421 protein-coding genes and 1 pseudogene (1 of these 422 cut by a window edge) are annotated in these 461,373 nt (G+C 65.2%); 154 read left to right on the top strand and 268 right to left on the bottom strand.

Annotated elements, in window-relative coordinates; all coding sequences use genetic code 11:
* The first annotated feature begins 176 nt into the window (after window positions 1–176).
* Genes HKW67_RS21070 through HKW67_RS21060 form a run of 3 tightly spaced genes read left to right on the top strand, consistent with a single transcriptional unit; the run spans window position 177 to window position 1,498 of the window.
* Window positions 177–452 carry a hypothetical protein gene (locus tag HKW67_RS21070; RefSeq protein WP_171227271.1) on the top strand — a complete coding sequence of 92 codons (276 nt, stop codon included), beginning with the start codon at window positions 177–179 and terminating at the stop codon, window positions 450–452.
* Window positions 449–844 carry a PIN domain-containing protein gene (locus HKW67_RS21065; RefSeq protein WP_171227270.1) on the top strand — a complete coding sequence of 132 codons (396 nt, stop codon included), beginning with the start codon at window positions 449–451 and terminating at the stop codon, window positions 842–844. Before HKW67_RS21070 ends, HKW67_RS21065 begins: the two co-directional genes overlap by 4 nt.
* 30 nt (window positions 845–874) lie before the next feature.
* Window positions 875–1,498 carry an AAA family ATPase gene (locus tag HKW67_RS21060; protein ID WP_171227269.1) on the top strand — a complete coding sequence of 208 codons (624 nt, stop codon included), beginning with the start codon at window positions 875–877 and terminating at the stop codon, window positions 1,496–1,498.
* A gap of 41 nt (window positions 1,499–1,539) precedes the next feature.
* Here the strand turns inward: HKW67_RS21060 and HKW67_RS21055 are convergent, their stop codons facing one another.
* The 3 genes from HKW67_RS21055 to HKW67_RS21045 all read right to left on the bottom strand — a co-directional run bounded on the left by HKW67_RS21055 (window position 1,540) and on the right by HKW67_RS21045 (window position 6,254).
* Window positions 1,540–2,484 (bottom strand): VOC family protein, encoded by a 945-nt coding sequence (locus HKW67_RS21055; protein WP_206044523.1) that lies wholly within the window; start codon window positions 2,482–2,484, stop codon window positions 1,540–1,542.
* A gap of 127 nt (window positions 2,485–2,611) precedes the next feature.
* A complete protein-coding gene (locus HKW67_RS21050; RefSeq protein WP_171227268.1) occupies window positions 2,612–4,540 on the bottom strand; it encodes a potassium transporter Kup in 1,929 nt (642 codons plus the stop codon).
* Between the two features lie 64 nt (window positions 4,541–4,604).
* The gene (locus HKW67_RS21045) at window positions 4,605–6,254 is read right to left on the bottom strand and encodes a sensor histidine kinase (protein WP_171227267.1); all 1,650 of its coding nucleotides are present in this window, start codon (window positions 6,252–6,254) and stop codon (window positions 4,605–4,607) included.
* A 57-nt stretch (window positions 6,255–6,311) separates the two neighbouring features.
* On the opposite strand from HKW67_RS21045, the gene HKW67_RS21040 reads away from it, so the two are divergent.
* From HKW67_RS21040 to HKW67_RS21015, 6 genes are all read left to right on the top strand, one after another.
* The gene (locus HKW67_RS21040; protein WP_171227266.1) at window positions 6,312–7,043 is read left to right on the top strand and encodes a response regulator; all 732 of its coding nucleotides are present in this window, start codon (window positions 6,312–6,314) and stop codon (window positions 7,041–7,043) included.
* A 59-nt stretch (window positions 7,044–7,102) separates the two neighbouring features.
* A complete protein-coding gene (locus HKW67_RS21035) occupies window positions 7,103–7,522 on the top strand; it encodes a hypothetical protein (protein WP_171227265.1) in 420 nt (139 codons plus the stop codon).
* 142 nt (window positions 7,523–7,664) lie between these two features.
* Window positions 7,665–8,510: a hypothetical protein gene (locus HKW67_RS21030; protein WP_171227264.1), complete on the top strand. Its 846-nt coding sequence runs from the start codon at window positions 7,665–7,667 to the stop codon at window positions 8,508–8,510.
* Between the two features lie 15 nt (window positions 8,511–8,525).
* Complete coding sequence (locus HKW67_RS21025; RefSeq protein WP_171227263.1) at window positions 8,526–10,142, top strand: YybH family protein; 1,617 nt, start codon at window positions 8,526–8,528, stop codon at window positions 10,140–10,142.
* A 26-nt stretch (window positions 10,143–10,168) separates the two neighbouring features.
* Window positions 10,169–10,711, top strand: coding sequence for a DUF305 domain-containing protein (locus tag HKW67_RS21020; protein ID WP_171227262.1), 543 nt, complete (start codon window positions 10,169–10,171; stop codon window positions 10,709–10,711).
* Between the two features lie 38 nt (window positions 10,712–10,749).
* Window positions 10,750–12,513 (top strand): LVIVD repeat-containing protein, encoded by a 1,764-nt coding sequence (locus HKW67_RS21015; RefSeq protein ID WP_171227261.1) that lies wholly within the window; start codon window positions 10,750–10,752, stop codon window positions 12,511–12,513.
* Between the two features lie 109 nt (window positions 12,514–12,622).
* On the opposite strand, the gene HKW67_RS22485 is transcribed toward HKW67_RS21015, so the two are convergent.
* Complete coding sequence (locus HKW67_RS22485) at window positions 12,623–12,868, bottom strand: hypothetical protein (RefSeq protein ID WP_230981203.1); 246 nt, start codon at window positions 12,866–12,868, stop codon at window positions 12,623–12,625.
* Between HKW67_RS22485 and HKW67_RS21010 the strand changes: the two genes are divergently transcribed.
* The 3 genes from HKW67_RS21010 (at window position 12,770) to HKW67_RS21000 (ending at window position 16,101) form a co-directional block, all read left to right on the top strand.
* On the top strand, window positions 12,770–14,122 hold the full coding sequence (locus HKW67_RS21010; protein WP_230981191.1) for a GAF domain-containing protein: 1,353 nt from the start codon (window positions 12,770–12,772) through the stop codon (window positions 14,120–14,122). The genes HKW67_RS22485 and HKW67_RS21010 overlap by 99 nt on opposite strands.
* Window positions 14,116–15,537: a HEAT repeat domain-containing protein gene (locus HKW67_RS21005; RefSeq protein WP_171227259.1), complete on the top strand. Its 1,422-nt coding sequence runs from the start codon at window positions 14,116–14,118 to the stop codon at window positions 15,535–15,537. The genes HKW67_RS21010 and HKW67_RS21005 overlap by 7 nt, the downstream gene beginning before the upstream one ends.
* A 168-nt stretch (window positions 15,538–15,705) precedes the next feature.
* Window positions 15,706–16,101, top strand: a complete 396-nt coding sequence (locus tag HKW67_RS21000) for a hypothetical protein (RefSeq protein ID WP_171227258.1) — start codon at window positions 15,706–15,708, stop codon at window positions 16,099–16,101.
* A 17-nt stretch (window positions 16,102–16,118) separates the two neighbouring features.
* Here HKW67_RS21000 and HKW67_RS20995 read toward each other — a convergent pair whose 3' ends face one another.
* A complete protein-coding gene (locus HKW67_RS20995) occupies window positions 16,119–17,174 on the bottom strand; it encodes an LLM class flavin-dependent oxidoreductase (RefSeq protein ID WP_171227257.1) in 1,056 nt (351 codons plus the stop codon).
* A 168-nt stretch (window positions 17,175–17,342) separates the two neighbouring features.
* Here HKW67_RS20995 and HKW67_RS20990 point away from each other — a divergent pair, with 168 nt between their 5' ends.
* The 8 genes from HKW67_RS20990 (at window position 17,343) to HKW67_RS20955 (ending at window position 25,720) form a co-directional block, all read left to right on the top strand.
* Complete coding sequence (locus HKW67_RS20990) at window positions 17,343–18,044, top strand: PEP-CTERM sorting domain-containing protein (RefSeq protein ID WP_171227256.1); 702 nt, start codon at window positions 17,343–17,345, stop codon at window positions 18,042–18,044.
* 126 nt (window positions 18,045–18,170) lie between these two features.
* A complete protein-coding gene (locus HKW67_RS20985) occupies window positions 18,171–19,208 on the top strand; it encodes a serine/threonine-protein kinase (RefSeq protein WP_171227255.1) in 1,038 nt (345 codons plus the stop codon).
* A gap of 23 nt (window positions 19,209–19,231) precedes the next feature.
* Window positions 19,232–19,720: a PCYCGC motif-containing (lipo)protein gene (locus HKW67_RS20980; RefSeq protein WP_171227254.1), complete on the top strand. Its 489-nt coding sequence runs from the start codon at window positions 19,232–19,234 to the stop codon at window positions 19,718–19,720.
* Window positions 19,721–19,745: 25 nt separating this feature from the next.
* Entirely contained in the window at window positions 19,746–20,660 is a 915-nt protein-coding gene (locus HKW67_RS20975) for a DUF2911 domain-containing protein (RefSeq protein ID WP_171227253.1), read from the top strand.
* An 87-nt stretch (window positions 20,661–20,747) separates the two neighbouring features.
* Entirely contained in the window at window positions 20,748–21,266 is a 519-nt protein-coding gene (locus tag HKW67_RS20970) for a (2Fe-2S)-binding protein (RefSeq protein WP_171227252.1), read from the top strand.
* Between the two features lie 10 nt (window positions 21,267–21,276).
* The gene (locus HKW67_RS20965) at window positions 21,277–23,514 is read left to right on the top strand and encodes a xanthine dehydrogenase family protein molybdopterin-binding subunit (protein ID WP_171227251.1); all 2,238 of its coding nucleotides are present in this window, start codon (window positions 21,277–21,279) and stop codon (window positions 23,512–23,514) included.
* Window positions 23,515–23,550: 36 nt separating this feature from the next.
* Entirely contained in the window at window positions 23,551–25,179 is a 1,629-nt protein-coding gene (locus tag HKW67_RS20960; protein WP_171227250.1) for an alpha-D-glucose phosphate-specific phosphoglucomutase, read from the top strand.
* Window positions 25,180–25,222: 43 nt separating this feature from the next.
* Window positions 25,223–25,720, top strand: coding sequence for a hypothetical protein (locus tag HKW67_RS20955; RefSeq protein ID WP_171227249.1), 498 nt, complete (start codon window positions 25,223–25,225; stop codon window positions 25,718–25,720).
* A 52-nt stretch (window positions 25,721–25,772) separates the two neighbouring features.
* Here the strand turns inward: HKW67_RS20955 and HKW67_RS20950 are convergent, their stop codons facing one another.
* The 4 genes from HKW67_RS20950 to HKW67_RS20935 form a co-directional block, all read right to left on the bottom strand.
* Window positions 25,773–26,642: a PP2C family protein-serine/threonine phosphatase gene (locus HKW67_RS20950; protein ID WP_171227248.1), complete on the bottom strand. Its 870-nt coding sequence runs from the start codon at window positions 26,640–26,642 to the stop codon at window positions 25,773–25,775.
* 74 nt (window positions 26,643–26,716) lie between these two features.
* Entirely contained in the window at window positions 26,717–27,118 is a 402-nt protein-coding gene (locus tag HKW67_RS20945) for a DUF779 domain-containing protein (protein ID WP_171227247.1), read from the bottom strand.
* A 28-nt stretch (window positions 27,119–27,146) separates the two neighbouring features.
* Complete coding sequence (gene adh, locus HKW67_RS20940) at window positions 27,147–28,700, bottom strand: aldehyde dehydrogenase (protein WP_171227246.1); 1,554 nt, start codon at window positions 28,698–28,700, stop codon at window positions 27,147–27,149.
* A gap of 451 nt (window positions 28,701–29,151) precedes the next feature.
* On the bottom strand, window positions 29,152–30,333 hold the full coding sequence (locus HKW67_RS20935) for a PepSY-associated TM helix domain-containing protein (RefSeq protein WP_171227245.1): 1,182 nt from the start codon (window positions 30,331–30,333) through the stop codon (window positions 29,152–29,154).
* A 114-nt stretch (window positions 30,334–30,447) separates the two neighbouring features.
* On the opposite strand from HKW67_RS20935, the gene HKW67_RS20930 reads away from it, so the two are divergent.
* Genes HKW67_RS20930 through HKW67_RS20920 form a run of 3 tightly spaced genes read left to right on the top strand, consistent with a single transcriptional unit; the run spans window position 30,448 to window position 33,269 of the window.
* On the top strand, window positions 30,448–31,509 hold the full coding sequence (locus tag HKW67_RS20930; RefSeq protein WP_171227244.1) for a patatin-like phospholipase family protein: 1,062 nt from the start codon (window positions 30,448–30,450) through the stop codon (window positions 31,507–31,509).
* 8 nt (window positions 31,510–31,517) lie between these two features.
* Window positions 31,518–32,435: an alpha/beta fold hydrolase gene (locus tag HKW67_RS20925; protein WP_171227243.1), complete on the top strand. Its 918-nt coding sequence runs from the start codon at window positions 31,518–31,520 to the stop codon at window positions 32,433–32,435.
* 9 nt (window positions 32,436–32,444) lie between these two features.
* Complete coding sequence (locus HKW67_RS20920; protein ID WP_171227242.1) at window positions 32,445–33,269, top strand: matrixin family metalloprotease; 825 nt, start codon at window positions 32,445–32,447, stop codon at window positions 33,267–33,269.
* Window positions 33,270–33,285: 16 nt separating this feature from the next.
* Here HKW67_RS20920 and HKW67_RS20915 read toward each other — a convergent pair whose 3' ends face one another.
* Genes HKW67_RS20915 through HKW67_RS20905 form a run of 3 tightly spaced genes read right to left on the bottom strand, consistent with a single transcriptional unit; the run spans window position 33,286 to window position 35,925 of the window.
* Window positions 33,286–34,548, bottom strand: coding sequence for a PDZ domain-containing protein (locus tag HKW67_RS20915; RefSeq protein WP_171227241.1), 1,263 nt, complete (start codon window positions 34,546–34,548; stop codon window positions 33,286–33,288).
* 2 nt (window positions 34,549–34,550) lie between these two features.
* Window positions 34,551–35,348 (bottom strand): VIT1/CCC1 transporter family protein, encoded by a 798-nt coding sequence (locus tag HKW67_RS20910; RefSeq protein WP_171227240.1) that lies wholly within the window; start codon window positions 35,346–35,348, stop codon window positions 34,551–34,553.
* Window positions 35,329–35,925 carry an RNA polymerase sigma factor gene (locus tag HKW67_RS20905; protein WP_171227239.1) on the bottom strand — a complete coding sequence of 199 codons (597 nt, stop codon included), beginning with the start codon at window positions 35,923–35,925 and terminating at the stop codon, window positions 35,329–35,331. Before HKW67_RS20905 ends, HKW67_RS20910 begins: the two co-directional genes overlap by 20 nt.
* Window positions 35,926–36,101: 176 nt before the next feature.
* Here HKW67_RS20905 and HKW67_RS20900 point away from each other — a divergent pair, with 176 nt between their 5' ends.
* Window positions 36,102–37,562: a serine hydrolase domain-containing protein gene (locus HKW67_RS20900; RefSeq protein WP_171227238.1), complete on the top strand. Its 1,461-nt coding sequence runs from the start codon at window positions 36,102–36,104 to the stop codon at window positions 37,560–37,562.
* A gap of 37 nt (window positions 37,563–37,599) precedes the next feature.
* Window positions 37,600–37,941: a metal-sulfur cluster assembly factor gene (locus tag HKW67_RS20895; RefSeq protein ID WP_171227237.1), complete on the top strand. Its 342-nt coding sequence runs from the start codon at window positions 37,600–37,602 to the stop codon at window positions 37,939–37,941.
* A 13-nt stretch (window positions 37,942–37,954) separates the two neighbouring features.
* Here HKW67_RS20895 and HKW67_RS20890 read toward each other — a convergent pair whose 3' ends face one another.
* Together HKW67_RS20890 and HKW67_RS20885 are read right to left on the bottom strand one after the other, a co-directional pair.
* Complete coding sequence (locus HKW67_RS20890; protein WP_171227236.1) at window positions 37,955–38,518, bottom strand: signal peptidase II; 564 nt, start codon at window positions 38,516–38,518, stop codon at window positions 37,955–37,957.
* A gap of 297 nt (window positions 38,519–38,815) precedes the next feature.
* Complete coding sequence (locus tag HKW67_RS20885) at window positions 38,816–39,985, bottom strand: ribonuclease D (RefSeq protein WP_171227235.1); 1,170 nt, start codon at window positions 39,983–39,985, stop codon at window positions 38,816–38,818.
* A 112-nt stretch (window positions 39,986–40,097) separates the two neighbouring features.
* Here HKW67_RS20885 and HKW67_RS20880 point away from each other — a divergent pair, with 112 nt between their 5' ends.
* Genes HKW67_RS20880 through HKW67_RS20870 form a run of 3 tightly spaced genes read left to right on the top strand, consistent with a single transcriptional unit; the run spans window position 40,098 to window position 42,871 of the window.
* Complete coding sequence (locus HKW67_RS20880) at window positions 40,098–41,417, top strand: AI-2E family transporter (protein WP_171227234.1); 1,320 nt, start codon at window positions 40,098–40,100, stop codon at window positions 41,415–41,417.
* On the top strand, window positions 41,414–42,214 hold the full coding sequence (locus HKW67_RS20875) for an alpha/beta fold hydrolase (protein ID WP_171227233.1): 801 nt from the start codon (window positions 41,414–41,416) through the stop codon (window positions 42,212–42,214). Before HKW67_RS20880 ends, HKW67_RS20875 begins: the two co-directional genes overlap by 4 nt.
* Before the next feature lie 51 nt (window positions 42,215–42,265).
* Window positions 42,266–42,871 carry a methyltransferase family protein gene (locus tag HKW67_RS20870; RefSeq protein WP_171227232.1) on the top strand — a complete coding sequence of 202 codons (606 nt, stop codon included), beginning with the start codon at window positions 42,266–42,268 and terminating at the stop codon, window positions 42,869–42,871.
* Between the two features lie 80 nt (window positions 42,872–42,951).
* On the opposite strand, the gene HKW67_RS20865 is transcribed toward HKW67_RS20870, so the two are convergent.
* From HKW67_RS20865 to HKW67_RS20850, 4 genes are all read right to left on the bottom strand, one after another.
* The gene (locus HKW67_RS20865; RefSeq protein WP_171227231.1) at window positions 42,952–43,215 is read right to left on the bottom strand and encodes a ferredoxin family protein; all 264 of its coding nucleotides are present in this window, start codon (window positions 43,213–43,215) and stop codon (window positions 42,952–42,954) included.
* A gap of 98 nt (window positions 43,216–43,313) precedes the next feature.
* A complete protein-coding gene (locus HKW67_RS20860; protein ID WP_171227230.1) occupies window positions 43,314–43,664 on the bottom strand; it encodes a YhbY family RNA-binding protein in 351 nt (116 codons plus the stop codon).
* Window positions 43,648–44,319, bottom strand: coding sequence for a M23 family metallopeptidase (locus tag HKW67_RS20855; RefSeq protein ID WP_171227229.1), 672 nt, complete (start codon window positions 44,317–44,319; stop codon window positions 43,648–43,650). Before HKW67_RS20855 ends, HKW67_RS20860 begins: the two co-directional genes overlap by 17 nt.
* On the bottom strand, window positions 44,316–44,729 hold the full coding sequence (locus HKW67_RS20850; protein WP_171227228.1) for a hypothetical protein: 414 nt from the start codon (window positions 44,727–44,729) through the stop codon (window positions 44,316–44,318). The genes HKW67_RS20855 and HKW67_RS20850 overlap by 4 nt, the downstream gene beginning before the upstream one ends.
* 256 nt (window positions 44,730–44,985) lie before the next feature.
* Here HKW67_RS20850 and HKW67_RS20845 point away from each other — a divergent pair, with 256 nt between their 5' ends.
* The 9 genes from HKW67_RS20845 to HKW67_RS20805 all read left to right on the top strand — a co-directional run bounded on the left by HKW67_RS20845 (window position 44,986) and on the right by HKW67_RS20805 (window position 52,248).
* Window positions 44,986–45,672, top strand: coding sequence for a helix-turn-helix transcriptional regulator (locus HKW67_RS20845; RefSeq protein ID WP_171227227.1), 687 nt, complete (start codon window positions 44,986–44,988; stop codon window positions 45,670–45,672).
* On the top strand, window positions 45,669–47,102 hold the full coding sequence (sufB, locus tag HKW67_RS20840) for a Fe-S cluster assembly protein SufB (protein WP_171227226.1): 1,434 nt from the start codon (window positions 45,669–45,671) through the stop codon (window positions 47,100–47,102). The genes HKW67_RS20845 and sufB overlap by 4 nt, the downstream gene beginning before the upstream one ends.
* 48 nt (window positions 47,103–47,150) lie before the next feature.
* On the top strand, window positions 47,151–47,897 hold the full coding sequence (gene sufC, locus HKW67_RS20835; protein ID WP_171227225.1) for a Fe-S cluster assembly ATPase SufC: 747 nt from the start codon (window positions 47,151–47,153) through the stop codon (window positions 47,895–47,897).
* On the top strand, window positions 47,894–49,237 hold the full coding sequence (gene sufD, locus HKW67_RS20830; protein WP_171227224.1) for a Fe-S cluster assembly protein SufD: 1,344 nt from the start codon (window positions 47,894–47,896) through the stop codon (window positions 49,235–49,237). The genes sufC and sufD overlap by 4 nt, the downstream gene beginning before the upstream one ends.
* A gap of 103 nt (window positions 49,238–49,340) precedes the next feature.
* Window positions 49,341–49,802 carry a Fe-S cluster assembly sulfur transfer protein SufU gene (gene sufU / locus HKW67_RS20825; protein WP_171227223.1) on the top strand — a complete coding sequence of 154 codons (462 nt, stop codon included), beginning with the start codon at window positions 49,341–49,343 and terminating at the stop codon, window positions 49,800–49,802.
* Entirely contained in the window at window positions 49,799–50,131 is a 333-nt protein-coding gene (locus HKW67_RS20820) for a non-heme iron oxygenase ferredoxin subunit (RefSeq protein WP_171227222.1), read from the top strand. The genes sufU (HKW67_RS20825) and HKW67_RS20820 overlap by 4 nt, the downstream gene beginning before the upstream one ends.
* 48 nt (window positions 50,132–50,179) lie before the next feature.
* Window positions 50,180–51,406, top strand: a complete 1,227-nt coding sequence (locus tag HKW67_RS20815) for an aminotransferase class V-fold PLP-dependent enzyme (protein ID WP_171227221.1) — start codon at window positions 50,180–50,182, stop codon at window positions 51,404–51,406.
* Between the two features lie 13 nt (window positions 51,407–51,419).
* On the top strand, window positions 51,420–51,890 hold the full coding sequence (sufU, locus tag HKW67_RS20810) for a Fe-S cluster assembly sulfur transfer protein SufU (RefSeq protein WP_171227220.1): 471 nt from the start codon (window positions 51,420–51,422) through the stop codon (window positions 51,888–51,890).
* Window positions 51,891–51,954: 64 nt separating this feature from the next.
* Window positions 51,955–52,248, top strand: a complete 294-nt coding sequence (locus HKW67_RS20805; RefSeq protein ID WP_171227219.1) for a YciI family protein — start codon at window positions 51,955–51,957, stop codon at window positions 52,246–52,248.
* 150 nt (window positions 52,249–52,398) lie between these two features.
* Here HKW67_RS20805 and HKW67_RS20800 read toward each other — a convergent pair whose 3' ends face one another.
* The 3 genes from HKW67_RS20800 to HKW67_RS20790 are packed head-to-tail and all read right to left on the bottom strand — an operon-like array spanning window position 52,399 to window position 55,282.
* Entirely contained in the window at window positions 52,399–53,589 is a 1,191-nt protein-coding gene (locus tag HKW67_RS20800) for a phosphodiester glycosidase family protein (protein ID WP_171227218.1), read from the bottom strand.
* Between the two features lie 23 nt (window positions 53,590–53,612).
* A complete protein-coding gene (locus HKW67_RS20795; protein WP_171227217.1) occupies window positions 53,613–54,410 on the bottom strand; it encodes an ABC transporter permease in 798 nt (265 codons plus the stop codon).
* Window positions 54,407–55,282, bottom strand: a complete 876-nt coding sequence (locus tag HKW67_RS20790) for an ABC transporter ATP-binding protein (protein WP_171227216.1) — start codon at window positions 55,280–55,282, stop codon at window positions 54,407–54,409. Before HKW67_RS20790 ends, HKW67_RS20795 begins: the two co-directional genes overlap by 4 nt.
* Before the next feature lie 90 nt (window positions 55,283–55,372).
* Here HKW67_RS20790 and HKW67_RS20785 point away from each other — a divergent pair, with 90 nt between their 5' ends.
* From HKW67_RS20785 to HKW67_RS20755, 7 genes are all read left to right on the top strand, one after another.
* Window positions 55,373–55,948 (top strand): YqaA family protein, encoded by a 576-nt coding sequence (locus tag HKW67_RS20785; protein ID WP_171227215.1) that lies wholly within the window; start codon window positions 55,373–55,375, stop codon window positions 55,946–55,948.
* On the top strand, window positions 55,945–56,556 hold the full coding sequence (locus tag HKW67_RS20780) for an HD domain-containing protein (protein WP_171227214.1): 612 nt from the start codon (window positions 55,945–55,947) through the stop codon (window positions 56,554–56,556). Before HKW67_RS20785 ends, HKW67_RS20780 begins: the two co-directional genes overlap by 4 nt.
* Complete coding sequence (locus tag HKW67_RS20775) at window positions 56,553–57,782, top strand: tRNA guanosine(34) transglycosylase Tgt (protein ID WP_230981078.1); 1,230 nt, start codon at window positions 56,553–56,555, stop codon at window positions 57,780–57,782. Before HKW67_RS20780 ends, HKW67_RS20775 begins: the two co-directional genes overlap by 4 nt.
* Window positions 57,783–57,824: 42 nt before the next feature.
* On the top strand, window positions 57,825–60,695 hold the full coding sequence (locus tag HKW67_RS20770; RefSeq protein WP_171227213.1) for a protein kinase domain-containing protein: 2,871 nt from the start codon (window positions 57,825–57,827) through the stop codon (window positions 60,693–60,695).
* A gap of 99 nt (window positions 60,696–60,794) precedes the next feature.
* On the top strand, window positions 60,795–61,328 hold the full coding sequence (locus HKW67_RS20765; protein WP_171227212.1) for an RNA polymerase sigma factor: 534 nt from the start codon (window positions 60,795–60,797) through the stop codon (window positions 61,326–61,328).
* Complete coding sequence (locus HKW67_RS22480; RefSeq protein WP_230981077.1) at window positions 61,318–64,011, top strand: YfbK domain-containing protein; 2,694 nt, start codon at window positions 61,318–61,320, stop codon at window positions 64,009–64,011. Before HKW67_RS20765 ends, HKW67_RS22480 begins: the two co-directional genes overlap by 11 nt.
* Window positions 64,012–64,317: 306 nt before the next feature.
* Entirely contained in the window at window positions 64,318–65,166 is an 849-nt protein-coding gene (locus HKW67_RS20755) for an MBL fold metallo-hydrolase (RefSeq protein WP_171227211.1), read from the top strand.
* Window positions 65,167–65,204: 38 nt separating this feature from the next.
* On the opposite strand, the gene HKW67_RS20750 is transcribed toward HKW67_RS20755, so the two are convergent.
* Genes HKW67_RS20750 through HKW67_RS20735 form a run of 4 tightly spaced genes read right to left on the bottom strand, consistent with a single transcriptional unit; the run spans window position 65,205 to window position 69,240 of the window.
* The gene (locus HKW67_RS20750; RefSeq protein ID WP_171227210.1) at window positions 65,205–65,546 is read right to left on the bottom strand and encodes a hypothetical protein; all 342 of its coding nucleotides are present in this window, start codon (window positions 65,544–65,546) and stop codon (window positions 65,205–65,207) included.
* Window positions 65,547–65,566: 20 nt separating this feature from the next.
* A complete protein-coding gene (locus HKW67_RS20745) occupies window positions 65,567–68,101 on the bottom strand; it encodes a penicillin acylase family protein (RefSeq protein ID WP_230981190.1) in 2,535 nt (844 codons plus the stop codon).
* 2 nt (window positions 68,102–68,103) lie between these two features.
* Window positions 68,104–68,850, bottom strand: a complete 747-nt coding sequence (locus HKW67_RS20740; RefSeq protein ID WP_171227208.1) for an MIP/aquaporin family protein — start codon at window positions 68,848–68,850, stop codon at window positions 68,104–68,106.
* A 6-nt stretch (window positions 68,851–68,856) separates the two neighbouring features.
* The gene (locus HKW67_RS20735) at window positions 68,857–69,240 is read right to left on the bottom strand and encodes a hypothetical protein (protein WP_171227207.1); all 384 of its coding nucleotides are present in this window, start codon (window positions 69,238–69,240) and stop codon (window positions 68,857–68,859) included.
* A 157-nt stretch (window positions 69,241–69,397) separates the two neighbouring features.
* Here HKW67_RS20735 and HKW67_RS20730 point away from each other — a divergent pair, with 157 nt between their 5' ends.
* On the top strand, window positions 69,398–69,964 hold the full coding sequence (locus HKW67_RS20730; RefSeq protein ID WP_171227206.1) for a PepSY domain-containing protein: 567 nt from the start codon (window positions 69,398–69,400) through the stop codon (window positions 69,962–69,964).
* Window positions 69,965–69,972: 8 nt separating this feature from the next.
* Here the strand turns inward: HKW67_RS20730 and HKW67_RS20725 are convergent, their stop codons facing one another.
* The 5 genes from HKW67_RS20725 to HKW67_RS20705 all read right to left on the bottom strand — a co-directional run bounded on the left by HKW67_RS20725 (window position 69,973) and on the right by HKW67_RS20705 (window position 78,415).
* Window positions 69,973–72,090: a hybrid sensor histidine kinase/response regulator gene (locus HKW67_RS20725; protein WP_269141207.1), complete on the bottom strand. Its 2,118-nt coding sequence runs from the start codon at window positions 72,088–72,090 to the stop codon at window positions 69,973–69,975.
* A gap of 9 nt (window positions 72,091–72,099) precedes the next feature.
* Window positions 72,100–73,254: a putative sulfate/molybdate transporter gene (locus tag HKW67_RS20720; RefSeq protein ID WP_171227204.1), complete on the bottom strand. Its 1,155-nt coding sequence runs from the start codon at window positions 73,252–73,254 to the stop codon at window positions 72,100–72,102.
* Between the two features lie 93 nt (window positions 73,255–73,347).
* Window positions 73,348–74,517: a glycosyltransferase family 4 protein gene (locus HKW67_RS20715; protein ID WP_230981076.1), complete on the bottom strand. Its 1,170-nt coding sequence runs from the start codon at window positions 74,515–74,517 to the stop codon at window positions 73,348–73,350.
* Window positions 74,518–74,670: 153 nt separating this feature from the next.
* Window positions 74,671–75,957 (bottom strand): hypothetical protein, encoded by a 1,287-nt coding sequence (locus tag HKW67_RS20710; RefSeq protein ID WP_171227202.1) that lies wholly within the window; start codon window positions 75,955–75,957, stop codon window positions 74,671–74,673.
* Window positions 75,958–76,321: 364 nt separating this feature from the next.
* Window positions 76,322–78,415, bottom strand: a complete 2,094-nt coding sequence (locus HKW67_RS20705) for a hypothetical protein (RefSeq protein WP_171227201.1) — start codon at window positions 78,413–78,415, stop codon at window positions 76,322–76,324.
* A gap of 65 nt (window positions 78,416–78,480) precedes the next feature.
* Here HKW67_RS20705 and HKW67_RS20700 point away from each other — a divergent pair, with 65 nt between their 5' ends.
* Complete coding sequence (locus tag HKW67_RS20700) at window positions 78,481–79,968, top strand: NAD(P)/FAD-dependent oxidoreductase (protein ID WP_171227200.1); 1,488 nt, start codon at window positions 78,481–78,483, stop codon at window positions 79,966–79,968.
* Window positions 79,969–79,975: 7 nt separating this feature from the next.
* Here HKW67_RS20700 and HKW67_RS20695 read toward each other — a convergent pair whose 3' ends face one another.
* Together HKW67_RS20695 and HKW67_RS20690 are read right to left on the bottom strand one after the other, a co-directional pair.
* Window positions 79,976–80,974 (bottom strand): glycosyltransferase, encoded by a 999-nt coding sequence (locus HKW67_RS20695; RefSeq protein ID WP_171227199.1) that lies wholly within the window; start codon window positions 80,972–80,974, stop codon window positions 79,976–79,978.
* On the bottom strand, window positions 80,961–82,526 hold the full coding sequence (locus HKW67_RS20690; protein ID WP_171227198.1) for a hypothetical protein: 1,566 nt from the start codon (window positions 82,524–82,526) through the stop codon (window positions 80,961–80,963). Before HKW67_RS20690 ends, HKW67_RS20695 begins: the two co-directional genes overlap by 14 nt.
* On the opposite strand from HKW67_RS20690, the gene HKW67_RS20685 reads away from it, so the two are divergent.
* Both HKW67_RS20685 and HKW67_RS20680 read left to right on the top strand, forming a co-directional pair.
* The gene (locus HKW67_RS20685) at window positions 82,514–83,488 is read left to right on the top strand and encodes an ABC transporter ATP-binding protein (RefSeq protein ID WP_171227197.1); all 975 of its coding nucleotides are present in this window, start codon (window positions 82,514–82,516) and stop codon (window positions 83,486–83,488) included. The genes HKW67_RS20690 and HKW67_RS20685 overlap by 13 nt on opposite strands.
* Window positions 83,481–84,767 (top strand): ABC transporter permease, encoded by a 1,287-nt coding sequence (locus HKW67_RS20680; protein ID WP_171227196.1) that lies wholly within the window; start codon window positions 83,481–83,483, stop codon window positions 84,765–84,767. The genes HKW67_RS20685 and HKW67_RS20680 overlap by 8 nt, the downstream gene beginning before the upstream one ends.
* Window positions 84,768–84,772: 5 nt before the next feature.
* Here the strand turns inward: HKW67_RS20680 and HKW67_RS20675 are convergent, their stop codons facing one another.
* From HKW67_RS20675 to HKW67_RS20515, 34 genes are all read right to left on the bottom strand, one after another.
* A complete protein-coding gene (locus tag HKW67_RS20675; protein WP_171227195.1) occupies window positions 84,773–86,308 on the bottom strand; it encodes a hypothetical protein in 1,536 nt (511 codons plus the stop codon).
* Window positions 86,309–86,316: 8 nt separating this feature from the next.
* Window positions 86,317–87,501, bottom strand: a complete 1,185-nt coding sequence (locus tag HKW67_RS22355; protein WP_206044522.1) for a pilus assembly protein TadG-related protein — start codon at window positions 87,499–87,501, stop codon at window positions 86,317–86,319.
* 108 nt (window positions 87,502–87,609) lie between these two features.
* Window positions 87,610–88,539, bottom strand: coding sequence for a type II secretion system F family protein (locus tag HKW67_RS20665; RefSeq protein ID WP_171227194.1), 930 nt, complete (start codon window positions 88,537–88,539; stop codon window positions 87,610–87,612).
* The gene (locus HKW67_RS20660) at window positions 88,539–89,501 is read right to left on the bottom strand and encodes a type II secretion system F family protein (RefSeq protein WP_171227193.1); all 963 of its coding nucleotides are present in this window, start codon (window positions 89,499–89,501) and stop codon (window positions 88,539–88,541) included. Before HKW67_RS20660 ends, HKW67_RS20665 begins: the two co-directional genes overlap by 1 nt.
* Window positions 89,498–90,862 (bottom strand): TadA family conjugal transfer-associated ATPase, encoded by a 1,365-nt coding sequence (locus tag HKW67_RS20655; RefSeq protein WP_425486263.1) that lies wholly within the window; start codon window positions 90,860–90,862, stop codon window positions 89,498–89,500. The genes HKW67_RS20660 and HKW67_RS20655 overlap by 4 nt, the downstream gene beginning before the upstream one ends.
* A 137-nt stretch (window positions 90,863–90,999) precedes the next feature.
* Window positions 91,000–92,196: a CpaE/TadZ family protein gene (locus HKW67_RS22350; RefSeq protein ID WP_206044520.1), complete on the bottom strand. Its 1,197-nt coding sequence runs from the start codon at window positions 92,194–92,196 to the stop codon at window positions 91,000–91,002.
* A gap of 43 nt (window positions 92,197–92,239) precedes the next feature.
* On the bottom strand, window positions 92,240–93,391 hold the full coding sequence (locus tag HKW67_RS20650; protein WP_171227191.1) for a type II and III secretion system protein family protein: 1,152 nt from the start codon (window positions 93,389–93,391) through the stop codon (window positions 92,240–92,242).
* 57 nt (window positions 93,392–93,448) lie between these two features.
* Window positions 93,449–94,417, bottom strand: coding sequence for a Flp pilus assembly protein CpaB (gene cpaB / locus HKW67_RS20645; protein WP_171227190.1), 969 nt, complete (start codon window positions 94,415–94,417; stop codon window positions 93,449–93,451).
* 50 nt (window positions 94,418–94,467) lie between these two features.
* Window positions 94,468–94,917: a TadE/TadG family type IV pilus assembly protein gene (locus HKW67_RS20640; protein WP_171227189.1), complete on the bottom strand. Its 450-nt coding sequence runs from the start codon at window positions 94,915–94,917 to the stop codon at window positions 94,468–94,470.
* A complete protein-coding gene (locus HKW67_RS20635) occupies window positions 94,914–95,459 on the bottom strand; it encodes an A24 family peptidase (protein ID WP_171227188.1) in 546 nt (181 codons plus the stop codon). The genes HKW67_RS20640 and HKW67_RS20635 overlap by 4 nt, the downstream gene beginning before the upstream one ends.
* An 84-nt stretch (window positions 95,460–95,543) precedes the next feature.
* Window positions 95,544–96,005, bottom strand: coding sequence for a hypothetical protein (locus HKW67_RS20630; protein ID WP_171223433.1), 462 nt, complete (start codon window positions 96,003–96,005; stop codon window positions 95,544–95,546).
* A 5-nt stretch (window positions 96,006–96,010) separates the two neighbouring features.
* Window positions 96,011–96,196: a Flp family type IVb pilin gene (locus tag HKW67_RS20625; RefSeq protein WP_171227187.1), complete on the bottom strand. Its 186-nt coding sequence runs from the start codon at window positions 96,194–96,196 to the stop codon at window positions 96,011–96,013.
* Window positions 96,197–96,285: 89 nt separating this feature from the next.
* On the bottom strand, window positions 96,286–96,474 hold the full coding sequence (locus HKW67_RS20620) for a Flp family type IVb pilin (RefSeq protein ID WP_171227186.1): 189 nt from the start codon (window positions 96,472–96,474) through the stop codon (window positions 96,286–96,288).
* A 408-nt stretch (window positions 96,475–96,882) separates the two neighbouring features.
* A complete protein-coding gene (locus HKW67_RS20615) occupies window positions 96,883–98,562 on the bottom strand; it encodes a serine/threonine-protein kinase (protein ID WP_171227185.1) in 1,680 nt (559 codons plus the stop codon).
* 39 nt (window positions 98,563–98,601) lie between these two features.
* On the bottom strand, window positions 98,602–99,021 hold the full coding sequence (locus HKW67_RS20610; protein WP_171227769.1) for a BrxA/BrxB family bacilliredoxin: 420 nt from the start codon (window positions 99,019–99,021) through the stop codon (window positions 98,602–98,604).
* Window positions 99,022–99,035: 14 nt separating this feature from the next.
* Window positions 99,036–99,425 carry a co-chaperone GroES gene (locus HKW67_RS20605; protein WP_171227184.1) on the bottom strand — a complete coding sequence of 130 codons (390 nt, stop codon included), beginning with the start codon at window positions 99,423–99,425 and terminating at the stop codon, window positions 99,036–99,038.
* 136 nt (window positions 99,426–99,561) lie between these two features.
* A complete protein-coding gene (locus tag HKW67_RS20600; RefSeq protein WP_171227183.1) occupies window positions 99,562–100,497 on the bottom strand; it encodes an IS110 family RNA-guided transposase in 936 nt (311 codons plus the stop codon).
* A 119-nt stretch (window positions 100,498–100,616) separates the two neighbouring features.
* Window positions 100,617–102,302 carry an NAD(P)/FAD-dependent oxidoreductase gene (locus tag HKW67_RS20595; protein WP_171227182.1) on the bottom strand — a complete coding sequence of 562 codons (1,686 nt, stop codon included), beginning with the start codon at window positions 102,300–102,302 and terminating at the stop codon, window positions 100,617–100,619.
* A 10-nt stretch (window positions 102,303–102,312) separates the two neighbouring features.
* Window positions 102,313–103,809 carry a polyamine aminopropyltransferase gene (locus HKW67_RS20590; protein ID WP_171227181.1) on the bottom strand — a complete coding sequence of 499 codons (1,497 nt, stop codon included), beginning with the start codon at window positions 103,807–103,809 and terminating at the stop codon, window positions 102,313–102,315.
* Complete coding sequence (locus HKW67_RS20585; protein WP_171227180.1) at window positions 103,810–104,019, bottom strand: DUF350 domain-containing protein; 210 nt, start codon at window positions 104,017–104,019, stop codon at window positions 103,810–103,812. It lies immediately after the preceding gene.
* Between the two features lie 10 nt (window positions 104,020–104,029).
* Window positions 104,030–104,215 carry a hypothetical protein gene (locus HKW67_RS20580; protein ID WP_171227179.1) on the bottom strand — a complete coding sequence of 62 codons (186 nt, stop codon included), beginning with the start codon at window positions 104,213–104,215 and terminating at the stop codon, window positions 104,030–104,032.
* A 12-nt stretch (window positions 104,216–104,227) separates the two neighbouring features.
* Window positions 104,228–105,550, bottom strand: a complete 1,323-nt coding sequence (locus HKW67_RS20575) for a DUF4178 domain-containing protein (protein ID WP_171227178.1) — start codon at window positions 105,548–105,550, stop codon at window positions 104,228–104,230.
* The gene (locus HKW67_RS20570) at window positions 105,544–106,188 is read right to left on the bottom strand and encodes a DUF4178 domain-containing protein (RefSeq protein ID WP_230981073.1); all 645 of its coding nucleotides are present in this window, start codon (window positions 106,186–106,188) and stop codon (window positions 105,544–105,546) included. Before HKW67_RS20570 ends, HKW67_RS20575 begins: the two co-directional genes overlap by 7 nt.
* Entirely contained in the window at window positions 106,185–106,565 is a 381-nt protein-coding gene (locus HKW67_RS20565) for an S-adenosylmethionine decarboxylase family protein (RefSeq protein ID WP_171227767.1), read from the bottom strand. Before HKW67_RS20565 ends, HKW67_RS20570 begins: the two co-directional genes overlap by 4 nt.
* Window positions 106,566–106,618: 53 nt before the next feature.
* Window positions 106,619–107,668, bottom strand: coding sequence for an SPFH domain-containing protein (locus HKW67_RS20560; RefSeq protein ID WP_171227177.1), 1,050 nt, complete (start codon window positions 107,666–107,668; stop codon window positions 106,619–106,621).
* 130 nt (window positions 107,669–107,798) lie between these two features.
* Window positions 107,799–109,247 carry a hypothetical protein gene (locus HKW67_RS20555; RefSeq protein WP_171227176.1) on the bottom strand — a complete coding sequence of 483 codons (1,449 nt, stop codon included), beginning with the start codon at window positions 109,245–109,247 and terminating at the stop codon, window positions 107,799–107,801.
* Window positions 109,237–110,670: a M24 family metallopeptidase gene (locus tag HKW67_RS20550; protein ID WP_206044519.1), complete on the bottom strand. Its 1,434-nt coding sequence runs from the start codon at window positions 110,668–110,670 to the stop codon at window positions 109,237–109,239. The genes HKW67_RS20555 and HKW67_RS20550 overlap by 11 nt, the downstream gene beginning before the upstream one ends.
* Window positions 110,671–110,690: 20 nt before the next feature.
* Window positions 110,691–111,185 (bottom strand): hypothetical protein, encoded by a 495-nt coding sequence (locus HKW67_RS20545; RefSeq protein ID WP_171227175.1) that lies wholly within the window; start codon window positions 111,183–111,185, stop codon window positions 110,691–110,693.
* 51 nt (window positions 111,186–111,236) lie between these two features.
* Complete coding sequence (locus tag HKW67_RS20540; protein ID WP_171227174.1) at window positions 111,237–112,250, bottom strand: alpha/beta hydrolase; 1,014 nt, start codon at window positions 112,248–112,250, stop codon at window positions 111,237–111,239.
* Window positions 112,250–113,050 (bottom strand): signal peptidase I, encoded by an 801-nt coding sequence (lepB, locus tag HKW67_RS20535; RefSeq protein ID WP_171227173.1) that lies wholly within the window; start codon window positions 113,048–113,050, stop codon window positions 112,250–112,252. Before lepB ends, HKW67_RS20540 begins: the two co-directional genes overlap by 1 nt.
* A gap of 95 nt (window positions 113,051–113,145) precedes the next feature.
* The gene (locus HKW67_RS20530) at window positions 113,146–113,571 is read right to left on the bottom strand and encodes an SWIB/MDM2 domain-containing protein (RefSeq protein ID WP_171227172.1); all 426 of its coding nucleotides are present in this window, start codon (window positions 113,569–113,571) and stop codon (window positions 113,146–113,148) included.
* A gap of 161 nt (window positions 113,572–113,732) precedes the next feature.
* Window positions 113,733–114,803, bottom strand: coding sequence for an alpha/beta hydrolase family protein (locus tag HKW67_RS20525; RefSeq protein WP_171227171.1), 1,071 nt, complete (start codon window positions 114,801–114,803; stop codon window positions 113,733–113,735).
* Window positions 114,803–115,711, bottom strand: a complete 909-nt coding sequence (locus HKW67_RS20520) for a deoxyribonuclease IV (RefSeq protein WP_171227170.1) — start codon at window positions 115,709–115,711, stop codon at window positions 114,803–114,805. Before HKW67_RS20520 ends, HKW67_RS20525 begins: the two co-directional genes overlap by 1 nt.
* Window positions 115,712–115,713: 2 nt before the next feature.
* Window positions 115,714–116,754 carry a hypothetical protein gene (locus tag HKW67_RS20515; RefSeq protein WP_171227169.1) on the bottom strand — a complete coding sequence of 347 codons (1,041 nt, stop codon included), beginning with the start codon at window positions 116,752–116,754 and terminating at the stop codon, window positions 115,714–115,716.
* 140 nt (window positions 116,755–116,894) lie between these two features.
* On the opposite strand from HKW67_RS20515, the gene pruA reads away from it, so the two are divergent.
* Window positions 116,895–118,526 carry an L-glutamate gamma-semialdehyde dehydrogenase gene (gene pruA, locus HKW67_RS20510; RefSeq protein ID WP_171227168.1) on the top strand — a complete coding sequence of 544 codons (1,632 nt, stop codon included), beginning with the start codon at window positions 116,895–116,897 and terminating at the stop codon, window positions 118,524–118,526.
* A gap of 144 nt (window positions 118,527–118,670) precedes the next feature.
* Entirely contained in the window at window positions 118,671–119,630 is a 960-nt protein-coding gene (locus tag HKW67_RS20505; RefSeq protein WP_171227167.1) for a PhzF family phenazine biosynthesis protein, read from the top strand.
* A gap of 380 nt (window positions 119,631–120,010) precedes the next feature.
* On the opposite strand, the gene HKW67_RS20500 is transcribed toward HKW67_RS20505, so the two are convergent.
* From HKW67_RS20500 to HKW67_RS20485, 4 genes are all read right to left on the bottom strand, one after another.
* Window positions 120,011–121,285 carry a GGDEF domain-containing protein gene (locus HKW67_RS20500; protein WP_171227166.1) on the bottom strand — a complete coding sequence of 425 codons (1,275 nt, stop codon included), beginning with the start codon at window positions 121,283–121,285 and terminating at the stop codon, window positions 120,011–120,013.
* Between the two features lie 91 nt (window positions 121,286–121,376).
* Window positions 121,377–122,060 (bottom strand): ABC transporter ATP-binding protein, encoded by a 684-nt coding sequence (locus tag HKW67_RS20495; RefSeq protein ID WP_171227165.1) that lies wholly within the window; start codon window positions 122,058–122,060, stop codon window positions 121,377–121,379.
* Between the two features lie 32 nt (window positions 122,061–122,092).
* Entirely contained in the window at window positions 122,093–123,337 is a 1,245-nt protein-coding gene (locus HKW67_RS20490) for an efflux RND transporter periplasmic adaptor subunit (RefSeq protein WP_171227164.1), read from the bottom strand.
* 11 nt (window positions 123,338–123,348) lie between these two features.
* Window positions 123,349–125,841: an ABC transporter permease gene (locus tag HKW67_RS20485; protein WP_171227163.1), complete on the bottom strand. Its 2,493-nt coding sequence runs from the start codon at window positions 125,839–125,841 to the stop codon at window positions 123,349–123,351.
* 150 nt (window positions 125,842–125,991) lie between these two features.
* Here HKW67_RS20485 and gltB point away from each other — a divergent pair, with 150 nt between their 5' ends.
* Both gltB and HKW67_RS20475 read left to right on the top strand, forming a co-directional pair.
* A complete protein-coding gene (gene gltB / locus HKW67_RS20480; RefSeq protein WP_171227162.1) occupies window positions 125,992–130,605 on the top strand; it encodes a glutamate synthase large subunit in 4,614 nt (1,537 codons plus the stop codon).
* 430 nt (window positions 130,606–131,035) lie between these two features.
* Complete coding sequence (locus HKW67_RS20475) at window positions 131,036–131,374, top strand: hypothetical protein (protein WP_206044518.1); 339 nt, start codon at window positions 131,036–131,038, stop codon at window positions 131,372–131,374.
* 9 nt (window positions 131,375–131,383) lie between these two features.
* On the opposite strand, the gene HKW67_RS20470 is transcribed toward HKW67_RS20475, so the two are convergent.
* Window positions 131,384–132,688, bottom strand: a complete 1,305-nt coding sequence (locus HKW67_RS20470; RefSeq protein ID WP_171227161.1) for a HEAT repeat domain-containing protein — start codon at window positions 132,686–132,688, stop codon at window positions 131,384–131,386.
* A 195-nt stretch (window positions 132,689–132,883) separates the two neighbouring features.
* Here HKW67_RS20470 and HKW67_RS20465 point away from each other — a divergent pair, with 195 nt between their 5' ends.
* The 3 genes from HKW67_RS20465 (at window position 132,884) to HKW67_RS20455 (ending at window position 137,739) form a co-directional block, all read left to right on the top strand.
* Entirely contained in the window at window positions 132,884–134,407 is a 1,524-nt protein-coding gene (locus HKW67_RS20465) for a fumarate hydratase (RefSeq protein ID WP_171227160.1), read from the top strand.
* A 66-nt stretch (window positions 134,408–134,473) separates the two neighbouring features.
* On the top strand, window positions 134,474–136,678 hold the full coding sequence (locus HKW67_RS20460) for a prolyl oligopeptidase family serine peptidase (protein ID WP_171227159.1): 2,205 nt from the start codon (window positions 134,474–134,476) through the stop codon (window positions 136,676–136,678).
* A complete protein-coding gene (locus tag HKW67_RS20455) occupies window positions 136,678–137,739 on the top strand; it encodes a DUF1028 domain-containing protein (RefSeq protein ID WP_171227158.1) in 1,062 nt (353 codons plus the stop codon). The genes HKW67_RS20460 and HKW67_RS20455 overlap by 1 nt, the downstream gene beginning before the upstream one ends.
* 23 nt (window positions 137,740–137,762) lie before the next feature.
* Here the strand turns inward: HKW67_RS20455 and HKW67_RS20450 are convergent, their stop codons facing one another.
* Window positions 137,763–138,356 (bottom strand): TetR/AcrR family transcriptional regulator, encoded by a 594-nt coding sequence (locus HKW67_RS20450; protein ID WP_171227157.1) that lies wholly within the window; start codon window positions 138,354–138,356, stop codon window positions 137,763–137,765.
* A gap of 129 nt (window positions 138,357–138,485) precedes the next feature.
* Between HKW67_RS20450 and HKW67_RS20445 the strand changes: the two genes are divergently transcribed.
* The gene (locus tag HKW67_RS20445) at window positions 138,486–139,562 is read left to right on the top strand and encodes an alkene reductase (protein ID WP_171227156.1); all 1,077 of its coding nucleotides are present in this window, start codon (window positions 138,486–138,488) and stop codon (window positions 139,560–139,562) included.
* Here the strand turns inward: HKW67_RS20445 and HKW67_RS20440 are convergent, their stop codons facing one another.
* Complete coding sequence (locus HKW67_RS20440; protein ID WP_171227155.1) at window positions 139,563–140,231, bottom strand: PEP-CTERM sorting domain-containing protein; 669 nt, start codon at window positions 140,229–140,231, stop codon at window positions 139,563–139,565. It abuts the gene before it with no gap.
* A gap of 194 nt (window positions 140,232–140,425) precedes the next feature.
* Between HKW67_RS20440 and HKW67_RS20435 the strand changes: the two genes are divergently transcribed.
* The 5 genes from HKW67_RS20435 to HKW67_RS20415 all read left to right on the top strand — a co-directional run bounded on the left by HKW67_RS20435 (window position 140,426) and on the right by HKW67_RS20415 (window position 146,589).
* Window positions 140,426–140,680: a hypothetical protein gene (locus HKW67_RS20435; RefSeq protein ID WP_171227154.1), complete on the top strand. Its 255-nt coding sequence runs from the start codon at window positions 140,426–140,428 to the stop codon at window positions 140,678–140,680.
* A gap of 177 nt (window positions 140,681–140,857) precedes the next feature.
* The gene (locus tag HKW67_RS20430; RefSeq protein WP_171227153.1) at window positions 140,858–141,727 is read left to right on the top strand and encodes a PP2C family protein-serine/threonine phosphatase; all 870 of its coding nucleotides are present in this window, start codon (window positions 140,858–140,860) and stop codon (window positions 141,725–141,727) included.
* A gap of 150 nt (window positions 141,728–141,877) precedes the next feature.
* Window positions 141,878–142,501, top strand: a complete 624-nt coding sequence (locus tag HKW67_RS20425; protein ID WP_171227152.1) for a PAS domain-containing protein — start codon at window positions 141,878–141,880, stop codon at window positions 142,499–142,501.
* Window positions 142,502–143,056: 555 nt separating this feature from the next.
* Entirely contained in the window at window positions 143,057–144,634 is a 1,578-nt protein-coding gene (locus HKW67_RS20420) for an ArnT family glycosyltransferase (RefSeq protein WP_171227151.1), read from the top strand.
* Between the two features lie 77 nt (window positions 144,635–144,711).
* Window positions 144,712–146,589, top strand: coding sequence for a CocE/NonD family hydrolase (locus HKW67_RS20415; protein WP_171227150.1), 1,878 nt, complete (start codon window positions 144,712–144,714; stop codon window positions 146,587–146,589).
* A 419-nt stretch (window positions 146,590–147,008) separates the two neighbouring features.
* Here HKW67_RS20415 and HKW67_RS20410 read toward each other — a convergent pair whose 3' ends face one another.
* The 3 genes from HKW67_RS20410 to HKW67_RS20400 form a co-directional block, all read right to left on the bottom strand.
* Window positions 147,009–150,050 carry a WD40/YVTN/BNR-like repeat-containing protein gene (locus HKW67_RS20410; protein WP_171227149.1) on the bottom strand — a complete coding sequence of 1,014 codons (3,042 nt, stop codon included), beginning with the start codon at window positions 150,048–150,050 and terminating at the stop codon, window positions 147,009–147,011.
* Between the two features lie 29 nt (window positions 150,051–150,079).
* Window positions 150,080–152,062: a Xaa-Pro dipeptidyl-peptidase gene (locus HKW67_RS20405; protein ID WP_171227148.1), complete on the bottom strand. Its 1,983-nt coding sequence runs from the start codon at window positions 152,060–152,062 to the stop codon at window positions 150,080–150,082.
* Window positions 152,063–152,740: 678 nt separating this feature from the next.
* The gene (locus tag HKW67_RS20400; RefSeq protein WP_171227147.1) at window positions 152,741–153,508 is read right to left on the bottom strand and encodes a YoaK family protein; all 768 of its coding nucleotides are present in this window, start codon (window positions 153,506–153,508) and stop codon (window positions 152,741–152,743) included.
* 40 nt (window positions 153,509–153,548) lie between these two features.
* Between HKW67_RS20400 and HKW67_RS20395 the strand changes: the two genes are divergently transcribed.
* The 5 genes from HKW67_RS20395 to HKW67_RS20375 all read left to right on the top strand — a co-directional run bounded on the left by HKW67_RS20395 (window position 153,549) and on the right by HKW67_RS20375 (window position 160,633).
* Entirely contained in the window at window positions 153,549–155,093 is a 1,545-nt protein-coding gene (locus tag HKW67_RS20395) for an HDOD domain-containing protein (protein ID WP_171227146.1), read from the top strand.
* Window positions 155,093–155,398, top strand: coding sequence for a hypothetical protein (locus HKW67_RS20390; protein WP_171227145.1), 306 nt, complete (start codon window positions 155,093–155,095; stop codon window positions 155,396–155,398). Before HKW67_RS20395 ends, HKW67_RS20390 begins: the two co-directional genes overlap by 1 nt.
* Entirely contained in the window at window positions 155,395–156,984 is a 1,590-nt protein-coding gene (locus tag HKW67_RS20385) for an HDOD domain-containing protein (protein WP_171227144.1), read from the top strand. Before HKW67_RS20390 ends, HKW67_RS20385 begins: the two co-directional genes overlap by 4 nt.
* Before the next feature lie 175 nt (window positions 156,985–157,159).
* On the top strand, window positions 157,160–158,710 hold the full coding sequence (locus tag HKW67_RS20380) for a carbohydrate porin (protein ID WP_171227143.1): 1,551 nt from the start codon (window positions 157,160–157,162) through the stop codon (window positions 158,708–158,710).
* Window positions 158,711–158,767: 57 nt separating this feature from the next.
* Entirely contained in the window at window positions 158,768–160,633 is a 1,866-nt protein-coding gene (locus HKW67_RS20375; RefSeq protein WP_171227142.1) for a stage II sporulation protein M, read from the top strand.
* On the opposite strand, the gene HKW67_RS20370 is transcribed toward HKW67_RS20375, so the two are convergent.
* The 9 genes from HKW67_RS20370 to HKW67_RS20330 form a co-directional block, all read right to left on the bottom strand.
* Window positions 160,611–161,960 carry a DUF58 domain-containing protein gene (locus tag HKW67_RS20370; protein WP_171227141.1) on the bottom strand — a complete coding sequence of 450 codons (1,350 nt, stop codon included), beginning with the start codon at window positions 161,958–161,960 and terminating at the stop codon, window positions 160,611–160,613. The two genes, HKW67_RS20375 and HKW67_RS20370, sit on opposite strands and share 23 nt — an antisense overlap.
* Window positions 161,961–161,962: 2 nt before the next feature.
* Window positions 161,963–162,940, bottom strand: coding sequence for an AAA family ATPase (locus HKW67_RS20365; RefSeq protein WP_206044517.1), 978 nt, complete (start codon window positions 162,938–162,940; stop codon window positions 161,963–161,965).
* Window positions 162,937–164,208 (bottom strand): DUF4350 domain-containing protein, encoded by a 1,272-nt coding sequence (locus HKW67_RS20360; protein ID WP_171227140.1) that lies wholly within the window; start codon window positions 164,206–164,208, stop codon window positions 162,937–162,939. The genes HKW67_RS20365 and HKW67_RS20360 overlap by 4 nt, the downstream gene beginning before the upstream one ends.
* Window positions 164,205–164,834: a DUF4129 domain-containing protein gene (locus HKW67_RS20355; protein WP_230981189.1), complete on the bottom strand. Its 630-nt coding sequence runs from the start codon at window positions 164,832–164,834 to the stop codon at window positions 164,205–164,207. Before HKW67_RS20355 ends, HKW67_RS20360 begins: the two co-directional genes overlap by 4 nt.
* Window positions 164,835–164,864: 30 nt before the next feature.
* Window positions 164,865–165,614 (bottom strand): YciC family protein, encoded by a 750-nt coding sequence (locus tag HKW67_RS20350; RefSeq protein WP_171227138.1) that lies wholly within the window; start codon window positions 165,612–165,614, stop codon window positions 164,865–164,867.
* A gap of 81 nt (window positions 165,615–165,695) precedes the next feature.
* Window positions 165,696–166,145 carry a hypothetical protein gene (locus HKW67_RS20345; protein WP_171227137.1) on the bottom strand — a complete coding sequence of 150 codons (450 nt, stop codon included), beginning with the start codon at window positions 166,143–166,145 and terminating at the stop codon, window positions 165,696–165,698.
* Window positions 166,146–166,181: 36 nt separating this feature from the next.
* Window positions 166,182–167,036 (bottom strand): SDR family oxidoreductase, encoded by an 855-nt coding sequence (locus tag HKW67_RS20340; protein WP_171227136.1) that lies wholly within the window; start codon window positions 167,034–167,036, stop codon window positions 166,182–166,184.
* Window positions 167,037–167,123: 87 nt separating this feature from the next.
* Window positions 167,124–167,534, bottom strand: a complete 411-nt coding sequence (locus HKW67_RS20335) for an Rrf2 family transcriptional regulator (protein WP_171227135.1) — start codon at window positions 167,532–167,534, stop codon at window positions 167,124–167,126.
* Window positions 167,535–167,628: 94 nt separating this feature from the next.
* Window positions 167,629–167,856, bottom strand: a complete 228-nt coding sequence (locus HKW67_RS20330) for a (4Fe-4S)-binding protein (RefSeq protein ID WP_171227134.1) — start codon at window positions 167,854–167,856, stop codon at window positions 167,629–167,631.
* Between the two features lie 115 nt (window positions 167,857–167,971).
* On the opposite strand from HKW67_RS20330, the gene HKW67_RS20325 reads away from it, so the two are divergent.
* A complete protein-coding gene (locus HKW67_RS20325) occupies window positions 167,972–168,781 on the top strand; it encodes a carbon-nitrogen hydrolase family protein (protein WP_171227133.1) in 810 nt (269 codons plus the stop codon).
* Window positions 168,782–168,814: 33 nt separating this feature from the next.
* On the opposite strand, the gene HKW67_RS20320 is transcribed toward HKW67_RS20325, so the two are convergent.
* The 4 genes from HKW67_RS20320 to HKW67_RS20305 form a co-directional block, all read right to left on the bottom strand.
* Window positions 168,815–169,609: an alpha/beta fold hydrolase gene (locus HKW67_RS20320; protein ID WP_171227132.1), complete on the bottom strand. Its 795-nt coding sequence runs from the start codon at window positions 169,607–169,609 to the stop codon at window positions 168,815–168,817.
* A 99-nt stretch (window positions 169,610–169,708) separates the two neighbouring features.
* On the bottom strand, window positions 169,709–170,005 hold the full coding sequence (locus tag HKW67_RS20315; protein ID WP_171227131.1) for a hypothetical protein: 297 nt from the start codon (window positions 170,003–170,005) through the stop codon (window positions 169,709–169,711).
* Between the two features lie 212 nt (window positions 170,006–170,217).
* Window positions 170,218–170,733 carry a KTSC domain-containing protein gene (locus HKW67_RS20310; protein WP_171227130.1) on the bottom strand — a complete coding sequence of 172 codons (516 nt, stop codon included), beginning with the start codon at window positions 170,731–170,733 and terminating at the stop codon, window positions 170,218–170,220.
* Window positions 170,734–170,757: 24 nt separating this feature from the next.
* On the bottom strand, window positions 170,758–173,085 hold the full coding sequence (locus tag HKW67_RS20305) for a hybrid sensor histidine kinase/response regulator (RefSeq protein ID WP_171227129.1): 2,328 nt from the start codon (window positions 173,083–173,085) through the stop codon (window positions 170,758–170,760).
* A 201-nt stretch (window positions 173,086–173,286) separates the two neighbouring features.
* On the opposite strand from HKW67_RS20305, the gene HKW67_RS20300 reads away from it, so the two are divergent.
* From HKW67_RS20300 to HKW67_RS20290, 3 genes are all read left to right on the top strand, one after another.
* Window positions 173,287–174,753, top strand: coding sequence for a hypothetical protein (locus HKW67_RS20300; protein WP_171227128.1), 1,467 nt, complete (start codon window positions 173,287–173,289; stop codon window positions 174,751–174,753).
* A 124-nt stretch (window positions 174,754–174,877) separates the two neighbouring features.
* Complete coding sequence (locus tag HKW67_RS20295; RefSeq protein ID WP_171227127.1) at window positions 174,878–175,276, top strand: DUF4260 domain-containing protein; 399 nt, start codon at window positions 174,878–174,880, stop codon at window positions 175,274–175,276.
* The gene (locus HKW67_RS20290) at window positions 175,277–175,849 is read left to right on the top strand and encodes a TetR/AcrR family transcriptional regulator (protein ID WP_171227126.1); all 573 of its coding nucleotides are present in this window, start codon (window positions 175,277–175,279) and stop codon (window positions 175,847–175,849) included.
* 28 nt (window positions 175,850–175,877) lie between these two features.
* On the opposite strand, the gene HKW67_RS20285 is transcribed toward HKW67_RS20290, so the two are convergent.
* The 11 genes from HKW67_RS20285 to HKW67_RS20235 all read right to left on the bottom strand — a co-directional run bounded on the left by HKW67_RS20285 (window position 175,878) and on the right by HKW67_RS20235 (window position 183,211).
* Window positions 175,878–176,384, bottom strand: a complete 507-nt coding sequence (locus tag HKW67_RS20285) for a DinB family protein (RefSeq protein ID WP_171227125.1) — start codon at window positions 176,382–176,384, stop codon at window positions 175,878–175,880.
* Window positions 176,385–176,475: 91 nt separating this feature from the next.
* Window positions 176,476–177,141: a DNA alkylation repair protein gene (locus HKW67_RS20280; protein WP_171227124.1), complete on the bottom strand. Its 666-nt coding sequence runs from the start codon at window positions 177,139–177,141 to the stop codon at window positions 176,476–176,478.
* Window positions 177,138–177,524: a VOC family protein gene (locus HKW67_RS20275; protein ID WP_171227123.1), complete on the bottom strand. Its 387-nt coding sequence runs from the start codon at window positions 177,522–177,524 to the stop codon at window positions 177,138–177,140. The genes HKW67_RS20280 and HKW67_RS20275 overlap by 4 nt, the downstream gene beginning before the upstream one ends.
* A gap of 76 nt (window positions 177,525–177,600) precedes the next feature.
* Complete coding sequence (locus HKW67_RS20270) at window positions 177,601–178,599, bottom strand: creatininase family protein (protein WP_171227122.1); 999 nt, start codon at window positions 178,597–178,599, stop codon at window positions 177,601–177,603.
* A gap of 62 nt (window positions 178,600–178,661) precedes the next feature.
* Entirely contained in the window at window positions 178,662–179,036 is a 375-nt protein-coding gene (locus tag HKW67_RS20265; RefSeq protein WP_171227121.1) for an aspartate/glutamate racemase family protein, read from the bottom strand.
* A gap of 74 nt (window positions 179,037–179,110) precedes the next feature.
* Window positions 179,111–180,361: a sensor histidine kinase gene (locus tag HKW67_RS20260; RefSeq protein ID WP_171227120.1), complete on the bottom strand. Its 1,251-nt coding sequence runs from the start codon at window positions 180,359–180,361 to the stop codon at window positions 179,111–179,113.
* A gap of 46 nt (window positions 180,362–180,407) precedes the next feature.
* Window positions 180,408–180,845, bottom strand: a complete 438-nt coding sequence (locus HKW67_RS20255; protein WP_171227119.1) for a hypothetical protein — start codon at window positions 180,843–180,845, stop codon at window positions 180,408–180,410.
* Complete coding sequence (locus HKW67_RS20250; protein WP_171227118.1) at window positions 180,787–181,131, bottom strand: hypothetical protein; 345 nt, start codon at window positions 181,129–181,131, stop codon at window positions 180,787–180,789. Before HKW67_RS20250 ends, HKW67_RS20255 begins: the two co-directional genes overlap by 59 nt.
* Before the next feature lie 30 nt (window positions 181,132–181,161).
* The gene (locus HKW67_RS20245; protein WP_230981072.1) at window positions 181,162–181,524 is read right to left on the bottom strand and encodes a YbjQ family protein; all 363 of its coding nucleotides are present in this window, start codon (window positions 181,522–181,524) and stop codon (window positions 181,162–181,164) included.
* Window positions 181,514–182,098 (bottom strand): GNAT family N-acetyltransferase, encoded by a 585-nt coding sequence (locus HKW67_RS20240; RefSeq protein ID WP_171227117.1) that lies wholly within the window; start codon window positions 182,096–182,098, stop codon window positions 181,514–181,516. The genes HKW67_RS20245 and HKW67_RS20240 overlap by 11 nt, the downstream gene beginning before the upstream one ends.
* Window positions 182,099–182,131: 33 nt before the next feature.
* A complete protein-coding gene (locus tag HKW67_RS20235) occupies window positions 182,132–183,211 on the bottom strand; it encodes a DNA glycosylase AlkZ-like family protein (protein ID WP_171227116.1) in 1,080 nt (359 codons plus the stop codon).
* Window positions 183,212–183,314: 103 nt separating this feature from the next.
* Here HKW67_RS20235 and HKW67_RS20230 point away from each other — a divergent pair, with 103 nt between their 5' ends.
* Window positions 183,315–183,665, top strand: coding sequence for an ArsR/SmtB family transcription factor (locus HKW67_RS20230; RefSeq protein ID WP_171227115.1), 351 nt, complete (start codon window positions 183,315–183,317; stop codon window positions 183,663–183,665).
* A 2-nt stretch (window positions 183,666–183,667) separates the two neighbouring features.
* A complete protein-coding gene (locus HKW67_RS20225; protein WP_171227114.1) occupies window positions 183,668–184,642 on the top strand; it encodes an SRPBCC family protein in 975 nt (324 codons plus the stop codon).
* A gap of 21 nt (window positions 184,643–184,663) precedes the next feature.
* Here the strand turns inward: HKW67_RS20225 and HKW67_RS20220 are convergent, their stop codons facing one another.
* From HKW67_RS20220 to HKW67_RS20210, 3 genes are all read right to left on the bottom strand, one after another.
* Window positions 184,664–184,867 (bottom strand): RNA-binding protein, encoded by a 204-nt coding sequence (locus HKW67_RS20220; protein ID WP_171227113.1) that lies wholly within the window; start codon window positions 184,865–184,867, stop codon window positions 184,664–184,666.
* An 80-nt stretch (window positions 184,868–184,947) separates the two neighbouring features.
* On the bottom strand, window positions 184,948–185,865 hold the full coding sequence (locus HKW67_RS20215; protein ID WP_171227112.1) for an SDR family NAD(P)-dependent oxidoreductase: 918 nt from the start codon (window positions 185,863–185,865) through the stop codon (window positions 184,948–184,950).
* An 86-nt stretch (window positions 185,866–185,951) separates the two neighbouring features.
* Window positions 185,952–186,404 (bottom strand): hypothetical protein, encoded by a 453-nt coding sequence (locus tag HKW67_RS20210; protein WP_171227111.1) that lies wholly within the window; start codon window positions 186,402–186,404, stop codon window positions 185,952–185,954.
* Between the two features lie 188 nt (window positions 186,405–186,592).
* Here HKW67_RS20210 and HKW67_RS20205 point away from each other — a divergent pair, with 188 nt between their 5' ends.
* Window positions 186,593–187,828 (top strand): ankyrin repeat domain-containing protein, encoded by a 1,236-nt coding sequence (locus HKW67_RS20205; protein ID WP_171227110.1) that lies wholly within the window; start codon window positions 186,593–186,595, stop codon window positions 187,826–187,828.
* A 19-nt stretch (window positions 187,829–187,847) separates the two neighbouring features.
* Here the strand turns inward: HKW67_RS20205 and HKW67_RS20200 are convergent, their stop codons facing one another.
* From HKW67_RS20200 to HKW67_RS20180, 5 genes are all read right to left on the bottom strand, one after another.
* Window positions 187,848–188,570, bottom strand: a complete 723-nt coding sequence (locus tag HKW67_RS20200) for a gluconate 2-dehydrogenase subunit 3 family protein (RefSeq protein ID WP_171227109.1) — start codon at window positions 188,568–188,570, stop codon at window positions 187,848–187,850.
* Window positions 188,570–190,360: a GMC family oxidoreductase gene (locus HKW67_RS20195; RefSeq protein WP_230981071.1), complete on the bottom strand. Its 1,791-nt coding sequence runs from the start codon at window positions 190,358–190,360 to the stop codon at window positions 188,570–188,572. Before HKW67_RS20195 ends, HKW67_RS20200 begins: the two co-directional genes overlap by 1 nt.
* Window positions 190,361–190,441: 81 nt before the next feature.
* Window positions 190,442–190,978 carry an ankyrin repeat domain-containing protein gene (locus tag HKW67_RS20190; protein WP_171227107.1) on the bottom strand — a complete coding sequence of 179 codons (537 nt, stop codon included), beginning with the start codon at window positions 190,976–190,978 and terminating at the stop codon, window positions 190,442–190,444.
* A 13-nt stretch (window positions 190,979–190,991) separates the two neighbouring features.
* Complete coding sequence (locus HKW67_RS20185; RefSeq protein ID WP_171227106.1) at window positions 190,992–192,956, bottom strand: S41 family peptidase; 1,965 nt, start codon at window positions 192,954–192,956, stop codon at window positions 190,992–190,994.
* An 80-nt stretch (window positions 192,957–193,036) separates the two neighbouring features.
* Complete coding sequence (locus HKW67_RS20180; RefSeq protein WP_171227105.1) at window positions 193,037–194,227, bottom strand: helix-turn-helix domain-containing protein; 1,191 nt, start codon at window positions 194,225–194,227, stop codon at window positions 193,037–193,039.
* Between the two features lie 171 nt (window positions 194,228–194,398).
* Here HKW67_RS20180 and HKW67_RS20175 point away from each other — a divergent pair, with 171 nt between their 5' ends.
* A complete protein-coding gene (locus tag HKW67_RS20175; protein WP_171227104.1) occupies window positions 194,399–196,882 on the top strand; it encodes a PAS domain-containing hybrid sensor histidine kinase/response regulator in 2,484 nt (827 codons plus the stop codon).
* An 87-nt stretch (window positions 196,883–196,969) separates the two neighbouring features.
* Window positions 196,970–198,937: a copper amine oxidase gene (locus HKW67_RS20170; protein WP_171227103.1), complete on the top strand. Its 1,968-nt coding sequence runs from the start codon at window positions 196,970–196,972 to the stop codon at window positions 198,935–198,937.
* 26 nt (window positions 198,938–198,963) lie between these two features.
* Here HKW67_RS20170 and HKW67_RS20165 read toward each other — a convergent pair whose 3' ends face one another.
* Both HKW67_RS20165 and HKW67_RS20160 read right to left on the bottom strand, forming a co-directional pair.
* The gene (locus HKW67_RS20165) at window positions 198,964–199,395 is read right to left on the bottom strand and encodes a response regulator (RefSeq protein ID WP_171227102.1); all 432 of its coding nucleotides are present in this window, start codon (window positions 199,393–199,395) and stop codon (window positions 198,964–198,966) included.
* On the bottom strand, window positions 199,392–200,465 hold the full coding sequence (locus tag HKW67_RS20160) for a GGDEF domain-containing protein (RefSeq protein ID WP_171227101.1): 1,074 nt from the start codon (window positions 200,463–200,465) through the stop codon (window positions 199,392–199,394). Before HKW67_RS20160 ends, HKW67_RS20165 begins: the two co-directional genes overlap by 4 nt.
* A 186-nt stretch (window positions 200,466–200,651) precedes the next feature.
* Here HKW67_RS20160 and HKW67_RS20155 point away from each other — a divergent pair, with 186 nt between their 5' ends.
* Both HKW67_RS20155 and HKW67_RS20150 read left to right on the top strand, forming a co-directional pair.
* On the top strand, window positions 200,652–201,911 hold the full coding sequence (locus HKW67_RS20155; protein WP_171227100.1) for a sensor domain-containing phosphodiesterase: 1,260 nt from the start codon (window positions 200,652–200,654) through the stop codon (window positions 201,909–201,911).
* Window positions 201,912–202,087: 176 nt separating this feature from the next.
* The gene (locus HKW67_RS20150) at window positions 202,088–204,148 is read left to right on the top strand and encodes a HAMP domain-containing methyl-accepting chemotaxis protein (RefSeq protein WP_171227099.1); all 2,061 of its coding nucleotides are present in this window, start codon (window positions 202,088–202,090) and stop codon (window positions 204,146–204,148) included.
* Window positions 204,149–204,172: 24 nt separating this feature from the next.
* Here the strand turns inward: HKW67_RS20150 and HKW67_RS20145 are convergent, their stop codons facing one another.
* Window positions 204,173–204,715, bottom strand: a complete 543-nt coding sequence (locus tag HKW67_RS20145) for a cupin domain-containing protein (RefSeq protein ID WP_171227098.1) — start codon at window positions 204,713–204,715, stop codon at window positions 204,173–204,175.
* A gap of 94 nt (window positions 204,716–204,809) precedes the next feature.
* Here HKW67_RS20145 and bla point away from each other — a divergent pair, with 94 nt between their 5' ends.
* On the top strand, window positions 204,810–205,709 hold the full coding sequence (bla, locus tag HKW67_RS20140) for a subclass B3 metallo-beta-lactamase (RefSeq protein ID WP_206044516.1): 900 nt from the start codon (window positions 204,810–204,812) through the stop codon (window positions 205,707–205,709).
* Window positions 205,710–205,738: 29 nt separating this feature from the next.
* Here the strand turns inward: bla and HKW67_RS20135 are convergent, their stop codons facing one another.
* The 4 genes from HKW67_RS20135 to HKW67_RS20120 all read right to left on the bottom strand — a co-directional run bounded on the left by HKW67_RS20135 (window position 205,739) and on the right by HKW67_RS20120 (window position 209,514).
* Entirely contained in the window at window positions 205,739–206,575 is an 837-nt protein-coding gene (locus HKW67_RS20135; RefSeq protein ID WP_171227097.1) for a DUF6544 family protein, read from the bottom strand.
* The gene (locus HKW67_RS20130) at window positions 206,572–207,690 is read right to left on the bottom strand and encodes an Acg family FMN-binding oxidoreductase (protein ID WP_171227096.1); all 1,119 of its coding nucleotides are present in this window, start codon (window positions 207,688–207,690) and stop codon (window positions 206,572–206,574) included. Before HKW67_RS20130 ends, HKW67_RS20135 begins: the two co-directional genes overlap by 4 nt.
* A gap of 110 nt (window positions 207,691–207,800) precedes the next feature.
* Window positions 207,801–208,247, bottom strand: coding sequence for a fasciclin domain-containing protein (locus HKW67_RS20125; RefSeq protein WP_343212895.1), 447 nt, complete (start codon window positions 208,245–208,247; stop codon window positions 207,801–207,803).
* Between the two features lie 271 nt (window positions 208,248–208,518).
* The gene (locus HKW67_RS20120; RefSeq protein WP_171227094.1) at window positions 208,519–209,514 is read right to left on the bottom strand and encodes a hypothetical protein; all 996 of its coding nucleotides are present in this window, start codon (window positions 209,512–209,514) and stop codon (window positions 208,519–208,521) included.
* A 154-nt stretch (window positions 209,515–209,668) separates the two neighbouring features.
* Here HKW67_RS20120 and HKW67_RS20115 point away from each other — a divergent pair, with 154 nt between their 5' ends.
* The gene (locus HKW67_RS20115) at window positions 209,669–210,157 is read left to right on the top strand and encodes a PA2169 family four-helix-bundle protein (RefSeq protein WP_171227093.1); all 489 of its coding nucleotides are present in this window, start codon (window positions 209,669–209,671) and stop codon (window positions 210,155–210,157) included.
* A gap of 77 nt (window positions 210,158–210,234) precedes the next feature.
* On the opposite strand, the gene HKW67_RS20110 is transcribed toward HKW67_RS20115, so the two are convergent.
* Both HKW67_RS20110 and HKW67_RS20105 read right to left on the bottom strand, forming a co-directional pair.
* On the bottom strand, window positions 210,235–211,620 hold the full coding sequence (locus HKW67_RS20110) for an amidohydrolase family protein (RefSeq protein WP_171227092.1): 1,386 nt from the start codon (window positions 211,618–211,620) through the stop codon (window positions 210,235–210,237).
* Window positions 211,621–211,649: 29 nt separating this feature from the next.
* Window positions 211,650–214,646 carry an amidohydrolase family protein gene (locus tag HKW67_RS20105; RefSeq protein ID WP_171227091.1) on the bottom strand — a complete coding sequence of 999 codons (2,997 nt, stop codon included), beginning with the start codon at window positions 214,644–214,646 and terminating at the stop codon, window positions 211,650–211,652.
* Window positions 214,647–214,785: 139 nt separating this feature from the next.
* Between HKW67_RS20105 and HKW67_RS20100 the strand changes: the two genes are divergently transcribed.
* Genes HKW67_RS20100 through HKW67_RS20090 form a run of 3 tightly spaced genes read left to right on the top strand, consistent with a single transcriptional unit; the run spans window position 214,786 to window position 218,211 of the window.
* On the top strand, window positions 214,786–216,333 hold the full coding sequence (locus tag HKW67_RS20100; protein WP_171227762.1) for an NAD(P)-binding protein: 1,548 nt from the start codon (window positions 214,786–214,788) through the stop codon (window positions 216,331–216,333).
* Window positions 216,326–217,147: an SDR family NAD(P)-dependent oxidoreductase gene (locus HKW67_RS20095; RefSeq protein WP_206044515.1), complete on the top strand. Its 822-nt coding sequence runs from the start codon at window positions 216,326–216,328 to the stop codon at window positions 217,145–217,147. Before HKW67_RS20100 ends, HKW67_RS20095 begins: the two co-directional genes overlap by 8 nt.
* Window positions 217,144–218,211 (top strand): saccharopine dehydrogenase family protein, encoded by a 1,068-nt coding sequence (locus HKW67_RS20090; protein ID WP_171227090.1) that lies wholly within the window; start codon window positions 217,144–217,146, stop codon window positions 218,209–218,211. Before HKW67_RS20095 ends, HKW67_RS20090 begins: the two co-directional genes overlap by 4 nt.
* 17 nt (window positions 218,212–218,228) lie before the next feature.
* On the opposite strand, the gene HKW67_RS20085 is transcribed toward HKW67_RS20090, so the two are convergent.
* The 5 genes from HKW67_RS20085 to HKW67_RS20065 all read right to left on the bottom strand — a co-directional run bounded on the left by HKW67_RS20085 (window position 218,229) and on the right by HKW67_RS20065 (window position 224,855).
* Window positions 218,229–219,761 (bottom strand): alkaline phosphatase family protein, encoded by a 1,533-nt coding sequence (locus HKW67_RS20085; protein WP_171227089.1) that lies wholly within the window; start codon window positions 219,759–219,761, stop codon window positions 218,229–218,231.
* Window positions 219,761–222,901 carry a TonB-dependent receptor gene (locus HKW67_RS20080; protein ID WP_171227088.1) on the bottom strand — a complete coding sequence of 1,047 codons (3,141 nt, stop codon included), beginning with the start codon at window positions 222,899–222,901 and terminating at the stop codon, window positions 219,761–219,763. Before HKW67_RS20080 ends, HKW67_RS20085 begins: the two co-directional genes overlap by 1 nt.
* A gap of 159 nt (window positions 222,902–223,060) precedes the next feature.
* Window positions 223,061–223,471, bottom strand: a complete 411-nt coding sequence (locus HKW67_RS20075) for a DM13 domain-containing protein (RefSeq protein WP_171227087.1) — start codon at window positions 223,469–223,471, stop codon at window positions 223,061–223,063.
* Between the two features lie 87 nt (window positions 223,472–223,558).
* A complete protein-coding gene (locus HKW67_RS20070) occupies window positions 223,559–224,152 on the bottom strand; it encodes a redoxin domain-containing protein (RefSeq protein ID WP_171227086.1) in 594 nt (197 codons plus the stop codon).
* A 28-nt stretch (window positions 224,153–224,180) separates the two neighbouring features.
* The gene (locus HKW67_RS20065; RefSeq protein ID WP_171227085.1) at window positions 224,181–224,855 is read right to left on the bottom strand and encodes a peroxiredoxin family protein; all 675 of its coding nucleotides are present in this window, start codon (window positions 224,853–224,855) and stop codon (window positions 224,181–224,183) included.
* Between HKW67_RS20065 and HKW67_RS20060 the strand changes: the two genes are divergently transcribed.
* Window positions 224,771–227,257: a protein-disulfide reductase DsbD family protein gene (locus HKW67_RS20060; RefSeq protein ID WP_269141205.1), complete on the top strand. Its 2,487-nt coding sequence runs from the start codon at window positions 224,771–224,773 to the stop codon at window positions 227,255–227,257. The genes HKW67_RS20065 and HKW67_RS20060 overlap by 85 nt on opposite strands.
* A 92-nt stretch (window positions 227,258–227,349) precedes the next feature.
* On the opposite strand, the gene HKW67_RS20055 is transcribed toward HKW67_RS20060, so the two are convergent.
* The 4 genes from HKW67_RS20055 to HKW67_RS20040 all read right to left on the bottom strand — a co-directional run bounded on the left by HKW67_RS20055 (window position 227,350) and on the right by HKW67_RS20040 (window position 229,642).
* Window positions 227,350–227,871, bottom strand: coding sequence for a YdeI/OmpD-associated family protein (locus HKW67_RS20055; protein WP_171227083.1), 522 nt, complete (start codon window positions 227,869–227,871; stop codon window positions 227,350–227,352).
* The gene (locus tag HKW67_RS20050; protein WP_171227082.1) at window positions 227,868–228,263 is read right to left on the bottom strand and encodes a hypothetical protein; all 396 of its coding nucleotides are present in this window, start codon (window positions 228,261–228,263) and stop codon (window positions 227,868–227,870) included. The genes HKW67_RS20055 and HKW67_RS20050 overlap by 4 nt, the downstream gene beginning before the upstream one ends.
* Window positions 228,264–228,276: 13 nt before the next feature.
* Entirely contained in the window at window positions 228,277–229,296 is a 1,020-nt protein-coding gene (locus HKW67_RS20045; protein WP_171227081.1) for a S1/P1 nuclease, read from the bottom strand.
* Window positions 229,297–229,393: 97 nt separating this feature from the next.
* Window positions 229,394–229,642 (bottom strand): globin family protein, encoded by a 249-nt coding sequence (locus HKW67_RS20040; protein WP_206044514.1) that lies wholly within the window; start codon window positions 229,640–229,642, stop codon window positions 229,394–229,396.
* Window positions 229,643–229,888: 246 nt separating this feature from the next.
* Between HKW67_RS20040 and HKW67_RS20035 the strand changes: the two genes are divergently transcribed.
* Both HKW67_RS20035 and HKW67_RS20030 read left to right on the top strand, forming a co-directional pair.
* On the top strand, window positions 229,889–230,071 hold the full coding sequence (locus HKW67_RS20035) for a hypothetical protein (RefSeq protein WP_171227080.1): 183 nt from the start codon (window positions 229,889–229,891) through the stop codon (window positions 230,069–230,071).
* An 18-nt stretch (window positions 230,072–230,089) separates the two neighbouring features.
* Window positions 230,090–231,451 carry a cation:proton antiporter gene (locus tag HKW67_RS20030; RefSeq protein WP_171227079.1) on the top strand — a complete coding sequence of 454 codons (1,362 nt, stop codon included), beginning with the start codon at window positions 230,090–230,092 and terminating at the stop codon, window positions 231,449–231,451.
* A gap of 1 nt (window position 231,452) precedes the next feature.
* On the opposite strand, the gene HKW67_RS20025 is transcribed toward HKW67_RS20030, so the two are convergent.
* The 4 genes from HKW67_RS20025 to HKW67_RS20010 form a co-directional block, all read right to left on the bottom strand.
* Window positions 231,453–231,803, bottom strand: coding sequence for a hypothetical protein (locus HKW67_RS20025; protein ID WP_171227078.1), 351 nt, complete (start codon window positions 231,801–231,803; stop codon window positions 231,453–231,455).
* 28 nt (window positions 231,804–231,831) lie between these two features.
* Window positions 231,832–232,221 (bottom strand): hypothetical protein, encoded by a 390-nt coding sequence (locus tag HKW67_RS20020; protein WP_171227077.1) that lies wholly within the window; start codon window positions 232,219–232,221, stop codon window positions 231,832–231,834.
* Window positions 232,222–232,416: 195 nt separating this feature from the next.
* A complete protein-coding gene (locus tag HKW67_RS20015) occupies window positions 232,417–232,755 on the bottom strand; it encodes a hypothetical protein (protein ID WP_171227076.1) in 339 nt (112 codons plus the stop codon).
* A gap of 345 nt (window positions 232,756–233,100) precedes the next feature.
* Complete coding sequence (locus HKW67_RS20010) at window positions 233,101–235,518, bottom strand: Ig-like domain-containing protein (RefSeq protein WP_171227075.1); 2,418 nt, start codon at window positions 235,516–235,518, stop codon at window positions 233,101–233,103.
* A 129-nt stretch (window positions 235,519–235,647) separates the two neighbouring features.
* On the opposite strand from HKW67_RS20010, the gene HKW67_RS20005 reads away from it, so the two are divergent.
* Window positions 235,648–239,034 (top strand): DEAD/DEAH box helicase, encoded by a 3,387-nt coding sequence (locus HKW67_RS20005; protein ID WP_171227074.1) that lies wholly within the window; start codon window positions 235,648–235,650, stop codon window positions 239,032–239,034.
* Between the two features lie 41 nt (window positions 239,035–239,075).
* Here HKW67_RS20005 and HKW67_RS20000 read toward each other — a convergent pair whose 3' ends face one another.
* From HKW67_RS20000 to HKW67_RS19920, 17 genes are all read right to left on the bottom strand, one after another.
* A complete protein-coding gene (locus tag HKW67_RS20000) occupies window positions 239,076–239,357 on the bottom strand; it encodes a BrnA antitoxin family protein (RefSeq protein ID WP_171227073.1) in 282 nt (93 codons plus the stop codon).
* 76 nt (window positions 239,358–239,433) lie between these two features.
* Window positions 239,434–239,862 carry a DUF1801 domain-containing protein gene (locus HKW67_RS19995; protein WP_171227072.1) on the bottom strand — a complete coding sequence of 143 codons (429 nt, stop codon included), beginning with the start codon at window positions 239,860–239,862 and terminating at the stop codon, window positions 239,434–239,436.
* A gap of 122 nt (window positions 239,863–239,984) precedes the next feature.
* Window positions 239,985–242,141, bottom strand: a complete 2,157-nt coding sequence (locus HKW67_RS19990; RefSeq protein ID WP_171227071.1) for a prolyl oligopeptidase family serine peptidase — start codon at window positions 242,139–242,141, stop codon at window positions 239,985–239,987.
* Window positions 242,142–242,175: 34 nt separating this feature from the next.
* Window positions 242,176–242,958: a hypothetical protein gene (locus HKW67_RS19985; protein WP_171227070.1), complete on the bottom strand. Its 783-nt coding sequence runs from the start codon at window positions 242,956–242,958 to the stop codon at window positions 242,176–242,178.
* A gap of 11 nt (window positions 242,959–242,969) precedes the next feature.
* Window positions 242,970–243,572 (bottom strand): outer membrane beta-barrel protein, encoded by a 603-nt coding sequence (locus HKW67_RS19980; protein WP_171227069.1) that lies wholly within the window; start codon window positions 243,570–243,572, stop codon window positions 242,970–242,972.
* 327 nt (window positions 243,573–243,899) lie between these two features.
* A complete protein-coding gene (locus tag HKW67_RS19975; protein ID WP_171227068.1) occupies window positions 243,900–244,337 on the bottom strand; it encodes a VOC family protein in 438 nt (145 codons plus the stop codon).
* 48 nt (window positions 244,338–244,385) lie between these two features.
* A complete protein-coding gene (locus HKW67_RS19970) occupies window positions 244,386–244,667 on the bottom strand; it encodes a hypothetical protein (protein ID WP_171227067.1) in 282 nt (93 codons plus the stop codon).
* Window positions 244,668–245,051: 384 nt separating this feature from the next.
* The gene (locus tag HKW67_RS19965; RefSeq protein ID WP_171227066.1) at window positions 245,052–245,450 is read right to left on the bottom strand and encodes a hypothetical protein; all 399 of its coding nucleotides are present in this window, start codon (window positions 245,448–245,450) and stop codon (window positions 245,052–245,054) included.
* A 43-nt stretch (window positions 245,451–245,493) separates the two neighbouring features.
* Window positions 245,494–246,306: a hypothetical protein gene (locus tag HKW67_RS19960; protein WP_171227065.1), complete on the bottom strand. Its 813-nt coding sequence runs from the start codon at window positions 246,304–246,306 to the stop codon at window positions 245,494–245,496.
* 12 nt (window positions 246,307–246,318) lie between these two features.
* The gene (locus HKW67_RS19955) at window positions 246,319–246,894 is read right to left on the bottom strand and encodes a hypothetical protein (protein WP_171227064.1); all 576 of its coding nucleotides are present in this window, start codon (window positions 246,892–246,894) and stop codon (window positions 246,319–246,321) included.
* Window positions 246,884–247,345, bottom strand: a complete 462-nt coding sequence (locus HKW67_RS19950; protein WP_171227063.1) for a VOC family protein — start codon at window positions 247,343–247,345, stop codon at window positions 246,884–246,886. Before HKW67_RS19950 ends, HKW67_RS19955 begins: the two co-directional genes overlap by 11 nt.
* 86 nt (window positions 247,346–247,431) lie before the next feature.
* Window positions 247,432–248,247: an ankyrin repeat domain-containing protein gene (locus HKW67_RS19945; protein ID WP_171227062.1), complete on the bottom strand. Its 816-nt coding sequence runs from the start codon at window positions 248,245–248,247 to the stop codon at window positions 247,432–247,434.
* Window positions 248,244–248,684, bottom strand: a complete 441-nt coding sequence (locus HKW67_RS19940) for a hypothetical protein (protein ID WP_171227061.1) — start codon at window positions 248,682–248,684, stop codon at window positions 248,244–248,246. The genes HKW67_RS19945 and HKW67_RS19940 overlap by 4 nt, the downstream gene beginning before the upstream one ends.
* Window positions 248,685–248,690: 6 nt before the next feature.
* Window positions 248,691–248,840 carry a DUF8066 domain-containing protein gene (locus HKW67_RS19935; protein WP_171227060.1) on the bottom strand — a complete coding sequence of 50 codons (150 nt, stop codon included), beginning with the start codon at window positions 248,838–248,840 and terminating at the stop codon, window positions 248,691–248,693.
* Between the two features lie 191 nt (window positions 248,841–249,031).
* The gene (locus HKW67_RS22345) at window positions 249,032–249,220 is read right to left on the bottom strand and encodes a hypothetical protein (protein ID WP_206044513.1); all 189 of its coding nucleotides are present in this window, start codon (window positions 249,218–249,220) and stop codon (window positions 249,032–249,034) included.
* Window positions 249,221–249,673: 453 nt separating this feature from the next.
* Window positions 249,674–249,883: a DUF4287 domain-containing protein gene (locus HKW67_RS19925; protein WP_171227058.1), complete on the bottom strand. Its 210-nt coding sequence runs from the start codon at window positions 249,881–249,883 to the stop codon at window positions 249,674–249,676.
* 151 nt (window positions 249,884–250,034) lie between these two features.
* Window positions 250,035–252,437, bottom strand: coding sequence for a hypothetical protein (locus tag HKW67_RS19920; protein WP_171227057.1), 2,403 nt, complete (start codon window positions 252,435–252,437; stop codon window positions 250,035–250,037).
* 208 nt (window positions 252,438–252,645) lie between these two features.
* On the opposite strand from HKW67_RS19920, the gene HKW67_RS19915 reads away from it, so the two are divergent.
* On the top strand, window positions 252,646–252,882 hold the full coding sequence (locus HKW67_RS19915) for a hypothetical protein (RefSeq protein WP_171227056.1): 237 nt from the start codon (window positions 252,646–252,648) through the stop codon (window positions 252,880–252,882).
* Between the two features lie 53 nt (window positions 252,883–252,935).
* Here HKW67_RS19915 and HKW67_RS19910 read toward each other — a convergent pair whose 3' ends face one another.
* The 9 genes from HKW67_RS19910 to HKW67_RS19870 form a co-directional block, all read right to left on the bottom strand.
* On the bottom strand, window positions 252,936–253,433 hold the full coding sequence (locus HKW67_RS19910) for a DinB family protein (protein ID WP_171227055.1): 498 nt from the start codon (window positions 253,431–253,433) through the stop codon (window positions 252,936–252,938).
* Between the two features lie 47 nt (window positions 253,434–253,480).
* Window positions 253,481–255,232, bottom strand: a complete 1,752-nt coding sequence (locus HKW67_RS19905) for a serine hydrolase domain-containing protein (protein ID WP_171227054.1) — start codon at window positions 255,230–255,232, stop codon at window positions 253,481–253,483.
* Between the two features lie 68 nt (window positions 255,233–255,300).
* Window positions 255,301–256,116 carry a hypothetical protein gene (locus tag HKW67_RS19900; RefSeq protein WP_171227053.1) on the bottom strand — a complete coding sequence of 272 codons (816 nt, stop codon included), beginning with the start codon at window positions 256,114–256,116 and terminating at the stop codon, window positions 255,301–255,303.
* Between the two features lie 193 nt (window positions 256,117–256,309).
* Complete coding sequence (locus tag HKW67_RS19895) at window positions 256,310–256,768, bottom strand: BLUF domain-containing protein (protein ID WP_171227052.1); 459 nt, start codon at window positions 256,766–256,768, stop codon at window positions 256,310–256,312.
* Entirely contained in the window at window positions 256,728–258,143 is a 1,416-nt protein-coding gene (locus tag HKW67_RS19890) for a putative bifunctional diguanylate cyclase/phosphodiesterase (RefSeq protein WP_171227051.1), read from the bottom strand. The genes HKW67_RS19895 and HKW67_RS19890 overlap by 41 nt, the downstream gene beginning before the upstream one ends.
* A gap of 207 nt (window positions 258,144–258,350) precedes the next feature.
* A complete protein-coding gene (locus HKW67_RS19885) occupies window positions 258,351–258,806 on the bottom strand; it encodes an Ohr family peroxiredoxin (protein ID WP_171227050.1) in 456 nt (151 codons plus the stop codon).
* 14 nt (window positions 258,807–258,820) lie between these two features.
* The gene (locus HKW67_RS19880) at window positions 258,821–259,582 is read right to left on the bottom strand and encodes an SDR family oxidoreductase (protein WP_171227049.1); all 762 of its coding nucleotides are present in this window, start codon (window positions 259,580–259,582) and stop codon (window positions 258,821–258,823) included.
* Window positions 259,583–259,780: 198 nt separating this feature from the next.
* Complete coding sequence (locus HKW67_RS19875) at window positions 259,781–259,972, bottom strand: hypothetical protein (RefSeq protein ID WP_171227048.1); 192 nt, start codon at window positions 259,970–259,972, stop codon at window positions 259,781–259,783.
* The gene (locus HKW67_RS19870) at window positions 259,969–260,478 is read right to left on the bottom strand and encodes a YdeI/OmpD-associated family protein (RefSeq protein WP_171227047.1); all 510 of its coding nucleotides are present in this window, start codon (window positions 260,476–260,478) and stop codon (window positions 259,969–259,971) included. Before HKW67_RS19870 ends, HKW67_RS19875 begins: the two co-directional genes overlap by 4 nt.
* A gap of 273 nt (window positions 260,479–260,751) precedes the next feature.
* On the opposite strand from HKW67_RS19870, the gene HKW67_RS19865 reads away from it, so the two are divergent.
* Window positions 260,752–261,474, top strand: a complete 723-nt coding sequence (locus HKW67_RS19865) for a class I SAM-dependent methyltransferase (RefSeq protein WP_171227046.1) — start codon at window positions 260,752–260,754, stop codon at window positions 261,472–261,474.
* A 186-nt stretch (window positions 261,475–261,660) separates the two neighbouring features.
* Window positions 261,661–262,014 carry a winged helix-turn-helix transcriptional regulator gene (locus tag HKW67_RS19860; protein WP_171227045.1) on the top strand — a complete coding sequence of 118 codons (354 nt, stop codon included), beginning with the start codon at window positions 261,661–261,663 and terminating at the stop codon, window positions 262,012–262,014.
* Window positions 262,015–262,074: 60 nt separating this feature from the next.
* On the opposite strand, the gene HKW67_RS19855 is transcribed toward HKW67_RS19860, so the two are convergent.
* The 10 genes from HKW67_RS19855 to HKW67_RS19810 all read right to left on the bottom strand — a co-directional run bounded on the left by HKW67_RS19855 (window position 262,075) and on the right by HKW67_RS19810 (window position 272,283).
* A complete protein-coding gene (locus HKW67_RS19855) occupies window positions 262,075–264,120 on the bottom strand; it encodes a response regulator (protein WP_171227044.1) in 2,046 nt (681 codons plus the stop codon).
* Window positions 264,117–264,560: a response regulator gene (locus tag HKW67_RS19850; RefSeq protein WP_171227043.1), complete on the bottom strand. Its 444-nt coding sequence runs from the start codon at window positions 264,558–264,560 to the stop codon at window positions 264,117–264,119. The genes HKW67_RS19855 and HKW67_RS19850 overlap by 4 nt, the downstream gene beginning before the upstream one ends.
* Entirely contained in the window at window positions 264,557–266,932 is a 2,376-nt protein-coding gene (locus HKW67_RS19845; RefSeq protein ID WP_171227042.1) for an ATP-binding protein, read from the bottom strand. Before HKW67_RS19845 ends, HKW67_RS19850 begins: the two co-directional genes overlap by 4 nt.
* Window positions 266,929–267,558 (bottom strand): biliverdin-producing heme oxygenase, encoded by a 630-nt coding sequence (locus HKW67_RS19840; protein WP_171227041.1) that lies wholly within the window; start codon window positions 267,556–267,558, stop codon window positions 266,929–266,931. The genes HKW67_RS19845 and HKW67_RS19840 overlap by 4 nt, the downstream gene beginning before the upstream one ends.
* A gap of 569 nt (window positions 267,559–268,127) precedes the next feature.
* Complete coding sequence (locus tag HKW67_RS19835; protein WP_171227040.1) at window positions 268,128–268,550, bottom strand: VOC family protein; 423 nt, start codon at window positions 268,548–268,550, stop codon at window positions 268,128–268,130.
* Entirely contained in the window at window positions 268,550–269,851 is a 1,302-nt protein-coding gene (locus HKW67_RS19830; protein ID WP_206044512.1) for a serine hydrolase domain-containing protein, read from the bottom strand. Before HKW67_RS19830 ends, HKW67_RS19835 begins: the two co-directional genes overlap by 1 nt.
* A gap of 47 nt (window positions 269,852–269,898) precedes the next feature.
* Complete coding sequence (locus HKW67_RS19825; protein WP_171227038.1) at window positions 269,899–270,339, bottom strand: DUF5990 family protein; 441 nt, start codon at window positions 270,337–270,339, stop codon at window positions 269,899–269,901.
* Window positions 270,340–270,485: 146 nt separating this feature from the next.
* Entirely contained in the window at window positions 270,486–271,166 is a 681-nt protein-coding gene (locus HKW67_RS19820) for a methyltransferase family protein (protein ID WP_171227037.1), read from the bottom strand.
* Window positions 271,167–271,169: 3 nt separating this feature from the next.
* Window positions 271,170–271,682, bottom strand: a complete 513-nt coding sequence (locus HKW67_RS19815; RefSeq protein WP_171227036.1) for an AAA family ATPase — start codon at window positions 271,680–271,682, stop codon at window positions 271,170–271,172.
* A gap of 115 nt (window positions 271,683–271,797) precedes the next feature.
* The gene (locus HKW67_RS19810; RefSeq protein WP_171227760.1) at window positions 271,798–272,283 is read right to left on the bottom strand and encodes a VOC family protein; all 486 of its coding nucleotides are present in this window, start codon (window positions 272,281–272,283) and stop codon (window positions 271,798–271,800) included.
* A gap of 320 nt (window positions 272,284–272,603) precedes the next feature.
* On the opposite strand from HKW67_RS19810, the gene HKW67_RS19805 reads away from it, so the two are divergent.
* Window positions 272,604–272,885, top strand: coding sequence for a hypothetical protein (locus HKW67_RS19805; protein ID WP_171227035.1), 282 nt, complete (start codon window positions 272,604–272,606; stop codon window positions 272,883–272,885).
* 69 nt (window positions 272,886–272,954) lie between these two features.
* On the opposite strand, the gene HKW67_RS19800 is transcribed toward HKW67_RS19805, so the two are convergent.
* The 10 genes from HKW67_RS19800 to HKW67_RS19760 form a co-directional block, all read right to left on the bottom strand.
* The gene (locus HKW67_RS19800; RefSeq protein WP_171227034.1) at window positions 272,955–273,437 is read right to left on the bottom strand and encodes a GNAT family N-acetyltransferase; all 483 of its coding nucleotides are present in this window, start codon (window positions 273,435–273,437) and stop codon (window positions 272,955–272,957) included.
* Between the two features lie 269 nt (window positions 273,438–273,706).
* Window positions 273,707–274,978, bottom strand: coding sequence for an ankyrin repeat domain-containing protein (locus HKW67_RS19795; RefSeq protein WP_171227033.1), 1,272 nt, complete (start codon window positions 274,976–274,978; stop codon window positions 273,707–273,709).
* A gap of 151 nt (window positions 274,979–275,129) precedes the next feature.
* Window positions 275,130–276,200 (bottom strand): NHL repeat-containing protein, encoded by a 1,071-nt coding sequence (locus HKW67_RS19790; RefSeq protein WP_171227032.1) that lies wholly within the window; start codon window positions 276,198–276,200, stop codon window positions 275,130–275,132.
* 152 nt (window positions 276,201–276,352) lie between these two features.
* Window positions 276,353–277,075 carry a hypothetical protein gene (locus HKW67_RS19785; protein WP_171227031.1) on the bottom strand — a complete coding sequence of 241 codons (723 nt, stop codon included), beginning with the start codon at window positions 277,073–277,075 and terminating at the stop codon, window positions 276,353–276,355.
* A gap of 152 nt (window positions 277,076–277,227) precedes the next feature.
* A complete protein-coding gene (locus tag HKW67_RS19780) occupies window positions 277,228–277,782 on the bottom strand; it encodes a hypothetical protein (protein ID WP_171227030.1) in 555 nt (184 codons plus the stop codon).
* Between the two features lie 105 nt (window positions 277,783–277,887).
* On the bottom strand, window positions 277,888–278,022 hold the full coding sequence (locus tag HKW67_RS22565) for a hypothetical protein (protein WP_269141204.1): 135 nt from the start codon (window positions 278,020–278,022) through the stop codon (window positions 277,888–277,890).
* A gap of 51 nt (window positions 278,023–278,073) precedes the next feature.
* A complete protein-coding gene (locus tag HKW67_RS19775) occupies window positions 278,074–278,565 on the bottom strand; it encodes a hypothetical protein (protein WP_171227029.1) in 492 nt (163 codons plus the stop codon).
* Between the two features lie 55 nt (window positions 278,566–278,620).
* Window positions 278,621–279,187, bottom strand: a complete 567-nt coding sequence (locus HKW67_RS19770) for a dihydrofolate reductase family protein (RefSeq protein ID WP_171227028.1) — start codon at window positions 279,185–279,187, stop codon at window positions 278,621–278,623.
* Between the two features lie 109 nt (window positions 279,188–279,296).
* Window positions 279,297–280,994: a hypothetical protein gene (locus HKW67_RS19765; protein ID WP_171227027.1), complete on the bottom strand. Its 1,698-nt coding sequence runs from the start codon at window positions 280,992–280,994 to the stop codon at window positions 279,297–279,299.
* 47 nt (window positions 280,995–281,041) lie between these two features.
* The gene (locus HKW67_RS19760) at window positions 281,042–281,992 is read right to left on the bottom strand and encodes an amidohydrolase family protein (protein ID WP_171227026.1); all 951 of its coding nucleotides are present in this window, start codon (window positions 281,990–281,992) and stop codon (window positions 281,042–281,044) included.
* A gap of 331 nt (window positions 281,993–282,323) precedes the next feature.
* Here HKW67_RS19760 and HKW67_RS19755 point away from each other — a divergent pair, with 331 nt between their 5' ends.
* Window positions 282,324–282,626 (top strand): putative quinol monooxygenase, encoded by a 303-nt coding sequence (locus HKW67_RS19755; protein WP_171227025.1) that lies wholly within the window; start codon window positions 282,324–282,326, stop codon window positions 282,624–282,626.
* 77 nt (window positions 282,627–282,703) lie between these two features.
* Here HKW67_RS19755 and HKW67_RS19750 read toward each other — a convergent pair whose 3' ends face one another.
* From HKW67_RS19750 to HKW67_RS19735, 4 genes are all read right to left on the bottom strand, one after another.
* A complete protein-coding gene (locus HKW67_RS19750; protein ID WP_206044511.1) occupies window positions 282,704–283,237 on the bottom strand; it encodes a hypothetical protein in 534 nt (177 codons plus the stop codon).
* 85 nt (window positions 283,238–283,322) lie between these two features.
* On the bottom strand, window positions 283,323–283,472 hold the full coding sequence (locus HKW67_RS19745; RefSeq protein WP_171227023.1) for a hypothetical protein: 150 nt from the start codon (window positions 283,470–283,472) through the stop codon (window positions 283,323–283,325).
* A 154-nt stretch (window positions 283,473–283,626) separates the two neighbouring features.
* Entirely contained in the window at window positions 283,627–284,688 is a 1,062-nt protein-coding gene (locus tag HKW67_RS19740; protein ID WP_171227022.1) for a serine hydrolase domain-containing protein, read from the bottom strand.
* Window positions 284,689–284,851: 163 nt separating this feature from the next.
* On the bottom strand, window positions 284,852–285,379 hold the full coding sequence (locus HKW67_RS19735; RefSeq protein WP_171227021.1) for a DUF1579 family protein: 528 nt from the start codon (window positions 285,377–285,379) through the stop codon (window positions 284,852–284,854).
* A gap of 232 nt (window positions 285,380–285,611) precedes the next feature.
* Here HKW67_RS19735 and HKW67_RS19730 point away from each other — a divergent pair, with 232 nt between their 5' ends.
* Together HKW67_RS19730 and HKW67_RS19725 are read left to right on the top strand one after the other, a co-directional pair.
* Window positions 285,612–285,944 (top strand): YciI family protein, encoded by a 333-nt coding sequence (locus HKW67_RS19730; RefSeq protein ID WP_171227020.1) that lies wholly within the window; start codon window positions 285,612–285,614, stop codon window positions 285,942–285,944.
* Window positions 285,945–286,116: 172 nt separating this feature from the next.
* The gene (locus HKW67_RS19725) at window positions 286,117–286,392 is read left to right on the top strand and encodes a hypothetical protein (RefSeq protein WP_171227019.1); all 276 of its coding nucleotides are present in this window, start codon (window positions 286,117–286,119) and stop codon (window positions 286,390–286,392) included.
* 64 nt (window positions 286,393–286,456) lie between these two features.
* Here HKW67_RS19725 and HKW67_RS19720 read toward each other — a convergent pair whose 3' ends face one another.
* From HKW67_RS19720 to HKW67_RS19710, 3 genes are all read right to left on the bottom strand, one after another.
* Window positions 286,457–286,822 (bottom strand): hypothetical protein, encoded by a 366-nt coding sequence (locus HKW67_RS19720; RefSeq protein WP_171227018.1) that lies wholly within the window; start codon window positions 286,820–286,822, stop codon window positions 286,457–286,459.
* 114 nt (window positions 286,823–286,936) lie between these two features.
* Window positions 286,937–288,697, bottom strand: a complete 1,761-nt coding sequence (locus tag HKW67_RS19715; protein ID WP_171227017.1) for a DUF885 domain-containing protein — start codon at window positions 288,695–288,697, stop codon at window positions 286,937–286,939.
* A gap of 132 nt (window positions 288,698–288,829) precedes the next feature.
* A complete protein-coding gene (locus HKW67_RS19710) occupies window positions 288,830–289,369 on the bottom strand; it encodes a hypothetical protein (RefSeq protein ID WP_171227016.1) in 540 nt (179 codons plus the stop codon).
* Between the two features lie 335 nt (window positions 289,370–289,704).
* Between HKW67_RS19710 and HKW67_RS19705 the strand changes: the two genes are divergently transcribed.
* From HKW67_RS19705 to HKW67_RS19685, 5 genes are all read left to right on the top strand, one after another.
* Window positions 289,705–292,554 (top strand): sensor histidine kinase, encoded by a 2,850-nt coding sequence (locus HKW67_RS19705; RefSeq protein WP_171227015.1) that lies wholly within the window; start codon window positions 289,705–289,707, stop codon window positions 292,552–292,554.
* Between the two features lie 52 nt (window positions 292,555–292,606).
* Complete coding sequence (locus tag HKW67_RS19700) at window positions 292,607–293,242, top strand: response regulator (RefSeq protein WP_171227014.1); 636 nt, start codon at window positions 292,607–292,609, stop codon at window positions 293,240–293,242.
* A gap of 375 nt (window positions 293,243–293,617) precedes the next feature.
* Window positions 293,618–294,844: an epoxide hydrolase family protein gene (locus HKW67_RS19695; RefSeq protein ID WP_171227759.1), complete on the top strand. Its 1,227-nt coding sequence runs from the start codon at window positions 293,618–293,620 to the stop codon at window positions 294,842–294,844.
* Window positions 294,845–294,952: 108 nt separating this feature from the next.
* On the top strand, window positions 294,953–295,345 hold the full coding sequence (locus HKW67_RS19690; RefSeq protein ID WP_171227758.1) for a cupin domain-containing protein: 393 nt from the start codon (window positions 294,953–294,955) through the stop codon (window positions 295,343–295,345).
* A gap of 50 nt (window positions 295,346–295,395) precedes the next feature.
* A complete protein-coding gene (locus tag HKW67_RS19685) occupies window positions 295,396–296,484 on the top strand; it encodes a redoxin domain-containing protein (protein WP_206044508.1) in 1,089 nt (362 codons plus the stop codon).
* Window positions 296,485–296,795: 311 nt separating this feature from the next.
* Here HKW67_RS19685 and HKW67_RS19680 read toward each other — a convergent pair whose 3' ends face one another.
* The 4 genes from HKW67_RS19680 to HKW67_RS19665 form a co-directional block, all read right to left on the bottom strand.
* Window positions 296,796–297,095 carry a type II toxin-antitoxin system RelE/ParE family toxin gene (locus HKW67_RS19680; protein ID WP_206044507.1) on the bottom strand — a complete coding sequence of 100 codons (300 nt, stop codon included), beginning with the start codon at window positions 297,093–297,095 and terminating at the stop codon, window positions 296,796–296,798.
* Complete coding sequence (locus HKW67_RS19675; protein ID WP_171227011.1) at window positions 297,092–297,373, bottom strand: type II toxin-antitoxin system Phd/YefM family antitoxin; 282 nt, start codon at window positions 297,371–297,373, stop codon at window positions 297,092–297,094. Before HKW67_RS19675 ends, HKW67_RS19680 begins: the two co-directional genes overlap by 4 nt.
* A gap of 425 nt (window positions 297,374–297,798) precedes the next feature.
* Entirely contained in the window at window positions 297,799–298,836 is a 1,038-nt protein-coding gene (locus HKW67_RS19670; RefSeq protein WP_171227010.1) for an NHL repeat-containing protein, read from the bottom strand.
* Between the two features lie 475 nt (window positions 298,837–299,311).
* Window positions 299,312–301,867 (bottom strand): BamA/TamA family outer membrane protein, encoded by a 2,556-nt coding sequence (locus HKW67_RS19665; protein ID WP_171227009.1) that lies wholly within the window; start codon window positions 301,865–301,867, stop codon window positions 299,312–299,314.
* Between the two features lie 233 nt (window positions 301,868–302,100).
* Between HKW67_RS19665 and HKW67_RS19660 the strand changes: the two genes are divergently transcribed.
* The gene (locus HKW67_RS19660; protein WP_206044506.1) at window positions 302,101–303,816 is read left to right on the top strand and encodes a zinc-binding metallopeptidase family protein; all 1,716 of its coding nucleotides are present in this window, start codon (window positions 302,101–302,103) and stop codon (window positions 303,814–303,816) included.
* Between the two features lie 12 nt (window positions 303,817–303,828).
* Here the strand turns inward: HKW67_RS19660 and HKW67_RS19655 are convergent, their stop codons facing one another.
* The 8 genes from HKW67_RS19655 to HKW67_RS19620 all read right to left on the bottom strand — a co-directional run bounded on the left by HKW67_RS19655 (window position 303,829) and on the right by HKW67_RS19620 (window position 315,342).
* Entirely contained in the window at window positions 303,829–304,287 is a 459-nt protein-coding gene (locus HKW67_RS19655) for a hypothetical protein (RefSeq protein WP_171227008.1), read from the bottom strand.
* Between the two features lie 10 nt (window positions 304,288–304,297).
* Window positions 304,298–305,932, bottom strand: coding sequence for a hypothetical protein (locus HKW67_RS19650; protein ID WP_171227007.1), 1,635 nt, complete (start codon window positions 305,930–305,932; stop codon window positions 304,298–304,300).
* 110 nt (window positions 305,933–306,042) lie between these two features.
* Window positions 306,043–306,447, bottom strand: coding sequence for a hypothetical protein (locus HKW67_RS19645; protein ID WP_171227006.1), 405 nt, complete (start codon window positions 306,445–306,447; stop codon window positions 306,043–306,045).
* Window positions 306,448–306,526: 79 nt separating this feature from the next.
* Window positions 306,527–307,861 (bottom strand): APC family permease, encoded by a 1,335-nt coding sequence (locus tag HKW67_RS19640; protein ID WP_171227005.1) that lies wholly within the window; start codon window positions 307,859–307,861, stop codon window positions 306,527–306,529.
* Window positions 307,858–310,611 (bottom strand): PAS domain S-box protein, encoded by a 2,754-nt coding sequence (locus tag HKW67_RS19635; RefSeq protein ID WP_171227004.1) that lies wholly within the window; start codon window positions 310,609–310,611, stop codon window positions 307,858–307,860. The genes HKW67_RS19640 and HKW67_RS19635 overlap by 4 nt, the downstream gene beginning before the upstream one ends.
* Window positions 310,612–310,625: 14 nt before the next feature.
* Window positions 310,626–311,963, bottom strand: a complete 1,338-nt coding sequence (locus HKW67_RS19630; protein ID WP_230981068.1) for a M20 family metallo-hydrolase — start codon at window positions 311,961–311,963, stop codon at window positions 310,626–310,628.
* 3 nt (window positions 311,964–311,966) lie between these two features.
* Window positions 311,967–313,301, bottom strand: coding sequence for an aminotransferase class V-fold PLP-dependent enzyme (locus HKW67_RS19625; protein WP_171227003.1), 1,335 nt, complete (start codon window positions 313,299–313,301; stop codon window positions 311,967–311,969).
* Window positions 313,302–313,524: 223 nt separating this feature from the next.
* Entirely contained in the window at window positions 313,525–315,342 is a 1,818-nt protein-coding gene (locus HKW67_RS19620; RefSeq protein WP_171227002.1) for a multicopper oxidase domain-containing protein, read from the bottom strand.
* Window positions 315,343–315,717: 375 nt separating this feature from the next.
* Here HKW67_RS19620 and HKW67_RS19615 point away from each other — a divergent pair, with 375 nt between their 5' ends.
* Entirely contained in the window at window positions 315,718–316,695 is a 978-nt protein-coding gene (locus tag HKW67_RS19615) for a hypothetical protein (RefSeq protein WP_171227001.1), read from the top strand.
* Between the two features lie 242 nt (window positions 316,696–316,937).
* Window positions 316,938–318,389, top strand: coding sequence for a pyridoxal phosphate-dependent decarboxylase family protein (locus tag HKW67_RS19610; protein WP_171227000.1), 1,452 nt, complete (start codon window positions 316,938–316,940; stop codon window positions 318,387–318,389).
* A gap of 10 nt (window positions 318,390–318,399) precedes the next feature.
* Here the strand turns inward: HKW67_RS19610 and HKW67_RS19605 are convergent, their stop codons facing one another.
* From HKW67_RS19605 to HKW67_RS19585, 5 genes are read right to left on the bottom strand one after another with little or no spacing between them, the layout of a single operon-like run.
* Window positions 318,400–319,101, bottom strand: a complete 702-nt coding sequence (locus HKW67_RS19605; protein WP_171226999.1) for a DedA family protein — start codon at window positions 319,099–319,101, stop codon at window positions 318,400–318,402.
* A 36-nt stretch (window positions 319,102–319,137) separates the two neighbouring features.
* Window positions 319,138–322,323, bottom strand: coding sequence for an efflux RND transporter permease subunit (locus tag HKW67_RS19600; RefSeq protein ID WP_171226998.1), 3,186 nt, complete (start codon window positions 322,321–322,323; stop codon window positions 319,138–319,140).
* A 10-nt stretch (window positions 322,324–322,333) separates the two neighbouring features.
* Window positions 322,334–323,467: an efflux RND transporter periplasmic adaptor subunit gene (locus tag HKW67_RS19595; protein ID WP_171226997.1), complete on the bottom strand. Its 1,134-nt coding sequence runs from the start codon at window positions 323,465–323,467 to the stop codon at window positions 322,334–322,336.
* Between the two features lie 5 nt (window positions 323,468–323,472).
* On the bottom strand, window positions 323,473–324,972 hold the full coding sequence (locus tag HKW67_RS19590; protein WP_171226996.1) for a TolC family protein: 1,500 nt from the start codon (window positions 324,970–324,972) through the stop codon (window positions 323,473–323,475).
* A 59-nt stretch (window positions 324,973–325,031) separates the two neighbouring features.
* A complete protein-coding gene (locus HKW67_RS19585) occupies window positions 325,032–325,688 on the bottom strand; it encodes a TetR/AcrR family transcriptional regulator (RefSeq protein ID WP_171226995.1) in 657 nt (218 codons plus the stop codon).
* 302 nt (window positions 325,689–325,990) lie between these two features.
* Between HKW67_RS19585 and HKW67_RS19580 the strand changes: the two genes are divergently transcribed.
* Complete coding sequence (locus tag HKW67_RS19580) at window positions 325,991–327,241, top strand: XdhC family protein (RefSeq protein WP_171226994.1); 1,251 nt, start codon at window positions 325,991–325,993, stop codon at window positions 327,239–327,241.
* A 4-nt stretch (window positions 327,242–327,245) separates the two neighbouring features.
* Entirely contained in the window at window positions 327,246–328,382 is a 1,137-nt protein-coding gene (locus tag HKW67_RS19575) for a DinB family protein (RefSeq protein WP_171226993.1), read from the top strand.
* A gap of 95 nt (window positions 328,383–328,477) precedes the next feature.
* On the opposite strand, the gene HKW67_RS19570 is transcribed toward HKW67_RS19575, so the two are convergent.
* Window positions 328,478–330,601, bottom strand: a complete 2,124-nt coding sequence (locus tag HKW67_RS19570) for a M20/M25/M40 family metallo-hydrolase (protein WP_171226992.1) — start codon at window positions 330,599–330,601, stop codon at window positions 328,478–328,480.
* A gap of 144 nt (window positions 330,602–330,745) precedes the next feature.
* The gene (locus HKW67_RS19565; protein WP_171226991.1) at window positions 330,746–331,546 is read right to left on the bottom strand and encodes a Spy/CpxP family protein refolding chaperone; all 801 of its coding nucleotides are present in this window, start codon (window positions 331,544–331,546) and stop codon (window positions 330,746–330,748) included.
* A 337-nt stretch (window positions 331,547–331,883) separates the two neighbouring features.
* Between HKW67_RS19565 and HKW67_RS19560 the strand changes: the two genes are divergently transcribed.
* Genes HKW67_RS19560 through HKW67_RS19525 form a run of 8 tightly spaced genes read left to right on the top strand, consistent with a single transcriptional unit; the run spans window position 331,884 to window position 345,988 of the window.
* Window positions 331,884–334,097, top strand: coding sequence for a glutamine amidotransferase (locus HKW67_RS19560; protein ID WP_171226990.1), 2,214 nt, complete (start codon window positions 331,884–331,886; stop codon window positions 334,095–334,097).
* Between the two features lie 8 nt (window positions 334,098–334,105).
* Window positions 334,106–335,068 (top strand): caspase family protein, encoded by a 963-nt coding sequence (locus HKW67_RS19555; RefSeq protein WP_171226989.1) that lies wholly within the window; start codon window positions 334,106–334,108, stop codon window positions 335,066–335,068.
* Window positions 335,065–337,407: a tetratricopeptide repeat protein gene (locus HKW67_RS19550; RefSeq protein WP_171226988.1), complete on the top strand. Its 2,343-nt coding sequence runs from the start codon at window positions 335,065–335,067 to the stop codon at window positions 337,405–337,407. The genes HKW67_RS19555 and HKW67_RS19550 overlap by 4 nt, the downstream gene beginning before the upstream one ends.
* On the top strand, window positions 337,404–338,183 hold the full coding sequence (locus HKW67_RS19545) for a DUF4159 domain-containing protein (RefSeq protein ID WP_171226987.1): 780 nt from the start codon (window positions 337,404–337,406) through the stop codon (window positions 338,181–338,183). The genes HKW67_RS19550 and HKW67_RS19545 overlap by 4 nt, the downstream gene beginning before the upstream one ends.
* Window positions 338,184–338,198: 15 nt before the next feature.
* Entirely contained in the window at window positions 338,199–339,233 is a 1,035-nt protein-coding gene (locus tag HKW67_RS19540) for an AAA family ATPase (RefSeq protein ID WP_171226986.1), read from the top strand.
* Window positions 339,234–339,240: 7 nt separating this feature from the next.
* Entirely contained in the window at window positions 339,241–340,140 is a 900-nt protein-coding gene (locus tag HKW67_RS19535; protein ID WP_171226985.1) for a DUF58 domain-containing protein, read from the top strand.
* Window positions 340,141–340,166: 26 nt separating this feature from the next.
* Window positions 340,167–342,248: a vWA domain-containing protein gene (locus HKW67_RS19530; protein ID WP_171226984.1), complete on the top strand. Its 2,082-nt coding sequence runs from the start codon at window positions 340,167–340,169 to the stop codon at window positions 342,246–342,248.
* Entirely contained in the window at window positions 342,245–345,988 is a 3,744-nt protein-coding gene (locus HKW67_RS19525) for a DUF4175 family protein (protein ID WP_171226983.1), read from the top strand. Before HKW67_RS19530 ends, HKW67_RS19525 begins: the two co-directional genes overlap by 4 nt.
* Window positions 345,989–346,631: 643 nt before the next feature.
* On the opposite strand, the gene HKW67_RS19520 is transcribed toward HKW67_RS19525, so the two are convergent.
* On the bottom strand, window positions 346,632–347,672 hold the full coding sequence (locus tag HKW67_RS19520; protein WP_206044505.1) for a hypothetical protein: 1,041 nt from the start codon (window positions 347,670–347,672) through the stop codon (window positions 346,632–346,634).
* A gap of 742 nt (window positions 347,673–348,414) precedes the next feature.
* On the opposite strand from HKW67_RS19520, the gene HKW67_RS19515 reads away from it, so the two are divergent.
* Window positions 348,415–348,855: an OsmC family protein gene (locus HKW67_RS19515; protein WP_171226981.1), complete on the top strand. Its 441-nt coding sequence runs from the start codon at window positions 348,415–348,417 to the stop codon at window positions 348,853–348,855.
* A 126-nt stretch (window positions 348,856–348,981) separates the two neighbouring features.
* The gene (locus HKW67_RS19510) at window positions 348,982–349,929 is read left to right on the top strand and encodes a hypothetical protein (RefSeq protein WP_171226980.1); all 948 of its coding nucleotides are present in this window, start codon (window positions 348,982–348,984) and stop codon (window positions 349,927–349,929) included.
* Here HKW67_RS19510 and HKW67_RS19505 read toward each other — a convergent pair.
* From HKW67_RS19505 to HKW67_RS19495, 3 genes are all read right to left on the bottom strand, one after another.
* Complete coding sequence (locus HKW67_RS19505) at window positions 349,916–352,522, bottom strand: serine/threonine-protein kinase (protein ID WP_171226979.1); 2,607 nt, start codon at window positions 352,520–352,522, stop codon at window positions 349,916–349,918. The genes HKW67_RS19510 and HKW67_RS19505 overlap by 14 nt on opposite strands.
* Window positions 352,519–353,076: an ECF-type sigma factor gene (locus HKW67_RS19500; protein WP_171226978.1), complete on the bottom strand. Its 558-nt coding sequence runs from the start codon at window positions 353,074–353,076 to the stop codon at window positions 352,519–352,521. Before HKW67_RS19500 ends, HKW67_RS19505 begins: the two co-directional genes overlap by 4 nt.
* Window positions 353,077–353,206: 130 nt before the next feature.
* Complete coding sequence (locus HKW67_RS19495; RefSeq protein WP_171226977.1) at window positions 353,207–355,804, bottom strand: prolyl oligopeptidase family serine peptidase; 2,598 nt, start codon at window positions 355,802–355,804, stop codon at window positions 353,207–353,209.
* 206 nt (window positions 355,805–356,010) lie between these two features.
* On the opposite strand from HKW67_RS19495, the gene HKW67_RS19490 reads away from it, so the two are divergent.
* The gene (locus HKW67_RS19490) at window positions 356,011–356,904 is read left to right on the top strand and encodes a M55 family metallopeptidase (RefSeq protein WP_171226976.1); all 894 of its coding nucleotides are present in this window, start codon (window positions 356,011–356,013) and stop codon (window positions 356,902–356,904) included.
* A 30-nt stretch (window positions 356,905–356,934) separates the two neighbouring features.
* Here HKW67_RS19490 and HKW67_RS19485 read toward each other — a convergent pair whose 3' ends face one another.
* From HKW67_RS19485 to HKW67_RS19445, 9 genes are all read right to left on the bottom strand, one after another.
* The gene (locus HKW67_RS19485) at window positions 356,935–357,189 is read right to left on the bottom strand and encodes a hypothetical protein (RefSeq protein ID WP_171226975.1); all 255 of its coding nucleotides are present in this window, start codon (window positions 357,187–357,189) and stop codon (window positions 356,935–356,937) included.
* A complete protein-coding gene (locus tag HKW67_RS19480; RefSeq protein ID WP_171226974.1) occupies window positions 357,186–358,769 on the bottom strand; it encodes a flavin monoamine oxidase family protein in 1,584 nt (527 codons plus the stop codon). Before HKW67_RS19480 ends, HKW67_RS19485 begins: the two co-directional genes overlap by 4 nt.
* A 135-nt stretch (window positions 358,770–358,904) precedes the next feature.
* Window positions 358,905–359,645, bottom strand: a complete 741-nt coding sequence (locus tag HKW67_RS19475) for a hypothetical protein (RefSeq protein ID WP_171226973.1) — start codon at window positions 359,643–359,645, stop codon at window positions 358,905–358,907.
* A gap of 148 nt (window positions 359,646–359,793) precedes the next feature.
* Complete coding sequence (locus HKW67_RS19470) at window positions 359,794–360,273, bottom strand: DUF3592 domain-containing protein (RefSeq protein ID WP_171226972.1); 480 nt, start codon at window positions 360,271–360,273, stop codon at window positions 359,794–359,796.
* Window positions 360,273–361,382, bottom strand: a complete 1,110-nt coding sequence (locus HKW67_RS19465; protein ID WP_171226971.1) for a hypothetical protein — start codon at window positions 361,380–361,382, stop codon at window positions 360,273–360,275. The genes HKW67_RS19470 and HKW67_RS19465 overlap by 1 nt, the downstream gene beginning before the upstream one ends.
* The gene (locus tag HKW67_RS19460; protein WP_171226970.1) at window positions 361,379–362,068 is read right to left on the bottom strand and encodes a hypothetical protein; all 690 of its coding nucleotides are present in this window, start codon (window positions 362,066–362,068) and stop codon (window positions 361,379–361,381) included. The genes HKW67_RS19465 and HKW67_RS19460 overlap by 4 nt, the downstream gene beginning before the upstream one ends.
* A gap of 156 nt (window positions 362,069–362,224) precedes the next feature.
* The gene (locus HKW67_RS19455; protein ID WP_171226969.1) at window positions 362,225–365,002 is read right to left on the bottom strand and encodes a BTAD domain-containing putative transcriptional regulator; all 2,778 of its coding nucleotides are present in this window, start codon (window positions 365,000–365,002) and stop codon (window positions 362,225–362,227) included.
* 9 nt (window positions 365,003–365,011) lie between these two features.
* A complete protein-coding gene (locus tag HKW67_RS19450) occupies window positions 365,012–365,410 on the bottom strand; it encodes a hypothetical protein (RefSeq protein WP_171226968.1) in 399 nt (132 codons plus the stop codon).
* A gap of 40 nt (window positions 365,411–365,450) precedes the next feature.
* Window positions 365,451–366,200 carry a PEP-CTERM sorting domain-containing protein gene (locus HKW67_RS19445; RefSeq protein ID WP_171226967.1) on the bottom strand — a complete coding sequence of 250 codons (750 nt, stop codon included), beginning with the start codon at window positions 366,198–366,200 and terminating at the stop codon, window positions 365,451–365,453.
* 312 nt (window positions 366,201–366,512) lie between these two features.
* Between HKW67_RS19445 and HKW67_RS19440 the strand changes: the two genes are divergently transcribed.
* The 4 genes from HKW67_RS19440 (at window position 366,513) to HKW67_RS19425 (ending at window position 369,474) form a co-directional block, all read left to right on the top strand.
* On the top strand, window positions 366,513–367,445 hold the full coding sequence (locus HKW67_RS19440) for a hypothetical protein (protein WP_171226966.1): 933 nt from the start codon (window positions 366,513–366,515) through the stop codon (window positions 367,443–367,445).
* 87 nt (window positions 367,446–367,532) lie between these two features.
* Window positions 367,533–367,943, top strand: coding sequence for a hypothetical protein (locus HKW67_RS19435; RefSeq protein ID WP_206044504.1), 411 nt, complete (start codon window positions 367,533–367,535; stop codon window positions 367,941–367,943).
* A 2-nt stretch (window positions 367,944–367,945) separates the two neighbouring features.
* Window positions 367,946–368,488 (top strand): hypothetical protein, encoded by a 543-nt coding sequence (locus HKW67_RS19430; protein WP_171226964.1) that lies wholly within the window; start codon window positions 367,946–367,948, stop codon window positions 368,486–368,488.
* On the top strand, window positions 368,485–369,474 hold the full coding sequence (locus HKW67_RS19425) for a hypothetical protein (protein WP_171226963.1): 990 nt from the start codon (window positions 368,485–368,487) through the stop codon (window positions 369,472–369,474). The genes HKW67_RS19430 and HKW67_RS19425 overlap by 4 nt, the downstream gene beginning before the upstream one ends.
* 21 nt (window positions 369,475–369,495) lie before the next feature.
* On the opposite strand, the gene HKW67_RS19420 is transcribed toward HKW67_RS19425, so the two are convergent.
* From HKW67_RS19420 to HKW67_RS19410, 3 genes are all read right to left on the bottom strand, one after another.
* On the bottom strand, window positions 369,496–370,254 hold the full coding sequence (locus tag HKW67_RS19420) for a hypothetical protein (protein ID WP_171226962.1): 759 nt from the start codon (window positions 370,252–370,254) through the stop codon (window positions 369,496–369,498).
* Window positions 370,255–370,455: 201 nt separating this feature from the next.
* On the bottom strand, window positions 370,456–370,539 hold the full coding sequence (locus tag HKW67_RS22860; RefSeq protein ID WP_425486261.1) for a PEP-CTERM sorting domain-containing protein: 84 nt from the start codon (window positions 370,537–370,539) through the stop codon (window positions 370,456–370,458).
* Between the two features lie 402 nt (window positions 370,540–370,941).
* A complete protein-coding gene (locus tag HKW67_RS19410; protein WP_171226960.1) occupies window positions 370,942–371,205 on the bottom strand; it encodes a GlsB/YeaQ/YmgE family stress response membrane protein in 264 nt (87 codons plus the stop codon).
* Window positions 371,206–371,583: 378 nt separating this feature from the next.
* On the opposite strand from HKW67_RS19410, the gene HKW67_RS19405 reads away from it, so the two are divergent.
* The 3 genes from HKW67_RS19405 to HKW67_RS19395 are packed head-to-tail and all read left to right on the top strand — an operon-like array spanning window position 371,584 to window position 376,382.
* Window positions 371,584–374,460 (top strand): hybrid sensor histidine kinase/response regulator, encoded by a 2,877-nt coding sequence (locus HKW67_RS19405; protein WP_171226959.1) that lies wholly within the window; start codon window positions 371,584–371,586, stop codon window positions 374,458–374,460.
* Window positions 374,457–375,704 carry a hybrid sensor histidine kinase/response regulator gene (locus HKW67_RS19400; RefSeq protein WP_171226958.1) on the top strand — a complete coding sequence of 416 codons (1,248 nt, stop codon included), beginning with the start codon at window positions 374,457–374,459 and terminating at the stop codon, window positions 375,702–375,704. The genes HKW67_RS19405 and HKW67_RS19400 overlap by 4 nt, the downstream gene beginning before the upstream one ends.
* A gap of 6 nt (window positions 375,705–375,710) precedes the next feature.
* Complete coding sequence (locus tag HKW67_RS19395; RefSeq protein WP_171226957.1) at window positions 375,711–376,382, top strand: response regulator; 672 nt, start codon at window positions 375,711–375,713, stop codon at window positions 376,380–376,382.
* Here HKW67_RS19395 and HKW67_RS19390 read toward each other — a convergent pair.
* On the bottom strand, window positions 376,345–377,223 hold the full coding sequence (locus HKW67_RS19390; RefSeq protein ID WP_171226956.1) for a c-type cytochrome: 879 nt from the start codon (window positions 377,221–377,223) through the stop codon (window positions 376,345–376,347). The two genes, HKW67_RS19395 and HKW67_RS19390, sit on opposite strands and share 38 nt — an antisense overlap.
* Window positions 377,224–377,458: 235 nt before the next feature.
* Between HKW67_RS19390 and HKW67_RS19385 the strand changes: the two genes are divergently transcribed.
* Together HKW67_RS19385 and HKW67_RS19380 are read left to right on the top strand one after the other, a co-directional pair.
* On the top strand, window positions 377,459–378,382 hold the full coding sequence (locus HKW67_RS19385) for a DUF5602 domain-containing protein (RefSeq protein ID WP_171226955.1): 924 nt from the start codon (window positions 377,459–377,461) through the stop codon (window positions 378,380–378,382).
* Window positions 378,383–378,410: 28 nt separating this feature from the next.
* A complete protein-coding gene (locus tag HKW67_RS19380) occupies window positions 378,411–380,432 on the top strand; it encodes an RCC1 domain-containing protein (protein ID WP_171226954.1) in 2,022 nt (673 codons plus the stop codon).
* A gap of 207 nt (window positions 380,433–380,639) precedes the next feature.
* On the opposite strand, the gene HKW67_RS19375 is transcribed toward HKW67_RS19380, so the two are convergent.
* Window positions 380,640–381,488, bottom strand: a complete 849-nt coding sequence (locus tag HKW67_RS19375; protein WP_171226953.1) for an NmrA family NAD(P)-binding protein — start codon at window positions 381,486–381,488, stop codon at window positions 380,640–380,642.
* A 113-nt stretch (window positions 381,489–381,601) separates the two neighbouring features.
* Here HKW67_RS19375 and HKW67_RS19370 point away from each other — a divergent pair, with 113 nt between their 5' ends.
* Complete coding sequence (locus HKW67_RS19370) at window positions 381,602–382,588, top strand: AraC family transcriptional regulator (protein WP_171226952.1); 987 nt, start codon at window positions 381,602–381,604, stop codon at window positions 382,586–382,588.
* Window positions 382,589–382,636: 48 nt separating this feature from the next.
* Here the strand turns inward: HKW67_RS19370 and HKW67_RS19365 are convergent, their stop codons facing one another.
* On the bottom strand, window positions 382,637–383,620 hold the full coding sequence (locus HKW67_RS19365; RefSeq protein ID WP_206044503.1) for a threonine ammonia-lyase: 984 nt from the start codon (window positions 383,618–383,620) through the stop codon (window positions 382,637–382,639).
* The gene (locus HKW67_RS19360) at window positions 383,617–384,609 is read right to left on the bottom strand and encodes an ornithine cyclodeaminase family protein (RefSeq protein ID WP_171226951.1); all 993 of its coding nucleotides are present in this window, start codon (window positions 384,607–384,609) and stop codon (window positions 383,617–383,619) included. The genes HKW67_RS19365 and HKW67_RS19360 overlap by 4 nt, the downstream gene beginning before the upstream one ends.
* Window positions 384,610–384,820: 211 nt before the next feature.
* Between HKW67_RS19360 and HKW67_RS19355 the strand changes: the two genes are divergently transcribed.
* Together HKW67_RS19355 and HKW67_RS19350 are read left to right on the top strand one after the other, a co-directional pair.
* The gene (locus tag HKW67_RS19355) at window positions 384,821–385,387 is read left to right on the top strand and encodes a DUF7010 family protein (protein ID WP_171226950.1); all 567 of its coding nucleotides are present in this window, start codon (window positions 384,821–384,823) and stop codon (window positions 385,385–385,387) included.
* Window positions 385,388–385,401: 14 nt separating this feature from the next.
* Window positions 385,402–385,554, top strand: coding sequence for a hypothetical protein (locus tag HKW67_RS19350; protein WP_171226949.1), 153 nt, complete (start codon window positions 385,402–385,404; stop codon window positions 385,552–385,554).
* A 26-nt stretch (window positions 385,555–385,580) separates the two neighbouring features.
* Here HKW67_RS19350 and HKW67_RS19345 read toward each other — a convergent pair whose 3' ends face one another.
* Window positions 385,581–386,174 carry a cupin domain-containing protein gene (locus HKW67_RS19345; RefSeq protein WP_171226948.1) on the bottom strand — a complete coding sequence of 198 codons (594 nt, stop codon included), beginning with the start codon at window positions 386,172–386,174 and terminating at the stop codon, window positions 385,581–385,583.
* Window positions 386,175–386,305: 131 nt separating this feature from the next.
* Between HKW67_RS19345 and HKW67_RS19340 the strand changes: the two genes are divergently transcribed.
* Complete coding sequence (locus tag HKW67_RS19340) at window positions 386,306–386,842, top strand: ECF-type sigma factor (RefSeq protein ID WP_171226947.1); 537 nt, start codon at window positions 386,306–386,308, stop codon at window positions 386,840–386,842.
* Window positions 386,839–388,053, top strand: a complete 1,215-nt coding sequence (locus HKW67_RS19335) for a serine/threonine-protein kinase (protein WP_171226946.1) — start codon at window positions 386,839–386,841, stop codon at window positions 388,051–388,053. Before HKW67_RS19340 ends, HKW67_RS19335 begins: the two co-directional genes overlap by 4 nt.
* On the opposite strand, the gene HKW67_RS19330 is transcribed toward HKW67_RS19335, so the two are convergent.
* From HKW67_RS19330 to HKW67_RS19310, 5 genes are all read right to left on the bottom strand, one after another.
* Window positions 387,995–390,667: a protein kinase domain-containing protein gene (locus HKW67_RS19330; protein ID WP_171226945.1), complete on the bottom strand. Its 2,673-nt coding sequence runs from the start codon at window positions 390,665–390,667 to the stop codon at window positions 387,995–387,997. The two genes, HKW67_RS19335 and HKW67_RS19330, sit on opposite strands and share 59 nt — an antisense overlap.
* Before the next feature lie 195 nt (window positions 390,668–390,862).
* On the bottom strand, window positions 390,863–391,393 hold the full coding sequence (locus HKW67_RS19325) for a hypothetical protein (RefSeq protein WP_171226944.1): 531 nt from the start codon (window positions 391,391–391,393) through the stop codon (window positions 390,863–390,865).
* A 111-nt stretch (window positions 391,394–391,504) separates the two neighbouring features.
* On the bottom strand, window positions 391,505–394,129 hold the full coding sequence (locus tag HKW67_RS19320) for a serine/threonine-protein kinase (protein WP_171226943.1): 2,625 nt from the start codon (window positions 394,127–394,129) through the stop codon (window positions 391,505–391,507).
* Between the two features lie 118 nt (window positions 394,130–394,247).
* Entirely contained in the window at window positions 394,248–394,880 is a 633-nt protein-coding gene (locus tag HKW67_RS19315; protein WP_171226942.1) for an amidohydrolase family protein, read from the bottom strand.
* Window positions 394,849–395,208 carry an amidohydrolase family protein gene (locus tag HKW67_RS19310; protein ID WP_171226941.1) on the bottom strand — a complete coding sequence of 120 codons (360 nt, stop codon included), beginning with the start codon at window positions 395,206–395,208 and terminating at the stop codon, window positions 394,849–394,851. Before HKW67_RS19310 ends, HKW67_RS19315 begins: the two co-directional genes overlap by 32 nt.
* Before the next feature lie 414 nt (window positions 395,209–395,622).
* Here HKW67_RS19310 and HKW67_RS19305 point away from each other — a divergent pair, with 414 nt between their 5' ends.
* From HKW67_RS19305 to HKW67_RS19285, 5 genes are all read left to right on the top strand, one after another.
* Window positions 395,623–396,522, top strand: a complete 900-nt coding sequence (locus tag HKW67_RS19305) for a hypothetical protein (RefSeq protein WP_171226940.1) — start codon at window positions 395,623–395,625, stop codon at window positions 396,520–396,522.
* 89 nt (window positions 396,523–396,611) lie between these two features.
* Complete coding sequence (locus HKW67_RS19300) at window positions 396,612–397,412, top strand: AraC family transcriptional regulator (RefSeq protein WP_171226939.1); 801 nt, start codon at window positions 396,612–396,614, stop codon at window positions 397,410–397,412.
* Window positions 397,413–397,469: 57 nt separating this feature from the next.
* Window positions 397,470–398,534, top strand: a complete 1,065-nt coding sequence (locus HKW67_RS19295; RefSeq protein ID WP_171226938.1) for a DUF4331 family protein — start codon at window positions 397,470–397,472, stop codon at window positions 398,532–398,534.
* Between the two features lie 21 nt (window positions 398,535–398,555).
* A complete protein-coding gene (locus tag HKW67_RS19290) occupies window positions 398,556–399,155 on the top strand; it encodes a hypothetical protein (protein WP_171226937.1) in 600 nt (199 codons plus the stop codon).
* A gap of 24 nt (window positions 399,156–399,179) precedes the next feature.
* The gene (locus HKW67_RS19285; protein WP_171226936.1) at window positions 399,180–399,479 is read left to right on the top strand and encodes a nuclear transport factor 2 family protein; all 300 of its coding nucleotides are present in this window, start codon (window positions 399,180–399,182) and stop codon (window positions 399,477–399,479) included.
* Here HKW67_RS19285 and HKW67_RS19280 read toward each other — a convergent pair.
* From HKW67_RS19280 to HKW67_RS19255, 6 genes are all read right to left on the bottom strand, one after another.
* Entirely contained in the window at window positions 399,453–399,755 is a 303-nt protein-coding gene (locus HKW67_RS19280) for a hypothetical protein (protein ID WP_171226935.1), read from the bottom strand. The genes HKW67_RS19285 and HKW67_RS19280 overlap by 27 nt on opposite strands.
* Before the next feature lie 303 nt (window positions 399,756–400,058).
* A complete protein-coding gene (locus HKW67_RS19275) occupies window positions 400,059–400,382 on the bottom strand; it encodes a hypothetical protein (protein WP_171226934.1) in 324 nt (107 codons plus the stop codon).
* A gap of 258 nt (window positions 400,383–400,640) precedes the next feature.
* Window positions 400,641–401,087: an HIT family protein gene (locus HKW67_RS19270; RefSeq protein WP_230981067.1), complete on the bottom strand. Its 447-nt coding sequence runs from the start codon at window positions 401,085–401,087 to the stop codon at window positions 400,641–400,643.
* 443 nt (window positions 401,088–401,530) lie between these two features.
* On the bottom strand, window positions 401,531–401,965 hold the full coding sequence (locus HKW67_RS19265; protein WP_171226932.1) for a hypothetical protein: 435 nt from the start codon (window positions 401,963–401,965) through the stop codon (window positions 401,531–401,533).
* A 74-nt stretch (window positions 401,966–402,039) separates the two neighbouring features.
* Window positions 402,040–402,390 carry a hypothetical protein gene (locus tag HKW67_RS19260; protein WP_171226931.1) on the bottom strand — a complete coding sequence of 117 codons (351 nt, stop codon included), beginning with the start codon at window positions 402,388–402,390 and terminating at the stop codon, window positions 402,040–402,042.
* Between the two features lie 343 nt (window positions 402,391–402,733).
* Window positions 402,734–403,012, bottom strand: coding sequence for a hypothetical protein (locus HKW67_RS19255; protein ID WP_171226930.1), 279 nt, complete (start codon window positions 403,010–403,012; stop codon window positions 402,734–402,736).
* A gap of 338 nt (window positions 403,013–403,350) precedes the next feature.
* On the opposite strand from HKW67_RS19255, the pseudogene HKW67_RS19250 reads away from it, so the two are divergent.
* Window positions 403,351–403,509, top strand: a pseudogene (locus tag HKW67_RS19250) (IS110-like element ISEc32 family transposase); the annotation flags it as partial.
* Between the two features lie 112 nt (window positions 403,510–403,621).
* Here the strand turns inward: HKW67_RS19250 and HKW67_RS22705 are convergent.
* The 4 genes from HKW67_RS22705 to HKW67_RS19230 all read right to left on the bottom strand — a co-directional run bounded on the left by HKW67_RS22705 (window position 403,622) and on the right by HKW67_RS19230 (window position 406,657).
* Window positions 403,622–403,807 carry a type II toxin-antitoxin system HicA family toxin gene (locus tag HKW67_RS22705; protein ID WP_171226929.1) on the bottom strand — a complete coding sequence of 62 codons (186 nt, stop codon included), beginning with the start codon at window positions 403,805–403,807 and terminating at the stop codon, window positions 403,622–403,624.
* On the bottom strand, window positions 403,804–404,025 hold the full coding sequence (locus HKW67_RS19240; protein ID WP_171226928.1) for a type II toxin-antitoxin system HicB family antitoxin: 222 nt from the start codon (window positions 404,023–404,025) through the stop codon (window positions 403,804–403,806). Before HKW67_RS19240 ends, HKW67_RS22705 begins: the two co-directional genes overlap by 4 nt.
* A gap of 650 nt (window positions 404,026–404,675) precedes the next feature.
* The gene (locus tag HKW67_RS19235; RefSeq protein WP_171226927.1) at window positions 404,676–406,286 is read right to left on the bottom strand and encodes a M56 family metallopeptidase; all 1,611 of its coding nucleotides are present in this window, start codon (window positions 406,284–406,286) and stop codon (window positions 404,676–404,678) included.
* Window positions 406,280–406,657 (bottom strand): BlaI/MecI/CopY family transcriptional regulator, encoded by a 378-nt coding sequence (locus HKW67_RS19230; RefSeq protein WP_206044502.1) that lies wholly within the window; start codon window positions 406,655–406,657, stop codon window positions 406,280–406,282. The genes HKW67_RS19235 and HKW67_RS19230 overlap by 7 nt, the downstream gene beginning before the upstream one ends.
* 134 nt (window positions 406,658–406,791) lie before the next feature.
* Here HKW67_RS19230 and HKW67_RS19225 point away from each other — a divergent pair, with 134 nt between their 5' ends.
* The gene (locus HKW67_RS19225; RefSeq protein WP_171226926.1) at window positions 406,792–406,983 is read left to right on the top strand and encodes a hypothetical protein; all 192 of its coding nucleotides are present in this window, start codon (window positions 406,792–406,794) and stop codon (window positions 406,981–406,983) included.
* 42 nt (window positions 406,984–407,025) lie between these two features.
* Here the strand turns inward: HKW67_RS19225 and HKW67_RS19220 are convergent, their stop codons facing one another.
* The 3 genes from HKW67_RS19220 to HKW67_RS19210 form a co-directional block, all read right to left on the bottom strand.
* Window positions 407,026–407,730, bottom strand: coding sequence for a hypothetical protein (locus HKW67_RS19220; protein WP_171226925.1), 705 nt, complete (start codon window positions 407,728–407,730; stop codon window positions 407,026–407,028).
* A 185-nt stretch (window positions 407,731–407,915) separates the two neighbouring features.
* Entirely contained in the window at window positions 407,916–408,779 is an 864-nt protein-coding gene (locus tag HKW67_RS19215) for an alpha/beta hydrolase (RefSeq protein WP_171226924.1), read from the bottom strand.
* Between the two features lie 119 nt (window positions 408,780–408,898).
* A complete protein-coding gene (locus tag HKW67_RS19210) occupies window positions 408,899–411,967 on the bottom strand; it encodes a sensor histidine kinase (RefSeq protein ID WP_171226923.1) in 3,069 nt (1,022 codons plus the stop codon).
* Window positions 411,968–412,008: 41 nt separating this feature from the next.
* Here HKW67_RS19210 and HKW67_RS19205 point away from each other — a divergent pair, with 41 nt between their 5' ends.
* The gene (locus tag HKW67_RS19205) at window positions 412,009–412,389 is read left to right on the top strand and encodes a response regulator (RefSeq protein ID WP_171226922.1); all 381 of its coding nucleotides are present in this window, start codon (window positions 412,009–412,011) and stop codon (window positions 412,387–412,389) included.
* 14 nt (window positions 412,390–412,403) lie between these two features.
* Here the strand turns inward: HKW67_RS19205 and HKW67_RS19200 are convergent, their stop codons facing one another.
* Window positions 412,404–413,036, bottom strand: coding sequence for a response regulator (locus tag HKW67_RS19200; protein WP_171226921.1), 633 nt, complete (start codon window positions 413,034–413,036; stop codon window positions 412,404–412,406).
* A gap of 164 nt (window positions 413,037–413,200) precedes the next feature.
* On the opposite strand from HKW67_RS19200, the gene HKW67_RS19195 reads away from it, so the two are divergent.
* A complete protein-coding gene (locus HKW67_RS19195; RefSeq protein WP_171226920.1) occupies window positions 413,201–414,058 on the top strand; it encodes an alpha/beta fold hydrolase in 858 nt (285 codons plus the stop codon).
* A 16-nt stretch (window positions 414,059–414,074) separates the two neighbouring features.
* Entirely contained in the window at window positions 414,075–414,875 is an 801-nt protein-coding gene (locus tag HKW67_RS19190; protein WP_230981066.1) for an MBL fold metallo-hydrolase, read from the top strand.
* A gap of 29 nt (window positions 414,876–414,904) precedes the next feature.
* On the opposite strand, the gene HKW67_RS19185 is transcribed toward HKW67_RS19190, so the two are convergent.
* The 3 genes from HKW67_RS19185 to HKW67_RS19175 form a co-directional block, all read right to left on the bottom strand.
* Window positions 414,905–416,248, bottom strand: coding sequence for a hypothetical protein (locus tag HKW67_RS19185; protein WP_171226918.1), 1,344 nt, complete (start codon window positions 416,246–416,248; stop codon window positions 414,905–414,907).
* Window positions 416,249–416,320: 72 nt separating this feature from the next.
* A complete protein-coding gene (locus HKW67_RS19180) occupies window positions 416,321–417,040 on the bottom strand; it encodes a hypothetical protein (protein ID WP_171226917.1) in 720 nt (239 codons plus the stop codon).
* Between the two features lie 239 nt (window positions 417,041–417,279).
* A complete protein-coding gene (locus HKW67_RS19175; RefSeq protein ID WP_171226916.1) occupies window positions 417,280–417,999 on the bottom strand; it encodes a TetR/AcrR family transcriptional regulator in 720 nt (239 codons plus the stop codon).
* A 145-nt stretch (window positions 418,000–418,144) separates the two neighbouring features.
* Between HKW67_RS19175 and HKW67_RS19170 the strand changes: the two genes are divergently transcribed.
* Window positions 418,145–420,580, top strand: coding sequence for a TonB-dependent receptor (locus HKW67_RS19170; RefSeq protein WP_171226915.1), 2,436 nt, complete (start codon window positions 418,145–418,147; stop codon window positions 420,578–420,580).
* On the opposite strand, the gene HKW67_RS22855 is transcribed toward HKW67_RS19170, so the two are convergent.
* Genes HKW67_RS22855 through HKW67_RS19155 form a run of 3 tightly spaced genes read right to left on the bottom strand, consistent with a single transcriptional unit; the run spans window position 420,496 to window position 422,092 of the window.
* The gene (locus HKW67_RS22855) at window positions 420,496–420,915 is read right to left on the bottom strand and encodes a DUF1877 family protein (RefSeq protein ID WP_171226914.1); all 420 of its coding nucleotides are present in this window, start codon (window positions 420,913–420,915) and stop codon (window positions 420,496–420,498) included. The genes HKW67_RS19170 and HKW67_RS22855 overlap by 85 nt on opposite strands.
* A gap of 51 nt (window positions 420,916–420,966) precedes the next feature.
* Window positions 420,967–421,650: a hypothetical protein gene (locus HKW67_RS19160; protein ID WP_171226913.1), complete on the bottom strand. Its 684-nt coding sequence runs from the start codon at window positions 421,648–421,650 to the stop codon at window positions 420,967–420,969.
* 34 nt (window positions 421,651–421,684) lie between these two features.
* The gene (locus HKW67_RS19155; protein WP_206044501.1) at window positions 421,685–422,092 is read right to left on the bottom strand and encodes a hypothetical protein; all 408 of its coding nucleotides are present in this window, start codon (window positions 422,090–422,092) and stop codon (window positions 421,685–421,687) included.
* A gap of 183 nt (window positions 422,093–422,275) precedes the next feature.
* On the opposite strand from HKW67_RS19155, the gene HKW67_RS19150 reads away from it, so the two are divergent.
* Complete coding sequence (locus HKW67_RS19150) at window positions 422,276–422,611, top strand: hypothetical protein (protein WP_171226911.1); 336 nt, start codon at window positions 422,276–422,278, stop codon at window positions 422,609–422,611.
* A 772-nt stretch (window positions 422,612–423,383) separates the two neighbouring features.
* Here the strand turns inward: HKW67_RS19150 and HKW67_RS19145 are convergent.
* From HKW67_RS19145 to HKW67_RS19120, 6 genes are all read right to left on the bottom strand, one after another.
* Window positions 423,384–423,833 (bottom strand): hypothetical protein, encoded by a 450-nt coding sequence (locus tag HKW67_RS19145; RefSeq protein WP_171226910.1) that lies wholly within the window; start codon window positions 423,831–423,833, stop codon window positions 423,384–423,386.
* A 71-nt stretch (window positions 423,834–423,904) separates the two neighbouring features.
* Window positions 423,905–424,411 (bottom strand): hypothetical protein, encoded by a 507-nt coding sequence (locus tag HKW67_RS19140; protein ID WP_171226909.1) that lies wholly within the window; start codon window positions 424,409–424,411, stop codon window positions 423,905–423,907.
* 276 nt (window positions 424,412–424,687) lie between these two features.
* A complete protein-coding gene (locus tag HKW67_RS19135; protein ID WP_171226908.1) occupies window positions 424,688–425,671 on the bottom strand; it encodes an NHL repeat-containing protein in 984 nt (327 codons plus the stop codon).
* Between the two features lie 529 nt (window positions 425,672–426,200).
* Window positions 426,201–426,527, bottom strand: coding sequence for a BrnA antitoxin family protein (locus tag HKW67_RS19130; RefSeq protein ID WP_171226907.1), 327 nt, complete (start codon window positions 426,525–426,527; stop codon window positions 426,201–426,203).
* Window positions 426,528–426,591: 64 nt separating this feature from the next.
* Window positions 426,592–426,795 carry a BrnT family toxin gene (locus HKW67_RS19125; protein ID WP_171226906.1) on the bottom strand — a complete coding sequence of 68 codons (204 nt, stop codon included), beginning with the start codon at window positions 426,793–426,795 and terminating at the stop codon, window positions 426,592–426,594.
* A gap of 177 nt (window positions 426,796–426,972) precedes the next feature.
* Window positions 426,973–427,416 (bottom strand): hypothetical protein, encoded by a 444-nt coding sequence (locus HKW67_RS19120; RefSeq protein WP_206044500.1) that lies wholly within the window; start codon window positions 427,414–427,416, stop codon window positions 426,973–426,975.
* Between the two features lie 704 nt (window positions 427,417–428,120).
* Here HKW67_RS19120 and HKW67_RS19115 point away from each other — a divergent pair.
* Window positions 428,121–429,080: an IS110 family RNA-guided transposase gene (locus tag HKW67_RS19115; RefSeq protein ID WP_171226587.1), complete on the top strand. Its 960-nt coding sequence runs from the start codon at window positions 428,121–428,123 to the stop codon at window positions 429,078–429,080.
* 283 nt (window positions 429,081–429,363) lie between these two features.
* On the opposite strand, the gene HKW67_RS19110 is transcribed toward HKW67_RS19115, so the two are convergent.
* A complete protein-coding gene (locus HKW67_RS19110) occupies window positions 429,364–431,283 on the bottom strand; it encodes a sodium:solute symporter family protein (protein WP_171226904.1) in 1,920 nt (639 codons plus the stop codon).
* A 216-nt stretch (window positions 431,284–431,499) separates the two neighbouring features.
* On the opposite strand from HKW67_RS19110, the gene HKW67_RS19105 reads away from it, so the two are divergent.
* Complete coding sequence (locus HKW67_RS19105; protein ID WP_206044499.1) at window positions 431,500–431,946, top strand: hypothetical protein; 447 nt, start codon at window positions 431,500–431,502, stop codon at window positions 431,944–431,946.
* A 94-nt stretch (window positions 431,947–432,040) separates the two neighbouring features.
* On the top strand, window positions 432,041–433,063 hold the full coding sequence (locus tag HKW67_RS19100; RefSeq protein WP_171226902.1) for an acetamidase/formamidase family protein: 1,023 nt from the start codon (window positions 432,041–432,043) through the stop codon (window positions 433,061–433,063).
* A gap of 10 nt (window positions 433,064–433,073) precedes the next feature.
* Here the strand turns inward: HKW67_RS19100 and HKW67_RS19095 are convergent, their stop codons facing one another.
* The 3 genes from HKW67_RS19095 to HKW67_RS19085 form a co-directional block, all read right to left on the bottom strand.
* A complete protein-coding gene (locus HKW67_RS19095; RefSeq protein ID WP_171226901.1) occupies window positions 433,074–435,266 on the bottom strand; it encodes a NosD domain-containing protein in 2,193 nt (730 codons plus the stop codon).
* On the bottom strand, window positions 435,257–435,751 hold the full coding sequence (locus HKW67_RS19090; protein WP_171226900.1) for a methyltransferase family protein: 495 nt from the start codon (window positions 435,749–435,751) through the stop codon (window positions 435,257–435,259). Before HKW67_RS19090 ends, HKW67_RS19095 begins: the two co-directional genes overlap by 10 nt.
* Window positions 435,752–436,015: 264 nt before the next feature.
* Window positions 436,016–437,194, bottom strand: a complete 1,179-nt coding sequence (locus HKW67_RS19085; RefSeq protein ID WP_171226899.1) for a hypothetical protein — start codon at window positions 437,192–437,194, stop codon at window positions 436,016–436,018.
* Window positions 437,195–437,304: 110 nt separating this feature from the next.
* Between HKW67_RS19085 and HKW67_RS19080 the strand changes: the two genes are divergently transcribed.
* Window positions 437,305–438,846, top strand: a complete 1,542-nt coding sequence (locus tag HKW67_RS19080; RefSeq protein WP_171226898.1) for an alkaline phosphatase D family protein — start codon at window positions 437,305–437,307, stop codon at window positions 438,844–438,846.
* Window positions 438,847–439,090: 244 nt separating this feature from the next.
* On the opposite strand, the gene HKW67_RS19075 is transcribed toward HKW67_RS19080, so the two are convergent.
* The 3 genes from HKW67_RS19075 to HKW67_RS19065 form a co-directional block, all read right to left on the bottom strand.
* Entirely contained in the window at window positions 439,091–440,884 is a 1,794-nt protein-coding gene (locus HKW67_RS19075; protein ID WP_171226897.1) for a cation:proton antiporter domain-containing protein, read from the bottom strand.
* Between the two features lie 41 nt (window positions 440,885–440,925).
* Window positions 440,926–441,672 carry a MerR family transcriptional regulator gene (locus tag HKW67_RS19070; RefSeq protein ID WP_171226896.1) on the bottom strand — a complete coding sequence of 249 codons (747 nt, stop codon included), beginning with the start codon at window positions 441,670–441,672 and terminating at the stop codon, window positions 440,926–440,928.
* 127 nt (window positions 441,673–441,799) lie between these two features.
* Window positions 441,800–443,269 carry a sensor histidine kinase gene (locus HKW67_RS19065; protein ID WP_171226895.1) on the bottom strand — a complete coding sequence of 490 codons (1,470 nt, stop codon included), beginning with the start codon at window positions 443,267–443,269 and terminating at the stop codon, window positions 441,800–441,802.
* Window positions 443,270–443,333: 64 nt separating this feature from the next.
* Between HKW67_RS19065 and HKW67_RS19060 the strand changes: the two genes are divergently transcribed.
* The gene (locus HKW67_RS19060; protein WP_171226894.1) at window positions 443,334–444,284 is read left to right on the top strand and encodes a ChaN family lipoprotein; all 951 of its coding nucleotides are present in this window, start codon (window positions 443,334–443,336) and stop codon (window positions 444,282–444,284) included.
* A gap of 18 nt (window positions 444,285–444,302) precedes the next feature.
* Here the strand turns inward: HKW67_RS19060 and HKW67_RS19055 are convergent, their stop codons facing one another.
* From HKW67_RS19055 to HKW67_RS19045, 3 genes are all read right to left on the bottom strand, one after another.
* Window positions 444,303–444,836: a hypothetical protein gene (locus tag HKW67_RS19055; RefSeq protein ID WP_171226893.1), complete on the bottom strand. Its 534-nt coding sequence runs from the start codon at window positions 444,834–444,836 to the stop codon at window positions 444,303–444,305.
* A gap of 35 nt (window positions 444,837–444,871) precedes the next feature.
* Window positions 444,872–445,438 (bottom strand): hypothetical protein, encoded by a 567-nt coding sequence (locus tag HKW67_RS19050; RefSeq protein WP_171226892.1) that lies wholly within the window; start codon window positions 445,436–445,438, stop codon window positions 444,872–444,874.
* Between the two features lie 159 nt (window positions 445,439–445,597).
* Window positions 445,598–448,813 (bottom strand): WD40/YVTN/BNR-like repeat-containing protein, encoded by a 3,216-nt coding sequence (locus HKW67_RS19045; RefSeq protein ID WP_171226891.1) that lies wholly within the window; start codon window positions 448,811–448,813, stop codon window positions 445,598–445,600.
* A 71-nt stretch (window positions 448,814–448,884) separates the two neighbouring features.
* Here HKW67_RS19045 and HKW67_RS19040 point away from each other — a divergent pair, with 71 nt between their 5' ends.
* From HKW67_RS19040 to HKW67_RS19030, 3 genes are read left to right on the top strand one after another with little or no spacing between them, the layout of a single operon-like run.
* Window positions 448,885–449,937 (top strand): NAD(P)-dependent alcohol dehydrogenase, encoded by a 1,053-nt coding sequence (locus HKW67_RS19040; RefSeq protein WP_171226890.1) that lies wholly within the window; start codon window positions 448,885–448,887, stop codon window positions 449,935–449,937.
* A gap of 50 nt (window positions 449,938–449,987) precedes the next feature.
* A complete protein-coding gene (locus HKW67_RS19035; RefSeq protein WP_171226889.1) occupies window positions 449,988–450,710 on the top strand; it encodes a response regulator in 723 nt (240 codons plus the stop codon).
* Window positions 450,711–450,720: 10 nt separating this feature from the next.
* On the top strand, window positions 450,721–451,827 hold the full coding sequence (locus tag HKW67_RS19030) for a sensor histidine kinase (RefSeq protein WP_171226888.1): 1,107 nt from the start codon (window positions 450,721–450,723) through the stop codon (window positions 451,825–451,827).
* On the opposite strand, the gene HKW67_RS19025 is transcribed toward HKW67_RS19030, so the two are convergent.
* Complete coding sequence (locus tag HKW67_RS19025) at window positions 451,820–452,959, bottom strand: hypothetical protein (RefSeq protein ID WP_171226887.1); 1,140 nt, start codon at window positions 452,957–452,959, stop codon at window positions 451,820–451,822. The genes HKW67_RS19030 and HKW67_RS19025 overlap by 8 nt on opposite strands.
* Before the next feature lie 26 nt (window positions 452,960–452,985).
* Window positions 452,986–453,999, bottom strand: a complete 1,014-nt coding sequence (locus tag HKW67_RS19020; protein WP_171226886.1) for a DUF4956 domain-containing protein — start codon at window positions 453,997–453,999, stop codon at window positions 452,986–452,988.
* A gap of 207 nt (window positions 454,000–454,206) precedes the next feature.
* On the opposite strand from HKW67_RS19020, the gene HKW67_RS19015 reads away from it, so the two are divergent.
* From HKW67_RS19015 to HKW67_RS19005, 3 genes are read left to right on the top strand one after another with little or no spacing between them, the layout of a single operon-like run.
* A complete protein-coding gene (locus HKW67_RS19015; RefSeq protein ID WP_171226885.1) occupies window positions 454,207–455,820 on the top strand; it encodes an alkaline phosphatase family protein in 1,614 nt (537 codons plus the stop codon).
* Complete coding sequence (locus HKW67_RS19010; protein WP_206044498.1) at window positions 455,808–456,314, top strand: DUF4334 domain-containing protein; 507 nt, start codon at window positions 455,808–455,810, stop codon at window positions 456,312–456,314. The genes HKW67_RS19015 and HKW67_RS19010 overlap by 13 nt, the downstream gene beginning before the upstream one ends.
* Complete coding sequence (locus HKW67_RS19005; protein WP_171226884.1) at window positions 456,311–457,273, top strand: alpha/beta fold hydrolase; 963 nt, start codon at window positions 456,311–456,313, stop codon at window positions 457,271–457,273. The genes HKW67_RS19010 and HKW67_RS19005 overlap by 4 nt, the downstream gene beginning before the upstream one ends.
* Before the next feature lie 168 nt (window positions 457,274–457,441).
* Here HKW67_RS19005 and HKW67_RS19000 read toward each other — a convergent pair whose 3' ends face one another.
* Window positions 457,442–457,615, bottom strand: coding sequence for a hypothetical protein (locus HKW67_RS19000; RefSeq protein ID WP_171226883.1), 174 nt, complete (start codon window positions 457,613–457,615; stop codon window positions 457,442–457,444).
* A 63-nt stretch (window positions 457,616–457,678) separates the two neighbouring features.
* Window positions 457,679–458,848 carry a pyridoxal phosphate-dependent aminotransferase gene (locus tag HKW67_RS18995; RefSeq protein ID WP_171226882.1) on the bottom strand — a complete coding sequence of 390 codons (1,170 nt, stop codon included), beginning with the start codon at window positions 458,846–458,848 and terminating at the stop codon, window positions 457,679–457,681.
* Window positions 458,849–458,895: 47 nt separating this feature from the next.
* Between HKW67_RS18995 and HKW67_RS18990 the strand changes: the two genes are divergently transcribed.
* The 3 genes in view from HKW67_RS18990 to HKW67_RS18980 are tightly spaced (each overlapping or abutting the next) and all read left to right on the top strand, a layout consistent with a single transcriptional unit that may run on beyond the window.
* The gene (locus HKW67_RS18990) at window positions 458,896–459,339 is read left to right on the top strand and encodes a DUF3429 domain-containing protein (protein WP_171226881.1); all 444 of its coding nucleotides are present in this window, start codon (window positions 458,896–458,898) and stop codon (window positions 459,337–459,339) included.
* A complete protein-coding gene (locus HKW67_RS18985; RefSeq protein ID WP_171226880.1) occupies window positions 459,336–460,169 on the top strand; it encodes an arylamine N-acetyltransferase in 834 nt (277 codons plus the stop codon). Before HKW67_RS18990 ends, HKW67_RS18985 begins: the two co-directional genes overlap by 4 nt.
* On the top strand, window positions 460,166–461,373 hold the 5' portion of the coding sequence (locus HKW67_RS18980) for an MFS transporter (protein ID WP_171226879.1). The gene runs 181 nt beyond the window's last position; 1,208 of the gene's 1,389 nt are visible here — the first part of the coding sequence; it begins with the start codon at window positions 460,166–460,168; the stop codon falls past the right edge of the window. Before HKW67_RS18985 ends, HKW67_RS18980 begins: the two co-directional genes overlap by 4 nt.

The raw sequence follows: 461,373 nt of genomic DNA, 5'->3' as shown, positions 1-461,373 counted from the left end.
TTCGTCCGCACTGGAGAAGGCGGCGATCCGCCGGATTTCGGCTCATGGTGGGAATCCCGCGTTCTGTTCATCCGAGCCGCGAGGATTTGATGACAGGGGAGGCACGGTTCGCCGCTACCATGGAAGGGACGTGGGCAGCGGCTGAGCTGGTTTACTGGGTAACAGGGTATATTGCCATGATGAAAGCCACGATCGAATTCGACGACGCCCTGTACCGACGCCTGAAGGTGGAAGCGGCACGACGTGGCCGCACGGTGCGCGATCTGGTCGCCGAAGGGGTCCGCCACGTGCTCGACACAGCGGCGACGCCAACAGCGACCAGCGACGCGGCCGCCTGGCGGCCGATGTGGTTCGCCTCGCTCGGCCGGTACGCCGCCGCCGTGGACGATCATTCGATGAGCGCGGTGAAGCGCAGCATCGCGCGCGGGCGCGTAGCCGACCCGGCACGATGAGCGTCGGCCTCGACACATCGGTCGTACTCCGACTCCTGACCGGCGCACCGGCTAAGCAGGCTGATGCGGCCCGCAGAATGCTCGCGGCCTCGCGTGACACCATCTGTGTGTCCGATCTCGTGGTCAGCGAGTCGTACTTCGCCTTGCGCCATCATTATGCCGTGCCGCACGCCGACGCCGCTCACGCCATGGCCGCGCTACTGGACGATCCACGCATCCAGTGCACGGGCGTTTCGCGACATGTACTTCGTGACTCGACCGCGCGAGCATCACGCTCGGCACCTGGTCTGATGGATCAGCTCATTCTCGCGGACTACCGCGCCAATCTGTGTACGATCGCAACGTTCGACCGTGAGCTATCGAAAGCTGACGGTGCGCAACTCGTCGTCTGAGCACGTCGATAGGCTGCTAGCTTTCGCTCCATGACCGCTGTTTCCGAACTTCTGCCACTCGACGCCTTCGGGCGTCATCGACTGAAGGTCGCGTTCGTGGGCACACACGGCGTCGGCAAGACGACCCTCTGCTTCGACCTCGCCGCGCAGCTCAAGCGCCTCGACCTGGGCGTCGACATCGTCAAGGAAGTCGCGCGGCGCTGTCCATTGCCGATCAATGAAGGCACCACGCTCGATGCGCAGCGATGGATTCTGCACACGCAGATCGCCGAGGAGATCGAAGCGGCAGCCGATTACGAAGTGGTGATCTGCGACCGGTCAGTACTCGATAACTACGCGTATCTCGTGGCCCGTGTGGGCCGTCGACCGGAACTCGATCCGCTCGTCCGCGAATGGGTGCGCGGCTATCACGCGCTCTTCAAGGTGCCGGTGCTTGGTGCGCCGACTTTCGATGGCAAGCGCGCGGTCAGTGTTGGCTTTCAGCACGAGATCGATGGCATCATCGATGATCTCATCGACGACTTCGCCGTCCCCGTGCATCGCCTCGACGCGTCGGCACGCGAGCGATGGACGCTCGACGCCGTGGGGCAGCTCGGCCTACCGACGCAGCTGCCGCAAATCGATCTCTTCGCAGCGGAGCGCCCGCCGGCGTAGCCCGCCGGACGTGCCGAGTGCGCGTGGTGTACCCGCGTGGGCTACGTGCGCACCCGCACCGGCGTGCCCCACGGATCGGCGAACAGGATACCCGCTGGTTCGTCGGTGACGGCGATACCGCGTGCGACCAGATTCGCGCGCAACGCCGCCACGTCGTTCGCCGACGGCAGGACAATCGTCCATGCCGTCAGCTTGGCGTCCTGCGTGCGCGGGGGAAGTGCACCGCCCGCCCAGGTGTTGGTGCCGAGATGGTGGTGGTAGCCGCCAGCGCCGAGAAACAGGGCACCCGGATAGCGCCAGACCATGCGATCGAAGCCGAGCCCTTCCGAATAGAACGCGTCGGCCGCATCGAGATCGCCGACGTGCAAGTGCACATGTCCCATGACCGTGTCGCTCGGCATGCCGGTCCATGGCGCTCCATTCGCCACGCGCACGAGGTCGGCCATATCAAGCGGATCGGTTGCCATCATGAGTTCCTGGTCGACGCGGCGCCACCGGTCGCGAGGACGGTCCACGTACACCTCGATGCCGAGACCGTCGGGGTCCTGCAGATACAACGCTTCGCTGACCAGGTGATCGCTGGAGCCCGCGCGCGCGCCGATCTCCGACAGGTGCGTAATGAAACGGCCCATCGCCGGCCGATCAGGGAGCAGGATCGCAAAATGATAGAGCCCGAGCCGAGATCCGGGTGCCACCGGACGCGTGCCGGGGACTTCGCGCAGGATCACGATCGGTTCGGTGGCGCCCACGCCAGCCAGCGACGCGGTGGCCTCGTCCTGCGCGACAACGGCCAGACCGAGCAGCAGCTGATAGTACTCGAGGGATCGCGCGAGGTTGCTGACCTGCAGTTCGACCGTGCCGAGGCGCGTGGCGGCCGGCAATCGATAGCCGGCCGGCGGACGGCCATAGCTGCCGAGCAGTGCCCGATCGGCGCCGGTGTTCGAATCGGCCGGTGCGCCGAACATGTCGCGGCTGCTGACACCCATGCGATGTGCCTCCCTGCGGACATTGACGGTGACGGAATCAAGGCAACGCCGCACGGCGCGCTGTCTTCAATCTACCGTTCAAACAATCGTTGTCAAGGCAACTATCTAGCGAGTTGGTGAGCTCGTCCTAGAACTCAATCTGCGCTCCCATCTCGACCACGCGGTTTGACGGAAGCTGGAAGAACTGCGCCGCCGACTGTGCGTTCCGTGACATCAGGACGAACAGGCGCTTCCGCCAGGCGGCCATGGGGGTCGATCCTGTCGGCAAGAGTCGCTCGTGCCCGAGATAGTAGCTCGTCTCCATGGGGCGGGCGACAATGCCCTGCTCCGCGCACTGCGCCAAAAACGCCGGCACGTCGGGACTCTCCATGAATCCGTAGCGGGCCGTCACGCGCCAGAATCCGTGGTCGAGTGGCGCCACGGTTACGCGCTCCTCGCGCGGCACGGTCGGCACGTTGCTCGAGCTTACCGACAGCAGCACGACCTGCTGGTGCAGCGCCTTGTTGTGCTTGAGATGATGCAGCAACACCACCGGCGCGCCTTTGCTGTCACTGGTGAGAAAGACGGCCGTACCAGGCACGCGCGGCGCTGGCCGGCGCCCGAGTTCATCGAGCATGAGGTCGAGCGGCAACCCGGCCCGCTGCAGCAGCTGCTGCAGCGCAAGGCGCCCGCGCTTCCATGTCGTCATGAGCAGCACCAACGCGGCGGCGAGCACGAGCGGCACCCAGCCTCCTGCCGCGATCTTGATCACGTTGGCGCCGAGAAAGGCGAAGTCCAGCACGAAGAAGAACGTGGCGAACGTGGCGACCTGCCAGAGCGGCCAGTTCCAGCGCGTCCGTGCCACCACGGCGAAGAGCAGCGTCGTGATCGACATGGTGCCGGTCACCGCGATGCCATACGCGGCCCCGAGCGCGGCCGACGACTTGAAGCCCAGCACGATGCACACGGTGCCGAGCATGAGCGCCGCGTTGATCTGCGGGATATAAATCTGTCCGTACTCTTCGTGCGACGTCTGCACGATCGTCATACGCGGCAGATAGCCGAGCTGAATCGACTGGCGCGCCAGCGAGAACGCGCCGGAGATCAGCGCCTGCGACGCCACGATCGCGGCTAGCGTGGCGATGATGAGCAGCGGAATGAGAAACCAGGAGGGCGCCAGGAGATAGAACGGATTGCTCACGGCCGCCGGATCCCGCAACAGCAGCGCCCCCTGGCCGAAATAGTTGAGCAAAAGCGCGGGCAACACCACCGCGAAGAACGCCCGGCGGATGGGCACTTTGCCGAAGTGGCCCATATCCGCATACAGCGCCTCCGCACCGGTGACGGAAAGGAAGACCGCGCCCAGCGCGACGAATCCGTGTGTCCCGTGGTGCAGCAGAAAGCGCAGTCCGTACAGCGGATTGAGCGCCGTCAGTACCTGCGGGGTGTCGATAATCGACGTGAGGCCCAGCGATCCGATCACGACGAACCACACTAACGTCAGTGGGCCGAAGGCACGGCCGACGGTCGCAGTACCGAAGCGTTGGGCGGCGAAGAGCACGACCAGAATGACCAGCGTGATCGCCACGACGTACCCGGACAGGGTGGGCGTGACGATGTCGAGCCCTTCAACGGCGCCCAGCACGGAGATGGCCGGCGTGATGATCCCATCGCCGTACAGCAGCGCCGTACCGAACACGCCCAACAAGACGAGCACCGTGCGTCGGCGCGGGCCGATGCGCTTCGACGTGTCCTGCAGCAGCAGGGCGAGCATGGCGAGCACGCCGCCTTCCCCGTTGTTGTCGGCGCGCAGAATGAACACGAGGTACTTCGCCACCACGACGAGCAGAATCGACCACGTCACCAGACTCAGGATGCCGTACACATTCACGGCATTGGGTAGCAGACCGTGCGACGGGCCGAACGCCTCTTTCATCGCGTACAGCGGACTCGTGCCGATGTCGCCGTACACGACGCCCAACGCAGCGAGCGTCAGCAGCGTCAGGCGACGCCCTCCGGCGCTGTCAGGCGCATGTGAGGACGGGGCGGGCGATGGCGAAACGGTCGAGTGTGTCATGACTTGAGGCTAGGGCCTTCCGCATCAAGAACGTACAAAGACCATCCGCTCTGCCATCAAGGTTTCACAAAGATGCGGGCGCGTCGGCCAGCGCCTCGATGTCGGCCGCGGGGAGCTCCAGGACGAATTGGCTGCCTCCGCCGTCGCGCGCCTCGTGCAGCAGCCGACCGCCCTGTATTTCGGCCAGTCGCCTGGCGATCGACAACCCCAATCCGGCGCTGGTGGCATCAGGAATCGCGCCCAGGCGATGAAACGGCTCGAAGATCCGCTCACGATCGATATCCTCCACGCCCGCACCGCGATCGCACACCGAGACGCGTACCACCTCGCCGATCCGCTGCGCGCTCACATGGATCGGCTGATCAACCGGCGAGTATTTGTCGGCGTTCTCGAGCAAGTTGACGACGATGCGCAGCGACTGCGTGAAGTCGAGACGCGCCAACAGGAGCGGCTCGGCCGACGACAGCTGCACATCGATCACACGATGCGCCATCGCCCCTGATACGCGTTGCAGCGCGGCGCCCAGCAGATCTTCCACCGCCGTGATCTGCGGCGCAATCGGCGTGGCGCCACCGTCGAGCCGTGAGAGATCGAGCAAGTCCGCCACGAAACGATTGAGCCGGTCTGCCTCCTCTTCGATGATCGCCGCCCGATCATCGCCTTCCAGTCGGATCGCATTGGCCAGGGCTTTGATCGTGGTGAGCGGCGTGCGCAGATCATGCGACACCGACGCGAGCACCGCGTCTTTCATCTTGTCGGCCTGCCGCAGTGCCTCGGTGTGCTCCGCCTGCGCCACCAGTCGCGCGCGTTCGATGCCAAGGGCGGCGTAGAAGCTGATCGCACGCAGGAAGCGTTGCCGCGACGGTGTGAGGTCGAGCGGCGCGCGGCGTTCGATGTGCACGACACCGACGACCTTCTCGTGCACGCGGAGCGGCAACAGCAAGCCGCACGCGTCGGCGATTCCGGCACCATCGGCAATGTCTACAGCACGCGCGGCGTTGCGACTCGCGCTCAGCGACGCGCCAACCCGCATGGTTCCGTCGCTGCGCTCCACCGCAGCGCGCCCATTGTCTGCGACCCACTGCAGCAGATGCGCGCGCGTGGGCATGCCGAGATCCCGTGAGGGCACGAGTGCGGCGGACAGCGCTGCCACCGCCGGCGCACCGGCTGGCTCCGGCGCGTCTGACTCGATTACGCCAGTGGAGAGCGTTCCACGCTCGGCCACCAACGATAACGCACCATCCGACTCGTCGACCGCGAAGATGCGACAGCGATCGACGCCCAATGACTCGTGGATCACGCCGGCGATCGCGGCCAACGCCTGCTCTGAAGGACCGGCGTTCAACGACTCGGCGCCGACTACGGCCAGCCGATCCACTTCGGCCGCGCGCTCCCACGCCGTACGCGCTTCGCTTTGTGCCACCGACAGCAGGTGCGCCGCGACGCCACTCGTGATCAACAGCGCCACCAGCACGAGCCAATCAAGCGGCTCGGCCACCACGAAGGAGTACAGCGGCTCGAGAAAGAAGAAGTTGAAGCAGCAGAACGCCGCGACCGACAGGACCAGTCCGACCCGCCGCCCAGCGCTCGCACTGGCCACCAGAATCAACAGGAGGTACGCCAGGGCCAGATGCGCCTTGTCCAGCCACGGGCGCAGCGGGAGTAGGCCCAGCGTCAGCAGCGAGAGGGCAATGGACCAGCGAAGCAATCGCATGGATGAAGGTTACCGTGCCCCTCGTGCGGTGCGCTACAAGCGCCTAGGTTGCCACGCATGCCCTCCAGCTCTGGTTCAGCGTCGGCGTCGCCGGCCCCCGTGGTGCTGGTGATCGAAGACGAGCCGTCGATCCGCTCCATCATCCGGGCCGCCGTCGAGTCGGAGGGCAGCGTGATCTATGAGGCCGCGACCGCGCGCACCGGCCTCGAGCTGGCGCGAAGCCACAAGCCGTCGCTCATCGTACTCGATCTCGGACTACCCGACGCCGACGGCGCGCTGGTCTGCGCGAAGATTCGCGAGTGGTCCGCCACGCCGATCGTGGTGCTGTCGGCCCGTCATGATGAGGCGGAAAAGGTGCGACTGCTGGACGCTGGGGCGGACGACTATCTCACCAAGCCATTCAGCACGATCGAGCTACAGGCGCGATTGCGGGCGCAGTTGCGGCGCGCGGCCATGGGGCCGGTGCGCGGTGGCGATGTGCCCTACGCGTTTGACGGACTGCGTATCGATCTGGTCAGCCGCACGGTGTCGCGCGACGGACAGCCGATTCACGTGACACCGACCGAGTGGGAGTTGCTGCGGACTTTGGTCACGTCGGCCGGTCGCACGCTCACGCATCAACAACTGTTCGATGCGGTGTGGAGTCGCTCACACGGCGATGCGCAACAGTACCTTCGCGTCTACGTCGCGAATCTGCGGCGGAAAGTCGAGCGCGACCCGATCCGACCCACGCTGATCGTGACCGAGCCGGGGGTCGGGTACCGCATGTCGCTTCCAACGGCTGAGTAGGGCGTCCGCCGCGATGGCACCTATACCCCTCCAGGGCATAAGTCATTAGGATTCACGCTATGGACGTCCGCCGACGCATCGCCGCCCTCGCGCTCTTTGGCGTGCAGCTGTTGCAGGGAGTGCTCCCTGCAACGGGCGCAGACTGTGAACGCGCTGTCGTCTCCAAAAAGACCGTTGGCGTCGCGGCGCCGGCCGATCTGCATCGGCATCATGTGTCAGCGGTGAGCGAGGCATCTTCCGCCGCACCGGTCGCCAACGAGCACGCGGCCGACCCGGCCCCACAGCCGGTGCCGGTGCAGCATTCGCACGCGCCAGCCGCCTGCCCGATGGCCATGGCCTGCACCGTGGTCGGTGTTATGAGTGCCGCCGTCGCCGTGAACACCGTCGATGTCGCGGTCGATGTACACCGCCCCGTGCACGTGACCGATTGGCCGGTCTCGCTCGACATCGCCCCCGAGCCCCCACCGCCGCGAGGCTGAGCACCCCGCTCTCCGGTCATGCCGGATCGAGCCGTCTCAACGCCATCGCTGCCGATGCACGTCCGCGCCCTCTGCGCGAGACGCCCCGCATCTGCTATCCGTTGCGCTGCGCAGAAGCGCACCGCTCGCACCTGTCCTGCTCATGAATCCCTTTTTGAACGCCCCACGCTTCGGCGTCGCAGGGTTGCTTGTAGTTGTCACGGCCCTGTCGGCCCCGCTGGCGACCCTCTCGGCGCAAACCGACTACTACAACACCGATGCCGGACGCCCTGTCCGCATTGAAGACGCCTATGCCATCGAACGGCGCGCGGTCGAGCTGCAACTGGCGCCGTTTCGTCTCGAGCGTGCCCGCGGCGGCAGCTACCGCTGGGGCATTGAACCCGAGTTCGCCGTCGGCCTCTTCCCGCGCACCCAAGTGGAGATCGGATTTCCGATCGCGCATGTGGAAGGCGTGGCCGGCACGCGTCGTACCGCACTCGGCGGCATCGACGCCTCGGTGCTGTACAACCTGAACACCGAGACGCGACTTCCGGCGCTCGCGGTCGTGGCCGACGTGCTGCTCCCGGTCGGCGCGATGGCGCCCGACAAGGCATATCCATCGTTCAAGGCCATCGCCACCAAGACCTTTCCGTGGGCGCGCTTTCACCTGAACGGTCAGGTGACGATCGGCGATGCGCCGAGCATCGCGCCTGCCGGAAGCGGAACGACGGCGTCGGCCGAACTCTCGCGATGGCTGGTCGGTGTCGCGGTGGATCGGACGCTGCCGTTGCGTTCGCTCCTACTCACCGCCGAAGTCGTGACGTCGCAACCTCTCGATGCGACCGAAACACAAGCGTGGGACGTGGCCGGTGGCGCGCGCTATCAAGTCAGTCCACGACTCGCCGTCGATGGCGGTGGTGGTTACCGACTGTCGAGGGCGGACGCCGGTTGGTTTCTCACCGCCGGTGCTGCCGTGTCGCTTGGACTGCCCTGGTCTCCCCGTCGCTAACCACGAGCCGATCTCATGAATTTACTCCGCTCTCATCGCGCCCTGGTTCACGGCATTGTCGTCACCGCGCTCGCGCTGACGTCGCTCGCCACGCCACGCACGGCGCTGGCCCAGTGGACCACCACGTACGAACAGTTCTACCTGCAGGCCTCGCACAACTGGTCGTTCCGCAATCAGTACGCATCGGCCGACCGGCTGTTCAATGCCTTCGATTACGGCCACGCAATTCTGTACGAAACGCTGTGGACGAAGCCCAACGCGCCCGTCGCTCGGCTCGAAGAAAAGGAGTTCGACTATCTCACCAAGACCGTGCTGGTGAAGCCACCGCGCGTGCCGCTCGAAGAGGCCGCGATCGAGCCCAAGTATGCGCAGCTCGCGCCCGAAGCGAAGGTGATGTTCGACTGGGCGCATCTGTTGCACCGGCAGCTGTACGACGTGCTCGCCGACGAGCGCCTGAGCGATGCCCAGCGTGATCGAGAAGCGCAGCGGCTCATCGCGTACTACAAGAGCCGCCCCGACCTGGCATTCAGCTCGAAGCCCAAGACGATGGCGTTGATGCAGGAGCAGTCGTACTCGCTCGCGTTCCGCAAACGCTATCCGAAGTTCAATGGGCTTATCTGGGGCTATCACTGGCTGCAGGTCGGACTCTACGAGCCGCTGATCGTCGGCAAGACCACCGCCGCGAAACAGGCCGGCGTGCGCGCCACGGTTGCCCGCTTCTGGCAGATGGTGGACGGTGCGCCGACCGCACTGCCGTACCAGATGCCGATGACGGCCGCTGTGGCACCCGCGTTCGCCACGCGATTCCCGGAAGCCGCCATCATCTTCGACAATCTGCATTCGATGCATGATGTCGTGTCGGACATCCTGAGCAACGAAGCCGTGCCGCGCAACGCGAAGCGCGCCGAGATCATGCGAGCGGCGCGGCTGTATCGCGACGACACGTCGTACGTGATGCCCGTCGCCGCGTGGCTTGCCATGTCGAAGCACATGGGCATCGAGAACATGGGCGGCTCATCGGTGGGCTTCCTGCCCGTGCTGCCGACGCCTTCGGTGACCTACGGCGCTGTCATGACGCATGACTGGGAGACCGGCGCCATGAAAGGCTTCTCGTACGGGTCAGCGGCCGCCGGTGCCGCTTCCGGTGGCGAGCACGCGGGGCACGACATGGCGTCGATGGCCATGCCTGCCGCCATGCCTGCCGCCATGCCTGCCGCCATGCCTGCCGCCATGCCTTCAACGACAGCTGCGGCCAACGACAGCGCCGACGTGGCCGCGCTGGTACACCGCTTCCACGATGCGCTCGAACGGGGCGACAGCGTTGCGGCGATCAGTCTCCTCACTAAGGACGCCGAGATTCTGGAAAGCGGCTCGGTGGAAACGGTGGCGGACTACCGCGCACATCATCTGCCTGCCGACATCGCGCTCGCGAAGGCGATCAAGAGCACAAGGGCACCGCTCCGCGTACTCGTGCAAGGCGACCTCGCCACCAGCACCTCCACCTCGGTGACGAAGGGCACCTTCCGTGACCGCGCGATCGACTCGGCCGGCGCTGAACTCATCGTGGCCCGACGTACGCCGCAAGGCTGGCGGATCTCGGCCATTCACTGGTCGGCACGGCGACGCAACTGAGTAGGATCGGGGTACTTTTCGTCACCATGACGCTCTCCCGAGTCGCACCATGCGCGATCCTCGCGTTTGCGCTGACATCCGTCGCTCCGGCGGTGTCGGCGCAAGCGGTATCAGCCGCCGACATGGCCTTCGTGCAAGGCATGATTATGCACCACGCGCAGGCGATCACGATGACCGCGATGGTGCGGACGCACACCTCGCGCGTGGAGTTGCTCCTGCTCGCTGAACGCATCGAGGTGTCGCAACGAGACGAACTGGCCGTCATGCATCGATGGCTCGCCGACCATGGTGCATCGCCCCAGATGCACGGCGCGCACGCGATGCCGGGGATGCTGTCGCCAGCGCAACTGGCCGAACTGGCCGCCGCCCGTGATGCCGCGTTCGACCGTCTGTTTCTGCGCCTCATGATTCAGCATCACGACGGCGCGCTGCAGATGGTGACCGATCTGCGCCGCGTGCCTGGTGCGGCGCAGTCGCCGATGCTGTTTCAGTTCGTGAACGACATCGACAACGACCAGCGCGCGGAGATCCGCCGCATGCAAACATTGTTGGCAGCATGGTCCAAATGACCTCGCCACGTCCTACCATTCACGTCAGGAAAGCTTTCGTGCCGCTCTTTCGTTCGACGACCCACCTCGTACCGGTCGCACTGTCGGTCGCGCTCTCTGTGGGCGTACTGTCCACCACAGTGGCAGCGCAGGACGCCCGCACGGCCGACCCGCGCACTTCGCTCAAAGGTGGTGCGAAGGAGGCGCAGCAGGCGATCAAACATCTCGAGCTCGTCTCGAGCACACCGAAGGTCGAGGGCTGGTTCAATCCGCGCGACCTGGGGGATTTCGGCTACGCGAACTCGGACTTGGCCTTCCAGAAAAACATCGTCTTTCAGGGCGGCTGGCACGGCTGGCAGGCGTGGGATATCAATGATCCCAAGGCACCGAAGCGTCGCGCCGCGGTCGTGTGTCAGGGCGGCCAAGGCGACCCGTCGGTGTACGGCAACTTGTTGTTCATGTCGGTGGAAGACGGCAGCGGCCGTCTCGACTGCGGCACGCAGGGCGTGTCCGACACCGTGAGCGCGGCGCGCTTCATGGGCGTGCGCATCTTCGACATCTCGAACCTCGATGCGCCGAGGCAGATTGCCGCGGTGCAGACCTGCCGCGGTTCGCACACGCACACACTCGTGACCGACCCGAAGGACAAGGCGAATGTGTACATCTACGTGCAGGGCACCGGTGGCGTGCGCTCGCCGAACGAACTCGCCGGTTGCGTGCGCAGTCCCGACGACACGAGCACTTCGCTGTTCCGTATCGAAGTGATCAAGGTGCCGCTGGCGTCACCGCAGGAGGCAAAGGTCGTGAACATGCCGCGCATCTTCGCCGATGCCTCGGGGAAAGTGGCGGGCTTGTGGAAGGGCGGGGATCACGGCCGCGGCACGCAGAACACCGGCCGCACCGATCAGTGTCATGACATCACGGCGTATCCGGAAATCGGACTCGCCGCCGGCGCCTGCTCGGGCAACGGTATCCTGCTCGACATTGCGAATCCGGCCAACCCGAAGCGCATCGACGAAGTCATCGACCCGAACTTCGCGTACTGGCACTCAGCCACGTTCAGCAACGATGGCCAGACCGTGGTGTTCACCGACGAATGGGGCGGTGGAACGCAGGCGCGCTGCCGCGCGACGGACAAGCCGGAGTGGGGCGCCGACGCCATCTTCACGGTGGGCGCGAATCGCAAGCTCAAGCCGGCCGGCTACTACAAGCTGCCCGCCGCACAGGGGAGTGCGGAGAACTGCGTGGCGCACAATGGCTCGCTGATCCCGGTGCCGGGACGTGACATCATGGCGCAGGCCTGGTACCAGGGTGGCATCTCAGTGTTCGACTTCACCAACCCGGCGAAAGCGCAGGAGATCGCGTACTTCGACCGTGGTCCGATCGACCCGGCGCGCTTGACGCTGGCGGGCTACTGGTCGGTTTATTGGTATAACGGGCAACTGATCGGCTCCGAGATCGCGCGCGGACTCGACATCTTCACGCTGCAGCCCAGCGAGTTCCTGTCGAAGAACGAGATCGACGCGGCCAAACTGGTCACGCGCGAGGAACTCAACGCGCAGTTGCAAACGAAGATCGTGTGGCCGGCGCATGTCAGTGTTGCCCGCGCCTACGTCGATCAGCTCGAGCGTGGCAAGGCGCTGGCGGAGGCGCGCATTACCGCGATCCGTAACGCGCTGGAGGCAGCCGCACAGTCCACCGGTGGCGCGCGCCGCACCGCGTTCTCCGCGCTTGCCGCGTCGCTGGCGCAGGACGCCCTGGCCTCCAGCGACACCGCGAAGGTGCGCCTGCTGAGCGGCGTGGTACGCGACCTGGCGAAGTAAGCCACAAGGGACGCGGTGGGCGCGCGGGACGGAGCGCATCTGTTGCGCTTCGTCCTGGCTCTCCGTCTTATAGGCGCCGCAGCCCTCGCCGGGCAGATGCTCACCGCAGTCAGGTACGACGTTGATGACGGATATTCCCGCCCCGCCGACTTGGCGGACCGTGCCCGATCCCGCTGCGCATCGCGTCTTGCGCGATCGGTCCAGACTCGAGGTGCTCAGAGCCACGGGGCTGCTCAACGGCGGCAAGGACGACGTCCTGGATCGCCTCACCCGGGTCGTCTCGCGGATCCTGAATGTTCCGGTCGCTGCCGTCTCCCTTGTCGATGATCGAGGGCAGTCCTTCGCCGGGCTTCACGGACTGGGCGGATGGGCTCGTACAGCGCGCGGAACCCCGTTGTCACACTCGTTTTGCCAGCATGTCGTCGTGGACGACGCCCCCCTCGTTATCGAGGACGCGCGGCTGGATCAGCGGCTGCAGGACAACCTCGCCATTGCGGGCCTGGGGGTGGTCGCCTACGCCGGCGTCCCGTTGACCACACGCGACGGGGAAACGCTTGGCGCGCTCTGCGCGATCGACACGCAGTCACGCCTCTGGTCGAGCGACGACCTCGAGACACTGCAGGACCTCGCGGCGGCGGCCGTCGCCCAGCTGCAACTGCGGGCCGCCCTGCGCGACGTCTCGGACGCACATGACGTGATGCGCCTCGAACAGGAGCGCCTTTGGAAGGAACACGAGCGCCTTACCACGATCGACCCCATGACCGGATTGCTGAGCCGCACCGGTGGTGAGCGGGCGCTCCGCGGGGTGCAGACCGCCGGCACGCTGCATACGATCGCCATTGACGGCGACGATCTCGCGCGGATGATCGTCGCCGCCGCGCTGGTGCAGGTCGGCGGCGCCAACGCGGTCTGCGCGCGGGTGGCGCCTTCAGTGCTGGCCATGTTTCGCCCCGACGCCGCGAGTGGACACGCCGACTCGTCGATGGCGGCGCCGATGCCTGCGTCATTCGAAGAGCGCCTGCTAGCCGCCCTGCGCGCGCCCATCGGCTCTCGGAGCGCGTTCTCGGTGCGCGTCGGATCGGTGCACGTCCCGGCGCACTCCACGGAGGCGCTTGGCGCGCTGCTGCGCACCGCCGACGCCGGGCGAGATGCGTCAGCGTGGCATTGCCTGACCCCGTCGCGCCTGTCACTCGTCGCCAGCAGTGCTGGCCCCCGCGTGCTGCTGCTCGACGACTACCCGAGCGTGCTCGATTGGGCGCGGACCGCACTGCAGGATGGCGGATGCACGGTGCACACGGCCGTCGCCGCCGACGAGGCTCTCGTACTTGCCGCGAGCTTGCGCGAAGCCGGGACGCCACTCGACATGATCATCTGTGACAGTGCGGTGCAGCATGTCGACGGTGAGATGATCGGCATGCTGCTCCGGTTCGACAACCCCGATCTGCCGGTCATCCGGCTCGGCGGCGAGCCGGCATCGACGGGCACCGCCACATCGTCGAGTGACGCCTACGTGAGCGTCGTATCGAAACCGGTGTCGCCACCGACCCTCCTCGACTGCGTCGTACGCGCGCGACGTGTGGATATTTCCAGCGGATCCGCGACGTGCTAACGACGTCCATCGACGCGGAGTCGCGCGCCGGTGCGATGATGCGCCGACCGGGATGGCGTCTCGAACCCAAGTTGAGCATGCCGTGCTGCGAAACGCTGTCGCAGTTGCTCGACCTTCTGGCGGGTGGGGCGCCGACGTCGGAGATCGCGCGAGCCGTAGCTCGGGCACAGCAGTTGGCGGCGGGCGGCGACATCCTGGTGGTCCGCGACGCTGCGACGTTGACGGTGAACGACACGCCGGCGGCCCCCGAGACCGTGGCATCCCTCCATCGGATGCTGTGCGAGCATAGCGTCTGCGAAGTGGCGATCGATCGTCATGTCGCGGAGCGCGACCTGCTGCAGCTCGCGGCCCTTCTCAACGGTTCTGCACGGGCGAATGGACCGTCGTTCGTCGAGCTCTGGCAGCGGCTCGGCGTGTGGCGGATCACGTTGCAGTTTGATCAATCCGCAGGCGTGGCCGCTGAGCGTGACGACCACACGCTCGCCACCCAGTGGTCTCGTCGCCTCGCGGACGCCGTCGACGGTGATCATCCCGAAGCCGCGCTGGCGATCATGCGGGCGGTACTTCAGGCTGAACAGGACGCGCCGGAACCCACGCGCGCGGAAGCGGCGGCCCGGTTCGACGAGTTGGCGACTCCGGCGGTGCTGCGTCTGCTGGGCCGATTGATCCCGATGGGCGAGCCGGTGCGTACGCCAGACAACCCGCTGCGTGCCGTCTTTGTGCGCTCTGGCGACCGCGCCGCGACCGCACTCTTCGCGCAACTCTCGGCGGCACCGACCGCCGGTGAACGGCGCATGGTGTTCGATGCCATCGTCGCGATCGGCCATTCGTCGCCGCTGTTCATCAGCAGCCTGCACCATTCGAGCTGGTACGTGGTGCGCAACGCCGCCGCGCTGCTGGGGGCATTGCCCGGGACCGATACCGATCACGCGCTGGTGCAGACGCTACGACATCCCGACACTCGCGTGCGAGTCGCCGTCGTCCAAGCGCTCGGCCAGCTCGGGACACCGCTCGCGGGACAGGCGTTACTGCTGGCCATGAACGACGGCAGCTCCGACGTGCGACATGCCGCGCTCCAGTCGCTCGATGCCATGAAAGCGTCACTTCCGTCGACGCTACTGACCGCAGCGCTCGAGCGGGAAGATCGTGAAGTCGTCCAGTTGGACTTGATCTCCGCACTCTCGGGGTGCACGGACCACGAGACCATGTACGCATTGTCGCGGTTCTGTGCCAGGGTGCTCGCACGCGGCGGCGCTGTCAGCGCCGCGCTCGCCGCCATTGAGGTGATGGTGGGTCACCGCGCGAGTTCCGTGACGAACTTCCTGAGGTTCCTCGATAGCCACGACGATGCGGGTGTGCGGGCACGGGTTGCTCGCCTTCGCGCGCGCGCGGAACCGTCACTCCCGGTCACCTGAGTCAACGGCCGACGCACGGGCGGTGTGCCGATTCCCCTCGGATGCCGTTGATGTCGAGGAGGGGCCGGGTCTGCTTCCGACCGATTTCCCCGCGGGTACCTCCGGCGCGGGGGATCGGTTACGTTTCGGAAGAAGCTTTTTTGACGCCCATCAGCGAAGGTTTTGCCCATGTCGGATGTACTGCAGGAATTTTCCTTCGTTGACCGAGGTCGGACGTTCCAGTGTCGTGTCGCCGCGTCGCGCGTAACGGGACCGGATCCGTGGTGGTGGTTCGAGGTCTCGACCGAGCAGCATCAGCGTCATGCGCCGTTCCGCGCGGACCCCGATGACACGCTCGAAGTCGTGCAGCAGCGGATGGTGGCCTACTACGACAATCTGCTCGAGCGTCGCGCCGCCCCGGTGGTGAAGAAGTGGAGCCGCCCGGCGCCGCAGGCTGCAGCGGCCACGAGCGACGAAGGGTCAGACGTGATCGAGATGGACGCCGAGACTGAAGAAGTCGTGGCCGAGATCGAGGAAGAGATTGCCGAGCTTCCGGGTGACGACGACGACGCACCCGCGGCCTGATTCGGCCTGAGTGCAGATCACCCCGGCGGCATCGCCGGGGTGGCCACTCCCAGCGCCTTGCGCACCGCAGGCGCCACCACTGTCCCGAATAGCTCGATACTCCGCATGATATCGGCGTGGGCCATCGGTCCTACGCTGAACTGAATCAGCATGCGGTTGTGTCCGAAGAGCTCGTGCTCGAACAGAATCTTGTCGATCACCTGCTCCGGTGCCCCCACCAGCAGCGCGCCGCGCGGCGAGCGCTCCACGTCGAACTGCCGCTGAGTCGGCATCGGCCACCCACGCTCGCGCCCAATGCGTCCCATCGCCTCGATATACGGCGGGAACGACACCGCGACCGCGCGGGCGTCGCTGTCCGCGATGAATCCGTGCGAGTTGATGCTGACCGGTAACGTGGAAGGGTCATGTCCAGCGCGCTCGGCTGATTCGCGGTACAGCGCAACCAGTGGCACGAAGCGCTCCGGCGCGCCCCCGATGATGGCGACCGCGAGTGGCAGTCCGAGCGTGCCGGCCCGCACCACCGATGCCGGCGTACCACCGACCGCGATCCATACCGGCAGCGGCGACTGCAGTGGCCTCGGATACACGCCACGATCATCGATCGACGCCCGCAGCGCACCCGACCATGTCACGCGCTCCTGCTCACGCAGCTTGAGTAGCAGCGCGAGCTTCTCCGTGAAGAGCTCGTCGTAGTCGTCGAGATTCTGACCGAAGAGCGGATACGACTCGATGAAACTGCCGCGTCCGGCGGTGATCTCCGCGCGACCATTCGAGATCAGGTCGAGAGTGGCGAAGTCCTGAAACACGCGCACCGGATCATCCGAGCTCAGCACCGTGACCGCGCTCGTTAATCGAATGCGTTGTGTACGCGACGCCGCTGCGGCCAACACAACCGCCGGGCTCGACACGACATAGTCAGGACGATGGTGTTCACCGACACCGAACACATCAAGGCCAACCTGATCAGCGAGCACGATCTCTTCGACGAGCTCCTGCATACGACGCGCGGCGACGGTCGCGTTGTGCGTCGAGCGCGGATCCGTTTCGCCAAAGGTGTAAATGCCAAGTTCCATATCGAACTCTCGCTCATCTGCAGGCGAACTGCTAGCGAGATTGTTGCAAAGAATATCACAGCGGGACGAATCGTGGGCCTCGTTTTGCGTTACACGCGCGTAGTGCGAACGCGATGAACCACATCGGGCGCACGAGCTGTTGTGTTTACTCGAACTCGAGGGTGCTTCATGAAGAAATTTCACAAGCTGGGCTGGATTGCGGCGGCGATGTTCGCCGCGGTACCGGCGCAAGCGCACGCGCAGCTCACGCTGCTCGGACAGTCAGCGACAGGCCTCAGCGGTGGTGGACTTGGTGCCGTCGCCACGGTGCTCACCCTGCAGAGCCCCGGCAGCACCACCGCCGAATCGGGCTGCATTGGGCCCACGGGCGTGAACTGCGGCTTTACCGATGCGAACGTGCAATCGGGACAGTCACAGCTGCGTCTGGTCTCGGCGTTTCCGGGTCTTACCGGCAGCAACTTCCGACTGTTCTTGAACGCGGCGGAACCCACCGGCGACAACTCGATCACCGTTAACAACGCGGTCGTGCGTTTGTACAGCGGTAACACGCAGGTATTCAGCAGCGTGGCGTTCACCTCGCCGCTGACGCTGAACAACACCTTGCCCGGTACGGGCAACTATGGATTCTTGTTCGGCTTGTCGACCACTGATCAGGCACTCTTCCAGGCCGCGTTGATGGCGAATCCGGGCGCCACCATCGGCGTCGGCGCTTCGCTGACCAATGTTACTGGTGGACAGGAATCGTTTTCGGTCGGAACCGACGCGGGCGGTGGTACGACATCGGTGGTACCGGAGCCGTCTACGTATCTGCTGATGGCAAGCGGGCTGGTTGCGCTTGGTATGCTGAAGCGCAAGCGTCGCACGTCGTAACGTTCGATCACGCGTCGTTTGAGTCGTACACGAAGGGCAGCAGACGAAAGTCTTGCTGCCCTTCGTGACATGGGTCACGGAAGCTCCTGATTGCGGCGTCCCTTGGCCCGCGTACCTTTCGCAAGGATGTCCACCGCCCCTATCGATGCCGGCGCTTTGCGCACCCGGCTTCAGCGACAGCTCGAGGGCACGTACGTCATCGAGCGCGAGCTTGGTGGCGCGGGTTCGTCACACGTGTTTCTCGCGACCGAGGTGTCGCTCGATCGCTCGGTGGTGTTGAAGGTGTTGCCACCCGAGTTCACGGCCGACGTCGACGCCGAACGCTTCCGTCGTGAAATTCAGTTCGCCGCCAAGCTGCAGCACCCGCACCTCGTGCCGCTGCTCAGTGCAGCCCTCAGCGCCGCCGATGGCGAATCGGACCAGGTGCGCTGGTACAGCATGCCGTACATCGAGGGGCAGACGCTCCGCGAGTTGCTCGTGCGACGGGGGGCGCCGCCGTACGCGGAAGCCATTCGCCTGCTGCGGGAGATGGCGCTCGCTCTCGCGTATGCCCATGCGCGAGGCGTCGTGCACCGCGACATCAAACCGGAGAATGTGCTCCTCAACGATGGCATCGCGATGATCTCCGACTTCGGCGTCGCCAAGGCGCTCGACGATGCCAGTGACGCGGCGCTTCGCACCGGGCGTCGCGTGACCACGGTGAGCACCGTCCTGGGCACACCCGACTACATGTCGCCCGAGCAGATCGGCGCGGCGCACGTGGTCGATCATCGGGCCGATCTGTACGCCTTCGGCTGCGTCGCGTATGAACTGCTCACCGGCGCACCGCCGTTCGCACGAAGCTCGTTGCGCGCCACGCTGGCCGCCCAGCTCGCCGAGGCGCCGGTGCCGATACGGCAGCAGCGCCCCGAGCTGCCGCAGCCGATCGCCGATATGGTCATGCGATGCCTGGCGAAAAACCCGGCCGAGCGTCCGGCGTCGGCCGCGTGGATCATCCGCGCCATCGAGGGCGCGAGTGGCACTGAGGTGACGGCCCCCGCGCCCGCGGGCGCTGAGCCGGTTGCGCCATCACGGGAGTCCGTGGCAGTCGCGTCGCGAACGGTGATCACTGGCATCGTGGTCGCGGTGGCGGCGGCCGCTGCCGTCTGGATGATGCTCCGATAGTCGCGTTGCCCCCACGCTGACTTGTGCCGATCGTGCCCGAGGGTACATTGGCTTGGTTCGCCCCTTCAGAGGCACTTGTGGAACACGCTGATCCATCCACTCACCCCACGCGTCGCGCGGCGCTGGCTGCGCTTCTGTCCGCCGGTCTGGGGATTGTCCTGCTTCCCAGCCGCGCGTCGGCGTTCGATGCGCGTCGGTTCTCGCATCCGACGCCGCGCGCTGGAATCACCGGCGCGAAGGTCCTGACGGCGGCGGATCTCACGAGATCGCCTCATCTGGTCGAACTCTTTGATGGAATTCGGGCGATTCCGCAAATCGCCGATGGTATCGGCTGTCACTGCGGGTGCGCCGAATTGAGTGGCCACTATTCGCTGCTGAGTTGCTACGAGGGCGAAGCGATGGCCAAGTCTTGCCCGATCTGCCAGGGAGAGGGCCGCGTTGCGGTGCGCCTCGCCAAAGCCGGGAAATCACTGAATGACATCCGCACGGCCATCGATGCGCAGTTTGGCTGATCGGATTCCCCTTATCCCCGCCACCATGTCGCAATTCCCGGCTCGTCTGGTCACGCGCGTACTCCTGTTGGCTGCGCTGTCGTCGGTCATCTCGCCCACCCGGGCGCAGGGGCAGATCAAGGCGAGCGAGTTGCAGAGCATCGCACAAACGGTGGACGGTACCACGGTGCGGGTGACCTATTCCCGGCCGCGCATGCGCGGTCGGTATCCGATCTTCGGCACCAAGAGGGTGCAGTGGGGCGAAGTGTGGACGCCTGGCGCCAACTGGGCCACCCTGCTCGAGGTGAACAAGGACCTCACGATCGCGGGCACGAAGGTCCCCAAGGGCAAGTACGGCATCTGGATGATCGTCGACCGGAGCGCCAACTGGACCATGCTGCTGGACCCCAAGTGGAAGCAGTACCACACCGATCATCCCAAGCCGAACGACACGCAGATCCGGGTGGCCGTGCGCGCCGACTCCAATGCCGCCCGCGAGGAGGCGCTGACCTGGTCGTTCCCGGCGATCACCGTGCGCGGCGGAACGCTGGCGATGCACTGGGCGAACATGCGCGTGACCACCGATTTCGCCGTCGAACCGTCGATCTCGGAGCTGCTGCCCGAGGCGGAGGCGCGTCCCTATCTCGGCACCTTCGAGCTGACGAACGGCAAGACGGGAAAGGTCGACGCGAAGATGATCGTGACCTACGCCCGAGGCGGTCTCAAGGCGCGCTTCGACCCCAAAGACGACTACCTGCAAACCTTCGCGCTCATGCGGACCGGGCCGCAGGTCTTCACCGTCGGCCTATACGAGAGCGCCGAGGTGTACGCCGGCGGCGAGATCTACGAGGTGCTCAAGCCCGACATGATGTTCACGTTCAAGGTCGTGGGGGGCGTGCTGACGTTCGAGTGCCGGGGTGAGGACGACGAGCTGTACTTCACGGGAAAGAAGCTGCCGTAGCTCTGGACGCCCCGACCGCGCGGCACGAGATTCAGGGGTTGGATTGTCGCCCGACAGTCCGCCCCCGCCCCTGTCCCGCCTGGTCTCATGCCGATTACGCTCAAGGTCAACGGCACGCCGCGCACGCTCGACGTGCCAGCCGACATGCCCCTGTTGTGGGCACTCCGTGACGAACTCGATCTCAAAGGCACCAAGTTCGGATGCGGCATCGCCCGCTGCGGCGCCTGCACCGTCCATGTGAACGGTGTCGCCACGCGCTCGTGCAACACGCCGGTGTCCCGCGTGGCCACCGCCGACATCACGACCATCGAAGGGCTCTCGCCCGATGGCCTGCATGCGGTACAACAGGCGTGGGAAGAGCTCGACGTGCCGCAGTGCGGCTACTGTCAGGCCGGCCAGATGATGGGTGCGGCAGCACTGCTGGCCAAGACGCCGAAGCCCACCGACGCCGAGATCGACACCGCGTTGAACACGAATCTCTGCCGATGCGCGACGTACATTCGCATTCGCAACGCCGTGCACCGCGCGGCGGAGATCAAGTCGGGCGCCGCGCCGGCCGTGGGTGGATCGACGCCGTCGAAGAACGGCTCCCCTGACAACCGCTGAGGCCACGACGATGACGACCCAATCCGACAAGCCGGGCGTGAACCGTCGCGACTTCCTGCGCGCCACCGCCCTCGCCGGCGGCGGCATTCTGCTCGCCAGCTACGCCGAACCGCTCGAGGCGATCGAACGACTCGGGATGAACGGCGCGCTCCCTCCCGCCGCCGACCCGATGCTCAGCGCGTTCGTGCGCATCACGCCCGACGGCATCGTCACCATAACCGCCAAGAATCCCGAAATCGGCCAGGGCATCAAGACGATGCTGCCCATGCTGATCGCCGAGGAGCTCGACGTGGACTGGGCGAACGTGCGCGTGGAGCAGGCCGACTTCGACCCGGCCAAGTATCAGGCGCAGGTCGCCGGCGGCAGCACCGCCACGCCCACCAACTGGCTGCCGCAGCGCCGGGTTGGTGCCGCCGCACGCGCCATGCTGGTGTCGGCCGCCGCGACGCAGTGGAACGTGCCCGCCGCTGAACTGGAAACCGAGAAGGGCGTCGTGCATCACCGCGCCTCGAAACGATCGGCCACCTACGGTTCACTGGCCAGCGCGGCGGTGTCGGTGAAGCCGCCCGACCTCGCCACCGTGCCGCTCAAGGACCCGAAGAAGTTCACGATCATCGGCACCCGCAAGAAAACCGTCGGCCTGCGCGACATTCTGATGGGCAAGCCGATGTTCGGCATCGATGTCACCGTGCCGAACATGCACTACGCCACATTCGTGAAAAGCCCCGTGTTCGCCGCCAAGGTGGCGAGCGCGAACATCGAGGCCATCAAAGCGATGCCGGGTGTGACGCACGCGTTCGTGGTCGAAGGCACGACGAACCTGCAGGGACTCATGCCCGGCGTCGCCATCATCGGCAAGAACTGGTGGATGGTGCAGCAGGCGCGCAAGAAGCTCGTCGTCGAGTGGGCGGCTCACCCCACGGCGCAGCAGTCCAGTGCCGCATTCGCGGCCAAGGCCGCCGAGTTCTTCGCCAGCCCGCCGCAGCGCACGATCCGCAACGACGGCGATTTCGACACGGCCATCAAGGGCGCCGCGAAAGTGGTGAAAGGCGAGTACAGCTATCCGTTCATCGCCCACGCGCCGCTCGAGCCGCAGAACTGCACGGCGCACGTCACGGCCGACAAGTGCGAACTCTGGACCACGTCGCAAACACCGCAAGGCGGACGCGCGCTCGTGGCCACCACGCTCGGCATCAAGGAAGACCAGGTCACCATGCACATGGTGCGCGCCGGCGGCGGCTTCGGTCGTCGCTTGTACAACGATCCGCTCGTGGAAGCGGCGTGGATCGCGCGCGAAGCCAAGGTGCCCGTGAAGCTGCTCTGGACGCGCGAAGACGACATGCAGCACGACATGTTCCGTCCGGGCGGATTCCACTCGTTCACCGGTGGACTCGACGCCAACGGCAAGCTGATCGCCTTCCGCAATCACTTCGCGACGTACGGCGAAGGCGAGCGCTTCGCGCCGAGCGCCGACATCGGCCCCACCGAGTATCCGGCGCGCTTCGTGCCGAATCTCAAGATGGACGTGTCGGTGATGCCGTTGGGCGTGCCCACGGGCGCGTTGCGTGCGCCGCGATCCAATGCGCTGTCGTTCGCGTTCCAAGGCTTCATCGACGAGTGCGCGGTGGCTGCCGGAAAGGATCCGCTGCAGTTCCGCATCGACACGCTCAAAGCGGAGATTGCGCCGACCACGCCGCTCACACCGCAGCAGCAGGCCGGACAGATGGATGCGCAGCGCGTGATCGGCATTCTCGAGAAGGCGCGCGAGGTGTCTGGCTGGGGCAAGACCACGCTGCCGAAGGGCACGGGCATGGGATGTGCCTTCTACTTCAGCCATCGCGGATACTTCGCCGAAGTCGTGCAAGTCACGGTGAGCAAGGCGGGTGATGTGAAGGTCGATAAGGTGTGGGCGGTCGGTGATGTCGGCAGCGATATCATCAATCCCAACCACGCCGAGCAGCAGGTGCAGGGCGCCGCGATGGACGGCATGAGCCAGGCCTACGGCCAGGAAATCACCTTCACGGCGGGCAAGGCGGATCAGTCGAACTTCAACAACTATCCGTTGCTGCGTATCCGGCAGGCGCCGCCGATCGAAGTGCATTTCGTGAAGACGGCGTTCTCGCCGACTGGTATCGGTGAGCCTGCATTGCCGCCCGTCGTGCCGGCGATGATCAACGCGATCTACGCTGCCACCGGCAAGCGCGTACGTCAGATCCCGCTCTCCAAGGTCGACCTCAAGTGGACCTGATGGTTTCTTGATGGTTTCTTGATCCCTACTGATTCGATGACTGTTCATTCGATCACCACGTCCCCGTTCGCCGACCAGCGACCGGGGACGTCCGGTTTACGGAAGCGGACCACGGTCTTCCAGCAGACGCACTATCTCGAGAACTTCGTGCAGGCGCTGCTCGATGTCGCCTCGCTTCCGCCCGACGCCACACTGGTGGTCGGTGGCGATGGACGCTTCCACAACCGCGAAGCCACCGAAACGATCATCCGCATGGCGGCCGGCAACGGCATCACGCATGTGATCGTGGGGCGCGCCGGGCTGCTCTCCACGCCGGCGGCTTCGCACCTCATTCGGTCGGGAGCGCACGGCGGCATCATTCTCTCCGCCAGTCACAATCCGGGCGGCCCCAATGGGGACTTCGGCATCAAGTACAACACCGGCAACGGTGGGCCGGCCCCGGAGTCATTTACCAACGAGGTAGCCGAGCGCGCGCGTGTGATACAACAGTACACCATTGCCGATCTGCCGCCCTTCAACCTCGACGATCTCGGCACGCAGCAGATCGGGCCGTTGCGACTCGAGGTCGTCGATCCGGTTTCGGCGTACGCAGCGTTGATGGAATCGCTGTTCGACTTCGACGCGATCAGCGGGCTGTTTGCGAGCGGCTTCCGCATGCGCTTCGATGCCATGCACGCGATCACGGGGCCGTACGCCGTGGAGATTCTCGAGCGGCGGCTCGGGGCGCTGTCTGGCACGGTGATCAATCGCGTGCCGCTTCCCGATTTCGGCGGCGGTCATCCCGATCCGAATCTCACGTACGCGCACGACCTGGTCGAAGAACTGTTCGGTAGCGACGCGCCAGATTTCGGGGCAGCGTCCGATGGCGACGGCGATCGCAACATGATTCTGGGGCAGCGATTCTTCGTGACGCCTTCGGACTCGCTGGCGGTGTTGGCGGCGAATGCCACGCTGGTACCGGGCTACGCGCGCGGTCTCGCTGGCGTGGCGCGGTCCATGCCGACTAGTGCCGCGGTGGACGCGGTGGCGGAGTCGCTGGGCATTCCCTGCTTCGAGACACCGACCGGCTGGAAGTTCTTCGGGAATCTGCTCGACGCGGGTCGCATTACGCTCTGCGGCGAAGAGAGCTTCGGCACCGGCTCCGATCACGTGCGCGAGAAAGACGGACTCTGGGCCGTGCTCTTCTGGCTCAACATCGTGGCGGAGCGCGGCCAGACGGTGGAAGCGATCGTGCGCGAGCACTGGGCGCGCTTCGGTCGCAACTATTACACGCGCTACGACTACGAAGGCGTGCCCACCGAGGCCGCCAATGATGTCATGGCGCATCTGCGCGCGCAGTTCGCCACGCTGCCGGGCACGGTGGTCGCCTCACGTCGCGTGCGCAGCGCGGATGATTTCAGCTACACGGATCCCGTCGACGGCAGCGTGAGTGAGAACCAAGGCATCCGCGTGCTTTTCGACGATGACGCCCGCATCGTGTTCCGGCTCTCGGGCACCGGTACGGAAGGCGCCACGATTCGCCTGTACATCGAATCGCGCGAAACGGACGCCACGCGGCTTGGCATGGACACCTCGGTGGCACTCGCCGAGCTGGTGACGACCGCCCTATCGATGAGCGATCTGGTAGGCCGAACGGGCCGTCGCGAACCGACGGTCATCACGTAAGTTTCCAGCGTCGATGCTTTTTCGATCCTACGCGGAGCGCCCAATGAATGCTGTCGTGAAAACCACCATGGTCCTGCTGGCCACGACATTGGCCGGATGCGCCGGCAACCGCGGCCCCCAGGTGGCGGCCGCGCCAACTGAGTCGCTGGCCGGCGACTATAGCCTCACAGGAAGCCTGGCCGGACGGCGCATTGACGGCGCGATCCGCTTCGACTCCACCGGCCGCACCTTCGTCGTACTCCGCAGCACACCGGCCGGTGCGTTCCGATGCGAGAGTCAGCGGTGGGTGAACGACCGCAATCTACAGCTCAGCTGTGGGACGGTGCAGTTACGACTCGCGGTCGCCAACCGTTCCATCGCGCCGCAAGCCACCATTTCGTTTGATGTGCCCACCACGGCGCGCCACGAGTACGACCCATTCGCCTGTCAGCCGACAGCGCCGCATTTCACGTGCGGCGGGCCGTTGGGTCGGGAAACGCAATCCGTGAGAACGTCTCGCTCCACGGGCAAAGTGACCGTGCAGCCCATCGCCGCAGAGTAGTCGCCGGCAGAATGGCGGGAGGCGGTGCCATTCGCGGACGCACCAGCGGGTGCTACGGCAGTGCGCGACCCACCACGATCGTGACGTTATCGCTCCCACCACGTTCGAGCGTGAGGTCGAGCAGCTCGTGACACAGCTGCTCGGCCGACGTCATCCGCCCGATGGCGGCACCGATTTCGTCGTCAGAGACGTGCTTCGTGAGACCGTCCGAGCACACCAGCGTGACCGTACCGCGCTTGCCCACGTCAACGCGCGAAATCACCGGCAGCGCTTCCTCGGCGCCGATCGCGCTCGAGAGCACGTGATTGAGCGGCGAGTTCTGGGCGCGCTCGGGTGACAGCGCGCCGCGGTCGACCATCTCCTGCGCGATGGTCTGATCGCGCGTGACCTGACGCAGCACGCCGTCGTGGTAGGTGTAGCAGCGGCTATCGCCCACCTGCACCACGTAGAGCCACGGCCACACCACGATCGCGACGGAAAGCGTGCTGGCCATACGGCGCCCTTCGAACTGCGCCTCAGCCTGCGTTCGGACGCGGTTGTGGGCCTCGATGGCGGCCTCGCGTAGCGCCTCTGTGAACTCGTGCTCACTGGCCGAGCCGACCGTGTGGTAGCAGCGCATCGCCGAGGCGAAGTACTCGGTCACGGCGATGGTGGCGAGGCGACTGGCTTCGCTACCGTCCACGCTGCCACCCACACCGTCGGCGACCAGCATGATCGTGGCGAGTCGCTCTCCGCGGAGCGTAATCTCGTCGATCGTGGGAAGACTGGTCGAACGCACGACCACCTGCGGGTGCACAGTGCAGAGCAGGAAATGATCCTGATTGCTGGTGCGGACACGCCCCTGATGCGTGATCCCGAAGAGATCGAGTTCATCGTCCTTCGGACGAGGGAGCCCGGCAATCTCTGATAGCGGTGACGTCATGGCCTGACTATCGCACAACGAGGCTGTCGGCGGCAACCGCCAGACTCGTCCATGTTTGGGTGTCTGGCCCGGACTCAGCCAGACTGTTCGCCTCGCAACGGTGGACCGGCGGCCTCGAGTGCCGCCCACTCGGCATCCTCGAAGAGGCGCGAGCGTGTGAGGAAACGCATCCCTTCCGGCGTTTCCACCGAGAAGCCGGCACCACGGCCGGGCACGACATCGATGGTCAGATGCGTGTGCTTCCAGTACTCGAACTGCTGGTCGCCGATGTAAAACGGAGTGTCCGCAATGGTCCCCAGGTAGACATCCCGTTGACCAATGCGGAACTCCTTGCGCGGAAAACACATGGGCGTGCTGCCGTCGCAGCAGCCGCCCGACTGATGGAACAGCAGCGGTCCGTGCTGGGCTTGCAGCTTGTGCAGCAGGGCTGCGGCAGCCGGGGTGACACCCACCCGTGGCACTGGTGATTCCATCATCGGGTTACCCACGTGTCTCGGCCCGGGGTCAGAAGAAACCGAGCGCGTTCGGGCTGTAGCTCACGAGCAGGTTCTTGGTTTGCTGGTAGTGGTTCAACATCATCTTGTGATTCTCACGTCCGATGCCGCTCTGCTTGTACCCCCCGAACGCCGCGCCGGCCGGATAGTGGTGATAGCAGTTCGACCAGACGCGTCCCGCCTTGATGCCGCGACCCATGCGGTACAGCGTGTTCACGTCGCGCGACCAGACGCCGGCACCGAGTCCGTACAGGGTGTCATTGGCGATGGCGAGCGCGTCGTCCATGTCCTTGAACGTCGTGACGGAGACGACCGGGCCAAAAATTTCTTCCTGGAACACGCGCATCTTGTTGTGTCCCTCGAAGATCGTGGGCTCGACGTAGTAGCCGCCGGCCAGTTCACCCTCATGGTGCGCCCGCTTGCCGCCGGTGAGCACCTTGGCGCCTTCCTTCACGCCGATGTCGAAGTAGCTCAGAATCTTCTCGAGCTGATCGTTCGAGGCCTGTGCGCCGATCATCGTGCTGGGATCGAGAGGGTGTCCCATCTTGATCTTCTTCACGCGATCGATCGCACGCTCCATGAACTTGTCATAGATCGACTCCTGCACCAGGGCGCGCGACGGGCAGGTGCACACTTCACCCTGATTGAGCGCAAACATCGCAAAGCCTTCGAGCGCCTTGTCGAAGAACGCGTCGTCCTGTTCCATCACGTCGGCGAAGAAAATGTTCGGCGACTTGCCACCCAGTTCGAGCGTGACCGGCACCAGATTTTCCGACGCGTACTGCATGATCAGGCGACCGGTGGTCGTTTCACCGGTGAAGGCGACCTTCGCCACGCGCGGGCTCGACGCGAGCGGCTTGCCGGCTTCGACGCCGAAGCCCTGCACCACGTTCAGCACGCCGGGCGGCAGCAGATCGGCGATGAGTTCGACGAACGCCATGATGGCCACGGGCGTCTGCTCGGCGGGCTTGAGCACCACCGCGTTTCCGGCGGCGAGCGCCGGGGCGAGCTTCCACACGGCCATCAGCAGCGGGAAGTTCCACGGGATGATCTGCGCGACGACACCGAGGGGCTCGTGGAAATGGTACGCCACCATGTCCTCGTCGAGTTCACCGGCGCTGCCTTCCTGCGCGCGCAGCACACCCGCGAAGTAGCGGAAGTGATCGACGGCCAGCGGCAGATCGGCGGCCTTGGTTTCGCGGATCGGCTTGCCGTTGTCGATGGTCTCGATCACGGCGATGGCTTCGAGATTCTCTTCGAGACGATCGGCGATCTTGTTGAGAATAATCGCGCGATGTGTGGCCGACGTGCGTCCCCACCCCGGCGCCGCGCGGTGCGCGGCGTCGAGCGCGAGTTCAACGTCTTCGGCGGTCGAGCGCGCGACGTCGCACAGGTGCTGACCGGTAATCGGCGTCGGATTGCTGAAGTACTGGCCACGGACGGGCGCGGAGAACTTGCCGTCGATCCAGTTCTCGTACCGACTCTTGATGGGGATCGTGATTGCGTACTGCGCCGCGCCCTGCGGAAGAGTGGCGGTACTGCTCGGTACAGCTGACGTGGCCATGCTCGCCTCGATGAATCCGGTGGATGCCGAATGGGACTGCTACCGCGGACGAGCTAGGCAAAGGGGATGCCGCGCGCGACCGGCAGATGCTGCCGCTCGGGAGGTGTTACGCAACCGCATACCGGTAAACGCATTGCGGTATGTCGTGGGCGGAGATGACCATTGAGCGGTCCGCGAAGATCAGCGGGACGTCCCAGCGCGCGACAGTTGTCGCATCGTGGATGTCGCGTGTCGCGCGACAGGTGGCGCGGAAAGCCGCGGCAACCGCAACAGCAACCGAAACGGCAACAGCCTGAACACGGAGATCACCGATTGCACCGACTACACAGATAATCAAACAGCGCTTTTTGCTTATCTGTGGCGGCTTCGGTGCAATCGGTGATCTCCGTGTTCAGGCTGTTTGTGGGCCTTGGGCTACGGACCGTAGGCTATGGGCCGTGGGCTTTGGGGCCTACTGCAGAGCGGGGGTGGAGCGCCGGCGAAGCCAGGCACTCAGGCGGCGGAGTGAAAGAGCAATGCCGGTGAAGACCAGCAGGGCGCTGCCGAGCGAGATGAGACCAGCGATGGTCTGGCCGAATGCACCGAGGACTTCACCGGTGTGGGCGAAGCGCAGGATCGAGCGCAGGCGTCGGCCGGGGGTCTGCGTGGCGAAGGACTGCAGTTCTGCGACATGGCCGTCGGTGGTGATCACAGCTGTGGCGCGCTTGTGGGGTTCACCACCCATGCCGCGGTCGAGCGCGAAGGACGCGTCAGCGTTGGGCTTGGTGGGCAGCGTGAGCGTGATCGTGCGCCAGTCGGGCATCTGAGACTTCGCGACGGCCAATCGCGGCTGCAGCGAGCCGGGGAGGGCGCCAGACGGGCCGCCGGACCGTCCTTCGCCGGCGGAGCGCTCGCTGGGCGACGGGCCGGCGGGCGACGGACCGGCGGCGGTACGCCCTGGAGGCGCCTCGCCCGCCACGCGAAACACCAGTGCGCTGGCCCACGGATAGGAGATCACGACGCCCGACGCCACCACGATCACCAGCGGGATCGCGCTCCAGAAGCCGATCACGTTGTGCCAGTTAAAATCGCGCGCTTTGCCCGACAGGCCGCGGCGGAACCAGGTCACGCTGCGCACCGACGCCCAGGTGAGGTTGCGCGGCCACCAGAGCCAGATGCCGCTCAGCACGATCGCCAAGAACGCCAGATTGGCGGCGCCGGTCGCGGCGCGCCCGAGATCGCGCCGCTCACCCTTGGCCGCGAGCCAGCGGTGCCAGTCGGTGACCTGCCGGAAGAAGCCACGCATGCCGACCGATCCCGTGCCCACCACCTCCGCCGTGTAGGCGTTGGCAAAGACGCGCTTCTCCCGTCCGAACTGCAGCTCCACCGGCGTGCTCGCACCCGATCGCCACACGATCGCCGTGGGGGTCGCGTGCTGGGAGGCGGCGACGCGGGACAGGAGTGTGTCGGCGGGCAAGGCCAACTGCCCCGCCGCTGGCGGTGCGCCGTCGAGCCCCCGCAGGTCGGCCCAGACCGTCATCTGCTTCTGGTACGTGAGCAGCACACCGGTCACGGCCATGATGAATACGAGGGCGCCGGCAGCGACGCCGATCACGAGGTGGGTCCAGAACAGGAGGCGGCGGAGAAGGCGCACGGGATTCTTAGTTGAGAATGATTCTCATGAAGGGAAGTTAAGGTTAAGCGATCTATCCCGATCAAGTCAATCGGGTATTGAACAGGCCTTGCCTCCGTCGGCAAATTGCGCGCAATGACCTCCCTGCTCACCCTGCGCGCCGGCCCCGCCGCGGTCGCCCACCTGCGCGAGCATGGCGGCCTCCGCGCCGATCACATCGACATCGTGCCGGGTGCCTCGGGAGGCGCCAAATGGATCGGCATCGGCGGACTCGACCGATATCTGTTCGGGCACCTGCTCCAAAGGCCGCGCAGCCACCCGCTGCACCTCATCGGCTCCTCGATCGGCAGCTGGCGCATGGCCTCGCTCGCTCAACGCGATCCAGTGGCCGCCCTCGCGCGCGGACACGAGGCGTACATCTACCGCCAGCGCTATTCGCCCAAGCCGGATGCACGCGAGGTCAGCGACGTCCTCAGCCGCGCCCTCGACTATCTGCTCGGCGCCGAGGGCGTGCATGAGATCCTGTCGCATCCGACGTTTCGCGTGCACGTGATCACGGCCGAATCGCGCGGCCTCGCGTCGAGTGCACGTCGGCCTCTGCTGGCCACCGCCATGGCCCTCGCCGCCGCCGCCAACATCGTGACGCGGCGCTCGCTCGCCTGGCAGATGAAACGCACGATCTTTCATTCCGCCGGCGACGACTCACCGTTCTTGCACCTGCGCGACTTGCCGACCGTGCATCGCGCACTCACGCCCGAGAATTTGCGCGCGGCGCTGCTTGCCTCAGGATCGATTCCGCTGCTCATGGAAGGCGTGCGCATTCCCGGTGCCCCTGGCCTGCACTGGGACGGCGGCGTGACCGACTACCACCTGGACCTCGACTACGGGCCCGGTCCCGGCCTCGTGCTGTATGCGCACTTCTACGATCATGTCGTGCCGGGTTGGTTTGACAAATCGCTGCCGTGGCGACGCGCCGGTGCAGCGAATTTCTCTCGCACATTGCTCATCGCACCGTCGCCGGCGTTCCTGGCGTCGTTACCGGGCAAACGCCTTCCCGACCGCCGTGACTTCTTCGACTTCAGCGAAGCCGAACGCATGACGCGATGGCAAACGATTCTCGACGCGAGCACCGCACTTGGCGATGAGTTGCATGAGCTCATCGAGACCGGCCGACTGGTCGACGCCATCGTGCCCTGAACGTAGGCGTGTCGTCCACCCTCGATCGCTACCTGGCCTTTCGCCGTTCACTCGGAGCGCGTCCGGCGCTCGAGCCGCTCACCGTCCGCGCCCGCGGACTCGACTTCGCGGTGTATCGCACGCCGGCCGTGGCGGGCACGCCGCCGCTCGTGTGCATCAACGGCGGTCTGTTGTTCGATCACACGTTGCTCTGGCCCGCGCTCGCCGCACTCGCCACCGACCGGCAATTGATCTTCTTCGATCGACGCGGCCGTGGCCGAAGCGGGTCGCCACCCGGTGTGCAGGCCGCGCGCATCGAGTTCGACGCCGGCGACGTGCCCGCGCTGCGCCGTGCGCTCGGCATCCCGGCGTGGGATGTGCTCGGTCACTCGTGGGGCGGCGGTATCGCGATGCTCGCAACGGCGCAGGACCTCGCGAGCACGCGGAAACTCGTGCTGGTCAACGCCGTCGGCGTCACCAGTGCATGGCTCCCGCCACTCCACAAGGCCGGCGTGGCGAGACTTGAAGGAAGCGCGCAGGAGCGGCTCGCCGCGTTCGACCCGGCGTCACTCACGACACCCGATCTCGACGCGCACGCGCGCTACACGCAGGCGTTCTTTCCCGCCTGGTTTGCCGACCAGCAGTTCGCCGCCAGTGTGACACCACCCAAAGGCACCAGCGTCACCGGCGCGGTGGTCGCGGCGCGACTGCGCCGAGAAGGCTACGACTGGGGCGACGCGCTGCGTGACCTGCCCACGCCAACGCTCGTCGTGCATGGAGCGGCGGACGTCCTGCCGCTTGCGGAAGCATCACGCACGGCGGCGCACCTGGGCCACGCGCGTCTGCTGCCGGTCGCGGAGGCGGGCCACAATCCCTTCTGGGAAGCCCCCGTCGCGTTCTTCGCTGCGGTGCAGACCTTCCTCGCGGAGGGATCACCAGACTCCTGACGCGACTCGATGAAGACCGCGGAAACGCTGCTCGCCTGCTGTGTGGTCGGATTGGCCTGCTTCATCGGCGGGCAGAGTGTCGGCGTGCGCACGTCCGCCACGCGGAACGAGGCCGCCGGCGCGATCGATGAACGCGCCCCCCGTACCGGTCGCGGGCTCCGCATCGCGGTCGACAGCGGCACGATCGTGCCACGCGCGCTACGGCACGGCGAGGAGCTGCTGGTGCCATCGTCATTGCTCGTGCGCCCTGATCGCCCGTCGATCTCCGCCGACGAAATGCGTCGTCGCCTCGCCCCCGGCATCGAGGGCACCTACATGAACGCGCTGTTGCGCTCCCGCGATTCCGCCCTCACGCGCTGGCCCGACCGCACGACGCGGCCGCTGCGCGTGTTCATCCGCGATGGCGAGACCATCGAGGGATGGAAGCCGGATTATCTCCCGGTCGTGCGCGATGCGTTCGACACCTGGGTGCAAGCCGGCATTCCCGTGCGCTTCACGTTCGTCATCGACTCGGCGAGCGCCGACGTGCACGTGCGCTTCACCAGCTCGTTCGCCAATGGGATCAGCGGCAAGACCATCTGGAGCCGCGATGCCGCGTATTGGCTCGTCTCGAGCGATATCCAGCTGGCCGTGTCACATCCGGGCGGCGGCTACGTCACGCCCCCGCAGATGCGCGCTATCGCGCTGCACGAAGTCGGTCACTTGCTTGGTCTCGATCACGCTGAATCCTCCGACGACATCATGTCGGCTCGCGTACGGGTGCGAGAACTCAGCGAGACCGACCGCGCTACCGTACGATTGCTGTATACGGTGCCCGCCGGCAGTGTGAAGTAGGGGAGTAAGCCGGCGCTTACCAGCGGAGCGTGACCGTCCGCGTGCCGTTCGCGCGGGAGAACACGGTAAGCCGCGCATCGCGGGACGCCGCCCCGGCAATGGCACGACGCATCGCTTGCACATCGCGCACCGCCGTGCCGTTGAACGCGCGAATGATCTCGCCGCTCCGCAGTCCGGCCTCGGCGAATGGCGATCCCGGCATGGCGCGCAACAGCAGAATGCCCGGTTCGAGTCCCAACACCTCGGCAAAGTCGTCGTCGACCGTGGACAGCTGCGCGCCAAGCAGGACCGCGACACCGTTCGCGGGGACGGGACCTGAAATCGGGCCCGATATCGTACTCATGATTGGAGACGAGGGTGAGGCCGACGGTGCCGCCGACGAAATCATAAGACGACCACTGAGCGCCCGGGGCGCGTCGGGCGGCAGCGACGACATCGGGGCATCGGGGCCACGCATCACCACGATCTGTCGCTCCACCTTGCGCGCCACGACGGTCACCGGAATCTCGCGGGCCTTGGTTCCGCGCTTCACGCGCAGACGCACCGTCTCTCCGGGCACCAGCATGCTCTGGTAGTTCACCGCGCGCAGCTTGAGGTCGCGTCCGTTGTAGGCGAGCACCGTATCACCGGCGAGTACGCCGGCCCGTGACGCGGGCGACCCGATATCCACCGTCTCCACGACGGGATAGTCACAATGGCTGACCAGCACGCCCTCGGGAGTGACCGTGCGCACCTGCGCGCCGAGCAACCCGACACCCATGTAGCCCGTCTCGCTCACGGCGCGGCCCGACTGCGCTTCGGCGGCGGCGATGAACGCGGTGATCTGCGGTTGCAACGAGCGGATGTTCGCCTCGATCGCGGGCGCGCTCAATCGCAATGTGCGGATACTGTCTCCGCGCTGCACGGTGATCACCTCACCATCCGGACCATCGCGATGCTGTACGCGCACGATGATGGTTTGCATGAGCGAATCGACGCCGCGCTGCGCCTGCGTGATTCGCTGCACATCGACACCCTGCAGTTGCTGTTGCTGTTCGAGGGTGAACGCGACGCTTTCGAGCTCGCGCCTGAGACGCAACAGGGCCATGCCTTCGGGCGCATTCACCAACGCCGACGGGGTCGCCGCCAACTCGGCGCAGGCGTTCGCGGCGGAACTGGCGATGATCGTTCCGCGCACGCGGGTAGGCGTGCGCACCGTGGTCTGGGCGAGGAGCGCGTCGGCACTCAGCGCGCTGGCGGTGACGAACAGGACAACGGCGGACAACAAAGGGAGACGCATAATCAGTATCGCTCGATGGTCTTACCCACGGGCAGCGACGTGCCGAGCTGCTGCAGCGTGGCCTCGCGCGCGGAGAAGGCGGCGAGATAGTACTGGTTGAGGACAGGATCCTGCGGTGCGTCGCTGAGGGCGGCGCGCGAGGCGGCCATCATCTGGTCGAGCGCCGCCAAGCGGGCGCGATACACATCGGAGTCGTGCGGCGTGCTGTCATTGGCGGCCAGCCACAACGACGCGCGTTCGTAGTCCCGCTGCGCGCGATTCAGCAGGCTGGTGGCCTGACTCACCGACGCGAATTCTCCGGCGGCGCCATACGTGGCGGGACGCAATGAGACATCACCAAGCCCCAGCGATTCAGCCATCACTCCGGCCACGCCGGCGGCACGATCAGCCGACGCCGGGGTCCCTCCGGCGGTGACGCGTCCCAACACGGCACCACTGGCCATCAAGGCGACGGCCGCGGCGGCACGCAGCGACGAGCGGGCCCACCACGGGGTGACCGGTGCCGACGCATCGTTGATCGGGATCGTGGCGGCTCTCGGTGCAGAAGCCGATACAGATGTGGATACGGTGGTCTGTTGTTCGACCGGCCGCAGCCCACTGGCAATGGACTCCCAAGATGAGAGTCGATGTGTCGTATCCCTCGCGTCGTGCGTGACCAGCGCGCCGGCCATCTGCACCAGCTGCGCATACGCCTCGACCTCACCACGACAGGTGGTACAGGCCGCGAGGTGGGCGTGCTCCTCGGCCGTGAAGGCTTCGTGATCGAACGCGGCGAGCCGCTCAGAATCCAGGTGCTGCATAGCTGCGATCCATGCCGGTTGATGAAGTGTCGACAAGCGGGGCGAGCAACCGGCGAAGCTTCGCACGCGCCTTGAAGAGCTGCGACTTCGAACCGCCGGGGGTGATCCCCAGCTCCGTCGCGATCTCTTCGTGGGTATAGCCTTCCACATCGTGCAACAGGAACACCGTGCGGGCGCCGGGCGACAGCTTGCGCGCCGCCTCATCGATCGTGTGCGCGAGCATGCTGCGATCGGCGTCCTGCTCCACATAGGCCGAGTCTTCTTCGATCGCCGTTTCGGTCGCGGCAAGTCGCTTGGTACGCCGAAGTGCATTCAGCGTGCGATTGATGGCGACGCGATGTACCCAGGTGCTGAACTTCGCGTCGCCCCGCCATGACGGGAGGGCGCGAAAGATCTGGATCCATACTTCCTGCGCGATGTCCTCGGCAAGGTCGGGATCCGCGGCGAGTCGACGGACGACGGCGTCGACATGCGCGGCGTGCTGATTCCACAGCAGGCGCATGGCTCGCTCGTCGCCCTCGATCGCCCGGCGGACGATAGCGGCGTCGGTTTCCATGGGTTCCATCGAATCTGTCACCAGATGTCGAGAATGGGTTGCCTCTGCCGCGACATCACAAAACCCCCGTTGCTTTCGGCGAACCGAATCGTGAAAACAGGGTAGATCCGCTTGACGGGCGCAGCAGTCCGTCTTAAATGCCCATGGTGGGGTTTTTGCCCACCGTTGGTTCTTTTCCCTACGGCCGGACACCACTGGTGTTACTGCTCGCCGCACTCGTCATCGCTGCTGCCGACATGACGGCCACCAACGGGCTCCCCGAACGGGAACCGGCCGCCGTTGGCATGTCCTCGGCGCGCCTGGCCACGATCGATCGCGTAGTCCAGCGCGGGGTCGAGGCGGGCGGGTATCCCGGCGCATCGGTCGTAGTGGGTCGAAAGGGCTACTCGGTCTTGTCGCGCGGCTTCGGCGCGCTCGATTGGTCGGGCCGGACCCGGGTCTCGTCGCGGGAAAGCATCTACGACCTCGCGTCGCTCACGAAGGTCGTGGCGACCACCACGGCCATCATGGTGTTGTACGATGCGGGCAAGGTCGATATCGACGCACCCGTGTCGCGGTACCTCCCTGACTTTTCCGGCGGACTGCGCGATCAGGTGACGGTTCGTCATCTGCTCACACATCGCGCCGGTCTGCCAGCCGGCCGTGAACTCTGGCGTATCGCGAAGACCCCGGCCGAAGCGCGTGCGGCCGTGATGACCTCGCCGATCCAGTGCGCGCCCGGTAACTGCTACGAGTATTCCGACCTCGGCGCCGACCTCCTGGGCTTCGTCGCCGAAGCGGCCAGCGGCCAAACGCTCGATGCCTTCCTGGAGCGTGCCGTCTTCGCGAAGCTGGGCATGTCGGACACGCATTTCCGCCCGGACGCGATGTCGTCGGTGCGCACGGCGCCCACCGAGATCGCACCGCCGCGCGGTTATCCGCTGCGGGGCGAGGTGCATGACGAGAACGCCTACGCGCTCGGTGGCGTGGCGGGGCATGCGGGGTTGTTCAGCACCGCCGAAGACTTGTCGGTGTTCGCCCAGATGCTGCTCGACGGCGGCGTCTACAACGGCGTGCGCGTGGTCTCCGATTCGGCGGTCGCGCTGTTCACGAAGCGGGCCGCCGGTCATCGCGCGTTGGGCTGGGATACCTGCGACGGCGGCGCCGGCTGCGGGCAGTACATGTCCGAGCGCGCCTTCGGCCACACCGGCTTCACGGGCACGTCGCTCTGGATCGATCCCGACCGGCAGATGTTCGTCATTCTCCTCACCAACCGGGTGCATGCGGCCCGGGCTCGACGTCCCAGCAAGGTCATCGCCGACGTACGGAACGACCTCGCCGATGCCGCGGTGCTCGCGGTGATGGACGATCCCACCGGCGTCATGGCGATGCCGGTCAGCTTCCGGGCCGACCGCGCGCAGGACTGGAACCGTCCCCTGCGGTCCAGTCGGGCCAGCAGCGCGGCTTCTCGTCGGCGGGCAGCGGCCGCCAAGCGGGCCTCAGCCAAGCGGGCCTCAGCCAAGCGGGCGGCGTCCAAGAAGTCGTCGGCCAAGTCGTCATCGAAGTCCACGGCGAAATCGGGCACCAAGGCGACGGTATCCAAGTCGTCGGTCAGCGCCAAAAAGAAGACCTCGGTGAAGAAGCCCGTGGTCAAAAAGAGCACCAAGAAGAAGCGCTAGCGGAACAGGGACTGGACTGGTCGGTTATTGTTCTTCCATGGATCAGATCCAAGACCCGACGCCTGAAGCGGAACCCGCTGGCGAGATTTCGGCCGACCAAGCGCGTTTGGTGCTTCGTCGCGTGAAAGACCCGGAGCTCAATCTCAACATCGTCGATCTCGGCTTGATCTACGAGGTGCACGTAACCGGTTCGAACGTGCAGATCGATATGAGTCTCACGTCGCCTGGCTGCCCGTCAGGACCGGAAATCATGGGCGAGGCAGAACAGCAGCTGCGCACGATTCCGGGCATCGGTGACGTCACGATGAACCTGGTGTGGTCGCCGCCCTGGACGCCCGAGCGCATCGAGCCCCGGGTCCGCGCCTACATGGGCTTCTAGGCTGCCCAGACGCTCAGGAAAGCTCGGCGCGCAGCACCGCGTCCCGCTCGGCCCGCTCGGCCCGCGCCAGGCGGAGTAGCAACAGCGCCACCGGCACCAGCATGACCGCGCCCGTCCAGAGGGCGAAGTCGGCCACGTTGGCCACAATCGTGGTTTCGCCGGACAGTCGGATCGCTAAAAAGTCGGCGACGCCTTCGGGGCCGAAGAGCATGCTGAGCAGGTTGCCTACGGCGCCGCCAGCGACGAACGCCAGCGCCCGCGTAGCGCGACGGTCTACCGCAGCCATCGCCTGCACCACCGACGCGATCAAGCCGACGGCCAACAGGGTGACCAGAACGTTGAGCTGCCACGTGTAGGGGCCGACCTGCACGCCGCCGGCACTGCCCGTGTTGAACACGACAAACAGTGAGAACCGATCGCTGAAGGGCACAACCCCGCTCGATCCCAGTGACCGAACCGCGACTTCTTTCGCCAGGAGATCGACGGTGGCAACGAGCGCCGTGATCCCGATGAAGCGGGCACGGACGGTGTCGAACAAGCCCTGGACGCGTGAAGCGCGAAGCGTATCGAGTCGCATGCTGTGGGGCGGCGGGAGGGAAGAGACAAACCTGAGCGGTTATTGGCTCCTCCTAGCGCACTCTGCGTGCCGCGACGACGTGAATGGATCGACATTTCTGTGGCGACCGGGGCGGGGTCACCATCTCTCGTTAAGTCATTTCATTGCGGCTCTTTATCGCGTTCGGAGCGACCGGGGCCGATGATGGCTGTGGACGATTTTGCTGAGCGCCATGTGTAGCGCGCGATGCACACCTAGTGCGCTCCCGATACGGTCGTAGCGACCGCGCCACAATTCGGCGCGGCGGGCCGATCACGATTACTCGGCCTTGTACGGCGAATCGGCAGTGGTCGCGAACGGCGCGAGCGCCTTCACGAAGCCAGGACCGAGCACCTCGGCCTGCCATTTCCGGAGCTCGGGGAGCTCTTGAAGGTCATCCACGTGGCGCGGACGACGACGCGCCACCGCTTCCATCCGGTCGCGCGAGCAGAGCACGCCCGGATCAAGATCGAGGTCGGTCGCCACGACATCACGCACGGCCTTGAGCCGCGCCACGCGATCGTCGAAGTCGGCCTCGCGATCCCAGCGCGCCGCTTTCGGAAAGCGCGGTAGATCGGCCTCAGCCACGTCGTTACCGCGAGCGATGGCCTGCAACGCTTCCTGGGCGCGCCCGTCGTTCATACCGCGCGGGAAGCCCTTCACCGCGAACAGCGTGTCGCGCGTCATTGGCGCGAGACGTGCCAGATCGAGCAGTGTTTCGTTGCCGGCGACGCGGAACGTCGCGCGATCGAGCTCGGCGGCGATCGAGTCACGCCACTTGACCAGCTCGCGAAGACGCGCGAGTTCACGACGCGTGAGATCGCGTGCGCCCTTCATGCGAAGAAAGCTGTTCTCGGCCTGATCGGGATCCCATCGCGTGGTTTCCGCACGAATGAATTCTTCCTGCGCCCAATGCCAGCGACCCTTCGTCACCAACTGCTGATGTAGCTTGTCGCGAAGGCCGAGCAAGTGGCGTGTGTCTTGCGCTGCGTAATCGAGCATGTCCGCCGTAAGGGGACGCATGCTCCAGTCGGCGCGCTGATGCTTCTTGTCGAGCTTCAGGCCGAAATACTGTTCCAGCAACGCAGCGAGACCGAATGCCCGAATACCCAAGAGCTGTGCGGCCACGCGCGTGTCGAACAGATTCTTCACCTGCCATCCATAGTCCTGATGCAGCAGTCGCAGATCGTAATCGGCGTCGTGCAACACGATTTCCACCTGCGGATCCTCGATCAATGCACCCAGACGCGACGGCTTGCCGATCGGGAGCGGATCGATCACGGCTTCATGTCGATCGGTGGACATCTGCAGCAGATAGATGCGGTCCACGAAGCGGTGAAAACTCGCGCCTTCCGTATCGAGCGCGATGGCTCGGACCGGTGAGAGGCTGGCGAGGAACTGATCGACAGAGTCGACCGTATCGAGATAGAGCGGTGCGGATGCTGACATGGCTATCCGAAAGGTACATCGGTCCGCTTCACAGAGGGGGAAATTTGCCGAATGAATGCGTCTGGTACCTATGGCACCGCGTCGGCGTGTCTTCCGCAGTAGTTTCGTCGCTATGACCACCGTCGATCAGGATTTACTCCCCGAGCCGCTGTCCCCTGAGCGGCGAGGCTGGCGCACCGCCGACCTCGCCCGGGCTTCTGTCGTTGCGCTGGCCGTCTGGTTCGGGCTGCAGCTGGCCTGGTCCGTGAGCTCGCTGCTCTTCCTCGTCTTCCTCGCCACGCTCTTCGGTCTGGCGGTGGGCAGGGGGGTGGACTACCTCGAACGGTTCCGCATCCGTCGTGGCATCGCGTCGGCGCTGATCGTGCTCGGTACGATTGGCGCCATCGGCGGCGTGCTGGCCTGGACGGCGCCGACGCTGATCGAGCAGGGCAAACAGCTGCAGAGCGACTTCCCGGAGGCCGTCCACAAGCTCCAGACATGGATCGACTCGAAGCGCACCGGGCTGGTCGGCACGATCATCAAGTCTGCGGCCACGCCGCCGCCCAATGCCGGCGCGCCGACGGTCGTCGTGCCGGTCACGGTGATGCCAAACGCGAGCACGCGAAAGCCGACGGCGGCGCAGGTGCTGCGGCAGGAAGCGGACTCCATCGCCGCGTCGCCCAGTGAGGCGATCAAAAAGCGCATCACCGACGGGCTGGGCGGGGCGTCCCGCTACCTCTTCTCCTTCGTGTCGAACACGCTGGCCGCGGTGGCCGCGTTCTTTCTGCTCGTGTTCCTGGCGATGTACATCGGCGCCGAGCCCGAGGTCTATCGCGGGTGGCTGCTCGCAGTGGTACCCGCCACCTCGAGGGCGCAGGTACGACTGGTCCTGGCCGAAATCGCGACCGTACTCCGGAAGTGGCTCGTCACCCAGATGATCGCCATGGTGGTGATCGGTGTGGTGAGCATGATCGTGCTGCTGCTGCTCGGCGTGAAGGCCCCGTTCGCGTTGGCGTTCATCGCCGGTCTGTTCGAGTTCATCCCCACGGTGGGTCCGGTGCTGAGCGCCGTGCCGGCCGTACTGATGGCGTTCGTCGACTCACCGGAGAAGGCGCTGGCGGTACTGATCGCGTATTGGGGGATCCAGTTCCTCGAGAACAATTTGCTTATCCCCTATCTCATGCGCGGCGAAATGGACCTGCCGCCGGCGATCACGCTGGTCGCGCAATCGCTGATGACGCTGGTGTTCGGCTTCGTCGGGCTCATGGTCGCGGTACCGCTCACGGCGGCGGTCTTGGTGCCGCTGCGCATGATGGCCGAGCGCGAAAATGCCAGGGAGAAGGCGATGGTGAGGCACGGCAAGATGCAGAAGGAGCTGGCGCACGCCGACGTGGATCCGGACACCGTCATGGACGTGGCCGACAGTGGGCCCGTGACGGGGGCAACCATATGATCGCTCAGCTCCCGGGTTATCAGGTGGGATTCGACGACAACGGCGAGGGGCTGCCTGTCGTGTTCCTGCACGGATTTCCGCACGACCGGACCTTGTGGACCGCGCAGCGTATGTCGCTGGCGCCGCACGTCCGCTGCATCGTGCCCGATCTCCGCGGCTTCGGTCATTCGAGCACACACGGCCCGTTTTCGATGGACCAGTACGCCGACGATGTCGTGGCGCTGCTCGACTGGCTCGGGATCGAAGCGGCGGTGATCTGCGGTCTCTCGATGGGCGGCTACGTCGCGATGGCCATGTGGCGTCGGCATCCCGATCGGATCCGGGCGCTCATTTTCTCGGATACCAAGGCCGGCGCCGACAACGAGGAGACCCGGGGCAAGCGGGACGAGCTGATCGCGATCGTGAAGCGGGACGGCTCGCGGGCCATCGCCGACGCGCAGCTGCAGGGGATGCTGGGCAAGGAGTCGCGGGCGCGGCGCCCCGACGTGGTGAACACGATCCGGGTGATGATGGCGCGGCAGTCCGTGGCCGGAATCACGGGAGCGCTGCAGGCGCTCCGGGACCGCCCGGACTCACGGGAAACGCTCGGGACGATTACCGTTCCCACACTCGTGGTAGTGGGAGAAGACGATGTGCTGACGCCGATCAAGGAGGCGCGCGCGATCGCCGAAGCCCTTCCCGCCGCGGCGCGCGTCCGCATGGAGATCATTGCGGGGGCGGGACACCTGCCCTGCGTCGAGCGCCCTGCGGCGACGACACACGCATTCTCTGATTTCCTCGCGACGCTCGCCGATTAGGTCGTTTCGACTCCTCGACGGCGCCTTTCATTTCGCTCTTTTCCGCCGTCGATGACTGCTCCTGTTTCCGAAGCCGAACGTTCAACCGCCGCCCGTGTCGGGCAGGTGCTGTTCAAGAACCGCGGCTGGCTTCCCGTGCCGTTTCTGGCCGTGCCGCTGCTGGTGCCCGGCGTACAGTCGCCGAAGACCTGGATCGCCGGCCTGCTGCTCGTGCTGCTGGGCGAATTGGTGCGCACGGCGGGTGTAGCGGCCGCGGGTACCGTGACGCGTCGTCGCTCGCGCGATGTGCAGCGCCTGGTCACGTACGGCGCGTTCGCCTGGTGTCGCAATCCACTGTACGTGGGCAACTTCCTCGCGTGGATCGGCTTCACGGTGGTGTCGGGCGTGAACTGGTTCATTCCCGTGGCGATCGTGATCTTCGCGATCGAGTACACGCTGATCGTGCGCTACGAAGAAGGCGTGCTGGAGTCGATCTTCGGTCAGGAGTATCTGGACTACAAGGCACGCACGCCGCGTTGGTTCGGTCGTCCGCCCAGTGGCAGCACAGAAGGCCAGCACGACTGGGCCGAGGCCATCTGGAGTGAGCGCTCGACGGTGCTGCAGTACGTGGTGTTGTGCGGACTGTTCTGGCTCAAGAACCGCGGCTGGGCGTTCTAAACGCCTTCATAACCGCCGCAAGACGAAAGCGGGCCGCGACATGACGTCGCGGCCCGCTTTGTGTACTTCATGCACATGCCTTAGCGCGTGGGGCGTCCCGGCGGAGTCGGTCCGGCGAAGACTTCCTTGTTCTTGCCGATGAAGCTCTTGAGCTGCACAGGCACGTCTTCCTCGGGGAAGATCGCGGTGACAGGGCACTCCGGCTCGCAGGCGCCGCAGTCGATGCACTCATCGGGGTGGATGTAGAGCTGGTCCTCTCCCTCGTAGATGCAATCCACGGGGCAGACGTCCACGCACGACTTGTCCTTGACGGAAATGCAGGCTTCAGTAATGACGTAGGGCATGAGCGAAGTCTCGGGTCCGACGCGACCGGAAATGGCGGCGTTTGAGAAGGGAAGATACTCGACAGTGCACGCGCGACAAGCGGAAAAATCGTGGGAACTTATCCGCGCCAGGGCGGCAATTCGCCGCGCTTGAGATCGGGATTCTCACGGTACAGCGTGAACGTGCGGCCGATGACCTGAATCACCTCGGCGCGCGTGCGCTCTGCCGCGTCACGGGCCGCGTCTTTGGCGGTGAGATCGCCGGCCTTGGCCACCTGGACTTTCACCAATTCATGCGTGCGCAGCACGTCATTGAGACTGGTGAGCAGCGCCGGCGTGAGTCCGGCGTGACCGATATGCACCTGCACGTTCAGGTGGTGTGCTTCCGCGCGCAACGCCGCACGGTCCTTGCCCTTCATGCTCATGAATCCCTCGGGCGCCAGCGAGCCGACGTCAGGGACGCAGGGCATCGAGCGCAAAGAACGAAAACGGGTTGATGGCAGGACCGTCCCACCATGCGCGACCCACAGCCCGCTTCATCACCTGAAAATGGAGATGCGGCGTGTCCGGCGGTGCATTGCCCGTGGTTCCAACGTAGCCGATCACCGACCCCTTGGCGACTCGGTCACCCACCGCGAGCCCTTTCCGGTAGCGCTGGAGGTGGGCGTAGTAGTACACGAATCGCAGTTCGGCATCGTAGGCGTAGATCACGATGCCCCCGACGGGCCCGGAAAAGAGACGTCCGATAATGAGGTCATCGGAGGCCACGACGGCCGAATAGCGCGGCGCCAGGATATCGAGCGCCCCGTGAATGCCTCCGGTACGCTTGGCCGTGAAGTTGTCCCGGAGCGCACTGCGCGGGATCCCTTCGACCGGCACCATCAATTGCCGATGCCAGAGGGCAGCGAGGTCGTCGTCGCTGACCCGCGCATCGAGGGGGCCCACGTGGGCCGGGGTGGGGCCGATCGTCCCGGGATCGGCCGACGACTCGCCCCCCGGGGCCGGCAAGGGCTCGACGGCAGGTCGGAGGGTACGTGATGACGAACACGCGCCCAACACCGAGAGCAGCACCACCGCAGCCGCCAACCGGGTCGGGGACCGGGCCGCGGCGCGCGCCACACTCACCCCTTGACCACTTCCGGGCGGAAGAACGGCTCAAGATAGCGAAGCAGATCGTCCACTGAGCGCACCTTGACCTTGAGCTCGTCGAGCTCGTTGGCGCGGGGCAAGCGCGCCCCGGCACGATCGGCGATCACCAGTACCGCATCCTCGAGATCAAGATCGATCAGGCCGTACTCCTGCTCGAGAATGTCGTTGGGATTCACGATATAGTGCGGCCCCACGGCGCCATGTCGCTCGGCCAGATACGCATACACCTGCGACAGCAGCAGTTCGGGATAGCGGCCCCGGAACGCATCACGGAAGCGCGACAGCCCGTCGCGCTCGATCGACGCCTGATTGATCCGCTGCGCGCGAATCAAGGCGAACAGTCCGATTACGAGCACCACGACGGCAACGATGACGGTCAGACGCACGACGTTCGATGCCTCCGGTGGGGATTTCGTTCAGAAGGGGCTGCGTGCAATCGCGCAACGCCGATATGCTACTCATTTTACGGCGTTCGCGCGATGCCGACGATGAACTTTCCTGTTTTTTCGACTCGCTGGTATACGCGCCCTGGACGACGTCCGCTGAAATGCTGCGGTTGCCTTCGCCCGCGGAATCCTCGCGGCGGTAATTCGTCAACAGATTCGTTGACGTAATGGTCAAAGCCGAGTTATACTGTCCCTCATGCAGGATGTGATCGGGGCACTGGGGGGCTTTCGGGGTGTGCGAGCCGAGTTACTGGTGGCGCTGAAGAAAGCGCAGCCGCTCACGGCGCACGAGCTCGGGGAACAGTTCGGTCTCACGACCAACGGACTCCGTCGCTATCTCAAGGCGCTCGAAGAGGATGGTCTGGTGCGCTATCAGCGTGCCGTGCATGGCGTGGGCGCGCCCGTGTTCGCGTATTCGCTCACGGCGGCCGGCGAAGCGCTCTTTCCGCGCAGCTACGTCTCGGTGCTGGCCACGGCGCTCGATGCGCTGCGGGCCGAGCGGGGCAGCGCGGCCGTGGCGGGGGTGCTGGAGTCGGAGTGGAATCGGCTGGCCGACGAGGCCGGACCGGTGCTGGACGCATTGCCGCTCGAGGAGCGCATGCCGTTGGTGGCCGAGTTGTTGACGGCCAAGGGCTACATGGCGGAGGCGGTGCAGGTCGATCGCGCCGACGGGGAACCCGCCGTGACCACGTTGCGGATTCATAACTGTGCGGTGCGTGAAATCGCCGAGCGGTTCCCGGAAGCGTGCGCGGCGGAAGCAAAGTTCGTGGAGCGGTTGCTGGGTGTCCCTCTGGTGCGCGGCGCGCATCGGAAGGACGGCTGCGGCCGATGTGAATACGGCGTGTTGAGCCACCTTTTGGCTGAGAAACAGGAGCAGGCATGAGTTCGACCATCGAGTCGCTGGTCAATCGCGAGTACCAGTACGGATTCACGACAGATTTCGAGGCGGAGACGCTCCCGCCCGGCTTGTCGGAAGACACGGTCCGCTTCATTTCGGCGAAGAAGGGCGAGCCCGAGTGGCTGCTCGACTGGCGCCTGAAGGCGTTCCGCCGCTGGCTCACCATGACGGAGCCGCATTGGGGCAACGTGACGTATCCGCCCATCGACTATCAGGCGGCGAGCTACTACTCCGCGCCGACGTCGGTGAAGCCGCTTGCGTCGCTCGACGAAGTCGATCCGCAGCTGCTCGACATGTACAACAAGCTCGGCATCTCGCTGAGCGAACAGAAGCGCATGAACGGCGTGGCCGTCGATGCCGTCATCGACTCGGTGTCGGTGGGCACGACGTACAAGGAAGAGTTAGCCAAGTTCGGCATCATCTTCATGTCGTTCGGCGAAGCCGTGCGTGAGCATCCGGAGCTGGTACAGAAGTACCTCGGCTCGGTGGTGCCGTACAGCGACAACTTCTTCGCCGCACTGAACAGCGCGGTGTTCTCGGACGGCTCCTTCTGCTACATCCCGAAGGGCGTGCGCTGTCCGATGGATCTGAGCACGTACTTCCGCATCAACGCGGCGGAGACGGGTCAGTTCGAGCGCACCCTGATCATCGCCGATGAAGGCTCGTACGTGAGCTACCTGGAAGGCTGCACCGCGCCCAAGCGCGACACCAACCAGTTGCACGCGGCCATCGTGGAGATCATCGCGCTCGACGGCGCGACGGTGAAGTACAGCACCGTGCAGAACTGGTACGCCGGTGACGAGAACGGCCTGGGGGGCATCTACAATTTCGTCACCAAGCGCGCCAAGGCCATGACGAATGCAAAGGTGTCGTGGACGCAGGTCGAAACCGGTTCGGCGATCACGTGGAAGTATCCGAGCGTGATCCTGCAGGGGGACAACAGCGTCGGCGAGTTCTACTCGGTGGCGGTGGCGAGCAAGATGCAGCAGGCCGACACGGGCACGAAGATGATCCATATCGGCCGCAACACGAAGTCCACCATCGTGTCGAAGGGCATTTCGGCGATGAAGGGGCAGAACAGCTATCGCGGCAAGGTGCAGATTCTGCCCAAGGCTGAGGGCGCGCGCAATTATACGCAGTGCGACTCGATGCTGGTGGGCAATGCCTGCGGCGCGCACACGTTCCCGTACGTCGAAGTGGGGAACAACAGCGCGATTCTCGAGCACGAGGCGAGCACGAGCAAGATCGGCGAAGATCAGATCTTCTACCTCAAGGCGCGCGGGCTCGACGCTGAACAGGCGGTCTCGATGATCGTGAGCGGGTTCTGCAAGGAAGTGTTCAAGGAGCTGCCGATGGAGTTCGCGCTCGAAGCGCAGCAGCTGCTCGGCATCACGCTTGAAGGTTCAGTCGGTTAAACGACGTCCTCCCTACTCCGTACTCCCTACTCCTTACTTCGCTTTTCTATGCTCGTTATCAACGATCTCCACGCCGCCATCGACGGCAAGCCGATTCTCAAGGGTATCTCGCTCACGGTGAACGCCGGTGAAGTGCATGCCGTCATGGGACCGAACGGCTCGGGCAAGAGCACGCTGGCGCAGGTGCTGGCGGGGCACCCGTCGTATGAAGTCACCGGTGGTTCCGTGACGTACAACGGCGTGGACCTGCTCGAGCTGGCGCCGGAAGTGCGCGCGCAGAACGGCGTGTTCCTGGCCTTCCAGTATCCCATCGAGATCCCGGGCGTGACCAACGCGTATTTCCTGCGTGCCGCCTACAACGAGATCCGCAGGTCGAAGGGACTCGAGGAAGTCGATCCGATGGAGTTCCTCGACGTGGTCGAGGAGAAGCTCAAGCTGGTGGACATGGATGTGAGCATGATGAGCCGCTCGGTGAACGTGGGCTTCTCGGGTGGTGAGAAGAAGCGCAACGAGATCCTGCAGATGGCCGTGCTGCAGCCGATGCTGTCGATTCTCGACGAAACCGATTCCGGTCTCGACATCGATGCCCTGCGTATCGTCGCGAACGGCGTGAACGCGCTCAAGCGTCCGGACAACGCGGCAATCGTGGTCACGCACTACCAGCGTCTGCTCAATTACATCGTTCCCGATTACGTGCACGTGCTGGCCGGTGGCCGCATCGTGAAGTCGGGTGACAAGTCGCTCGCGCTGGAGCTCGAAGCCCGCGGATACGACTGGGTGTTGGAGGCGGCGTGAGCGCTTCTGTGAGCACCCCGGTGAGCACCACGGTGACGTTTCAGGAGCAGGCCAGCGCGTTCGCTGCGTCGGCATCCGAAAGCGCTCCGGCCCCGCTCGCCACGTTGCGCGCCGCCGGCGCCGAGGCGTTCGCGCGCCTGGGCTTCCCGACCACGCGCAGTGAAGACTGGAAGTACACGAGTGTGTCGGCCATCGCCAACACGCCGTTCGTGGCCGCGCAGGAGCGTGCCGTGGGTACGCTCGACGCCGCGGCGCTCGAGCCGTACACGTTCGGTGGCGCGTGGCCCTTGGTGGTCTTCCTGAATGGCCGCTTCGCGCCGGCGCTGTCGTCGATCGGCGCGCTGCCCGATGGCGTGCGGGTGATGGATCTGGCCACGGCAGCCGTGCAGGAGCCCGAGCTGTTGGCGCGTCATCTCGGTGTGTCGGCTCCGGCCGACCGCGACGGATTCACTGCGCTCAATGCCGCGTTCGCCGGCGAGGGCGTGCTGATTCATGTGGCGAAGGAGATGGTGACCGACGTACCGGTGCATATCCTGCACGTGACCGACGCCAACGGCGCCGGCGTGATGAGCCATGCGCGTCATCTGCTGGTAGCGGACCGTCATGCCAAAGCCTCGGTGATCGAGAGCTACGTGTCGCTGGCCGACGTCTCGTACTTCACCAATTCGGTCGTCGAAGTGTCGGTCGACGACGGCGCTACGCTGCAGCTGCTGCGCATCCAGCGGGAGTCCCCCACGGCGTTTCATGTGGGCACGGTGGAAGCGCGTCAGGGGCGCGACAGTCACTTCATGGCGTTCACGTTCCAGACCGGAGCGGCGCTCTCGCGCAGCAACGTCTTCACCGTGCTGGCCGGCGAAGGCTGCGGCACCACGCTGAACGGTCTGTACATGTTGGGCGGCACGCAGCACGGCGACCATCAGACGCGCGTGGAGCATGTCGCCCCGAACTGCTTCAGCCGCGAGGCGTACAAGGGCCTGCTCGATGACGCGTCGCACGGCGTGTTCAACGGCAAGGTGTACGTGCACCCCGAAGCGCAGAAGACCGACGGCAAGCAGACCAACAACACGCTGCTGCTGTCGAAGGACGCGCAGATCGACACCAAGCCGCAGCTCGAGATCTTCGCGGACGACGTGAAGTGCACGCACGGCGCCACGGTGGGTCGCATCGACGAAACGTCGTTGTTCTACCTGAAGAGCCGCGGCGTAGGCCAGCTGCTCGCGCGTCAGCTGCTGATGTACGCGTTTGCCGCCGACGTACTGGAGACGATCGAGAACGAGGCGGTCAAAGAGGCGTTGGAGCAGTTGACGATGGTGCGGTTTACTGGTGAGACCCACCACTGAATTTTGTGAGCTTGGAGTTGTGAGTTGAAGTTTGGAGTTGTGAGTACTCACGACCCGGAACTTGAACTCACCACTCAAGACCCACGGACGTCCTCAAGGAATCATGTCCGATCTTCAAGAGCTTTACCAATCCGTCATTCTCGACCACAACCGCAAGCCGCGGAATTTCGGTGTGCTCGAGGGGTCGAACCGCGCGGCGGACGGCAAGAATCCGTTGTGCGGTGATGAAGTCCATGTGGCGTTGCACGTGGACGGCGACGTGATCACCGACGTCAAGTTCACCGGCCACGGCTGCGCGATTTCCAAGGCATCGGCCTCGCTTATGACGGCGGCGGTGAAGGGCAAGACGCGTGAAGAGGCGGAGACGCTGTTTCATCGTTTCCACGCGTTGGTGCTTGGGCAGGATGCCGGCGGCGGAAAGGATCTGGGGCAGCTCGTGGTCTTTTCGGGAGTGTCGCGCTTTCCGGTGCGGGTGAAGTGTGCGTCGCTGGCGTGGCACACCCTCAAGGCGGCGCTCGACGACGGGCCGACCGACGCGGTGACGTCGGTCAGTACCGAAGCGTGAGTGTGCCGGACGGGTTCGTTCGGGCGGCGGCATTGCGGGAGATCGACGCGGGACTGCCGCTGGGTGTGGTGATGACCGACGGCCGGCGGGTGTGTCTGGTGCGCGATGGGGATACGGTGCACGCGGTGGACGATCGCTGTCCGCATCGGGACTTCGCGATCTCCGGTGGTGATCTGGTGGAGCCGTGTGTGCTCGAGTGTCCGTGGCATGGCGCGCGCTTCGATGTGCGCACTGGCGCGGTGCTCTCCGGTCCATCCACCGACGATCTCGGTACGTATCCCGTACAGGTCGCCGATGGTGATGTCTTTGTCGGGCCGCGTCGCACGTAGTTCGTCGTGCGTGGCTGGTTGGTGGCCCGTTCGTATTCGAGAGGTTCTATGTCGATCGCATCTCTGGCGCCCCGCGCTGATTTTCCGTTGCTCGCCGCCAACCCGGCCCTGCACTACCTCGACTCGGCGGCCACGTCGCAGAAGCCGGCGGCGATGCTCGATGCATTGCGCCACTTCTACGAAACGTCGAACGCCAACCCGCATCGCGGCGCGTATGCGCTGTCGGCGCTGGCCACCGATGCCTACCACGATGCCCGCGCGACGATCGCGCGCTTCGTCGGCGTCGCCGATGCCGACTGCCTGATCTTCACGCGTGGGACCACCGAGTCGATGAACCTCGTGGCGTCGAGCTGGGGCGGTGCGCACGTAGGCCCCGGCGACGAGATCGTGGTCTCGGCGATTGAGCATCACGCCAACTTCGTGCCCTGGCAGCAGCTCGCCCTGCGCACGGGCGCCACGCTGCGCATCGTGGAGCTCACATCCACGCAGACGATCGACCTCGACATGCTGCGCGACGTGATCGGCGCGCGCACGAAGATCGTGGCGATTACCCACGTGTCGAACGCCGTGGGGTCGATCACGCCGCTGCAAGACGTGGTGCGCATCGTGCGCTCGCGGTCGGCGGCGGTGATCGTGGTGGACGGCGCGCAGGCCGTGCCGCATCTGGCCGTCAACTTCGATGCGCTCGACATCGACTTCTACGCGTTCAGCGGCCACAAGCTGCTGGGCCCGATGGGTATCGGCGTGTTGGTGGGGCGTCGCAAGCTGCTGGAGGCCATGCCGCCGTATCAGTTCGGTGGCGACATGATCGAGTGGGTCCGCGACGCCGACAGCACGTGGAATGTGCTTCCGCACAAGTTCGAGGCCGGCACTCCCAACGCGGCCGACGCGGTGGCCCTGGCGGCCGCTGTGCGGTATCTGGACGGTCTGGGCATGGCCAACGTGCGCGCCCACGAGATCGCGCTGCTGGAGGCCGCTGAGGCCCGTGTGCGGGCTCTGCCGGGCGTCACCGTGTACGGACCGCCGGCGGCGCAGCGCAGCGGGGTGCTCAGCTTCTCGCTGGCCGACGTGCATCCGCACGACCTGGCCACGATTCTGGATCAGCACGGCGTCTGCATCCGGGCTGGCCACCATTGTGCGCAGCCGCTCATGCGGCGGCTCGGCGTCAGTGCCACGGCGCGGGCCAGCTTCTACGTGTACAGCGACGGTAGCGACGTGGACGCGCTGGTCGGCGCGCTCACGGCCGCGCAGCAGCTCTTCGCGACGGTCGATTGAAGGAGCGCGGCCGATGAGCAGCGTTGCTCCGTTCACCGCCAGCATCGCGGCCATGTACCAGGATGCGCTGCTGGCGCATCATCGCGCGCCGCACAACCGGCGCGTGATCGAGTCGCCCAGCGCAGTCGGGGCGCGCAAGAATCCGGTGTGCGGTGACGACATCACGGTCATGGTCACGCTCGAGTCCGACGCAGTGCGCGACGTAGCGTTCACTGGACGCGGCTGCTCGATCGCCACAGCCTCGGCGTCGATGATGACCGACGCGGTGCTGGGGCTCACGGTGAGCGACGCGCTGGCCTTGGCCGACGCGGTCGACCGCATGCTGCATCCCGACGCGGGCCAGGCCGGTAGCGCGGATGCGGTGCCCGAGCCGTTGCCGGATGCGCTCACCCCGCTCCGCGGCGTGGCGCCGTTTCCGGGGCGTCACGGCTGCGCGATGCTGCCCTGGCAGGCGTTGCGCGAGGCGCTCACGGCGAAGCGGTAACACGACTGATCCCGCAGCGCTGAAACGGTTGACGCGACCAACGCAGGGCGTTCCATTCCCTGACATGTACGCACTCGCCATCATCCGCTACCGTCGCCCGTTCGAAGAGATTGCTCCGTATGTCGAGGAGCACCGGGCCTACTTGAAGGAACTCAAGGCGCAGGGGCTGTTGCTCGCGTCAGGACCGTTCGATCCCCGCGTCGGCGGCGGATTGCTGTTGCGGGTGCCCGACGCCGACGGTCCGGCCGCACTCGATCGCATTCGCAACGGCGATCCGTTTACCCGCTTGGCGCTGGCGCAGTACGAACTGCTGCCGTGGAATCCGGTGATCGGGAAGGAGGGGTTGGACACGCTGTAGTCTTTTGGGTGTGCTTTTGGATTGTTCGTCTTGAGCGGACAGTCCAGCGGTTCACGCGAAGGGCGCGAAGGGCCGCGAAGCTACGCGAAGAACAGCAGAAATCTTCGCGAGCCTTCGCGGCCCTTCGCGCCCTTCGCGTGAACCTACGGGCTATCGCCCCGCGCAAACGCCCAGGACAGCGAGACCATTACCAACTGGCCGCTCGCCAGTCGGATCAGACGGTTTGTTGCGCACACGCAGAGCACCGGTGGCGTTGTCGCGCACGATCATGGCCGACGATCCGCCGCCATCGAGATTGATGGCGCTCTGGGCACCGAGTGACTGCAACAGCTCGGCCGTCTGCCGCAGCGTCATCCCCACGCTGTAGCCGGGCTGGCGTCCGTCGATGACGGCCAGCAGCAGTCGCTGCGAGTTGCCCACTCGCGCGATGCCCGCGGCGGTGCGCGGATTCAGGCCTTGAAAGCCAGCGTTGCCTTCACGGTCCACGTCAGCGCCCACCACGCTGTCGACGAGCAGCACGCCGCGACCGCCGACGGTTTCGCGAGGCCAGTAGGGCGTGAGGCGTCGCTGCACGGTGACGGTATCACCGGCCACCGCCCGTGCGCGCAGGGCCGGTGGCACGATCAGCAAGAGCGTGTCGCCGTACACTAGCGTGTCGCCCGCGCGCGCGGCGCGCACGACGTACCGGCCGGCGCTCGTATCCTGCCGCACAGCCACGATGGGCTCGAGTCGCAGCGCGCGCGTGCGCACCAGCGTGTCGAGCGGCACGCCCCAGCGGGCGTCCACCAATCCGGCGCGATTGGCGGCCGGACGATTCCAGTTCTGCACGTCGACCGTACCGTGCGTCGACGTGACGGCGCCGCTCACGCGGACGGAGTCGATGAACAGGCCACGCTGCGCGTCGTACCCCAACAGCACATTGGGGCCCGGGCCGGCGATGACCGTACCGCGTTCGATGTGGGCATTGGTGAGCACGCCGGGCGGAGCGAACAAGAAGAAGTCGGCGTTAACGGCCGCGATCGGGTGCGACGCCGCCGGCAGCCGCGACAACAGCACGCTGGTTGTGTTGCGCCCCACCGCAGTGGCCTCGCCTTTCACCGCCTGCACGCTGACGCACGCCGACATGTTGACGTCGAGGACCCACGCCCGCCACGGCGCCTTCACGTTTACCAGGCGATGCAGTCGCACCGCGTTGGAGAGCACCTCGGTGTCGATGGTGTCGGCCACCGACGGTGACACCACGAACGGAAAGCGCGGCGCGCGGCCCGGCAGCACGGTGCGGCAGGCCGACAGCAGTGGAAGCGCGGCCAGCAGCGGCCACACGAAAGCGCGAATTCGCATGGTCCAAATATGCGCGTCGCCGCTTACACGCGCGTGGTGTCCCGCTTGAAGAGCAACATCGCGCCCGTCCCGAAGACGATGGCCCAGAGGAGCACGCTGCCCACCGCCCAGGCCGTGAGCTCGCCCGACAACGGTGCCCGGGCAATCTGGCCGACGCCGAACATCGGCGTATAGCGCGCGATCGTTTGCAGCGTTTGGGGCAGCTGCTTCAGCGGGATGAAAATGCCCCCGAACACGGCCATAACGGCCAGCATCGGCCCCACGAACTGCATCACATTCTCGCTGGGCAGCAGAAAGCCCATGAACAAGCCGAAGGCGGCGAACACCAGCGAGCCGACCCAGCACGACAGGATGGAGAGCATCCACTGTTGCGGCGTGAGATGCACGCCACCGGCCGTCGACGCGACGAGGAAGGTGACGCAGACCGACACCAACCCCAGTGTCATCGCCGACATGACTTTCATGGCCACGTACGCCAGCGGGTTGAGCGGTGTGAGTCGTAGTTGGCGGCTCCAGCCGAGACTCCGCTCCACGGCCACGGCGGCTCCACCAGACGTCGTGCCTACCATCGCGCCGTACGCCGCCATACTCAGCATGACATAGGCCAACGCCGCAGGTCCGCCGCGCTTTCCGCTGCCGGCGACGCCGAAGAGGAAGAAGAACATCGTCGGAAAGACGAGCAAGAACATCACCGTGCGCCGGTTCCGCATGACCCGACGCAGCTCGAGCGACAATGCCGTGAGGTTGAAGCCGCCGAACGCCGGCGGCCGCCGATCGCTGGACACGGGGGCCGTGACGGCCAGAGGTGACGTACTGGTCATTCGGATGTCAGCGCCACAAACGCCGCCTCGAGGTTTTGCGCGACGATCTCGAGATCGCGCGCCTGGGTGGTAGTGAGCAGCATGCGCGCCACGGCATCCGAATCGGTGCACTGCACAAGCACCGTATCGCCGCGGATCTCGGCGTTCAGCACACCGGGCAGATTGGCGAACATCGAGAGTTCCGCACCGGGCAGCGTGGCCCGCACCGAACGGCCAGTGGCCAGCGACTTGATTTCAGCCGTGGTGCCGTCGGCCACGATGCGCCCCTGTCGCACCAGCACGATCCGATCGGCGTACGCGTCGGCCTCGTCGAGATAGTGCGTCGCAAACAGAATCGTGCGCCCCCGCTCGGCATCCTTGCGAATCGCGCTCCAGAACTCGCGGCGCCCCTCCACATCCATGCCCGTGGTGGGTTCGTCGAGCACCAGCAAGCGTGGATCGGACAACAGCGCCATGGCGAAACGCAGGCGTTGCTGTTCACCGCCCGAGCACTTGGCCACGAGCCGATCGGCGATGTGCGCGATGCCGGCCCGTTCCATCACTTCGGCCGGTGGTCGCGCCACCGCGTACAGCGACGCCGTGTAGCGCACCGTCTCGCCCACCGTGAAGTCCTTGAGCAGGCCGCCCGTTTGCATGACGGCCGAAATGTCGCCGTGGGCGATGGCGTCGGCCGGAGCCTGGCCGTACACCTGCACCGTGCCGCTGTCCGGACGGGCAAGGCCCAACATCATGTCGATCGTGGTCGTCTTGCCGGCACCATTGGGACCGAGGAAGGCCACGATCTCGCCCGGCGCGATGGCCAGCGTGAGATCGTCGACCGCCGTGACGCGGCCGTAGCGTTTCGTGAGGTGTTGCAGGTCTACAGCAAGCACGGTTCTCGGATCTCGGGGCGACGGGACGGGTGAAGAGAACGTACGTGCAAAGCCACCGTCGTGTTACACGATCGTGCTATCTTTTGCGGTATGTCACGCGAGTCGACTTGGCTGGCGCGCACCCATGCGCGCTTGGAACAGTGGGCTGATGCGGGATGGTCGAACAGCGTGGTATTCGGGTGGGGGCTGCTGCAGGGCTGCGTCTTCCCCGGTTTCGTCGACCTGTTCTTCCTTCCGCTGGCACTCGCGCGTCCCGAACGCGCGTACCGCTACGCGCTGGTTGCCACCGTCGGCACCATCATCGGCAGTGTGTTGCTCTACATTGCGGGTGCCGAAGCGCTCTCGTGGCTCGAGGGGCCTGTTTCGCGGTTTTTCTCCATCACGCCGGCCACGGTCGACGCGTATCGTGCGACACTCGCCGAGTACGGCGGGTGGGCGATCTTCGCCAGCACGATGTCGCCGCTGTCGACCAAGCTGACCAGCATTGCTTCAGGAGCGGCGGGTGTACCGTTTCTGCAGTTCCTGCTGGCGCTCACGGCTGGCCGCCTCTCGCGCACGATGGCGTTGGCGTGGCTGGTGCGTCACGGTGGCGCCGACGCGGTGGCCAAGTTCACCCAGCACACGCGCGTCGCACCGTCCGACTCGTCGTCAACCAAGCCGTCATGAGTGAATCTCCCACGTCGCCGTTGGGCGCCGAATTGCAGGGCACGCTCGCATTTTTGCGGGCGGCCGAGTCGCTGAAGTACATGACGCGTACGTCGTGGACCTCGAACGGCCAACAGGAAACAGTGGCCGCGCACACCTGGCGGCTCTGCCTCATGGCGTTGGTGCTGGCACCGCACTTCCCGGGCATCGACGTGGGCAAACTGCTGCGCATCTGCCTCGTGCATGATCTGGGAGAAGCGATCAGCGGCGATATCTCGGCCGCGCTGCAGGCATCGCTGCCGAACAAGGCCGAGCAGGAGCGCGCTGATCTGGTGCAACTGGTGCAGCCGTTGCCGGACACCATGCGCGCGGATCTCGTGGCGCTCTGGGATGAGTACGACGCGGCCTCGAGCCCCGAAGCCAAACTGGCCAAGGGGCTCGACAAGCTCGAGACCATCCTGCAGCACAATCAGGGGGTGATGCCGGCCGGCTTCGACTTTCTGTTCAACATCGAATACGGCGCGGCGTACACTCGGGATCATCCGGTCCTCGCCGCGTTGCGCACGGTGCTCGATACGGAAACGCAGCAGCGCGCACGCGAACAGGCCGCGCCCCCCGAGGCGTCGTGACGATCACCAATTCACCGGGCTTCGCGTTCCGCGCGTCGCACGATCGCGAAGGGGCACGGCTGGGATGGTTCACCACGCCACATGGGGTGGTGCAGACACCGGAATTCATGCCCGTGGGCACGCGTGCGGCAGTGCGTGGCATCGACATGCGGGAGATGCGCGCGATGGGCACGCAGATGTTGCTCGCCAATGCGTATCACCTGTATCTCAATCCCGGCGACCACATGGTGCGGGCATTAGGTGGACTGCACGCGTTCTCACGCTTCAGCGGCCCGATGCTCACTGATTCCGGCGGCTATCAGGTGTTCTCGCTGGCCAAGTTCCGGCAGGTGCGTGAAGAGGGCGTGACGTTCAAGAGCATCGTCGATGGTTCGCGCCACAACTACACGCCTGAACGCGTGATGCAGATCGAGCGCAATCTCGGCGCCGATGTCATCATGCAGCTCGACGAACTGATCGAGGGCGGCGCCGAGCATGCGGCCTCGCGGGCGGCGATGGAGCGCAGTCTGCGCTGGCTCGAGCGGTGCCGCGTCGAGTTCGATCGGCTCGAGCGCGAAGGGCGTGAGTCAGCCACACCGTTCGCGGTGCCGGAGGGCGCGCCCGCGATGTACGGCGGCGACGTGGAGCAGGAACGCATGGCGCCGCCACAGGCGCTGTTCCCGATCATTCAGGGCGGCACCAGCGACGACCTGCGCACGGCGTCGATCAACGGCATCCTGCAGACGGGAGACTGGGCCGGTATTGCCATGGGCGGCCTCTCAGTCGGCGAGGCCAAGCCGCTCATGTATGCCACCTTCGACACGTGCGCGCCGCTGCTGCCGCGCGACAAGCCCCGCTATCTCATGGGCGTCGGCTTTCCCGACGACCTCATCGAGGCGGTACGCCGCGGCATGGACCTGTTCGACTGTGTGGCCCCCACGAAGATGGGCCGGCACGGCACCGTGTTCACCGAAGACGGCAAAGTGTCGATCCGGAAGAGCAGTCACCGAACCGACCGTCGACCGCTCACCGGCACCTGCCCCTGCCCTGCCTGCACCGACTACGATCGCGCCTATCTGCGGCACCTGCACGCCAACGAGGAGCCGCTCGGGCAACGACTGCTCGCGCTGCACAATCTGACGTTCCTGTTGCGGCTCATGGAGCAGATACGCGCCGCGATCAGGGACGAGCGGTTCGAGAGCTGGTCGACGGCCTGGCTGGAGCGCTACCGGGCCAAGGGCGCGTAGCATGAGCGCATGGAGCGCTCGTTCAGGCGTTATTTTATCGCCATGAGCGACCTGCTAGCCGACCTCCGCGCCCAACTGGGCGACCGTTATCGCATCGAGCGGGAGCTCGGTGGCGGTGGTATGAGTCGCGTATTCGTGGCCGAAGAGCTCGCGCTCGGCCGACGCGTGGTGTTGAAAGTGCTGCCGCCCGATATGGCAGCCACCGTGAACACCGACCGCTTCCGTCGTGAGGTGCAGTTCGTCGCGCGGTTGCAGCATCCGCACATCGTACCGGTGCTTGCCACCGGCGAAGATGCGGGCACGCTGTGGTATTCGATGCCCTACGTCGACGGCGATACGCTGCGCGGGCGGATGAGTGCGGGGGCCATGACGGTTCGCGAGGTGATCACCGTGTGGCGCGACATGCTCGATGCGCTGTCGTACGCGCACAAGGCGGGCGTGGTGCACCGCGACATCAAGCCGGACAACGTATTGCTGAGTGGCCGTCATGCCGTCGTGACCGACTTCGGTATCGCGAAGGCCGTGGCATCGGCCACGTCGACCGATGGTGGCTCGGCCGCACTCACCGGCATCGGCTTCGTGGTCGGCACGCCGGCGTACATGGCGCCCGAGCAGGCGGCGGGCATGACGGAGATCGACCCGCGGGCCGATGTGTACTCCACGGCGCTCGTGGCGTACGAGATGTTCACGGGCACGTCGCCGTTCGGTGGCATGACGCCTGCCCGTGCGCTGGCGTCGCAGGTGCAGACGATGCCGGCAGCGCCTCGTACGCTGCGCGTGGACTTGCCTCCCGCAATCGATGCGCTGCTCATGCGTTGCCTCGCGAAAGAATTGGACGATCGCCCGGCATCGGCGGATGCGGTGCTGGAAGCGTTGGACGCGATCGACACGGCCGGTGGTGCCACGACGCCGGCGGCGCAGACAAAGGGCGCGGGCGGGGCCGCACGTACGGCGCCGGCGTCGCGTGGTCGCGGCATCGCGTTTCTCGGCGTTGCCCTGGCGGCGGCGGGTGTGGCCACGTGGCTGTTGATGAAGGGTGGTTCCACGCGTACGGCCAGTGCGCCTACTGAGCGCGACTTGCTCATCGTGGCCTCGTTCGCGCACGAAGCGAAGGATTCGTCCTATTCGCGCGCGGTGAGCGAAGCGCTGCGGATCGACTTGCAGCAGTCGCCCAAGGTGCGTGTGGCCGAGCCGCAGCTGGTGGCGAGGACGCTGCAGGCCATGCGCGTGGCACCGGACGCGGAACTGAACGACAGTCTGGCGCGCGACTTGGGACGACGAACTGGCGCGAAAGCGTTCGTGACCGGTGCCCTGCGGCCGCTGGGTACGGGCTACGCGATCACGGCGCGCTTGGTGAGTGTGGCGGACGGCAGCGAAGTGGCCGCGCTGCGAGAACCCGCGAAGTCGTCGTCCGAACTCCTCGACGCGATCGACCGGTTGTCGAAGGCGTTACGCGAACAAGCGGGTGAGTCGGTGTCGTCGCTGCGGGCGAGCCCGGCGCTGCCGTCGGTGACCACGGCATCAATTGATGCCTTGGTCGCGTATGCCGTCGCCACGGAGTACATGCGCAACGGCGAGCAATTCCTCGCTTCGCAGCAGTACGAGAAGGCGCTCGAAATCGACAGCACCTTTGCCAGCGCGTGGAGCGGACTGTCCACGGCGCTCAGCAACATGCAAGTGCGTCGCGCCGATCGTGATCGCGCCGTGCTCCGTGCCTTCAACTTGCGCAGTAAACTGCCGCCGGTCGAACGGCTGAAGATCGAATCGCGATATCATTCCGCCCGCGGCGAATTCACTGAAGAGATGGCGGCGCACAAAGCGCTGCTGGCGATCGAGCCCACCAATTACGCCGCGCTCAACAATCTTGGGCGCTTGATGATGGGTCAGGGCCGATACGCCGAAGCGGAGCCGCTGTTGCGCGCCGCGTTGGTCAGCCGTCCCGGCTCGATTGCGCCGTGGGAAATGCTGTACGATGCGGCGCTCGCGCGTGGCGATTCGGCGCTGGTGGATTCGCTTCGTCGCACGAGCACGAGCGTCTCATCCCCTCGTGCTCCGATAGCTGTAGCCAGCGATAGGGCGGCCTCGGCCGGCGACTATACGTCGATCGCCAAGCTGCTGGACAGCATCCTGGCGTCGAAGCCGGCCGTTGATGTGCAAGGGCCGGCGGCGACACGGCGCTTCACCCTGCAACTCTTGCGCGGCCAACTGGGCACCGCTGAGCGCGACTTGAACGGCGCGCTCAGCGAATTGGCGGCCAAGGTGGACCCGTCCGCAATGTTCGAGGGGGCGGCGAACCTTGCCGAAGCGCGTATTGTTGCGCTCGACGACAGCAGCGGGGCGCGCGCACGCTTGGCGAAGCTCGAGACACTCGTCGCGCGATCGGGGGCTGCTGCCGAGGACCAGAAGACGCTCTACCGTGCCTTCGTGCATGCGCGCGCGGGAAACGTGGCACAGGCCCGCCGGATGCTGGCGGCGGCGGAGCCCCTCTTGCCGCGCGACACGACGTGGCGAAACTGGATCGGCGGAGAAATCGCACTCGCCGAAGGTCGGCCTGCCGACGCGGTCCGGTCGTTCCGGCGCGTGCTTGGCGCGGAACTGTTCTGTACGATCTGCGGATCGGGCGGCCTGGCCCGTTCGTACGATGCGCTGGGACAGCGGGACTCGGTGGTCGCGATCTACGAGAAGATGCTGGCGAATCGCGACCCTGAGGCGCGCTGGGGCGAAGACGTCTTCGAGCGCGCCCGCGCCCTGAAGCGGCTGGGCGAGCTGTACGAGGAGCGCGGCAACGTGGCGCAGGCGATCCGCCGCTATCGCGAGTTCGTAGAACTGTGGAAGGACGCGGACCCCGCGCTTCAACCGGTGGTACAGGACGTGAGGGAGCGTATCGTGCAGCTGGAGCAGAAGCGGGGCTAGCAGCGGAGCTGTCGGCCTGGCTGGCCCGACCTCTGACCGGGCGTGTGCAAGTTTCTGCCGCGCCGACGTCCAACTCGTGAACCCCCAGCTCCCGAGGCGATGGACGACATCGACCGACTGTTCCGCGACTATCACCAACCCATCGTGCGCTACCTCGCGCGACGACTGGGCGATCGTGATCTCGCCGACGAACTCGCGCAGGAGACCTTTCTCCGCGCCATGCGGCATTTGCCGCTCACGAATGAACGCTCGTGGCTCTTTTCCGTGGCCACGAATCTTGTCCGCGACGAAGGGCGGCGTGACGTACGTCGTCGTCGCCATCTCGAAGCGCTACGGGCCGACGAATCGCAGACGCTGACGATCGAACACGAATCGATCACGCGCGAGCAGCAGCAGGATCAGCTGCGTGAACAGGCGTTCGCGCGCTCCGCCATCGATGCGCTCGGCGAGAAAGACCGCGCGGCCTTGCTGCTGCGCGAAGAAGGACTCGACTATCACGAAATTGCCGCCACGCTTGGCCTGTCGGTGGGATCCGTGGGCACGACGCTCTCGCGCGCCCGACGCCGCCTGGTGGACATCTACGAGTCGCTCGTTCGCGAGCGCGACGCACAGGGAGGAGCCGATGTCGCATAACGACAGGACGCACAGCGGACTGACGCCGGACGACGCACTAGCCATCGTCTGGACCGCTGCGGGACATCCCGACGAAGGATCACTGCAGACTTGGGCGGACGACGCGTTCGACGTCGGGAGCAGCGCGCAGGTGCAGGCGCATGTGGATGGATGCGCGGCCTGCCAGGGAGAGGTCGCGACACTGCGCGGATACACGGCGGCGGCGTCACGCATTTTGGGTGCGCTGGATGGCGCGCCGACCGGTGTGGTGTCGCCGGCTGATACCGCGAAGGCAGCGGCCGCGATCGTGGCGCAGGCCGATGTACGCACGCGCGCCGAACAGAAGGCCGCGCAGGCCTGGTTCACGCGTCCCGCGTTTCGGGTGGCGGCGGCATTGGCGTTGATGGCGGGTGGTACGACATGGGTGATGTCGCGTGCACCGGTCACGGAACGTGCCACGGAGGCTGCTGGCGCGCCGCTGATGGCTGAGTCGATCGTGGTGGCCGCGGCTCCGGCGGCGGCGCCGGCGCCGGCCAGTGCACCGGCTACGGTGACGACCGAAGCCGCAGTAGCACCGCAACCGCTGGCTGACGCATCGCCATCCCGGGCCAAGGCCGAACGATCGGACGAGGCGATGGTGGCTGTTGCGCCGATGGTGGAGGTGCGGAAGTCGGCAGAACGGGTGGAGAGCACCGTGCGAGGCAATGCGTCGGACCCGATCGTAAGCGGCCGCGCACTGTCCGCTGTGGCTCGCGCGCCAATTCCAACCGCGGAGACTTTGAGTGCGCCAATTGTGCTTCGCGGAGTGGTGCGAGACGCGGCGACGACTCAACCCATCGCGAGTGCCATCGTCACGATCCAAAAGTTGAAGAACGGCTTTGTGGAGCACAACTGGCGCGGAGCAACAAACGCGGAGGGTCAGTATGCCGTATCGCTTCCGGGGCTCTCAAGGAACGATACCGCCCTCGTCCGAATTCTCCTTTTGGGTAAGACACCGGTCACAGCTCGGCTCGTCGCCAACTCCGACACCTTGGTGCTGGATGCTGCCATGAGCGCTCGCACTGTAGCGCTCGAGCAAACTCTGGTCACGGCGTCTCGCTCCAGGCCGGAGAATACGCTGAACAGTCCCGCGCAGATTGTCGGCCGTAAGGCCAGCGCGCCCGTGGCGCAGGACTTCAGCGGACGCGGCGTGGCCGGCGGCATCGCGCGCGGAGTAGCGGCGCCCGTGTCGCCGTCTACGATTCGCCCACGTGACTTCCCCCGTCGCGACAACGGCGGCAGTCGCGAGCAGTACGACAAGATCGACGACAATCCGTTCCTCGCGGTCTCGGTGAATCCACGCTCCACGTTCTCGGTGGACGTTGATCGTGCCTCGTACAGCAACGTGCGCCGCTTCATTTCACAGGGGCAGACGCCGCCGCCCGACGCCGTACGCATCGAAGAGTTGATCAACTACTTCCCGTACGACCTGCCGTCGCCGCGCGGTGATGCTCCGGTGTCGATCACCACCGAAACGATGGCCGCACCGTGGCAGCCCAAGCATCGTCTGGTGCGCGTCGCCCTCCAGGCGCGTCGCATCGAAACCGCCGCACTGCCGCCCAGCAACCTGGTGTTCCTGATCGACGTGTCGGGCTCGATGAATCAGTGGAACAAGCTGCCGTTGGTGAAGTCGTCACTGCGGTTGTTGGTGGACCAGCTGCGCCCGCAGGATCACGTGGCGCTGGTGGTATACGCCGGTGCGGCCGGGCTCGTGTTGCCCAGCACCAGTGGTGAAGAGAAGGCGACGATTGCCGCGGCGATCGACCGTCTCGAAGCCGGCGGCTCCACGGCCGGTGGCGCGGGCATCGAACTCGCCTACCGCACGGCCCGCGAACACTTCAAGCCCAACGGCAACAACCGCGTGATCCTCGCCACCGACGGCGACTTCAACGTCGGCGCCAGCAGCGACGGCGACATGGAACGCCTGATCGAGAGCAAGCGAACCGAAGGCACGTATCTCACGATCCTCGGCTTCGGGCAAAGCAACTATCAGGACGCCAAGATGGAGAAGCTCGCCAAGCGCGGCAACGGCAACTACGCGTACGTGGACGACATCGCCGAAGCACGCAAGGTACTGGTGAAGGAGATGGGCGCCACACTCGTCACCGTCGCCAACGATGTGAAGCTGCAAGTGGAATTCAACCCGGCAGCGGTGCGCGCGTATCGCCTGATCGGCTACGAAGACCGCTTGCTCGCCACAGAAGATTTCACCGACGACAAGAAGGATGCCGGCGACATGGGCGCCGGACATTCGGTCACCGCGCTGTACGAAGTGGTACCCATCGGCGTGACGGGCACGATCACGCTGCGTGAACAGGACTCGCTGCGGTACCAGGTGCCAGCCACCGACGCACCACGCACGAATGCGGCGAAGAACGAACTGATGTTTGTCCGCATGCGCTACAAAGCGCCCGGCGAGAACACGAGCAAGCAGATCACACAGCCCGTGATCGACGGCCGCAGCGGCACCGCTTCCAACGATTTCCGATTCGCCGCATCAGTCGCCGAGTTCGGCATGGTACTCCGTAAGTCCGAACACAAAGGCACCGCAACGCTGCGCTCAGCACTCGAGATGGCGACCGGGTCGCGAGGCGACGACGACGGAGGATACCGGAGCGACTTCGTGGAAATGCTCGGGCGACTCCTTAACAGCGAACGGCGCTAAGAGTGAACGGCGCGAAAAGTTAAAAGCGCTAAGGTAAACGGCGCTAAGAATGAGGGGCGCGGAGGGGCGCATCAACAGCGCGGGGGCGACCAGCGTAATCTGGGTGTCCCCGCGTGGTTGTTCCCGCCGTTTATTCTTGGCGCTCCTTACCTTAGCGCCGTTGATTCTTAGCGCGGTTGATTCTTAGCGCCTTTCGCCGTTCACCCAGCACTCAGAACTCAAATGCGCCCTGCCTCCTTTCTTCTTCTCATCGCCGCTGCGACTTCGCTGCAGGCCCAGTCTCCTGTCCGCACTGCCGACCCTGCTGTGCGCGGCGTCGCTCTCAGCGAGTTCCCGCGCTTGGTAAAGCTGAGCGACAAAGTGTACGGCTACGAGGAGATCCGTCAGCCGGGATTCACCACTGTCAGCCTCATCGTCATCGGGCGCAACGGCGTACTGGTGGCTGATGGGCAAGGCAATGTGCAGGCCACGCAGACCTTGCTCGACAAGATCAAGACCGTTTCGACATTGCCGGTGAAGTGGTACGTGGTCGGCTCTGATCACGGCGACCATACGGCTGGCAACAGCGCGCTGCCGAAGGACATTCAGTTCGTCGTGCACGCGAACTCGCTGGCGCAGCTCAAGAAGGACTCGGCCGCGGCCGCGGCCGCCAATCGCCCCGCGGTCGTGATGCCGACGACGGCCATGACCAGCGACAATGAGACTATCGACCTCGGTGGCATCAGCGTGCGCGTGCGCTTTCTCGGGCGCGCACACACCGGCGGTGACCTCATGGTCGAAGTGCCGTCGGAGAAGCTGCTGTTCATGAGCGAGGCCTATCTCAACCGCGTCTTCCCGGCCATGCGGTCGGCCTATGGCGCCGAGTGGGTGCGCACGATCGACAATGCCCTCGCGCTCAAGAACGTGGACCGGTTCATTCCCGGGCACGGCTTCATCGAAGACGCCAAGGTGTCGCGCGAAGAACTGGTGGCCTTTCGTGAATCACTGGTTGCGGTGATCGCCGAAGTGAAGCGACTCAAGGCGGCGGGGCTCACCGTCGATCAGGCCATCGCGCAGGCGAACTGGGGTCCGTATGCGAAGTGGTTCCTGGCCGAACAGCAAAGCCCCATCGCCATCCGTCGCCTGTGGACGGAGCTCGATGGGGCCTCGAAGTAATCGCGAGCCGCGCTAACGAATCGCACGAGCGAATCGCACTAGCGAATCGCGACGCGCTCCTTGCGCAGGATACGACTAAGCAAGCCGGCGAATCCTCCGGCCTGCAGCGCAGGTAACGCCAGCGTGGCCACCAGCACGGCCCATCCGGGCAGTGAGAAATTGCGCCCGATCGTCGCCGCAAAGTCGGTGAGTGCAGCGCCGCGTTCGGCCGCCGCGATCAGCAGCACGGCGGCGGCCAGGGCGGCCGAGAGGGCACCGGCACGAATGGCACCGCCTTGCCGAAACATCACGCCCGTGATTGCGCCCGCCACTGCTGCGCCCCACACGCCGAGGAAGCGCTGCGCCACGAACTGCAGCAAGACCGCGCTGATAAAATTCATCCACATAGTCGGCGGCCCGGTCAGCGCGTGAGTGTGAGCACGGCGCGCGTATCCGACGCCGCCAGATCCTTCGCGGTGCGCGGCGTGCGCACGCTGTCGAGCTGTCCGTTGGCCCACATCGCATACCGATCGAGATAGCGCGTGCTGGCCGGATTCCCGCTCTGCCCGCCCGGATAGACGGCGCGGATGCGTGGCTCCTTGTCCATCTCGACCACCATACGCCAGCTCGCACCGAAGTTCGCGCGCTTCGAGCCGACCGATGGATTGAGTGTGCCGCGTCCGCCGTCGATCGGCATCTCCGGCGCCGCGAAGCCCGCCAGTCGCAGCAGGTGATTCGGCTTGGCCGGCGCCACGCGTCCCCAGGTCCACGGCGTCTTCGTCGGATCGCCGTATTCCGTGACCAGTGTGTCGTACGCCGCGCGGAGCGCCTTGGCGAGAATCACGTTGCGATCCTCGCGCACGTTGGTGGTGCGACGGTCATCCCACCAGCCGTTCGCCGAATCGGCAATCAGCTGCAGCAGCCGCGACTCACTGGGCGTCACCGACCGCACATCCGACTTGGCCGGAATGAACTCGTCGTACAACAGCGCGGTCGTCTGCGCGATCGCGGTCTCGAACAGTCGCGCACCGGTGTTGTCGCGTGTGTACTGGCGATTCCACGAGGCCAGCAGCGTGGTGGCCGCCTTGAGCGACGCCGAGTTGTCGCCCGCTGCGATACGCGCCTGCGCCGCCGACACGAGCGCGGGAACGAGCAAGTCGGCGCGCACACTGCCGGGGTTCGTATGGAAGCCGCGCATCTCGTCAGCCGTGACCGTGCTATCGGCGCGAAGCAGGCGGTTGATCTGCAGCGCGCGCCAGATCTCGAAGTTTGGATCGGGGCCGAGATACAGCGCGTCCTGCTGCGGATCGATCGGCTGCTGATTGGCCGACGCCAGATAGCCCTGCGCCGGATTACGCCCCTGCGGGTATCGCGCCACCGGCCAGTCGCCGATCCAGTCGTTGCGGCGCAACCATCCATCACGCACGTCGGTGCCCCGTCCACTGTCGGCGCGCACGGGATAGCGTCCCGTCGAGCGGATCATGATCGTGCCCGAGGTGTCGGCGGTGATGAAGTTCTGCGCCGGCGCCTGATAGTATTGCGCCATCGAATCCAGGAACGCCGACGCCGTCGTGGCGTGGAAGGCCGCGAAGTAGCCCTGAAGCTCCTTGCCCGACTCGAGCACCGTCCACCGCATCGACAGCCACTCGCGTCCCTGACGCTGCATCGGGCCACGGTGCGTATAGTAGATCGTGTCCACGTCGATCACGCGGCCGAGCTTGTCGCGATACGTCTCGGTGCGCGTGTCGGCGAACTTGGTCATCACGCCATCGAGTTCGTAGGCCGTCGGCGCTGCGTCGTTGTCGACCTTCTCGCGCCAGAAATCCATGACGTCGGCGCCGGTATTCGTAGCGCTCCACGCCACGGCGCGCGAGTAGCCGATCGGAATGCCCGGCAGCCCCGGGATCGATACCCCTCCGATCTCGAAGCTCCCCGGCACCACGATGTGCACTTCATACCAGATGCTCGGCAACGTGAGCTCGAGGTGCGGATCGCCGGCCAACATCGCGTGGCCGTTGGCCGAACGCGACGGTGCCACCGCCCAATTGTTGCTGGCGAAGGCACGGGCCTGTTCGACCGTGGGATCGATGTCCTTGAGCCACGACAACGGCGACATGCCGGTGGTCGTGGCATTGGTGTTCGTGCGCAACGACGCCACCATGCGCGCAGCCAGACTGTCAGGAGCGCCCGGTGCAGGAATCGCCGAGAGGGCCACGCGCGCGGCGTTGCGATTCATCGGTTGAATCGGCTCCTGCACGGGCGAATTCTCTTCCATGAGTGCGTTGGCCGCGGCGTCGCCCACCAGTGCGCGCGCTTCCAGCAGTTCGAGCTCGCCGGGTCCACGGGCCAGTGTATAGCCCATGCGATTGAGCACATGGATCGAGTGCAACGGCAGCCATTCGCGCGGGGCACGATTGAGCAACTTGTACTCCACCGGCCACTGCGCTGGCGACAACGTCGCGCGATACGCGTTCACACCGTCTGCGTACGCCAGCAGCAACTTCCCGCTCGGCGTGCTTTCCCCGATGTCGCGCCACTTCCGCTCGGCCGAACGCGGCATGCCGAGCCGACGTGTTTCCTGGTCGGCGGGCAGTGCCACATCACCCACCAACTCGGTGAGTGTGCCTTCGCCGGCGCGTGACTGAATCTCGAGCTGAAAGAGCCGGTCGCGCGCCGTGACGTAACCGAGCGCGCGCATGGCATCGGCGTCGGTGGTGGCGAAGATGTGCGGCACGCTGCGCGAGTCGTAGCGAACGTCGACTGTGCCATCGAGCGAGGGGATGCTGCTCGTGGCCTCGGCCGGCAGATCGTCTACGGCGTTGGCCCAGAGACCGACGGCCGGCGAGAGCAGACCGCCCAGTGGCGGCAGCGGACCGGCGCCGGCCACGCCGACGTAGGTGGCACCAATGCCAACGGCGGCACAGAGCGCCGCCGTTATCAACCGTCCTGTGGTCATGCTCACTTCGGTACTCCGTTTGCGGCGGATAATGTGGACCACAGCAGTGCCGCCAGGGCACCGCCGGCCAGCGGTCCGACAACGGGGATCCAGGCGTATCCCCAATCGTTGCCACCCTTGCCGGCGATCGGCAGGATGGCGTGGGCGAGGCGCGGACCGAGGTCGCGCGCCGGATTGATGGCGTACCCGGTAGGTCCGCCCAGCGAGAGACCAATGCCCCACACCAACGCGCCGACGAGCGCCGGTCCAAGGTTCGTGGCGGGAGTGGCACCCGACACGCCGGCGGTTCCGATGGCACTGGCCACCAGCACCAGCACCATCGTACCGATTACCTCGCTGATCAGATTCGGCACGGAGCTGCGTATCGCGGGCGCCGTGCAGAAGCAGGCGTGGATGGTGCCCTGATCGCGGGTGATGCTCCAGTGCGGGAGATAGTGCAGCCACACCAGCGTGGCGCCCACGATCGCCCCCGTCATCTGCGCGGCGACATGCGCAAGCGCGTCGGGCACGGTGCGCGTGCCCGCGATCACATTCGCCAGTGTAACCGCCGGGTTGAGCTCACCCGGTGCTCCGAGCCCAACGGCCACGAGGACGCCGCACAACACCGCAAACGCCCAGCCGGCGGTGATCACCATCCACCCTGCACCGTGCGCCTTCGACTTCTCCAACAACACACCGGCCACCACACCATTGCCGAGCAGAAGCAGTACGAGCGTTCCGACAAACTCGCCGAGTGCGGTGGACGGCATGTCCGGTTAGTTCGGCTGACGCGCAGCAGCGAACGGGAAGGCGCCGAGTCCTTCGGCTTCCATCGTGCCGGTCATCTTGTCCTTCTCGCTCATCACGCCGGTGCCGCGGATCTTGATCTGCTGGCCACCCATGTCGAGGGCGAAACCGAAGAAGATCGAATCGCCCTTGACCACGCCGTCGAAGTTGGCGGTGCCGATCTGCGATTCGGTGGTGCCCGACACCGAGTCACCCTTCTGCGTGACGGTCATGAGCGACTGCATGGACTGGCCCTGCGCGTCGATCGCGACGTTCCACTTGCCACTGAAGTCGGCGAACATGCGCTGCGCGGCGACGGCGGTGACGGACAGTGCGAGTGCGGCCGAAACGACGGCCATACGGATCTTGGTCATGATGAGAGATCTGAAAGGTGGGGGAGGACGCTCAACGGCGGTCAACCGGGGTCCGCAGTGTAAAAGGTATCACCACTACGGCGGTTTGCGAGCGGGGGTGTCATGCGTCAACTTGCACGCGCACGTCCCGCCCCGTGCCTCATACCCCACAGTTCGAATGCCTACTCCTGCCTTCTGGCGCCGCTGGCACCGGTGGATCGGCGCGCCCGCGGCGCTGTTCCTGGCCTTTGCGTCGGTGACCGGCGTCATCGTGGCCGGGACCGAGTTCTTTGGTGAAGACGAAGCCGTTCGTGAGGCCAACCGCACGCTGGTGAGTGCCGTGCATACGGACTCCCCTCCGGACGCCTGGATGGGGGCGATCAACGCCGCCATGGCCAGCGCGGCCAAGGAAGCGCCCGGGGCGCCGATCGACAAGATCGCCATTGAGCTCAAGGGACAGGCCCCCGTCATCACCATGTACCTCGGCACCAAGACGGGCGGCGAAGACCGGCGGCTGCTGTTCGATGCGCGGACTGGAAAATTCACGCGCAGCGACGGCTATGCCGACAAGGCGTTCATCAATCGCGTGCATAGCGGCGAAGTGTTCGGCGACGGCGGGCTGGTGGCGTCGATGGTCTGGGGTGTTGCCTTGCTGGCGCTGACCGTGAGCGGTTTCACGCTGTATTGGCGGCTGGCGGGCGCCAATCGCCAGGGGCGCACAGGACTGCAACGCTGGTTCTTCTAGGGCGCCGACTACGTCGCCGTCGTGCGTGAGGCCAGTTGCCGGCGCACGACGGCAAGGATCTGTTCGGCCTTGGACGGTTTGGGGATGAAGTTCTCCCCTGGCACCATGGTCTCGTCGGAGGGGTCGAACTCGGGATCGTATCCGCTGGTGAAGACCACTGGCAGCGACGGAGCCCGCCGTCGCAGCTCGGCAGCGAGCTGCGTCCCACTCACGCCGCCGGGCATGACCAGATCGGTGATCACCAGGTCCACCGACAGTTCGTACAGATTCCATTGGTCGAGTACCTCACGGCCGCTGGCAGCGGCGCGCACCTGATAGCCGTCGCGTTCCAGCACACGCTGCAGCAGTCGACTGACGGTCGGATCGTCTTCGACCACCAGCACCGTGGCGGTGACGGCGTGTTCGCCGGAATCGCCCGCACCGGATAGATCGACCTGCGCGCTCTCGTCGGGGAGCGCGTCGGCGACGATGGGCAGCCAAACCTCGACTGTCGTGCCGACGCCGACCGTGGAGGCAACGCGAAGCAGTCCTTGATGCTGCTGTGCGATACCGTACGCGGTGGCCAAGCCAAGGCCGGTGCCCTGCCCCGGCGGCTTCGTCGTGAAGAATGGTTCGAAGATGCGCGGCATGTTGTCCGGCGCGATGCCCATACCCGTGTCCTGCACCGCGAGCAGGGCGTAGGTGCCCGCCGCGAGCTCGGCGATGTCTGTTGCCGCCACCGTTCGGCGCTCGGTCCGGATCATGATCGGCCCGCCGTCGGCAAGTGCATCGCGTGCGTTCAACACGAGATTGAGCAGCACCTGCTCGATCATGCCGCCGTCGGCCGATACCACCAGCGCATCGTCGGTCGTGTCCACGGTGAGCCGGTGCGTGGTCGGCACCACGCGTCGCAACAGCCGCACGTGCGCGCGCACGAGCAGGTTGAGATCGAGCAGACTCGGTTGCATCGCTTGCTGCCGGCTGAACACCAACAGCTGCCGGGTGAGTCGCACGGCGCGCTGCGCCGACGTCTCGACATCACGCAGGAGTTCGATCGCCTCGCGCGGCATCGCCTTGAGCAAGCGGAGCTCGTCGAGCTGCATCAACAGGGCGGCAAGCATATTGTTGAAATCGTGCGCCACGCCGCCGGCCAGCTGGCCGATGGCCTCCATCTTTTGACTTTGACGCAACCGCTGCTCACTCGACGAGAGTGCTTCCAGCATATGCGCGTTCGCCTCGGCCGTCTCGCGCTGTTCGCGCAGCGCGGTAGCCAGCACCAGCCCGATGAGCGCTTGCACGCCGATATACACCTGCAGAATCACAAGCGCGTCGCCGCCGGTGACGCCGCCGAGGGAGAGGGACTCTCCATTCAGCAGCAGGCTGATACCGACGCTGGCGATACCGATCTGGCTCCAGAGCGCGCCGAGCTGACCGAAGCGGAGCGTCGCCCATAGCGTGAGCAGTGAGAGCATGTACGGGTGCGCCTGCAGCACACCCATGAGGGCATCGCCGCGGAACGCCACGAGCGATCCGACGATCATCAGCAGACTCAGTGCGAACGCATCGCGCCACCAGCGGAATGCACGTCGATGCGCGGTGCGCGACTCGTTACGTGCAAGCAGCAACAGCGTGAGTGGCGTCACGATCACATAAGCCAGCATGTCGCCGATCCACCACACGGTCGCACTCTTCAGAAACGCCTCGCCACCAGCCGCGCGAGAAATCAAGGCGGCTGGTACGCTGCCGATCGCTGTGGCGACTGCCGTGGCCGACAGCAGAACCGCGACGTCGCGCAGACGGGCGAACTTGAGCGGCAGTGGAGTGACCCGCCGCAGCATCCAGTCGGCGATCCACAATTCTGAGAGCGTGACGCAGGTGTAGCCGACCGTCCGCAACGAGGCGTATCCCTGCAGCGTATTGGAAAGCGTGTCGAGGGCGATGACGCCCACGAACACGAGTCGACGATGCGAGGGCGGCAGCCAGATCAGGGCGGCCAGTGCGACAGCGATCGGCGGCCACGCGGGGGCCAATGGCCCGCCGTATCGGATGAGCTGCAGCGAGAGCGCGTGCGTCACAAAAAACGCTATCGCGAGTCGGATAGCGGGCGACGACGAAATCGGTTCAGGCACCAGCCAGCGCGGCCGCATCCGGAGAGGTCAGATGGAAACGTCTTGGCCCGGCCGGCGTCGGAGGGCAACGGCGATCAATGTACCGCCCACGAGCGCGACCGCGTAACCATATGGCAGAAAGGCCGCGGCGAGTCCGCAGGCGACGGCGAAAGCCAGCCAGGCCGGCGTGTCGCGCAGATCGCGCACCAGCAGCAGCACGGTGATGGCCTCGACGAGCAGCAACGTGCCAAGAATCGGACCGGGGAACAGGCGCTGAAACGCGGCTGGTTCGCCGACGAGGAGCAGTCCTGACAGCACGAGGAAGATGCCGTAGATGATGCCACTGGCACCGGTGCGGGCCCCGAAGGCGTAGTGCCCGGCGATCCCGCCGGAGCCGTGGCATACGGGAATGCCGCCAAGGGGCGCTGATACGAGGTTCATGATCGCGTAGGTGGTGCCGATGCGCTTGACCGTGAGCGGTTCACGGTCGGGAAAGAGATCGGCGACCACCTGTTTGGTGGCGAGTACCGAGTTGCCGAGCGACAGGGCGAGCTGGGGGAGCGCGAGCAGGAGCGAGGCCTGGGCGAACTCCGTGGGCGTAGGCCAGCGTGCGGGGAGCGTGGGAAGCCGAAAGCCGAGGGGCAGCGGCGCGCCGGCGGGCCACGTGAGCGCGGCTACGACGAGGCCGAGTGCCAGGACCACAAGGGCGGCGGGAACACGATGACTTTCGCGCAGCCAGAGGACGATCGCGAGGGCGACCGCCGCCAGCAGCCAACCACGAGCGCCGTCGGCCGGGATGAAGCGGGTGAGGGCAAGCAGGGCGAGTTGGATGCCCAGTCCGACCTGAATACCGCGTACAACGGGCTTGGGGACCGTGCGGGCGATCCAGGAGAGCGCGCCGGAGCGGGCGAGGATGAGCATGACGACGCCGACGATCAGGCCGCCGGCGGCCAGGAGCGGCGGGGCCAGCTTGCCGGCGATAGCAATCGCCGCCATGGCCTTGAGCGGCTGGACCGGCATGGGCAGCCGATAGGCGAGGCCGGAGGCGATCTGCAGGGCGCCGAAGACCACAAAGGCCGTGGTGGCATCCATCCCGGTGGCGACGACAATACCGACGAGCAGCGGGAGGTCGGTCCCGAGGTCGCCGAACGCGCCGGCGAATTCGGCGCGGGTGAAGCGGAGGGGGTGGGGGGAGGGGGGCATATGGGCGCGGTTTCTTCCGCTTTCGCAGATCCAATTTCGAGATTCCTTTACCCCCGCGGAATCAATGTCGAGCGGACGATTGCGTCCACAACCTCAGCGGCGCGAGCGCAAACTGCGATACATCGCGTCGTACTCTCGTGCGGCGAAGTCCCAATCCCACCGCCGAGCGAACGCCGCAGTGGCTTCTCGAACAGACGCAACTTCCTCTCTCCCGGACTTGAGCCGCTCAACCATGTGGGCAACGAGCAAAGACGCATCCGGAGCGCTTGCGTCGACCGTCCAAACACCCGGTGGTCGTGGATCACCGAGTGAACGACTCACCTCCATACTCACCAACACTGGCGTCCCGCATGCCATGGACTCCTTCACAACGAGCGGAGTACCACCTTCGCCGACGCCAATTGACAGCACGACGTCGGCGCTGCGATACAAATCGGCTAACGAAGCTTGTCCAACCTGCCCCGTCAGCTGAAGAGTGGAATCGTGCGCGACACGCCATCCCTCTGGATGAATGGTGCCGTCACCAATAAAGACCCATCGCACACCACGGACACTTTCGACGGCCTGCTGTAAAAGGTGTATGCCCTTTTTCTCCACGAATCTCCCGACGAATGCGACGACAAAGTCACGGGATTCGATGCCCATCGACCGACGCAGGAACCTACGATCCCCAAATTCAAAGGGAGAAAATATGGCTGCATCGACCCCATTCGGGATCATCGCACTCTTTGCCGCTACGCTGTTGGCTGTGGAGTGGAATTCCTCGGCTGTTGTTCCAACAAACGCAACTCGTGTTGCCCGCGAAAGAATGAAGCGAGTTACAGAGGCATTGGCAACGAAGAACGCCAGCCTAAGTACGCGATGCCTGAACTGGAGTTTCGATGTGTGCACCGTGAGAACGAGCGGGCAACGAAGCAGAACAGATAACACCGCCCCTAAAACGCTCCCCATGTACAGCGTATCGTGTATATGCACAACGTCCGCACGTCGAACAGCACGAACTAGCTGAGACATCGAACCGAGGGACCAGAGTGGTACCGGAAGCCCTAGGGGTCGATCAAAAGGATCAACGGAGCTGATCTCGTATACGGCGAAGCCTTCGAGTGGCTCGCAGTCAACGGCGTCCCCACTCGCGAAATAGTCAATCTGATAGCCCCTGCGCGCTACGCCTCGCGCTATCGACCACGCGGCTATCTCCAATCCTCCTAAATGCGAAGGCAGATAGGACGCGATATGCACAATCCGAAGTCGACGCGAGGTCATTAGCGACACCGCTCACGGTGCTTCTGATTTGACGTGTAGTCGCATATGCCAATACGAAGGCACCGGCATGTACGCAGCGCGAGCCTGAGCACCGACGGACTCGATCGATTCATGAATACGCGCGGCACCATCGCGGCACTGAACCTGAAGAAATCATCGGACCCATCTTTCCAACCCTTCGCGTACAAGGCGATCCGTACTCCACTCCGAAACCCGATCACCGTATTGCTCCATCAGCCGTTCGCGCGCTTCGTGGGACAGGAGATCCGCATTCACGATGACCCTACCCTCAGAGATCCACGGCGCGTTACGAATAAGGTCTCGGCCGTACCAAATGCCTTCGGCATGGACAAGGACAACACTTGCATCCGACGATTGAATTGCCAAGACGGCCCTAGAAAATGGAGAAGCTACCGACGATGCCTCGTAGACGCGCCACGGCAACTGAATAAACGCGCCTACGGCAAACGAAGCCAGAGTGAATCGGCGGGAATACGCTAACGGCATGTGCCCACAAAGCACTGCCCACGCGTCTTGCGCAAGAAGGACTACGCTCGGAAGACATGCATAGATATATCGATAGCCCCAACCGTGTCCCTGACTCGAGGGGAACAAGAAGTAGAACACAAATGTGAGGATAAATCCGACCGACAGATCACGCTCGAAGGCTCCCAACCGGTTCCACCGAGCGATCGACACGACCGCAAGAACTCCGACCGCCGGCGCCTGCCAGTTGAGAACCAACACCGCGTTCGCAACTTGCGTGAGTATCTCGACCATCGACGGCATCGAAAAGAAGGTGACCGCACCGTTGATCCCATCAACCGTTCGCGCCGAATCAAGCCACCAAAGCCAGAACCCCGACGCAGCGACATACGAAGGCAGCAACACAGCAAGCTCGCGGTAACGTCGATCCACACACATTCGAATGAGGAATGGTGTGACGAAGAGTGCGTGAGGGAAAGGATTGTGCAAACCGAGCGCCAAGACTCCGACTAGCGCACATCCAAGGCCGCCGCGCATATCCCTGCGAACATAGAAAATCATCCACATCACACTCGCCAACAGATGCGCGGGCATCGCGTATCCCGTCATCGAGGTCAGAAGGAACTGTGAAGACAGCGAGGTGGCAACAACGACGAAGGCGGTGCTGTCTCGACCATGCCCGAGCCGGCGTGAAAGCACGGCCAGCAAGAGCACGGATACCCCGGCAAGAATGGGATTTGTTATCCAAGCGAGGCCAGTGAGTCCACCGAAAACCGCGCGGATCCCAGCGTATACCGGCAGATACGACGAGACCCAGGCCTTTTTCCCTGGCAGCCAACTGACGAACATTGGCTTGATCGCGGGCACAACTGGTTGCCATTGCGACGGCAACACTGCATCCAATCTCCCCTTTCGAAAGATCAGCGCCTGAAAATCTGCATTGAACTCGTCCATCGATAACCCGAAGGAGAGATTTAACGCCCGTGCGCCAATCATCGTTAGGAGTGTTACACACGCTGCTGCCAGCATCCCCCACCAGAGCGGCGCAGCGTCTGACGAACGTCGGTCGGCCCTCAATGGCGAAGTCGGGCGCGTTGAGAACTCGAAGAAGACAAGGGTAAATAGCGCAGTGATCGCGATGCAGGGAGCTTCGTACTGTACGAAGAGCCTGTAGAATATTCCGCGGGCGACAGGACCCCCAAATCCATTCGCGCGGAGAAGACCAAGCACAGCGCCCGCTGCCGCACACACAGTAAGGATTGCGATCGTGGCGTATCGCGCTGCTCGCGCCTCGAAAGCGGACTCTTTCGACATGTGGTCAAGACTCGGATGGCGGGACAATTGGGCTGTGCTGGCCAGACGTCACGATGCGCTGAACATCGTGAGCAGAAATCCGTTCTATACTTGAGCGAGCGGTCGGCCGCATCGCTCGGCATCGAACCAGAGCGTAGCGCTCGACACGGCCCCATGGAGCCCCGAAAATCGAGGGATACAGCAGCTTAGGAACGCTCAGCTCGACTATTTCGGCGGCGCCAACACCTCTAAGCATCTCGGCGGGAAGCACTACAAGGCTCGGTGCATCCGCTCCCTCACACAAGCGACCTACTGCTGTCGAATCCAGCGAGCGCTTAACATCTCCGATTGTTTCAGCTCCTGTTTGGGCCGTAGCGAGTAATCCCGCAGCTGCGAGAGTGCGTTCTCGCGCCGCCCACACTATCGCGAGCTGCCTATCGAAGACACTCGGCATTCCCTGTACGATGGTGCCCCACCCAGAACTGCCGGCAAGTGCCCAGGGCTCCAGATCCGCGTACGGCCACAGCACCGATCCTTTTACCGACATGGGCGGATCGGAAACGGACGGACCAAGTCGCGCGTCGAGGGATTTCTCAATGAACTTCTGATATCTCGATCGCGAATCAGTGCAGAACACGGCGAATGCCAGCAGGACGAAAGCGATTCGATACTTTGATAGACTTTCGACCCGCTCCGGCCGCACCCCATCCAACTTCGCTAGCAGCGCGGCACCGAAGATGGCAAACAAGCCGGGAATTCCGGTAGCGACGGCATTCGCCCAAGCCCAGCGCATAGACTGGTCTGGCGATGACCAGGCAGTCGTGACCGTCACCCAAGTCTCCAATACCACCGTGGAGCTGATCAGAACACATACCGTGCCGACGACAAGCTTCAGACCGCGCCGCGGGAAAGCGAGGGCAGGCCAGCGAGAAGACACGAACCAAAGCAGCGAAGCGAGCAGCGTGAATATTGGCGCCGTTGAATTGAGATCTACCATTTGCCAGCCAACCAAGAGCAACAGCGAAGCCGCCTTACGAAATTCATGTACCGATGCTGCAGCAACGTCCTTGCCATCGGTTCCCCATACAGAGAGTAGCAACACCCCGAGGAGAATCGTAGCGACCAGCGAAAGCAGCCAAAGTGCTCGCCACGCCTGGATCTGCGTCACCAGTACGTTCGAAGCAACGTCGGCGCCAAGAAACGACAGAAGTATGCCAGCGAGCACAACCAGCAGCACACCTCGCACCAGCTGCTGGGAGCGGTAGCAGAGCTGCGGCAACGTCAAGAGCACTGTCACAACATGTAGTAGAATTCGCGAAACGTCGCCGAATCGCCAGGTCCGTAGAAATACCAGAGCGTGCTTCGTGTTCAGTGAAATCATCCACTCTTCGTCGAACTGTGCGAATGGCTTCTCGCTGGCGCGTAGTAGCATCGTCGCGGAGATCAACAGCACGGCGCTACAGATTGCTACCCCTACCAGGACCTTCCTCGTCTTCGGAGCATCAGCCATCAACCAAAGCGCTACACCAATTCCCGGTGCGGCCATTATTGGATGGCATGAGAGCCCGACACCGAATACCAGCATCGCCCACCAGATGCGTCCCGTGAGCAAGGCGGCAAGCGCTAGCATCACGCACGCCTCTGCGAACACCCGCGGTGTCGCATAGAACTCCGCGAACCGAAACACCCCCTGCCCCCCGTAAAACGCCGGGAGAGATACGGCCAGTGTTATTACCGCGATGACCTTCAGATCGCTGACTCGATCTACCAACAGGCGTCGTACGAGTAGCGCGAACGCTGCGAACCAGAGCAGCAACCCCGAGTAGGTGAGGACGATTGCGGCGTGCGACGGTCCTATCCACGCCGCGAGCTCCCGCATCAATACCGGGTACACCGAAAACTTCGATTGCCCGTCATTGAGGAAGACGATATCGCGCCCGATACCGCTCGGGTCAAGCGCGGCCATCGCGTAGCCCACGTAGAGCCGGGCATCGTGGATAATGCCTTGGTACGGCCTGAAGAGCAGAAACACCGCGAACGACGCTACTAGCAGCGCCAGGCTGCTTGGCTCGTAGCCGAATAAGCGGCGGCCGTCTGTGGGAGGTGGAGGTGTCTTCATACTGAGGCGTTAGATTAACGTAAGATCTGCTCGGAAGCACGGAGTACCATGCCCCGCCCCGCCCTATGCCCCCCTCCACGATTGTTATTGGTGCCGGTCCTGCCGGACTGTCTGCGGCCTATCACCTCAGCAAGCTCGGATTTCCGGTCACGGTGCTGGAAAGTGACCCGCAGTACGTGGGCGGCATTTCGCGTACGGTGCAGTTCAAGGGCTTCCACTTCGACATTGGCGGACACCGCTTCTTCTCGAAGTCGGAACGCATCGAGGCCCTGTGGCGGGAGATCCTCCCGAATGACTTCCTCGAGCGGCCCCGCTCCAGCCGGATTCTCTACAACGGGCATTTCTTCGCCTATCCGCTGAAGCCGATGCAGGCGCTGTTCGACTTGGGCGTATTCGAGTCAGTTCGCTGCGTGCTGTCGTACGCCTACGCGCGCCTGCGGCCGATCCGGAATCCGCGCAGCTTCGAAGAGTGGGTGACCAACGAGTTCGGGTCGCGACTGTACCAGATCTTCTTCAAGACCTACACCGAAAAGGTCTGGGGGATGAGCTGCACCGACATCTCAGCCGACTGGGCGGCACAGCGCATCAAGGGCGTATCGCTCTTCTCGGCCGTAATGTCGGCGCTGACTCCGGCCGCGCTCAAAGGCGGCACGATCAAAAGCCTGATCAGCACCTTCCGGTATCCGCGACTGGGCCCCGGCATGCTCTGGGATGCGTGCGCTAACGCCGTGCGCGAGCAGGGCGGCACGGTCACGCTGGGTCGTACCGTCGTAGACCTGCGCTACGACGAGGCCACTCGAAAGTGGACTGTGGGCCACACCGCCCCCAGCGGCGATCGACAGGAGCTGTCGGCCGATCACGTCATTTCGTCGGCGCCGCTACGTGAAATCGCCCAGTCGCTGTCACCGGCGCCGTCGGCGACGCTGACCGCGGCGGCGAAGCAGTTGGGCTATCGCGATTTCCTCACGGTCGCGCTGGTCCTGAAGGAGCGTGAACGCTTCGCTGACAACTGGATTTACGTGCACGACTCCAGCGTGAAGGTGGGACGCATCCAGAACTTCAAGTCGTGGTCGCCGGAGATGGTGCCTGATCCTTCGCTGACCTGCTACGGGCTCGAGTACTTCTGCTTCGAGGGCGACGGGCTCTGGACGTCGACCGACACGGCACTGATCGCGCGGGCATCGGACGAGCTCGTAAAGCTTGGACTCGCTGATCGCGACGACGTACTGGAGGGATGCGTGGTACGTCAGCGCAAAGCCTATCCCGTGTACGACGACGCCTATGCCACGCATGTGCAGACGATTCGCGACGAACTTGCCGAGCGATATCCCAACTTGCATCTCGTGGGTCGAAACGGCATGCACAAGTACAACAATCAGGACCACGCGATGATGACCGCGTTGCTCACGGCCGAGAACATCGTAGCCGGACAGGCGCTGCACGATCCGTGGCGCGTGAACGAAGACGCCGAGTACCACGAGGAAGTGGGGAGCAACGCCGGCGCGTCAGGGCTACGCGCGGTCCCGACACGAGTGGGCGTCACACAGCCATGAGTTACGATCAAGACTCTCGCTGTAAGTACTTCATGCGAGACACGATCACTGCTAATTCGTCGGACCGGCGGCGAACCGATGATAGTACCAGCCCACCGATAGCGCTGACGGCCGACAGCAACACGAGACCTACGGCGAGAACCGCAAGTGGCAGTCGCTGAACAAGGCCTGTCTCAAAATATTCGATGACCGGAAAGGAACCGGCCACAAGCCCAAGCGCTAAGAATGAGAGACTCACGATCCCGAAGAACGTCAGCGGTCGATAGTCTCGGAAGAATGCCAGCAACGTCAGCAGGATTCGATAGCCGTCATGAAACGTTCGCAGCTTGCTGACGGTACCTGCCTGCCGCGCTCCATACGGAGTCGGGATCTCGACAATCCGAAAGCCGTTCACGAGCGACTGGAGTGAGAGCTCCGACTCGATCTCGAAGCCGTGCGCGATCAGCGGCAGCGCGTCCAGCAGTTGCCTCGATAGCACTCGATAGCCAGAAAACAGATCGTTCGTACGCAGGCCGAACAACAGACGTACGATCGCGATAAACAATCGATTGCCGAAGCCGTGCGCACGCGGGAACGCTCCATTCTCAGACTCCTCCAAGCGCGTTCCGATCACCATGTCGGCACCGTCGGCTCTGGCCTGGAGCATGGCCCCCACATGCCGTGCGCTGTAGGTACCGTCGCCATCCACCATGACCACGCTGTCAGCAGCTCTAGCCTCGTTGAATCCGCGAATAAGCGCGTGGCCCTTGCCGAGTCGCGTTTCGCGGACGACGCGCGCACCGGCGGCAGCGGCGATCGACGCCGTTCCGTCGTGGGACGAGTTGTCAACGACAACGATCAGCGCATCAGGCAGTTCACGCCGAAAATCGGCGACGACAGTCCCGATACTCTTCGCCTCGTTGTGACATGGAATAACCACAGCGACCAGAGGTGCTGAGCTGCGCGCTACTGGGGAAGAAACCATCTGCCCTCGCTCCGAGGTCGAATGTCGGTCACTTGCGGCCATCGCTGACGCATGCAGCGCCGTTCGGTCGGTCATTCATCCATTTCCGTCTCGCCCAGACTCCCACTGCGGCTGCAGCATCAGCGCCTGGCGTGATGGCAATGCGCTGCCACGAACTGTCTGCGTCGATCACGGCCGCCACGGCATGCGTTGCAGGCAGCAGCACCACATCGCCATGTCGCCACGGGGGATAGACGACCGCACCGTACCGAAGTTGCTGGCCCGCCTCGGCGCGCGTTACCGAGTCAGGAAAAATCGTTCGCCCGTCCACCGACCACGACACCGACGGCACCCTCCACGCCAGATAGCTGCCGTCGTCGAACACGGTAGTCCCGCGTGCCACGCCCCCCGCGGAATCAGCACCCGCCGTAGCACATGTTAACCAGCGCACCGCCGGCGCCAGCGCCTTGGCCTCGGGATGCGGCAACCCATCCACAGGGCCCAGCAGCTCACGCGCCTTCAACGCATGCCCGATCGGTGCGAACACCGCCACCACCCACGCGCCCACCACCGCGCGCCGCGTGGATACGAGCGTGGGCAGCGGGATACTCGCCAACGCCAACGCCACCACCGGCATCGCGAGTAGCCACCAGAGCAACAGCCCCCGTATCGCCAATCCGAATAGCCCGAGCCCGGCCAGCCATGCCATCCCCAGCCACCACCGCTCGCGCTGTGGCAATCGCGCGTAGAAGGGCAACAGCGGCAACACGAGTAGTCCGCCCGCCACGAGCTTCGTGCCCACCGCGGCCTTGATCAGAAAGCCGAACCCCGGCTCGAGCTCCATGATCGGCGACGCGGCGCCCAAGAGCGCGTTGGCACCGAGATTGAGCCGCAGGATGTCCAAGAGATGCAGCGCGTTCGGCGTACAGAGCCATCCCACCACCGTGCTCGCGACAAACGCCGCCACGCGACTCAACCGAAACCGCTCCGCTCCCAACAGCACCACCACCGGCACGATCGTAAGCGGAAACAGCAAGTGCGAGTTCACCGCCAACGCCGCCGCCAGCAGCGTCATGACCAGTCCCGCTACCGGCGACGTCGCACTCCGCAGCCGGTACGCCGCCGCCCACGCCATCGGCAGCGCGATCGCCAGCACCAGCTGCGGCCGAGTGGCCGGCTGCACCAATAGCCATAGGATGACGTGCACTGACAGCATCAACCGCGTGGCCCACAGCGACCAGCGCGCCGCCCGCGCCAGGTCCCACACGGCCACCACCGCGCCCGCCACGGTCACCGCATGCACCACCGAGACTCCGACCAGCCCCATCACCCGGCGCGCGCCCTCATAGGCGACTTCGGGCAGCCACGAGTAGGCGAAGAACGGCGCGCCCATGCGCGTCCAGGCAAAGGGCTCGGTGAGCGGCAGCCGTCCGTGATCGAGGATCCAGGCGCCTGTCGCCAAGTGCATGGGCAGGTCGGCGTCGTCGAGCGGCATTAAAAGTGCCGCGCACACTGCCACCAGCAGGCACAGGCCGATGTCCCAGCCAAAAGCCGGTTTAAAGCTGAGCTCGGCAAACTCCGAACCCGTATTAGTTTGATGTTGTGACTTCTTCATCTGTTGCCATTCGCGTGGACCACGTCCGAAAGGCCTACGCCAATCACGTGGCCGTGCGTGACGTCTCCCTGTCAGTGCCCAAGGGTACGGTATACGGCCTGCTCGGCCCCAACGGCGCCGGGAAGACGACGACTATCCGGATGATTCTCAACCTCATGGTGCCCGACTCGGGACACATAGAGGTACTGGGGAAGGCAGCCGGCGACCCGTCCGTCTCCGATCGTGTCGGATATCTGCCGGAAGAGCGCGGACTCTACCGCAAGATGGAGGTCCGCCGCGTTCTTCGCTTCCTTGGGCGGCTGAAAGGACTGCCCACCAAGGAAGCCGACAAGCGGATCGACCTCTGGCTCGATCGGGTCGGGCTGCGCACGGCCACCCAGGACTGGGGCAGCGCCAAGGTGGAAGACCTCTCCCGCGGCATGCAGCAGAAGGTGCAATTCGTGGGCACCATGCTGCACGAGCCGGAATTGGTGATTCTCGACGAACCGTTCAGTGGTCTCGATCCGGTCAATGCCCAGGTGCTCAAGGACACTGTGCTCGATCTGCGTCGCGAAGGCCGCACGGTGATTTTCAGTACCCACCTCATGGACAACGCCGAACGCATGTGCGATGCGGTCGCCATTATCGCGCGCGGTGAAGTGGTGGCTGACGGCGCCATGAGCGCGCTCAAGAAGCAATACGGCGGACCGGGACGCGTGAGCATCGAGTTCGCCGGCAACGGTCGCGATCGCGCCCGCGCGGTCCTCGAGAACACGTTGCTGGTGGCGTCCTTCGACGACAACGGGCAACGCGTCGAGCTCGATCTCGCCGCCGGCGCGACTACCCAGCAGTTGCTGGGTCAGCTCGTCGCGCACGACGTCGAGATCGTGAAATTCGATCGCTCCGAAGCCTCGTTGCATCGGATCTTCCTGGAACGTGTTGGCGCAACCGGCGTCGAAGCGGGGCTCAGTGGCAATGGGTAAGCTCTACGCCGTCATCTCACGCGAGTTCGGCGAGCGCGTGCGCTCGCGCTGGTTCCTACTGACCACGCTGTTCGGACCGTTCCTGTTCGCCGCGCTCACGCTTGGACCGCCCTGGCTCGCGTATCGCTCCGCGCGTTCAGTCGATCTCTCGGCCATGGTGATTGTCGATGCGACGGGGAAGGACGTCGGTGCCGGAATCGCCACCGAGCTTGCCGGTGGCTTGATGGGCACGTCGAAGGCCCCGAAAGTGCTGGCCACCTCAAACGTGACCACCACGAAAACGCTCGATTCGCTACGCGTCGAGATCGCCGCCGACCGCTTGCCTGCTGTCGCCTACCTCGATGCAAATTCGATCGAGTCGGGCGCCGTGTCGGTGCTGCTATCGAGCAGCGCGCCGATTTCGACGTCGGAGCGGCTCGAAAAAGCCATCGAGCGCGAGTTGCTGCGGCAGCGCGTGGCATCGACTGGGCTCGACGCCGAATCCGCGCTCAAGCTGGCGCAGGTGCGGGTGGCCATGAAGGTGGAGCGCGTGATGCGCGACGGCCGCACGGGATCGGCCCAGGTGAACCTGATTTTCGGCGCCGGTGTGGCCGTGCTGCTGTACATTGTGATCGTGCTGTACGGGCAGATCGTGCTGCGCAGCGTGACCGAAGAAAAGCAGTCGCGCGTGTCGGAGCTCGTGTTGGCCAGCGTGTCGCCGCGCATTCTGCTCTCGGGCAAGGTGCTGGGCATCGGCGGCGTGGCCCTGGTGCAGCTCGGTTTCTGGACGACGTCGATGGTCACGCTCATGGCAAACCGCGGACGCATTCTTTCCGCGCTTGGTGTGGCGTCGTCCAGCATGACGCTCCCGTCGGTGTCATGGACGGACATGATTCCGTTGTTCGCGTACTTCCTGCTTGGCTACGTGCTGTATGCCGCGCTCTTCGCGGCGGTCGGCAGCATCGTGAGCTCCGAGCAGGAGGCGCAGCAGGCGCAGACGCCCGTGCTCATGCTGCTGGTGGGCAGTGTAGCGCTGTTGCAGCCGGCCCTCGCCGACCCCGACGGCCCGATCGCCCGCACGCTGTCGATGGTGCCGTTCTCGTCGCCGATCATCATGCCATTGCGACTGGGCTTGGTGGCCGTGCCGGCATCGGAACTCGTCGTGTCGATCGGCCTGCTGTCGTTGCTGGCGATCGGTGCGATGGTCGCCGCGGGGCGTCTCTATCGCACGGCGTTGCTGATGTATGGCAAGCGCCCGACGATCCGCGAAATCATCCGATGGATCCGACTGGACGGGTAACCGTGCTAGTTCGCGCCAGTCGCCATTTTGGTACTCGGCGCGATGCAGTTGGTGGGCAGACGCAGATAGCGCAATAGCGGTTCGTTGGCCAATCCCACCCGACGCGGATCGCGGCAGGAAATACGTAGCAGGGCCTGCTGCGCGGCCGCGGGCGTGGTGAGACTGTTCGCCACCGCGGCGCGCAGCACGAGGTCGAGCCAGCCGGCCGAATCGAGGCTGCTCGCCGTCATGAGAGGCTTCACGCGGGTGCGTGCACGGACGGTGTCACGCACCGCCACATCGATCAGCGCGCCGGTGAGCTCGCCCCAATCGGCACGCCCGAGCCGCGAAGCCACTTCGGCATCACCCCATCCTTCGCGCAACTCGCCAAGGTTGCTGCGCACGATGGCGCGCCACACGTAGGCGGGGGCGTGCGTGGCGTCGAGCGCAATAGCGCGATTCAGCACGCGACAGGCGACCACGCGATCGCCCACGCGTCGCTCGAGATCGGCGCGAACCATAAGCGCGTCAATGCTGCGCTCGGTGACGGCGGCCGACGCTCGCACGATCCGCAGCGCGTCGTCGTCGTGCCCAAGGGCACGGGCGACACGCGCATCGAGTTCCACAGTGGCCGGATCGTCGGGCGCCAACGCGCGAAGTGCGGCCACAATCGGCTGTGCCAGCGCGGGCGTTCCCTTGTGCAGGTAGAGTCGCCCCATCAGCGCAAGCGCTTGCGGGTCGTAGGGCTCCTTGAGCAGCACCGCGCCAATCGACCAGAGTCCCGTTTGCACCAGCTGCGCACGCGCGCGATCTGAATGCTCGACCCAGTCCAACTGACGCACACTCAGTTCCGCCAATCGATAGCGCGCCGCGATGAACTCGCGATCGAGTACGATTGCCCGCTGCAGCGCACTGTCGGCGCGCTGAAGCCGAGCACGATCGAAGGCTTCGACCTCGGCGAGTCCGCGCAGGAACGAGAGAATGGCGTCGGGTGAGCGGGAATGCAGGCGGTCGCGCGCGGCCGGCTTGGTGGCGGTACGCCCAAGCGCGCGCGTCATCACCGACGTCATCGCATTGACGAGACTATCCACCGCACCAACCGGCTCGCTCGCGAGGCCGCTTGACGTCTGCTTGCCGGAGCGCGCGTCGACGAGGCGCCAGTCGATGACTGAGCGATCGTCGCGACGCTGCACGGTGCCCACCAGCACGTACCGCACGCCCAACACGCGACCTTCCGCCACCGCGCTGGCCGCATCGGCGCTGCCCGATCCACCGCTCACGCCGCGTGAGCGCACGTCGATCGACAGCGTTTGACGAATGCGCTCGGCCACCAGCTTGCCGAGGGCACGCGCAAGAAATGCATCGTCGGTATCGGATGCGAGACCAGCCGCGAAACGGATCAGTACCCGAGAATCGGCCACCGCGCTGTCCGGCTGCACGGTGACGGTGCGTTCACCGCACTGCGAGGCCGGAGTCGGATCGAGTCCCTGCGCACGAGCACCCGACGCACAGAGTGCGGCGAGCGCGAGGGCGGCGGCGCCCGGCGCGAGGAAGGTGCGCATGCGGATGGTCAGCGAACCAGGATGAGGCGCTGAGCAATCGACGCCTGATTTCCCAGAGTCGTACTGCCACGAAGGTCGGCGAAGTCGGGATTGACATACCCCAACAACGTTCCCTCACTGAACGCACTCCACGCGGCGGGACTTACCTTGCTCGAAGTGCAGGTGTTACCACCGCCGCCACCGTTGTTGCCGTTGTTGCCGTTGTTGCCGTTGCCACCGCCGTTACCGTTGCCACCGCTGGCACCCCGTCGGTAACACTGGATTACGAACTCGCCCATCATGGCTACAGTGACCGGCGCCGAACTGCCATTCCCCACGAATACGGGAGTCGATGTGTAGGCGACCAGAACGCTGACACCGGGGACGGTGCCCGTCGCAAGATCGAAGCAGGTATCCGAACCGTTTTGAAAACGGCACGTTGAAATAACGATCGACTCAGTCGTCTTGGAATCGATATTATTTCCGGGCTTATCGGATTCGTCAGCACCCACAGCTGTCGATGTATTTGAACACGTCACGTCTTCAACGGCATCCTGGTACTGACGCATGCCATTCCCATTGATCCGAAGCGCGTTCCAATTTCCATTTGGGGTGGCATTCGGAACCTGGCCGTTTCCGCTGTACGGCGGCGCAATGATAATGGTTCGGTCTAGTATGGAAAGATTGCGAAGGGTTACGAGCTCCGCTGACGTCAGGGGGCGAATAGGACTGGCACTGGCGCCCACCAGCTGTAGTACAGAAGACATGGGCATTCCCCAGGGCTTCAGGCAGGTCGAGGACGCGACATTCGCGATCCACGCGATCGCACGACGCTGCGGCGCTGGACTGACCGTGCTAATGATTCGCCCGAACAACAGGCCAGTGGAGCGCGACGCAGTGACCTGCACGGCATTCGCGTTAGTCCACGCGTTCAGAATTGTAGCCTTCGGATTGGCGTCGGGGTCCCAAAACACCGGCTTCACATCATCAGCCCCAAGAGTAACCGGCTGGTTCAGCGCTTGATTTGAGGCCGCAAAAGTGGACGTGACACCCGAGGGATCGGTCCCGGGATTGTATTGCAATTGCAGCGCCCCACGCAGCGCCGCCGCGTCCGCACCGGTCTGCAGCTCGTTTGTGCCCACATACAACCGGCTCAAATCGATGGCGAACGCGGCGAGGCCAACGAGCGCCAGCGCGAACACCGCCACGAACACAAGCGTCGCACCGCGACGAGGCCGACCTGATACAACTCGCTGCTTCCGACGCATAGTCCGCCTCCCCGCGGAAAGTGACAACGTACTACCCGACTCAATCGAGCCGGCCTACTTACTCAAATTACCGAGCTGGCTCACGACGGTCAGAGCTGCCGGACCGACGATCACCGCCAGCAGCGCCGGCAACAGAAACAACGCCAGCGGAAAGATCATCTTCAGAGCGGCCTCGGCCGCCTTTTTCTCGGCCTTCTGCCGTCGACGGACGCGCAGGGAATCGGAGTTGACCCGCAACACGCGGGCGATGGACGTACCCAACCGCTCGGTCTGCACCATGCTCGACACGAGCGTCCGCAGTTCATCGACGCCGGTGCGCTGGGCCAACGTTTGTAACGCGCGATCGCGCGGCATGCCGGCATTTACGCGACGCACGACCTGCGCAAACTCCAGTGCGAGTTCGGGGCGCACATTGGCCAAATCGCGAGCCACGCGAATGATTGCCGCGTCAAGCGACACGCCCGCTTCCACACAGACCACGAGCAGGTCGAGCGCGTCGGGTACTGCGCGACGGATCCGGTCCTGTCGATTCTGTGCGAGCCGATCGACGACCGCCTGTGGACCGGCGATGCCTGCCACCACACCCATGACGATCGACACCGTAAGCCACATCGGCTCGTCACGTGGCGCGGCCACAAAGGCGAGCACCGGCAGAAGCAGCGCGGCGGCGATGCGAATGGCCGAGAATATGACCGGCGCGGCGGAACCGTCGAAGCCCGCATGCACCAATTTGGTCGAGCTCGCATCATCCGAGATCAAACCCTCGGGCATTCTCTCACGTAGCCAGGCCGCCAAACGCGATGAGGCTTTGGCGTCTTCATTCAGCAGCAGGCGCTCGGCCATGCGGCTCGGATCCGACTCGGGCGACACGCGCTGCATGGTCTCGCGGCGCTCACGCTCCGAGATCGCAACGTACACGATGGTACACACCGCCAGGATGACGGTGCCGACCAAGAAAAGCAGGGATAGTGGAAGATCACCCATTACATGTCCACGCTGGCGATGCGTTCCATGATGAGATAGCCGATGACCACGGAAACGAACGCGTACACGATCAGCCCCTTACCGAGTACGTCGGTAAACAGCGGCTGCATGTACTCGCGATTGATCGTGTAGATGATACCGAACATTACGAAGGGCATGGCCGCCAGCACCCGGGCCGACATCTTGGGCTCGGCGGTAAGCGTGGCCAGATTCGCCTGAAACTTGAGACGCTCGCGAATGATGCTCGAAATATTCGAGAGCAGCTCGACCAGGTTACCGCCCGTTTCGCGCTGCAAAATGAGCGACGTCACGAACAGGCGGGCCTCTTCGGTACCGATGCGCTCCTGCATGGCCAGCAGCGCGGTGCGTACATCCACACCCAGACGCTGCTCATCGTAGAAGCGAAGAAATTCGCCACGCAAAGGTGCAGGAGACTCACGCCCCACGAACTCCATGGCCGCCTGCAGGGAATATCCGGCTCGCAGCGCATTCGTCATGAGGTCGAGCGCGTCGGGAAAGGCCACCTCGAACTGTCGCATCCGCTTTTTCTGGCGACGACGCAACAGTAACCACGGGATAAACGCAAAAAAGAACGCGCCGACGAAATTGACCACGCCACCGATCAGGAACTGAACGAGCGTGAGGCCTATCATGGCCGACAACAACGTGAACAACACGAACTCACCGGGCTTCTGCCGCGATCCGGCGTGCGCGAGCTCCTTCTCCAGCTTGACCGTGATGTTGCGACCGGAGAGCAGCTCGTTGAGCGTCTTGAAATCGGAAACGCGCTCGTCGCGGAGGATGGAGATCGGCATATCGCTGCGCAGGATGCCGCCAACCTCACCCACGCGCACGCGCGCCGCATCCGCCGCCGAGAGTCGCCGGCGATTGGCGAACACGAAGCCGCCGACCACAAGGAGCATGGCTCCGAGGAACACCAGAGTGAGAACGAGCGCGGTCATGCCGGGAGTCCGCCCTCGCCGAGTAGCCCGACCGCGCCCGGTCCAGCGTGACTCACGGCACCGAACGCGAACGTCTCGGCCGGAAGGTCAATACCGCGGGCGAGAATCGCTTCCATGAACAAGGGACGCACGCCGGTCGCTTCGAAGTTGCCGAGCACCGTACCGTCGTCGGCAACGCCGCGTCGGCGGTAGCGGAAGATCTCCTGGGTCGTGATCACGTCGCTTTCCATCGAGGTCACCTCCGTGATGCTCGTGATGCGACGCGTGCCGTCGGACATACGCGAGACCTGCACGATCACGTGAAGCGCCGACGCCATCTGCTCGCGGATGGCACGCGTGGGCAGCGCCGTGCCGGCGAACAGCACCATCGTTTCGAGACGCGCGAGCGCGTCGCGCGGTGTGTTCGCGTGCACGGTGGTAAGCGAACCTTCGTGGCCGGTGTTCATGGCCTGCAGCATATCGAGCGCTTCGCCGGACCGGACTTCGCCAATGATGATGCGATCAGGACGCATACGCAGGGCGTTCTTGACGAGGTCGCGCGCACTGACCTCACCGCGTCCTTCCGTATTCGGTGGGCGTGTCTCAAGCCGCACCACGTGTGCCTGCTGCAGTCGAAGCTCGGCCGCGTCTTCGATGGTGACGAGGCGTTCTGTGCCCGGAATGAAGCTGGACAACGCGTTCAGTACAGTCGTCTTGCCGGAGCCGGTACCACCTGATACCAGAACGTTCAGGCGGGCGACCACGCACGCAGCGAGCAATCGCAGCATCGGCGCCGACAGCGCGCCCAGCTCCACCAGTCGACGCGGTCCGAGCGAGGCACCGAAGCGACGAATCGAAAGCACGGGACCATCGATCGCCAACGGCGGGATGATGGCGTTCACACGCGAGCCGTCGGCAAGACGGGCGTCGACCATCGGCGACGACTCGTCGACACGTCGACCAACCTTGCTCACGATGCGATCGATGATCGTGAGCAGATGGGCGTTGTCGCGGAAGGTGATGTTGGTTCGTTCCAACCGACCACGCCGCTCCACGTACACCGATTTCGGGCCGTTCACCAGAATGTCGGACACCGACGGATCGCGCGTGAGCGGCTCGATGGGGCCGAGACCCGTCACTTCCCACACGATCTGCTCGACCACTTCATCGCGCTCGGCGGCCGACAACGGCGCCTGCTCGATGCGGAGGAACTCGAGTACTGCAGCGCGAATCTGCTGCGTGAGCGCAGACTCGTCGCGAATTTTTTCGAGTGCAGCCAGATCGAGACGATCGATCAGTTTCTGGTGCAAGTCGCGCTTGAGCAGGTCAACGGGTGTCAGCACGCCGTTGTCCACTTCCTTCTTCTCTTCCGGCTGCGGCAGTCCCTGCAACGGATCGACGACGCCTTCCGTCGGTACGACGCCGTTACCGTTGCCGTTGCCGTTGGTGCCATCGGCGGACGCCCCAGACGGAGTTGGCCGTTTGCCCAGAAGTCGGTCGCGTAGTGAGCGTTCCACGGTCACTTCCTCAGTTTGCCGAGTAGTCGCCCGAATCCGGCGCGGGCAGCCGGCAAGACTTCGCTGCTGCCAGACACGAGTCCCTTCTGACCCATCAATCTCACGGCGAGCAGGTGATACGCTTCGATCAGCGCTTGTGCGCCAGGGCCGGCAGAATTGGCCGTGATCGGAACTCCTCGAGTCTGCGCGTCGGCCACGACCTGATAGGCGTTGGGCAAGCGGAAGTCGACTGAACGACCCAGTGCCTTGGCCACATCGGGCCATGGCATGACGTCGCCGGCGCCCACACGATTGGCCACCAGCAGCACCTTTTCCGCCGGAAAGTCGAGCTGACCGAACAGCGTGAGGGCGCGCTTCACTTTGCGCAGCCCCGCCACCGTCACCTGAAACACCATCACGATCCGATCGGCGCCGTCGAGTGCGGCGATCGTACGCGGTGAAACCGAGTGCTCGACGTCCATGACGGTGTACGTGTACGTGGAGCGCATCAGCGTCATGATGCGCTGCACCGCTTCCGGCGTCACTTCCTCGCCCAGTTCAAGATCGCTGGTTCCCGCCAGCACATCCATGCCGTCGGCCACGCTCTCCACGATCGACTGCAATGACTCGTGGTCGGCGCGATCGAGCTTGCGCACCAGTTCGCCGAGATCGTAGGCTGGCGCGAGATTGAGCTGGGTGGCGACGTCGCCGAGGCCAACGACAAGGTCGGCCACGGCCACGCGTCCGGCCGGCTTTCGGAGCGCGAGCGCATGGGCCAGGTTCACCGCTACAGTGGTCACACCGGCCCCGCCGGCAGGACTGTACACCGCGGTGACGTGTCCGCCCTTTGGTGCACGTTCCCAGCGCGACTCGAGTCGAGCCAGTGCCGCGGCGAGCTCCCCCGCGTCGGCGGGCGCCACCAGGAACTCCGACAGACCTCGACGAAAACCGCCGAGGATGAGATCACTGTTGGCCGTCGGCGCCGTGCCGATCGCCGCCAAGGCCGGCCGTTCACGCAACATCGTTTCGACATCGTCGAGCGCGAAGTTGGCCGAAAGCAGCGGCAAAATGATCAGATCGGCGCCGACTTCCGGCGCCGTAGCAACCAGTGCTTCAACACTATCGACTTCAATGGGCCTGCCAAAACCGGCCCCCGTGAAAACGGGGACCAGTGGTGTCAGGGGGCCCAGCGCATCACGAACGATGACCGCACGACGCATCAGGAAGACCGGGAGAGCAAGGAGCCTAGCATCACAAATGTCATCACTGCGGCGGGAGACGCTTCTTGAGCGCTTCGAGAGCCGGGGTGAGACTGTCGGGCGTCAGCTTGATGGTGCGACTGCCGCGCGAGGCATTCGGATTGATGAGCGTCGGCGTGACCACCACGAGCAATTCCGATTCGGCGTTCTGCCAGCGATTGCTGGAAAAGAGCGCACCAAGAATAGGGAGATTCATGAGCCCCGGAATGCCAGTACGCACCGACTCCCGCTCTTCGTTGAAGAGCCCGGAAATCACGAGGCTTTCCCCTGGACGCACGTCGAGCGTGGTCTCAACGCGCCGCACGCGAATGGCGGGAATGCGGAAGCCGGAAAGCAGCACGGCGTTGCCAAAGTCCAGGCTCGAGACTTCCGGCGTGACCTTCAGCTTCACCAGCGAATCCGACATGACTTCGGCGCGAAACTTGAGTTGTACGCCATACGGACGGTACTGGATGGTAATAAACGTCTGCCCGCCCTGTCCCGGCTGCGCGATCGGCACCGGCAACTCGCCGCCGGCCAAAAAGCTGGCTTCTTCACGATTCCCGGCGATCAGCGTGGGCTCGGCCAACGAGCGCGCGCGTCCAGCCTGCTGCTGCGCGTCGAGAAAGGCCGTGATATCCGTGGTCCCGAAGTTCAACAGCGCACCCACGAAGCGAGTGGACGACGAACCGGCAATGCCATCGCCCGTCACGTTCGGGGCGAGCACGCCCGTACCACCGATCGTGTTACCACTCTTCGCATCGTAGCGAGCGGAGATACCGATTTCGTACAGTGCATCCCGACGCACTTCGGCGAACTTCACGCCAAGCGCGATCTGGCGGGAGTCGGTAGCCTGGAACACCGACACCCGCAGATGACGACGGCCGAGGACCGGACCCGACAGCAGCACGTCGGTTTCACCGATCGCTTTGGCGTTGAGCACGACGCTGCGCTCATTGAGCACGACAACATCGGCAATGGCCGGGTTGGCCAGCGTGACTTGCGTGACCGCCGCGGTGAGGTCGAGCGGCATGGACCGACCGACCGACATCGTGATCGTTTCGATGGGCGTCACCGACGTGGCTGCCTGTGCCGCCAACGCCGTGACACTGATCGGTGAGGCGACTGAGCCGAGTACGAGCGCCGCCACGGTCACCGCTGAATTCAAAGCACGCATGAAGTCTCCAGAAAATCGAAATCGAAATGACATCGCAACGTGGGCGTCGCGTATCACTCAGCGAAGGGGCGACGGGGGCATGGAGTCGCGTCGGCGCTGTTCGGCGCGACGGAGTGAATCGCGACGCACGCTGTCGCGCGCCTGTTCGAACTTGAGCGACGACAGCTGGTCGCCACGGTAAATGCGCACGACCACCGAGTCGGTCTTTTCCGGAATAGGCACGTTCGCCACCGGCACAGGCGTCGGGGCCGGACGTGCCGGCGCGCGCGACACCCGTGCCGGCGCCGGAGCGGGCGCTGGCGGCGGCCCGTTGTCGACCTGCGTGAGGAGATCGCCACGCTTAGCGCCGGTGGTCTGCACGGAGTCGGGATCGCCATAGCCGCGAAGCACGAGCTGAATGGCACCTTCGCGCACGGCCAACGCGAGGCGCTCGGCCTCGGCCGGCGTGACTTCCAGCGTCGCCGTGGGCGCGTTGATCGGTCTGCCGTCTTCGCCTCGCGCGATATTCGAGCCGATCGAGAGGATGCGCATATTGCTCATGAACAGCTTCGACACCTGCGCGCCCTGCGCCGTGGCGTCACGCGTGGTGAGCATGACGTCGACGCGCGAGTTCGGCTGCACCATGCCCGAGATGCCGGCGACGTCGTCGATGCGCACCGACATCGCGCGCTTGCCGGGGAGAATCTTCACTTCGATGCCGCCAGCAGTGCCGTCGGGGGCGAGACGCCCTGGCACGATCGCTTCACCCTTGAAGATGGGGATGCGCGAGACGCGTCCGACAACAGAGTCGGGCGACGTGTAGGAACCGGCCGGCACCGCAGCCACCGGCAACTGCACCACGGCCAAGGTCGCGGCGGTGAGCGCGGTGCCTTCGGGCACGTCGGCCGAGGCAATCACGACGTTTTGTGTGGCCACGCGGCTGCTGGCGCGCATGCCGTCAATGACGCGATACACCCCGAGCGTTGCCAAACCGGCAACGAGCAGGGCGACATAGAGCACGAAGCGATAACGACGGTCACCAAACATAGGTGGTCACGACAGAGGTATACGACAGGCGGTGTCCCGTAGGACACCACTCACGGAGCACGTTCCCACCGATAGACGGCGCTAGCCTGCAATTGGATACTCCGGTTTCCACCGAGCAGTTTGAAGAGAGGTGTGACCGGCGTAAATGGATAGTTCTGGATTTTCACGGTGATACTTGGCGGAGCCGCCGTACACGCCGCCGAGCTTGGCGTGACGATGATGGTGTTGGTGGCCGGCGCAGCATCCCCAACGGACGAGAAATAGCTCGTCACTCGCGACTTGATCGCGGTCTCGCTTGCGGCGGTGCACGGGAACTCGAGCACCGCCCCGTAGCGCGCACCTTCACGAACCGCCGCTACCAAGTTGTTGCGCTGAAAAAAGGCACGGGCGAAATCGACGATGCCGAAGAGCAACAGCAACAGCACCGGCACAACGACCGCAAACTCCACGATCGGTCCCGCGTCGTGCTCACGAACAAATCGACGTAAAGAACGCTTCATGAGTGAGCAGTCCGGAATGCAGAACCAAAAGTGATCCACCAGGCCGTGGCGACACCGGCGGCGATGGCGAGGGCGTATGGTACACGATCGCGCGCTTCATATGGGCGCAGCTTCATAATCCACGGCGCGCGAACTGCCGTTGCCACCGTGTTGAGCGCACTCACGGCACCGTGCGACCGCAGCAACCAGAACGCTCCGAGCAGACCACCGAAAATGCCGGTGGCGAGCGACGCGACCAACGTGCCCTGCCAGCCCAACCACGCGGCACTCGCCGCCATCAATTTTACATCGCCAGCTCCCATCAATCGCAACGCGAACATTGGGAACCAGATTGCCAGCGCCAGTCCCACGCCCAACAACGACTGCCACAAACCGTCGGAAGCGCCTCGTGTCAGGACCGACGCGGAAAGGCCGGTCGCCAACACGCACAAATTGAGTACGTTGGCCACCCGGCGCTCACGGAGATCACTGATGACAGCGCCCGCCAGTAAAGTCCCCAACACGACCGATAACAACAGGACGCTTGACGTCGACGTTATCATGAAGCAAAGTTTATCTTATCGATTACCGGGGATCCGTTCGTCGCTCGCTGAGTCTCGGTCCCGACGGCACTACGAACAAACCGGCTACGGCTTCTTCCCGTTGTTGCCGGATCCGCCGTTGTTGCCGGAATTGCCGTTGCCGTTCCCGTTGTTGCCCTGACCGTTGCCTTGGCCACCGCCGTTGCCGTTCACGCCGTTGCCAGTGCCAGTTCCGACGCCAGTGCCTGTGCCCGTACCGACGCCAGTACCAGTACCAGTACCAGTACCAGTACCAGTACCAGTACCAGTACCAGTACCTGCTCCGGTGCCTACGCCTGTGCCGCCCTGGTCGCTCCCCGACGTACCGCCATCCGCAGTGACCTGCCCCACGGTGTTCGTCGTCCGCGCGAACAGGTTCGAGACGGATCCCGAGAACTGCGAGACCACGAGCAGCAGTGCTACCGCGGCTACGCCAAGCAGCAACGCGTACTCGGCGAGGGATGCAGCGGCGTCCTCACTCGCAAGCCGTCGCAGATGGAGCCCGCGACGGAACAACCGACGGCGCACGAAACTCAGGACCCGGCGGAGTTCAGCGTGTTCGTCGTCTTCGTGAAGATGTTCGAGATGGAATCCTTGAACTGCGTGACAACGGTAATGAGCGCGACCGTGATCACGCCCAACAGCAGCGCGTATTCGGCCAGCGAGGCGCCTTCTTCTTCGCGAAGGAACCGGCGGGCGACGTTGGTAAGCTTCCGCATGGTCTGATTCAGAGTGAGGGTGGGAAGGCGCAATTCGCTCGGCGTCGGGCAGGCCGGCGGGACGAAGCCCCGTCGGCCTGCACCGAGGCTCAGGAGCCGGCCGAGTTCAGCGTGTTCGTCGTCTTGCTGAAGATATTCGAGATCGAGTTGCGGAAGGACGTGATCACGGTGATCAGGGCCACGGTGATCACGCCGAGCAGCAGCGCGTACTCGGCCAGCGAGGCGCCTTCTTCTTCACGGACAAAGCGGCGAAGCGTGTTCTTGACGGTCGACATCATTTCCACTCCGGGTTGGGAAATGGGCATTAATCGGAGATCGTGCCCGTTCGAGGTTGATGGCAGCGATTCGCCGCACAGCCACAGCAGTGAGCAATCGCCGCGCCAAATCTGTGACGCACTTGTCACCATGTTGGAAACTGCGCCGGGACCGTCAAATAATCGGCAAACTCTGCTTTCATGTGAACCGCTGTACATGTAAAGCGTTTCTCATCAACGAATTGACACATGAAGAAGTATTCATACAATATTACTGCAGAATACATGAGACGGGCGCGAGACCGCTGCGACACGTAGCAAAACGGTACCACTGTTGCGTCAGCGCAGCGAATGCGACGCGTCGAGACCACACGGTCAAATGCCCTACACCGGTGCTGCAGCCGCGCGGCAAGCCGCGGGAAGCGCGGGGTATCAGCTCTCGCGTGCCCGGGTGACGACACGCTGAACGAGGCGCTCCAATTCTTCCCGCCGGCGCTTGGCCGTGCGCGCAAAGAAGAAACGCGCAGTGCCTACGGCGCTCAGTACGGTGGCCGCCACGGCTGCGAACGCCAAAGCGGGGGCTCCGTGCGACGACGCGACAATGCCGCCGATGATTGCGCTGCCGCCAAAGCCCAAACCTCCCCCCAGACCGCCGAACAGGCCGCCCGCCAACTGGGTCAGGTCTTCAAATGCCCGTACGGTCGTGCGCCCGTTGCGCGAGGCGATGTGCACTTGGATGAAGCGCGGCATCCCACCCTGCCGATTGGTCGGCATGCCGGTCGTGACGGTGAGCGTTCGCCCCACGGCGCTCACGGTCACCATCTCGCCGAGTGCGAGCCGTATTTCATCGGCCACCTCCTCGAAGCTGTCGCCGTGCAACTCGCCATCGAATGACGCCGACAGCTCGATCTTGGTGCCTGCACCCAGAAAGACGTTCGGTCGGCGCGTCATCGCGTCGCCGGGCTGCACGGCAACCGGCAACTGCGAAGCAGCGGCCCGTTCCACGAAGGCACGATCGACATACTTCGCGTCGATGCCGGCATCCACCGCCGCATCCTTCACGATCGCGGGCGTGTAGCCGCGGGTCTCGCTCTCCGCACTCGGTTCGAAGCGAGCGGGCGGTATCTGCGCGCCGGTATTCGCTTGCAACTCGGCCGCCCGCGCCCAGACCTGCTGCGCGTCGGCACTCGAAAGGGGCGACGGGAATGCAAGCGGGACCACCGGTGCGCGGGCGAGTGTCCGATTGGGCTCCGCCCCGTCCATCACCGCACTCGACATGAACGCCAGTGCCGTGAGCAGGTCGCGGGCCGTGGACAGCCGCCGATCCGGCGATTTGGCGAGCAGCGTGGCCACAAGGTCGTCCAACGGCGACGGCACATCGGGCACGAAATCGCGCAGCCGCGGTGCTGGTGCGTTCACATGCGCCACCAAAACCGCCGACGCATTCGGTCGTTCAAACGGAAAGCGGCCACTCACCGCAAAGAACATCAGGACGCCGATGGCATACAGGTCGCTGCGCCCATCGAGCGGCTCGCCCGACACCTGCTCAGGGCTCATGTACTGCACCGTGCCGAGCACAGTCCCGGTCGCGGTGAGCGGCTGCGACTCGGTCACACGCGCGATACCGAAGTCGGTGACCATCACCCGTCCATGCGCATCGAGCAGGATGTTCTCGGCCTTCACATCCCGGTGCACGACGCCTTGTTCGTGGGCGTACCCCAATGCGCCAGCAAGCTGTCGGATGATCGGCACAATGGCAGCCACCTTCATCGGTCCGTCGCGGGCGAGCCGATCGGCCAGTGACTCGCCTTCGACGTAGCCCATGGCGAAATACACGACCGCATCGCGCTCGGCGGCGGTGTAGACCGGCACGATGTTGGGGTGCGACAGCGCGGCTGCGGTGCGCGCCTCCCGCAGGAAACGCGCACGCACCTGCGGGTCGTACGACAGATGCGGCGGCAACGTCTTGATCGCCACTGCCCGATGCAACTGCTCATCGCGGGCGAGATACACCACACCCATGCCGCCGCGACCGATCTCGCGTTCAATGGAGAATTGTCCGGCGACGGCACGCGCCAACGCGTCGGCGGTGCCGTCGTTCGGGTTGATCACAGCCTGGTCGGGACTGTCGTCACACGATGACGCCGCCGATTACGCGGCGCAGTACTGGTCGAACGCGCCGGCGAGATCCTGCGCGATTTCCTGCGCGCTGCGACCCTCGATCTGATAGCGCTCCAGCATGAACACGACGTCGCCGTCCTTGAACAGCGCGATCGACGGGGAGCTCGGCGCGTAGCCGGTGAAATACGACCGCGCGCGGTCGGTGGCTTCACGATCCTGACCGGCGAACACCGTGGTGGACACTTCGGGCTTCGTGGAGTTGGCCAGCGCCATGGCGATCGCCGGACGCGCGTTGCGCGCCGCACAGCCGCACACGGAGTTCACCACGACCAGCGCGGTGCCTTTGTGTTCCTGCAGCAACGCGTCGACCGCGTCGGCAGTGCGCAGTTCCTGCACGCCAAGACGCGTGAGTTCTTCGCGCATCGGCTGGAGCATGTACTCGGGATACATCATGGGTCGATCTCCTAGTATTCCGGAATGTCTTCACGCGGTTCACGCACGAGGGCGAGAATCGCCGCCTGCGGCACCACGAGATACTGTTCGTTTTCGAACGTGATTTCGACGGCGGCTTTTCTGAAGAAGAGCGCGTAGTCGCCGACCTGCGCCTGCATGGGCACGAAGCGCGCCTCACGGCCGGAGCCACCGGAGATCCGCCAGGGCTCTTCGCCCTGATCGGTGAGCTCCGGAAGTGCGAGGCCGGGGCCGGTGGACACGATCTCTCCGCCCTGCACCGCCTGATTATCGATGGCCGTGGGGGGCAGATAGAGCCCGACTTTCGAGCGCTGGTCGCCTTCCTCGGTTTTGACGAGGACGCGGTCGCCGACGACGATCAGACGTTTGTGCTTGCGATTCATGTACTCCTGACACGCGCTGGGGGTTCTTCTTGGAATCTAGTGGAGGGGCTTTGGGCCGTGGGCCATGGGCCGTGGGCCATGGGCCATCGGCCATGGGCAGTGGGCTAGCGGGTCAGCCTAGTAGCGGTGTTAAAGGTCAAGGGGTGGAAAGGGTCGGCACCGTCCAGTGCCGGCCCGTTTTCATCATGGTGTTCAAGATGACGAGCAGGCGACGCATGCAGGCCATCAGGGCAAGCTTGGGTGGTTTGCCGGCGGCGAGCAGCCTCTGGTAGCAGTCGCGCAGGACCGGGTTGTGGCGGGCCCCCGTGAGCGCCGCCATGTACAGCATGTGGCGGACCTCCGCGCGCCCGCCCCAGCAGCTCCGCTGGCCGCGGAAGCGCCCTGAATCGTTCGCCAGCGGGGCGATGCCGACGAGCTTGGCGATGGCGCGCCGCGAGAGCGTCCCGAGCTCCGGCAGATGCGCGAGCAGCAGATGCGCGGTCTGCGCGCCGACGCCGGGGACACTTTGCAAGAGCGCGTCCTGGGCCTGCCACACCGGACTCTGTTCGATCCACTGATCCAGATCCGTGTTCGCGTCGGCCAGCGCCTGTTCAAGAAAGCGGATGTGCTGCGTGAGACTGCCGCGCACACTCGCCCGCGCGTGCTCAAGGCGTTGGCGCTCCGCTTTCAGCATGTCGACGAGCTGGCGGCGACGATCCACCAGGGCGGCCAGTTCTCGCGTCGCCTCGTCCGGCAGCGCCCGCGGCACCGGCTGCACGCGCGCGGCATACCGCGCCAGCAGCGCGGCGTCGAGGCGATCTGTTTTCGCAAGCTGCCCCATGCTGCGCGCGAAGTCGCGCACCTGCCGCGGATTCACCACGGCGACGGGCAGCCCCGCTTGGATGCATGTCGTGGCCAGCAGCTGGTGATACCGCCCCGTGGGCTCGACGACGATGAGGTCCGGCGCGAGCGGCCCCAGCTGCGCGAGCAGCGTGGCCAGTCCGGCCGCATCATTCGTCACTTGCCACGTGGCGCCGCCCTCGACCGCCACGTCCAACGTCTTCGCGCTGACATCAATGCCGATGAAGCTCATGGTCTCCTCACGCGGTCGTGATCGCGCGCGCCCGGCCTTGTGAGATACGGGGTCGAACCCCAAGTAGCGGTTCGGGCTGGTGGCGATCAGTGACGCGGCGCTCACACTAGGCTTCGGGCTCAACGGGCCCTGGGGAGCAACGAGCTGCCGCGACCCTGAAGATGCACGAGAAATCGTGGACCGTGGAGACATACAAGGGCAGCGAACGCCGAGTCGGCGGCGTGTACGCCGTGCCACTGCGCCTCCTCGAAGAGGCTCAGGCCGCTGAGATCGGCGTGGGCCACGTACATGCGCGGCGCTGGCTGCCAGGCGTTCAGTGCGGCTACGCGGCCGAGTATACCGGGCGTGGGGCGAGCCATGGCGTGTCCCCAGCGCATGATGTCGATGCGGGCCACGCAATCGGCGATGTCGCCGTGGGCGCGCCCGAGATCGGCCAGGATCTCGTCGCGCCACGCCGTCCAAGGGCGCTGCTGCAGGTACTGCCGCGCCTCGCGCGCAGGGCGATCGACCACGGCGTGGTACCACGTCCACACGGTACGATCGGGCGGCGTGCCGAGCCCCTGATGGGCGGCATTCACGTAGCCCAGTGAGCGGCTGCCGTAGATCACGTTGTCCCACGCCAGCTGCGCGCCAACGGACGCCGGCGGCCGGTCGATCACGATGTTGGCGACGACCCACGGCGCATACTCGTGCGTCACGGGGAGCGTGACCGCGTCGCAGACCCGTGGCAGCACGAAGAGCGGGGCGCACCAGATCACCACATCGGCCGTGATGCGTTCCGTGGGCGTATCGACAATCCACTTCGTGCCGCTGCGCGCGACGTTCCAGGCCGGGGCGCCGGTCACGATGCGCGCGCGCCCGTCGGTATGACGACGAGCCGATAATCGCTGCGTGAGTTGCTGGGCGATGTAGTCATTGCCTTCCGGCCAGGTGAGCGGCCCCTGTTCGTCCTTGTCGCGACCGGCGAAGTAGTGGACGGCCGCCCACGCGCTGGCCTGAGTGAGCGAGGCGCCGTAGTCGTCGCGCGTGCCGTACTCCACCCACCAGCGCAGCGCTGGGGCGTCGAAGCCCTCCCGCGTCATCCACTCCTGCGCCGTCTGCGCATCCAGCGCGCCAACCGCCGCCGCCTGCTTGGCGGCCGCGCCACCGGCGCGTTGCGCGGCGAGTCGACGCGCATGTCCCTCGGCGCTCGGCACGCTGAACATGCCCGTCGCCCGCCACTCGCCGATACGCTCCTCGAAGAGGCGGAACTGCTCGCGATGTGCGCGCGACATGGCGTCGGTGGGTTCGAGCCCTTCGTGCCAGCGCCCGTGCTGCCAGATCCGCTCTTGCGGTGTGTGGCAGAGCACGCGCTCGTCCCATACGCCGTCGGCACTGAGCACGCCGAGTTCGCGAAACAGTTGACGTACGTGCACGGCGTCGTGCGACGGCACGGGCACGTAGTGCGCTCCCCATGGCGCGCGCTGCCCGCGATAGTCGGCCGAGCGTGCGTTGCCGCCGGTGCGCGCGTCCATCTCGAGGAGCGTCCAGTCGTGCATGCCGAGCCCATCGAGTCGCCACGCGGCGGAGAGGCCACCCATGCCGCCACCGACGATGGCGACCTTCACACGGCGCTCGGCCCGTCGCGTGGCACTCGTGCGAAGCCGAGCCCGTGCGGCGCCATCGCGCAGGAGGTGGCCCTGGGCGCTGCCATCGGGCACGAAGCCGCCGCCGATGACACGCCCCTTTCCGGTGAGGCCCACCAGCGCCGGTGCCGCCGCGATGACACCGAGGGCGTGCAGGAACTCGCGACGCGTGGTGCTCATCGGAACATGCTCACCGATTGATCGCGTCGAACTCGTGCTCGTAGTAGCGAACGAGCACCTGGTCATTCAGTCGGTTGGCCAGCGCCGGTACCCGCTGCATGTCGGCCGGAAAGTCGAACAGCGCGGGCACGCTCGACGCCGTGAGATAGCGAAGACCAGCGGGGAGCGTCGCCGGCGGCGCGTAGCTGGTGAGCCCCGCAATCACGAAGCCCCACTCGCCAAAGCTCGGCACGTACACGTGATACGGCCACGTACGAAGGCCGGCCCCTTCGAGTGTGGTGACGATGCTCCAGAATGACTGTCGCGCGAACATCGGCGACGTGCTCTGCACCACGAGAAATCCGCCGGGCGCGATATGCTGTTTCACGAGGCGATAGAACGCGCTGGTGTACAGCTTGCCCACGTGGTAGTTGGACGGATCGGGAAAGTCGATCACCACGAAGTCGAACTGCACGGCGGAGCTGTCGAGCCAGGTGAAGGCGTCGGCGTTCACCACCTTCACGCGCGCATCGGTCAGCGAGCCGGCGTTGAGGCCGGTGAGTCGCGGATGCTGCTGGAAAAGCGCCGTCATGCCTTCGTCAAGATCGACCAGCGTGATCTGCTGCACGTCGGGATACTTGAGGATCTCGCGCACGGCGAGTCCGTCGCCGCCGCCCAGCACCAACACACGACCGCGCGCCGTCGCGGCCGACAGTCCGGGGTGAACGAGCGCCTCGTGATAGCGGTACTCGTCGCGCGAGGCGAACTGCAGGTGGCCATTCAGATAGAGCCGCAGATCATCCTTCCAGCTGGTGAGCACGATGCGCTGATAGCGCGTGTCCTTGGCCAGGATGATCGGGTCGGCGTACATGCCCTCTTCGGCGAGCGTCGTGATGCGCTGCCCTTTCCATAATCCTGCACCGAGGATGAGCAACGCCACGGCGCCACCGGCGCGTAGCCAATTCTTGCGCGGCAGCACATCGCGGAACAGCCACGTGCTCCAGAGGCCCACCATCACGTTGATCACACCGAACAGCAGCGCCGACCGCACGAGCCCAAGGCGCGGCACCAGCAGCAGCGGGAACAGCAGCGAGGCGAAGAGCGCGCCGATGTAGTCGAACGTGAGCACGTTCGCGACCACATCCTTGAAGCTGAACCGGTCCTGCAGAATGCGCATCAGCAGCGGAATCTCGAGCCCGACGAGAATACCGATGAGCAGCACGATGCCGTAGAGCGTGGGGCGGAACGCTTCGGTGTAGGCGAAGGCGAGAAAGAGCAGCAGCGACGACAGGCCACCCACGACACCGACCAACATTTCCACGACCACGAACCGCGTGACCAATCCGCGTGCCACGAAGCGCGACAGCCAACTGCCGATGCCCATCGCGAACAGGTACGTGCCGATGATCGTCGAGAATTGCGTGACGCTATCGCCGAGCAGGTACGACGCGAGCGCGCCGGCTACGAGCTCATAGATGAGCCCACAGGCGGCGATGAGACAAACAGAGATGAATAGTGCGAGGGGCACTTAGTGAATCGCGGCGGCGACGATGATGCCAATCGCAATCGCTACCGAGCCGATAAGAATGGCGGCGGCGGTGTTTCGCTTTTCGCTGATCTCATCCCACAGTTTACCAGGGGTGAGCACGTCCATGACGACGAACGCGAGGCCGAACATCACGACGCCGATCAGCGCGTAGGCGGCGGAGTTGAGCACGTTCTGAAAGAACTGGTCCATTACAGGAGCCTCACTTGCCGCGGAGCGTGCGCCCCGGGATGTAGTACGAGGAGCGATACGCGCCGGGATTGTCGCGGACCGACCGGGGGTTGTTGCGGGACTCATTGGCGCGAGTCAGACTCCAGCCGCGGTACTGGGCGGTGCCCAGCAGCGCGAGCACAGCGACTGCCCACAGGGTGTAGATGCGCGCGCCCATCAGCGTAGTCCTCTACTCATCGTCATCGCTGTCACTGCTGGACGTGGGGGCGTGATCGCTCTCCGCCCAGCGTCGACTTTCGAAGCTGGCGGCGGGAAAGACGGAGAGCACGACGGGGACCAGCAGCGCCAGCACGGCGATGCCGTAGAATCCGTAATGTGGCGCGTCGCGGCGGACGCGCATGATGTACGACGCCGACGACTTGGCCGGTTCGCCGCCTTCCGCCTGCACCCGCAGGAAATAGCGTCCGGCCGGCACGGACGCGATGCGCACCGTCTCGCGCCTATCGCCCTCGGTCCACGAGCCGTCGCTGTCGGAGCCGTGATAGTAGCTGAGCTGCCGGGTGACCTCGCGGGTTTCGCCGGTGGTCTCGTTGATCAGCGACAGCACGAGAAAGAGCCAGTCGTTGTCGAGATCGGACTCGAGATCGATGGCCACGTTCGACGTGCGTCCGTCGAGGTCGAAGACATCGGTCACCGAGGCCTGTTCTTCCTGTGCGCGCGAGAACGTGAACGACCGCTCGAAGACGGTGCGATTGCTCGCGAGCGTGACGTTGAGGATCAGCAGCACCACCAGCGCGATCAGCGACAGCGCGAACCGCTCCAGCAAACGCTTCGGCGTATTCGCGTGTGGATTGGGCTGATTCGCGAACACGCCGATGGGCTGCATGAGCGGCTTCGTCAGCCCGAACGCCTTCTGAATGACCTCGGGAGGCGTGTACGTGCCCAACGACCACGTGATCTCGTTACCCGATGCTTCCGCGCTCAGGATATACGGCGGCGCCACGAAGTCACGGCTCACCACGTGGTCGCCCATGCGCAGCTCCCACGGGAACTCACCGAGGGCGGCGGTGGTGTAGGCGGTGGCGGTCTGAAAGTGCTTGTACGTCGTGCCGTTCAATTCGACCGTCGGGCGGGCGCCGCCGGCTTCGCGCTCCGGACGCCGCCGCAACTTCTCGATGACGTTCCAATGTCCCTCGTACTCGGAGAGATACAGGAAGCCACGAAACGGATTGAAGCAGACGTACTCGGTCCACGAGTAGTCGGTGCCCTCGACGCTGATGGTGACGACCTGAAAACCGATCACCTCCCACGGCGCGCCCTTCCAGGTGCCGCGCGTACCGAGCGGGATGCGCGGCTTGGCGGTCACGCGCTCGCCGTACTGCAGCACCTTGAGATTCTCGTCGGTGGCGTCGAGCTGCGCGCCGCAGGCACCGCACACGACCGACACGGCCCAGCCTTGTGCGTGCAGCTCGATGGCCGCCCCGCAGGAGGGACAGTTGAATCCGGCGGCCTTGGGCACGCGCGCGGTCGGCGTCTCGAAGGGCGCTACCATCCTTCGAACTCCCGCAGATTCTGGAAGCGCAGATCGTCGAAGTTCACGTACTCACCGAGGAACAGCATCGGCGGTGCTTCCGAGCCGTCAATGGTCGCGAGTCCGTGCTGCGCGTTGAGCAAGTCGATGAACAGGCAGGACGACTTCTCCCATGTGGTGAACGGGAGCTCGCCTTCGGTACCGAGATAGCGGGCCTCGGTGATCGTGGCGACTTCGTAAGGCGTATCGTTCCAGAAGTAGGTCTCGCCCACCCGCACTTTCATCACGGCGGGCACCTCGAAGTCCGACGGCGCGGCAATCGTCATCGCGTACTCGAGCTGGGCATCAGAGAGCCAGGCACTGGCGCCGTCGCCGAGCACACAATGCCACTCGTTCCATTTGCCACGCGCCCAGCCGTAGGCGATGCGTCCGACCACGACGAATCGCTGATCGAGCCACATGCCTTCGGTCCCGATCTGGATCGGCGAGCCGGTGGCGGGGAAGTCGGCTTGTGTACCGAGCTTGGTCAGGTCGAGATCGCGGCGTACCAGCACCGACCGACAGTAGGCACAGGTGGTCTGCACCGCCTGCGCCCACAGAAAGCGCACGGGTGCGCCACAGTTCGGGCAGACCACGCCATGGGGCTGCGGCACGGTCACCGGAGCGCCTCGACGATGGCCGGAACAGTGGCGTACTCGCGCGCGAGCTCGCGCACACGCACCGTCTGCGCGCCAAGGAGCGTGGCGAGCCGCGCCTCCCAGTCCCACGCGGCGCGCGGCGTGCAGCAAAACAGGTTGAGGCACGCCGACGCGTGCTCCGGAAACGTGTGCACGGTAAGGTGCGACTCGGCCAGCATGAGCAAGCCCGTGATGCCGGCGGGCGCGGGAAACTGATGCCACACGGCGTCGGCCACCGGATGCAGCGACAGGTCGTTCACGATGGCGTCGAACAGCGCGCGCAGCGAGGCCGGATCAGCGAGGCGCACGGGATCGCATCCGTACGCGTCGACGATCCATTCGCGGCCAGTGTGGTGCACCGGCGTGTGCACGCGAGACGCGTGACTGTGCGTGATGATGGGCGGTCGCCGCGTCAGCCCTGCGGCGCGCCGCAGGACGAACAGAACTTGGCCGCCGCGGGGAGCTTGGCTCCGCAATTCATGCAGAACTTGGTGTCGCCGGTGAGGGCGTCTCCGGCGCTGGCGCCGGCTGCAGCACCGGCCGCACCAGCAGCACCGGCGCCGATCGCCGCGTTGGCCGGCGCCGCCGGCGCGGGCGTTCCCGTGGCGCCACGCATGGCGTCACTCACGATGCCGCCAAGCCCGACGCCGGCACCGATACCAGCAGCCAAACCCGCCATGCCACCCTGATTGGCCGCGGCGATGGGAATCGACTGGGCCGCTTGAAACTGCGTGTACTGGCGCAGGTCGCCGATCATGTTCATCGAGATGCGCTCGTCGAGACGCTTCTGCAGCTCGTCGGGGAGCGACAAGTTCTCGACCGTGAACGACTCGAGCGCGAGACCGAGTTCGGCGAACGCCGGCTGCACCGCGGTCGCGATCTGCTTGGCGAGCTCCGCCTGATTGGCCGCCATGTCGAGGAACGGCACCTGCGCGTTGGCGAACGCCGAGGTGAAACCGCTCATGATCGCGTTGCGAAGCGCCGGATCGATCTGTGCGACCGTGTACTCGGCATCCGTGGCGCCGACCTTCGCCTGAAACACGGCCGCATCGGATACGCGGAACGCGAACATGCCGAACGCGCGCAGGCGTACCGCGCCGAACTCCTTGTCACGGATCGTGATCGGCTGCTGCGTGCCCCACCGCTGTCCCGTTTGCACGCGGGTGGAGAAGAAGTACACGTCGCTCTTGAACGGAGACTGAAACGCCTTGTCCCAGTTCTGGAGATTCGTGAGCAGCGGAAGATTCGCCGTGACGAGGGTGTGCAGCCCCGGTGCGAACAGGTCGGCAGCACGACCTTCGTTGACGAAGAGCGCGAGCTGTGATTCCCGAACGGTCAGCTTGCCGCCGCTCTGGATCTCCATGTCCTGCATCGGGAAGCGATACATGAGGACGCCGGGACCGGATTCGGTCCACTGGATGACGTCGATGAACTGCTTGCGGAGAAAATCGCCCAAGGACATGGAAGCCGCTCCGGTAACCGAGGAGGGTGAAGATCACGATGCCGACATGCGAACGCGCCCCGTTCGCGAGAGACCGGGACGCGTAGACATTAGGAAGTAATCATCCGTACGGCAACCGCGCCGGGAAGTGTCAACGTCGCAGGAAGGCGCTCACGTCGGCATCCCGCCCGAATTCGACGTAGCCGGGGTCATGCTCGAGGTGGATCGCCAGCTGCTCGTGCACCCGACGGTCGACCACCACCAGATCGAAACCACCGAGGAACGCCGCGGCCAGCCGCCCGTCGGGCCGCGCGTACGTGCGCCCGAGGGAGTCGAGATACGAGATCGGTAGCGTCTCCACGCGCACGTCATGCGCCACGCGTCCGATCAGCGACGGGTGATACCAGAGCAGACGGTCGGCCTGCACTTCATCCACCAGCAGGCGCCGTCCGGGGATGGCCTCACGCGCCACCTGATCGCTGAGCCGGATGCCGTCGGGTCGATTGAGCGTATAGTGCGAGAGCAGCGGCACGCCGAACAGCAACAGACCCGCGGCGGCAGGCACGCCAATCCGCGACACCCGTCGCAACAGGGCATCGGGTTCGATGCGGATCCGTGAACCCAGGGCCTCGTCCAGCACGACCGGCAAAAGGCCGATTGCCGCCAGCGCCAACGGTGTGGCATAGCGCGCTGACATGATGGCCATGGCACTCAGCAACCCGATGGTGAGCAGCGTGAAGCTTTCCATCGTGCGCGCTCCGCGCACGACCAGCACAACGACCGCGCACACGAACAACGTAGCCGCCGGGACGCGCTCGAACGACAGCGGATACCACTCACTGATGTACTCGCGGAACGCGGGATTGCCGACGGTCTGCTCGTAGTAGCGTACGACGTCGCTGCCGTACGGCGTGATGAACACGGCGAGCGTGAGGCTGAGCGTGAGCACGACGTCGCGGACCAGCAGCCGCCCGGCGACCGGGCGATGCTCGCGAACGGCGTCGAGCATGCGGGCCACTGCCGCGAGCACCGCGAACACCGGTGCCAACAGCACCGATCCGTGCACGTTGGCCCACAGTATCGCCGCCGGCAGCAGCAGCCAGGTGGTACGACGCGGAGCGCGCACATCGCCGGAGAGCACCAGCGGGAAGAACGCCAGGAAGGGAAACGCGATCGATTGCGCGCGCAGCACGAACTGCGACGCCATGCCGATGAGCGCGAAGAGCACCACGAGCAGGGTGCGACTCTCCGTCGCGCCGCGTCGCACGGCGACGGCGGCGGCTGACACGATGGTGCCGATCAGCAGCGTGGCGCCGACCAGCACCATGCCCGGCAGGCCGGCCAACTTCACGATCCCGTACAGACCCAGGTGCGACACCCATTGGATGTCCACCACCGACACGCCGAACCCCTGCTCCGTCAGCGCGTTGCGGGTGATGACGCCAGCGGCCGCCACCTCGCGACCGAGCACAAGGTTGTACCACGTGTCGCCCAGCACGAGCAGCGGTACTCGTATGACAACGAGCGCCACCGTGACGATGACCAGCAATCCGAACACCGGCGACCGCACGAGCTCACGCCAGTGCCGGCTAGCGGACAATGTGGAACGTCGACTGACGACCGAACGCCCAACGCACCTTGCCGCTCGCGTCGATGATCACGTCTTCTTCCTGCGCGGAGCGAACCTGCTGGTTGTTCCACTCCGGTACCGGCGTCGTGGCCTGCAATTCGATGGAGTACCACATGCCAGGGATGACCTTGTGGTCACCACGCCCCGGCACGCCGTCCTGATAGTCCCACAGGCCGATCAAGGCGCCGGCGCCGTGGCCATGCAATCCGATGGGATGCGAGTACAACGTGCCGTCGATCTTCTCATCGCGCATGCGCTTGAGCGAGGCGGCCAGCACTTCGTTGCCGGTACGCCCCGGCTTGAGCTCGCTGATCGTGATGTCCTGCAAACGATTCGATGCCAGTAGTGCCTTCTTGAGACCGGCTGGCACATCGGTCTCGCCATCGCGGAGTACGTACGCCATGTGCTGCGTGTCGGTGTTGAGCCCGAGCGCCGTGATTCCGAAGTCGCAATGGAGGACGTCACCCTTGAGAATCGTGGGATTCACACCGACCAGCTCCGGGCTGCCGAACTGTCGCTGCACTTCCACACTGGTCTGGAACCAGGTGGACAAACCCAGATCGTTCACGCGCTGCCGCATCCACCAGAGCACATCGTCGGCTTTCGTCACGCCGGGCGTGATCACCTTGCTCGAGAACGCTTCCTGAATGATCTCCCAGGCCACGCGATTGAGCTCGCGGTACATGGCTTCCTCTTCCGGCTGACGCGAGGCGATCATGTCCACCGCCAGCGCTTCGGCGGGCACCACCTTCGCGGCCAACGCCGGTCCGAGCGCCTGCAGCATCCCGTCGCGCTCACCGCTGGTCAGGCCGTCGGCAAACGCAAACGTACGGGAGGTGTTCACAGCGATCTTCTTCGGCTTGCGCTCGTCGATGACCTGCTTGAGCACGTTCCACTGCTCGTCGCCCCACAGCTCGGCCGAGCGCTCGTTACCACGGCTACCAGCGGCCGGCGCCGGCACCGGCTTCATGCTGCGCACCGCCTTGAACACGTTGCCCTGCGACGTGCCGCCCAGCGCGATACGCTCGATGCCGGCGGCACCGCGGTCGAAGAACACATAGATCGTACGACGACGTGCCGCGAACGTGGTCGGCGACGTGATCGCGGTGAACACCGGATCTTCGGCGTACTCGCGCATGGGGACGACCCACATGTCGACGCCTTCGCGACGCATGAGCGCCGGCAGCGTGCGCTCCATGCGCAGTTCGAGCCACTGCTGCTGCTTGAACGCCTGCTCACGCAGCGTGCCGAATGGGCGGAGCGTGTCGGCCGCGGTGGATCCGGACGTCCTCGTGCCCGGCGTGGCCGGGGTCACCACCGGCTGTGCAGAGAGCGTGAACGCCGACGTCGATACCGACGCCGCAGCCAGCAACAGAACGGGAAGAATTCGCACAGAAAGTCCTGCGGTTTGAGTTACGCTTCGCGAGTCGACGCTTCGCGCGGTTCCATGGCGCGACGGACCAACTGCACGGTGCCGCCCAACACGAGGGCGAAGACGGCGAGCACGATGGTGCGCTCGACCAAGGTTTGGCCGGCCATGGGCCACCAATCGGGCCAGGTGGCGACGCGCGATCCCACGCGTTCGCGCGAAAAGGCGATGAGCAGAGAGCTGGTTCCCATCTCGGCGAACACTTCGATGACCAGGAACAGCGCGACGCGAGGCGGCCAGCGCTTCACCGGGAAGTTGCCGAGGTGCCAGGTGAGCATGCCACAGAGGAACAGGACGCCGCCCACGAGTCCACCGACGAAGAGCATCCAATTCGTGCTGGCCAGCAGCGCGGCGCGCCACAATCGGAGCACGACGCCGGTAATGCCCGCCGGCTCCACCGTGCGGATGGCGAACGCGCGCAGGGGGTGCAGGCGCTCTTCGCCCCAGTGGATCACGTCCTTCGGAAAGAACCGGCTCATGCTGGCAAGCTACGTCCCGTCGGGACAGACGCCAGCCTTTCTCGCGTCCTGCTAGCGGCCCGCGACGTTTCCCAGCAGGAACTGCAGGCTCTCGGCGGAGTGCGTCTGCCAGTAGCTCCACGTATGTGCGCCGGGCCACTCGGCATAGCGATGCGGCACCCCCAGACGCGTGAGCGTGGCGTGCAGATCGCGATTCTGGTCGACGTAGGCATCATCGGCGCCCACGTCGAACATGAGCTGCGGCAGGCGGGGGCCAGCGGATGCTGCACGCTGCTGAACCAATTGCTGCAGCCGCTGCGCCATGTGTCCCGGATCACGGGCGTTCCAGCCGATGGTGTCCTTGCCCATCACCCACCGGAGATCCGACCAGAGGTTGCGGGCGGACGCCTGCAACTCGGCGGTTGTGTTGGCGTAGCGTGGGGGCGGTGCAAACGGCTTGGGACCGAGGTAGCGTGGCGACACGACGCCGGAGTGGCTGGCCGCCGCGGCGAACACGTCGGGATACTGCAACGCGAGGGTGATCGCACCGAACCCTCCCATGCTGAGGCCGGCGATCCCGCGGCTCTCGCGGCGGGCCACCGTGCGATATCGCGAATCCATATGCGACACGATGTCGCGCGCGATGTAGTCGTCGTAGCGCGTCCACGGCACACAGTAAGTCGCGGCGGGTTCGCGGCGCGTGGTGTCAGCGCGGCAAGCGTTCACATCGCCGAGCTGATTCCAGGTGGCATACCAGCCGTCATCGCCGTCGGGCATGGCAATGATCGCCTCCGGGGCGCCGGTATGTGCCAGCGAATCCATGGTCAGATGCAGCCAACCGGCGTCCACCCAATTGCGCTCACTGCCGGTGCGACCGTGCAAGTACACCAGCAGTGGATAGCGGGTGCGCGCGTTTGCTCGGTACGACGGGGGCAGATAGACCACGAGGGCCTTGTAGACCCCGAGCGACTGCGACCAGATAGTATCGGTGCGAACCGTGCCCGATGGCGTCCCCGTCTGCGCCCGCGACACGCTGGCGCTGCCCAGAGAGAGACCAAGAGCGAGCAGCAGCGCGGAGCGCGTCATTACTTGATGATCGTCCCGATGCGTCCCCATCGGATGTCCGTGAGGAACGGCAGGGGGCGTACGCTTTCGTCGGCGTTGTACGAGTAGTAGACGAACACCGGGCGGCCACGGACGTTCTCGCGCGGGACGAAGCCCCAGTAGCGACCGTCCTTGGAGTCGTAGCGATTGTCGCCGAGCATGAACAGGAACTTCGCGGGCACCACGAGCGGGCCCCAGTCGTCGAGCGTGGGCGACGCCGGTGGATCGCCGGCGCGCGTGCCGCGGACTTCGAACTGCTTCTGCCAGCTGAAGAGCGGGTGCGAGAAGCCGCCGTCACCCTTCGGATTTTCGGAGGCCGGGAAGCCCTGACGCTGGGCCATACCGTTCACGTGGAAGACACCGCCGCGCATCCAGACCGTATCACCGGCCACGGCCACGAGGCGCTTCACGAGAATCGGATTCGGATCTTCGGGCTGATCGACCTGATCGGGCGAGACGAACACCACGACGTCGCCGCGTTCCGGGTCGTCGTATCCCGGCAGGTTGATGTCGGTGAACGGGACGTGCGGGCCGTATGCCAGCTTGTTCACGAAGAGCCAGTCGCCCACCAGCAGGGTGGGGATCATGCTCCCGGAGGGAATGCGGTAGGCCTCGATCAGGAACGTCCGGATGGCAAGGAAGATCGCCAGCGTGACGAGAATCGCCTTGACGTTTTCCCAGAGGGTGGAGCTGCCGCTGCCACCGGACGACTTGCCGGCGCGGAGGTTCGCCACACTCTTGCGATCGGTGCTGCTTTTCGACGAACTGCTTTTCGAGGCCACGGGCGGTGCGGTTGGGAAGTCGAGGACGGACTAGATCAAAGGGGCGCGCCCATCAAGGACGCGCCCCTTCAACATACGCAGCAAACCGTCGGGAGTTACGACAGGTGCTTGGAGACCAGCGACGTCATCTCGAACATGCTGACGGTCTTCTTGCCAGCGAACACGGCCTTCAGCTTGTCGTCGGCGTTGATGTTGCGCTTGTTCTTGGCATCCTGGAGGCCGTTCTTCTTGATGTACGCCCAGAGCTTCTTCACGACTTCCGTGCGCGGAAGCGGCTTGTCGCCGACGACAGCCGCAAGCTCCGGGCTCGGCGTCAGGGCCTTCATGAACGCCGCGTTCGGCGTGCGCTTGGCGGCCTTCTTGGCCGGCGCCTTCTTCACGGCGGCCTTCTTGGCCGGGGCAGCCTTCTTCACAGCGGCCTTCTTGGGGGCGGCCTTCTTCGCAGGCGCCTTCTTGGCGGCGGCCTTCTTCGGGGCGGCCTTCTTTGCAGCTTTCTTCGCAGACTTCTTCGCAGCGGCCATGTTGTCTCCTGAGGTGGTAACCCGTCGGGTCGCGTCGAGCGGTACAGCTCTCGACAGATCTCGCGAAGACGCGGTTACGTCTCAGCGGACGGCCAAAACTACAATCACGAATACGTCGCGCAATAGTGTTTTTGTGTTTTTCCCTCTGAAAAACGCACTTCTCATCGAATTTCGCGGATTTTTTTCAGTGTTTTTCCCTCGGAGAATCGTTTTTCGCCATTCTGTTGCTCGAGGAACGCGACGAGTGCGCGGAGGATTTCCCCCTCGACACGACGCGATGTGAGGCGCACGTAGCCGCGCGGATCACCGTCGAAGTCGTCGAGCAGCAGGTGATTGGTGTGCGCCAATCGCACGATGCGCGCGTCGCGCAGCGCCGCCGCGAGCTCGCCGGATTGCTCCACCGGCACCTGCCGGTCGTTCTCGCCGTGCAGCAGTAGGACGGGCTGTTCGACGCCGCGCGCGATGGTGCGCGGATCGAGCGAGAACCAGGTGCGCAGCCAGGGGTCGGTGGCGGCGATCGCATCGGCATCCGATTCCGCGCGCGCCAGCACGGCCGCGCGTTGTGCGGCCGGCCATGTGGTGAGATCGCCTGTCACGAGTGTCGCGCGCTGCCAGCGAGCGATTTCGCGCCCGGGGCGTGACGCGGCACCGAGCAATCCGAGCACCCACACGCGGGGATCGTCGTGCGCGACCAGCAGCGCCACCAGGGCGCCCTCGCTGTGTCCGACGAGAGCGATGTGTTCGGGCTGCACGCGCGCGTGACCACGCAGCCAGCGGACAGCCGCCGCCGCATCGCGCGCGAAGTCTTCAGTGGTGGCCCCGTCAAAGCGTCCGGTGGACGCGCCCACACCGCGGTCATCGAGTCGCAGTACCGCGAAGCCGGCGGCGAGCAGCGTGTCGGCGATGTCGACGAAGGGTCGATAGCCCGGCAATTCGGTACGTGCGCCGTCGCGGTCCTGCGCACCGGAGCCGCTCAACAACAGCACGGCCGGCACGGCAGACAGCGCGGAGCTGCCTGCGGCCGCCGTCGTCGGGGTCGACGGCAGCGCGAAATCGCCGGCCAACGTGACACCGCTGTCGACTACGATCCGGACTTCGGTGTGCGCGACGGCGGTCGCGGGCGGCACGGTGTGGCCCTCACAGGCCAAGAGCGCCGCCGTGAGGACGACGCCCGCGTTCCGCCACCGTTTGCCCATCATCGTGCCCATCAGCATGCCCATCAGCATGCCCATCAGCCGCGCGGCGGCTCCTTCGCCAGCGCACGCAGCAGCGCGACAGAGCGCACGTCCCACGGGTCGGGCGTGTCGTCGTCTTCGGCGATGTCGGCGTGCTCCTGCGGCGTCTCGAGGATGAGCGGCACCCCCTTCGCGCGGCGGTCGTGCAGCAGCCAGCTGAAGGCGTCCGCACCGATCAGCCCTTCGCCAATCAGGGCATGCCGGTCACGATTCGACCCGAGGGCCCCTTCGCTGTCATTGAGATGGAAGAACGCTGGTGGTTCGCCGGTGGCCGCTTCGAACTCGTCGAGCACGCGCGTGAGATCGGCGCGCGAGGTCGCGATCGGATATCCCGACGCGAACAAATGGCAGGTATCGAGCCCGTAGCCGGTGCGTGCGCGATCGGCCGCCGGTATGCCGGCCAGCATCGCACCGACTTCCTCCGGGGTGCGCCCCACGGTCGTACCCGCACCCGCCGTATTCTCGATGAGCAACCGCGTATGACTGGCCGGCACTGCCTTGAGCGCGCGACGCATGGCTTCGGATACGCGGGCAATAGCTGCCTCGCGGTCACCGTCGGTGGCGGCACCGGGATGAAAACAGACACCCGCTACGCCGAGCGCCGTGGAGCGCTCGAATTCCTTCGCAAGTGCCGCCGCGGCCCGATTCCACTTCTCCTCATCGGGCGTCGCGCAGTTGATCACGTATGCGGCATGCACAATGACATGCTCGGGACGAATGCCAGCCTCGGCCAGCGCCTCCTGATATCGGGCGAGCCGGTCGGGCTTCACGCCGACTTTGTCGTTGTAGAACTTCGGGATCGCACTGAAGATCTGCAGGGATTGCATGCCCGCTTTGCCAGCGCGACGCGCCGCCATGGGGATGCCACCGGTGTCGATGCAGTGCGCACCAAGAAGAAGCGACATCGTCAACGCTCCACGCGGGCACGCCGCAAACGGAAGATGGGATCGGCGCCAGCGGCTGTTTCACTCCAACCGACCACGACGGCGCGCCCCCGCACCAGCACATGCGGATCGCGGGCGTCGGAGATGCCGCCGCTGGCGGTGAGTCGGTCTTCAAAGAGATGGCCCGACGTGCGCGACACGGCGAGGCCGATCTTCCGGCGACCGAGTCCGCTGTTCGGATCTTCGTACGCCACCGCAACCACGTCGGCGTCCACCGCGACGCGGGCGTCGCCGATGCGTTCACCGTAGATGATCGCGACGGGCGGTTCGAACTGCGACCGCGGGTCCATCTGGTGCGCGTAGAACACGCCGGGCCCTTCCGGACCGGTGAGCGCGTACGCGACGTGGACGTAGCCATACTTCTTGTCGATGGCGACACTGGGCGCTGGACGGGCACAGCCGTAGGCGCCGCGATCGGCCGCCTGCGCGTCGCCAGGACCCTGATCGAGCGAATCGATCATGATCGGTCCGCGCCAGGCGCTCCCCTGCACCGCCACCGAGGCGCCTGCGACCCCACCAGCGGTCGAATCTCCCGCCGGGGCCACCACGCTATCCCGCCACGCGGCCGCGAGTCTCACGCGCCCGGCTGCGCCGCGGCTCCACCAGACGGCGACGTGGCCGCGCGCACCAGCAGACACGACGCGGATGGAGCGGGCGCAGCGCAAGGAGTCGGCCGGAGCGTTGCCGTTGCCCAGCGACGTCAGCGGCGCCGAGGCGGTCTGCACCGGCGGCAGCGTGGCGTGGTTCGCGACCGAGTCGCGAGCCTCCGGCATGCTGGTCAGCGTTGGCTCGAGCAGGTTGCTGCCGCCCGCCTCACGCCAGAGATCCTGCGTCAGCAGGAAGTCGGCATACGGCGACGATGCGTCGAGGGTGGAGTCGGTCGCCACATACGGCGGGTACACCAGCGGCGACGGCAGATTGGTCGCCACCGCCTCGGCATCGACCCAGCGGATCGCCGGCTTCTCGCAGGCGGCGACGACCAGTGCGAAGGTTAGCGGCGCCAACGCAACCTGGCGGCGGTTCCGAGCCAGACGGCGGGGAGCGGAGGTACGGTCAGGAGGCAGGTCCATACGCGAAGGGTACTGCAAGATCCGCACGACGCTAGCTTTCTGGTTCCTTATCCTGCCCTCTCGGAGAACGTCTGATGTCTTTTGCCGCCTTCGATGGCACGCGTCGCGTGCCGGTCGCCGCTAACGAGCCGGTGCGCACCTACGCGCCGCACTCGCCCGAAACGAAGAACCTGAAGCTCCGTCTCGATCGCATGGCGACCGAGCAGGTGGAGATCCCGATCGTGATCGGCGGCCGCCGGATTCACACCGGCAACACCGGCACGGTCACCATGCCGTGCGATCACCACCACGTGTTGGCCACGTACCACAAGGCCACGCCGGAGCTGGTGCACGAGGCGATCGCGGCCAGCGCGGCGGCCTCCGCCGAGTGGTCGAGCTGGCGCTGGGAAGACCGCGCGGCGGTGTTTCTGCGCGCCGCCGAGCTGCTGACCACCACATGGCGCGACACGATCAACGCGGCCACGATGCTGGGGCAGGCGAAGACGGTGCATCAGGCCGAGATCGACGCGGCCTGCGAGCTAATCGACTTCTGGCGCTTCAACGCGCAGTTCGCGCAGGACCTCTACGCCGAACAGCCGTTGTCCGACCACACGATGTGGAACCAGCTGGACTACCGTCCGCTGGAAGGGTTCGTGTACGCGGTCACGCCATTCAACTTCACCGCGATCGGCGGTAACCTCCCGGGCGCCCCGGCGCTGATGGGCAACGTGGTGATCTGGAAGCCGTCGGCGACGGCGCTGCTGTCGTCGTGGTACACGATGCAGCTGCTGGAAGAGGCGGGACTGCCGCCGGGGGTGATCAACTTCATTCCGGGTGACGCGGCGATGATTTCCGACATCGCGCTGGCACACCGCGATTTGGCCGGTGTGCACTTCACCGGCTCCACGGGCGTGTTCAACAGCATGTGGAAGACGATCGGCTCGAACATGGGGACGTACAAGTCGTACCCGCGCATCGTGGGCGAGACGGGCGGCAAGGACTTCATCGTGGTGCACCCGAGCGCCGACCCGCAGGCCGTCGCGGTGGGCATCGTACGCGGCGCGTTCGAATATCAGGGGCAGAAGTGCTCGGCGGCCAGCCGCGCATACGTGCCGAAGTCGATGTGGCCCGACGTGAAGGCCCGCTGCGTGGCGATGATGGCCGAGATGAAGCAGGGCGACGTGCGCGACTTCTCGAACTTCGTGGCGGCGGTGATCGACCAGAAGGCGTTCAATCGTCTGAAGGGCTACCTCGACGACGCGAAGACCTCGGCGACGATCGTCGCGGGCGGCGGCTATGACGATTCGAAGGGCTGGTTCATCGAGCCGACGATCGTGGAGACGAGCGACCCGAAGCATCGCATGCTGTGCGAAGAGCTGTTCGGCCCGGTGATCACGATCCATCCGTACGACGACCACGCGTGGCGCGAAACGCTCACGCTGGTGGACACGACGTCACCGTACGCCCTGACCGGCGCCATCTTCTCGCGCGACCGTGGTGCGGTGCGTGAGGCGATGAGCGTGCTGCGTCAGAGCGCGGGCAACCTGTACATCAACGACAAGCCGACTGGCGCCGTGGTGGGTCAGCAGCCGTTCGGTGGCGCGCGTGGCTCGGGCACGAACGACAAGGCGGGCTCGAAGCTCAACCTGATGCGCTGGGTGAGTGCGCGGAACATCAAGGAGACGTTCTCGAGTCCGTTGGATTGGAAGTACCCGTTTTTGGGGTAGGGCTGGGTTTGGTGGTGGCGGATGGACTCACGTGAGTTCTGGGTTTTGAGTTGAAGTTCGGAGTCGCGAGTGGTTGGACTGCTTCGGCTTGACTCACGACTCCAGACTTGAACTCATTACTCGAAACTCACCGGTTCATTTTTTATGCGTACCCTCCGTTTCATCACCGCCGACGTCTTCACCTCCGAACCCTTCACGGGCAATCAGCTTGCCGTGGTGTTTGGCGCCGAGGGACTTTCCACCGAAACACTGCAGGCCATCACGCGGGAGTTCAACTACGCGGAAACGACGTTCGTGTTCGCGCCGGAGGATCCGTCGCATACACGGCGGGTGCGCATCTTCACGCCCGAACTCGAGGTGCCGTTCGCGGGACATCCGACCATCGGCACGGCGCATGTGCTGGTGGCGAGTGGAGAAGTGCCGGCGGTGGGGAATGAGATGACGCTGGTGCTGGGCGAGAACGTGGGCCCGGTGCCGGTGCGTATTACGCTCGAGAACGGCGTGCCGGTGCACGCGCAGCTCACGACGGCGCAGTTGCCGGAGGAGCGCGTGGAGGTGACCGACCTCGACGCCGTGGCGAGTGTGTTGTCGCTGTCCGCGTCGGATCTCGTGGGCGGCGCGCATGCGCCAGCGGGTGTGAGCTGCGGCTTGCCCTTTCAGCTGATCGCGTTGAGCAGCGTGGAGGCGGTGGAGCGTGCGCGACTGCGCACTGACGCTTGGGAGTCGGTGCTCAAGGGCACCTGGGCGGCGTGGCCAATGGTGTTCGCGATGGCGCGAGACGGTGATGCGGCGCAGAACGCCGCCCGGGATGCGTTACTGCCGGCGCATGTGCGCGGCTGTGATATCCGGGCGCGGGTGTTCGTGCCCGGCTCCACTGTACCGGAAGACCCGGCCACGGGTTCGGCGAACGCCTGCCTGGCGGGCTACCTCGCCAAGCGCACGCCGCGCGACGGGCTGCTCACCTGGGAAGTCGCCCAGGGCGTAGAGATGGGTCGCCCCAGCCGGCTGCACATCGAGGCGCACAAGACCGGTGGCGTGATCGATGCGGTGCGCGTGGGCGGCGCGACGGTACTGGTGAGCGAAGGGACGATGGCGGTGCGGTAGGGCGGTCGGGGGACGCACTCATTCTGAACGGAACAGCTTTACCGCGAATTGGCGCTGACACCCGCGGATGGACTGCGCGCACCGCTCGGGATCGTCGTGGCGATTGAATTTAGGAAATGTTCTGGGGATTTAATTGGCGGCCATTCGCGTGAATCCGCGGTGTGGTGGTTTGTATCGCCGATTCTCAACGGAACAGCTTTACCGCGAATTGGCGCTGATACACGCGGATGGACTCCGCGCACCGCTCGGGATCGCCGTGCGATTGTTTTTAGGAAATGTTGTGGGGATTTAATTCGCGGCCATTCGCGTGAATTCGCGGTGTGGTGGTGTGTATCGCTGATTTTCTACGGAACAGCTTTGCCGCGGGGCCCCGACGCTCGCTATACGCTGACCGGCGGGAACTCGCCGCTGGTCTGACCGAACCGTAGGGCGTCGAGACCGTGTGACCAGAGCACGACGCGATTGCGGCCACTGCGCTTGGCGGCATAGAGCGCTTCGTCGGCGCGGGAGCGAAGGGCTTCGGCAATCGAATCGTCGGGCACCGTGTCCGACACCACGCCCACGCTCACGGTCACCGTGACCTTCGCTTTGGGCTCACCGAAGGTGCGACGACGGAATGCCTCGAGGATGCGCACTGCGAGATGCTGCGCGCCAGCCGCCGAGGTGTTCGGCGCGAGCACCATGAACTCCTCGCCACCGGTACGCGCCACGATGTCGTCGGTACGTGCGTTGGCGCGCAGCAACTCGCCCGTCTCGGCAATCACTTGATCGCCCACCAGGTGACCATGCGTGTCGTTCACCAGCTTGAAGAAATCGAGATCGATGGCAATGAGCGCCACGTCGGTTTGTGCACGGGCGGCGCGCGCCAGTTCGCGACGGTACTGCTGCTCGAACCCGCGACGGTTGTAGCATCCCGAGAGTGGGTCCGTTTGCACGATGCTGGCCAACTGGGTGCGCATCCGGTTGTAGGCGCGTCCCACGGTCGTGATGGCGTCCGGGCTCTTGTCGGCCGCCACGTCATACGAGTTGGCGAAGTCGCCTTCTTCGGCGCGCTCGAAGATGGCCACCAGCGTGCCCAGTCGGGCATGCAGGCTGCTTTGCACGCGAATGACCAGCAGCGAACCCAGACAGAAGAAACCAAGCGTGGTGAGCGCCTCGGGCCACGAGACATCGTTGCTGTAGCGCTGCGCGATGTCGTTGATGAGCAGGAACGCGGCGGCGATCGCGGCGAGCAGCAGCAACGCCGGCGCGCGACCGAAGTACACGTGCGTGAGCTGCAGCGAGAAGAGCGCCAGCAGCAAGCCGCGATGGTAGTCGCTGGGCTCGGCCAGAAGAAACACCAGCAGAAACACGACCACGAGGTCGGCCACGACCATGAGCGTGGAGAGCGTACGCCCCGCCGCCCGCGTACGCTGCACCAGCGCCCGAATGCCCAGCACTAGCGCGACGTAGGTGACCGCCACGAGCCCCAGGACGCGGTCGGCCGAATCCGGACCGACGGTGACGTAGGCAACCGATGACAGCGTGAGAATGCCCGCGCTGCGCAGGCCGACCGCGATGATGCCGGCGACAAGCGCGAGCACGAGGCGATATCCCGTCTGCCAGAGGAGGATATCGGCGTTGGCGACGTCCGTGCGGGGGGTTTCGCTGTTCATGAGGATGTGTGGCAAGACAATAACGCGCCTGCGGCACGTCCACCAACCTCACGTACACCCCCGTTCGCTACCCGGTCCCGCCTGCTGTGACCTAGGCCACAGCCTCCAGCACCTTACCGTCAAACAACTGCACCGTCCGATCGGCGTGCTGCGCGTAACGGTCGTCGTGCGTCACCATGCAAATGGTGGAACCGTTGCCGTGCAGCTCCCGCAGCAGGTTCATGACCGCTTCTCCGTTCTTGGAGTCCAGATTGCCCGTCGGCTCGTCGGCCAGCAGAATCGCGGGATCGCCGGCGACGGCGCGGGCGACCGCCACGCGCTGCTGCTGGCCGCCCGAGAGCTGCGGCGGATAGTGCTTGGCGCGGTGGGTCATCCCCACGCGCTCGAGTGCCTTCTGCACGCGCTCCTTCCGTTCGGCGGCATCCATGTCCCGATACGTGAGCGGCAGTTCCACATTTTCCCACACCGTCAGATCGCCGATCAGGTTGAACGCCTGAAAGATGAAGCCGATTTCGCGATTGCGGACGCGCGCCCGGTCGGCGGGCGCGAGCTGTCCCACCGAGGTGCCCGAAATGCGGTAGTCGCCCGACGACGGCGTATCGAGCAGACCGAGGATGGCCAGTAGCGTGGTCTTGCCGCAACCAGACGGGCCGGCGATGGCCACGTACTCCCCTTTGCGGATATCGAAGTGCACATCGGCGAGTGCGTGCGTCTCGAGCTCGTCGGTGTAGAACACCTTTCGAATGCCCTTCATGTGAATCAGTGGTTCCGACATCGCTGGCTCCGGTGCTGGCAGTGGGAAGGTGTTCATTTGATGCGCACGCGATTCACATTCGCGTAGCTGCTCATGTCCGACAGGATGATGCGGTCGCCCACCGAGAGTCCGTTCAGGATCTCGATGGTGTTCACACTGCTGCGCCCGAGCGTGACCGGCACGCGCACAGCGATGGAGCCGTCGGCGTCGAGCCGGAACACCGACGTCGTGCCCGAGCCGGCGCTCGAGGTCGGGCGCCCTGAGTACCGCACGTTCGCCATGCGGTCGATCACGATCGTGCCATCCACGCTGAGATCCGGTACGGCACCCGAAGGAAGCGCACCGTCGAGCGCGACATCGATCGTCACCGATCCGCCCTGCGCCGACGGGTCTTTGCGCATCACCTTGCCGCTCACCAGTCCGTTGCGCGTGTCGATCGACGCGCGCTGTCCGAGTTGCACGTCCTTAGCCTGCGACTCCGGGATGCGCAGGACGGCCTTGAGCTGGCCGGGTTGCACGACCTTCGCGAGTGTGGTGCCCTCGGGCACCCACTGCCCGAGCTGCAGCGTGAGTTCCTGCAGGACGCCGGCGTCCGGCGCGCGCACCTGCAGCGATCGCAGCCGCGCCTGCTGGTTGTCGGCGATGGCGCGCAACTGCACCACACGCGATGCCTGTACGGCGATCTGCGAGTCGATGGCCTGCCGCATGAGCGACAAACGTTCCTGCTCGACCCGCACGCGCGTGGTGAACTCTTCCGCCGACGCCTTGCGATTCGTGGCCTCGAACGCTGGCACCAAGCCCATACGCACCAGCGAGTCGGCCGCGCGCGCTTCCTGCGAGCTGCTCACGTACTGCGTGCGCGTGGAGGCTACCGTGCCCTCCTGCGTAAGGATCGCGCTCCGCAGATTCGTACGCAGGTTGATCAAGTCGATCTGCGCCTGCTGCACCTGTTGCTCGGCCTGCATGGTTTGAATCTGCAGGTCGGGATTCGACAGCTCGAGCAACAGGTCGCCAGCCTTCACCGCGCTGCCCGACTCGGTGTTCACGCGCTCCACGCGCGCCGAGGCCTGCGCTGTGATCCAACGGATGTGTTCGGGCACGAGCGTCCCAGGGCCGCGCACTTCACGCACCACGTCGCCCTGCTTCACCGTGTCGATCACCACCGCGGCGCTCTGCACGGTAGGTACCGCCGGATCGAGTCGCGTGAGGGCCACCGTCACGAGCACGACGACGGTGATGGCGGCGCCGATGATGATCTGCCGTTTGTACGACTTCGTGGGAGTACGAATGATATCCATGAAAATCGACCTCAGTCGAAGCGCAGCGCATGCATAGGATCGACCTGCGCCGCTCGGCGCGCGGGAAGATAGCCTGCCGTGAGGGCGACGACGGTGAGCAGGACGACCGCGGCCGCGAACACCACGGGATCATGTCCTTCGAGCTTGTAGAGCTGCGACTGGGCGGCGCGGCCGAGCGCGAACGCCGCGGCCATCCCGATGGCGGCGCCGATCACGGTCATGGTGCCCACCTGCCGCATGACCAGGGCGCGTACCCGCCCTGCGTCGGCGCCAAGGGCCATGCGCACGCCAATTTCACGGGTGCGCTGTGCCACGGAGTAGGCCAGCACGCCGTAGAGCCCCACCGCCGCCAGCAGGGTGGCCAACACGGCGAACGCGGACGCCATGATGCTGATGAACCGGTCCATGAACAGATTCTCGCGAATCTGCTGGGGCATCGACTTGAGGTCCTCCACCGGAACGGTGGGATCGAGACGCTTCATCAACGCAGTGATGCTCTTGAGCAACTGCTCGGGCGGCGTCGCGCTGTTCACGTAGAAGTAGAGGCCACTTACCGATCCGCGCTGGCGCCACGGGGTGTAGAACACCGGCGGCACATCATCCTTCACCTGGGAATACTTGGCGTCCTTCACGAGGCCAACGATCTGCATGTCGAGCGAATCTTCGCCCTCCGACATGAACTTGCCGATGGGATTCGTACCGAGATTGAACTTCTTCGCGAACGCTTCGTTGATCAGCGCGACCTTGCCACTGCCGAGCCGATCCGATTCGGAGAACTCGCGGCCGGCCAACAGCTGCATGCCAAGCGTTTTGAGGTAGGCGGCGCCGATGGCGTTGAAACGCGCATTGGCATCGACATCCGGGCCGTGCGCGAAGCCCTGCACACGCACATCATTGCCCCAGTTGTCGCCGGCAAGGAGTGGAACGATCGACGAGCTCACCCCGGTTGCGCCGGGGAGCGCGGCCAGCTCCTGTTCCACCCGTTCGTAGAACACGGCCGCCCGCGTGCTGTCGTAGCCACTGCGCATCGGCGTGATGGAGAACGTCGCGACGTTGTCGACGCGCAGTCCGAGGTCGGCGCTGCTCACGTTGACGAGGCTCTTGAGAAAGAGGCCGGCCGAAATGAGGAGCGCCATCGACAGTGCGATCTGCGACGTCACGAGAATGGTGCGGAAGCGGGACGCCGATCGCCCGCCCGCGATCTGTCCGGCACCGGCGCGAATGACCGTGATGAGGTCCGAGCGCGTGCTGTGCAATGCGGGAAAGAGACCGAAAAGCAGCCCGGTGCCGATCGCCGTCACGGCCGCGAAGAGTACCATCGACGGCTGCAACCTGAGGTTGAGCGTCGCGAGCGCCTCGGGCGGCATGAGTGCGCCGACCGCGCGGAGCGTCCAGACGGCGACCAGCAAGCTGACCAATCCGCCAAGCACGGCGAGCACGAGCGATTCCGTGAGCAATTGCAGAAGCAGCTGTCGACGCGTGGCCCCCAGGGCGAGCCGCACACCCATCTCGGTAGCACGGGTGGCACCGCGCGCGAGCAACAGGTTCGCGATATTGGCACAGGCGATCAGGAGGACGGTCATCGTGATCGCGAAGAGCATGTACAACGGCGTCTTCGCTTCGCGGTTGACGCTGCTCTGCCCGCGCTCTCCCGCCGTGAGCAGTAGCGACTTGGCCTTGAACAGCTTCATGGTGGCATCGCTCATGCCTTCCTGGAGCGGCGCCTCGACCTCGGCGAGAATCGGCTTGTACGTGGTGTTGAGCTGCGAGCTCGCCTGCTCGAGAGACACGCCGGGCTTGAGACGGCCGAACACATACACCCAGTAGCTGCGGCGATTATCGAACGCCGGCCGCCAGGTGGTGATCGCCGCCCGCATGCTGATCGGCGCGTACAGCGCCGGCTGCGCCCCCAGCGTCGTACCGCGAAAGCCGGCGGGTGCTACGCCGACCACGGTCAGCGACTTGCCATTCACGAGAATCGTCTGGCCAACGATCGCCCGGTCTCCGCCGTAGTGCTCCTGCCAGAACTCGTGGCTGAGCACGGTAACGAAATTGGCGCCGATCACGGCGTCGTCGGCCGGCTGCAGCAGGCGACCAATGGCCGGCGCGATGCCCAGCACGCCGAAATAGGAGCCGGAGACGAACGTCCCCTGCCCCGTCATCGCTTCATTCTTGATGGAGAGATTCGCCCCGAACAAAACGTGCGCGGCGAGCCCACTGAAGGGCGTCTGCCGCTGCTCGAGATCGCGAAACATCGGGTAGCTGAACACCTCTTCGCAGTCGCCGGCCTGCCCGCAGTTCGTCGATCCGGGCTTCGGACCCGGGGCGGAAAGATTCACGAGCTGCGCCGGTTCATTGACAGGCAGCGCGCGAAGCAGCATTTGATCAAAGAGCGAAAAAATGGCCGCATTCGCGCCGATCCCCAGTGCCAAGGAGGCGATGGCGATCGACGTGACGAAGGGCGTCTTGCGCAGCATGCGCAAGGCGAGCGTGAGATGTCTCATGGCAAGCACTCGGTAAGCGATTCGGCGACGGAGCATCGGCGCCACGTTCGATAGACAGCGGCACCGGCAATACGGTTTGAATCGTCTCGACTCGCTTCACAACGGATCGTCTGTGGGGAGGTTTCAGGCCCCGAACCAGACGGTCTTTTCGTGTCCACCCTTCACGCGAAGCCCGATCTTATGAGTGCGCACAACGCCAGCGGCACCCTGTTCACCGATGACGCCGGCTCCGCCTACGGCCCGCGCGACGCGTGTGGTGTGGGCTTCATCGCACGCCAGAGCGGCGAGCGCACACATGAAGTGGTGACACTCGCGCTCGAGGCCTCCGCCCGGCTTGCGCATCGCGGAGCGTCGTCGACTGACAGCTCGGCCGATGGCGCCGGCGTCATGACGCAGATCCCTCGGCGCCTGTTCATTCTGGCGGCCTCGCGGCTCGGCGTGCACCTACCGGCCGACGCCGCGATCGCCGTGGGCATGTGCTTCCTCCCGACCGAGCCGGTCGCCCAGCAGGATGCGATCGCCCTCATCACCGACGTGTTGCTGGCCGATGGGCTGCCGATTCTGGGCTGGCGCGATGTGCCCGTGCGCCCTGAGGTACTCGGACCGTCGGCCCGCAACTCGATGCCGGCGATCCGGCAGGTCCTGATCGGCCGACCGGCCGGCAGTGACGACGATGCCTGGGAACGGCAGTTGTATCTCGCGCGCCGTGAGATGGAGCATCGCGCGCTCGCCCGCGGCACTGATCCGTTCTACATCTGCTCCATGTCGTGCCGTACGGTGGTATACAAGGGACTGCTCACCGGCGGACAGCTCGGCGACTTCTTCCCCGATCTGCGTGACGCCGCGTTCGAAAGTGCGATCGCCGTGTTCCACGAGCGATACGCCACGAACACGATGCCGCGCTGGGATCTCGCGCAGCCGTTCCGCATGCTCGCGCACAACGGCGAAATCAATACGCTGTGGGGCAATCGCAATGGCATGGCGATGCGCGGCTCGCTGCTCGAGGCGCCGGCCTTCGGTGAACTGGCGGAACGCGTGCGCGATCCGATCCGTCCGCGCGGCAGTGACTCGGCCAGTCTCGACAACGCGCTCGAACTGCTGGTGCGCGCCGGACGTTCGCCGGTGCACGCCACGATGATGCTGGTGCCCCAGGCGTGGGAGAAGTATCCCGACGTGGAGCCGGTGGTGAAGGCGTTCTACGAGTACCATCAGTGCGTCATCGAGCCGTGGGACGGCCCCGCCGCCCTGGCGTACAGCGATGGTATTCAGGTAGCGGTGTCACTCGATCGCAACGGACTGCGTCCGTGCCGGTACAAGATCCGCGCCGACGGCATGGTATCGGCGGGATCCGAAGTGGGCATTGTCGACTTCGATCCGCGCGACGTGGTAGAGACGGGCAAGCTTGGCCCCGGCGGCGTGTTTCTCGTCGATACCGCCGGCAAGCGCATCGTGCGCAATCTGGCCGCCAAGCGCGAAGTGGCCACGCGACGGCCGTACGCGAAGTGGATTGCACAGGCCATGTCGACCCTGCCCACGAGTGACGGCACGGAGCCGCTGGTGCGCAGCAGCGATCAATTGCGCGCCACGCAACTCGCGTTCGGATACAGTCACGAGGATCTGCGCCTCGTGCTCGAACCGATGGCGACGACGGCGGCGGAGGTGGTGTACAGTATGGGCGACGACGCGCCACTGGCGGTGCTCTCGCCCAGTGCGCCACCGTTGTATTCGTATTTCCGTCAACGATTCGCGCAGGTCACGAATCCTCCCATGGATTCGCTGCGCGAGTCGATGGTGATGTCGTTGCGCATGCACCTCGGCCGACGCGGATCACCGTTGGTGGAGAAGCCGGCGTACGCGCAGATGCTCCGCATCGAACACCCGGTGCTGCTGCCGGAAGAAATGTCGGCGCTGCGATCGTTCCCCGGCTTTCCCTGTGCCACGATCGACGCCACGTACGAAGGGCATTCGCGTCCTGAGGCGCTCGAGGCAGCACTCGACACGCTGTGCCGTCGGGCCGAAGTCGCCGCGCGCAAAGGGGCGCGACTGCTGGTGATCAGCGACCGGAAGATGAGCGCCGAGCGGGCGCCGATTCCCGCGCTGCTGGCCGTCGGTGCCGTACGACAGCATCTCGTGCGCGCCGGACTCCGCGCGCGCGTGGGACTCGTGGTGGAAGCGGGCGACGCGATGGAGCAGCACCATGTGGCCACACTCGTGGGCTATGGCGCCGAAGCGGTGCATCCGTGGCTGGCCATGGAAACGGTGGCTACACTGTTTGCCGAGGCAGCACACGGGCGCACGGATGCCGATGCCGAGCGCCCCGGTCCTGCGCTGGCACAATCGCGCTATCGCGCGGCCGTGGAGAAGGGCTTGCTGAAGGTGTTGGCCAAGATGGGCATCTCCACACTCGCGTCGTACTGCGGCGCGCAGACGTTTGACGCCATCGGCCTTGGCGCTGACGTGATCGACCGCAGCTTCGCCGGGACGACGTCGGCGTTGGGCGGGCTCACCATGCGTGAGCTGTCGGAAGATGTGCTGTTGCGTCATCGTCGCGCCTACGGCGCGGACAACCTGGCCACGTCGGCGCTGCCGGACTTCGGTCGCGTACGCTTTCGCAAAGAGGGCGAGCAGCACGCGTGGGCGCCACAGACGGTGTTGGCGTTGCAGCAGGCCGTTGGCAGCGCACGGGCTTCGCGCGCTGGTACGAGCGCCGATGACGCATGGCGTACGTTCGCCGAACGCGCGCAGGGAACGATGCCGGCCACCGTGCGCGATCTGCTCGCGCTCCGCCACGTGACGCCCATCTCGATTGACGACGTGGAGCCGATGGAAGCCATTCGCGCGCGGTTCATCTCGTCGGCGATGTCGCTGGGCTCCCTGTCGCCGGAGGCGCACGAAACGATCTCGATCGCCATGAACCGGATGCAGGCGCGCTCGAACTCTGGCGAGGGCGGCGAGGATCCGGTGCTGTATATGCGTCCGGCGAGCGAACGCGCGGACAGCCGTATCAAGCAGGTGGCGTCGGCGCGCTTCGGCGTGACCACCGAGTACCTGGTGCGCGCCGAAGAGATCGAGATCAAGATCGTGCAGGGCGCGAAGCCGGGCGAAGGCGGGCAGCTACCGGGCTTCAAGGTGACCGATCTCATCGCGCGGCTGCGCCATTCCACACCCGGCGTCACGCTGATCTCGCCTCCACCGCACCATGACATCTACTCGATTGAAGATCTCGCGCAGCTGGTACACGATCTAAAGACGGTGAATCCACGGGCGCGCGTGGGAGTGAAGCTGGTCGCGTCGTCAGGCGTGGGCACGGTGGCGGCGGGTGTCGCGAAGGCGTTCGCTGACTACGTGCTCATTGCCGGACACTCGGGTGGTACCGGCGCGTCACCGTTGTCGAGCATCAAGCATGCGGGCGCGCCGTGGGAGCTGGGGCTGGCTGAAGCGCAGCAGGTGCTGATCGAGAACGGGCTGCGTCATCGGGTGGAAGTGCGCGTGGACGGCGGCCTGCGCACCGGGCGCGACGTGATCATTGCCGCGCTGCTTGGCGCCGAGTCGTACGGCTTCGGCACGGCGCCTCTGGTGGCGATGGGGTGCGACATGGCGCGTCAGTGCCACCTGAATACGTGCCCCACCGGCATCGCGACGCAGCGCGAAGACCTGCGCGCGAAGTTCCGCGGCACGCCGGAGCAGGTGATCGGCTTCTTCTCGCGCATGGCGGAGGACGTACGCACCGAGCTTGCGTTCCTCGGCGCGCGATCGCTCGACGACATCATCGGTCAGGTGGAGTTGCTGCAACGCGCGGAACGACCGGAAATGCCGCGATCGGCGATGCTCGATTTGTCGATGGTGTTGTCACCGCCGCGCCGGAAGGACGAAGCCCGCCGACGCACGCTGGTGCGTAACGAGCGGCACGGCAACGACTCGCTCGATGCCCAGATTCTGCTCGATGCGGCGTCCACGATCGCCACCGGTGCGGAGTTCCACGGCTCCTATGTGATTCGCAATCACCACCTCACGGTGGGCGGACGCGTGGCCGGCGCGTTGGCCGAGCGCTTCGGTGATGCTGGGCTGCCCGACGGTACGTTGCACGCCGAGTTCCGCGGCAGCGCGGGGCAGAGCTTCGGCGCCTTCGCGCTACGCGGCATGCGCCTGTCGCTCGAAGGGGAGGCGAACGACTACGTGGGCAAGAGTCTGAACGGCGCCGAGATCAGTGTGCGTCCGTTCCGCGATGCGCGCTATCGCGGGGCGAGTCACCTGAACATGATCATCGGCAACACGGTGCTGTACGGCGCTACCGACGGGGTGCTCTGTGCCGCCGGTCAGGCGGGTGACCGGTTCGCGGTGCGGAATTCCGGTGCGTGCGCGGTGGTGGAGGGCGTGGGCAACCATGCCTGCGAGTACATGACGGGTGGCGTGGTCGCCGTACTCGGTCGCGCCGGCCGCAACTTCGGCGCGGGGATGTCGAACGGGGTGGCTTATGTCTTCGACGAAGCCGACACGTTCGCGAGCCGTTTGAATCACGAGATGGTGCTCTTGGCGGATCTCGATCAGGATGACACCGAACTGTTGTCGCGACTGCTGCAGCTGCATCAGCAGCGGACGAATAGTGCGCGGGCGCGCTGGCTGCTGGATGGATGGGAGCAGCAACTGCCGCGGTGGCGCAAGGTGAAGCCGCGCGGCACCGCCGAGCATGTCTCGCGCATCCGCGATGGCTGGACCACGCGGTTGGATGGGTTGCTGGCGACGCCGCTGGAAGGGGCGCGCTAGCGGTCGTCAGGCGCGTACCTGGGCGACTTTGAACAAACAGCTTTCACCGCGAATTCGCACGAATGTCCGCGAATGACATCGGCGTTCCGAGCGGAGTCGTTGCGCAATCTTTCAGGCAGTTTGTTGTTTGCCATCATCCGCGGGCATTCGCGTGAACCCGCGGTGATGCTGTTTGGCCTTGTGCGTCCCTCGAGCGGCGACGGTGAAACGTTTCATCATCGGGCGCCCGTGCTAAGCAGCACGTTTCGTGAAACGTCGCCGTCGACCGGTCCCTCGAGCTGCAGTTCAGGCAAATAGCGGCCAATGCAGGACTTACGTGAATGCTCCGGGACACGACGCGGGTGGTCTCGTTCGTGCCTCGCTCCGGTAGTGCGACGCCATGCGATCGCTCAACCGCCCGCTCCTGCGGGCCTACCACACCGGAGCAGAGATGATCCCGAAAATTGTTCTGACCACGACGGCGGTCCTCGCGATGTTGACGGCGGCCGCCCCGGCTGCGCTGCGCGCCCAGGCGATGGGCGCGCCGCAGGACACGGCCAAGTCGGCCATGAAGACCGACGCGATGAAGCCGGATGCGATGAAGCCGGATGCGATGAAGCCCGACGCGATGAAGCCCGATGCGAAGCGATCGAAGGCCGACAAGAAGAAGGCCGACGCCATGAAGAAGGACGGCATGGCAAAGCCCGACGCGATGAAGCCGGACGCGATGAAGCCGGACGCAATGAAGCCGGACGCCATGAAGCCGGCTGGCATGAAGCCGCCGCGCTGAGCGGGCGCGTTACCGCAGCATCGACGCGATCCGCTCTCGGATCATCGGGCTTGGATCGTCCTGCAGCTTGAGCAACATGGCGTCGGCCACCTCGGGGTGGCCGCGTCGCAGGGCCTCGATGGCCGCGATGCGCAGCTCCGTGCCCTCGAAGCTGTTGGCGGGGGTTTCGCAGACCTGCTGCAGGCGGTGGCGGGCACGGGGCGTTTGCAGATGGCCGAGGGCCGCCACGATCTCGAGCTGATACTCGATCGCTTGTTCTTCGTTCAGCACACCCACCAGTCGGTCCGGGAGCGGCTCGCCATCGGGAGCCGCGAACACGATCGACAGGGCGCGCGTGCGCACGTCGACCGATGGGTCGAACAGCACCGATTCGAGTCGGGCGAGGGCGACCGGTCCGCCGATCTGACCGAGGGACACCACGGCGGCGATCCGCACGCGGTGATCAGCGTGCCGCAGGGCTTGTCCGATGGCGCCGATCGCCGACTGCGCTCGCGTCTCGCCCAGCAAGCAGACCGCGTTGCGGACCACGTACCAGACGTCGTGCGTGAGATACTCGCGGGCCACGTCCGGAGTCGCGTTGAGCGACACCATCGTGTCGTACAGGGTGCGACGGTCGCCCACGTCGATGGCGGCAATCAGCTGCAAAAACGTGGCACGGGCGCCGGCGGCCCCCGCACGCTGCAACAGGGCGATCACGTCTTCGGGGGGCACCTTGGTGTCCAGCAACTGCTCCACCACGAGCTGGAGGACCATCGGCGTGGCGGCCTTGCCGAAGTGCGCGGCGAGCGACAGCTCTCCGAGCTCACGACAGAGGATCACGCCGTCTCCGCGCGCCACGGCCAGCTCGATCCGACTGAAGTGGGCCTCGACGTCGGCCGACAGGTGGGCAACCGTCGCCGACGGGGCGGGAGCCATCGGCTGCGACAGCGGACGGGCGGCGGCCAGGGGGGCCGACGGGACCCGCACGAACTCCCCGGTGTGGGCCGACAAAAAGCGGACGTTCCAGATGGACATCGCGTCCGCCGTCTCCATCAGCTGGACGGCGTCATCGTGCTGCTCGCCGATCAGCAGGCCGGCGAGCTTCAGGAACTCCGCGTCGGTCATCGTGGTCGCGAGCTCGATCGCATCGAGTCCGTGCAGTTCGAGCGCCTTCCCCATGGCCACAACGCCATCGGGCACCCCCGGGTCGGTGGCCCGCGTCAACTGCCGCCGATCGAGCACGACGCGACCGACACGGGCCAGCGCAGTGAGCCGAGCGACGCTGGCCAACACTTCGGGCAGCGGGGCACGCTCGCGGAGCTGCGCCATGAGCATGGCGAGCGCAGCGGCGTAGACGAATTCGATGGGCAGGGGCGCTCCAGGCAGGACGGGGAAGACTGTTAAAGGTCGTCTGCTAAGCGGTTGGGCTCAAGCGCGACTTTTCCGTGGCGGATATTTCATCGACCGGCAAGTCGTGACCGAGCCCTTCTCCGGGGTGCCGCGCGACCCCGCTCGACTATTTTTCCACCTATGACGACCATCGCCCAAGCCGACTTCATCCAGTCCATCGCGGACGCGCTGCAGCACATCTCGTACTTCCATCCGCTGGACTACATCCACGCGCTGGGCGATGCCTACGACAAAGAGCAGAGCCCGGCCGCCAAGGACGCGATCGCGCAGATCCTGACCAACTCGCGGATGTGTGCCGAAGGCCATCGTCCGATCTGCCAGGATACCGGCATCGTGGTGGTGTTCCTCAAAGTCGGCATGAACGTGCGGTGGGACGCGACCATGTCGGTGCAGGACATGGTGAACGAGGGCGTACGGCGCGCGTACCTGCAGCCCGACAACGTGCTGCGGGCGTCGATCGTGGCCGACCCGGCATTCACGCGCAAGAACACGCGCGACAACACGCCGGCGATCGTGCACTACGAGATCGTGCCGGGTGACACGGTCGAGGTGAAGCTGGCGGCGAAGGGCGGCGGCTCGGAGAACAAATCGAAGTTCGCCATGCTGAATCCCAGTGACTCGATCGTGGACTGGGTCATGAAGACCGTACCACTCATGGGTGCCGGTTGGTGTCCGCCAGGCATGCTCGGCATCGGCATCGGCGGTACGGCTGAGAAGGCGATGCTCATGGCGAAGGAGTCGCTGATGGAGCACATCGACATGACGCAGCTCAAAGCGCGCGGGCCGCAGAACAAGATCGAAGAGCTGCGCATCGAGCTGTGCGACAAGATCAATGCCTTGGGTATCGGTGCGCAGGGGCTTGGTGGCCTCTCCACGGTGCTCGACGTGAAAATCTTCGATTGTCCCACGCACGCCGCCTCGAAGCCGATCGCGATGATTCCGAACTGTGCAGCCACGCGGCACGCACACTTCACGCTCGACGGCAGCGGCGCCGTGACGCTCCCGGTGCCGAGTCTCTCCGACTGGCCGGACGTGACCTGGCGGCCCGACGTGAACGCCAAGCAGGTCAACCTCGACACACTCACCCCCGAGATCGTAGCCACCTGGACGGCCGGCGATCGCTTACTCCTCAACGGCAAGCTGTTGACGGGTCGCGACGCCGCCCACAAGCGCATCGCGGATCTGTTCGCGAAGGGCGAAGGACTGCCCGCGGGCGTCGACTTCACCAATCGCGTGATCTACTACGTGGGGCCGGTGGATCCCGTGCGCGATGAGGCGGTGGGTCCGGCCGGTCCGACCACCGCGACGCGGATGGACAACTTCACCGAGATGATGCTGGCCAAGACGGGGCTCATTTCGATGATCGGGAAGGCTGAACGCGGACCGGTGGGGCTCGAAGCGATTCGCAAGCACAAGGCGGCGTATCTGATGGCGGTTGGCGGTGCGGCGTATCTCGTCTCGAAAGCAATTCGCGCATCACGCGTGGTGGCCTTCGAAGACCTCGGCATGGAAGCGATCTACGAGTTCGAGGTGGAGAACATGCCGGTCACGGTCGCCGTCGATGCGGCAGGCAGCAACGTGCATGAAACCGGACCACGCGAGTGGCAGGAAAAGATCCGACATCTGCCGATCCTGGCGGGGTAAGCGAGACGGGGGCGGTCCAAGCGGATCGCCCCCTGTTTTTTGTGGCGGAATCGGTATGTTCGGGCCATGCACTCCATTGCCCGGACACTCGTCGTGTTTCTCACCATCGTTGCGCCCAGCGTTGCCGCGCCTCAAGCACTCGCTCAGGCCACGTCCGCCCGCACACCGCTGACGATCGAGCGGATCACGTCGGGGCCGTCGCTGGCGGGTGCCGCCCCGTCGTCGCCCACCTGGTCGCCCGACTCGAGGTCGGTGGCCTTTCTGTGGAGCGATGCGGCACACCCCGATCGCTCGCTCTGGTTGGTGGAGCGCGCGGGCACGATACCGCGCCGCCTCCTGCCGGCGAAGGTCGCCGCCCGCGTGAGCGAGTTTGCCTGGACGCCTGATGGAGCCGCAATCGTCTTCGTGGAGGCGGATTCCCTCTGGCGCCTGACCATCGCGACCGGTGCGCGGACCTTGCTGCCGAGTGGTCGTGGTGAAGTGAGCGAGCTCGCACTCTCGCCCAACGGCGCGACGGTGTCGTTTCTGCGTGACGGCGACCTGTGGTTGCTGCCGCTGAGCGGTACGGCGCCCACACGCGCCACGAGTGTAGCGATCGCGCCGATCGGCGAGATCCCGCTCGGCACGTATTTCGGACGCGATGTCGAGATCGGTGGCGCCACATGGAGCGGACCAACACCAGCCTATGCGTGGTCGCCGGATTCGCGCACGATCGCCGTGCACTACGTGGATCGACGCGGTGTGCCGCGCTTCAGTATGCCGTACTATCTCGGCGACACGGTGCAGATGAACACGCTGCGCCGCGGTGCGCCGGGACAGGCGAACGAAGTGCGAAAGGTCGGGCTCTACGACGTCGGCACACGGGCGCTGCGCCTGGTCGAGCTGCCCGACTCCAGCAGGACCCGCATCGTGAACTTCGCCTGGTCGACCACCGGCACGTTGATGATCGACCGCGAGAGCGACGATGCCATCGACCGCACGATTCACGTGCTCACGGCGGGCGAGCCGACTCCTCGCGTGGCATGGCACGACCACCGCGACACGCGCATCTACAACGACATCGCGTCGGCGTGGAGCGCCGATGGTCGCAGTATCGTGCTCACCGGCGACCTTGATGACCGGTATCGACTGTATCGCGTCGTGCCAGGTGATGTCGCCCCGGTGGCGCTGACGTCGGGGCCATACGATGTGGCCGGTGTCGGCATTCCCCGAGCGGCGACCCGGAGCATCGACTACGTGAGTTCAGCCCCGCGCCCGTCGGAGCGCCATGTGTTCCGCGTGAGCGTTGACGGTGGCAGAACAGTACGCGCGCCGCGCCAGCTCACGACGCGCGCGGGCACACACACGCCGTTCGTGTCACCCGACGGCGGCAGCATCGCCCTCCTTTCGTCGAGCGATCTGCAGCCCACGGAACTCTATCTGCTCGATGTCCGTGCGGGTGCGGTGGAGCGTCGGGTCACGACGTCGACGACCGCGGAGTTTGCCACGATTCCGTGGATTGCGCCGCAGTATCTGCGCATCCGGAATGGCAGCGACTCTCTTCCGCTGCACATCCGCGTGTTCTATCCGCCGAACATCGACTCAACGAAGCATTATCCCGTGCTTTTCGGCCCGGCGTACTCGAATACGGTGCGTAACCGCTGGGGCGGGATGAACGGCATGTTGCAGCAGTATCTCGCGCTCGAAAAAGGCTACATCGTGGTGCAGGTCGATGTGCGCGGCAGCACCGGATACGGGCGCGAATTCCGTGAGAAGTTCCTGATGGATTGGGGTGGCGGTGATCTCGATGATCTCGAGAGCGCCGTGACGTACATGAAGTCCCTGCCCTTCGTCGACGCCGCGCGGTTCGGCATCTGGGGGAGCAGCTACGGTGGGACGCTCACCGTATACTCGCTGCTCAAGAAGCCGGGACTGTTTCAGGCCGGCGTAGCCGGTGCGGCGGCGACCGATCCGTATCTGTTCGGTAGCGACGACGTCGCGATCGTGCGCCGTCCGCAATCACACCCGGCCACGTTCACTCGCGGCGCCTTGCAGTATGCCGGCAACCTGAGCGACCATCTGCTGCTCATTCACGGCATGCAGGACGACGTGGTGCCGTTCTCGTCGGCCGTTTCCCTCGCCGAAGAGTTCATGAAGCGCGGCAAGGATTTCGACTTTGCCTTCGCGCCCACGGCGACGCACGGCTGGACGCAGCGCCCGTATTACGCCACGTACTTGTTGCGAAAGCTGGTGGCACACTTCGATCGTTACCTCGGCCCAGGACCACGCTGATGCGTATTACCATGCTTGCTACCGTACTCGCGCTCTCGATCACAGCCACGCCGCGCACTGGGCAGGCGCAGGAGCCGTATGCGTGGCGCGACTCGCTCGTGTTTCACACGTTTTCCATCGCGGCCATCGACCCGCGCACCGGTGAAGTGGGTGTGGCTGTCACCACGCGCGTGCCGTGTGTGGGCAATGGGGTCCCGTGGGTGCGCAAAGGCGTGGGCGCGGTGGCGACGCAGGCCAGCACGCGCACCGAATACGGCAATGAGTTACTCGACGCACTCGCCCGCGGTGAGTCGCCGGAGGCCGCACTCAAGCGCGCGCTCGCCGCGGACAGCGGCTTTCAGTCGCGGCAGGTGGCGGTGATCTCCGTGGACGGGCGATCGGCGCAGCACACCGGCACCGGCCCGAATGCGTGGGCGGGACATCGGGCCGGCACAAACTACGTGACGCAGGGAAATATTCTTGTCGGTCCTGAAGTCATCGAGGCCGTCGCCAAGAGTTTCGAAGCGAGCGAGGGCAAGCCGTACCATCTGGCCGACCGACTCATCACCGCACTCAACGCTGGCTTCGTGCTCGGCGGTGACAAGCGCCACGGGCTGCGCACGTCGGCCGCCGTCGTCGTCGCCGATGCGCGCCCCGGCATGTCGCGTCGCAGCGATGGCCAGACGGCGAACATCAACGTCTGCGAGAACGCCGATCCCGTGGGCGAGCTGCGACGTATTTACGACGCGGTGTCGCAGACGTTGGGCTATCGCACCCTCGAGCAGTTCTCGGGTGGCGACGTGTATCAACTCAAGGTGATGCTCAACGCGCTCGGCTTCTTCAAGCGCGGCGAAACGATAACGGCGCGCGGCCCCGACGCGAATCTGTTCACAGCCGAGACGGTCGCGGCGGTCGATGCGTTCCGCGCGAGCGACAGGATGGGCACGCCGGCTGTGGGCGGTTCACCGGCCGGGTTGGTAGACGACGAGACGGTGACCCGCCTGTGGGCGGCACTTGAGCGCACCGGTAAGGCGACGGCGGTGCGTCAGCAGCTGCTGGATGGCACGATGATCCGTCGGTAAGGCCGACGCCTCCCGCACCTTTCCTACGGCCACGCCCGCATCGCGGTACAGACCACCTGGCGCAGCGCGTCGGCATTCGCCCCGCCGCGCGCTTGCACGCTCAAGCCCGACATGACCGTGCTCACGTAGGTGGCGAGCGCGCGTGGATCCGGATCGGGGGGCAGCTGCCCTTCGCTCACGGCGCGATGAAAGCGCGTCTCCATGGCGTCCGCCGAACCATGCAACGCGGTGCTGATCGCGCACTGTACAGCGGCCGGCACGTGCGAGGCATTGCAGCTCGACGTACTCGCCACGATCATGCAGCCGGTGGGCCCCTCAGTGCAGGTATAGGCGTCCACCAGCGACGTCAGGAACTCGTGCACCGCCCGCTTCACGTCGGGCTCGGCGTGTAAACGCTCTAGCCGTTCGGTGCCGAACGTCGTCGCATAACGCTCCAGCGCCGCGAGATACAGGGCTTCCTTATTGCCGTAGGCTGCGTACAGGCTCGGCTTGCTGACGCCCACCGCCTCCGCCAGATCCTGCATCGAGGCCGCGTCGAACCCGTCGCGCCAGAAGACCGTGAGTACACGGTCCAGCGCGTCCTCTGTATCGAATTCCCGGGGTCTACCGCGAACCATCGTGAGCGACGGGGTGGAGGTTGCGAATTCCGTACCGATCGGTAATATAACTACCGATCGGTAAATATATGCGTCGCGGATCGGCCCGGGTGTCGCCACGCATTGCAGCCTCCCGGCGGGATTCTCGACATGCTGTTTGAACCATACGCCCTGCGCGGCCTTTCGCTCAAGAACCGGTTGGTCATGGCTCCCATGACGCGCAACCGGGCCACGGCTGAGCACGTGCCCACGCCCATCATGGCCACATATTACGCCGAACGCGCCGACATTGGGCTGCTTATTACCGAAGGGACCTCGCCGGCGCCGGATGGCCTGGGCTACGCGCGCATTCCGGGACTGTTCTCCGACGAGCAGGTCGCGGCCTGGAAGCCGATTACGGAGGCGGTGCACGCCAAGGGCGGCACGATCTTCGCCCAGCTGATGCATACCGGCCGGGCGTCCAATGCCCTCAACCTGCCGGTCGGCGCCCGCGTCGTAGGCCCGATGGCGGTGGCACTGCCCGAGCCGGTGTACACCGACGCCGAAGGATTGCAGCCGGCGACTGTGCCGCATGCACTGACCGAAGAGGAAGTACGCGCGGTCGTGGCGGAGTACGCTCTCAGCGCGACCAAGGCCATTGAAGCCGGTTTCGACGGGATCGAGTTGCACGGCGCCAACGGCTATCTGATCGAACAGTTCCTGAACGGGAACCATAACCATCGTACCGACGCGTACGGCGGCAGCGCCGAGGCACGGAACCGCTTCGCACTGGACGTGGCAGCCGCCACGGTCGCCGCGATCGGCGCCGACCGTGTCGGCATTCGCATCTCGCCGTACGGCGCGTTCAACGACATGGGCGCCTTCGACGGCATCGACGAGCAGTTCGTGGCGCTCGTGCAGGGACTGAGCGACCTCGGCCTCGTCTATCTCCATCTCGTCGATCACGCATCGATGGGATCGCCGAACGCACCGCACTCATTGCGAGCGACGCTTCGTGCCACGTTCAAGGGTGCCTTCATTGCGTCGGGTGGCTTCGATCGGGCGAAGGCCGAAGCGATCCTCGCGTCGAACGAGGCAGACTTGGTCGCGTTTGGACGCAGTGCCCTCGCGAACCCCGATCTGGTGGCGCGCTTGCAGCACGACGCTCCGCTGAACGCTCCAGATTTCGCGACGTTCTATACGCCGGGCGACAAGGGCTACACCGACTACCCGGTGCTGTCAGCTTAACTACTCACTCGGTCGCGCCAACGCGCGCTTGCGTCGGGTGGTGATACCAATCGCCAGCAGGCCCGTCGCAAGCAGCGCGTAGGTGCCGGGCTCAGGCACGGTCGTCTTCGCGAGTGTCAGATTGTCGACGGTCGGCCAGAGAAACTCCGATTCGGAGGGTTGCACCGCGCTGACCGTGAACGACGTGATCGCGTAGCTCTGCGACACCACACCGAAGAAACTACTGGTGCTCGGCGCGATGAGCGTCGTCGACGTAGCGCCCACGGCGTCGACGTAGGTGATCAGAATATCGCCGCTCTGAAACGCGCCGGCGATGTTGGACCCGAAGAAGTTGCCGCCAACCGCACCGACGCCGCCGGTAAAGTCGGCAAAGGTGATCGCATCCGTGGCGGTGTTCGTGGAGAGCCACGGATTGGCCACCGTCCCCGCGCCGAAGAAGTCTCCGCCGTTGTTCACGGACGCGGTGTAACCGTACGGTGCCACCATTCGCACAATCGGGGACGGCGTTGGGTTGATCATGTCGAAGCCGGTGAACATATCGACCCGGGCGTCGGTCACCGCGGCCAGAAAGGTGGCCTGGTTCGTGTATACAACGAACTGCGCGCGGGCCACTGCGGGGGTATTGAGCGTGACGATAAGCGCCACGGCAGAGAGGTGATGCCACTTCATACATGCTCCTTCGTCGGAGAGATGATTCACCCGCGCGGTTCGGCTCAATACAGCACCGCCCGCGCGTGAAGCGACACGCATCTTTCGTGCTCGCGTTCGCTTTGTGCTCATCAGTCTGCCCCGACAGTCGCATGAGCTCGACACTCGCGGACGGCTTTTAACACTTCACCATTCATCAGTTCGACGAGGAGCGCATGCTGACTGCCACACCGGTGCTCGAGACGCCCCGCTCGCTGATCGACATCCATGTCGGAGAGCGCGTGGCGGTTGGCGCGGTCTTGTTCGACGTCGTGCGCGATCATTGCTTGTCGATTGGCATTCAGACGGGGGTCGTGATGCGTTGCGAATGCTGCACCAGTCGTAGCGTGCGGCTGCGGCGCGACGACGGCATGCAGATCGAGCTGGACCGCGTGTACGCGGCGTTCGTGGAAGTCCAGCCGCTGCATTGAGCGAGAGGGAGCAATCGGACAGAGCACCTGCTCTCGAGTCCGCCGACGACGACGCCTCGTCCCCCGCGCGCGCCGCATCGTCCCACCTCGTCGGGGAAGTCGCGCTCCGCACCGTCGGACCGCTCGCCACATCCGATCGTGCGAGCTATCCTAAGCGCTGACCCGCCGCCCCTTCCGATGAGCGAAACTGCAGGCCCCCCGCGCAAGCCGCGCGACGACGAGATGGACGTGTTCGGCCTCTCCCATACCGGGAAGGTCCGGAAGGACAATCAGGATCACTTCCTGATGGCCACGTTTCACAAGCGTATCAACGTCATCTCGAGCAATCTGCCGGATATCGAGCAGCGCTTTCCAAACGGGGAGCAGCGCCTGGCGTATCTGGCCATGGTGGCCGATGGCGTGGGCGGCGGTGTGGGCGGCGCCGAGGCAAGTGCGATCGCGCTGGAATCCTTGATGCGCTACGTGGATGGCAGCGTCACTGTGTACTACGGGGCCAAGGCAGACGCGACGGAGTTCAGCGAACTCCTGCAGTCGGCCGCGATGCAGGCACACGACGCGGTACGAGCGCGTCGCGACGAGCAGGGGCTGCGCGGCACCATGGCCACGACGCTCACGATGTACATCGGCGTCTGGCCCACGTACTACCTGCTGCAGGTGGGCGACTCGCGCTACTACGTGTGCCGGGACGGCGTGCTGTCGCAGATCACGCGCGATCAGACGATGGCGCAGGATCTGGTGGACGACGGCATTCTGTCCGCACGCACGGCGGGCAATTCACCGATGGCGCACGTGCTCTCGAGTGCGATTGGCGCCGACAAGACGATGCCCGTGGTGACGCGGCTCGAAGCTGACTGGCGCAACGTGCATCTGATCTGCTCGGACGGACTCACGAAGCACGTGACCGACGCACGCATCGCCGAGGTGCTCGGTTCGATGACGAGTGCGAAGCAGGCGGCCGAGCAACTGTTGCAGGAAGCGCTCGACGGCGGCGGCAGCGACAACATCACGATCATCATCGGGCGGACGACACCCAAGCCGATCGCGTAGCGCGCGACGAGCAGGTGGGTACGAGTGTGCGCGGACAGCGGTGGGTGGGACCAAGGTCCTGACGCCCAGTACTCGACGGATAGCTGTGGCGAGCCCATCTTACGAGTCTCACGGCTCAGCAAACTCGCTCCGTCCTCTGGAATTGCACCTATGCTCGTAACCTCCTCAGATCTGCCGCAGAACATTGCAGACGCGCGCCTCGGCCAGATGGCGCTCGTGGCGATCGATCAGGTTTCGGCCATGATCGCCTACTGGGATGCGAACGAGGTGTGCCAATTCGCCAACGGCGCCTATCTGGACTGGTTCGGCAAGACTCGTGAGGAGATGGTCGGTTTGACCTTACGCGAACTCCTCGGGCCGATCTACCTGCTGAACGAGGCCTACATTCGTGCCGCGTACGCTGGCGAGCGGCAACAGTTCGAGCGGCGTATTCCGATGCCAGACGGCTCCGGTCATCGCGATAGCATCGCGACCTACGCGCCGTATATCCAGGACGGTATCGTGAGCGGGATGTTCGTGCATGTCGCCGACTCCGGTCTACTGAAGGCGAAGGAGCGCGAGCTCGAGCGCGTGATCGCGGAACGTGACGCGGCGGCGGCGAAAGTGCGAACGCTCGAGGGACTGTTGCCGATCTCCTCCAGCTGCAAGTGCATCCGAACGTCGGAGGGCGCGTGGACACAGGTCGAGCAGTTCGTGGCTTCACGAACGAACGCCGAGTTCACACACGGCATCTGCCCGACCTGTGTGACGCGATTGTATCCGGAGTTTGCTTAGGTCGGTGCGCGCCGCATGCGTGAGAAGGGGAACCCGTTGCAGCCGGTGCGTGGTGTGTCCCGGTTTGGCGCGGCGGTCTGGCGTGCGTCACGCTCGCTCGGGGCCCGATAGGCGGTAAGACAGAACCCCCAGGTATAGGGTGCCATCCCTGTGAACGGCATCCAGTCGACTCGCGTCCAGAGTCCACCATCGCGCGCATTGGCGGCGTCATTACGCGCGATGAAGAAGCGCTGAGGCACGTTCCACTCTACGATGTGAAATCGACTACTCGGGAATTGATCGAAACGCCGTGTGGACAGTTCGAAGGCGTTACCGTAATCGTCGACGAATCGTCCCAGAAGTTCTGACGGCGATGCGGGCAGGCGGGCCTCCGTTCGGCACGCGCCCAACAGCATTGCCGGGATGAACAGGCTTAGGACTCGTTGTCTCGCGCTGCGGAGTGTCTGTCTGATGCGCGTGAGCGCTAAACTCGGAGTGGAAGGGCGCATACCGCAAGGTAATGCCGCTGAGCCACGACTGTCGCGGTGGCACCTCTCGCGGTCAGCGATCGCACAAATGCTGGTCTCCGTGCTTGCACTCGCCGCGACCGCGATGCTACATGGCACCGGCGACGGCCTCTGGTTTCAGGGTGATGCGCCGCGACACGCCATGAACGGCTTGTTCTGGTGGGACCTCCTACGAGCGGCACCGCGCGATCCTGTGGAGTTCGTCGTTCAGTACTACGCGCGATTTCCGGCGCTTTCGCCCGTCACCTACCCACCGCTCTTCTATCTCATCGAAGGGATGGCCTTCGCCATCGCCGGACCATCTCCATACGTCGCGCGGGTCTTGGTGCTGTGCTTCGCGGCGACCGCGTGTGCGTATACGATACTTTGGGCTCGTCGATGGATCGATCCGAGGGCGGGCTGGGCTGGCACCGCGCTAGCCCTCACACCCGCTGTGGTCGTGTGGTCGAACAGCGTCATGCTGAATGTGCCTGCCCTTGCACTGGCCCTTGGCATGCTCTACCACGCACGACGTTGGATCGAGAGCAGTGCGCGGAGACAGCTGGTGCTGACAATGCTGTTCACGGTCGCGACCCTCGCCACGTACTTTCAGGCAGCGAGCGTGCTGGCGATCGGCGGCGCCTGGGTTGTGTGGCACCGGTCGGATATCCGCGATCGACGTCAGCTTCGGTGGATGGCTGCGGCCGGCGCAGTGGCTCTGCTGCCGGTAGTCGTCGCGTTGGCGCTCGCACCGGTGCAACTTGCGCGACACTTTCCGCCCCTGGCGATGTTGGCGAGCGCGAGAAACTGGACGTACTACTGGCGCGCCCTACCCGAGCTTACGGGATGGGGTCTCCTCGCTACGGCGGGTCTTGGTCTGCTCGTGAGCTTCGCAACGCCTCGGTGGCGGCGCGAGGCTGTCTACCTAGGCCTCTGGATCGTGATGTTACTCGTCGCGATGTCATTCCTACCCGCGCGCGAATCCCGCTACGTCCTTCTCGCAGCGCCAGCGTTGGTGATGTCGGCCGCACTCGGCATTGTGTGCATTATGGATCGATGGACATCCGGCGGAGCTTGGACGAACACCCTCGTCGTGGCGGCTTCGCTTTCGGCGATGGGACTGCTTGCTACGCGCACCAGGGTCCCCACCGTGTCAGGGATTCGCGATGTCGCCGCGTATCTCGCGGTCGCGGCTCCGAACGATGCCGTGCTCTTCGACGGCGATCACAGTGGCGTTTTCGTGTTTTACATGCGTTCGCTTGATCCAGACTTCCAGCGAAGAACCGTCCTTGCGTCGAAACTATTATACGCCGCAAGTAACCGCCGAACCTTCGAGGTTGTCGAGGAGAGCTACGTCACGTCGACCGATGACGTCGTCACCGCACTCCGTTCCCGCGCCGGGACGCGATACGTCGCCTTTGAACGTGGGTCGATCGAAAACGAGGTCGCAGGGCGACGGCTGCTTCGTGAAGCGTTGCAGCGAGCGGAGTTCACACTCGTCCGCTCCTTTCCCGTGTCGGCATGGGACACACGCCGCATCGACCTGTATCGACTGGAAGGCACCGTCACTCCAGTACTTGGCGTAGACCTCACCTTCCCCTCGTTCTCGACGCGTCGGTTTCTACAGGTACGCCCTATTACCCGGTGAGCGTGCGGAGGCGGCGGCTTGGACTGGCCGCCGCCTCACTCATCGCCGAACATGCCGTTCGGGGTGCATGTTATCGTATGCGACTCTCTCGGTTCCTCCCCCTGCTGCTGCTCGGCGGGCGTGCGCTCACCGCCCAGCCCTCCACGTCCGCGCCTACGGCGGCGGGCTACGTGCTCACCGAGTCGATGATCCCGATGAGGGATGGAACGCGGCTCTACACCCGCATCGTGGCACCGGCGAATCCGGCGCGCCCGCTGCCGTTCCTGTTCGTACGAACGCCGTACGGTGTCGACGGCAACACGCCGGGCAGCGTGGCCGCTAACTGGGGCTTCATGGCCCGCGACATCGCGCGCGACGGCTATGTGTTCGTGTTCCAGGACATTCGCGGCAAATTCAAGAGTGAGGGGCAGTTCGTGATGCAGCGGCCGCCGCGCGCCAACCGCGCCGACCCGAAGGCTACCGACGAAAGCACCGACGCCTACGACAGTATCGAATGGCTGCTCGCACACGTGCCCAACAACAACGGGCGCGTGGGCATGACTGGCGTGTCGTATCCCGGATGGACGACGGCAATGGCGATGCTCGATCCGCATCCGGCGCTCAAGGCCGCGTCGCCGCAAGCGTCGCCCGCGGACATGTGGAAGGGCGATGACTTCCATCACAACGGGGCGTTCCGTCTGAGTTACGGTTTCGAGTACGCCACCATGATGGAGTCAGGCAAGGATGTGAAGCAGTTTTCGATGGACGCGTATGACACCTACGAGTGGTACCTCCGGCTCGGCTCATTGAAGAACGTGAACGACCGGTTTCTGAAGGGGACGATTCCCACCTGGAACGACTTTGCGGGCCACCCGAACTTCGACGCGTTCTGGAAGCGTCAGGCGATGGCGGGCTATCTCGACAAAGTCACGGTGCCGGCGTTGCACGTCGCCGGGTGGTGGGATCAGGAGGACTTCTACGGGCCGGTCACGATCTATCGCGAGCTCGAGAAACACGATCGTGAGGGCAAGAACTTTCTGGTCGTGGGCCCGTGGAATCACGGTGGCTGGATGCGCGGTGAGGGCGCCTCGCTCGGGCCGATTCAGTTCGGGCAGCCGACCGCTCGTTTTTTCCGTGACTCGATCATGGCACCGTTCTTCGCACGTCACCTGCACCCCGAGCAGCGCGACGTGGCGGGGTGGACATTGCCGGAAGCGCTCGTGTTCGAAGCGGGCAGCAACGTCTGGAAGCGCTACGACACGTGGCCACCCAAGACCGCGGTGTCACCGCGCAGTCTGTACATGCGCGAAGGAGGCGCGTTGGCGTGGGAACCACCGAGGGCCACGGCGCCAGCGTACGACGCGTATGTGTCCGACCCGGCGAAGCCCGTGCCATATCGTCAGCGGCCGGTGCAGATGACCTACGGGCCCGGCTCCACGTGGAGCACTTGGCTCACCGAAGACCAGCGTTTCGTGCACAATCGCCCCGATGTGCTGAGCTGGGAGCTGCCTACGCTGACGGATGACCTTACCATCGCCGGCGATCTCGCCGTCACGTTGCATGTGGCCACGAGTGGCACCGATGCCGACTACGTCGTGAAGCTCATCGATGTCTATCCCGACTCCGGGATGCCGGAGCTCAAGATGAACGGCTACCAGTTCATGGTGGCCAACGACGTCTATCGCGCGCGCTTCCGGAAGAGCGTCGAGAAGCCGGTGCCGCTGGTGCCCAACGTGCCCGAAGCAATCACGATCGACCTGCACACGCAGGCATACACGTTCAAGAAGGGGCACCGCGTGATGGTCCAGGTGCAGAGCAGCTGGTTCCCGCTGATCGACCGTAATCCACAGACGTTCGTGCCCAACCTTTTCGAGGCCAAGCCGAGCGACTTCCGCGCGGCGACGCAGCGCATTTATCGCAGCACGGGCAAGGCCTCGAAGATCGTGCTGCCGGTGGTCACGGGTATTCGACCGTGACCACAAACCGGGCGATTATCCGTATTGTTTCTTTGCGATCCGCGGTATCCGTGTTCTGGCTGTTTTCGATCATTGCGTGACACCACCGCTGGTGATGTGGCACTATCGCAACGGCCGGAACACGGATGACACCGATCACAGGGAACCAACACGGATAGGCAATACGGTTCCGGGGCCGCCCATGTTGCTGCGCATTGGAGCCGTCCGCTTGTTATTCAATCAATAGTCAGAAGGTCGTCGGAACGCCGACGACCTCCGTTGCGCGAAAGGCGCTTATCCGTGTTGTTACAGTGAGATCCGCCGTATCCGTGTTCTGGCTGTTTCCGATCTGCCCGAACCACGAGCGGCAGTGCATCGGCAAGATCAGAACTGCTGGAACTGCTAGGCCACGGATCACACGAAAACAACACGGATAAGCGTTACCGCTTAGCTGGTACCAGCACGGCGCGTTCATCCGGCGACACGCGCACCACGCGCAGTGACTGCGTCGAGGCGTTCGGCTGTCCCGGGAGTTCGAGCACGATACGGTAGTCGCCCGTCTCCACGAACGACGGGCGCTGTCCACCGAATCCACCACCGCCACCGCCGAAGCCGCCAGCTCCGCCGGCGGCCGGTGCGCGGTTCTGGGCTGCGATAAGCGCCTTGGCCTGGTTCTCCGGCGTGCCGGTGCTGTCGGCCGCCCCGCGGGCTTCAGCCGGACGCGCGTTGAAGCCCGCCGGGAAACCGGGATCACTGATGTTCCCCGAGGGCTGCGGCCCTCCGCCGAAACCACCGCCGAACCCACCGCGACCTCCAGTGTTCGGTCCCTGCATCTGTGCACCGGTTGCCTGCAGGTTCCAGGTAACCGTGTTCAGTCCGGCGCTATTGGTGCCGAGCAGTCGCGCAATCGTATCGCCGGCTGCGCTGAGCACCGTGATGCGCGGTGCACCACCGGTGACCGGGGTGGCGAGACGATAGGTGATGGCCGCACCGGCGGGCACGCGGTCGCCGCGCCACATGCGCTGCGCGCGCGGCTCAGAGCCCACCGGACGCTCGCCATACTGCAGCGCCACCGTCGGTTTGAAGAGCATCGCGGTCGACGACAACGCCGATGATGTGAACTGCTGAAGCGGCGACACGTCGAGAATCTGTACACCGCGCCCGTGCGTGCCGGCGATCAGTTCGCGATCGCGCGGATGCACCTGCAGGTCGTACACCGGCACGGTAGGCAGATTGTTGTCGAGCGTGAACCACGTGGCGCCCTTGTCAAGTGACGCGTACACGCCGAGCTCCGTGCCCGCATACAGCAGCGACCCGTTGACCGGATCCTCGCGCACCACGTACACCGTGTTCGGGCGACCAACCTTGAGGCCGGCCGAGATCGCGCGGAACGTCTTGCCGAAATCGGTCGACACGAACAGATACGGCGCGAAGTCGTTGTCGCGATGATTGTCGAACGCCACATACACGGTGGCGGAATCGGACGGACTCGCTTCAATCTTGCTTACGTGTGCGAAGGGCGGTACACCAGTGAAGCGGGCGCTCAGATCTTCCCACGCGCCGCCGTCGTTCTTCGTGAGCCACACCTTGCCATCGTTCGTGCCAACGTACAAGACACCGGCCTTGAACGGCGACTCGGCGATCGTCACGATCGTGGCGTTCTCCTCGGCGCCAGTGGCATCGCGGGTGATACCGCCGGTGGCGTCTACGGCGGGATTCCCTTCGATGTCGAAACCGGTGGTGATACGGATGCGTGCTTCATCGCGCGACGATAGGTCGGGCGAAATAGCGTAGGGCTCCTCGCCCTTCTTCACCGACTTGAACAGCTTCTCGGCGCCCGAGTACAGCACGTTCGCGTCGTGACGCGACAGGATGAACGGCGTGTTCCAGTTCCACCGCGTCGCCACATTCGGGTCGGCGAGCTCCTTCTTCATCAGCACGCGGATATCCGCAATCCGCTTGGTCTGCTCCGGCGTGAGCGGCGTGGTGCCGGTGCCGCGGATGCGCTCGATCTGCTGTCCGAACTGCGTGCGCGTGACCGTGCGAGCCTTCACGCTCAACACTTCGCCGGAGGCCACGTTGCGGCGCGAGATGTTTCCACCCTGCGACTCGTAGTACACGAAGTCGGGATTGAACGGATCCTGCGCCGTCTGCAAACCATCGGCGGCAAAGATCGCGAACCAGTCGGTCATCTGCAGCGGGGCACCAGCGCGACGACTCAGGCCACACGAGGTCCCGTTGTCCTGCAGGCCACCACACACGCGATACGGCACCTGAAAGTCGTAGCTGATGCCGTAGAACTGGCCCATGGCCATGTTGTTCACGGCGTCGTAGGTGCCGCCCTTGTCCCACGTCTGGAAGATGCCCGCGTCACCACCGACCACGAAATGCTCGGGGTCATTCGGGTCGATCCACATGGCGTGATAGTCTTCGTGGATGCCCACCATGCCTGCCCGCCACGACGCACCGCCGTCATCGGAGGAGGCGAAATCGACGGCCATGCGGTACACGCGATCGGCATTCTTCGGATCGATGCGGATCTGCGAGAAGTAGAACGGACGATTGTTGACGGTGCTCATCCACGTCCACGTCGCACCGGCGTCCTTCGAGCGATACAATCCACTCAAGAGGCGCTGCGGCTTGGCGCCGCGCACGCTGTCGGCTTCGACCATGGCGTATACCATGTCGGGATTGCTCGGTGCAATCGCAAGATTGATGCGGCCCTTCGTCGTGGACGGGAAACCGCCGCCGGTGATCTCCTTCCACGTGGTGCCGCCGTCGGTGGACTTCCAGAGCGCCGAGCCGGGGCCGCCGCTCTTGAGAAAATGTGCCTTGCGAATGCGCTCCCAGCTGGTGGCGTACAGCACGTTGGGATCACGCGGGTCCATCGCGAGATCCACGAAGCCGACCTTATCGCTGATGAACTTGCTCAGCGTCCAGGTTTTCCCTCCGTCAGTCGTCTTGTAGAGCCCGCGCTCGGGGTTGGTGGCCCACAGCGCGCCGAGTGCCGCCACGTACACGATGTCGGGGTTGGTGGGATGCACGAGAATGCGCCCGATATGCTGCGTCTTCTCGAGGCCCATGCTCTGCCACGTCACGCCGCCGTCTACCGACTTGTAGATGCCGTAGCCCGGCGCGACGGAGTTGCGCGAATCTTCTTCGCCGGTGCCCGCCCAGATGACGTTCGGATTGCTCGGGGAAATCGCGAGATCGCCCATGGAGGCGATCGGGCCCTTCTCCCAGAGCGGCACAAACGACGTGCCGGCATTGACTGTCTTCCAGATGCCGCCGGTGGCACCGGCCACGTAGAACGTTTTCGGCGCGCTGGGATGCGCTTCGACGTCGGTGATGCGTCCAGCCATGTTCACCGGGCCGATCGAACGCCAACGCAGGCCATTCAGGGTAGCCGCGTCGGGCGACTGCGCGCCAACAGTACCAGCCAAGAGGAGAGTCGGCGCGGCAAAACGAAACAGAGAACGCATGACGGTGACGTGCGAGTGAAGAGGACGCATCAGCGCATGCCGGCTTTCTGGAGCGCATTCGCGCCGCCGACGATGGGAATGCGGAACGACGACTTGGCGAGATCGAGCGTGAGTTCCGCCCCCGCCTTGGGCCAGAGCGTGAACTCGCGATCACTCGACATGATCATGACGCCGAGTTGCTTGCCGGCGGGAATGAATTCGTCGGTGGGCTCGAGATCGAAGGTGACGTCGCGGTACTCGCCGGCCTTGAGCGGCTTACCCCGATTCTTCGACGCATAGTCTCCGCCCTTCTTGAGCGCTTTCGCGTTTTGCAGATCGGCCCAGCCATGCGACACGTTGCCCTTGTAACTCTGCGAGCCGGCGCGCGCCGAGTCATACGGCAGCATGACCAACCACACGCTGAGATTCGCCGCCTTCACGTTCGCGGCCATGCGCAGCGTCACACGCGGTGTGCCAGAGATGTGCACGGTATCGGTGAGCACCGGTGTGGCATACAGCAAGCGATTCGCCGACGTGGGCGCGCTCGCGAGGGCACTGCCACTGAACGCGACGTCATCGACAAGCGACTCGGTGCCCGCAGCGGCCGGCGCGAAGGCCAGCGACGCGATGCCGCGCCCACCGGCGGTGGGATGCAGCGTCACGGGCACCGTACCCGGTACCGGGAACGCTGCGAACGGCGTGGGGGCTGCCGTCGCGCGCAAACGCGGGTTCGGCGCCGGCGTACCAGCTGATGCCGCTGCGGCGACTGCCGCCATCGGCGCCTGCGCCGCCGCGTCCTGTACGATGTACGCCGACTGATCACCCGGCACGCCGTTATTCACGCCGTACAGGTAGTGACTGAACCAGCGATTGAGCATGTCGGCCGGGGGATTTCCGCCATGTCCACCCTGGTGCAGATACAGCCCCACAGGCAGTCCACGCGCCTTCATCTCGTCGTAAATGCGCACGCTGTGCGCCGGCGTCACGTTGTAGTCGTTGAGGCCATGCGCGAGCAGGACGGCAGCCTTGATGTTCTTCACGTACGGCAACAAGTCGCGCTTCTTCCAAAAGTCGTTGAAGTCGCCGGTGGCACGGTCCTGTCCCTTGGGTCCCGCGAATACGTTGCTCTTCCAGATCACGTCACACTTTGCGCGCGTGGCCGGGTCACCACTGGCCACGAAGTCGTAGAGCACGTCGACGTCTTCACCGAGATAGCCGCCGGGTGAGCGCACGAGGCCGTTCGAGCGGTAGTACAGATAGTACGACGTGTTCGGCGACACGGGCACGACGACTTCGAGTCCTTTCACACCGGTCGTGGCCGCGGCCAGGGGCAATGTGCCTTCGTACGACGTGCCGATCATACCGACTTTGCCGGTCGACCACCCGGTGGCTCGCACTTCCTCGCGACCGGTGGGTGTGGTGTAGCCCTTCGCGCGGCCGTTCAGCCAGTCGATCACGAACTTCATCGGCGCGCGTTCTGGGTAATCACCCACCGTCGCACAGCCTTGCGACAATCCGGTGCCCGGCGCTTCCGAATGCACCACGGCAAAGCCGCGCGGCACCCACTCGTTCACCAGCGCATTGGAGATGCGCCGACGATTGGGCTGATGCAGCGGCGCCGCGAGCGCACGACGCGTGGGCGGCTGATCGCCGAGTTCCTGCTGCACGTTCCAGTTGGAATCGTCGCGAGAGGTCCCGGCGAAGTACGGGCTCGCACCGTAGAGCACCGGCACCTTGAGTCCACCACCCTCGGTCTGCGCGGGGCGCGTGACGTCAACATGGACACGATCTTTGCGGCCGTCGCGATCACTGTCGAAGTCGGTCTCGACCCAGAGGTCGTGTCGAATCCACGACGTGGAGTCGCGCCATGCAGGGACCACCTGCGCCATGCCGTTGACGAACATAGGCGCAGCGGGGGTAGCCGGCGCGGCGGATGGCGCCGCCGCGGGCTGGGCGAGGGCTGTGCGGGCAGCAAAGACGGCGGCCATGGCCGCGGGCGCGCGCAGGCTGGCGAGGGCGAAACGACGGCTCATAACGCGATGGCTGAAATGGAGGCGACGTGACCTACAGGGAAAACGGGCGGCAGAGATCGCCGCTGCTCAATGTGCGGGTCGAACGGCTCGAGGGGGAGTAGTGGCCAGATCAAGGCGGTTTGGTTCGAGCGCTCAACAAAACTGCTTCACCGCGGATTGGCGCGAATGGCCACGGATCGGGCCGACGTGGGCTGGAAGGTCGTCGCACGCGCCGAGGCGCAATTCTCTTTTGTGGTTGAATTCGCGGTCATCGGCGTGAATCCGCGGTCAGGCTTTTCGGTCAGAGGCCGCTACAAAACGGCTTCACCGCGAATTGGCGCGAATGGCCACGGATCGGGCCGACATGCGCGGCGGGGCCATCGCACACGTCGAGTCCCAATTCTCTTTTTGTGGTTGTATCTGCGGTCATTGGCGTGAATCCGCGGTCAGGCTGTTCGGTCAGAAGCCGGTACGAAACGGCTTCACCGCGGATCGGCACGAATCGCCACGGATCGGGCCGACATGGGCTGGAAGGTCGTCGCACGCGACGAGGCCCAATTCTCTTTTGTGGTTGAATTCGCGGTCATCGGCGTGAATTCGCGGTCAGGCTTTTCGGTCAGAGGCCGGTACGAAACGGCTTCACCGCGAATGGCCACGGATCGGGCCGACGTGCGTGGCGAGGCCACTCGGGCAGCGGTGTCAGTCGACATCGTCGCTGTCGTTCCGAAGTGCGCTACGCACGTCGTCGACGGCTGGGACGGCGGCGAGGGCGAGCAGCACCAGCGCCAGCGGAATCGTGGCGCTGTAGCCGATGGCGCGGAAGCCGAGTGCGCCGACCACGCCGCCGGAGAAGAAGGCCGTCAACAGCATGGTCAGTAGGCGCAGGTGCTTCCGGTCGGCCACGACCCGTGGCTCTCCGTCAATGTCGTGCCGGTTCACATAGAAGTACTTGCCAAGCTCGATGCCGATATCGGTCACGATGCCCGTTACGTGCGTCGTTCGGATTTCCGACTTCGAGATCTTGGTGATCACGGCATTCTGCAAGCCCATCATGAAGCAGAGCAGACTGACGGTGGCCGGCACGAAGATGCTGTGGACCATTTGCAGGCGTGCCCCGAGGACGCCGAAGACCAGCAGCAGTGCGGCCTCGAGCAGTATCGGCAGGGCGAAGGCGCTGCTCAAGCCTCGGCGGCGCGCGTAGTTCACCATCAGGGCGGTGGTCGCCGCGCCGAGCGTGAACGCGCACAGCGCCCCGACGCCGGTGAGGAACACGGCGGTCTGGCCCAGCACCAGCGCATCGGCCATCGACGAGACGATGCCCGTCATGTGTGACGTGTACTGCGAGACGGCCAAGAACGCGCCCGCGTTTGTGGCACCGGCCACAAAGGCCAAGCCGATCCCAAGGTGCGTGTTCTCACGCCGCGTGCGAACCGTTCCTGTGAGGCGCCTCGCGTAGTCGATCGGCATATCATGAATGATAGCGCGTCAGGTGCCGATACTCGACGACATGATGCGTCTTCAGGATCCCCTCCCTCTGGTCAGCGAAGCCAGTCACCGCCTCGTCGAGCCCGGCGCGGCCAGTGGAGGCGTCGACCACTTTTCCATCCGGACGCGACTCGCACGCATCATGGAAGGCGGTGACTTCCCCGCCTTGTCGCGGCAGGTCATCGACACCATCACCACCATCGACGACGACGCCGCCTCCCTCCAGCGGCTGGCCAACATCGTGCTGCGCGAGTACGGGCTGGCGCTGAGTGTGGTGCGGACCGCCAACAGCGCACACTACCGGCGTGGCGGACGTCCAACCGAAAGCGCCACGCACGCCATGATGATGCTGGGCGCGCGCGTGGTCCGGCAGCTGGCTGGCAGCATGTTGCTGTTCGAGCACTTCCAGCGGCGCTCGCCGGAACTCAAGGAGCTGATGATCCTGTCGCTCCTGACGGCGAACCATGCCCGCGCCACCGCGTTACAGTTGGGACACGACGACCCCGAGGCGGCGCATCTCGCAGGGATGTTTCGCAACCTCGGCGAAGTACTCGTCGCCTGCTACTTCCACGACGACTACCAACGCATCCGTTCGCTCATTCAGGACGACGGACGCAGCGAGGCGTCGGCGCTGCGCATGGTGCTCGGCTTCGCCTACACCGACTTCGGTGTCGAGGTGGCGAACCAGTGGGGACTGCCCGATACCATCGCGCTAGGAATGCGCGCCACGGCGCACACCTCGTCGTCACTGCTCGCATCGGTCACCGCATTCAGCCATGAGCTCACCGGCACGCTGTATCAGACCGACAGCAACAACAGCGTGGGGCCGGCGCTGGATGCCATGCTCGATGCCCACCGGTCGCGGATCCGCCTGACGCGGGATCAAGTGGGTCGCATTGCGAGCGACGCGCTGAAGGAAACGCGCGACGTACTGTTGGGTTCAGACAGCGACCAAAGTGTGCCGCGCCTGCGCGAACTCAATGCCGCCGCCCGCCGGGCCTTCGGCGCGTCGCTCGCGCTGCCCGACGATGGCGATGCACTCACCATGCTGGCCGAGCCAGACGTCACCGTGCGTGCGCGGCTGCGCAACGAACTCGATGACACTGTCGATCCCGCATCGGGCGCCACCATCGGCACGGTGCTGCTGCAGGCCATGGAAGTCATCATGCGCGGCGGGCCCTTCGACCGTGTCGTGACCTGCTTCATGACCGGCGACCGCATGCAGCTGGTCGCGCGCACCGGCCTCGGCACCGGCATCGACGCGCTGTTGACGCGATTCTCGTTTCCGGTCTCAGCGCGCGGCGGACCAGTGGTCGCGCTCACGCAGCAGCGACAGGCCGTGTACCTCCCCACCGACCGGACCATGCACACCATGGAGCAGCGGTGGGCCACGGAACAGGGCGTGTCGCAGTTCGGCGTATTCCCGCTGATCGTACTCGGCAAGGTGATCGGCTGCATCTACTGCGATCGCATCGGTGCCGGGCCGGCCCCCGATCGCGCCACCGTGCGTTACACGAAGTCGATCGCCGATCTGGTCGTGGACGCGATTGCACGGCGGCGCAGCTGATGAGCATCGACCTGGACGTGCCTCCAACGACGGCGGCATACGACGTACGCGGTGCCGTCATGCGTATCACCGGCGTGAGCGGTGGACCACTCGAGGTGCGCGTCGACGAAGGCCTCGTGTTCGCACGCTACCTCGGACAAGAGCCGCGAATCTGGAGTGATGTGTCAGTGACCTCGGTCATGGACCTCTTCGCCGCCGATTCGCCGGTGAGCACCTTCCTGCGGAAGCAGGGTGCACTCCCGCTCCGACAGGTGTTGCTGGCCTCGTTGACAGCGAGCATCGGCTCGTCGGACGATCAGTCATGAGCTCGACGGCCGATCTGTCGCCGGAAGCCGAAGCGTTCGTGAAGGCCGTGGGCGCGGCCGCCGATCTACCGGCATTCGTACGGAATGTGCGTTCGATCGGCAGCGTCGCCGCCAATCTCGACGCCCGCGTGGGCCTGCTCGAGCACGCGATCGTGCAAGATGTTGCCCTCTCGGCGAAAGTGTTGCGCATCGCGAATGCCGCCGCGGGAGGCGGTAACGCGCACGGCCACGTCGGGTCGGTGAAGCAGGCGATCATGCTGCTCGGCTTCGACCGCGTGCAACATCTGTCCACCGCGGCGAGCGTGTTCGGGCAGGTCGAACAGGATGCCCCCTCGGTGCGCGATCTGATGGTGGAGTCGGTGCTGGCGGCCAACCACAGTCTGCATCTGTCGTTCGCCGCCGGCTACGATCGGCCCGAGCTGGCCTATCTCTGCGCACTTTTCCGTCGATTCGGTGAGCTGTTGGTGGCCTGCTATCGTCCGCGCCCGTATCGCGCGTGGCTCGAGCAACTTCAAGCCGAGGGTGCGTGCGCCGACGGCGCGGAGGCACAACAGTTCGGCTTCACCTTCGAAGAAGTGGGTGTCGCGCTGGCGAAGCGTTGGGGCATGCCCCCGGCCGTCGTGCGCACGATGCGCGTCTATCGCGGCGTGTCACTTGACGGCGAGACGCTGCATGCGGTGACGCAGTGCAGTGCTGAAATTGCGCGCTGCTTGTACGGCGTTGCGGCCACGACCGATGGTGCCGAGGTGCGCGAGATCCGTGCTCGTTTTGCTCCCTTGATCGGCATCGACGTCCTGACCATGCAAGAGTGCATGATCGCGGCGATCGACGAGGCGCAGCCGACGCTGGGCACCATGCAGGTGGACCTCGATGCGTGGCTGCGTGGACACGCCGACGCGACCGCCGTGGCGCTGATGAAGCGCAACCGCACCGACGGCGCGGTCGCCGAGCACGAGCTGAGTGGGAGCGCGCTGGCGCCCGCCGACGCCGCAGCGTTGCAGGAGGCCATCGATCGACTGGCACCCAATCCAAGCGACTCTGTACAGGAAGCGCGGCTGCGCGACGTGGTGCGTGCGCTCGTGCAGCAGCGAGAGCAGGCGCAGGGTTCCTTCAGCGTGGGTTCGGTCACCGATTCGACCTTGCGGGCGGCGTGTGAAGCGGGATACGAGCGCGGTGTCCTGGGCATTAGCGCCGAGGATTTCAAGCTGATCCGGGGACGAGTGGGCATCGGGCGGGGCAGCGCTGAACTCGCGCGCAACTTCCTGTTGCGTCCCACCGCGGCATTCGGCCCCCTCGGTGCCGCGCTGCATATCCGTCGCGATCTCTTTGTGGAGATGACCGGTGGCGACGCGAAAGTGTACGGGCGCGATCGCCTCATCAAGGATCTATCGCCCAGCAACTTCGCCCTCCTGCCGTTGGTGCTGGAGATGAAGCTCATCGGCTGTCTGTACTTCGACAGTACGATCGAATCGGTGCACTCCACCGAGACGAGCCGCCAGCTCCTGTGCGATCTGCGCGATCATCTGGTGGCGGCCTTCGCCCATCACCGCTCGAGTATCGCAGAAGCGGCCGAGGGCGTGGCGTAGCGGTTCGCCGGCGGCAACAGCTGTCACAGATTGACAGCGATGCCGGAATCCGGGATTGGCAATGCTGAATAAACAGCTCGTCCCCGCCGAGTCTCCAGAAGTGTGCGGTGAGTCACCGAAGATGGTGCCCCAGCGATTGCCAACCGGCTGTGCGCCAACTTGCGGAACGAACGATATGCCGAATTATGATTCTCCCACGACGACCGTGCGGAGCAATGCGACATCCTCATCGCGCAATCTCGCGATTGCGGTCTGTCTTATCATTGGCATTGCGGCGGTGAGCGTGCGGGCGATCGTCGTTGACGGCGACACACCAACACGCACGAGAGTGGCGCGCACATCGCGCATCGCGCCGCTGGCAAGTCGCGCGGCGCCGACGCGCGAGGTCGCATCGACCGCGATCGCGCGTGACGCCGTATCCCCCTCCAAGGCGGTGGAAACGTCGAATGCCGCGCGCATCGAGGCGTCGACGAAGGGAGCGCGCCTTTCCGATGTCGCGCGGCCATCCGCCGTTGTGCCTACGGTTCCAAGCGCACTCTCACACTCGGTACAGCTCACACCGGCCATTCCGACGGCGGCGGCGTTGACGGGTTCGAGCCTCCTGTCGCCAGGCACGACGCCCGTGGCCGCAGATCCGTTTCGTCGCGCCCCGCTCGATTGGCGCGCCATCGTCGCGCATCCTGGCGTGACCTTCGGCTTCGAAGAGATCACCGACGCGTCGGCCGGGTCGTCCGCCTTCTCGGGTGCTCGATCGGTCCGCACGCACAGTAATCTGGAGCTCACGCTGGACCTCGACTCGCTGTTGGGTTGGCGCGGACTTACCATCTACGCGCAACACAAGACCAAGACGGGACGCAATGGCTCTGGTGAGGCGGCCTTCGTGCAGAACTTCTCCAACATCGACGCCGACGACTTTCGCGCGCTGGGGGAAGTCTGGGTCGAGCAGCGCGTGCTGCGGGATCGCCTGAGCATCAAGGCAGGCCGCATCGACTTCAACAGCGTATTTGCCGGTACCGACAATGGCGCTTCCTTCTTGAATGCGTCGATGGGCTTTTCGCCCAGCATCGTGGCCGCGCCCACGTTCCCGTTGCCCACGTGGGGCGTGGAAGCGACCGTCAGTCCCTGGTCGCTATTCAATGTCGGCGTCGGGGTGTTCGATGGACGTGATGGGGCACCGGCACCAGTTGGAGGAACTTCGCGATTTCAGATCGCACAGGCGAATCAGCAGTGGGCGCTCGGCCGCTCGCAGCTCGTAGGCCGCGTTGGTGCGGGTGCGTGGCGACACACGGGCATGTTCTCCGCTCTCGGCGCCGACCCCGACGCTGATCCCGGGGTAGCCGGGACCCGCGGCTGGTATGCCACGCTCGACCAGACGCTGTGGGAAGGCCGCGCGCGGGGCGACGATGCCGACAACCATGCGTCGGTGGCTGCCTTCGCCCAGATGGGCACGTCCAGCCCAAACGTGCAATCGATCCACGCGCATCGAGGCGTCGGCTTCACCGTGGCCGGCCTGTTGGCGGCACGACCGTCCGACCTGATCGGCGTCGGCGTCACCCACGCCTCGTGGGGCAGCGGTCGAGAGACCATCGGCGAGCTGTTCTATCAGCTGCCCGTGACGTCGCACCTATCGCTGGTGGCCGATGTCCAACGTGTCCGTCGTCTCGACGGGCCGAGCCTGCGCGCCTTCGGCAATGTGGCCACGATGCGCACGGTGCTGTCGTTCTAATGCGCGGCTAACCGCGTTCACTTGCCGCCGTGAGGTGCGATCCGCACCTTACGGGCAATGGCTACCAGTATACCGCCGGCACCGTCGGCGCCGGGGCAGTTGCCCCGTCCCTCATTGTCGCAAACGGTCGACGTCGAGACGCCGGAACTCGTCGTACTCTCGTACACGTTGGCCGGCGTGGGTTCGCGCGCCACGGCGGCGTTGATCGACTACGCGATCTGTATCGCGACGTTCGTCGCCGTCATCATCGCTGTCCTGCAGCTGCAGGTAAAGTTCGGGGTCGCCGCGTCCCGCGATTCGTCCGGTGCGTGGGTAATGGCGTTGCTCGGGGTGATTCAGTTCGCCATTCTATGGCTGTACTACGTGCTCTTCGAAGCGCTGGCTGACGGACAGACGCCGGGCAAGCGCATCATGAAGTTGCGGGTGGTCAAGGACGGCGGCCTGTCGGTGACGTTCGAGGCGTCGGCGATTCGCAATATCGTACGCGCCATCGACCTGCAACCGATCTTTCTGTACGCGGTCGGGCTTGTGACGATCATGTCGAACGCGCGCGGCAAGCGACTCGGTGACATGGCTGCCGGCACGATCGTAGTGAAGGAAGACCTCGTGTCGCAGCCGGTGACCCCGCGAAGGAGCAGCCGCGCCGACGCGCGGGCCGACACGTCCAAGCCCGTACCGCTCTCGGCCAGACTGACGGACGCAGAATTCCAGCTGCTCGACCGCTTTGTGCAGCGTCGTATGGAGTTCGACGCCGAACGTCGCACGCAGCTCGCGGCCGGACTGGCGCATCGCTTCAGTGCGAAGCTCACGCAAGATCCGGCACAACTTCCGATCGCGCAGCTGGTGCGATTGCACGACACCGAACTGGCCGCTCGGGCGCAAGGTGCGGCAGCGCGCAATGATACCGGAGCCGCGCGCGAGAAACATCGGATCGTGGCCACCAACGCCCCGCGGTGGGCGTCATTCGCCAACACACTCAAGTCGGCACAGGGCGGCGGCTTGTCCACGCTCGGCGAAGATGGTGTGCGGCGCTTCGTGCAGGACTACCGCGAGATGACGGCCGACCTGGCGCGCCTTCGCACGGCCACGCGTGGGCAGGAGTCCTCCGACCTGTTCTATCTCAACCGCCTGGTAGCAGGCGCCCACAGCCTGCTCTACCGGCGTCGCACGTTCACCTTACGGCGGCTCATCACCTTTCTCTTCGCCGATGTGCCGGCCGAAGTGCGGGCCTCGGGGCTGCCGATCGCGATTGCGGCTACGCTGTTGTTCGGCCCCATGGCGATCGCCGCCCGCGCGGTGATCACGCATCCCTCGGTGGCCGCCACGCTGTTGCCGCAAGGCATGCTTGCCCGTGCGGCCAAGGGCGTCGAGGACGCGAAGCGTGGCAAAGGGTACATCGAGGATCCTGAAGTGTATCGCCCGATGATGGCGTCGCAGATCGCCACGAACAATGTGCAGGTGACCTTCGTCGCCTTCGCCGGCGGCATGACGGCCGGCCTGCTCACCTGCTGGGCGCTGGTCATGAACGGCGTCAGTATAGGCGCGGCACTCGGACTCTATATTTCAAAGGGGATCGGGTCATTGATCTTCTCCTTCATTGCGCCGCACGGCGTGCTCGAACTCACCGCCATCGTGTTAGCCGGTGCGGCCGGGCTGCTGCTCGCGTCGGGCATGCTCGTGCCTGGCAATCGTACTCGTCGCGCGGCACTGGTGCAGCGTGGTGGCCGCGCCTTCCGACTGCTGGCCGGCGCCGTATTTCTGCTGCTCTTCGCCGGCGTGATCGAGGGCTTTGTGTCTCCGAACGCGACGTTGTCATTGCAAACCAAACTGGCGGTGTCGGCCACCAGCGCCGTCGTGCTGGCGATCTACCTCTTCTACCGGCCCCGCGCAGCGCTCCCCGCTACAGCGCGCCTCGCGCCTTGAGTTCGAGATAGCGGTTCACGACACCCGCGGTCATGGTTTGCGGCGACACGTCGAGCACCACCACACCGGCTCTCCGCATCCGCTCCAACACGGCCTCGCGCGCCTGAATCACTTCCTCCGCTGCCGCACTCTCGAACAGCTGTACCGTCGACGCCGCCTCACAGGGTGCCGCGGCCTCGAACAATGCGTCATTGCGCAATGCCACGACCAGCACGAGATGACGCGCGGCACTGTGCGTCACGTGGGCCAGCAAGGCCTGCGAGGCGCGCACATCGATAACGTCGGTGAAGAACACCACCAGCGCCCGCTTCTTCTGATGCGCGGCCAAAAAGCGGAACGACGACGCGTAGTCGGGTTCCCGTGACGTTGCGTGCACCGGAATGAAGGCGTCGCGCACCAGCGTGAGCGCGCCCTTGCTGGCTTGCGGCGGCACGAACGCGCGCACCTCGTCGTCGAACACCAGTGCGCCCACCCGGTCACCAGACGAGGACGCCACATCCGTCAGGATCAACGCCGCACTGAGGGCGTGCTCGAAGCGGGAGAATTCGCCCGAAAGCTGCGTCATGCCGCGCCCCGCATCCACGAGGGTGATCACCGTCTGCGAACGTTCCACGGTGAACTCGCGCGTGATGAACTTCCCCTTCTTCGACGTGGCCTTCCAGTCGATATGACGCGGGTCGTCGCCGCGCACGTATTCGCGCAGCCGCGCGAAGGCCTGGCCCTGCCCCTTGTGGCGTAGCACGCGAATACCCATCGCGTCGAGACGGTGCTGCATGGCCAGCAAGCGATAACGACGCACGCCGGCCAGCGAGGGCATTACGCGCACCGCGTCAGTGGTGTCGAATGTGTAGCGTGCGCTGACCAATCCGAGCATCGTGCTGACGCGCACGCCGACATCACCGAGTGGAGCAGTACCTCGCGCCTTGCCGCGCAGACTCGCCCCCACGCGCTGCGCCGACGCGCCGGGGACGCGCAGTGCGATCGACTGCACACCGCCCTCGACCAGCGGTGGGAGTTGGTCGTGCAATTCCACCTGCAGCGCACGCCGAGTGCGGTTCGTCACCGTGTAGCTGCCCTCGATTTCATCGCCGATGCCGACCGACGCCGAAAACTCGCGCTCGACGCCCACGGCGGCCGCGGCAGGGAGCAACAGTACGTCGATCGCGATCGCTACGACCACGAGCAGCGAGACCGTCAGACCCGCGTACGTGCCGAATGGGGCCGGCAGCAGCCACACGGGCGCCGCGATGGCCGCAAGCCATGCAAGTCGCCGCTGCGGCGCGAAGCGCAACAGCGCTCGCATTGCACGCCGGAGAAACGGAGGCATCCCTACTTGGGCGCGACGACGCGCAACAGAATGGCCGACAGGGCATCGTCGGCGGTGCGCCCCTCTACTTCCAGCTCGGGCGAGAGCGTGACGCGATGCCGCAGCACGGCGAACACCCGATCCTTCACGTCGTCCGGTGTCACGAAGCCACGCCCTTCGAGCACGGCGGCAGCGCGTGCGGCGCGCATCAGCGCGACCGTGGCGCGCGGCGACGCCCCGAGGGACAGCGAGGGCTCTTCGCGCGTGGCGCGCGTGATCGAGGTGATGTACGCCTGCACCTCAGGGGCCACGCGTACGGAGTCCGCCAGTGCCCGCAGCGCCACCGCTTCGCCGTCGCCGAGCATCGGCTCGGACAGGGGCTCGGTCGTGCTCTCGGGATTGAATCCCGCTTCATGCGACGCCAGCATCGCGAGCTCCGCGTCGAGTGCCGGGTATCCCATGAGCGTCTTCAGCAGAAAGCGGTCGAGCTGCGCTTCGGGCAGCGGATACGTGCCTTCGTGCTCCACCGGATTCTGCGTGGCGAACACCGTGAACAGTGTATCCAGCGGGCGCGTGACGCCGTCGGCCGATACCTGGCGCTCGGACATCGCTTCCAGCAGCGCCGACTGTGTCTTGGCAGGCGCGCGGTTGATCTCGTCACCGAGGAGCAAGTCGGTGAACACGGGACCAGGCTGGAATTCGAAACCACGCGCCACATCGCGTACGATCGCGATACCGGTGAGATCACTCGGCATGAGATCGGGCGTGAACTGCACGCGGGTGAACCGAAGCCCAAGCGCGCTGGCCAGCGTGCGCACCAGCAACGTCTTGGCGGTGCCGGGCACTCCCTCGATCAGGAGATGTCCGCGCGCGAGGAATGTGATGAGCGCATCGTCGATGGCCGCATCCTGCCCTACGATTCGAGCGGCAATGGCAGTGCGGAGACGGCGCAGGATCTCCGCGCCCTGATCGATCGTGAGATGCATGGGAGGAGTGGTCATGTTCGCGTAAGGGCCGCTTCAATGCGTTGAATCGCTTGTCCGACCCGGCGGAATTCGCCGAGGTCGACGGGGTTAGTCAGCGCGTGACGCACGATCGCGATGTCACTGGCCAGCGCGGGTTTCACGTCGGCGATTCGCGAGAGATACAGTTGGTCTTCGTCGATCCCACCGCGCTTGCCGCGCGCGGCGCCGTGCTCCATGCGCCGTCGCAGTCCGCGCACGAGATGTTGGGCGCTGGTGCGGGTGGCCCCGACCTGCACGTAGGCGCGGGCGAGGGCGTCGACGTGCTCCAGTGGCGAGCGCCGCTCGACGCGTACCTGATCGCGCGGCGGCAACACGCGCGGCGCAGCCGCGAACAGCAGGAGCAAGGAGGCGAGCGCGAGTTGCAGCACCACGCGGCCGGGGGGCGTTTCGCCGAGGAATCGTTCGATGGCGCCCGTCATGCCGAAGCGTGTGCGGCCCTGATGGAACTCGTCGAACACGACCGCACGCCGCGGAGCGGTGCCGCCGGCCGACAGATATTCGAGCGCGCGCACCGAGGCGATATCGAGTCCGTAGCGACAGTCACGCAACGCATCGTTGCGGAACACGTCGGGATCGGCCGCGACCACGAGTCGTCCGGCGCCGTAGGGCATGCCGACCATGGTGCTGCGCGGTCCATCTGTCACGATGCTCGGCCGGCTTTCGAGGAGCACGAGGCGCTGGAGGCCGGGGGCGGTCAGCCCTTTCCCCTGTAGCGCCAGCATGCGCGCGTTCCCGAACCAGAGGGCATCCCGCGTGAAGCGCGGTCGCGTGGCACCGACACACGGACGCACGGCTCCGATGTTCTGGGCCACATCATCGCCTTGGCGATCCACCGTGAGCTTGAGCGAGTCACTGAGCGGCGAGGTGCCTTCGCCGAGCACCAGCAACATCGCGCCGCCTCGTCGGACGTGCGCCAGCATGGCGGCCGCCTCTTCCGGCGTAACGGGCACGACCGGATCGAGCACGCTGTAGATCGTCGTGGTGGCCGTCGGCACCGCACCGCGCGTATCGCGCGACACGTTCCACGCCAACCTGTCGGCCAGTTCGTAGATCAATTTCGCACCGAGGGGATCGGCCGAGCTGGTCGACAAGCGCGGATCGCCCGCGCGCCCGGTGACCGGGGTTCGCGCCAGCAACGCGGTGACCGCGACCAACGCCGCGAGCAGCGCGATCACACGGCCGGGGCGCGTGTACCATGGCGCCGGCGCCGCGGCGCTGGGGTTCATCGAGACGGCATTCGTCACGCCGCACGCTCGCTGCCCAGCAAGTGCCGGGCATCGGTCGAGAGTGCCGCGTAATCGCCGGCACTGCACTGCATCTCGCCGTAGATCACGCGATCGTAGCGCGAGCGGAACGACTGGAACGGTCGGAACGACGGGGTATTGCGACGGCGTAGTTCACGAGCGTAATCACCGGTCGTCTTGGACGGATGCAGCCGCACTTCACCGCGAGCCGCGCAGGCGCGTAGCAGGGCCGCGAAGAGGGCGTGGGCGGCGGCGGTGAAGTCACCCGCTTGCGCCAAGCGCTCAGCGTCGGCGAGTGCCGTGAGATCGGCCACGCTGGCTTTGCGCGGCACGCGCGCGGTCACCAGCGCCCGTTCGGCGCGCACACCGATCACGAGGCGCGCCACGATGAGCGCCACGAGCAGGCCCACGACCGCAATCGTGATCTCGCGACCGTACGGCGCGCCACGCACCGAGGTGAAGAGCGCGTCGAGCAGGTCGCTGAGCCAGCGGAGTGCGCGAGCGGCGAGCGATGTGGTCAGCTCGCGCTGATACTCCGATCGACTGGCGATCGCGGCGATCGTATCACGAATCGCCGCGTCACTCCACGCGCCCGGTATCGGTGGCGACGCCGCGGACTGCAGCATCACCGACATCTCCCGCCGCGGGAGCGGACGTCAGATCGTCGGGGCGTACGACGATCCGTCGAGCGACTGCGCCATATGCTCCACGTCGAAGCCTTCGTTGCGAATACGCAGGTCGTAGTACAGCACGAGCGCGGCGAGGCCAAGAATCGGGAAGCAGAAAATACTCAGCACCGAACTCACCACCGTCTGTAACACCGGGCTGCCGAACAGCGCGACCGCGAGGGTAACGCCGAACGACAGTGCGAAATAGAGACCGTACAGCAACAGCAACGTCAGGAACACAGGTCCGGCGCGCCCCTTGGTGAGCTCAAACGAGCGGGTGACGGCATCGACCGGCCCCATCTTTTCGAGCACGATGATCTGCGAGAGAGCGAACAGCCTGATGGCGAGGTAGACCCCCGGCACGATCAGGAGGATCAGCCCTGGCACGACCATGAGCATCGTGAGGAGTGCCCCCATGATCAACATCGGCACGAGCGGCAACACGGCGGCCACGGTGCGTCCAACGTCAGCCTGCCCGCCGAGGTACACGTCGGCTCCCATGCGAGTGACCGCCGCGCCAACGAGCGTAGCGATGACCAGACCGATCACCGCGGCGCCGACGGACACGAGGATCTGACCGGTGCCGGTCATGCCTTGGGTGAGCAGCGAAAATACGATCATCGGCGAGTACGCGATGGCGCCGACCATGATGTATTGCTGAAAGTCGCGGCGATACAACGTGAAGGCCGCGTCGACAATTTCAGTCGTGGTGCGCGCACGCAGCGAAGCGTCGGACATCGTAGAGACCCGGGTGACAATGGAAGCGACAACTGACAGAGAAAGTCAACAACCCACATTCGGGTTGATGCTAGCCTCGTGTCACGCGTCCCGGTAGGCTGCGCGGTTCCGCCCTTCCCAGTTCTTGATGTCGTCGAGTGCGGAGCGATCGGACGCCGCGTAGCGACGGCGGTTCGCCGGCGCGGTCGGATCGCCGGCCGATGCGGCAACGACCGACGCGACGGGAATCCGCCAATGCTGCCAGCGCGAGAAGTACGTGTCGGTACCGATCCACTGATCGGCTGGTCCCGTCTTCTTGCCGCTCTCGAGTGGCTGATTGCCGACCGCCGTTTTCGCGAAAAGCGGAACGGCGGTGCAGCGGCCGGACGCGGCGTCCAGTCCCACGAGCAGGAAGTCCTGCGTACCGACGACCGACCGGTCGCCTTCTGGCCCGAGCACGGCGTTGGTCTGACAGCCGCCGAGGGCGCGCAACGTGGCGGTGTCCAACTGGATCACGAGACCGGGAGTGACTTCTTCTTGCGTGAGAGACATGGCGCATGATGCCCGCTCCCGACATGGCTGGCAAGGTTAGCGAGTGTCTCTCAACGCGGCCGCCACCGCCGTCGAGAGCGGCGTGGTCGGTCGACCAATCAACCTGGACAGCTGTTCACCGTTGTCGTAGAGCGCCCCGACGCTGGCGTCGACGTCCCAGCCGGCGATCGCGCGTGCGATGCCTTCGGGCACACCGAATCCGGCCAGAGCCGCGGCATAGTCGGCCGCGGCCAGATCGCGATACGGGATGTCCTTCCCGGCTTGCTTCGAGAGCTCGGCGGCGAGTTCACGCAACGTGAACGCGTGGTCGCCGGCGAGTTCGTACGTTTTCCCCAGGTGGCCAGTACCGAGCAGGACAGCGACGGCCGCGGCCGCGAAGTCCTCACGGGTTGCGCCTGACACACGTCCATCGCCAGCGCTTCCCATGATCGCGCCGCCCGCCAGCGCTCCGCCGATCGACCCGGTGTAGTTCTCGGTGTACCAGCCGTTGCGCAGGATCGTGAAAGGGATGCCCGACGCCTGGATCGCCGCTTCGGTGGCGCGGTGCTCTTCGGCCAGATCGATCGGTGACGTATCGGCGTTTAGCAGGCTCGTGTACACGAGGCGCTTCACACCGGCGCGGGATGCGGCGCTGACCACCGCCGCATGCTGCGACGCGCGCTTCCCGATCTCGTTCGACGAGATCAGCAGCAGGGTGTCCACCCCCGCCAGTGCGGCGTCGAGCGTATCCGGCTGCTCGTAGTCGGCCACGCGCGCCGCCACGCCGAGGTCGGCAGCCTTCTCAAGGCTCCGGGCGAGGGCTACGACCTGCGTACCCGTGTTGCGGGCGACCAGCTGTTGAATGACGAGGCGGCCGAGCTGGCCGGTGGATCCGGTGATGGCGATAGTCATCGTAATATCCCGTGAGTGATAGTGTATGCGTTTTGGTTACACATTGATGTACAGCAAAACGGCGTGCGAGGGAGGGTCCTCAAACAGTCAGCGTGCGATCTCGTCAGTGAGATCGGCGATCGTGGTACGGCTTAGTTCGTCACCCAACGCCCGCTCGGCGGCATCCACCCGCGTCTCGAGTACGCCGTGGATGCGGCGACCAACCGGGCACTTCGGGTTCGGCGACTGATGCAGCGGCAGCAGATCGGCGTCCTCGTCCATGGCGCGGTACACGTCGAGGAGCGTGATCACGTTGGCCGGCTTCGCCAGCAGCGCGCCACCGCCCGTCCCCATCTGCGATGCCGTGAGTCCGGCCCGAGCCAGCTGCGACAGCAACCGACGAATGAGCGAAGGATTCGTGTTCACACTCGACGCGATATACTCCGACGTGGCCGGCTCTCCCTGCTGCGTATGCAAGAGCGTGAGGATGTGGACGGCCACCGCAAAGCGGGTATTCATCGGATGGTGCCTCGTCGACTGTGTGTTACCACAGTACGTACAGACACGGCGAATGTCAAGAAGGAGCGCGCCCGGCCGTGAGCGTGGCAAAAGATCAGTCCGCTTGTGGCTCGCGAACAACTTGCAGCGCGCCGCTGGGGCAGCGCGCCACCTGCGCCGCCACCTCGTCGGCGGACGCCGCCTCGGCGTGAATCCACCGCTTCCGACGCACATCGAATACCGCCGGAAGTCCGCGCAAACAGACCGCGGAATGCGTGCACACCGTCGGATCGAAAGTGACAGTGATCCCTGGCGCTTCGTAGCTCTGCAATCGTGTCGGCATGGTCGTCTGAGGAAGCGGGAAGGCGCGACGGCGCGCGATGTGAAATGCGGGCGCAGCGGATATCCTACGGTACACCCAACATCAGCCCGTCGACACTCTGCCCGGGACGCATCGCATGAGCGAGTCCACCGTACGAATCGCGCTGGCCAACGTGGCGTATCCGGCTACCCCGGCGATGTCCGTGGCGATCGCCTGCGACGCGATCGCCGAAGCGGGAGTCGCCGGCGCCCTCGTGGTCTGTTTCCCCGAGTGCTTTGTGCCGGGCTACCGCGCCCCCCATCTCGCGGTGCCGCCAGCTGATGCCGCGTTCCTGACGTCCGCATGGAACGACATCGGCGCCGCCGCCGCGAAGGCCGGTGTCGCGGTCGTGCTGGGTACGGAGCGGATCGCGCCGGAGCATGCCGACGGCCTACCGGTCGCGACGGTCGCCGTGTTCGATACCGCTGGTGCGCTCATGGGGTTTCAGGACAAAGTACAGCTCGACCCCTCGGAAGACCCGGTGTACGGTCACGGCAGCGAGCGGCGCGTGTTCACGGTCGGGCCGCTTACCTTCGGCGTCGTGATTTGTCACGAAGGCTGGCGCTATCCGGAGACGGTGCGTTGGGCCGCGCGACGTGGCGCGCAGATCGTGTTTCATCCGAACTTCGCGTGGGCGGAAGACGGAGCGTTTCGCCCCACCAGCTTCGCCGATCCCGCGAACACCTTTCACGAGAAGGCGATCCTCTGTCGCGCCGCTGAGAACAGCTGCTGGTTCGCCTCGGTGAACTGCGCGAGCGAGGGCGTGCCGATTACGTCGGCGATCGCACGCCCCGACGGCACCCTGCACGCGTGGCAGCCATACGGAAAGGCGGGACTGCTCATCGCCGACTGCGATCTGTCGCTCGCCACAGGCCTGCTCGCGCAGCGCTGTCGGACGGGACTCTAGCAGCGGGTCAGCGGCGACCTTTCGTCGAAACGTTTACAGAAATTCGGTGACGAGCGAGAGGATGCGGTCGGGTTGCTCGCGATGTGGTACATGCCCGCAGCCTTCGATGATCTCGAGCTGCGACACGCCTTGCACGCCGCGGGCGATACGACGGGGAAACTCGACCGACCCGAATTCGTCCGCGTCGCCGTGAATCACGAGCGTCGGACAGCGCACCAGGGTCAGATACGGATCGAGCGACCAATCGGCAAAGGCGGGCGATGTCCACGTTTCCGTCCAGGCGTCGAGGACCCACTGCGCCTTGTCGCCATGGAAGCGTGACAGCTTCGCGAAATACGCCGGGTTCTCGAACTGTCGCTTGGCGGCGCGAATACCATCGAGCGTGTGCGCCTCGAGGAACGACTGCGCCGATTCTGAGACCAGGCGTTCACAGACATCCGGCATGGTGGCCGCAATCACGATCGACATGCCGCCGCCTACACTGTGGCCGAACAGCGAGAAGTTGGTAAAGCCGAGCGCACGACGAACCGCCGGGAAGTACAGCTCGGCTTCTTCCTCGATGAACCGCAGCGACGGCGGCTCGCGCCGCGACGACGATCGGCCGAAGCCCAGTCGATCGTAGGCGATGACGCGCCGCCGCACCGTGCGCGCGAGACGCACGGGAAACTCGCGCCACAGCTCGACGGAGCCGAGCGAGTCGTGGAGGAGCACGAGTGGCGCGGCGCCGTCGATCACGTGACGGGGGATCCATTCGCGAACGAACAGCTGTCCACCGGGCACTGGCACGTGGTGCTCGCGAAGAGTGACGTGTTCCTCATCAGTTCTCATGCTACGAAGCTATGCGCGCGACCAAACTGCTGCGAAAAGCACCACGACGGTCGTGACCACGGAATGATCACGGCCGTTGTGCGTCCCTCCCTGTGCAAACTAGAAGACGATGTCGACGGCGATCTGATCGCCAGACTTCAGGTTGAGCGTACGGGTGTCCACCCACGTGCCGCCGACCGAGCGCACACCCTGCTCCGCGAACACCATCATCGGCTTGTTGCGCGGGTTGTCGATCGTGATCGTGGTGCTGGCCCGCTTGGCGGCGGTCAGCGGCACCGGAATGCTGTCGATGCTGGCGATACCAGTGGGCACGGTGCTTCGGCCGTTCGCTGCCCACGCCGGCAGCTGCAGGGTGACCACGTGGCCCGCCGCCACCACGCCCAAGCGACGATCCATGCCAGCGGCTTCCAGATACACGGTCACCGTCGTCGGTCAATCATTCTTAACGGTAACGAGCTTCATCGTATCGCCGATCAAGCGCGTCACCGCGAGGCGCGTGGGCGGCTGGGGCTGGGTCTGCTGGGCCGCCGCTCCGTTGGAACGCGTTGCGAGGCCAATGGCCGTTATCGTGAGAGACCCATCGCCGGGTATGCGTTCACGTGATGCGTTCACGTGATGCGTTTACACGCCTCGGATTCGTATTGCCGGTCAACGTGCTCACTCACGTACGCCGACGCCGACGGCGCGTTGAGCAGTGCCTCCACCACCGAGGCTGGAACCGCCCGGTAGCGGTACACCCGATGGCCGATGTATTTCACGAACAAATCAAACGTGTTGTTGTTATAGCCCACCGATATGACGTTCGACGGCTTGACGAAGATCTCGAGCACGGCGGGATCGGGAAAGCCGTCGCGTGCGACGCGCGATCGGGACCTCGCTGTAACCACCGGTTCACATTCGCGTTCGAGTGCCTCGAGCAGAAATGCATACGCGTCGTTGATCGCCGTTGCGCGATCTACAGCTACGGCGTGACTCGCCTGGCCGTGATGGCGATCGGGATGCCACTGCCGGATCAGCGGCCGATACGCTGCGTTCAGTGCCTCGACCGTGCGAACGGTGCGCAGGCCGAGCACGGCGCAGTGCGCGGCAAACTCAGCGTCGGCGCGCGACAACGCTCGTGCCACGGGCACTTCGGTTTTCGGTGAGATTCACGTAGTCCGGTCCTGCGTCGGCGCCAGTCCCGCGCGCACCGCGCCCGTGAGCTCGGCGACCGTGAACGGCTTCTGCAGCAATTGGTGTGACAACCCACTCTCGGCGTCGCGCGAGAGAAAGTCCGCCGTGTAGCCGGACATGTAGATCACGCGAAGCTCGGGCCACCGCACGGCGATTTCACGTGCCAGCTCCGGGCCGCTCATCGCATTCGGCATGACGACGTCCGTCAACACGAGGTCTACCCGTTCGGCGGCGTCGATGACACGGAGCGCTTCAGCGCCATTCTCCGCGCTGAGGGTCGTGTAGCCCGCCGTTTTGAGCGTGCGCAGACAGAGTCGGCGCACATTTGGATCGTCCTCGACGACGAGCACCACGAGGTCGGTCGACTCGGCTCGATGCAGCACCGAATCACCCCCCGCGCCGACATCGGTCAGCGGCGCCTCGCTGGCCGGAAACAGCATCGTCACCACCGTGCCCTCGCCCGCCGTCGACTGCAGCAGCATTTGTCCACCAGACTGCTTGACGAATCCGTATACCATGCTGAGGCCGAGACCCGTGCCACGTCCGATCGGTTTTGTCGTGAAGAACGGCTCCAACGCGCGCGCCGCAACGTCCGGCGTCATTCCGACCCCGGTATCGGAAACGGTGACGCGAATACATGGTCCCGTCATCGCAAGATCCGGTGCCGATACGCTGTCGACATCGATCGTAAGTGTGCCTCCTCGCGGCATCGCGTCGCGCGCATTGATCGCAAGGTTGAGCAGCGCGTTGTCGAGGAGGGCAACGTCGATTACGATGTGCGGGAGCGTGCGCGCCACTCGCACCTCCACGCGAATCGTCTCGTCGAGCACGCGGCGCAGCACCTGACTCAGATTGGTGATAACCTGATGCACATCGATCACCGTCGGTTGCAACGGCTGCTGGCGCGAGAACGAAAGCAGCCGGTGCGTGAGATCGGCTCCCCGCCGCGCGGCGTTGACCGCCTCGACCACATATTCCTTTGCGGCCGGCAACTCTACGTCGTCGCCCAGCAGGAGCTCGAGATTACCGACGATCACTGCGAGCAAGTTATTGAAATCGTGCGCGACACCGCCGGCGAGCTGGCCTATCGCTTCCATTTTCTGTGACTGCTGCAGCCGCCTTTCGAGCGCGCGCTTGTCCGTAAGGTCGCTGTTGGTGCCGGAGACGCGCCGTGCCGCACCTGCGCCATCACGCAGAATGAAGCCGTGCGATAGCACCTGCAAAAAGTGCCCGGCCTTGTGTTGCATCCGGAACTCGATTTCATACGTCGTCGCGCCGCCGCTCATCAGGCGTTCCAGCTGGGCCGTAACGCGTGCCTGATCGTCCGCGTGCATTAGACGCACCCACATGCCAGCGTCGGCGGCGATCTCGTCGACGGCATAGCCGAGCATCTCCCAGTAGCGCGGGCTGTAGTACGCCTCGCCCGATTCGACATCCCAGTCCCAGGGCGCGTCGTTCGACCCCTGCAATACAAGACGCAGCCGCTCCTCCGACCTCTGAAGTGCCCGCTCGGCCTGCTTGATCGACGTCACGTCGGTAAAGCTCACGACCACTTCGGAGACGGTGCCGGTCGCATCAAGGACGGGATAGGCGTGGCCCATCAGCCACACCAGCTGCTGATCACTGTCGCGGGTGAGACCGAGCACAATGTTGCGCACGAGTGCACGACTCGTGAGCGCGCGCGTGAAGGGGAACTCCTGTATCGGCAACGCGGTGCCGTCTTCGCGAATGAAGCGCCAGCGTGGATCGGTGATGAGCGCGCCCAGCGCGGTGTCATAACTCACGCCCAACAGCTGCGTGGCTTTGGCATTGGCGTAGGTGATCTCACCGGTGGCCTTGTGTACGACGATGCCCGCCTGGATCAGATCCAGCAACAGTCGATCCTTCGCGGCACTTGTGCCGAGCGTCTGCTCGGCGGTACGACGGGCGGTGACGTCGCGGAATATCGCGACCATGGTGGCATCCGAGCGGGGAGGCCCTTGCACCGGCATGAGAATGAGATCGTTCCAGAACGGGGCACCACTCGGTCGGTGACAGAGCACTTCCCCCGCGAACATCTGCCGGGAAGCGAGTGCGTGCTCTACGCGCCGCACGATTGGCGAGTCGGTGTCGGCGCCCAGTGCATCATCGAAGGGCTGTTGCCGCAGCTCATCGACGGTTCGCCCCGTCAGCAGCTGAAAGGAGCGATTCGTCTCGAGCACACGACCGCCGGCGCCGAGGAGCAACGCCGCGAAGGGGAGTGCTTCGAGTGATTCTACCAGCATCGGCGGCGGAGAAGCCTCCACCCGTTCCGAGTCAGACATCTGCTGAACCTCGATGGCGTACAGGCACATTGGTCGGCACGGCATCGTGCTGTGCACACGTTACGCACCAACGACTCGTCCCGCTATTGGACCATCCTTGAAACCCATTCGCCCCAAAGGCCGTGGAACGCGCCACACGTTTCTCGGTATATGTCGTAGTTTCAACGAGTTAGTCCAATTCCCTCCGACCTTGAGACCCGAATGCTCCCTTCCTTGTCGGTCCGCACACTTCGTGTGCTCGCTGCGTTCAGCGTCGTGTTCGCCGCCTCGATATCCGCTCGCGCGCTTTCGGCGCAGACAACCCCGGTTGTCGAAACGAGCGTCCCCTTCGATAGCGCCGGTCGTATCACGGTGATCACGCCGACGCTGGTCACGCGACTCCACCTCACCGCGCCCGCCTGGCCCGTGGTCGGCACATTTCGCGAAGCGCGACTCTATCGCGCCGACGACAACGCGCATGTGCTGGTGGTACAACGAATAGACGGCGCGATGGCGCGCTTCGCGCTCGGCCCCGATGCGGTCGCGGGTCTCCAGCGTGCGGTCACGACTGGCGTCGTCGCCGAAGGACGCGGTGGCGACCGCCTGCTTGGTGCGGGCACCGGCGTGGTGGTGTCGCAGCCGGCCGGCAACACGTTCGTGCGCAATCAGACCTTTCTTGGCTTGGTGGCCTACGGTCCAGCCACGGCCGCGCTTCTCAGCAACAGCAGTGGTGCGGCAGCGGCCGGCGGCTATTTCCTGGCGGCCGGCACCTCATTTTTCGTGGCGGCCAACACGGTGAAAGGGCGCGTGGTCACGCGTGCGCAGGCCGCCCGCGCCGCGCATGGCGGCACGCGTGGCGCGCTGACCGGCCTCGGAATCGCCGCCATCGCCCACGCCGACGGCGGTCCGGCTTGGGGAGCGCCAATTCTCGCCGGCGCCATCGGTGGCACGATCGCCGGCTTTCAACAGGCTCGCGGACTGAGCGACGGTGAAGCGGCCAGCGCCGGCTTCTTCGCCGACCTCGGTGCGCTCGCAGTGCTCGGCATCGGCGGATCGAGCGGCGTGTTCGAGGGCAAGAAAACGGTAGTCCAGTTCGATGCGAATAATCCGCAGTACGGCGGCTACACCAAGACGGACAACAGTCTGCGTGGACCGGCCAAAGCCGTTGTCGGCGCCGCTATCGGTGCGCAGGTCATCGGCTACGCCCTCGGGCCGCGCTACGCGCGCCGGGCCGCGTACAACGTGACCGCCGGTGACGTCAGCGTCGCGTTCACCGGCGCCCTGCTGGGCGGCACCGCCGCATCGTCGCTGATCCCTGAGAGTGGAGACAACACCGCCCGATACGGCGTCGCGGCGGCCGGTTTGGTAGCCGGCGCCTTCTTCGCCGATCGCGGGATGGTACGCAAAGCCGATCGAACGAGTGCCGACGGTACGCTCGTGCAACTCGGCGCGCTGGCTGGCGCACTCATGGGCGGCGGCATCGCGGCGATCACGGAGACGGGATCGCAAGGTACCCTCGCCTTCGCGAGCGCGGGCGGGATTCTGGGCATGTTGGCGGCCGACGGCATCATCAAGCCGGCGCGCGATGCCGGACCACTACGCGGCATCATGCAAAGCTCCGCCCGCGCGCTGGATGGCCGTGTGTTCGTGTCGCTCGGTCCCGTCACGTCGGTGCGCGTGACGTTCTGACGGTCGCTCGACAGCCCCTGCCGCATCCCGTCTCGGGCTTCTGAGGTGCAGACTTGACAGCGCAGCTCAAGGCTACGACTATTAGCCTTGAGCTGATCACCGTCTCCTGCCCTCGAGGTTCACCATGCTCGCGCTTGACGCGGGCGCCGTCTCCGGCGGCGTTCGCACGACTCTACGACTGGAGGCCGTGGTCGCGCTGATCATTGCCGTCGCGCTCTACCGCGATACCAGCGGCACTTGGGGCCGCTTTGCGCTGCTCTTCCTGAGCCCCGACCTGGCGATGCTGGGTTACCTGGCGGGAGCGCGTGTGGGCGCGGCGGCCTACAACGTTGCACACTCGTACGTGGGTGCCCTCGCCCTCGGCGCTGTTGGCTACACGGTGCTTCCGTCGGTGCTGCCGCTGGCGCTCATCTGGGCGGCACACATCGCCTTCGACCGCATGATAGGCTACGGCTTGAAGTACGCCGATCGATTCGGGCATACGCATCTGGGCAGCGTGGGTTCGTCACCGGGCCCGCGCTGAGTGCCCGCCATCGCCAAGACGTCGGCGGACGAGATCGCGATCGTCGCCGGTACGCTGCTCGAGCAGGGAGGCATCGATGCGGTGTCGATGCATGCGATTGCTCGTGCGCTCGGCATCCGCGCACCGTCGCTGTACAAGCACTTTCCCGATCGCAGTGCGCTCCTGGAACACCTCGCACTCGTTGCTTTCACCGCGTTGGGTGAGCGAATTGCGCTTGCCGCCAGCGCCGAGGATGCCTTTGGTGCGATGGCGATAGCGTATCGGACGTTCGCACACGAGTCGCCGCAGCACTATCAGCACATGATGTCGGCTCAGACATCGCAGCTCGCCTCGATCGACCACGTTCGCGCGCAAGCCGCGGCGCCCGTACTCGCGTATCTCGCGCCGATAGTGGGGAGGGCGCGGGCGTTGACGGTCGCCCGCTTACTCACGGCGTACTTGCATGGCTACGTGACCATGGAGCTGACCGGAGCCTTTCGCCTCGGCGGCGACCCGGCTGCGGATTTCGCGGAAGGGCTGGCACTGCTGCGCACCGTCGTGGTGAGCGCGGCGGCGAACAGCGCCGACGGGTGATCGGTCAACGAATTCCAATCGATCACCGCTACGTGTAGCGCGGGTCGTCGGCGGACGGACCGTACAGCGCCGGCACCGTGGCGTCCAACAAGCGCAGATACACAGTGAGCTGTCCGCGATGATGCGCCAGATGCGCGAACGTGTCGGTAATCATGTCGGAGCGGCTCATGACACTGACCGCCTTGCCATGGGCCTTGAGCGTCCACGATGTCTCGAGAAATACGTCGGTGGTGCCCGACAACGCCACACGCGCCGATTCAGCGGCCTTCTCGAGCGCCGAGCGCAGCTCGTCGCGCGTGCACAGTGGCGGTGGGGCATGGTGAGGCACGTCTGGTGCAATGTCGAGCTCGTCTTCGGTGATGATGAGTGCGACCCACGATGGCATCGAGGCGATCATGCCGACCAGTCGGCCGAATTCCATCGACTTCGGATGCGGCTTCCACTCGTCGTGCCCTTCGGGAACGTCGAGGAGCGCACGCTGAGTCCGCTCGACTTCGCGCTCGAGCACGCTCAGATACATCTTCGTCAATTGCATGAGGGGCACCAGTCCGACGTGAAACGGCGCGACGCGAACACGCAGCGTCCGTAACGCGTCGGTGCAGCACGGGTTGTGCCACCTGTCTTCGTCAGCTCTGGCGACGCACCATAGCGCCGATCCAGATCGGCGCGAACGGTGACGTGCATCCCTTCGACACGGGATAGTCGCGATAGACGCCGAGCGCTTCTCCGATGGCGATGGCGCGCGCACGATGTTCCGCATGGTTGATACCAATCGATGCGAGGCAGGAGTTCATCGCCCACAGGACGGCCGGATCGGCCTGCCCCATCTCTGCCTCGATACGATCGAGCAGCGAGGGCAGATCGATGCCCTCCGGGCTCCGCGCCGCGCGTCCGGACGTCAAACTCCACCCCGCGCGTGCCGCCCACGGATCGTCATCGTGCATCCATCGCTCGCGCAACGTCACCTTGTCGGGATGCTCCTTGACGACGTAGGAGTTGAGCCAGTCGGCCACCTGCCCATTGGTGCCCGTGCGCACGAGACGGTCGATGTCCTCACGCGAAACCGTCGCTGGCTTGAGTAGCAATATGGCGAGCAGCTTGGCGTCGAAGATCCCCGTGTCCCAGAGCTGCATCGCCAGCGCGTGGTTGCTCTTGATTTTGGTAGCGAGCTTGCGGATGGCACCCAGCGGCACGCCGTACTGCTTGTCGCCGTATCCGCGCTTGGTGTTCTGCGCGCGGATCTTGTCGTCGCCGAGCGCTTCCAACTGCGCGAGTGCCTGTTCGAGCGTCATTGCCCGGCCGGGGGCTGCCACAACTCGACCTTGTTTCCCTCCGGGTCGATCACCCACGCGAACTTTCCGTATTCCGAGTCGTCGATCTTTTCGAGCACATCGCAACCCTCTTCGCGGAGGACGCTCACCAGTGCATAGAGATCGTCCACGCGGTAATTGATCATGAACGTGGACGCACTGGGCGCGAACTGATCGCCGTCCGCCGGGCCGATCGACCAAATGGTCGTGCCGGTCACGGGCTTTCCCTCGTCGTCGGTCCACGTAAACGCGGTACCGCCCCACGACTGTACATCGATGCCCAGATGTTGTTTGTACCACGACTGCAAGGCCGGTGCATCCTTCGCTTTGAAGAAGATGCCGCCAATGCCAGTGACTCGCTTCACCGCTGCTCCGGGAGTGGGGGTTGATCGGTGGAACGCATGTTGAGCATGGTATTCAACGCGTCATAACCGCCGCGCGCTACCTCCCGCGGCGCGCCAGCCATGTGGCCAAGCGATCACCGGCGAGCGAGTCGCGCGCGTTCGTCGAATCGATCCAGGCACGATACAGTGGGAGCGTCTTCAGATAGGTGAGGTATCGCGGGTAGGTCGCGGGATTTTTCCCGTCCAGAATCTCCAGCGACGTCGTGAGCGCTGCGCCCGAAAACGCGCGCCAGATGCGCTCACCGAATGCCGCAGTCGCCAAGTGCGGCGCGCCAAGGTATCCAGGCCAGCCCGGTTGGGCGGCGACGGCGAACGCTTCAGCGTAGTTCGCCCCCGACACGGAGGGCGCTTGGCGATAGTCTGCGGCGACCAGGTCGGGACGCAGGTACAACATCAGACTGTGCTCGTCCATGCCCGCGTGCAGCGACAAGCCGTCGGCCGCCTTTTCCGCCGCGGTCATGTTGGTCATCGCGCCTCCCCAGCCCCCGAGTACCGGCAGGAGACCCCACAGGTTGACCATCGTGCCGCCGTAGGTCTCATGAAAGAAATCGCCGGCGTCATCGAGCGCGCCGATATGCAGCGGCGATCCGTGTACATGGACGACCAGCACCCAGCGAAAACCTTGCTCACCGAGCTCACTGGCGAGGTCTACAAACGCCGCGCGGAGCGTCGACGGACGCAACGCATACGTGCCGGGGAACACGTACTCGCGTCCGATCTCGTTTGATCCGCTGGCACCGGCAGCGATCGGCGGAAACACCAGCACCGTCCAGCCCGCGCGCTGTCGTGCGATCCCCGCGGCCACGTCCTGCGTCAGGCGCGCGCTGAGAATACCGTCCGTGTAGGCGGGAAGATACGGGCCGTGCTCCTCCAGCATGCCGCCCTGCAGCATCACCACCGTCTTCGTGCGATCGAGGGCGAGAATCTCACGCGTGGTCAGATCGCCTATTTGTCGGACCTGCGCCGACAGCAGCCTCGCGCTACCGATCGCCGTGAGCATGGCGCTGGCAAGCAGCATTGCGACACGAAAGCGCATGCAACCCTCCGTCTGTCGAAAGATCGGGAAGAGTACGGTGAGCACGGCGTGGCTCGATCACGCTATTCTAGCGCTGAAAACCTCGTCGCCGCGACAATCGCGTCCACATGGACGGCCGCGGCATTCACGAGCGGGAACGACGCGGTGTCCTCACGGTACACCAACGCGAGGTCGGTGCCACCAAGGAGAATCGCCTCGACGTGCGCCTCCTGCAACAGACCGCGGACTGCGCCGTCGAAAACGGCGCGCTGACCGTCGGTGGCAAAGCCCGACGCGGCCATCTCGACATTGGCGTCGTGCACGGCGTCGAGCTCGGCCCCGGCCGGCGGAATGACCTCGGCGCCGGATACCCGCCCGTAGAGCCGCGACGCCATAACCGTGCGGGTGCCGAGAATGCCGATGCGCGTGAGGCCGCGGACATGTATCGCGTCATTCACCGTTTCAACAAATTGATCACGGGGAGGGGAGAGATCGCGGCAAACTCCGGCACACAGAAGTGGCCGCCACGCGATTACGCCACGCGCGGCAAGAGCAGCGTGAACGTACTGCCGCGACCCATCAGACTTTCAACCTGCACACCGCCGCCGGACTGCACCATCACCTCGTAGATCATCGCGAGTCCAAGGCCTGTACCCTGTCCCTCCTCCTTCGTTGTAAAGAAGGGCTCGAAGATGTGTGAACGAACCTCTTCGCTGATTCCCGTGCCCTCGTCTTGGACGGAGAGCGTCATGTAACGCCCCGGCGCGACCGGCGGCGACGTGGGTGGCGCTTCCGGCCCGACGACCACCTGCCCCGTTTCGATCGTCACCGTGCTCGCGCCTCGGCCGGCGCTCGCTGTCGCGTCGCGCGCATTGACAATCAGGTTGAGAATGGCCTGTTGCACCTGATTCACGTCGATTTGAACGAATCCGTCGGGGTGGTTGCTGCGGACCTCGAGCTGCATGCTCGAGGGCAGCGCGCGCTGGAGGAGTCGACGCTCCCGAGCCAGCAGCGCGTCGAGCGTCGTGCGCTCGGTGCGAGCCGGTGCCTTGCGACCAAACGCGAGAAGCCGGCGCGTCAACTCTGTCGCGTTCTTCGTAGCCTGATCGATTTCCTCGACGTACGCAGCGGCGGGATCGGAGGCTGGGACCGCATCGCGAACCAGATCCACATTCCCCTGAATGACCGTCAAGAGGTTGTTGAAGTCGTGCGCGACGCCACTGGCGAGGCGTCCCATCAGCTCCATCTTCTGCACTTGCCGCAGGTGGCCCTCGAGCCGCTGCCGCTCGCGGAGACTCTCGGCGAGTTGGGCGTTCGCATCGTTCAACGCCGCGGCTTGAGCCACCAGTGCCTCGTTGGATTCGGCCAGCGCGTCGGCGCGCGCCTTCTCGCGCTCGCGTTCCCGCGCGACCTGCGCATCGCGCACCAGCGCCTCAATACGGGGGACAAATCGAGGCAACAGCACGGCCGTGAGCAGAGAGACGGCCGCTGTCGCCACCATGGTCGCGGTTTCGATAACGTCACGCTGTGCGCCGAGCGTCAGCGTACTCATCACGTGGGTGGCCCCACATAGCACGATGAAGGCGCCAAAGAGCACGAACACGACCCGAAACGGTAACTGCGCACGAAGGCGCAGCACGACCACGAGCAATGTGGTCGCGATCGCGAAATACGAAAACGCGGTGATGACGTCGGCCACGTGGAACACGTCGCGCGCGGCCGCCGAAAGACCGGGGGGCGTGCCGTGAGCGGCGACCTGCAAGGCCAACACAAGCGGAGTCATTGGTTTGTGATCGAGCGCGCTTAGGCGCGAGCGTGAAGACGAGAGTTCATACTAAAAAATTACAGCACGCGAGTGCTCGAGCAACGCGACGCGAGCAGGCGCTTTGTGATGGGGCGCACGCGTCTTGTCCCTGTACGCCGACTGGGACAGAACGAAAGCAGAATCCAACCTGCTCACGGGCGCCCTGATCAGCTGGATCTGTCAGCTGGTGTACGACGCTCGACGGGCACGCGACTACTGCGGTCACCGGCCAACGCGGCAGGCGAATGATATTGGCGCCGAACGCCGCCAGCGACATGCCTCCGAAAAGAGCGAGCATGATTATCGCCTTCTGCGGCTTGCCGGCGACAACGACGACCGCCGCCATGAGCAGAGACACAACTCCCAGCAACAGACTGAAGGCGTTCAGCACGTCGGCCAGCTCATTAGTTGCGGTAAGAAGAAGCTGTTCGCCGCGCTCGGTGGGTTCGAGACTGATCGGCACATCGCCATGCGTCCATTTGCGAACCCGAGCTCTTTGCGACCCCCTGCGCACCGACTGGCATGCCGAAGGCGCGTTTCACCGGCGTCGGTGTTCCGCGCGCGTCAAGCTGTGCCGCGGCGTGAGCGACGCGAGTCGGATCAATGCCTACCTCGCGACCGATGCGCTGAAGTTCGTCGAGCGTCAGACCGCCCGATTCGGCGAGGAGCGTCTGGTCCGACGTACTGCCCGTGCTCGCAACACTGAAAATCTCGCGGACTTCGTCGTCCTCGTAGCGGCGCGTCGTCATGAGTGTTGAATCTACGGTCGGCGCCCGCGTTTACGCGTGTTCGACCCGGACGGCCGTGCCGTAGCAGAGCACCTCGGTGACGCCTTGCATCAACTCGTTGGCGTCATACCGCACGCCGATCACGGCATTCGCGCCCGAGAGATGCGCCTGATGCAACATCGTATCGAACGCCTGCGCACGCGTGCGCTCGGCGAGCTCGGTGAACAACGAGATGTTGCCGCCCAACACGGTTTGCAACGTCGCGCCCAACGTACCGAACACCGATCGCGAGCGAACGACGACGCCGCGAACCACGCCGAGCGAGGCGGCGATGCGATAGCCGGGCAGATCGAAGGCCGTCGTCGTCATGGCGTGCGGAACCTCGACGGCCTGCGCGGGAAGACTAGTGGACATGGTGTGGATGGTCGGTAGAGGTGTGCCCTGCTGACGTCGATTCCCAATCGCGACGCAATACGGCGTACTGCACGACGTCTTCGAAGCGTCCGCCTTTCAGGTATTGCTCGCGATGCAGTCCTTCGCGTTGCATGCCGGCCTTCTGCATGACGCGGCCGGAGGCCGGATTGCGTGGCAGATGCGACGCCTGCACGCGATTCAGTGCAAGCGGCCCGAATGCGAAGTCTAGTACGCCGTGCACCGCTTCGGTGGCGATGCCCTGCCCCCAGTACGGCCGGCCGATCCAATACCCCATCTCGCCACGACGATGCGGCGCCGTGAGTTGCAGGCTTATGGTACCGCGGAGTTCGTGGTCCATCGTCGTGATGGCGAAGGTGACGGCGGTTCCGGCGTCCCACGCCCCACGATGCGAGGCAATCCATGTCTCCGCCATGCCATCGCCGTACGGGTGCGGCACGTTGAGCGTCATCTCGGCCACCGCTTCGTCGCCGGCGAGGCGCTGCACAGCGGTCGCGTCCGCGCGCGTGAACGGGCGGAGAATGAGCCGAGCGGTGTAGAGGGTGGGTTGGTCCATGGATGCGTCGGAGGAGTCAAGGAAGTGTAGCGCCTAAAGACCCATGAAGCCCGTGAAGGCCGCCAGCTCTTCGTCGAGCGCACGCCGAAACACTGCATCATTCGGCGCCCGTCCTGCCACATAGCCGATGTCTGGCACCAGGCGCCCGTCGCGCACGCTCAGGTTCGCCCATCCGATGACGCGATCGCGCCACGACAGCGGCAGAGCGTAATAGCCGCGGACGCGCTTCGGTGCTGGCGTGTAGGCCTCGAATCGATAGGCCCAGCCGTTGAAGTGCTCGAAGCGCGCGCGGTCCCACACGAACGGATCGAACGGGGCGAGCAATCGTACAGTATCGCGTGGAATCACGCGGCGCACCGGCGGCACTTCGCCAACGGGCCAGAACCAGGTATGCCCGTCAACGGTCACGTGGGGCAGTCGCTGTTTCGCCCGCACCACCGCCGCCGCACGCGCGCTCGTCCACTGTGGTGCGCCATGGCGCAGTCGCTGCACGAGTTTACTCAGCATACTGCCGGTGAGCGGCGCGTACTTGGCGACAATCACATCCACCAGCGCGTCCATCGCGGCCACGCTGTTCTCTGGCACCGGCGTCTGTTCCCGCACGGCATACAGTCGCGTGCCGCCCTCGCGGCGAGCCACACGCACGAGACCACGATAGTGCATCGCGTCGAGCAACTGCGTGGAGATGTTCGATTGGCCGCCGAACCAGTTGAGCGCCTTGCCGTGGGAGAACTGCGCATCCACATCGCGCGGATGCACGACGCCGGACTCCCGCACAAAGGCGAGGATGCTGTCGGCACGTCGGCGTTCGGCAGCGGACCACGGCGTGCGAGGCATGCGCGGATGCATCAGCGCGTGGAGCTCGCGCGTGACGAACCCGTAGTTCACGAAGAAGTCTTCTTCGATACCGAGCTTGGCGTAGCGCTGCTCGAGATCACCGGCGCGATATCGCGTCACACGATGGCGTAATGTCAGATCCTGCGCGCGGGCGGGCGCACGGATTGGGTCGGCCTGAACAAAACCGAGGCGGGCGATCGCCCGGCCAAGGGTCGTAGGGTGCGGAAACTGTCGGCGGAGCGCGAACTGTCGCAGCCGATCGATATCGGGTGGCATGGTACGGGGAAGCTCTGGAGCGAACGGTGCGCAAGCAAGCCGTAAGCGGCGTGCCGGGAGGCGGACTTGCGCGCCGAATCCTTCCGCCATAACATACAACCATATGGTTGCACGTTCTCTTTCCGACCCTGAGCTCGACCAAATCTTCCGCGCGCTCGCCGACACGACCCGACGCGACATCGTGGCCCGTCTGCTTGGCGGCGAGCCGGCCTCCGTCACCACTCTCGCACAGCGCTACGACATGTCCTTTGCGGCCGTGCAAAAGCACGTGGCCGTGCTGGAGGAGGCTGGACTCGTGAGCAAAGAATCGCGGGGCCGGGAGCGGATCGTGCGCAGCAACCCTGAGCGCATTGCGCAGGCGCGCGCCCTGCTGCTCCAGCTCGAACAACTCTGGATCTCCCGCTTCAGTCAGCTCGACGACGTCCTCTCCACTCCCAACCCCACCCGGGAATAGCGATGCCCATCACCGACGTGATCTCCAACGCACAGGACCTGACGCTCACCGTCATCGCCGACTATCCCGTGTCTGTGACCCGGCTGTGGGACGCGTATGCCGACCCGCGCCAGCTCGAGCGCTTCTGGGGTCCGGTGCAGTGGCCGGCGACCTTCACGCGTCACGACATGGCCGTCGGAGGCTACTCGAACTACTACATGACCGGCCCCGACGGTACGCAGTCGCGCGGATGGTTCCGGTTCCTGTCGGTCGAGCCGTACCGCTCGTTTGAAGTGGAAGACGGCTTCGCCGACGAACACGGTGTGCCGAACACCGCGATGCCCACCATGCGTATGATCTTCGCGTTCGAGTCGACCGATACCGGTTCGCGCTTTCGGAGCACGACGTTCTTCACCTCCGTCGAGTCGATGGAGCAGCTGGTGCAGATGGGCATGATGGAGGGGATGAAGTCGGCGATGAGTCAGATCGACGCGACACTGGCCGATCTCGCCTCATTCGCGATCGGACGGGCGACCGACGCACAACTCCTCAACGATCGCCAAGCGCGCGTGAGCCGCGTGATTCGCGGCAGCGTGAGCCAGGTGTGGCGTGCACATAACGAGCCCGCGCTCATGCAGCGCTGGTTACTTGGCCCCGACGGCTGGACGATGCCCGTGTGCGAGATCGCGCAGCAGGTGGGCGACCGCTATCGCTACGAGTGGGCCTCGGCCGACGGCGCGCAGCGTTTCGGTTTTGAAGGTGAGCTGTTGGAAAGCGCTGCGCCGCACCGCGCCGTGACGACCGAGCGCATGATCGGCGCGCCCGGTCCGTCCACACGCAACGAACTCACGCTCACGGCCGTCGATGGCGGCACGCTGCTCAGCCTCGTGATCACGTACCCCACCAAGGAACTGCGCGACATGATCCTGGCCACGGGCATGACGACCGGCATGGAAGCGAGCTATGCGCGGTTGGAGCGAGAGGTGCTGGCGGGATAGCGAAGGGCGAGGCGGCTGTCGTTAACTGCCATGGTGGCCGGCGACGACGACGTTCTTGGCCAGCGTCTTGAAGCGTTCGCCGTTGGCTTGAACGACCGTAATCGTCACGTGTCCGGTCTTGCTCGTGTTGATGTCGCGGACGATACCCGATTTCCCGGCGTGCGTCCCACCCACGACCGAACAGGATGCACCGTCCGTGAGGTCCTTCACCGATTTCTCGTGCATGGGCTTCTCTCGATTCGGTATGTGAGGCTGTCGCTCGCTCGTGATAGTAGAAGAGGGGGTCACCACGGGCGCCCGGACTTTCACAGCACAAGCTGCGCGGCGATCTCCCACAGTCGCTGCGCATTGTGCGCGTTCATCGCGTAGTGTGCGACGCCGCTATAGTCGGCGGGTCGCCGAGTGACCGTGGCGGCTTCGTTGCAATCTTCGAAGTAGCGACCGCCGATGCCTTCGAGCATCGGATGGGCGGCTAACAGGATAGACGTCGCGGCGCCTTGCGCCACGGACTTCTGTCGCTCGATCGGTGTTCTCAGGCCACCGGTGTGCTTCTGCAGATTGGTCGCGATCGCCCCCGGATTGAGGGCATTCGCGAAGATGCCATGATCGGACCACCGACGTGTGGCCTCTACGGCCAGCAGCGCGCACGCCGACTTGGATTGCCCGTATGCGACGAACGGATCATAGGGCATGAAGTCGAAGTGCAGATCATCGAACAGCACGGGCGCGATCAGGTTTCCGCTCGAACTCACCGACACGATTCGTGCCCCGCCTGCGCTGGCCATCGCAGGGAAGAGGCCCTGAGTCAGCGCGAAATGTCCAAGAAAGTTGGTGGCGAACTGCATCTCCCACCCCTGCGAAGTCCGCTCCAGCGTCGGAATCGCCATCACGCCGGCGTTGTTCACGAGAATGTGGAGAGGACCACTCCACCCCGCGGCGAAGGCGTGCACGGAGCGCAGGTCGGAAAGATCCAGCGGTGCCACATGCACTCGAGGGTTTCCCGTTGACGACCGAATCTCGGACGCCACCGCTTCCCCCACCTCGACGCGACGGACCGCGACGACGACCTCAGCACCCGCGCGTGCCAGCACGCGCACCGTCTCGATGCCAATTCCAGAGGCCCCGCCGGTCACGAGAGCGCGCTTCCCCGTGAGGTCGACCCCGTGCATGACGTCATCGGCCGTGGAGGAGAAGCCGAAGAGAGTGCGGATGGGCGTGTGCATAACCGTGGTCAGGGCCGAGGACTGCTTAATCTACGTCATCAGCACGAGCCGGAGCAGAGCGGCTTACGACCGGCATGACCGTGGGATCAGGTCAACTCGGCGATGGCCAACGTGCCGTACTTGCGCATGACGGATGGCCGAAAAGTGCGAAGACTCTCCGCTGCCTTCGTGGTCTGGGCATCCTCCGGCGCGTAGACGAGGACGAACGCCGCGCCTTGTGCCGCCAGACGCAGCAGAGTCTTCGCATCTGCGGACTCATCCGTGTACAGCTTGGACAGTTGTTCACCGAGCTTCGCGAAGAGGCCCTTCTCGGCCTCGACGTCCCGCTCATGTGCCAACACGTCCGCTCCGGAAGCGACGATCACCTCGTCGGCGGCGAAGCCTTGGCCGTGCACATGCTCGGCGGCCGTTCTTGCCGTCGGACCGTCCGCGAATACGGCGAGCAGATAGTTCTTGGGATAGAAGGCGCCGAACGAGAGCGCGCCGTCCTTGAACGGTGGTTCGCCAGGAATGGCCTGCGCTTCGGGAGTGTCTGTCATGTGCGGGGGCCGATGATGACGGGTCGTAGGTCGACTCGAGTCGACGAACGGCGATAGCACGCACAGCGATTGCACGCACGGCGCGTGCCAATCAACACCCGGCGAGCATACTTTCGCCTGCTGCTGCATGACGCTACCGTAGGCGGTCCGCATGTGCCCTCACGAGGCGTTCCCCGACTGCATTCGACATGACGACCCAGCAGCCATTGTCTCCCATGCAACAGATGCACGACGCGATGCAGCGATGCGACGCCGACGCCGTGCGATCACTCTTCGCTCAACACGCGGAGTTCCGTCCGATGATCAACGCGCCGGCATTTCCGTTCGACGCGCCGGCCATCGTCGCGAACGCCAACAACCTGGCGATGCTGGAGGTGCTGCTCGAGTTCGGGGCCGATCCCAACGCGCGCAGCGCGTGGTGGGCTGGCCCATTCCACGCGCTGCATGTGGCCACCGGTGCGGCCGCCGAACGACTGCTCGCGGCGGGTGCCATTCCCGACGCCTGCGCAGCGGCCCATCTCGACGATGCGGATCTGCTCGCCTCGATGATCGGCGCCGACCCAGCGTGCGTGCATGAGCGCGGAGGTGATGGACAAACGCCGCTGCACTTTGCGCGTTCGCGCGGCGTGATCGATCTGCTGCTGCGCGCGGGCGCTGACATCGATGCGCGCGACGTGGATCACCGCGCCACGCCGGCCGAATGGATGCTCGATCGCTCGCGCGATGCGGGACGTTACGCGCTGGCGCAGTATCTCGTGGAGCGCGGTGCCCACGCCGACATCTTCATGACAGCGGCGCTCGGGCTGACGGATCGCGCCGTCGCGTTGCTGCAAGCGCGTCCCTCGCTGTTGAGTGAGCAGACCGCTCGCGGCGCCTATGCCGAAATGCCACCGAGCAGCTTTCACATGTACTTCTGGACGATCGGAAGCAACCGCTCGCCGTTGGAGGTCGCCGCGCAGTTCGGGCACGACGACACACTCACCGCGATGCGATCGTTCGCCACGCCGGTGCAGCTGCTGCGCTTCGCCTGTCGCCGCACCGATGTCGAAGCAGCGCGAGCGCTGGTGCGCGAACACCCGCACGTGGTGGCGTCACTCGACGCGCGGGACCATCGGGCCATTGCCGATGCCGCCTGGGACGGCGACGCACCGGCGGTCGCACTCATGCTGGAGCTGGGCTTCGACCCGGCCACGCCGGGACACGATTCCGGCACCGCGTTGCATTGTGCGGCGTGGCGGGGGTCGGCGGAAACCGTGGCCGTCTTGCTCGGGACACCCGCAGGCCTCGCATTGATCGCGCAGCGGGATGCGCATCATCAGGGCACGCCATTGGGATGGTGCCGCCACGGGGCCGAGCACGGCCCGCGCGACGGCAACTTTGCGTCGGTGGAACGGTTGTTGTTGGAGTGCGGCGCGGAGGAGTGAGCTGCGCGCCGCAGGACACTCACTCCAGCCCGATCTTCCGACGAATCTCCGCGTTCGGCCCCTCGAATTTCGGGATCGCCACGTTGCCGATGTAGCCGAGGTCTTTCCACCCCTGCGGCGTGGTGTAGAACGCGGTCGCCGTCTGATCGCGGATGGTGTCGAAGAACTGCGCGGCAAACTGGTGCTCGGGCTTCGCCTTCGGCAGATAGCAGATGTCGTCGCAGATCGCGGTGCGCTGCGCGGTGGTGGCCAGATGGAAGCGCTTGCCGAAACGCGTGTTCGCTTCCCGATCGAGCCAGGCCAGTCCGCCGCGCACGCGCACGAGCGAGGCATCACCGCCGGGCCGACTGGCCCACTCGTTGATGTACGCCGGCGCACCGACCGCCGACGCCGAGGGGCTCTTGGCGTCGGCGGGGATGATCATGTCGCACAGCGCGCCGAGCGTGGTCATCTCGCGTAACTGCAGGCGCATCGGCCAGTCGGCCTTGGCCACCTGCAGCACCGGGTCGCTCGGCGTTCCGCGCGGGCCTTTGCGCTTGGCTTGGCTCGCTTCGTCGAGCATCGGCAGCGGTGCACGCGGCACCGGCGCGACCGGTGCCGCCGACGACGGCGCGGGTAGCATCGGCACCATCGCGGCCGCCGCCATCGCCTTCAGCGTATCGCGGCGCGTCATGCCCTGCCCGGCCGGCTTCGGCTCGTCGTTCGCGGTGTCGTTCGTCTCTTCGTTCACGTCGTCGCGCATCAGAGATTCCCCCGCTTCAGTTCTTCCACGATGTGATCGCAGCTGCGCCACGCGAGCGCGAGGATCGACAACGTGGGGTTCTTGTCGGCGTTCGACACGAACGTGGCGCCGTCGGTGACGTACAGGTTCTTCACGTCCCATGACTGACCGAACTCGTTGAGCACCGACGTTTTCGGATCGCTGCCCATGCGCACGGTGCCCACTTCGTGGATGATCGAACCACCGGCCGCGATCGCCTTGTTGCCATCGGTCTGCACCGTGCCCTGCACCGTTCCGCCCATCTTGTCGATGATCTCGGCGAACGTCTTGTGCATATGCGCCGCCTGCTGGATCTCATGCTCCGACCACTTCCAGTGGAAGCGCAGCACCGGAATACCCCACTGGTCCACCGCCACCGGATCGATCTCGCAGTATGAGTCCTCGTTCGGGATCATCTCGCCACGGCCGTCGAAGTACATGAACGAACCGTAGTAGCGACGGGCTTCTTCCTTGAACTTCTTGCCGTACGCCCCCTGCGTGAAACTCTCGAGCCCACCGAAGATGCCGGGCCCGGGCATGCCGCGTCCGCCGCCGAATTCGATGTGATAGCCGCGCGCAAACGACATCTTGCCGGCCTTCTGATCACCGTACTTCCACCACGGCATGTACATGTGGATGCCGGCGGTACCGTCTTCATTCACCGGCGGCAGTCCTTCCAGTCGAGGAATCTGCGCCGAGAGTCCGGCGCCCACGGTATCCATGAGATACTTGCCGACCACGCCACTACTGTTGGCGATGCCGTTCGGGAACATCGTGCTCTTGGAATTCAGCATGATGCGCGACGTTTCGCACGCGCTCGCCGCCAGCACCACCACCTTGGCCGTGACGTGATGATCGACGCGCGTGAGCTTGTCGATGTAATGCACGCCGCTCGCCTTGCCTTGCGCATCGATGGTCACTTCGCGCACCATCGCGTCGGTAATCAACGTGACGTTGCCGGTGGCCATCGCCGGCGGCAGCAACACCGTGGTGCTCTGGAAGTTCGCCTTGATCGAGCAACCGCGGCCGCAGTCGGTGGCGTAGAAGCAGGCCATGCGCTCGTTCATGCTCTGCCGCAGCACGCGCTGGGCCAGCGCATTGCCGGGGTGCAGCTTGGCCGGGAGGCGGGCCGAGTCCTGTCGCTGTGTGAGCACGGCGCGGTGCGCGGGGATCACGGGAATTTTGAGCGGATCACACGCCTGTTTGGCCAGCAGCTCGTACGAGCGCGCGGCTGGCGGCGGCTGCAACACACCGGGTGAGGATCGCGGAGTGTTCTCGAGATCATCGTCACCGCCGTACACGCCGATGAGCAGTTCCGTCTTGTCGTAGTACGGCGCCATCGTGTCGTACGTCATCGGCCAGTCGGCACCGAGTCCGTCGCGCGACTTGGGCTTAAAGTCGTACGGGCCCATGCGCAGCGAGATGCGGCCCCAGTGGTTGGTGCGCCCTCCCAGCATGCGGGAGCGCCACCAGCTGAACTGGCTGCCCGGCGCCGTCGTGAACGGCTCGCCCGGTACGCGCCAGCCGCCATCGACCGTGGCATCGTAGAAACCGAACGGCTTGTCCGCATTGCCACTGCCGCGCAGCGGCGCGTCTTTGGGCGTCTGGAACATAGGCGTTTCGGTAACCGGGTCGTAATCACGCCCCGCTTCGAGGAGCAGCACCTTGAGCCCCTGCACCGACAGCTGATAGGCGGCCATTCCACCGCCGGCGCCGGAGCCAACGACGATGACATCGTACTGCGGCGCAACTTTGGAACGACGGGAGTACACGCGGAACACTCCACTGCGGGCGGGAGGCGGGGGGTGCATCGATGCACCACATGCCAAGCTATCGCGGAGACATGAAACGCGTCAGGCGTGGCCGAGGGCGACTCGCAGCATCGCATCGATCTCGTCGTCACCGGTCGGCAGCGCGATCGCACGCGGGTCAGCGCCGGCGCGAAGCAACGCGGCGATGATGCGCCGGTGGTCCGGACGTGGTTCGTTCCGCGCCGACCACTCCGCGGTCGCGAGCGGGGTGCCGCCGTACCGGCTCAGGGTCTCCAACGGCACGCCCCGAGAAAGCAGCAGCTCCACCACCGCCAGCTGTCCACGATTCGCCGCCCAGTGCAGCGCATTCATACCCGTGCCGGTGCCGGCCTCGGGATCGACGCCGAGGTCGAGCAAGTAGCGTGCGACTTCGAGCTCCCCCAGCCAGCAGGCCGTGGTGAGCGCTTCGGTGAGCGCCTGCGGCTCGGACGCGAACGCCCCTGCGCTCACCCACCGCACGATCGCACTGGAGTGCGCGTCGCCATGCGTCGTGACAAAGACCGGCGTCAGCGCCGTGCAGTCACCGTTCAGCAGGCCGCGGAGCACCGCGTCGAACGTCCATGCCTCTCGGGTGCTCATCGCAGACGAGGCCTCATCGTGAAAAGGCGTATACATGCCGGTACTCCCACGTCGTCGCGCCAGGCACACGGAACTCCTTCAACTTACGCACCGTCGCCGTTCCCAAGGTCCACGTGTATCGAAACTCGACCGGCTTGTTGTTGTCCATGCCTCGGCCCAGCAGCACCAATTCCAGACCCTCGGCTGTTTCGCGCCGTGACGCAATCGTCAGCGTATCCTGTACGCCGCCCGGCGCGCCCTCGATCACCCGATCGCCGTCGACACGCACCACGTCAGTCGAGTAGATCGTCTTGCCCGGGCCGTCGTCGTAGACCGTGCGCACGCGAAACGCATCGCTGCCGCCGATCGGCGCCACATGCTGCACGGTGGGCAGTGTCACCATGCGCCCCGTGCCGTAGTCGCGATAGACAAGACTGCCGCGCATCAGTCCCGTCGTGCGTGCGAGCAGTGCACCAGCGTCGCCCGCCCACGGCGTCGACTGGGCCATGAGCAGCGCGCGATCGCGATTGGCCCGCAGGTCATCGATCGTCTCCGTCGCATCGATATCGGGGAACACGCCCATGCCGGCGACGAACGGCACGTTCACGTCGGTCCGCTTGAGGGGAATGCGCACGCGCACACCACTCGCCGGCAACCGCAGAAACAGAATCTGTCCCGCCGTCGGCCCCTCGGCGCTTCCTCCCGTCTCCTCACCAACCAGGCGAAGGCGGCCGCTACGCGCGCCGGCCTGCTGCAGCACGGCCAACAACATGGTCGTCGCCGAGCTGTTGCGGCGGCTCGTCAGCACGGAAATGCGACCGGAGAACGCGCCCGGCGCCGGGTCGAGCGTCGGCGTCGCGAACCGCTCGGCGTACCAGCCGTCGTCGCGACGGGTGAACGCCAATGCGTCGGGCGCGAAGAGCGCCGACGGATCGCTCCACGTCTCGAACGCCGTGCGCAACTCCGGCGCCACGTTGATCGTGCGCCGACGGACCGCCTTGAGCGGAACCAGAGGTGCCGAGATGAGATGACGCACGAGGCCCCACGCCGCGTCGTCGGAGCCACCACCATTGTCGCGCAGATCGACCACCAGCTGTGTCACACCGCGCGCACGGATAGCATTGAACACGCTCGCATAGAGCGAATCGACGGCGACCGGCGTGCGATAGTTCACAAAGCTGCGCACCGTGAGCAACGCGGTCGAATCATCGAGCGCGCGCCACGCGGTGCCCGTGCGAAAATCGGCCGGCTGCGCGTCGCCGAGCGCCTGCCACGCCGCGTAGGTGATCGGGGCGCGGGTGATCGTGCTCGTGGCACCCGCTGCGTTCACGAGGGTCAGAGTCCATGAACGGGCGAATCCGAACTCGAACGGCCAGTAGTGATCCAGGTCGTTGCCCATGAGGTCCCCGTCCGACTCGAGGCGGGCGGTGCGCGCGAAGTCGGTGAAGCCGTCAACGGCCACGTAGCGGGAGAGGCGCGCGACCACGTCCTTGGACGCAATGCCGTTGATGGCGCGGATCTCGGTACCGCGCTCCAGTCCGGACCCGGTCACCACGAAGATCCGGTCGCCAAGCATCCGCACGCGTACCGGCAGAAACGTGGGCTGGGTCGTGCGATACTGATAAATCGACCGCGGCAGCTCGGCCTTGGTGTGATCGCAACGGAGCTGCGCGAGCAACAGCGCGACGTCATGGTAAAAGTCCATGTCGGTCATGGGCTGCGCAGCGCGGCGTTCCAGACGTGCGAACGCGGAATCGATGACCTTTCGCGGCGTGTACCGATCCCAGCCGGCATGCACCTCGCTCAGGGCGCGACGCAACAGCGCGAGGTCGGCGACCAGGTCGGCCGTCGCGAGCGTGCGCGGCACGTAGGCCTGGGTGTCGAGCTGGGCTGCTCTCGGCGCGGACTGCGCCGGCGCGGGAGAAACGGCGACGGTCGCGGCGACGGCGGCGAGGGCAAGCGAGCGGGACAGCGCTGACCTGAAGGACACGAACGACATGCAAACTCCGGTATGGGGACGACGCGAATCTCCCCAAACCGCGGGCCCATCGCGTCGCGAAACACACGAACTGCGCGGATTTATGGAGTTTGAGACGTCACGGCATCGGCCAAGCGCTTGAATTCGGTCGGAGTGACCGATGCGACGCGTTTGAAGACGCGGTTGAACGACGCCTTGGAGTTGAAGCCAGCGTCCAGCGCGATCGTGAGGATGTCGCGATCGGCGCTCGCGGTGCGCAATTCGGCTTGCACCGCGTCGACTCGGATCCGATTGATGAACTCGTTGAAGTTGACGCCGAGCCCATCATTGAGGGCGCGGGAGAGATAGGTGGTGTTCGTGGCCAGCAGACGGGCGAGCCTCGGGGCCGTGAGTTCCGGGTCTCGCCACCAGCAACCGGCGCGTACCTCGGCGTCGAAGCGCTCACCCATGTCGCGCCAATCGGCCGGCCGTTCGGTCTTCGGCAGGACGGCCACCGCCTCGGTAGCCGCCTCGGTGGCCGCCTCGGTCGCCGGCGCGAGCACCACCGGCAGCTCTGGCTCGGCCACTGCGTCCGGCCGCGGATACGCGAGACGGGCGCTGCGGAGACCGCCGAGTCCGAGGCCGTACACCAGGACCGAGAACCAAAGGTAGAGCGGCAGGCGGTCGAAGTAGGTGAGACCGCCGACGGCGGCTTCGTACAGACTGTGCGCCACCCAGAGCGCGACGGTCACGCTACAGGCGATCAGGAAGCGTCGGGGCCAGTCGAGCCGGAACTCCTCGCGGTTGGAGAGGGCCGTATCGAGCCAGTGCTGATAGCGCGCGTGCGTACGCCAGGCGAGGGCCACGTAGATGACGAGCGCCACGAAGGACCACGTCGTTTCGATCGGCACGATGTACGGCACATGCGCGACCGTATTCCAGTGGTTCTTGAATGCCAGCGGTTGCACGAAGATCGTGCTGTAGTACGCCCCCTGCAGGGCCGCGGGCACGAAGTGCCACGCCCACCGGGTCGGAAGTGCGCCGGTGCAGATCACGTGGATGTACAACCAGATCACCGCGCCGATCGCCAGCGACCACTCGTACGGCATGAACGAGAGCCATGGCCACGTGTCGTAGAAGCCCGCGAAGCCGATGATGTACGGCAGCACCCGAAACGCGACAATCGTGAGCAGCGCGGCGAGCAGCCGATTCGCCGTGCGGTTCACCGGTGCGCGCAACAACAGGCCCGCAAGCACGAGCGCGTGCGCCGTGCCGATGCTGAGGAGGATGCTGTTGCGGCCGAAGGAGATCATGCTGACTGGAATGGCGTAGAAGGAGCCGAGAGGCAATGTAGACGGACGAGGTGCATATCAAGCGCGCGCGGGTGTGCGCGTGCCCTCATCGCTGGCTCGTGCGTCTATATTGTGTATTGGCCGACGGGGGCCGTCTCTTCGCCTCCAACGTCTGCCGAGTGATGTGCCGTTATGCCTGATCTACTGCTCCCCGAACACCCGTCGGGTGGCGCGCGCAAAGTGCTGTGGCCGATTCTGGTCGGTATGCCACTCGCACTGTTGGCGGTGCTGCTGGCGGCCGGGCGGAGTCTCGGCGGCATCGAGCTGGCCGGCCCGGTCGTGCTCCTCGGTGCGGCACTGGTCGCCTTGTCAGCCGTGGCCGTGGGCCGTGTGCGCACGGCATCGACGGTCCTGATCCTATCGTTGATCGGGTCCGGCGCGTTGATGGTGGTCGGATACGGCTCCATTCGCTCGATCGGCTACCTCTGCTTCATCGGCGCCGTAGTCGTGGCGGGCATCTTCCACGGTCCGCGCGTGCTGATCGCCGCGCTCGTCGCGAATATCGTGCTGGTCGGCTCGCTGGTGTACGCCGAAATGCACGGGATCATGGTCTCGTTGAATCGGCCGATCAGCGTGTTTCACGGGCTCGCGATGAGCTTCGCGCTGGCACTGATCGGATTCGCCGTCCACTACTCGCGCACCGTCGCCGTGAGCGCGGCGACCGAATTAGCGCAGCAGCTGCGGGAGCGCGAACAGGTCGAGGCCACCATTCGGCAGACCGAGGAGCGACTCCGCCTCAGTATGGAGGCGACGCGCCAGGGCTGGTTCGATCTCGATCTTCGCACGGGTGCGGTGATGACTAGCGCGCACTTCGCGCGCATCATGGGCGCCGATCCGCACGAGCCGAATATGAGCCAGTCGACGTGGATGAACAGCATTCACCTCGACGATCGCGCGGCGGTGCTGGGGCTGTTCGAGGAGTGCCTGCGGACCGGCGACACGCGTCAGATGGAGTATCGCATGCGGACGCGCACGGGAGGCAGCGTCTGGATTCGCTCGATCGCCAAGGTCGTGGAGTGGGATGCGCAGCAGCGGCCCGTTCGCATGACCGGAACGCACACGGACATTTCGGACCAGATGCAGGTGCTGATCGCCCTGCGCCAAAGCGAGCGACAGTATCGCACCTTGGTCGAGCTCTCACCCGTGGCCATTCTGGTCCAACGTGGCGGCATCGTCCTCTACGGCAACGCGGCGGCGACGGCCTTGCTCGGTGCGCATGGACTTGACGATGTCGTCGGGATGTCGCTAACCCAATTCGTGCATCCGGAGGACCGCGATGCGCTCCTGCAGTACACGGCGGCCACGCCGTCTGCTGACGTGGCCGGTCGCATGACCGAGCTGCGATTCGTGCGCGTGGACGGAGAGACGCTCGAAGTCAGCGTCCAGTGCACCCCCATCACCTTTGAGGGCGCCACTGCCGTGCAGCTCAACTGCACCGATATCTCGGCCCGGAAGCGCGCCACCGAGACGCTCTTGCGGTCGCGCCAGCTGGAGTCGCTGGGCACCCTCGCCGCCGGTATTGCGCACGACTTCAACAATATCATCCTCGCCATCCGCGGAAACGCAGAGCTCGCGGCGTTGGATATCGGCGCGCACCACGCGGCCGCCGATGCCGTCACCGAAATCACGCGCGCGAGCGCCCGGGCGAGCGAGATCGTCCGCCGCATCACGACGTTCGCACGACCGAAAACGCCCAATCGTGAGTACGTCGCGCTGCCGACGTTGATCGACGAAGTCCTGAAGCTCCTGCGACCCACAATTCCGGCCGGCATCGCCCTGCACCTTCGCACAGGCGAGCCCGTGGCGAGTGTTCATGCCGACGCGGCCCAACTGCACGAAGCACTCGTGAATCTCACGGCCAATGCCGCCGATGCGATCGGACACCGTGAAGTCGGTGCGATCACCTACGTGCTCGACGGCATCACGCTCGACACCGAGCACGCGCAGTCGTTGGGACTCGCGGTGGGCGACTATGTACGCATCTCGGTGAGCGACACCGGTCGCGGGATGGACACCACGACGATGGCCCGCGCGTTCGACGCGTTCTTCACGACGAAGCCAATCGGCGAAGGGAGCGGCCTTGGCCTGTCCATGGCCTACGGCATCGTCCGAAGTCACGGTGGCGCGCTGGTCGCCAACAGTGCCCCCGGCGCCGGGACAACCTTTCGACTGTACCTGCCGGCTGCATCGGGCAAGGCGGTTGAGGTGTCGACCGCCGATGCCACCCCAGCCGTGTCAACCATTTCGCGACGTGTGATGTATGTGGACGACGAAGCGCAACTCGTACGGCTCGCGCAACGGATCTTGAGCCGTGCCGGACATCACGCGGAAGTGTTCACTGATCCGGCATCGGCGCTCGAGCGCTTTCGCCAGGCTCCCGGGGAATTCGATCTCGTCGTGACCGATCTCACGATGCCTGGCATGTCCGGGCTCCAGTTGGCGCGTGCGGTGAAGACGGTCCGCGCCGAGATGCCGATCGTCATGGTGACCGGTGACGCCGACGCGACCGCTGAAGCGGAGGCCGAGGAGGCCGGTATCGCGTTCGTGGCGGTGAAAGCCTCCGTGGGTCATCAACTGATAGGCCTCGTCGAGCGGGTCTATCCCGGCGAAGCCTAGGGCCGTCGAGATTGCGTTTATCGACCTGACGGGCAACTTAGGCGCAGCAGTTTCGTCTCAGCCCGCCTACGGATCAGGAGACCCCCCTTGAAGTACTGTTCACGTTCATGGCGTCGCGTTGCGACCCGTGTCGCCCTCGCGGTCGCTGGCAGCGTCGCCGGGACCGCACTGCAGGCGCAGACCCCTGTGTATCCGCTCGATCAACTCTCCGCCAAGGAGCACTGGGCGATCTACGACGTGTTGCAGGCGTCGGGCAAACTCGACTCCACCTTCCGGCTGCTGTACGAGGGGCTCAAGGAGCCGGCCAAGCGCGAGGTGCTGGCCTGGCAGCCGGGGCAGCCGCTCACGCGCGAGGCCACCGTGCATCTCACGCAGGGCAAGTTCGGCTACGAAGCGGTGGTGGATATCACCGGCAAGAAGCTGGTCTCGTGGACGCAGCTGCCGGGCAAGCAGTTCATGACCAGCGGACCGGAATCGGATGCGGCGGAAGGCGTGGCCTTGAAGGATCCGCGCGTGAAAGCGGCCCTGCGCCAACGCGGCGTGACGGACTTCACGCATGTGTCGTGCGGTCCGGCCAACAACGGCTACTTCGATCTGCCCGAAGAGCGCAACGTGCGCGTGTTGCACGTGACCTGCGACGACGAACGCGGCCGCATCTCGGGCTACGGTGAGTCGTTCAGCGGCTTCGTGGTGGTCGTGGATCTCACCAATGAAAAAGTGCTGCGCATCGTGGACGTGGCCAACGCGCGCAGTGGCCTGCCCGACGGTCACTCCCCAGAGGAGATCGGCCCCACGCGCGCGCCCGTGAACGCGGTGGAGATGGTGCAGCCCAAGGGCGCGACGTACACGCTCAATGGACACGAAGTCGCGTGGCAGAATTGGAAGTTCCACTTCCGCATGGACATGCGCCGCGGGCTCGTGCTCTCACGTGTGCGCTACGTGGATGGGGGCAAGGAGCGCTCGGTGATGTATCAGGGCTCGTTGTCGGAGCTGTTCGTACCGTACATGGATCCGTCGGATCCGTGGAATTACCAAGGCTACTTCGACCTCGGCACGTATCCATTCGCCTTCGGTGGCATCGCCAGTTCGCTCGAACCGGGCGTGGAGTGCCCGCTCTACGCCACGTACTTCCACAGCTACGTAGTGACGGCCAAAGGTGCGCCGCGCGAGCGTCAGCGTACCGCCTGTCTGTTCGAGCGCAACACCGGCGACGTGGCATGGCGCCACACGCGCGCCGCTGGCAGCGTGAACGAAGCACGCCCGCGCACCGACCTCGTGCTGCGCATGTACATGAATGCCGGCAACTACGACTATCTGTTCGACTGGGTGTTGAGCCAAGACGGCGCGATCACCGTCAACCTCGGCGCCACGGGCATGGACCAGGTGAAGGCCGCCACCGGTACGCCCAAGGACAACGACTACGGGCGGGTGATTGCCAACAAGCTCGTGGGCGTGAACCACAGCCACTTCTTCTCGTTCCGCCTCGACATGGATGTGGACGGCACGCAGAACTCCTTGCTGGTGGACAAGCTGCAGACGACCACGTTGCCCAAGGAGAATCCGCGCCGCAGCATCTGGACAGTGAACACGCTCACGGCGCAGACCGAGAAGGATGGCATGCGCATGTCGGCCATGAATGCGCCGGAGGTGTGGCGTATCGTGAATCCGGCGGTGAACAACGCGTTCGGCTGGCCGGTGGGCTACGAAATCGAAGGACATGGCGCGATGTCGCTGATGAGTCCCGACGACTACATGCGCCAACGCGCCGGGTTCGTGGACCACACGCTCTGGACGACACCGTACGCGCCGGCCGAGCTGTACGCGAGCGGGGATTATCCCACCAACAGCGTAGCCGGTGACGGACTCACGAAATGGACGTCGGCCAATCGCGCCATCGCCAACACCGATGTGGTTACCTGGCTCACCCTTGGCTTCCACCATGTGCCGCGTCCGGAAGACTGGCCGGTGATGCCGGTGGCGTGGCACAGCTTTGCGATCAAGCCGGTGGGCTTCTTCGGGCGCAGTCCGGCCATGGATATTCCGCGGCAACGCTGACGCAATCGCGTACCCCGTCGCTAACCTCACCCGCTCGGCGAAAAGCTGTCGAGCGGGTCTACGGATGGCGTGACCAATCCGTTGGCGGCGGCCACGAGAAGGGATGCGCGCACCGGCTTGGCGAAGAACACCGTCCGATCGAGCATTTCACCACTCCATTCCCGGGCGATCGTCGCGTTCGCGCTCAGCGCGACCACCGGTACGTCGCGTTCCACGGCGCGCATCGATTTCACGAGATACACACCATCGAATTCCGGCAAGTCGAGGTCGGTCACGAGCAGCGCAATAGGCCGGCCGGCCTCTTGCTGATCGCGGCAGATCGAGAGTGCCTCCGTGCCGTTAGCGGCGGTCAGCACATTCCATCCATCGCGTTCGAAGGCACGCGTAGCCCACGCGAGCACCGCCGGAAAGTCATCGACGATGAGGACGGTCCGCACCGTGGCAGCTGGGGCGATCATGCGATCTTCACCGCATGCAGCTTGCGGGCGCGCTTGTCGGCGTACAACGCTTCGTCGGCCGATCGCATCAGTGTGGCCAAACTCTGAGGAGCCTCGGGCAACCATGTGGCAACTCCGATGCTCGACGACAACACAAAGTCGCGCTCCTCACGTGCATTCGCGGCATCAATCGCGGCGTGCAAGCGACCGATGAACACGTCGCTGTCCCGGCCGGTCGTTCCGCTGAGCAATAACGTGAACTCGTCACCACCTAGCCGCGCCGCCAGGTCACTGTCACGGATCGCCTCACTCAACAGCGAGGCCATTTCCACGAGCGCCTCGTCACCGATATCGTGCCCGAAGCAATCGTTGATCTGCTTGAACGCATCGAGATCCAGCGCCAGCACCGAAAATGGCATGGCCGTGCGCTGCGCCAACGCCAAGTGATGTTTTGCGCGCTCGCTGAATCCACGTCGGTTGTACAAACCCGTGAGCGAATCGCGCTCCACCTGATGTTGCAACCGCTCTTGCGCAGCGGTGAGCGCCCGCAGCGTCGAACGGAGTTCTATCTCGGCCATTGCGGCGGCGGCGAGATCCTCCAGCGTGGCGATCTGATCGACCGTCCACTGCACCGGGGCCGTGTCTATCGCGCACATCGATCCGAGATTCTCTCCCCCGGAGGTTCGGAGCGGGACGCCAGCGTAGGCAACCACGCCAAGTTCGCCGAACGCCATATTGTCCATGACGAGCGGATGCACCGAGGCGTCTTCGACGATCAACTTCGTGCCGTTCGTCACCACGTACTGACAGAACGAGTGTGTGAGCGGCGTCCCTCGTTGCGCCCCTGCCCAACCACCAAGGCCCGCCATGCCGGGAAAGTGCTGCCCTCGATCATCGACGAGGCTCACCAACGCCACCGGTACGTGCAATAGCCGGGTGGTCAGTCTCGCCAGGCGGTCGAGGACATCGTTGGTGGCCCCGTCCAGTAGCTGGCTGGCGCGGACCGCCGCGAGGCGCGCCGGGTCGGTCAAGCGCGTGAAGTGCTGCTCTGGCGCAAGCCAGGAACTACGATCACGGGAAAGGACGTGCATGGAGCACTCACAACCAGAAGATGCGGTAGCACCGGTCACATTCGACTTCGAACGTCGACATCGGCTATAAGGTACTATCGGCAGCAGTTTCAGAATCTGGAATCATTGCTATTAAGAGCCATCGCACCGACGTCGATACCCGCAGTGACGTTGGTTTACGATGCATTCTCTTCGCTCCACTTCGGTATGAATCTCGCCGCCCCCGCTTTCGACATATTCGGCCAGGCCTTGTCTGGTGACAGCTGCGTGATCCAGGATGCGCTTCACGCGATCCGCACGCATCTCGACATGGAGGTGGCGTACTTCTCCGAGTTCATCGACGGCCGTACTGTGTTTCGGCGAGTCGACGCGCCCGGGTTGGAGCACTTGATCAAGCCGGGAGACTCACAGGCACTCGACGACGTGTACTGCATGCACATTCTCGAAGGGCGCTTGCCGGAATTGATTCCAGACACGTCGTTGCTCCCGCTCGCCATGTCGATGCCGATCACGCATTCGACGCCGATCGGCTCGCACGCCAGTGTTCCCGTACTACGGCCCGACGGATCGGCGTTTGGCATGTTCTGCTGCCTGAGTCCGCGGCCGAATCCGTCGCTGAACGATCGCGACCTGGATATGCTGCGCGTGTTCGCCGGCATTGCGGCCAAGCAGGTCAATACGGAGCTCGAGCAGCATCGCTCTGGACGGGAAGTTCGCGCGCGCATCGAATCGATCATCGCGGAAGAGGCGTTCTCCATCGCCTATCAACCGATTTATGATTTGAGCACCAACGTCGTGGTTTCGTGTGAAGCGCTGTCGCGCTTCGCCGCCACGCCGTACCGCACGCCTGATGTGTGGTTCGCCGAGGCGGAGGCAGTCGGCCTGGGCATCGAACTCGAATTGGCAGCCATACGGGCGGCGTTAACGGCGTTCATGCACCTTCCTGACGAAATCTCCCTCTCGGTCAATGCATCGCCCGACGCGATTCTCTCGGGGCGCCTGTCGGATCTCCTCGACGCGCGCTTCATGCACCGCACGATCCTGGAGGTGACCGAGCACGCGAGAGTTGGCAATTACGCCGACCTCCACGCGGTACTCGCGCCGTTTAAGGCGGCGGGCCTGCGCGTCGCGATCGACGACGCCGGCGCCGGCTACTCGGGGCTGCAGCATATCATCCAACTCGCTCCTGAGCTCATCAAGCTCGACATGTCGCTCACACGAAACATCGACCAGGAACCGGCGCTGCGTGCACTCGTGACCGCGATGACGTTCTACGCCGGCGAAACGGGTGCCACCGTGGTGGCCGAGGGAATCGAAACCGACGGCGAGATGGAGACGCTCCGCCGGCTTGGCGTACAGCGAGGTCAGGGATATCTGCTGGGCAAGCCGGGACCACTTGCCACTGCCGCGTGGCTGCCTGCGCACGTCACCGACTCGTGCACCGATAGCTGTCACGTACGACACTGATTGTGAAATGCGCGAGAGGCGACTCGTTTCTCGCGAGACGCAGCATACAATGTGCGCCTGCGAGGTGTACCCCCAAGGCGTACGATGCGGCGTCCTGAGCAGCTCTGCCGAGCACCGCGCGACCGAAGCCGGTTGCCACTCTGGCGGGACTGATGACGTAGGCTCCCGGAGCAACAATGCAGTGGTTTTCGAACCTCCCGATCGGCCGTAAGCTCGCACTTGGCTTCGGCGCCGTGGCAATCTTGCTCGTTGTCGTCGGGTATGAAGGCATCGCGACAGCCCGTCGGATCAATGGCCTCATGAGTGAAATGCAAGTGTCGCACGCTATGCCCGCGCTGCATCTGAAGGAGGCGAATGTTCAGGTGCTGCGCATTTCACGCGCCGTTCGCAATGCGATCTTGGATGACGATGCGGCAGCGGTCGACAAGCGGGCCGCTGACATCAAAGTGTACGATTCCACATTTCAGGCAGAATTCGCGGAGTACGCTAAGCACATCAAACGCGACGAACAGAAGCAGCAGGCCGCGCGACTGCTGGAGCGGTTCCGTGTACTGCGCCCGATGCAGGACGAAATCGTCGCCTTCGCGCGAGCAGGCAATGACGAAGCGGGGAAGGCGCGCCTCAGCACGATTCGCGCGCACGCCGACACCATTGATGCGATCCTCGATTCGTTGCAGGAGTCGAAGCTCGGACTGATGACCGCGACGGCCAAGGCTGGCGACGATACCGCGACCTCGTCGATACGCACGCTGCTCATCATCATCGCCATAGCGCTGATCGTCGCCGGACTCGCGGCGACAGGTATCACACGGCCGATTGTCGCGGCCCTCGCCAGCCTACGTCGGGTAGCCGATGGTCTCGTCCTCGGCGACATTGGGCAGGACATCACGGTAGCCAGCGAGGACGAAACAGGACAGCTTGCCGCCGCGATGCAGCAAATGGTGCTGGCGCAGCGCGAGCTCGCTAGCGTTGCGCTTGCCATCAGCGCCGGCGATACGTCACGCCAGGTGGCCGTGCGAAGCGACAAGGATACGCTTGGCGAGTCGTTCGTCACCCTTCGTCAAACGGTGCAACTGCTCGTTGATGAAACAGGAACGCTCGTGACCGCGGCCCGTGGCGGCAATCTGCAACAACGCTCGGACGCACAGCAGTTCCGTGGTTCGTACCGCGACCTGGTACAGGGTATCAACGATCTGCTCGACGCAGTGGTGACGCCGATCAATGAGGCGTCGGATGTGATGTCGCGAGTGGCCGACCGCGACCTCACGGCGCGGGTGACGGGACAGTACCAAGGCGACTTCGACCGCATCAAGCAGTCCATCAACGTCGCGGCAGAAACACTCGACGATGCACTCTCGCAGGTGTACGGTGCCTCGGAGCAGGTCTCGGCCGCCGGCACGCAGATCGCCAGTGGCAGTCAGGCGCTGGCGCAGGGCTCGTCGGAACAGGCCGCATCGCTCGAGGAAGTGTCCAGCAGCTTGCAGGAGATGTCATCCTCGTCGAAGGAAACCGCCACCAACGCCCGCCTCGCCCGCGATATGGCCGTCGGCACGCGTGATCGCGTAACGGAGGGACGCGCGAGCATGGACAAGCTCTCCGCCGCCATGGAGCAGATCAAACGTTCCAGCGACGAGACCGCGAAGATCGTCAAGACGATCGACGAGATCGCATTTCAGACGAATTTGCTCGCGCTCAATGCGGCCGTCGAAGCCGCGCGGGCCGGCGACGCCGGTCGTGGCTTCGCCGTGGTCGCCGAGGAAGTACGCAGCCTCGCCATTCGCAGCGCCGAGGCGGCCAAGACGACGGCGGCCCTGATCGAAGGCTCGGTGTCGCACGCCGCGCAGGGTGTGCTGTCGAATGCCGACGTGATGGCGAAGCTGGTGGAGATCGACAACGAAGTACGCCGTGTGACGGAGATCGTGGCGGCGATCGCGCTGGCCGGCGAGCAGCAAGCCGATGGCGTGGAGCAGATCAACGCGGCGGTGGGTCAGTTGAACGCCGTCACGCAGCAAGTCGCGGCGAACGCCGAGGAATCAGCCAGCGCCTCCGAAGAACTGGCCGGTCAGTCGATCACCATGTCGGACTTGGTGGGGACGTTCCAGCTTTCCAGCCATGCCGGAGCGCGTCGCGGAAATGCGGCGGTGAAGGCGGTGAAGGCGGTGAAGGCGGTGAAGGCGGTCAAGGCGGCGGCAAAGGTTGGGCGGACCGTGGGCAGCGCCGACCTGGCGATCTTCTAGCGCGGCGTGGGTCCGTCGCTCTGCCTACACGGGGAGCGGCGGACCAAGCAGTTCCATGCCGTGTGCGCGCCAGAGTTCTGGGTCCTGAATGGGCATGGCATTGCCCTTTGACACTTCACGAAAAAACGCCTCCATGGCGCCTGGGGGCGTAAACGTGATCAGCAGACGTCCCATGGTATTGCCCACGAAGGCCCACACGTGCGGCACCCGTCGTGGCGCCAGAATCGAATCGCCCGCCTTGAGGTCATAGCGAACGCCACCAATCTCGATGCGATACTCGCCCTCGATGCAGTAGAAGAGCTCGTCTTGTGTCGTGTGGAGGTGCTTGGCCGGCCCGCCTTTGGCGCGATTGGTGTTCTCGATGACCAGCATCGCCCCACCGCTATCGGCCGACGTGACCTTGAAGTCGATCGTGCTGATGCCGAGCGTTTTGTGTACGCCTTCACGATCGTCGCCGGCGCGGACGAACGCCGCCTTGGCCGGTGGCTGCGCGTACGTGGCGCCGGTTAGGAGGGGGACCGCGCTGATCGCGGCTCCGAGGAATGAACGACGCGACGTCGGTGGCATGGCAGAGCCCGGAAGAGAGCGGACGCAGGGGTGTGCGGTGTGCTAAATCTACGAGTCAGCCGCTGATATTTCTCTCCAAGCCGGACCGTCGCCGATGAACGCATGGATGTCCCGCGCCGCCGCACTCGGTCTGTTGAGCGCGCTTCTCGCCGCACCACTCTCAGCCCAGAGCTACACCGCGAAGGAATGCCCGAGCTGCGCCGGGTGGAACGCGCCACACGCGCCGACGAAGCTCTTCGGCAACAGCTATTATGTGGGCACGGATGGATTGAGCGCGATCCTCATCACGTCGCCGGCGGGACATGTCCTGATCGATGGCGGACTCCCCGAGTCGGCGCCGCTCATTCTACAGAACATCGTCGCCCTCGGCTTCCGCCTGCAGGATGTGAAGCTGATCCTCAACTCGCATGATCACTACGATCACGCGGGCGGCATTGCCGAGCTGGCGCGGGCGACGGGTGCCGCAGTAGCGGCCAGTGCATCCAGTGCGAAGACGATGCGCGCGGGTATCGCGGGTGCCAACGATCCACAGTACGCGATGCTGCTGGCGTATCCGAAAGTGCCGCTCGTTCGCGAGATCGCCGATGGCGATACGGTCCGCGTGGGCGCGCTGTCGTTGGTGGCGCACTTCACGCCGGGGCACACAGCCGGCGGCACGACGTGGAGCTGGCGGACGTGCGAGGGGGCGCGCTGTCTCGACCTGGTGTACGCCGACAGTCAGACGCCGATTTCAGACAGCAGCTTCCGGTACGCCGGTGACCCTCGCTATCCGTCGGCCGCCGCCGATTTTGCACGAGGGCACGCACGCATCGAGCAACTGCGCTGTGATGTGCTGATCACGCCGCATCCGAGCGCGACGAAGCTATGGGAGCGATTGGCGGCCACCGGCGATGCACCGGGGCTGGTGGACCCCGACGCGTGCAAACGTTACGCCGCGACCTCACGGGCGGCGTTCGCGAAGCGGCTGGCCACCGAGGCGTCCTCACGCCTGTAGCGGCTTTCCGTAGTAGGCGAACGCGCAGGTCAGCTCGTCACGTTGTACGCGATCGATGAGATCTGGAAGCGGCCATAGGTCCACTCGCCGGAGGGCTCGATCCAGTTGGCGTCGCCCAGCGAGCCCACGCGGATGCCGTCCACTTCGCGATAGCCGGAAATCGGTGTCGACCATGTGGCGGCGCCACCCTCACGGTCGTGGGAGCGGTCGTCGGAGACGAAGCCCACGAGGTCACCCGCCTCGTCGAAGGTCACGTGTGCCGTCACGGTAAAGCCGGCATTGCTGAACGTGGCCCGCAGCGAACGTGCGTTGATGGTCTCGAACGTGAACGGCATATCCAGCACGGCCGCCGGCGCCAAGACCAGTACGTCGTTCATCAGCGTGACCGTCTCATCGTGCGTGATTCCCGGACCCGACTTGTTCACCATGGGAATCAGACCGGCAATCCGGACCTGAAACGTGGCGGCGTTATCTAGGTAGCGATGCAAGACATCGAATGGTATGCCCGAGCGGCTCGCGCTCATGGAGAACAAACGGGCCGGCGGCGAGAAGAACTCGTATTGCGTGGCCGTGGCGTGCATCCATGGCGCGGACGCGCTGCTGCGCATCTGCGCGGTGAAGGTGACCCGCAGGTTGCGTATGCGTGCCCGTCCCACCGCACCCACACGGCGCAGGTACGTTTGCATGGGCAGTGGAAGTTGCGCGAGGTCAGCCTCGGTCACGAGCGAGGCTGGCGGCATCGCGCGCGCCAGCAGCATGTCGCGGTCGTGCGCAAAGCGCGCACGGAATGCCGAGCGGACCCACCATGCGGCACCAGTCGCGATCGCCAGCAGTAGCTCTGTCACGATCGTCCGAGGTCCAGTCATAGCGTGCTCACCAAGCGCGAGAGCGGCATCCGCAGACTCACCGGTGCGGGGTACTCCTTGATGTAGCTGACGCGCAGAAGAAACTGTACGCGGCCCGCGAGACCAAGCTGCGCGCCGACCTGGTCGCGGAAGGGCGACTCCTCGAGTATCTGCGTCATGGGATGGATGGCGATCATGCGCGCGCGGCATCCCAGCCACATGCGCTCGACCAAGCGCCCCGTTTCGATGAGCGTGGACATCGAGGCGTCCGCGCTGGTGATCACAAGCCATCCACCGTAATCGCCGACCTGCGCACGCACCGCGTCCAGACCTTGTTCGCGAAATTTCGGCTTCATCACGTCGGCTCGGGTCATGAAGTGCCGTACGTACCATCCGGAGAGCCCGGTGATCTCCATCGACGCGGGCGTCAGTCCATTTCGTTCTCGGCGCGCGTCGTCGTCGGCCCACCGGATCCATTCGGAGAGCTCGCGCTGCGCCGGTTCGCGATACGCCTGAACGCGATTGGCCTCGATCGTCTGCTCCGCGAGCCACGTGGCGCGCGTGGATCCGAAGGGGAAATACGCCGCGTGGTCCCCGAACGGCGCCGTGATCGCCTGCACGTCGGCACGCGTGAGCGCAGCGCGGAGATGATGGCTGCGCACGGTACGCCGCTGCTGGATGCTCTCGAGCGGGAAGGCGACCGGCGTCGCGCGACGCAACGTCACGTCGAGTATCTCGCTGGTGGCAGGCGAGGTACCGACGAGCTGGTACTCGAGATGAAAGCCGCGGTGCCGTGCCGTCACGATCATGTTCTCGAGAAAGCAGCCAAACGAAAGCAGCAGTTCGCGGTTCTGCGGATCGACCTCGTGGAGCCATCGATCACGCGCCGTGCTGATCACGAGCCGGTTCGGTGCGGTGACACCAATCATCCACGGCTGCGCGTTGTGTCCGCTTGGCGCGAGTGAGGCGTGGTACAGCACATCGGCGAGCGCCGGGTCCAGTGCGCGCACGACATCATCACGTTGCGCGCGGTCCTCGCGTGTGGGGTCCAGACACGCGCTCAGCAACGGAGCAACGCCGACCGCCAGAGCTGTGCTGGCGATACGCTTCACGGCATCGCGTCGAGCATTGTGCATCGTGCGCTCCCGGGGTGTGTACTCCACACCAGGCGTGCAACATTCGGTCCGTGGCCGACGGCGGCCGGCCAGCGCGCGGCTCCAATGAAGCCGCGCGCGTGCCTAGCGAGTTACTTCTTGGGCGGCATCAACACCGTGTTGATGACATGGATCACGCCGTTGGACGCGGCGATGTCCGTCGACGTGACTTCGCTGGCACCATTGAGCATCACTTTGCCGTCGACCACTTTGATCGCGATCTTGCTGCCTTCGAGGGACGTGGCTTCGGTGAGTGTCGTCACGGTCGAGGCGGGCACGTTGCCGGCGATCACGTGGTACGTGAGTACCTTCGTGAGCGCGGCCTTGTCGGCGAGCAACGCTTCGAGATCCTTGGCCGGGATCTTGGCGAAGGCTTCGTCCGTCGGCGCGAGCACCGTGAAGGGACCGGCGCCCTTCAGCGTTTCGACAAGGCCGGCGGCCGTGAGGGCCTTCGCGAGCGTGTTGAAGGTGCCGGCGGCGATAGCGGTCTCGACAATGTCCTTCGGCGCCGGCGCTTCAGCGGCGGGCGCGGCAGCCATGCTGTCAGCAGCAGGCGTGGCCGCATCGGTCTTCTCGCCCGAGCAGGCAGCGAGCAGGGCGATGGAGAGTGCACCAAGAGTACGACGGATCATGTGACAGGCTCGTTGAGAAGGTGAGTTGATCCTGCGCGGCGCGCAGACATCAATACGGACGGACTCGACCGTGCGAGATCCCGGCCCGTGTCATCGAACGAATGAACGCACGGACCCGTTCGTCCGTGCCAGCAACGGATCCGACGCATGAACTACTGCTCAGATCGCACGCCGAGCGCTACGTGATGCGCCACGCGTCCAGTGCGGCGCCCACGTGGTTGCCGTACGCTTTGGGGCGCTGCTGCGCGTACAGATTCCACGATCCACCGATGCGCACGCCGATGCAGTAGTTGTAGAAGCCGTCCTTCTGGTAGTTCAGTACGCTGTTGCCCTTGGGCGCTGTTGCCCCGAATACACCCGTCATGTTGGGCGCCATCGTCAGTCGCCCATTTGCCCGGAGGTCGGCGGTCATGTCTTCGGCCTTGCCTGCCGGCTGCACGTGCGCCGCGACCAGGGTAGCGCCGTTCAGATGGAACGGGATCGCGCAGCCGGTGAGCTGCGTGGTGACCATCAGATCAGCGCCATTCACCACCGCGCCCGAGATCGTGCGTACCGCAGCGGCATTGCCCTGGCCAGCCACCGTGGGAAGTGCTGCGTACTTCTGCACATGCACCTGAAAGACACGCTCGACGATGTAGGCATACGAACCGACCGCGTCTTCAAGGCAGAAGGTGTACACCTGATTGAGACTGTCGTAGTAGAACGCATAGTCGTACGTCTGCGACATCGGCGCCGTCACGACCTGCAAGCTGTGGTGCAGTAGAAACTGTAGCGGCTGCGCTTTGAGGAGCGCCAGCTTGGTCGTGAGATCGTCGACACAGTTCGTGACCATCGCGAGCACGTTGCCAAGTTCCGCCGCGACGTTCGCATCAGGAAGCAAGCCGGCATCCCGCGCCGAGTCGTTGCGGTCGATGTTGAGCAGGACACTCTTGATCAGAATGATGGCACGGCGGTAGTGGCGCACCTCCTGCACACTCTCGCGTCCGATAATCGCGTAATTGCTTCCTTGCGACATCGCCGGGCTGATGTTGTCGGCGATCTTGTTCGCTTGCTCACGGTCCTGCAGCATGTCCGCCACGATCTTTCGCTTTGGCAGATGCGCATTCGGCACCGTGGCGGTGCGAATGAAGGCAATGGTGTCGCTGATCCGGACGGCGTCGTCTTTCTTGGCCATGTGCCGAAGCTACGACCTCGACAATTTGCCGGCAAGTCGAGGGCACGTGTGTGAGTCACACCTGAGCTGCTGCGTGGCCCACGCCTTGCAAACCAGTGTTCGTCGGAACGCATGTTCGTCCCGACACCTCGATACACTTGCCGCAAGGAGACCCATGTCCAGCGATACGAACAACGAAGCCGTCTCGGTCATGAATGATCTGATCGAAACCTGCCGCGATGGCGAAAAGGGATTCGCCGCTGCGGCTGAGCGCGCCGACAGCGCCGACCTCAAGCAGCTCTTTTCGACGCTTGCCACGCAGCGCAAGACGTTTACACATGAGCTCGAGGTGGAAGTCGAGCGTATCGGTGGCACGCCCGCCGACATGGGGCATGCTGCTGCCGCTGCGCATCGCGGCTGGATGGCGGTGAAAGCGGCGGTCTCGACCGACGATGATCAGTCGATCCTCGACGAATGCGAGCGCGGCGAAGACTATGCCAAGAAGGCTTATGCCGATGCTCTCGGCAAGACACTGCCGAGCGACCTGCGACCGCTGGTGATGCGACAGGCTGACGACGTGCGCGCCGCGCATGACAAGGTCCGTGACCTCCGGAATCAGCATCGTGACACGAAGCACGAAGACCACGACCGCCCGACCGCGTAACGTCTAAGCGCGTAACGACAAAGCGCCGCCGATATCTCGTGGGATATCGGCGGCGCTTTGCGGTAATCACCCATGCGTTACGGCGTGATCTTTCTCGGCGCCTGCTGTTTGATCTTCTCCATGTACTTCTGGAAGAAGAGTTTGTGGATGTCCATCATGTTGATCTCACGACCTTGGATGTACGACTGGATGATGTTGCTCGTCATGTCCAGCGGCGTCCCCGTCGTGATCAATAGCGTGGCTTCCTTGCCGACTTCCAACGAGCCCACCTTGTCGGCGACGCCCATGAATTCGGCGGCATTGATCGTCACCGCCTTGAGCGCTTCTTCTTCGGGCAGGCCGAACGCTACGGCCACGCCGGCTTCCCACGGCAGCCGATAGCTGTACAGCGCGCCGCTACCACCGGCAATGGCGAACTTCACACCAGCCGCGTGCAACTTCGCCGGCGTGGCGTAGGCGTTGTCGTAGCCTTCGTACTGGCGGTCGGGCGCCGACATGGTCGACGTGAGGATCACTGGCACGTTCTCGGCCTTGAGACGATCGGCCACGAACAGCGCGTCACGTCCGCCGCGGATCACAAGCTTGATCCCTTCGGCCTTGCCCCACGTAATCGCGTCGTTGATCTGCGCCGCGCCTTCAGCCGCCACCACGACGGGAATCGATCCGTCGATGGCCGGAATCATCGCCGCGTACCGCGCATCGGTGCGCACCGACTGATTCGACTTCACGGCATCACGATACGCCCGCGCTTCCGCGAAGTATCCCTTGATCTGCTCCACCTGCTCGGCGTACGTCTTCGGCGGCGGGCCGGCCGGGCCACCGCGTCCGCCAGGGCCACCGCCGCCACCACGACGCGGCTGCGCGTTCGGGTCGGGCCACTTCACGTTCAGCGCGGCCGCGCCCTTCATCGACATCTCTTCCCACGTCCAACCTTCGAGGGACATCGCCGACGACAGCCCCGAGATCACGCCGCCTTCCGGCGTGCTGAAGGCCACCAACACCCCCGCGGAGCGCGTCGTGCCGATGTGCCGGCTCTCGGCGTTCACCGCCACTTCGGCGCGTACGTTCGGATTGAAGTCGCCGAGTTCGTTGATGTCGTTCGAGACGTCAACCGAGCCGATCTCGGTGATACCAACCGTGCTGTAGGCATCGATGAGGCCCGGATAAATGTGCTTGCCGGCCAGGTCCACCACCTTGGCGCCGCGCGGCACCGCGATGTCGGGGCCGCCGATCGCGGTGATCTTGCCCCGATCGAGCACGATGGTGCCGTTGGTGATCGTTCCCTTGGTCACGGTATGAATCGTGGCGCCGCGTAGCACGACCGGCTGCTCCTGCGGTGGCACCGTCATGCGTTCCTGGGCAGTCGCCGCGCGCGGCGCGAGCAACCCGGCGAACGCCGTCGCCAGCGCCAGCGTCGTAAGACGAGTGCTCGTCCGGCGCGCTGTGGTGTTCATGGTTCGCATGGTTTCTAGTGTCGAGAGAAATGGACGGATCACCTGCGCGCTCCTTCGCCGCCGCGACCACGCGCCGGTCCAGCGGCGGGCGTCTCGGTGACTCCGGCCGCGATCACGGCCTGAATGAGCTGCGCACGCTGCTTCGCGATCTCCTCGCGGAGCACCTTGTCTTCATCGAGCGAGAAGTACTTCCGGCCATCCACCCACGTCTGCTCGGCCTTCGTGAACTGCGACAGCGGATTGCCGCTCCAGATCACGAAGTCGGCATCCTTGCCGGCTTCGAGCGAGCCGACCTTGTTGTCGATCGCAATCGCCTTGGCCGACTGGTTGGTCACCGTGGACAGCGCCATGACCTCGTCGACGCCCGAGCGCAGCAGCTTACCCGCTTCCCAGTTCATGCGCGTCGAGATCTCGGCGTCGTCGGAATGCAGCGACGTGACCACACCCGCTTCGATCAGCAAGCGCGCGTTGTACGACGTCGCGTCGTACGCTTCGAGCTTGAACGCGCCCCAGTCGCTCCACACGATGGCGGCGACACCGGACTTCTTGAGCTCACTGGCGATCTTGTACGCTTCCACGCCGTGCTGCAGCGCCTGGATGCGGAAGCCGAATTCTTCAGCGAGGCGAACCAGCGCGAGGAATTCGTCGGCGCGATACCCGTGCGAGGTCACGAGCAGCTTCTGGTTGAGAATGTCGAGGATGGCTTCCATGCGCAGATCCTTGCGCGGCGGAATACCGGTCTTCGTCTTCTCCCAGTTCTTCCACTCCTTCTCGTAATCGCGCGCGGCCAGGAAGTGGTCGCGGATGATTTCCTGCACGCCCATGCGCGTGTTCGGATAGCGCGTCGGGCTGCGCTTCGGGTTTTCACCAAGTGCAAACTTCACCGTGCGGGGCGCGCCCACGATCCTGTAGTCGTCGGGCAGTCCGCCCCACCGCGTCTTCACATACACGTTCTCGCCGCCGATCGGATTGGCCGAGCCGTGCAGGATCATCGTGGTCGTGAGTCCGCCGGCGAGCTGGCGATAGAACCAGATGTTGTTGTGCGTGATGACATCGCCCATCTGCACTTCGGGCACGATCGCGAAACCCGATTCATTGACCGCGCTGACACCGGAGTGCGTGTGCGGATCGATGAGTCCCGGCGTGACGTGCTTGCCGGTGGCGTCGACGATCACCGCGCCGGCGGGGGCGGCGAGCTTCTGTCCCACGCGCACTACCTTGCCCGCCTGCACCAGCAGGTCGGCGTTTTCCATCCGCCCCTGTGGTCCCTGCGTCCACACCGTCGCGTTGCGCACGAGCACCACGGCCGGCTGCATCGGCGGCGCCGAACGGCCGAACTCCATGGACGGCCGGATGAACGGCAGATCGATCTTCGGCACCTTTACCGCCACGGCGCCGCGGGCGGGGCCTTCGAACGCTTCGGTACGCGCGCCGCGATACTGGGCGTCGGTACCGTTGGGGAGCGAGAGCCAGCCGAAGAAGGTCGTGTCGCGCACGGAGCCGGCGAGCAGCAGCGCGCCTTCCTGCCCGAGCGGCTCACCGGCGAAGGTCGCTTCGAGACGACCCGTCTCGGCGATGACGCGCACCGACGTGAGCGGGACCGGACGACGTCCGGCCATTTCCACGGTACCACGGATGCGATTGAGCGGGCCTTCGAGACGCAGCGTGGCCGTCTTGAAGGTGCCGGCGTCGTCTGAGGTAATCGTCCAGGTGCCGCGCGGGTCGACCTGCGGCGGACGCGTGACACCGTACTGACGGCCCTGCACCCACACATCGCGCACGCTCGACTCTTCGGTGAAGAGATCGCCGTCGCTGACGACGAGATTGGCGGCCTTGCCCACGGCGATGGTGCCGTGCGTCTTCTCGATGCCGAGGAATGCGGCGGGGACGGTGGTGAGGGCGGCGAGCGCCTTGTCGGGCGCGAGGCCACGGGCCACCGCGGTGCGCAGGTTGGGCAGGAACTGCGTAAGCGACGAGAGGCCGTCGGCGGTGATCGCGAAGGGCACGCCGGCCGCCGCGACCTGCGACGGATTGGTGGGCGCGAGGTACCAATGACGGAGGTCAGCCAACGTCACGTTGGTCGCGGCTTCCGGGCTCGACACGTTCGGCGCGTCGGGGAAGTTCAGCGGCAACACCAGCGGCTGCGTGCGTCCCTTGAGCACGTCGATCAAACGGTACTCCTGTCCGCTGCCGCGAAACCACGGCGTCAGCTTGTACTCCTGCGCGAGCTTGTACGCGCGCAGGTATTCCTCTTCGCTGGTGGTCTCGAAGAAGACGGGCTGCGTGCCTTTCACGGCCTTGGCGAGCGCCGAGAGCGCCTCGCTCGTTTCGGGCGGCAGCAACGAGCGGCCACTGGTTTCGTACGTGCCCCACGCGCGAATGTACCACTCGGCGTCCATGAAGGTCTGCTTCATGAGCGCCACCGTCCCCATGGCGGAGTTCGGGTACATGCCACCGAGGGCGAAGGAGCGCTGAAAGCCGATCGACTGGGCCAGATCGGGGCGCAACACGCGTTCACGCACGCCGCCATCACCGAGGTTGAGCACCGAGGCGGAGCCGCGGAAGATACCCTGACGCGGCACGGCGAGCGCGGTGCCGAAGCCGAGCGAGCGAAGGGCAGTGCGGCGGGTGGAATCGTCCTTGAGATTGGCGGTGGTACTGAACCACGCGCGCACCTGCGGATTCCAGTGGGTGGGGCCAACATCGCCGCCCTGTGGGGGTGCGTCGCCGCCGAGGTCAGCGGAGGCATCGATGAAGCCGGGATAGACCGTGAGACCCTTGAGGTCCCACACGCGAGCCCCCGCGGGCGCGGCCATGCCGGCGCCGACGGCGGTAATGAGGCCGTTGCGGACCACGATCGTGGCGTTGGTCAGGACTTGGCCTGGAGCCGTGACCACGCGCGCACCGACGAGGGCGTGATAGCCCGTGGAGTTGTCGCGCAGGCCGGTCACCGGCTCCGTGCGCGAGGATTGCTGGGCCTCGAGCGATCCGGCAGCGAGCACCGCCAGGCCGAGGAGGAAACGAAACGCTCTCACGAGGGACTCGGGATACGGGAGGGGAAATGCTGCGAGCAGGCGAAGTATGCGGTCTGTGCGCGCGCGATGCCATGACCGGACGTGCACGCCGGTGGGCGCCAAACGTCTCGGGGTTCCGTAGAATTCAGGAATGGCCGACATGCTCCGGGATTCCAACAGCACACCGCGCCTCGGTGAAATCAGCGTGGAACACGTCGACGTCCTGATTGTCGGCGCCGGCCTATCCGGCATCAGCGCCGCATGGCATCTGCAAACGGCGTGTGCGGGGCTGTCGTACGCGATCGTGGAAGGCCGCGAACAGATGGGCGGCACCTGGGATCTGTTCCGTTATCCCGGTATTCGCTCCGACTCCGACATGTACACGCTCGGCTATCGCTTCCGCCCCTGGCGGAACGCGAAGGCGATCGCGGACGGGCCGTCGATCAAGGCCTATATCGAGGACACCGCGCACGAATTCGGGATCGATCGCGCCATCCGCTATCGCCATCGCCTCGTACGGGCTGAATGGTCGTCGGCCGATGCCCGCTGGCTTGTGCACCTCGAAGTCGGCGCCGATCGGACACCGCTGCGTCTGAGCTGCGGCTTTCTGTACAGCTGCGCCGGCTACTACGACTACGGGCAAGGCTACACCCCCGCATGGCCTGGCGCGTCGGACTTCGTGGGGCCGCTCGTGCATCCGCAACATTGGCCCGCGGATCTCGACTACCGCGGCAAGCGCGTCGTCGTGATCGGCAGCGGGGCGACGGCGGTCACGCTCGTGCCGGCGATGGCGAATGGAGACCGGGCCGCGGCACACGTCACGATGCTGCAGCGTTCGCCCACCTATATCGCCACGCTGCCGTCGGTCGACACGGTGGCTAACGCGTTGCGTCGCGTGCTGCCGTCGAAGCTGGCGTACGCGATCTCGCGCTGGAAGAACGTGGCCCGCAGCATGTTCTACTACTCCATCGCCCGCTCACGTCCGGAGACCTTCAAGAAGGCGCTGCGCACGGACGCGACAGCGCAGCTCGGTGCCGACTTCCCGTTCGAAGAGCACTTCAGTCCGCGCTATCAACCGTGGGACGAACGCCTCTGCATGGTGCCCGATGGCGACCTGTTCGTGGCGCTGCGCGAGCAGCGTGCATCGATTGTGACGGACACGATCGAACGCTTCGATGCCACGGGCATTGTGCTGCAGTCGGGCGCGCATCTCGACGCGGACATCATCGTGGCGGCCACGGGGCTACGGATGTCGCTGCTGAGTGGGGTGACGCTCGTCGTTGACGGTGCGGTCGTCGATCTCGCCCAGTGCATGACGTACAAGGGTATGATGCTCAGTGACGTCCCGAATATGGCGGCGGCGGTCGGCTATACAAACGCGTCGTGGACCCTCAAGTGCGACTTGATCGCGCAGCACGTGTGCCGTCTCCTCAACTACATGGGCGCGCGCGGCTACGCGCAGGTGACGCCACGTCGTGATCCGTCCATGACGGAAACGCCGGTGTTCGACTTCACCTCCGGCTACGTGCAGCGCGCGCTCGCCCATCTCCCGAAGCAGGGCGATCGCGCACCCTGGAAACTCTACCAGAACTACGTGAAGGATCTGTTCTCGCTCCGGCATGGACGCGTGGACGATCCAGCGCTGGAGTTCCGCACCGTGCCCGCGCCGTCGCAACGCCCTGCGCTGGAGTTCGCCGCGCATGACTGACCAGATGACCCTGCGCGGCCGTACGGCCGTGATTACCGGTGCCGGCAGTGGCATCGGGCGCGCGATCGCCTCGTCGCTGGCACAACGCGGCTGTCATCTCGCGCTGGCCGACGTGAACACCGAGGGTCTCGCCGAGACCGTCTCGTTGCTGCCGGTGAGCGGGCTGCGGGTGACCCAGCATCAGCTCGACGTGGCTGATCGCGCGCAGGTCGCCGCCTTCCCCGCCATCGTACGCGAGGCGCACGGCGGTGCCGATCTGCTCGTGAACAACGCGGGTGTGGCGTTGGGCGGCACCTTCGAAATGGTGAGCGAAGCCGACTTCGACTGGCTCTTCAACATCAACTTCCATGGCGTGGTGAGCATGACGCGCGCCTTCCTGCCGCTACTGCGGGCCAGCACCGAGGCCCGACTCGTCAACATCTCGAGCATCTTCGGTATCGTGGCGCCGGCCGAGCAAGTGGCGTACGCCGCCAGCAAGTTCGCGGTGCGCGGATTTTCCGAAGCGCTGCGTCACGAACTGGATGGCACCACGGTCGGCGTAACGGTGGTGCATCCCGGTGGCGTGCGCACGAACATCGCGGAACGTGCGCGGGCGCCGGAGGGCGTGGACGACACCGAGGCGGCCCAGCGGCGCGCGGCCTTCAAGAAGTTTCTCCGCATGCCGCCCGCCAAGGCCGGCGAGATCATCGTGCGGGGCATCGAACAGCGCCGGAAGCGTGTGCTCGTGGGCAGCGATGCGGTGGGGCTGTCACTACTGGCACGACTGGCGCCGGTGTCATACTGGTCGATCATGGCGAAAGGATTACCCAAGTGACTGCAACGACCGCCTTTCTGCTGTATGGCGCGACCGGCTACGTGGGGGAGGCCATGGCCCGCGAGTGCGTGAAGCGCGGGATGGCGCCGATCTTGGCCGGCCGCAATGCGGAGGCACTCGCCGCACTCGGCCGTGAGCTGGGACTCGCGTATCGCGTGTGCGCGCTGGACGATGCGGGCGCGCTCGACGCCGCGCTCGCCGGCGTCTCGGTCGTGCTGCACTGCGCGGGACCGTTCCTGTATACATCACGACCGATGGTGGACGCATGCCTGCGCACAGGTGTGCACTACCTCGACATTACGGGGGAGTTTCCCGTATTCGAAGCGGCGGCCGCGCGCGATGCCGAGGCGCAAGCGCGCGGCGTGATGTTGATGCCGGCAGTGGGCTTCGATGTGGTGCCGACCGATTGTTTGGCCGTGTACCTCAAGAAGCGATTACCCACGGCCACGCACCTGACGATGGCGTTCCACAGCGTGGGGCCGAGCGGATTGCCGCCGGGCACGCAGCGCACGGTGATCGAGCTGTTGCGCTTCGGAAACCGTGTTCGCGTGAATGGCCAGTTTGCACGCGCCACGTCGCCGATGAAGATGCGCGCGGTGGACTTCGGTGCCGGGCCGGTGGAAGTCACGCAGCTCACATGGGGGGATGTGTTCACCGCGTACTACAGCACGGGCATCCCTAATATCGAGGAATACACCGTGTTGCCGCGTGCGGCGCGGCAGTCGATGGCGGTGATGCAGTGGCTGCGACCGCTGCTCGCGCTGGGGTGGGTGCGCACGCTGTTGCGACGCGGGGTGAAGCCCGGCCCGTCGCCGTCGCGTCGCGCGCAAACGGTGACGCACGTGTGGGGCGAGGTGACGGACGGTACGGGTGGCCATGCCTCGGCGCGCCTGCACGGCCCCGAGGCGGGTGTGGAATGGACGGTGGCCTGCGCGCTCGCCGTGGTGGAGCGCGTGATGCGGGGCGAGGTCCAGGCCGGGTATCAGACGCCCGCGAAGGTGTACGGTGCGGAGCTGGTGATGACGTGCGCCGGGGTGACACGCGAAGACGTGGCGAGCGCGTAGCGGCGGCCGCCGATGCGTCAGCGACGCGTCGTGCGCGTCGAATCGAAGTACCACGTCTGCTGCACGCGTGTGCGATACGCGACGGTCCGATAGCCCGCAGTTTCAGCGACAAGGCTATCGCGCGTGATCGTCGGTGCACCGGCCCCGCCGTTGCGCAACAGCTCCAACAGCGGCCGACCCGTCACCCCGATCGGCGTCGACGGCTGCCCAAGCAGGTGAAGAATCGTCGGCACGATGTCAGCGTTACTACTCGGTGCGACGGCTTGGGCACCCACGAGAAATGCCGGGCCGCTGGCCACGAACGTCGCCGTCACGTCGTACGGACTCGATGTTCCGTGTCCGGCCACCCCCGACTGGCGTGTGTCGCCGCGATGTCCCGCGCCGTTGCGCTGGTGCGACCAATCGGCCGAGTACAGCACGTCGGCCGCACGCGCATGCTGCCAGCCGATCTGCGCAGTGGAAATCGTGCCACGCACGGCGCCCAGGCCGTTAGCCGCCGTGGGCGCCGAAAAAATGGCTCCGGCCTCGGGCCATTGCTGCAGCACACGCACGACCGCATCCCGTGTCCCCGCTCCACCACGACGCACGTGAATGGCGCTGCCGGCGATCACCACACTGTCGGCCAGCGCTCCCAGCTGTTTGCGAAGGGATTTGGTGTCACCCACGTGCGTAGAGAAGCCGTGGTCCGACACGACCAGTACGTTCACCGACTGCGCGAGCGCACGGGCCGCCAGCCCATCCAGTAGGCGCCCGAATTCGCGATCGGCCGCGCGAATGGAGGAATCCGCCATGACACTACCCAGTCCCGCGCCATGAGCCGTGTGATCGGGATCGGACAACCACAAATATCCCACGTCCACATCGAGCGAGTCGACACCGACCCGCAGCAACGCATCCACCGCCCACGTGTTACGCCCGATGTTGGGTGAGGCATCGGCCGGTGGCGCGCCTAACACGTGCTCCACCATAGGTGACAGCGCATGGGGTAGGACGAGATCGGCGTTCACGACCGGCGTCCCCGCGCCGCCCGCGAACAGATACGCCGACCCCGAGGAACCGGCGCTCGCCACCATCATGCGCAGACCCGCCTCGCGCAAACGGCTGCCAATCGTCGGGGCGGTCAGCAGGCGACCCGCCAGCACACTGTCGGCAAGCAGCATATCCTGTGCTTCGCCCGTGTTCAGCACCCGATCAGCGACCGACGGCAGAAAGATGCTGTTGTCGAGGATGCCGTGTCCCGAAGGACCCGTGCCGGTTGCGAGGGCACTGGCGTTGACCCGAGTGACCGTCGGAAAAAGCGAGTGATGCTGCCACGACATTACACCGCTCGCGGAGAGGGCATGCAGTCGCGGCATGCGGGCCGGCGTGATGTGGTCGGGGCGCAGCCCGTCGAACACGACCAAGACCACTTTCAGCCGGCGTTGACGTAGCGCGACACTGCCGGCTCGAGCCTGAGAGGTCAGCCACGGGAGCGTGAGAGAACAGGCGGCGACGAGAATGGCCGCACGCCACCACGCGCGGCCCGACCGGAGCGTGCGAGGCATCGGCATCAGAAGCGATACCGGGCGCCGAGCTGGATCTGATACGGCGTACCGCTCTTCACCGCCGTGCCGACGTTCTCGTTGATTCGATACGTGTAGCGGCGCGTGGTCTGATTGAACGCACTCACCGCGTACAGCTGTTGCGCGCCGCCTAGGTTGTACTCGCCACCCCACTTCCGGTTCAGCATGTTCTCGACGTTGAACAGGTCGAGGGTGAGCTCGATCGCCTGTCCGCGGACCGTGCCGAAGTCGCGTGCGACGCGCAGGTCGGTACGACCGCGGAACGGCGACCGGCCCGCGTTGCGCGGGGCGATCTTCCCGAGATTACTCGCGATGTAGTCCCGCGCCCGGTTCGATGGATTGTCCAGCACCTTACGAATGCCGGCGGCAAGATCCGCCGGCGTGGCGGGATCGTTCGGGTCGAAGATGAACGCGAGGTCGTTGTTCGCTGTCCCGTCGCCATTGATATCGCCGTTCACGACGAGCGAGTACGGACGACCGGAGATCCCCACATAGCTACCCGTCACCCGAAAGCCCCACACCCGCGGCAGCAGGAACGCCGCTACGAACTTGTCGCGGAAATTGTCCTCCGACGGCCCGAAGGCATCCTGCAGGCGACGCGGATCGCCGCTGTTCTGCGAGAACGTGGACGTCAGCGCGACGCAGCAGTTGAAGCTGGAGTTGTCCTTGGTGTCGTTGCGCGTGTACGATAGCGAGAGCGACGACTGGCGTGGCAGCGTGAGCGCGCCCTGCAGCACCAACGACCGTTGTTCCAGCGTGGATTCACCCACTAGCTCGAGCACGCGCCCGAGATCGGTGTAGATGCGTGTGTCCGCGTTGTTGGTGCGACCGGCGGCGGTGATCTTGGCGGCTGGAACGAACACTCCGCGTCCGCCCTCGATCGTGAAGTACGGATCGGCAACCATGTTGCGATCGTAGTACTGGAAGTTGTCCTGCGTACGCGCCCAGTAGGCAAAGGCCCCGAGCTGCAGGCGGCCGAGGCGCCGCTCGTATCCACCGCTCAGCTTCCACGTCGTGGGGACGCGGAAGTCACCCGAGAAGTAGTTCACGTAAGCCGGAACCGTGGAGGGATCCACGCCGGTCGGCACGCCAGGGACCAATGACAAATCCTGCCGATACCGCACAAAATCCGGCCTCGGCGCCTGTGCGCCGACCTGAATGATGTCGACCGCCTCTAACCCACTCTGCAGGATGTGATTCACATGCACGTTGTACGGCGGCTGACTGCTGAACCGTCCGCCGCCAAGCCGGAACACGTTCTTGCCGTCGCCCTGCACATCCCACACGGCCTGCGCTCGCGGCGATACGATCCAGTTGGACGGCTTCTCATCGGTACGCACACCCAGGCGCTGATCGACCAGCGGATTGTACGCGGCGGCCGTCAGGAACTGCACGCCGTCGAGTCGTACGCCCGCCGAAGCGGTCAGACCGCGACCAAGGTGCCACTCCGACTGCACGAACGTCGATAGGTCGGCCACCGTGAACTCGGCGGTCGTGCCGCCAACTCGCAGCGGTACCTGACGGCTGTATCGCGCCGGTGTGAGCGCATCGAGCTGCGCAAGATTGTCAAACTCGAATAGGCCGCGCTGTTCCACCGGCAGGTAGCGCTGGATCTGCGTAACGATATTGTCGGTGCCGATCGTCAGCGTCTGATTGCCGCGATTCCAGAAGAGCGTATTGGCCAACTGGTACTGGCGCTCCTTGTACTTCTCCGGCGCCAAGCGATTGCCGCCAAACTGCACGTTGACCGTCCGGCTGGAGTTGTCCGGCAAGCGCGACGCGATACGCACGAATCCACGAGGCAATTCATTGCGCGCGATACGCTCACGCGTGAACTGCAGCGCCTGCAGCTTGAACTCGTTTACCACGCCACCGCCGAACGTTGAACGCAGCGACGCAAACGTCCCCGTGCTATTCACCTCAGCCCCGCCGCGGCTCTCTGCGAAATGCAGCGTCTGGTCCGGACCGATTTCCTCGGGATCCGAGTAGAGCGTGGTGTTGTTGCGCAGCGTGAGCCGATGGTTCGCCGCCAGCTGCCAATCCGCACGGCCGAAGAACGCCTGACTGAGCGGCTTACGGCTGAACACGCCGGTCTGCTGCTGCGTCGTATCGAGTCCATACTTGTTCGCCAAAATCGACGACAGACGAGTCAGCGAGTCGCGGGCAATGCCCAGCTCGATTTCATCAGCGCTGTTGCGCACGTTCATGATCTCCAGCGGCAGCGACTGATCCGAACGATCATACACACCGAAGACGGTGAGCTTGTCCTTGATGATCGGCCCACCGAGGCTGAAGCCTTGCTGGCGGACGGTAAAGTTCTGTGCGGCCAAGCCACGATAGTCGTCGGTGGTCAGACTCTTGTCGCGGTAGTACGAGAAGGCGGAGCCACCCCAGCGGTTCGTGCCCGACTTGCTCACCGCGTTGATGAGCCCACCGCCCTGACGACCTTTGGTGACATCGTACTCGTTCGTGGCGATCTCGAACTCACGAATCGCTTCCATCGTCATCGTGAGCGGACCGGCAAAGGTCTGGCCCGTGTTGTTCATCTGCGCGCCCACGCCATCGATGCGCACATCGGTGCTCATGGGCCGAGCGCCGCCAAGGCTGGTGCCACTTCCGGCGAGCGGAGACAGCTTGGTGAGATCCTGAAAGCGACGATTCTGATTGGGCAGTTCCTTGACCTGCTGTTCACCGATTCGCGTGACCGCGCCGTTGCGCTCGACTACGCGTGCCGGTTCGGCCGAGACGGTGATTTCAGTAAGCTGCACCGCGCCGGGGGCGAGGCGAAAATCGGCCGTGGCTACGCTGCCGATATTGAGTGTGATGCCCTCGCGGGCGCCGGTGCGGAAGCCGACGGCGCGTGCGGTGACGCGGTACGGACCGCCCAACGGCAGCTGCGTGGCGACGTAACGCCCGCGATCACTGCTGCGCACCATCGACACGAACCCCGTCGTAGTGTTGCGGAGTTCTACGATGGCGCCAGCCACCGGAGCGCCGGCACTGTCAGCGACGACACCGCGGATACTGGCATCGGTGCCTTGCGCGAACAGGGCGCGACCGGATGCACAAAGCGCGGAGAGCAGAATTCCTGCTGAGAGGACGACTCGGCGGAGAAGCGAGGAAGGCATGATGCGAAGCGGGCAGATGGAGAGAAACGGGCAAGCGCCCGAATGTCCATCATTCCCGCTTCACGTCACGATTGCCCCGTGGGCTCGTGCCGGGCTCGTAACGTCATGTCACGAAATGGCGGCCGCCAAATGTGCCTTGCATGGGTGGGGCGCCGTGAGTCACGGCGTTGGGTTGATCGACGCTTCGGCCATCGGCACGTTGAACGGGTCACACCAGATCAGCACCCACGTGTAGCGCACGCCCGGCGGCAGCTGAAACGTGTAGGTCTGTGCCCCGCTTCTCGACTTGATCGCGCCGATGCGCAGCGGCTGCCCGGTATTCGGGTTGTTCGTGGTGTTCACGTACACCACCGGACCAGGCGTCTGCGCCACGGAGAAATCGGACGAGAACGTGAGCTGACCGACCCCGTTCTCGGCGACCATCTGTACCGTGCCGGTAACGTCGTACCGGGTTTTCCGCCAGACCCCAGTGGCGACGGTGCCCATCGGCGCCATGACATCAGCACCGATCGGCGTGGCATTCGGCGCCATCGGTGGCTCAGCATTGTTGCAGCCGAGAGTGAGAGCCATCGCCGCGCACAGCACGACCGCTCTGTTTCGGTGTCGCATGCTCGCTACTCCGTGTGAACCGTGCATCGTGAGTGTGAGGTCGTGGCGCTACTCGGCCAGCAACGTCTTGATGCGACGTTCCCATTCCGTGTGCCAGCGATCGCCTACGTGAAACTCTCCATAGCCTTCGTAGCGCACCCGTCCCTGCTTGTCGATGAGCACGAAGCTTGGCCAATACTGAATGCGATAGAGGTCCCAGCTGGCCCGATCATTATCCTGCGCGATGGGATACGTGATCGCGTACTTGGTCAACGCCTTGGCTACGTTGTTCTTGTCGTGCTCCCCGGCGTAGGGCGGGAATTCCGGCGTGTGAATGCCGATGATCGACAGCCCCCGATCCCGATACTGTGCGTCGAGCGTACGCAGAGAAGGCAGCGTGTTCGTACAGTTGTAGCAGGTGAAGACCCAGAAATTGAGCAGTACGACGCGGCCCTTCAATGACGCCAGCGTTACCGGAGCCGCGGCATTGAGCCAACTGGCGTTCTTCCACGGTGGCGCGGGCCGTGCGGAATCGGGCACAGCCGCACGCGAAGCCATTGAGACGGCAATACGTCCGGCCAGCGTCGATGCCGGCCGGTGCGATTCCAGCGCGTACGCACTGCCGAGTACGGCAATCAGAACGGCAGTCAGGGCCCATCGCATACGGCGCGTCTCCTGAGATGGATGTGGATCAGCGCGACGACAGCGTCTTGACGGCAGTCAGGACGGCGGCGTTCGTGGGGCGGATCTTGTAGTCTGTCTGAATGTCCTTCCACTGCACCATGCCCTTCTTGTCGATCACGTACGTCGCAGGATGCGGGATACCGCGACGCGTACCGGCCGGGTTCATGATGCCGTATCGCGCGATCACGGTGTGATCAGGGTCCGACAAGAACGCGAAGTCGGGCTTCATACCGTCGGCAGAGATACGCGTCGTGGCCGTTTGCGTTCCCTTGTCGTCGTCAATCGACACGACCAGCATCTCGGTGTCCTTCTTCAGTTCATCGGTGAGCAGCGTCCGCATCTCTTTCAATTGATTGATGCAGTACGGGCACCAGTAGCCGCGATAGAACACCAGCACGACATTCTTCTTGCCGCGCATCGATGACAAGCTGACCGTGCCGCCACCGAACTTCGCCAGTGTGAAGTCCGGCGCCATCGCGCCGACGGCGACGCGTTCGATATCGGTCGCCGCCAGATCCTTGCCATCGACCGGGCCGAGCATGGCCGGGGCTTGCGCGGAGGCCGAGTGGGCGGGCGACAGCGCGGCTGCGGTGCTCAATGCGATTGGCACACACGCCAGCCGGAGTGAACGTGCGATGGCGCGTGACGAGGCTCGTGCGGATTGACGGAGAGCGCGGATCATGTGCGGTAGAGAATGAAGGTGGGAGCGCAGGCGGAATCAGTCGCCGTGCCCTACCTAGACGCTACGAGCTCAGACAGTTCCCGCGATCGACGTGTACGAACAGGGGAACTCATTCACTACGACGTGTCTACCCTACGCATCCGTTGTTTCCGTGTGCTCACCGCTCACTGCTCCCCTCCTTGCCAACCACGCTTCGTACGGCCCTGCTTGCAGCACTCTTGTCAATTGGGGTCGGGACAGTGTCCGCGCAACCGTCAGCGCGGAATGCCACACCGGATCTGACACCGAACAGTGATCTTACGCTGGTCTCAGAATCCGACGCGTTCCGAATCGGTGCCACGACGACGGTGGCATTGCGCATCGTGATGGATGCCGGTTGGCACACCTATTGGACGAATCCGGGCGACGCCGGACTTCCTTTGGCGGCGCAGTGGTCACTCCCCGCTGGCGTGACGGTGTCCGCGCTGCGCTTTCCGACGCCGCACGTGTTGCCGCAGCCTCCGCTCATGAGCTTCGGCTATGAACGCGAGGTCCTGGTCCTGGCGGACATCGCGGTGGCGTCGTCCATACCGGTCGGTACGCCGCTCGCCATCGCGGCCGATGTCGACTTCCTGGTATGCGCTGATGTGTGCCTGCCGGCCAGTGGGCATGTAGAACTGACGGCGCGCACCGCGACCCAAGTGCAGCCATCCCGATGGGCGGCCGCGATACGCGACACGCGTGCCCAGCTGGTCCAGAGCGCCGCGGGCTGGTCGGTGAAGGCGTGGCGTGATGGGCCGCGAGTTCTACTGTTCGCCCGCGCGCCCGCTTCGGTACGAAACACACTGCGTGGCGCATATCTGATACCGGACTCTACGGGCGTGCTCGAACACGCCGCACCGCAGCGCGTCTTGATATCGGGGGACACGCTGGTGCTGGCCATGACCGTGGCGCGAGGATTTGCCGATACCACATCGCGGTTCACCGGCGTGCTGCTGCACAACGCCACGTCCCCGACCACGAGTACGCAGATCGACGTCGCGCTGACGCCAGCAGCCCCGCCCGGCGCTTCGGAGCTGATCGCGATGCTCGAGGGTCCGGAGGCGACGAGTACTGGCGGTGCCGTGCTTACCGTCGGCACAGCGACCGCTGCGAACACGAGCGCGCAGTCGCTGGCGAACGTTGCTACCGCCGACATCGGCATCTGGCTGGCGCTCGCGCTCGCCTTTGTCGGGGGATTGATCCTCAACCTGATGCCGTGCGTGTTTCCCGTGCTCTCGGTCAAGATCCTGTCGTTCGTCGAGCGCGGCGGTGAGAACGACGGTGGTATTGCCGCACGGAAGCACGCCATGGTGTTCACGCTCGGCGTGCTCGTCACCTTCTGGACACTGGCGGGCGCGCTGTTGGCGCTTCGTGCCGGTGGCGCCCAGCTGGGATGGGGCTTCCAGTTGCAATCGCCCGCAGTGGTCACCGTGCTCGCGCTAGTGGTATTTGCGCTCGCGCTCAACCTGAGTGGTGTCTTTGCCCTGGGAATGAGCCTCACGCGACTGGGCGGCGTGGGTTCCGGCGAACGCTACAGCGACTCGTTTCTGACAGGACTGTTGGCCGTGGTCGTGGCGACGCCCTGCACGGCACCGTTCATGGGCGCCGCGTTGGGCTATGCGCTCACGCAACACGCTGTGGTGGGTTTGCTCGTGTTCACATCGCTCGGACTCGGACTCGCGGCGCCATACATGGTGCTGGCCAGCAGCCCGGCGTTGCTGCGGAAATTGCCGCGACCAGGTCCGTGGCTCGAAACCTTCAAGCAGCTGCTCGCCTTCCCGCTGTACGCGACGGTCGTCTGGTTGCTCTGGGTGCTGGGGCGACAAGCCGGCACCGATCAGGTGACCATTGTGCTCCTGGTGTCGATTACGGTCGCGCTGGCAGGATGGCTGGCTGGTCGCGCACAGAACGCTGGTAAAGCGGTAGCGAGCAGTCTATCGCTGGCGCTGTTGTTGCTCACCATCGCCGGTGGCGGCTTCGTGATTGCGTCTCAGCCCGTCACGACGCCGACGGCGAGTGCCACACCCGCCGGCTGGGAACCGTGGTCGGCGGCGCGCGTCGCCGCCGCGCGCGACTCCGGCCATGCGGTGTTCGTCGACTTTACCGCGGCGTGGTGCCTGAGTTGTCAGGTCAATGAGCGTGTCGCCCTGCACACCAATACCGTGGAGCGCGCCTTCGCCGATCGGAAGGTGGTGTTGCTGCGCGCCGATTGGACATCGCGGAACGCCGAGATCACCGCCGTACTCGCCAGCTTCGGACGAAGCGGCGTGCCGCTGTACGTGATGTACCCCTCGAAGACGACGGAGCCGGCGGAGCTGCTGCCGGCGGTGTTGACCCCGGGTGTGGTGGTCAGCGCCGTTCAACGCGCCACGACCCAGTAGCCGGTTCGCACATGCCACATGAGCACTCGCCGGAGCCCGTCGGGCGGTCGTGGCTCTCTTCTTCCGCCGCGTCGCCGCCTTGCGGCGCGGACTCATTCGCCTGTCGCAGCAGACGCTCGTCCCCCCGGCCGCTCCCATGGCGGCGCCGCCGTCCCCAGCAGACCCGCCTCGATGCTCTGAATGCGTGCAGCTTTCGTTTCTGGCCGCTTGGCCGACGACACGAGATGCGCAATGCCGCGCTGCTTTCCGGGACTAAGCGCTGCCCACGCTTTGCGAACACGCGCCTTGGTGGCAAGCAGCGCCGCGAGCTCGTCGGGGATATCGACGTCATCCTGTGGCAACACCCGGAAGGCCACTTCGACGGGACTACCGATCTTCAATCCGGCTGCCTTCATGGGAGCCTTCGGCAGCATCAGATACCATCGCCCTCGCGCCGGCTGCCACGCGCCTTTTACTGGTACGCCCGATACATCGGCCTCGATGCGCAAGCGCGCATGCTGCTCGAGTGGGAGTGCGCTGTGCAGCGATGCGTCGAGGTACACCACGGTGTAGTGGTACGTACCGACCGCGTGGCGTGCGATGCGGGTTTCGAAGCGATGGGTGAAGTAACTCACGCGGCGTGCGTGCCTCGTGGAGTGACCAGCGTGAACAGGATACCCGCGAGGCCCAGCCCGATGCACGTTGCCACGAGATCATGCGGGTCGAACACCAGTCCGCGGCTCGTCAGCTGGACGAACTCCCAGGCGACGAGCAAGACGCCCGTGCCCACAAGCACCACGACGAACGCGCGACGCGTGCGGTCGTACGATGCGTTAGGCTGTTGATCGGCCCAAATCCCGAGCAGAATGAACGGAATCGCAATCGCCGCAGCGACGTTTGGCAATACACCCATCAGGTACATCACCGACTCGGCTCCACTAAATCGTACGCGTCGCGCCCAGCTCACCAGACTCAATACAGCCAGCGCACTGATACCCACCAGTGCATATCGCGTCGAGAAGGTCATCGTTCGCATTTGGCTACGAACCGAGCTGCGCCTCGATCACTGCCGCCAGCCGATACGCCGACAGCGCCAGCCGTTGCCGCGCGATCCGAGTGCCCAGCGCGACGTACGCATCGGTGAGTACGGGCGGCACACTCCCCGCGCGCGGCGGTAGCTCGTACGCCATGTAGCGCGCGAGGGTGGCGCTCTCGTCGGCCCACGCACGAACGGTGGCGGCGAGTGGCGCACCTCGCGGCAGGTTCAGCGCATCATCCGCCTGCCCTGCGGTCATGGGCAGCTCACGAGCGATCGCCGCCGCCACGTCATCGATCGGCAGCTCTCGCGACGGACGGCCCACCCAACCATCCCATACCGCGTGCAGATTGATGGAATCACGCTCGAACCCGCGGAGCTGCACCCACACGCGGTTGCCGCCGGCATCGCCGTCGGGCTGGTCGGCCGCCGAACGCGACGTGCCATGCAGTGGCTGATGCAGATCGCCCACCACGTGGATGATCCAACTCAGACTGTAGGCGCGCAGACTGGGAGAAAGGGCGTTGTCCCCGAGTGACTCGGCCAACGACGGGAAGACCGATGCGACGTTCGGCTCGACAAGCGGAATCGTCGGTGTACCGTCAGTGGAGAATGAGCGCGAGAGGTAGTGCCAGCCGGCGCGGCGCGCCATGGTCGGGTAACCGGGCAGCAGTGGCGTGGGTTGCGCACTGCTGTCGGTTTCCGGATAGAAGCGCGCGTCGCCCCGAATCTGATCGGGCCACACCGACGCGCGCAGGAACACCTCGCGGATACCCACCGGCGTATTGACGTTCACGTTCGCGCCAAGCGCGGCGATGTCAGGATGCGCCCGCATGATGTCGTCGACGCGAGCGCGGGTGGCGGGACGCAGTCGGTCGTACGCCATCGCCGCCATCGCACGGTGGCCAACAGCGTCCCAACGCCGGGTCGTGGTGGGACGCTCGGCGCGCGGTGCCGCCGCCAGCGACGTGGCCGAGAGAGCCATGGCAGTAGCGGCGGAGAGCATGAGCAGAGAACGTTTCATACAAGGAAATTGAGCGATGGCGCAATGCGCCGAATTGCCGAACGGAACTGGTTACGCAGTTGAGACAGAGCCTGACGACAGGTCTCCATCGCGCATGCTACCCCTGATACGGTCCACCGGGCACGCCCCATCCCCAGCGCGGCATCGGCAGGTCTTCCTCGGCCGATGCACCAGGCTCTGAATTGATGACCGCCAAGCGAGAACCCCACTCGAGATACGCGACCAATGCCGATCGGAATCCCGGATCAGCAGGCATATTCACTTCGTCCGCGGTATCGAGCAGCAGGGCCATCCGCGCCTGACGTTGCGGCTCCGCCAAGTGCCGCTCGACATGCTGCCGAATCATGTGCGGATGTCCACGAGTCGCTCCAAGGCGGTCATGCCGCCGGCCCACTCGAACAGCGTGGGGACCGCCTTTTCCGTCATCGTTGTTTTCGCGCGTTGGGGACTTGTCACGTGCGCTGCCAATGGGCTCGGCACACCTGAACATTCGCCGATTTCCTGAAGATTGGCGAGTATAGGCGTTGGCATGATTCGCGCACCGTGCTCTGGTGATTGGCGACCGATCACTTCACGGACACCGGAGCATCGTATGACGACACCACTGCCACCACACAGTCCCGACGTCGACCAGCCGGACGTCGACCATCCCGATAACGACCGGCACGAGCCCGATCGCATCGAACCGGTCCGTCGCGACCCCGACCAGAACGAGCCCGAGCGGGGCGACCCCGACCCGGCCGAGCCCGCTCGAGAGGATCCGCAACCGAAATGACGGGACCGTGAGCGGACAATGAGCGTCCTCGGATGGATGGCCGCCGTTGGTGGGCTACTGCTGCTCATGGCGCTGACCTCGTCGCAGGTCGAGCGACTTCCCATCTCGACGTCTCTGATCTACCTCGCGGTCGGGCTGGCCCTCGGACCGGGCGGGTTCGAGCTGTTGCGGCTCGACATCGAGTCGCAGCGTACATGGCTCGAGACACTCACCGAGTTTGCCGTCATCGTGTCGCTGTTCGTGGGCGGTCTACGGTTGCGCTTGCCGTTGCAGAACACGGCGTGGCGCGTAGCATTCCGACTGGCGGGCCCGGTGATGTTGCTCTCCATCGTCGGTGTCGCCGCCGCCTCCATGCTGCTGCTCGGCTTGCCGCTGGGCATGGCGCTGCTGCTGGGGGCGATTGTCGCGCCCACCGATCCGGTGTTAGCGGCCGAGGTCACCGTGAATGACGCGGAAGATCACGATCGGGTGCGCTACGGATTGTCGGGTGAAGCAGGGCTGAATGACGGCGCAGCGTTTCCGTTCGTGATCTTCGCGCTGCTCTACACGCAGCGCGGGGGCGTGGATGCGTGGGTCGGCGAATGGTTGCTCACGCGTGTGCTGTGGGCAGTGCCGGGCGGTCTCGCCATCGGCTATCTGCTGGGAACCGGGCTCGGACAACTCGCGATCCGCATCCGGGCGCGCACCACCGACGCCAGCGCACCCAACGACTTCCTCGCCTTGGCGCTCATTGCCCTTTCTTACGTTGCCGCGGAACGCGCCCATGCCTGGGGCTTCCTCGCGGTGTTTGCGGCCGGCGTGGGGCTGCGTCACGCCGAGGTGCGCATCGTGCGCGCGTCGCCACATCCGGAAGTGGCGGAGCTGATCGAACCCAATGCTGTCGGCGTCGGAGTTGCGGAACACCCGCCGGCCGAGACGCTCATCACCGCGCGCGTGAGCGCGGAGCAGAGTCAGGAGCCGGCCGTGGCGGCGGGTGTGCTGATCGCCGAGGCGTTGTCGTTCGGAGATACGTTGGAGCGCATGCTCGAAGTACTGCTGGTCGTGTTGGTCGGCATCGCCGTCGCGTCGGTGTGGAGCTGGCCGGCTGCGATGCTAGCGGTGGTGGTGTTCGTCGCGATCCGCCCCGCGAGCACGTGGCTGTCACTCAAGGGATCGCGCACCTCGCGTGCGCAGCGCCTCCTGCTGGGCTGGTTCGGCATTCGCGGCATCGGCAGTTTGTACTACCTGAGCTACGCGCTCAATCACGGCGTGCCGAGCAGCGACGCCGCGCTGTTGGTGAGTCTGGTCGTCACGGTGGTGGCGTGCAGCATTGTGATCCACGGCATTTCGGTGACACCGGTACTTCAGTGGTATGAGCGTTCAGTGAATCGGCGCGTGTGATTCACGCGCGCAATACTGGCCAAATCGAGACGAGCGTGGCCGCGTGGACGACCACGATCGCGAGGTTACTGAGGACCACCGGGTGGATGAGCCGACCGATGGTGAACGGCGTGCACAGCTTGTAGACCACTTGCACCACCAGAAGCGCCGCGACCATCGGCGGATCGGGGCGGAACAGCAGCAGCGCGGACACGATACCAATGGCCAGGTACACGGCCAAGAGAATGCCGCGCGCGTCGGTGGCCTCACCATAACTCTGGCGAGCCCACGGCGCCTTGGTGAGCAATCCGCCGCACACGGGCGCGAGGACCACGACGTTAAGCAGCAGTGACACGATGATCATCGTGTGCATGGCGGCGCGGCGCGAACAGCGGTCGACGCTACTGTCGGCTCAACCTGATCGTGAAACGCGCACTGCCGGCTGCTTGGTCCGTCACCGTGAGCACACCGGCGCCCACCGTGAACGTCAGGTCCCGCACGAACGTATCGGCCGAGTGCTGAAAGCGGATGGTACCGCCGGTCTGCACCGCAGTTCCGGCCAGGCTGGCCGTGAGTGCCGCGCCGCCGGTGACGACGGCAGGCAACGTGAGCGAGCCCCCCGTGCTGCGGTTGTCGTTGATTACCACCGTCATGCTTCCACCCTGCGCGAGGGCATCGATACTGGCCTGCCCGGTCGGCGTGATTCGTAACGTGGTCGCGATGTACGTACCGGAAAGGCCATCACTCTCAGTCGGCGAGTCGTTGCCGCAGGCGATGAAGGAGCCAGTCATCGCAAGCACGAGAGGAAGTCGGCGCAATAGGCGTTGCATAGAAAGTGCAGAGGGAGAAACGGAGAACCAATGTGGTAATTGAAGTGAAGGTACTGTCGGGCTGTGGCATGCTCAATCCCCGATCGTATCGGCGCCAGATCACGCGCGAGTTGCTGGCGTTGGCCGCTGCCGAACGCACGGCAGTCGTGAACGGCGTCAGGTGTAGCCGTGCTTCCATTTTGCCGGCGTGAACTTGATGACCGGCAACGCGGGCACGCCCGGCGCGCTCAGCGCCTTTGACAGATCGAGCGAAATGGTGCGCAGTTCGGGGGACGGCGATCTGAAAGGGAAGTCAATATTCAGGATGTACGTGCGGTCGCGTTCCTGAAGCAAGAATCGCTCGCCGGTTGGCCTCTCGCCCCACTGCCCGCCACTGGCAACGCGCCGCCCGGCGTCATCCCACATGCCGAATACGGTGCCGGTGATCCCCTGCACCGTGCTGTCACCCACCGTGAACCGGGCGAGGGCGGGTTGCAACACGAAGTCCGCGGTCATGCCCGACAGCTGAACCGTGACGCGTGTCCTTGGTGTCGTAGGTCCTGACCTGATTGTCGATGGTGGCGACAACCGTGACAGCCTCGAATCGCAGTCGCGTGCGTTCGCGCGACTCGTGCGGCCGACGCGGCCGACGCGAGACGCGGCGACGCATCGCCCACGTACGGGACGCTCTCCCAGCCGCCACGATATCCGGCACAATTAGCGAGCGGAACAGTAAGCGCGAGCACGCGCGAAATAGTTTGCATTCGCATGGCCATTGCAGAGAACGGTGGATCGGGCGCGAAAGTGACCGCGGACCCGCGACTCGTCGCGGACGTCTAGAGTTGACGCAACTCCGACGCGCTAGCGAATCCGCAGCACGAGCCACTGCACGGCCGTCGTCGCCATGGTCCCCACCACGGCATCGGCACGGAAGGCGGTGCCGAGTGGATCGCTGATCTCGAACACACCACTGTTCCCGGCCGCACGCAGTACCGCAGCCGCAACCGTCGGCTGCACCAGCGCATGTGGTGGGAGACTGGCGTCTGCCGTCGTCGTCGACGATTTCCGGTTGCTCACGTTCTGGTAGAGCGGATTCGACGTCATGTCGTCGGCGGCTTCGGTCATCGTCCACTGCAGCATCGCGTCGGTAGGATTCCACGCGGCGCCGAGCCTGGCGCGCATGCGCGCAGTCAGTCCCAGCCCGCGGGCGAGCCCTTCTTCGTTGATACCGTGCCAGCCTTCCATCGCGCCTTGGGCGACTTCGCGCGCCGCATCGCGCGTGGTCATGCCGCTCTGCGCGAGCCGCTGCATAAAGTCGCGCAGCATGCTGGCGGCCGGCGTGTATCCCGCCGTGACGTCACCTCTCGCTCGTGCGCCTACCGACAACGACGAGGCGGGATCGGTCAGCGGTAGCACATCGAAGTTCGTATTGGCGCTGAACGAAACGCCGAGCGTTTCCCGCAGCGTCTGCAGCTGCGCGAACGTCGCACCGCCTTCAACGCCCCAAGAGGTGCCCAGGTACGTCTGCCACGGCGCGGCGTACTGCCAGCGCCAACGGTACTGGTAGGTGTGCGTGACTTCGTGCGCGATGATGCTGTAGTTGAGCGAGTAGGAGTACCCATCGACCCGAAACCCCGATCCGTCCGGCATACCGAGGGTGAGCCGTCCCCACCGGCCATGCCCTTGACCGCCATCGGCAAACCACCCCGCACTGCTTTGCGTCGATGCATCCAGCATGAGCAGCAATTGTCCGGACTCATCGCTGCTCGAGGTCGGCGCAGACAGGCTGTACACACTTTGCAACCAGGGAATACCCGTGGTGGCGAAGAGCCGCAACGCGCTGTCGGCGCGGGCCACCGCGTTTGGCGCGAGCAGCGACGAGTCGGCACGAAAGACCGCCAGCACCAGATTTCCCCGGATCGCGATCACGCGCGCCGGCCCGCTCGGTCGGTCGAAAGGATAGTGCGTGAAGACCTCGCCAAGCACGTACGGCGTGGCGCGGCAGAATGGTGCCGACGCGTTTAGATAGGGGCATCCGGCCGGCACCATCGACGCGGCAGCGGGTGCAACCGCCGATGCGGCTGCTGAGCGCAGTGCCGATTCAGGGCCATCAAAGAGCAACGCGTTGCGAGCGAGTGCTCGGAGCGGCGTGGCCGCCGATCGGCCGGCGGGCGTGACCCGAACCACCACGGAATCCGGCCACGGGTACTCCGGCTGCGTCTTCGCCTTCTCGTGCAATCGCGAGTCGGCGTACGACAGCAGGTAGCGCGCTTGCGACGAAGGCGCGAAGCGGAGACACTCCGCCTGCGCGGAGGTGAGGCGTCGCGCGTCGCCCACCGCCAGTGACAGCTCGTTCGCGAACGCGCGCGTGAGGCCACTTGGCAGCACGCCGTCGCTGCTGGTGAGCGTGAGCGTAATGGCCGGCGGGTTCCCTGTACACGCATCGGCCGCCGGCGGAAAGACAAAGCGCCACGTGGCGCTGTCGCGCGCCGTCGTAGTAGGCGTGAATCCGTTGGCTTGCAACGCGGCGACAGCCAGCGACGTGAGCGCGTAGCCGCGCAGGGTGATCGTGTCAGCGCTGCCAAGGTGCGTGCGACCAACCGGTGCGCTCGATGAGAATATGCGTGCACGGGCGAGTGTGACGCCGATCGTGACCGTGTCGATCAGCGTGCCGGCCTGCACGCGCACGCGGGCCCGACCGGGGCCGGTGCTCACCACGCGTCCCTGCCCCAGCGCCGCCGCCTCGAGCACCGGCAGTTCACTCAACCACCGTTGCTCGTCGATCAGCGTCACGGTCGCGACGGTGCTGGGCTGGCCGTTCCTCGAGATGCGCAAGTCCGCCAGCTGTCCAACATCCGTGAGACGTACCGAATCCGCGTCGATGCGATTCACATCGCGCACGCTGATGCTCGTCGTGACGCTGACGCCGGACACTGTCGCGACCACCGGCGCCGTGCCGGCCGCGATACCGGTGACCACACCCTGATCGGTAACCGTCGCGATTTGCGGCGCCTCGCTTCGCCAGGAAACGGTCCGTCCAGTGAGCGCGGCACCGGCTGCACTGAATGGCTGTGCCTGCAACGTGAGACTGGCCCCGACATCGATGGTGCCGGCGCCCGGTGTGATCTCCACCCGTGTCACGACGACGGCCGGTGGTGTCACGGGCGGTGTTACGGGGGTATCGCTGCCGCCGCTGCAGCCCGTCGTCGCCCACAGCGTCAGGGCGGATACCAGCAGCAACCGGACAGGCGATCGCGTAACGGCGGGCAACATCGGCATCAATGTCTCGTGGCGTGGACGGTACGAATAGTCGAGTCGAGCTACGACTCCTCGGCTGCTACCGCCGTCACGACGGGGGACGAGGAGCATTCCACTCAGCGGGAGCGGCGACCGCATTACGTTGCACGAATGCCGTCACCGCTGCTCACCCGCCAGTTTTCCGCCCAGTCCCGTCAGCGGGGCGACGCCATTCTGCGCAACGGGGCCGTACAAGTCCTCGATGCCACCGCGACCGCGGCCGTGGCCCGTGTGCAAGGCACCGACGAGTACATGGTCGTGATCGAAATGGAACGCCGCGCTGCGCTGCTCGGCTGCTCCTGCCCGTATGCCGCGGACGGCGCCTACTGTAAGCATGTGTGGGCCACCCTCGGTTCCTTGGAGGCGAGTCCCCGATCCCGTGTGTTGTCCGACGCGCTCGCGCGTGCGACGTCCGTGCGCCTCCTCTTGGCCGAACTTGACGACGACGCACTGCTCGACGACGATGCGTTCGAGGACGATGCGTTCGACAACGATGTGCGCGGAGATTCCGATGCCGCATTCGGCGCGCCCGTAGCCAGCCCACGCGCCCCGCATCCGGCCCTGCCATCGCCATTGCCCCCGCCGACGTGGCCGGCGATCCTCGACCGGGCAGCGTGGCAAATGCGCAACGCGGACGCGACCGACTACACGGCATATCGCTCCCGAGCCACGCGCGCTGAGTGGCCCGATGATCGCCGCCTCGTGTACGTGATCGAGGGGAGCGTCGGTGGTGGTCACAGTCTGTCGCTCGAAGTGATGACCGAGAAGCGTGCGCGCGACGGTTCATGGAGCGCTCCCAAACGCTTCGGCTATTCGTCGACCGTCTGGATGCAGGCCCCGGAGGCCAGCGACCGCGAGATCACTCGACTCCTGCTCGGTGCCGCACCGTTGCCCGACTACGGGATCGCGCGCACCTCGTTCGTGATCGCACCGCATGCGGTCACGTATGTGCTGCCCGCCGTCTGCGCCACCGGGCGCGCGCGCCTCAAGCTGGCCGGCCCCCCGCCGACGCTACTCCCCGTTACGTGGGAGCGCGCCGCACACACGGCAACCACGGCGCCCGCCCCGTGGCAATTCACCATCGCGCTCGAGCGCGAAGGTGACGGGTGGGTGCTCAGCGGTGCGTTGGTCCGTGGCGAGGAACGTCGCGATTTCAGAGAGATCACGTGGATGCACGCGACTGGCGTATGCCTACTCGACGGGGTGCTGGCGCCCGTCGCGGTGGACGGCCAGTGGCCGCTGATGATCGAGCTGTTGCTCCAGAAGCGCCTCCCGATCGGTGACAATCCGTCGGCAGCGCTCGAGCAACTCTATGCCATGCCGCGAGTGCCGGCGTTGGCACTTCCGCCCGAACTCGCCATCACCGAGTCACACGCGGCACCAACTCCGGGCGTTCGCTTCGTCGCCGATCCGGTCGCATGGCGGGGCTACTCGACCCACATGGCCGGCGTACAACTTGTGTTCCGTTATGGCGGCGCCGAGGTGAGCGCGTCCGACGCGGGCGCGACACGGTTCGACGGTAGCACTCGCACGCTGTACCATCGTGACCGCGATGCCGAACAGGAGGCACTGGCTCGCCTCGTCAAGCTCGGACTCACCATCGTGCGAGGGGCGGAGTCGATCAAGGCGCCGTTCGTGCTGCCGCGCACCTCGCTGCGGCGCGTGGCGCAGCAGCTCACGGTCGACGGCTGGTGGGTCGAGGTCGATGGCCGCGCTTTTCGAGCGCCGGGTGCGGTGCAGGCCCGCGTGCGATCCGGCGTCGACTGGTTCGATCTCGATGGCACCGTAGCCTATGGCGACACCACCGTCTCCCTCGCCGCGATACTCGAAGCGAAGCGGCTCGGTGAGGACACCGTGCTCCTCCCGAATGGCGGACTCGGTCTGTTGCCGCACGACTGGCTCGACCAGATTGGCCCGATCTTCGCCGGCGGCGAGCGCACCACCACCGGTGCCCGCTTTCGCACGTCGCAGCTGGCCCTGCTCGACGCGCTGCTGGCCACGCTGCCCCACGTTGACGTGGACGCCGCCTTCGCGCGACAGCGTGAAGCACTCCGGGGTTTCGAACGTGTGTTGCCGGCGGATCCCGCCGCATCCTTCACAGGCACGCTGCGCGGCTATCAACGCGAAGGGCTCGGCTGGATGCACTTCCTGCGTACGTTCGGCTTTGGCGGCTGCCTCGCCGACGACATGGGGCTCGGGAAAACGATTCAGGTGCTCGCCCTGCTGGATGCGCGTCGGGCCGAGGGTCACGGGCCATCGTTGGTGGTGGTACCGCGCTCGCTGGTGTTCAACTGGCGTACCGAAGCCGCGAAATTTGCGCCGCAGCTTCGTGTGGTCGATTGGAGTAGCGCCACCCGTCACGACGCCGCGTTCGATTCGACGGCGGTCGACATGGCACTCGTCACCTATGGGACATTGCGCCGCGATGCCGTGCGTCTCTCCGAGATTGCCTTCGACTACGTCGTGCTCGACGAGGCACAGGCCATCAAGAACCAGAGCACCGCGACGGCGAAGGCCTGTCGCGTGCTGCAGGCGTCCCATCGGCTCGCGATGAGCGGCACGCCGGTGGAGAACCGCCTCGAAGAACTGTGGAGCCTACTCGACTTCCTGAATCCGGGTATGCTCGGCGCGTCGTCGCGATTCGCCACGTCGCTGCGTAGCGTGAGCGCCGATAATGCGACGGCTGGCACAACAGCGGGCGTCGACGCCGTGTTGGCGCGCGCGCTACGTCCGGTGATTCTGCGGCGTACCAAACGTGAAGTGGCACCCGAGCTGCCCGAGCGCATCGAGCGCACACTTGAGGTGGAGCTCGAACCCAAACAGCGTGCGTTCTACGAGCAGGTACGCGCGAAAGTGCGGGCCGAGGTCATGTTACAGGTCGAGACGAGTGGACTGGGTCGCTCGAAGCTGCACATCCTGGAAGGACTGCTGCGACTGCGTCAGGCCGCGTGCCACCCCGTGCTGGCCGACGCGCGCAAGAAGGCGCTGCCCAGTGCGAAGCTCGATGCGTTGTTACCAGCACTGGCTGATGTGGCAGCGGAAAAGAACAAGGCGCTGGTGTTCTCGCAGTTCACGTCGTTCCTCGCGCTCGTGCGCGCCGCGCTCGACGAACGAGGGATTCCCTATGCGTACCTCGACGGTCGCACGAAGAACCGGCACGCGTGCGTCGATCGTTTCCAGAACGATCCGTCGTGCCCGATCTTCCTGATCAGCCTGAAGGCCGGCGGACATGGCCTCAATCTCACCGCCGCCGACTACGTCTATCTGCTCGACCCGTGGTGGAATCCAGCTGTGGAGGCGCAGGCAATCGACCGCGCCCACCGCATCGGGCGTATGCGGCACGTGATCGCCACGCGTCTCGTGGCGCGTGACACGATCGAGGAGAAAATCCTGGCGCTGCAGGCGGGTAAGCGCGCGCTGGCCGATGCGATCTTGTCGTCGGATCGCACCGGGCTCGCCTCGATCGGGCGAGAGGAGCTGGAGTTGCTGCTCGCGTAGGCGGGCTATCGCGCTGACTTAGGCTCGAGCGCGCGCTCGTGTTACCGCCGCTCCGTGGCCACTCGGTCGGCGAGAGACATCTTGAGCAAGCTCTGACACGGCACGTCGCGCTCATTGCCGAGAATCTTGAGCTTCGTCAGCAGCGTATCCGGCAACCGCACGGAAATCGCGGTCGTCGACGGCCGTAGCAGCGGGAACCGGACGGGACGCGCCGACGCCCAGTCGACATAGTCGGTTGCGTCGGCGGACGCCCAGAAATCGCGTTCAACGTCTTCCGACTTGAACGTCGGTATCGGTTTGATGGCGCGCTGGGACTTGGGCATAAATACGGTGCTCCTGGCGATGCATGGTGCGAGCGCCGACCACTCGAATGAGCGAGCCCCGCACGGTGAAGTCGAGCTACGCGCTCGTCTGCTCAATCCCCGACCGCATGGCCGCCGTGAGGACATCCACGTTGATCTGGCTGAGCGTTTTGAACTTGATGCAGTATCCCGTCACGGTCGCTTTGCCGATGGCGTTTCCGTACATCTCGGCCAGGTACTTCTTGTCCTCGAGGCCCATGATGTACACGGAGATGCCGGTGCTGTTGGCGCTGATGCCGATCTGATAGAACTCGCGCATAGTGCCGTCGGCGTACGGTCGGGATTGGGCACCGTACCCAATGTTCGGATTCGTGACGATCTTGCCTTTCTCGTCCTTGCCGTCGAGAAACCACAAGCGACCGTTGGGCAACAACTCGCGGATGATGCCGTGCAGCGCCTGCATATCGCTGCGCTTCGGCTCCGGTTGGGCCGCGAGATAGTCGTTCACTTGCGCCTGCACGTTCATGGGTTGCTCCGTGTGGTGAACGAGACGAGCAGCTACGGAAACGCCTCAAAAAGTGCGAGCATTCCGAGCGATCGCTTCGAGGCGATTTTCACAATGGTGATATACGTGCGGCGATTGCGTAGTCAGCGCGGCGGCATCATGCCCAATTGCTTCACGAGGAACGTGAGGTAGTCGAGCGACACATTGGCGCCGCCACCCGCTTCGGACTCGCTGAAGTGGCCACCCAACGTGTCGGCCTGCAAGATGATCGGCCTCGCGCACCGTGATGCCGCTTGTAGTGCCGCCGTGAATTTCATCGCGTGCCAAGCCGGCGCCCGCGGATCGTTGAGCGACGTCGTCACCAGCGTCGCGGGATAGCAGCGGCCCGCTGTGACGCGATGCAGCGGTGACGTGGCCAACAGAAAGCCGAACTGCGCGGAATCGCTGGGCGACCCGAACTGCGCGCGATGGCGTCCGCGGTCGAAGCGTACGTTGTCCGTTTGTGGCACCTCGGCCACCACGGCGGCGAAGAGATCGGGGCGCTCGGCCATCACCGCCGCCACCATCCGGCCGCCGTTCGAGCGTCCACGAATCGCCAAACGGCTCGGCGACGTGTACCCGCGTGCAATCAGATGCTCGGCGGCCGCAATCATGTCGTCGAAGGTGGTCTGTTTCTTCCCGAGAATCGCGGCTTCGTACCAGTCACGTCCGAACTCGCCACCCCCGCGAAGATTCGGCATCGCGAACACGCCACCGAGCTCGAGCCACGCCAGCATGTCGGGCGCGTAATCGGGGAGCATCACCGTACCCGACCCGCCGTAGCCGAAGAGCAGCGTGGGATGGCTGCCATCGAGCGCGATCCCCTTGCGGTGCACGAGCCACATCGGGATCCGCGTGCCGTCCTTGCCCGCGTACCACTGCTGTGTCGCCACGTAGTCGGCACTCGCGAACTCACTCCTGGTTTCCAACATCGTCGTGCGCTCGCCGGTGCTCAGCGCGACCTCGACAAGGCGGGGCGGCTGCAGGAATGACGCGGCGAGGATGCGCTGCCGGTCGCCAGTCGCGCCAGGCATCAGCTCGATGCGCGTGCCGAGTGGAAATGTGAGCTCGTGTTCGAGCGCGCCGCTTCGGCGGTGAATGCGCAGCACGTGCTGTGCGTCTCGTAGCGCGACGACCAGGAGGTGAGCACCATGGGGTGTGACCGAGAGCAGGACATCCTGCGTTTCCGGAATCACGTCACGCCATGCCGACGGCGACGGGTCGCGATAGGGAATGAACACGAGCCGATGCCGCGGCGCATCACGGTCGGTGAGGACCAACATGCCCGTCGCATCGCTGGCCACGACCGCGTACGCCGCGTCGCGCGTGGTGGAGACGGCTACCAATGCCGGTGTCGCGCCCGGCGTATCGAGTTGAGACAGCTCGAGGAGTGCGAAGCGGGACAGTGCCCAGCCGAGCACCTCGAAGTCGGCACCGGTGCCGTCAGACACGAATGCACGACGCCCGTCGCTGGAGAGCGACACGCGGATCACGCCCTCTACATCGTTCGCCGGGAGTCGCAGGATGGAGACATCGTTCGCGGTGCCGGTACCGAGCTGGTGATACGACAACGTGCCGCCGCGTAGCATGACGCGTTCGCTGCTGGCCGGGTGGATGTACTGCACCTGCAGTATGCCTTTGCTGTCGGGGGTCCACAGCGGCGACTGGAACACGATGCCCGGAATCGAATCGGGCAGCAGTGTGCCGTCGGCCACGCGGACGACGCGACCGACTTTCCAATCGTCGCCGCCGACCGCCAACTCGACGAGTACGTGCCGTCCGTTCGGCGCCACCTGATGGTGCGCGAGGCGCGTGGCCGGGCCGAAGGTGGCGGGGTCGAGCAGCAGGCGATCGGCGCCGCGCGGCGTGCCAATCACGAGTCGCCCGTTTGCTACGCGGATCGCATCGCCTGCTTGGCTTTGCGACGCGGCATCGAGCGCGGAATCGAACGCCAGCCAGGGCGAGTCGAGGCGCTCCATACGGTCGCGCAGCCGCGCGCGGAGCACACTGTCGTGCAGGAATGGCCGAGCGAACCGCGTCTGCGCCAAGGCCCACGCGCGGACCTCGGCGGTGGTGTCTTCGAGCCAGCGATACGGGTCGGCAACGGCGACACCGTGATAGCGGTCGACCACGTTGACGGTGCGCGCGGGCGGGTACGCCGGCGTGTCGGCGGGCGGGCGGCTGCAGGCCGATGTTGCGACGGCGAGCAGCGCCACACGCAGGAAGCGGGCAGACAGGGTTCCTCCAGGGAAGCGGAGCACCGGTCTATTCTACGCCGCGGGTCGCATTCTTGCCTCAGGGCGCGATCGTGAAGGTGGTCACTTCGGAGCGCGCCCGCAGATAGGAGCCTTGCACGCGCAGCGCCCCACTTCGCGACTCGGTCCAATCGACAAACACCTGTCGCGATTGGCCTGGCAGGAAGAGGATCCGCTTGGCTGCGGTCACCACTCCCGCACCAAATCCCGCGTCGGTGACGAAGACGGAGGCCAAGTCACCTTCGTCCACGTTGATCCACACCGGCTGCGCGATCGTGTTCGTAGCCGTGACAACCAGTGTGAACGCCCCACCGTACTGATTCAACGAGGGCGCTGCCGGATGTGTCGCGACTGTGACCTTGAGCGCCGTCGCTGCAGGCAGAGACACCGCGGCCTGGAGCTCAGCGACGGGAACACCGTAGCCCTCGGGTCCGTCAAAGCCAACGACGCCGGCGCATGGGCCGGCGAACATCGGTAGCGGATGGCTGCCGTCATTGAGAATGGCGTGCAGCATCTCGTGTCGAGCGGTGGGACCGTGATCGACATTCGCGAGCGCGATGCGATCGCCTTGGTCCCACCAGTAGCCCTGATACGTACCGCCGTCGGCGAGCTCCAGCGACGCGCCGTCGATGGGACGGTACCAGCGCATCCGCGAAAAGTCGGCGCGGCGGCCGGCGCACGTTTCAACTTGCTGCCACCACAACGCGAACACCGACGGCGGCGTGAATTGCACCAGCGCCTCGTTGGGAAACCGAGGCGCTGTGAGATCGTCGCAGGCGAGCAATGTCGCGAAGACGAAAAGCGCGGCGTATCGCGGTCTCACACAGCCCTCGCCTATCGCCGCCACGCTGAGGGCAGGAGCAGCACGCCCAGATGCACGCGGGGGTTGGCGATCCCGTCCGACGTGGCGCCCCAGGTCGACATGCCGGAGATCGCGAGGCTGCGGGTGACATGCACATTGGCGCCGCCGCCAAAGGCCGCCATCGACCGCCACCCCAACACGTTATCGACGAATCCGGTGCGGCTATTCAGCGCGTCCACACTCAGCGCGCGACTCGCGAGTCCGCCCTGCAGAAATGGCGAGATCACCCGGCCGACCGTGGGCAGGTGATAACGTGCCCCCAAGTCTATCGATCCCGCGCCGGTGCGATTGCCGGCTGTTGTTTCGAATCCGCCCCAACCGGCATTGAGGTACGCCGCCCATCGCCGGGTAAAGCCGTACCCGAGCGTGATCCCGTGTCCGACGACGTGCTCGTTGTCCGAGCTGGCCGCGCCGGGCTGGCTCGTGATCACGTTGGTTTCGGTGCCGTAGCCGAGAAGGAGGCCGGTGGTGTGCGTGCGCTCGACGCGTTCCGGGCGCTGCTGAGCGACGGCGGGGACGGCCAAACTTCCCAGCAGGACGAGGGCCTGCACACTGGACGGCAGAACGACACGCATTGGCATTACTCCACGAGGAACGTTGGAGGGGCTCGCGATGGCCCGGGGAGCGGGTGCTCGCGAGGTGAGCGGCAGACGGGAGGGCCGCTCGACTGTGACGTACACCACAGAGTTCGGGGAGGTGCCGTGTGGTGCTACAGCGTGTGGCGTATGATCCGGTCGGGCCGGTTCAAGGGGTCGGAGTTGTTGAACGCGCCGGGACACCGCTACTGCTTGGCGACAAACGCCGGGACCAAGGCGTTGGCGTGCCCGTGCCCACGGCGTGCTCTGATTTCTGCAGCGCGACCAACTCCATGTGCTCCCGCGTCGCCGACCGCTGCTGCTCGTTCACATGAGCTCCTCGGCGAGTCCGATCAGGAGACCCTCGGGGCCGCGGATGTAGCAGAGCCGATAGGAATTTTGATACTGCACCACGTCGCCGACGAGCTGCGCGCCGTGCTCGCGGAGCCGGACGAGCGTATCGTCGAGGTCGATCACCGTGAACATGACGCGCAGATAGCCAAGCGCGTTCACCGGTGCCTCGCGGTGATCCGCCACGACCGCAGGCGCGAAGAACTGCGAGAGCTCGAGCCGACTGTGGCCGTCTGGTGTGATCAGCATTGCGATCTCCACGCGCTGCGTGCCCAGTCCGGTAACCCGCCCTGCCCACTCGCCGTCGATGTTCGCGCGCCCTTCGAGCCTCAACCCGAGCGCAATGAAAAATGGAATCACGGCATCGAGGGACTCGACGACGATGCCAACGTTGTCCATACGCTTGATAGTCATGTCAGGGCTCCGGGGGAAAGCTTCAGTCAATCGTGTTCATGCTCACGCTCAAGCGTTCGCGCACCCGCCGCGTGGACTTCGCCAGGAACCGCGCGCAACGGCGGCGAACCGGGCGACTCCGGTCAGGCTGGCACCAAGGGCGAGCGCACCAACGTCGGCGTCGAGCCCGACACCCGCAAGGATGCCGAGCATCGTCCCCATGCCTGCGAACGCGGCGGTCGCCACGAGTGTGCCTCGGCGATCGATCGCCACCGAGATCGCCGTGCCGTTCTCGTCGGGACGAGCCGCGACACGTAGCGATTCGGCCTCGCCAGCATTGTGCCAGGTCATGCGGACGCGCGGGGTCGCCCTCTGGACCAGTAGTCGAACAGCGCGACCATCAGCACGTATCTGTTCCGTCCAGCGCGTACGAGCAGTCCGGAGTCGATGGTGCGTGCCGTCTGAGCGTTATCGGTTGTGTCGTAGTACGCATGGAACGCGTTCACCGCACGACGACACGCAACCGTATCCGCGATTACGGAGACATCATTCGGTGTCGTGGCATTCAGGCCTCCGATAGAGCGCAACGCCACGCAGTACTGTCCGGAATCCGAGCAGACGCCTACCTGCCGTTCAACGTCGGTTGGTCGCAATGCGCCGCCAACAGATGCTGCGCTCACGGCGGTCGCAACGGCCAGAAGCACCGCTGCGTGCGTCGTCATCCTGTGCCCCGCATCACCGCAGCCGTCGCCAGACACTGAGCAAACCAACCACCGCCACGGCATGCAGGATCGCGGTCGAGTCGAGCCCACCGTTTCCAGTCACCACCTGCACGACTGCGGGAAGCATGGCCACGATCGCCACGATCGCCCCGCGGCGCTCGCCGTCGGCGAGCTGTCGACTCGCGTAGATCCACCCCGCGCCATTCGCCAGCGCGACCAGCGGCATCCATGGTTTCGCATGGAGCGTGGTCGACACGACGCCGAGATCGAAGAACAGCGCACTTGCACCGATCAGCGCGCCGGCAACACCAACCGCGCCGCCGATCGCGAAGTACCCACTCACCCAGCGAATACGCGCCGGGAGCTCCTGACTCCGTGGTGCAATGTTCGGCTGGCGCGTAACAGTTGGCATGGCATTGACGACAAGGTGGAAATAAGCGCCGCATGTTGTGTTGTTAGAGCGCCGCCTCGATTTCGCGCGTCGTCCGCGACGTCGGATTGGCTCGCCATGCCAGCCACAGCAGAGCGGCGAAGATGGTGAAGCCCAGCGCGAAGGCGGGCGCCCGACCGATCGACGCGACCGATTGCGTCAGCGCCATCGTACGATCGGCGCGATCGACGGACATTTGCAGGAACCCGTTCAGGAAGAAGAATGCGCTGGTCAGCAGCCACGGCCATCCGCCGCGTCGTTGCTTGAGAAAGAACAGCAGACCGACGACGCTGCCGACGATCGCGCTTGTTTGCGCGGCGGCACCAAAGCGCGGCATCATGCCCGGCCCCTCGCTACGATACCCCGGCACATAGCTGATGAGGGTGAAGAACAGCGCGATCCCCATGAAGAGCAGCGCTGTGCTGAGCAACATCGCGCCGTGTACGGTGCGGTTTCGGCGCAGGAGAAAAGCGAGGAACACCAGCAAGGCCACTTCCACGGTGACCATCACGTTCTGCACGACCAACTGGTCCGCACGTCCGATGATCGCGTCGTGGGCGGCCGAGTGCACCGTCAGCATCGTCAGCGTGGCCACCACCACGGGCCCGGCACCAAAGATGGACAGCCCGATGGCGCGATGACGCTCGAAGCGGCGCTGGCGGATCACGACGAGTTGAACCATCAACAGCAGCAACCACGCCAGACTCGTGACGATATGCGCGGCCTGATACCCGTTGGGGCCCGTCTGCTCGCCGGTAAAGAGGCTGGAGAAGCCGACCAGACTGAGTGCGATCACCAGCCCGAGAAAGCCGATCTCTGTCGTGTAGGAAGTCTTCATCTGCGATACGTCTCAGCGAGCGGGACGCGTGGCACAACTCGGCGAACCCGCCGCTTCGTACGGCGCGAGCCGCGCCTTCACCTGCGCGAGTTGATCGGCGGTGACACGCATGGTCAGCACGCGCGGCGCCGATGTTGGGCTCACGACGACCTGATTCCCGGACAACGTGAGCAGCGGACGAATCAGCTCCGCCGCCTCGGCGGGTGCAAGACACTGCAAAATGATGGCTTCGTCGCGGAGCGAGCTCGTTGAAACCGCCTCCTGCACTTTCCGTGTCCCGCGCACCACGACGGCCATAGCCGCCACGGCGAGCATCACGGCCACGGCTTGAATGATGGCGCGCCGCGTGCGGTTGCGAGGACGCGCAGCTGACGCCGAGGGCTGGCGCTGCACTTCGGCGAGAGCGGCGTCGAAGTCCGGGACCGCGATACCCGCCTCGGCGGCCGCGACGCGCAGTTCCGCCACGGTGGAGCCTGCGCGGCGGAATTGGTCCAACTCACTCGCGCGGGCGAGCACCTGCGCCGCCGTCTGCTCGGAGAGCACGGTCGGGTCGGAGTCCATCGAACGTGGACGACTGCTATGCGTCATCGTACGCCTTCTCGAGAGCGGCGACGTCGAGCTTCACCATGGTCATCATGGCATCCATCACGGCTTTCACCTTCTTCGGGTCCTTGTCACGAATCAGCTCCATGAATCGCCGAGGCACAATCTGCCACGTGAGGCCGAACGGATCCTTGATCCAGCCACAGGCAGTTGGCGTCGCGCCGGCGTTGACGAGCTTGTCCCAGTACTCGTCGACTTCCGCTTGATCGTCGCAGTCGACATAGAGGGAGACCCCTTCGGAGAAGCTGAAGTACGAGCCCCCGTTGTATCCCATGAAAGACTGGCCGCCGACGACGAACTCGGCGGACATCACCGGTCCATCACCACCAATCCGAGCGGCGTTCCTGATCTCGGAGTGCGGGAAGGTCGCGGTGTAGAACGCCATCGCGGCTTCGAGTTGGTCGTTGAACATCAGAAACGGTGTGACCTTGGACATCGGTGTCTCCGCGTATGGTGATGTCGCCTGCACAAACCTTCATCCCCTCCCGTCCCTCGGCAAGCTCGTCATTTGCCTCTAAGCCGCTATTCGCAAGGCGAGGGGACTCGGCCGAACGCGGCAGCCCACGCGGCTGTCAGGCTGTCGGACCGGAGCGCCTGTATTCTGAACAGGCTGTCCGTGCTCGCCACGATGATTTGACGGCCGCGTCGGCGCGACGCGACCTCCGTGTTCCACCGACGTATATGCCAGCTCGCGCAGGGCAGTTGTGCTCCGTGGTCCAACAGGAGCTGCACGATCTCCTCACGATTCCAGTTGATCGCGCCCTGCAGCGCCCCTTGCCCCTCATCGTTCGACGCGTCGAGCGCGTCGCGGTGCTCGATCAAGTGTTTGACCGTTCGCTCGTCGCCGGTCGCTGCGGCATACGAGAGCAGCGCTCCGGCGTGCGCGCCCGGCCCCACGGTGGCGAGCGTCGCATGGTGCAAGAACGAGCGCGGCACCATGTACATCCCCATCGCGGCGATCGCCGCGACGAGGAACTCCCACTGATACCGCGAGCGGCCCTTCGCAGCGCGATAGGCCCACGGGAGACGCAACACCGTCACAATGATCCAGAGGCCCATGCCGCCGAGCGCAGCATACGGCAGGATCGCGAACGGGTTATGCGCTTGCTGTCCGATCTCGATGACGTCTCGACCGAGCCGCCATCGCGTCCACGTGTGGACGAGGATGTGATCGGCCGCAAAGAACATCGAGGTGAAGAAGAACGTCAGCCACCACCCGTGCAAAAACTGCTCGAACCTCGTCGGCGCGACCGCCGTTCCGTCGGCTCGAAAATCGATGCCGCCGTTCAGCGTTGCCGTGGTGAAGTATGCCAGCACCAGGCTGAGCAGCATGCTCATCGTTCGGGCGCCGATAGCACCGTGCTTGGGCCCGGACGAGGTCGCACAACACGCGCACTCAGGACGATCGCTGCCAATACTGGCGCAAACGGAAACACGAAGAAAAACGCGCGATCCGCCAGCATCGGATAGTCCGGACTCAGGGCCTTGTAGATCGGCCCCATCAGCAAGACGAGTCCGACGATAGTAAGGCCGAACGTGACCGACGCGAATATTGCGACCGCACGAACAGGCACGCGGCCGATACGGCGCCAGATGACGGGCAGCGCCAGCAAGTACAACAGCACGGACGGCGTCAACAGCACGAGCGCGTCGGCCTCAACCGCATATCGCTCCCCCGCCTCGATGCTATGCGCGCTCCTGCTCCACACCGCGATGGCAGTAACGAGCAGCGCAGCGGCCGCGGGAAAGAGCGCAAGCGCAAGAAATCGCTTCACCAAGGCTCATCGCTTCGCGGCGATCGACTCCAAGGCGCTCGCGATGCGCTCGTGCGCCCGCACCACGCGCCACACGGCGTTCAGCACCGCGACGATCACGCCGAGCACTACGCCCCAATACAGCAACAGCATACCACCCACACCAATGTTCTCCATGCGATCTCCGGCGGATTGATTCAGTTCGGACTGGCATGCCCGGCTGCCGAAGCAGCATGCGGCGCGCCTTCGCCTAAAGTCGCGGTGTGCGCGCTCCTTCGCCACTCCCGCGATGAACACGACGCGCCTGTCGCTCAGGGGTCAGGGGTTCGGTCGGGTAACCAGTCGGCTGGTGCGCATATCGCTTTGCGTTACGTCGCCGGACACAGCTCCTCGATCGGAACATTGAACTCATTGTCGAGCTGGGACACCTCGAGCGCGCCTGACGGCACCTGAATCACGCCGCGCGCGCCCTGCCCTTGGGTGTTAATGAACTCCACCGACCAGTATCCCTGCAACGAGGCTGGCGCCCCATGGCGGTTCAACTCGATGAAGCGCATCGGAATCACATGAACGCAGCGCACGGGGACCCGACGCCACTCCGCCAAGTAACTCGAGCTAACGGCCGCGCGCGCAAACGCCGCAGCGGTTGCGGCGACGGCGCTGCACTCCCAGTCGTCACGGCGCGCCACAGGACGTGACCCTAATCCCACCGGAACAGGCGATGGACAGGGGAACTGCTGCACATAGCGCGCACGCAGTTCCGTCTCACCTTCGATCAATGGCGACGGCTTTGCGTCTCGCGGTGGCGGCGCGGTGCAAGACCACGCCGTGGCGAGCACACAAGCGAGACGCCGCCAAACCTTTGTACTCATCATCGTACTCGAGAGGTGCGTTTCCCGTCGCGAACGGCAGTTAGGCAACATCGAGCGCACCCGAGAGTCGGCGTCGGCTCAGCAAAAGCAGATCGGCGGCAACGACGACGACCAAGGCGAGCACGAGATTGTTCATGGCTACGGCTTCGCGAGAAAGGACGCTACGAGCGCATTCGCGTGCCCGTGTCCCATCGCGTGTTGCGACTTCAAGATGGCGACCAGCTCCATATGCTTCAGTGGCCCCGCTCGCTCGAGCACTGTCATCCAGTGCGCGATCGGTTCGCCGTACGTCTTTTCAATCGACGGAAAGTATGACGCGGGACCTTTGACCTTTGGGGTATCGGGCATTGGATACGGCGAGACGGGGGAAGCACGACCTAGCAGGCGAGGCGAACGGATGGGGCGGAGCCTAACCTCGTTTTACTCGACCGACCCCTGCTTCGCTAGTTCCTTCGTCCCAGCGCACGGTACCGCCACGAGCGACGCGCGACGCGCCCCCTCAGAACCGGCGCTCGATCGCCAACGACAGCCGCGTGCGCGATACCGGATACAACGCCCGCGCCACATCAACGCGCACGAGTCCATCGAGCGCCCGCAATCCGATGCCCACGTCACTGAGTGGCCGATACCCTCGACGCCAATCGTTGCGCGCGCCGGCCCAGCCGAGGTCCGCAAACAGCACCGGACGGATCAGCGGCACGCCCCGACTCACCTCCGCGCGCGCGAGCCAGAAAGCGTCGCCACCAGCCGTGCCGAATGACAATCCCGACAGCGTGCGCGTGCCACCCAAGTAGAACCGGCGCTGCGATGGCAGCGCACCGATCGAACCACCGCCAGACAGCTGTATCGCACCCGCGAACGCCCCGAGTGAGCGCGCGAGCGCAAGATGCACGGTGGCGCGTCCGTATCCCGTGCGCGCGTCCGCATCGGTCACCGCACCTTCCACCTGCACCCCACTCGCGAGCTCCAAGCCGCCGCCCGCGCCGCCGAATCTCCGCTGCGCGTCGACACCGACTCCGGCGTAGCGCGCACCGTATGCCGTGATGTTGCTGTCGATCATCGGCCGCCCAAGCGACCAGGTCGCATTCGTGCCCGCCGACTGCTGGCGTTCAGCGAAGAGTCGCCACTGCACGCGACTGCTGGCCGCAATCGACGCGGTCGCGTACCCCACAGCCAGCCCCGCTCGGCGATAGTAGTAGCCCTCGTCTCGACCGAACAACAACGCGCCAAGCGAACTGCCGGCCGACAACGGCGCGTCTTCGCCCACCGCGGTCAGCTCGCGATAGCCAGCAATGGTCCACGTGTGTTGCAAATCGGTGCGCTGCAGCGCCAGCGAAGTATTCGGCACCAAGTCGGCGACGCCCAGCCGGCCCGACAACGTGCTCGAGTACCCGGCGCCGAGCTGCTGTCGTAGCTCGACGCCGACACTCAGCCCCTCGATGCGATTGTACCGCAGCAGTCCTGAGCCCGCGTGCAGCGTGGGGCGCTGCGGCGCAAAGAGTGGCTGTACCTGCATCGACATCACCTGCGCGATCAGCTCCGCGCGCGCGGTGGCACCGAAGAGATCCGCGGTGTCCGGTGCCTGATCCGGCGGCAACGCGGGTGATGTGGCGAGCAGGCGGCGATCGCACGGCACGCGGGTGAGTACGGGTGTGAGACCATCAGCGGCGAAGCGAATATCGGTGTAGAACGCGCTCGTCTCGCAGGCGGGATCGGCCGCGCGCCCGACCGGGATCAATCCTTTGCTGACCGAGTCACGCCTCGCCCGTTGCACCGCCTGTATCGAGTCGCGCGCCCGCTGATTGGCGACCGTAAGCGGGAGCGGCGTTGGCACCACAATGGGAGGCATACCCGCCAGCGAGTCCGTGCCATTCACCGCATTGTATCGAAAGCTTTCTTCCAGACGGTAGGGCAATCGCGCCATGCTGACCTGTACGAGTCCTTCGGCGTACCGGGCGCGTGGCAACCAGAAGCGGCCACCGTACAACGCGTACTCGAGCGTCACCGCTTCCATCTGTCCGCGAACCGAAGGCAGCACGGGCCGTACCACACGCGGCACGCTCTTCGACAATTCTGTTGCCGCCAACGAGTCGATGCTACTGAGATTGAGCCAGAAATCGAACGGAGCGGCGAAGCGGAATGCGGCTCGTACCAGTGTGCCGCGGTCCTCGTCGAACCAGAGCGATCCCACGACGACATTCCACGCCACCTCACGTGGACGGACACGAAGCTCACGAATGCGGATTACCGCCGCACCCGCCTGAATCGTGGCGCTCTCGCCGCTCTCGTACACGTAGTACGCCTCGGCGCCCTCGGCCATCGGATGCACCATCTCGCGGTCGTCCACTTCACCCGACACGACGCCGGTGCCAACCCAGAGTTCGTCGCGTCCGGGATAGTACGGCACCGAAGCCGAGATCGATGCCTCGTTGTCGTCGATCGAACTTCGTGGCAGCATGCCGCTCGACATGCGGGCGCCTTGCACGTCCACCACGATGCCGCGTTCACGCTGCCATCGCACACGCGAGGCATTCTCGTAGGTGACGACATTGCGCGTGCGCACTCTCTCCGAGAACGAAACGCCGAGCGAGAAGCGCTGCAGCGATTGCACATCGTAGCCGACGAGCGCCGAGTCCTGCCGAAGTCGCGCCGCGCGGGCGCCGAGCAGCATGGATTTCGCTGACGGGTCGCGGAAGGCGCTCGTACGGTGTGCGTCGGTCACCGTGCGGTGGCGTGCCGCGCCGGTGCGTTTGCCGCCACTGCCCACGCCGCCGACGTTCAGCGACACGATGCCGGTGCAGACGGTATCGGGAGGGGCGCCAGCCGGGAGCGTCTTCGGGTCACACGGCTTCGGGCCCGTCATGACACTGATCTGCAACAGCACGGCAACTGTAGCCAGCATTGGAATTGGTCGGAATGACGGCGCGCGCGCAAACGCCACGTAGGAGACGCATCATTCGACCCGGTCTCGGGGCGATTGGTTGCCGGCGAACTCCGACCTCATGTGGGAGACGCGGCGGCCACGTCCACGCGTGTTCCAGTGCTGGCATGATTCGCGCATCCACGTGCGGTGATTAAGCGCCAACTATTTCATCATACCGGACAACTCCATGACCGTCCCCCCGCATCATCCCGATCCCGACCAGCGCGATCCCGCTCCCGAAGATGACGACCTGAGCGTCACGGAACGGAAAGAGGAACCGCCCGAACTGGACGCGGAGGATGAAGCCGAATTGGCAGCGGTGGACTCGTTTCCCGCGTCTGATCCGCCATCGTTCACACCGTCACGAGCAGGCTCGGCCAACCCGACGCCTGTCACGAAGCCCGACGACGAGGAAGAGAAGTAAGCGCGTTTCCGCTGCGGGAACGCGACGAACGTTCTGGCGGCATCGGTGTCGATTCACGTCTTGCGCATCCAGACATCCCACGTTTTAGGCCCGATATCCTCGTCGTCGAAGGGCTGACCCGCCAGTTTCAGCGCCAACTTGATTTGCCCGTGGTGATAGCCTTCGTGCCAGATCATATGCTGGAGAAGCAGGATCGGGTGATCGTAATGCTGTTCCATTTGGCGGCCCGCTTGCAGACGACAGATCACCGCGGCACGAACCGTACGCGCACTCTCGGACAACCACTGCGCGATCTGCACGCGATCCCGCTCCGTGCGCCACTCGCCGTCGGGCATCGGCGTTGCCACGTCTGGCGCGTCCTCGTGCACGAAGATCAAGCGGCAGTAGTGCATGTGCATGAACAGGCCGCCAATCGACGGACTCGTCGGCATCGGCTGCAGGTCGAGCGCGCCCGCCGGAATCGCATGCAGCAGATTCACGAGAATCGTGTTGTTGCGATCCCACGAGTCCAACAGCGCGTGCAGCAGCGCATCGTACGACGTGTTTGACATGGCTCCTGGGTCTCCGCTTGACTAGCACGACGCTCGCGCCGTGTCGCCTAGTGCGCAACCAGCCGAGTGAATTGCACGTTGCGAACCGCGTTCTCGCCCGGCAGGGTGGACACGGTCAGTTCGCTCACTCTGCCCGTGCGGTCGCGACGAAATTGCAGCCGCACGGAAACGTCGCCATCCGAGCCGAAGCCGCGCAGAAATCGGTCGCGCTCCACTGGCTGTAGCGTCAGCTCGACCCGATCGCGGCGGCGGAGCACGAGTCTCGCGCCGCGGGTCTCCAGCTGCCAGCCCGCGTCGAGGTCTGGACTGAACCAGGTGCCGGCGTACTCGGCGAGGGCAGCGGCTGATGGTCGCCAGACCGCCGCATCCGTGACGCGCTCAGACAGTTCGATGGGCCCTTCGTTCCAGGAGATTTCCAGTCGAAGCGGACCGCCAGACGCCGATGGCCGGAACGTGTAGAGGCCCACGTTGCCAGTGCCTCCGATCTCGAAAAAACGGCCGTCGCCCGCCGGCGTCATCGGGTAGAACACTTCGTCTGCCGCATCGTCGGGGATGATCTCTCCCAGCACGCCTTGCCGCACTTCAGTGGACAGCACGTTCCAGGGATCGTCGATCGATCGGTACGTTCCTGCGTATCGGGTGAGCTCCGGCGGCGACATCGCGACGGCCTTTGGCGGCGTCACGCGAGGCTTCTGCAGACTCATCACGTCCGCGAGATAGATATCCGCCACGCGCTCGGCCAATTTCGGTGCGCTGAGGTCGTCAGCGTTGCACAGGGTGGCCACCGTGAAGCGCTGTTCCGGAAATCGCATGAACACCGTCTGCGTGCCCGGCGGATGGCCACGGCGTGAAACGGTGCGAAGTCCACGGTAGGTGTCGAGGCGAACGCCATAGGCGTACGGGATGGTGTCGCCATTCGGAAGCGTCGGACGGCTCAGCATGCGCGCCATGATTTCCGCGCCACCGACGATCGGTTGGTCGAAGTTCCGGTCCCACCGCGCGAGGTCTTCAACCGAGGCGTAAACGTTGTCGCCACCAAAGGTATGTGAGTTGGGGAACGCGACGCTCGGCCCTCGCGGCAGAACCTGATGCCCCAATGCCCGATCACGTAACGCGCTGCGGCCGAGGTCGTCGACGAAACTCCCCGACATGCCCAGCGGGCCGAACATGACGTTCTGTAGGTGTTCGCCGAAAGGGACGCCGACAATGCGCTGCACGATGACGCCGAGGACGCCAAAGTCTGTGTGACTGTACTCGTGGCGCGTGCCCGGTGCGAAGTTGAGGGCGCGCTGCGAGGCGACGAGCCCGAGAAATTCCGCTTGGGTCGAGACGACTCGTCCGGAAAGCAGTTCAAGAGTCCCGAAGTCGCGGAGACCGCTCGTGTGCTGCAGGAGATCTCGCACGCGGATTGGCGTCCCGTAGTCCGGGAGTTCCGGCACCCAACGGCGCACATCGTCAGCCATGGAGAGCGCGCCGCGCTGCTCGAGCATGAGCGCGGCAAGCGCCGTGAACGGCTTCGAGGCGGAGCCGAGGTTGAACGTGGTGCGCGAGGTGATTGGGCGGCCGTCCTCGACGCTGGCGACCCCGTACCCGCGCGCGAGCACGATCTCGCCGCTTCGGTATACGCCAACGGCGCAGCCGGGCGCGCCCGGACGGATCTCGTGCAGAAAGAGGGAGTCCACCTGCGCGGACGGCGCGGCGGAGTCATGCGATTGCGACGGCGAGGTGCACGCGTCGGTCGTCGCCACGATCGCCAGTCCGACAAACACGGTGATGAGCCGGTCGCGCATAGATCCCATGGTAGCCATCTCGCGTCTCGTGGTAATTGACCGCCGCATTCGTCTTCGCATGGCGGCCGCTCGCGTCTCTACGGCACGTGAATCGTGCGCAGCATTCCGAGTTCGACGTGGGGACGCTTCGTGGCCGCGTCGGCGACCAAGCAATACGCGATGTACGTGCCCGGTATGAGATCGATCGGCAAGTACGCGACCTCGCCCGCGCCCACACGTGCCATTCCCGCGATCGTGGTGGCCACCGTGTCGGGATCGTCAGCCGCCATCCATGCCTGCACGGACGCCCCGTCGCGGACTCGCGCAAGCCGGATTTGATGATCCTGCGGGCCCGTGTTCTCGATCCGGAGCAGCTGCACGCCGGGCGCCCAGTGATCAGGCCCGACGAAGGCGAAGTCGATCAAACGCACAGTCTGCGTGCTGGGCGGTGGCGCCGCCATCATGGAATCGGCTGCCTGGCCGGCGCGAACGTGCATGATCCGGGATTCCCCGCCGTACGCGTGCCGATGGCCATCGTCGCCCCGTCGCACACACGCGAGCACGTACACGCCCGGCGTGAGATGCACGATCACGTCGCCTCGCGAACCGACTTCCGGCCCGCCGAGGGCGACACCGGGCCGCGGCGTTGCGGGCGCGGTATCCAACGCGGCGACGAACGTGGGTACGTCGGCCGCCGTCGTGGATGCCGGCAGCCGGAACACCACGACGATGTGCTCGCCGTCAGTCTCGTTGACCCGCACGCGCGCCCATCCCGGCCGCACCGAGTCGGGTGCCACGATGGCGCCCGCGCGCACCGTCACCGGCACGTCGGCTCCCGCGTTCGCGGTCGCGGTCGCGTTCGTGCCCGGGACGTCACGGCAGGCGGTAAGCGTGCCCAGGCTGGCAACGATCATGGCGCCGACGCACGTTCGATGGCCCCGCATGTCGTCCTCCCGTAAACGAGTGAGGCGGCGGCCCATCGCTTCCAACGGCCACGATGTGCGCGCGATCCTACGAGTCTGCAGGAATGTGCCGCTTCGACCTGCGTTCGTCGAGGTGTCCCACGTCGCAGGCGCGGTTCCAGCGCGACGTGGCGGGCGCGGCGGCCTAGCCGTCGGCGCGGCGCGCCAGATCGTCGCGATGCACCACGCTGTGGAGCGAAGCCAGCAGGTTCTGGCCCGCGTCCTGGGCCATAATACCCGCGAGATCGTGCATGCCGTCGTGCTGCAACTGCGGGTCGACCGAAACGCCGTCGATACCTGCGAACGCCATCGACCAGGCACCGAAGCTGCGCGCTTCGATTTCGTGCAGGTGCAGGATGGTGACATCGTGATGACGTGGGTCGCACTGAATCGTTTCGAAGATCGTCTCCACCTGCGTGCGCTCACCTTCGAGCACTTGTGCGAAACATCCGTCGCTGAACAGCAACGCACCGGTGACGCCGGACTGCGCGTTGGAGCGTCGCGCGGTGCGCAAAATCGCGGCGATGTTGGCCTGCACTTCGTCGGCGGTGCCGACGATGCTGTTACGGCTGAAGTACGCCAGGCTGTAGAGGGCGTTCGACATGGTTGATCTCGGTGAAAATGTGAATGGCATCGGTGCTGGCTGCATCGAGTCGTCGCACGAGCGCGAGGACATCGCCCTCGGGGACTGGACGCGAAATGAGAAATCCCTGGATATCGGTGACGCCGGCGGCGCGCACCATCTCGGCCTGCGCGATGGTCTCCACGCCCTCGGCGATCGTGCACATGTCGAGGCCACTCCCCAACGAGGCAATCGCCTGGATCATCCATCGCGCGTGCGTGGCGTCGGCACTCGTCAGGTCAGCGCCATCGGGCAAATTCCGGACGAACGAGCGATCGATCTTCAGTCGATCAAACGGGTAGTGTGCCAGTTGACTCAGCGAGGAGAAGCCCGTGCCAAAATCGTCGAGCGCCAGCGTGACACCGAGGTGCTTGATAGATCGCAGTGTCTCGCATGCATCGCCGATCAACGCGCTTTCGGTGATCTCGACTTCCAGACGCGCGGCGTCCAACCCTGATTGGGCCAGCGCGTCGGCAATGCTCGCCACCAGCGCGCGTCGTTCGCGCAACTGAATCGGCGACACGTTCACCGCTACCTGCAGCGCCCGCCCATTCGACAACAGGGGCCAGGCGGCGGCCGTCCGACAGGCCGTGTGCATCACCCAGTCGCCCAGCAAACCAATCAGACCGATCTCTTCGGCCAGCGGGATGAAGTCGTCGGGATTGATCATACCGCGCACCGGATGTTGCCAGCGCACCAGCGCCTCGAACCCCGTGAGCTGCATATCCGGCAACGACACCTGCGGCTGGTAGTAGATCTTGAACTGGTCCACTACCATCGCTTTGCGCAGCTCCACTTTGTTGAGCGCCAGGGCGGCTCGCAGGTCGGTTTCGAGCGACTGGCGCGCGCTGGCGCTGGCCTGCATCCATGGTTCGAAGCGAACCGAGTGGTTCTTGCCTGCCGCCTCAGCGTGGTGCAGCGCAATACTCGCGGAACGCAGCAGCGCGTCGGCATCACCGCCATCGTGCGGTGACAGCGCGAGACCGATGCTGACGCTGATCGTGACGGCGTGACCGTTCACGGCATATGGTCGGCCAATCAGTTCGAGCAGACGCGCCGCGACCGCTTCGCCGGTACTCGAATCCGGCAACAGCACGGCGAATTCATCACCACTGATGCGGGCGACCGTTGCCCCCGGTGGTGCGGCGCTCACGATGCGGCGCGCCACACGACTGAGTACGCCGTCGCCAGTGGCCAGGCCCGTGCTATCGTTGACCTCCTGAAAGCGATCGAGGTCGAGCGCCAACAACGCCGGCTGCGGACCGTCGGGGGTCGCCTGGGCCAGCGCCTCGGCCAGTCGCTCGCGTAGCGTGGGACGCGTACACAAGCCCGTGAGGCGATCTTCGTCTGTGGCCATGGTCCGACCGGCACGTCACGCCACCTAGCCGCGTCAGACATGAGGCACGGCGTAGCCTCACGGCGCGTCGCGCAGCCAACCACATCGTCGGCAAGTCCGGACGCGCCTGATCGGCGCAACCTCCATTCTCGTATCGGCCGGTCGGTGGCAGACCTGAAGGGGAGAATAGGGCAACCGCCTGCCATCTCCGCCGCGTACACTCCAACCTTACACCGCTGGCGCAAGCCAGGTGGCGGTGACGTCCGCGTGCCCGGCGAGCGCTCGCGAGTACATGCAGATGCCGTGTGTCGCTTCAATGATGGCCGCGGCCTGAGCGGGGGGCAGCTCTGGGGCGTCGACCTCCAGTGCGCTGCGCAGGCGAAAGGCGCCCGACGATTCACGCTGCACCGTGACCGTTGCCGTGACCCGAACGGTTGAGACTCTGACGCCAGCATGTTGCGCCGCCACTTTGACCGAGGAGGCAAAGCATGCGGCGTGCCCCGCCGCGAAGAGGTGCTCGGGACTGAGGCCGTTGCCGTCGCCCCCAAGTTCCGGGGGAAAGGCGAGACGGCTTTCGAGTCGGCCGTCGGCGGTGGCGATGCGACCATCGCGGCCACCGGTGGCCGTGGCGGCAATGGAGAACAGGGCCGTCGTGTCGAGTTCGGATACGTTGATATGTGACATGCGAGTGCTCCGATTCAGGTGAGGCGCTGTCCGCCATCGATGTGCAGGACTTCGCCGGTGATACCGCCATTCTGCATCAGGAAAAGCGCCGCATCCGCCGTCTCCTCAGCGGACGCAAATCGACCGATGGGCGTGCGCGCGACGATCTGGGCGAACACGTCCGACTTTTCGTCGCCCAGTACGCCATCCCACATCGGGGTGTCGATCCAGCCGGGCGAGATGGCATTGGCGCGTATCGGCGCCAGTTCGAGCGCGAGCGTACGGGCAAGCTGCTCCGCGGCAGCTGTGGCGACGCCGGTCGCCCATGCCCCTTTGACCGGACGATCGGTGGAGATGCCGCCGACGAACACAAACGATCCACCGTCTCGCATACCGGGGGCGAGCGCGCGCACCGTGATGATCGCCGTGCGGATGCGCTGCTCGAGTGGTGCGACCTGCTCGTCGATGCTGCGATGGTCGAGCAACGGTGCCAACGTGGCGCCACCGGCGGTGAGCAGCACATGGTCGATGGCCCCGTGAATGCGTTGCACCTCGGCAAACGCCGCCTCGAGCGCGGTGACATCGGTGGCATCGACCGCGTGTGTGCTCACGGACGCCGTACCCGCCGTGCGTACCGCCGTGGCGGCGGTGGCGAGCCGCTCCGCGTTACGCGCCAAGAGTGCGAGCGACGCGCCTTGCGCCGCCGCCTGTCTCGCCGCAGCGAGTCCGATTCCCGAACTCCCTCCGACGATGAGGACCACCTTCTCGCGAAGTCGGTTTTGAGTGAAGTCGATCATGAACAGGGATGTTGAGCTCGGACATCCGGCCCGCGCGTGGCGCAACGCGGTGGTGCGCGGAGGCAACTTCGAGCCCTGCGATCGATCGATCAATTGCCGCTAATGTCAGCGCTCGCGCGGCGATGGGACTGACATTGCCGTCAGTAGCTCTTCGCACGCTTCGACAAGCGCCGGGAGCGTGTCAGGCGCCATGAGCCACTACTTACTCCACGGCGGCGTCACACCGTTCATCCACGCGGTCTGCTCTGTCATCTTCTGTACGAAGAAGTCCATCGACATCGACGCCTTTGCCGCCGTCGGACGGCATCCATACTTGTCTTCCGGCATCGCTTTTGCCAGCGCCTGAGCCGCAGGACCGTCCGCGTGAAGGACGGGGACGTCGGCGCTCACCCCTCGACGTCTTCATCGATCAGCCGCCCTCTTCGCTCATGCGCGGCTTCCACGGCCTCCTGAATCCTCTTCTTCCGCGACTGCGGTTTGACCGCTTCGTTGATGCGGCGAATGATGTATTGCTGTTTGCCAGGCGGAAGCAACGTGAAAGCGGCCGTGATGCCGTCTGTGGCGAGCGCGAGCATCAGATCGTCGGGGATTTCTACGTGTGCGCGATTCAGGACGGTCAGTCGCACCAGAATGCGATCGCCGGTCGTGGTCTTCGTCTCCTGACGAACCTTCGCCTTGATGCGGATGTAGTGCTGGCCATTGCCGACGGGGAAGAGACTCACCTGAAACGGCTTCGACTCGTTCACCTGTGCCATGACCAAGACCGGGCCTCTTGTTCCCAATGCCTCGGTGATCTTCGCGGGGACGGGGACGGCGCAATAGTTCATGCCTTCGGCCCAGTTCTCAAGCGTTGCATGGAAGGACAGTTGCTGTCCTGCGAAGGGAGAGGTACTCATGGTTGCCTGTTGCAGGAGGAGTGATGCTGCGCGCGCCCGAGGGCAATGACGAGCGGCGGTTCCGTCGTCCATTCGGTCCGCGTGATGGCGTGCGCGTAGGCGCGGGAACCGCACGCCGTGCGCAAGTCGTTGGGAACCACCGAGCACTGGTATCAACAAGACTCGATATACGACATCATCCACCCCGACCGCAGCCGACGGTTCTCCATGGCCACTGTTTCAAGACCCGTCCCCATGTTGGATTTTGGCATCGATGCTCCGGGTGTCCGCCGCATGTTTTTCCGCGTCGGCGGCGGCGCCCTCGTTCTCAGTCTAATCTTTGCGTACGTCCCGTTTCACGGATCGGCATGGATCGTCGTGACGGCCCGTGCCGTCAGCGCAATCGCCGCGTGCTATGGGATCGGCATGGCCGCGTACATGACCTATGGTAGCCGCATCGGCAAAGTGCGCACGCGCGATCGTCTCCTGCGCGTCATTCCGTGGACTGGCAGCGAGCGCGTGTTGGATGTCGGGTGCGGCCGGGGCCTCATGGCGGTCGGCGCGGCGCTGCAGGTGCCTAACGGCGAGGTGATCGGTATCGATCTGTGGAGCGCGGCGGACCAGGCCGACAACACCCCCGACGCCGCGCGAGAGAACACCCGTCGGGCGGGAGTTGTCGACCGCGTACGGATCGATACGGGAGATGTGCGCGCACTCCCCTATGAGGTGAACAGCTTCGATGTCGTGCTCTCACACTGGGTTGTGCACAACTTGGCCACGGCAACGGATCGTGCACAGGCGCTGCGTGAGATGCTGCGCGTGCTCCGACCCGATGGCTGGCTCATCCTCGCTGACATTAGTCACCAGACCGAATACATCGCCCAGCTGCACACCGCCGGAATCACGCACCTCCGCGAGGAGCGCGGGGGGCTCGAATCCACCGTGATCGGATTCTTCAGTGGGAACACGTTTCGCCCGCAGGCGATCATCGCACGAAAACCTGTCACCCGCTTTTGATACGAGCGTCTCCGTGCTCATCGCTCGTGCGCCGGATCGGAGCGAGCGTCGGCACCGGCTCGTTGGAGAGGAAGTCGATGATGATCGGAGTTCACGCGAAACGCACCGCGCGGCGATGGGACTGACATTGCCGTCAGTAGCTCTCCATTTCAGCTGTGGATAGTTTTTACGCCCGGAGGTCTACACATGGGAATCACCCGTCGCAGCACCACGAATTGTCCCATCGAGCGCGCCGTGCACGTGGTCGGCGGGCGCTGGAAGTCGATGATCCTCTATGGGCTGCTCGATGGCCCGGCACGGTACAGCGTGCTGCGACAACGAATGGCGGGCTGCGCTGAACGCGTGCTCGTGCGCCAGTTGCGCGAGCTGGAAGCGGACGGCGTCATCGAGCGACGGCTGCTCGACGCGAGCGGCAATCACGTGGAGTACCGCCTGACGGCGCTCGGCGAGGCACTCCACGACATGTTCGATGGCATGCGTCGCTGGGGCGAGACACTACTCGCCCGAGATGCGCAACGCGCGAAGAGGATCTCGGCGTAGCGAGTCTCGTGGGAGCGGAAGGTCGGCTCGCCTGCCTTCGAACGCCGACGTGGTTCTCGCTTAGGCGATCAACTCCGAAAGGATGTTCTGCACCGCCGCGAGATTCACCGGTTTCAGCAGATGACGGTCGAACCCTGCGCTCGTGGACAGTTCGCGATCGCGCGCGTGACCATATCCCGTCGTGGCCACGATCACGACGTTCGAGAGACCGTCCTGTAGCCGCAATCGCCTCGCGACCTCGTATCCGTCCAGCAGGGGCAGCCCGATGTCCAGCAGGACGACCTGAGGTGGATGGGCGAGAGCTACGGCGAGTGCCGCCTGACCGTCGTGCGCCAACCGGACGTCATGCCCCGTCGCCGTAAGCAGCATTCCGAGGCTCTCCGCCGCGTCCACGTTGTCATCTACCAGAAGAATTCGAACACGTCGTTTAACACTGACGGGTGCGACCTTGGCAGGTGATTGCGTCGGTGCGCGCTCAACAGGCGCGGCGCTCAACGGTAGCCGAACGACAAACTCACTACCGTATCCCAACGTGCTTGAAACCTCGATACTGCCCTCATGCAGCTCGACCAGTCGTCGCACGAGGCTCAAGCCGACGCCCAAGCCGCCTTCCGACCGATCGAGTGATTGTTCAGCCTGGCTGAACAAGTCGAAGATGCGAGGCAAGAGTTCGGGTGCGATACCGATTCCCGTGTCGCGCACTCGCAACACCACCACATCGCCATCTTCCTCGACCGTCAACCAGATGCCGCCGCCCGCGTCGGTGTACTTGACGGCATTGTTCAACAGGTTGACGACGACCTGTTCCAACCGCGCCGCATCGGCCTTCAAATGCAACTCTTTGGTCGGTATGGCAACCGTGAGCGACTGCCCGCGTTCCAGCGCGAGCGCGTGGGTCGTGGTCACGGCATTCTCGACGATCTGCCTGATGGTGCACGTGTCCAAGCGCAACTGAAAGATACCAGTCGTGACGCGCGAAACATCCAGCAGATCTTCGACCAGACGAGTCAGCTGACCGACTTGACGCTCCACGATTTGTAGCGCCTTCGGATGTTGCGACTCGTCGTGGTATTGCAATTTCAAGAGCTCGACCGCGCTGCGCAGTGGAGCCAATGGATTGCGAAGCTCGTGGCCGAGCATCGCCAGAAATTCATCTTTGCGACGATCGGCCTGGGCCAGTGCATCAGCCTGCGCCAACACCTTCAACTCAGACTGTTTTCGCGTCGTGATATCCCAGAAAATGACGGCGACACGATGACTCTCTGCCCCGCCCAGACGGAATGCGTACAACTCGAGCACGCGCTCCGTGTTCGGGACATCGTGCTCGAACCGCACCGGCACGCCGCTGCTACACACGCGGTCACACGTCGAGAACCACTCCTCGAAGTCATCCGGCAAGAGCTGTCGCATGGTCAGTCCGATCTCGCCGCGAATTTCGGATTGCGCGAGAAAGGCCGGATTGAAGCTGACATAGCGGAAATCGACGGGTTCGCCCAACGCAACGTCAAGCTTCTCGACGACGAACAGGCACTCGTTGAGCGAGTCGAACAAGTTGCGATACCGCTCCTCGGATTCGCGCAGTTCCTGCTGGGCGAGATTCCGTCGCTTCAACAGCTCGAACCGTTCGATGGAATTATCCAGCGATCGATTCAGGCTGTCGGCAGTCGTCCAGCTCTTGCCGATATAGTCTTGCGCACCGGCGCCAAGCAATCGTGCACCCTCTCCACGGCTGACACCACCCCATCCAGTGATCACTACGACTGGACAGGGGGGCAGATTGTCGCTGCCGCACAGCGCCGTCAATACCTCCACCGCGTTCATGTCGGGCAGGTTAAAATCAAGGAGCACGCAATCGAACGGACACGGACCAACGTCCTCACCCGGCGCGTTTCGCATCATCTGCAACGCCGAGTTCCCGAGTTCGGCTTCGGTGAAGATGAACTGACGTTCCGACCCGAGTAACAACATCTGTCGAAGACTGGCGCGATCGTCCGGGTTATCGTCGACGATCAACACTCGGCATCGACGGTCGTCGGTTCGTCGGTCGCGCGCAGCGCTCGGCGAAACGGCGGTCACTGGGGCCCACGAGAAGGTCGGTGCGATCATCGGCTCAGCGATCGATGTGTCGGCAGGACGGCTTGGTTTATCCAATACGTGAAGATGGTCTGCAGGATCTCCAGGTGCGTCGCATGATTGACCGGCTTGATGTGATACGCGTTCGCACCGTTGCTGTAGGCGGTGGTGATGTCGCGTGGGTTCGCCGACGCGCTGATAACGACCAGCGGTATCACCGCGAGGTTGCTGTTGGCGCGGATCTGCAGCAAGGCATCTCGCCCGTCGGCGTTTGGCGTATTCAAGTCCAGGAGGACCAGCGCCGGCAACGTACTCCCGCGCTCGAGTAACTCGACCAGCATCTCCACGCATTCGGTACCGGACACGGCGCGACGGAGTTGGTTCGTGATGCCCGCGCGACGTACGGCCTCGGTCACCGTCTCGAAGTCGTCGTCATTGTCCTCGACCACCAGGACGTGATCTGTCCGGCTCATTCGCGGTTCCGATTGGGTTGCGCCAGCGAGGGCAGCGTGAAGAAAAACGTGGTGCCGTGGTTGAGCGTCGAGTCCAGCCAGACGTGGCCGCCATGTCGGCTCACCACTTTCTTCACCACGGTGAGGCCCGCACCCACGCCGCCTCCGAATTCGTCCCGGCCGTGCAGTCGTTTGAACATGCGAAAGATCTGCTCATGGTGTCGCGCTTCGATCCCGATCCCATTGTCGCGGACGTAGTAGATCGTTTCGCCAAGCGCTTCCGCAGGCATGTTCGGGCGCGGACCTGGTTCGTCTGGACGCAGGTACCCGACCTCGATGCGAGGATGCGGATCGCGATTGTACTTGAGCGCATTGCTGATCAGGTTGCTGAAGATCTCCCGAACTCGTACCAGGTCGCAGAGCACGGTGGGAAGCGGGCGTTCGAAGACCACACCGACGTCGGAAGGGTGCCTGCGTACGCCGACCATCTCGAGCGCGTCAGCCACGGCGTCATTCAGATCGACGGCCTCGAATTCGAGATTGGTCCGGCCCACCCGTGAATAGTGCAGCAGCGAATCAAGCAGGCTGTCCATGCGCAGCGTGAGACGCATGAGGCTCTCCATGCGACCGCGGTTGAGGGCGCCGATGGTATCCGCGCTCTCCAGCAGCTGATGGGCATAGCGATGAATCCCCCGCAGCGGCTCCTTGAGATCGTGTGACGCGACGTAGGCGAACGCGTCCAACTCCTCGTTGCTGCTAGTGAGATCCACGTTCAGCTCACTGATGCGTTCCCCTTCCGACGTGGCCAGATCCATGATCAGCAAGCGAAGGCGCAGGGCCGCATCGATCTCCAGCATGGTCCACGGGAGGGAGCGATTGCGCACGGACTCGACAAACAGCTCGAACGATCGACGCGGCGTCAATCGCATGCCGTTCGGTCCCGGCACCAGTGGCTTGTCGTCCGGATGACCAGCCCACTTCACGGTTTGTATCGTCTCGGGGCGAAACCACATGATGAGGTCGCGACGGAGGCGGGAGACCTGAACGGCGATCACACCGCTTGCGACGTCGCGTATTCCCGCGCCTTCCGGATACTCGCGCGAGAGCATGTCGGTCGCGAACACCGGACGCGTCAACGATAAGAATTCGGGACGGAGGTTGACCCAATCCGCCAGCGCGTCAAGTTGCTCCTCGCTCGGCGTGCGACCGGCGGTCCACCAGCGATCCATGTGGTACAGTGCGGCGCCATCGGCGTCCATCGCGTCGAGCAGCGACGGTTGACGATCTGAGAGCGCGAGGAGGTCGCCTTCTCGCGCAGCCTTGGCCACGAGCTCCTGGTGGATCTGTTCCACCTTGAGCCCGTATTCCAGCGATTCGATTCGATCAGATGACTTGAGTTGCAGCGAGGCCACCTGGGCGAGCAGCTCGCAGGCGGCGCGCATCTGGTGCGGGAACGCGGTCGGCTGTCGATGGTGGCACGCGATCAGCCCCCACAGTTCGCCTTCGATCAGGATCGGCATCGTCAGCGACGCGCCGACTCCCATGTTGGCGAGATACTCGGTGTACATCACGGATGCGCCGCGCAGCGAGCAATACGTCATCGTGAGCGGCTTCCCCGTGTCAGGGTTCGCCAGAGGTACCAGCTCGATCAACGGACCCGCCGCATTCGGCACGGGCCTGATCCAGATGCGCTGATAGATGTCGCGCGCCGGCTTGGGGATATCGGCTTCCGGATAGTGCAGCCCGAGCCACGGTGCCAGCTCGTCCAGCTTGCTCTCGGCGACCACCTCACCGTGGTTGTCTGCGTGGAATCGGTAAACCATCACGCGATCCAATCCGGTGATGGTACGGACTTCCCGCGCGATTCGATCACAGAAGGCGAGCTGACCGGTCGTACTCTGCATTCGAGTCACGGCCGCCCGAACCGATGTAAAGAAATCTCCGGCCGGATGCAACAGCGGATCGGCGCCACGACTGCTCGACTCAAACTCGAGGATAAGCACGCCGCTCATGGTGTGCACACACACGTCCAATGGAGCCATGTCGGCTCGAGCGGGATGTGTGAAGGCGAACAGCGCATTCCCTTCGATCGAGTCATTCTCGATCATCGAACGAAGGCGAATCTCATGCTCGCTGCTGATCACGTTACCAAGTGGCTGGCCGAGGAGACGCTCCGGCACCGCACCGAGGTACTGTTCGGAATTCTCGCTCACCTGCAGAATCGTCAGATCGGACAAGCGAGCGGTCACTAAGGCGCCGTGCGATTGAATGCAGCCTGGAGCTTGCACAGGCTCGCTGTCACAGTTGGTCAGACTCGTGCCATGTCGCTTGATGCTGTACACACCGTCTGCCCACGGCAGTCGACTTGCATCACCCTGCTCGGCGATGGTCATGCGAGTACCGAGCGCACAACGGAACCGGTGCCGCTGGCGGTCGTCGGTTCAACGTCTACGACATGCATCCACGCGGTCAGTGTCTCGTAGGTGGCGTTGGCGCCGTCGACAATGTCGGTGTCGGCGCCGGTGCGGGCCGCATACCCGGTTAAGAGTGCGCAGAACGCTTTCCATTGCGGACCCGTGCGAACGCCATAGCCGCTGAAATACGACGCGCCCGTTTCGGGCGTCAACCCGAGGCTGGCCTGCAGGTGGCGGGTGACGATCTGCCCGCCGAGGGTCGCGCCCTCGAGTACATAGAGACAACCGAATACGTGGGACGGATCGGCGAGAGGAGGCAGACTCTCGCACGAGTGCATCTGCGCGACTTCGTCCGCGCTGACTCCCAATGCGCAGAGATCGTTGGCCAACCGCGTGGTCTTGGCGCGCTCGGCATAGTCGAGACCGATCTCCGCAAAGCCTGGCGAGGAGAACAGCATCGCTTCGAGCGGTTTGTGATACGTGAACAACTTCTGCACCATGCGCCGGTACTCAGCCGCCGCCAAGTCCGCGTCGAGCAGAGGCATCAGGCGTTCGAGCGCCAAATGACTTTCGCGCGTCACATCCTTCAAAACCTGTAAGATCATCGCGAGCCAGTTGCCCGAAAGGGTACACGCGCTTGGCGAGCGGCATCATGCCCAATGCGTAGACGCGCTCGAGTACGGCTCGTATTGTCAATGATGTGACGAGCCCAACTGGTATGACGTTGCACACCCTTGAGTTCAGAGTATGCGCCGTGCGCATGGGCGGCGCAAGCTAAAACGCTGTCGTACCGTCGTGGAACGCGCTCGCTACGTCGTCGTGCACACGATCTCAGACACAACGGTAAAGCCGAGCCTGCTCGCAGGCGATCTTTCCCCCTGGGGAAGGCGCGCGGTGGGACCCATCGCTTCGATGCGGTTGCCGGACACCACCACGGTGTAGTCGTGGACCACCTGCCCACGCTCGACGTCCACGACGGACACATGCGTCAACGCGAACGATGGCGAGGAGACGCCGGCTCGTTGCGTAGCGGGCGGTGAAGATGGTGCCGGCAGTGGAGGTGCCTACGGATGCGTAGCAGCGCCAAAGAAAGGAACGCGAGTGGACTGGCGGGGATTGATCGTCATCAGACGGTGCGACCCTGAGAGGTGGAGGAGGTGATGGTCACCGAGCGCTACTGCGCACCGTCGCCTCTGAAGATCCACTGCATGCCATACTTGTCGTACAATTGGCCGTACAGACCGAACGGCATCGGGCGTAGTTCCTGCAACCGCTCTGTATCAGCCCCCACTGCGAGTTTGTCGAATACCGCCTTCAACTCCGCGCTATCGGTGCCGATGACGAATATCGCCGACATGTTGCCGAGCTTTGGCTCGAAAGCCGGGGAGGCCATCCAGTCGGTGGCCGAGATCTCGATTGGACCACTCTTGAGCTGCGCGTTGATGATCCGCCCGTGCTTGTCCGGCGGAAACTGCGCCTTCATGGGCGTGTCGCCGAGCGTCGTCAGCACGAGACTGCCGCCAACACACGCGTGATAAAAGCTCATTGCTTCGGCGCAGTTGCCGTCGAACAGCAGAAATGGTGTGCAACGCAGCATCAGAGCGTCTCCGAAACGGGAAGAGTCGTACGACGGCGGCGCACCACGCGCCAGCGCCACAGTACAGCTATGGCAGCGAGACCAAGCAGCCACGGCAATAGTGCCGAGCGCGCGGCACGCTCGATCGACAGGAAGTCGACGACGCCGGTTTGCCAGAGTGTCCACTCGCCGGCGATCGCAGTGGCCAGCGTGGGATTCCCCGTGACCAACACGATCACCGCATCCCCGTTGTCCGGGTTGATCCGCATGGAGCTATTGATCGCCGGCGCGTTGCTCCCGTCGTGGCCGTAGACGTACGCGCCGCTCGCCGTCGGCGCGTAGAGCGCCACGCCGAGCCCCCAGATGTCGAGGCCAAACTGGCGGCCGTGCGGCTCTCGCATGCGTTGTAGAGTATCGCGTCGCAACGGCGCGCTGGCGCGCTGATCAGCCTTCACATCAGCCTTCACATCGGCCTTCACATCGGCCTGCACATTCGCCTGCGCAAACGTGATCAGATCACGCGCCGACGCCGACAGTCCGGTGGCGCCGGCCGCCGCATAGCGATAGGTCGGCGCGAGTGCCCCACGCGCGTCGAACGACCGGGACACGTTGTCCAGCGAGCCGAGGTACGCGTACGTTGCGCGATGCATGCCGATCGGGCGAAAGACCGAGTCTTGCATCCATGTCGCGAAGGGCATGCCGGTGACGTCCTCCAGCAATGCTTGAAGTATCAAGTAACCGCCGCCCGAATATTGGAATCCGCTGCCTGGCTTGCGGCCCAGCGCGATGGCGACGGCGGAGTCGCTTGTCGCCCGCGGATGACGCAGCGCTTCCGGCAGCGAGGGCAAGGATTCCGTGGGCAGGTAGTCGCCGAACCCCAGCCCATCCGTGAGGCCGGCCGTGTGCGACAGCAGTCGACGGATCGTGACCTGTTGCGCATCGAAGGAGCCCGCCGGCAACTGCCACTGCGTGAGAGACTTCGACAGGGGCGCATCCAGCTCCAGTCGACCCGCCTGCACGAGTTGCATCACGGCGTAGGCGGTGAACCACTTGCTCATCGACGCGAGCGGAAATCGGGTGTCGCGATCGACGGGATCGACAGAGGGCGTGTACTGCTCGGCGTACACCGCGCCGTGACGCAGCAAGACGAGCGCGATGTTCCCCTTGCTCTCGGCCGTGGCCCGCGCCGTCACCGCCTGCATGAACGCCTGCGCGTTTCCGCGGGGCGCGATCGGCCGGAGCCACCAGCCCTCGATGGCGCCGTATCCGGCGACAGCGGTCCACGCGAGAATTGCTACTACCGCCACCAAGAGTCGCTTCATCGCGCGCCCGGCTGGCTTCGACCCGAGTAGCCGCAGCACGCGTCCCCCTACTCCTCGCCCGACGCCACGGTCCATCCCGCGCCCAACAGCGGGACAGTGGCAGCCGCCGGTCCCCCGTCGCGCGCCCGACCGTGGATCTCGGCGCGCAGCACCGCCCGCGTCGTCGCTTGGACGGCGTGCACCAAGGCCTCGGTAATTGCGCCGAGCGGGACTTTCGCGCGCCGAGACCACGGCGACTGGGGTGCACCGGCATACGACCCCGCATTGACATATACGAACCGCTGCGCGGGGGGACCTTGGACCTCCGGGCCTTTCAGCACGATGGCGCCGTTGGCCCGCATCACCGCCTGCACGCGCAATTCGAATGTGACCGACAGCGCCGAGACACGTACCGGCGCGACGAGCTCGTGCCGTCCGCGCTGCATCCGGAGAAATACCTCGGGGAGTGGTTCGCGCACCACGATCTGCAGTGTCAGCTCGTCGGCCATAGGCTATTCAGCGTGATGTAAGCGAACGACGAAGACCGGCGTTCGCGTGCAACGCAGGGAATCCGGCGTCGGCTCCAACTCGCGCCACGTGTACGTGAGTTGGTCAGCAACGACTCGTGCAACGAGTGAGACACAGACGAGACCTCCTACCAAATGCCCGGGACGAGGCGATGCGGCACGCGCGTCATGTACGTATCGTAGCCGGGAAGGGCCCGGAGCAGGAAGCGCTCCTCGAGCTGCAGCCGGAGCACCATGAACAAAACCGGGACGACCGCCGCGAGCGCCGCCGTCGACGATTGCAGCCACAGGCCGAGCCCGACCAAGATCAGTGGATCGGCCGCGTAGAACGGATGGCGCACGACCGCGTAGATCCCCGCGTCCACGACCGCGTGCGCCCTTTCCGTCTGCAGCCGGACGACCGTGGTTGCGAACGCGTTCGCTCGGAGCGCGACCTGCTTGAGGCCCCAGCCGAGCGCGAAGAGCACCAAGCCAATACTACTGAGCCACGGCGCGGGGGGAGGGAGCACGTGCCACCGGTGCACATCGAGTCCCGCGAGCAGCGGCAGCCCAAGAAACCCCGTGGCCAACACCGCGAGCAGCAGCAGTCGATCGGCCGACGGCTGCTCGTCGTGGAGTGGGAGCCGCGCGCGCTCGCGCAACAACGTGGGACTGACGCGGGCAATCACCGCAGCACCGGCGACGCGGACCACCATCAACACCCCGAGCAAAACCCAAGCGCGCCACCACGCAAGCGTGCCGGCGGACGCGAAGAGCATCAGCGCCACGAGTCCGCCGTCCGCCATCAGTCGGAGAGCAACGACGAGCACGAGCTATCCCTCCGTAAGCACTGCGAGGATTTGGTCGACGATCGCCGATACGTCGAGCATCTCCGTATCAATGCGATGCTCAATAGGACCAAGAAGCGCGCGATCTGTAGCGAATCGCTCCCACACGTCGCGGACGGAGACAGCCGTTTTGGGGAAGCGCTCGCCGCCTTCACGTTGGGCAGCGCGATGAATGCAACTCTCGACGCTCGCGTGCAGCTCGACTAGCACGACGTGGTAGTCGCGCCGTAGCGCCGTCAGCATCCCGAGCGCCGATGCATTGATGCCGACTTCTTCAAACACGACGGGTAACGCATCGGCGGCGATACGCGATCGGACCGTGTCTTCGAATTGGACGTAGGCGTTCGCCCGGTCAGCGCGATAGGCCGCCAGCGATGCGTACCGGCGGGCGAAGAACGCCTCCAAGTCGAGGTATTCGAATTCGCCGGTTTCGGCGAGGGCGCGTCCAACCGTTGACTTCCCGACGCCGTTCGGTCCAACCAGAACTAGAGCATCCACGTTCACGGGAGCGCGAAACGACCGCGGGAACGCATGCATCGGGTATTGAAAGCACAAGTCATCAAACGGCCCCCCAACGAAGTGTCGCCTAGCTTCCCGGCTGTTGACACCGCGCTCAGCCGCGACGGGCTGCTTCGATAGCGGCGATGTCGATCTTCTTCATCTGCATCATCGCCTCAAACGCGCGCTTCGCAACCCCAGGATCCGGATCGGTGACCGCCAGCGTCAACGCGATCGGTGTAATCTGCCAAGAGAGTCCCCATTTGTCCCGGCACCATCCGCACGCGCTCTCTTGGCCGCCGTTGCCGACGATCGCGTTCCAGTACCGATCCGTTTCGGCTTGGTCCTCCGTCGCGATCTGAAACGAGAAGGCTTCGGAGTGCTTGAACTCCGGCCCCCCGTTGAGCCCAAGGCACGGAACGCCGAACACGGTAAACTCGACGGTCAACACCTGGCCTGCCTTCCCCGCCGGAAAGTCGCCCGGCGCGTGGTGCACGGCACCCACTGACGAATTCGGAAAGGTTTGCGCGTAGAATTTCGCAGCGGCCTCGGCCTGACCATCGTACCACAGACAAATCGTGCTTTTCGCGGGGGGCGTCATGTCACTGCTCCATCGAGAGATGTCCGCAGCGACCGCCTCGCTGCGGTCGCCGATTTCCACGCGACACGCGCAATAAGTAGACCGCACGGTCGAATGATTCACGCGCCGCGCGATAGGAGTACAGCCGGACGTGCATTCGACTCCCACGTCTGATACTCGGGCCCACTCGGCTCGAGACCGTACGCACGGAGGCGGCGGGCGGACCGGCCAATGCGTGGAAGCTCCAACAGTTCAGCGAGCGGCGAGCGCTGGGGCTAGGGCGCTTTCTCGATGCGGCGACGTTTGAGCGCTATCGCTTTCGTGCCGTGTCCGAGATTCTCGTGTCCAGCATCGCCGGCCTTCGGACCTGGGGCAAAGGTAGCCAGCAGTACTTGCAGGGGCAGCGGGGGCCGCGCAACGGGTGCATGGTCCAGGTCATTCTGAACGGCGTGTCGATCACCAACGGCGCAAGCGATGAACTCTTCGACGTAAACAGTCTGAACGCCTCTGTCATCATCGGCTTTGAATATTACACGGTCGCGTCGACCCCACCGCGTTTCAACACCTCCGGCGGTCGAGTGGGCGGCGCACACTGCGGCACGGCCGTCTTCTGGACGAAGTAGTCGCGGAGCGGTCGCCTCGCGTGACCCGACCGAGCAACTGCGAGAGCAGCGCAACGACGACGGTGAGGCTCACGCACACATCCGCTTTGCGAAGATGATCTTGTCATCGCCGACGCCGTAGAAGTCTGGCACACGGCCACACGCGATGTAGCCTCTCCTGGCGTAGAACGCTCGTGCGCGGGCAAGAGGGGGAAGCGCGCTTTTCTCGACTACCAACTCTCGCCCCGCTTCGGCCATGACGGCCGCTTCCACGGCATCGAGAAGCGAGTCGCCGCCTCCGCGACCGTGGTCCTCTGGGTGGACGCCTATCCACCACAGATTCCACACACCGTCGGCGTGTGCATCCGGGGCGTGGTAGACCCACCCGGAGGGTGCGCCTGCATCGTTGGGCGACCACACCTGTGCGGCATGCCCAGGCCCGAGATGGTCAGCGTGAAGCGCGTCCAGAACTCCCCCAAGAAGCGCGCTCGCTTCAGCGGGTGCAAAGAGGCCTGTGGCGCACGCGACAGCAAGCAGCGTCGGTGTATCGGCGAGACGGGCAGCACGAATCATTGGCGTCTTTCTCACACGGGAAGAGCGAGGCACTCACAACTTGGCACCTCTCGGCACACGTAGCCGTACGGGCGACGGATCGTTCCCCGTCGCCAACGAGCATCCCCCGTGCCGTTCACGTCATTGATTGGACCGTGAGATCGTGGCATAACGATCAGGCACACGGCTGCACTCCGACTCCACGATCCTACTCCTGCGCGGACGTCGGCGCTTCTCGGACCAAGTGCCTGCGTCCTCACACAATCCCTGATGTGCCCAGCGACGCCGCGTTAGCGTCGACCGCCACACGCCTCGATCCGTCGCAGCGACTCCCGACTGACAAAGATCTTCGCGTCGTAACGCTCACCCCAACTCAGTGCCGTGACATCGCGGTACTCGCGCAGCGGTCCGCCACCATGTCCTTCCTCCAGTCGCGCCCGGACTGACGCGCGAAGATTGGGGTCGGCCCCGTGGTCGAGAAGGAGCTGCGTGAACGTGGCGTCGTCATCCCCGCCCTCGCGATAGTTGACCCAGAAGTTGTGCTGGGACACCACTGTCGAGAAGAGGGCCGGGTACCCGCCGAAGCCGTCCGCATCCGTTACGCCGCATACGTTCGGATCCATACCGCGTTCGAGAAGCCATTGCGCGACTTCCAGATCATCAAAGTACGCGGCGAGGTGGAGCAACGTCGTGCCGTGAACCGGTGTCCCCTGCGCCGTGTACAGCTCACGCGCGCACGCTGGCGCGAGTGGAAAGACGTCCACGATATCGAACGTGCGGGTGAAGAGGTTTGGGTCGCGCGCGTGATGCGCCTCGAGCAGGTCGATGCGTCCGCGATGGAGCGCCATCACGGGCGTATCGGGCAGTTCGAGTCCATGCGTGACATACATCTCGAGAATGCGATGCTTCGCTGGCGGATTGCGGCTGTCGGTGCCGAGCAGGTGTTCCATCGTGTTGTAATCAACGCCATCGGCGCCAACGATCTGCGCGCCGAGCGTGAACAGCACGGCCGTTCCTTCGACGTTGAGTGTGTACGCGGGTCCAGCCAGCGACCAGTTCCAGAGTGGCGGTCGCCCCGCCAATTCATGGATCATGCGTACGGTGTCCGGATGGCCTTGCAGCGCCGCACGCCCAGCGGCCGACTCCAGATCCGTGGCACCTTGCCTGAAGAGCGCTCGGATCATGACGTCGCGTCCGAGGTTCGCCGCGTAGGTCATGGGTGGCCCCCAATTACTGTCGACGCGAATGAGCACCGGTTCCTGCAGGAGCATAGGGTTGTCCTTGACGAGCATGAGGACCTGATCGAGGTCGTCACTCCAGATGGCATCCGCGAGGCGCACCGCATGGACGAGCCTCGTCCAACTCGCCGATCCATAGCTGCGCGCCAGTGTGAACTGCGCGTCGGCTAGCGTCGCCGCGGCGGGCGCGACGGGAGCTGGGTGCCACTCACCCCATTCAGCCAGCGCGTCGGCATCGCTGTTGTGTACAGCACGAAGCAGTTCCTCGGCCTGACGCTGCAGCTGCTCAAGGTCAGGGTGCACGGAAAGTCGACGAACAGGCATAGCGAGCCTCCATGAGGGAGCGCGGAGGTCCGCTGGCGTCGGTGCGGGCCCGCGATGCAGCTACAGCATTCCGATCCAGAGCGCACGCACCATGTGCATTCCCTGTCCGTCAATCTCGAAGTTGCTCAAACCAGCGCACGCACGCGGCGCGTTATGGAACATCACGCGAAATAATTCGCCACACGACGACGTGCTCGGCCCCACTCTCATCGGCGATGACACCAAGCAGTCGATCTCCCTCTCGATCAAGGAGCCTCGCGTGCGGTGGGAGGTCAACGACGAAGCGCAGCGTCCCATCGTGACGGAAGGCGGCCCAGCGATCGGGCTCGCGCCACTTGACCGTCAGCGGCCCCTGATCCTTCGACAACTCTTCATCTGGAATTCGCTCGCCAACGTTGGACAACTGCACCCAGAGGTTGCCGCTGCCATCGGTCAGAATGCGATTGGCCGGTTGCTTGCGGGTAGGCAGGGCGCGTTTTGCCTCGCCGAACAACTCACGCATCCGATCTTCCACGACTTGCATGTCGGCACGTTCAGCGTCGCCGTATTCGGGCGGCAGCCCGGGCCACTCCATCACCAGCACCGAGCGGTCACGCGCATACCGCATGAAACGATTCGGACCGGGGATGGTTGTCAGCACCGAACCGTCTCTCCCAACCGTGCGTATGCGACCCGGGGCGATGCCGTCCGGTGTCGGTTCCGACAGCACGTGGATCGGGGGATGCACCGTGTCGATGACGTTGCCGGTGTGATCGAAATGCAGCCAGCCGAATCGGCCAATACGATTGGGTTTGTTGTCCTCGAACGAGACGGTGATGAACCAACCGCCGGCGGTATCCGGCGTCACGACCCACCCACCCGCGACCTTCGGGGGTAGCGCAATCGTCGAGAGCACCGTCCCAGTGCCACTGAAGAGAACCGCCCGCGTGGTGGACATCTCTTTGACCAGCATCGTGCTGTCCGCCAAGCGGAATATCCGCAGCGGCGCTCGGTACTCGCCCGGGCCTTCACCCTCGCGTCCAGCGGGTGTTGCGGTGTGGCCGAGGGCATCGACCACGTGAATGGACGCGCCCTGTGGACCCGCGGCGTCGAAGATCCAAATCGTGCCGCCCGGTCCAAACGCGCCCGCGTCGATTCGACTGAAATCGAGCGACGGCTCGGTGATTCGCAGCGACTCCGCCAAACGCACGGGGCCCTCGACTCCTTCTGCCGGTGACGACACGAACGTGGTGTCGCCGACGACACGTTGGCTTACGCGCTGCGGGCTGGCGGACTCGCGACACCCAGCAACGAAAACCGCGAGTGTCGCGAACGTGAGAACTTCGACAGCCAGCCGTACGCGACAGACTTGATGCAATACCAGAATCGGCAAAGTCAGTGCCCCTTCGTCGAGTCCGCCCCGCTTCGCGGCAGTGGACGTTCATCGAGCTGCTTCCAGCTCCGCTCACGGCGCGACACGCTGGTCGTGGGCAACGTGCCTTCGGGAAGAATTCGCAGGACGTTATCGGTTGGCATCACTTCCGTCTGCCAGTCCGCAGTACGAAAGAAGATGAAGTAGCGACTCGTCGCCCCGACCATGACCAGCGGACGGCGCGGGCTGCCGCCATCAATCGTTCCGTTCGTGAGTTCGACGAGAACGCGCTGTCCCTCACCCCGCATCGCCCGCGTGGCGAGTCTGCGCTGGTAGGCATCCGCGCTCACGAAGACCCAGAGCATCGCCATTCCAATCGCGAGGAACGGCAGGAGCGGCTTCGTACGCGCCACCGTGGCTTCGCTGCTCTCCCACCACGCGAGCGCTTTCCCTGCAGCGCGACGCTTCTCCCGCGCGCGCGTCGAATACTGATCGAAGAATCTCAGATACGCGAATGCGAGGACGGCGGGAAGCACGGTCACGACCATCACCATCGGGTCCCGAAACGGCGCGAGTAAGAAGTCGCTGGCTTCCGCATAGTCCAGAATATTGATCCCGTAGTGGCGATAACCGAGGACGCTATGGAACATGCCGATCGCCACGAGGGCGAGGTAGCTCAGGGTCAGCCCGGTACCGAGGTGGTCGACGAGCAGCTGGTACCGTGGCGACTGTGCGGGCTCACTCATGCGCGCGCGGGGCGGGATTCTGAACCGCGCCGACCTTCATCGTTCCGTACGCCAGGCATGCGTGACAAAGATGTATCCCCGAGAATGGTGTGTGCTTCTTCATCGAAGATACAGCATACGTCGGCGCACGAATACGTATGGCCGCCTGACCCTCACGCGTAGTAGCGCTCCCTGCCCGTGCGGCAAATCGACCATACACGCGCCTCGAGGTCGGCGGCGACGAACGCCTGGAAGGCGGCAAACATGTCATCGGTGGTGTCGTGCGGCAACACCACGTAGGCGAGACGCTCCGGAAAGGGCGTGCTCAAAGACAGGAACCATGTGGCGTGCACGCGAAAGGCCGCGGCGTTGGCGCGTGCGCAGAGTCTGTCGAGACATCCCTCGTCGAGCGTCACGGGCCACGCGAGCAGCAGAGCCGGGCCGGTCGGCAGTACCGGGTAGTCGAGTGGCCCCAACGGGTGGTAGGGCACGGACCACGTCTGCGGATCCTCCAGATCCCAGTGTGCTGGGAGGTCAACGTAGACCTCTCGCCATGTCGCGCCCGGCGACAGTCCTCGCAGGTGTGCGAGGAAGAGGTCGTCCGACCGATCCGCGTCGCGCTCGTCGTCCGTCGTCGCGTTCACGATATCGAAGGGCGCCCGTTCCCAATCCAAGCCCAAGCGGGCGAATTCGGCCTGGAGCGCCACCGCCAATTCGTCGTCGGTCATTGCCGTCAGGTGTGGAAGTGCATGTGTTACCCGTACCGAGTCCGAAGCCGTAGGAACGCCGCGCGCCGTTCGCGATGGTGTCGGGTGCCGTCAAGTCACCGGCCGCTACTGCGCACCGTCGCCGCTGAATATCCACTGCATCCCGTACTTGTCGTAGATCCGGCCGCACACACCGAACGGCAGCGGCCGAAGTTCCTGAAACCGCTCGGCCTCTGCCCGAATGGCGAGCTTCTCGAACACTGACTACAACTCGACTCAGTCGGTGCCGATGACGACCCCATTGGCGACCAGTTAGTAGACAACCGGGTTGCGAATGGAGTTCCCGCCCCACGTTAGCCAAAGCGAATCACGAACCGTACGGCCCACGCCGGGTCGAAGCGGAAACGACCGGCTCCCAACGCAGCCGAAGCACAACCGCGACGGATTCACAGAGTCGACGTGGATTTCCACGCCCCAAACCCAGTCTGACATCAACGGCAGTTCGAGCTGCCCGGTTGCGATGACACCCTGCGCGTCACTCATGCTGACGTTTGCCTTGGCCTCGCCCGACATGGCAGTCGGACGCATGATGGCGATCCCGTCGGCCGGCCGCAATTCCGCTCCGGTAATCACGTAGCGCCGCGTACCGTCGGACAGAATGACAGTCGTCTGCGTACGCGGCACTATCGCGTCGGATCGATACGAGACCGAGATCAGTGCTTCGTCGTCGGCGCCGCAGGCGGCGAGGGCCACGCCTACACAGAATGCACTCACCCGGCGAACCAGCTTGAGACTTTCGCTCACACAACCTCCAGCATTCAAGTTGCACACCAAAGTAGCCGAAGCCAGTGGTGCCGTATCACGTGTCGTTCGGCGCACGTCGATAGTGCACCGCCACCGAACCACAGCGGAGGGGCGTGGCCGAGAGAAGTTCGAGCCGCCGCGTGCGGGGCAGCCCGCCTTGATACAGCGTGGGGCCGTGACCGGCGATCCTGGGGTGCACGAGGAACAGGTACTCGTCGATAAGGTCCAGTCGGTCTAACTCAGTCGCGAGTGCGCCGCTGCCAAGGAGCACACCGGCCGGGGTCGCGTCTTTCAGCTGCTGCACGCGCGTGCGCAGGTCGCCGGTGATGTGGTGACTATTGTTCCACGAGAAGTCCGTTCGCGTACTCGACACGACGTACTTTGGCTTCGCCTCGAGCTGGACCGCCCACTCCCGTATGGCCGGCGGCGCCTCGACGTCGCCGCGCGCGACCGAGGGCCAGTAATTCTCCATCATCTCGTACGTGACGCGCCCCCACAGCATCGCGCCGTTCGCGTTCATGAGATTGGTGAAGAACGCGTGCGTCTCGTCGTCGGCGATCCCCTCTTGGTGATCGACACAACCATCAAGCGTGACGTTGAGGCTGAAGGTCAGGATTCCCATGACTAGTCCATGGCCTCTCGGAGGCAACGATACAGCGGGCGTCTGCGCATAGGTAAACAACCAGCGAAAGAGTGGCAGCGGCTTTCCTGGCACGATGAAGCTACAGGCGTCACCGGCGTCGCGGATACAGGTCGTCACCGAGGATGACGTCCGCACCGGACCAGGCGGCCGCGAAGTCGCGCTGCGCCGCACGCGCATCGCGGCGCTGCGCCTCGAGACTCTTCCACACGCCGTAGAGCGCTCGTGGATTGCGCGGGTGCTTTGCCAATTCGGCACGGAATGTCGACTCGGCCTCACCCGGCTTCCCCGCCGCGAGCAACACGATACCCAATCGTTCGCGCTCGGGGAGCAACCAGTCAGGTGGCTCGTTGTAGCCCAACTTGTCCTCGGCCACGACGGCCGCGGTGAACGCCGTGATCGCCGCCGCGTGATCTCCCTTGGCCTCCGCGATGCGGCCCGTGAGGTCGGAGATCGCCACGGCGAGCACATCGCCGCCCCAGTTCACCGGACCGACCATCGCTTCCTTCGGCACGCCCGTCGCCGCGCTCTTCAGCGAGGTAAGCGCTTGCTCGGCGTCACCGAGCTTTCCGGTTGCCGCAAGCGCGGCGCCCCGTGCCCAGTGGTGAAAGCCGGTCTGCAGGGTGCGCGTCGCTTTCGGTGCCCGAGTCGTACCCGACAGGATATCGGCCCACTGCCCGAAGCGCACCAACACGAACAGCTCCAGCGCGGCGAAGGGTTCGAGCATGGCCATCTGATCTGCCGCCGGATCTGCGACCTGCACCGTGCGCACAGCGCTCGCCCGTGCCTCGGCGAGATTGCCGGCGAACATCGCTGACGCAGACTCGAACTGGCGGTTGTGCGCGTAGTAGCCCATCGCGTAGAAGGTCTGCGCGCCCTTCGAGCCAAAGTAGGCTTCATCCACCGCGGCGGCGGCAGCGTTGGCCTTCGCGGAGCGGACGTAGTCGCCCGTGCGGATATAAATGTGCGAGGGCATGTGCACGAGGTGGCCGGCCCCGGGCACCAGCGTCTCCAGGCGGGCGGCTGACGCCGTCGCACGCTCTGGCGTTTTCGAGGCTTCGATCGCGTGGATGTAGTAGTGATTGGCACCGGGATGCTCGGGGTGCCGAGCGAGCTGGCGCTCCAGCGCGGCGACGATCGGCGGCGTCCACGATTCCGGCGTACCGTCGGCCGTATACAGCCGCCACGGATGCAGGTTCATCAGGCTTTCCGCGTGGAGCGCGCCCACGTCGGCGTCGTCGGGAAAGCGCGTGGACAGCGCGCCCATGGCGTCGGCATATGCGGCCTCACGCACCGCCTGATCTCCGGTAGGACGGGCCACGTACCGCTGGCCGAGCGCCGCCACGAGTCCCTGCTCTACGTCGCTGCCGTTCGCGGCCAGGCGTTGGGCGACGGCGAGATGCGTGAACGCCTTCGCGAGTCGATCGGCCGGCGCCGGGTCGTTGATGTTGGTGCCGAGCGAGAGCGCCATGCCCCAGTGTGGCATCGGGGAGAGCGTGTCGAGCATGGCCGCGCGGCCGAACGACGCGAAGGCCTCCTCGTGATTGAAGCCATACAGCAGCGTCAGTCCCTCATCGAAGAATTGCTGCGCCTGCGCGTTGCTCGTGCGGATGACACGATGGTACGGCCCGAGATTCGCGAGGCGCTCGGTGCGCGCTGGCGCCGCGGCCATGCTTGCGTCGTGTGCGGCCGAATCGGCCGGCCTGGCGGGCTTGGCATCACCGTCGCACGCGGCAACAGATGCGAGCAGCGCGATGCTCACGTAGCGGATGGAATGGCGATGGATCACGGTCCGACCTCCATTGGGGATCTGATGCGATAGTGGGGGCAGGACCGCTACCGCACGGCGGCGTGGTCGCGCGCGATCTCCGCCGGAGTGAGGCGAAGAAAGCGCGCCGCGTTGTCATAGAAAATGGCTTGTCGCTGCGCGGGCGTGAGAAAGGGTGCCTCGGTGATCCCGGCGATCGCCATCCCGATCGCCTCCGGCCAGACCATCTGATCGGAGCCAAACATCACCCGGTTCGCGAAGCCCGCGTCGATCAACGCTTTGAGGTAGGCGTAAAACTCCGCACGCGGGATTGCCCAACTGAGCACGCCGATGTCCACGTACACCTCGGGGTAGATCGTCAGCAGCGCCTTGGTCTCGGCAAGGAACGGATATCCGGCGTGCATCACGTTCACGCGAAGTCCAGGATGCGCCACCAACACGTCTTCAAGCAGCAAGGGATTTCCCAAGCGCGCTCGAAAGTTCGGACAGCAATCGAACGGCGTGCCTGCATCTCCCAAGCCAGTATGCACCGCCACGGGAATCTTTCGCGCGGCCGCCAAGGCCCAATAGGGCGTGAGCTCCGGCGCGCTGGGGCTCAGCCCACGATACTGTAGGCCCAATTCCCCAAGTACTTTCAGCTCGCCGTCGGCGAACAGCTGCTCGAGAGTCGTCACGGCAAGCAGCGTATCGCGCGGCCCCGTGTACGCGCCGCCCATGATTACGGTGGGATTGGCGGCCCGCCACCGGCGCACGTCGGCCAACGGGCCGCTCGCCACGGCGCGCACGACGTGGTACAGACGTAGCGTATCGAACGTCGCACGCATGGCGCTGGTATCCGAGCCGAAGTGTGGCACGTTCCCCGTGACCTCGTTCGGCGGAGCCGGCAGGCCGTACGCGTCATACGCGAACGCGTGGAGGTGCATGTCGATAATTGGCTGCGGCGCGGGAACAGGGACCTCGCGCGCGCATCCCGTCAACAGGGCCACGCCGACCCAGACCGCGCGGACGCCTCGCATCATTCTCACTCCTTGGGTTCTGCTGAGTCCCAACGCTCGAGTTCACCGCCGAGCGATCCACTAATCGCTTGACAGGTGCAACGAACATTCGGCGGTCGCGGTAGAACATTGCCCTCTGCGGGTTCTCGCTTCGGCCGTCCTACGCAGAGCGGGCAGGCCGACAGAGCCAGACGAGTCCGTCGTGACGTAGCCCCCGCTCGACTGCTGTGGCACCAAAGAGTAGCACGCCGGCAACGCGCCCGCACACTGGCCCGATCGCGAGCATGATGAGAAGTTGATGCGACGGACTCCGCGAACGCGTGCCGACATTCTCCATCCTGAACCGGTGTCTCTTGTGGCCAAGCTCGCTCTGTTCGTCCGGTTACACGCCAAGTCCGGCCAGGAAACGGCGCTCGCCGATTTCCTTGCCGGTGCACTTCCCCTCGCCAACGCCGAGTCCGGTACCACCTCGTGGTTCGCGCTGCGCTTTGACGCGTCGACCTTCGGCATCTTCGACACGTTCGATGACGACCAAGGGCGCCAGGCGCACCTCAGCGGCCCCATCGCGGCGGCACTGATGGCCAACGCTGAGGCGCTGTTGAGTGAGCCTCCGAAAATCGAGATGGTCGATCTGTTGGCGGCCAAGCTTCCGGGATAACCGGCGGTCAACGTGCATAGCTGATTGCGTACAGCTATGCACGTCGCTGTGGCACCTGGGCGCCGATAACGCGCGTGCTAGCGGGCGAGACAGACCTGACCGGCCCACAAATTCTGGATCGGTGCGTCCGGTCGCGCCGTGGCGAGTATGCCCGCGAGGCCGCCGGCGCTAAACTCGACACCGAGTGAAGATCGTGCGACGCGGGCGACATACACGCTGTCCAGCGCCGCGCGCGTCGAGCCCAGCCCGATCCCACTCGGCGTGGTGAGCTTGGGCATGGTGGAATCGGTGGGCGCGCGGCCGCCGAGCGACCACCCGATGAAACGCGCGGCGGAATCTGCGGAATCTGACGTGAACCAGAGTTGCAGGCCGCTCGTAGGCCACGTCGCGACGGTGGCCCGGCACTCGAGATTCTCGGCGATCTCGGGCTGTATTCCGCCGCGCAGGCGGGTTACGGTTGCCACCACCACCGAGCGCGCGTCGCCGAACGCGATGAGGCGAGCCGCACCCGAGGGCTGCAGGAATACGCGCAGGCCCTCGCCGTCGAGCGCGAGGACGGCGCCGGAGTCCGCAGCCGGCGCTGCGGGTGTCGCGGCGGGCATCGAGCGCACCGCCGTGTCGACGGGGGCCGGCGTCCGCTCGCTGCACGCCAACAGGGTGATCGACAGGCTCAGGCAGGAAGCGAGACGAATTCCCCTACTCCTCTTCGGGCACCACGCCGTTGGCCAGATCTTCGGCGCGCTGCCGCGCCGCGTCCTCGCGTTGCTGGAGCTTCGCCGTCTTCTTCTGCTGGCGCTCCTGTTCCTTCTTCCGCTTCTCAAACTCGTAATTCGGCTTCTTGGCCACGTGGTCGTCAAGTCAGGGGATGTGGAGCAGATCGGATCGCAAGGTCGCGCTCCTAGAAAGATTGCTCGTGCTCGCCTCCCGTACAACACCGCGCGAGCAGGCTGACGAAGGTCCTGTCAGACCGACCCGAAAAAGTCCCAGGCGGCGCCACGTCTCAATGCGTCGTACGGCGCGCAGGGAAGGCATCCAGAAACGCGGTCGCAAAGGCCGAGCGTTCGATCGCGGCCTCGTCGAGGCGCGATGGCCACCGCAGCCCTTCGCTGTTGGCGAGCAGAATCAGGGTGAGCTGCTCGTCGCGCGACGCGTTCAGCACCTTGAGATATAGCGCCGAGTAGCGTCCCTCCCAGAGACCGGTGTGCCAGGCCAGCGAGCGACCTTGGTACGTGGCCAGAAACCAGCCCAGTCCGTAGGGGAGCATCGCGCCCGATGGCGTGCGGGTTGGAGTCCAGAGGCTCGCGCGTGACGCCGGCGCGAGCAACCGCCCGCTGGTGAGGGCGATGTCGAAACGCGCGACATCGTTCGCACTCGCGATCACGCCGCCCGCCGCCCCATCACCCTGCGGTGGCGGCGGATCTGATGGCACGACTTGACCTGCCGAGTCCACGTGGTACGGTGTGGCCAGCGCCGCTGCCAATTCGGGAGGAAGCGGACGACGCCGATGCCGCCGCGCGGCGTGCTGCATGCCCGCGGGGCGGAACACGAGTGAATCGACCAGGTCGGAAAAGGTCTGTCCGGCCACCTCGGCCATCGGACGTGAAGCCCACGAGAACGACGGCGGGTTGTACCAGAAACGTGTACCGGGCGTGCCATTGGCCGTCATCGACAGCACATGGCGCAGCGTGAGCTGATCGTTCTCGCACGCGTAGTCGCCGAAGAAGATCCCGCCGTCACCACGAGCCGCCGCGCAGAACTCGTTGAAGTCGCGATAGCGCCGCATGGGACGATCGAGATCGAGCTGTCCCGCTTCGACCAGCCGCAACGCGACGACCGCCGAGATTGGTTTGGCGACCGATGCGACGTCGAAGGGCGTATCGGGCGTGACCGGAATCTCACGCGCCACGTCGGCGAACCCGAAGCCTTGGGCGAGCAGCACCGTGGTATCGCGCAGCAACACGACGGCCATGCCGGGAATGCGCTCGGCAACGCGGAGCGAATCAAATCGCGCGAAGAGCGCGCGGGCCGCGTCGCGGTCGTTCGACACCATGTTGGATGCCACGAGGGGAAGACGAGCGTGGGTGCATGCCGTTCCAGCGATAATGGCGAGCGCAGCCGCTATGACTCGGCGAGTGAGGGTCATGCACGCCCTACGGGAGCGCGGAAGCGCGAGTTGCAGGCGTGGCACCGGCGTGGTCCGACCTTCGGCAAACCGAAGATTGCAGTCAGGCGTCGGGTGACGACGCGTCGCGCGTCAAGGTGAGTTCCATCCACGGTACCCACGTCGCCGAGTCTCCTGCGCGCCGCAGCCAACGACCTCGGAACGTCGCGCCATCGTCTTGAAAGTGGCCCGTGAAGCGCAAGTCGTCGCCCTCGAACGTCCACGCGTCCGCGTCAACCGTCGCGTGCATCGTGGTGCGGCTACCGTGACTGTCGAACGCGTGCATCGAATAGACCTGCCGATCGGCTTCGTAGCCGATCAACTCCACGCCTTGAGTCCGCCCGTCGGGCATCTTCGCGTCCCAGTGATGGGCGAGAAAGGCGCCCCCCGGCAGCCAGACATAGCGATCGGTCGCGAGCATGCGATCCGCGCTTCCGGTGGTACCGGTATTGGCAGGTGCATCGGCAGGTGCGTCTTCACCCGGATCGTCGCTGTAAAATGTGCCGACGCTCTGCCACGTGCCGACAAACGCATCGAGCCGGCGGAGCGCGGCCGTGGTGACGGGGGACGCGGTATCATCGTGAACGGACATCAGAAATCCTCTCGACGCGACGTTGTAAGAGGTACGCTTCCCCACTGCGTTCTGTTGCGTGACCTTGCCAATACATTGCGCTCGGTGCGTGCTCGAGAGCAGACCATGCTCGTTGACGGCTCACGGCCATGCGGCTTCCCGCATGCGCCATCGTGGCACGATGCTCGCGACACGGCGCCGATGAACGGCGGACGCAAATGGGGTGCGGCCATCCACTCATCAGGAGAGATCCGTGGCGAAGTTCATCACCGTCGGGTACGGCGACGAGAGCGGCTATCGGCAGACGGCGCCTGACGTGCGCAACGGGGCTCATGCGCATGACGCACGGCTCAAAGCGGGCGGCGCGTTAATCGGTGTGGCAGGCGAACCCGTCCAAGTGCGAAACCCCGACGATACCGGCGTGCAGACCACCACCGGTGCGTTCATGCACAGCAGTCTGCCGATTGCAGGATTTGCCGTGATCGAGGCCGCGGACTTGGCAACGGCGGTCGCCATGGTCTCGAAGACGCCATGCGCCGTCGCTCATGGGGTCGTCGAAGTCTGGCCGCTGCGAGAGATGCTCTGACGTAGACGGTGCGGTTCGGCTCATTCTCACTACAGAGCACGGTGGTCACCAGTCCCAGGCGCTCGATGTACCGGTGGCATTCCAAACCTTGCCCCCGGGCCGATGCGCTCACGGCAACGAGCGTACTCGCCCAGGCGACGGCACGGACGGCGCGGTCCGCTGGGACTTTCGGATGGCATACGCCGATGAGCCCCACGCCAACAGCGGTGATACGCTCGTGCTCACCGCGGACAGGCGCGCGCTGCGAGGCGCCTCGATCGTGTCGCGTGAACAACTGCCAGACGGACGTGTGCAGCTCGTGACCGAGCAAGATGGGCGTGACAACGAGCGCCCGGCGCCAATCCGCAGCGTGTACGTGATCGAGGAACGCGCGGCGTCATTGCAGAAGCTGGTGCGCTATGACGGCGGCGAGTTCTTTCAGCGGCACATCTACGAATGGGTCCGCTAGCCGGACGAAACGGCGTGTGACACACAACGCTGCCGTTCGCGGACGGCGCCGTCGTGCGAACCGGTTACGGCCGGCGATCGAGCGGATTCGTACAGCCACGCCACGAAACCACGCGCGGCGCCGCGCTGATGGAATCGACCTGCGCGACCGGCATGCGCGGAATCGCCTCTGGTGCCATCCGGGCGACTGGCATCGGACATTCGAGCACCGACGCTGTGATCGAATCCAATCGCAGCACGATCGGTATCGGCTGATCCGTCCGCGTCGAGTCCTGCATCCGCCAGCGCAACGAACCGACCCCGAACGCGCGGGGCGCGATGCCCAGCGAATAGCGCCGCACCGACGTCGGCATGACCGACGACAGCGCATTGCCGATGACGGGTCGCGGCACCTCGGGCGGTGTGGTCTGCGCGCGTAATAACGACGGCACGGATGCGGCTAGTGCTACAGATGCGCACAGAAACGTTCGAAGCGCTTTCATTGCTCCTCCAAGTGAATTCCAGGCGGGCGAGAATACCCCTTTGTGTGACACCGAGCCCCTACGCTAGCGTTTACGCCCCGCGATCCACTCGTCGACGAAGGTCTCCATCGCCGGCAGCGTCAGACTGCCGTGCCCAAGAATAGCATCGTGAAAGCCACGAATATCGAAACGATCGCCAAGCTCACGCTCCGCCTTGGCGCGTAGGCGTACGATCTCGAGTCGACCCAACATGTACGACGTTGCTTGGCCAGGTAGGCCGATGTAGCGATCCACCTCCGCGGCGATCAAGCGATCATCCCACGTCGTGTGTGCGCTCAGGTAATCGATCGCCTGTTGGCGAGACCACCCCATCACGTGCAGCGCAGGGTCCACCACAAGGCGTGCCGCTCGCGCCGATTGACTGGCGCGCAATCCCAGTCGTCCCAGGTCGCTCGAATAGGCGCCCATCTCCTCGGCCAATTGCTCCGCGTATAGCCCCCACCCCTCCACGAAGCCGCCCGGGACGAGTGCGCGCACAATCGGGTGGGCGTCTCGCTGTTCCGCCGCGAGACTCAACTGTAAGCCGTGCCCCGGCGAGCCCTCGTGGAACGCCAGCGGCTCCGCCGCGGCCCGCGGCTTGTGCAACGGATCGTACGTGTTGATGAAATAGATCGCGGGTGATCCGTCGGCTCCCGGCGGCGACGCTTCACCGATCGCGCCGGCCTTCGCGCGAAACTCAGGGTAGTCGCGCACCTCGACCTTGGCCTTCGGTACCGTGCCGAAGAATCGTGGCGCCGCGGCTTGAGCCCGCGCGATCGCGGCCCTCGCCGAGTCTCGTATTTCGTCGCGCGTCCGAAACGAATACGCGGTATCAGTTCGCAGCCGTGTGAGCATCGCGCGGACGTCCGTGCTCTTGAACTCACGCGCCGCGATGCCGCGCATTTCCGCGTCGAGACGATCCACCTCGGCCAAGCCCAAACGATGAATGGAGTCGCCCGACAATGTGAGTGTACTGTGGAGCCGTACGGTCGCCGCATAGCATTCCTTTCCGCGCGGCAACACCGATACGCCAAGCGTCGTTCGAGCCTTCGGCAAGTATTCGACGCGCAGAAAGTCTCGATACCGCTTCAGCGAAGGGTAGAGCGAATCGCGAATGGCGTCCCGCATCGCGACGCGGAAGTCGGGCGTCGAGTCGCGCGTGGCCGGCGATGCGAACGGAGACTCCGCGGGATCGAGCGCCAGAACTTCGTCGAGCTGCGTGAGCACGCCCGCCACCAGGATCTGCGGAGCGACATAGCCCTTCAACAGGCCGGCGCGCAGGTTCGGGATCTCTCGCTCGACATACCTACCAAGTGCGCGCACGCGGCGCACGGCGTCTGCACGCGTTGCGGCGCTGCCCGTGGGCTGAATCGACGCGACGGCGGCGTACGTGCCGAGCCATCCGCCCGCCCCCGGCGATATGTTCCACCATTCAAAGCGACACACGCGCGCGCCAATAGACCCTTCTAGTGTCTGTCGGAGGATCGCGTACGTGACATACTCTGGGCGCGCACGCGTTGACGTGGGGTCGATCGCGCGCACCGCACGAAGCAGCGTGTCCTCGATCGCGTGCCACCTGCCAAGGGCGGCCGGCCGATTGTCGACGATCGCGCCTTGGTCGCCGCCCGCGAGGCCACTGCCGAGAATGTCCTCCGGCCGGGCGACGGTCCACGCCGCGAGATACCGATCGGCCAATGCGGTGATACGCCGAGCCGTGGCATTCGGAGCGCTGGCAGACTGCGCGACGACTGTTGCCGGCGGTGCGACGGCCAGCAGCAGCGCCACGGCGACGGACGGATAGGACATTGCACGCATATACACGGGCCGATTCAGAGAGGCACTGCCGTTCGGATGAGAATCCGTCACAGTGTGCAGAGGAACGGGCGCTCGCGTCAAGCATTGCGCGCGGTCCCGCGCTACTCTCGACGGCTGCGGATGCTAGCTATGCTCGTTTGGCGACGCGACCACGCGCAAGGTGGCGACACCTGCCACGAGTTGGTCCCGTCGCTCGGCAGTTGGCGCGACGATGAACACTTCCAACTCAACGGTGTCTCGCAAGTATCCGTCGAGGCGCGCTACAAACCAGCGGCGCGATGCATCATAGCCGCGCAGTAGTTGAAAGGGGTGCGTGTCTATCTCAACGCCTTCGGCGCCCTCGAACGTGCTGACCCCGATAAGCCGGGGTAGCTCGCCGCCGACACCAAAGAACAATCGGACGAAGTCGTTGCCGGACCACTCCCACGACTGGAAGGGCTCCGGTGCATCGCCACGAAGTGGACGCGTCGGACCAGGGAATCGAACGAGCGCCTGAAAGCCGCTGAACTCGAGCAATTGCGCGTACCCGTCGACCATCGGCGCCAACGTGGCGCGCACGAGATGATGGTTGAGCTGTTCTTGATCGCTGACGTGATGGGTAAGCGGTAACGTACCGGTAACCCTCACCAGCCGACGCTCATCGAGCTTGTCCGGTAGTTCCATGCCACGACTCCGTGATTATCACAGGTATGTATTGCACTGCACTCAAAGAAAGCGTTGGGGACCGAGAGCGCACCGAGCGAGGCGAACTCATCCACACCGTACGTCTGATCGGCGCACTGGTGCGTGGCGCGTTCACGAACGAAATTTTCCACCGCAGTTGCTCGCGGTCGCTACGTCACTTGGTTCACGCCTGACCATGCAAGACAGTGCTGCCACTCATTGCGGCGATCCTCATCGGAGTGCAGTCGGCTGATTCAACGCCACCGCGTCCGATCGGGCAGCTAATTCATACGAAGTGGTCCTTGAGAGACGGCGCGCCAGCCGGAATACGAGCGTTGGCGCACACACCCGATGGCTACCTCTGGATTGGAGCACGCATCGGACTGGTGCGCTACGACGGCGTGCGCTTCGTTGCTTACGCTCCGCAACGCGGCGACACGTTGCCGTCCGGACCGGTGCTGAGCCTGTTGACAGCCCACGACGGGAGCCTGTGGATTATATGGGGCGGCGGCATCGCAGGCCATCTCGCAGGTGGGCGGCTGACCACGTACGGAAAGAAGGAAGGGCTGCCGGCGGCCTACCAGATTGCCGAGTCGAGTCATGGCACCGTGATAGCGGGAACCGAAAAGGGACTGTCTCGCCTCGACGCGGGGAAATGGAAAGACGTCGGAGCAGAACTGCGATTCCCGGGCACGCAGTCGCAGGCGGTGTGGTTCGATAGCAAGGATGGACTCTGGGCACAGACCGAAAGGGCAGTTGTCCATCTACCCGCCGGAGCCGCGCACTTCCCGGATGCGGGCACGCCCCTCCTTCGCGGGCCTGCGCCTGCCGCATTCGCCGAGTCCAGGGATGGCGCGATCTGGATGGCGGAACTCCAACGCAGCGCACATACACTCTCGCGCGGTGATGCTCGGCAACCCATCAGCGAGGTGAAAGTCGGAACGTTCAACCTGGTTATCGACCGCAGGGGGAGTCTCTGGGTCGGCAGTGCCGGCGACGGCCTGCGCCGCGTCCTCTATCCCGACCGGCTCGGCGGCCGACAAGTCGCGCAGTTCGGCCCCGAAGCGGAGCAGTACACGACGAAGGATGGCTTGGGATCCGACATCGTGTATGCGCTCCACGAAGATGGAGAGGGAAATATCTGGGTGGGCACGACCCGTGGCCTCGAAAGCTTCCGGGAAGGGGACTTTACACCGTACCCGATATCCGGCTCACCGCGACCGCGAACCATTTTCGCAGTTCGTGACTCGTCGGTGTGGAGCGCCACGTACAACGCCAACGGATTTCTCCGACAAACGCCGCACTCCCGCGAAGCCATCGATAGCGCCATCGCGGATACCGACACGGCATACTTTCCCACTCGCCTGTTTCAGGACAAGGCCGGGAGTCTCTGGGCCGCAGTGGTGTCGGACGTTCGGCGCCTTCAGGGCAAGGCATTCAAGCTGGTGCCGATCCGTCACGTCCCAAATCTGCGCCTCGCGGACATGGTCGTAGACGACTCCGGGACTATCTGGGCATTTGACCTGAACCACGGGCTGATGCGAACCATTCGCGACACGCTCGTCCAGGTCACGAAGATCGACGAAAAGGCAGACCGAGGCTACCTGTACCTCGATCGCAAAGGCCGCATCTGGAACCTGCATCGTGACGAGGTTTCGTATTACGAACGTGGTGTGCGGCGCACGTTTCGCGTGGGAGATGGCACGGCGCCGCGCGGCGCCAGCAGCGTGTTCGAGGATCGCGCGGGCGACATCTGGCTCACCGGCGAGGCGGGGCTTGCCAAGCTCGAAGCGCGCGGCTTCCGCACCCTTCCCGAACGGAGAGGCGTTCCGGGCCGCACGGTCAACGGCGTGGTCACCGACGCGGCGGGCACCTGGTGGATGCTGACGAAGTCGGGTCTGCTACGGTTAATCGATGGAGAGGCCAATCGTGCGCTGAATGATTCCACACATTCTCTGCAGTATCGCACCTTCGACCAACTCGATGGCTTTCCCGGATCGCTTCTCGCCTTCGAAGGACCACGCGTCGCGGCAACGGCAGACGGGCTGATCTGGATCGCGACGGACAGCGGCCTGGCGAACCTGGATCCGAGACGGCTCTCACGCCGCCGCGAGTTCCCGGCGATCATCGAGGCGGCCCGCATGGATGGGCGTGATCTCTTGATGTCTGAAGCGGTGATCATTCCCCCCGGTGGCCGTGACCTGGAGATCGACTATACGGCGGCAAATCTGGCGCGACCCGATCGAATGCAATTCCGCTATCGACTCGACGGCGAGGATTCCACATGGCATGACGTCGGTGCTCGTCGTCGCGCGTACTACAATGGGCTCGGGCCCGGCAAGTACACGTTCCAAGTCAGCGCGCGCAACGGTGAAGGCGAATGGAACGAGGCGGGCGCACCTTTGAGCTTCGAGGTACTGCCTGCATGGTATCAGACAATCCTCTTCCGCATTGCCGTCGTGATGCTCATCGGCGCGATTGGCGCGACGTCGGCCGTCGCGGTGCAGCGTCGACGACACATGATATCGCAGCGAACGCTCAGAGGGCAGTACGAAGCAAAGCTCGCCGAGCGTGCGCGCATTGCGCAGGACCTTCACGATACCCTGTTGCAGGGGTTTGCCGGCGTGGCACTCGAGATCAAGGCCGCGGAGCTGGCACTGCCGGAGCGACCTGACATTGCAGCCGAAACACTCATGCGCGTACAGCGGCTCACGCACAATTCGCTGCGCGAAGCACGCGAGAGCGTGTGGGACATGCACGAGACGGAGCTCGGCGGCCAAGACCTTCCTGCGGCGCTGGAGACGTGCATACGCGAGCGCACCGCGGGTATGCAGATCCAGACCTCAGTGGAGTCATCGGGGAATCGACGCCGCCTCGCGCCCTCGATCGAACATGCCGCATACCGAATTGGGCGCGAGGCCATCTCGAACGCCGTCAAGCATGCCGATGCCACACGTATCGAAGTGCACGTCGCGTTCACGCCCGAGACCGTTCGTCTCGAAGTGCGGGACGATGGGCGAGGGTTCACCCCCGAGCAGGCGGAAGTCGCGAGGCATAATGGTCATTTCGGACTGAGCGGGATGAGCGACCGCGCCAGCGCGACGGGAGGTCGATGCGAACTGCGCGCCAACCCTGGTGGAGGGACCGTCGTGACGCTCGAGCTTCCGCTCACGAGCCCAGGGTGAGATACAACGAACGACGTATTGTCCATGAGCGTCGGCCGCATGAGCGTCCAGCATGAGCAATTCGATTCGTCTTCTGACGGTGGACGATCACCCCATCTATCGCGGTGGCCTCTCCGCGCTGATTGCCGCGTATCCGGACTTCGAGCTCGTTGCGCAAGCCGCCAACGGACGCGAGGCAATCGATGCGTTCCGTGCGCACCGGCCGGACGTGACGCTGATGGACCTCAGCATGCCGGTGATGGGCGGTGTCGACGCGATAGCCGCGATCGTCGGCGCCTTTCCCGACGCGCGTATCATCGCGCTCACCACGTGGGATGGCGACGCTGATATTCACCGCGCCTTGGCGGCGGGCGCGCGCGGGTACCTGCTCAAGGACATGGTCGCGGAGGATGTCGTGCATGCCATCCGTCGGGTGCATGCAGGAATGCGCGCCATTCCCTCCGTCATAGCCGAGACGCTCGCCGATGCCACACCGCGCGTGGACCTCACCGAGCGGGAGGTCGACGTGTTGACGCAAATGGCGAAGGGATTGAGCAACAAGGAGATCGGCGCAGCGCTTGGCTGTACGGAAGCGACGGTCAAGGTGCACGTCCTCCACATCTTCCAGAAGCTCGGCGCACCCGACCGCACCGGTGCCGTGACCATCGCGCTCAAGCGCGGGATCATTCACCTCCCCGCACACGACTGATACGTCGTTCGGTTGAGGGAAAGTCCAACTGTCCGTTGGATTCGTGAAAAAGCTGATGGGCCCAGACTGCTAGCACGCCTCGCGCACCACATCTCGTAGCGGCGCGTCGCGGAGCACCTCTTTCACGAGGACGTCAACATGGTCCAACTCGGCACTGGTTCGCACGTCGATGCGAACCCAACCACGCGCGTCCGCGATGGCACCGCGCGTTCCTGCATCTGGGCACTCGGGCTCGCGGTCACGATGTCCACCTCGCTGTCCACCTCGATGTCAGCGCAGGTCCAGTCCACCGCGACACGCCAGCATCGCCCGGCCACCACCACACACCGGACGAGCACAGCACGACTCACCAACTCCGCCCAACGAGGCACCGACATGACACAGACGCTGGAAGTTTCGAAGGGCGCCGCAGGCAACATCAACGAAGCAGCCGTCCGCCCGTTTCGGGCGAACATTCCGGAGAAGGACATCGCCGACCTTCGCCGACGCCTCGCGGCAACACGTTTCCCCAACAAGGAACTCGTCTCTGATCGTACGCAGGGCGTGCAACTCGCGACACTCAAGGCGCTCGTGAAGTACTGGGGGACGGAGTACGATTGGCGAAAGGCCGAAGCACGGTTGAATGCATTTCCGCAGTTCGTGACGAAGATCGACGGGGTGGACATTCACTTCATCCACGTCAAGTCAAAGCACGCGAACGCGATGCCCCTGATCATGACGCACGGGTGGCCTGGCTCGGTGTTCGAGCTACTGCAGGTCATCGATCCACTCACGAATCCGACGGCGCATGGCGGGAGTGCGAGCGACGCGTTCGACGTGGTGCTGCCATCGTTGCCCGGATACGGGTTCTCCGGTGAGCCCAGCGAGCTTGGTTGGGACTCCGGGCGCATCGCCGGCGCATGGGCACAGTTGATGGCGCGTCTGGGCTACACGCAGTACGTCGCCCAGGGGGGCGATGTGGGTGCCGCGGTCACAGACGCCATGGCGCGGCAGGGGCCCAAGGGACTGCGCGCCATTCACGTGAACCTGCTGGCTGGCGCGACAGGCATCGCCGATCGACTCCCGGCCAAGTCGGATGAGGAACGCGCGGCGCACAAAGCATTGGCGACGTTCAAGGCGACCGGCTTTGGCTACTTCCTGGAACAGTCCACCAGGCCGCAAACCATCGGCTACTCGCTGCTCGATTCGCCGGCCGGACTTGCCGCGTGGCTGCTCGATCATGACACCGACAGCTACTACAAGATCTCGCGCGCGTTCGTGGGCGGCGAGCCGACCGGCGGTCTCACTCGGGAAGCCATCGTCGACAACATTACCCTGTATTGGCTGACCGGCACCGGTGGGTCGTCCGCACGGTGGTACTGGGAACTCGGGCAGTTTCTCGCGTCGCCTGCTGCCGCCATGGCTCCGCCTCCAACGAAGGTGCCCGTGGGCTTCACGACGTTTCCCGGAGAGATCTGGGCTGCCCCACGCAGTTGGGCTGAGGCCGTGTATCCCGGCCTTGCCTACTTCAACGCCGTCGATCGCGGCGGGCACTTCGCCGCGTGGGAAGAACCTGCGCTCTTCGCGACAGAAGTGCGTGCGGCGTTCAAGAAAGTGCGGTAACGGTGCCCTGCAGCGCACCACACAACGTGATGGCGTGTGGTGCGCTCTCCACTCGCGATGCCATTGGCAGGGCATCACTTCCACTCGTCGTGTTCTACGGAGATTCCAATGATAAGACTCGCCGTCGTTGCGGTCCTCGCTGCTGGCGCCGCGGCGCTCAACATCCGGCCAACGCAGCAGACAGGAGTGAAGCGCATCGACCTGCTGCGGCATGATCTCAGCACAGCTGGTCGCGAAGTGATTCAGGCGCGCGTTGAAGTGGCGCCGGGGTTCACGGCGCCCAAGCACAAACATCCTGGCGAAGAGATGGTATACCTGATCGAAGGCACGCTCGAGTATCAGCTCGAAGGTCAACCTCCTGTGACCCTTCATCCAGGCCAGGTGCTGTTCATTCCAGCAGGCACCCCTCATTCGGCAAAGAATGTCGGCCGCAGCGTCGGCGCCGAGCTCGCGACGTACACCGTGGAAAAGGGAAAGCCGCTGTTGGTTCTGGTGAAATGAGAAGCTGTAGACCTCGTGTAAACGCCGCGCGTGCGGAGGAGCGATTACCCATGTCCGATCACATCAGCGAGGTTCGCCGTCGTCTGCTTCGCAGCGCTGTTTCGACGCTGGCTGCTACGCGACTCGGTCTGTTTGGCTCGTCCGCCTCGCGGCTTGCGTGCACGGCGTTCCCACTGAGCCATGGCAGCTTACCATCGCTCGACAAAGCCACCGCGTGGCTCAACTCACCGGGGCTGTCGTCGCCGGGGCTGCTTGGGAAAGTCGTCGTCGTGCAGTTCTGGACGTACACCTGCATCAACTGGCTGCGCACCTTGCCGTACACTCGCGCATGGGCCGAGCAATACAAGCGAGACGGGTTGGTGACGGTCGGTGTGCACTCGCCCGAATTCGAGTTCGAGAAGCACGTCGAGAACGTACGACGCGCCGCGCTGAGCCTGAACGTGGGTTACCCTATTGCGGTCGATAGCGATCATGCTATCTGGCGGGCCTTCAACAACCAGTACTGGCCAGCGCTCTACATCGCAGATGCAGAAGGGCGCATACGTCATCGCCAGTTCGGCGAAGGCGGCTACGCGCGGTCGGAAGCCGTGATCCGCGAGCTCCTTGCCGAAGCAGGCGCCAAGCAGGTAGATCGCCCCGTAGGAGACATCACCGGGCCTGGCGTAGAGGCGGCGGCCGACTGGAGCAATCTCAAGTCGCCGGAGTCGTACCTCGGCGCCAATCGTGCGAGCACCTTCGCGTCACCCGATGAGCTGATCCTAGGGGAGCGGCGGCGTTTTACGGTGCCCTCACGATTGAGGCTGAATCAGTGGTCACTCTCGGGCGAGTGGTCGGTGCGGGGCGACGCGGCGGTACTGCATGCGTCGAACGGACGCATCGTCTATCGGTTCCACGCGCGTGATGTGCATCTCGTGATGGGGCCCGTCGCGCGCGATAAGGCGGTGCGTTTTCGCGTGCGAATCGACGGACAGTCTCCAGGCGCGGCGCACGGGGGTGATGTCGACTCTGACGGCAATGGTGTCGTGGTCGAACCACGGATGTATCAGCTCATTCGGCAGGCGACGGGTATCTCCGATCGGCTCTTCGAGATCGAGTTCCTCGACGCAGGGGTCGAGGCGTTTGCCTTCACGTTTGGATGAGTTGGTGGCGGGGCACTCGGCGTGCAAGCGAGGCGGCGCAAGTAGACCTGAAGGCGAGTGCGCAGAGTCTGTCGAGCGCCGTCTGCCGTGCCGACGTAAAGGACGTTGCCAGCGGTTAGCTCTCCCGCGTCCGCCGTGAATGCGTAGAGTCCAGATCCTGGCGGGATAACGACTGGATCGAGCGTTCCGATGTTCCTGGCCTTCGACCAAACGAGCTGCCCAAACCATATCGGCTTAGCCATGGTCGCCTCCGGGGTTGCGATTCACGATGGCGGCGTCGGCCGATCGCTGCGCTCTGCTGCAGCGAAACGTTATGCGTCGTCGACTTCTGCGGGGTCCCACGCACGCCGCACATGCCGGAGCGTCAGAATCACAACACGTGACGCGTCGACGCGATAGATGATGCGATACGGCGCGTGCAGGATCTCCCGATAGGCCGGAATGCCGATTTCACTCACCACGCGGCCTTGCTCTTCGAATCGGTCGAGCTGGCTCACACGCTCCAGCAGTCCCTCAAGCCAAACCGCCGCCGTCCGCGGTCGATCCTGCGCGATATACTCCACGGCCTCGAGCGCCCGCTGCTCTGCCAGCGGGGACCAGACCACCTTCATCGCCCGAGTCGCGCCCGAAGCCGCTTAGCAACCGCCGCGTGCGTCACCGTCTTTCCGGCCGCCACCTGCTGTTCGGCCTGGCGTACGTCGCGCAACAGCGCCAGCTCGTCGAGCATTCCCTCGTACGACTCGACATCGAGGAGCACGGCGGCGCTCCGGCCGTGCTGGGTAAGAATCACGGGTTCGCCAGTCGCCTGCACCTGCTCGATGAACTGCGCGGCATTGGCGCGAAACTCCGTCACCGGCTGGATATCACGACTCGGCCTGAGCTTCGACATACGGCTCCTGAGATTATGTACCAAAAAACGTACGTTTTAACGTACCAAAAGGACAGCGGTCAGGCAACCCACCTGAGTGCGCATAACGCCTCAGTGTTAGGTGGTGCCGATGCGCCTCAGGTGCCGCTCGAGCGCGGGGATTCGGTCCTTGATGACTTCCCACACCAAGTCTGAATCGACGCGACGCTCTGCCTAACCACTCACGCCCTCGCGCTCGGGTGTGATGATCTCACGAATTCACCTCGACATCTCGTCGCGAGGGCCTAGTAGGTCACCAGCGAATTGCACCGACCGACGGGGGACAGCGGAATCGCCTTGCGTCGCGTTTCGGCAGCTTTCTGTCGCACGATGACTACGGGTGCATCCTCTCCTTCAGGGAACGGTCCGGACGCTACCGAAATGCGTTTGTCGGCATGCAGGATTTGCTACGGTGCGTACAACGTATCAATGATTTCTCCACGCAGGGTCGTCCTCATGAAACGGCCCTCGGCATCATCCCCTGCCCGGAACCACAGCATTCCGTCAGCTGAAACAAACGGCGTAGAGTAACGCACCAGTCGTCGAGGTTGTTCTGCATCCAACGCCTCTTCGATCTTGCGTTGGAAGGTTGTGTTCTCGTAGCCGCCACTGTGGACCTGGATCAGCTGCGTTCGTTCAGCCGAAGACAACGTGTCGATCCGACCGCGGTATGGAGTCGTCAAGAGGAGCCTGAAGGAGGCGTCGTGCACTTCGATCCTCCCGTCTGCGATTGTCACGAAGCCATTCTCGCAAACGGCTACACCGCTAATACTCGTCATCGGGACCTTGATCGCTGTTCCGCGGTTGCCCGCGCTTACCTGCAGTTCGCGTGACAGCGGCAAGTTGAATTGCGTGAACTTCCCGCCCCGGTCGCTCACGTACAAGATGTACTGCACCTCGCGCACGACATTTGCTGAGGAGAAGCTCATCATCGGGCGATGCAACATCACCATCGACCCGTCGGCGAACTGCCCCTGAACCGAGTTAAACCCCCTTGTTCGAGAGAACTCCTGGATCAGTTCGGTTCTGGCAAACGTGAGTTTCGAGTCGAAGATCGACAATCGTCGTAACATTCCGTCGTGAACACCAATCGAATCGCCGCGCAGACGCAGCACTCGGGATCGCGCCTCGAACTCGCCCGGACCGCCACCTTTTCGACCTGCTGCCGCGACGAAGCGTCCGGTCGAGTCGGCCAAGACGATTCGGGGCTCGTATTGATCGCCGAACAACACCGAGCCATTCGAAAGAATCGCAACTCCCGCCGAGTAGTCGAATGGTATCTGTTCGCCCTTCGCGTCACGAAGCCTGAAGAGAACGACGGAATTCCACGACTTGACGCGCATGGCGGCTTGCGCCTTGGCCTGCGCGTCAGCTGCGGTAGGGCCGGCGAGGAGAGTCAGACCTATGACGAAATTGAGTGCCCACGCAAACACCATTGCCTTCATCGCTTGTCACTTTTGATTTTTACCGGCTTGCCCTGATCGAGAATCGCGGACGAACTGCCGCCGGGCAGCCAGAGCCAGTTTTTCACCTGTGCTCCCATTAAAGCTGCGCTAACCGCGCATTCACACGCAACCACGTCGCCAACGCTAACGTGCCGATTCCGACGGCGAGATCCGTGTTGATCAGCCGCCGCGACCGCGAAGCGCTCTTTTCGTCTGCTCGTGTATTCGTGTACGAGTTGGCTCCTGCAACCACCGAACCTCTATTCACTCGACCGACCTATCGCGATGAGGTCGCCAAGCACTGCCGCCCATCAGACAATCCCGCAAGCTTGGTCACGTCGCCAGTCCCCACGGGTCAGCACCATAGCGCACCGCGCCACGACACACGAAGCGCGTTAGGCCGATCGACCCAACGCGCCGCACGCACCCGCAAGCACAATCGCGCCGGCCTTCCCGCGCGCGCCGCGCCCCCCCCCTACAACGCCGCACTCAAATAGAAATCCGTCCGCCACTGCTTCAGCGGATACAACCCGCGCGAGAAGTCCACGCGAATCAATCCGTCCAGCACACCAAACCCGACACCGGCCCCACGCTGCGGCTGCGTCTTTCCGAACGCATCACGACTTCCCGCCCAGCCGATATCAAAGAATCCCACCGGTCTGAAGAAGCCTTGCTTCGTTCCGACCTCCGCGCGCGCAAGCCAGAACGCATCACCGTCCTGCGTCCCGGCGATCTGTCCTCGCACGGTGCGCACTCCCCCTAAGAACCATCCGCGTTGACGCGGCACATCACCGAGTGAACTGCCGATCGCGCCCGTGAGCGCCGTCGAGAATCGTCCCACCGGGCGCGTCGCCGTGCCTTCCGCCGATGCGCGCGCGTACTGGAAGGTGCCGGTGCCCGCTTCGCCGTTGAGCACCGTCGTGAAACGCAGCCCCTTCGGTCGCTCCAGCAACACACGCGAGTACATGCCCGACACACCGGTCACGCTGAGTGCTTCCGACTCGATGTTGCGACGGAATCGGCGGTCGGCAATGAGCTTCGCCAGCGAGAAGGTGTTCACCACGTCGGTGTCGCCCGCCGTCCACTGCCGCTCGATGAACAGTTTGTACTCCAACGCCCCACGACGGCGCTCACGACGCTCGCCCAACTCGGCGCCCATCGTGCGGTAGTAGAACCCCTCGTCGCGTCCGTAGATGAACGCCGGCAAACTCGGGCCGAAGCTCAGTCCCCCGCCCCATTCGGGATTCGTGGCGGCGAGGCGATGGTATACCGTCGCAGTCACCGTGCGTGCGCCATTACTGCGCGCCAGGCTCAGTTCACCGTTCGCATGCAGGTCGGCGTGGCCAATGCGGCCCACCGCGTTCAGCGTGTAACCCGCGCCCAATACCTGCGACACGTTCACGCCGGCCGAGAAGCCTTCCACGCGGTTGAAACGCAGCAAGTCGGAGCCCAGGCGAACCGTCGGCATCTGCGGCATCCAGCCCGGCTGCAACGACAGATCCAGTGCCGACAACAGTTCGTCGCGACTCTTGATGTCGAACAGCTCTTCGTCCGACGCCACCGCCGGCGGCAGTGCCGGCGAATTCGCCAGCTTCGACGCATCGCACGGCATGTCGTACGCCACGCGCAACGCGCCTTCGTAGCGCGACTCCACCCGCGTGTAGGTGGAATCTTTCTGACACGCCCGGTATCGCGCGCGCGCCGACGTCGACATCTTCGTCGTGTCCGGCTTTGTGGCCTTGCCCGATCTATCGCTGCCACCACCGACGGTGATGTTCACATCGTTCCCGCCCGTGATCACCGTCGTATCCCGCGCACTCGAATCACCGGCCGCACCACTGAGTCGCGCCGCCGGAATGGCCGCCAACGAGAAGTCGCCGTTTACGTCTTCGTAGGTGAACTTCTCGTCGATGCTGAACGGCGTGCGCACGAAGCCCAGCTGCATACTCGCCGTGGCACTGTTCGCGCGCGGCAGCCAGAACTTGCCCTGATACAAGCCGTATTCCACCGAGATGGCGTCGAGCTTGGCCTTGGCCGGACGGAACGTGGCTTTCACCCACACCGGCACGTCTTCGTCGCTGTTCTCATCCTTTGCCCGCGCCTGCACCGCCGGTGCGCGCAGGATCGAGTCTTTCACATACAGGTCACGCGGCATACGCACACGCGCAATCGAATCACGCAGGCGGTCGGCTTCCCGGCTCACCTTCTTGTCGGCTTCATTCTCTTCCGACGCGACATCCCAGATCTCGAGGTCCATCGCCAACCGGTACGCCGCGCGCACCAGCTGACCACCGTCACGATCGAACCAGAACGAGCCCACGAACACCCGCCAGTCGGGCCGACGCGCCGTGATGCGCAACTCGCGCAGCTTGATCACCCGACCACCATCGAGCTTGATGTCCACCGAGTCGCCCGTGGCATACTTGTAGTACGTCTCGGCGCCGTTCGCGAGCGGATGAATGACTTCACGCTCGTCGATATCGCTCTTCACCACGCCGAAGTTGCTGCTCGGAAACCAGAGCGACTCGCGTCCGGGAAAGTACGGAATGGAAATGGCACTGCTGAAATCGCCACTCGAGCTCGAGGCCATCGGCACGGTGATGCGCGACCCGATCGGCCGCACCCGCACACCCACATCGCGACGCCACGAGATCTCGGCCACGTTGTCGCCACGGAACAACAGCTTCTCGAGCCCCAACCGCTTGGCACCCATGCCCATCGAAATGCGCTGTGTGGCAGTGGCCTTGTAGGCCCGGAGCGCACTGTCCTGCCGTGTACGCGCTTCACGGGCCCGCGTCAGTATGAGCTTGGCCTCGGGGTCGCTGAAGGCCGACGCGCTGGCCGAGTCGGCTCGTAGGCGTCGCACCACGCTGTCGGGAGAGAGCTGCCGGCGCGCGATGGAGCGGGCGTCGCGGGTGGCTTCCCGCGCGGCGGTCCGTTCTTCGGCCGTGAGCGTGTCGCGCTTGGCCGGCGGCTTGGGTTGCGCCTGGCCGAACAGCGAATCGGGGCTCGCGGCTGAGATCAGGCTCATCACCCCAATCAGGGCGACCACACGGAGCGAATTCGGAGAGCGCATGAACCGGGGAACGGGATAAGACGAGGACATCACGACCAAAACGGGCATCTTGGTGACCGTACGGGGGGCCGGACCGAGCGGTTTCCCCGCGTGAAACGTAATTTCGGGGTTCGTCTGTCGTGCCCGGTTTGCTGCCGGCCACGGGCGAGCCCTGTCTGAGATTCGCCGACCACCCTTGGGAGTCCGCCGTGCATCCGACCCGCTTTCGCGACTGCTTTCGCAGTACCCGTTCCCTCGTTGCCGGCCTCTCGGCACTAGCCGCTGTGCCGGCCTCTGCGCCCGCGCTGCTGGCCCAGGGAGCGACCCCGCCGGCCGCCACCACCGCGGCTGCACCCGTCGACCCCCGCTTGGAGAAGCTCAAGGCCGAAGCGCTGGTGATGGTCGAATCCCGCGCCAAGCAGGTGCAGGAGATCGTGGACATGCTCTTCTCGTTCCAGGAGCTCGGCTTCCAGGAATTCGAGTCGCAACGCTACATCACGACCCTGCTGGCCAAGGAAGGTTTCACCATCGAGAAGGGCGTGGCGGGTATCCCGTCGGCGTGGACGGCCAAGTGGAGCTACGGCACGGGCAAGCCGGAGATTTCTCTCGGCTCCGATGTGGACGGCATTCCGCAGGCCAGCAACAAGCCGGGCGTGGGCTACAAGGATCCGATGGTGACGGGTGGCCCCGGTCATGGTGAAGGACACAACTCGGGACAGGCCGTGAACATCGTGGCCGCGATCGTGGTGAAGCAGCTCATGCAGCGCGACAAGATCAACGGCACGCTGCTGCTGTGGCCGGGCATCGCCGAAGAGCAGATGGCGGGCAAGGCGTTCCTCGTGCGTGCCGGAATCTTCAAGAACACCGACGTCACGCTGTTCACGCACGTCGGCAACGACCTCGGCGTGTCATGGGGCGCCAGCGGCTCGAGCGCGTTGTTGTCGGCCGAGTTCCGCTTCAAAGGCTCGAGCGCGCATGCGGCCGGTTCGCCGTGGAGCGGCAAAAGCGCACTCGACGCGGTCATGCTGATGGGACAGGGGTGGGAGTACAAGCGCGAGCATCTCCGGCTGCAGCAGCGCTCGCACTACGTGATCAAGGACGGCGGTGATCAGCCGAACGTGGTTCCCAGCACGGCGAGCATCTGGTTCTACTTCCGCGAGCAGGACTATCCGCGCACGATGGCGCTGTTCGAAGTCGGCAAGAAGGTGGCCGAGGGTGCCGCGATGATGACCGACACGAAGCTCGATACGATTCTGATTCTGGGCTCGGGCTGGTCGGGACACTTCAGCAAGCCGATTGCGCAGGCGATGCACGCCAATGTGCAGACGGTGGGCATGCCGAAGTGGGATGACAAGGACCAGACGCTGGCGAAGGGCATTCAGAAGGAACTCGGTTCACCCGACTTCGGCTTGTCCGAGCAGGTGAACAAGGAACTGCGTGGTGCCGAGACGCCGCAGAACTGGATGGGTGGCGGATCCGACGATATCGGCGACGTGTCATGGAACATGCCGACGATCACGCTGCGCTATCCGTCGAACATTCCGGGCTTGCCGGGGCACAACTGGGCGAACGCGATCGCCATGGCGACGCCGATCGCGCACAAGGGCGCCCTGGCCGGCGCCAAGGTGCAGGCGCTCACGATGCTCGATATCATGCTCACACCCAAGGTCGTCGCCGACGCGTGGGATTATTTCAAGAACGTGCAGACGAAGAACGTGACGTACACGCCATTCATCCGCCCGCAGGACATGCCGCCAACGTACCTGAACGCCGACATCATGGCGCGCTACAAGACGCAGCTGCAGAAGTTCTACTACGACCCCACGAAGTTCAAAACGTATATGGAACAGCTGGGCATCGAGTATCCGACGGTAAGGCCGCAGGTGGTGGCACCGAAGGGCGACGACGGACGGGAAAAGCAGTAAGGGCGGTTGCGATCACTTGATCTCCTCTACGGCGGCTTGCTTGTCGGCCGCCAGCAATCGCGTGAGCAGCTCCAGGGAAACGCCCTGCGGGAAGCGACTGATCAGGGCGAGCTTGCGACGTGTTTCCTCGGCGACACGCTGACCTCGCACCACGTCGTATGCGCCACCCAGTTGATCGACGTCGATGGCGTAGACACGGCTCCACGCCACGCGGGTGATTTTGGGTCGGCGCAGCTCGACGCCCTCGACGACTTCAGGGCTGCGCATGAGGACATGTTCGTTGTCGACGGAGAGCAGTTCGCCCATGCGATCCTGCGTCTCGCCGACGACGCGCAGGGCAATGCGCGCGCCTTCGGGAGAGACCACCCAGTCTATTTCACCCGGCTTGGTGCCGAAGCGACAGGCGGACAGGAGTACGCACGCGAACAACGCGAGGGCGCGCACAATGTTGCGGTTCATGTACGAGGTCATGGCGCGCTCCTTACCGAACGGGAATACGAGACGCGTAGAATTCACGCTCGAAGCTGTCCTTGCGCTCGCTCCAGCGCCGCAACGCGGTCAGCACGGCGGCATCACCGGGCTTGAACGGTTCGGTGCGCGTGGGATTGGCCAGCCAGTCGCCCCGAATCCATTCGCGATACCAGCCTTGCCACGCGATCATGTACGTCGTGGTGGAGTCGGCAGAGGGCGACGCCTCGCGCGCACTTCGATGATCACGCGCGAACTCCAGCACCATGCGCTGACTGGGGCGTGTTTCGAGGTAGCGCGTGTCGGCGGCCGCGATGGCTGAAACGGCCGCGGTGTCGAGCACCGGCGCCGTACCCACAGCGGGCGTGGGCACCACTACGCGTTCCACGGCGAGTGTGGTCACGGCAGGGCGTGACACCGTGCCCGCCACGCGCACTTCATCGATGCGCCAATTGTCGGCCACGAATGCCAAGCGAATGCGTGCGGTGCGGGCGTTCACGGCCGAGCGCGGCAATACGAGTGCGACGTCGCGAAAGGCGATCGGCCCCACGTCTCCCAGGCGCGCGGTGGCGCCGTGTACGACATCGGTGCGGCTGACGCCGTCCACCGTGGCCCGCAGCCCCATCGTGCGGCGATTCCAGAGCGCCATCTCGGCCGTCGTGCCGAAATGCCCAAGCCCTTCGTGCAGCCAGTCGGCCGCATCGCGTCCTCCGAGCATACCGTTGTACAGCAGCACCGTGTTGAGCAGCGAATTGCGGAGGCGCAGGACCACGGCCACCGAATCGCCGGCGGGCAGCTCGCCTACGTGCACGTCGATCCAGTCGTCGAGATCACCCAAGCGCGCGTCGCGCATGATGCGCGGGTCGGTGGCGTACAGCGAGCCGTCGCGCGACTGCAGCGTGCTGCGCACGTCGCGTCCCGCGCGGTCCGTGGCGCTATCGATATCGGCAAATCCCGACACGAGTACCGGACGTCCACTCTGATCGGGCACGATGCGCGCACCGGTCGCGTGCCGCACGGCCAGCAGCTCGATGTGATTGATGTAGTGTGTCTCCAGCGCTTCGTTGCGGAGCTCGAGGCGCACGCGACCGGTGGAGTCGGCGCGCACCCGCAGCGGATCGACATCGCGCTGTTCCATGAGCGGCGCGATGGAGTACGAGAAGCCTTCGGCCTGCAATTCACCGGTAGCGCCGGTGTCGGCGTACACGGTGGGACATGAGCCGAAGATCGCGACGGCCAGCACGGCGGCCGCTACGGCACCAAGCGCCGCGCCGGCGATCGACGCCGCCACGGTGGGCGCAGCGTTCACTTTGTTCTCGAACGTCTCCACCCCGACCACGCTGTCCATCGGCACGCGGTCGTACACACGCGACGTCGTGTTCTGCAGCGTGTAGCGACGGCCTTCGCCGGTGAGACTTTCGCGCGTCACGGTGGCGCCGTTGCGAAACACGACGATACTGCCGTCTTTCAGATGCGCCTTGAGCGGCGACTTGATGAACGTCGGGGCGTCGGCCGTGGGTCGCTCCACCGCGCGAACTTCCGTGCGGTAGAAGACACAGGCGGCCGAGAACGCGACGGCGCCAAAGGCACCGACCAGCGCCAGCGCGCGTAGCGCGCGGCGGCGTACACGAGCATTGAGCGATGTCATGGCGAGCACTCCAGTAGGTTGAGGCACGTACCCACCAAAGTGCAGAACGCAGAACGGGCCGGCTATCCGTCAAATGACGTAGAGCCGGCCCGCCTCACCGAACCGGTGACTTAGTGCTTGGTGTTCGCGGCTTTGAAGCGCGCCCGAATCTGCAGGAGTTCGTCGCTGTGGGCCACATTCTTCTTGGTCACGTCTTCCAGCAGCTTCATGATGGCGATGTTGTCCTCGACCACCGTGGGCGTGCCGTGCAGGTGCACGCCGAAGCCGAAATGCTCGCCCGGGACCAGGACCATGTCGTTGTGCAGCACGACGTCGCTGGTGTCGTCGGCGATGCGCACGGCCACGAACTTCTTGCCGGCCTTCTCCATGAACGAGATGCGCAGACCATTCACCGCTTCCGGCCACGGCGCGTACTCGTGCTGCTGGCCATCGCTGCCCTCGAAGGACGTCGTGGCGGAGGTCAGCTTCGGGAAGTTCTTTTCGAAGCCGCCGGCGTAGCGAAAGGCGTGTCGCATTCGTGAAGTCCTTGTGCGTGAAAAGCAGGTGAAACAGAGCGGTCTCTTGAATATCGCACCGGCACGGCCCGATGGCGAATTACACGGACCGCGCCGCCCGGGCCGCCTTGAACTGACGAGCACGCAGGACGCGCAAATACAGGCCGCCGGAGAAGAAGACCAGGGCGCTGAGCCCGAGCAGCTCTTCCCTCGACAGGTTCGTGAGCACCCAAACGCAGACGGCGGCCCCGAGAATCGGGACGAGCGGTCCACCGGGGATGACGAAGGGGGTGTCCGCCGTCTGCACGCCTCGCTGACGCAGGCGCAGCACGGCAAGGCAGACGGCCACGTCCACCAGCAGCACCGACGACGTACCGAGGATCGCCAGCGACCGGAAGGCCCCCAACACCGCCAGCGCGCAGGCGACCGACGCGAACACCAGAATGGCCACGTACGGCGTGTCGTAGCGCGGATGCACCTTGGCCAGCGGCGCCGGGAGCAGTCCATCCTTGGCGGCGGCATACAGGCAGCGCGGTGACACCAGCAAGTCGCCGTTCACGTTGGCAAAGATCGACAGCGACACCGCACCCAGCAGCATGGTGCGCCCCCACGGCCCCATCAGCTGCTCGGCCGCGGCGGCCAGCGGCGTGACGGTCTGCCGTGGCAGGTCGGCGCCCAGTACGCCCTCGGCCACCAGCTGCAGCCCGAAGTACAAGCCGACCACCGTCGCCACACCCATGAGCAGCCCCAGGGGTACGGTGCGGCTGGGATTGCGCAGTTCACCACTGGCCGACAGCGACGCTTCGCCGCCCACGAAGGCGAACATCAGCAACAGCACACCGCTGCCGAGTGTGGACGCGCTGGGCATGCTGGCGGGAATGATGTGCGACAGGTTGATGTGCGGAATGCCCACCACCAACAGCAGCAGCAACGGCAGCAGTTTGAGCACGGTGAGCGCGACGACCAGTCGCGCACCGGTTTTCACGCCCACGATATTCACGCCGGCCATGAAGGCGAACAGCGCGATGAGGGCAACGGCCCGCGGCACGGGCTGCACGAGGATCGGCGCGGCGGTGGCGAGGGCGCTGACCAGCACATCGGCCAACGCGGCGTCGGAGCAGGCGGCGAAACCGAACCACATCAGATTCGCTGCGATGAATCCCGCGAACGGACCGAACGCGGTTTCCACGTAGGCATACGCGCCACCACTGTCGTGCACGCGACTGCCCACTTCGGCGAAACACAAGAAGATCAGCATCACCAGCACGGCGCAGACGGCGTAACCGAGTGCGGTGGCACTTCCGAGGGTGGCGGCCACGAGACCGGGCACAGCGAAGATGCCGGCGCCGATCGTACCGTTGGCGAAGATGAGGGCGAGGGTGCCGGGCCCGAGGACGCGTCGCAGCGCGCCGCTTTCAGGGCTCGTGTCCGTCATGGTGCCGACACCGGCGGCTGGTCGGCGATGGCGCCCTCCACCGCGACCTGCAGGTCACGCGCGGTAAAGGGCTTCTGGACGAAGTGGACCGATGCGCCCATGACGCCTCGGTCGGCGATGATGTCAGCCGTATAGCCGGACATGAAGAGCACCCGAAGCTTTGGATAGCGCTGTCGCACGGCCGTGGCCAGATCGCTCCCATTCATCTCGGGCATGATGACGTCCGTGAGTAACAGGTCGATCGGCCCGGGGTGTGCCTCCGCCAAGGCAATGGCGTTCGACGGTCCAGCGGCCACCAGCACGTCGTAACCCAGACGACGCAGCATGGTGCTCGTGAGCTTCAGGATCGACGGCTCGTCCTCGACCACGAGAATCGTGCCGTGTCCGCGCGGTAGCTCGTTCTCCAACGGGCGCGTGAACGTGGGTCGTGCCTCCCCGTTATATCGCGGCAGGAAGATCTCGAACGTGGTGCCGCGATTGACGACGCTGTGAACCGTGATGAAGCCGCGGTTCTGCCGGACGGCACCATCCACCATCGACAGACCAAGCCCCGTTCCCTCACCCAGACGCTTCGTCGTGAAGAAGGGCTCGAACATGCGCTCGATGATGGCCGGTTCCATGCCGCGCCCGGTATCGCTCACAGCAAGACAGACAAAGTCACCGGGAATGGCCTCGGGATGTGCGCGACAGTACGCCGCATCGACGCGCATATTTCGCGTCGTGATGGTCATGGACCCGGAGCCGAGGCCTTCCGTCGCGATCGCGTCCCGCGCATTGACGCACAGGTTCGTCAGAATCTGATCGAGCTGCGACGGATCCATCCACACGGGCCACAGCGACGGCGATCCCTGCCAGTTGACGGAGATGTTCTCACCGATCAACCGTTGCAAGAGCGACAATGTCGCGGCGACTGTCGAATTCAGGTCGAGCGACTTCGGCTCGATGGGCTGCTTCCGGGCGAAGGCCAGCAATTGTCGTGTCAGGGCTGCGGAGCGCTGTGCCGCATTCTGGATCTCCTTGAGGTCGAGATGACACGGCTGATCCGGCGACACTTCCAGCAGCGCCATTTCGGTATGGCCCAGGATCACGCCGAGCATGTTGTTGAAATCGTGGGCGACGCCGCCGGCGAGTCGGCCGATCGACTCGAGCTTTTGCGCCTGTGCCAGCTGCGCCTGGAGCGCGGCTTGCTCGGCGACGGCCTGTCGTCGCACCGTGATGTCTCGCGTGATGCCGAGGATCTTGTCCACTCGTCCATCTGCATCAGGCAACGGCGCGGCGTGCGTTTCCAACCAGCGCCGCGTACCGTGCAAGCCAACGATCTCGAACTCGACCAAGCCCGGCACGCCGCCAATCGCCTGCTTGTGCAGGGCACCGAAGGCCGCTCGATGTTCGGGTACGATGAATTCCGCGAGCCCACGTCCACGCACGTCTTCCAGCGTGTCCGCTTCCAACATTGCGAGCCCGGCCCGATTCATCTCCAGCAACTCGCCACTTGCGGACACGACCTTCACGCACTCCGGCTCGGCCTCGATGATGGTGCGATAGCGCGCCTCACTCGCCCGCAGCGCAGACTCCGCCTGTAACCGCGAGGTGAGGTCCGTCACCAGTCCCATGAATCCTTCGATCTCGCCCGACGCCCCCCGGAGAGCCGTCACCGCGAGCGAGACATGAACGTGCGATCCATCCTTTCGGATAAACGTCCAGTCGTGGCGATTGGGCAATTGCCTCATGGCCTTCGCCACGAACACGTCGAAGCCGGGCGCAATCTCCTCGCCCAACTCCTGCGAGAATTCCCGGGCGCGCTCGACCACCTGCTCGGCGTCGTGAAACACCGCCGGCGTCCGACCAATCATTTCACTGGCAGAGTAGCCGAGCATCCGCTCTGCTGCCGGATTGAAGGTCAGAATGTTGCCGGCAAGATCGGTCGAGACAATCGCATCGCCGGCGTGGGTGACCAGCGCGTGTTGCCAACGCGCGGCGGCTTGGTGCGCGGCCTCCGCCTGCTTGCGGGCCGTGATGTCGACCATGAGCCCCCGAATCCATCGAGGCCGACTCGCTTCTACGACCACCGTGACGAGATCGGAAATCCAGCGTTGCTCGCCGCTTCGGCAGAGAAATCGATACTCAAACTCGTGGTCCTCGAGTCGGGCGGTCGCAGCCGCACAGTACGACACCGCGAACTCACGATCTTCCGGATGAACACGGCTGGCCCAAAAGCCGGGCTGGCACCACTCGTCGGACGTAAAGCCCGACAAGCGCTCGGCATTCTCGCTCACCGATGTGAACTGGAACGACGACGCGTCGGCTTCCCAGACGATGACTCCGGTCGAATCAAGGAGCCGACGGAACCGTCGGTCCGACTCGCGATCAGCAGCCTCCGCAGCCGTGCGCGATGTCGACGTCCGCCGCAGCACGAACTCGATGCGCCACGACAGCGTGTTGAGGTAACTTCGCGCGGCGTCCTTGATGATGACGTCGTCCACACCCGCGCGCAGCAACTCGGTCGCGGTGGCTTCCCGACCGGCTTCAACGAGAATGATGACCACCTGTTCGGCGAAACTCTCGGTGGCACTGCCGGTGAGATCGTCAGTGGCCAGCACGACGTCGAAGGACTCCTCGCCCAGCAGGGCCTGCGCTGCACCCATGGACGCAGCGACGGTCACGATCAGCGGTAGCTGCTGGTCCGAGACGAAGTCGGTCAGGGCCCGCGCGTCGTGGGGGTCACGTTCGATGTAGAGGACGCGGCGCACCGCGCCACGGGCTTTCACGGCGGACCGGCCGCTGGGCTGGCGTCGGCCGCGAGGACGGCGTTGAGCAGCACGTCGGCGCCGTTGGTGATGTCGGCCGCGCGCGAGAACTCCTTGGGCGAATGACTGATGCCACCCACACTCGGAATGAAGATCATGGCCATGGGGGCGATGTGCGCAATCTCCTGCGCGTCGTGACCGGCACCACTGGGCATGCGCTGCGACGACAGGCCGAGCGCCGTCGCGCTGGATTCGATCCAGTTCATGACCTGCGGGTCGGAGACGGCGGGCTTGCTGTCGGTGAGCCGCTTGAAGGCAAACGTGGTTTTGGTGGCCGCACCGATCTCGCGAGCGAGTCGCTCGAACACTTCGGTGAAGTGCTCGATCTTGGCTTGGTCGAGATCTCGAAGGTCGACCGTCATGACGACCTGACCGGGGATGACGTTGGTGGTGTTGGGCGACACCACCATGCGACCCACGGTGGCCACCTGTCGACCGGGTTCTGCCCGCACGGCGTCGTTCACGGCGACCGTGAACTTGGCGGCGGCGAGCATGGCGTCCTGTCGCTGATCCATCGGCGTGGCGCCGGCGTGATTGGCGAAGCCGGTGATGGTGACTTCGAACCAGCGCAGTCCCACGATGCCCTGCACCACGCCGATCTGCTTGCCGGCTTTTTCGAGCAGGCCACCCTGTTCGATGTGCAGTTCGATGTAACAGGCGATGTCGCCTTTCTTCTTCACCGACTCGGCAAGCCGCGATACGTCGCCACCAATGATACCGATGCCGTCGCGGATGGTCTTGCCGGAGCGCGCGACTTTCGCGAGCTCGACGTCGTTCATCTCGCCGATGGCGGTCTTGCTGCCGGTCGTCCCGCCTTCTTCGTTCTGCCAGATCACGACATCGAGCGGATGGCGCAGGCGTGTGCCCTTCTCACGCAACGTGCGCGCCACTTCGATGGCACCGAACGATCCCACGGGGCCGTCGAAGTTGCCACCATCGGTGACCGAATCGACATGCGAGCCGATGAGAATGGGTTTCAGCGCGCGATTGGTGCCTTCGAGTCGCGCGTAGATGTTGCCGGCGGTATCGATGCGCGGCGTAAAGCCGGCGTCGCGCAGTAGCTGCTGCGTGAAGGCGCGTCCGGCGAGATCGGCTTCGGAATACGCCACGCGATTGATGCCGGTGGGCGTGCGTCCGATGCTGTCGAACCTGGTGAGCCACTCGTTGAGGCGCGCGCCGTTCACGCGCAGGGGCGCGGCGGCGGGAACGTCGTGGAACGCGCTGGACAGGTACGGCATGACGAGCGGCATCGACGCCAGCGCACCGGCGTGTCCGAGAAAAGTACGACGCTTCACGAATCAGCCTCGGGCGGCGATGGTGCGAATGGCGACCGCCAGTTTGTCGGCGTCGGCGGGGGTGTTGTACAGCGTGGGCGTGACGCGCACACAGTCACCCTTGGCGAGTCCGGTGCGCTGAAAGGTGAAGATGCCGAATTCGTCGTGCAGTGTGGTGGCGAGCGCGCGGTTGGCCTCGCCGGTGCCACGGTTGTGCAAGCGGAAGCCGGTGATGGCTCCGGTGAGTGCGGCGTCTTCGGGTGTGAGAATGCTCACGCCTTTCACGTCGGCCACGGCGTGCACCCAGCGATCGCGCAGATAGCGCAGGCGGGCCGCCTTTTGCGGGATGCCGATGCTGAGCTGGAAGTCGATGGCATCGGGGATCGTCATCACGGTGGCGAAGTGCGTGGTGCCGGTGTGAATGCGGCTCTCGATGCGGTCGAGTGGTGCGCTTTCGTCGGCGTGGGCACGATCGATGGCGCTGAGGCGGTCTTCGCGGATGTAGAGCGCGCCGGCACCGACGGGCGCACCGATCCACTTGTGCAGATTGAGCCCCACGAAGTCGGCGCCCATGTCGGCCATGGTGAGCGGCACCTGTCCGAACGAGTGCGCCGCATCGACCATGACGTCTACTCCGCGCGCCTTGGCCAGCTTGGCGATATCACCAACCGGTAGCAGCAAGCCCGTTTTGTTGTTGCAGTGCGTGAGCAGCAGCAGCTTGGTGCGCGGATTGGCGTCGAGCGCTTTGGTGTACGCCGCAAGGATGTTGTCGTGCGACGCCGGCTCGGGGATGTCGAGGGTGACGACCTTGGACTGGCAGCGCGCGGCGAGCGCGTTCATGGCCCACTGCATCGCGTTGTAATCGAGGTCGGCGTACATAATTGTGTCGCCGGGCTGCAGGCGATTGTACTGCCCGATCAGGGCCTGCAGCGCCTCGGTCGCCCCGCGCGTGAAGGCGAGTTCGGTGGGCTTGGCCCCCACGAAGGTGGCAACGCGCTCGCGGGCGGTGCGCATCATGGCGGGAAACTCACGACGCGCGAAGTACGAGCTCTCGCTGTTGGCGCGATCGATGTAGCGGTGATACGCCTCGAGCACGGGCAGCGCCATCATGCCGAAGTAGCCCGCTTCCATGTTCGTGGTGCGCGGCGTGATGCGGTACTTGGCGGCGACCTGCGTCCAGTAGGCCTCGTCGCGCGCCACGTCGTACAACGCGCCGGGGTGCGGCGTGAGGGGGGCGCTGTGGCTGTTCGACGGCGGCGTGTGGGCGGCGGCTGCGGCGCTGCTTGGGGCGACGGCGGCGGCGGCACCGAGAATGGCCGCGCTCTTCACGAAATCCCGACGGGAGCGATCTGTAGGCATCCCTGACGGTACGGGCTCGGCGGCTTGGCCGCAATCAGCAGAGGTGGTGTGGCTCGTTGGTGCTGTTGAACCGATCACGCGGAGGCGCAGAGCGCGCAGAGACCGCAGAGGGGAGTGCTGGGGAAACTGCTAAGGGAACTGGTCGTGGGACGGCTCTGCGCTCTCTGCGCGCTCTGCGCCTCCGCGTGATCTGCCGCTCAAGCCCCACAGAGGACCTGCCTCGTCAGCGCACCACGAGCTCGCCCTTCCACACGGGTTTGGCTGGGTTGCCGAATGTGAGTCGGTAAACGCCCGGGCGGTCGGTCTGGAATTCGAAGTCCCACGTTTGGCCTGCCCAGCCGCGGAATTTCGCGGGGAGCAGTTCGCGCTGGGCGGCGGGCATTTCGTAACCGTCGCGGGCCACGGCGCGCCAGGTGACGGGGCCGGTGCTGTCGGAGAGCGTGAGCGTGTTGCCGTTTACGGCGCCGATGAAGACGAATCGCAGACGATGGGTGACGCCGCGCGCCAGCAGCTTCGGCGGCGGCGCCGAGTCACCGTTCACCAGCAACCGTGCCGGCTCATCGGGGCCATCCCATCCTACCACGAACAGGTGATCGCGCGCCGGGTTGTAGCGCTGTCCTGGCTCGAGCACCACGATGCCGCCGTAGAGTCCCGACGTGAGCTGCACGACGTCGTTGAGGTGCGTGTGATAGATGAACGTGCCGGCCCGTGGCAGTGTGAGTCGCGCCACGAACGAATCACCCGGTGCGATGGCGGGCGCGTGCTTGCCTGCGGCGCCACTCCAGCCGGCGACACCGTCGGAGAAGCTCTCGAGCTCGATGCCATGCCAGTGCACGGCGGTCGACTCCTTGAGATGGTTGATGACGGTGATGTCGGTGGGCTGTCCACGCGTGAGGATGAGTGGAGAGCCGGGTATGTTGACGGAATCGGCGGCGGGCGATGCTCCCTCTTGCAGCACGAAGCCGAGCGCCCGCTCCGACTTGCCGCGCCGCGCGCCTTCCTGCACGTGCAGCCGCATCGTTCGCGGCGCGACGCGGCGCGCGGCCACCGTGCGTACGCGATCGGTCACCGAAATACCCATCACCAGTCCGGCCATGTGTTTGGCCGCGTCGGCGGAGTGATGATCGTGGTCGCTCACGCCGGGCGTGTAGCGGGTGTCGGCGACGGCGTGAAAGGCGAGATGACAGTGAAAGAGCCAGTTCCCCGAGCGCGCCGCCACCCACTCCATATCCATCGTAGTGAAGGGGTCCATCAGCTCGGTCACAAGCATCGGCTGCTTGGCCTTCGCGATGTGCGTGGCGCGCGACGAATCCGCCTTCGCGAGCATCTTGAAGTAGAAGCCATGCAGATGCATGGGATGCACGCGAATGGTGCCGTTCACGATGCGCCAGCGTAGCGTGTCACCGGTCTGCGCGGTGATGCGTTCCGTGTATGGCCAGCCGCGTCCGTTGATGGCGAGCGCATTGCGATATTTCTCCGGCGAGCCGTCGCCCCACACGTTCATGACGAAGATGCGATCATCGGTCCGCGCGCCGATGGAATCGACGACAAACGCGCCATACGTCTGCTCGCGTTCACGCACGTCCCAGTTCACGACGCCCACCTGTGCGCCGTACACGTAGGTGCCAGGGGCGCCGGCCACGAAGCGACGCATGGTAGTTTCGCCGGGCTTGAGCGTGATGGTGTCGAAGCCGGGCTTGCGGTTGAGTCCCCGCCACGTCACCGCGGAATCGGTCAGCGCGTTGGTAATGCGCGCCATGATCACGGTACCGGCACGTACGCGGATCAACGGCGCCGGTACCTGCGGCGCGCGTCCGACTTCGCCGATCACCGGCCCTTCCACCACGTCGCCGCCCTCCCCCTCCGGATACCAGCGCGCCATCCGGATATCGAGGTCGACGAACATCGTGTCGGCCACTTTCCGCCCCGCCGCGCGTCGGTTGTCGTTGGCATCAGCTACCGGCGTTACCGCCCTGGTGCCGATTCCAAACCAAGTAGTGAGTGCGGCCACGAGCAGATACGACCACGGACGAGCGAACATTGCGTGATTCCAGAGCGGGTGAACCGGAACTGCTAACGCGGCAGATGATAGCGTCGGCTCTCGAAATCCGCGAGCAGCGTGATTCCACTGACATTCGCATAGCAACCATTCATCACCGATTGTGAGCAGCTCGACATGATCGGGCGTGTCACGAACATCGCAGAACAGATCACGCGGAGGCGCAGAGAGCGCAGAGGCCGCAGAGAGTAATGCAGGGGAAACAGCCAGGGGAATTACGCGTGACGGCTCTGCGCTCTCTGCGCACTCTGCGCCTCCGCGTGATCTGGCGCTGGCGAGGCCGTTCCGCCGAACCGCCTTACAGGAGAGATTCTCGGTATGCCATGTCCGAGCGGACCGAAGCGCCGTCGCTGGTCCATGCTCGCCCCGCTGCTCGCGGTCGCGGCCATGGCCTGCTCGGACAGCCCCACAGACACCACGCCGCCGGTCGTGCCGCCGCCGGTGGTGCCGATCACCTACGTGGCCGGGCAGTCGTACTTCGGACGCAACGGCTACGTGGAGTACATCGCCGGCAACACGCCGGTGATTCTCACGGCGCCGCACGGTGGTTCGCTCATCCCGTCGTCGATCCCCGACCGCACCGCCAGTACCTGCGGCGGCGCGGCCACGACGGTGACCGACGCCAACACGCAGGAGCTCGTGCGCACCATGCAGACGCGCTACGCCGCGCGCTTCGGGACGTATCCGCACGTCATCATCTCGCATCTCGCGCGACGGAAGCTCGACCCCAACCGCCTGCAACCGGAAGCCGGCTGCGGTAATGCCGAAGCCGCGACCGCGCTTGGCGAATGGCACAGCTACATCGACCTCGCCAAGAGCGCCGTGCTGAAGGCGCATGGCAAGGGGTGGTACATGGATATCCACGGCCATGGCCATGCCGTGCAGCGACTCGAACTCGGCTACCTGACCACCGGAACGCAGCTCGACGGCACCGACGCCTCACTCGATGCGTCGAGCGCCCTCGAGAACAGCGCCAGTATCCTCACGCTGTCGCAGGCGTCGCCGCTCTCGTTCTCCGCCCTGCTGCGCGGCCCCACCAGCCTCGGTTCACTCTACGCCGGTCTCGGATTCCCGGCCCTGCCCAGCAGCAGCGATCCGCGGCCGAACGGCGCCGAGTATTTCAACGGAGGCGACAACACCCGCCGGCACTCGTGCGGCAGCGAGGCCGGACCGCTCGGCGGCACCACCGGTGGACTGATCTGCGGCGTGCAGATCGAGGCCAACTTCGTAGGCGTGCGCGACAACGTGGCGAATCGCGAACGGTTCGCCGATGTGACGGCCCAGGTGCTGGAGCAGTACCTGCGGGTGCACTGGGGTTTACTGCTGGCGCCGTGATCGGGCTGGCTGGCGCTTCGGACGGCGCCGCATTGGCGACTGGCTCTTGCGGTTCATGCGAAGAACGCGAAGGGCCGCGAAGATGCGCGAAGAACAGCATTCAAAATTGTCTTTTGCTGTTCTTCGCGTGACTTCGCGCTCTCCGCGGCCTTCGCGTGAACCAGCGATCCCTCCGCCGGCACCCAAGCCATCCGACACGGACACGGACTCCACCGGAGCCCCCGTCGCGATAGCTTCCCCGCATGTCTTCCGACTCCACCTTCCTCGGCGATCTCCCTCCCGACGACTTCCGCGCCGCGGCCCATGCCGCCGTAGACTGGATCGCCGATTACCTCGAACACGCCACGCAGCTGCCGGTGAAAAGCCGTGTGCAGCCGGGCGCCATTCGCGCCGCGCTCCCGACCTCGGCGCCCACGAAAGGCGAGCCGCTCGAGGCCATGCTGCGCGATTTCCGCGACACCATCATGCCCGGCATCACGCACTGGAATCATCCCGGGTTCTTCGCGTACTTCGCAAACAGCGCGTCGTATCCTGGCATCCTGGGTGAGCTGCTGGCGGCCGGCATCAATGCCAACGGCATGCTGTGGGTGACGAGTCCCGCCGTGACCGAGCTGGAACAGGTGTCGCTCGACTGGTTGCGCCAGCTCATGGGACTCGGCGACGGATGGTTCGGACAGATCACCGACACCGCCAGCGTGAGCACCTTCTACGCACTGGCCGCGGCGCGTGAGCAGGCAGGGCTCGACGTGCGCATGCAGGGCATGGCCGGGCGCGCCGACATGCCGCGCCTGCGCGTGTACTGCAGCGAACACGCGCACTCGTCGATCGACAAAGCGGTGATCGCGCTCGGACTCGGCCACGAGAACCTCGTGAAGGTCCCCGCCGACGAGAACTTCCGGATGCGCCCCGATGCGCTCGAGTCGGCGATTCAGGCCGACATCGCGGCGGGCTTCCGTCCGATCGCTGTGGTGCCGTGTGTGGGAACGACCAGCATGACCAGCGTGGACCCCGTGCGGGCCGTGGTGCGCATCGCGCGCGCGCACGGCTGCTGGGTGCACGTCGACGCGGCGTATGGTGGTGTGACCGCGATCGTACCCGAGATGCGGCATCTCATGGACGGCACCGACGACGCCGACTCGTTCGTGGTGAACCCACACAAGTGGCTCTTCACGCCGATGGATTGTTCGGTGATGTACACGAAGCATCCGGAAGCGCTCAAGCGCGCGTTCGCGCTCTTGCCCGAGTACCTGATTACGAGCACGCAAGATGAGACGGTGAACCTGATGGACTACGGCATTCAGCTGGGTCGTCGGTTCCGGTCACTGAAGCTGTGGATGGTGATGCGCGCGTACGGCGCCGAGGGCATCGCTGAGCGTATTCGCTTTCACTGCGACTTGGCGCGCGACTTCGCCGGCATGGTGCATTTCGAAAGCGGCGGCTGGGAACTCACGGCCCCGGTCACGATGTCGCTGGTGTGTTTCCGCTACGCACCGAGCGGCCTGAGCGAAGCCGACATCGCGCGGGCGAACGCCGCGATCATGGAGCGCGTGAACGCCGATGGCCGGGCGTATCTGTCGCACACGAAGCTGAACGGGAAGTACACGCTGCGACTGGCCATCGGAAATATCCGGACCGATCGCAGTCACGTGGAGACCGCGTGGGCCGAGCTGCGCTCGGCGGCAGCGGCGATCTAGGAGTTCCGCTCTACGGGTTCTTGCGACGCGCGGCTTTGCGTTCGCGGCGAACGTGCTGCCAGCGCACAAAGCCCAGGACGGCGCCGAAGACCACGACGGCGCCGACGATCTCGCCAGCCCGATCGAGATGGCCGAGGGTCTGGACGGCCGCCTCGCCGGCGGCGTAGCCGATGAGGGTGAAGGCGGCGCTCCAGAGTGCGGAGCCGATCAGCGACAGAGGCAGATAGAGGTACAGCGGCACGTTGGCCGCGCCGCAGGCCATCGGCAGCACGATCCGCAGCCCGAAGGCGAAGCGGACCAGCAGCGAGGCCTTGAGCTGGTTCCGCCGGACCACGCGCAGCGCCACGGTGCCGGTAGCGCGTACCCGCGGGAATCGACGGCGGATGAACTCCCACTTCCAGCGGCCGAGCACGTACAGCAAGGTGGTGGCCACCCAACCGCCGAGTGTGATCGAGAGGATCACCCGCGCGATCTGCAGTTCGCCTTCGTGGGCGGCAATACCGCCGAAAATGGGCGACAGCTCCTCGGTCACGATGGCCGACCCGCCCAGAATCACATACGTCCAGAAGCTGTCGGTGACCGACTCCAGCCACTTCGTCACGTCGAGCGCGGCCACCACAACGCCAAAACCGGAGGCGCTGGACAGCACAACGCTCGCCACCGGCAGCAGGAGCGCGGGGGCGAGCGTAGTCGCGAGCAGGATCGAAGACATCGGCGGGAGCATACCCCGCCAATGTAATCGACTACATCAGTCGCCGGCCTCAGGAACCGGCAAATCGAGGATGCGGAATTGCCCCGTGTGCGGCGGCGTGAGTCCGACCCGACGGGAGACCCACGTGCGCATGTTGTCGAAGATCTCGTAGAAGGTCGGGATCACGAGCAGCGTGAGCACGGTGCTGGTAATCACGCCACCGATGACGGCGACGCCAAGCGGGGCACGGAACTGCGCGCCTTCGCCGCGACCCAAGGCCACCGGGATCATACCGGCGATCAGGGCGAACGTCGTCATCAGGATCGGGCGCAAGCGAATGGCGCCAGCCTCGATGAGCGCCTCACGCAGCGGCATGCCGTTCTTCTCGCGGGCCCACTTGGCGAAGTCGATGAGCAGAATCGCGTTCTTGGCAACGATGCCGCAGAGCAGGATCACGCCGATGAGGCTCATGATGTTGATCGTGTTCCCCGTGATCGCCAGACCACCCATGACGCCGATCAATGACAGCGGCAGCGAGATCAGGATCGCGATGGGATCGAGGAACGAGCCGAACTGCACCACAAGGATGAGATACATCAGCGCCACCGCGACGCCCAGCGCGATGAACACGTTCGTGAACACCTCGCCCTGCTGCTGGACCTGTCCGCCCTGCGAAATCGTCACACCCGGCGGAATGGTCACGTTGGCCGTCTTGGCGTTCAGGTCGTTCATCACTTCGGTGAGCGAGCGACCGGCGATGTTGCCTTCCACCTTGATCACGTTGTTGCGATCGAGGTGATTGACGATGGCCGGCCCGAGCTGGCTCGAAATGCGGGCAACCTGTTGCAGCGGAATCAGCGTCGATCCATTGCCCTGTCCGACAGCCACCGGCAGCTGCGCCAGGTCGCTACCACGCGACCGTGATTCGGGCGACAGCCGCACCATCACCTTGCGCGTCTGGTTGGACGGATCGACCCAATCGCCGGCGTCGAGGCCCGCAAAGGCCGGACGAATCGCCTGCGCGACCTGTCCAACCGTGAGGCCCAGCGACCCGGCTAATCCACGATCCACCTGCACCGTGAGTTCGGGCTTCTGGCCCTTGGTGCTGAGCGCCGCGTCGACGGCACCAGGCGTCGACTTCATCGCGGCGAGATACTGGTCGGCCACCACCTGCAGCGCCGCCTTGTCGTTGCCGCGGAGCTCGATCGAAATCTGCTTCTGCTGTCCGGCGAAGTCGTTTGTGAACACCGACACGTCGGCACCACCGATGCTCTTCACATCTTCGCGGAGCGCGGCGGCAAGCTCTTCGGCGCCGAGCTTGCCGTTGGCCAGACGATCACCCTTGGTGCGCAGTTTGATGTACACACTCGCCTTGTCGACGGCGCCGCTGGCGCCACCGGCCGTCACGAAGGTGTAGCGCACTTCCTTGGTCATGTCGAGCGAGTCTTTGATCTTGTACTTGTCGACCTGGGCCAGCGTTTCACCGACCTTCTGCCGCAAATAATCCAAGTTGGCCCCCGGCGGCGTCTCGACCGTCATCAGCACTTCGGCGTTGTCTTCCAGTGGGAAGAAGCCACCGCCCACGATGCCGGTTGCGGGCATCGCAATGGCGATGGCAAACGACGACACGGCCAACAGCACCATCGACTTGGGGTGATCCAACGCCCAGCCGATCAAGCGGCGATAGCCGTTGGCCAGTCCGTTGAACCAGTGGTTGAACTTGTCGAGCTTCTTCGTGATCCATGCCTTCTGGTGCTCTTCCTGGTGCGGGTCCGGCCAGTAGGCGGAGAGCATCGGGTCGAGCGAGAAGGACACGAACAACGACACGAGCACGGAACAGGCGATGGTGAGCGCGAACGGCTTGAACCACTGTCCCGATTCACCCTGCAGGAAGGCGATCGGAATGAACACGGCGATAATCGAGAACGTCGTGGCCGCCACGGCGAGGCCGATTTCATCCGTCCCTTCGCGCGCCGCGGTGTAATGGTCTTTCCCCATTTCCACGTGTCGCACGATGTTTTCTCGCACCACGATCGCATCGTCGATCAGAATACCGATCGCCAGCGAGAGACCCAGCAACGACATGGTATTCAGCGTGAATCCGAAGACCCACACCGCGATGAAGCTGGCGAGCACCGACACCGGCAGGGCGAGGCCCGTGATCACGGTGGAGCGCCACGAATTGAGGAACAGGAACACGACGAGCACCGTGAGCACGGCGCCTTCAACCAGCGCGTCGCGCACGTTGCGCACGGAATTCTCGACCCGCTCGCCCTTGTTCTTCACCACGTCGAGCTGGGCGCCCTGCGGAGTAAGCGTGGGGCGCAGCAACTCGACCTTCTTGAACACGGCCGCCGCAACCGCGGTCGTGGAATAGCCGTTCGCCTTCTTGATCTCGATGCCCACGGCGTCGCGGCCGTCGAACAAGGCCAGCGTCCGCTGTTCTTCGATGCCATCGACTGCGGTCGCTACGTCGCCCAGGCGCACCACTCGACCAGCGCGCTCCGACACGACCAACTGCATGAAATCGTCCGGACTATCCAGACGTCCCTGCAACCGGATCGTGCGTTCGTCGAGGGAGCTGGTGACGCGACCCACGGGGACGGCGAGATTGCCGACCTGCAGCGCAGACACGACCTGCGGGACACTCACCCCCGCCGCCTGCAAGCGCTGCGGATCGAGGTTGACCGTGAGTTCGCGCTTGACCTCACCGGTGATCGCTACGTCGGCGACACCGGGAATCGAGCGCAACTCGCGCGTGATGCCCGGATCGGCCAGCTGCGAGAGCTGCGCCGGTGTGAGCGTGGTCGAGAAAAGCGACAGTGTCACGATCGGCGCGTCGGTCGGGCTGAACTTCCGCAGGATCGGCTCTTCCATTTCCTGCGGCAGATCCTGGCGCTTGGTGCTGATCGCGTCGCGGATGTCCTGCGTCGCTTCCGAGAGATCCTTCGAGAAGAGGAACTGTGTCGTGATCTGGGCGAATCCATCACGCGCTTCGCCGTTGATCGATTTGACACCCGCGATGCTCTGAATGGCCTCTTCGATCGGCTCGAGCACTTCCCGCTCCACCTGCTCCGGCGATGCGCCCGGATACACGATCGTCGTGAGCACGATCGGTGGTTGCACCTCGGGGAATTCGTCGGTCTGCAGCTGCGTGAGCGCCACAGCGCCGAAGCCCACCAAGGTGAGCATCGCAACCACCGTGATCAGCGGCTTCTTGATCGCGAAATCTGAAATGAACATGCGAAATGCCTCAGTTGTTCTTCACAGGTGACGCCGCACGCGGCGTGGCATCCTTCGGCGACGAAACCACCACGGACGACCCGACCGAAATGCCGCGGGCGGCACCGAGGAGCACGGTGTCCCCACCGGCCAGCCCCGTGCGCACTTCGATCTTTTCCGCGCTCTCGTCACGAAGTCCCAACTGGACCTGCACCTTCTCGACCTTGCCGTTCTTGAGGCGCATCACCATCGGCGAGATACCCGTCTGATCGACGGCGGCTTCGGGCACTAGCACACCCACCCGCTTCTCCGCCGCGACGCGCCCCTCGACAAAGAGCCCGGACACCAGCTCGTTGCGGTCGTTGGGCACGCTGGCAAAGATCTTCACCTGCTTAGTCTGCGCATCGACCATCGGGCTCACGCGGGTGATGCGTCCCTCGAGGACGCGATCCGAGCCATTGACGGTGAACGAGACGGTCGCCCCAACCCGCACGGTGCCCAACGCCGCCGTCGGCACCGACGCTTCCAGCTTCAGACTGCGTGGATCGATCACGGTGAACAGTGCGGCCCCCGGCGACACCACGTCGCCCGGGCTGACGGCGCGCTCGGCGACGACACCCGCGAACGGTGCCCGAATGGTCGCGTTGCGCAGGTTCTTGTCGGCCGAGGCAAGGCGCGACTTCGCGTCGGCCAGTTGCGCCTGCGCGCCAAGATTGGCGTTGGTCGCACCTTCGACGTCGCGCTCGGCGATCGCACCGGCCGCGACCAGCGTCTTCGCCCGCTGCAGTTCACGGGCGGCCTGTTCGGCGCCAACGGTGGCCTGTGCGACCGCGGAGCGGGCCGACAGCGCCGCATCGCGCACGTTGGCGTCATCGATGCGGGCGAGCACGGTGCCGGAGCTCACGCGCTCGCCTGGCTCGACGAAGATCTGCAGCACGGCGCCGGAGAGCTCGGCGCGAATGCGTGCTTCACGATCAGCCACCAGCGAACCCGACACCGCCGGACCGCTTCGCAGCGTGTCGGTATTGGCCACGGCGATGTTTTCCGGTCCGATGTTCTGGGCGACCGGCGCCGCGTTGGCGGCCGACGCTTCCTTGTCTTTACTGCAGGCAGTCCCCACCAGCGCTGTCGCGAGGAGAGCCAGGGACGCGGTTCGGCGAGTCATGATATTCATCGAGTGGGGCCGGTGGACGGGGTGGAACCCTGCGACAGGGGGAGATAGGGGAGCAATTCGAGACGCTTGCGCGCGACCTGCAGATTGCGCGCGGCTTGCGCGCGGTTGGCGAGGGCCTGCTGCAACTGATTGCGCGTCTCGGAGAGTTCGAGCTGCGTGGAAATGCCTTCGCGGAAACGCACTTCCGCGATGTCGTACGCGCGTTGCGCCTGTTCGGCCGTACCGACGCTGGCCTGCCACGCGGCCTCATATTCGGTCAGCTGCGCCACGGCCTGACGCGCGTCGAGCGAGGCACCTTCCTGCGCGAGTCGTAGTCGCTGGCGCGCTTCGATCACGGTGGCTTCCGCCGCCTGCACTTCACCACGCACTCGGCCGCCGGTGAAGAACGGATACGACAAGCCGATTCCCACGGTCCAGTTCGGGAAGAAGTCGCCGAGGCTCTTGGGCAGAATGCCGACGGGATAGGCAAGCCGCTGATAGTTGGTGGTGGCCGAGATTGACGGCAGCCGCTGCGCCTTGGTGGCCTTCAGTTGCTGCTGCGCGACTTCGACGCCCTTGATCGCCTGCTTCACCGGCGCGCGCGTGCTGATGCCCGTATCGCTGCCGGCGAGGGTGCGCGCGACGGCAGCCTGCACCTGCGGATCGATGGTGAGCACCTCGGTCACGCTGACGTTCACTGTCGTGATCGGCGGCTGCGCGGCGACGGGCGCCGACAGCGGCGACTCGGCGATGCTGTCGGTGAGCGCGAGCGGTTGATCGGGCGGTAGATTGAGCAACTGACGCAAGCGCACGTAGGCGAGATCGCGATTGGTGCGCGACTGTAGCCAGCCGGGCCGCTGGTTGTCGCGGGTCACGCGCGCCCGAATGAGTTCGAACTCCGACGCCGAACCCACGTTGCGGGTGAGCTGCACCTGGCGCAGCGTGCGCTCCGACTGCACGAGCGACGATTCCGAGATCGCAACGAGACGATCGGTCAGCAGCGCGTCGTAGTAGGATTGCGTCACATCGAGCTGCACCTGCGCCTGCGCGCTGGTGATCCCGATCTCGGCGGATTCGCGGGTGGCCTTCGCGGCGCGGATGTTCGCGGTGGCGCGGCCACCGGTGAACAGCGGCTGCGAGGCCGAGAGCCCGACGTTGAAGTTGTATTGCGAGGCGAAGATCCGCGTGATCGGATTGTCGGCGGCCGACGTCGTATCGCTACCGCCGCCGGTCGATCCGCTATTCGAACTCCTCGAAATCGCGGCGAACTGATTCTGCAGCTGCTTCTGCCAGTTCATGGTGGTGGAGAGCTGCGGCAACAGCGCCGATCGGGCCTGGCCAAGCTGACCTTGCGCGCGCAGCGAGCCGGCACGCGCGATCGCGATCTGTTCGCTCTCACCGGTGGCCAGCTTGAGCGCCTCGGCCAGCGACAGCGGGCGCGGTGCGCCACCGACCGCGGGCTGCGCGACGGCGCCGCGTGGCGTCAGCGCCATCGTCAGCGTAGCAGACGCGGCCATGATCCGGACCGCGGGGAGTCTGAGTATGCGGCGCCATGCGCGCGCACCAAGGGAATGCATCATTCGGGGACAGTGGTGGAAGTCGAGTCGCGTTCGACCGTACGTGCTGCACGGTGCGCTGGTTCCTGCAAGGCACCGACCCCGCGGAGAAAAATGCGCACGTAAGCGCGCAGGGTTTCCGGCACCGGCTGCGTGAACATCGTGGGCATGATGTCGCGGTTCATGCCGTCGGCGAACACGGCGCCCATGAGCATGGTGGCGGCGGCGCGCACCTCGGCCGGCGTGACTTCGCCGGACTCGGTGATCCATCCATGACGACGCAGCTTCACGACGTAGTCGTGCACGTGGGCCATCGCGGCGCTGGGACCGTGCGTGGCGCAATCAGCCACGTCGGGACGGTTTTCGGCGTCGCTCATCATCTGGCGCACGATGGCGCGCATGCTCACCAGCGCGCTGTGATGCACGGAAACCCAATCGAGCAGTTCCTGCTCCGGGTTCACCGGTTCCTGCGGAAAGGTGGCTTCCTGCTTGATGCGCGAGCACTCGTGCATCATCAGATCGAGCAAGGCGTCCTTGGAGCCGAACTGCCGGAAGAGCGTGACTTCATTCACGCCGGCTTCATCGGCAATGCGGCGGGTGGTCGCTCCGCGCCAGCCGTGCTGGGCGTACACGCGGGCGGCGGCGTGGAGAATGCGCTGTCGGTGGTCGTCAATCATGTAGCAACGGTAATGCAAGTACTCACTATCGCGCAAGCGGGCACTTGCTTGCATTTCGTCCCTTCCAGTTGGGACAAAAACCGGTTGGTCACTGGTTGAGATCCGCGAACCGATCTCGCAGAGAGGCAGAGGCCGCAGAGGACGCAGAGAAGGATTTTCTCTTGGTGTCCTCAGCGAGCTCTGCGCTCTCTGCGCCTCCGCGTTGTCTGGTAGGGCCGCATAGACTGGCGGTGGCTCTTGTGGCGGTGCTGCCACGTGGTATCGTGTGGTTAGATGACTTCCGCCTCTCTCGTCAGACCCGCGTGACCGGATTCCGAGAACTCGCCCGCGCCGCCGCGGAGGCCACATCCGCGCGCCCGGATGTGCCGCTCGCGCTGGCGACGCTGGTGCAGGTCGACGGCAGTTCGTACCGTCAGCCCGGTGCCCGCCTGTTGGTGGACGCCGAGGGGCGCGTGCTGGCGGGCGCGATTAGTGGCGGCTGTCTCGAAGGCGACGTGGCGGCGCGGGCGGCCGAGGTGTGTGCGACCGGCCGTGGTGTTCGGCTGATGTATGATTTGCGGGCCGACCTCGAGGCCATCTGGGGATTCGGTGCGGCGTGCGATGGCATCGCCCACCTCCTGCTGGAGCCACTGCCCGATCCACGGTGGCTGGCCGATGTCGAGGCAATTCGCTCCCGGCGCGGCAGTGGCGCCGTACTCACCGTGCTCGACGGGCATGGCGGCGGGAGTAGCTGTGCGGTGCTCGACGGCGACGCCGCGTCGGGCACGTGGCGCCCCATCGGCAATCAAGTCCATTGGATCTCGGGGCCCGAGCTGATGGAGTGCACGCGGGCGGCGCAGCGCACAGGCCATCCATTGCTGCACGACGTGCGGGACGATGCCGCTGCGCTGTTCATCGAGCCGTTGGTAGCCCCGATTGCGCTGCATGTGATCGGCGCGGGTCGTGGCGCCGATGCGTTCGTGCAGATCGCGCGGGCGCTGGAGTGGGAGGTGACCGTCATCGATCATCGCCCGGCGGTGCTAGCCGAGCTGTCGCTGCCGCCCGACGTGGCCACGCACGTCGCGCGTTACGGCGCCTCTTTGAACGACTCCGAGTCGTTGAACGGGGTGCTGGCGACGCTGCCGCACGACGGGCGCACGGCTGTCGCGCTGCTGTCGCACATTTTCGACGTCGACAGTGCCTGGCTCACCGCGCTTCTGCCGCTCCCGGTGGCGTACATCGGCGTACTGGGCTCGCGAAAGCGCGCCGGACAGCTGCTGGACGCGGTAGAAGTCGCGCTGGGCGCGAACGGCACCGCCCTGACCGATCGCATGCGCCACCGGCTGCACGCCCCGATCGGCCTCGACCTTGGCGGCGAGAGCCCGGCGTCGATCGCGCTGTCGGCCATCGCCGAGATCGAGGCGGTGATCCATGGTCGCCCCGCCGGATTTCTGCGGGAGCGTCAGAGCCCGATTCACGCCCGCACGCCGACGCCCCGGGTATTCGAGCACGAGGGGCCGATCGTCCCTACCGAGTGCGATGTGGGGATCGACGATCACCGCGAGCGCGACTGAGGCGATGACCGTCGCCGGTGTGCTCCTGGCGGCGGGCGGCTCCCGTCGACTGGGATCCCCGAAGCAGCTGCTCAAGATGAACGGCGTGACGCTCGTGGAGCACGCAGCCAGGCAGCTACTCGAAGCGGGTTGCTCACCGGTCCTCGTGATTGTTGGCGCCGAGTCCGCAGATGTACGCGATGCTGTTTCGATACTGCCGGTACACTGTATCGAAAATGTGCAATGGCAGCGAGGCATGGGCACGTCGATCTCCTGCGCGGTAGCGGAGCTGAACGATGTACGCTTTGCCGGAATTCCGGCGGCACTGATCGCCACGTGCGACATGCCGACGGTCAGTGTCGAGCACCTGCAGTCGCTCATCACGACATCGAACGGGGGCGCGGGGCGCGTGGCGTCGGAGTATGCCGGCGCTGACGGCAGCGCGGTCCGAGGCATTCCGGCAGTGCTACCGCGGGCGGATTGGACCGCGCTCGCCGCGCTCGACGGCGACCAAGGCGCCCGCGGATTACTTCGTGACAATGCGACCCTTACGGTTTCTCTTCGGAGCGGTAGTTTCGACCTCGACACCCCAGCCGATGTCGCCGCCTGGCGCGCGGCCTCCGGTGTCTCCCCGGAGCACTTCCGTCCACCGTTACCACCACCGCCCATGTCTCTCGTTCAATCCGCCCTGTCCGATCTCGATCACGAGATGGCGCAGACCCGCAAGATGCTGGAGCGCGTTCCCGAGGCGCACCTCGACTTCACGCCGCATCCGAAGTCGTGGCCGTTGCAGAAGCTCGCCAATCACCTCACCGATTTCGGCATATGGGGCACCGTGACCATCACCACGTCGGAACTCGACTTCGCCGAGCCGACGCCGCGCTCGGAAGTGCCGACCACCGCCGCCGGCTTCGTCGCGCAGTTCGACGCTCGGCTCGCCGACTTCAAGGCGGCACTCGCCACGGTCACCGACGAACAGCTTGGCGAAACGTGGACGTTGCGCATGGGCCCTCAGGTCCTCATGGCCATGCCGAAGCTGTCGGTGCTCCGCACGTCGGTGATCAGCCACATGATTCACCATCGCGCGCAGCTTACGATTTACTACCGTTTGCTCGGCGTACCCGTGCCGGGCCTCTACGGGCCGTCGGCCGACGAGCAGTAGGAAAACCCACGACTCCAAACTTCAACGCAAAACTCGAGACTCACGTGAGTGGTGAGTTTTGCGTTGAAGTTCGGAGTCGCGAGTTGCTTTTCGCTCTACCTTGCTGCCGTGGCAAGCGCCGTTATGATCTTCACGAGCGCATCGACATCACGTAGGTCTAGCACTTCGCCGGGCGTGTGCGAATACCGCCCGGGCCACGACAGCCCAACATTCGGCGCGCCGTAGGGCGCAATCGCCGAGCCGTCGGTCGAGCCATGCGTGGTGCCTTGCTGCACGGGAATGCCCTGCGCACGCGCCGCTGAGAGTACGCGTTGGCGCTCGGCCGGCGGTGAGATGGCGCCGTCGTCGAGACCGCGCAGTACGAAGCCCTGCCCGAGCGGCGCATAGGCAAACGCCTTGTCTTCGAGCGGCGTATCCGAGCTCACGAACGTGTCTACGCTGTAGATGCGCTGCAGTGAACGACCATGATTCGCGCCAAACGCGCCGGCGCCGTTCAGTCCGCCCTCTTCACGCACTGACCACACGAACAACACCTTGTGCGTGAGTGTGTTCGGATCGATGCGCTGCACCGCATGCAACAGCGCCGTGCTGCCCGTGCGATCGTCGCTGCCACGCCCCGTGAGACGTGTTCCGCCCAGGCGTGACGCGCGCTTGTAGCCGGTGACGGCGTCGCCAACGCGCACCCCCTGCGCCACGAGCGTGGCTGAGTCGACGCCGAACCACGCGGTGCTCACGCTGGGCGCTTTCACGCGTGCGGAGTCGCGCGGTACGAACACGCCACGCAACGACGGCGCGGCCTCGCTGGCTCCCACGCGATCGAAGTGCAGCGCCGCCGGCTGACCCTCCCACGCACTCGGCACCACACCGCCACGACGCGCCAACCGCACCGTGCCATCGCGCGAGATGCTCTCCACTTCGAAGCTCACTTCGTCCATGTGCGCGATGAACGCGATCGAGTCCCGCTCGGGACCGGCGGCCACGATGAGATTTCCTGCGCTATCCACGACCGCGCGCGACTTCGCCCAGGCCGGCAGCAGCGCGGTGATCGCCTCGCGCACGCGCCACTCGTGTCCTGGCACGCCAGGCAGGTCGGCGATCGTCATGAACGTCTTTTCGATGGCACCGTAGGCATCGCGGCGCGGCAGGCGCGCACTCGCGGTGGCTTTTGCGGTATCGAGGGCTGGCGCCAGCAGCGCAGGCGCACTGGCGAGGCCACCAGCGCGCGCCGCCTCCTGCAGCAGCGCGCGCACGTCGGCGGCCGCCACCGATTCCACCATCGACCCCGCGAAGCGAACCGCGGGCGTGATGACGCGCACGCTGTCGAGTCCTGTGGACGCGATCACGCGGGTCACGGCACGCTTGGTCTGCCCGAGACGCGCCACCGGCAGCATGGCCGCACTGCCTGCCGCCTTGCCTTCGTCGAGTAGTGTGAGTGCATCGAGCTTGCCGGAGCGCGCGAGGACGGCCGCGAGACCAACCCAGCCGAAGCTGCGCTGCGACGACAACACGTAGATCGTTTCGCCCGGCTGCGATGACGCGGCGGCCGCTGCGCCAGCGCTGGCCACGGCGGCACAACTGGCGCGGGCGCCGGCGGCCGGCCCAGAGGCATAACCGGCGTACGTCCACACCGGACGCGACGCCACGACCGGATCGAGCAGGGAGATGCCCTGCGCTTCAGCCTGCGCCTTGGTGCTCGCGCCCACGTCGACCCAGAGCTGATCGACGCCCACCACGGTGGTGTCACCGCGATGCTGTCGCGCGAAGTGTCCATTGGCGATGGCGACGACCCCCGTGACCTCGCCGCGGGCGGTAAGAATGCGCAGCTGGTGGGCCTCATGAAACTGATCCCACAACGGATGCGCTGCGACGCCAGTGCGATGTAGTCGGATGTACCCCTGCTCCGTGATGCCGCTGACGACGAACGCCGGCACGTCCATCGCGCAGGCGATCATGCGGCGCGGCGATCCGCGGCCCACCCGTTTCACGAGATTGCCCATATTGTCGCGCGTCCATCCAGGGAGCACGCCGCGCAATGCGTCGAGCGCGTGCGCCTCGCCGCTGGGCGGTGCCGCCAGCGTGATCCAACGGGCTACCGATTCCGGCGTCGCGGCGTCGGCGGATGTTGCCGGCGCCGACTGCGCGACGAGCGGAGTGGTGACGGCACAGCCGGCGGCCGTGATGAGCGCAACACGAAGCGAACGACGCACAGAACGATGCACAGCAGGACTCGGCGTAAGCGGTGAAGCGCCTAATGGGCGGCTCTCGCCTCGCCGTGGCAAGGGCACGACATGAAAAAGCCGGGTCGCTGTCGCAGCGCCCCGGCTCGATCACCTACGGTGTTGTGGACTCATTCGTTCCGGACTTCAGTTGGTCGGCGGCACGGGGGCGGTGTCGGGTACGTCGCCACCGCGACGCATGCGCGGCATCGGTCCCTGTGTACCCTGTGGATTCCCAGGCATCATGCCAGGCATCATGCCAGGCATACCGGGGCCCATCTGCCCGCGACCCTGTCGCATGCCACCACCCTGCGGCATACCGGGGGCCATCTGGCCACGCCCCTGACGCATGCCACCCGGTCGCATGCCGCCCGGTCGCATGCCGCGCTGCCGCTTGGCGCCACCGCGGTTACGCAACTGCTGGCGCATGTTGTCGACCTTGGTCTTCTGCGCCGATGTGAGCACGGCGCGCACATCCTGTTGCGACTTGATGCGGGCGAGCACCTGATCGTTTCGCAGGCGGCTGAGCTTGTCGAGTGCGGCTCGGGCACCACCCAGATTGCCATCGCCCTGCGTGGCGTCGAGGAGATCGGCCTGCGCACGCATCATGTCCGTGGCGTTCGACTTGGGCGCTGGGGCGGCCGCCAGCGCTTCGAGACGCTTCACCTGATCATCGGTAAGCTCGAGCTGTGTACGCGCGCGGAGCAGCATGGCAGCGGGATGACCGCCACCGGGGCCACCACGACCATTGCGGGCACCGGGACCGCCGAAGCGACCAGCCGGTCCAGACTGTGCATTCGCGGGGCCAGCCGCGTCTGGCGCTGGCGCAGCGGCGGCACGAGGTCGCACCGGGCGCTGCGGGGGAGGCGTCTGCGCAACGAGCAGCGACGGAACGAACGCGCTCAGCGTGAGGGCGAGCGCGAGTGATCGGGAATGAGAGCTTCGCATGGGATCTATCTCCAGTATGGGCCGCGTTCGCCGAGACGGGCGCCCGCTTCACCCCATTGGACGAGGCGGCGAAACGAATGTTAAGGCGCTGGAACGCCGTCCCGCATTCCAAAAGCAAAACCCAACGGGATGACCGACTATTGCGTCACGGGGTAGACGCTTCGTGCCCGAAGGTGCACTCTCGTGAGCTGCACCGTGTCCTATTTGTCGGCGTGACCGGCACGCCGACCTCGCTCCCGCCCCCGCCCAGACTATATCCGTGGGAAACTGGTTCGAATCCATCACTACCCTGCTCTTCAAGTATCCTCCGCGTGTCTTTGCGCGGGGTGATCTGGTAATGGCACCAGTCGTGCCCGTGATGCTCGTGATCGCCGCCGCGGCGATCGTGTTGCTGGTGGTAATCGTAGCGTATGCGCGTGTGCGCACCTTGCGTCCTGCGGATCGCGCGATACTCGCCACGTTGCGCGCGGCGGCCGTGTTGTTGGTGATCGGCTGCCTGTTGCGCCCGGGCCTCGTCATCGCATCAGCGGTGCCGCAGCGCAACGTGCTTGCCGTCCTCATGGATGATTCGCGCAGTATGCGCATTCGCGATGTGGGCGACAGCACGCGCACCGCCGCGTTGCAGCGCACCCTCGCCGACACCGGCGCACTGTCGAAGCAGCTGGCCGAGAAGTTCGCGATCCGTCGCTTTCGCTTTGCCGCCGATGCCTCGCCGATTGCCGGCGCCGCTGCGCTCAAGTCGAACGGCACGCGCTCCGATCTCGCGCAGGCGTTGAACGATGTGCGTGAAGACTTGAACGGCATGCCGCTGGCCGGCGTGGTGATCGTGTCCGATGGCGCCGACAACGGCAGTGGTTCGCTCGACGACGCGCTCCTGGCGCTGCGCGCGCGTCGTGTGCCGGTATTCACGGTGGGCGTGGGCACCGAGCGGTTCGAGCGTGACGTCGCGATCGAACGCGTGCAGGCGCCTCGTCGTACACTAGCCGGCGCCTCGAGTGTGGTCGAAGCCGACGTGCGTATTCGTGGCGCCGGTCGTGATCCGGTGCCGATCACGGTCGAAGCCGACGGTCGCGTGGTCGCCACGGAGGCCGCGCGCGTGGGCGAGAAGGGTGATCTCACCACCGTGCGCTTCCGCATTCCGCCGCTCGATCCGGGGGTGCATCGCATTGCCGTGCGCGCCAAGGCGCTGCCCACGGAGATCGTGACGGAGAACAACGAGTGGCAGACGAGCATTGAAGTGCGTGCCGGGCCCGATCGCATCTTGTATCTCGAAGGCGAGCCGCGTCCTGAGTTCGCGTTCCTGCGCCGCGCGGTCGCGAACGACAGCGCCGTGCAGGTGGTCGGTCTCATGCGCAGCGCTGAACGCAAGTTCCTGCGTCTCGGTGTGCGCGACAGTCTTGATCTGTTGGGCGGCTTCCCCACCAGCCGCGAAGAGCTGTTCGGCTATCGCGCGATCATCCTGGGCAGCATCGAGGCGTCGTTCTTCACCACCGAGCAACTGCGCATGCTCGCCGACTTCGTGAGCCTGCGCGGTGGTGGTCTGATGGTGCTCGGTGGTCGTGCGTCGCTGTCGGAAGGTGGCTACGCCGGCACGCCGCTGGCCGACGTGCTGCCAATTACGATTTCCGCCGGCAGCATCAATGTGGACGGTCCGGCCACACCGGTCATGGTGCGCCCCACGCGCGCCGGTGAAGTGCACGCGGCGTTGCAGCTACGCGCCACACTGGCGTCGTCCCGCTCGCGCTGGGATTCGCTGCCGGCACTGACCACGGTGAATCGCCTCGGCGCCCTGCGCGCGGGTGCCACCATGTTATTGGCCGGCACGGCCGAGGGTGGCCGCAGCGATGTGCCGATTCTGGCCTGGCAACGGTACGGGCGCGGCATGAGTGCGGTGTTCGGCGTGCAGGACAGCTGGCTGTGGAAGATGGACACGTCGATTCCGATCGAAGACGTCACGCATCAGACGCTGTGGCGTCAGCTCGTGCGTTGGATAGTGGAAGAAGCCCCGGCGCCATTCGAAATCATGGCCTCACCGTCGCGCGTGGCACCGGGTGAACCGGTGTCGTTGCGCGCCCGCGTGAGCACGCCGTTCTTCACCGACGTGAATGACGCGACGGTCGCCGTGACCGTGACGTCGCCGACCGGCAGCGCACAGACGGTGCCGCTGGAGTGGACGCTACGCGAGGACGGCACCTACACCGCCCGCTTCACGCCCACGGACACCGGCCGCTACGTGATCGATGCCGTGGCCACGCGCGGTCGCGATTCCGTGCAGACGGCCACCAGTTCGCTACTGGTGGACGAGCGCGGCGCCGATGTAGCGCAGGCTGAGCTGCGTGCCTCGCTGCTGCGCCGCATCGCCGAAGAGACCGGTGGTCGCTACTACCCGCTGGCCGATGCCGGGCAGCTGGCGGAAGACGCCGTGTTCACCGAAGCCGGCGTGACGGTACGCGAAGCGAAGGACCTGTGGGACATGCCTGCGGTATTCCTGTTGGTGGCGCTGCTGCTTGGCGCGGAGTGGGGATACCGGAGATGGAGAGGACTGGCATGAGAACTGGCATGATGCATCGCCTTCGCAAAGTCATGGTACACGCGGCGCTCGCGATGGCCGTAGCACTGCCGCTTGCTGCGCTTCTGGCCGCGCCGCTGCAGGCGCAGCGCACTCATGTGCTGCTCGTGATCGGCCTGTCGGGTGAACCGCAGTTCAAGCGCTCGTTCGAAGCGTCGGCGCAGTCCGCGCGAGATGCCGCGAAGAACCGTTGGGGCGTGAGCGACTCCAGTTTGATCGTGCTCACCGAAGACTCCGTACGCACCGCGCTGTCGTCGGGGCGCTCCACGCGGGAGAATATTTCGCAGGCTTTCCTGCGCTTGTCGTCACGAGTGCAGCCCGGCGATGTGCTCTTCGTGATGCTGATGGGCCACGGCAGCGGTGAAGGCGCGCAATCGAAGGTGAACCTGCCCGGTCCTGACGCCACGGCGGCCGAGTATGCGTCGTGGTTGGGTGGCTTTGCCAAGCAGCAGGTGGTGTTCGTGAATGCCGCCACCGGTAGCGGCGATTTCGTGCCGGCACTCAAGGCGCCGAATCGCGTGGTCGTGACAGCGACCAAGACGTCGAACGAGCGCAACGAGTCGGTATTCCTGCAGTACTTCGCCGGCGGATTGGGCCTCGACGCCGCCGATGCCGACAAGGACGGACGCTTGTCCGTGTTCGAAGTGTTCCGCTTCGCCCGCACCGAAGTGGGCAAGGTGTACACCAGCTCGAACCGCATGCAGACCGAGCACGCGCTGGTGAGCGACTCCCTCCTGGCCTCACGTGTGGCCTTCGGCAAGACCGCGGCGTCGGCCGATCCACGCATCGCCGCACTGATCGCCGAGCGCCAGGCCCTCGAGTCGGAAGTCGCGTCGCTGCGCACGAAGAAGGCCACGATGACGGCTGACGCGTACGACGCGGAACTGGAGCGGCTGTTACTGGCGTTGGCCGAGAAGACCAAGGCAATCCGTGCAGCGGGAGGTGGCAAGTGAAGCGGTCCGTGTATATGCTGGCGGCCGCTTCCATGCTGGCGCCGATGGTGGCGTGTGGGCAGGATCGCGCCGCCGCGCAGCCGACGGCTCGCGTAGCACCGCTCCCCCCGCGAGTGCCAGGCCCCGATCGCTGGGCCACTGAGATCGCCGCTGCCGAAGCCTCGGCGCGTCGCGGCGATCGCCGTGATGCCACGCAGCGCGCGAGCCGCATCACCGCCGCGTACGAACAGGGCGGCGCGCGCAACAGCGACGAGTATCTCTCGGCCGGTCGCGCCTACGTGCTGCTCGGTATCGGGAACGCGCAGGCGGTGCGTTCGGCGCTGGCGGCGTTCGATCGCGCCACGGCGGCCGACTCCAGCAACGTCGACGCGCAGTTGCGCGCCGGTGAGCTCTTCCTCGAGAAGTACAACGCGCCCGATGCGCGATTGTCCTTCGAGGGCATCCTACGTCGCTCTCCCACTGATGCAAAGGCGTTGCTGGCGATGGCACGGGTGGAGGAATTCGAGGGCAAGGGCAACCCGATGGCCACGGCGCGCCTGAGCATCGCGAGCGAACCGCGCTATGCCGATGCGCTGGCCTTCGTGGCGAAGATGCATCGTGACGCCGAGTCGTACGATTCGGCGCGCGTGTACGCGCAACGGGCCATCGATGCCGACTCGACGTCGAGCGCCGGTTGGTCGGTGCTGGGCTCGATGGCGTTCCTGAACGGCGACAGCGCCACGTTTCGTAAAGCTCTGGCGGCTGTGACCGCGTTGCAGCCGGCGCCGGCGCAGTTCTACACGGAGCTGGCCGAGGCTTCGGTGCGGCAACGGCGGTATACCGAAGCGGTGGCGCTCGCCAAGCGCGCGACGGGCTACGACTCGCTCTACGTGCCGGCCTATGGCGTGCTGGGCACGAATCAGTTGCGCATCGGGCAGATGGAGGCCGGCCGTGCCGCGTTGGAGCGCGCCTTCGCGCTCGATCCGTTCAACCTGTGGCACAAGAACACACTCGACCTGCTCGACAAGATGAAGGCGTTCCGTACGATCGACCACGGACGCTTTCGCGTCGTCGCGCCGGCGGAAGAAGCGGACTTGCTGGCGTTGTACATCGTGCCGCTGCTGGAGCAGGCCTATGACTCGCTGGCCGTGCGGTACGGCTACAAGCCGCCTACGCCCATCCGGCTCGAGTTCTACCGCTATCACGCCGACTTCTCGGTGCGGACCGTGGGATTGGCCGGACTCGGCGCGCTGGGTGTGAGCTTCGGCAGCCTGCTGGCCATGGACACGCCCAATGGGCGCGAAAAGGGTCAGTTCAACTGGGGCAGCACGGCGTGGCACGAGCTCACTCACGCGTTTACGCTGGGCGCGTCGGACCATCGGGTGCCCCGATGGCTGTCGGAAGGTCTCTCGGTGCTCGAGGAGCGGCGTGTGGGCCGCGGTTGGGGCGCTGACGCGACGGTGTCGTACGTGATCGCAATGGCGAACAGCAAACTGCGTCCCATCAGTCAGCTCAGCGACGGATTTTTGCGACCGCGCTTCCCCGAAGAGACGCAGTTCAGCTACTACGAAGCGTCGTTGTTCTGCGAAATGGTGGAAGCCTCGCGTGGTGCGGCGGCGCTGCCAGCCATGCTGAAGGCCTATCGCGACGGCATGGATACGCCCGGTGTGTTCCAGAAGGTGCTGGGCAAGACGCCGCTGCAAATCGATGCGGAGTTCGAGGCGTACACGCAGCGCAAGTTCGCGCTGGCCATCGCGGCTGTTCGTGGGGCGACACCGAACGACAGCAGTGGTGGGAAGTTCGTGGCCACCATGCGCGAAGCCGCCTCGAAAATGCGCAGCGATCGAGAAGCTGCTCGAGCGCTGTTCGAGCAGGCGCGAGCGATGTTCCCGGAGTACGGCGGCGATGACGGTCCGGCCTGGTATCTGGCGGAGATGGCGCGGGCGGCCAACGACACCGCGCGCGCGCTCTCGTTGGTTGAGCAGGTCACCAGCCGCAACGAAACGGCGTGGGAGGCGAACATGATGGAGGCCGATCTGCGCGAGGCACGCGGCGACAAGGCCGGCGCCATTCGCGCGCTCGACCGGCTGAACTGGATCTGGCCGTACGACCCCACGGTGCACGTGCGCATGGCCACGCTGAGTGCCGCACAGGGCGATCGCGCACGAGCTGTGCTGGAGCGTCGGGCCATCATCGCCATGGGGCCGACCGACGTGCTCGATGCACGCTTTGAGCTGGCCCGCGCGCTGCGCGATGCCGGTGACATCGCGGGCGCGCGTCGTGAGCTATTGCAGGTACTCGAAGAGGCCCCGTCGTTCGAGAAGGCACAGGCCCTGTTGCTGGAGCTGCGCGGCAAATGATGTCACTCCCTCGCGCCGTGCTGTTGGGCGGCTTGTTCCTGGCTTCACTGGTACCGTCGCACGCCGCGCAGGCTCAGCGGCGCGGTCAGCAGCCGGCGTTCCTGCCCAACGTGCCCTACGACGGCCGGCAGACCTTCGTGCGCGTGAAGTATCAGATGCCCGAGTTTGGCGGTGGCGGATTCCGGGGCGGTGGCCGTGACATTCCGTGGAGCCACGACTATCCACGGGGCGAGCGGCACTTCACCAAGATCGTAGGCGAGCTCTCGAGCACGCGCATGCGCATCGACGCCAGCAACATTCTCACGCTCGACGACCCGCAGCTTGGCAAGTACCCGGTGGCCTACATGGCCGAACCGGGCTTCTGGCGTCCCAACGACGCTGAAGCGCTGGGACTGCGCAATTATCTGGCGAAGGGCGGCTTCATCATCTTTGACGACTTTGTCGGCGATCACTGGATCAACTTCGAGAGCGCCATGAAGAAGGTGCTGCCGAACGCCCGGCTCATCGAAATGGACCTGAAGCATCCGATCTTCGACTCGTTCTACCGCATCAAGACGCTCGACTACGAGCATCCGATCTACCGCGGCTACAAGTCGGTGTTCTACGGCGTGTTCGAGGACAACGATCCGAAGAAGCGCTTGTTGGCGATCGCGAATTACAACAACGACCTGTCCGAGTACTGGGAGTTCTCTGACACAGGGATGTTCCCGCTCGACATGTCGAACGAAGCGTACAAGCTCGGCGTGAACTACATCATCTACGCGTTGACCCGCTAGCCTCAGAGGAACCAGGTGACCGCTCCGGCCCCATCCACGTCTGAACTCGACCGTCTCGACGACGGCGCCCTTGCCGACCGCCTGCAGGGCGCCGGTCAACGCATCGCGAGCGAACTTCGCAAAGTCATCGTCGGTCAGGACGTCGTGGTGGAGCAAGCGCTGATCGCGCTCTTCGCCGGCGGCAACTGTCTCCTGGTCGGTGTCCCCGGTCTCGCCAAGACGCTACTGATCTCTACACTCGCGCGTGCGCTCGACCTCAAGTTCTCGCGCATCCAGTTCACGCCCGACCTCATGCCCAGCGATGTCACGGGCACGGATGTGATTCAGGACGACCCGGCAACCGGCCAGCGTCGACTTGCCTTCATGCCCGGCCCGGTGTTCGCCAACGTGCTGCTGGCCGACGAGATCAACCGAACGCCACCGAAAACGCAGGCCGCGCTGCTGGAAGCCATGCAGGAGCGTCGTGTGACCGTGCAGGGACGCACCTACGAGCTCGACAAGCCGTTCTTCGTGTTCGCCACGCAGAACCCGATCGAACTCGAGGGCACCTATCCGCTGCCGGAAGCGCAGCTCGATCGTTTCATGCTGGAAGTGATGCTGGATTACCTGCCGGAAGAGGACGAAGTGGCCGTGGTGAAGTCGACCACCTCGCTGCCGCCGGAAGCGGTGCAGTCGGTGGTGTCGAAGGAAGAGATCCTGGCCTATCAGCGCGTGGTGCGTCGCTTGCCGATCGCCGATGCCGTGACGCGGTACGCCGTGAAGCTGGTGCGCACCACGCGCCCGGGCGAAGGCGCGCCCGACTACGTGAAGCAGTTCGTGTCGTACGGCGCCTCGGTACGCGCGGCGCAGGCGCTGGTGTTGGGTGCCAAGGCGAGGGCGCTACTGCAGGGCCGGGCCAGCGCCAGTTTCGAAGATGTGCGGGCGCTCGCGCGTCCGGTGCTGCGACACCGTGTGCTGGTGAACTTCACGGCGCAGTCGGAGAAGGTGACCACCGATTCGCTCATCGGGCGTCTGCTCGAGAGTGTACCGCTTCCACGCTCGTCGCTCTGAGCGATTCGTGGCCACCGCTCCCGCGTCCTTTCTCGATCCCGCCATGCTGGCGCGTATCTCCGACCTCGCGCTCCTGGCGCGCACGGTCGTGGACGGCTTCATGCATGGTCAGCACCGGTCGTTGCGCAAAGGTTCGTCGCTCGATTTCGCCGAACATCGCTCGTACCAGCCCGGCGACGATCTGCGTCGCATCGATTGGCGCGTGTACGGCCGTACTGACCGGTTCTACATCAAGGAGTACGACGCCGACACCAACGCCGGGGTGATCTTCGCGCTCGATGCGTCGGGCAGCATGGACTTCGGCAGCGGGGCGGTTACCAAGTTCGACTACGCGCGCTTTCTGGTTGCATCGCTGGCGTGGTTGTCGAAGTCGCAAGGTGATCGCATCGGACTGGCCACGTTCAAGGAAGAGCTGGTGGATGTCGTGCCGCCTTCGGTGCGTCATCTGCAGCTGCTGTTGCATACGCTGGCGCGTGCCAAGGCGGCGGGGCCGAGCCGGCTGGTGCACTCCATCAGCCGCATCGGGCATCTCACCACGCGCACGGGCATCGTGGTGCTGGTGACCGACTGCTACGAGCAGCCGGAAGCGCTCGGACGCGCGGTGGCCGCGCTGCGCATGGGCGGGCACGATGTGATCGTGTTTCACCTGGTCGATCCGGCGGAGAAGCAGTTACCGGGCGATATGCCGGCCACGTTTGAAGACGCCGAGAGTGGCGCGCTGCTACCGCTGCGTCCCGGCGAGCTGCGCGACAAGTACAACACGTTGATTACGGCGCACCACGCGGCGTTGCAGGAGCGCTTCACCAGCGCCGGTGCTGACTACGTGCGTCTCGACACGAGCGAACCTCTCGACCGTGCCCTCCATGCCTACCTCGACGCGCGGCTCGCCCGCAGTCGGGTACGCTGACGATCAACTAACCGGCTGACTCGCGCATGGGCATCGGATTTCTCGTTCCTGCATTCCTGGCCGGACTCGCCGCACTGGCGATTCCGCTGCTGATGCATTTGCGGCATCGCGACAAGGACCGGCCGTACCGGTTCCCGTCGCTGATGTTCCTGGAGCAGCTGCCTATCCGCACGTCGCAACGTCAGCGCATCACCGACTGGCCGTTGCTGCTGTTGCGTGCGCTGGCGGTGGCGGCGCTGGTGTTCGCCTTCGCGCGCCCCGTCCTCACCGACCGTACCGCCACCGGCGGCGACACGCGTCGCAAGGCGGTCGTGGTGGTGATCGATCGCTCGCTCAGCATGGGCTACCAGGGTGTGTGGCCACGGGCGCTCGATTCCGCACGGGCCGTGGTGAACGCACTCGGCGCCGGCGATCGCGTGGGTGTGGTGGCGTACGACGATGCCTCCGAAGTGTTGCAGCGCCTGAGCGACGACAAGACGCAGGCGATCGCCGCGATCTCCACGCTCAAGCCGATGTCGCGCGGCACGCGACTGGCACCGGCGTTACGCACGGCGCGCCAGATGCTGCTCGATGCGCCATTTGCGGCGGCAGAGATCATCGTGATTTCCGACCTGCAGCGAGCCGGTGCGGCCGGCATTGCCGGCATCGATCTGCCAGCCGGGGTGAAGTTGCGCAGCATTCCTGTGGGTGCGGCGGTGCGCGCCAACAGTGCCGTGCGGGTCGTCGAGGCGCGGCGGGTGTTGGATGGCACGCGGTCGCTGCTGGCGGTGAAGGCGCGCGTGCAGTCGCACGAGCTGCCGGCGGCGCGCATGGTGAAGGCGCGTCTTACGGTAAATGGCCGTGACGCGGCCAGCAGTGATGTGTCGCTACAGCCCGACGGCGAAACCGTGGTCACGTTTGCGCCGGTGCCGGCGCCCGATGACGCGGTCGCGTTGCTGGTGTCGCTTGAGGCCGATGCGTTGGTGGCCGATGACACGCTGCACGCCGTGGTGCCGCGCGACGACGCCGTGCGCGTGGCGCTGGTGTCGCCGTCGGAAGGGGCGGCCGGGGAAGCGCTGTTCATGGAGCGCGCACTCGCCATCGGCGCCGCTCCTGCCATTCAGATCGATCGGTTGGCTTCGGCGCCCGTGAGCCGCGAGGCGCTGGCCCGCACGAGCCTGATCGTCTTCTGGGATATGCTGCCGTCGGCGTCATCGGTGGCGGCGCTGCAGGAGTACATCACCAAGGGCGGCGGCGTGGTGATCGCCGCCGGGTCGCGACTCGCGACCCAGCGTGGCGACAACTTGCCGCTGCTGCCGGTGCGCATGAGCGGACTGTCCGACCGGTTGGCCGATCGCGGCGGTACGCTGCGCGATGTGCGCATCGAGCATCCGCTGTTCACCCCGTTCCGCGAAGTCCCCGATGCGTTGAGTTCGGTGCGCTTTCTGCGATATCCGCGGGTGGATCTTGTCGGCCAGGTGGATGTGCTGGCGCGCTTCGACGATGGACTCCCCGCCGTGCTCGAACAGCGCCTCGGCGAAGGCCGTCTGGTCGTGCTCGCCGTGCCGCTCGATGCGCAGCGCAGTGATTTCCCGCTGCAGCCGGCGTTCCTGCCGTTCGTACGACAGCTCGTGCTGCACACGTCCGGGCGTGATGCCGTGCCGTTGTGGCGCGCTACCAGTGAGAGCTGGTCGCTGGCGCCGTCGGTGAACGATCCGGTGGTGCGCGCGCCCGATGGCACATTGCTGCGCCCGCGGGCCGATTCACTGGGCACGGCGGTACCGCTGGCCGATGCCGGGCTGTACGAAGCGTTTGCCGTCAGTGCGACCGGGGCCGCCGTGGGTCGCGTGGCGGCCAATGCGCCGGCCAGTGAATCCGAGCTCACTCCCATGGACACCACCGAGCTGTTGCTGGGCGTGCGAGACGCCGAGCCCGGCACGATGGCGTCGAACGCACCGCCGACTACGGCCGAGCTGGAGCGCCGTCAGAATCCGTGGCGGGTACTGTTGATCATTGTCGCGCTGGTGCTGGTCGTCGAAACCATCATGGCCACGCGCGGATGGCGTGCCGTGGCCCGACGTGTCCGTCCCGTTCCTCCCGTGTCCGCTTCCGACCGGAGCCCCACATGAGTCCCGACCGTCAGCTCCTCATCACACTCGGCGCGCTCCGCCGCCAGTGGCGCCAGCGCATTCTCCTCGAGTCGCTCGTGTGGATCGGGGCATCGGTGCTGCTGGCCGTGCTGGCCACCATGCTCGTACTCACCGTGTTCAGTGGTGACGGACGAGCCCCGATCATCGCGCGCGTGATCGGCTACGCGCTGATCGCGGCAGCGTTCATCCGCGGACTGGTGCTGCCACTCACGCGGCGCGCCAGTGACGAACGATTTGCGCTGTACGTGGAAGAGCGTGCCCCGCAACTCAAGCAGGCGCTGATCACGGCGGTGCAGGAAGCGCATGTGCCGGAAAGTGAGCGTCAGTCGGGTGCGTTGTCGGCGCGGTTGATGTCACGAGCGAGCGCGGCGATTGCGCCGCTGCAGCAGCGTGCGGCGCTGGAGCGTCCGCGCATGGTGCGCGCCGGGCAGATGCTGGGTGGTGTGGCCGCGGTGGCGGCACTGATGTTCGTGGCCGGTCCGGCGCGTTTGCGTGAAGGCGCGAAGCTGTTGTTCGTGCCCTTTGGTACGGCCGAAGCGGCGGTGCCGGTGCGTGCGCTCAACATCGAGCCGGGCAACGTGGCGGTGCCTCGTGGCGGCGCCATTGAAGTGCATGCGGCGCTGATTGGCTTCGCTGCGGACGGCGCAGAGCTGGTGTTCCGCAGCGATTCGGCGAGTGAGTGGCAGCGCCTCCCGATGAGCCCCGAAGCCGATTCGTCGCGCTTCCGCTCGCGGCTGTTCGATATCACGAAGCCCACCGAATACTACGTCGAGTCGGCCGACGTACGGTCGCCGACGTATAAGCTCACGGTGAACGACCTGCCGGCGGTGTCGAACGTGTCGCTCGATCTCAACTTCCCGGCGTACAGCGGCATGCCGGCGGAGCATGTGGAAGACGGCGGTGACGTGGCCGCGATCGTGGGGACGACGGTGGTGGTGCACGCCAACGTGACGCGGAAAGTCGCGAGCGGCGTACTGCGTTTCGACGATGGCACCACGGCGCCGATGACCATCGAAGGCGACAGCGCCGTAGCCGGTCGTTTCAAGGTGGCGAAGAGCGGATTTTATCACGTGGATCTGATTACCACGGACGGCACCACGGTGGCCGGTTCGGTGGAGTACGTGATCGATGCGATTCCTGACCGCGGGCCGCGTGTCACGATCGAGGAGCCGGGACGCGATACGAAGGCCTCGAACACCGATGAAGTCACGGTGGCTGTGCAGGCCAGCGATGACCTGGGTGTGGTCGCGCTGGAGCTGCGCTATCGCGTGAACGGTGGCGCCGAGAAGCGCATCGTGATGCAGGACAGCACGACGCGCCGGCCGCGGGATGCTCGCGCCGCGCACACGCTGTTCCTGGAGGAGATGTCGCTGGTGCCGGGCGACTTGGTGGCGTATCACGCCGTGGCGAAGGATGGGTCGGGCCACACCGGCAGCAGCGATGTGTACTTCCTCGAAGTGCGTCCGTTCTCGAAGGACTATCGTCAGGCCGAACAGCAGGGTGGTGGCGGCGGCGGCGGTGGCGGTCCGCAGGGCGAATCGCCCGAAGGCTTCGTGGCGCGGCAGAAGGAAGTCGTAGCCGGCACCTTCAACTGGCTGCGTGACAGCAGCAGCACCGTCGACAAGAAGCGTCGCGAGAACATCACCACGCTGACGATTGCCGAAGGACGACTACGCGAAGAGGTGACGAAGCTGGCGACCAGTTTGAAAGAGCGCGGCCTGGCGGCAGGTGATACGATGTTTGCCAAGATCCGCGTGGAGACCGAAGCGGCGGCGGCATCGATGAAGCTGGCCGAAGAACAGCTGGGCCGTGGACGCGGCACGGACGCGTTGCCACTGGAGCAGAAGGCGCTGCAGCATCTGCAGCGCGCCGAAGCATTGTACCGCGACGTGCAGGTACAGATGGGCGGTGGTGGGGGAGGCGGCGGTGGTGGTGGTGGTGGCGGTCAGAAGGCCGAAGACCTGGCTGACCTGTTCGAGCTCGAGAACGACAAGCTGCGCAATCAGTACGAGGCCGTGCAGCAGCAGTCGCAATCGCAGCAGAGTGCGCAGCAGGCCGTCGACGAAACGCTGGAGAAGTTGCGGCAACTCGCGCAGCGTCAGCAGCAGGAGAACGAGCGCATGCAGCGTCAGGCTGAGGCCATGCGCCAGCGGCTGGGGCAGCAGCAGAGCGGCGGCGCGTCGGGCAGCAGTGGCGGTGCCGCATCGAGCAGTGGCCGCGGACAGCAAGGCGGCCAGCAGGGTGGACAGCAAGGCCAGCAGGGACAGCCGGCCAACAGCGGCGCGCAGCGAGAGTTGGCGCGTCAGGCGGAAGAAGAGGCACGCAGATTGGAGCGCTTGTCGCGCGAGCAGAACAACCCCGAACTGGCCAACGCGGCGCAGCGACTGCAGCAGGCGGCTGACGCGATGCGTCGCGCGTCGAGCGGATCGGCGGCGCAGGGCAGCGCGGCGTTGGAAGAGTTGAACCGGGCGGCGCGCAATCTCGAGGGCACGCGATCCAACGAACTCAATCGTGGCGTGCAGCAGTTGGCCGAGCGCGCGCGGGATCTGGAAGCGCGTCAGCAGGAGATCGCTGAGGGCGTGAAGTCGATGGCGGGTGCGGCGCCGAACACGCGCAACGAACAGCAGCGGAAGTTGGGCGAGCAGAAGGACGCGCTTGGCAACGACGTGCGCAAACTGGAAGCCGACGCCGATCGGTTGGCGCGTGAGGCACGGCGCGATCAGCCCAAGGCAGCGGGCAAGCTGGGCGAAGCGGCGGAAACGATTCGCGACACGCGGGTGGCCGACAAGATCGACTTCAGCAAGCAGGTCATTCGCGGCGGCTCGGCGGAATACGCGTCGCAGTTCGAAGGGCAGATCGGCGAGAACCTGAAGGACGTGGCGGAGCGTCTGCGGGCGGCCACGGGCGCGATGTCGGGCGAGTCGGCGGCGCGGACGCAGGAACGCACGCTGGAGCGCACGCGGGCGCTCGTGGAGGGTTTGGAGTCACTGCGGGACCGCGTGGCCGACAAACAAGGCCAGCAAGGGGGCCAGCAGGGCGCACAGGGGCAGCAAAGCGGCCAGCAAGGGCAGCAGGGCCAACCGGGGAAGCAAGGCCAGCAGAGTGGCCAGCAGGGCCAGCAGGGGCAGCAGGGCCAGCAGGGGCAAGGACAGGGTCAACAGCAGGGGCAGGGTCAGCAGGGACAGGGCCAAGGCCAGCAGCAGGGGCAGGGCCAAGGACAGGGTCAGGGCCAGCAAGGCGGCCAACAGGCCAACGGCGGTCGCGGCGGCAATTCAAACGGCGCGCCGCGGGCCGGTGGCACGCCCAATGGCGGCATGCCTTCCGGGCAGTCGTCGCCGAACGGCAACGACGGCGGCATGATGCCGGCGGGCACGCCGGAACAGTTCGCGCGCGAATTCCGGTTGCGTCGTGAGAACGCCGAAGGGCTCCGCCGCGAGGCGGCGGCCCAGGGCGTGGACACGCGCGAACTCGATCGCGCCATCGAAGGGCTGCGCCAACTCGAGAACAGCCGTGCGTTCGGTGACCCGAAGGGACTCGAGCAACTGCAGACCGCGATGCTCGAGCGCCTCAAGAACTTCGAGTTCGCGTTGTATCGCTCGGTGGGACTGGGCGCCGATGGTCGGCCGGCGGCGGGCGCACGTGCCGCCGCACCGGCGGAATATCGCGCGCTGGTCGAGGAGTACTACCGCGTGCTGGCGGGGTCGAAGCGGCGGCCGTAGAGCGGCGCGGTGGCGCCGTTTGCGTGCGTTCTACGGCTGGTTACAGATTTTGGTGCGATCGGCGGTGTATCGGAATCTCACGCTGTAAGTCGACCCCCCGGCATTACTCGGTCCGTACCGTATCTGGCACGACGACGTTTGTAGCAGCGGACCGTCAACGCTCTGCAGCGAGCCTGATTGTGCACCGATGTCGGCGCCGGCTCCACCGCCGTACAAGCGCGTACCGAATCCAACGACCAGCGAGGCGCCGGTGAATGTCCCGCGAATCTCCTGCCACGACGTATCGACCATACCGTACGAGGCGCTGCGGAGAACTTCCTGAAAGGCACCGGTGCCGCGAAAACTTTCATTACTCCCACCACCGGCCCCAAATGCGTTCCGCTGGATTGCCGTGAACGTTCCGCCGACGGGACTTTGGACGGAAACGGTAAACAGCGGCTGGTCCCTACCTGGATCACCCCCACCGCATCCAACAAGCAGTGCGACCGCGACGACGCTGCGATAGCTCATAGTGTTGCTCCGTGATCCATGAGGTAGTGGGATTTCGGTCGTGCGTCTCGTCACACGCATCGGCATGCCGATGCGCGCGAGCAGCGCGAAGCCGGGCCTGAACAGGAAGCATAGGCCAAACTGACGTCGTGGGTTAGCGGGCACGCGGCCGCGCGAACAGCTGACGCTCCGGCGCGTCATCGAGCTGCCGCGGCTCCGGCGGCGCGGTGGCACCGTGCGCCGCCATTGGCGTCAGCCACGACGAGATCCACCAGCGATAGCGCTCGTCCTGATGCAGCGCCAGAAATCGCGGCCCGGCCCCGGACATCGCCGACGCCGTGAACGGGAGCATCGCGCTCTGGATATACCGTCCGCGTTCGTCGTAATAGTCGAGCACGCGCCCCTGGGTGTCCGATTCGAGTCCCACCAGCACCACGAATCCGCCGTCCACGATGGCGGCATCGACGATGAACGGTTGCCGCAGGCGCGTGCGGTCGGTCGCACGGCCAAAACGCTCGATGGTCGGTGGCGGCCCCGAGTCTCCCGGCGCTCGGAGCGTGGTGAGTTGCGGCGACACTCCGGTGCTCGGGTCGGCGGGCGCGCTCACGATCAGCACTTCATGATCGGTGAGCAACACACACCGCCGCGCGTCTCCATTTCCCCACCGCAGTCGCGACGATGGATCAACCTTCAAGCGATGCCGACCTACCAACGCGTCGTCCTTCGGGTTCGCCGTGAGGGTGAACGCTTCGAGCGCGGTCCGCTGCCCCAACGTGCGCACATGCAGCAGCGTGGCCGGCGACAGGGTGCAGAGGCGACCGCTGCCTCCGCGCAGCAACGGGAGCTCGCGACGGAACATGAAGCCGCCGATCGACTCGCGGACCAGTGTGCTGGTGGCGCTATCGATGACGTCGACCTGACCATCGTCGGTGATACGCGACAACTCGGTAGGCGCGATGATGTCGCGCGGCACTGCCGCGTTGAGCACCGAGTCGATCCGCGCCGGGCGCGTGGCCAGCAACATCCCGCGCCGATTCAGCTCGAACAGTGAAATGCGCATCGGCGACGCCTGCAATAGCGCCACCGTAGTACCACCGGCCCGGAACACGAGCGGCACCATGGTGCTGTCAGTGTGCTCCGTGATGTCGGTGCGCCACTCCTCGCGCTTCGCCGGATAGATCGTGCGCGTCGCCATGGCCGCCCGGAGGGCTGTCGAGGCCTCGTCGCTCACTGGCTCCGTGCGATCACATGCCAGCACACCCACAGAAAGCGCGCAAGGGAGCAAGGCGCGCGCGACTATCCCCCGCACACGTTCCAGCGGACCACGGTCTCGTCGTTGCAGCGGTACGTGCAGAAGCCGCATTTGTTGCCGGCGATGTTCGTGCACGCGCCGTAGCCCGGCACCCGCGCGAACTGCGGGCAGCGGCGCGTCTGGGCTTGAGATTGCACGTGCGACGACGCCGACACGAGCAACGTCAGCACAGACAGCGCGGCATATCGGACTCGGCGGCTACAGCACACGGCCGTGAACATTGGATGGTTTGGCATCTCAGTGAACTACGGAGTCGTGCGAGAGTCGGCAAGGGCCGATCATCGCGGCACGCATTGACTCGCGCGCTCGCCCCCGTGGACTCCTTTCCTCCTAACCTCTGTGTGATCGGTTCAGCGAGGCCAGCTGCCGATTGGGTGCCGGATCACGCTGAGGTGCAGAGGCCGCAGAGGTCGCAGAGACCACCAATGGCTTTACCTCTGCGCACTCTGCGCGCTCTGCAGCTCGGCGTCATCGGTTCCCCCGCATGCCGTCCCCAAGCAGGCTACGCTACACTTCGATCATCCCGGGCACCTTGGGCGCGGATTCGCCGTTCACCCGTCTGTTCAGCCGTGTGTTCATCGGTGTTCACCACCGTCCATCACCGTTTACCCAGCAGGAGTGATCGATGCGTCGTAGCGGAAAGGCCGTTTGGCACGGCACAGGATTGGAAGGGTCGGGGAGCCTCACCACGCCGAGCGGCGTGTTGGCGGAGCAGCCGTACTCTACGAAGATGCGGTTTGCCGACGCCGAGGGGCGGAGCGGTACCAACCCCGAGGAGCTGATCGCGGCGGCGCATGCCGGATGCTTTGCCATGGCCCTGTCGTTTCAGCTCACCGGCGCGGGCTTCGCGCCCACCGCGCTGCACGTAGAGTCGGTGATCACCATGGCGCAGCAGGGCAACGACTGGTCGATGAGTGGGATCGTGCTCACGCTGGATGCGGTCGTGCCGGGCATCGACGACGCGACCTTCCGTGAGAAGGCGAACGCAGCGAAGGTGGGCTGTCCGGTGTCGAAGGCGCTGTCGGCGGTGCCGATCACGCTCGAAGCGACGCTGCACGCGGAGTAAGCGCGGAATAGGCGCAGCGCGGGACGAGGTGCCGTTACGTACGTGTGAGCCGGTTTCACCAGAAAATCCGAAAGAAGAGATGAAGCCTCATACCGACGGCCTTTTCTCGAACTTGGAGGTTCTGCCATGTGGAATTCCCTATCCAGCCGACTCGTCGTAACGGCCCTCTGCGCAGCCGCGCTTGGGGCATGCCGCGACATCACGGTGCCGGAAACGGCGTCGCCGGCGCTCAATGCTGCTCAGACGCCGGCAGCCACCAATCTACAGTTTGGCGATTTCGCATTGCACGTTCCGGCAAACGTGCACCATGTGCGCGGCATCGTGCTGGCGCTCGGCGGGCCCGACACCCGTGGGTTTGCCGTCGGTACATCGTTCCGCGCCCCACCGCTCGTTGAGCCGTTACTGCAGGACCTTGGTGCCCGGTTCCGTGAGCTCGCTGCCGAGCGCGGCTTGGCAATCCTCGGCTCCGGGCGATTCGGACCGACGGCGTACCCCAATGGGCCGGCGAGCGATCTGGCCCTGCTTGCCGCCATCGAGCAGGCCGCCGTGCTGACCGGCCGATCCGAACTCCGAGACGCGCCAATTCTGCTGTACGGACTGTCGGGCGGCGGGCCTGAGGCGAGTGGATTCCTGCAACGGAATCCCGAGCGCGTCGCGGGGCTGTTCCTCAAAGTGCCGAGTGTCGTGGCGCCGTTGTCGGGCGAGGCCCTGAGCGTGCCGGCGTACATGGTACTCGCCGAGTTGGATGTGGTCGTCAACAATCCGATGCTGCGAGCATCGTTCGCCGCGCTCCGTACTGCAGGTGCGCCGTGGGCGCTGGCCGTCGAGCCTGGCGTGCCGCACAACTCGCTCTCACTGGGGCAGCGTGAACTCACGATCGACTGGATGCGCGCCATACTTCCGCTCGGAAACGCCGGCCCGTTCCGGAAAACCTCACCACAGGTGGGCTTCCTCGGCGATCCGACTGACGGGCAGATCGCACCGAGTCACGCGTTCACCGGCGACCTCATTGCGTCAAGCTGGTTCCCGGCACGACCGCTGGCCACCCAGTGGTCGGCGTTTATCGGAAAGTAGAGCGCAGCGTCGCCTCCGAAGCCGGCTTGCGGGCGACGGCAGTCTGGATCGGTCTGAAGTATCCGAGGGCGGGCGCCGGTACGATGGTACGGTTCATACGCGCGAAGGATTGCGGATCACCCACGATCTCCAGCCGATTGCCGCTCCCGCGGAACTGCGCCGGGAGCTCGCCCAGTGGCCCGCCCTCGTCGATGTACCGGTTCGACCTGCGTCCGCTCCCGGTCACGCCGCGGAGCTCAACACGTACCGTGTTGCGATCGCCCGGATGCAGGCGATCGATCTCGGAAGCGGCGCCGGTCAGGCGAAGGTCGGCGACGATGGCCTTTCGTGCGGAGGGAATGCCCGCCGTATTGTCGACGGCAGTGGTGCCGTCCCGGTCGTCACAGGCCGGTGTCGAGATCGTGGTCCCGATCAGCTGTAACTCGACGTGATTATCGGTCGGTGCCGCATTCAACGGTTCCGCGAAGAAACGGCGCCCGCCGGTGGCGATCACGGCGGTCGTGAATCCCTCCAGCCGGTCATTCACTGACTGCACTCGAAGCTGGTTTCTCGTGGATGCCGCGAGGCGAATGGGGATAGGGGCGCCCGAGCCGCCGGTGAAATTCCATCCGAGCAACGGCGAGACGCACGGGTTCGCCCACTCGTTGCGATACAGGTTGCCGGTCGACACAAGATGAACGTTGGAATCGTGCACCGCGTCCGGTCGGCTCACGCCCCCATTGGCCTCGTTGCTCCCGCCGATCACGCTGCCGGCGATCTCGACCCGGATGCTGCTCACCGCCGCGAAGTTATACGCGAAAAAGCCACCGCCTCCCGACGGCGAGCGAATAATGGAGCGGGTCAAGTGCACCGACAGCGCCGAACCTTCATGTGGGGCGGGTTCCTTGCCCATGTTCGGATTCTGCGTGGTGACCCACAGCCCGCGGCCCAGTGCGCCCGAGGGACCGATGGCCAACGGATTCGCATTCACGATCACGGTTTCGATGATCGCGGCGTCTACGCTATCTCGCGGGTGTCGCGAGGCCACCGCAATCACATTACCTGAACGCCCCTCCAGATCGACGATCTCGAGCCCGCGAAGCGTGGTGCGGTGGCCGAGCGTAATGACGCTGCCGTCGCTGCTCTCCATCATGCGAATGGTGGATCGCGTCGCGTCCGTGAAGCCGATGGGCAGCGCTTGTGCATCGAACTGCATCACGCCCGCTCCGATCAGCGTCATGCCGTCGGGGACGGTGATTGGACTCGACACGTCGTATGTGCCCGCGGCGAGGCGCACCGCACGGCCGGCGTTTACCGGATCCATGGCCGCCAGCAGCTGCGCGGCGGTACGGACCTCTGTCGTGTCACGCACCCACGAGAGCACTGGCGCGCGGGCTGATTCGGCGCGCGTCAAGGCGGCGCGGTCCGCGCGAAGCTTGATGCCCCACGACGCGCCGCCGATTGCCACGAGCACGACCGCTCCGGCCGGGAGCAGTACCGCCCGCGCCTGCCGTCGTCGCACACTTTGGCTCCAGAATGGCGCACGGTGGCTTACCGATGCACCGGCTTGGATCGCCTCAAGGTCGGCGAGCAGCGCTCCGGAGGATTGATATCTGGCCGCAGGGTCCTTCTGAATCAGCGCCCCGATGAGATTGTCGATCGCGGGGGTCAGCGCGCGATTCACTTCCGACGGACGGCGTGGCTCCTCGTGCAGCACGGCGTGCAGAATCGCGACTTCGTGCTCGCCGCGGAACGGAAGCGTGCCTGTCAGCATCTCGTACAACATCACGCCCACCGCCCACACGTCCGCTCTCGCATCAACAGGGCGGCGTCGGATTTGCTCGGGCGCGACGTAGCCGATCGTACCGAGCGTCATGCGCGATTTCGTGAGATTGACGTCGCGGATCTTGGCCAGGCCGAAGTCGAGAATCTTCACCGAGCCATCAGCCAGCAACATGAGGTTTCCCGGCTTGAGATCGCGATGGACAACTCCCACCTCGTGCGCGGCGACGAGTCCGAGCGTCACCTGCCGCACAAGCTCGATCGCTTCGTCTGGCTCCAGCGTGCCGGTGCGATTGAGACGGTCCCGCAGTGTTTCGCCGAAGTACAGGGGCATGGCCAGGAAGACACCGTGCTCACTCTCGCCGATCTCGTGAATCGTGCAGAGATTGGGATGATCGAGCGACGCGACGGATCGCGCTTCGTTAACAAAACGCTCCTGTACCGCGCGATCGAGCTGCTCCTGTGGCAGCGGAAACTTGAGGGCGACCGTGCGCCCGAGCTGCACATCTTCGGCGGCATACACGACACCCATACCGCCTGCCGCTACGAAACCCGTGATGCGGAAATGCGACACGACGTGCCCCACGATGCCCAGCGGATCCTGGGAATTCGCAACCGCTGCGGGCACGGCGTGCGGCGACCCGAAGCTATAGTCACGCAGCGCGTCCTCCGAACGGGAGTCGGCGCCGAGCAGCCGCGCGACCGCCGCGTACAGCGTGGCGTCGTCTTGCTTCAGCTCCTGTAACTGTGCTTCGCGCACCGCCGGCTCCAGATCGACCAGCTCGTCGAACAGGGCGCGGGCCCGTTGCCAGAGTGCGCGATCGGGAATCATGCGCCGCGTAACTCGGTGGCCAGCCAGGCCCGAGCGGAGCGCAGGTCCCGCTTCACCGTAGCGAGCGAGCAATCCATCGCTGCGGCGACCTCCTCGAGCGTGAGTCCGCCGAAGTAGCGCTGCTCGACCATACGCGCCTGTCGCTCGTCGAGCTCCTCAAGCCTCGTCAGCGCGGCATCCAACTCCATCACTTTATCGATATCGAGCTCGCCCATCGGAACATCCTCGTGCAGCTCTTCGAGCGCGACCCCGCCCCCGCGTTTGGTGGCCGTACGCGCTCGCGCATGGTCCACGAGAACGTGTCGCATAGCGCGTGACGCAATCGCTAAGAAATGCTCCCGATCCTGCACTGGTATGTCCGAGTCCAAGAGACGCAGATAGGCCTCGTGGACGAGACCGGTCGTGTTGAGCGACCGTTCGGCTGGCGCGGCGCGCAGTCGTTGGCGTGCGAGCGTGCGAAGCTCCGCGTACACGGCGCGGACCACGTGATCGAGGCCGTCTTTCCCGTCCGCTACCGTGTCGCGCGGAAGGTCGGTGAAATCGCTCTTCCCCATTGGGTATTTACGTCCGGAGAAATCGCAGCCGCGGGAGAACTGGAGAGCCTCCGTCGGGAATATGCAGCGCTGCTGGGCGAGTGGCTACGACACATCGCGGACGCGCACCCTCGGCGGCCACGCCTGATAGTCAGAACCACCAGGCGCGGGCCGACGAAAAGCTCGGGTCGCGCGCGAAGAAGCCGTCCTCCGGCAGCTCGTCCGACGGGAACTCGAAGTCCCCGCGCGAGCCTTGCGCGGCGCCGACTGGTGTCGGCTCGGCCGCCGTGATGCCGGAATTCCAATCGGGCGGCGTCACGCCCAACAGCCAGCGCACGAAGAAGTCGTTGCGCTTGCGCGTGCCTTGTGCTCCCGTCGCCCCGTGGCCGCCGTTGGGCACCACAAGCAGATCAAAGTCCTTGCCGGCGCGGATCAACGCGTCGGCCACTTGCAGCGTGGACGACGGATCGACGTTGGTGTCGAGCTCTCCAACGGTCAGGTAGAGATGGCCTTTCAGGTTCTTGGCCGCGCCGACGTTGGAATTGCTGTCGTAGTGCGCGCCCATCTCGCCCATCCACGCTTCATTCCACCAGATCTTGTCCATGCGATTGTCGTGGCATCCCGAATTCGCCACGGCGACATCGTAGAACTCCGGGAAGAAAAACACCGCACCAGCCGCATTCTGCCCACCGGCTGACGTGCCGTAGATCCCCACGCGATCGGTGTCGTACCACGCGTACTTCTGGTTGATCGCCTTGTGCCACAAGATGCGATCGGGGAAGCCGGCATCCTTGAGATTCTTCCACGCCACGTCGTGGAATCGCTTGGAGCGATTGCTCGTGCCCATGCCATCGACCTGCGCCAACACGAACCCGAGTTCAGCCGTGGCCGTGAGATTCTGACCGCCACCCCACGACTTCGGGACGTGATTGTCGTGCGGGCCGGCGTAGATCTGCTCGATGACCGGGTACTTCTTCTTCGCGTCGAACGTTACCGGACGCACGATGAATCCCCAGATGTCCGTCGTGCCGTCACGGCCTTTGGCGACGAACACTTCCGGCGCACGGAAGCCCGCCTTCACCGCCGCCGACATGTCGCCCTGCTCCAGCACGAGCGTGCGGCGGTCGGTGGCGCGTTTCAGCTCAACGACCGGCGGCATGTCGACTCGTGAGTACGTGTCGATGTAGAACGTGCGGTCGGGCGACCAGCTGATCGCGTGCATACCGTTTGCCTCGGTGTACGCGACCAACCCCGTGCCATCGAAGTTGATGCGATAAAAGTGCACGAAGTACGGGTCCTGCCCCTGATTCATGCCACTGGCGCGAAAGTAAATCTGACGATTCGCCACATCGACGCTGTCCACGCCACGCATTACCCAATCGCCCTTGGTAATCTGGTTCTTCACCCGACCCGTCCGGCCGTCCATGAGGTACAGGTGATTCCAGCCGTCGCGTTCGGAGACCCACAACAGGTCGTCGCCCGTGTAGCTGCTGCACGCGCCGCCACCCTGCGCCAAGCGACAATTGGAGCCGAGGTCGTGGATGAAGTTGTGGCCGGCATCGCTGTACATGAAGAAACTCTTCGTCACTTCGTCGATCATCGGCCGCACGGCGCCTGTGTTTGCGTTAACCTCGAGCACGCGGTACGTCATGTGGCCGCGCTGATTGTAGTGGAACGCGTACGCGCCATTGTCCTTGCGCCACACCGGCCGCGAGATCGCGTACGGATTTGGAAACAGCGCACGGTCGATCACGATCTGCCGCTTGGTCTCTACGTCGAAAATGGACGGCTGATTGGTGGCCAGCACATCACCGGGCTTCGCGTAGTTCGATGCGAAGCCGCCAAGGGACCGCGTGTTCTCGGTTTTCGGCTGCAGCTGGTCGGTGGGCGACGAGCGCACGAACGTGACCATGCGGTTGTAGCCGGGCACCTGCCGATAGGCCACCAGCTTTCTCGAATCGGGCGACCATACGATCGAGTTCTGCACGTACGCATCGCCTTCCGATCCGTCGGTACTCAGCAGCGTGTAATTCGGCATCCCGTTCGGTGCTGCGTTGGGGACAGGCGCATTTCGGATCGCGATATTGTAGTTCTGCACGAACGCCACCAGGCGGCAATCGGGCGAGTACACGCCGACATTCTCGGCCGGTTGGCCTTGTCCCTGCCCCGGCGCAGCACCGCCGCAGCGGGCAGCGCCTCCGCGTGCAGCCGCCCCGCGATCACCGCCATTCGGCGCCGCGCTGCCTTCGGCTGGCGTGGCGTCACCGATACGCGCGCAGGCCCCGCCGTTCACCGCGCAGCGATAGCGACCGCCGCTCGCATTCCCTTCAATCGCCAATCCGTTCTCCACGAACACCACCGACGGAAACGGCAGCGTGATGTCGGTATAGCGCTGGCCACTCGCGACCGAGAGCCCCGCGGCGACCGCGGCGTGATCGAAGGCGGGCTGTTTGCTCCATTGATCGGCATCGACCTTCACGAACCGGTTGCCGCCCGGTACCGACACGCGATAGACGGCTTGGTTGGTCCGGCCGACCCACGACAGGCCCGACGTGATACCGGTGGTGAGATTGGCAAACCGCTGGTTGATCGCGGCGGCGCGTCGATAATCGGCGAGTGTGCCCTGCGCGCTGACCACACGCGGTGTGACCGACAACTCGACCGACAAAGCGACCGACCACGCGACCGTGAGGGTCGAGAGCAGCTTCGCGTGATGGATGGCACGTGAAGCGTGATGGTGCAGCGTCATCGAATCTCCTGTCGGGCGGTTGTGGCGTCGATCCGGGGCCATCGGACGGCGTCTCGCCAAGCTTAGGCGCTGATCGCCCGCGTGGCCAGAACGTTGCACGCACCGTCGTTGCCGATACGGCACTATTGCGTTCGAGGCTGGACGAGGTGACCGTCTTTGATGCATGCGTCGGTGTACGCTTCCCCACCCCTTACCACGTGCGATCAATGCTCACGTCCCGCTTCTCCTCGCGGCTCCGCGCGGCGCTTACATCGCTGGCCCTCGTCGCACTGGCCGGCACGCCGGCGCTCGCGCAACCTCGTTCGCAGTCTCGTCCCCTCAAGGTCTTCGTCTCGGTCGACATGGAAGGTCTCGCTGGCGTCGTGTCGGGGAGTGACGTGGGCGGCACGTCGGGCGACTACCAGTATTTTCGCAAGATCATGGCGCAGGAGGCCAGCGCGGCGGTCGCTGGTGCGTGGAGCGCCGGTGCCACTGAAGTGGTCGTGCGGGACTCGCATGGCGCCAAGCAGAACATGCTGCCGGGCGATCTCGATCCCCGGGCCAAGCTGTTGCGTGGCGCGAGCGCGGGCCCGAAGAACATGATGGAGGGCCTCGACAGCACGTTCGCGGCGGTCGTGTTCATCGGCTATCACGCGCGAGCGGGCACGCCCAACGCGATCCTGGCGCACACGTCGAATGGCAACGTGGTCGACTTCTCCATCAACGGCCGCTCGCTGCCCGAGGGCGGCTACAACGCGCTCGTGGCGGGACTGTACGGCGTGCCCGTGGTGTTCGTCGCCGGCGACGGCGCGGTCGTGCGGCAGCTTCGCGAACTGTTGGGCAACGTCGACGGCGTGGCGGTGAAGGAAGCCATCGGCGGCGCGATCAACGGCATGTCACCCACAGCCGCGCAGGACGCCATCCGCCTCGGCGTCGAACGCGCCGTGCGGGCCCGTGCGACGTATCGCCCGTTCGCGATGACCCCACCGTATGCGATGGTGCTCAAGGTGGCCAAAGACGGCAAGACGTTCGATGGTGCCAGCAGTTCGGCGAAGGGCGAGTACACGTTCACAAGCCCCGATCTGTTGGCGGTGCTGTCCGCGTTCAACGCACTCAAATAGCCCTACTTGCGCCGCATGGCGTAGCGATGGCTATCGCCCCGGCGCACTGACGACGGCGGCGTGGAGTTCTCCGCACCGCCGTCGAATGCCGCGCGAGGCGGCATCGGGAAACGAGAGGAACGTCACCGAGATTGAGTCGGAGTGTGTGCGTGCCCCCGCATAGGCCCGCTCGCACTCCGACGCGTTCCGCACGGCGTGAATCGGCCCCACGGCGAGTCGTGTCGCCAGCGCGCCGAGCAACACCACGACGGCCGCACCAGCCGTAAAGCGCATGGCGCGATTCATTTCGCCGCCGCAAGAATCTCGCGCGCCGCTCGCTCGCCCGACTCCACAGCGCCCTCGAGGTAGCCCTGCGCGTTGATGGAGGTGTGCTCGCCGCAGAAGTGGCAACTGCCAACAGCCTCACCTTCGGCCCCGGCGAAACGCGTGTACTGACCCACCCGGTAGTACGAGTACGATCCCAACGACCACGGGTTGCGCGGCCAATCGTCGAACGTGCTCACCCCGGTGTACTGCGCGGTCAGTCCCGGCATCACCGGCTCGATGCGCGTGAGAAATTCGGTCGCGAGCGCTGACGACAGCCCCCCACTCTGCGAATCGGTCACGTTGCCTCCGGTATAGTTCACCAAGATGCCTTTGGTACCGGGCTGCGCACGCGTCACTTCCCACGTGGCCTGATAGCCGCGATCGCTGAAGCTGTCGCCATTGCCGCCGAGGGTGCGCCAGTGCCGGGTGTTGAACTGCAGCGCGAGTTTGACATTGCGGCCCATGCCGAGTTCCGCGATCGCGCGACGCTTCACAAGGGGAAAGTTGGCGCCACTGATGTCCACGCATTCGCGCAGGATGGAGAACGGCAGCGCCAGCACGACACGGTCGGCCACCACCGGCGCACCACCATCGAAGTCGAGCGTGTACCGTGATCCCGTGGCGCGCAACGCGACGAGGGCGCGCGACGTCTCCACCTGACCGCCGAGTCCCGCGGCCATGCGCGCGACGATCTGGTCGTTGCCGCCGCGCACCTTGGACTTTTCGTTGGACGGTCCGAACAGACGCAGTTGTCCCTGACCGACGCCGCCGAGCAGATAGACGAGGTTGAGGGCAGCCTGGTCGGTGCTCTCCGCGCCGTATTCGATGTTGTAGGCCACGTCGAGCATCTTGCCGACGCGCGAGCTCATGCCACCGGGCACGCGCGTGGCGATCCAGTCGCGAATGCTCAGCGCGTCGAGCTCACGGCCGCGCGCGGTGGACTGTGTGTACAGCGTCGGATAGCCCGCTTCGACGTAGTCTCGCTTGAGTGGCTGCCACACCGCCTTGAGGTCTTCCACCGCCTGCCGGTAACTGTACGGCGCACCGTCGAACCAGAGCTGCAATTCGGTGCCGTTGGCTTCGGCGGCGAGCACATTGTCCAACACGAGCCCCAGCTCCTGTGCCAAGTGCCGGATCGCGGTGTGCCCCTGATCGATCAACTCACCGCCGTGCTCCGCGATCTGTGCGCCGAAGTCGCTGCGGTTGGTCCAGCAGCGCCCGCCAAGACGCGTGTTCGCTTCGTAGACCGTGGCGGCGATGCCCTGCTCTTTCAAACGCCGCGCGCAGGTGAGGCCAGCGAGCCCGGCGCCGATCACCACCACCCGTTCCGACCTCGTGGTCTTCGTGCTGCGCGGCGTAGCGGCAATTCCCGTCGGCGACAAGTCGCGACAGCCCGCCACGAGCGCGCCCGTGGTGAGCCCCGCGGCACCGACGAAGGCACGTCGCGTGAACGGCCGCTCGGCGATCGACAGAGTCGGGCGGCCGGTATCCGGAGCAGAGCCGGATTTCGCGGCCTCGGCGAGCGCGTTCGACAGGAACTGCAGCAGGGGTGTACGCATGGAGGGGGAAGAGTGAAGGATCGGGAGCGCGGTAGCGGCGGGGCCGACTACCTCGCGATTACGATGCGGCGAAATTCCTTTCCGCGCGAGCTCAGCCGCTCGTCGAGCGAGTCTGCACGTGCGGCTGCGTACGAATTAGTGCTCATTCCTCGGAGCACACCGGGGATACCCGAACCCCATATTCATGCCCTTCATGAGCCAGGGGCTCGGTACCACGCGCCAGGCACCCGCCTTCCGACGCAGGAGTACCAGGTCCGGCGGTGGGGTGTCGTCCCCGTCCATAGCATTACCGAAGACGTCGATCGACGTGAGTACATACGCGGTCGAGTCGTTCACCTCGACGGCCGCGAGGACGGCCCGCGTGAACAGCGACAACGTTCGGAGCGAGTCGGCGCTCACCTGAGGACAGTTGAGCTTCGCGACGGCGCGCCGCAAGCTGGCGTTGGGGTCCTGCGCTTCGAGCCAGCGCACGGCGCCGTCTGCGGGCGTGAGCGCCTCGAGCGCGCGAAGCGACGTGATGCCGATGAAGTCCTGGGAAAAGTCGTCAGGCGGCCGATTCGCGTCGTAGCGACGCATCTTCGCGACCTGCCACTCGGCCACCGCGCGGGGCATCGTCGAGTCCTGCGCCATCAGTGTTTCGACCGAGATCGGTGGCTCCGCTCGGGTCATGCGGGCCATGTTCACCCGTTCCCGAAGGAGCCGCGCGAACGCGTCCATGTCGAGATACGCCGCGGCGCTCGCCCAACGCTCCGCGCGCACCGCCGCGAAGAAGCTGTCGGCCACCGCTTTTGGTGCCAACGGCGTCGGTGCCTGCGCCTGTGTTGGTACGGCACGCACCACCACGACGATTGCGAGCGCCAGCCATGTCCATTTCATAGTGCCCCCGTCGAATTGACTCTCCAGCGCTGCGCGCCACTGCCGCGTCGCTCCACAATGTGCGGCGAAACCGTCGCTGTCGACAGCCGTCGTCGATGCGCGACGATGTCGTCAGGCGGGGCGATGGCACATGCGTGGTGGGCGAGAGTCAGATGTACTTACTCACGAACCACGCCACGAGCGGTACCAGCAGCGCGAGCACCAAGAACACGATCGGCGCGCTGCTGCGCTCGGCGATCAGGAACGCCTCGCCGGGGTGCGACGGGTCCACGTACGCCGGCACGGTCGCGTTCACCGGATACGGCGCGAGCACCTCCTCGACCGCCTCTCTCGACGCGTAGCCGCGTACGATGATCGTCGGATACAGCAGGTCGCTCTCGTACGCCTTCCCCGCCACGACGTAGGTGAATCGCAGGTCCGGTCGATGCGTGGTGGTACTGTTGCTGCTGATGAGCCGACCGTCGGTATCCGCGCTGGTGCTGGTATGCACCGCGGAGTACGCGATGGTCGCCACGATTTCCACCGCGTTCGCCAGGCTTCGGCGCTGCTGCAGAAACTGGGTCAGCCCGACGTACAGGAACATCACGCCGAAGCCGCCAAAGATCAGCATCGTGATTGCGCGTGCCATTAGTCTTTCTCCGGAACGCCAGGGGTCACGAGGGTGCCCGCGCGCCAGCGGCGGTGCACCTCGGGAAGCTCATCGAGGAACCAGCGCAGCGAGGTGAGCCGCGTGTCGTCTTCTTGCTCTTCGATCCGCACGCTGGCGGTATAGTAGAAGTACACGAACTGCCGATCGTGCTGCATCGCCGCGAGCACGGCACCAATGCCGGCCAGCGGGAGGTATTCGTTCTCCTGATTGTTGAACAGCCATTCGCCTTCGCTGACTTCGCGCCACCCCATCGACCGTGCGATCCGCTGATCGGTCGCGTCACCAACACCGCGTTGCACAGGGCGAGGACGACCCACCACGGACCCATTGGCGGGCCCACGCACGCGACCGAGCGGCACGAGCAGTTGGTAGCGGGGTTCGGGCTCCGCCATCCATTCCAGATAGACGCCGTTGCGCAGCACGGGCTTGCCCGGCACCAACGCCGTGTAGCCTTCGCGCTGCAGCATTGCCTTCGCGGTCGCCAGGCGGCGCGCGCGCTCTTCCGCCTCCTTGCCCGGCGCCGCGCGCATCGCGGCAAAGCGGGCCAGCGGATCTCGAACGAGCTGGAATGACTGCGCGATCCGTGGCAGCTGCGCGAGCACGTCGTTGGGCTTCACTTCCTTCTTCACGGCGTGCCACGCGATTTGCAATCGCCGTGCGCGGTCGCTGTAGATGTACTCGACGGCGGGTTCGCTGAGGTTGCCCCGCGAATAGATCCCCTCGGTCATCCGCAGCGTGCCGGATCCGACGACGCGGGTCGTCGACTGCTGCCGCGGCTCGTAGCGCATGGCCATGTACCGCGGTAGCGCCGCATACTCGGCGTCCGTCGCGTCGGGCGCCATGATCGACACGATCATGAGTTGCTTATACGTCGTGGTGCTGCCCATCGACGCCCAGAAGTAGGTCGACGAGAATTGAAACGTCAGACGACTCTCCTGCTCCTCGACGATCGCCCGGTTTCCTTCGTTCTTGAGGCTTGTCGGGAGCGTGATCGTACCGAGGTCGGCGAGCGGGCGCTCCGTGAGTCGGGGTTGCACCGAGAACATCATGGCGAAGGCACCCAGGCTGAATAGCGAGTGAAGGGTCATCGTCCGAGTTTCCGGTCGAGGTCGAGAAACGCCCGTTCGGCGGCGCGAATATCGGTGGCGCGCGCGGCGCCTTCGCCGCCACTGCTGGCCTGCGCGCCCCAGGCATACCAGAGCGATATGCCGCGCTCGCGGAGCCAGTGGTGTACCGTCAGGTCGAGGTCGAAGGCATGCGTGCGCGCGTGCGCGCAGAGATCGCTGGCGACGGGCGCGCACAGGTCGCCGCGACGATCCTTCGCGTTGAGCATGGCTATCACTTGTTCTTCGGCCTCATCGAACCGCTGCCGCGCCGCCAGGGCCCACACGCGTTCCATCGCGTCCCCATAACGGGCATAGCTGCGAACCACGTCGTTCCGCACGGGGGGAATGTCGGGCATCACGGGCACGTGGCCGACGCCCGGAATCCAGCGCTTCCCCTCGATGTCAGGGCGAACGTACTCGCCAAGCGCGAAGTACTCGCGCATGCGCCCGTTACCCGGACCGGTCGTCGACGCGAGCGCGAACCACATGGTGTCGTCCTGTCCTTCTCGCTCCCAGCGCACCGTGATCATGCGGGTCAGGCCATCGAAGCCGAGCTCGCGAATCCGGCCCTGTTCACCAACGCCGTGGTATGCACCGCGCGCGTCGGTAAAGTCCTGAATCACCGAGATCAGGTGATCGACGGAGAGATGATCGATGGTGATGCCCATGGGCACGTGGGGCCAGAGACGGAGAGAACGGCTGGACACTCACGAAGCTAGGACGCGCGCGCATCGGAAAATCACCGCCGAGTCTCCGGCGTAAGACGCATGCAGGCAATCGGTTACCTCCGGAGTGCGGAGGCGCCGCGGCTCAGCGGCGAGGACTCAGCGTCGCTCCAACTGCAATGACCATACGTCGGCTTCACGCTCGGTCAGGGTGAAGTACAGGAACCGGGCGTCCATCGTGAACTCCGGCCGCGGTGAAGTCCGACGCGGATCATCGAAGCGCAGGAGTACTCGCGGCGCCCCCAACGCGCCGTTTTGCAGCGGGTACGACCAGAAACCAATCCCGGTCGCATCCTGGCCTTTCACGATGATCGCCGTTCCATCGCCGGTGACCGCCCCGCTCGTGGTCATCACTGGCCCGCGTGTGTCGGGCGACAGCAGCACCCGCGAGGTACTTTCTCGAAAGCTGCTATCGGCGAGGCGAATCGTGCCGGGCGCCGAGAAGTACACGATCTGCCGCCCATCGCCGATGTAGGAGGCGGCGCCTGCGCCGGCCGTTGTCACGCGCCGCGTGGGCCCCCACGTGGTGTCGTCCAGCCGGTCCGTGCGATAAAGGTCCCCGTACTGACCGGAACCGCGAAAAAACAGCAGGCCCTTGCCATCGGCGGTCCACGCTGGGGAGAACTCTTCCAACGCCTCATCGTTGGGGTGCACGAGGCGCGTCGTTCCGCCGCCGGCGGGCACGTACGCGGCGCGACGTACGTTGCCCCGAAAGGTGTAGTACGCAATCCACTGGCCGTCGGGCGACCAGGTGGGGTGAAAATCATCGACCGGCGATGACACGATACGCTCGGCCTCGCGATTGACTGGGGCCCCGTCGCGCAGCGCGAGGCGAAAGATGTCCTGCTGTCCGGCGACATTCGCGTCGTACGCCAGCCAGCGGCCATCGCGCGACACGGCCATGCCCTCGACGACCTGCGTGCCCTGCGTCACGCGCGTGGCGGCGGCGAGTGTCGCCGGTGCGTCGCGAGGAATCGGGATCGACCAGATGTTCGTCAGCTGGCGAAACACCGCGTACGCCAATTGACGACCGTCGCGCGACGCCGAGACGCTGTGCACGTCGAGGCCGGCGGTGATGCGTTCGACCTCACCGCGCAGCGTCCCGTCGTCCGTAATGTGCGCGGCAAAGAGATCGCGGGTGCCACCGCGATTCGAGACGAAGATCAACGTGCGCTGATCGAGCCACACGGGACTGGCATTCAACGTCGTGGGTGGCACTAGGACACGCACCGGGCGCGCGGCGTCACGCCCCGACGGCGGGTTGGCCGTGGCGATCAGGACAATGGCGCTCGGCCCCAGATTCCCGATGGCCACGCCGAGCGTCGACTGATACGCACGATTGCCGATCGTAAACTCCGCATTCCCCGACACAGCGGCGAGCCACCGTCCATCGGGAGACCACGCGAGTCCGTGGATCTGGGTGGCGCCGGTCGCGATCACGCGGCGCGTACCCCCGCTGACCGGCATACGAAAAATCGTATCGCCGGTCACCCAGGCCAGCTCTTGTCCGTCGGGCGACCAGACGGGCGACGACGCGAACCACTTGTCGTTGGGCCGGGGCGCCAGCACCAGCCGCGCGGTGCCGCCAAGAGCGGGCACGACCCAGACACCGCCGTCCGCCTGAAAGGCGATCGACGTACCATCCGGCGACCAGCGCGGTAGACGCTGATCACCCGCCACGGAGGCCGCGATCGGCACTGCCTGGCTCCCGTCGCGCTGACGAAGGTAAAGGCGCATCGCGCCCTCGTCGCCGGCCACGTAGGCAATGTTCAGCCCGTCCGGAGAGATGGCCGGATCGAGTTCGAACGACTCATCGGCGGCAATTCGCCGAGCCGCCGACACGCGGAGACTACGCAAGTCGACATCGTCGAATCGCGTACTCGCCTCCGGCTGGGCTTTCCACGCGAAGAGCCCAAGCGCGGCGACCGTGATGCTCAGCAACGCCACGATCGCCGCGCGGCTCCGGCGCGGCCCCGGGCGTGCCGGCTGCGCGATGGGCGCGATGGGCGCGGCCGCATGCATCGTCGGCGACTCCGCCGGCCGGGCCTCCGGCACTGGCAGCGGCATCGGCACTGGCATCACGGGCACCGGCAACGGCTCGGACGACGCCCGAGGGGTCTCGGCGATTGTCGCCGGCGCCGCTGGCGGCGGACCGGGTGTCTCCAGCTCAGCACGCAGCTGCTCCGCCAGCGCCGTTACCGAGGCTGCGGCTTCGGTTCCGAACTCCTGCGCCACGAGCTGCTCGTGCACGCGCGCATGGCGAATGGCGCCGATCCGATCGCCCGCCGCTGCCCTCGCCCGCATATACGCTTCGGCAATCCGACCACTGAACGGATCCATGGACGCGCGTTGGCGCCACCAGTCCACCGCCTGATCGGTCTCGCCGCGCTTCGTAGCGTTGACCGCGAGCCGCTCGAGAAGCGTCTCGTGTCGCCGCGCCAGCTCCGCGCGCTGCTCTTCAATGCGCCGGTCGAAGTCCGCCAACCCGGGGACACGAAAGCCGTCGAGAAAGGGACCACTGTACAATCTGGCCGCGCGCTCGAGTTCGCCACCGTCGATCGCGTCGGCATACTCGAGGACATCGCAGGTGGCGACGTCACGATTGAGGCGAAGCTCCTGCACGCCGAGTAATAGCTGTTCGTCGTCGAGCCCCGTTCGCAGCGCGTAGAGTGCCTGCGTGAGTCCGCGACGCGCCACCTCCTCGCTTCCGTCGGGCCAGAACAGTTCGACCAACCGATCGCGGGACACGCCGCGCTCGCCGGACTGCGCAATCGTCGCCAGAATCGCCAGTCGACGAGGCTGCGTCGCCGACGGCGCCGGGAGGCGTTGGTCGTCGCGGGCGACGGAAAGTCCACCGAACAAGCGGATTCGAATCATTCCGCCAAACTAGCGCTCCAGCGTGACCTCCGCCGCCCGATACAACCAGACGCTCACCCCGATCAGGGCCGCGCAGGGCGCTAGAAACAGCCACTGCCCGGCCGTCGGCTTGCTGGTTGGCATCACGACGAGGATGACGAGACTGGTGGCCGACAGCACGAGCAGGCAGACAGCACTGGCCCGGCGCAGCCCCGGTGCGAACCCAGCCAACGAAAGGGCCAGGCAGAGCACTGGGAGCACATAGATACCCCACCGCACCAATCGGTCGGCGTGAGTGAATAGGACATTCAATACCGCCAACATCCCCTTCGCGCGGGCCGCCTGCCCGACGATCAGGAAGGCGGCCGCGATCAGCGCGTAGGGGAGTGCCACGACGGTGGCGACGAGGTGGGCGAAGCCACGCAGCACGGCGCGGACCGGATGACGATGGTGACGCTGTTGGCTTGACCTACGCGCGGATGCGGCGACGGCGCGCGACGAGGCCGAGCGTGGCGAGACCGGCCGCCATCAGGGCATAGGTGGACGGCTCGGGGACCGTCGTGCTGGGCGGCGGGCTAGAGGTGATCTGTGTACCGAGAACACCCAGCGCGTAGTCGCGACTGGCCCAACTATACAGGCCTTGAGCGGGTTCCACATAATTGTACAGGTCGCTGGACGTCGACTTCACGAAGAAATCACCGTCGATCAGCGCGTTGACGCCGTTCACGCCTCCGGTACTGTTGAGATAAATGTCGACCTGGCTGGCGTCCAAGCCGACGGGGGCGAGGCCGACCCAATACGTGCCGGCCGCGAGCATCACATTCAGACCGGAGACCGTCGATCGGATCCCCTTGTAGTCTCCGTAGTTGGTGCCGGTCAGGCTATTGGTCGTCGGACCGAGGCCGGACCACTCGAGCTTTCCGGCGTTACCCGTCGACATGCCGCTCCGAATCTCCCAATTCGCTGTCAGCCACGACGAAACTGAGCCCTTCGTGTTGAACTCACCAAAGACGCCGGTCACGTTCCAACCCGCACCACCCACGACAAAGTTTTCGAAGATGATCTGATTCGAGCCTGACCCGTTGATGGTGTTCGACGCGGACGTCTGGCCGTCGCCATTCCATTGCCCGTTAAAGAACAGCGTTTGCGCAGACGCGGTCGTTTGCGTGGCCAGTACGAGAACGGCCGAGGCAAGGCCGCGTGTAATCCATCGGTGCATGTGTTCGCTCCGGTTGCAGGTCTCAGGGGCGCCGATTTTCGCGGCGCACGTCACGAGACTACGGTATTCGGCGAGCGCATCGCATTCTCGTCAAAAAGTCTTCTGCGTAAGTCATTGACCTGCTGTCATTTGCGCGCGGTTGCTGTCGGCACGGTCACAGCGTCGGTGCACGCGGGGCACAAGGGGACGATCACCACCGACTCCCCCGCGCGGACACCGCCAGCGGTGATCGCTGGGTGAGTGCCGTTGCTAAGGTTGTCGACATCGCCGGTCGCCACCCGCTCGCCAGCAGACCCCTCGCAGCATTCAACCGTGACCGACCGCCTCCGCTTCATCAGACTCGCACTCCTCCTGCTGGCGTCGCCGGTGATCGCGGCCGTCGACGCGCCGGCGCAGTCGTTGGCCCGCCCGAGCGCCTCGACGCTCTCACCGTCGCTGTTTGGCACGTGGCGTATTCGCAGCGGGATCGTCGCACCCTGGGTCACGACCGACAGCCCGTCGTGGAATCGTGCGGCGTATCTCGCACACTTGGTTGAGCTTCGCCCGACGGCTCTCGTCGGCCCGGGGCCGTTCGCGTGTGCCGCCCCGCGCTACGAGCCGACCCTCATGCCACCGGAAGCACTTTTTCAGGGGAACCTGCCGGCGCCGGCAGCGACGACCGCACGAGCACTCGGCTTTGCCAGCGGGCTCGTGCGCGGCATCAGCATCCGCTGTGCTTCGGGGATCTTCGAGGTGCACGTCGTAGACGCCACGCATCTGATGGTGGCGGTCGACAACGTGATCTGGACCTTGGATCGCTCGCCGGGCGCCCTCGCCGCCGGGAAGACGGCGGAAGGCGTGGTGCAGGCGCTCGCGACGACGCCCACACCACCGTGGGCCGACGTGGCCTGGCGTACGCAGGCTTCGGCGCGGCAGCTGGTGCGCGACAGCACGGTATCGCCCGCAATGCTGTCGGCCGATTTCGATGGAGACGGTCGGCCCGATGTGGCCTGGCAGGTCCGGCATCGACTCACGCACGAACGTGGCATCCTCATTGTGCACGCCAGCGGTCGTCCGGCGCAGCTGTGCGGCGCCGGTGTGCCGTTCGGAAACGGCGGCCGCAACTTCGATTGGATGGACAGCTGGCAGGTGGTTCCACGCGATATCGGTGCGGGCGCTGCGCTGCTGGTAGCCAAGGCCGAATCCGCCAGCGGGCGTATCGAGTTCCGCGCCGGGCGTTATCAGTGGCGTCAGCAAGGGGACTGACGCCGTGTGCCGTGTGCGTGTGCCGTGTGCGTATGCCGTGTTCCGCAGTCCGATCTTCCTCTCACCAACCCTCCGATGAGCACGCCTATGTTGATTGACGCTCCGACCTCCACCGAGTCGATCCGATACGAAACGCTGGGCTACCTCGACGCCTACGATGCCGTCCTAAATGGCGACTATGCCTTCGTGGCGTACCGGGAAGTCGACTCGTACGGATGGCGCGTGCGCATCCGCTCGTCGCAGACGGCGGGCGCCGTGTTCGAGCCCGATGCCATGCGCGTGCAGGCCCGAGCCGCCGGTGCCCAAGGGAAGCCGTACTTCGTCTGGGGCTACACCTTTGAACCCACCGCCGACGACGCCCGGCAGATCGAATTTCGCGTCCATGTGGTGAACGGTGCGCCGTCAGCGATCGAAATATTTGTGCGACTTCGCACGATCGATGGCACGCCGGATACGCCCAAGTCCGTCACGTTCGCGTGGCCCACGGTGCAGGAGTAGCGGTGCTACGCGACCCGCTGATCGTGTGCGGCGTCGGCATGGCCATGCTCCTGATGGCCTCGTGCAAGCCGGCGGCGGATGACGAGCGGCTTCGCACCGTCAACGAGACGCTGCGCGAGTTGCAGCTGCCGCCCGCGCGCGCGCGGGCGATGACGAGCGACGGCGGATGGCGCGTGGTGGTCGACAGTTCATCATCCACGCGACTGCTGCTCATCCATCAAGTGGCTGCGCTGGTGCTTCCCGACGGCACCATTACGCTGACGGAGCCCGTGACCGCCTTCCGCTTTACGGACAATCGCTGGCGTCAGTCCGCCAGCGTACTCGGTAGCGAAGTACTGCCAGCCGCCGTCGAAGCGCTCCTTGCGCCGGAGTTCAAGGAGCGCGATCACACGTATGTGTATCTCGCCCACTGCATTTCACTCGACACGCGTGATGTCGCCGGCGCGCAGCTCGCCGCGCAGATTCGCGCGTCGGTGTCAGACATGACCCAGCGCGTTGCACGCTACCGACGACTCGGGTTCATCGGCGCGGACGCCGAGCCATGACGGACACGTCGCTCAATCACATCGATGTCGCGTTCCGGCTGGCCGTGGCTTCACTACCGGCGGCGTTGCGCAGTCTGCTCGATGTTGAACTCGCCGCCGGGAACCGTATCATCGACGTCGGACACACGCATCCAGCGCCACCGGTCGGGGCGTTCGTCATGCTGGAGCAGCCCGTCTCCACGCAACCGCGCCACAGCACCGCGGACATTCGATTCTACGATCGAAACAACTCGTCGTATCGTGGTGAGTTCGCCGATCCGTCGCGATTTTTCTTTGTGCTCGAGGCGCCCGGTCCGCGACCGGAGCCGCCCGACATGGACGCCATTCGCGAGGCCGCCAACCCGTCGTCGCCGCCCGAGAGAGAGCGGTCGTCAGGCGGCAGCGATGCCTGGCAGCGATTCGCGCGCAGTCGCCAGCTCGACTACGAGCGGTGGCGTGAAGGTATTGGCTACGATCTCGAGGCGCTGGCCCAGATGTCGGCGGCGGAACAGGCCACGACGATCGAGTCGCTCATCCCACCGTCCGACTGGCGGGATGTCGAAGCACTCGTCGCCGTCGGGAGCGCGCGCGCCATCGACGCGTTGCAGCGAGCGGCAGAGCACGGGGCCATCGCGGTGCGACTCGCCATTGCCGATCGAGCGCCGGAACTGGTTGATGATGCACTTCACACGGAGATGCTGCGTGACGCACTCACGTCCGCAGAGATTATGAGCGGGCTGTCGGAAGCGCTGGACCAGATCGAGGAGTTCCATCCACCGGTCGTCGTCGACGCACTCTTCGCGGGGCTGATCGAGCGCGACGGTGCCGTTGCCTATCACTGTGCAGCGACACTGGCGGTGATCTACGGCAAGATCGACTCGCGCTTCGACTGGTCCATGCGCCCACTCTTCCTGCGATTCAACACCGAGCGGCAGACCGAGCGCCTTGAGGCACGGCGGGAATTGCGACGGCAGCTCGGCGTCTCACCGGACGAGCGCGAGACCTGACGCGCGCACGATCTATTCGCCCTAGTCCTTCGGGCCATCGAGCGCGCGATCAAAGGCCGCGATGGTCGACGGAAAGTCGACGCCGGTCGAGGCAAGCTTGGCGGCGATGGTCCGGAACATCGCGCCCCACGACTTTCGCATGCCCTTGCGACGGTCCTTCGTGATGTAGCGGTACTCCGATTCGACGTATGCCGCGATCCGCTGCATGGCGGACCGTGCCGGTTCCGCAATGCGCTGCTGCTCCTCCGCGGTAAATGCGTCCATGGCCACGACAGCGAGCGCGTGATCGGCGGCGCCGCTAGACGCCGTACCGTTCGTCAGGTGCGCCGCCAGAGTGGCGATGAAGTCTGGCGCCTGTCGGAGCCGCACCATCGCCGCAGAACGAACGCCGGCGCGGTTGAACTCACCGGTGAGTCGCGCGAGTTCATCGAAATCACGCGTGGGATCGAGCGTCGGAATGCGCGCAAGATCGCTCGTGCTCGCGACGGATCCCGCCTGGAGCATGGAGCCGAGACCGACCGCACGCTGCCCGCCGGCGAAGAGCAGCTGGTAGCCGAGCAGGCCAGCGCAGAGCGTGAGCGTGAGCCCGGCGACGGCACCCCACCCCTGACTGATCACGCCGAGAGGGACGACGGAGGCCACGCGTGGGTTGAGCCCGACGATGAGGAGTCCGATAGTCAGCAGCGAGAAGAAATGGATTGGCACCTGCCCAACCAAACGATCTACGGCCGTGCTTTCCCGTGGCATCTCGAATCGTAGGCCAAACGATACCACGCCCATGGCCACGGCTCCGAGTACAGTCAGCTCTGCAGCTCCCGCAGCAGCGCCTGCACTGGAATGGCGTAGATAATTGCCGCGATGGCAACGCAGAGGTTGCCGAGGAACTGCTGACTGGACGATGGCGTCATCGGTATTGAACGGAGTGCGGACAGTCGATCGAATCGTGGGATCACGTGCTCCACGCGCGGCGGTCAGGAAGCCTTACTCCTGCCGACGTAACCGTCGCGACATGAACATGCCGTCGATCCCTAGCCCAACGAGAACGACCGACGCCGGTTCCGGCACAGTGGTCGACGCCAGCTGGATGTTGTCGGTAGTGAATCGCCGTTCGCCTCGCTTGACGACACAGAGAGAGCATATACCGGCCAATCTTCCGAAAGTCACTGAAAGGACTTCTGCGTAGCGCGTTCATTTACATCATGTTGTATCGTTCGAGCACAGCGCCTTCCGAACTTGCGGTACGGCGCGCGGGTCCTTACGCCGAGCGGCAGCGTCGCCTCGGGGCTGGCCGTGTTGGCACCCGACGCCATCACTTCACAAGCGAGCTCCGTGTCGATCGCGGACACGCGCTCGATCAGGAGCGATTCGACGCCATTGTCGCGTGGATCGTGGATCGCGTGAAATTCATTTCTACACAACCCTGAAGCGCCCATCGTCTGCACAAGACGACGGGCGCTCTTTACAACGCTACGAGCGGCCTCGTGGACCCGGCCTGAGCGCTCTGATGATGAGCAACAACACCACGGCTCCAACAAACGCGACGGTGATGGTCGCGATGATGCCACTGAACGGCAGCGAGACCCCGAGTGTGGCAAAGAGCCAGCCACCTAACACGGCACCGACGATACCAACGATGATGTCACCGATCAATCCGTACCCGATGCCGCCTACCACCGCGCTGGCCAACAAGCCGGCAACGAGTCCAACGACGATCCACGTAACAATGTCCATGAAGCGCTCCGTGAGCCTGAGTCAAAAGTCGATACCGCAGTCAAGCGCACCCTGAGCAACCGCGCGCCCATCTCGGAAACTGGCATGAAAGCGGTGGCCTGTCGGTCGGACAAGTCCAACGATCCGACTCTCTGCCGCGGCGTCCAACAGTACGAAGCGGGTTCCGTGCACGAATCGCGCCGTCACCAAGCGCAACTAAGACCAGCAGCGGCACCTACGGAGTCGGCGATTCCTCCGCGCCCAGAGGCCGCGAAGGGCCGCTGGGTCATTCGACCCGGGCCGCCGGGCGCCCCGACGTGCACATTCTGCACAGTCTGCCGATTCCCATTCTCCGGCTCGTCCCAGTCCCGGTCCTTACCCGGTCCTTACCCGGCTCTCATGTCGTCCGCTGCCGTGCCCCAGTCGCCAAACCCGATCCTGCCCGATCCGGACACCCTCGCCCCGGATCAGCTGCGTGACGCGCTCCGCGACGCGCATCGCCTGCTCGCCGAGCGGCAGCGCCACCTCGACCTGATCGAGCAGCTCGCCGGCATCGGCAGCTGGGAGATCGACCTCGACCGCGACGCGATCCGGTGGTCACGTGAGCTCAAGCGCATGCACGGCTTCGACGATGCCAGCGCGCCCACGCGTCACTCGACCTTCATGACCTCGGTGCTGCACCCGGACGACGTGGGCATCGTGAACGAGGGTATGGCCGCGCTGACCGCCGACCATCCGGTCACGGTGGAGTTTCGCGGACTCCGCACCGATGGCGAAGCACGGCTGTTTCACGCCCGCGGACTCCTCGTGCCCAATACCGATGGCCGCCTCACGCGAGTGCTCGGCACCTCGCTCGACATCACCGAACGCCGGCAAACCGTCGAGGCGCTCCGCGGCAGTGAAGAGAGCTATCGCACGATCTTTCAGCACGCATCAGACGCGATGTGGGTGCACGATCTCGAGACGGGGGACTTTTTGGCCGTCAATCAGGCCGCCGTCGACATGTACGGCTTCTCGGCCGAGGAACAGATGCAGCGCGGCGTGTCCGGCATGAGCGCCGGCATCGCGCCGTATCGCGTAGAAGACGCCGTGAAGTACATCCAAGGTGCCGCGGCCGGCGTCCCACAGCGATTCGAGTGGTTGGGCAAGCACAAGGACGGCCGCCTCATCTGGGGCGAAGTCCGGCTCCGCCGTGTCACACTGAGTGGCGTCGATCGCATCCTTGCCACAGCGCGCGACATCAACGATCGCGTGGCGGCCGAGATCGCACTGCGCCAAGCGAATGAAGCGCTCGAGCAGCGGGTGACGGAGCGCACGGCGCAGCTCGAGCAAGCGGTGGCCGAGCAGGCGGCGGCGCGCGAGGCACTGGCCGAGAGCGAGGAACACTTCCGACGGCTGATCGAGAACTCGCAGGACTATATCATGCTCGTCGACACGAATGCGGCGATCACGTCGGTGAGTTCATCGGTCGAGCGCATGCTTGGCTATACACCCGCCGAGATGCATGGCTGGCGCCCCGTCGACCTGCTGCATCCTGACGATATTCCGCACGTGATTGACGTGTTCAACACCCTCATGCAGTCCCCCGGAACGACGGTGAAGTTGCGCTACCGGAGTCGTCACAAGAATGGCGGATGGCGACTGCTGGAGAGCGTGGGCCGCACGATCTCCCCCGTTAGTGCGGCGGAGGGCGTTGTGGCAAACTGCCGCGACATCACCGATTTCGTGGAAGCCGAGCAGGCGCTGCGCGAACGCGACGAGCGATTCCGTCAGATCATCGAGGGGGCTGCCGATCTGGTATTCATCTGCGACGCGACGGGCGCCATCACGTACGCTGCCCCGTCGTCGATGCAGGTGCTGGGATTCACACCCGACGAAATGTTGGGCGCGCGCCCGGCCGATCTGTTGCATCCGGACGATGTCGAGCACACCATGGCCGATCTTCAGTGGCTGGCTGAACATCCGGGCACGGTCATCACGACGACGTTCCGTATCCGGCGCAAGGACGGTGCCTACGTCGTCATGGAAAACGTGGGGCGCACGCTGTCACCGCACTCGGTTACCGAGGGCGTGATCGCCTTTGGTCGCGATATCACCGGACGTCGCGCCGCCGAGGAAGCGCTGGCACGTGCCAAGGAGGAGGCCGAGCGCGCCAACCGAGCCAAGAGCGAGTTTCTGAGTCGCATGAGCCATGAGCTGCGCACGCCGATGAACAGCATTCTCGGCTTCGCGCAGCTGCTCGCGCGCGGCGAAGTGACTGCGCAGCAGGGCAAGTCGGTGCAGCACATCCTCAAGGCCGGACGTCATCTGCTGCACCTGATCAACGAGGTGCTTGAGATTGCGCGTATCGAAGCCGGTCGCGAGCAGTTTTCGCTGGAGCCGGTGGCGCTGTCGTCCGCGCTCGAGGAAACGCTCGGACTGGTACGCCCCCTCGCGCAGCAGCATGGCGTCACCTTGCATGGTGGCCCCTGGCCCGGAGACGGATTCGTGTACGCCGACCGCCAACGGCTGGTGCAGGTGTTGCTCAACCTGCTGAGCAACGCCATCAAGTACAATCAGCCTGGCGGCACCGTGCACCTGCACGCTGCGCTCAGCGCAGATGGAACCTGCGCCATTCGCGTCGTTGACACGGGGCGCGGCGTACCGACGAATCGGCTCGAGGAGCTCTTCACACCATTCGCGCGTCTCGGTGCCGAACAGAGCGATGTGGAAGGCACTGGACTAGGTCTCGCGTTGTCACGGCGCCTGTGCGAGGCGATGGGTGGTGAACTTTCGCTGGAAAGCACGTCCGAACAGGGTAGCGTGTTCCGCGTCGTCCTTGACGCGGTCGACAGTCCACTGCGCGTGTACGAGAGCGGCGCGAGCATTCCGGCCGTGGCGGCGGCATACCGCGAGGCCACGCTGCTCTACATCGAAGACAATCTGGCCAACCTGAGCCTCGTCGAAACGATTCTCATGGCGCGTCCGGGGTGGCGTGTGTTGCCGGCGCTGCAAGGACTGCTCGGCGTCGAGCTGGCGCGCGAACATCGTCCCGATGTCATCCTGCTCGACTTGCACTTGCCCGATATGTCGGGTGACGAGGTGCTGCGCCGTCTTCGCAACGATGCACGCACATCCGATGTGCCGATCGTAGTGGTCAGCGCCGATGCCACACCGTCGTCGGTGGAACGCTTGCGTGTACTCGGCGCCAACGCCTACGTCACCAAGCCGCTCGATGTCGACGAGTTCCTGCGGGTGGTGGATCGATTCGTACCCGTGCGCCGTGGGGCCTCATGAGTACCACACTTCCCCCTGCCCCGATCGATGCGCGCCGCGCGCGACTGCGCGAGTGTACGCTGCTCCTGGTCGATGACGAACCGAGCAATCTCGACTTGCTCGAGGGGGTGCTCGAGGCAGAAGGGTACACCAAACTCGTGCGCACCACGGATCCTCGCGACGTGCTGTCGTTGGCGGCAACGCATGAGCCGGATCTGATTCTGCTCGACTTGCACATGCCGCATCGGAACGGCCTCGAGGTGCTTGGCGACCTGGCCGCGCATACCGTGGCGGGCGAGTACCGCCCCGTGCTGGTGCTGACGGCCGACGCCACCGTGAGCGCACGCGATCGCGCATTGTCATTGGGCGCACGCGATTTCGTCACGAAGCCCTTCGATGTCACCGAGGTCGTGTTGCGCGTCGAGAATCTGCTCGATACGCGCGTGTTGCATCTCGAGGAGCGATCGGCGCGGCGGCGTGCTGAGGCTGCCGAAGCGCAGGCGCTCGAAGCGTTGGCCGAGGCTCAGCTCGCGACCAGTGAGCGTGAACGCTTGCTAGCGGTGGTGTCACACGATCTGCGCAACCCGCTCGGCGCGATCGCGATGTACGCCGAAGTCCTCTCCAACCTACAGCCCGACATCGATCCGAGCGGAAGCGAGTCCGAGCAACGCGTTCGCGCCTACGCCCGCACGGCACTCGGCACGATTCACACCAGCGCGGCGGCGATGCAGCGACTGGTGCAGGATCTACTCGAGGCGTCCACGCTCAAGGGTGGCGCGTTTCGCATGATGCGCGCGCCCGTGCCCGCACGCACGCCGGCCGACGACGCCATTCGCATGCTGGTGCCCCGTGCCGAGGCCGCTGGCGTGCGCCTCGAACTGGATGCCGACTATGAGGTTGTAGCGATCGATGGGCCGCGCTTGACGCAACTGCTGGGCAACCTCATCGCGAACGCGATCGCCGTGACACCGCGCGACGGCGTGGTGCGGGTGAAACTCACGGTGGCCGACAACGGTACTACGCTCCATGGATCGGTGTCCGATACCGGGCCCGGTATTCCGTTCGACGTAATGCCACACCTCTTCACGGCCTTCTGGCGTGGAGATCGCCGTGATCGCAACGGCGTGGGACTCGGGCTATGGATCGCCCGCGCTATCGCCGAAGGACACGGCGGTGATCTCACGGCAGTCTCCATTCCCGGCTCGGGTGCGATATTCTCGTTCACGCTGCCGCTCGCGGATCGCGAACGGCGTCCCGAAGACTGAGCTCACATGACGACACCAGCGCGCATCCTGGTCGTGGAGGACACGTCGGCCTACGCCGAAGCGCTCCAGCAGACGCTCGAGCTCGAAGGGCACACCGTGCTGTTGGCGGGTCGTGCGATCGAAGCGCTCGCCCGCGCGCGCGCCGAGCCGCCGGATCTCGTGCTCCTCGACCTCGGATTACCCGATAAAGACGGCTATCACGTGCTCAAAGAGTTGCGTGCGCGTGGCCTCGACTGCCCGGTGCTCATCTTGTCGGCGCGCACGCTGGAGGCCGACAAGGTCGAGGGCTTCCGACTGGGAGCCGACGACTACGTGACGAAGCCCTTCGGCGCGATGGAACTTCTGGCGCGCATTTCGGCCTTGCTGCGTCGGACACGTCGCGCTGCGCCGGCACCGGCCGCAGCGGTACCGGCCGGCGTGGTCCGCGTACTCGAAGATCGCGAGCTGAAGGAGCGCCACGGGTTGACGGACCGGCAAATAGCCGTGGCGAGGTTGATGGCCGAGGGCTGCACGAATGCCGAACTCGCCGCGCGGCTCAGCCTCAGCTTTTTTACGGCGCGCAACCACGCCGAGCAGGTGATGCTGAAGCTCGGCGTGGCCAATCGCGCGGCGGTGGGGCAGATGCTGCTGGATACGAACATCACCGACGACCGTACTCGCGCGGCGAAACCGTCTTGAGGTAGGCGTAGATCGCCGCGATCTCCGTGTCGTCGAGCGAGCGCGTGAACTTCCACGGCATCCCATCGTTGACCCGACTTCCGTCGGGGCGAACGCCGCTGCGTAGCAGCCTGGTCAGGTCAACCAGCGTGTAGTGACCGATGCCGGTGGGCGTGATGTTCGCCGCCGCCGGAAACTCGGGAGGCGTGCCGGGCACTTTGCCGCCGGACAGCCCGGTTCCGTGACAGCCGGTGCACGTGCTTGCCAGGTACTTGCCGTAGGCCGGCGTGGGTTCCGCGACAAGCTGCGCCGCATGCGGTCTGTCGTGGTCGATGAGCGACGCGGGGTAGGCGTCAACCACTCCAGCGATGTCGAGCGCCTTGATGAGCGGCCCGAGCGTCGTCGTCGGCACCGGCGTCGTGGATGATGGCAGATGGCGGGCGTACGCCACGATGGCAGCGAGATCCGCGTCGGTGATCTGCGTGAACTCATGCGACGGCATGATGCGCAGCGGTCGTCCATCGGCGCGCACGCCGTGGCGAACGCCGCGCTCCCACTCCTGATCAGTGAGCGCGCGCGGTAACCGGCCATTGGTGAGGTTGGGTGGCGCGAGACGCCCGATGGCCGACCCTTCCACCATCACGCGTCCCGTCAGTCCGTCGCCGTGGCAATCGGCGCAGAATCGGACCTGCGCCAGACGTGCACCACGATCAATAGTGGCCTGGTCGTTCGGAACCGTGAGCGTATGCTCCGGCACATCGTAGTGCGTACGGGCACGGATTTCGGCGACGCCGAATACGGTGAGCAGCGTACCGCCGACTACGGCGCCGGCACCGGAGAGAATGGCGAATCGAAGGGACACAAACACCTCGCGGAATTGATCATCGGATGTGCAGCAGTGGTTGCCCATGATGTGCGCGTGGCGGTGTACGCACGCGGGTACAACGACCCGAGACGAATGACCCATGTCGAATGACCCGGTGCGCCTGACCCATGTGCGAAGTGCGCGATGCGACGAAGCTGTCTCCACGTCACGCGATACACCGTAGCGAAGCGTGAAATCACTTTCGTCTTCATCACCTGCACTGGAGTTTCTCATGCGTTCATTCTCATTCTCCGCAGCGCCCGCCATTGTGGCGCTCCTCACGTGCGCCGCCGTCGGCGCATGCTCCGACGAGCAGTCGGCGTCGCCGGCCGGACCGACCGACGTAGTGACGTTGCCGACCGGCGAGTCGCGTCAGTATGGCGTGTCCGTGACCCTCGGCAATGGCACGGCGCGCACGTACATCTTGTTCGACAAGCGGCAGCAGGGGCGCGCCATCGAACTCGGCGTGGCGCTCTCGCCCGCCGCGCTGGAAGGACTGCCCGCACCGATGAACATGCCGCCAGGTGGCGGCGACGGGCACGAACATGTGGACTCGCACGAATACATCCTGCCGATGCCGCAGCAGAACGGCACACCGTTCAAGTTCCTCGAGCTCGACTGGAATCCGCAGGGGCACGAGATCCCTGGCATCTATACGATTCCGCATTTCGACTTCCACTTCTACACGATCACGCAGGCCGAGCGTGATCTGATTCTGCCGACCGACGCGCAGTTCCAGCAGAAGGCAGACAACCTGCCGCCGGCCGCGATGGTGCCGCAGTTCTACTCGACGCTGACACCACCGAATGTGCCCACGCCGGCGGTGCCAAAGATGGGTGTGCATTGGATCGACGTGCGTTCGCCGGAGATCCAGGCGTTGCTTGGCCATCCCGAACTCGCGAAGCCCTTCACGACGACGTTCATCTACGGCTCGTGGAACGGACGCTTCACCTTCGTCGAGCCGATGATCACGCGCGATTTCATTCTCGGCCGTCGCACCGCCGCGACCGCGGCGCAACGTGACAGCGTGATCCCGCTCCCGATGGGCGCGCAGGCGTCGCCGGCCGGCATGTACCCCGCGGCGTATCGCATCGCGTGGGACGCGGCAGCCAACGAGTACCGCATTGCCCTGACGCAACTCACGCAGAAGAACTGACCATTCCAATTCACTGAGGCATCCTCCCATGCGATTCACCCCTCGGCACGTCGCCTACGCGATCAGTATGATCGTGTTCGCCGCCTGCAGCGATAGCGCGACCTCGCCCGCACCGCGTCCAACGCCTCCGCCACCTCCACCGCCTCCACCGCCAGTCGCTTCGATCGCGTCGCTTTCGCTGACTCCGGACTCAGCCAACGTCTTTACCGGACGGACACGCGAGCTCGTGGTCGTAGCGCGAGACTCGGTGGGCAATGTGCTGAACGGACGTGTCATTTCATGGACCACGGCAGCTCCGGAGATCGCGGGCGTGAATGCGGTCGGTGTCGCGACCGGCGTGGCGCCTGGGCGCGCGGTCATCACGGCGTCGGCCGAGGGGAAGAGTGCGCAGGCCGCGGTGATCGTGCAGCCGGTGCCGGCCGCCACCGTGGTGATCACACCCGACAGCACGCATGTACTGCTTGGTGCCACGGTGACGCTCACGGCACAGGTGAAGGATGATCTGGGTGCCACGCTGTCTGATCGGGTGGTACGGTGGAGCTCGACCGCGCCGGCCATCGTGAGCATCGATTCCGTGACGGGTGTGGCGAAGGGGTTGCAGGGTGGCTCGGCGCTCGTAACGGCGACGAGTGAGGGGAAGAGCCGCAGCGCGCGCGTCGTGGTGAATGTGCCGGTGGCCTTTGTGTCGGTGAACACCGCGCTTGATACGCTTGAGGCCTGGGATGCGCTTCCGCTGGTGGCGGTGTTGCGCGATGCGAATCAGCAGCTGCTCACCGGCCGGGTGGTACGGTGGAGCGTTTCCAACCCGGCGGTGGCGCGGGTGGATAGTGTGACCGGCGTCCTCACGGGTCTCGATCGTGGCACCGTGACGGTGACCGCGACCAGCGAAGGCAAGAACGGTTCGGCGTCACGCGTCATCGTGATCAAGTATCGCTCGCTGGTGGCAGGCACGCAGCACTCGTGCGATATCGCCAGCGGCGGCATCGTGTGGTGCTGGGGGCAGAATGGCAACGAAGGGCGCATCGGCGCGGCACAGCTGGGCGCTGATGTGATCTCCTCGTCGCCGGTGCGTGTACCGAACACGGGACCTGACGGAATTCGTGTGCGCAAGCTGGCGAGCTTCGGTCGGCACACCTGTGCGCTCGACGTGAACAGCAAGGCGTGGTGCTGGGGCGGCAACGGCTGGGGTGCACTTGGCGTGAGCACGATCGCGCAGAGTGCAACGCCGGTAGCGGTGGCGGGTGGTCTGGCGTTCACCGACATTGCCGTGGGCTCCGAACACAGCTGCGCGCTCACCGGCGCCGGTGCGATGTACTGCTGGGGGCACAACGATTGGCGGCAGTTCGCCATGAACGCACCAGCCATGAGTGAAGCGCCGGTGGCCGTCGCGCCGACGATGCAATTCGCGTCGCTCACGGTGGGCGCCACGTTCACCTGCGGCATCACGACGGGGGCCCAAGCCTACTGCTGGGGCTACAATGGCTGGGGCAACCTCGGCGACGCCAAGTCGATCTCGTACGGCAACACGTTCAGCGCGGTACCGTCGCTCGTGGCCGGCGGTCGCAGCTGGGCGCAGGTCGGCGCCGGACAGATTCACAGCTGCGGACTCACGACCGCTGGCCAGGGCTTCTGCTGGGGCAACAATGGCGGGAAGCTCGGCAACGGCGGCACGGCGGAGTCGTCGAATCCAAGCCCGCTGTCAGGCGTGCCGGCGCTCAAGTCGCTTGCCATCGGTGCGAATCACAGCTGTGCGCTGTCGACGGTTTCCGAGGTGTGGTGCTGGGGGATGAATGGCAATGGACAAGTTGGGCAAGCAGCGTCAGTCGCGGTGATTCGCCCGGCGCGCGTTGCAGGCCTCACCGCCGCCGAAGTGGCGGCGTCGGGTATCGCCACCGGCTTCGGCTCGCACACCTGTGCCGTGACGGCCGATCGACTCACGGTAAAGTGCTGGGGGCGCAATGACACGGGACAGTTGGGCAATGGTGCGACGGCTGCCGGAACCGACGCGACGGCGACACCGGTGACGGTCATTGGGCAGAAGCCACTGTGATTGATTGAGCGACACCTTGTCGAGTGTGATTCACAGAGCGAACGCGTGTATGGCGCGTTCGCTCTGTGGATTTGCGTCAGATCGTCGCTGGCGCTCTCGTTACGCGCCGGTCGCCGGCGATCGAGCAGGAACGGCGGACCTGGAACGCGATGCCGTCAACGAGACTGGCGTGCTTCAACAGCGCTCGGCCCGTATGCGAATCCGTGCTTACGACAACGCCTTCGGTAGCGCGAACTCCGCCTTGTAGTCCCGAGCGTACTGCGCGAAGCCACGTGGCGCTTGGCCTGTAATAGTCCGGACACTATCAGTCGTGCGCTCCGAGTAGCCCAGACGGAAGTACTCGAGAATCACCAACAGGAACTCCGCGTAGTCGGCGGGTACGCCAGCACCGAGCAGGCCAGCGCGCATCGCGTCCGTCGTGACTTCCTCGTATCGGATCGAACGGTTCGTCTCGCGTGAAAGAATCGCCGCGACCTCGTCGTGGTCGAGCGCCTCGGAGCCCGTGAGGTCGAACGCCTGATTGTCGAAGCCTCGCCCCTGTAGCAGCACCGAGGCCACAGCAGCAATGTCACGGGCGTCTATGAAACTCCCCTTCGCTTGGGCGACCGGTAGCAAAATCGCATTCGCCTGCTGAATGCCGCCCATCCAGAAGGTGTGAAAGTTCTGCATGAACCAGTTCGGGCGGATCACGTTCCACGCGAGCCCCGATTGCTCGAGCATCAGCTCGGCCTTGCGCATGGCGCCATTGGGATCGCCGTCAGCTCCCATCGCCGTCATCAGGACGACTTTTTTGAGACCGTGCTTCTTCGCGCCGTCGATGACCGGACCGAGCAGTGCATCTTGATTCGTGTAGCCTGGCGGAGCGAGCAGGAATGCGGCGTCGGCGCCCGTGAGCGCTGCGTCGAGCCCAGCACCGGTCGTGAGATCGAGGTGCACCTGCCCGTCGCCGGCGGTGCGGCTGGTGGCGCGACGGACGTTGTGGCCGGCGGCGGCCAGCAGGCGGGACAGTTCGCTACCGACATTGCCGGCAGCGCCAAGGACGAGGATTGTGGACATGGAGGGCATCTGGGTTAGAGTGTGATGCGAATGCTATTTGTCAAAACGGGACTAAACATGGCGATTAGTCCGTATTTATTGTCTTTGAGTCCCACGAAGCGGATATTTAAGCGATGGACATTCTCTCCGAACTCTTCCGGGACTCCGGACTCCGACGGCGCTTGGTGAACAGGCGTGGGCTGGTTCCCGGCCGCACGCTGGCCTTTCCTTGTGATCGCAGCCTCGGCTTCCACGTTGTACTCGAAGGAGTCGTCTACCTCCATGCGCCTTCACTTCCCACGCCGATACGACTCGCGGCGGGGGACATCGCCGTCATGGGTCGGGGCTGCACGCACTGGCTCTCAACCAGTGCGCACATGAGCGGAATGCCCGTCGATAACGTCGACGTGGACGTCACTCCGGCACGAGTCGCCGCAAACGATGGCAGCACGCCAACGTTGGTGAGCGGTGCCTATCAGCTCTGGAACACGCCGGTGCATCCCTTCTTCAGCGAGTTGCCGGAGTGGTTTGTGTTGCGCACCGACGAGTCGCCGCGCTTTGAGCCACTGAGTCTCGCCGTCGCGATGCTGACGAACGAGTCCACGCACGGGGCGGGCGCCAGCGAGTTGCTCGGACGCGGTACCGTGGTGCACGGGCTGCTCGATGTGCTCTTCACCTATCTCCTGCGGACGATCGTGGCCCGAGATGATGCCGTGGGCGCCGGCTGGATGCATGCGGTTGGCGATACTGCCGTCCGCAAGGCCGTACAAGCGATACACGCGGAGAGCGCGCGCGACTGGACGCTCGACATGCTCGCCAGTGAAGTGGGCGTATCGCGCAGCGTCCTGGCGTTGCGATTCCGCGCCAGCATGCGTGACACTCCGCTCTCGTATTTGCGCACGGTGCGCATGCAGCGCGCGATGCGTCTGCTGACCGAGAGCGACGCCACGCTCGAGCGCGTCGCTACCGATGTCGGCTACCGCGATGCATTCAGCTTCTCGAAGGCGTTCAAGAAGCTGGTCGGTGTGTCGCCGGGTGAGTTCCGGAAACGCGATGCCGCCGAGCGGCATCTAGCGTGGCGGTTCCGCGCCGAGGAAGCGGTCGGGCAATCGACGCGCTGACGGGCCGCCAGACACGAGTATATGGTGCGTTCGCGCTGTGCGTTCGCATCACATCGTCGCGTCGCTCGTGAGAATTCCGCTCAACGTGTGGCGATCGATGTTTCCACCAGACAAGACACACACCACCTTACCCGTGCCGGCCATCCCAGCGAGCGCCGCCGCCACCGAGGACGCGCCGGCGCCCTCCGACACCACGCGATTGCGTTCCACGAGCAAGCGCACGGCCGCCGCGACGTCGTGGAGCGATACGACGCACGATCCATCCAGCAGCGCCTTCGCGCGCGGCCACATGTCGTCGAGCACGCGACTACTGCCTATGCCATCGACAAAGCTCGGCGTGTAGGTGATCGTCGTCGGTTCGCCCGCCTGCAATGCGGCCGCAAGCGCCGCCGAGGTCTCCACCTCGCTCGCCAGCGTCTTCGCCCCGGGACGGAGCGCGCGCAGGGCGGTCGCGATACCGCAGGCCAGCCCGCCTCCGCCATACGGAACGACCACCGCGTCCACGTCGGGGAGATCCTCAAGAATCTCCAGCCCGATCGTGCCGTTCCCCGCCATCACGCGTGGATCGCTCACCGGATGGATGAACAGCCCGTCCATGCCTTCGTACCGGTGCGACGTCATCACCTGCCACCATTCGGCGAACGGCACGCGAATGACGTCTCCGCCGAGCCGGCGAATGGCATCGAGCTTGGTCTGCGGCGCGTGATCCGGCACCACGGCGGTACATGGTACACCACGTTCGCGGGCCATCCACGCCACGCCCTGCGCCATGTTCCCGGCGCTGCAGGTATACACGCCGCGCGCGAGCTCGGCCTCCGTGGCCATCGCGATCGCGTTCGCGGCGCCGCGAATCTTGAATGCGCCGATCGGCTGCAAGTTCTCCAACTTGAGCCAGATCTCTTGCGGCGCGCCGTCGTAGTCGAGCGGCACATGCAGTCGCACCAGTGGTGTGCGAACCGCCGCGCCGCGCACGCGATCGCGCGCCGCCTCGATATGGGCCAGCGTGAGATCGGCGAACATCGGCTCGCTCACCGCCTGCCGCCCAGATGCACCGTCACGCCGCGCCCAGTCGCTCTCGCCTGCGCGTACACATGCTGCGCCGCCGCGATGTCTTCGATGGCCAATCCGAGGGACTTGAACAGCGTGATCTCGGCAGCGTCGCGTCGTCCTGGCAGCACGCCACGCAGCACGTCGCCGAGTTCACCCACGATGTGCGCCTCGGTGATGGCACCCTCGCGAAGGGGGAAGAGATAGTCGCCCGCCTCGTTGATGGTCGACTCCTTCCGATCGACGAACAGTCGAGACGCGACGACCGCTGCCGTATCGAGCTCGCGCGCAAAGGCGACGCTCGACCCCACGGCGTTGACGTGCGCACCGGGCGCGATCCACGCGCCTTCGAGAATCGGCGCACGGGATGCCGTGGTGGTGCAAATGATGTCCGCCTCGTGGACCGCATCGCGCACCGACGGCATCGCCTCGACCTTCACCCCAAAGCGTTGCGCCGCCCACGTGGCGAAGGCGTCGACATGCGCACGCGTGCGGCTCCACACGCGTACCCGTCGTAAGGGGCGTGCGACCAGCATCGCCTCGAGATGCGTGCGCGCCTGCGTACCGGCGCCCAGGATGGCGAGATCGCCGGCGTCGTCACGGGCGAGAGCCTGCGTGGCGACGCCGCTCACGGCGGCGGTGCGAATGGCGGTGATCTCGGACGCATCCGCAATCGCGATCAGTTGCCCATGCTGCGTTTCGTGAAGTAGCACGGCACCGATATGCGACTCCAGCCCGGCCGCATGATTCCCGGAGAACACGCTCACCGCCTTCAGTCCCATCACGCCGAGCCCGGGCAGCCATCCGGGCATGACGCCGAGGACGCCTGTCTGCTCCGGACCGCGCATGACCGATCGGAGCGGCTGCACGGCGTCACCAACGGCGAGCGCCTCCAACGTGTCGCGCATGACGTGCATGCACGCGTCCATCGGCAGGCACTCGCGAACGTCCTGCTGGCTGAGGATGAGGGTCATGTCTCAAGCTACGCCGGCATAGATATCGGAAACAGGGGATGGGCGTTCGCGCCGAGGGCCAGAGGCGATCGTGCAGGAACTCGGCTTCCTGCCACACTGAAACCAAAGTCGTCGTGCGCCAGTACGCTGCACATGAGGCACACATCGTGGCGCGCTGCGCCTCCCGTCAGTGCCCACCCGTCATGTTCTTCATTCCATCGCGCCTACAATTATGGCCAACGATTCCCAATCCCTGCGCGATTTGCGCGCCGACTTCTTGCGCACGAGTACCCCATCCATGCCAGTGGCTGGCCTGATTGCGTGGAGTGGCCTCGGGCTGGTGGCCCTGACCGTGTCGGCGCGGATCAGCGGTACTCTCGCGCTGTACATCATGGCGATGATCTTGCCGCTGGCCTTCTTGTTGGAGCGGCTCCGCGGTCGTGCGCTCTTTGCCGGCGGCACGAGCAATCCCCTGGTGCAGCTGTTCCTCGCCTCCATTGCGGGCATCGGCGTGACCGTTCCGCTGGTGATCCTCGGTGCCCGCGCGGCGCATGAGCCCGCCCTCGTCGTCCTTGGGATGGCGATTCTCACGGGCGTGATTTGGATCCCATACGGCTGGGCCGCGGACGATGCCGTGGGACTACGCCACGCGCTCGCGCGCGCGGTCGGGTGCTATGCTGCGTTCGCGCTTGCACCGGCGCCGTACCGCATCACCGCCATCTGTGGCGTCGTGGCGCTCGCGTATCTGTACTCGATTGCGCGCATGAAGCGCCCACCCAACGTCGCCCTAACGACCTGACGAGCACCGCGCGTATGTCAGTCCTGACATATGTCACGCTCGGCGCGCGACGTCGCGCGCGAGGGGCGGCGGTGTCACTGGCGGCGCGAATACATCGGTCGTGGCCGCTACCGCTGACCACCACCGATGCCTTTCAACGGCACCCGGTGGTGGCCCACGGGCTGTAGCGTTCTCCTCGTCGATGCCTGTCGGGTCAGCAGCCCGGATTGGTCGCCAGAATCAAGGCAGAAGGCCCGGTCACGCCAAGGTAGGTCACCGTGAGGACGGTGGGCGCATCCCCGGGATTGTACGCGGCGTGCACGTGTCCCTGGCCCCGATCAACGAACGAGGGTTTCGGTTGGCTCGGGTCAGCGGCGGAGTAGGTTCTGGCCTCGCAGGTCTCGCCGTCTACGAACACCAGTGTTCCGGAGGTCACGGTGACCATCGCCGGTCCGGGATGCGTGTGCCATGGGATGGAACTGTTGGGCTTGATCGTAACGCGGGCGAGCACCATGTCCGAGGGGTCCGTCACGTGCGCGACCTCGGTAGCACGGCCGTCCTTGATCCGGAATTGCACGTTCAATTCGTCCTCGAAACGGCCGCGACTGAGCACCTCTGACGCGAAGTCGCGAGGGGGCAACACTACGGGCGCGGCACTGCTCCCCATGCGGGACGAAGCGCGTGCGAGTGCCACAGACGGGGCATCAGCCGCTCGGACGGCCGTCGGCGCGTCGTCGCGGCAGGCAGTCATCGTGATCGCGCCGACGCTCACGAGGGCGGCAGCGGTGGCGAGAAAGGAATAACGCATACGGTTCTCCAAAAGTGGTTCGTCGATACCATCCACCAGCGAATGCAGGTGGTCACTCAGGAGAAGCCGAAAAGCTGTCCATACGGGATCATCGATCTTGCCGGAACTCTGCGCGGGGCCAATCTTGCGGAGTGGATTCGCCTATTCCGACGCCGAGCGCGCACGAGGCCCTGCCGGATCTCTTCACCGCCACCTACGAGGCGCTACGTCGAGTAGCGCACCGGCATCTGCGGCAGGAGACCACCGGGCACACGCTGAACACCACCGGACTGGTGCACGAGGCGTATCTCGAATTAGCCGCACTCGAGCATATTCGATGGCCCTCGCGGGCCTACGTGCTATCGGCAGCCTCACAGGCCATGCGTCGAATTCTGATCGACTACGCCGTCGCCCGTCGGGCGCAAAAACGCGGCAGCGGTGTGGTCGCCGTACCGCTCGATGACGCCGTTGCCCTCGCGGTATCGCGGAGCGACGACCTGCTGGCGTTGGATGAAGCGCTCGAGCGACTGGGGGCGCGCAACGCCCGTACGGCCCGCGTGGTCGAGTGCCGATTTTATGGAGGCATGAGCGTCGACGAAACGGCGGAGGCGCTCGAGCTGTCTACGGCCACGGTGAAGCGCGAATGGGCAGTAGCGCGTGCGTTTCTGAATCGCGAGCTCTTGCCGTGATCGAAAAATTGCCGACTGGTGAATGGCAGCGCGTCGAAGCGGTGCTCGGCGGCGCGCTCGAGCGCACCGGGTCGGCTCGTCGTGCATTCGTTGACCAGGCGTGTACGGGTGACGAAGCACTGCGACGCGAAGTGACGTCGCTGCTTGCCGCCCACGATCGGACCGGAGCCGTTGATGCGCTGGCAGCCGACATCGCGCCGCTCGCGGCTGGCCTACGCATCGGCGGTACCAGCCCGGGCGACGGCGAGCATGATCAGGAAGCCAGTACGCTGGTTGGTCGCACCATCACGCCATACCGGATTGTCTCGCATTTAGGTCACGGTGGAATGGGCGTGGTGTACGAGGCCTTCGACGCGCGACTCCAGCGACCGGTTGCGCTCAAGTTCCTCTCACCGCATCTCACCAACGATCGTCACGCACAACGTCGCTTCGAAACGGAGGCGCGGGCGGCAGCGGCGCTGGATCATCCGAACATCTGCACCGTATCCGAGATCGGCACCACAGACGGTGGCGAGCGCTTTCTCGTGATGCCGCTCTATATCGGTGAAACGCTGCACGAACGGATCGCGCGCGGACCTCTGGCCATTCCCGATGCCGTCGAGATCGCAGTGCAGATCGCTCGCGGACTTGCGAAAGCGCACGACGCGGGGATCGTCCATCGCGATATCAAGCCTTCAAATCTGTTCATCACCCAGGATGGCGTGGTGAAGATTTTAGATTTCGGCATCGCGAAGCTGTTGGATCAGGCGATCGTGCTGAGTGGAGGGGGATTGCTCGGGACGCCGGCCTACATGAGTCCGGAGCAGGTGCGCGGCGAACGCATCGATGCCGGCACCGACGTGTGGGCCGTCGGCGTGGTGCTGTACGAAATGCTCACCGGCGCACGTCCCTTTCACGCGCGCGGCGCCGCGCTCCTCGCACGGATCACGCACGCTGAGCCGACTCCATTACCCAACTTTCGCACCGACCTTCCAGACGCACTCGTTACGCTGATCCAACGCGCGCTGTCGAAGAAGCGGGCAGACCGACCATCGTCCATGCGCGAGATCGAAGGCGAATTGCTGGCGCTGGGCGTACTCGCTGAGGGCACGGTCGAGGTCGAGCACACGGGCGCGAACGTGGGATTGGCGACGGGCGCGCGCGTGGTAGCCGCTATCGTTTCAGCTTTGCGCGCAATTCTTCGAAAAAGTTCTGCACGACCACGAGCGTAGGCGTTCCTGCCATGTCTTCCCACTTGTTGTCGCGCACCATGAGAAAGCGTCGATCATCAGGCGAGATGGCAAACGTACCGCGAAGGGGAGATCCCGAGCGGATGTCGACCGGAATCGTGAACAAGGCGCGCGGTGGCGCCGCCGAAAATGTGGGCCCCGGCTGGATGCTCACGACGTGCATCTTACCGTTGGCCGTGTAGAACAACTCGCGTCCGCTGTGCGACCACAGTGGAGCACTGCCGTCGCCGCTCGAGACTTGCGACTTGCCGCCGTTCACATTCGGATACGGACGGACGAACACTTCGTTAGGGCCCTGCTCATTCGACACATAGGCGAGCCAACGCCCATCCGGCGACAGCACCGCGCCTGTCGCCTTGAATCCCTGTGCCACCAACGTGCGCGCGATGCTGTCCAACGCGGGTCTCGTCGCGCGTGTGGGCTCGCCGGTGCCGTCAGCGGCCCGCTCCCATGTTGTAAAGGGGTTCACCTTCGACGCCGAACCAGTCGCCACGGGCCGATCGGAAAGAAACGTGATCGTTCGTCCATCGGGCGACCACGCGGGCATTCGCTCCGCGCCGGTATCCTGCGTGAGTCGTGACACCGGCCCGTTCGGGAGCTGCTTGATCCAGATATCCGTGCCAAGATCCGTCAGCATGGTGAGCGCGAGGCGTTGGCCGTCGGGTGACAAGGCAAGACCCCAATCCGTTTCCTCCTCCCCGGTGTACCTGCCGCCCGTGTTCACCTGCCACGTGGAATCCACCGGTTCGACGTTTCCGGTGCGATCCACCCACACCACTCTCGCATTTGGTACCGGACCTGGTGCGAATTCCGAGCGACCGAGCAGATAATACGCCGTCCCGTCGTTTGAAATGACGAACCCGGGCGCTTGAATCCCATCGAGCACCGCCACCGCTTTCCCTGTCGGCTTGAGCGCTGAGTTGTCCCACGACACGGCCATGAGCGTGCCGCCGCTGGTGAGATACAGCACGTGTCCCGTCGGTATGTACCACGCACCGATGGCGTCTTCGAAGAGTGCGCGAACCGTATCGCGGCGCGCGTCGTACACGTACACGCCACTCGGCCGACAGCTCACCGGACCAACACACAGCGTGAGATGGGCCGTGAACAACACGCCGCGCGAGTCGGGCAGCGGGCTCGGTAACCACGGAAAGCGCCCGCCGAGCGCCTCGGGTCTGACGATCACCTTCGACGCCCCGTCGCCCGCACCGAGGCGGCGCAGCGTACGCATCCGCGAGTCATAGTACACGATCGATCCGTCTTCCAGCCACGCGCCGCGATTGTACGTCGAATCGACGGAGTCCTCGAGCTTGAGCGGTGCGCCACCGGCGATTGGAATGCGCCGCAGCTGGCCGTTCGCCACGAATCCGATCGATGCTCCATCGGGTGAAAAAAACGGGCCCGTCCCGCCCTCGGTACCGGTCAGCGGACGCGCGACGACTTCGTCGCGACGCTTGATGTACAGTTGCCCCGGTCCCGTGAGCGGACGGCGAAACACCAACGACGCGCCATCAGGGGAGAGCGCCGCCTCGACGCCGAACGTGATGCCATCAAGAGTGCCGGGAACGCCGAGCGACGTGGTGTAACGCGCAACCGACGCTGTTCGATTGGGGCGCGCCCAGCTCCACGCCGCCAACGCCATGGACATCAGCGCTACGGCGATCAAGGCGGGCACCAGGGCGCGACGTGAAGCGGGTGCCGGTGAGCCGAGAGTCGCCGCAGTCGCGACGGGCCAGGTGAACGCCGGATTGCGCAGCGCGTCGGCAAACGCTTTGGCGCTGTCAAACCGATCAGCCGGAATTTTCTCCAATGCCTTGGCAATCGCGGCCGACACGTGCGGCGGCACCGCCTTACGTAACTCTTTGACCGGTCGCGCCACGTCCGAGACGATCTTCACAATGATCGCCTGCGCTGATGGGCCGGTGTGTGGCGGTTCGCCGGTAAGCAGTTCGAACAGCACCGAGCCGAGCGAGTAGATGTCGGATCGGTTGTTGATGTGCGTGTCCGCCGTCGCCTGCTCTGGCGACATGTAGTGCGGCGTACCCATCGACAGACCCGTCTCCGTCATCCGGCCGCCGGCGGCAGCGCTTACCGCCAGCGCAATACCGAAGTCCGCGACAAACGCGCGAGCGTTGCGCAGCAGAATGTTTTCCGGCTTGATATCGCGGTGAATGACCCCTTGCTCGTGCGCATACTGGAGCGCGTCCAGTACCTCGGTGGCGATGTTCAGTGCCTCGTCGATACCGAGCTGCTGTTCCCGCTCGAGCTTCTGCCTGAGCGTTTCGCCTTCGATGTACGGCATGACGTAGTACAACAGTCCCGTACCGCCGCCGTATGCCGCGACCGTGCTGCCACTGTCGAAGAGCGGCAGAATGTGCGGGTGCTGGAGTCGCGCGGTGGTCTTGATCTCTTGCAGGAACCGCTCGGCGCCGATCACGACGCCGAGTTCCGGCCGCAGCACCTTCAACGCCACCTTACGATCGTGCTTCAGATCCTCGGCGAGATACACCGTCGCCATGCCGCCCTCACCGAGTCGACGCTCGATGCGGTAGCGGTTGACGAGTGCAGCAGAGAGGTGCTCGGAAATATCAGTCATGCGATTCGTCATGGTGCATGAAGCGCGTCACTGCCTCTCTCGCCGGGCCAGCTCGATGATTGAGAAGAACTTCAGGGCGGATCGGCACCTCAATCCACCCCTTCAACCTACACCGCGGGAACAGAGGCCGTCCAGACACATCGCTGCCCGAGCGGACTAGCGCGGGCCACTCGGTCATCCTTGTCGCGCTGAACGTCAGCGTTGCTGTTGGCCGCGAACGAATCCCACTTCCCACAGCAACAATGCCCCGCTAGCGTCTCGAAAGCGATGCCATGTGACGCCGGTGCGTAATCCGATGGCGTTCCCGCGGAGCAGCAGAGCGGCAACGCCCGCGTTCAAGCCCGAGGTGCCTCCGCCGCCCCCGGCACCAAAGGCGCCGAGAAGGCTGAGGCCACCAGAGGGTAGCAGCAGCACTCGTGGAGAGAGTGCCAGCGGTAGTGCGACACCGGCGCGAGCACCAAACGTGACGACCCCATTGCCGAGCAAGCGCGGTACCGTGCCGAGCGAGAGATCGGCACCAACGCGGTTCACGCGGAACTGCGTGAAGTGAACCCCGAGTGTGAGAAGCTCCGCCGCCATCTCGCCGTCGTACGCTGGCACACCAACCGAGGCGCCGAGCAGCCAATCAATGCGCTTCGCCTCGACGGAGTCCTGAGCGAACAACTTGACTGGCGAGACGAGGAGCGATGTAATCAGCAGTGCAATGCACAGGACACTCACACGCATGACCTAACCTCCGATGGCATTGGCCTACACGACGAACTGAGAAACGCGCCCGGACTCATCCGGTGGAGAGAACGGAGTGAACGATCGTCATTGCACACCCGGCGCTGGTGCCTACGCGAGTCCGTCCGCAAGATACAGATCACTCAGTGCGCGATGCCACGTGTACGCGCGCGACTGACCGTCGGGCGTCACGCGAAAGCTGATCAACGCCATGACGCCTGCGCCGTCGGTCGGCATGATGTTGGCCCAGGCCGACTGTCGACCCGTTTCCGGGTCGAGCAGCCACACATCGCCCGGCTTCGCCGTCGCATCGTTCGTTCGCAAGATGAGCACACCGTCGTTCACCCAGCCGATCAGCGTCGCGCCGCCTGCGGTGCCGGGAATCAGCCGCGACGTGGATGCACTCGATGTGTTCGCCACGGAATACAGTGTGATCCCCTGCCCAACGCCGCGCACCGCGACGCTCGCCCCGTCGGGCGACACCGCCCACTCCGCGACGCCCTCCGGCGTAATGGGCACCGGCGTGCCTCCACCGACGTCCATGAGGTATAGACGCGGTGCTCGGCCCGATGTCGTCGCCGACACGACGACACCAACTCCATTCGGGAGCCAGTGCGCGCCGGTGAACAACAGCCCATTTCCGGGAATCCGACGCGTCTCGCCCGCACCGGTCGGCACCAGCTCGATATATGGCGCGGTTCCGCCCACGACGGTGGTGTACGCGGGGGTACAGAGCGCGAGGCGCCCGTCCGGCGAAAGCGCGAGCCCCTCACCCAATGCGAGGCGCACGGCAGGCGAGCCGTCGATTCGCCGAAGATACGCACCGCCATCTGGCCCGGCACCCTGTCCCGTCTCCGAGAACAGAATCACCTCCCCGTCGCGCGAGATGTCCGCGGCCCACGAGGCATCGAGCCACGACAGGTCGCGGTCCGCAACATCGCCGGGCCGCCGGGCCACCAACACGGCGCGATCATCCGTTTGAGCGAGCAGCACGCGGCCGTCCGGGAAAGCGTCCCACAGCGTAACGTTTCCCGGGAAGCGCGCGACGACCCGCGGTGCGCCACCGACAGTGACGGCACGCAGCGCACGGAATAACGGCCGGTCGTCGGACGCCGTGAACCAGATCTCGTCACCACGCCAAGCGAGGCCGTGAATGTTGAGATATTCGGGCGTCAGTGACGTCACCTTGCCCGCGCGGTCGGTGACGCACACCCGCCCCACGAGCGAACCGGGTGACTGATACTGCACGAAGGCGATGCGCTGCGCGTCCGCCGCAATGCGGACGAAGCCGAGGCCCGTTGCTTCGCCCGTGCGCGGCTGGACAAGGGATCTGCCGATCGGGAATTCGAGTCGGTCGCGCCCATCGACATTGCGAATGACCGCGAGCTCGGATCCATCCGGAGACCAGTCGGCGAACTTCACATCGGTGATCAATTCGCGCGGCGCCCCGCCCGCGAGTGGAACGCGCGCCAGCGTACCGTACGTGATGATTCCGTCGCGATGCGTGCCAAGTGCGACCGCCAGCTCGCCTGATCGCGAAACCGCCAGCACGTTTGCGTCGGGCAGGTCGAGGGCACGAGACTCGGGTCCATCGACGCGTGTCGTGTGTACGCGGCACGAATCGCCATCCCAGAGCGCGCCGAACAGGATTGTCTGTCCGTCAGGCGCGACGCGCGCGGAACGTACGACGCCGCGTCGAAACGTGAGTCGGCGAAACGACGAGGTCGCTGCCGATGGGCGCAGGTACATGCCACCGCCGACGACCGTCGTCGCGAGCAGCACGCCAGCCGCCCCGTAGCCGATGGCCGCGCGACGGGACACCGCGCCGCGCGATCGTTCACCGGCTGCTGGATTTGTGTCCGGTGTCGATGATACACGGGCGGTGTGGTCAGTCGACTCCGTGATATCGAGCGCGATCGCCAGGTCGTGCGCCGAGTGAAAGCGATCCTCAGGCGACTTCACCAGACAGCGCTGCACGATGCGCGAGAACGTGAACGGCACCGAGGTCGGCAACACCGGCGCCTCGTCGCTGACCGTGGCGTTCATCGTCGCGACCGATGTCGCGCGCCGAAACGGCGGTGTTCCGGTCAGCATCTCGTGCAACACGACGCCGAGCGCGAAGATGTCGGCGCGCGCGTCGATGTTCTCACCAAGCAATTGCTCCGGGGCCATGTAACCCACCGTGCCGACGATCATGCCCGTCACCGTGAGTGACTCGGCCGCCGCGATAGTCGCTGTATCGGTTCCGCTCACGCGTTTGGCGATGCCGAAGTCGAGAATCTTGAGACGACGGTCGCGCGTGAGGAACAGGTTCTCGGGCTTGAGGTCGCGATGCACGATGCCGCGCGTATGTGCCGCCTCGAGTCCTGCCACGATCTGCGCCGCCAGCTGTGCGACCGTACGCGCGGGCAGCGCCCCGTCGCGACGCAGCCGGTCACGTATCGTCTCCCCTTCCAGCAGTTCCGAAACGATGTACGGCATGTCACCCGCACGGCCCACGTCGTACACCACAAGCAGATTCGGATGGTCGAGTGCGCCCACCGTACGCGCCTCGGATTCGAATCGACGCGCGAGCACCGGGTCGCTCACCATCGCCGCGGGAAGCGTCTTGATGGCAACGTGCCGACCAAGGCGCGGGTCGAGCGCGCGGTACACGTGGCCCATTCCACCGCTGCCGATCAGGGCTTCGATCTGGTACGGGCCGAGGACGGTTCCGGGCGTAAGCGTGCTATCCATTGGACATATACGGCGACCCGAGTGGTGAGGATCGCTAAATTTACGTGTGGGTCTGGGGTACGCCACCGGCGCGCGACGACGGAAGCATCGTCACTCGAACCGTAGAGCCGCACCTGCCTCACTGCCGCTGCCGTAACGCCGCCAGTGCACCAGCGTCATACCAGTAACCCTGTGTATAGACACCGACGGGATGCACATACGCGCGCGCGGTCGTGAGCGGATTCTCGGAGAGCAGCACCAGATCAGCGTGTCGGCCGACAGCAAGCACGCCGAAGCGCTCCTCCGCGTCGAACACTCTGGCGGGAAGACTCGTCGCGGCCTGCAGCACCGAGATCGGCGAGAGCCCTCCATCCGCAAGCATCTGTAGCTCGAGTACCAGCGATTCGCCGGGCGCGGCACAGAACGTCGGTGCATCGGTCCCTGCAAGCAGTGGGACGTCAGCCGCGACGACCATGCCGACAAGGCGCCGGCCGGCTTCCAGGATCCGTGCGCGGACGACATCGCTCACGCCGTCGAACTGCCGCAGATACAAGTCACATCCGCTGCGCTGATTCGCGGGAAGAACACCAAGCAGGCGTTTCGCCTCAGCGTGAGACATATACGTGGCGACCAGTGTCGGTGTAAGCACCAATCCCGCCTCCGCCGCACGACGGAGTCGAGCATGGCAATCCGGTGTGTCCACGGCGGCCGCAAACGCTGCGTAGATGGCCGGAATCGATTCACCGGATTTGCGAAAGCGCGCGGCGATCACGCGATCGAAGGAGCGAGAACGCCCACACCGTTGGACCAGCGCCGATCATGCTAGGCGCGGCAAAGCCCGGCGACCCGATCCGCGCCAGAAATCGCTTCCGCGCGTCGAGGGATGATCCCATGTCACGCACATGCGTGATGCCGAACGACAGCATCACGCCGGCGTCCCGCTCTGCTACCGTGTCATTGCTCTGCAGCAGGTGAACGTGGGCGTCCCACAATCCGGGGATGGCGAAGGTTCCGCCCCCGTCGATCACGCGCGCGCTGGTGTTGGGTGGAATGTCGCGCGACGGAATGATCGATTGGATCAGCCCGCCAGCAATACCCACGGCGTGATGGTACCGAATACCGGCGCTGACCGGATCGATGACGTGAACGTCGCGAATCCAGACGTCAGGAGCGTTCTGGAGCGGTGGGAGAGGAGCCTGCCGCGTACACGCGCCGAGCAGTAGTGAAGACGTCAGTAGCCGCGTCGCACGGCGCCACCATGATTCGGCGAAAGGCATGGTCGGTAGCATGGGTCTGGTGAGACGGAAACTCGCTCTCAGAGACTTCGCCAGCGGTTCATTGATGGATGCAGTCGATGATGACGCGCATGCACGCGCCCATCGGCAGGCCCGCGAGAACGTCCTGCCGGCTCAGGATGAGCGGCATGCCGGCAGCTACGCAGTCGGGATATCGTGGCGTCGGGCTCACGCCGTCAATGCTTGCCAGTTCGCTGACCCAGGCGCAGCTTCTCCCGTATGACTACGCGCGCTGACGTCGAGCAATTGCTGCGGCGAATTCCACTGTCCACACCGGCCGATCAAGGCGCCGCGTCGACCGTGCTGCAGATGTTCGTGTCGCTGCGGAATGCGGCCTTCGAAGGCGGAGGCATCGGACTACCGCCGGTGATGACGCCGTTCGCGATTCCCGACCTGATACGTCAGATGCGGGAAGGCAATTATGTCGACGTCGCCTTGACGCTCATTGGCATAGCCGGTGATGCAGCGTCCGCGTTCGGATTCCTGGTGGCAGCCGCGACGGAGCTGGGCACTATCCCTGCCATCGGCGGATGGGCGTCGGCCGGCGTGGTGGCCACCACGATCGGTGAGATGGCTGGCCCGGCGGGCATCGCGGCCGCGGTGTTGGTGGCCACCTTTCGCGTGCCGCAAGATGTGAGCGAGAACAACAAGAAGCTGTTCTTTATCGCCGATGCGAGTGGCATTCTTACGTCGTGGATCTTCAATCTCCCGAACATTAATCCACACGCGCGGCTGACGGCACGCGCGCGCACCGGTGGCTACTTCCGCACCGACGTCTCCGAGGGGTGTCGGTTGGCGCATGATCGCGTGCATCAGCTGTGGCAGACCAACTATCGCGGCAACGCGACGGCGATCCGGGCCGCGCGCGAGTCGGCCCGAAACAGCTGGGAGCGATATTGGCGGCAAGTCGGCGACGCGCTGGAGCAGGGGCTCGTGCCGCTGCCGCATGGCGTCGGTTCCGGATGGGTGAACGCCGAGATTTCGGATGCGAACCGGCGCAACCGCTCCGCGGCGCGTGCTGCCGAGGAAGCGCGGCTGGCCGAAGGCAGACGGCGAGCCGCGGGCGGTTACTGGTTTCGCTCGCCCGAGGGACTTGATCTATTCATGCCCGACCCCTGAGACACAGCGAGCAACGCCGTCCGGCGGCCGCTTGGCTCCCGGTCTAACCTCGAGAGGAGCGCGGTCCCATCTATCAATCGCATTTTGTCGTGCCGACGGGCGATCGTCGCATCGAAGTCTGCGAACTGACGCACTCCGGCCCCCTGCCGCCGGGATGGCTGGCGCCGGGATTCGTCATGAACCTCGTGCTCGACGGCGAGGCGGACCTGCGGGCGCGCGGAAGCGCTCAGCACGTGCATCCCGGCGTCGTCGTCCTCTCCGACCCGGGAGAGTTCCGCCGCGTCACCCGTCGACACTCCGCCGTCGCGCGCACGCGGTCGCTGACGTGCGATCCCGCGGTCCTCACGGACGCGATCGCGCAGCGGGCTCGCGTGCGTGCCACGCCGCATCTGCGTAGCAGTACGAGTGGCGCGCCGGTGCTTCGCCACGCACTGCGTGCCTTGTTCGCGGGCATCGACGCCGGCGATCCGCCATTGGCGCTGGAGACCGCGATCGAGTGCTGCTTTAGTGCGCTGGCGTCCGACCTGAACCTCTCGTGGACGGCCATGCCCGCCGATCGGCCGGCGATCCGGCGCGTGCGCGACCTCATTGAGGATCGATCCGGCGACGCGCTTTCGCTGGCCGACCTGACCGCCGTGTCCGGACTGTCACGCGCGCACCTTATCCGGTCGTTCGCACGCGAACTGGGCGTCACGCCACATCAGTACCAGATGCACGTCCGTGTGCGACGCGCGCGCGAGCTGCTCGCGGCCGGGCGATCACCCGTGCACACCGCCGCGGCCGTAGGCTTCTTCGACCAAAGTCACCTCACCCGTCAGTTCCGGCGCATCACGGGCGTGGGGCCGGCAGCCTACCGCCGCATGGTCTATTCGGGCACTCAGCCGCGCTGACCGCCGCGTGCGACTTTTGTCCAAGACGGCCTTGTCGAGCGGTGATACCGTAGCGCCATGTCACATCACTTCGATTCTCCGGAAGCGCGCGCGGACAGCCGCATCAACATCACCGACAACTTCCTCTTCCACGATCCCGCCGATCGCTCGAAGGTCGTTGCCATCACCTGCGTCAGCCCACTGGCAGGGTTGCCATCACCCTATCACGGCCAGCTCCAGTGGCGGACGTTCCGTCCGACCGCCGCCTACGATATGCGATTCGATACCGACGGCGACCTTCGCCCGGATCGGGTATTGCGCTGCATTTTTTCGGGGGATGACGCCCCGCAACGCGTCGAGGTGCGGTGGCTACAGGGCGCCGCGGCGAACGACGATCACGCGATAGGTGAGGTGATCGGATCCGGCGCCGTCGGTGACACCATCACCCTGTCGATGCCGGGCGCGCGCATCTGGATCGGTGAAGCCGGTGATCCATTCTGGCTCGACGCTGTCGCCGCGAAGGGGTTCCTGGACGCGGCGCTGGCAGGTGGCAGCCCGCCCGTGTCGAGCTTCTCGAACGGTCAGGTCACGACGGCCGCTACGAACGTGCTGGCGATCGTCGCCGATTTGCCAATCGCGCTGCTCGGCCAGCGCTTGCACTTCAATTCCGCGGTGTCCGCCAATGACCACGGGCACTGGCATCAAGTCTCGCGATGCGGCCGGCCGAACTTCGCGGCCACGTTCGTCGATCATCCGGAACGGTCGCGCGCCATGAACGAGTCGATGCCCGAGCACGACGTCCGCGATTTCAGCGGTGACGTCGAGCGCGTGGTCTCGATCGTCGCGGCCAACGTCGGTCGCGTGCCCGATCCAGCTGGCTACGCGACGAGGGTCGCGCGCAGCTTGTTGCCGGATGTGATTCCGTTCGACGCCACGCTACCCAGCGGCTTCGACTTCGCCGGCGTGAACGGCCGCACGCTGCACGATGACTTCGGCGCGGTGGTGTACTCTGCCGTCTTCGGCCGGCCAATGGATACCGCCATCGCCCCCCTCGCCGACCTCCGTGCGAGCTGGCCGTGGGTACCGGCGCCACGACCCTTGCCCGGTGGACCCGGCGTCGCCGTGCCGACGCGCAATGAGTGATCGCCACGACACGCGCACCGGATGAGCGGCGTGCTGCTGGTCGCGCTCAGCGGCATCGGCGCGGGCTGCCTGCACGCCATCTCCGGGCCGGACCATATTGCCGCGATCTTGCCGCTCGCCGTCGCCGCGCAGCAGCGCGCGGTGGTCGTGGGTGCCAGCTGGGGACTGGGCCATGCATCCGGAGCGGGGCTCGTCGGCGCGGCAGCTATCGTGATCGGCCAACGTTTTCCCATCGCGACGATTTCGATGGTGGCCGAGCGAGCGGTGGGCGTGCTGCTGATCATCCTTGGCATCTGGGGTCTGATGCAACTCCGCGCACGAACGCACCCGACTCGCCATGACCATCGACATGAGTCGCGCGCGGCGATGCATGTCGGTCTGTTTCATGGGATTGCCGGCAGTGCGCAGCTGGTCGGCGTCTTGCCGTCGCTCTTCATTCCGACACTGGCGGGCAAACTGCTCTTCCTGAGCGCATTCGGCGCGGGATCTGCCGCGTCGATGGCGCTGTTCGCGCACCTCGCCGGAACCACGCGCGCGGTCGTGCATCACCGCATCCTCCTCGGTGGTTCGTCTATGCTGAGTGTCGTGATCGGTGTGGGCTGGATTGCCTTAGCGGCGTGATACGCACTCTCATCCATCCCCGACATGACACCATCCTTGTCCGCCGTCGCCATCGTGCGAGAGATCTACGCCGCCGTTGCCGCTGGCGACTTCGAGGCCGTGCTCACACGGCTGCACGATGACGTACCGGTGCACGTGGCCGCGTCACTCCCGTTCGGCGGCACGTGGCGCGGGAAGGCCGGCTTTCAGGACATGGCCGCGCGGCCGTGTGATCACCTGCCAGCCGTTCTACTTCGATACCGCCGTGGCGGCGGCGACGGCGCTACCTCAACGGCCGACGTCAGTACCCACGCAACGCTAGATCGCTGGCGATTCGGTGTCTGAGGCGAACGCGATGAACACGCACCAAACGCTGCCGTCGACCAGGGCCTCACTCGGCGCCTCCCGGAACGCGGCGACGTACAGTGCCGGTTCGTAACGTACTTCCTGGAGCAGAATCTGACTCGGCAGATAGACCGCGCCATCGGCAGCACGAACGGTCAGCTGTCGCTCCCAAGGCACACCGGCAACCGCTTCCGCCGACATCGGCTCCAGCGCCACCGGTCCGGGATTGGTGACGCGCGTCGCGAAGCGTTTTCCCCGCTCGGCTACGATGTCCACTTCAACGGGACTTTGCTGGACTCCAACGCCCATCTCCCGTGGCCAGACGCTTTGCCAAACGCCGTCCAGTGGCGCGCCCGCTCCCGAAGGGATGAGAAACGCGGAGAGGGATGGCGGTCTTGGGCGCGACGGCGGACGCGCAACCGCCGGCTGGGCGCGTGAACGGAGCTCTCCGAGCTGCTGGTTGCCACGCCACAGCGTCAGGGTCATCGATAGTCCGCATGGTCAGAGTAGTGGTAATTCACGATGGGCCAGCGACCGTCGATGTGGCGCATCGCCTACGTTTTGACTGCACAGCGCTCGTTAGCGAGCCTCGCGCGACGGCGTGGCGAGGCCCACAAGAACGCACCACCCGCTGAAGCTGACGCCGGCGTCCTCGCAACGCTGTTGCATGCTCCCATCGGACATCTCCTCGCGATGCGCATGCGCGCGAACGGCAGCGTGACTGTCGACGTGCTGAAAGACGGGCGTCCCGGGCCAATCACGCATGGTCTGTTGGGTGATCGCAATTCCTGGTAGCAATGCCGCGGACGGATCCAGCATGCCAAAGAGTGTATCGTCGCCATCGCCCGGCAGTTCGGGATGGATCCGCCCGAGGAACTCATCACCACGCCACAATGAACGCATCTGATTTGCTCAAATGGTTGAGGTGCTCGCTACCGCCAACGCTCGGCAGCGGGCGGCCTACCTAACCAACGGGATTGGAGACCATACGAACAGTCGCGCTATCGGCGAATCTCAAACCGGCTTACGCCGATGACTGGCGGTAACGACTTCAGGACAGGCGCTTCCGCACCACGTTTGTCCGTCAGACGTACTCCAAGACACGGTCATTGCTCCTGCGAATCGCGCGTTCCGCGGCGCCACGGTCACGCGCAGCGTTCGTTAGGCAGTCTGCGCTTCGACACCTGACAGGAGGCGTGCGTGTTCATCCAGGACGCGGCGTTCGGGGGTGGCGATATGCTGAACCGTGAACACGACTTGCCCGTTCTCGACCCGGGCAAACCGAGCTGAGGTGATGTCATACGGACCGTGCTGGGGGACAAGAATCAGGTGCGCATGGGCGACACCATACCCGTGAACGACCATGCCTACCCGCTGTGGTTGAAACACCTCCCGCATGCGGCGCCCGATGCGCTGCGCTACGCGCATGATTCGCTCGGCGGTGCGGTCCTCGACGTCGGTAAAATGGTCGACGTGGACCAGCGGAATGACGGTGCACTCCCCAGGCGAGGAGGGATGGATCGTCATGAACGCGATCACGAGTTCGTCCCGATAGATGATACTCGCGGGTGAACCCCCGTCGATGATCTCGCAGAACACACATGCCATGAGGCTAGCCGGTCTGGATGGTTTGTGTCTGAGTCTCGCCTGGCATGCTGCTGCCGCATATCAAACAACATGCGGCCAAACGAGCGACCTGCGCCAGAACGGCGACCGCGTGATATCGCGAAGCGAAGTCCATCAACGAAAGGGCGTCGAACCCAGTCGCATCGACGACGGTCACATCAAGCCCCGGCTCGAATCGCTGAACGAGCGAACCGCTCGCCCCCGGACCATTCATTACGCGGCAAAGCCAAAGCGATGCCTTTCCGCAGCGGCCGGGCAGTACCGCGCAATTGCCGACACTCCGGTAGGCGGTCGACCCACAAAGGCGCGGTCTGTGTTACCAAGGGGTTGCGTCCCACGACAATCAAATCGCCACGGCTACTCGCGGCATTGGGCACGGCGTACACGATGAACCAAGCGCAAGCGAGCGGCACGGTTCTCGTATATCAAGCACGTAGTGATAGGCCGCCGAACTCCTCGCTCTGCCCGCGTATCGTATCGACCCGGCCGCCGCCTGACGGGAGTTGGAGCGCCCACGTCGACGCATAGAGACCGTTGCTGAACCGGACCTGAATCCTGTCAGACAGGGCGTCCGCCGTCCACACATCAGACAGCCCTAGCCCCTCGACAACGCGACGCAGCGGTTGGCCGGCGCCGTCGAGCCGATCGACGACACGTGTGCCCGGTATATCCACGCGAAGGGGCGAGGTATCCAACTTTACGAGGATCGGCGACTGGGCGAGCTGCATACCTTGACCGCTGCCGGGCACGTCGGCGAATGCCCAACACCCGACGGCGTCGGTGCGCAGCGCGTAGCGCGGTCGGCGGTTGGTGGTCGGCGAAGCGTTACGAGCGACCAGTCCGCTGAGCGCCATCCACATCAGTTGGCGTTTTCGATTGTCATGAATTTGGCAATCTGTGCGCCGTGGGTGCCTAGCGTCTTGTTCAGCAGTGCTCACTCACGCGTCAGTCTGTCCCAAGCGGAATGCTTGTCCATCCATCGCATCGCCTTGGACGAGATGGCGGCACAGCCCATGAACCACAGGCCGGCCGCGAAGCCGTGCGCAGGTGAAACAATCGAGGGAAGAAGGATCGCGCCGGCACCGCTGACCAGACCGGCCGTGCACAAAAGTTGGTACCAGAACTGTGCACCGGCGCGATTTGGGACGCCGGTCAGACAGAAGCGAACCCAGTCAGGCGGCGTGCCATCCGCCCCGTGCTCGAACAACTCCTCAGCAGCATCATGCACGGCGTCGACGCTCAGCCCCGCCTCGACTGCCGCCTCGCGAACATAGCGAAGCTTCACGGCCTGTCCGGCGTCGAGCTCACTGGCGCGACGAAGGAAGTCCGCCGTCTCGGCCTCGCTGAGCCAACGCTCGTCATTTGTGTCGCGACCCGTCATTCGATGTCGTTCCCGGTAAGTTGGAATCTGCTGAACGCTTCAGCGTTCTGCTGCAGCGCATCAAACACAACGCGGCCGGACGGACCACGTGCGCCAGCACGGCTCGCCGCCTGCCGCATACCGCCCGCTGCCAGCAGCGACGATCCGTTGGGCAACTCACATGTCGCACTGCGGGGTCACCCGCGGAGGTCATGGCGGGGGGTGCCTGCAAGGTGCAGAGCACGTAACCCAGCGAAGATCCGCGGCGTCAACGCAACCGCACATCGGGCATGCGCGTACGCTGTACGGGTTCGCGGAGATGCGTGAAGTGCAGAGTCACGGTATCCACGATTTTGGCGAATCCGTACGAGCGCTTGAAGGACTGAATCATGTAGGTGACGCGTGCGAACCGCGGCCGCATGATGGCGGTGTCCCACGCCGCCACCGACCCTGGGCCATAGCCGTTCACCGTGATCACAAACTCTCCCGTCGAGTCGGAATAGACGGGCCCTGCCCAGTATGCGAGGTTGCCTACTCCACCTTCCAAGGTGACTCGCTCGGAGTCCAACGGCGCACCGCGAAAATCGAGCACACGCCCAGCAAGTTCCGCTCGCAACGACGGACGTGGCGCGGTTTCGTTGATGTCATAGGCCGAGGAGTCCGACGCTGTGCCTCGCTCAGACTGTGGCGCGCAACCCGTCAGGTGCGCCGCCGACAGTAGGACGCACGCCAACTGGCACAACGAGGCCCACGTACGGTATCGGACCGCTACCGTAGCGGTTGTAGCGCCACTTGTGTCGGACCAGCGGGCAACTTGAACGGTACGTGGGCACATCGAACCTACGGTTCCCATAGTATCCCCAACCGACCGTCTTTGGCGCGTAGATTCGCGAGTTCTACTTGCGATTGATCGCCGCCGGAAAGCCCAAGAAGCTCGCGCTCGTCCCGTGTATGCGGAAACGGCTCACTATCCTCGATATGATGATGCGAACGAACACCACGTGGAGCGCGAAAGCCACGACAGCGATACTCGTAGTCGATTGACTTTCAAGAATGTTGCTAACGCCTCAGCGTTCAACTGCTAGCGCATCAAATCACACGCGAGCGTAGCGAGCAATCCGAAACGCGCTTGTCAGTTGCAACGCTCTGTTCGGCATCAGGGCTCCGGAATCTCCAGATCGCGGCAGATCTTTCGCGCGAGATAATCATTCACTTCACGATGGTGTGGGATGACGGACGTCCGACGCGCGGGGCGATTAACGAAAACCGAGTGGTTGGCGCCCTCCCGGAGGAGGACGCAGCCGTGCGCCTCGACATGGCGCACGAGGTCGACCCGCTTCACGCGCTGAGGCGGAGGGGTTCGCGAATCACGGCGGCGCCCGCGAGATCTTCTTCGGCCATGGCGCGATTCGCCTCCATCACGAGCGCCACGGCCTCGCGCAAGTTGGCTCGCGCCTCATCAAGGGTCGCGCCCTGCGTGTTAGCGCCTGGCAGCTCTTCGACAAACGCGATGAACCCCTCGGGCACTTCTTGATATACCGCAGTGAGTTCGACGGCCATACACACCTCGAAAGGAGGGAACATTGAAATCTACCTGGACTTGGCCGTGAGCGCATCGACCGATTTGCTGCAGGCGCACCGAAACTCCGCCGAGCACTACTGCTGGGTCAGAACATCGTCCGCGCGCACTCACGCTCTTGCATGCCGAACACCTGTTCGCTCGACCGACATACCACCGTGACGGCGGTCGAGTTCCGGCGCATCGCTTACAATCCCATTCGGCCCGCCACGTCGCAACCCCGCCATTTCACAGCATCCACGCGTTTGGTCACCGTGTGTATTCCTCCTCGGATATTCGCTCGACCGAGCGAATGCGCAACGCCGCATCACCGACAGTATGGGCCATGACGCAGAACGCACGTGTCGTGACCGCTACGCTCGCGTCACCTGCGTCACCAGCTCGCGGTCGAACCGACGTCCATTCCACTCGCGCGCCTTCCGTCACCCGCGACGCATTGATCCGCTTTGCGTCGCGAGGCCGCCGGTACCGCAGCTCGAGCGTCGACGACGCGCACTAACGCGAAGTGGACCCGGTTCGCCGCGCCACCGCGACGGTCTTCATCACAGCGTGGGTCCTGCACCGCGCATGCCTACCGGCTGGATGCGAGTCGCGCGCTCCACCGGCAGGCACCACCCGAGCGATGCACCGACTACTTCTGCAGCGAGAACTCGAACGGCAGTTGCATCAATTGCCGCACCGCCCGTCCCTTCACGGTGGCCGGTGAGAACTTCATCTGCGCCAGCGCCGTCTTGACCGATTCGGTGAACAACGGATCTGGCGAACGAAGCACCTTCAGCGAGCTCATATCGGCCGTGCCGTCGGCGTTGATGATCACCTGCGCCACCACCGACCCCTGGACGCCGGCGGCGCGAAGCGTGGGCGGATACGCCGGCCCCACCGCACCGGGTGCGATCGCCGCTTGCTGGTCGAGCGTAGCTCCCGATTCAACGCGCGGCTGCACCGGTGCTGCGGCAGCGTCTTCGCCGAGCGAGAACTGAAACGGCTGCTGCGCGAGCTGTTTCACGGCGCGTCCACCCACCATCGCTGGCATGAACTGCATCTCAACCAACGAGGCGCGCACCGCCTCCGCGAACAGTGGATCGGCGGTCCTGAGCACCTTGAACGTGGACATGTCCGCCTTGCCATCGGGGTTCACCACGAACTGCGCGAGGACCGCACCTTCGACACGCGCCGCGCGCAGCGACGCGGGATACATCGGCCCCTTGCTGCCCGGCGCCATCACGGCCGGCTTGTCCACCTGAAATTCGAAGTACGGCTTTCCCTCTGGAATGCTCACCGGTTTGTCAGCCACGATCGGCGCGGTCGACTGTCGCGCAGCGGCGGGTGCGGGTCCCATGAGGTTGTCGCTCACGCGATTGGAGCACGCGGCAACGAGCGCGAGCGCCGCCACGGTGCCGGCAACGAGTGCCTGAGCGATCGGACGTCGAGAAGGGGCAGCAGTCATGACGGTGATTCTCCGGGCGAGTTGTGAACGGGAATGGGCGAGCATGGGCGCGAAGCGCGCGGAGCTGCCGCGTTGCGCGATGAGGAGCAGCAGCTTGGCGTATCGCTGGCGATCGGCGGCAGCGACGAGTGTTCGGGCATCGCAGTCCACCTCCATCGCAAGGCGAAGTCGACTGGTGATGAACCAGAGGCCGGCGTTCCACGGCGCGATCGTCGTGGCGGCGACCGAGAGCCACACCAACCACGGGTCGCGCGCCAACCGGTGTTCGCGCTCATGTCGCAGCACGAGCGCGCGCAGCGGGGCATCGAGATCGAGCAGCCACGCGGGAATCACGATGTGCATGTCGCGAAGTCCGATCACCGCCGGACCGAGCGAGTCGGACACGAGCACCGCATCGCCATCGATCGCGTGGGGAACGGCGCGATGACGGATGCGGTGCAGTACCACGACAGCGCGTGCCGTCTGCAGCAACATGACCACGCTAACCACGCCCCAGAGCACGAGGAGCGTGACGTCGAGATGCTGGAACAGCAGATCGACGAGTGTGGACGGCCTGTCGGTGAGCGGTGCGGTCATCGCCGTCACCTCACCCATGCGTGCGCTGCCAGCGCTGTACGCGGGTCGAGCGAGGAAAGTCCACGCGATCGGCGGCCACGCGAACGCCACCCCAAGCGCGCCAAGCCAGACGGCTCGCGTGGGCCAATGCCTGGCGCGGAGCACGCGCTCCACCCCGAGCGCCGCCGCACCCACCAGCAGCGCGAAGGCCGTTGCCGCCAGCATCCAGAGGCCTAGCATGCGTCGTCCTCCGGCCGCGCTTTGAGTTTACGCGCGAGCTGTTGCAGCTCGTCGGCGGACACCCCATGCTCGTCCACCAGTTGCGCAATCAGCGCACTCGGCGAGCCCGCGAAGAGGCTGGCCATCAGCCGCGACAGGGCGTTGCGCTGGGCCGTCCGTCGCTCCACGAGTGGGAAGTAGCGGTGGGCGCGACCCTCCTCTTCGTGCCGCACGAAGTGCTTGGCCTCGAGGTTTCGGAGCACGGTGAGCACCGTCGTGTACGCGAGGGGGTCACCCAGATGCTCCCGCACTTCGCTCACGGTGCCGGAGCCGAGCTCCCACAGTGAGGACATGACGTCGAGTTCGCGATCGCCGAGCGTGGAGTCGTTCACGAGGGGACGGGAGGGAGGTGGGTGCGCGCGGGTGTTCTACGATCTGCATAGTACTATGTGGATCGTAGATCAATTTGTCAACTAGGATGATAGTAGACGGGTTGCGGCAACGTGATTCCGTCTTCGCCGACTCTGTGCGCGCGATCTATAGCCCGCTGGCCGAGTATCTCGTCACACAGCCCGACGGTGTCGCCAACAAGGAAGCGTTGGAGAAGGTGAAGTCCGCCACGGAGGCGTACTGGGTGCAGCTCTGGAAGCAACCCGAGATCGCCGCCGAGGTGCTCGACTCACGACAGATCGATACGTTCAGCCTGCGCAAGGACTGAACGGCGGGAGCCGATGCGTGAGTGGCGTCGAGCACTACACGTTCAGTGCGGCGTAATCCAGGACGTTTCGTTCGGCGCGGGCAGTGGTGGCTGTGCCGGCGCGACGTCCCGATCGACACGACGCGCCGACATGACGTTGTTGACGAAGCGTTGACCTTCGGACAGTCGCTCCACTTCAATGGCGATCGCGTCGATCGACTCCTGCAGTCTGCTCTCGTCTCGCGGCGCGTCGACGCGCGGGGCCTGTCGTCGGCCACGCAGAAAGCCGAAGCGCCAGAGCAATGCACCGAGCGCCAGCAGTACCGCCGCTTCCGCCATCATCATCTTCTGGAACTGGAGGCGTTGCGTCACCAGTAGCTGCTCGGACGCGGTCGTGAGCACCGAGATCGAGAGGGGTGTTGACGCCGCGGGTTCGGTCGATGTCACGGTCAGCGGCGACTCCGACAGGCCGGTCTGTTTCATCGCGACGTCGATTTGTCGGTCGACCCCTTCGATGGAGCGCTCGATCTCCCGCATTCGCGTGCCGAGTCGTTCAATGGTGACGTCATACTCCCGGACCATCGACGCATCACCGCGGGCCTGGGCGTTCAGTCGCTCCTGTCCGATCTGGCCGCGACTGCGCATGGCGGTTTCGTACTGATCCGCGAGCACCTCACGCCGTTGCTGCAGCGACCTCAACAGCACCTCATTTGCGGTATAACTGACCGACGCGGGCATTCCAGGGATGTTGGTGGTTTGCTGAGGCATGAGGGCGTGCTCGACGCGTAGCGGTGGGAGCGATCGGGACGGGTGCTCATCGGCCCTACGAACATCCTAACCGCCAGTTTCAGGAGCGCGGTACGCGACGCGCCATGGCGAGCCCGACGCCGCGGCATTGTTCCGCCCCGGACCTGGCGCGCCATCTGCCGTCGATGGCGCGCCACCGCCGTCGATTAGTGCGCGACCGCGTCCTTCGTCCGCGCCACAATCCAGCCGGTGATGTCCGCCATCACCAGCTCTTTGTCCACGTCATTGAGCAAGTCGTGGAAATGTCCCTCGTACAGCTTCAACGTCTTGTCCGTCGATCCCGCCGAATCGAAGAACTGCTGACTCCCGCCCGGCTTGGTCACAATATCGGCCGTGCCGTGCAGGATCATCACGGGCATCGTGAAGTGCGGGAATTCCTTCCGTAGCCGATCACCCGCGCGGGCGAGTTCGGCCACGGTACCGATCGGCTGCGCTTCGTTGGCCAGCAGCGGGTCACCTTTCATCGCGGCGACGGCGTCCTTGTCGCGCGAGAACCCATCAATCGGCAGCTTGAGCACGCGCGCGTGCGGTATGATGTGTTCCAGTCCCTTGAGCGCGGCCACCGCGAGGTCGGGCGCGTACACCTGGAAGGCAAAGCTTTCGCAGACGAGACCAGCGAGGTCGTGCTGATGATCCAGCGCGTACACCGTCGAAATCACGCCGCCGGCGCTGTGACCAAGCAGAAAGACGGGTAGTCTGGGCTCGCGAGATTTTGCGAGCGTGATGGTGGCGCCGACATCGCCGAGGTATTCGTCGATGGCGTGAATGAAGAAGCGCTCGCCGTCTGAGAGTCCTCGTCCGCGCAGGTCGAGCGCATACACGGCGTATCCTGCCGCGACGAGTTGCTCGGCCGCCCAGCCGTAGTATCCGCTGTGCGAGAGGACGCCGTGACAGATCACCACTACGCCGCGCGGTGCCGTTTCCGGTCGCCACGACCGGACGTGAATCATCGTACCGCCGATGCTCTCGATCTTCTCTTCGCGTGTTTCGATCGATGCTGCTGCCGTCATTGTAGTCTCCTGGGTGAGGTGTATGGACTCACCGCAGACAGTAGCGCGAACGCACTTCCGTCGAATCGTTCCGTCGAAGAGTCATTCCCTACGTCGACGGGCGTATTCGGCTCGTCGAGCTATGACATCGCCGATGGCAGACACAACAGCAACGTCGTCCCATCGCCGTTCGCGCCGTCAATCGAGAGCATTCCGCCCGCGTGCGTCGCGCGCTCGCGCATGCCGCGCAATCCCCAGTGCCCGTTGGCAATACCCACCGACTCTTGATCCGGACTCATGCCACGGCCGTTGTCTTGCACGATCAGGCATACGCGCGCCGCTTCGTACGACAACGTCACGCGCAGCGTTGACGCCCCGGAATGGCGTACCGCGTTCGCGATGGCCTCACGCCCGACGCGCAGAATCGTGGTTTCGGTATCGAGCGCGAGACGATGAGGCGCTCCGGTGACATCGAATGTCAGGGCGATACCCGATGTCCCTACCAACGACAGCGCCGCCGACTCCAGCGCCACCGGCAGCGGTTGCGCGTTCAGCTCCGGCGCCCGCATCTCCCACACCATGCTCCGTGATTCTCGTAACGTCGTATCGGTCATATCGAGAATTCGTCCCAGCGCCGTGTGCGCCGCCTCTGGCTCGCGGATCAGTGAGTCCTGCACCGCTTGAATTTGCAGGGTGATACCGGTGAGCCCCTGTAAGAGCGTGTCGTGCAGGTCGCGCGCCAGCCGCGTGCGCTCGGACAGTTCCGCGTCGAAGCGTGCCTGCAGTCGTTCCGCCGCCCGCCGTTCTTTCTCTTTCAGCCGCGCGCGAACGAGGGCCGTCGTGATCGCCAACACCGTCACCACCAGCACCACGGCGAACCACCACGTTTGATACCAGGCTGGCACCACTCGCAGCTCGAGCGTCGCCTCCGCGCCTGTCGCGTCATCATCATTCCACGCGCGCACACGAAAGCGATAGCGGCCATGGCGCAATTGCGTGTACATCGCACTGCGCGTTCCGGTGGCGGTCACCCAGTCGCCGTCGGCACCGTCCAGACGATACTGAATGTGGACCCGCTCGGGCGCGAACAGCTCAGTGGCCGTGAAATGAATCTCCACGCGCTCGGGATTGGGCGGAATGATTGGCGACGGGCTGACGACCCCATTCACGCGCACCTCTTCAACGACGGCGCGCGCCACTCGAGACGTTCGCCGCAGCTCAGCCGGAGACACCACGGCCAGCCCCGCGGGCGTGACAAACCACAAGCGTCCATCGGCCGCCGTGGCCGCCGACTTCCGGATCAAGTTGGTCAGCTTCGCGCTGCGTAGTCCGTCCGCTGAGCCAAAAAACTCGGGCACGGGAGGAGGACGACCAGCGCTATCGGCGGCGTGATGCAAGGCGGCGAGCGGAATGCGGCCCAATGCCGATTCACCGCCGAACCACAGATATCCCGCCGCGACGAGGAGCGATGGATACGGCGTACGCAGCAGCAGCTCGATGGATGGAATCTTCACCGTCGCGGCGCGAGTGCCGATGAGGCGCAACAACGTCCCATCAGCGTTCGCCCAGAGTGTATCGCCCCCCTCCGACAGCACATTGGTCATCGGCAGCCGCGCACCGCCCGGCGACGTGATGCGCGACACGACGGTGTCACTCGCGTACTGTATCAGCTGGCTCGGGTTGCGCATCGACACCCAGACGGCGCCGCGCGCATCCTGTGTGATCCCCACAATCAGCGTACGCGCCGACTCATCAGGAATTACCAGTCGTGTCAGCGTCCCGTTCCGCCAGATGCGCAAACCGGTCGGAGAATTGCCGAGCCACAAGCTACCGCGCGCATCTTCAAGCGCGTGGATGCCGGTGTTGGATGCCACCAGCAATCCTGGCACGGGGCGTACCCGTCCATCGACCACGCGATAGAACTGATGGCGCAGATCGTACACCCACGGCCCGCCAGCCGGCGACGCGGTCGCGAGCAGAATCGGCAGGTCTCCAGGGGGCAGAACACTGTCCACGCGCAACGCGGAATCGGCGCCACGAACCGCGCCGCCGTGCAACCGATACAGCGCCCGTGCGTTGAATGCGGCCATCCACAGCGAACCGTCAGCATCCGCCACAATCGAGGTCGGCGACTGGAACGGCAGCGCATGTCCTTTTCCCAGCGTGATGAAGGGCGCAATGCGTAGTCGATCGAGTCCCGCGTCGGTCGTGACCCATAAGCTCCCGTCGTCATCCTGATGCAACCCACGCACGACGGCATCGGTCAGGCCCGCCGCTTCCGAAAACTGATCCACACGGCCGTCACGCCAGCGCAACAGCCCGTATCCGCGGGTCGCCAGTACCACCGAACCGTCGTTCAATTCGGCGGCAACAGTACCGCCGACGCTCGCGGTGCCCGTTGGCGGCTTGATGGTCGTCGTGACGCCGTTCAACTGGCTTTGGAAACCATTCTGCATGAACCAGATGCGTCCGCCGTGATCCTGAAGTAACGGACGAAGGTTTGGCGTCCCCGTGGAAGGGAGCCGAATCGCACCCGTCGGGCTCAAATGCCACAGCTGTCCAGTCGTGGTGCCAATCAGAAGGCCGCCGCCGGAGTCGGCAGCGATACCGGACACTTCGCGCGCATCGATCGCCGCCGGAAGTGGGGGCGCCTCCGGCCGGCCGCCACGAAGCACGAACACGCGTCGCGCTCGTGCCCACAGTCGACCGTTGCCATCTTCAATGAGTTCAGCCACGGGCCCACGCGACGAGTCGGCGCTCAGCACCTCGCGGAACGCGCCCCGTTCGTACACCACGAGCGCACCGTCCGGGCGGGAAATCCACAAGCGCCCGGCCCGGTCCACCAATTTTGGCGAGAGGTATCCCACGGCCGCACTCTGCAGCACCGACGCCGTCGACGAGTCCACCCGCACGAAGCGCACGCCATCAAACCGTATCAGCGCATCGCTGGTCCCGAGCCAGAGATAGCCGTCCGGGCTACGCATCGGCGCCACCACACCGGACTCCGGTAGCCCTTCGCGCGCCGTCCACGACGTGTGATGCAAGTCGACCAGCCGGCGCATCGACGACTGCGCCGACGACTGCGCCGACGACTGCGCCGACGACTGCGCCGACGACTGCGCCGACGGCTGCGCCGACAACGATGTCGCGCCCGCGAGCAGCGCTGTGCTCGTCGCCAGCAACAAACGCCAACGCGCGACTACGTCCATGTGAGGATGCGCACACGTGGACGCGCACTCCAGTATCCGGAATGCAAGACTCTCACCCCATTCGTGTGCTGATCGTCGATGACCATCCGATGATTCGAGACGGTCTGACCGCGCTGCTTACCGGTCACGCTGACATGACCGTCGTGGCCGAAGCCGAGAACGGCGAACAGGCACTGGCGCGGTACGATGCACATCACCCCGACATCGTGTTGATGGACTTGCGCATGCCGGTGATGGACGGCTTGGCCGCCACGCGCGCCCTCCTCGCACTTGACGACACGGCGCGCATCATCATGCTGACCACATTCGAGGGCGACGCCGATATCGAACGCGCACTCACCGCGGGGGCGAGAGCGTTTCTCCTCAAGGATCAGCTGCGCACCCATTTGCCCACACTCATTCGCGATGTCTTCAACCGCTAACGCCGTCCTCGGCATCACTCGAGATGTAGAATGCCGCGACGAACGGCAATCATCACCGCCTCGGTGCGATCGTCGGTGCCGAGTTTTCGCAGAATGCTGCGGACATGCACCTTCATGGTGCTCTCCGCGCGGCCCAGCGCCGTCGCGATCTGCGGATTGCTCCGTCCGCGAGCCAGCATCGCCAGCACTTCGAGTTCACGCGGTGTGAGCTCCTGTCGCGGGATGTGCTCGGCCAACTTGCGCGCCACCGCCGGCGGAATACCACGATAGCCGTTGTGCACTTGCCGAATGATTTGCAGCAAATCCCGACGGAGCATGTCTTTCAGGAGATACCCACTGGCGCCCGCCGCCAGCGCCCGATGGATGTCTTCGTCGCCATCGTAGCTCGAGAGCGCGATAATGCGCGCGTTCGGGAATTCCGCGCGGATGCGCTTGATGGCGGTGAGTCCGTCCATGCCCGGCATGCGCAAGTCCATCAACACAATGTCCGGCCGATGCGTTCGATACAGCTCAATCGCGGCGGCGCCATCGCCGGCCTCGTCGAGGAGTCGGAGATCCGGCTGCCCCGCAATGACGGCCGCCAACCCCGCGCGAATCAGCGGATGGTCGTCGATCACCAGCAGCGAGATCACATCGGACGTGGCCATGCGAAATAATACGTTCGCGCGCCGCGGACCGCCTACGTCGGTCGACGTAGGGAAGAACACGCCGCTCGGTCGATTCGCGGACCGCGACGGCGATGGAGCTTCAAGCCGTTCACACGGTCAGCCATTCGCGGTAGGCAGCTTCCGCGCCATCTTCTGGAGGTCCCATGTCGAAAAGCATGATTGACGCGCAGCGCGCCGCGTCCACCATCACCGTTGCCGATGGGGCGCAGATCTACTTCAAGGACTGGGGCGCCGGACAGCCCGTGGTATTCAGCCACGGATGGCCGCTCAACGCGGACAGCTGGGAAGCGCAGATGCTCTTCCTGGCCGGTCATGGGTTCCGGTGCGTCGCGCATGATCGGCGCGGGCACGGCCGGTCTACGCAGACGTGGCAGGGCAATGACATGGATCAGTACGCCGACGACCTGGCCGCGCTCATCGAGGCACTCGATCTGCGCGACGCGGTGCTGGTTGGCTTCTCCACCGGCGGGGGTGAAGTAGCGCGGTACGTGGGTCGTCACGGGACGTCGCGCGTCGCCAAGGTGGTGCTCGTGTCGGCCGTTCCGCCGTTCATGCTCAAGACGGCGGACAATCCGGGCGGCGTGCCCATCGAGGTGTTCGATGGGATTCGCGCGGCGTCCCTCGCCGACCGATCGCAGCTGTATCGGCAACTCGCCGACGGGCCCTTCTTCGGTGGCAATCGCGATGGGCAGCACCCATCGCAGGGCATGCGCGACGCGTTCTGGCTGCAAGGGATGCAGTCGGGCCATCGCAACGCGCTCGAGTGCATTGCGGCCTTTTCGGCGACGGACTTTCGTTCCGATCTCGACGCGATCGACGTGCCGACCTTGGTTATACACGGCGACGACGACCAGGTGGTGCCGTTCGAGGTTGGCGGCAAAGCGTCGGCGGCGCGCGTCAGGAATGCGAAGCTCATCGTGTATCCCGGCGCACCGCACGGCATTACCGATACACACAAAGACCAGCTGTCTCACGACCTGCTCGACTTTCTCCGTGCCTAGCGTCGATGGTGCACCCGTGACGACACCCCCCGAAGTGCGGATCACCCACATTGGGGGGCCGACGGTGTTGATCGAGGTTGGCGGCTGGCGGCTTCTCACCGATCCCACGTTCGATGCGCCGGGACAGAGATATCGTTTCGGCTTTGGCACAGGATCGGTGAAGCTGGCTGGACCACGCGTTGCGGCGCAGGCGGTGCTGCCGATCGATGCGGTGCTGCTCACACACGATCATCACGCCGACAATCTCGATACCGCTGGGCGCGCGCTGTTGCCGCTGGCAAACCGCGTGATCACCACCGCGTCCGGCGCGAACCGACTGGGCGGCAACGCCGTCGGTCTCACGCCGTGGGCGACGCACGCCCTGCAGCACGAAGGGCGCCCAACCATTCATATCACGGCAACGCCGTGTCGACACGGCCCCCCGGGATCACACGCGCTGGTGGGCGATGTGATCGGCTTTTCGCTGGCGTGGGACAATCAAGCGCACGGGACGCTATGGATTTCCGGCGACACGGTGTTGTTCGATGGCGTGCGCGAGGTAGCTGATCGCGTCACCGTGGGTACGGCACTCGTGCATCTCGGCGGCGTGCGCTTTCCCGTGACGGGGCCGTTGCACTACACCATGACAGCGAGTGACGCGGTGAAGCTATGCGCGCTGATGGCGCCTCACACCTTTATCCCCGTGCACTACGAAAGCTGGTATCACTTCACGCAGGGACGCCTCGACGTGGAGCGCGCGTTCGCGGGCGCGCCCGCCAGCGTGCGCGAGCGCGTGCGGTGGTTGCCAGTGGGAGAGGGCGCGAAGATTCACGTCTAGCCCACGTGCCGTTCGTGGAGCGGGACCGATTACTTCGGAGGCGGATCGTCCGGCGCTGGCTTGTCGCCCGCCCATTGCTGCAGATAGTAGCTCGCCATGCGCACGATATCAGACCGGACGCCCGGAATATTCTGCTTCGTTCTCGCCGCGACGAGGATCGCGCGCAGCTCCGGCGTAAAGTCGCCGACACCGGACTCGCGCAACGCGAACGCCGCGCTGAAGAACCCGCCAAATCGCGCGAGGGCGTCGTAGTTGGCGTCGCCGCCACCCTCGGTCTGCTTTCTTTTTCGCGAGAGGGAATCGATTCGCGCCGCGAGGTCAGCGCCAGCCAGCCGGACGGCCTCGATTACCGGCGCGCGATCACCCGGAAACTCTGCGGCAAATCGCATCCAATGCGCGGCCGTATCGCTATTCACGTGAAGCACGACTGCGGAATACTCCTCCGCGAAGTGCGCCGACTCGCGCATCCGCCGAAAGGCGTCGGCCTTGATGGCGTCCGGGAACTGGTACTGCGTGAACTCCAGATACTGCGTGATCGGCGCGCCCACGGGAATCGCGGCGAGCGCTTCGCGTTGTGACGCTTCAGCCCGCGCCGCCTCGGCGGATTCCTGCGTCGCGCGCTCCGCCGCCGTCGGCGGCTTCGGACGCTCGGGAGCGAAGATCACGCGATACCGCACGGCGAAATGCAGATCGACGCCAGGTTGCTCCCAACCACTCGACGGCGAGAACACGGTCTCATCCTGCCACTCGCTCCACTCGAATTGGGCTTTCGTCGGCTTGCCCGGGAGCCTCAACTCGACGAAAAGCTGGCAGCCTTCGCTCCAGCCGACATACAGGCCTCTGGTTGCCGCACTGCTCCCCAGCTCCACGCGCGTCGTCACAACGCGCCGGTCGCCATCCGGACGAACGGTGCTGCCATAGTCCGTGTTGAATCCGTACGCCTTGCGATGCTTGTTCCATAGAGTGATCCCCGGATCGAAGCCTGCGCGTTCAACGAGCGCCGTGACCGGCGGTGTCCGTAGCTCCACTTCGATCAGCAGGCGACGCCCGTCGATGGTTGGCGGATGGTCCGCGAGCAGCCACGACGCCGCGAGCACAAGCGCGAGTGCAATCGCCCCCGCCGACGCCGTGTACCCAAGCCCACGGACGAAATGGGAATCGCTGCCATCGACCGCAGCGCGCGAGGCGACGAAGCCGACGATTGCGCCGATGATTCCGCCGGCGATCGCCACAAAGTAGACGTAGTACCCCGCGTTACTCTGGCCGGTAGGGATCCGAAACCAGCGTACCCACAACGACGCGATACCCGCCATGCCCATGAAGCCGGCGACGGCGCCAAGCAGCGCATGCACAAGAGAAAGGAGCCAGGTCATCGCCACAGGAGAGAAGGATGAAGCGCGTCGAAGCAACGCGTCGTCGGGGGATGTCTCGGTCGCGAAATCGGACTAGTGGACGAAGTCGACCGACGCGGTCTTGCCCCAGGTGGCATACGCCAGCTTGCAGCTCGGCGACGGGATCAGGTAGCCCGTCGGCGCCGTGATCTCACAGATCTGGTGGTTGCGGGCGCTCCGGCCGTAGAAAGTGATGACGCCGACGATGCCGCTCATGTCGTCCACGTTGTCCGTGCGCTGCATCCACGGGGCGGTTCCGTCCGCCCAGCCGACCGTGTAGGTCGCACCGCCGAGGAGCGCGCCGGTGGTCGCCCGCTTCACGTTGATCGTGAAGAGCGGGTTCACGGGTAGGTATTGCGTGCCCATGTTCACGGTCGAGGCTGACGAGCCGATCTGCTTCGTGGCCTCCGTGCGGTCGTACTTCGAGGGGCCGGCGATCACCGTCGCCTCGTAGATCGTGCTCTTGGTCAACGTGACTTGGAAGTAGCCCGAGCGCTTGTCCGCGTCCGCCGTTGAATTATCGACGATGTTGACTGGCGTGCCCCTGGATCCGGACGTGAAGGCCACCGTGGTGTTGCCGATCATATTGCCGCTCGGCGTCTCCCGAACGACCAGGTTCACCGTGGCCACGATGCGGGGCACGAACGCGGCGTTGGTGGCATCCATCTCCACGGTCTGCTCCGGCGCCGTGGACGGCGCCTCGCCGCAGGCGGCGAGTGTCAGGGCGGCCAGGGCGGCCAGGGCGGGAGTCGCAAAGCGGAAGGCGCGGTTCATCGTCGTATCCTCAAGTCAGCAGTGGGTAGGTTCGAAAGTCCTGCGATCGGACCGGGCGGGAGGTGGCGTTCGTGCCGCCTTGTGCTGCCCGGCGATGGAGAGAACTTCGAAAACGAACTCACCCACGTATCACCTCCTCTGAAGGTGATCCCCGAGGTGATGCGCGGTGATGATTGCTGACCGACCATTTGCGCTCGAGAGCCCCCTGCTGAGCGGCCCGTCACCAAACAGGTCTCGTTTCACGAGGGTGGCCGGCGACTCTGCTGCGTGGGGACCGACGTCGGTGCCGACGCGAGCGTTTGCTTCACCCCCAGCCACACCATCTGCGTCGTCGCGAGCGCCGCGCGCTCGAGCGCATCGCCGGAGAGCACGACCTGCCCGTCTACCACCAGCGAGGCGAGTCCATGCACGGTAGACCAGAGGGTCAGCACCACCGGATTCTGCCCCGCCGTCACGTTCGCGACGACTGACGCCGGCGGGTGCTGATCGACTTGCCCGTCGTCATCGCGCCCTGGCCGCGAACCCGGAGGCGTCCCGAACGGACGTCGTAGCAGGGCGAACACCCGTTGCGATGCATCAACGAGCTCGGGGTATGGCGCGCGCGAGCCGATTTCGCCGCCGAACATGAGGCGGAACCGCTCGGGGTTCTGGGCAGCGAAGAGGACATAGGCGACGCCCGTCGCCTGGCCGATCGTCTCCAGGTTCTGAGTTTGCCGCTGCGCCTCGTCGAGGCGTGACGCCAGGTCGTCGAACCCCTCGGTGGCGAGGGCGGCCAGCAGGTGCTGGCGACTGGGAAAGTGATGATACGGCGCCTGATGGCTGACGCTCGCCGCCCGCGCCACCTCGCGCAGTGAGAGGGCCTCCGGCCCCTTGGTCTTCAGGATATCGAACGCCACCGCCAGCAGGCTTCGGCGGAGGTCGCCGTGATGATACGCGGACGCAGCGGGTTTTCTGGGCATCTTGACAGTGCAAAGATAGAAGGGATAACTTGACACTGCCAAGATAATCCGTCCTGGCACCTTTCAACAGGAGGCGACAATGCGCCATTCCCGAAATGCCGTCCGTGCCGCGGTCGCTGCGGCACTGCTGGTTCTATTTCCTCTGATGCGGGCTTCGACCCAGTCCCCGACCCCTGACCCGCTCGGCCCGTGTCTCGCGGCCGCCACCGCACGCGACCTGGCACGCGCCGACGCGCTGGGCGAGGCCGCCTTGCAGCAGCTCAGCGGACGATTGGCCGCGACCCCCGACGATATTCCCGCGCTTGTCGTGGCCGCCCGGGTCATCAGCCAGTGTCGTATTCCCGCGGCCGAGATGGTCCGTCGGGGCGAGCTGAGCGCACAGGCGCTCGAATACCTCGACCGCGTCGTGGAGCGCGATTCCACGCATTGGCTCGCGCGGTACATGCGCGCGCAGCACTACCTGCAGGCCCCGCCTTTCATGAAACGCGAGGGGGCGGCCGCTCGCGAACTCGACCGGCTCTTTGCGCTACAAGGGGCGCGCACCGACCTCAGCGAATTTGCGCGTCCTTACCAGCTGCGTAGCCAGCTCTGGAAGCGTCAGGGGCAGCTGGACAGCGCCCGCGCGGTGCTGCAGCGAGGGCTGCGCCTCTTTCCGCAGGACTCGCTGCTGCGCGCGGCCTACGAGCCCTTCGCCGCTTCGTCCAGCCCACCGCCCGCGACCAGCATCTCGGCCGTTGTCGTGCGCGCTGCCCGCCCTATGGCACCGCCCGCCGTGGGGATGACACGTCAGATGCAGCGCATGGACGTGATGCTTGCCCCCGGCGCCGCCGCCGACGTCTTCCAGGCCATGCAGCTGCAGGGGGGCGCCACGCTGGTCGGTGACGGCGCCGAGCTGCATGCACGCGGGGGTGATCCGGCGGAGTCGCCGCTGCTGCTGAACGGGGCGCGGCTCGTGGGTGCGTCGCGCTTCGAGTCGCTCGATGGCGCGCTCTTCGCGGCGCTCGACCCGCAGGTGCTGCAGTCGACGCAATTCTCCCCCGGTGGCTTCTCGGCGCGCGTTGGCAATGCGCTCTCCGGAGTGATCGAGGTGGAGACGGAGGGTCGGCCGCGTCAGGCGCAGCGGCGATTCGGCCTCTCCAGTGTGACCGCATCCACCACCGAACGCCGGCCTCTCGGTCGGCGTGCCGGGTGGTGGGGCAGCACCCGGCTCTCGCACACCACGCCCATGCTGTGGATGAACGATCGCCTCGGCGAGTACACCAGTGCGCCACGCTCTGGGGACCTCGCGTTGGGCCTCGGCGTCGAGCCCGATCGTCGTACGGAACTGCGCGCGACGCTCATGCTGAGTGGCGACGACGTAGCGCGCGACGTGGCGCGCGGTGACTACACCGGTGCCTACCGTTCCAACGGACAAGGCGGTGCGTTCGTCGTGTCCGCGCGGCGGGCCGCGTTGCATGCGCCGCTCATCTGGCGTGGCGCCGCGGCGGCATCGCTCCGTCGATCACGGCAGGCGTTCGGCGTGCTTGATCGCGCGCGCACCGATCGCACGCTGACGACATCGGCCGATGTCACGTGGCAGGCGGTATCGTCGTGGCGGCTGCGGAGCGGCGTCGACGTGGCGCACTTCGCGCTGGACGAAGACGGCCGCGTGCCCATAACCCCGGCGCTGGCGCAGGACGCGCCCTCACGCGCACTGGCGGTGAGGCGCGACGCCGCGCACGTGGGCGTGTGGACCGAGTCCGTGTGGGACGTGGGGCGTGCCCAACTCACCACCGGCCTTCGTGCCGACCGGCTGCCCCTGCTTGCCGGCGTCACGCTCGATCCGCGCGTCAACCTCTCGTTACCCACCGGCCGCATTCAGTGGCATCTCGCGGCGGGGGTGTTCAGACAGGGCGCCTTTCGCCCAACGCTCGACCTTTCCACGCCAGTGCAGCTGGCCGACATCCCCACGCGTGCCGATCATCTCGTGGCAGGCGCCGAGCGGAAGGGAGCACTCGACATCCGCGCCGAGGCGTTTCGTAAACGCTATCGCGACTACCGAGCACGCGGTGGCCCCTCGCTCGCTCGCGGCACCGTGGACGGCATGGAGCTGCTGGTGCGCCGCGCGTCGATGGCCGATCGACGCGTCGACGGATGGATCACGTACGCGGCCACGCGCGCCGTTGGGACGCTGACATCGGGAGCGCGCGCGCCGCTCCCCTTCGACGTGTCGCATGCGGGTACTGCTGTGATCACGTGGCGCCCCACGTCCGCATGGCGCCTGGGCGTCACGCAACGCGTGGCCACCGGTCGACCGTTCACCGCGGTGATCGGAGCCGATTCGCTGTCCGGTGACCTGTGGCAGCCGCGTTTTGGTACGCTACAGGGCGCACGGTATCCGTCGTACGCGCGCACCGATGTGCGCCTCACGCACCTTTCGGTGCGCGGCAGCCGGCTGGCGGCCACGTTCGTGGAGGCGATCAACCTGCTCGACCGTGGCAACGTGAGCGGCTGGAGCTACGACGCGCGCTGGCAGCGTCGCGAGGCCGTGCGACCGTTCTTCAACCGACGCACCATTGTGGTGGGCGTGGAGCTGCAGTGAACGCGGGTTACTGCCGCACGCTGACGCAGCAGGACGACCAGTCCGAGCTGACGACTCGCGGCCGCCGACACCGCCGTACGAAGGCCTACCAGGTTCTCAGGAAGGTAGGCACGCGCATCGTCTTCCTCCGAATCACGCTCCCCGATATCCGGAGAGATCTCCTTCGCGCGCGTCGCGGGCCCGTCGAAACGAGCACTGAGCGCCGCGTCCGACAACTCGGTGGGCTTCGCGGCGATCTCGGTGACGAGCCTGGGGCGCAGGCCGCGCGCCGATCCGTATCCTACATCGACATCGCCAATCTCCTCTAGACCTGTACGCGCCTTCCACCAGCGCACGACACCGGCGAGCGCAAGCCGCTAGACGGCCTCCTTCGCAATCTGCCGTATTTACTGGTGCTGCGGTACGATGATCAGATAGCCGAGCTCCGTGCCTCCCGCGCCGGAACGAAAGATGACCGGCAGGCTGGGATTGGCGGTGGCGGCCTCGCGTGAATAGCCGAGGTCCTCGCTCGACACGCCCGGGGCGTAGATCATGTAGTGTCCCGGGAACGCCTGCTTCACGATCTTCCCGGTGGCTGGCTCCAGCTCGATGTCACCGGCGAGCATGAAGGCCACACCGGTGCGCCGTGGGCGATGGAATCGACCATCCTTGAAGCCGGCGTCCACGTCGGCGCGAATCTCCTCGACCGACTTACCGACGGCGAGCAGTTCGGCGACGCGCATCATCACGGGGACGTAGCTGGTGGCGCCTTCGGCATCCCAGCAGGTTGGCTTGAACGCGGTCCGGCCGTAGAAGAACGCGTCACGATTGAGGAGGCAGGTGAAGCCGTTGGTGCCGGATTGCACTCTGCTGAAGCCCTTCGCGCCGTAGACATAGACCGTCGCGCCGGCACGCAGATGCTCCGGCGCTGCCGACACCGCCAAGTCTCGCTCGATATTCTCGGGGAACACCGTCTTCAGCACGGCGCGTGTATCGGGCGTCTGTGCCGCGAGCGCGGTGTTCATCGCGAGGCTCAGCGGCAACGCGTACAGGAAATTGGCGGCGAGGTGCTTTCGAAAGCGTTTGGTCACGTGATAGAGGTGCTGAGGTGACATCGATTAAGCGCTATCGCAACGTCAGTTCGCTTACCGCGCGCAGCAACAGGTCGCGGCGGCCTGCACTCGGGGCTTCGATCCACACGTGAATGGCGACGTTGTCACGAACCACCACCGTTGCATCCGCGAGGTAGAGGGCTCGCTTGGTCACGGTCGAGTCGCTCCGCAACCGGTGGGTGAGCGCCCTATGTCCTCCCACCGGGAGCATGCAGCGGTTCTCCATCACCATGGGAATAGCCGATGCCATGCCGCCGGGGGGCATGCTCGCCACTGTGTACTCCACTTTGCTCGAGTCCATACCGATCCAGACGCGTTGCGTACCGCTGCTACCCCTCAGCTCGACCAGGTCGACCGGCCACTGTATGATCCCCGCGGGGTCTCGTAGCGCCCACGTCTTCCCCTCCTGAGTGCGTGGCACAGCGGAGGCTTCGAGACATGGCGAAAGCGACATCGACATCACATCCCAATCGTCCGGTGTCATCTGTTCTTCTGGAACGCCGCGACGGCACCCCACCAACAATGCGACGGTGGCACCGATCAGCCGAAAGTATCTCACGTTTCCCCCGCGTGTGTCCAACGCTCGCCTCTGCTATCGTAATGAATGACGGATCCCTCGCAGGAATTCCGCGAGACGACTCTATCTTGTTGGTGGTGTAGCACGCGCGTCAACGCCGCGGACCAACTGCTCGATCGCTTCAGCCGGGAGCGTGCCGCCCGCGACCAACAATCGCGTGAGCTCGCCGACCACGAGCTTCAAGTCCGTGATTTCGCGTCGCAGGGTCAGCAGCGCTTCATCTTGCGTTCGGTCTGTCGTGTGCTGGGAACTCAAACGTGCACGCAAGCGAACGACTTCATTCTCGACATCGTCAATGTCAAGCTGCTGGCCGACGTTACCCAGCAAGAGCATTCTGACCCAACTCATCGAAGCACTCCATGATTGACGTCACGCGCGATTGATTGCGCCATCGACTGTGTCTCATTGAACAATGCGGCCAGCGAGCGCAGGGAGCAAACGGCCGCCGTTCTTTGCATCGCTCTCGGTACCGATACGAGGCTAAGTGGCACCCGCGCCACGGGGGCGCCGACGAGTGGGCACAGGGCGGGGCGTCACGACACGGAACACATCCGATCGGTGATCCGTGAAGCCGGAGAGCCACGGACACGACGTATACGCAGCGCCCACGGCCGTGTGGACGATGATGGCGCACGGACCATCGGACCATCCTTGGCTGCAATGTGCCCGGTCGTCGCCTGCATTCTCTTCCCCACGATTCTGAGCGATTGCCACCTCACGCCTCAGCGTGCTGTCGACATCAATGCTTCGGTAGGCACCCCCTTGGCTCGGCTAGCGAACCCGACGGATAGTCGGCAGCACCGCCAAGAGGCGATCCCGGGTAATAGTGCACCCTGTGACTGACGAATCAGTTGGTCCACCAGCGTATGCACTCGAATGACTACCGTAGTCGTATTCGATGCGGCCCTGTCCTGGCGAGCTCCATCGTTGCATGTCGGAATCAATGGCGAGGCCGGGAATCTCCCGAAAACTTTTAGGAAGCGAGAAGCCGATCGTTCCGGTGATCACTTGTATCCATTGGCTTCTGTCAACGGCCGCGAGACTGCAGGGCGGCGCGCTGCGAAATGCCGATGCTTCGCTCGGCGCCAACAGCAACAGGACAGCCTTGTAAAGAAGATGATTCAGCAACGTTTCGTTAGACATCGAAGCGCGCGCCATCACTACCCCCCACACTTCTTGCGATCGCCTCGGCACCTCGCGTCCCAAGCGAATAGCGAAAGTGCGCGTGCACCCGCACGCTACGATCACCCGATAAGGCAGGAACGTCTCGTGGATCCGCCACGCGTACCACCACAGCCGGTACGGTCAGGCCCGCCTCATCGCGCAATTCGAAGTGCAACAGTGCGAGACGCTGGAGGGCCGAAGCAACGTGGAACTCCAGATCGTCAACGCGCGGCATGTCGTCACGGGGCAGTCGCAAAATGCGCAGGGCGAGATCAGCCGTGCCGCCCGCCGCTTCAACAATGGAACGCACACGATCGTAGCCGGCCAATGGATCGAGCAGGCCTCCGGACCAATCGCGCCCTTCGGGCAATTCCACGTGGCCGATTGGGATTCCTTCGTACACGACCACGCAGTGCATCATTTCATCAGCGCCGTCGTGAAGTGTAGCTTTGCATGTCTAACCGCCTTGCGTTAGGGCGCTTCGCGCGCAGGTCAGGCTTTGGGACAATAGCTCGGCGGCGCAAGCGTGGGCGTCTCAAGCCGAATTCGCTCACGAAAAGCGTCAGCCATGTTCGGCGAGCAGGCGAGCATGAAGGCGATCGCAGAATGTGCACTGACGTCTTTGCGTCGGAGTGCGGTGAGAAGCGCCGGGGTAAAGCTGGACGTATCCTGAGGCTGCACGCGAAAGACACGACTATTCGGCGCCGGATTGAGATAGGTCGCCCAGCCCACCCGGCCACCAGCGCGCACCACCAGTGCCTCTGCATAGAAGCACCCGCTCGGACAGTCGAGCGGCTCGCCATACGAAATGCGGTACATCGAGACGTCCGTGCCCGTGAGCTCGATGGGCGTGCTCTTCCGTACGCCGAGCGTCGGATCGGCTTGGAGAAACGAACGAACGTCGCCTGGCAACGACTCAAGAGGATTTGTCGGCCCGATGTCACAGGCCGTGCTCAGCACGGAAACAAGCAGCACTACAATACCCAGCGCATTTCGCATCGACTGCCCCCTCAAAGATATTCGCAGAGCACATATCACCAAACTTGCAGTTGCCATGTGCCCCGACTACGTGGCCCGAACGCCTCAGCTATGCTACGAGCGAACTCAATAAAATGCGAGCGCCGCGAGGTTCCGCAGCTCGCTCGTCCGCTGCAACGCACGTTATGCCGTGAGATGGGCGCTAACTGTCGAGATCTCCGTAATCCGTGTTAACGACGGGAGTCGGCGGAGCTCTACCAGAGCAAATTCCCGCTTTATCTGCCGCCTCGGTAGTCGTCATTTGTTGGGAGCGTCGTCCAGTGAAAGCTGGAAGACGGCAAGTTGCGGCTCGCCCGATGCTGCGTAGTTGAAACCAAAGGCACGGTCTGGTCCGAGAAATCCCCAAATCATGTTCTGAAATGTCTGCGTCCCGAGAATTTCCCCATTCCTCAGGTCAAAGACCTCGAGCCTCGTAACATACAGCGACTCACTATCATCCTTTTGCCGGACGTCTGCCGCGCCATCGGGGCCAGTGCGGATGCTAACGAGGTCGCGCCAATTGGGCTTGGGGTCCCACGAGAGAACCCAAAGACGCCCGTCGCTGTCGACGGTGATGTCGTGGATAGAACCCCAGAGTTCATCGCTTGGCTCAAGCGGCTTCGGTACTCCTCCCGGTGGTGACGGCCACACCTTCGTCCGACGAGCGCGCAAGAGTGACGTGCCTTCTTGGCTGACCACGTCGAACTCATATACGTACTTCTTGGCAATGATGAAATGCCCGGTCCGCGCCACGGCAATTTTTCGCGCGAGCGCGCTCCCTCTATGCGGAGAAACGCTGTCAGTCGAGGTAGCAAATGATCGCGTGACCTTTCCGGAATCAAGCTGATGAACTGCGCTTGCAAAGAGCTGCGGGTCTATGAATTCGGCATTCACCAGCGCACGTTGCCCGTCGTTGGAGAGTCCGACGACGTCCTCGACGGCGCCCAGTGGTAATTGACGCGTGTCCAGCAGCTCGAAGCTGTTGCTGATTATCAGCTCGCGATACACGGCGGGGTCAAACGCGTGGAGTCGACCATCAGCATCCGTATAAATCGGGCCGGCGGCTGTAAACTCCAGGGGACCGCCGCCGAACCGCCCCACAGTACGGACATACTGGCCTCTGGCATCGTAAACCTTGTAGCCGTTGTAGGTCGCCACCCAAATGCGGTGTGCGCTGTCGATCGTGACAAACGGGCTCTCATCGACCGCTCCAAACCGACTCGTGTCGGCGATGAGCAGCACTTGGCGAAGTCCAATGCATGTGCGACAGGTGGACCTGCTTTCTCGAATCTCAAAAATCTGGTCTGAACTTGCAGCGTTCTGCCAGTCGGGCCAGCGAGTGTCAGGTGTTGTCGGTGCGCAGGAAGCACCGAAGAGAATGACAAAGGCAGTGGCCATTAGCAGCCCGAATTTCTGAGTTGCGAAGCCAGAAACGCGAGTGAGCTGCTGATCCGCAAAGATTCGTGGCATTTTGATATCAATTGATATGCAGAGAATCGGCAATATCGGCGGAGCTCGTCGGAGGCCCACACTCAGCATCTGCTACCACGGCACGTATGTGGCTGCAGCGCTAGAGGGGCGGGGGTGACGCGGGACGTCGGCCTGGTCCGGATTACCTCGACAGTGGACGCGTGCAGTACATCAGGGTAGCGGCAGAACGCTATAGTTTCTGCTGCAGCGCATCCAACAAAATGCGGCCTGACGGGCGACGTGCGCCAGCACAGCGCCCGCCTGCCGCACACCGCTTGGCGCTGCCAGCAGCCACGTTCCGTTATACCACGCGCTTGCGACGTGGCGGGGTCGCCGCGGCGACATGCTCGACGTACTGGCGAAGAACCGCGTTGATCTGCGATTGATACCGCGGGCCGGAAGCCCGAAAGAAATCGAGCACGTCCTGATCGAGACGGATCGAGATCGCCTGCTTGGTCACCGGAGACACCACCCGGACATCCTGCCAGACGCTCTCAGGCAAATTGCGCAGGGCGGGCGGCGACGTCCGCGCGATCTCCGCGTCGGTGACCCGGCGAAGCCGGCTCAGATCAGCCCGCCCCCGCGTCGGCGTCGTCTTGCGGGTGGATGGCTTCGAGGGCTTGGACATAACGACGTCGCTCCTTGCGATGGCTCACGCGGGCACTGATCAGTCGGCGAATGATGCCGCCGGTCTAATCCACGCGATCGGTATAAACGATCGTCAGCGGGATACCGTCCGCCACACCAAGGGCGATGACGCGGCGCTCGCCGTAATCACGGCGCGTGTCATCGACTTCGACATGCGGTCCCCGAAAGACCAACGTCGCGAATTCAAAATCGAATCCGCGCTGCGACAGATTGCGGGTGCTCTTGGCGGCGTCCCACTCGAAAGTCACCGTAACAGTATACAGGTGTATATACAGCTACGCAAGGCCGGTGGCGATGGTATAACGCCTCAGCGTTCCGCTGCAGCGCATCATACAAAATGCGGCCGGACGGGCGCCGTGCGCCAGCACGGCGCCCGCCTGCCGCATACCGCCTCGCGCTGCCAGCAGCAACGTTTCGTTAGACCGCTATTTCATCAGGCGCGGATTGCCACGGTCGATCACTCGGATGCCCGTTCCCCCCTGCTCAGCAAGCAGGTGCCGACCGACGGCACGAAGGCGAATCGAGTCTTGGCCGATGACGTGTCCGGCCAGCATCAGCACGCCGCCGCCATCTAATTGTCCGTCGACAAACTCCACGTGTACGGCACCTTTCGAGACGTCGAGCGTGAAGCTCGGCGCGCTCCGCAATCGGACGGTGTCCACCAACAGATGGGGTGGCTCTGTGCCAAACTTTACCGATGCCGGGCCATCCGCGTAGATCAGTATGCTAAGGGCGCTCGGGTTCACGCCATGTACGTCCATCGAATCGATGCGCACCTGCACCGACTGTGTCGGCGTCGACGCGGCGTCCGGGCTCGTGCAGCCGGCGAAAAGGACCATCCACGCGCCGACTGCAGCGATGACGCGCATAGGCACAGCGCTGCTTCTCATAATTGACATCTCAAAGGTCCTCTCTGACTTCGACAATTGTTTCGCCCACATGAATTCTTGCGGTCGCGACTGAGGGTCCACGCCGATCTAACGCCAAAGCTCAACTGCGAGCGTTGCGGCGCCTCTACGCCGCTTGCGTCATGCCCGCCCGTGCCCGCATTAGTTCCGCCAAGGACGGTGCCAAGAGCGCCGCCGGGAACGCGGCGCAGCAATGCGGCCGAGGTCCGCCGCGTTCTCCTCATCCAAGCCCGTCGGCCAGGCGGGATCTTCCCGCTGCCGTTGACGCTCGCGGAGCTGCCACCACCGCGTTCCGACGTTCACGTCCCGGCGCATGATGGGTGCGTCCGTCAGCCGATCAAGGACCGGGAGCGCGAAAATGAGGAGGACTATGGCGACGAGGCCGACGACGAGGCCCATTTACAATCCTCTGCGCGGTGAGATGCTGATGCTGGCAAAGTCTCTGAAGCGGTCTTGTATCTAGCGATCAGTTGATTCTGGCGTAGTTCTGATCAGGGCGCCAGCTCGATGCCGTCTGGGTGGCAAACACCGTGCGTTAGCCAGAGCGGCGTACCTGATCATTCGTCGTGAGAGCCCGAACAGTTGCGGGGGCCGGCCACCGCGTCGAGCCCGAATTCTTACAAGGACGGGCGCGGACGACGCTTCCTGAGCGGTCGGAGGGGCAGATGTTTGTCGGCATCGATGTGGCGAAAGCCGAGTTGGTGATCAGCGTGCTGCCGAGTGCAGAGCGATTCACCGTGGAGAACGATGAACGGGGCGTGCGTACGTTAGTGCAGCGCGTCGCCTCGAACAGACCGCAGTTGATCGTGCTGGAGGCGACCGGCGGATACGAGCTGCTCGCCGTTGCCGCGCTCGCCGCGGCGTCACTGCCCGTGGTGGTGGTGAATCCACGCCAGGTGCGGGACTTTGCGAAGGCGACGGGGCAGCTGGCGAAAACAGATCGCATTGACGCCGACATCCTCGCGCGCTTCGCCGACGTCGTCCGACCGGAAGTGCGCCTCATTCCGGACGCCGCCGCGCACGAGCTGGATGCGCTGCTTACGCGACGGCGGCAGCTGTTGGAGATGCTGCAGGCGGAGCGCAATCGCGTGGGCCAAGTGTTCGGCACGGGCAAAAAGCAGGTGCGCAAAAGTCTCAAGTCGCACATCACATTCCTTGAGCGCGAGTTGCGCTCGACGGACACGGATCTTGGCGAGATGGTGCGGCAGAGTCCCGTCTGGCGTGAGCGCGATGAGCTCCTGCGCAGTGTGCCCGGTGTCGGCCCCGTGCTGTCACGGACGCTCCTCGCGGACCTACCAGAACTCGGTCGCTTGTCCCGTCGCGCCATTGCGAAGCTCGTCGGCGTTGCACCACTGAGTCGAGACTCCGGCACCATGCGGGGTCGTCGATTCGTGCAAGGCGGTCGCGCGACGGTGCGTGGTGTGCTGTACATGGCGGCCCTCGTCGCTAGCCGTCGCAACACGGTCATTCGCGAGTTCTACCTGCGATTGGTCGCCGCCGGAAAGCCCAAGAAGCTCGCGCTCGTCGCGTGTATGCGGAAACTGCTCACCATCCTCAATACGATGATGCGAACCAAAACCACGTGGAGCGCGAAAGCCGCGACAGCGATACTCGTAGTCGCTTGACTTTCAAGACAGTTGCTAACGCCTGTTCACTCGACCGACATAACAGCGCGACAGCCGTCGAGTTCCGGCGCACACATCACGATCCCACTCGGCCCGCCACATCGCAACCCCGCCAGTTCACGGCATCCATGCGCCTCGTCCCCGCGCGTATTCCGCTCGAGATATTCGATCGACCGAGCTAACGCGACACGCGGCATCGCCGACATCATGGGCTATGACGCATAACGCGCGTGCCGCGACCGCGATGGTCACGACACGCGCGTTTCCTGCTGGCCACTCGCATCTACCCCCGCGCCACCCGCGCGTCTTCCCGCGCCTGCGACGCCGTACTGTCGGTCCACAATTGCTGCGTCACCCGCAACAGCACGAACCCGCTCACGGCCAGCACCGCAGTCAGGATCCACGCGGTCTTCAACCGTGACGGATCGCCCGACGCGTACAGGAAGTTGCCGATCGCGAACAGCGACGACCAGATCACGACGCACCCCGAGATCCACCCCGCGAACGCGGCGCCGATGCGATTCTCCTGCGCCACGTCGGCGTCGGAAACACCCGCCGCCGCACGCAATTCGCTCCACCCGCCACCCACCGGCTTCACCTTCTGCACGAACGCGATCAGCGTGGCGCGATCGGTCGTGGGACCCACGAACGCCGTGATCAACCACGCCACAGTGGTGATGCCCACCTGCACGATTGTCGTCGTGGCGAAGCCGGCGCCGGGCATGAAGTAGGGTACGGCGAGTGAGGTGATCAGCGACATCACCATCGCCACGATCTCACACCACGCCGACACGCGCCACCAGAACCAGCGCGCGATGTACAGCAGCCCCGTGCCCGCACCAATCGACAACAACACCTGAAATGCCTGCTGCGCGGAGCTCATCGTGAGACTCAGCAGCGCCGCCACGATGTACAACACGATGGTGGACAGACGGCCCGCGTTCACGTAATGCGCTTCACTGCCGTCCTTCTTGATGAAGCGACGGTAGAAGTCGTGCACGAGATACGACGAGCCCCAGTTCAAGTGCGTGAGAATCGTCGACGAATTGGCCGCCAACAATCCACCGATCATCAGCCCGACAAAACCCACCGGCAGGAATTTGAGCATGGCCGGGAAGGCCGAATCGTGACCGATCAACGACGCGTCGGCATTCGGAAACGCGGCCTGGATCGACGCCAGATCGGGATACACGATGATCGAACAGAGCGCGGTGATGATCCACGGCCACGGACGCAGCACGTAGTGCGCGATGTTGAAGAACAACGTGCCGCCCAGCGAATCCTTCTCCGACTTCGACGCCAACATCCGCTGCGCGATATACGACCCACCACCCGGCTCGGCCCCCGGATACCAGTTGGCCCACCAGCTCACCGCGATCGGCAGAATGAAGATCATGAGCGCCAACTCCGACATGCTGAAGTTGGGCAGCATGTCGAGAATGGGCTGCCCGGTGCCGTCCTTCACCGACATCACCGGCTGCGCGTTCGCGGTCGTGCTCTGCACTACCTGCAACGTGGACAACCGCTCCGTGAGGAGCTTGAGACCGAGCCAGCCACTGGGCTCACCGGCCAGACGGCGACCGACTTCCACCAGCGAGAACCACGCGGCCGCGAACACCGCCGTCATCTTGATGAAGAACTGGATCATGTCGATCACCAGCACACCCCAGAGCCCGGAGTGCGCCGCGAACGCCACGTTGAGCACGCCGCAGATCACGATCGTCTGCCACGGCGCGAGGCCAAACAGGATGTTGGCGATCTTGCACGCCGCCAACGTCACCATGCCCATGATGAAGCAATTGAAGAACAGACCCAGGTACACCGCGCGAAAGCCGCGCACCACCGACGCCGACTTCCCCGAGTAGCGGAGCTCGTAGAACTCGAGGTCGGTCATCACGCCCGAGCGACGCCACAACCGCGCAAAGAAGAACACCGTGGCCACGCCGGTGAGCACGAACGCCCACCACTGCCAGTTACCGGCCACGCCGTAGCGGCGTACCTGCTCGGTGACCCAGTTCGGCGTATCCGACGAGAAGGTCGTGGCCACCATCGACAAGCCGGCCAGCCACCAGGGTACCGAGCGACCCGAGGCAAAGAATTCCGAGGTGCTGGCCCCCGAGCGCTTCGCCAGGAAGAGCGCAGGGACGAAGCACACCAGAATGGAGGCCGCCGCGATGACCCAATCGATCCAGGAGATGTTCATGGGCGGGAATCTCGCGCTAGGGGAGCAGGTCGGCAACGCGTGACAGGCTAAGCCGTCATGGTGACAGACCATTCTCGGAATCAGGGACCAAACTCCTCAAGTCGGAGAGGCCCCGTCCCGAGATTGGGAAGGGTAGCGGGTGTTGCACGGTCGATGACGGCCTTGGACATGCCGACTCGTCTGGGTAGTTGAATGCCGCTCGACACGACATCACGAATGCTCGCGCCGTTCCTCGATCGTCTCACGGTCGAGGAACTTGATGCTATCCCCTACGGCGTCGTCCAACTGGACGTCGACGGTCGGATTCTGTCGTACAACCGCGCCGAGGCCGAAAACGCGGACATGCTGCCACGCCCGCTCGGCCAGCACTATTTCTTCGAAGTCGCGCCCAGCGCCAACGTCCCCGAGTTCTACGGACGGTTTCTGGACGGCGTGGCGGAATGCCAGCTCGACGACACGTTCAGCTTCACCTTCTCGTGCAGCCTGATGCCGCGACGCGTGATGGTCCGGCAGTATTTCTCGATGCGCACCAGAACCATGTGGCTGTTCGTGGGTCAGCCCGACGGCTCCCCGTTCATGCGGAACACCGCGTCACACGGCATGTCGGCCATCCGGGAGACACCAGCCTACGGCAACGCACAGATCGCCGATCGCGTGGCCTGAGTCGGGCAACGCGGGTCGACGGAATGGGCACGGAGCCACCACATTGCGTGGTGCCCGTGCCTTTTTCGTTTTTGCCTCCCCTCGGAGCCGCCGCATGACCGTTCGCCCGATTTTTCTCCTCTGCCTTGGCAGCGGCCTGTTGTCCACCGCGCTCGGCGCGCAGACGAAGCACCGCCTCATGCCCACACCGGAAACGGTGGCCGTCGGGCACTATTGGTCAGAAACCAAGCCGGTGCTGCGCATCAAGTCGGGCGACGAGGTCACGATCGGCACGCTGATCACGTCCAATCCCACGCGATTGGAGGGCGCCGGCGTGAAGCCGGAAGACGTGGAACCGGCCCTGCGCGCGATCACCGATCAGGTGAAGGATCGCGGTCCTGGCGGACACATTCTGACCGGCCCGATTTTCGTGGAAGGGGCCGAGCCGGGCGACGTGCTCGAGGTGCGCATCAAGAAGGTCGACCTGGCGATTCCGTACGCCTACAACGCCTTCGGGCGTACCAGCGGCTTCATTCCGGAAGACTTTCCGTACGCGAAGATGCGCATAATCCCGCTCGACGCGAAGAAGATGATGGCCCGCTTCGCGCCGGGCATCGACATCCCCCTGCGTCCGTTCTTCGGCAGCATCGGTGTGGCCCCGCCACCGTCACGAGGTCGCGTGAGCAGCGCGCCGCCCGATATTCACGCCGGCAATCTGGACAACAAGGAGCTGGTGGCCGGCACGACGTTGTTCATCCCCGTGCACGTACCGGGGGCGCTGCTGGAAGTGGGCGACGGTCACGCCGGACAGGGCGACGGTGAAGTGGACATCACCGCGCTCGAAACGTCGCTGACCGGGGTTCTCGAAGTGATCGTGCGGAAGGACCTGAAGCTCACCTGGCCGCGCGGCGAAACGCCCACGCATTGGATCACGATGGGCGCCGACAAGGACCTCGTGGTCGCCACCAAGACGGCGCTGCGTCAGGCGATCGAGTTCCTGCAAACCAAGGGGCTCTCGAAGGACGACGCCTACATGCTCACGAGCGTCGCGTGCGACGTGCGCATCACGCAGCTGGTAGACGGCAACGTGGGGGCGCACGTCATGATCCCCAAGGCGATCTTCACCAAGGGGAAGTAGCGCTTCCCCGTCAGTGCGGCCCTGCTGACCCTGAGCTCGGCCGCACCGCACCTCGCACCACATCAAGTCGGAACTCGGTCCACCCTTCGCTTTGTACGTACTGCGCCCGCACGCGATGCACGCCGCCCGTGAGCGGCGCGTAGCCCGGCATCGTTTCGTGCAGCGTGAACTGATCGATCACGAGCCGGTCGTCCACCCACACACGAACAGCGTCGTCGCTGAGGGCGCGCAGCGTGTACGCGCCCGGCGGTAGATCGTACGTCGCCGTGGCCTCCATCGCCATCCGTCGCGTGGGGATCTGCGCGTCGCGCGAACGCGACCAGAACCAGTCCATGCGCGACGCGGTGCGTGTGGTGAGCGGCGTACCGGCCAGCAGTGCGGCAAACGCCGCCGGCTGCTTCACGGGATCGGTGCTGTCGCTCCACGCGAACACGCGCTGCGTGAACGTGGTGCGCGGTTCGAACTGCTCGTAGCGAAACCGCTGCGGCACGTTGCGCGCGGTGCGTACGCCACGCGGCGACACGGTGGCAGCGCCGCGATACTCGAGCGTGAGCTCCCAGTCGCCGCGCCGCAACTCGGTCGGTGTGACCACGATCGTGTCACCGGTGTTTCCGGACGTCGCCGACAGCGTGGCGACGCCGCGACGGGACAGCACACGCCAACGCCCCGCGAGGCCGAGCACGCGCAGCCGCACCGACACGCCATGTGTGCTGTCGAGCGGCCACAGCTTGGGCGACTGCCAGTCGTACGGCCCCCACTCATCGACCACGATGGCGCCGCGATCGCGCAGCGCATTGGCCGCGACCGGCCAGCGCAGCGGCGCGTGGTCGATGTTGGGCATGCGCCACCACGTGGTCGTGGGCACGAGTCGTGTGGGATCACACGCCTGCGATGCCGTGTCGTCGACCACGCTGCGCACGCTATCGATGTCGCCGGTGTTCGCGATGCGCCACGGTTCTTTCACCCGCGTGAAGCGGTTGTCGACGAAGCGCCATGCGCGACTCCGGGTATCGCGATGCTTGGGGTAGCCCCAATCGCCCGGCTCGATGGAATCGGCCCACAGGCGGATGGCGAGCGTATCGCCGACGAATCGGTTGGCACCCACCGTGTTCTGCTGGCCGTGTTCGACGGCGATACCGATGCGATTGTTCACGAAGCAGTTGCCGATCACCGACGACTCGTAGCTGTAACCGCCCCAAAGTCCGTGCGTGTTGCCCTCCACGCGATTGCCGATGAACTGATTGCGGCTGAAGGTGGCCTCCATGCCGTTGGTGGGGGCGAAGCTGAAGTCGTTCACGAGAAAGACGTTGTCGTTCGACCCGCCTTGGCCCGTATCCATCGTTGCCTGCCCGGCCCAGAGGAACAAGCCGTCGCCGGAATGCGTCATGGAGTTGTAGGCCACGACGTTGTGCGTGCACTGCTCGAACATGAGCAATGCGGCTGAGTCCTGTCCGCGGGCGAAGAACCCGTGGGAATAGCCGCGTACGTTGTAGTCGGCGCGATTGTTCACGATGCGGTTCCAGCTCGACCGGTACAGACCGATGCCGAGTCCGGAGTTGTACGAGAGGTCGTTGTCGCGGATATCGAGCGAGTCGGTGCGCGTGAGCAGCACACCATTCATGCTTTGTCGCACGGTGTTGCCGTGCAGCGCGCCGCCGGTCACGCGCGAGAGGTAGATGCCGGCGCCGAAGCGCAGCCACTCGTCCTGCTCGTTCTTGTGATACGACAGCCAGTCGTTCAGGCTCTCGTGCTCCACGAGGCTGAACAGGCGCGGCTTCCAGCTATGACTGAGGTCGTTGCTATCGAGCGTCAACGCGCGCGTGCCCCGTGCGAGAATGCCCACGCGGTAGCCGCGCGCCGTGAGGCCACGCACGCGAATCTGTTCACCGCCGTCAATGCGAATGGCGGTGCCCTGCCTGGCGTCTGGCGCGCTGTCGGCCGGCGAGCCGATAAACGTGACGCCGCGCAGATCGACGGTGATGTGGTTGCCGCGAATGGTGAGCAGCGCCGAGTCGAGGGCGGCGGACGCGCGCAGTCGATACACACCGGGACGTACTTTCACCGACTGCGTGATCACGAGCCCGGCGCGTGGGGTGATCAGTGGCACGGGCTGCGCACGGCTGATCGAGGGTGCGGCCGCAAGCACGGCGACAGTGGCGGCGAGGCTGGCGGCGCGCCGGCAACGCACGCGCATCAGAACCATCGCCCCACTCGCGCGCAGTATGCCGCGTAGGCCTCGGGGAAGCGTTCGCGCAAATGGCGCTCTTCCCGGCGGATGACCTGCGTGACGAGCAGCGTGAGCACGGCCGGCAGCAGGATGAGCACCCACAGCACACCGGTCAGGAGCACGCCTCCCAGATAGGCGATGGTGAGACCCGTGTACATGGGATTGCGCGTGTACGCGTAGACGCCCGTGTCCACCACCAGTGTGGCCGGCCGATTCGGATACACCGCCGTGCGAAACCTACGGAAGGTGATCATGCCGGCGAACGTGCACGCCATCCCGATGGCCACCAGTGCGAAGCCCAGGATCACGACCCAGCGCGCATCAGGGATGACGGCGGGAAGCGGCAGCACGAGATCGAGTAATACACCAATCGCGAGGCCACCCACGAACAGCAGCGGCGGCGGAAACGATACGCCAGGACCGCGGTCGGTCGGCGGCGATGGGTTCGCGGATGTTGGCATGCGGACAAGCATGCATCGAATCGGTGCGGGTGGCTACCGCCGCAGAACCGCGGATCAGACGCTCAGAACTCGGCGATCAGACTGGGTATAGTGTTCAGAGTCGAGCAACGACAGTGCTCAGTTTCGAGCATTTCCCTTGATCGGGGTGCGACGAAAGACTCATCGAAGCGCCGCCAGTCCGATGCTCGGCACTGCGGACTGTCGTTGCTGAATTCTGAACACTATACCCAGTCTGAAGCCAGAGTTCTGAGCGTCTGAATCCGTTCAATCCCCCGGCAGCATCGCCCAGAGTGCCGTTCGGCCCACGTTGCAGTGCACCGCGCGCGACAGCGGCGTGCACGCCCCCCAGCTCAGCCACAGCGCGTGGCGCGCCAGATGATGGGCATGCCACGCCTTCACCGCGCCAGCGTTGGCTACCAGGCGGGTAATCCGACCGCGGCGACCGGGCACGGGGTGAAACACCGTCTCCACTCCAGCGCGCCGAACGGGCTCGTCGTCCTGCCATTTGTCGAGCTGTTCGATGCCCGCCGTCATCGACGCGATATCGGTCGAGGCCGTGGCGGCCGCGTCGATGGCGTACACCGCCGCGCGCGACGGTGTGGGCAGCAGCAGCACGCCCACGAATGCCCAGAGCGTCATCGCGGCGGCAAGGGTGACCACACCGCCCGCCGAGGAGGGTGACACACCAGTCAGCAGGAGTGCGACCACGAAGCCGATCGTGTTCCAGCCAATGGCGCCGAAAACGCCGCGCATATGCGCCCCGCTCGTTCCAATGATGTGGCGACGTCGCAGCATCGCGGTCAGCGCCGCGTCAGAGAGCTGCGCCCAGCGCGCGGGCACGACGAGGGTGTGGGCGGTGAGCCCGGACCAGCCGCCTACAAAGCTTTCATCGGGGCTCTCGACCACCTCCAACCGCGACACATCGAGACCGGCCTGCGTCGCCGCACGCGCGATGCGATCGGGTGTGGGCACGACCGGAAGGTTCGCAATCACCCGCGACATGCGACCCCGCCCCGCGGCCAAGAGCAATTGCACCACCACGAACACCGCGACGGCGGCGGGGGTCCCGCCCGCCCGCGACGCCAGCATCAGCGCGGCGGCCGACAGCATCCACACCACCCACTGCACGGCTACCCCGCGCAGCCATCGCGTCAGCCACGTCGAAGCCCACTCGCGACGTCGCACCAGCCACGCGCCGCCAATCAGGTCGAACATCAGAAAAGCCATCGGCGCAAACGCGAAAATCAGACCGACGCGAAAGAGCGCCGCCGGCACCGGCTGGGCGCTGGACAGCGAGAGCCCCTGTGATGGAATACGGAAATACAGCATCGCCGCCGAGAGCAGAACCGCGCTCCCGACGCCCGTGATACCGAGATAGAGCCGCGCTCGAGCGTAAGTAAGCCCGCGGGGCAGCGTGTCGAGAGGTAGAGCCGAGATCGTCATACCGACACAACGCACCGATGGCACGTCCGGGTTGCCGCGGCTTTTCAACCGTACCGACATCGTGACACGGGCGTGTAGCCGAGATCGACCTCCGGTCATAGCGTACTAGTATGGACCGTCGACTTTTTCTGACCGACCTCTCGCGCTACGCGGCGCTCGCCGCCGTCGTTCCCAACGTCTGGCGCGTCACCAGCCGGCCTCGCTTCGCCGAAGATCCGTTTCAACTCGGCGTCGCGTCGGGCGATCCGACATCCACCGGCGGTGTGCTCTGGACGCGCCTCGCGCCGCGGCCGTTCGAACCCGACGGCGGGATGGACGGCATGCGCACCGCCGTGAACTGGGAAGTCGCCAACGACGACCAGTTCAAAACGGTCGTGAAGAAGGGACGCGCCACCGCCGCGCCGGAGCTGTCGTTCAGCGTCCACATCGACGTGGACGGACTCGAGGCAGACCGCTGGTACTTCTATCGCTTCACGACCGGCGACGCCGTGAGCAAGACCGGCCGCTTCCGTACGACACCGGCCGACGGTGCCACGACGCCACTCGCGTTTGCATTCGCATCGTGCCAGCGCTGGGATCAGGGCTACTTCACCGCCCTCGGACACCTGGCGCAGGAAGAGATCGACCTCGCCGTGCATCTCGGCGACTACATCTACGAGTACGCCAGTCCGTCCACCGCGGTGCGAAAGCACCAGGGTCTCGAGATCCGCACGCTCGATGACTATCGCCGACGCTACGCGCAGTACAAGTCCGATCTCGACCTTCAGGCCGCACACGCCCGCTGCCCGTGGCTGGTCACGTGGGATGATCACGAAGTCGACAACAACTACGCTGGGCTCACCGGCGAGAACGTAATGGAGTCGACAGAGCAGATGCGCACGCGTCGGGCCGCGGCCTATCAGGCGTGGTGGGAGCACCAGCCGGTGCGCGTACCGCGCGCGCAGTCGTGGGCGGACCTCACGATCACGCGCACGATCAACTGGGGCGCGATGGCGCGCTTCTGGATGCTCGACACGCGACAGTATCGCGACCCTCAGGTGTGCGCCGACGTGCCGCTCAAGGAGTGCGCGCCGTGGACCGATCCGAAACGCGGACTGCTGGGCACCGCCCAGGAGAAATGGCTGGTGGACGGACTCGGCGCCTCGAAATCACACTGGCAGGTGCTCGCCAATCAGGTCATGATGGCCCCCTATGACTCGGCGCCGGGCGACGAAGTGCGCACGTCGATGGATCAGTGGAGCGGATACCCGGTGGCGCGTGATCGGCTGCTGAACGAGGTCGCCAAGCGCGCCCCGAATCGCACGGTCACCATCACCGGCGACATTCACACGAATTGGGTGAACGAACTGCACACCGATTTCTCACGCCCCGACAAGCCCACTATCGGCGCCGAGTTCGTCTGCACGAGTATTTCGAGCGGCGGCGACGGCAACGACGTGCCGGCGCAGCGCCTGTCCACCATGCAAGGCGACAATCCGCACCTCAAGTGGTTCGAGAATCGCCGTGGCTATGTGCGGTGTCGCGTGACGGAGGCGGATTGGACCGCCGAGTACCGCAGCGTGCCGTTCGTGACGAAACCGGGAGCGCCGGTGCACACGGCGAGCGGATGGAAGGTGGAGCACGGGCGCCCGGGGATTACAAAAACCCAGTAGTCAGTGGTCGGAATTCTGGCGTCTGACTGCTTATCGTGGTCAGAGTTCAGCGAACGACAGTGCTCAGTGCCGAGAATATGATGGCGCCTTGGCACGGTTGATCGTGGAGCACCACTTCCCGTGCGGCCCGCATCATCAAATGCTGAGCGTCTGCGGACTGTCGTTGCTCAACTCTGACCACTATACCCAGTCTGATCCCTGAGCCTGACCGTCAGAACTCTGACTACTGATCAGTTTTCAGTTTTTACATCCGCAGATCCGTCGGCATCAGCGCGCTGAATTCTCGCGTCTGCATCCGCCCTCCGCCGCGCAATTCCTCGACGATCCCGTCCGCCTGGTCATCGTCGACGCCGAGCGAGCGCAGGCTGTGGTACGCCATGCCGAAGGCCAGTTCGCGTTCACCCATGAGCGCCTTGCTGACGCCCAGCTGTTCGAACATCGCCTGTTCCTGATCGCTGTGCGTGCGCACGACGATATCGATCGTCGGATTCTTCGCGCGCACCATGTCGATGATGTGTCGCGCGTGATACGGATCGGGGGCCGCGATCACCAGCAGCCGGGCCGTGCCCGGATACGCGTGCTCCAGGATGCCCGGACGCGTCGCATCGCCGTAGATCGAGGAGACGCCGATGGTACGCATGGCGTCTACGACGCGACGATCCTGCTCGATCGCCACGAACGGCACGCCTTGGCGCTGCAGCGCGTCACCGATCGTGCGTCCCACGCGACCATACCCGATCAGAATCGCGTGCCCCACGGTGATCGTCTCGAACAGATCCGTATGCGCCATGCGCGGCGCCTTCTGCCGCTCCATGCGGTCGAGCAGTCGCGGATGTCGCGCGATCCACGTGGACAGGCGGTCCAGCGTCGCGAAGAGCATGGGATTGAGGACGATCGTGCAGAGCGCCGCCGCCAGGATCAGACTGCGTCCCTCTTCCGACAGCACGCCCAGCGACACGCCGAGCCCTGCGAGAATGAACGAAAACTCGCCGATCTGTCCGAAGCTGGCGCCGATGCGGAGCGAGGCACCGAGCGGATGGCGCAGCAGCACCATCAGCACCGTGGCCACCACGGTGTTGCCGAGCAACACGATCGCGACGGTGGCCAGCACCTTCATGGGTTGCGTGAGCAACACCCCCGGATCGAGCAACATGCCGACCGACACGAAGAAGAGCACGGCGAACGCGTCTTGCATCGGCAGCGCGTCGGCACCGGCACGATGACTGAGGTCCGATTCGCTGATCACGACACCGGCCACGAACGCGCCGAGCGCGAATGACACGCCGAACAAGGTGGCGGCACCGACAGCCACCCCGAGCGACACGGCCAACACGGCCAACGTGAACAGCTCGCGCGAGCCGCTGCGCGCCACGTGCGTGAGCAGCCACGGCACCGCGCGACGACCCACCACGCCCATCAGCACGATGAACGCGACCATCTTCACCAGCGTGAGCGCGACCGACGTAATCAGCTCGGTACGCCCCATCGGCGATGCGCCGGCGGCTCCAGCGCCCAATGCGCTCAGAATCGCCGGCAACAACACGAGGGCGAGCACCACCAACAAGTCCTCGACGACCAGCCAACCCACGGCCACGCGCCCGTCGATCGAGTCCATCAGTCCGCGATCTTCGAGGACACGCAGCACCACGACCGTACTGGCCACCGACAGCGACAGCCCGAACACCAGCGACGCCGCCGGCGTCCATCCCCACGAGCTGGCCAGCCAATACCCCAGCCCGATCGCCGTGAACATCTGCAGCGTCGCGCCCGGCAGCGCGATGCGACGTACCTTGAGCAAGTCGCCGGGCGAGAAGTGCAGTCCCACGCCGAACATCAGCAGGATCACGCCGATCTCGGCCAGCTGGCTGGCCAGCTCCACGTTGCCCACGAACCCCGGTGAATGGGGGCCGAGCGCGATGCCGGCCAGGAGATAGCCGACGAGCGGCGGCATCTTCAGCTTCGACGCGGCGAATCCGAAAAGAAAAGCCGCACCGAAGGCTCCGGCGATCGTGAAGAGGAGGGCGGTTTCAGGATGCATGCCCCGAGAAGTTAGTCTCCCCGGGGCCTGCGCGAATCTACTCAGCCCGGTCCGCCGCCGATCGTGGCGAAGACCTTCCCCATAAAGGCAAACATCTCGGGGTTGGGCGTGTTCGGGTTCGCCGCGTTGATCGTGGCATGCTCTTCCTGATACATGGCGCGGGCGTTGGCCGCGATCTCGCGGTTACCGCCGGTGAAGGCGTTCACCAACTCGCGCCAGCGCACGCCGAGCGCCTGCAGCGCGGGGTCGTTCGGGCTCGTGCCCTTCGCCATATGCTCGCGCACGGCGGGGATCACTTCGGCCCACGCCTGCTCGACCTCGCGGATCCGGTCTGGCCCCAGAGCCTCGCCCTGTTGCTGCATGACCTGGAGCTGCTCGGACGTAAAGAATTTTTCCATCATGATCGTCGCCTCGATAATGCGACAGAGCTCCGAAAGGGGCGCTGTCGTCTCGCTGTGTATGAGTCGCGACAGGTTCTGCAGCCGCACGGCCAGCCGCTGCTGTTCCACGATCTGCATCTGCAACCGCTCCAGATGCAGCTCGATGACGCGTTGGGCCGAGATCTGCGCGCTGTCGAGCAGCCGCCGAATCTCGTCCAGTGGAAAACCCGTGGCCCGCAGCGACTGGATCTGCTGCAACCGCTGCACATCGTTCGCGTCGTACAACCGATGGCCAGTCGGCGTGCGCGCGGACGGATGCAGCAGTCCGATCTCGTCGTAGTGATGCAGCGTGCGGACCGAGAGCCCGGTGTGACGGGCAAGCGTTCCGACCTTCAGGGGGATTGTCATCGCAGCATCGGTAGACGAACGAACGGGGTACGGAGAGTTCCGCTGGGTGCCCGCCGGCCCGGTGGTGGCGAACACGAAGACAGCCTACGTCCTCACGTTACGTGAGGTGCAAGGGCTGCTCGAAAACTCAGGCCGGAACCGGCAAGTACAGATCGATGCAGGTGCCGACGCCGAGCACCGATTCAATCGCCAGCTCGCCGCCAACGCCCACGACGATCTGGTGCACCGTCGCCAAACCGATACCCGTGCCGCCACGCTCGCGCTTCGTGGTGAAGAACGGCTCAAGAATGTGAGGCAGCACGTCGGGGGCGATGCCGACGCCGTTGTCCTCCACTGACACGCGAATGTAGCGGCCCGCGCCCAGCGTCCCGTCGTGCATGCGTCGCGGCACCAGCAGTCGCTCCTCGCCGGTGCGCAGCCGGATCACACCGCCGACAGGTGTGGCGTCGCGGGCGTTCACCACCATGTTGAGGAGCAGCTGCTCCAACTGCGTGCGATCGAGCACGCACGGCAGATCACCCGCCGCCGTGTCAAGTTCGAGCCTCCGTTCGGGCCCGATGCATTTTTCCAGCAGCGGGGCGTTCTCCTGCACCACGGCATCGACCCGCGCGTGTTGGGCGGGCGCGGCGTCGTACGTCGAAGGCTGCGAGAATTCCAACAACTTCGTCACCAATCCTCCGCCTTGCGTCGCCGCCAGCCGGATGTCGCGCAATTCCCGCCGTACGTCATCCGGACGCGCGGCCGCCTCGTCGGCGAGCTCGGCGCAACTGCCGATAATCATCAGCACGTTGTTGAAGTCATGGGCCACGCTGGCGGCCATCCGTCCCAGTGACTCGAGACGTCGGCTTTTTTTCGCCGTCAACTCCGCGAGGTGCAAGCGCTCCGTCATGAGGAGCACCGCGCTGCGCTCGTAGGTGACCGCCACACCGATGGAAATCACACCGACGGCCACCATCTGCAGCAACTGCACGGTCGCTACCGCCAGTAACTGGGTGAGCGTGGACTCCGCGAATTGGTCTTCCGGCAGAATGACCTGCGTCACGAGCAGCATGCGCGCGCTGAACATCGCGAACGCCGTGCCCATCCAGAACAACTCGCGTGTGTGCGCCGTCGTGTGACGCGACTCCCACCACGAAAAGGCCGCGAGGGCGAGATACAGCATCGGATAGAGGATGCCCAAGGGACCTGAACCCGGCTGGTGCATGACGCGTCCGGACGCGACGCTCAGCGTCAGCATCGCCACGACCACGATCGTGGCCCAGACGACGCCTCGCGCCGGCGGACGGCTGCCCTCCTGACGCCCCGCAAGAATGCGCAGGGACGCGTACCAGAACGCCGCAGAGCCCGCTACGGCGAGTAGCTGCAAGGTGGCCGTATGCCAGCGCAGTGACGACAGCGGCGCTTCGCGCCCGTACCACGCCGAGGCGAACGAGGCCAGCGTGTGCAGCAGGTAAATTGACCAACCCGTAGCGAGCGCTCGATGGAGGGGGCGCCGATACACGAACGCGATGCCCCAGAGCGCGACCAGAAAGACCGCTGCCAGCGCCGACTGCATGAAAAATGACGCGAGCAGCGCGTCCATTGGCATCACGGTCATGACGAGAATGTACCCGCGGTGGCTTTCCGTCGTCCAGCAGGCGCCGGATGTGTAAATTCCGGTCATGACTTCTTCCCGCCGATTCCTCCTGGCGCTGCTCGGTGGCGCCTCGTTGCTCTCCACCGCCTGCGCCTCCGGAGGCGCCCGTGGCGCCGTGCCCATCGGGGCCGCCGCGGCGGCACTGCGCGTGTACGACAGCAAGGCCAACCGCTTCATTCCCTTTACGCAGTTGGCCGACGCCGCGGCCAGGGCCGACTTCGTCTTCTTCGGCGAGCAGCACGACGATCCGGCCACGCACGCCAGTGAACTGGCGGTGCTGGCAGCGCTTGGTGAGCGTCGGCCGAATGTCGTGGTCACGCTTGAGATGTTCGAACGCGATGTGCAGCCGCTCGTCGATCAGTATCTCGCGGGGACGATTTCGGAAGCGAATTTCCTGGCGGGTTCGCGCCCGTGGGATCGCTACACCACCGACTACCGCGCGCTGGTGGAATTAGCGCGCGTGCGTGGCTGGCCGGTGGTCGCGGCCAATGTGCCTCGTCGCCTGGCCAGTGCCGTTGGTCGTCGCGGACTGGCGTTGCTCGACACGTTGAACGCCGCGGATCGTCGCTTCATCGCGAAAGAGAACATCTGCCCGAAGGACGCCTACTACACGAAGTTCGCGCAGACCATGACCGGGCACAGCGCCGGCGGCGGACCGCCGACGGCCGGCGATGCGGCGGCGATGGCAAAACTGACCGACACGTTCTACGAAGCGCAGTGCGTGAAGGATGAGGCGATGGGCGAGGCCATCGTGAACGCGTGGCGTGCGGCACCCAAGGGCGCGATCGTCTTTCAGGTGGACGGCGCGTTTCACAGCGATGCCGGTCTTGGCACCGCCGAACGGGCGCGTCGTCGTGCGCCGGAAGCCAAGACGATCGTGCTGAGCGCCGTGCCGATTGCCGATCTGTCGAAGGCGAACGGCAAGGAGCACGCCGACAAGGGCGACTACATCCTGTTCACGCGCGCCCCGAAGTAGACGCGACGCGCGTCGCTGCTACGCGGCGCTGTAACCGCGATCGACGAGAAACGCGCGCACCTTCTCCGGGTTCCGTTCCACTTCCACGGAGCCCGGACGCAGGCCGGTGCGAATGAGCACCCCGCTGCCATCACTAGCCGCAATCACGAAGGCATCAGTGGTCACGCACGCCACTTCGGCGGTCTCCGTGAGCTGCCCCGGATGCCCGGAGAAGTGCATCACGGAGCCTTCCGTCATGCCCTCGGCGCGCACCGTGCCCTGCGGCTCGCTCCACGTGACACCGGAAAACAGCACGATGTCGTTGTTGCCGTTGGCGAACGCTTCGACCGGCACGCCGTACATCCCTTCGGCATCTTCGATGTCGGCCTGCAGCCGGTAGGCGTCGAACAACGATTCGATTTCGGCCGTGTCGCATTGAATGCGCACCGCCCGCTGATCCTGCAGCACCACGGTGACGGAATGCTCGGCCACCATCATGCCGCGCCATGCGCCACGTAACTGGCGGAGCGCCTCGACGGTCTCGGGAGTGGCTTGAAAACGATACTCGCGCACAAAATCCTCAGGGTGGAATCGACCCTGCAATCTCGCTATTGGGCGCGCTGCAGCACATAGGCGCGGCGGAAGGCGAAATCGCCCCCGATCGGCCGGGCTTCCTGTACGAGCCGGATCTCGGCTGGCGAGAGCTCGAGCGTCTCGCGAATCATCGTGGGCTCGTCGCCGTTGTGATCTTCGCCTTCGAGTACGAGCCGGAGCACTTCACCGTTGCGCCCTCCTTCACGGCTGCGCACGGCGAAGGCCTGTGGCGCTGGCGCCCCCGCATCGCCCCAGACCGCGTCGGTCATGGCACGATCGAAATGGAGATGGTCGACGTGCGGCATCGAGGTCACGGCGCCGTCGGAGCTGTAGCGCAACTCGAGTCCATCCTGATCGGGCGCCGGCAACACCTGCAGCGCAGCCGGTCTCGTCACCCGCGTGCCCGTGCCGAGGCCGTCCGCGACCTCGAGTGTGCCCTTCCAGGTGCCGACGAAGTTGACGTACAGCAGATCACGCGCCGGCGCATTCGATGTCGGTGTCGGTCGCACACAGGCGTGCAGCAGCGCGACCGCCAAGGCGGTCATCATGACTGAGCAGAGTGTGCGAAGACGCGAAGGCATGACGGTCGGGACGGCGAGGAGGGGGCAGCAGCAGTTAGACACCGTGAACACGCCAGAGGGTTCCAACCCTGCGCGAACGGGTGGGACGCGTCCCGAAGGACACGCCCCACCCCGTACTCCGTACTCCCTACTTCGTACTTCGTACTCCCTACTTCGCCGTTACTTACGGTCTTCGTCATCCTGCGGGCCGAACGGCGAACCACCGCCCATCGCCCCCTTGTTCTCGACGTGGAGCTTGCCCTTCACGATCGTCGTGCCGACCTGCAGCACGATGCCGTAGTCACCGGTGTCAGCGGTGCCGCCACCACCGAAACCGCCGAATCCACCACCGCCACGACCACCCTGGGCCGGCGCGGGCAGACCGATCAGCGAGAAGATCTTGTTCACGGCTTCGCTCGGTGCAGCCGGCTGATTCACGACCGGTGCCTGCGCGGCGCCGGCACGCGGCGGCGCCGCTTCCGCCGGACGGGCGCAGAACGGTTCCCACTGCGTGAGCGGACGCTCGCAGCTACCGGCACCGCCACGTCCACCACCACCACCACCACCGCGGCCGCCGAACGGCACGTTGCCGAGTCCCGGCGGATTGATCAGGGCACGCGCCTGCGCGATCGCCGCGCTGTCGTACTTGGCCTTGGTGAGCGAATCGAGCACCTGCGGGGCACGCACCGCGCGCAGGATGCTATCACGCTTCTCGCTGGCCGACAGCGGTGCGCGACCGGCCGGGCGCGGCGTGATGGCATACGCCCACGTGACCGTGTGCAAACCGGGTGCGCCCGGGCCGGTGAGCGTGGTGAGCGTGTCACCGCCGGCGTCCACGATGCTGATGCGCGCCGACGTGGAGCCCGGCGTCGTGATGCGATACGAGATCGAGGCGCCGTAGGCCGGGTTCTGCGTCACGAAGAAATTCTGCGCGTTGCCGTTGCCGCTCGCGCCGCGCAGCGGTTCCTCGCCCCACTGGAAGCCGGTCTTCGGCGTGAACAGATGCACCGGCTTGGCCGCGACGGCCGCCGTCATCTCCTGCAGCGGGGCCACGTCCACGATCCAGAAGCCGCGACCATGCGTGGCGGCGATCAGCTCGCGGTCACGCGGATGAATCTGCAGGTCGTACACCGGCACGCTGGGCAGATTCGCCATGAAGCGCGACCAGGTGGCGCCGCGATCGATCGACGCGTACACGCCGATGGACGTGCCCACGTACAACAGGTCGCGATTGATGGGATCTTCACGCACGACGTGCAGGAAGTCACCCGGGCCGCCGGTGGGCAGGTTGTTCACGATCGACGAGAACGACTTGCCACCGTCCTTCGACATGAACAGATGCGGGCGGAAATCCCCCCAGCGGTGATTGTCGAACGCCACGTACACGACGTTGGTGTCGAACTTCGACGCTTCGATCCGTGTGACGTACACTTCGCCGCCGTTCGGCAGTCCCTGAATGCGCGACGACAGATTCTCCCACGTGGCGCCGTCGTTCGACGACTTCCACACGTTGCCGTCGTCGGTGCCGGCGTAGAGCAGGCCGGGCTTGGCCGGGCTCTCTTCGAGCGCCACGATCGTGCCGTAGGTCTCGGCGCCGGTCGCGTCGAGCGTGATACCGCCCGTGAGACGCAACGCGGTGTCGAGCTTGGCGGTGAGGTTCTTCGAGAGGTCGGGCGAGATGATGCGCAGATCTTCACCACGCTTCGTCGACTTCAGCACCTTGTTGCCGGCGAAGTAGATCACCGACGGATTGTGCGGCGAGATGAAGAACGGCGCGTTCCAGTTGTAGCGGATCGTGAGCTCGCTGGAATCCTTCACCTGCTGCCCGCGAAGTGCCGCGATCGCCGTGTTCTGCGCCTTGGTGGCCGCCGCCAGCGGGTTACCACGAATGGTCGCGATCGAATCTTCCCACTGCTTGTAGCGCGCCTGCCAGGTGGGCTTGGCGAAGGCCACGCGCTCACCGCTCTTCAGGTTCACGCGCGACACATTGCCGCCCTGCGACTCGCCGTACACGACGTTCGGATCGGTCGGGTCCATCGCGGCGTAGAAGCCGTCGCCGCCGGCGATCGTGAACCAGTAACCGAGGCTCGTGGTAGGCGTGCGACGCTTGCTCGGGCCACACCAGGTGCCGTTGTCCTGCGCGCCGCCGCAGATGTTGTACGGCACGGCCATGTCGTAGGCCACTTCGTAGAACTGCGCGACGGGAATGTTCTGTCCCTGCACGAAGTTGCCGCCCTTATCGAACGTGATGGCGATGCCGCCGTCGTTCGCTACGGCCCAGCGCTCCGGATCGGTCGGGTCGATCCAGATGCCGTGCGTATCGATATGCACGCCATTGGCCGTGGTGCGGTTCGTCTTGCCGCCGTCTTCCGACAGCTGCAGGTCGGTGCTCGAGAAGTACACGCGGTCCGGATTCTTCGGATCGCTGCGCACCTGCGAGTAGTAGAACGGACGCACGTTGTAGTTGTTCATCTGCGTCCACGTGGCGCCGCCATCGGTGCTCTTCCAGAGCCCGTTGTTCTTCGGGCTGCGCTCACCGACGATCGGGCCGGTCGCGTTGGCGGCCGCTTCGATCATCATGTACATCACGCTCGGGTTTGCTGCGTTGATGTCGATGGTCATGCGCCCCTTCTGACCGGCGGGGAATCCGCCGCCCTTCACTTCGGCCCAGGTGGTGCCGCCATCGGTGCTCTTCCAGAGCGCCGAACCGGGACCGCCGCTGAACAGCGAGTATGGCGTGCGACGCCGCTCCCAGCTGGTGGCGAACACGACGTTCGGATCCTTCGGGTTGATCGCGACATCGATCATGCCGGCCTTGTCGCTCACGAACTTCACGAGCTGCCACGACGTGCCGCCGTCGGTGGTCTTGTACAGACCACGCTCCGGGTTGGAACGCCACGCGGCGCCGAGGGCGGCCACGAACACGACGTTCGGGTTGCTCGGGTGCACGGCGATGCGGCCGATGTGCTCGGTCTTCTCGAGTCCCTTGGCCGACCAGGTCACGCCGCCGTCGGTGGACTTGAAGATGCCGCCGCCCGGCTCGATCGAGTTACGAGAGTTCGGCTCACCCGTGCCGGCCCAGACCTGCTGGGTATCCGACGGCGCGATGGCGAGCATGCCCATCGAAATCACGCGCTTGTCGTCGAATACCGGGCGCCACGTGGTGCCGTTGTTGGTGGTCTTCCAGATACCACCACCGGCCGCCGCGGCGAAAAGAGTTTTGGAGGGGCCGGGAATACCGACCACGTCGGACATGCGGCCCATGAAGTTGGCGGGGCCAACCGTACGCCAGCGCATACCGGCAACGGCGGCGGAATCGAGCGCCTGAGCTCCCAGCGTCTGGGCACCCATGAGCACGCTTCCAGCCAACCAGGAAAGGGAACGAATTCGGGACATGAAGGGAACGGTGGAGGGAATGCTGCAAGTTCACCTTTGAAAACGTACGACTCCCCCTACACGTTTAGCGAATGACTCAAACTCTCGGTTTTGCCGCGTTCAGCGCGGTCGCTCCACTCGGTCCGTGGAGCTTCGAACGCCGCACGCCCGGCCCGCGTGATGTGCAGATCCAGATCCTGTTCTGCGGGATCTGTCACTCTGATCTCCATACGGTCCGTGGCGAATGGGGCCCGATCGCGTACCCGCAGGTGCCGGGGCACGAAATCGTGGGGCGGGTCGTTTCGACCGGCGCTGAAGTCACGCGTTGGAAGGCGGGCGATATGGTGGGCGTGGGCTGCATGGTGGACAGCTGCCGCACCTGCCCGTCCTGCGAGGAAGGGCTGGAGCAGTATTGCGAAGTCGGCATGACGGGCACGTACGGTGGCGTTGAGAAGCAGACGGGCCTGCCCACCCAGGGTGGATACTCGAACGCGATCGTGGTCGACGACCGCTACGTGCTGCGCATTCCCGAGGGCATGGACCCGGCCGGTGCCGCGCCGTTGCTCTGCGCCGGCATTACCACCTTCTCGCCGCTCCGCCACTGGAAGGTCGGCCCGGGCAGCCGGGTCGGCGTCGTCGGCATCGGTGGCCTTGGCCACATGGCCGTGAAGCTGGCCGCGGCGATGGGTGCGCACGTCGTCGTGCTCACGACCTCCCCCTCCAAGATCGACGACGCCAAGCGCCTCGGCGCTCACGAAGTGGTGATCTCGAATGATCCGGCGGCGATGAAGGCAATTGCCAATTCGCTCGACCTGATCATCGATACCGTCGGCACCTCGCATGACCTCGAGCCCGAGTTCGCCCTGCTCCGTCGCGACGGCGCGCTCTGCCTGCTGGGTGGCTCGCCCCAGCCGCACCACTACCCTGGCGCGTTCTCGTTCATCATGAAGCGGAAGAAGCTGGCCGGTTCGCTCATCGGGGGCATTCCGGAAACGCAGGAGATGCTCGATTTCTGCGCCGCGCACAACATCGTGGCCGACATCGAAGTCGTCGCCGCGTCGGCCATCAATGAGGCCTACGAGCGCATGCTCAAGTCGGATGTGAAGTATCGCTTCGTCATCGATATCAGCACGCTCGAAGCCTGATTGAAGGCCGGGTGCTGACGGTGTCCGAAATCTCGCGTTAGCATTCGGACATGTCGCCCGTACTTTTCACGGAAGGGCCGGACCCGGAGTCGATCCTCGTCGTCGAAGATGACGTGGATCTCCGGGACGTGCTTGTCCATACCCTCGGCACGATCTGCCGTTCGGTGCGCACGGCGTCGACGCTCTCCGACGCCGTGCGCGAGTGCACTCTCAAGGCGCCGGATCTGGTGTTGTTGGATCTCGGGCTGCCGGATGGAGACGGTGCCGACTTGCTCCTCCGGCTGCGCGGCATCACCGACGTCCCGATCATCGTGCTGTCCGGTCGGGCGGAGGAGGAGGAAAAGGTGGCGCTCCTCGACGCCGGCGCCGACGATTTCATCATCAAGCCTTGCGGTGCCAGCGAGCTCCTGGCCCGTGTGCGCGGACAGATTCGGCGTTCCGCGACGTCATTGGCGGTTCGCTCGTGGGCGCGCATTACCACGGACGGCGTGGAGATCGACTTGGTCGCTCAGCGCGTGGTCCGGCACGGGGTGCCGCAGCGACTCACGCCAACCGAATGGGCGCTGCTGCGCGCGCTGGTCCTGCATCCCGGGCGCGCCCTCTCGCCGCGTGAGCTGTGGGATCTGGTATGGGATCGCGAGTTCGGCGACTTCGCCACCCACGTGCGCGTGCACATGACGCACTTGCGACGAAAGGTCGAACCCGATCCGTCGGTGCCGCGCCTGATCATTACCGAGCCGGGCGTAGGCTATCGGTTCGTCGGCCCCGGCTAGGCGAACCGTCATGCCGTCGACGGTACGTGCGTGGGTGACCTGGCTAGGCCTCTACGCCGTCGTCACCCTGTTCTTCATCCGTCTCGACGAGCTGCCGGAGCTCCGCACGTCGCACGGCGTGCTGGTGTATCTGCTCCTCATTATCGGGGCGAGCCGGCAGGGCGGTCGCTGGCTCTCTCTCGCTATGGTCGCGCTAGGCTACATCGCCGTCGACGTGCTGTTTGTGCCGCCGCGCTTCGGATTCGGGACCGAGCGTCACCTCGACGTGTTGATCCTGATCGGGTTTCTGATCACGGGCGTCATGATTTCGCAGCTCTTCGCCGGCCTCCAGCGCGCGGTGCGAGTGGCGAACGAGCGATCGGAGGAGGTGGCGCGCCTGAGCGATGCCCGCGTACAGCTGGAGCGGGAAGTGTCGGCGGCGCGGGTACTGCGTGACGCCGATCGTCTCAAGAACGCGCTGCTGTTGTCACTCTCGCACGACCTACGCTCACCGGTGGCCACGCTCGCGCTGCTGTCGGACCCCGAGTCCGCGTTCACGCCAGAGGCGGCGATGCCGCGGGTCCGCGATCAGGCCGAGCGTCTGGGCGAGTTCATTCAGACACTGCAGCGGTTCGCCAATTCCGGCGCTGGATCCCCGCTCGAGATGGCGCGCCATGAGGCCGATGCGCTGGTGCAGACCGCACTGCGATCCTCGGAAGCCTTGCTGGTGTCGCGCGACGTGCGCGTGACCCTGTCTGCCGACGGGCCGTTCGCCGTGCGCTGCGATTTCACGCTGGCGCTGCAAGTGCTCGGCAATCTGCTGCAGAATGCCGCGCGCTATTCCCCGCCGGGAACGCCAATCGAGGTGACCGTGCGGCCGGGTACGCATCTCACGGAGATCGTCGTGGCTGACCGCGGCCCCGGCCTGAACGACGCCGACGTGGAGCGGATCTTCGCTCCGCTCAACCGACGGGCATCGCCGCTCGATCCGCAGCAGGAGCGTATGGGAGTGGGGCTGTCGATCGCGCGCACATTCGCCCGGGCCCAGCGCGGCGACGTGCGATATCGCGCACGCGAGGGCGGAGGGGCGGAATTCGTGCTCGTGCTCGCGACTGCGACCGATTCCGACGCTACTTGACGCAGGTGGCGAACAGGTCGCGCTGCGCGTCTTTCGGCGTCTTGATGCTCTCGTAGAAATCGTCGTAGTAGCCCAGCGCGCTCTTTACCTTATTGGGCGAAATCAGCAGGCCGATCTCATCACGATACAGCGCATAGATCGCGTCCTTCTTGGCGACGAACTGCTCGAACGCTTTCGGATACGCCGCCTGATGCGCGCAGTAGCCGCGGAACTGCCGGTCACGCACGCGCGTCACTTTCATTTGCGGATCGACCCCGGCGTAGGTCGCATCGATCGCGCCGGCGAAGTCGAAGTCATACGACACCGGGAGGTTGCGGCCATCGGCCAGCGCGATCACTTCGCCGTTGTGGAGTCCACCAAAGGAGAAATCGGTATTGCCGATGAAGTACTGAAAGGTGAACGCGAGCGCGGAGATGTCGGGGTCGAGATCGTCGGCGGTGGCGCCCTTCCGATCGAGGATGACCCCGTTCATCCGACGCGCTACATGCGCCGGATCCTCGATGAGGAACGAGTACCGCGTGACCTCCACCTTACCGCTGGCGCTGTCGGCGTACGACAGGCGCACGAGCCGTACCTTGTGACTCACGTCGGTGACGAGCCGGTTGATGCGATACAGCTGCGCCTCCTGCACCACGTACTGCTCGTACGTGTCGAGATTGCGGCAGTACGTGACCAGCTTCGGCTCGTCGAGATCCTCCAGCAGCGTACCCTTGCCCGCCTTGTCCGCCACTTTGATGCGAATGGGCGGATAATCGCAATGCTTGAGACGCCAGATGCCGCGTGTCTTCACGCGCACCGGCACCGTGACCGCCTTGCCGTCCTCGCCCGTGTAGGCGATCGTCGCCGTGCGCCATGGCGCGTCAGCCGACTTGTCCTTCTTGATCTGCTTGATGTTCGTCGTCAGCGTGAGTTCGAGCGGCTTCTCGCTCGCGAACATCGGCGGCGCCGGCATCTTCTTGGGCTTGGGCGGTCCGGCCACCTTGAGACTGTCAGCAGCCGTCTTCGGCTCCTTGGGCTTCTTGGGCTTCTTGCCGGCGTCCTGCGCCTGTGCCGCGGAAGCACCGGCCACCAGCATCAGCGTGGCGGCGACGCGCATCAGGCGAGACGTGAAACGAAGCGTCGTGCGAATCATGAGTGCCTGGCTCCCTGACAAGGTGGTCATACCACTTCCGCGCTGGCGACCTGCGTGGACCCCGCCGCGCGCACGAGCGCGAGCAGTTCCTCGGGTCCGGTTTTCTTGCGCAGCTGAATCCGATACTCGAGCACCGACACGCCATCGGTCGATTCCATGCTGCCGAAGCGCCACGACTTGGTGAACTCCTGCAAACGTGGCTCGAGCACCCGTCGCAGCGCCGTGGCATTCTCGGTCTGCACCCGGAGAATGCGCTCTTCGACGACCGCCTGCATCTCGCCCGTATGATTGTTGGCCTGCGCACGCTTCCAGGCCCGCTCGGCGATGCCCTCGAGTTGCTCGCGGGTCATGTTCTTGAGCACCTCGTCGTCCACGCGCGCCACGAACGTGCCGGTGCGCGACAGGTTCTTGGCGCGACGGAGCCGCTGCTCCGCGATGCGCCCATCCATCTCGACCGGCGCGCTGCCGAAGTCGGTGTACCACAGAATCAACGTGACCGCATTGAAGCCGATCGACAGCACGGCCGCCACCGGCAGGTTCACCGCCGACGACAGGCCGATCGCGGTGGCGAGAAACACGTAGACGGCGTCTTTGCTGTCGTCGAGTGTGTTGCGAAAGCGGACCGCCGCCACGATGCCGGCGAGGCTGAAGGCCAGCGCCAGCGAGTACTTCACGAGCAACACGATGCCCGCTACCACCGTGGGCAGAATGACCAGCAGTTGCACCACCGACTGCTGATAGCCGCGCTTGGCCCGCGTGAGCAGGTACACCCACGCCACCGGCAGCGACAGCAGCACGGCCGCCGCCATCGCCACCGCGACCGTCAGGGCCAGCGTGACTTCGTCGAGCGGCGTCGCGACGCGCGGATCCGGCTCGGTGCCGGTGCCCAGCAACGCTTCGAGTGACGCCGGGATCGCGGCCGACCCGTGCGGCAGAAAGCGCCACAGCAGCGTCGCACCGCCGATGAGGACGATGTAGTACACGACGGCGCGCACGACTACGCGCGTACCGGCGTCGGCCCGCTTCACCGTGGTCGTCACGCTGGTTCCATCGTCGGGAGAGGCACTCGGTTGCTCGTCAGGGGTATCGGTCGACAGTGGCCCGGCTCGGGCCCGCGCCGCCCGTTCAGCGGATGGGCACTGCTCCAGGCTCGCACCAGTATCGTGCGAGCCGTGCGTTCGCGCCATGGGACGTCTGGAGGGCTCCGCGGCTTGCCCTGTCCCACTCGCTGCTCCACATTCGCCCCCATGATGCGACTGTCTCTCGTGGTGCCCGCAGCGCTCGCGCTGGCCTGCCTCTCCGGACCGACGCCGTCCGCGGCGACGGTCCCGCAAGCGATCACGCCGGTCGTGCCGCAAGTAGTCACGCCGTCGCTGGTCGTACTGATCACGATCGACCAGTTCCGCGCCGACTATCTCGACCGCTATCCCGGTCAGCTTACCGGTGGACTGGCACGCCTGGCGCGGAGTGGCGCACGATTCGACAACGCGCATCATGATCACGCCATCACGGAAACCGCCCCGGGGCATGCCACGCTGCTCTCGGGCCGCTTCCCGCGGTCGACGGGGATCATGCTCAACCGCGTCGGCGTCGAGGACAAAGCGTTTCCGCTGGTGGCCGGCGGCTACGGCACCGGCGCCTCGCCGGCGCGCTTCGTCGGCACGACGCTCGCCGACTGGCTGAAGAGCGCCAACGGTAAGACGAAAACGCTGTCGGTCTCGATGAAGGATCGCGGCGCGATTCTGCCGATCGGCAAGTCGAAGAGCGACGTGTATTGGTATTCGATCGACGGACGCTTTCTCACCAGCACGTACTACCGCAAGGATGTGCCGGCGTGGGTGCGTGAGTTCAACGAGCGCGTTCCGGTGAAGGCGTATGCCGGCCGCACGTGGTCGTTGTTGCTCGCCGACAGCGCCTATCACGAAGCGGACAGCGTCAGCGTGGAGATGGGCGGGCGCAATTTCGTCTTTCCGCACAAACTCACCGACGACCTGATCGACGCCGGCAGCGAGATCCGCATTACGCCCTACATGGACGACCTCACCGTGCAGTTCGCGCTGCACGGCGTGAACGCCATGGAGCTCGGCAAGGGACCGCAAACCGACTTGCTGGCGATGTCCTTGTCGGCCACCGATGTGATCGGCCACAACTACGGCCCCGACTCGCGCGAGATGCATGACCAGGTGCTCCGGGTGGATCGCACCATCGGCCTGTTCCTCGACTCGCTCTACAAGCTGCGCGACTCCACGAAGATCACGATCGTCGTGACCGCGGATCACGGCGTGGGCAGCATTCCCGAGATCGCGCCGGCGTCGATTCAACCGCGCCCGCTCCGTGTCTCACTGTATGACTTGATGCCGGCGACCGTCGCCCGCTTGCAAGCGAAGAAGCTCGACACGTTCGCGATCGATCTCGACGTGCAGATCCTGCTCGCCAATCGCGGGGCGTTCCGGAAGCAGTCCGACCTCGACGAGATCGTGAACGCCTTCGCCGAAGACGCCCGCAAGGTACCGGGGGTCGCACGGGTCGACCGCTTCGCGACGCTGGTGGCCGACACACTTGGCGACGACATCGCACGACGCTGGGCGCATCAGTTTCCCGCGACCGCGCCGATCGAACTGGTGGTGACGCTCACACCGTACAGCACGTGGGGCGGCAACGTGGCGTCGCACGGGTCTCCGCGGGAATACGATACGCACGTCCCGCTGATCTTCGCCGGTGCCGGTATCAAACCGGGTACGCACGCGCAATTCGTGCGCACCGTCGACCTCGCGCCGACACTGGCGGAACTGCTTGGCGTCAAACCGTCGGAGCGCCTCGACGGGGTTTCTCTGAAAGACGCGCTGCTTTGGCCGCGCTGACTGCGGTGAGTGAGGCGCTGGCGCGTTTCGACGCGTTGCCGGCGGTGACGACGGCGGAGATGCTGGGTGAGTGGCGTGGCACCGGCGTGCCGACTGGTCACTACATGGACGGGTTGCTCGAGACGTATGCGTGGTATGGCAAGTCGTTCGTGACCGAAGAGGCCGTGCATCCGCTAGTATTCCGGACGCGCACCGGCGAGAAGTACGCCATCGATCCGCGCCTGATCCCGCTGTCGCTGTCGCGATACCACGCGCTCAGCCGGAACATCATCGCGCGCGCGCTCTTTAAGTTGGCGACGCCGCTGCTGCGTACGCGCTCACCAAAGGCGCGGTTGCGCGCCGTGACCTACCGGGGCGCGACCACGGCGGCCATGGTGTACGATCATCTGCCGATCATCGACTGCTTCCGGCGGATCGACGAGCATACCATGCTCGGCGTCATGGATATCCGCGGTGCAGCACCCTTCTTTTTTCAGTTGGAGCGGGACGTATGAAGTTGGCGCGTTGGCTGATGGGGGCATTCGTGTTGGCGGTCCTGCTCCTGCTTGGACTCGCCTCCGTCTGGGCGCCCGACAAGCCGGTCGCGATGCTGGCCGCTCGCTGGGCGCCGCCGCCCTCTCGCTTTCTGGCACTGAGCGGCATGCGGGTCCACGTGCGTGATGAAGGACCGCGCTCCGATTCGATACCGATTGTGCTCGTGCACGGCACGTCGGCCAGCTTGCACACGTGGGATGGCTGGGCCGCGTCGCTGCGCGGCTCGCGCCGCGTAATTCGCTTCGATCTGCCCGGCTTCGGCCTCACCGGGCCGTCGCCCGAGGAGGACTATACGCTCGACGCGTACACCCGCCTCACCCTGCGGTTGCTCGACTCGCTCGGGGTGGCACGCTTTGCCGTCGCGGGTAATTCACTCGGCGGCGAAGTGGCGTGGCATGTCGCCTCCGCCGCACCGGATCGCGTGGCCGCGCTGATCCTGGTGGACGCCGTGGGCTATCCGATCGTGTCGCAGCAGGTGCCGATCGGCTTTCGCCTGGCGCGCACGCAAGGTCTGGCATGGCTCTTCACGCGTATCCTGCCGCGCGGTGTGGTCGAGTCGAGCGTGCGCAGCGTCTATGGCGATCCGTCACGCGTGACCGATTCGCTCGTCACGCGCTACTTCGAGCTCACGTTGCGCGAAGGGAATCGCGCGTCACTCCCGCGCCGCTTCGCACAAAGTCGCGACGGCGCAGATTCGGCGACCATTGCGACGCTACGCGTGCCCACGTTGATCATGTGGGGTGGGCGCGACGGACTCATTCCGCCCGATCACGCCGGTCGCTTCGCGCGCGACATTCCCGGCAGCCGCATTCAACTCTTTCCAGAGCTCGGGCACGTGCCGCACGAGGAAGATCCCGTGCGGACGGCCGCCGCGGCGCGCGCGTTTCTCGAGTGCGTCGCGTGTCCTTCAGGTCGCTAAAAAGGGTTCACGCGAAGCTCGCGAAGAGCGCGAAGGTTCGCGAAGAAAAGCCAAAATTGAATCGCTGTTCTTCGCGTGCCTTCGCGTTCTTCGCGAGCTTCGCGTGAAATGTCAGGGGTAGCCCATTGCACGGCCCCTCCGAAGCGCCGAAGCAACGTAGTGGCCGTATCAGCTTGGCGGGTCCTTCATGCGCGTACGGGTTACGCCCGTCATGATACCGATGCCGAGCAACACGAGACAGGCGATGATGATGTACGTCGACGCGACGCCCATCACGGAGAGTCCCCAGGCGACGCCGCCGATGAAGACGAAGAAGCCGACGAGGTAGAGTCCAAAATTCATAAGAGGCTCCAGGATTGAGTGAGTCCCGAAGTCTCTTATGCAATTGCTGTGCTCGCGCGCTTCTTACCGTCCCGCGTTCACCCGTGCCGAAAGCCCGGCCAGCCGTTCGCCGGCCGCCATGAGGGTTTCTTCACGTTTGGCGAAGTGGAAACGGATGAGATGATTGACCGGCTCCCGGAAAAAGCTCGAGCCCGGTACACCGGCCACCCCGATCTCCTTGATCAGCCATTCAGAGGCCAGCGTGTCGTTGGCAAAGCCGAGCGCGGTGATGTCGACCATCACGTAGTAGGCGCCCTGCGGCTCGGTGAACGGCAAGCCGGTGCTGCGCAGGATGTCGAGGAAGATCTCGCGCTTGGCGCTATACAGCTCGGTGAGCCCGTGATAGTACGAATCGGGGAGTTCGAGGGCGCCCACCGCCGCCTCCATGAGCGGCGCCGCGGCACCGACCGTGAGGAAGTCGTGCACCTTCTTCGCCTGCGCGATGACACTGGCCGGCGCGTGCACGTACCCCAGGCGCCAGCCGGTGATCGAGTACGTCTTCGACAGCGAATTGCAGGTGATCGTGCGCTCGAAGGCGCCAGGCAGCGTATTGAAGTACGTGTGCGTGTGCGGTGCGTAGATGATGTGCTCATACGGCTCATCCATGATCACCCAGGTGTCATACTGCTGCGCGTACTTGAGAATGATCAGCAGCTCCTCGCGCGTGAATACCTTGCCGCTCGGATTCGACGGATTGCACACCACGATCGCCTTGGGACGCTGCGCGAACGCGGCGGCCAGCACGTCTTCGTCGAAGTTGAAATGCGGCGGATGCAGCGGCACATAGATCGGCTCGGCGCCCGAGAGAATCGCGTCGGCCGCGTAGTTCTCGTAAAACGGCGAGAAGACGATCACCTTGTCGCCTGGATTGCAGGCGGTCATCATGGCCACCATCATCGCTTCCGTGCTGCCGCAGGTGACCACGAGTTCGGAGTCGGGATCGACCTCGATGCCACTGAAGTGCGAGATCTTCTTCGCCAGCGCGGTGCGGAAGCGCGGCGCGCCCCACGTCACGGCATACTGATGAAACGGCCCGCGCGTGGCGCGCTCCAGCCCCTCGAGCAGCACTTCCGGCGGATCGAAGTCCGGGAAGCCTTGCGACAAATTGATGGCGCCGTGCTGATTCGCGAGGCGGGTGGTCCCGCGAATCACGGATTCGCTGAAGACGGAGAGGCGCTGGGCTGTCGTAGGCATGGCCTCGACATATACCGCGCGGTGCAGGTCGGCGCTACCTTCGCGCGATGCCTACCCGCACCTTCTGGCTGATCAGCGGATCGGGGCTCGCCCCCTTCATCGTGTGCCTCGTGATTGCTTATGGCACGCCCGATGTCAGCGCGTTGCACGACGCCGCTGTCCGGACCTTTCTCGTGTACGCCGCGCTCACGCTCAGCTTTCTCGGCGGGGCGCGCTGGGGCGCGGAACTCGCCCGCGCGCCGGATGCGCCGAACCTGTGGCGCATGGCCGCGGCCGCAGCGCCGTCCGTGGTCGGTCTCGCCGCCTTGTTGCCGCAAGCACCGCTCAAGGCCGCACTCGGCCTGCTCATGCTCAGTGGTGGTATCCAGCTCGCCTGGGATGTCGCGGCGTCGCGCGCGGGGCTCCTGCCGCCGTGGAATGCCCGCGTACGCACCGTGATGACCGTCGCCGGCACGCTGTGTAGTCTCGCGCTCTGGCCCGCGATCGCATGACGATGCCGGACACGCTGCCAGCCCCCCTGCGCGACGAGCTGTGTGCGCGACTCGGCGTAGCGCTCGAGGCACCGACCACGTCGCAACTGACGCGCGTCTACGACGCGTGGTGTCTGCACGTCCCGTTCGACAACGTACGCAAATTGATCGCGCTTCGCGAAGCACACGCGCCACCACTCCCGGGAGCACAGGCCGCTGACTTCTTCACGCACTGGCTGTCCGACGGAACCGGCGGCACTTGTTGGTCGTCGAGCCACGCGCTGTGGTCACTGCTCACGGCACTCGGCTTCCGCGCGCGACGCATCGCTGGCTCCATGCGCGACACCGGGATCGTCACGCACGGCAGCGTCATCGTGACGATCGACCAACAGGAGTGGCTCGTCGACTCCTCCGCGCTCACGAGCCGACCCGTCCCGATGTCGACCGGCGCGTATCGCGATACCGATCCCGTGTTCGCCACCGAGTGGCAACGTGAGGGTGACACGCACGTGCTGCGATTCGCCGGTGCGCCGGGGCCCGAACTCACCCCCTGTCGGTTTCTGGTGGATCCCACGGATTCGGCATACGTACAGCACCGCTACGAACTCTCGCGCACCTTCGGGCCGTTCAATCATTTCACGTATGCGCGCCGCAGTGTCCGCGACGGATTCGTGGTGTTACGCGGACCGGTGCGTTACCACCGCACGGCGCAGGGCATGGCATCACGCCCGCTCGACCGCGATGGCATTCTTCACGTACTCGCGCACGATATCGGCATCTCCCCCGCCATGCTCCAGCGCTACGAAGCATGCGGCGCGCTCGATCTGAACTTCCTGCCGCTGCCGGAATGACGACCGCCACCGGATCGACGAGCGCCGCCGAGTCGGGATTTGCGATCGCCGCGCGCCGTCTGCTGCCACTGCTGTTCGTGAGCTACATCGTGGCGTTTCTCGACCGCGTGAATGTCGGCTTCGCGAAATTGCAGATGGCGTCGGACCTCGGCTACTCCGACGCCGTGTACGGATTCGGCGCCGGCATCTTCTTTCTCGGCTACTTCCTGTTTGAAGTGCCCAGCAATCTGCTGCTCGAGAAGTTCGGGGCTCGTCGATGGATTGCGCGCATCATGTTCACCTGGGCCATCGTGTCCGGCGCCTTTGCGTTCGTGGACCGGATTCCGTGGGGACCGCTGCCCGCGCTCTTTGGTGTCGCGCCGATCGAGTTCGGATTCTACGCGCTGCGCTTTCTCCTCGGCATTGCCGAGGCGGGATTCTTCCCCGGCATCATTCTCTATCTCACGTATTGGTTTCCGGCAGCGCGACGTGCGCGTACCGTGGCGCTGTTCATGACCGCCGTGGCCGCCGCCAACGTGATCGGCGCACCGGTGTCCGGCGCGATCATGCAATACGCCGACGGCATGGGTGGCTTGAGCGGCTGGCGTTGGCTGTTCGTGCTGGAAGCGATCCCGTCGGTCGTCGCGGGCGTGGCGATCTGGTTGCTGCTGCCCGATCGTCCGACGCACGCCACGTGGCTCTCGCCCGAACAGCGCAGCGCGATCACGGCGCAACTCGCGCATGAGGACAGCGACGCGCACGGGGCGGCCGTCGGATCCGCGCATGGCGGTGCACACAGTGCGACGCAGGCGCTGCGCAGTGGTCGTGTGTGGGTGTTGGCGCTCGTCTACCTGGCCGGCACCTTCTCGCTGTACGGCGTGAGCTTCTGGATGCCCACCATCGTGCAGGAGCTGGGCATCGGGAAGACCGAGTACCTCGAGATCGGACTGCTCAGCATGATTCCGTGGGGCACCGCCGGTGTAGCCATGGTGTGGGCCGGCGCCAGCAGCGACCGCACGGGCAAGCGTCGTCAACATGTGGCCGGCTCGCTGTTCGTAGCCGCCACGGGACTCGTGGCCCTGGTGCTGGTGGGCGCTAACGTGGTGCCGGCACTGATTGCACTCTGTTTCGTGACCGCCGGTGTGCTGTCGTTTCTCGCCACGTTCTGGTCGCTGCCCACGGCATTTCTCCGACAGACGGCGGCCGCGGCTGGCATCGCGTGGAT

The sequence above is a fragment of the Gemmatimonas groenlandica genome (assembly GCF_013004105.1).
Lineage (GTDB): Bacteria > Gemmatimonadota > Gemmatimonadetes > Gemmatimonadales > Gemmatimonadaceae > Gemmatimonas > Gemmatimonas groenlandica.
The sequence above is the reverse complement of the archived record's forward strand: the minus strand, read 5'-3'. Positions and strand labels throughout refer to the sequence as shown.

Coding starts and splice junctions, on each gene's coding strand:
- HKW67_RS19675 (WP_171227011.1), bottom strand. CDS start 297,373: ATGTCGAAGCTCAGGCCGAGTCGTGATATCCAGCCGGTGACGGAGTTT.
- HKW67_RS19435 (WP_206044504.1), top strand. CDS start 367,533: ATGTTGATTGACGCTCCGACCTCCACCGAGTCGATCCGATACGAAACG.
- HKW67_RS20710 (WP_171227202.1), bottom strand. CDS start 75,957: ATGGACGAGTTCAATGCAGATTTTCAGGCGCTGATCTTTCGAAAGGGG.
- HKW67_RS19120 (WP_206044500.1), bottom strand. CDS start 427,416: ATGCGCGTCATCGCTGCAGTCGGCGCGTGGATGGTCCTTTTCGCCGGC.
- HKW67_RS19240 (WP_171226928.1), bottom strand. CDS start 404,025: ATGGCCGTCGAACTCACTGCGGTATATCAAGAAGTGCCCGAGGGGTTC.
- HKW67_RS20780 (WP_171227214.1), top strand. CDS start 55,945: ATGAGTGAATCTCCCACGTCGCCGTTGGGCGCCGAATTGCAGGGCACG.
- HKW67_RS20740 (WP_171227208.1), bottom strand. CDS start 68,850: ATGCCGTCCACCGCACTCGGCGAGTTTGTCGGAACGCTCGTACTGCTT.
- HKW67_RS20865 (WP_171227231.1), bottom strand. CDS start 43,215: ATGCCCTACGTCATTACTGAAGCCTGCATTTCCGTCAAGGACAAGTCG.
- HKW67_RS20445 (WP_171227156.1), top strand. CDS start 138,486: ATGCTGTTTGAACCATACGCCCTGCGCGGCCTTTCGCTCAAGAACCGG.
- HKW67_RS20675 (WP_171227195.1), bottom strand. CDS start 86,308: ATGCGCACCTTCCTCGCGCCGGGCGCCGCCGCCCTCGCGCTCGCCGCA.
- HKW67_RS20080 (WP_171227088.1), bottom strand. CDS start 222,901: ATGCCTTCCTCGCTTCTCCGCCGAGTCGTCCTCTCAGCAGGAATTCTG.
- HKW67_RS20190 (WP_171227107.1), bottom strand. CDS start 190,978: ATGAGCACCCGAGAGGCATGGACGTTCGACGCGGTGCTCCGCGGCCTG.
- HKW67_RS20650 (WP_171227191.1), bottom strand. CDS start 93,391: ATGCGTGCTTTGAATTCAGCGGTGACCGTGGCGGCGCTCGTACTCGGC.
- HKW67_RS20250 (WP_171227118.1), bottom strand. CDS start 181,131: ATGACGACGCGCCGCTACGAGGACGACGAAGTCCGCGAGATTTTCAGT.
- HKW67_RS19200 (WP_171226921.1), bottom strand. CDS start 413,036: ATGGCCACGTCCGATGTGATCTCGCTGCTGGTGATCGACGACCATCCG.
- HKW67_RS19370 (WP_171226952.1), top strand. CDS start 381,602: ATGGACATTCTCTCCGAACTCTTCCGGGACTCCGGACTCCGACGGCGC.
- HKW67_RS20545 (WP_171227175.1), bottom strand. CDS start 111,185: ATGAGCCGGTTCTTTCCGAAGGACGTGATCCACTGGGGCGAAGAGCGC.
- HKW67_RS20720 (WP_171227204.1), bottom strand. CDS start 73,254: ATGCCCCCCTCCCCCCACCCCCTCCGCTTCACCCGCGCCGAATTCGCC.
- HKW67_RS18995 (WP_171226882.1), bottom strand. CDS start 458,848: ATGCCTACGACAGCCCAGCGCCTCTCCGTCTTCAGCGAATCCGTGATT.
- HKW67_RS20040 (WP_206044514.1), bottom strand. CDS start 229,642: ATGATTCGGCAGCATGTCGAGCGGCACTTGGCGGAGCCGCAACGTCAG.
- HKW67_RS20210 (WP_171227111.1), bottom strand. CDS start 186,404: ATGACAGACACTCCCGAAGCGCAGGCCATTCCTGGCGAACCACCGTTC.
- HKW67_RS19040 (WP_171226890.1), top strand. CDS start 448,885: ATGACTCAAACTCTCGGTTTTGCCGCGTTCAGCGCGGTCGCTCCACTC.
- HKW67_RS20120 (WP_171227094.1), bottom strand. CDS start 209,514: ATGGCCAAGAAAGACGACGCCGTCCGGATCAGCGACACCATTGCCTTC.
- HKW67_RS19895 (WP_171227052.1), bottom strand. CDS start 256,768: ATGTCGAACGCCCTCTACAGCCTGGCGTACTTCAGCCGTAACAGCATC.
- HKW67_RS20745 (WP_230981190.1), bottom strand. CDS start 68,101: ATGACCACAGGACGGTTGATAACGGCGGCGCTCTGTGCCGCCGTTGGC.
- HKW67_RS20815 (WP_171227221.1), top strand. CDS start 50,180: ATGTCGATCGCATCTCTGGCGCCCCGCGCTGATTTTCCGTTGCTCGCC.
- HKW67_RS21065 (WP_171227270.1), top strand. CDS start 449: ATGAGCGTCGGCCTCGACACATCGGTCGTACTCCGACTCCTGACCGGC.
- HKW67_RS20750 (WP_171227210.1), bottom strand. CDS start 65,546: ATGAATTTTATCAGCGCGGTCTTGCTGCAGTTCGTGGCGCAGCGCTTC.
- HKW67_RS19825 (WP_171227038.1), bottom strand. CDS start 270,339: ATGGCCGACGAGCTGACACTGCAGATCGTGGTGCGCGAACCACTCCCC.
- HKW67_RS20185 (WP_171227106.1), bottom strand. CDS start 192,956: ATGTCGTTCGTGTCCTTCAGGTCAGCGCTGTCCCGCTCGCTTGCCCTC.
- HKW67_RS20335 (WP_171227135.1), bottom strand. CDS start 167,534: ATGAATACCCGCTTTGCGGTGGCCGTCCACATCCTCACGCTCTTGCAT.
- HKW67_RS20325 (WP_171227133.1), top strand. CDS start 167,972: ATGAGCGAGTCCACCGTACGAATCGCGCTGGCCAACGTGGCGTATCCG.
- HKW67_RS20095 (WP_206044515.1), top strand. CDS start 216,326: ATGACTGACCAGATGACCCTGCGCGGCCGTACGGCCGTGATTACCGGT.
- HKW67_RS19290 (WP_171226937.1), top strand. CDS start 398,556: ATGAGCGGCGTGCTGCTGGTCGCGCTCAGCGGCATCGGCGCGGGCTGC.
- HKW67_RS20280 (WP_171227124.1), bottom strand. CDS start 177,141: ATGACGCTCGAACAGGCACTCGCGCAGTTGGAAGCGCTCGGCGACGAC.
- cpaB (WP_171227190.1), bottom strand. CDS start 94,417: ATGTTTGGTGACCGTCGTTATCGCTTCGTGCTCTATGTCGCCCTGCTC.
- HKW67_RS19515 (WP_171226981.1), top strand. CDS start 348,415: ATGCGTCGTAGCGGAAAGGCCGTTTGGCACGGCACAGGATTGGAAGGG.
- HKW67_RS19320 (WP_171226943.1), bottom strand. CDS start 394,129: ATGGATAGCACGCTTACGCCCGGAACCGTCCTCGGCCCGTACCAGATC.
- HKW67_RS19915 (WP_171227056.1), top strand. CDS start 252,646: ATGACCGTCCCCCCGCATCATCCCGATCCCGACCAGCGCGATCCCGCT.
- HKW67_RS20635 (WP_171227188.1), bottom strand. CDS start 95,459: ATGATAACGTCGACGTCAAGCGTCCTGTTGTTATCGGTCGTGTTGGGG.
- HKW67_RS20725 (WP_269141207.1), bottom strand. CDS start 72,090: ATGCGGCCGCGCTGGCTGGTGCCTGAACCGATTTCGTCGTCGCCCGCT.
- HKW67_RS20975 (WP_171227253.1), top strand. CDS start 19,746: ATGTCGCAATTCCCGGCTCGTCTGGTCACGCGCGTACTCCTGTTGGCT.
- HKW67_RS20785 (WP_171227215.1), top strand. CDS start 55,373: ATGTCACGCGAGTCGACTTGGCTGGCGCGCACCCATGCGCGCTTGGAA.
- HKW67_RS20380 (WP_171227143.1), top strand. CDS start 157,160: ATGCCGAATTATGATTCTCCCACGACGACCGTGCGGAGCAATGCGACA.
- HKW67_RS19275 (WP_171226934.1), bottom strand. CDS start 400,382: ATGCGTTCATTGTGGCGTGGTGATGAGTTCCTCGGGCGGATCCATCCC.
- HKW67_RS19185 (WP_171226918.1), bottom strand. CDS start 416,248: ATGACCTGGCTCCTTTCTCTTGTGCATGCGCTGCTTGGCGCCGTCGCC.
- HKW67_RS19970 (WP_171227067.1), bottom strand. CDS start 244,667: ATGACCTGGCACAATGCTGGCGAGGCCGAATCGCTACGTGTCGCGGCT.
- HKW67_RS19000 (WP_171226883.1), bottom strand. CDS start 457,615: ATGAATTTTGGACTCTACCTCGTCGGCTTCTTCGTCTTCATCGGCGGC.
- HKW67_RS19420 (WP_171226962.1), bottom strand. CDS start 370,254: ATGGGCGTGGTATCGTTTGGCCTACGATTCGAGATGCCACGGGAAAGC.
- sufC (WP_171227225.1), top strand. CDS start 47,151: ATGCTCGTTATCAACGATCTCCACGCCGCCATCGACGGCAAGCCGATT.
- HKW67_RS19015 (WP_171226885.1), top strand. CDS start 454,207: ATGATGCGACTGTCTCTCGTGGTGCCCGCAGCGCTCGCGCTGGCCTGC.
- HKW67_RS20395 (WP_171227146.1), top strand. CDS start 153,549: ATGATGCGTCTTCAGGATCCCCTCCCTCTGGTCAGCGAAGCCAGTCAC.
- HKW67_RS20560 (WP_171227177.1), bottom strand. CDS start 107,668: ATGTCCTTGGGCGATTTTCTCCGCAAGCAGTTCATCGACGTCATCCAG.
- HKW67_RS21050 (WP_171227268.1), bottom strand. CDS start 4,540: ATGACACACTCGACCGTTTCGCCATCGCCCGCCCCGTCCTCACATGCG.
- HKW67_RS20340 (WP_171227136.1), bottom strand. CDS start 167,036: ATGACTATCGCCATCACCGGATCCACCGGCCAGCTCGGCCGCCTCGTC.
- HKW67_RS19070 (WP_171226896.1), bottom strand. CDS start 441,672: ATGACAATCCCCCTGAAGGTCGGAACGCTTGCCCGTCACACCGGGCTC.
- HKW67_RS19840 (WP_171227041.1), bottom strand. CDS start 267,558: ATGATCTTACAGGTTTTGAAGGATGTGACGCGCGAAAGTCATTTGGCG.
- HKW67_RS20640 (WP_171227189.1), bottom strand. CDS start 94,917: ATGAAGCGTTCTTTACGTCGATTTGTTCGTGAGCACGACGCGGGACCG.
- HKW67_RS20315 (WP_171227131.1), bottom strand. CDS start 170,005: ATGGATCGTCGCTTGGGCGTGGTGGCGGCGGGCCACGTGGTCACCCTG.
- HKW67_RS20160 (WP_171227101.1), bottom strand. CDS start 200,465: ATGCACGTCCTTTCCCGTGATCGTAGTTCCTGGCTTGCGCCAGAGCAG.
- HKW67_RS20625 (WP_171227187.1), bottom strand. CDS start 96,196: ATGCGGAAGCTTACCAACGTCGCCCGCCGGTTCCTTCGCGAAGAAGAA.
- HKW67_RS19835 (WP_171227040.1), bottom strand. CDS start 268,550: ATGCTGCGTTGCACACCATTTCTGCTGTTCGACGGCAACTGCGCCGAA.
- sufU (WP_171227223.1), top strand. CDS start 49,341: ATGTCCGATCTTCAAGAGCTTTACCAATCCGTCATTCTCGACCACAAC.
- HKW67_RS20880 (WP_171227234.1), top strand. CDS start 40,098: ATGACCACCGTCGATCAGGATTTACTCCCCGAGCCGCTGTCCCCTGAG.
- HKW67_RS20475 (WP_206044518.1), top strand. CDS start 131,036: ATGATCCCGAAAATTGTTCTGACCACGACGGCGGTCCTCGCGATGTTG.
- HKW67_RS19050 (WP_171226892.1), bottom strand. CDS start 445,438: ATGCCTTCGCGTCTTCGCACACTCTGCTCAGTCATGATGACCGCCTTG.
- HKW67_RS20540 (WP_171227174.1), bottom strand. CDS start 112,250: ATGACGCGCTCCGCGCTGCTGCTCGCTCTTGGTCTCTCTCTGGGCAGC.
- HKW67_RS22345 (WP_206044513.1), bottom strand. CDS start 249,220: ATGCGCTTCATCGAGTTGAACCGCCATGGGGCGCCAGCCTCGTTGCAG.
- HKW67_RS19085 (WP_171226899.1), bottom strand. CDS start 437,194: ATGACGATCTCGGCTCTACCTCTCGACACGCTGCCCCGCGGGCTTACT.
- HKW67_RS19590 (WP_171226996.1), bottom strand. CDS start 324,972: ATGGCCGCGTCTGCTACGCTGACGATGGCGCTGACGCCACGCGGCGCC.
- HKW67_RS20400 (WP_171227147.1), bottom strand. CDS start 153,508: ATGCCGATCGACTACGCGAGGCGCCTCACAGGAACGGTTCGCACGCGG.
- HKW67_RS20115 (WP_171227093.1), top strand. CDS start 209,669: ATGTCCAGCGATACGAACAACGAAGCCGTCTCGGTCATGAATGATCTG.
- HKW67_RS19005 (WP_171226884.1), top strand. CDS start 456,311: ATGAAGTTGGCGCGTTGGCTGATGGGGGCATTCGTGTTGGCGGTCCTG.
- HKW67_RS19700 (WP_171227014.1), top strand. CDS start 292,607: ATGAGCAATTCGATTCGTCTTCTGACGGTGGACGATCACCCCATCTAT.
- HKW67_RS19655 (WP_171227008.1), bottom strand. CDS start 304,287: ATGACCTCGTACATGAACCGCAACATTGTGCGCGCCCTCGCGTTGTTC.
- HKW67_RS19725 (WP_171227019.1), top strand. CDS start 286,117: ATGGCATACGCCGATGAGCCCCACGCCAACAGCGGTGATACGCTCGTG.
- HKW67_RS20435 (WP_171227154.1), top strand. CDS start 140,426: ATGCTGACTGCCACACCGGTGCTCGAGACGCCCCGCTCGCTGATCGAC.
- HKW67_RS20525 (WP_171227171.1), bottom strand. CDS start 114,803: ATGGGCATGCTGATGGGCATGCTGATGGGCACGATGATGGGCAAACGG.
- HKW67_RS19605 (WP_171226999.1), bottom strand. CDS start 319,101: ATGTCTTCGATCCTGCTCGCGACTACGCTCGCCCCCGCGCTCCTGCTG.
- HKW67_RS19425 (WP_171226963.1), top strand. CDS start 368,485: ATGACGGACACGTCGCTCAATCACATCGATGTCGCGTTCCGGCTGGCC.
- HKW67_RS20985 (WP_171227255.1), top strand. CDS start 18,171: ATGTCCACCGCCCCTATCGATGCCGGCGCTTTGCGCACCCGGCTTCAG.
- HKW67_RS20240 (WP_171227117.1), bottom strand. CDS start 182,098: ATGGACCAACCCACCCTCTACACCGCTCGGCTCATTCTCCGCCCGTTC.
- HKW67_RS19355 (WP_171226950.1), top strand. CDS start 384,821: ATGGCCAACGATTCCCAATCCCTGCGCGATTTGCGCGCCGACTTCTTG.
- HKW67_RS21020 (WP_171227262.1), top strand. CDS start 10,169: ATGACGCTCTCCCGAGTCGCACCATGCGCGATCCTCGCGTTTGCGCTG.
- HKW67_RS20365 (WP_206044517.1), bottom strand. CDS start 162,940: ATGACCACTCCTCCCATGCATCTCACGATCGATCAGGGCGCGGAGATC.
- HKW67_RS19980 (WP_171227069.1), bottom strand. CDS start 243,572: ATGCGTGTCGTTCTGCCGTCCAGTGTGCAGGCCCTCGTCCTGCTGGGA.
- HKW67_RS19465 (WP_171226971.1), bottom strand. CDS start 361,382: ATGACCCTTCACTCGCTATTCAGCCTGGGTGCCTTCGCCATGATGTTC.
- HKW67_RS19080 (WP_171226898.1), top strand. CDS start 437,305: ATGGACCGTCGACTTTTTCTGACCGACCTCTCGCGCTACGCGGCGCTC.
- HKW67_RS20050 (WP_171227082.1), bottom strand. CDS start 228,263: ATGACCTTCTCGACGCGATATGCACTGGTGGGTATCAGTGCGCTGGCT.
- HKW67_RS20175 (WP_171227104.1), top strand. CDS start 194,399: ATGCCTGATCTACTGCTCCCCGAACACCCGTCGGGTGGCGCGCGCAAA.
- HKW67_RS19780 (WP_171227030.1), bottom strand. CDS start 277,782: ATGACCGACGACGAATTGGCGGTGGCGCTCCAGGCCGAATTCGCCCGC.
- HKW67_RS20180 (WP_171227105.1), bottom strand. CDS start 194,227: ATGATCTCCTTCGGCCGCAACAGCATCCTCCTCAGCATCGGCACGGCG.
- HKW67_RS21025 (WP_171227263.1), top strand. CDS start 8,526: ATGAATTTACTCCGCTCTCATCGCGCCCTGGTTCACGGCATTGTCGTC.
- HKW67_RS19510 (WP_171226980.1), top strand. CDS start 348,982: ATGTGGAATTCCCTATCCAGCCGACTCGTCGTAACGGCCCTCTGCGCA.
- HKW67_RS19265 (WP_171226932.1), bottom strand. CDS start 401,965: ATGTGGATGGCGCTCAGCGGACTGGTCGCTCGTAACGCTTCGCCGACC.
- HKW67_RS20505 (WP_171227167.1), top strand. CDS start 118,671: ATGCGTACCCTCCGTTTCATCACCGCCGACGTCTTCACCTCCGAACCC.
- HKW67_RS19215 (WP_171226924.1), bottom strand. CDS start 408,779: ATGACGGCAGCAGCATCGATCGAAACACGCGAAGAGAAGATCGAGAGC.
- HKW67_RS19325 (WP_171226944.1), bottom strand. CDS start 391,393: ATGCGTGTGAGTGTCCTGTGCATTGCACTGCTGATTACATCGCTCCTC.
- HKW67_RS20860 (WP_171227230.1), bottom strand. CDS start 43,664: ATGCCCTGCGTCCCTGACGTCGGCTCGCTGGCGCCCGAGGGATTCATG.
- HKW67_RS19905 (WP_171227054.1), bottom strand. CDS start 255,232: ATGGGATCTATGCGCGACCGGCTCATCACCGTGTTTGTCGGACTGGCG.
- HKW67_RS20015 (WP_171227076.1), bottom strand. CDS start 232,755: ATGACCGCGGACTTCGTGTTGCAACCCGCCCTCGCCCGGTTCACGGTG.
- HKW67_RS20705 (WP_171227201.1), bottom strand. CDS start 78,415: ATGAAGACACCTCCACCTCCCACAGACGGCCGCCGCTTATTCGGCTAC.
- adh (WP_171227246.1), bottom strand. CDS start 28,700: ATGGCCACGTCAGCTGTACCGAGCAGTACCGCCACTCTTCCGCAGGGC.
- HKW67_RS19575 (WP_171226993.1), top strand. CDS start 327,246: ATGACCGTCGCCGGTGTGCTCCTGGCGGCGGGCGGCTCCCGTCGACTG.
- HKW67_RS19690 (WP_171227758.1), top strand. CDS start 294,953: ATGATAAGACTCGCCGTCGTTGCGGTCCTCGCTGCTGGCGCCGCGGCG.
- HKW67_RS19210 (WP_171226923.1), bottom strand. CDS start 411,967: ATGGACGTAGTCGCGCGTTGGCGTTTGTTGCTGGCGACGAGCACAGCG.
- HKW67_RS20735 (WP_171227207.1), bottom strand. CDS start 69,240: ATGACCAAGATCCGTATGGCCGTCGTTTCGGCCGCACTCGCACTGTCC.
- HKW67_RS20425 (WP_171227152.1), top strand. CDS start 141,878: ATGCTCGTAACCTCCTCAGATCTGCCGCAGAACATTGCAGACGCGCGC.
- HKW67_RS19685 (WP_206044508.1), top strand. CDS start 295,396: ATGTCCGATCACATCAGCGAGGTTCGCCGTCGTCTGCTTCGCAGCGCT.
- HKW67_RS19115 (WP_171226587.1), top strand. CDS start 428,121: ATGTTTGTCGGCATCGATGTGGCGAAAGCCGAGTTGGTGATCAGCGTG.
- HKW67_RS20620 (WP_171227186.1), bottom strand. CDS start 96,474: ATGATGTCGACCGTCAAGAACACGCTTCGCCGCTTTGTCCGTGAAGAA.
- HKW67_RS20000 (WP_171227073.1), bottom strand. CDS start 239,357: ATGCCCAAGTCCCAGCGCGCCATCAAACCGATACCGACGTTCAAGTCG.
- HKW67_RS19360 (WP_171226951.1), bottom strand. CDS start 384,609: ATGACCCTCATCCTCAGCCAGCAGGACGTTCGCGAGTGCCTGCCGATG.
- HKW67_RS19600 (WP_171226998.1), bottom strand. CDS start 322,323: ATGTTCATTTCAGATTTCGCGATCAAGAAGCCGCTGATCACGGTGGTT.
- HKW67_RS20485 (WP_171227163.1), bottom strand. CDS start 125,841: ATGAGACATCTCACGCTCGCCTTGCGCATGCTGCGCAAGACGCCCTTC.
- HKW67_RS19175 (WP_171226916.1), bottom strand. CDS start 417,999: ATGCCCAGAAAACCCGCTGCGTCCGCGTATCATCACGGCGACCTCCGC.
- HKW67_RS19560 (WP_171226990.1), top strand. CDS start 331,884: ATGGCACCAGTCGTGCCCGTGATGCTCGTGATCGCCGCCGCGGCGATC.
- HKW67_RS19400 (WP_171226958.1), top strand. CDS start 374,457: ATGAGTACCACACTTCCCCCTGCCCCGATCGATGCGCGCCGCGCGCGA.
- HKW67_RS20060 (WP_269141205.1), top strand. CDS start 224,771: ATGCGATTGGCACACACGCCAGCCGGAGTGAACGTGCGATGGCGCGTG.
- HKW67_RS20100 (WP_171227762.1), top strand. CDS start 214,786: ATGCTCCGGGATTCCAACAGCACACCGCGCCTCGGTGAAATCAGCGTG.
- HKW67_RS20845 (WP_171227227.1), top strand. CDS start 44,986: ATGCAGGATGTGATCGGGGCACTGGGGGGCTTTCGGGGTGTGCGAGCC.
- HKW67_RS19035 (WP_171226889.1), top strand. CDS start 449,988: ATGTCGCCCGTACTTTTCACGGAAGGGCCGGACCCGGAGTCGATCCTC.
- HKW67_RS20285 (WP_171227125.1), bottom strand. CDS start 176,384: ATGCAATTGACGAAGATGTATCTGAGCGTGCTCGAGCGCGAAGTCGAG.
- HKW67_RS19385 (WP_171226955.1), top strand. CDS start 377,459: ATGCGTTCATTCTCATTCTCCGCAGCGCCCGCCATTGTGGCGCTCCTC.
- HKW67_RS20130 (WP_171227096.1), bottom strand. CDS start 207,690: ATGCACAATGCTCGACGCGATGCCGTGAAGCGTATCGCCAGCACAGCT.
- HKW67_RS19650 (WP_171227007.1), bottom strand. CDS start 305,932: ATGACATCGCTCAATGCTCGTGTACGCCGCCGCGCGCTACGCGCGCTG.
- HKW67_RS19640 (WP_171227005.1), bottom strand. CDS start 307,861: ATGACGGACACGAGCCCTGAAAGCGGCGCGCTGCGACGCGTCCTCGGG.
- HKW67_RS20215 (WP_171227112.1), bottom strand. CDS start 185,865: ATGCACACGCCCATCCGCACTCTCTTCGGCTTCTCCTCCACGGCCGAT.
- HKW67_RS20795 (WP_171227217.1), bottom strand. CDS start 54,410: ATGACCAGTACGTCACCTCTGGCCGTCACGGCCCCCGTGTCCAGCGAT.
- HKW67_RS19350 (WP_171226949.1), top strand. CDS start 385,402: ATGTCAGTCCTGACATATGTCACGCTCGGCGCGCGACGTCGCGCGCGA.
- HKW67_RS19715 (WP_171227017.1), bottom strand. CDS start 288,697: ATGTCCTATCCGTCCGTCGCCGTGGCGCTGCTGCTGGCCGTCGCACCG.
- HKW67_RS19500 (WP_171226978.1), bottom strand. CDS start 353,076: ATGGGGAAGAGCGATTTCACCGACCTTCCGCGCGACACGGTAGCGGAC.
- HKW67_RS20660 (WP_171227193.1), bottom strand. CDS start 89,501: ATGACCGCGCTCGTTCTCACTCTGGTGTTCCTCGGAGCCATGCTCCTT.
- HKW67_RS19505 (WP_171226979.1), bottom strand. CDS start 352,522: ATGATTCCCGATCGCGCACTCTGGCAACGGGCCCGCGCCCTGTTCGAC.
- HKW67_RS20490 (WP_171227164.1), bottom strand. CDS start 123,337: ATGGATATCATTCGTACTCCCACGAAGTCGTACAAACGGCAGATCATC.
- HKW67_RS19850 (WP_171227043.1), bottom strand. CDS start 264,560: ATGAGCCGGACAGATCACGTCCTGGTGGTCGAGGACAATGACGACGAC.
- HKW67_RS19110 (WP_171226904.1), bottom strand. CDS start 431,283: ATGAACATCTCCTGGATCGATTGGGTCATCGCGGCGGCCTCCATTCTG.
- HKW67_RS20270 (WP_171227122.1), bottom strand. CDS start 178,599: ATGCGCTTTCGTGTCGCAATGCTGCTTGCCAGCGCCATGCTCACGGCG.
- HKW67_RS20770 (WP_171227213.1), top strand. CDS start 57,825: ATGAGCGACCTGCTAGCCGACCTCCGCGCCCAACTGGGCGACCGTTAT.
- HKW67_RS19995 (WP_171227072.1), bottom strand. CDS start 239,862: ATGAACGTGCAGGCGCAAGTGAACGACTATCTCGCGGCCCAACCGGAG.
- HKW67_RS20920 (WP_171227242.1), top strand. CDS start 32,445: ATGAAGACCGCGGAAACGCTGCTCGCCTGCTGTGTGGTCGGATTGGCC.
- HKW67_RS21030 (WP_171227264.1), top strand. CDS start 7,665: ATGAATCCCTTTTTGAACGCCCCACGCTTCGGCGTCGCAGGGTTGCTT.
- HKW67_RS20200 (WP_171227109.1), bottom strand. CDS start 188,570: ATGCGCGACGACGTGAACGAAGAGACGAACGACACCGCGAACGACGAG.
- HKW67_RS19885 (WP_171227050.1), bottom strand. CDS start 258,806: ATGTCACATATCAACGTATCCGAACTCGACACGACGGCCCTGTTCTCC.
- HKW67_RS20765 (WP_171227212.1), top strand. CDS start 60,795: ATGGACGACATCGACCGACTGTTCCGCGACTATCACCAACCCATCGTG.
- HKW67_RS20965 (WP_171227251.1), top strand. CDS start 21,277: ATGACGACCCAATCCGACAAGCCGGGCGTGAACCGTCGCGACTTCCTG.
- HKW67_RS19810 (WP_171227760.1), bottom strand. CDS start 272,283: ATGACGCCCCCCGCGAAAAGCACGATTTGTCTGTGGTACGATGGTCAG.
- HKW67_RS19095 (WP_171226901.1), bottom strand. CDS start 435,266: ATGGTTCTGATGCGCGTGCGTTGCCGGCGCGCCGCCAGCCTCGCCGCC.
- HKW67_RS19910 (WP_171227055.1), bottom strand. CDS start 253,433: ATGTCAAACACGTCGTACGATGCGCTGCTGCACGCGCTGTTGGACTCG.
- HKW67_RS20450 (WP_171227157.1), bottom strand. CDS start 138,356: ATGGTTCGCGGTAGACCCCGGGAATTCGATACAGAGGACGCGCTGGAC.
- HKW67_RS21000 (WP_171227258.1), top strand. CDS start 15,706: ATGTCGGATGTACTGCAGGAATTTTCCTTCGTTGACCGAGGTCGGACG.
- HKW67_RS20220 (WP_171227113.1), bottom strand. CDS start 184,867: ATGCACGAGAAATCGGTGAAGGACCTCACGGACGGTGCATCCTGTTCG.
- HKW67_RS20370 (WP_171227141.1), bottom strand. CDS start 161,960: ATGCCTCCGTTTCTCCGGCGTGCAATGCGAGCGCTGTTGCGCTTCGCG.
- HKW67_RS19410 (WP_171226960.1), bottom strand. CDS start 371,205: ATGGACATTGTTACGTGGATCGTCGTTGGACTCGTTGCCGGCTTGTTG.
- HKW67_RS19380 (WP_171226954.1), top strand. CDS start 378,411: ATGCGATTCACCCCTCGGCACGTCGCCTACGCGATCAGTATGATCGTG.
- HKW67_RS20950 (WP_171227248.1), bottom strand. CDS start 26,642: ATGACGTCACCGCTATCAGAGATTGCCGGGCTCCCTCGTCCGAAGGAC.
- HKW67_RS20885 (WP_171227235.1), bottom strand. CDS start 39,985: ATGTCAGCATCCGCACCGCTCTATCTCGATACGGTCGACTCTGTCGAT.
- HKW67_RS19530 (WP_171226984.1), top strand. CDS start 340,167: ATGGGCATCGGATTTCTCGTTCCTGCATTCCTGGCCGGACTCGCCGCA.
- HKW67_RS20025 (WP_171227078.1), bottom strand. CDS start 231,803: ATGCACACGATGATCATCGTGTCACTGCTGCTTAACGTCGTGGTCCTC.
- HKW67_RS19475 (WP_171226973.1), bottom strand. CDS start 359,645: ATGAAATGGACATGGCTGGCGCTCGCAATCGTCGTGGTGGTGCGTGCC.
- HKW67_RS22480 (WP_230981077.1), top strand. CDS start 61,318: ATGTCGCATAACGACAGGACGCACAGCGGACTGACGCCGGACGACGCA.
- HKW67_RS19735 (WP_171227021.1), bottom strand. CDS start 285,379: ATGTCCGTTCACGATGATACCGCGTCCCCCGTCACCACGGCCGCGCTC.
- HKW67_RS19495 (WP_171226977.1), bottom strand. CDS start 355,804: ATGACGCTGCACCATCACGCTTCACGTGCCATCCATCACGCGAAGCTG.
- HKW67_RS19760 (WP_171227026.1), bottom strand. CDS start 281,992: ATGATGCGAGGCGTCCGCGCGGTCTGGGTCGGCGTGGCCCTGTTGACG.
- HKW67_RS21035 (WP_171227265.1), top strand. CDS start 7,103: ATGGACGTCCGCCGACGCATCGCCGCCCTCGCGCTCTTTGGCGTGCAG.
- HKW67_RS19305 (WP_171226940.1), top strand. CDS start 395,623: ATGACTACGCGCGCTGACGTCGAGCAATTGCTGCGGCGAATTCCACTG.
- HKW67_RS20930 (WP_171227244.1), top strand. CDS start 30,448: ATGACCTCCCTGCTCACCCTGCGCGCCGGCCCCGCCGCGGTCGCCCAC.
- HKW67_RS19090 (WP_171226900.1), bottom strand. CDS start 435,751: ATGCCAACATCCGCGAACCCATCGCCGCCGACCGACCGCGGTCCTGGC.
- HKW67_RS20145 (WP_171227098.1), bottom strand. CDS start 204,715: ATGCCACCGACGTCGCGTCGTTCATTCCTCGGAGCCGCGATCAGCGCG.
- HKW67_RS20020 (WP_171227077.1), bottom strand. CDS start 232,221: ATGACTGGCTCCTTCATCGCCTGCGGCAACGACTCGCCGACTGAGAGT.
- HKW67_RS20165 (WP_171227102.1), bottom strand. CDS start 199,395: ATGATCGCCCCAGCTGCCACGGTGCGGACCGTCCTCATCGTCGATGAC.
- HKW67_RS20500 (WP_171227166.1), bottom strand. CDS start 121,285: ATGAACAGCGAAACCCCCCGCACGGACGTCGCCAACGCCGATATCCTC.
- HKW67_RS20585 (WP_171227180.1), bottom strand. CDS start 104,019: ATGGACCAGTTCTTTCAGAACGTGCTCAACTCCGCCGCCTACGCGCTG.
- HKW67_RS20295 (WP_171227127.1), top strand. CDS start 174,878: ATGCTCGCGCTTGACGCGGGCGCCGTCTCCGGCGGCGTTCGCACGACT.
- HKW67_RS20600 (WP_171227183.1), bottom strand. CDS start 100,497: ATGAGCTTCATCGGCATTGATGTCAGCGCGAAGACGTTGGACGTGGCG.
- HKW67_RS20530 (WP_171227172.1), bottom strand. CDS start 113,571: ATGGCCGCTGCGAAGAAGTCTGCGAAGAAAGCTGCAAAGAAGGCCGCC.
- HKW67_RS19295 (WP_171226938.1), top strand. CDS start 397,470: ATGTCACATCACTTCGATTCTCCGGAAGCGCGCGCGGACAGCCGCATC.
- HKW67_RS20575 (WP_171227178.1), bottom strand. CDS start 105,550: ATGGTAGCGCCCTTCGAGACGCCGACCGCGCGCGTGCCCAAGGCCGCC.
- HKW67_RS19195 (WP_171226920.1), top strand. CDS start 413,201: ATGTCGAAAAGCATGATTGACGCGCAGCGCGCCGCGTCCACCATCACC.
- HKW67_RS19170 (WP_171226915.1), top strand. CDS start 418,145: ATGCGGGCTTCGACCCAGTCCCCGACCCCTGACCCGCTCGGCCCGTGT.
- HKW67_RS20260 (WP_171227120.1), bottom strand. CDS start 180,361: ATGACTCCGCTTGTGTTGGCCTTGCAGGTCGCCGCTCACGGCACGCCC.
- HKW67_RS20415 (WP_171227150.1), top strand. CDS start 144,712: ATGCGACTCTCTCGGTTCCTCCCCCTGCTGCTGCTCGGCGGGCGTGCG.
- HKW67_RS19235 (WP_171226927.1), bottom strand. CDS start 406,286: ATGCTAGGCCTCTGGATGCTGGCGGCAACGGCCTTCGCGCTGCTGGTG.
- HKW67_RS20665 (WP_171227194.1), bottom strand. CDS start 88,539: ATGGGTGATCTTCCACTATCCCTGCTTTTCTTGGTCGGCACCGTCATC.
- sufU (WP_171227220.1), top strand. CDS start 51,420: ATGAGCAGCGTTGCTCCGTTCACCGCCAGCATCGCGGCCATGTACCAG.
- HKW67_RS20420 (WP_171227151.1), top strand. CDS start 143,057: ATGCTGGTCTCCGTGCTTGCACTCGCCGCGACCGCGATGCTACATGGC.
- HKW67_RS19620 (WP_171227002.1), bottom strand. CDS start 315,342: ATGTTCGCTCGTCCGTGGTCGTATCTGCTCGTGGCCGCACTCACTACT.
- HKW67_RS20915 (WP_171227241.1), bottom strand. CDS start 34,548: ATGCGTCTCCCTTTGTTGTCCGCCGTTGTCCTGTTCGTCACCGCCAGC.
- HKW67_RS20135 (WP_171227097.1), bottom strand. CDS start 206,575: ATGACTGGACCTCGGACGATCGTGACAGAGCTACTGCTGGCGATCGCG.
- HKW67_RS20495 (WP_171227165.1), bottom strand. CDS start 122,060: ATGTCGGAACCACTGATTCACATGAAGGGCATTCGAAAGGTGTTCTAC.
- HKW67_RS19625 (WP_171227003.1), bottom strand. CDS start 313,301: ATGCCTACAGATCGCTCCCGTCGGGATTTCGTGAAGAGCGCGGCCATT.
- HKW67_RS20230 (WP_171227115.1), top strand. CDS start 183,315: ATGGTTGCACGTTCTCTTTCCGACCCTGAGCTCGACCAAATCTTCCGC.
- HKW67_RS20350 (WP_171227138.1), bottom strand. CDS start 165,614: ATGTCCGACGCTTCGCTGCGTGCGCGCACCACGACTGAAATTGTCGAC.
- HKW67_RS20225 (WP_171227114.1), top strand. CDS start 183,668: ATGCCCATCACCGACGTGATCTCCAACGCACAGGACCTGACGCTCACC.
- HKW67_RS19925 (WP_171227058.1), bottom strand. CDS start 249,883: ATGCCCGATACCCCAAAGGTCAAAGGTCCCGCGTCATACTTTCCGTCG.
- HKW67_RS19555 (WP_171226989.1), top strand. CDS start 334,106: ATGATGCATCGCCTTCGCAAAGTCATGGTACACGCGGCGCTCGCGATG.
- HKW67_RS19140 (WP_171226909.1), bottom strand. CDS start 424,411: ATGCGAAATGCGCTGGGTATTGTAGTGCTGCTTGTTTCCGTGCTGAGC.
- HKW67_RS19405 (WP_171226959.1), top strand. CDS start 371,584: ATGTCGTCCGCTGCCGTGCCCCAGTCGCCAAACCCGATCCTGCCCGAT.
- HKW67_RS20035 (WP_171227080.1), top strand. CDS start 229,889: ATGACGACACCACTGCCACCACACAGTCCCGACGTCGACCAGCCGGAC.
- HKW67_RS19795 (WP_171227033.1), bottom strand. CDS start 274,978: ATGCCTGTTCGTCGACTTTCCGTGCACCCTGACCTTGAGCAGCTGCAG.
- HKW67_RS20410 (WP_171227149.1), bottom strand. CDS start 150,050: ATGCGTTCTCTGTTTCGTTTTGCCGCGCCGACTCTCCTCTTGGCTGGT.
- HKW67_RS19220 (WP_171226925.1), bottom strand. CDS start 407,730: ATGCCTCAGCAAACCACCAACATCCCTGGAATGCCCGCGTCGGTCAGT.
- HKW67_RS19285 (WP_171226936.1), top strand. CDS start 399,180: ATGACACCATCCTTGTCCGCCGTCGCCATCGTGCGAGAGATCTACGCC.
- HKW67_RS19180 (WP_171226917.1), bottom strand. CDS start 417,040: ATGAACCGCGCCTTCCGCTTTGCGACTCCCGCCCTGGCCGCCCTGGCC.
- HKW67_RS20730 (WP_171227206.1), top strand. CDS start 69,398: ATGCCTACTCCTGCCTTCTGGCGCCGCTGGCACCGGTGGATCGGCGCG.
- HKW67_RS20085 (WP_171227089.1), bottom strand. CDS start 219,761: ATGCCGATGCCTCGCACGCTCCGGTCGGGCCGCGCGTGGTGGCGTGCG.
- HKW67_RS22350 (WP_206044520.1), bottom strand. CDS start 92,196: ATGCGTCGTGCGGTCATCGTTCGTGATGCGCTGGGCCCCCTGACACCA.
- HKW67_RS19480 (WP_171226974.1), bottom strand. CDS start 358,769: ATGCGTACACCCCTGCTGCAGTTCCTGTCGAACGCGCTCGCCGAGGCC.
- HKW67_RS20150 (WP_171227099.1), top strand. CDS start 202,088: ATGCAGTGGTTTTCGAACCTCCCGATCGGCCGTAAGCTCGCACTTGGC.
- HKW67_RS19695 (WP_171227759.1), top strand. CDS start 293,618: ATGACACAGACGCTGGAAGTTTCGAAGGGCGCCGCAGGCAACATCAAC.
- HKW67_RS20690 (WP_171227198.1), bottom strand. CDS start 82,526: ATGAAGAAGTCACAACATCAAACTAATACGGGTTCGGAGTTTGCCGAG.
- HKW67_RS19470 (WP_171226972.1), bottom strand. CDS start 360,273: ATGGCACGCGCAATCACGATGCTGATCTTTGGCGGCTTCGGCGTGATG.
- HKW67_RS20030 (WP_171227079.1), top strand. CDS start 230,090: ATGAGCGTCCTCGGATGGATGGCCGCCGTTGGTGGGCTACTGCTGCTC.
- HKW67_RS19855 (WP_171227044.1), bottom strand. CDS start 264,120: ATGATCGCACCGACCTTCTCGTGGGCCCCAGTGACCGCCGTTTCGCCG.
- HKW67_RS20375 (WP_171227142.1), top strand. CDS start 158,768: ATGGCTACCAGTATACCGCCGGCACCGTCGGCGCCGGGGCAGTTGCCC.
- HKW67_RS19375 (WP_171226953.1), bottom strand. CDS start 381,488: ATGTCCACAATCCTCGTCCTTGGCGCTGCCGGCAATGTCGGTAGCGAA.
- HKW67_RS20870 (WP_171227232.1), top strand. CDS start 42,266: ATGACTGCTCCTGTTTCCGAAGCCGAACGTTCAACCGCCGCCCGTGTC.
- HKW67_RS20895 (WP_171227237.1), top strand. CDS start 37,600: ATGGATCAGATCCAAGACCCGACGCCTGAAGCGGAACCCGCTGGCGAG.
- HKW67_RS20205 (WP_171227110.1), top strand. CDS start 186,593: ATGACGACCCAGCAGCCATTGTCTCCCATGCAACAGATGCACGACGCG.
- HKW67_RS19545 (WP_171226987.1), top strand. CDS start 337,404: ATGATGTCACTCCCTCGCGCCGTGCTGTTGGGCGGCTTGTTCCTGGCT.
- HKW67_RS19665 (WP_171227009.1), bottom strand. CDS start 301,867: ATGAGCCTGATCTCAGCCGCGAGCCCCGATTCGCTGTTCGGCCAGGCG.
- HKW67_RS18990 (WP_171226881.1), top strand. CDS start 458,896: ATGCCTACCCGCACCTTCTGGCTGATCAGCGGATCGGGGCTCGCCCCC.
- HKW67_RS20125 (WP_343212895.1), bottom strand. CDS start 208,247: ATGGCTGCCGCGCCCGCCGCTGAAGCGCCGGCGCCGAAGGACATTGTC.
- HKW67_RS19960 (WP_171227065.1), bottom strand. CDS start 246,306: ATGAAGACTTCCTACACGACAGAGATCGGCTTTCTCGGGCTGGTGATC.
- HKW67_RS19710 (WP_171227016.1), bottom strand. CDS start 289,369: ATGGAACTACCGGACAAGCTCGATGAGCGTCGGCTGGTGAGGGTTACC.
- pruA (WP_171227168.1), top strand. CDS start 116,895: ATGTCTTTTGCCGCCTTCGATGGCACGCGTCGCGTGCCGGTCGCCGCT.
- HKW67_RS19100 (WP_171226902.1), top strand. CDS start 432,041: ATGACCGTTCGCCCGATTTTTCTCCTCTGCCTTGGCAGCGGCCTGTTG.
- HKW67_RS19945 (WP_171227062.1), bottom strand. CDS start 248,247: ATGAGCATGCTGCTCAGCCTGGTGCTGGCATACTTCACCACGGCAACG.
- HKW67_RS20405 (WP_171227148.1), bottom strand. CDS start 152,062: ATGAGCCGTCGTTTCGCCCTCGCCAGCCTGCGCGCGCCCGCGGCCATG.
- HKW67_RS20065 (WP_171227085.1), bottom strand. CDS start 224,855: ATGATCCGCGCTCTCCGTCAATCCGCACGAGCCTCGTCACGCGCCATC.
- HKW67_RS19645 (WP_171227006.1), bottom strand. CDS start 306,447: ATGCGACACGCCTTTCGCTACGCCGGCGGCTTCGAAAAGAACTTCCCG.
- HKW67_RS20460 (WP_171227159.1), top strand. CDS start 134,474: ATGCACTCCATTGCCCGGACACTCGTCGTGTTTCTCACCATCGTTGCG.
- HKW67_RS18985 (WP_171226880.1), top strand. CDS start 459,336: ATGACGATGCCGGACACGCTGCCAGCCCCCCTGCGCGACGAGCTGTGT.
- HKW67_RS19045 (WP_171226891.1), bottom strand. CDS start 448,813: ATGTCCCGAATTCGTTCCCTTTCCTGGTTGGCTGGAAGCGTGCTCATG.
- HKW67_RS19025 (WP_171226887.1), bottom strand. CDS start 452,959: ATGATTCGCACGACGCTTCGTTTCACGTCTCGCCTGATGCGCGTCGCC.
- HKW67_RS19965 (WP_171227066.1), bottom strand. CDS start 245,450: ATGCCAACTGTTACGCGCCAGCCGAACATTGCACCACGGAGTCAGGAG.
- HKW67_RS19075 (WP_171226897.1), bottom strand. CDS start 440,884: ATGCATCCTGAAACCGCCCTCCTCTTCACGATCGCCGGAGCCTTCGGT.
- HKW67_RS20110 (WP_171227092.1), bottom strand. CDS start 211,620: ATGCGAACCATGAACACCACAGCGCGCCGGACGAGCACTCGTCTTACG.
- HKW67_RS20005 (WP_171227074.1), top strand. CDS start 235,648: ATGCCGTCACCGCTGCTCACCCGCCAGTTTTCCGCCCAGTCCCGTCAG.
- HKW67_RS19520 (WP_206044505.1), bottom strand. CDS start 347,672: ATGGCGACGCGCACGATCTATCCGGCGAAGCGCGAGGAGTGGCGCACC.
- HKW67_RS19030 (WP_171226888.1), top strand. CDS start 450,721: ATGCCGTCGACGGTACGTGCGTGGGTGACCTGGCTAGGCCTCTACGCC.
- HKW67_RS20695 (WP_171227199.1), bottom strand. CDS start 80,974: ATGGCCGCAAGTGACCGACATTCGACCTCGGAGCGAGGGCAGATGGTT.
- HKW67_RS19845 (WP_171227042.1), bottom strand. CDS start 266,932: ATGACCATCGCCGAGCAGGGTGATGCAAGTCGACTGCCGTGGGCAGAC.
- HKW67_RS19680 (WP_206044507.1), bottom strand. CDS start 297,095: ATGAAGGTGGTCTGGTCCCCGCTGGCAGAGCAGCGGGCGCTCGAGGCC.
- HKW67_RS19060 (WP_171226894.1), top strand. CDS start 443,334: ATGACTTCTTCCCGCCGATTCCTCCTGGCGCTGCTCGGTGGCGCCTCG.
- HKW67_RS20800 (WP_171227218.1), bottom strand. CDS start 53,589: ATGCGAATTCGCGCTTTCGTGTGGCCGCTGCTGGCCGCGCTTCCACTG.
- HKW67_RS20440 (WP_171227155.1), bottom strand. CDS start 140,231: ATGAAGTGGCATCACCTCTCTGCCGTGGCGCTTATCGTCACGCTCAAT.
- HKW67_RS20075 (WP_171227087.1), bottom strand. CDS start 223,471: ATGGCTCTCACTCTCGGCTGCAACAATGCTGAGCCACCGATGGCGCCG.
- HKW67_RS20070 (WP_171227086.1), bottom strand. CDS start 224,152: ATGCGATGGGCCCTGACTGCCGTTCTGATTGCCGTACTCGGCAGTGCG.
- HKW67_RS20680 (WP_171227196.1), top strand. CDS start 83,481: ATGGGTAAGCTCTACGCCGTCATCTCACGCGAGTTCGGCGAGCGCGTG.
- HKW67_RS20390 (WP_171227145.1), top strand. CDS start 155,093: ATGAGCATCGACCTGGACGTGCCTCCAACGACGGCGGCATACGACGTA.
- HKW67_RS20700 (WP_171227200.1), top strand. CDS start 78,481: ATGCCCCCCTCCACGATTGTTATTGGTGCCGGTCCTGCCGGACTGTCT.
- HKW67_RS20960 (WP_171227250.1), top strand. CDS start 23,551: ATGACTGTTCATTCGATCACCACGTCCCCGTTCGCCGACCAGCGACCG.
- bla (WP_206044516.1), top strand. CDS start 204,810: ATGAACGCATGGATGTCCCGCGCCGCCGCACTCGGTCTGTTGAGCGCG.
- HKW67_RS19955 (WP_171227064.1), bottom strand. CDS start 246,894: ATGACGCATAGCAGTCGTCCACGTTCGATGGACTCCGACCCGACCGTG.
- HKW67_RS20595 (WP_171227182.1), bottom strand. CDS start 102,302: ATGAGCACCACGCGTCGCGAGTTCCTGCACGCCCTCGGTGTCATCGCG.
- HKW67_RS20805 (WP_171227219.1), top strand. CDS start 51,955: ATGTACGCACTCGCCATCATCCGCTACCGTCGCCCGTTCGAAGAGATT.
- HKW67_RS20305 (WP_171227129.1), bottom strand. CDS start 173,085: ATGTCTGACTCGGAACGGGTGGAGGCTTCTCCGCCGCCGATGCTGGTA.
- HKW67_RS20470 (WP_171227161.1), bottom strand. CDS start 132,688: ATGCTCATGGCGCAGCTCCGCGAGCGTGCCCCGCTGCCCGAAGTGTTG.
- HKW67_RS19205 (WP_171226922.1), top strand. CDS start 412,009: ATGCAAGACTCTCACCCCATTCGTGTGCTGATCGTCGATGACCATCCG.
- HKW67_RS19065 (WP_171226895.1), bottom strand. CDS start 443,269: ATGACCGTGATGCCAATGGACGCGCTGCTCGCGTCATTTTTCATGCAG.
- HKW67_RS19460 (WP_171226970.1), bottom strand. CDS start 362,068: ATGGGCATCACCATCGATCATCTCTCCGTCGATCACCTGATCTCGGTG.
- HKW67_RS19445 (WP_171226967.1), bottom strand. CDS start 366,200: ATGCACCGATGGATTACACGCGGCCTTGCCTCGGCCGTTCTCGTACTG.
- HKW67_RS20245 (WP_230981072.1), bottom strand. CDS start 181,524: ATGTCCACTAGTCTTCCCGCGCAGGCCGTCGAGGTTCCGCACGCCATG.
- HKW67_RS19920 (WP_171227057.1), bottom strand. CDS start 252,437: ATGCTGGCTACAGTTGCCGTGCTGTTGCAGATCAGTGTCATGACGGGC.
- HKW67_RS19615 (WP_171227001.1), top strand. CDS start 315,718: ATGCTCGCCCCGCTGCTCGCGGTCGCGGCCATGGCCTGCTCGGACAGC.
- HKW67_RS19860 (WP_171227045.1), top strand. CDS start 261,661: ATGGGAATCACCCGTCGCAGCACCACGAATTGTCCCATCGAGCGCGCC.
- HKW67_RS19870 (WP_171227047.1), bottom strand. CDS start 260,478: ATGAGTACCTCTCCCTTCGCAGGACAGCAACTGTCCTTCCATGCAACG.
- HKW67_RS20955 (WP_171227249.1), top strand. CDS start 25,223: ATGAATGCTGTCGTGAAAACCACCATGGTCCTGCTGGCCACGACATTG.
- HKW67_RS20520 (WP_171227170.1), bottom strand. CDS start 115,711: ATGTCGCTTCTTCTTGGTGCGCACTGCATCGACACCGGTGGCATCCCC.
- HKW67_RS19565 (WP_171226991.1), bottom strand. CDS start 331,546: ATGCGAAGCTCTCATTCCCGATCACTCGCGCTCGCCCTCACGCTGAGC.
- HKW67_RS21055 (WP_206044523.1), bottom strand. CDS start 2,484: ATGGGTGTCAGCAGCCGCGACATGTTCGGCGCACCGGCCGATTCGAAC.
- HKW67_RS19770 (WP_171227028.1), bottom strand. CDS start 279,187: ATGGGAATCCTGACCTTCAGCCTCAACGTCACGCTTGATGGTTGTGTC.
- HKW67_RS19935 (WP_171227060.1), bottom strand. CDS start 248,840: ATGGAGAACATTGGTGTGGGTGGTATGCTGTTGCTGTATTGGGGCGTA.
- HKW67_RS19485 (WP_171226975.1), bottom strand. CDS start 357,189: ATGAATCGCGCCATGCGCTTTACGGCTGGTGCGGCCGTCGTGGTGTTG.
- HKW67_RS19395 (WP_171226957.1), top strand. CDS start 375,711: ATGACGACACCAGCGCGCATCCTGGTCGTGGAGGACACGTCGGCCTAC.
- HKW67_RS20330 (WP_171227134.1), bottom strand. CDS start 167,856: ATGCCGACACGATTGCAGAGCTACGAAGCGCCAGGGATCACTGTCACT.
- HKW67_RS20010 (WP_171227075.1), bottom strand. CDS start 235,518: ATGCCGATGTTGCCCGCCGTTACGCGATCGCCTGTCCGGTTGCTGCTG.
- HKW67_RS19345 (WP_171226948.1), bottom strand. CDS start 386,174: ATGCGTTATTCCTTTCTCGCCACCGCTGCCGCCCTCGTGAGCGTCGGC.
- HKW67_RS20355 (WP_230981189.1), bottom strand. CDS start 164,834: ATGCTGCAGTCCGCGGCGTCGCCACCGATACCGGGCGCGTGGAGTGAC.
- HKW67_RS21060 (WP_171227269.1), top strand. CDS start 875: ATGACCGCTGTTTCCGAACTTCTGCCACTCGACGCCTTCGGGCGTCAT.
- HKW67_RS19145 (WP_171226910.1), bottom strand. CDS start 423,833: ATGATGCACTGCGTGGTCGTGTACGAAGGAATCCCAATCGGCCACGTG.
- HKW67_RS20580 (WP_171227179.1), bottom strand. CDS start 104,215: ATGGGCGCGCGCATCTACACCCTGTGGGCAGTCGCTGTGCTCGCGCTG.
- HKW67_RS19610 (WP_171227000.1), top strand. CDS start 316,938: ATGTCTTCCGACTCCACCTTCCTCGGCGATCTCCCTCCCGACGACTTC.
- HKW67_RS20875 (WP_171227233.1), top strand. CDS start 41,414: ATGATCGCTCAGCTCCCGGGTTATCAGGTGGGATTCGACGACAACGGC.
- HKW67_RS19105 (WP_206044499.1), top strand. CDS start 431,500: ATGCTCGCGCCGTTCCTCGATCGTCTCACGGTCGAGGAACTTGATGCT.
- HKW67_RS19525 (WP_171226983.1), top strand. CDS start 342,245: ATGAGTCCCGACCGTCAGCTCCTCATCACACTCGGCGCGCTCCGCCGC.
- HKW67_RS20605 (WP_171227184.1), bottom strand. CDS start 99,425: ATGAATCGCAAGCACAAACGTCTGATCGTCGTCGGCGACCGCGTCCTC.
- HKW67_RS19785 (WP_171227031.1), bottom strand. CDS start 277,075: ATGAGTGAGCCCGCACAGTCGCCACGGTACCAGCTGCTCGTCGACCAC.
- HKW67_RS19950 (WP_171227063.1), bottom strand. CDS start 247,345: ATGTCCAAGGTCACACCGTTTCTGATGTTCAACGACCAACTCGAAGCC.
- HKW67_RS20945 (WP_171227247.1), bottom strand. CDS start 27,118: ATGATGGAATCACCAGTGCCACGGGTGGGTGTCACCCCGGCTGCCGCA.
- HKW67_RS19865 (WP_171227046.1), top strand. CDS start 260,752: ATGTTTTTCCGCGTCGGCGGCGGCGCCCTCGTTCTCAGTCTAATCTTT.
- sufB (WP_171227226.1), top strand. CDS start 45,669: ATGAGTTCGACCATCGAGTCGCTGGTCAATCGCGAGTACCAGTACGGA.
- HKW67_RS19880 (WP_171227049.1), bottom strand. CDS start 259,582: ATGATCGACTTCACTCAAAACCGACTTCGCGAGAAGGTGGTCCTCATC.
- HKW67_RS19670 (WP_171227010.1), bottom strand. CDS start 298,836: ATGAAGGCAATGGTGTTTGCGTGGGCACTCAATTTCGTCATAGGTCTG.
- HKW67_RS20910 (WP_171227240.1), bottom strand. CDS start 35,348: ATGCAGCACCTGGATTCTGAGCGGCTCGCCGCGTTCGATCACGAAGCC.
- HKW67_RS19330 (WP_171226945.1), bottom strand. CDS start 390,667: ATGACTGATATTTCCGAGCACCTCTCTGCTGCACTCGTCAACCGCTAC.
- HKW67_RS19490 (WP_171226976.1), top strand. CDS start 356,011: ATGCTCACGTCCCGCTTCTCCTCGCGGCTCCGCGCGGCGCTTACATCG.
- HKW67_RS20465 (WP_171227160.1), top strand. CDS start 132,884: ATGACGACCATCGCCCAAGCCGACTTCATCCAGTCCATCGCGGACGCG.
- HKW67_RS20970 (WP_171227252.1), top strand. CDS start 20,748: ATGCCGATTACGCTCAAGGTCAACGGCACGCCGCGCACGCTCGACGTG.
- HKW67_RS20300 (WP_171227128.1), top strand. CDS start 173,287: ATGCTCCCTTCCTTGTCGGTCCGCACACTTCGTGTGCTCGCTGCGTTC.
- HKW67_RS19975 (WP_171227068.1), bottom strand. CDS start 244,337: ATGACTATCAAGCGTATGGACAACGTTGGCATCGTCGTCGAGTCCCTC.
- HKW67_RS19830 (WP_206044512.1), bottom strand. CDS start 269,851: ATGAAGCGACTCTTGGTGGCGGTAGTAGCAATTCTCGCGTGGACCGCT.
- HKW67_RS19455 (WP_171226969.1), bottom strand. CDS start 365,002: ATGATTCGAATCCGCTTGTTCGGTGGACTTTCCGTCGCCCGCGACGAC.
- HKW67_RS21040 (WP_171227266.1), top strand. CDS start 6,312: ATGCCCTCCAGCTCTGGTTCAGCGTCGGCGTCGCCGGCCCCCGTGGTG.
- HKW67_RS19270 (WP_230981067.1), bottom strand. CDS start 401,087: ATGGCATGTGTGTTCTGCGAGATCATCGACGGGGGTTCACCCGCGAGT.
- HKW67_RS19900 (WP_171227053.1), bottom strand. CDS start 256,116: ATGATCGTTGCCAGCCTGGGCACGCTTACCGCCTGCCGTGACGTCCCG.
- HKW67_RS21070 (WP_171227271.1), top strand. CDS start 177: ATGATGAAAGCCACGATCGAATTCGACGACGCCCTGTACCGACGCCTG.
- HKW67_RS20995 (WP_171227257.1), bottom strand. CDS start 17,174: ATGGAACTTGGCATTTACACCTTTGGCGAAACGGATCCGCGCTCGACG.
- HKW67_RS20610 (WP_171227769.1), bottom strand. CDS start 99,021: ATGTATCCCGAGTACATGCTCCAGCCGATGCGCGAAGAACTCACGCGT.
- HKW67_RS20890 (WP_171227236.1), bottom strand. CDS start 38,518: ATGCGACTCGATACGCTTCGCGCTTCACGCGTCCAGGGCTTGTTCGAC.
- HKW67_RS20430 (WP_171227153.1), top strand. CDS start 140,858: ATGAGCGAAACTGCAGGCCCCCCGCGCAAGCCGCGCGACGACGAGATG.
- HKW67_RS19800 (WP_171227034.1), bottom strand. CDS start 273,437: ATGATTCGTGCTGCCCGTCTCGCCGATACACCGACGCTGCTTGCTGTC.
- HKW67_RS19130 (WP_171226907.1), bottom strand. CDS start 426,527: ATGTCCAAGCCCTCGAAGCCATCCACCCGCAAGACGACGCCGACGCGG.
- HKW67_RS21045 (WP_171227267.1), bottom strand. CDS start 6,254: ATGCGATTGCTTCGCTGGTCCATTGCCCTCTCGCTGCTGACGCTGGGC.
- HKW67_RS19585 (WP_171226995.1), bottom strand. CDS start 325,688: ATGATTGACGACCACCGACAGCGCATTCTCCACGCCGCCGCCCGCGTG.
- HKW67_RS19150 (WP_171226911.1), top strand. CDS start 422,276: ATGACGGATCCCTCGCAGGAATTCCGCGAGACGACTCTATCTTGTTGG.
- HKW67_RS20320 (WP_171227132.1), bottom strand. CDS start 169,609: ATGAGAACTGATGAGGAACACGTCACTCTTCGCGAGCACCACGTGCCA.
- HKW67_RS20345 (WP_171227137.1), bottom strand. CDS start 166,145: ATGTCTCTCACGCAAGAAGAAGTCACTCCCGGTCTCGTGATCCAGTTG.
- HKW67_RS20990 (WP_171227256.1), top strand. CDS start 17,343: ATGAAGAAATTTCACAAGCTGGGCTGGATTGCGGCGGCGATGTTCGCC.
- HKW67_RS20455 (WP_171227158.1), top strand. CDS start 136,678: ATGCGTATTACCATGCTTGCTACCGTACTCGCGCTCTCGATCACAGCC.
- HKW67_RS20155 (WP_171227100.1), top strand. CDS start 200,652: ATGAATCTCGCCGCCCCCGCTTTCGACATATTCGGCCAGGCCTTGTCT.
- HKW67_RS20385 (WP_171227144.1), top strand. CDS start 155,395: ATGAGCTCGACGGCCGATCTGTCGCCGGAAGCCGAAGCGTTCGTGAAG.
- HKW67_RS20235 (WP_171227116.1), bottom strand. CDS start 183,211: ATGCCACCCGATATCGATCGGCTGCGACAGTTCGCGCTCCGCCGACAG.
- HKW67_RS20715 (WP_230981076.1), bottom strand. CDS start 74,517: ATGACCTCGCGTCGACTTCGGATTGTGCATATCGCGTCCTATCTGCCT.
- HKW67_RS20045 (WP_171227081.1), bottom strand. CDS start 229,296: ATGAAACGTTCTCTGCTCATGCTCTCCGCCGCTACTGCCATGGCTCTC.
- HKW67_RS19890 (WP_171227051.1), bottom strand. CDS start 258,143: ATGGCCACAGACGAAGATCGCCTCACGGGCTTGTGTACGCGTCCCACG.
- HKW67_RS19595 (WP_171226997.1), bottom strand. CDS start 323,467: ATGACTCGCCGAACCGCGTCCCTGGCTCTCCTCGCGACAGCGCTGGTG.